The following is a 461373-nucleotide window of genomic DNA, read 5'->3' on the forward strand; positions in this document are numbered from 1 at the left end:
CGCGAGAGGACCAGGAGCTCCTTCTTGGTGAGGCCGGAGGCGGCCACGTCCTCGAAGTCGATGAGCTCAAGCTCCTTCAGACGCTGAAGGCGCTTGTAGACGGTGGAGAAGTTGGTGAGCATGCCACCGAGCCAACGCTGGTTGACGTACGGCATGCCGACGCGCGTCGCCTGCTCGGCGATGGCCTCCTGGGCCTGCTTCTTCGTACCCACGAACATGATGGAGCCGCCGTGAGCGACGGTCTCCTTGACGAACTCGTAGGCGCGGTCGATGTACGACAGCGACTGGAGCAGGTCGATGATGTAGATGCCGTTGCGCTCGGTGAAGATGAAGCGCTTCATCTTCGGGTTCCAGCGACGGGTCTGGTGACCGAAGTGGACGCCGCTTTCCAGCAGCTCCCGCATCGTGACGACGGCCATGGCCGTACTCCTTGAGGTGCTCGGTTATCGCGACCGCAGGTTTGCGGTCACGCCTGACGCCCCGACGCGCCGTGCCACAAGGGACCGAGGAGCGCGGCCACCATCCGGAAGAGGCTGGTGGCGGGGCGTGCGAAGTCGACCCGGTGACCCGGATCGCCACATGAAGTGTACGGGACCCGCCGGGTGCCGGGTGACGGCGATGTCCACAACCGGCGAGTACTCCACAGGAGCGGGTCGTGATCCCCGGAATCCGGTCCTCCGGGAGACGGTTGGCCCATGCGATTCCTGCTCCGCACGCCCGGTTTCCTGCTCCGCACGCCCGGTTCACGACGCTGCCGTGTGCCGGTGCTGCTGCCGGTCGTGGCCCTGCTGACGGCGGCCCTGCCCCAGCCGGAGGCCGAGACCACCGGGCCACGGCTCCCGCCCGCCGTACGCGCCGCGGAGGCGTTCCCGCCGGCGGCCGGGCCGGACGTGGGTGCGGGGACCTACGCGGAGCGGGACGGCGGCCCGGTCTGGCCGGTGGCCGGGAGACCCGCGGTGTTACGGGGGTGGGAGCGGCCCGCCGGTCCGTACGGGCCCGGCCACCGCGGCGTCGACCTGGCGGCCCGGCCGGGCACCGAGGTCCTGGCCGCCGCCACCGGCCGGGTCTCGTTCGCGGGGCGGGTGGCGGGGCGCGGGGTGCTCGTCATCGAGCTGGCCGGGAGCGGGGCGCCCCCGCTGCGCACGACGTACGAACCGGTGCGGGCGCTGGTGGCGAAGGGCGACGAAGTGGTCGCGGGCCGGCCGGTCGGCGTGCTGGAAGCGGGGCCGTTCCACTGTGCGGCGGGCTGTCTGCACTGGGGGCTGCGGCGGGGCGACGCCTATCTGGACCCGCTCTCGCTGTTGCCGCCCGGGCTCCTGCGGCGCGGCCCGTCACGGCTGCTGCCGGTCTTCGGGGTGCCCGAACCGGTCGGGGCGGCGGCTCCGGTGGCTGCCGCGCTCAGCCGCGTACGCCGCGCAGGATCATCGCGACGGCGGTGTCCGCGATGACGCCGGGCTCCTCGGCCACGGTCAGCTCGATACGGCGCACGGCGGCGTCCACCGATCCCTGCAGGAGCATGGCGGCGAGCCTCGGCTGGGTATGGCCGAGGTCGCCCAGCGCTTCGACGATCATGGCGATCAGGCCGCCGTGCGCGGCCCGGATCTTCTCCCGGGCACCGGCGTCCAGCTCGCTCGCGGAGATCGCGACGACCGCCCGGTGGCGGCGGTCCCCGACGAGGTCGAGCTGCCGGCGCACATACGCCTCGATCTTCGCCTCGGGGGTCTCCGCGCGCTGCATCGCGTTCTCGACCTCGGCCGCCCAGACGGGGAAGTCGACGGCGCAGAGCTCCTCGACGACGGCGGCTCGGGAGCGGAAGTACTCGTACACGGAGGACCGGGCAAGGCCCGTGCGCTCGGCGAGTGCGGGGAAGGTCAGCGCCTCCGTACCGCCCTCGGACAGCAGGGAGCGCGCGGCGTCCAGGAGGGCGCCACGCTGCATGGTCCGGTGCTCGGCCACGGAGGCCGCTCGAATCCTGGGCACGCATCCACTCTACGGCGGCAGGTGCCGGAAGGAAGGGCTCGGCCGAGGTGCGGGTGGCCGGAGGGGGACTCTCAGCGTCCGGCGTCGGCCAGTTTGGCCCGGAGCTGGAGCACGGATTTGGTGTGGATCTGGCTCACGCGGCTCTCCGTCACGCCGAGGACGTTGCCGATCTCCGCCAGGGTCAGGCCCTCGTAGTAGTAGAGGGTCACCACGGTCTTCTCTCGGTCTGGGAGCGTGTTGATGGCGCGTGCGAGCAGACGTCTCAGCTCGCGGTCCTCGGCGACCTCCACCGGATTGTCGGCGGCGGTGTCCTCCAGGGTGTCCATCAGGCTCAGCCGGTCGCCGCCCTCGCCGCCGACGTGCAGCAGCTCCTCCAGGGCGACCACGTTGGCCAGCGACAACTGGCTGAAAACCGCGTGCAGTTCCTCCAGGGCGATGCCCATCTCCGAGGCGACCTCGGCCTCGGACGGGGTGCGCCGCAGCTGCGCCTCCAGCGTGGCGTAGGCGCGCTCCACGTTCCGCGCCTTCTGCCGCACCGAACGGGGGATCCAGTCGAGCGCGCGCAGTTCGTCGATCATCGCGCCGCGGATCCTGGTGATCGCGTACGTCTCGAACTTGATGGCCCGCTCGATGTCGAACTTCTCGATGGCGTCGATCAGTCCGAAGACCCCGGAGGAGACGAAGTCCGCCTGCTCGACGTTGGACGGCAGCCCCACACTGACCCGGCCCGCGACGTACTTGACGAGCGGCGAGTAGTGCAGGATCAGCTGCTCCCGCAGCCGCTCGTCGCCGGTGGTCTTGTACGAACGCCACAGTTCGTCGAGCGAGGAGGGGGCGGGAGGGCGCACAGTGCCACGCGCAACCGGTGGTACTGCCGCGCGGTCAGACCCGGAGGTGTGCTGGGGCATGTGGTGCCTTGAGCCGTTCTGCCGTGAAGTGCTGGGGGACTTTTGTCTGGGGCGAAATCCTTGTGAGCGTAGCGTGACTGCAGTGTCGCAGTCCGCACAGGAGTGGAGATCCGTGCTGCGTGATTGCGTTCTGCCGTTCACGCTGCCCGCAGCCGCCGGGAGAAGGGGTCATCGCCGTGGGCAACGGCCCCCGACAGGTCACCGATCGATCGTGCGAGGTCATCGGCCTTACCTTTTCACCCGAATGCTCCAGGTCAAGAACCGCCTCGCCGCGCGTCGTCGTTGCATGGGTACGGACGCGTCAACCTCCAGCCGTCGCCCTCGCGTTCGACGAACCCCAGTGAGTGCAGTTCGTACAGTCGCCCGAGTGTTTCGTCGGCGGAGGTCCCCGCGCCGCGGGCGAGGTCACGGGGGTCGGCCGGGCCGTGGTACGGGAGGGCGTCGAGGACCCTCGCCGCGACCGGGTCCAGCCGGTCCCGGGGCAGCACCGGGCCGCGCCGCTCCGATGCGAGGTCGCCGATGTCCCCGACCAGCTCGGCGACTTCGGACGCGTCGGTGACCAGCACCCCCTCACCGCGGAGCAGTTCGTGGACACCGGCCGACAGCCCGCTGGTGGCGGGTCCCGGCACCCCCATCACGAACCGGCCGAGCCGCGCTGCCTGCCGGGCGGTGACGAGGGAACCGCTGCGGTACTCGGCCTCCACCACGACCGTCCCTCTGGTGAGGGCGGCGATCACCCGGTTGCGCAGGACGAACCTGCTGCGGGTGGGATGGGATCCCGGTGGCAACTCCGCCACCAGCAGGCCCTGTTGAGCCACCCGCCCGATCAGCTCCGCATGGCCCCGCGGATAGGGGACGTCGACACCGCAGGCCAGCACCGCCACCGTCGCACCCCCCACGGCCAGGACCCCGCGGTGCGCCGCTCCGTCCACACCGAACGCGGCGCCCGACATCACCACCCAGCCGCGCTCGGCCAGCCCGGCGCCGAGGGTCGCCGCCATGTGGGCCCCGTACGGCGTGCAGGCCCGCGCACCGACCACTGCGACCGAGCGCAGGGCCCACAGCCGCAGGTCCGGCCGGCCCCGCACCCAGAGCCCGACGGGCCGCGCGTCCCCCAGGTCGTCGAGCTGGCTCGGCCACTCCCGGTCCCCCGGGCAGACGAGGCGCCCGCCCACGGCGGCGGCCACCGCCAGGTCCCGCTCGGGTTCGGCCGCCGCCGCCGCACGGAGCCGGTAGCCCTCCAGCCGTGCGGCGGTCATACCCGGCAGCCTCTCCGCGAAGCCGTCCGCGACGCGGAGCGCCCGGAGCAACGCGACGGGGCCGTTCTGCCGCAGCCATGCCCCGGCACGCTCGTCCCCCGGCTCCAGCACCCGCGTCAACGCGGCCCGCGCCAACCGCTCGGGCCCCGGCCCCTGCCCCGGCGGCCCCGTGTCCAGGTTCGGCTCGCCTTCGCGCCCCGGCCGCTCCGGACCCGCCTCTGGCCACCGCCCCTGCCCCTGCATCCCCATCTCCCGTCCCGGCCCTGGCCCCGGTGGCCCCGGCATCCCCGCCTCCACCCCGCTCACCGCGCCCCCGCCTGCCTCGGCGCACCGCGCTGGATGCCGGTCCGCAGCTCCAGGGCGACCGCGATGTCACAGGCCTCCGGCCGAGCGGCGCCCCTCAGGTCCGCCACCGTCCAGGCCACCCTCAGTACCCGGTCCAGGCCCCGGGCGGTGAGGATCCCGCGCTCCAGGTCGCGCTCCGCCGCGGCCGACGCCCCGGGCGCCGCGCACAGCCGGGTCCGCAGCTCATGACCGGGTACTTCGCTGTTGGTCGTCCACGGCGTCCCGGCCAGCCGCTCCGCCGCCCGTGCTCTGGCCTCCCGAACCCGCGCGGCGACCACGGCCGTCGGCTCGCCCCGGCCGCCCTGCTCCAGCAGATCCGCGCGGTCGACGGGCTCCACCTCGACCCGCAGGTCGACCCGGTCGAGCAGCGGGCCCGAGAGCCGTGCCTGGTAGCGGCGGACCACCGAGGGCGGGCACTCGCAGCCCGCACCGGTCAGGGTGTGCCGCCCGCAGGGACAGGGGTTCGCGGCCAGCACCATGAGGAACCGGGCGGGCAGCCGCACCACCCCCGCCGCCCGCGCCACCACCACATGGCCCGACTCCAGCGGCTGGCGCAGCGCGTCCAGCGCCTTCCCCGAGAACTCCGGGGCCTCGTCCAGGAAGAGCACCCCCCGGTGGGCGAGCGAGACGGCCCCGGGCCTCGGGATCCCGTTGCCCCCGCCGACCAGCGACTGCATGGTCGCCGAGTGGTGCGGGGCGCAGTAGGGCGCCCGGGAGACGAGCGGTTCACCCGGGGGGAGGATGCCCGCCACGGAGTGGACCGCCGTCACTTCGAGGGATTCCTGCCGGGTCAGCGGCGGCAGGACCGCCGGGAGCCGCTCGGCCAGCATGGTCTTGCCCGCACCCGGCGGGCCCGAGAGCAGCAGGTGGTGTCCCCCGGCCGCAGCCACCTCCAGGGCCTTCCGGGGGCGCAGCTGTCCTGCCACATCCGCCAGGTCCGGGATGTGCCCCTCGCCGCGCGGAGAGGCCGGGGCCAGCCCGGCGCCGAGGCCGGTGCCCGGGATCATGAGTCCGGCGAGCATCGCGTCCGGGCGGCCCCGGTCGTCGGCGGGCTCGTCGGGGACCGGTTCGTCACAGAGGACGGCGATGAGCTGGCGCAGGCTCCGGACACCGAGGACCGAGACGCCCGGCACCAGGGCGGCCTCCCCGGCCGTCTGCTCGGGGACGACGACCTGCTGGTATCCGGCCTCGGCCGCCGCGAGGACGGCGGGCAGCACGCCCCGTACGGGACGGACCCGCCCGTCCAGGCCGAGCTCGCCGATCATCACCACGTCGGCGATGGAGGCGGGGTCGATCCGCTCCGCCGCGCCGAGCACCGCACAGGCAACAGCGAGGTCGAAACCCGAACCACTCTTGGGGACCGAGGCCGGGGAGAGTCCCACCGTGAGCTTCTTCTGCGGCCAGTCGGCCCCGGAATTGACCACCGCGGCCCGCACCCGGTCCCGGCTCTCGATCAGGCTCTTGTCCGGCAGCCCGACCAGCGTGAAGGCCGCCACCCCCGGCTCCAGGTCCGCCTGGACCTCCACCACCACGCCCTCGACGCCGACCAGCGCCACCGAACACGCCCGCGCGTACCCCATCAGGACACCCCCCGCGCGTGCTCCGTGACGGGGGCGCCGCGCCGGGGCACGATCACCCCGATCAGATCGATCCTGACCCCTCCGGCCGGCGGCCCGCCGTGCCGCTCCAGCCAGATCTCGGCGAGCCGCCGCAGCCGCTCCGCCTTGACCGGGGTGACCGCGGCCATGGGATGTTCGAACCCGTCCGACCTGCGGGTCTTCACCTCGCAGAAGACCAGCGCGTCACCGTCCCTGGCGACGATGTCGACCTCTCCGGCGCGACAGCGCCAGTTGCGCTCGATCACGGCCATTCCGGCGTCGGTCAGCAGCCGCGCCGCCAGATCCTCGCCGTACCGCCCGAGTGCCCCCCGTGCGTTCATATCGGCACCACCTCCGGCACCGACTCTGACCCGGCCGGACGGAAGTTGTGGATCTTGGTGGACAACCTTCCCGATGTGGAAAACCCGGCCACCCACACGGGTGACCGGGTCTGTACCGCATCTCGCACGAATCGGCGGCCCCGAACCGTCCGGGCCGCGCGGGGTCAGCCTCCCGGAAGTTCCAGATCGCTCTTGTTGAGCTCTTCGATATTGACGTCCTTGAAGGTCAGCACGCGGACCTGCTTGACGAACCTCGCGGGCCGGTACATGTCCCAGACCCAGGCGTCCGCCATGGACACCTCGAAGAAAACCTCACCCTGGACGGAGTGCACCTGCATCTCGTAGTCGTTGGTGAGGTAGAAGCGCCGTTCGGTCTCGATCACATATTTGAACAGACCGACGACATCGCGGTACTCCCGGTAGAGCTTCAGCTCCATCTCGGTCTCGTACTTCTCGAGGTCCTCGGCGCTCATGGCATGTTTCCCCTTCAGCCGTGCGTCCCCCCATTGTGCGTCAGCCTCCGACGCCCCTGGACGATTAGACGATTTCGGCGGCGAGGACCAACGGAACACGCGGGGGACCCTCGTCGAGGAGCGTGCGCAGCAGCTCGGCGAGTCTGGTCGGGTACACCGTCTCACGCGCCGCGAGAAGTTCGGCGGACGTCCACCACCTCAGACCGGCGACGCTGCGCAATTCGAGCTCGGTGAGGCCCTGGGGGTCGGTGGCGGTCTGTGCCGTACGGGCCAGGAAGTACCACTCGTCCTGGTCCCAGCGCCGCCCGTCGAACGGGAACGAGCAGATCCGCTTCCAGAGCACCGGGCCCAGCTCGATGTCGGTGATCCCGGTCTCCTCGGCCAGCTCGCGGCGGGCCGCCTCCGCATGGGTCTCGTCGCCCTCCAGGCCGCCGCCGGGCGTGAACCACCAGTCGTCGGCCGGGTCGTCCGGCTCATGGCCGTGGAGCAGAAGGATGCGGTCGTCGGGGTCCAGGAGCACCACCCGGGCGACCCTGCGCGCCGCGCCGGTCACCGGGTGGTTCCGGCGGCCCGCCTGCGGCGGGCGGAGCGGGCGGCGACAGGCCCGTACGCGGCTCCGCCCAGTATGAGCACCACGCCCACCAGCGCCGCCCCCACCTGGAGCGGGAGCGGGCCGTCGGCGGAAACCCCGCCGGGCAGCGCGGCGAACGAATCGGGGCGGCCGATCATGCCGTTCATCGGCCAGGCCACCGCGTCGACCCGGCCCTGGACTGCGCTCAGGGGTACGGAGCCCTGCCCGGCGTCCTCCAGGTGGACCCGGGAGTCCAGCGAGGTGGACCGCTCGTCGCCGAGGAGGAAGATCTGCCCCCGGGGCACCTTGGCGGAGAAGTTCTGCGGCGAGGCGGGCGCCGGTGTCCCGGCGGGGGCGGGGCCGCGGTTCAGATACGGCTCCTCGACGGGGGTTCCGTCGACGGTGAGCAGTCCGGCCTTGTCGCAGCAGGCCACCGTGTCCCCGCCGATCCCGACCACACGCTTCACCATCGGGGTGTCGCCCCAGACGCTGTCGGCGAAGACCACCACGTCACCGCGGCGGACGTCCGCGCCCTCTATCCGCTCCGCGAGCACCCGGTCGCCCGCGTTGACCGTGGGGGACATCGACGCGGTGGGAACGGTGTACGGCTTGTACACCACCGCCGCCCAGAGGAACCCGCCGAGGAAGAGCACACAGCCGACGGCCACGGCCAGACCCGACACCATGGCGCCGGCCCGGCCGCGGCCGTCATCGCCACCTCGCGTACCGCTCATCCCAGCGCTCCCCCATCGGAGATCGACAATCGCTGATCCGAGTCGGCACCCTACCCGGCGGTACGCCCGGCGGTCAGCCTCCTTCGCCGCCACAGCACGAGGGGCAGCGCTCCGGCTACGCCCAGTGCGGCCGGGGCCATCGCGGCGGCCGCGTTCAGACCGGGCTGGTCGAACGTGCCGGGGACCGGCAGGGTCGCCCAGCGGCCCACGGGCCAGGCGACGACGATCGCACGGCCGACGACCTCGTCGTTGGAGACGGTGCCCTGGCCGGGAAGCTCCTGGTGGTAGCGGGAGTCCAGGGAGTTCTGCCGGTGGTCGCCCATGACGAAGATCCGGCCCTCCTCGACCTTGATCGGGCCGAAGGGCTTGTCGTTGCACGGGGTGTTCCCCGGGAAGATGAACGACTTCTCGTCGAGCGCCTTGCCGTTGACCGTGACCGGCCCGTTCTCCTTGCACTCGACGGTGTCGCCGCCAACCGCGATGACCCGCTTGATCAGGTCCTTCTCCTCGGAGGAGGGCATCAGACCGATGAAACTGAGGAACTTCTGCGCGACGTTGGGTTCCGGCGTCGCGGTGTCCTCCAGCCAGCCGCCCGGGTCATGGAAGACCACGACCTCGCCGCGCTCCGGCTCGGAGCCGAACCAGGGAGTCAGCTTGTCGACCAGCACCCGGTCGCCCCGCTGCAGGGTGTTCTGCATCGAGTCCGAGGGGATCGAGAACGCCTGGATGAGGAACGTCTTGATCAGCAAAGCCAGAATCAGCGCGATACCGATGAGCAGCGGCAGCTCCATCCAGAAGGAACGCTGCCTCCTGGGAGCCGCGCCACCGCCCGGAGCGCCACCGTCGTCCGGAGTACCGCCGTCACCGCCCGGCGGGATCCCCGCCCCGCCCTCGGGAGACTCGTCGCGCTCCGACCGGTCCTCGGGTTCGTCGTGTCCGGATCGTGCGCCGACCGCCAAATCCCCCACATCCACTCCTCAATACGTGCCACTGCCCGCGCCCGATCCGGTGCAGGCCCACCACTCCCATAACGAGCGGGAGTTCCGCAGGGGTCGGGAGCCGGACCATTCCGTCTCGATCCGGAGTGGCAACCCTATGCGACGGGCCCGGAATCGCGGCCTCCGATCCACTCGCCCGCGTCACCGCGGCGAAGGCCTCGCGCTCCTCCAGCGTGCTCCAGTTGCCGAGCGGCCAGGCGATCACGACGGCCCGCCCCACGACCTCGTCCTCGGAGACCGTGCCCTTGTCGGGCTCGTCGAGATGGAAGCGGGAGTCGGCGGAGTTGGACCGGTGGTCGCCCATCATGAAGAGGCGTCCCGCCGGAACCTCCACCTCGAACCGGACCGTCGAGGGCCGGTCGTCCGGATGCAGGTACGGCTCGGGCAGCGGTACGCCGTTGACGGTGACGCGGCCGTCCTCGCCGCAGCACTTCACGGTGTCACCGCCGACGGCCACCACGCGTTTGATCAGGTCCTGCTCGTCGTCGGAGGGCAGCAGGCCGATGAACTTGAGCGCCTCGGTGACCTGCTTGACGCCGACCGGCGGGTCCTTCTTGTCCCCCGCGTTCTCCTGCTGGAGCCAGCCGCCGGGGTCCTTGAAGACGACGACGTCGCCGCGCTGCGGTGTCGACCCGAACAGCGGGGTCAGCTTGTCCACCAGGACGCGGTCGCCGATCTTGATGGTCTGCTCCATCGATCCGGACGGGATCACGAACGCCTGGACGAGGAAGGTCTTCAGGACGAGCGCGATCAACAGCGCCATCACGATGAGGACCGGTATCTCCTTCACCGCGGATCTGCGGCGCTTGCGCCGGACCTTCTTGGCGAGCCTGCGGCGCTCGGCCCGGGTCGGCAGTGAGCGGGGCACGGTGGGCCGGCTGCCGGTCGGCAGCGGGACATCGGGGTCCGGGGCGCCGCGCGGACGCCCTCGGTTACCCATGCGCCCCGCCGGGTGCCCGTACGCCGTCGAAGGCGCCGGCCCCCTCCAGGCCACCGATCCGGGCGGGCGGCCAGCCCAGCCAGTCCACCCGGCCGATCACCCGCTCGACGGGGACCATCCCGCCGCCGGGCGATCCGAGGTGGTCGCGGGAGTCGCTGGAGCGGCTGCGGTGGTCGCCCATCATCCAGAGCGTGCCCCGCGGCACGACGATGTCGAACGGCGCTCCGGAGGCGGTGTCCCCGGGGTGGAGGTACGTCTCGTCCGCCGGCACCCCGTTCACCTGGAGCCTCCCCCGCGCGTCACAGCAGACGACGCGGTCGCCGCCCACTCCCACCACGCGCTTGACGAAGTCGGTGTCGGCGGGCCCGGCGAGGCCCAGGGAGGACGCAGCCCCGCGCGCCAGTGCGGCCACCGGGTTCTCGTCCGGATCCTCCCGGACGAAGGAGCCGGTCCCGTCGAAGACCACGACGTCGCCGCGCTCGGGCCCGGAGCCGAAGCGGTACGCCAGTTTGTTGACGAGCACCCGGTCCCCGACCCGCAGCGTGGGCTCCATCGAGCCGCTGGGGATCAGGAAGGGCTGCACCACGAAGGCGCTGAACAGCAGCACCACGACCGCGACCGCCACCCCCACGACGAGGATCCGCCGCCGGGGCCGTACGGAAGCGGCAGCGCCCCGGACACGCGAGAAGCGCGACCGCTCCTCGGACCCGGCACGGGGTTCCGAGGAGCGATCGCGCTCCGAGTGCTCTGCTTGCGTGTCCATCGCGGCCGAATCCTATCCGGCCGCGCTGTGGACGCGGGAAACAGCTCAGTTGTCGCGCTTCTCCTTGATCTTCGCGGCCTTGCCGCGGAGCTCACGGAGGAAGTACAGCTTGGCGCGACGGACGTCACCGCGGCTGACGAGCTCGATCTTCTCGAAGATCGGGCTGTGCACCGGGAAGGTGCGCTCGACGCCGACGCTGAAGGAGACCTTGCGGACCGTGAAGGTCTCGCTGACGCCCGAGCCCTGGCGGCGGATGACGATGCCCTTGAACTGCTGGATACGGGAGCGGTTGCCCTCGATCACTCGCACGTGGACGTTGACGGTGTCACCGGGACGGAACGCCGGGACGTCCGTACGGACAGAGGCGGCGTTGACGCCATCGAGCAGGGAAGACATGAATTCTGCTTTCTTCGCCGATGCCACAGGTCATCGACGGGATATCGAGAGGAGTTCGGAGTGCTGATCGCGTCGGGCGGGCGTCTTTCCCCCTGTGGCAGGGGCGCACACCGGACGTACAGCAGCGGCCTATTCTTCCACGCCCGAGGGCCTGCGCCAAAATCGGCCGCCGGGCTCCGGGGCGAAGCCGAGGATGGAGAGGATCTCGCGGTCCTTCTTGTCGAACGCGCTCGCCTCGCACCGCTCGATCAGATCGGGCCGGTTGAGGGCGGTCCGGGCGAAGGCCTGGTCCCGCCGCCAGCGTGCGATCTTCCCGTGGTGGCCGCTGAGCAGGACGTCCGGGATGCCCCGGCCGCGCCACTCGGGCGGCTTGGTGTAGACGGGACCCTCCAGGAGGTCGGCCATCGTGCCCGGGGCGAAGGAGTCGTCGCGGTGCGATTCGGCGTTGCCGAGGACCCCCGGCAGCAGCCGGGCCACGGCCTCCGTGATCACCAGGACGGCGGCCTCTCCGCCGGCCAGCACGTAGTCGCCGATGGAGACCTCGACGACCGGGATCCGGGTGGCGTACTCGTCGACCACCCGCCGGTCGATGCCCTCGTACCGCGCCGGGGTGAAGACCAGCCAGGGCTTCGCGGAGAGCTCGACGGCCAGTTCCTGGGTGAACGGGCGGCCGCTGGGCGTGGGCACGACGAGCACCGGGGAGTGCGCGCCGGACTCGTACCCGTCGGCCAGTGACTCGTCCAGCGCCTCACCCCAGGGCTCGGTCTTCATGACCATGCCGGGGCCGCCGCCGTACGGGGTGTCGTCGACCGTGTTGTGCCGGTCGTACGTCCACTCCCGCAGGTCATGTACGTGGACGTCGAGCACACCGCGGGCGCGGGCCTTGCCGACCAGCGAGACGTCCAGCGGATCCAGGTACTCGGGGAAGATCGTGACGACGTCGATCCGCATCAGGCGTCGCCCTTCGGCGCCTCGTCGGTCTCCTCCTCGTCGCGGGAGGAGACCACGACGGCCTCGCTCTCGTCGATCAGGCCGGGCGGCGGGGTGATGACCGCGCGCTGCTCCTCCAGGTCGATCTCGGTGACGATCTCCTCCACGAAGGGGATCATCACCTCGCTGCCGTCGGGGCGCTCCACGATGAAGAGGTCCTGCGAGGGCAGGTGGGAGATCTCGGTGATCCGGCCGATCTCGGTGCCGTCGGCGAGCACGACGTCCAGGTCGATCAGCTGGTGGTCGTAGAACTCCTCGGGGTCCTCCGGGGGCGCGTCCGGGTCCACCTCGGCGATCAGCAGGGTGTTGCGCAGGACCTCGGCGCCCGAGCGGTCGGTCACGCCCTCGAAGCGCAGCAGCAGCCTGCCGCTGTGCACCCGGCCCGACTCGATCGTCAGCGGACCGGTGGCCGCCGGATCGGTGGCCAGGACGGCGCCGGGCCCGAGCCGCAGCTCCGGCTCGTCCGTTCGTACCTCGACGGTGACCTCGCCCTTGATTCCGTGGGCACGGCCGATCCGCGCAACTACCAACTGCACGCTGTTCTCCGATTGATGGGGTGAGGACCTGGGGGACCCGAGCCTGTCGCGGAAACGCCCGGGGTGGCCGACGACAAAGGCCGGGGACGGCTCGAAAGCCCTCCCCGGCCCTGGCCGGTGTTCAACTGCCGTCAGCGGACCTGGTCCACATCGATGAGATCGACGCGGATACCACGGCCGCCGATAGCGCCCACGACGGTCCGCAGGGCGCGAGCGGTGCGGCCGTTACGGCCGATCACCTTGCCGAGGTCGTCGGGGTGGACCCGGACCTCCAGCACGCGCCCGCGGCGCAGGGTGCGCTCGGCAACCTGCACGTCGTCGGGGTTGTCGACGATGCCCTTCACGAGGTGCTCGAGAGCCTCCTCGAGCATGCTCAGGCCTCGGTCGACTCGGTGGACGCGGCAGCGTCAGCCGCCTCGTCCGCCTTCTTGTCGGACTTCTTGGCCTTGGGGGTGATGGCCTCACCCTTGGCCTCGTCGCCGTCCGAGGACAGCGCCTCGAACAGCGCGCGCTTGTCAGCCTTGGGCTCCGGCTGCAGCAGCGGCGCGGGGGCCGGGAGGCCCTTGTGGGCCTGCCAGTCACCGGTGAGCTTCAGGATCGCGAGGACCGGCTCGGTCGGCTGGGCGCCGACGGACAGCCAGTACTGCGCGCGCTCTGCGTTGACCTCGATGCGCGAGGGGTTCTGCACCGGGTGGTACAGGCCGATCTCCTCGATGGCCCGGCCGTCACGGCGGGTACGGGAGTCGGCGACGACGATGCGGTAGTGAGGCGAACGGATCTTGCCCAGACGCTTCAGCTTGATCTTGACTGCCACGGAAGTGGTGTCTCCTGGTCTATGACGTGGTTGGGCACAACTAGATGCCACGTGGGGTTGCGGTACTCGGAGTGCCCGATGGACGCGTCAGCCGGAGGAGAGAGGGGTCCTGTGCGACTGTCGAGTACAGCTAGCCATTGTGCCACACCACTTCGGCTCACCCCACCGCGACCGCCGCTTCCGGAATCTGGAACGGCTTGCCGCAGCCACCGCAGACGATCGGGGCCTGGGCCAGGACCGAGGGGACGACGCGGACGTTGCGTCCGCAGTCGCAGACGGCCTTGACCCGGACTCCGCCCCCGGAGGAGCCGTGCCGGGCGGCAGGACCCCGGAAGGAGCGCTTGGTGTCGGCGGCGGTGGCGACCGTGTGCGCCTTGAGGGCGCGCTGCAGCCGTTCGGTGGTCGGGCGGTACCGGCGCTTGGCCTCCGGATTCAGCGTGACCAGCGAGAATCCGCTGCTGGGATGGGGTTCCTCGGCATGATCGAGACCCAGCTCCTCGGCGATCGCGAGGAAGCGTCGGTTGTGGTAGCGGCCGGCGCGGGAAGTGTCACGGACTCCTCTCGCGGCGGCGATGCCGTGGACTGCCTCGTGGAGCAGTCGCTCGAAGGAGAGCTCGGCGCCACAGGCGGACGAGGACTCTCCGATCAGGGACTCGGGCGCGGCTAGATCGGGCAGCTCGGAGTGGTACCGCTGAATGTCGGCCCACGCCTGTGCCAGCTCTGCGGCAAGTACAGGTGGTGTCGTGCTCACGTCGTGACAACGAGTCCGAGTGCCCCGGTGTTCCTATTCCGGGGCATCCCAAATAATTTGCACGTACCAGTCAGTTGCCCGTGATGTGTCCTGGATGCGTCCGGACGAGGGCGGGTGCGCCGAACTGCGGAGAAGACGCACAGCTCGCACCAAGGTGGTGCACAGCGTGCGGTACGCCCGGCGCACGTGATGTGCGGTGCGCCGGAGCCCGGCGCCACTTACGGGTCTGCCGGAGAGGTTACCCGGTGGGCCGCTCGACGTGCCCGGTGCCCGGTGTCGGGTAAGACTGATTCGGAGAGGCGCACGACCGGGGCACGCAAACAGTGCCTCACGACCCCTGGACGGAACGGCGGATGCGCAGTTCTCTGGCATACGGGGGGTGCGGACATACGCATACGGGGGCCGTCCACTCGGGCAAGATCGACCTCTTGGCGGATTGGGGCGCTTTCCATGACACCAACGCTCGTCCGGAACCTCCGGGACGCGGATCCCTCCGCGCCGGCGGACGCCGGTACCCGTGCCCGCGACTGGGCCGAGATCCAGGAACGCATGCTGGCACCGCTCTACGAGGCGGTGTACGACCGGCTCGAAGTCGGGGCCGCCACCCGGATGCTGTCGCTCGGCTGCGGCTCCGGGCTCGCCATGCTCGTCGCGGCGGCCCGGGGGGCGCATGTCACGGGCGTGGACTCCGACCGGGAACGCCTGGCGCTGGCCCGTGCGCGGCTGCTGCCCGACGAGGGCGCGGAAGGTGCGCCCGCGCACCGGGCCCGGCTGCACGACAGCGGGCTCCCGGCGGGCGTCGGCGCGGACGGGGCACCGTACGACCTGATCACCGTGTTCGAGCCGATCGGCTGCGCGGCCGGTGACTCCGAGGGGCTGGTGCCGACGCTGGAGTCGGCGCTGCCGCTGGCCGCCCGGGGTGCGACCGTCGTGCTGACCGGCTGGGGCCCGCCGGAGCGGTGTGCCACGGCGCCGGTGCTGCGGGTCGCGGCCCGGCTGGCGGAGTCCACGCGCCCGCCGCGCCCCGGCGGGTGGCGGCCGACCCTCCGGGACGATCTGGAGGACGTTGCCGCGCGGGCGGGTCTGAAGCCGGACGGTTCGGGGCGGGTCTCCTGCCCGTTCGGGTACGCGGATCCGGACAGCGCGGTGCGCGGGCTGCTGTCGACCGGGCTCTTCGACGCCGCCGTACGCGCCACCGACCGCTCCCAGGTGGAGAAGGAGGTCGCGGAGGCGCTGCATCCCTACCGGCGCCCGGACGGCACGGTGTGGATGCCGAACGTCTTCCGCTACCTGGTGTGCACGACGTGACCTGAAAGCCGCTCCGGACATGTGTAAGGGGCGCCCTTTCTCAAGGGCGCCCCTTACACATGTCCGCTGTCGCCGGTCAGCCCATGAACTTCTTGAACTCGTCCGGCAGCTCGAAGTTCTTGTCCTCCTGGGCGGGGAGCCCGAACGCGCCGCCCTGGGCGGCCGCCTGCTCGCGGCGCTCCGCGGCGGCGGCCTCCTCGGCCTTGCGCTTCATCGGGTTGCCGCTCTTGCGCTTGCCCTTGGCCTGCTTGATCTGCTTCTTCTGGCGGCCGGGGCCGCCGCCCATGCCCGGCATCCCCGGCATCCCGGGCATGCCGCCGCCCTGGGCCATCTTCGACATCATCTTGCGGGCCTCGAAGAAGCGCTCCACCAGGCTCTTGACGGCGGAGACCTCGACGCCCGAACCCTTGGCGATACGGGCCCGGCGCGAGCCGTTGATGATCGTGGGCTCGGAGCGCTCCTTCGGGGTCATCGACTTGATGATCGCGGCGGTGCGGTCGATGTCGCGCTCGTCGATGTTGTTGATCTGGTCCTTGATCTGCCCCATGCCGGGCAGCATCCCCAGCAGCTTGGAGATGGAGCCCATCTTGCGGACCTGCTCCATCTGGGCCAGGAAGTCGTCGAGCGTGAAGTCCTTGCCGCCCTTGCTGGAGGACAGCTTGGAGGCCATTTTGGCGGCCTCTTCCTGACTGAACGTCTTCTCCGCCTGCTCGATCAGGGTGAGCAGGTCACCCATGTCGAGGATGCGGGAGGCCATCCGGTCCGGGTGGAACGCGTCGAAGTCCTCCAGCTTCTCGCCGTTCGACGCGAACATGATCTGCTTGCCCGTGACATGGGCGATCGACAGGGCCGCACCGCCGCGGGCGTCACCGTCGAGCTTGGAGAGCACCACGCCGTCGAAGCCGACGCCGTCGCGGAAGGCCTCCGCGGTGTTGACCGCGTCCTGACCGATCATCGCGTCGACGACGAAGAGGATCTCGTCGGGGCTGACGGCGTCGCGGATGTCCGCGGCCTGGCTCATCAGCTCCTGGTCGATACCGAGGCGGCCCGCGGTGTCGACGATGACGATGTCGTGGACCTTGGCCTTGGCGAACTCGATGGAGTCCTTGGCGACCTGGACCGGGTCGCCGACGCCGTTGCCCGGCTCGGGGGCGTACACCGCGACACCGGCGCGCTCGGCGACGACGCTCAGCTGGTTGACGGCGTTGGGGCGCTGGAGGTCACAGGCGACGAGCAGCGGGGAGTGGCCCTGGCTCTTGAGCCAGAGACCGAGCTTTCCGGCCAGCGTCGTCTTACCGGCACCCTGGAGACCGGCGAGCATGATCACGGTGGGCGGGTTCTTGGCGAACCGCAGCCGCCGGGTCTCGCCGCCGAGGATGGAGACGAGCTCCTCGTTGACGATCTTGACGACCTGCTGGGCGGGATTCAGCGCCTGGGAGACCTCGACGCCGCGCGCCCGCTCCTTCACATTGGCGATGAAGGCCCGGACCACGGGCAGGGCGACATCGGCTTCCAGCAGGGCGATACGGATCTCGCGTGCCGTGGCGTCGATGTCCGCCTCGGACAAGCGGCCCTTGCCCCTGAGGTTCTTGAAAGTCGCGCTAAGGCGGTCGGAGAGAGTATCGAACACGGCGCTCGTCGGTCCTCAGGGTCGGGGGCGGGGCAGGTCAATCGCCCTCCAGGGTATCCGTCCCCCGGAGAACACCAAGCCCTCGGCCGGATCCGGAGCCGGGCGAGGGCTTGATGTGGGTGTCCTACGAGTCAGCCGAGGGCCTTCTCGACCTCCCGGGCGACCTCGGCGGCCCGGACCTCCGGCAGCGGTTCGCCGTCGGTGCCGGTGACGTAGAAGGCGTCCACGGCATTGGCGCCGAGTGTGGAGACATGGGCGCTGCGCACCTGTACCGAGCTGCCCTCCAGGGCGTTGCCGATCCGGTGCAGCAGCCCCGGGGCGTCCTGGGCGCGGACCTCGATGACGGTGGCGCGGCGGGAGCCTGCCGCCGCCACGGTGACCCGGGGCGGCGGGGCCTTCACGCCCCTGCGGCGCGGGTAGGCGGCCTCCCGCTCCGCGAGCCGGGCCCGGATGTCCAGGGAGCCGTCCAGGGCGCGTACGAGGTCGGCGCGGAGCCGGGCGGCCTGCGGGAGGGACCCGTACTCGGCCGCGACCCGCCAGCTGAGCAGCAGCAGGTCCGCCCGCTCGCCCAGTTCGTTGGGGAGCTCCACCGCACGCAGGTCGGCGGCGCGCACGGTGAGGCGGTGCAGGGCGAGGACTCCGGCGGCGGCGGGCAGGACGCCGGGGCGGTCGGGCAGGGCGATGAGCAGCTCGACGCCGACGGGTTCCACCTCGCCTTCCCCGGCGGGCTCCTCCGGGTGGGTGTGCAGGGTGAGGGCGGGTTCGCCGGTGCGCAGGGCCTCGATCGCGAGGCGTTCGTGCTCGGCGCTGGGCGCGGCCTCCTCCGGTTCCTCGGGGGTCTCCCCCGCGAGGACGGCGGCGACGCGCTTGACGAGGTCGGTGACGAGGGAGGCCCGCCAGGTGGACCAGGCGGCGGGCCCGGTGGCGAGCGCGTCGGCCTCGGTGAGGGCGTGCAGCAGCTCCAGGGTGGAGGCGGTGGAGACGGCCTCGGCGACCGACCGCACGGTGGCGGGGTCGTCCAGGTCGCGCCGGGTGGCGGTCTCGACGAGCAGCAGATGGTGGCGTACGAGGGTGGCGATGACGCCCACGTCGTGCTTGTCGAAGCCGATTCGGGTGGCCATGTCCCGGGCGATGACCTCGCCGGCCACCGAGTGGTCGCCGGGCCAGCCCTTGCCGATGTCGTGGAGGAGGGCGGCGACCAGGAGGAGGTCGGGGCGGTGGACGCGGCGGGTGAGGGAGGCCGCGCGGACGGCGGTCTCCACCAGGTGCCGGTCGACGGTCCAGGTGTGGACGGGGTTGCGCTGGGGGCGGCAGTGGACGCGTTCCCAGTCGGGCAGCAGCCGGGTGATGATCCCTTCCGCTTCTAGCGCCTCCCAGACGGCGATGGTGGACTCCCCCGCGCCGAGCAGGGTGACCAGCTCCTCGCGGGCCTCCGGCGGCCACGGGACCGGCAGCGGCCGGACGGTGGTGGCGAGGTGGCGTACGAGGTGGCGGGAGAGCGGCAGCCCGGCCTCGGCGGCGGCCGCGGCGGCGCGCAGCGTGAGGACGGGGTCGCGGTCGGGGCGGGCGGCGCGGGCGAGGACCACTTCGCCGTCGGCCTCCACCACGCCGTCGGCGAGCGGGGCGCGCTCGGGGGCGGGTTTGGCGGTGACCCGGCCGCCGCTGAGCATGGCGCGGAGCCGGGGCCGGACCGAGCGGGCGCGCAGGACCCGGTTGACCTCGCGCCAGGTGACGTCGGTGGCGTACGAGACCGTCCGGGCGGCCTCGTACACCTGGCGCAGCAGCGCGTCGGCGTCGAGCAGGCCGAGCGCCTCGGCGACCTGGTCCTGTTCCTGGAGGGCGAGGCGGTCGGTGGCACGGCCGGTGGTGAGGTGGAGGGCGTCGCGGGCGTCCAGGAGGATGCGGCGGGCCTCGGTGAGCCCCTCGCGGGGGGCGTCGGCGACCCAGGACGCGGCGACCGCGCGCAGGGCGGTGGCGTCGCGGAGACCGCCGCGGGCCTCCTTGAGGTCGGGTTCCAGAAGGAACTGGAGCTCGCCCATCCGTTCCGCGCGCTCCTGGCAGAGCTCGTGGAGGGCGGGGAGGCGCTTGGGCGCCTGGTTGCGCCAGTCCGCGAGGATCGCGGTGCGCAGGGAGGCGACCAGGCCGAGGTCGCCGGCGACCGGGCGGGCGTCCAGCAGACCGAGCTGGACCTTGAGGTCCTCGCCCGCCGTCTTCCGGGCCTCGCCGGGGGTGCGTACGGAGTGGTCGAGGGCCAGGCCCAGGTCCCAGACCGGGTACCAGATGCCGTCCGCGAGGGCGGCGACGGCCGCCGCGTCGGCGCTGCCGTCGTGGAGGAGGAGCAGGTCGAGGTCGCTGCGCGGGGAGAGTTCGCCGCGCCCGTAGCCGCCGACGGCGACGAGGGCGGCGCCGCGGACCCCGGCGCGTGTCGCCGCCGACGTGAACAGGCCGGTGAGCCAGTCGTCGGTGAGGCCGGCGAGGGCCGCACGGCGCGGCGGCCCGGACCGCGCCTCCTGCTGGAGGAGGCGCAGCCGGGCCGCCGCGTAGCCGCTGGGTCCCGAGTCTTCGCTTTCGGTGATCGCTTCGGTGCTCGTCACCCAGATGCCTTCCGTTCGGTGGGGCCGTCGGTCAGAGGGCGTCCGGGCCGCGTTCGCCGGTCCGGACTCGGACGGCGGTCTCGACCGGGACGCTCCAGACTTTCCCGTCACCGATCTTGCCGGTTCGGGCGGCCTTGACGACGACCTCGATGAGCTGTTCGGCGTCCTCGTCCTCGACGAGGACCTCGATGCGGATCTTGGGGACCAGGTCGACGGTGTACTCGGCGCCCCGGTAGACCTCGGTGTGGCCGCGCTGACGCCCGTAACCGCTGGCTTCGGTGACGGTGAGCCCCTGGACGCCGAAGGCCTGGAGGGCCTCCTTGATCTCGTCCAGCCGGTGGGGCTTCACGACCGCGGTGATGAGCTTCATGCGTCCACCTTCTTTGCCTTCGGTGCTGCCGTCGTGTCCTGGGCGGGGGCGGTGGTGCGGGAGACCGTGCCGCCGCCGGCGCCGCTGAAGTCGTATGCGGTCTCGGCGTGCTCGATCTGGTCGATGCCGGAGATCTCCTCGTCCTCGGAGACCCGCATCCCGATCGTCTTGTGGAGCACGAGGGCGATGAGGCCGGAGACGACCAGAGAGTACGCGAGGACCGCGACGACCCCGACGACCTGCTTGCCGAGCTGGTCGACACCGCCGCCGTAGAAGAGGCCCTTCGCGTCGGACTGGACACCGCCGGTGGCGAAGAAGCCGACCAGGATGGAGCCGATGACACCGCCGACGAGGTGGACACCGACGACGTCCAGGGAGTCGTCGTAGCCGAACTTGTACTTCAGGCCGACGGCCATGGCGCACAGGACACCGGCGATGGCGCCGACCGCGATGGCACCGAGCGGGGAGACGGAACCACCCGCGGGGGTGATGGCGACGAGACCGGAGACCGCGCCGGAGGCGGCGCCGAGGGTGGTGAAGGAGCCGTGGCGCAGCTTCTCGTAGGCGAGCCAGCCGAGGACGGCGGCGGCGGTGGCGACCTGGGTGTTGAGGAACATGACCGCGCCGACGCCGTCGTCGTTGCCGAGCCAGGATCCGGCGTTGAAGCCGAACCAGCCGAACCACAGGAGGGCCGCGCCGAGCATGACGAGCGGCAGGCTGTGCGGCCGCATCGGGTCCTTCTTGAAGCCGATGCGCTTGCCGATGACGAGGATCACGCCGAGGGCCGCGGCACCCGCGTTGATGTGGACCGCCGTACCGCCGGCGAAGTCGATGACGCCCATCTCGAAGAGCCAGCCGCCCGCGCCCCAGACCCAGTGGGCGACGGGGAAGTAGACGATGGTGACCCACAGGACGATGAACAGCGCCCACGCGGAGAACTTCACGCGGTCGGCGAGCGCACCGCTGATCAGGGCCGGGGTGAGGATGGCGAACATCAGCTGGAAGGCGGCGAAGACGTACACCGGGATGGTGTAGCCGTCCCAGAGCTCGGTGACGCCGATGTTGCTGAATCCGACGTAGTCGGAGCTCCAGCCGATGACAGAGCCGACGTCGGAGCCGAAGGCGAGGCTGAATCCGTAGAGCACCCACAGGATCGTGACGATCCCGAGGCTGATGAAGCTCATCATCAGCATGTTCAGGGTGCTCTTGACGCGGACCATGCCTCCGTAGAAGAAGGCCAGGCCGGGGGTCATGAGCATCACCAGGGCCGAGCAGATGAGCATGAACCCGGTGTTGGCGGCAGACAGCTCAGGGGCGTCTGCGGCAAGCGTCGTGATGCCTGGGGGCATCGGCGTCTCCTCGTCGTCGGAGCGGCCGCGGCGTGCGGGGGAAAGCTGCGGGACCACTGGGAAGGTGCGGGCCGGTCAGGGGATGTCCGGCGGATCATGGCCGGACACTCTCTGTGCGCCATGAGATTGGCGGAGCGCCGTTTCCGGGGAAGCCGCACGATGTTTCGCGAGCGTGACGAAGAGGTGGTGCGTGTTACGTCGGAATGAATCCCGGGTGGCGGGTCCGGTGCCCTGCCTACCATGCAGCCCACGCCGCATACGGTCCGGTTGAAACGCCGCCGGGTACCCCTGGGGGCCGTACAGCGGTGCCGTAAGACGCGAACCGGCCACGGCTCCTCTCCGGGTGACCAGGCAATGGGGGAGCCGAGTCGGGCTGTACGGAGAGGGTGCCGCGGCCGGGGCCGGTGGTGCCGGGTCAGACCGCTTCGGCGGTCTCCGGCAGCTGTTCGCTGAGCAGGTCGGTGAGCCGGGCGACGTCGGCGACATCGCCGAAGTCCCTGGCAGCGGTGTCGACGGTCTTGCGCAGGCGGGTGTTGACCCGCTCGGAGCGGACCTTCCTGGCGATCTTGAGGGCCTGTCCGGCCAGCACGGTGGACTGCTCGGGCTCGCGCTGGAGCAGATGGACGGTGGCCATGCCGATCAGGTTGAGCGCATAGGAGCGCTGGTGCTCGTCGTCCTCGCCGAACAGCTCGACGGCCTTCTCCATGACGGGCTCGGCGAGCGAGGCGTAGGTGGGGCTGCGGCCGGCGACATAGGCCAGGTCACGGTAGGAGTGGGCGTTCTCCCCGTTGAGCTCGGCCTCGGAGAAGAAGCGGATCCAGTCGGGCTCGGGCTCCCCGTCCAGTCCCGCGTCGAGGAAGGTGTCCTCGGCCATGCGGACCGCGCGCTTGCACTTGCTGGGCTGGCCCATGTTGGCATAGGCGCGGGCCTCCATCGCATACAGCATGGCCTGGGTGCGGGGGGTGGCGCAGTCGCGGCTGCCGTACTGGGCGAGGTGGATGAGCTCCAGGGCGTCGTCGGGGCGGCCGAGGTGGATCATCTGGCGGCTCATGCTGGAGAGCACATAGCTGCCGAGCGGCTTGTCCCCGGCCTCCTTGGCGGCGTGCAGGGCGAGCACGAAGTACTTCTGCGCGGTGGGCTGGAGGCCCACGTCGTAGCTCATCCAGCCCGCCAGCTCGGCCAGCTCGGCGGCGCAGCGGAAGAGGCGCTTGGCGGTGGGCCCCGGCTGCGGCTCCTGCAACAGGTCGGTGACCTCGTGGAGCTGGCCGACGACGGCCTTGCGGCGCAGCCCGCCGCCGCACTGGGCGTCCCACTGCCGGAACATCGCGGTGGTCGACTCCAGCAGGTCCAGCTCGGGGCCGGAGAGCCGGGAGGGCCTGCGGGCCGCGGCCTCCGACTCCGGTTCGCCCGGGCCCCTGGCCGGGACGGGCACCAGCCAGCGCTGCATCGGCTCGATCAGCGCGGGCCCGGCGGCCAGCGCGAGCGAGCTGCCGAGGAAGCCCCGCCGGGCGAGCATCAGGTCGCTGCGGGAGAACTCGCTGAGCAGGGCGACGGTCTGCGGGCCCGCCCAGGGCAGGTCGACGCCGGCCACCGAGGGTGACTGGTGTGCGGTGCGCAGCCCGAGGTCCTCGACGGCGACCACGGCGCCGAAGCGCTCGGAGAACAGCTCGGAGAGGATGCGCGGGATCGGTTCGCGCGGCTGCTCGCCGTCCAGCCAGCGCCGCACCCGGGAGGTGTCGGTGCTGATGTGGTGGGCGCCCATCTGCCGCGCCCGCCGGTTCACCTGGCGCGCCAGCTCGCCCTTGGACCAACCACTGCGCACGAACCACGACCCCAATTGCCCGTTGGGGCGCTTACCGGCATCCGTATCGCCTGCGCCGCTGCCACTCACCGGAACGCCCCCATTCCCCATCATCCCCGTTGAATCCTTCATCGCGCGAACCACTATCAGAATGCCGTGCATCGGTGCTGTCCGTACGGGAGTTGCAGTCGATCGAACTGGAAACCGGGTTGCCCGAGGCATACCCGTGGCTGCACATTCTCCCAGGGTTCGTGTACCGACGGTAATCCTACGATCACCCCTCTCGCGAGGGGGATTGCGGAAACGCCACCATTCGCCACCCCTTCGAATGAACCCGACTCCCGCCTGGCGCGCTTGACTTGAGCCACCACGACCGATGGCGAGCGTACGGATCCACTCGGGGGCGCACGCACCGCGCCGCACCACCTCGCGCACAACGGCGCGCGCCACTCGATCGAGCTGCAGCGACGGAGGGTTACCCGAGCACTCCGGGTCGTAACCACCGATGAGTCGGACCCGTTGGAGGGGGCATGGGCTTCACGATCGGCGGCATCCGTGAGAAACGTTCCGGGGCACGGCGGCGCGGCCGCGGTGCCGAGAGCACCGCGATGGCCGAGTACACCGGGCTCTGGGGCTGGGCCGTGGTGCCCGGCACCCGGGCCCGGGCCGGCGCCTGCTCCTGCGGACAGCGGGCCTGCCCCTCCCCCGGCGCGCACCCGCTGGGCTTCGCCCGGGAGGTCCCCGCGGGCACCGGACTGGACCGTGCGGCGGACGCCTGGGCCGAGACGCCGGGCGCCTCGATGCTGCTGCCGGTGGGCCGCACCTTCGACGTCCTGGACGTCGCGGAGCAGGCCGGGCGGCGCGCCCTGGTGCGGCTGGAGCGGATGGGGCTGCCGCTGGGCCCGGTGACGGTGACGCCGACCGGCCGGGCGCAGTTCTTCGTCGCCCCCGGAGCCGCCGCCGAACTGCCCGGCCTGCTCTACCGCATGGGCTGGGACGACGCGGACCTGGACCTGCGGGCGCTCGGCCCGGGCGCGCACATCACCGCCCCGCCGTCCGACCTCGGCGGCCTCGGCCCGGTCCGCTGGCTGCGCCCCCCGGTGCTGGACACGGCCGCCGCTCCGCCGCAGGCGCGGCTGCTGCTGGGGACGCTGGCGTACGTCTGCCACCGGTCCTGAGCGGTAAGCAGGAGCACGGAAACGGCGGACGGGCGGCAGGCTCCTCGTGGGAGCCGCCGCCCGCCCGCCGTACGGGATGGTTCGGAGAGAGGCGCCTCAGTCCCCGATCAGCGCGTCGACGAAGGCGCCCGGATCGAACGGGGCCAGGTCGTCCGCTCCCTCACCGAGCCCGATGAGCTTCACCGGTACGCCCAGCTCTCGCTGGACCGCGATGACGATGCCGCCCTTGGCGGTGCCGTCGAGCTTGGTGAGGACGATGCCGGTGATGTCCACGACCTCGGCGAAGACCCGGGCCTGCACGAGGCCGTTCTGCCCGGTGGTGGCGTCCAGGACCAGCAGGATCTCGTCCAGCGGACCGTGCTTCTCCACGACCCGCTTGACCTTGCCCAGCTCGTCCATGAGACCGGTCTTGGTGTGCAGGCGGCCGGCGGTGTCGATGAGGACCACGTCGGCCCCCTCGGCGATGCCCTCCTTGACCGCGTCGTACGCGATCGACGCCGGGTCGCCGCCCTCGGGCCCGCGGACCGTACGGGCGCCGACGCGCTCGCCCCAGGTCTGGAGCTGGTCGGCGGCGGCGGCGCGGAAGGTGTCGGCCGCGCCGAGGACCACGCTGCGGCCGTCGGCGACGAGCACCCGGGCCAGCTTGCCGGTGGTGGTGGTCTTGCCGGTGCCGTTGACGCCGACGACCATCACGACGCCCGGGGTCTCGGCGCCGCCCTCGGTCCTGACCTCGCGGTCGAGCTCCGGGCCGAGCAGGGTGATCAGCTCTTCGCGCAGCAGGGCGCGCAGATCCTCGGGGGTACGGGTGCCGAGCACCCGGACGCGCTCGCGGAGCCGCTCGACCAGTTCCTGGGTGGGGGCGACGCCGACATCGGCGGTGAGGAGGGTGTCCTCGATCTCCTCCCAGGTGTCCTCGTCCAGGTTGTCCCGGGACAGGAGGGTGAGCAGCCCCTTGCCGAGCGAGTTCTGGGAGCGGGCGAGCCGGGCCCGCAGGCGGACGAGCCGGCCTTCGGTGGGCTCGGGGACCTCCAGCGCGGGCGGCGCCGGAACCTCGACGGCCGGGGCCTCCTCGGCGGGCGCGGTGGCGTCCGGGAGGCCGACTTCGTCGATGGTGCGCCGCGCTTCGTCGCGCGGCGTCTCGGCCTCCTCGCCGACCTGCGGCTCGGCGGGAGGAGTGATGGTCGGCGTGGACGGCGGCGGGGGCGGCAGCTTCCGCTTCTTGCGGCTGCCGACCACGAGCCCGCCGACCAGGCCGACAGCGGCCAGGGCGATGATTACAGCGAGGATGACGATTTCGACGAGTTCCATAACCCGTCCAGTATCGGCCACGGCCGCCGCCCGGGCACGGCCCCGCACGCCGCCCGGTGATCCGCCGAACCCCTATGCACCTTTTGGCGGTAATGCACAGGGCCCGCCCCTACACTTCTGACGGTACGTCAGCTACTGTGCGCCCCGCCCTGCCCACCCGGCGAATAGGGGACGCCCGTCATGGCCTTCACCGTGGTCCGGTTCAATCTCGTCGATCCCGAAGCCACCCCCGTGACCCTCTCGGCCCGCTACCGTGCCGCCCTGGAGATGGCCGCGTACGCGGACGAGCACTCCGTCGACACGGTGCAGACCGAGGAGCACCACGGGGTGGCGAACTCCTGGCTGCCCTCCCCGTTCACCTTCGCCGGGGCGGTCTTCGGCGCCACCCGCCGGATCGCGGTGACGGTGTCGGCGATCATCGGCCCGCTGCACGACCCGCTACGGCTCGCGGAGGACATCGCGGTGCTCGACCTGCTGAGCGCGGGCCGGCTGGTGACGGTCGCGGGGATCGGCTACCGCCCCGAGGAGTACGAGCGGGCGGGTGTGGAGTGGGGGCGGCGCGGCAGGCTCCAGGACGAGCTGCTGGAGACGCTGCTGACGGCGTGGAGCGGGGAGCCTTTCCCGTACCGGGGGCGTACGGTGCGCGTCACCCCGCGCCCGTACACGCGGCCGCATCCGATGCTCCTGGTCGGCGGCAGCTCACGGGCGGCGGCGCGGCGGGCGGCCCGGCTGGGGCTGCCGCTCTTCCCGAGCGCGCATCTGCCGGAGCTGGAGGCGTACTACCACCAGCAGCGCGCGGAGCACGGGACGGAGGGGTTCTGCATGATGCCCGCGGCCCGGACGCCGCTGCTCCATGTGTCCGAGGACCCGGAGCGGACGTGGGCGCTGTACGGGGAGCATCTGCTGCACGAGGCGCGGACGTACGCCTCCTGGCAGTCGAAGGACATCCGCTCGGCGGTGCGCTCGGCGGCCACGACGGTGGCGGAGCTGCGGGAGGAGGGCGTCTACCGGATCGTCACGCCGGAGGAGCTGGCCGGGCTGGACGCGGAGTCGCTGGTGCTGCACCCGCTCTGCGGCGGTATGCCGGTGGAGGAGGGGTGGCGCAGTCTGCGGCTGTTCTGCGAGGCCCTGGAGACGCCCGCTGCCCCGGCTCAGCAGTGAACCAGGGCAGCGCGTGAACGTATAAGGGGCTAGCCCATCTCCTCCAGCGTCTTGCCCTTCGTCTCCTTCACGAACTTGAGCACGAAGGGGATGGAGAGCACTGCGAAGCAGGCGTAGATGATGTACGTCCCCGAGAGGTTCCAGTCGGCCAGGCTCGGGAAGCTGGCGGTGATCGCCCAGTTGGCCATCCACTGCGCGAAGACGGCGACGCCGAGGGCGGCGGCGCGGAGCCGGTTCGGGAACATCTCGCCCAGGAAGACCCAGACGACCACACCCCACGACAGCGCGAAGAAGAGCACGAAGACGTGAGCGGCGACCAGGGCGACGACGCCCTGGGTCTCGGGCAGCTTGCCGTCGACGAGGTCGGCGGAGAAGGCCCATGCCTCGAAAGCGAGCGCGACCGCCATACCGACGGAGCCGACGAGGGCGAGCGGCCTGCGACCCACCCGGTCCACCAGCACCATCGCGATCACCGTGCCGATGATGTTGATGATCGAGGTGGTGAACGAGTAGAAGAACGATTCGGTCGGGTCGATGCCGACGGACTGCCACAGCGTCGCCGAGTAGTAGAACGCGACGTTGATGCCGACGAGCTGCTGGAACATCGACAGGCCGATGCCGACCCAGACGATGGGGAGGAAGAAGAAGCGGTTGCCGAGCAGGTCCTTGAAGGAGGACTTGTGCTCACGGTGCATGGCGGTCTCGATCTCCGTCACGCGGGCGTCGAGATCGATCTTGTCGCCCTCGACCTCTTCGAGGATCTTGCGGGCCTGGACCTTCTTGCCGACCGAGATGAGGAAGCGCGGGGACTCGGGGATCGCGAAGGAGAGCAGCCCGTACAGGATGGCCGGGACGACCATCACGCCGAGCATCCACTGCCAGGCCTCCAGGCCCAGGATCTTGCCGCGCTGGTCGCCGTCGGCGATCTGGAGCAAGGTGTAGTTGACCAGCTGGGAGATGGCGATGCCGATGACGATCGCGGCCTGCTGGAAGGAGCCGAGCCGGCCGCGGTAGGCGGGCGGGGAGACCTCGGCGATGTAGGCCGGGCCGATCACGGAGGCCATGCCGATGGCGAAGCCGCCGATGACGCGCCAGATCGCCAGGTCCCAGAGCGCGAACGGCAGGGCGGAGCCGATGGCGCTGGCGGTGAAGAGCACCGAGGCGATCTGCATGCAGCGGATGCGGCCGATCCGGTCCGCGATCCGGCCGGCGGTGGCGGCGCCGATCGCACAGCCGATCAGCGCGATGGCGATGACCTGGGCGAGCGTTCCGGAACCGATGTCGTACCGGTCGCGGATCGCTTCGACAGCCCCGTTGATGACGGAACTGTCGTAACCGAAGAGGAAGCCGCCCATCGCCGCGGCTGCCGTGATGAAGATGACATGGCCGAGGTGGTCCGGGTGGGCCGCTCGGGCTCCGGACTCCGGTCCGTTCGCTGCGCTGGTCACATGAACTCCTGATGCCTGGCCGCAAGTCAGACGTGGGGGGTGAGCCTTCCCAGTGGGGCACAACATCCGGCCCGCCACCACTTGAAGGCGAAATCAACTTTGCCGAGGTTATGCGTTCAAGAAACGAAGTCAAACGGTGGGTCGGAGCAGCATTTACCCAGGTCCGCACAAATGGTGCGTCGAACTTCTGATGATTCGGTAAAAAGTCGGCGGATGCGCCGACCGGGTCAGCGGAGCCGCTGACTGATCACCTTCGACACGCCGTCACCCTGCATGGAGACGCCGTACAGCGCGTCGGCGACCTCCATCGTCCGCTTCTGGTGGGTGATGACGATCAGCTGGGAACTCTCCTGGAGCTCCTCCATGATCCGGATCAGCCGCTGCAGATTGGTGTCGTCGAGCGCGGCCTCGACCTCGTCCATGACGTAGAAGGGACTGGGCCGGGCCTTGAAGATGGCGACCAGCAACGCCACGGCCGTCAGGGACCGTTCACCCCCCGAGAGCAACGAGAGCCGCTTCACCTTCTTGCCCGGAGGACGCGCCTCCACGTCCACTCCGGTGGCCAGCATGTTGTCCGGGTCGGTCAGGATCAGCCGCCCCTCACCGCCGGGGAAGAGCCGGGAGAAGACGCCTTCGAACTCGCGGGCGGTGTCCCGGTACGCCTCCGTGAACACCTGCTCGACCCGCTCGTCGACCTCCTTGATCACCTGGAGCAGATCGGCCCGGGTCCGCTTCAGGTCTTCAAGCTGCTCGGAGAGGAACTTGTGCCGTTCCTCCAGCGCCGAGAACTCCTCCAGGGCGAGCGGATTCACCTTCCCGAGTTGCTGATACGCCCGTTCGGCCGACCGCAGCCGCTTCTCCTGCTCCGACCTGACGAACGGCTTCGGCTGGTTACGGGGATGCTCCGGGTCCTCCGGCAGCTCCTCGCCCTCCGCCGCGGGCGCCGGCGGTACGAGCTGGTCGGGGCCGTACTCGGCGATCAGACCGGCGGGCTCCACGCCGAGCTCCTCCAGGGCCTTGGTCTCCAGCTGCTCGATGCGCAGCCGCTTCTCGGCGCCCAGCACCTCGCCCCGGTGGACGGAGTCGGTGAGCTTGTCCAGCTCCCCCTTGAGGTCGCGGCCCCGGCCCCGCTCGGCTGCCAGCTCGCGTTCCCGCTCGCCCTTGGCGGCCTCCGCCGAGGTCCGCTCCTGATCCGCCCGTACGAGGGACACCTCCACGTGCGCCAGCAGCTGACGGGCGCCCGAGGCGACGGCGGAGGCCACCTCTGCCTCGTGCCGCAGCCTGGCCCGGCGCTGTTCGGCGCGGGCGCGGGCCTCCCGTTCGGTGCGGGCGGCCCGGTCGAGCCCGTCGGCGCGCCCGGCCAGCGACTTCACCCGTTCCTCGTGGGTACGGGCCTGGAGCCGGGCCTCCATCTCGGTCTGGCGGGCGTTGGCCCCGTCGGCGGCGAGCCGGTCCCGTACGGAGGTGTCGGGCTCCTCCTCCACCGGCGCCTCCTCGGCGACCAGCAGCCGTTCGGCCAGCTCCTCGGCCTCCTCCACCGCCCGCTCCAGGGCCTCCTGCGCGCGGGCGGCGGAGGCGGTCATCCGCTCGGCCTCGCCCGCCGCCGCCCGGGCCTGCCCGGAGAGCCGGCCTAGCTGCTGGGCGACGCCCGACTTCTCCCGCTCGGCCGCCCGCCGCCGCTCCCCCAGCTCCTCGACGAGCGCGGCCCCCTCCGTGCGCCGCTCCCCCGCCAGCCGCTGGGCCTCGGCGAGCTCCTCGCACCGCACCGCGAGGTCGGCCAGCTCGGCGGCGGCCTCGTCCACGGAGGCCTGCACCTCCAGGAGGCTGGGCGCCCCGGCGGACCCGCCGTGCGCGAAGTGGGCGGAGAGCACGTCCCCTTCACCGGTCACCGCGGTCAGCCCGGGGTGCGCGGCGATGAGTTCCTCGGCTTCTTCCAGCGTCCCGACGACCACCATGTGCTGTACGAGGCGGTGGACGGCGGTCATCAGGGCGGCGGGCCCCCGCACGAGGTCGGCGACGGCGGGTGCGGCGAGGGCGGTGGCGCTCTCGGCACGGCCGTGCGGCAGAGCGACGGCGTCCGGGGCGCCGGGTGCGGCGGGTGTGGACTGCGCGACTGGCGCGCCGGGCGCGGATTCCGTGCTGGCGTGTGCACCGGCCTGCGCGGGCAACGGGCCGGGGGCGGCGGGCACGCCGGCGGAGGCGGTTGTGCCGGTTGTGCCGGCGGAGACGACAGGTGCGCCGGGGTGCACCGGACCGGTCCCGCGCGCTTCCTCCCGCACGCGTACGTGTTCACCGGACTGCTCCGGTACGTGATGGGGCCGGGCCTCCGAAGCGCCGGCGGCCACCGCGCCCAGCAGCATCGCCGCGCGCCCCGCGTCCCGTTCGCGCAGCAGCCGGATCGCGTCGGCCGCCGTGGCCGGGTCCGCGACGGCAACCGCGTCCGCCGCCGTACCGAGGGCGGCCGCTACCGGGACCTCGTACCCGGGCTCGACGGTCAGCAGTTCGGCGGCGGGGCCGAGGAGTCCGGCCAGCCGGTCCCGGGCGCCGAGCAGCGCCCCCGTACCGTCCTTGCGGCGCAGCCCCAGGGCCAGCGCCTCGTGCCGGGCCGCGACCGCCGCCCGCCTGCGCTCGGCGGCCGTCGCCTCCTCGCGGGCGGCGCTGTGGGCGGCCTGGGCCTCGGCGAGTGCCTGCTTGGCCTCCTCGTGGCGGGCGGTCAGCTCCTCGTCGTCCGCGTCGAGGCCTTCGACCTCGGCCCTGAGCTGCTCGTACTCCTCCTGGGCGGCGTGCGCGCGCTCCTGCGCCTCGTCGCGGGATGCGGCCAGCCGGTCGATCTCGGCCTGCGCCGAACCGGCCCGGCTGCGGGCCGCGTTGACCTGACCGTTCAGCCGGGCCAGCCCTTCGCGCCGGTCGGCGATGGCGCGGGCGGCGTCCTTGAGCCTGCGCTCCTCGGCGGCCAGCTCGCGCTCCAGGTCGGCGCGGTGGGCGACGGTGTCCTCCAGCGCGTGTTCGGCCGCCTCCAGGGCCGCCGTCAACTCCGCCTCCTGCTCGCGGATCCGGGCCGCCTCACGCTCCAGGTCCTCCGGGTCGCGGCCCCGGCGCTCCTCGGCGGGGGCTTCGGTGGCGCTCCTGACCCGGGCGTCGGCCAGGGAGATCGTGCCGCGTACCCGCTCGGCGAGCTGCGACAGCTCGTACCAGGTCTGCTGGGCCCGCTGGAGCCGGGGCGCGAGCCGACGCACCTCGCCCTCCAGCTCGGCCTCCCGGGCGAGCGCCGCCTTCAGGTCGGCCTCCGCCGCATCCTTCCGCTTCTTCAGCTCGGCCTCGTCGGCGATCTCGTCGCGCAACGCGTCGCGCAGGGTCGTCAGATCGTCCGCGAGGAGCCGGAGCCGGGCATCGCGCAGATCGGCCTGGATGACCGCGGCCCGGCGGGCGACGGCGGCCTGCCGGCCGAGCGGTTTGAGCTGGCGGCGCAGTTCGTCGGTGAGGTCCTGGACGCGGGCCAGGTTGGCGCCCATCGCGTCCAGCTTCCGGAGCGCCTTCTCCTTCCGCTTGCGGTGCTTGAGGACGCCCGCGGCCTCCTCAATGAAAGCCCGGCGGCCCATCGGGTCGGCGTGCAGGACGGAGTCCAGCTGGCCCTGGCCGACGATGACGTGCATCTCGCGGCCGATACCGGAATCGGAGAGGAGTTCCTGGATGTCCAGCAGCCGGCAGGTGTCGCCATTGATCTGGTATTCACTGCCGCCATTGCGGAACATGATCCGAGTGATCGTCACTTCGGCGTACTCGATGGGCAATGCACCATCGGAATTGTCGATGGTCAGCGAGACTTCGGCGCGGCCGAGCGGAGGCCGCCCGGTCGTCCCGGCGAAGATCACGTCTTCCATCTTGCCGCCGCGCAGGGATTTGGCTCCCTGTTCCCCCATGACCCAGGAGAGGGCGTCCACCACATTGGACTTTCCCGACCCATTGGGTCCTACGACACAGGTGATCCCCGGTTCGAACCGCAGGGTGGTGGCGGACGCGAACGATTTGAAACCACGCAGGGTCAGGGCCTTGAGGTGCACGCCGCCGGACTCTACCTTTCCCTCTCGGTTTCGGTGATGAAGGTGCAGGGCACATCAGACGGTAAGCGAGGGGGGCACGGCGGGGGCCGGGGGGTCCGGGCAAAGAAAAAAGGGACGCCGAAGCGTCCCTGTAGATCTTGGTGCGTAGAACTTGGTGCGGTCCTGCACGGCGCATCGCCACGGCAACCGGACGATGCGTTGCCGGTGATCCGGGGACAGGGCGGCCCTGTCGGTCAGGGACCCGGTCGTCCGGGGACGGCGATCCGTGACGCAGGACGGATCAGCGATGGAGAGATGTTGTTCCTAGGCTGCTGAGCATGGACAGCCCGACCGGCCCGAGAGGGCCACCGGTCAGGTCAGTGCAGGCTCGCCCTGGGGTACGTCGATGTCGATGCTGTCGAGCAACGACTCCTGGTGCTGAGCGGCGGCGTTGAGCGCGTCGTTCTCGTCCTGGATCCGGTTGAGCTCGGATTCCAGGTCCTGGACGCGCTGCTGGAGCCGTCGCATCTCGGCGAGGAGTCGCGGGTCGGAACCGCCGACGTAACCGAGAAGCGCCTTTGCCATGATGGATGGTCCTCCACAATGAGTGACCGACCGATGCGGTGTGGGTCGTCAGGGGATCGCACCCGCGGTGCTCGGCAGGGCTCTGTCACCACTGCGGTTCTGCTGCATATCAGCTCTACCGAACAGCTAAGGTGCGCGGGGTTTTCAGCGTCTCACCAAAAAGTTTGACGGTCAACACGATCACACCCTGTGGAGCCAGGTGCCCCGGGGGCGCGCGGCCGGACGATCATGCGGCGCGACTCTCCTGCGGGACCCCGACGGAGGTGGAGATCTTCGTCAATGCCGCAGCCTTGCACGACATTCCGCATCTGGCAACCATCGGCCGCCGCGCGGTCCTTTCGCAGGTCATTTCGGGTGCGGGGGGTCCGGCGGGCCGGCCCGTGACCCTTCGCCGCGCCGCGTTCACCGAGCGGATCCGGGGCGTCGACGGGGGCCCGTATCAGCGGATGGCGAATCCCTCGTAACCGCCGCGCGGGGTGTCCCAGATCTCAGTGACTCCGTCCACGCGCCCGGGTGTGTCGTCGGAGCGCAGCCAATCCAGCAAACGGTGGCAATTGTCACGTGATCCCTCGGCGACCACCTGCACCCGGCCGTCGTCGAGATTGAGTGCAAAGCCCACGAGTCCGCCGATCTCCAAAGCATTTGCCCTGGTGAACCAGCGGAACCCTACTTGCTGTACTCGGCCGCGTACCCATACGACCAGGCGTGCATCTACGTTCATGCCCGAACGCTAACCGGCCGATTGCTCCAGAAGCACGGCGGCCCCTTTGATCCATGGCGTACAGTCCCGTCGCAATAGCCTCACTCGATCGGGTGAGTATCGGGATGAAGATCGACCGGTAATCGGGTGACGTCGCTGCGACGTCCGGAGCATCAGGAAGGCACAGCGCATGGGACGCCACCGACGATCCGCCGCAGGCCCCGCCGCTGAAGAGCCCACGGCCGGAGCCTCCTCGCGGCACCGGGGCACGCGCCGGAAGAAGAAGTCCGCGGTCCCCGTGCGTACCGGGCTTCTCGGCGCCTCGGCCGCGATGGCGGTCGGCGCGGTCGCCGTCGCCTCGGGTCTGCTTCCCGGCGGCGACACCTACACCTCGGGCGGCAGCTCCGCGGCCGACCAGGTGCGCACCGGCGGCGCCCCCGACCTGCTGACCCAACAGGGCGGCTCCAGCGCCCCGGCCGACCGTTCCTCCTCCCCCACCAGCCGGGGCAGCGAGCGCCCCGGGGCCCCGTCGAAGACGCCCTCGAAGTCGCCGTCCACGACCCCGTCGAAGTCGCCTTCCGGCAGCGCCTCGAAGACTCCGTCGAAGTCGGCCGCGCCCTCAGCCACCCCCTCCGAGAAGCCGGCCGCGACGCCGTCCAAGGAGTCGAAGGCGCCCACCACCGCCCCGAAGAAGAGCACCGCCCCGGCGAGCAGGACCCCGGCGCCGCCGAAGAAGACCGTCGCCCCGCCGCCCACCAAGAAGCCCGCCCCCTCGCCGTCCGCCCCCTCGGCCCGCGCCGAGGTGCTGGCCCTGGTGAACCAGGAGCGCTCGAAGGCCGGCTGTTCCCCGCTGACCACCAGCACCCCGCTCACCTCGCTGGCCCAGAACTTCAGCGAGGACATGGCGGCCCGCGGCTTCTTCGACCACACCGACCCGGACGGCGACACCCCCTGGGACCGTGCCGCCCAGGCCGGGGTGCAGGGGCTCGCCGCGGAGAACATCGCCCGCGGCCAGGCCGACGCCCAGGCCGTGATGGACGGCTGGATGAACAGCGAAGGCCACCGGGCGAACATTCTCAACTGCGACTACAAGACGATCGGCATCGGCGTCCACGAGGGCTCCGGCGGTCCGTGGTGGACCCAGAACTTCGGTTTCTGACCCGTAGACGCCCGACCGCTTACGCCCGCACAGCGCTCCCTCTGGGTGAGCACTGTGCGGGCGTAAGCTGTTTCCATGGCCAGCGATACGGACGTTTCCGCCTTCGACGTCTTCTCCCGGCAGTGCCCCTCGCGCTCCACGCTGGAGCATGTCACCGGGCGCTGGGGCAGCCTGACGCTGGGCGCACTGTACGAGGAGAGGCTCCGGTTCAACGAGCTGCGCCGCCGGGTCGACGGGGTCAGCGAGAAGATGCTCTCCCAGACGCTGCACGCGCTGGAGCGCGACGGGCTCGTCCTGCGGGAGGCGCAGCCGGTCAACCCGCCCCGGGTGGACTACGAGCTCACCCCGTTCGGCCGCGAGGTCGCCGGGCAGCTCCTCGGGCTCATCCATCTCGTCGAGGGACGGATGGGCGACGTACTCGCCGCCCGGACGCGTTACGACGAGACCCGCGGCGGCCGCTGACAGCGCGGGCAGAAGTAGCTGGACCGGTTCATCCAGGCGCGGCGGCGCATCGGCGTCCCGCAGCGGCGGCATGGCTCGCCCTCCCTGCCGTACGCGTCGAGCGAGCGGTCGAAGTAGCCGGACTCGCCGTTCACGTTGACGTACAGGCTGTCGAAGCTGGTGCCGCCCTGGGCGAGGGCCGCGTTCATCACGTCCCGGGCGTGGCCGAGCAGCTCGGCCGACTTCGGGCGGGTGAGGGTCGCGGTCGGCCGGTCGTAGTGCAGCTCGGCGCGCCAGAGCGCCTCGTCCGCGTAGATGTTGCCGACGCCGCTGATCAGCGACTGGTCCAGGAGCGCGCGCTTGACCGTCGTACGGCGCAGGCGCAGGGCGGTGTGGAACGCGGCGTCGTCGAAGAGCGGGTCGAGCGGGTCCCGGGCGATGTGCGCGATGGTGTCGGGCAGCCCGTCGGGGGTGGTGTCGTGCAGCGAGAGCCCGCCGAAGGTGCGCTGGTCGACGAAGCGCAGCTCGGTGCCGAGTGCGTCATCGAACGCCATCCGGATCCGCAGGTGCTTCTCGTCGGGCGCGTCCGTGGGCTGCACCAGCAGCTGTCCGCTCATGCCGAGGTGGCCCAGCAGCGAGGAGGCGGCCTCGTCGACGGGGACCCAGAGGTACTTGCCGCGCCGCATGGCGGTACCGAAGCGGACGCCTCGCAGCCGGGCGGCGAAGTCTGGGCCGCCCGCAAGGTGCCGGCGGACCGCACGGGGGTGCAGGACCTCGACCTCGGTGACGGTACGGCCGCTGACCCAGCGCTCAAGACCCCGGCGTACGACTTCGACCTCGGGCAGCTCGGGCACGGTGGACCACTCCAGACACGACGACGGTAGTACGGGAGCGGGAGCGGGTCCTTTCGGAAACCGCTCCCCGGGACAGGGAAAACCCCTCGGTGCACAGGGCACCGAGGGGCTCGCCCTCGTTTCAGGCCGGAGCGGCGTCCGTGTCGGGCGACGGGTCGGCAGGGGTGTCGGCGGCCCCTCCGTCGGCTGCGGACTTCTCCGCGGCCTGCCGTGCCTCTGCGGCGGCGCTGATCTCGCGCCAGGCGGATTCCGCCGCCTGCTGCTCCGCTTCCTTCTTGCTACGGCCGGTGCCGGTGCCGTACGAGACACCACCGACGCGAGCAGCAGCAGTGAAGGTCTTCTCGTGGTCCGGGCCGGTCTCCGTGACGAGGTACTCGGGGACTCCGAGGCTCTCGCTCGCGGTGAGCTCCTGGAGACTGGTCTTCCAGTCCAGGCCGGCGCCGAGGTTCGAGGACCTGTCGATCAGCGGGTCGAAGAGCCGGTGGACCAGCTCCGAGGCCGCGCTGAGGCCCTGGTCGAGGTAGACCGCGCCGATCACTGCTTCCAGTGTGTCGGCGAGGATGGAAGCCTTGTCCCGGCCACCCGTGCCCTCTTCACCGCGGCCGAGCCGGATGAAGGAGCCGAGTTCGAGGCCGCGGCCCACTTCCGCAAGTGCACGCGAGTTGACCACCGCGGCCCGCAACTTGGCCAGCTGGCCTTCGGGCAGGTCGGGGTGGGTGCGGTACAGCGTGTCCGTGACCACCAGGCCGAGCACCGAATCCCCGAGGAATTCGAGCCGCTCGTTGGTGGGCAGACCGCCGTTCTCGTATGCGTACGAACGATGGGTCAGCGCACGTACCAGAAGGGCGGACTCGAGGTGATACCCGAGCCGCCCTTCCAGAAGCGTGTGGGACGAGGCTGTGTTGATGTTGTCTGCCTGCTTCTTGGCGCTGGACAACTCAGACATCGGGCCTCTCACCAGCCGCTCAGACCTCGAGGACCTGGCGCTTGTTATAGGTGCCGCAGCTCGGGCACGCAATGTGCTGGAGCTTCGGCTCCTGGCAACGCTCGCACGAAACCAGGGTGGGGACCGCAGCCTTCCACTGCGACCGGCGGTGGCGCGTGTTGCTGCGCGACATCTTCCGCTTCGGAACAGCCACGGCTACTTCTCCTGCTTCTCGTCGACGCCCGGTTCGGCGCCGCCCATGTTGTCCTTCTCGCCGTCCTGAACGGTGTCGGCGAGTCCTTGCAGTGCCGCCCAACGGATGTCGACGGCGTCGTGGTGGTGGCCCGGGTTCTCGTCCAGCCTGATTCCGCATTCGGAACACAGACCGGCACAGGTCTCCTTGCACACCGGCTGCATGGGCAGTGCGAGCACTACCGCGTCACGCAGCACTGACTCGAGGTCGAACAAGCCGTCCTCGAGGAAGAACCTGTCCTCGTCGTCCTCGGCGTCGTCGGCCGGGTCCGCCGCACTGCTGCGGCCCCGGTCGTCGGCGTCAGGGTACGAGAACATCTCCTGGAAATCCGCGTCGACCTCTATGGTCAGCGGCTCCAGACACCTTACGCACTCCCCCTCGGCGCTCGCACGGGCGGTACCTGTGACAAGCACCCCTTCCATGACCGATTCGAGTCGGAGGTCCAGTTCCAGGGGCGCGCCTTCCGGCACACCGATGACGCCGTCGATACCGAGAACCGGTGAACCGGGTGCGTCCACCGAGCGGGACAGCCGCTTCATGGCACCTGGACGCCGACCCAGCTCGCGCGTATCGAACACGAGAGGGTTGCGGTGGTCGAGATGGCCGTTCAGGGCGTTTCCTGCTTTCGAATCATGGGTGTCGCGCTTGTTGCTCAGGGGAGGGGCCGTCTCCGGTCCGGAATCACACCGTCCCGATTCGCAGACGAAACGGGCAGCCGGGATCGCGGACCTATGTGCGACCGAGGATTCAGGATACTGGACGGACCGCTCAGCACCCAATCGGCTCAGGGCCCCGGCGCCCGGAGCGCCTCACGGCCCCCCGGCTGAGGTCAGCGGCCCTCTTCGTAGCGGCGCAGCTGCTCCAGGTCGATCATGCCGGTGTCGAAGAGGCTGGTCTCGTCCAGCGCTCCCTGGTTCTGCTGGGCGGGCACCTGGGGCTGCTGCTGCCAGTCGTAGTCCGGCTGACCCTGCGGCCGGGGCGGGTACTGGTTCGGGTCGTAGGCGGGCTGCTGGTAGGCCGCGTACGGGTCCGGCACCTGCTGGTAGCCGTACGGGTCCTGCACACCCTGGGCGCCCTGCTGGTGCGGCTGCTCCTGGTAGCCGTACGCCGCCTGCGCGTACTCCGGCTGCCCGTACTCCGGCTGCGCGTAGCCCGGCTCGGCCTGCGGCTGCTGCGGCTCCTGGTAGAGGGGCTGCTGGGGCGCCTGGCGCGGCTCCGGGGTGGCCAGCTCGGCGAGTCCGGCCAGGTAGTCGGCGTCGCTGGTGTGCCCCTGGGCGCCCGCCGCGTCCTGGGCGGCCATGTGGGCACCGAGGTCGTCGGAGGCGACCCGGCCGAGCAGCTTCTGCCGGCCTCGGCCGACCGCCTCCAGGGTCTTGGCGAGGACGGCCTCGAAGGCGCCGAACTTGGCGTCGACGTACGCGTCGGCCCGCTGCCGCAGCGTCTCCGGGTCGGCGCTGCGCTCGGGCGCCTCGGCGAAGTCGGGGTCCTGGTAGCCCTGCTCGTCCAGGCCCTGACCGCGGCCGAGGAGCTTCTCGCGGCCTCGGTCGACGGAGCCGATGGTCTTGGTGAGGACGACCTCGAAGTTGGCGAGCTTGCTGTCGACGTAGTCGTCGGCCTCGGCCCGGACCTCCTCGGCCTCGCGGCGGGCCTCGGACAGGATCCGGTCGGCCTCGCTCTGCGACTGGCGGGCGATCTCGGTCTCGGCGATCAGGGAGGAGCGCTGGGCGTGGGCGGACTGGATGATCCGCTCGGCCTCCTGCCGGGCCTGCTCGGCGAACTGCTCCTGGCCGCCGATCAGCTGCTGGGCGTGGGCGAGCGAGCCGGGCAGGGCCTCGCGCACCTCTTCGAGCATGGCGAGCAGCTCGGCGCGGTTGACCACGCACGAGGCCGACATGGGCATGGCGCGGGCGTTCCCGACCGCTTCGACGATCTCGTCGAGCTTCTTCTGCACGTCCACCGTGTGCTCGCCACTCTCTGCTGCTCTGTTGGAGACGGACGGGACGACTGTAAGGCCAGTCGGCGGCCGCCCGACACCTGGTGACGGACCGTCAGTCGTTCAGCGCTTGCCCAGCCGCCCTATGAGCGCCTCGTGGACCGTCGGGGGCAGCAGGTGGGAGACATCGCCGCCCCAGGTGGCGACCTCCTTGACCAGCGAGGACGACAGGAAGCTGTACGTCGGGTTGGTCGGCACGAAGAGCGTCTCGACGCCCGAGAGGCCGTTGTTCATCTGGGCCATCTGCAGCTCGTAGTCGAAGTCGCTGACGGCCCGCAGGCCCTTCACGATGGCCGGGATCTCCCGCTGCTTGCAGAAGTCGACCAGGAGCCCGTGGAAGGACTCCACCTCCACGTTGCCGAAGCCGGCGGTGACCTCGCGGATCAGCTCGATCCGCTCGTCCACGGTGAACAGTCCCTGCTTGGACTGGTTGATCATCACCGCCACGTGCACCACGTCGTACAGCTTCGAGGCTCGTCCGATGATGTCGAGATGTCCGTTGGTGATGGGGTCGAAAGACCCCGGACAGACGGCGCGGCGCACTGTGATTCCCTCGCTCTCCGGTCCGGTCATCGTGCGTCTTCGCACGTAGCGGCGGCGCGACCGTACCAAAGCGTTCCCTCGCCGTAGCGACGGGCCCGCAGTGGCTCGAATCCGGCGGGCCAGCCGAATTCTCCGCCCCGGGTGCTGCGTTCCACCGTGACGAGCGCATCGGCTGTGAGCCACCCCTGAGCACGGAGTGTGAGCAGGATCTCGCGAAGATCGTCGTCCGTGACGGCGTACGGCGGGTCCAGGAAGACGATGTCGTACGGGTCCGAGGGCGCCGGACCTGTCACGATCTGCTCGGCTTTGCCGGCCCGCACCTCGGCGCCGGGCAGCCCGAGCGTGCGGACGTTGTCCCGGACGGTGCGCACCGCCTTCTGGTCCGCCTCCACGAGCAGGGCGTGGACCGCGCCACGGGAGAGCGCTTCGAGGCCGACGGCGCCGGACCCGGCGTACAGATCGGCGACGCGGACGCCTTCGAGGGTGCCGAGCAGCGCCTCCCAGGTGGAGAAGAGGCCCTCCCGCGCACGGTCGGAGGTGGGGCGGGTGCCGGTGCCGGGCGGTACGGCCAGGCGGCGTCCGCCGGCCGATCCGGCGATCACGCGGGTCATGGGTGTCTGGTCCTCGGGGTCGGGGGGTGTGCTCAGGGGCTCGCGGTGGGTGCGTGCCGTCCGTCCACGATATGGCGTGCGGCCCGCACCGGCCCGTCCGCCTCTCCCCCGTGCGCTCACCCCTTGTCGAGGTACTCCTCACGGTCCTTGTCCAGCAGGGCGGCCAGCACCGTGCGCAGCTCCGGCAGGTGCTCCAGCTCCGGGTCGGCGGCGACGATCGCGACGGCCTCCTCGCGGGCGGCGGCGATGACTTCCTCGTCGTCGATGACGGTGAGCATCCGCAGCGAGGAGCGCACTCCGGACTGGGCCTGGCCCAGTACATCGCCCTCGCGGCGCTGCTCCAGGTCGATACGGGAGAGCTCGAAGCCGTCGAGGGTGGCGGCGACGGCGGAGAGGCGGGCGCGGGCGGGGCTCGCCTCGTGGGCCTCGCTGACCAGCAGGCAGAGCCCGGGGGCCGAGCCCCGGCCGACGCGGCCGCGGAGCTGGTGGAGCTGGGAGACACCGAACCGGTCGGCGTCCATGATCACCATGGCGGTGGCGTTGGGGACGTTGACCCCGACCTCGATGACGGTGGTGGCGACCAGGACGTCGACGTCCCCGGCGGCGAACCGGCGCATCACGTCGTCCTTCTCGTCCGGGTGCATCCTCCCGTGCAGCACCTCGACGCTCAGCCCGGCCAGCGCGCCCTTGCGGAGCTCGTCGGCGATCTCCAGGACGGCGAGCGGCGGCCGCTTCTCGGGGTCCTCCTCGGGGGCCTTCTTCTTGGCCTTGCCCTTCTTGCCTTCGGCCTCCTCCGCGTCGTCGCCGATGCGGGGGCAGACCACGTACGCCTGGTGGCCGTTCTCCACCTCCTCGCGGACGCGCTCCCAGGCGCGGGCGAGGAAGTGCGGCTTGTCCTTGGCGGGGACGACGTGGCTGGCGATCGGGGAGCGGCCGGCCGGGAGCTGGTCCAGGACGGAGGTCTCCAGGTCGCCGAAGACGGTCATCGCGACCGTACGGGGAATGGGGGTGGCGGTCATGACGAGGAGGTGGGGCGGCTGCTTGCCCTTGGAGCGCAGGGCGTCGCGCTGCTCGACGCCGAAGCGGTGCTGTTCGTCGACCACGACGAGGCCCAGGTCGTGGAACTGGACCTTGTCCTCGATGAGGGCGTGGGTGCCGATGACGATCCCGGCCTCGCCGGTGACCAGGTCGAGCAGGGCCTGCCTGCGGACCGCCATCCCCATGGAGCCGGTGAGCAGGACGACCTTGGTCCCCCGGTCCGAGCCGCCCAGCATGCCGCCCTCGGCCAGCTCGCCCATCATCTCGGTGATCGAGCGGTGGTGCTGCTGGGCCAGGACCTCGGTGGGCGCGAGCATCGCCGCCTGGCCGCCCGCGTCGACCACGGTGAGCATGGCGCGTAGGGCCACCATCGTCTTGCCCGAACCCACCTCGCCCTGGAGGAGGCGGTGCATGGGGTGTTCGGTGGCCAGGTCGTCGAAGATCTCCTTGCTGACCTTCTCCTGGCCCTCGGTGAGGGTGAAGGGCAGCTTGGCGTCGAAGGCGTCCAGCAGTCCGCCGGCGACGGGGCGGCGGGCGACGGCGGGGAGTTGGGTGTCGGCGTACCGGCGGCGGGCCAGGGCGACCTGGAGGACGAACGCCTCGTCCCACTTGAGCCGGGCCCTGGCGTCCTCGACGTCCGCCTTGGTCTGCGGGCGGTGCACCTTGAGCAGGGCCTCTGGCAGGGGGGTGAAGCCGCGCCCCTCGCGCAGGGAGGCGGGCAGCGGGTCCACCGCGTCCTGCGCGCTGGGCAGTACGGCGTCGACGGCCTTGGCGATCCGCCAGGAGTCGAGCTGCTTGCAGGCGGGGTAGATCGGCAGCAGCCGTCCGGCGAAGGCGTCCACGGCCTCGGTCGCCTCGTCGGCGTCGGAGGCGTCGAGCAGTTGGTACGTGGGGTGGGCCAGCTGCATCTTGCGGTTGAAGACGGAGGCCTTGCCCGCGAACATCGCCTGGCGGCCCGGGAGCAGCTCCTTGTGCGGCTTGTGGACGCCGTGGCCGAAGAAGACCAGCTGGAGGCGGCCGCTGCCGTCGGTGAGGGTGACCTCCAGCCGCTTGCCCCGGCCGTTGTTGAACATCAGGATGCGGGCGTCGGCGACCTGGGCGACGACCGTGACGTGCTCGTCCAGCGGGAGGTCGGCCAGCGCGGTCAGCTTGCCGCGCTCCTCGTACCGCCGCGGGTAGTGGTGCAGCAGATCACCGACCGTGTGCAGGCCGAGGTGCTCGGCCATCACCTTCGCGGTGGCTCCGCCGAGCAGCTTCTTGAGAGGTTCATCGAACGAGGACACGCGATCCATTGCACACCACGCCACTGACAGCTGTCCGCCGGGCGCGGCCGCGAGACGGCTACTCGACGCCGATCAGCAGCGGTGCGCGCTGGTGTCCGCCCCGGTAGACCACGGTGTCCACGGCGAGGTAGCCCTCGCGTACGTGTTCCTCCAGGGCGTCGGCGAGCGCGTCCGGGACGTCCTCGCCGAGGACCAGGGTGACCAGTTCGCCGCCGGCCGCCAGCATCCGGTCCAGCACCGTGCGGGCGGTGGCCGGGACGTCGGCGCCGATCACGGCCACGTCCCCGTCGATCAGGCCGAGGATGTCCCCGGCCTGGCAGATCCCCGCCATGGTCCACGACTGGCGCTCGGCGACGGCCAGTTCGGCGTAGCGGGTGGCGCCGGCGGCGGCGGTCATGGCGACCACGTCCTCGTCGAAGCCCCGGTCCGGCTCGTGGACGGCGAGGGCGGCGATGCCCTGGACGGCGGCGCGGGTCGGCACGAGGGCGACCCGGACCCCCTCGGTCCTGGCCTGCTCGGCGGCGGCGGCCGCGGTGTGGCGCAGGGCCGCGTCGTTGGGCAGCAGCACCACCTCGCGGGCGTGGGCGCGGCGGATGGCGTCGACCAGCTCGCCGCTGGCGGGGGGTTCGCCGGGGCGGGCGATCACGGTGGTGGCGCCGGCCTCGGTGCAGAGCCCGGCAAGGCCGTCGCCGGGGACCACGACGACGACGGCGCGCTGGGCGGGTTCGGCCTGGACGCGGACGTCGTGGCCGCTCTCGGTGGCGAAGTGGGTGATCCGGATCCGGTACGGCCGCCCGGCCTCGACGCCCGCCTCCACCGCGGCCCCGGCGTCGTCGACATGGACGTGGACGTGCCAGAGCCCGTCGCCGCCCACCACGACCAGGGAGTCGCCGAGCGCGTCGAGCCGGGTGCGCAGCCGGTCCACCTGCTCGTCGCGGGCCTCCAGGAGGTAGATCACCTCGAAGGCGGGCCCACCGCCGTCCACGTCCTCGGGGCAGTCGAGCGGCCCCTCCACGGGAGCGCCGCCCGCCGGAACCGGAACTCCGCCCACCGGCAGCCCCACCACGGATCCGCCGTCCACAGGAGCCGCAGCCTTCCCGGACCCGGTACGAGGCCCCCGTACCGGCGCCTGCCCGGTCACCGCCTCCACCAGCGCCCCCAGGACCGCGACCAGCCCCCGCCCCCCGGCGTCCACGACCCCGGCCCGGCCGAGCACGGCGAGCTGCTCCGGGGTCTTCGCCAGCGCGGCGCGTGCGCCCTCATAGGCGGCGCGCACCACGGCGCGCAGTTCCGGCTCGTCGCCCTGCGCGGCTTCGGCGGCCGCCGTGGCGACGGTAAGCACCGTGCCCTCCACCGGGTGGGCGACGGCCTGGCGGGCAGCCGCGGCGGCCCGGGTCAGGGCGAGGCGCAGGTGAGCCGCGTCACCGCCGTCGGCCAGCACCCCGGCCATACCGCGCAGCAGCTGGGCAAGGATGGTGCCGGAGTTCCCGCGGGCGCCGATCAGGGCGCCGTGCGCCATGGCGCGTACGGCATCGGCGGTGGCGGGTGCGGTGGTGCCGGTCTCATGGGCGGCGAACACCGCTTCGACGGCCGCGGCGGCGGACTCGACGGTCAGATAGAGGTTGGTGCCCGTGTCCCCGTCGGCGATGGGATAGACGTTGATCGCGTCGATCTCCGCGCGCTCCCGGCCCAGGGCCTCCAGGGCCAGTGAGCACCAGGTGCGCACCGCGACGGCGTCCAGATCGTCGGGGAGCTGCGGCACCGATGGTCCTCCTTGAAGCGGCCGTGGCAACGGGCTGCACCGCAGGTTAGCCCCCCTTCCGGGGTCCCGGGCGGGACAGGGGGCGGGAGGGCGGTAGGCCAACCCGTGGTAGTTTCGTATCTCCGAAGCAGGCGTTGTATGCTGCTTCGGTTGCCCGATGAGAGTCGGGCCATTCCTCCGGTACCGCCACTTCATTCAATGATTCCGGCGCGCCGGAATTCACTGTAAGTGCATCTGAAGTCTTTGGAGTGACCCGTGGCTGCCAACTGCGACGTTTGCGGCAAGGGGCCGAGCTTCGGCAACAGCATTTCGCACTCGCACCGCCGTACGTCCCGTCGCTGGAACCCCAACATCCAGCGCGTGCGTGCCGTGGTCGGTCGGACGCCGAAGCGGCTCAACGTCTGCACCTCGTGCATCAAGGCCGGCAAGGTCGCGCGCTGACGTCTCCGTCGTAGCGCAGCCTTCCGGTTGCCCAAAAAGCCGGTCCACCTCGGTGGACCGGCTTTTTGCTGTGCTCAGCCGGCTGCGTCATCCAGCTGTGCTCAGGCGCTGATCAGTCGGTCCGACGGGTCCGCCAGCCGTGGTCGACCGGGCCGATGCCGCCGCCGAGTGCGAATCCGGCCCGGATCGCGCCGGTGACGTACGCCTTCGCGCCCTCCACCGCCGTCTTTACGTCCTGGCCGAGCGCGAGCCCGGAGGCGATGGCGGAGGCGAGGGTGCAGCCGGTGCCGTGGGTGTGCCGGTTGTCGTAGCGGGGGGCGCGCAGCCAGTGTTCCGCGCTCCCGTCGGTGAGCAGGTCGACCGCGTCGCCGGGCAGGTGCCCGCCCTTGATGAGCGCCCAGCGCGGTCCGAACGCGAGGATCTCCTCGGCGGCCCGGCGCATTCCGTCCTCGTCGGTGACCGTGACGCCCGTGAGCTGGGCCACTTCGTCCAGGTTCGGGGTGGCCACCGTGGCGACGGGCAGCAGCTTCGTCCGTACGGAATCGAGCGCCTCGGCGGCGAGGAGCGCGTCCCCGTGCTTGGAGACCCCGACCGGGTCCACGACGACGGGGGCGTCGGTCCCGGCGAGGAGTTCGGCGACGGTCTCCACCAGGGCGGCCGAGGCGAGCATCCCGGTCTTCACCGCCTGGACGCCGATGTCGTCGACGACGCTGCGGTACTGGGCGCGTACGGCGTCCACCGGAAGCTCCCACGCGCCCTGGACGCCGAGGGAGTTCTGTGCGGTGACGGCGGTGATCACGCTCATGCCGTGCACACCGAGGGCGAGCATGGTCTTCAGGTCGGCCTGGATCCCCGCACCGCCGCCGGAGTCGGATCCGGCGACGGTGAGGACGCGGGGCGGTACAGCGGTACGTATGGGCATACGCAGCAATCTAGCGGCAGCCCGGAAAAGACCGTCGGCTAGTAGGTGTCCTCGATCGCACCGAAGTGGTCCCAGCCGCCCTTGCTGGTCCAGGGCGCGCCGTCGACGGTGACCTGGGGCAGGGCGGAGGGGTTGAGGACCTCGCCGATCACCTTCCATCGGGCGGGGAGTTTCGTGTCGGGCGGGAAGGTCGCCACGATCGCGTGGTCCTCTCCCCCGGTCAGCACCCACTGGAGCGGGTCGACGCCGACGGCCTGGCCGATGTCGGACATCTGCGAGGGGATGTCGATGAGGCCCGAGCGCAGGTCGATGCGGACCTTGCTGGCCTCGGCGATGTGCCCGAGGTCCGCGACCAGACCGTCGCTGACGTCGGTCATCGCGGTGGCGCCGAGTCCGGCGGCCGCGGGGCCCGCGTGGTACGGCGGTTCGGGCCGGCGGTGGGCCTCGACGAAGGCGCGGGGCGAGCGGAAGCCGCGGGAGAGCACGGCGTATCCGGCGGCGGACCAGCCGAGCCAGCCGGTGACGGCGACGACGTCGCCGGGCCGGGCGCCGGAGCGGGTGACCGGTTCATGGTTGCGCAGGTCGCCGAGAGCGGTGATCGCGACGGTGATGGTGTCGCCGCCGACCACATCGCCGCCGACGACGGCCGCCCCCGCCACCTGGCATTCGTCGCGGAGTCCGTCCATCAGCTCGGCTGCCCAGGTGACCGGGAGGTCGGCGGGGACGACGAGACCGAGGAGCAACGCGGTGGGCACGGCGCCCATCGCCGCGATGTCGGCGAGGTTCTGGGCCGCCGCCTTGCGGCCGACGTCGTACGCCGTCGACCAGTCGCGGCGGAAGTGCCGCCCTTCCAGCAGGATGTCCGTACTGGCCACGACCCTGCGGTCGGGAGCGGCCACGACCGCGGCGTCGTCGCCGGGCCCCAGCCGTACCGCCGGAGTGGTGGTGAGCCGGGACGTGAGCTCTCTGATGAGCCCGAACTCCCCCAACTCGCCCACGGTTCCCTTCACCGAGTCTCACCTCTCATTTATCGCCCCGGACACCCGTCCGGGCCCCCGGTCGCGAGCCGTCACTGCTGTCGGTACCGTCAGGAGAGCTGCCGGCACCGTCAAGGGATACGTCAACTTCCGCACTCCGCACGCCACGCTGTGGACGTCATACGGCCCATAGGTCTCCCCGTCACCCTCGGCAACGCGATAACGTGGCGTCCCTTTCCCCCACATGATCCTCGTGGCCGCCCTGGAGGTTCCGTGGTACAGGCGTACATCCTTATTCAGACCGAGGTGGGCAAGGCGTCGATCGTCGCCGAGACCATTTCCAAGATTCCGGGAGTCATCCAGGCAGAGGACGTCACCGGTCCGTACGACGTGATCGTGCGGGCCCAGGCCGACACGGTCGATGCACTCGGCCGCATGGTGGTCGCCAAAGTGCAGCAGGTGGACGGCATCACGCGAACCCTGACCTGCCCGGTCGTCCACCTCTGACCCCCGTCCGGTGCCGCGCGTGGGACGCGCGGCGTTCGCCCACGGTTCTCCGCCCCGGCACCGTGATCCTCCGCGCGCTGACGGGGCGATCGTACTGCGCCGCGGCGCCCCCCGGTCCACGAAGACGGATGCATCATGCCCGGAAGGCCGGGACGGCCCCCGCCGTCCCGGCCTTCCGGGTCTCTCAGCGCAGTCCGGTGGAGCGGGTCAGCGCGGCCTGGATCAGCCGGTCGACCAGCTCCGGATAGCTCACACCGCTCTCCTGCCACATGCGCGGGTACATGGAGATCGGGGTGAACCCCGGCAGGGTGTTGATCTCGTTGATGACGAAGGTGCCGTCCTCGGTGAGGAAGAAGTCGGCGCGCACCAGGCCCTCGCAGGAGGTGGCGTCGAAGGCGGCGACGGCGAGCCGCTGCACCTCGGCGGTCTGCTCCTCGGTGAGCGGTGCGGGCACCAGACCGGCGGCCGAGTCGATGTACTTCGCCTCGAAGTCGTAGAACTCGTGCGCGGTGACCGGCGGGATCTCGGCGGGCACACTGGCGCGCGGTCCGTCCTCGAACTCCAGCACCCCGCACTCGATCTCGCGGCCGCGCAGCAGCGACTCGACGAGGAACTTGGGGTCGTGGCGGCGGGCCTCCTCGATGGCCGCGTCGAGGCCGGAGAGCTCGTCGACCTTGGTGATGCCCATCGAGGAACCGCCGCGGGCGGGCTTGATGAACAGCGGCCAGCCGTGCTCACCGGCGAAGTCCACGATCCGCTTGCGTACGCCGGAGGGGTCGCGGTCCCACTCGCGCGGGCGGACGACCTCGTACGGTCCGACCGGCAGCCCGAAGGAGATGAAGACGCGCTTCATGTACTCCTTGTCCTGGCCGACGGCCGAGGCGAGGACGCCCGCGCCGACGTAGGGCACACCGGAGAGTTCGAGCAGCCCCTGGAGGGTGCCGTCCTCCCCGTACGGGCCGTGCAGCACGGGGAAGACGACGTCGACCTCGCCCAGCGCCTTGGGCACCGAGCCGGGTTCGCTGTAGACGACCTCGCGGCTGCCCGGGTCCACGGAGAGGACGACGCTGCCCTCGGTGGACTCGGCGAGCCCGTCCACGTCGGGGACCTTGCGGTCGGTGATGGCCATGCGTTCGGGCTCGTCGGCGGTGAGCGCCCAGCGGCCGTCCGTCGTGATGCCGATCGGCAGGACGTCGTACTTCGTCCGGTCGATGGCCTTCATGACGGCGCCGGCCGTGACGACCGAGATGCCGTGTTCGGAGCTGCGGCCGCCGAACACGACAGCCACACGCGGCTTACGGCGCTGCTGCTCAGGGCTCTCGGGGCGCTCAGGGCTCTGGGGGAGGTTCTCGCTGCTCATATCGCGATGAGCGTACCTGCTGGTAAGGGAGACGTCAGCGTCGCTCGGCCTTGGCGCTCCGCGACATCAGCTCCTTGACGGCGACGACCGGCGACTTGCCCTCGTGGACGATGGAGACGACGGTCTCGGTGATGGGCATGTCGACGCCGTGCCGGCGTGCCAGGTCGAGGACCGATTCGCAGGACTTGACGCCCTCGGCGGTCTGCTTGGTGACGGCGATCGTCTCCTGGAGCGTCATGCCGCGGCCGAGGTTGGTGCCGAAGGTGTGGTTGCGCGAGAGCGGCGAGGAGCAGGTGGCCACCAGGTCGCCCAGGCCCGCGAGTCCGGAGAACGTCAGCGGGTCGGCGCCCATGGCGACGCCCAGGCGGGTGGTCTCGGCGAGGCCGCGGGTGATGAGGGAGCCCTTGGTGTTGTCGCCGAGGCCCATGCCGTCCGCGATGCCGACGGCGAGGCCGATGACGTTCTTCACGGCGCCGCCGAGCTCGCAGCCGACCACGTCGGTGTTGGTGTAGGGCCGGAAGTACGGGGTGTGGCAGGCGGCCTGGAGCCGCTGGGCGACGGACTCGTCGGCGCAGGCGACGACGGCGGCGGCGGGGCGGCGCTCGGCGATCTCCTTGGCCAGGTTGGGGCCGGAGACGACGGCGATGCGGTCGGCGGAGACCTTGGTGACGTCCGCGATGACCTCGCTCATCAGCTTGGCGGTGCCCAGCTCGACGCCCTTCATCAGGGAGACCAGGACGGTGTCGGACTCCAGGTGCGGGGCCCAGTCGGCGAGGTTGGCGCGCAGTGTCTGGGACGGCACGACGAGGAAGGCGAACTCGGCTCCGCGCAGTGCCTCGGCGGGGTCCGTGGTGGCGCGGATGGTGTCGGGGAGGGCGATCCCCGGCAGGTAGTCCGGGTTGGTGCGGGTGGTGTTGACGGTCTCGGCGACCTCGGCGCGGCGTCCCCAGAGGGTGACCTCGCAGCCCGCGTCGGCGAGGATCACGGCGAACGCCGTACCCCATGAGCCGGTTCCGAAGACGGCTGCTTTTACGGGGTGCGTCACGTGGATCCCTTTCCCTGCGCCCTGCGCCGTTGTTCAGCACGGGCTTTGCGGTGATCGTAGAGCTCGGTGGGGGCCTTCTCCCCTCGTACGTCCTCCAGCTGGCGGGTGATCGCGGCCATGATGACCTCGGTCGCCTGGCGCAGCACGTCGGGCGTCGGCTCGACATCGTAGAAACGGCTGAGGTCGACGGGCGGACCGGCCTGGACCCGCAGCGTCTTGCGGGGGAACAGCTGGAGCTTGTTCTCCTTGGCGTACGGCGGCATCGCGAGGTTGGCGCCCCACTGCGCGACGGGGATGACCGGGGCCTTGGTCATCAGCGCGACCCGGGCGGCGCCGGTCTTGCCGGCCATCGGCCACATGTCGGGGTCGCGGGTGAGGGTGCCCTCGGGGTAGAAGGCGACGCACTCGCCGCGCTCGATGGCGTCGACGGCGGCCCGGAAGGCGTCCAGGGCGTTGGTCGTCTCGCGGTAGACGGGGATCTGGCCGGTGCCGCGCAGCATCATGCCGACGAAGGGGGTGCGGAAGAGGCCCGCCTTCGCCAGGAGCCGGGGCACGCGTCCGGTGTTGTACTGGAAGTGGCCGTAGGAGAGCGGGTCCAGATAGGAGTTGTGATTGACGGCGGTGATGAATCCGCCCTCGGCCGGAATGTGTTCCATCCCCCGCCAGTCGCGCTTGAACAGAACCACCAATGGCGGCTTGGCGATAACCGCCGCCAGACGGTACCAGAAGCCGATTCTGCGGCGGGACACTCGGACACCTTCCTCTATGGACCTCTTCGGAACGTCGACCTGCTGCCGGCTACTGACGGTCGAGTCTCGCCCCAGGCCCCTCCTCTGTCGAGAACACCGTACGCCTCACCTTCGGGCCCGGCCCTCCAGGTTGTCGTACCGGCAGGCGAGAATGAGTCCTCACGCGTACGGAGGGGGAGATCGCCACGAACACCGATCCGGGGGGGCTCTGGTCCCTGGTCGTTCCGTTGAAGCCGCTCGCGCGGGCCAAGAGCCGCTTGGGGCGGGCCGCCGGCGAGCTCGCCCGGCCGCGGCTGGCCCTGGCCTTCGCCCAGGACACGGTGGCGGCGGCGCTCTCCTGCGCCCGGGTGCGGGATGTGGTGGTCGTCACGGACGACGCGGCGGCCGGGGCGGCCCTTTCGGCGCTCGGCGCGCGGGTCGTGCCGGACGTGCCGGCGGCCGGGCTCAACGCCGCGCTGGCGTACGGCGCCCGCTCGGTGCGGGCGCTCTCCCCCGCCGTCCCGGTGGCCGCGCTCAACGCAGATCTGCCGGCCCTGCGCGCCGGGGAATTGGCTCGGGTACTCGATTTTGCTTCCGCTTTTCCCCGCGCATTTCTGCGGGACGCGGCGGGAATCGGAACGACATTTCTGTCCTGCGGCGGGGGAACGGAATTGTGCCCGGCTTTCGGCGGCCGGTCCGCCGCCCGGCACCTGGCTTCGGGTGCGGTGGAAATAACGCTGCCCGGGGTCGACTCGGTGCGCCGGGACGTGGATACGGGCGAGGATCTGAAGGTGGCCCTGGCCCTCGGAGTGGGGCCGTACACCGGGCGGCTCGGGTCCGTGCTCTCCCTCACCCCGGACCGATAGGCTGCCGCCCATGCAGGCGACCTCGTACACCTACGACCCCGAGACCCGCTCCGGCAGTGTGCTGCTGGACGACGGCACGCCGGTGGAGTTCGGCGCCCCGGCCTTCGACGCGGGCGGTCTGCTGCTGCTGCGTCCGGGACAGCGGGTGCGGATCGAGGGCGAGGGCGCTGGTGCCGCCCTGCGGATCACGCTGGTGACGCTGCAGACGTTCTAGACCGTACGGGGGAGGAAGTGCCCCCGGACAGCCCGCGGGCCGGGCTCCCCCAGAGGGGAGCCCGGCCCGGCGCGTGTGAGGAGCGAGCGGGTGCCCGGTCTCACTTCTTGCGTGCGGTGGCCTTCTTGGCCGTGGTGGTGCGCGCCGTGGTCTTCTTCGCGGGCGCCTTCTTCGCCGTGGCCTTCTTGGCGGGCGCGGTCTTCTTGGCGGTCGCGGTGGCCTTCTTCGCCGGGGTCGCCTTCTTCGCGGCCGGCGTGGCCTTCTTCGCCGTGGCGGTCGCCTTCTTGGCGGTGGCCTTCTTGGCGGTGGCGGTGGTCTTCTTCGCCGGTGCCACGGCCTTCTTGGCGGTGGTCTTCTTCGCCGTGGCCTTCTTGGCCACCGACTTCTTGGCGGCGGCGGCCTTGACCGTCGTGCGGGCGGCGGAAGATCCGCCCGTAAGGCTGCCCTTGGGGGCCTTCTTCACGGCCACATCGTTCTTGGGGAGCTTCTTGGAGCCGCTCACCAGGTCCTTGAACCCCTGACCCGCGCGGAAGCGGGGCACCGAGGTCTTCTTGACCCGGACGCGCTCACCCGTCTGCGGGTTGCGGGCGTACCGGGCGGGGCGGTCGACCTTCTCGAACGAGCCGAAGCCGGTGACCGAGACACGGTCCCCGGCGACAACGGCACGGACGATCGCGTCGAGTACCGCGTCGACAGCGTCTGCGGCCTGCTGGCGGCCGCCGACCTTGTCGGCAATCGCTTCTACGAGCTGCGCCTTGTTCACGTCTTCCCCTTCGGAGACATTGCCAGAACGAAAGTGTTCAGGCTTTTTCGCACGTTAGGCAGATATATACCGCAAATCAAACACGAAACGGGCTAATCACCCTAGTGCCGCAACGAAGTCGACCGATGCGCAGTTCCACGTGTCAGTCACCTTCGGGGAATCGGCCCTCATCGAGGTCCTTCATCAACCGGTCCAGACGCCTTGCCGCGTCCGGGAGATCGTGCTTCGCCGCGGCCGTGACGACCAGCAGCTTCCGGGAGAGCGCCATCCGTACGCTCTCCGGGACTTGCAGTGCACGCACCTTGGCGTGCGCTTCCTTCAATCGGTCGGCGACTTGGCCATAGAGCTTGAGTTGGCTGTCGCGTTCCATGCACCGATTGTGCCATCTGGGGCGAGTTGTCGCCCGAGGGGGGCTCAACAAGCGACTGCGCCCCCTGCCCGGAGGCAGGGGGCGCAGTCATGGAAAACCGCTGCTCAGGCGTCAATTGTACGCGGCTTGTGGGCCGGCCTGGCCGCCTCGTAAGCCGCGATGTCCGCTTCGTTCTGAAGGGTGAGGCTGATGTCGTCGAGGCCGTTGAGCAGGCGCCAGCGGGCGTTCTCGTCCAGCTCGAAGTCGGCCGTGATGCCCTCGGCGCGGACCTGCCGCGTGTGCAGGTCGACGGTGATCTCGGCGTTCGGGTCGGCCTCGCTCAGCTCCCACAGGGCGTCGACGACCTTCTGCTCCAGGACCACGGTCAGCAGACCGTTCTTCAGCGAGTTGCCGCGGAAGATGTCGGCGAACCGGGAGGAGATGACCGTCTTGAAGCCGAAGTTCTGCAGGGCCCAGACCGCGTGTTCGCGGGAGGAGCCCGTACCGAAGTCGGAACCGGCCACCAGGACGGTGGCGCCCTGGCGCTCGGGGCGGTTGAGGACGAAGTCGGCGTCCTTGCGCCAGGCTTCGAAGAGGCCGTCCTCGAACCCGTCGCGGGTGACCTTCTTCAGCCAGTGGGCGGGGATGATCTGGTCGGTGTCGACGTTGCTGCGGCGCAGCGGGACGGCCCGGCCGGTGTGTGTGGTGAAGGCTTCCATGGCTATCGGACTCCGGCGGGGGTACGGGTGTCGGACAGGTCGGCGGGCGAGGCCAGATGGCCCAGCACGGCGGTGGCGGCGGCGACCTGGGGCGAGACCAGGTGGGTGCGGCCGCCCTTGCCCTGCCGGCCCTCGAAGTTGCGGTTCGAGGTGGAGGCGGAGCGCTCGCCGGGGGCCAGCTGGTCGGGGTTCATGCCGAGGCACATCGAGCAACCCGCATGCCGCCATTCGGCGCCGGCCTCGGTGAAGACCTTGTCCAGGCCCTCGGAGACGGCCTGGAGCGCGACCCGGACCGAGCCGGGGACGACCAGCATCCGTACGCCGTTCGCGACTTTGCGGCCGTCCAGGATGGCGGCGGCGTTGCGCAGGTCCTCGATGCGGCCGTTGGTGCACGAACCTACGAAGACGGTGTCCACGTTGATCTCGCGCAGCGGCTGGCCCGCGGTCAACCCCATGTACTCCAGGGCCTTTTCCGCGGCGTTGCGCTCCGAGGCGTCCTCGTACGAAGCGGGGTCGGGGACGTGGGCGGAGAGCGGCGCCCCCTGGCCGGGGTTGGTGCCCCAGGTGACGAACGGGGCCAGTTCGGTGGCGTCGATGACGACCTCGGCGTCGAACACCGCGTCGTCGTCCGAGAGCAGGGTCTTCCAGTACGCGACGGCGGCGTCCCACTCCTCGCCCCTGGGGGCGCGGTCGCGGCCCTCCAGGTAGGCGAAGGTGGTCTCGTCCGGGGCGATCATGCCCGCGCGGGCTCCGGCCTCGATCGACATGTTGCAGATGGTCATCCGGGCCTCCATCGAGAGCTTCTCGATGGCGGAGCCGCGGTATTCGAGGATGTAGCCCTGGCCGCCGCCGGTGCCGATCCGGGTGATGATGGCGAGGATCAGGTCCTTGGCGGTGACGTCCTCGGGCAGTTCGCCGTCGACCGTGATGGCCATGGTCTTCGGGCGGGCCAGCGGCAGCGTCTGGGTGGCCAGGACGTGCTCCACCTGGCTGGTGCCGATGCCGAACGCCAGTGCGCCGAAGGCCCCGTGCGTGGAGGTGTGGGAGTCGCCGCAGACCACGGTGGTGCCGGGCTGGGTCAGGCCCAGCTGGGGGCCGACCACGTGCACGACGCCCTGCTCGACGTCGCCGAGCGGGTGCAGCCGGACGCCGAAGTCCGCGCAGTTCTTGCGCAGGGTCTCCAGCTGGGCGCGGGAGACCGGGTCGGCGATCGGCTTGTCGATGTCGAGCGTCGGGGTGTTGTGGTCCTCGGTGGCGATGGTGAGGTCGAGGCGTCGCACCGGACGTCCGGCCTGGCGCAGACCGTCGAAGGCCTGCGGGCTGGTCACCTCGTGCAGCAGGTGCAGATCGATGAAGAGAAGGTCGGGCTCGCCCTCCGCGCGCCGGACGACGTGGTCGTCCCAGACCTTCTCCGCGAGTGTCCTACCCATCGCTTTCCCTCCGGCCGGCGTCTTCGCCGGCCCAACTAGAGATTCGGTGCGCCGCCGTCCGGATCCCCGTGCGGGGCGGTGGCTGCGGGCCGTTGTGGGGCCGCCCGTACAGGTTCGCAACTTCCGCTGAAAATTGAACTTGCGTTTCACAGAGTGAGACGCGAGTATCGTCGTATGGACAACTCTAGCGGCGTCGGCGTTCTCGACAAGGCAGCTCTGGTATTGAGCGCCCTGGAGTCCGGTCCGGCCACCCTCGCCGGGCTGGTCGCGGCGACCGGGCTCGCACGGCCCACGGCCCATCGACTGGCTGTGGCACTGGAACACCACCGGATGGTGGCGAGGGATATGCAGGGCCGGTTCATTCTCGGCCCCCGGCTGTCGGAACTGGCAGCCGCGGCGGGCGAGGACCGCCTGCTGGCCACGGCCGGACCGGTACTCACCCACCTGCGGGACATCACCGGCGAGAGCGCGCAGCTCTACCGCCGGCAGGGCGACATGCGCATCTGCGTGGCGGCGGCGGAGCGGCTGTCCGGACTCCGGGACACGGTGCCGGTCGGCTCGACGCTCACCATGAAGGCGGGCTCCTCCGCCCAGATCCTGATGGCCTGGGAGGAGCCGGAGCGTCTGCACCGGGGCCTCCAGGGCGCCAGGTTCACGGCGACGGCACTCTCCGGCGTACGGCGGCGGGGCTGGGCCCAGTCGATCGGCGAACGGGAGCCGGGCGTCGCCTCGGTCTCGGCCCCGGTGCGCGGCCCCTCGAACCGGGTGGTCGCCGCGGTCTCGGTCTCCGGGCCGATCGAGCGGCTGACCCGCCACCCGGGCCGGATGCACGCCCAGGCGGTCATCGACTCGGCCGCGCGGCTGAGCGAGGCCCTGCGCCGCACGGGCTGACGTCCGCCCGCACTCCTCTCCTCTTCCGGAAGGCCGCCCCAGCGCCGTGGCGGCCCTTTTTCTTCTCCTTCTCCGCCCGAAGCCCGAACTGCCGCGGAGCGCGGGAGAGTTGCCGCCTCGGGGAGAACGAAGAAGGCCCTCCACCGAAGTGAAGGGCCTTTCTGTACTGCTCTGTTGTACCCCCGACCGGATTCGAACCGGCGCTACTGCCGTGAGAGGGCAGCGTGCTAGGCCGCTACACAACGGGGGCGTGGTTACTGCTGACTTGCGCTGGGCTACCAGGACTCGAACCTAGAATGACGGTACCAGAAACCGTAGTGTTGCCAATTACACCATAGCCCATGGTGTGACAAGTACCCCCGACCGGATTCGAACCGGCGCTACTGCCGTGAGAGGGCAGCGTGCTAGGCCGCTACACAACGGGGGCCCTAGCGATCCTGCATCAAGAACGTGGGTGCGACCCAGGTGTTCTCGCGGGAAGGATCTGTACCCCCGACCGGATTCGAACCGGCGCTACTGCCGTGAGAGGGCAGCGTGCTAGGCCGCTACACAACGGGGGCTTGTCCTGCTTGTACTGCTTGGTCTTGCGCTGGGCTACCAGGACTCGAACCTAGAATGACGGTACCAGAAACCGTAGTGTTGCCAATTACACCATAGCCCACTGAAATGCAACCCCTGGTGGGGGGGTTCACTTCTGTCTGCGCTTCCCGGCCGGATCTTTCGGCCCGCTCGGGCGGCGCAGAAAGAACATTACCCGAAGGTGTCCGGCGCTCCAAAACGGGTTTGGCCCGCCAGCAGGCCGGGGAGCTGGTCGAGCCCGGTGATCGTCACGAGATCCGGCCTCCCGCCCCTCCCCCGCCGGTCCAGCCAGATCCCGGTCAGTCCGGCGGCTACGGCTCCGGAGGCGTCGATGTCCGGCTCGTCCCCGACGTACGCCACCTCGTGCGGCTCCAGTGCGAGCGCATCGCAGGCCGCGTGGAAGGCACCTGCCTCCGGCTTGGAGATCCCCAGCTCGACCGCGCAGACCATCGCCTCGAACCGGTCCCGGATGCCGAGCGCGGTGAGCTTGCGGTGCTGGTGGCCGGTGCTGGAGTTGGACAGGATCGCGTGCCGGTAGTCGGGCACCAGCCGGTCGAGGACGGGCAGCACGTCCGGGAAGAGCATCCAGGCGGCCTCGTAGTGGGTGACGTGGCCGGCGAACCAGTCGTCGGCCTCGGTGTCCTCCATGGCCCGCGAGAGGAACTCCCGGACCCGGTCCCGGCGCTGCCCGAGGAAGTCCGTCTCCCCGGCGGCGACGCGCGCCCAGTGCCGGACGGTGATCGCCTTCCAGGCGTCGAGGGCCTCGTCGACCGACGCGTACGCCTCGGGCAGTCCCACGCTCTCCAGGTGGAACCGCATACCGGTGTGGTCGGCGCCCGCGTAGTCGAAGATCGTGTCGTCGATGTCCCAGAGCACTGCTCGGATCGGCATGTACGTCACGGTAGCGGCCCGGCGGGGGTGGCGGAGGCGTAAATGCCGAGGAGGGCCGCAGCCCGTCGGCTGCGGCCCTCCTCCGGGTGCTCGTCGTTACGCGGCCAGCTTGGCCAGGGCCGCGTCGACGCGGGCCAGGCTCTTGTCGCGGCCCAGGATCTCCAGGGACTCGAAGAGCGGCAGGCCGATGGTGCGGCCGGTCACGGCGACCCGTACCGGGGCCTGCGCCTTGCCGAGCTTGAGGCCGTGGGCCTCGCCGGCGGTGAGCACGGCGTTCTTCAGGGCCTCGGCGTTCCAGTCGGCGGCGGCGAGGTTGGCCCGGGCGGTGGTCAGGAGCGCGTGGGAGCCCTCCTTCATCGCCTTGGTCCAGGACGCCTCGTCGTGCACCGGCTCGTCGAGGAAGAGGAAGTCGACGTTGGCGGTGATGTCGGAGAGCACCGTCACCCGGGTCTGGGCGTACGGGGCGATCTCCGCCCACTTGTCCTCGTCGAAGGCCTCCGGGGCCCAGGGGGCGAACGGGGCCTTCAGCCAGGGACCGCAGGCCTCGGTGAAGGCCTTCACGTCGAGCATCCGGATGTGCTCGGCGTTGATGTGCTCGCACTTCTTGAGGTCGAAGCGGGCCGGGTTGGCGTTGACGTCCTTGATGTCGAACGCCGCGATCAGCTCGTCCGTCGAGAAGATGTCGCGGTCCTCGGCGATCGACCAGCCGAGCAGCGACAGGTAGTTCAGCAGGCCCTCGGGGAGGAAGCCGCGCTCCCGGTAGAGGTTGAGGGAGGCCTGCGGGTCGCGCTTGGAGAGCTTCTTGTTGCCCTCGCCCATGACGTACGGCAGGTGGCCGAAGGCGGGGGTCTCCTTGGCGATGCCCAGCTCGATGAGCGCCCGGTAGAGGGCGATCTGGCGCGGGGTGGAGGAGAGCAGGTCCTCGCCGCGCAGGACGTGGGTGATCTCCATCAGCGCGTCGTCGACCGGGTTGACCAGCGTGTAGAGCGGGGCCCCGTTGGCGCGGACGATGCCGTAGTCCGGGACGTTCTCCGGCTGGACGGTGATGTCGCCGCGGACCAGGTCGGTGAAGGTGATGGCCTCGTCGGGCATCCGGAAGCGGACGATCGAGCTGCGGCCCTCGGCCTCGTACGCGGCCTTCTGCTCGGCGGTGAGGTCGCGGCAGTGGCCGTCGTAGCCGGACGGCTTGCCTGCGGCGCGGGCGGCGTCGCGGCGGGTGTCCAGCTCCTCGGTGGTGCAGTAGCAGGGGTAGGCGTACCCGGCGGCGAGCAGCTTCTCGGCGACGTCCTTGTAGAGGTCCATCCGCTGCGACTGGCGGTAGGGGGCGTGCGGGCCGCCGATCTCGGGGCCCTCGTCCCAGTCCAGGCCCAGCCAGCGCATCGAGTCGAGCAGCTGCTGGTAGGACTCCTCGGAGTCGCGTGCCGCGTCGGTGTCCTCGATCCGGAAGACCAGGGTGCCCTGGTGGTGCCGGGCGAAGGCCCAGTTGAACAGGGCCGTCCGGACCAGGCCCACGTGGGGGTTGCCGGTCGGGGAGGGACAGAAACGGACGCGTACAGGTGCGTTAGCCACGCTTGATCACCTTGTTGGTGAGAGTGCCGATGCCTTCGATGGTGACGGCGACCTCGTCGCCGACGTGCAGGGGGCCGACCCCTGCGGGGGTGCCTGTGAGGATCACATCGCCGGGGAGCAGCGTCATGGCCTCCGTGATGTGGACGATCAGGTCCTCGATGGAGCGGACCATGTCGCTCGTGCGGCCGAGCTGTCGCTGCTCGCCGTTGACCGTCGCCTGGATGGTGAGGTCGTGGGGGTCCAGGTCGGTCTCCACCCAGGGCCCCAGCGGGCAGGAGGTGTCGAAGCCCTTGGCGCGGGCCCACTGCTTCTCGCGTTCCTGCACATCGCGGGCGGTGACGTCGTTGGCGCAGGTGTAGCCGAGGATGACGTCCTTGACGCGCTCGCGCGGGACCTCGCGGCACATGCGGCCGATGACCACGGCCAGCTCGGCCTCGTGGTGCAGGTCGTCGGAGAAGGAGGGGTACTCGATCGCGTCGCCGGAGCCGATCACCGAGGTGGTGGGCTTGAAGAAGGTGATGGGCGCGTCGGGGACCTCGTGGCCGAGCTCGGCGGCGTGCTCCGCGTAGTTGCGGCCGATGGCCACGACCTTGTTGGGGAGCACGGGGGGCAGCAGCCGGACCTTGTTCAGCGGGACCTTGGTGCCCGAGAGCTCGAAGTCGGCGTACGGGATGCCCTTGATGATGTCGAGGACGAGGTCACCGGATTCCACGGTGCCCTGTCCCTCGACGGCGCCGAAGGCGACATTGCCGTCGATGGAGAACCTGGCGATGCGCACGGGATGCTGTCGCCCCTCACTTGCTGGCTGGCTGAAGACTGACGCTCCAGGCTAACGCGGTGAGGGGGCACAGCCTCGCCCATTACGGGGCCGCTACTGGGCGGCCGTGACCGGGGCTTCCATGAGGATGGTGCGGCGCGGGTTGGCCGTCACGGTCGGCAGGTCGGCGGCGTGCTCCGGCAGGAAGGGCGTCTGCAGCGCGTCGGCGTCCTTGAGGTGCGCCAGCGTGGTGCGCCGGGGGTTGGCAATGTTGCGGAACATCGTCGTCGTCTTCATCTGCCGTCAGGACCCTGTCGGTATGGGCGCCACCTCGGCGGCGCCGGCTTGTCGGATTCGCCATCCCTGTAAAGCGTCAGGCTAAACATCCGATTCCCCGTCGGCGCCCGGATGAGGCGACGATCATCATGTGAGTTTGCTCACGAAGTAAGGGACAATTAGGCCATTGCGGACGGGTGGTCGAGGTGAAGGAAACGGACATTACCTCCCTGAATCCATCATTCCGCTCCTGATCGTCGCGACTGGGACACCCCCCACCCCTAAGCGACTCATCCCCGATAGTCCGTTTTACCCACGATCACTCTGCACTGTTCGTTACTCATTCATCACAACGTGTCACCCAGGTCACAGCCCGGTACATGGCCCTTGTTGGAGATCCTGCACTGTGCTGCAATTCCACGCACCGCCGCGGGTTTCAGACTGGCGCACCGGGGCGCAACGCAGCGCCGAGGGGCGGCGGGAGGGGAAGTACGCCGGTCACTCAACGACCACCATGGGGCGCGTCCAGCGCCCCACGACGCCGACACCGTTCTGTCCGTTCGCGGACGGAACGCCTGGTCCAGAGGTTGCGACGCTAGTGCAGGGACGTTTCAAGAGGGATGGCAGCGCTCCGGCGGAACAGGAGCCGCGCGGCGGGACCGACCGCGGTTCCTCGCCCCAGCACGCCCAGAACCCCGGGCCGGCCGCTGCCGGCGACAACGGCGACCGCGCGCAGCGCCCGGCCTCCACGACGAGCGGCGGAGCCGAGCCGGGCACACCTCCCGCTTCCCGCGGCCCGGTCGATACGGGCTCGCGAATAGCGCTCCGTAACTGGCGCATCAGTACGCGACTGGTCTCACTCCTCGCCCTCCCCGTGGTCGCAGCGACCAGCCTGGGCGGTCTGAGGATCAACGAGTCCATGACCGACATGCAGCAGCTGGAGCACATGCAGCTGCTGACCCAGATGACCAAGCAGGCGACCTCGCTCGCCCAGGCACTCCAGGTGGAGCGCGACCAGTCCGCCGGTCCGCTCTCCAACGGGTCCAAGGCCACCGACTACAAGGTCTCCCAGCCCCGGGAGAAGACCGACCGGGCCAAGGACGCGTTCCTGGACGCGACCAACGAGATCGGCGACTTCGAGAACGACGACGCGCTGGAGAGCATCCACGCGAGCGTCGCCCAGATCGCCTCCCAGCTCGGCGACATCCGGTCGATCCGCAAGTCGGCGTACGAGGACGGCGCGCCGTCCCTCAACACCATCGACCAGTACAGCCAGCTGATCACCTCGCTGCTCAGCCTGTCCCAGGACATGGCCCAGGCGACCAGCAACCCCGACATGATCAAGCGGACCCGGGCCCTGGCGGCGTTCTCCTCCGCCAAGGAGTACGCCTCGATCCAGCGCGCGATCATCGCGGCCGCGCTGCCCGGCGGTTCGGTCAAGGAACCGCACCTCAACGAGAACGACAAGCAGTTCGGCTCCAACGCGCTCGACAAGGAGACGCGGGCCATCAGCTCGTTCAAGTCGATCTACGGGTCGACCGGCGAGAGTGCGGTGGACCTGATGGCTCCGCTGGACAACGGCAACAACCCCGAGATCAACGCGGCGAACATGTACGCCAAGCACATCCTCGACACCCCGAACGGGATCGACGGGGCGAAGGTGCGCTCGTACATGGACTGGTACGACCAGTCCTCCACCAAGATCGACGCGATGAAGACGATCGAGACCACCCTCCTCAGCGACATGGAGGCCAAGGCGCGCGAGCTGCGCGAGGCCTCCCAGCGCGAGGCGATCATCAACGGTGCGGTCATCCTCCTCGTCCTCGGTGTCTCGCTGGTCGGCGCCTTCGTGGTGGCCCGCTCCATGATCCGCTCGCTGCGCCGCCTCCAGGACACCGCGACCCGCGTCGCCCAGGACCGGCTGCCCGAGCTCGTCAAGCAGCTCTCCGAGACCGACCCGCAGGACGTCGACACCTCCGTCGAGTCGGTCGGTGTGCACTCCCGGGACGAGATCGGCCAGGTGGCCGCGGCCTTCGACGACGTGCACCGCGAGGCCGTCCGCCTCGCCGCCGAGCAGGCCCTTCTGCGAGGCAACGTCAACGCGATGTTCACCAACCTCTCGCGGCGTTCGCAGGGCCTCATCCAGCGTCAGCTCTCGCTCATCTCCGAGCTGGAGTCGCGCGAGGCCGACCCGGACCAGCTCTCCTCGCTCTTCAAGCTCGACCACCTCGCGACCCGTATGCGCCGTAACGGTGAGAACCTCCTCGTCCTCGCGGGCGAGGAGCCGGGCCGCCGGTGGACCCGCCCCGTCCCGCTGGTCGACGTGCTCCGTGCCGCCGCCTCCGAGGTGGAGCAGTACGAGCGCATCGAACTCTCCGCGGTGCCCGCCACCGAGGTCGCGGGCCGGGTCGTCAACGACCTCGTGCACCTCCTCGCCGAGCTGCTGGAGAACGCGACATCTTTCTCCTCACCGCAGACGAAGGTCCGGGTCACCGGTCACGCGCTGCCCGACGGCCGGGTGCTGGTCGAGATCCACGACACCGGTATCGGCCTCTCCCCCGAGGACCTCGCGGCGATCAACGAGCGGCTCGCGCAGCCGCCCACCGTGGACGTCTCGGTCTCCCGCCGCATGGGTCTGTTCGTGGTCGGCCGGCTGTCGCTGCGTCACGGCATCCGGATCCAGCTGCGCCCCTCCGACTCCGGCGGCACGACCGCGCTGGTCATGCTGCCCGTCGATGTCGCCCACGGCGGCAAGCAGCCCCCGTCCAAGCAGGGCCCCGGCCAGCAGCCCGGCGGCGCCCCCGGCGGCCTCCTCGCCGGCAACGGCGCGGGCAGCGGCCAGCGGCCGGGCATCGGCGGCGGACCCGGCGGACCGGGGGCCAAGAGCCTCGGCTCCGCCCCCGGCGGCCAGCGCGGCCAGGTCGGTGCGGGCTCCGGCCCGCGCGCCGCCCTCCCCGCGCGGGACAACGGCCCCGGCCACCCGCAGAACAACGGCCCGCAGAACCCCGGCAACCCGAGCCAGGGCGGCCAGCCCTTCCCGGGCCAGGAGCCCCAGCGCCAGGGCGGCGGCGGCCTCTCCGGCGCCTTCGGCAACGGTGCCCGGCTCGGCGCACGCGGTCAGGGCGATGCTCCCGGCCGTACGGAGCCGGGCCAGCCGAACCTGTTCGGCCACGGCGCTCCGGCCTCCCCCGGCCAGAACGGCCGCTCGAACACGTTCGCCCCGCAGAACCAGCAGGGCCAGCAGGGCCGCCCCGGCCAGCCGCAGTACCAGCAGGGGCCCGGCGCGCCGCAGCCCCAGCAGGCCCGGCACGAGCAGAACGGCCCCGGCACCCAGGGCGGCTTCCAGCAGCCAGGCGGCCCCGGCCGCCAGCTGCCGCCGACCGGTGGTCCGCGGGCCGAGCTGCCCGGCGGCAACGCCCAGCAGCGGCCGCAGGCCGCGGGCTGGGGCGCCGACGGCCCCCGGGGCCACGAGGAGCACGAGACGACCGGGCAGTTCGCCCGGCCGACGGGCAACGGCCAGGACCAGGCGTTCGACGCCCCGCTGAACCAGCGGCCGGCCGACGGCCACCAGGACCCGGGCGCGACCTCGCAGTTCGCCCGGCCGGACTTCAACGCGCCTCAGGGCCAGGGGTACGGCCAGCAGGCCCAGGACCCGGCGAGCACCGCCCAGTTCGCGCGGCCCGACTTCAACGCGCCGCTCCAGCAGAACCAGGGCCAGGGGCTGCCCGCGCCGCGTCAGCGCGGCCGGGACGGCAACGACTTCGGCGCCCCGCGTCCGTCGGCGTCCCCGGCGGGCGAGCCCCCGTACCGGCCCGCGCTCCCCCAGCAGCCGGAGGCCCTGCCGCCGGCCGGTCCCGGGGACGGTCGCACGCCGCTGTACGACACCCTGGAGACCAACTGGTTCCACGGCCCGGGCCAGGGCGGCCAGCAGACCCCCGAGCCGCAGGCGCCGGCCGCTCCGGAGCCCACCGGTGTGCCCGTTCCGCCAATGCCCCAGCGTGGTGCGGCCGAGCCCCCGGTCACCAGCTCCTGGCGTGCCTCGCCCAACGACGAACTCGTACGGCAGGCCGAGCGGGTCAAGAAGCCGGCTGCCGGCGGGGTCACCACTTCCGGGCTGCCCCGCCGTGTTCCCCGCGCCAATTTGGTTCCGGGGACCGCTCAGCAGCAGAATCACCAGTCCGGACCTCAGGTCTCGCGTGCGCCCGATGACGTGCGCGGTCGTCTCACCAATCTCCGCCGGGGCATCCAGCAGGGACGGCAGGCCAACAACGGCCCGTCGACCGGCAGTATCCATCTCGGCCCCACTCACCAGCAGGAGCGTTAGTTGAGCCCCATGAGTCAGGCCGCGCAGAATCTGAACTGGCTGATCACCAACTTCGTGGACAACACCCCAGGGGTGTCCCACACGGTGGTGGTCTCCGCGGATGGCCTGCTGCTGGCGATGTCCGAAGGTTTCCCGCGCGACCGCGCCGATCAGCTGGCGGCCGTCGCCTCCGGTCTGACGTCGCTGACCGCGGGCGCCTCGCGGATCTTCGAGGGCGGCGCCGTCAGCCAGACCGTTGTGGAGATGGAGCGCGGGTTCCTCTTCCTGATGTCCATCTCCGACGGATCCTCACTCGCCGTCCTCGCCCACCCGGACGCCGACATCGGTCTGGTCGGGTACGAGATGGCCCTCCTGGTCGACCGTGCGGGCACCGTCCTCACGCCCGACCTCCGCGCCGAGCTCCAGGGCAGTCTGCTCCATTAGGCGGCCGTCCTGCGGATTCACGACACGATCCCCCCAGGTAATGCCCACAACCCTCACCCGCCAGGCCGCCTTAGTCCCCTCACCGGCCCCTTGCAGACGGCAAGCCGAGAACCTGCTGTCACGCCCGGAGGATTCATGACCCCGCCACCCGCCTCACCCGATCCGTACGGCGCACTGCACCACGCGTCGTACGACGAGGGAGGCGACCAGCCGCTGGTTCGTCCTTATGCCATGACCGGCGGCCGGACCCGGCCGCGTTACCAGCTCGCGATAGAGGCACTGGTCAGCACCACCGCGGACCCGGCGCATCTGGGGACGCTGCTCCCCGAGCATCAGCGGATCTGCCACCTGTGCCGTGAGGTCAAGTCGGTGGCCGAGGTCTCCGCGCTGCTGTCGATGCCGCTCGGTGTCGCCCGCATCCTTGTGGCGGACCTGGCGGAAGCCGGCATGGTGGCCATCCACCAGCCGGGCAATGGAGAGGCCGGCGGCGCGCCGGATGTGACACTGCTCGAAAGGGTGCTCAGTGGACTTCGCAAGCTCTAGCGGCGGTACGGCCCGCGCCACTACCTCCGCGAAGATCGTGGTGGCGGGCGGCTTCGGCGTGGGCAAGACCACGTTCGTCGGTGCCGTTTCGGAGATCAACCCGCTGCGCACCGAGGCCGTCATGACGTCCGCGTCCGCGGGCATCGACGACCTGACCCACACCGGGGACAAGACGACGACCACCGTCGCCATGGACTTCGGCCGTATCACGCTCGACCAGGACCTGATCCTGTACCTCTTCGGTACGCCGGGCCAGGACCGCTTCTGGTTCATGTGGGACGACCTGGTCCGCGGCGCCATCGGCGCCGTCGTCCTCGTCGACACCCGCCGCCTCGCCGACTGCTTCCCCGCCGTCGACTACTTCGAGAACAGCGGCCTCCCCTTCGTCATCGCCCTCAACGGCTTCGACGGACACCAGCCCTACACCCCCGACGAGGTACGCGAGGCCCTGCAGATCGGGCCGGACGCACCCATCATCACCACGGATGCCCGGCATCGTGCGGATGCCAAGAGCGGCCTGATCACCCTGGTCGAGCACGCCCTGATGGCACGCCTGAAGTAGCCCGGACAAGTAGGCGGAAGTCGTTTTTGCCATACGGAAGTTGTTGTAGTCACGCGGGGGCGGCCTGTGTCGTTTGACACGGTCCGCCCCCGTGTTCATAACGTTTCGACAGAGAATTGGCTCCGCGCCACCACCCGACGCATCCATACGGTGCCACTGCGCTCACATGAGCCCCGCCTTTTGACGGGGCTCGCTCTTTATGCCCGTTTTATCTGAGGCGTGGGCCACTCGGAATGATCGATTCCGAGTGTTTGGAAGGGGGCCCGTCCCCGTGCTGCAATGCGTCGAACTCCCGAGTAGTTACGGCCCTGAACGAATAATCCGGCACAACGTAGGTGCCGACGCCGAGAGGTTGTTGGTCGAGTGAGGCGAAGCAACGAGGGCTCCGCGGTGCAGCCCGAGCGGGGTAACTTCACCCCGCCGTCGCACGCTGCTGCGTCGCCTGCACAGGCGCCCGAGCCGGAGCCGGCAGGTGGCAGCACCAGCCGGTTCTCCCCGCGCAACTGGCGGGTGGCCACCCGGCTGAACGCGATCCTCCTGATCCCGGTCATCGTCGGCCTGATCATGGGCGGCTTCCAGGTGAAGGGCTCCATCGACACCTGGAGCGAGGCGCAGGAGGCCGAGAAGATCGCGCTCGTCGTCCGCGCGGCGTCGGACTACGGTCAGGCGCTCCTCGACGAGCGGGACCTCACCGCCCAGCCGCTGCTCTCCGGCGACCGGGAGGCCGACATCGTCGAGCAGTCCCGGGCCACCACGGACGAGGCGCGTGCGGCTTTCGAGGCCGCGGTGAAGGAGATGCCGGCCAAGCCGGGTCTGGAGCGCCGTCTCAAGCTCTTCAAGGGCGAGGAGCCCAAGCTCCCCGAGCTCCGCAAGGCCGCCTACTCGCAGGCGCTGGACCCGGTGAAGACCGAAGAGGGCTACACCCAGGTCCAGCACTCGCTGATGGAGTTCTCCAACGAGCTCGGCCTCGGCACCGGCAACATCACCAGTTACGGCCGTACCGTCTACGCGATCGAGCTGGCCAAGGCTGCAGAATCGCTTCAGCGCTCGATCGGCATGCACCTGCTGGTGCGCCCGAGCAAGAAGCCCGGCACCTACAACGACCAGGTCAAGGCCTTCGGCTCGTACAACTACATGGAGCAGATCGCTCTCGCCGAGTTCAACTCCGGTGGTACCCAGGCCGATGTGGACCGCCTCAAGCAGGTCATGGCGGGCAAGGCCGCCGAGGGCGCCAAGCAGCTCAAGGCCGCCCGTGAGCAGGCCGAGGCCGCGGGTCAGCCGTTCGTGTCGCCGCCGAGCATCGACGGTTCGGTCTTCGACGGCATGGCCCAGCAGATCGGCCAGGGCCAGGACCCCGAGGACCTGGCGAAGAAGGGCATCACGCCCGAGACCTGGATGGCCGCCGCCACCGCCAAGTTCCAGGGGTACGCCACCGTCGAGGACGAGCTCGTCACCAAGGCGGTGAACGAGGCCGCGGAGATATCCTCCGACGCCAAGCGGGACGCGATCGTCAACGGTCTGGCCGTCGTCATCGCCCTGCTGGCCGCCTTCCTGGTGGCCGGGCTCATGGCCCGCCAGATGAGCCGCTCGATGCGCCAGCTGCGTACCGCCGCCTTCTCCATCGCCGAACAGCGGCTGCCCTCCCTCGTCGACCAGCTCTCCCGCACCGACCCGGGCCGGGTCGACACCCGGGTGCAGCCCATCCCGATCACCACGCAGGACGAGATCGGCGAGGTCGCCCGCGCCTTCGACCAGGTGCACCGCGAGGCCGTCCGGCTCGCCGCCGAGCAGGCCATGCTGCGGGGCAACGTCAACGCGATCTTCACCAACCTCTCGCGCCGCAACCAGTCGCTCATCGAGGGCCAGCTGACCCTCATCACCGACCTGGAGAACAACGAGGCCGACCCGGACCAGCTGGAGAGCCTCTTCAAGCTGGACCACCTGGCCACCCGTATGCGGCGCAACGGCGAGAACCTCCTCGTCCTGTCGGGCGAGGAGCCGGGCCGCCGCTGGGACCAGCCGGTGCCGCTGGTCGACGTCCTGCGCGCCGCCTCCTCCGAGGTGGAGTCGTACGAGCGCGTCGAGCTCTCCGGTGTCCCCGAGGCCGAGATCCACGGCCGGGCCGTCACCGACCTCGTGCACCTGCTGGCCGAGCTGCTGGAGAACGCCACCACGTTCTCCTCGCCGCAGACCAAGGTCCGTGTCACCGCGACCCGGCTGCCCGACGGCCGGGTGATGGTCGAGATCCACGACAAGGGCATCGGCCTCACCGCCGAGGACTTCGCCGACATCAACCACAAGCTGGCCAACCCGCCGACCGTGGACGCCGCGGTCTCCCAGCGCATGGGCCTGTTCGTGGTCGGCCGGCTCGCCGACCGGCACGGCATCCGGGTCCAGCTGCGCCCCTCGGGCGAGCAGGCCGGAACCACCTCGCTGGTCATGCTCCCCGACGCCATCACCCACGGTGGCGGTGGCGAATCCGGCCACGGGCAGGACGACTTCACCGTCTCCTCGATCATTCCCGAGCAGCGGGACGCCTTCGAACCGGCGCCCCAGCACGGCCAGATGCGCACCGCGGCGGAGCTCGGCTTCGACGACTCGCGCTACGAGGTCCCGGCGGACCCGGGCCAGCTGGACCCGGTCAACCGTTCGCTGATGCGCGAGGAGCGCAGGGCGGCGCTGGAGGCCCAGACCGGCAGCCCGTTCCCGGACGGCTCCCAGGGGCAGCAGAACTACGGCCAGGAGCAGTACGCGCAGGAGCCGTACGCCGGGCAGGCCCCGTACAACGGCTCGCAGGGTCAGGACCAGTACGACGGCTCGCAGAACTACGCGCAGGATTCCTACGGCCAGGAGCAGTACGGCCAGGACTCCGCCCAGCAGGGCCAGGCCCCGTACGCCGGCTCCTACGAGCAGCAGTACGGCACCGGGGACGGCTACCCGCAGCAGCAGAACGGGACGGAGCCCCAGGCTCAGGAGGGGTACGCGGAAGCGGCATATGCCGCTCCGGAGAACCCGCAGGATCCGTACGCGGCCGACCGGTACGCTGCCCCGACCGGCCAGTCCCACCAGGACGACTGGCCTGTTCAGAGCGGTTTCCAAAACACATTTGAGCCGGTTCGACAGGCTGAGGCGGAATCTGTTCCGAGCGTTCCCGCGCCGCAGCAGGAGCGCGTAGGCTTCGACAGTCCGGGGTCCGCCCCGAACGTCGGCCACGAGCTGACCGAAGCCGGTCTGCCTCGCCGCGGTGGTGCGCAGCACTGGCAGCCGAGCGGCCGGGGCAACGACCAGCCCGCTGCGGCTCCGGCTCCTGCCGCGGCCCCTGCTCCGGCTCCGCAGCCGCAGCAGGAAGAGCGGCAGGCCTCGCAGACCGACGGGGACGGCACCGACGACTGGCGCTCGACGAATGACGAGCGCTGGGAGCGGGCCGAGAAGCTCCGTGAGCCGAAGGCGGGCGGAATCACCCCCTCCGGCCTCCCCCGGCGCGTGCCCAAGGCCAACCTGGTCGAGGGCACGGCGGAGCAGACCCAGCAGGGCGGCCCACAGGTCTCCCGCGCTCCCGAGGACGTCCGCGGCAGGTTGAGCAACCTGCGGCGGGGAGTCCAGCGGGGACGCAGCGCCGGGTCGGACACCAGTACCACCTACAACCAGGAGCGTTAGTGTGAGCCCGATGAGCCAGGCGGCGCAGAATCTCAACTGGTTGATCACCAACTTCGTGGACAACACCCCCGGGGTGTCGCACACGGTGGTGGTCTCCGCCGACGGACTCCTGCTGGCCATGTCCGAAGGATTCCCGCGCGACCGCGCCGACCAGCTGGCGGCCGTCGCCTCCGGTCTGACATCGCTGACCGCGGGCGCCTCCCGGATCTTCGAGGGCGGGGCGGTGAACCAGACCGTTGTGGAGATGGAGAGGGGATTCCTCTTCCTGATGTCCATCTCGGACGGTTCGTCACTCGCCGTTCTCGCCCACCCGGATGCCGATATCGGTCTGGTCGGGTACGAAATGGCACTTCTGGTCGACCGCGCGGGCAGTGTTCTGACCCCGGATCTCCGCGCCGAACTTCAGGGAAGCCTTCTTAACTAGTAGACAGACAGTGCGTTTCTCGCCACCGCGCCATAAGGTGCGGTGGCGCGGCCCCACTGGGATCGGCGACCGGCAGTCGGAGGAGGAAACGTGGCAGCACCCACAGGCGGACACCCATACGAGGGTGAACAGAGGGTTCCGGGTGAGCACGGTGACAACCGTTTCGGCTACCCCGCAGGATCCGGCGGCCAGGCCCCGGGGAACGCATATCAGCCATACCAGCAGCCGCAGCAGTCACAGGGCGCCCACGGCGCGCAGGGGTCCGAGTGGCCCCAGCAGCAGCCGGGTTCGCCGTGGCCGCAGCAGCAGCCGCAGCAGTCCCAGCGGTACGACGCACCCCAGCAGCAGCATATCCAGCCGGTGCAGCAGCGGCGGGCTCCCGAGCCCGCCAAGCCCGCCGCGCACAATCCGCTGGTCCGTCCGTACGCCATGACCGGCGGCCGGACCCGGCCGCGTTACCAGCTCGCCATCGAGGCGCTGGTCAGCACGACGGCCGATCCGTCCCGGCTGCAAGGGCAGTTGCCCGAGCACCAGCGGATCTGCCGGCTCTGCATCGAGATCAAGTCGGTCGCCGAGGTTTCGGCCCTTCTCTCGATCCCCCTCGGCGTTGCCCGGATCCTCGTCGCCGACCTGGCCGAGGCCGGACTCGTCGCTATCCATCAGCCCGGCGGCGACGAGGCCGCCGGCGGCCAGCCAGATGTGACACTGCTCGAAAGGGTGCTCAGTGGACTTCGCAAGCTCTAGCGGCGGAGCGGCCCGCTCCACTACCTCGGCGAAGATCGTGGTGGCAGGGGGCTTCGGCGTGGGTAAGACCACGTTTGTCGGTGCCGTTTCGGAGATCAATCCGCTGCGCACCGAAGCCGTGATGACGTCCGCGTCCGCGGGCATCGACGATCTGACCCACACCGGGGACAAGACCACCACGACGGTGGCCATGGACTTCGGACGTATCACCCTGGACCAGGACCTGATCCTGTACCTCTTCGGTACGCCGGGCCAGGACCGCTTCTGGTTCATGTGGGACGACCTGGTCCGCGGCGCCATCGGCGCCGTCGTCCTCGTCGACACCCGCCGCCTCGCCGACTGCTTCCCCGCCGTCGACTACTTCGAGAACAGCGGCCTCCCCTTCGTCATCGCCCTCAACGGCTTCGACGGACACCAGCCCTACACCCCCGACGAGGTACGTGAAGCGCTGCAGATCGGGCCGGACACCCCGATCCTGACGACGGACGCCCGGCACCGCGCCGACGCCAAGAGCGCGCTCATCACGCTGGTCGAGCACGCCCTGATGGCCCGCCTGCGCTGAGGCCTCCGGCACTCCGGTACGTACGAAGAAGGGCCCCGCAACTCCTTGAGGAGTGCGGGGCCCTTCTTCGTACGGCGCTGTGGGCGGGTCAGCCCTGCCAGCTGTGCGGCGCGCGGAAGCCCGGCGTGCGCTCCAGGCGGCGCCAGCCGGCCGTGTCGCGGCCGCGGTGGGCGGCGGTGGCGGGCTGGGCGGCGGCGCGGGCCATCAGGACGGCGGTGATGGCCGCCAGCTCCTCGGGGTCGGCGTGCCCCTTCTCGACGCGCAGGACGGACTCGGAGGAAGTGAGGCTCATGGTGGGGTGTCTCCGTCTTCTCGGCAGGGTGTCGTGGACCGTGCGGCGGATCGCGCCGCTGCGGAGGGCGACTACTGCGGGGGGTTGCCGTGCTTGCGGGACGGCAGGTCGGCGTGCTTGTTGCGGAGCATGGCGAGCGAGGCGATGAGCACCTCGCGGGTCTCGGCGGGGTCGATGACGTCGTCGACCAGGCCGCGCTCGGCCGCGTAGTAGGGGTGCATCAGCTCGGCCTTGTACTCCTTGACCATGCGGGCGCGCATGGCCTCGGGGTCCTCGGCGTCCGCGATCTGGCGGCGGAAGATGACATTGGCGGCACCTTCGGCGCCCATCACCGCGATCTCGTTGGTGGGCCAGGCGTAGGTGAGGTCCGCCCCGATGGACTGGCTGTCCATGACGATGTAGGCGCCTCCGTAGGCCTTGCGCAGGATGAGCGAGATCCGGGGCACGGTGGCGTTGCAGTAGGCGTAGAGCAGCTTGGCGCCGTGCCGGATGATCCCACCGTGCTCCTGGTCGACGCCGGGAAGGAAGCCGGGGACGTCCAGAAGGGTGATGATCGGAATGTTGAACGCGTCGCACATCTGGACGAAGCGAGCGGCCTTCTCGGAGGCCTCGATGTCCAGGACACCCGCGAGGGCCTGCGGCTGGTTGGCGACGATGCCGACGACCTGGCCGTCGAGGCGGGCCATCGCGCAGATGATGTTGCGCGCCCAGCGCTCGTGGATCTCCAGGTAGTCGCCGTCGTCGACGAGCTCCTCGATCACCTGGTGCATGTCGTACGGGCGGTTGCCGTCGGCGGGGACCAGGTCCAGCAGGACGTCGCCGCGCCGGTCGGCCGGGTCGTCGCTCTCGACGGTCGGCGGGTTCTCGCGGTTGTTGGAGGGCAGCATCCCGATGAGGTAGCGGACTTCGGCGATGCAGGTCTCCTCGTCGTCGTACGCGAAGTGCGCGACGCCCGAGGTCTCGGCGTGCACGTCGGCGCCGCCGAGGCCGTTCTGGGTGATCTCCTCGCCGGTGACCGCCTTCACGACGTCCGGTCCGGTGATGAACATCTGCGAGGTCTCACGGACCATGAAGACGAAGTCGGTGAGCGCCGGGCTGTACGCCGCGCCGCCCGCGCACGGGCCGAGCATCACGCTGATCTGCGGGATGACACCCGAGGCGCGCGTGTTGCGCTGGAAGATGCCGCCGTAGCCGGCGAGGGCCGAGACGCCCTCCTGGATACGGGCACCGGCGCCGTCGTTCAGGGAGACCAGTGGGGCACCGGCCGAGATGGCCATGTCCATGATCTTGTGGATCTTCGTGGCGTGGGCCTCGCCCAGCGCGCCGCCGAAGATCCGGAAGTCGTGCGCGTAGACGAAGACCGTCCGGCCCTCGACCGTGCCCCAGCCGGTGATGACACCGTCGGTGTACGGCTTCTTGGCCTCCAGGCCGAACCCGGTCGCCCGGTGCCGGCGGAGCTGCTCGACCTCCCGGAACGAGCCCGCGTCCAGCAGCAGCTCGATGCGCTCCCGCGCGGTCAGCTTGCCCTTGGCGTGCTGCGCCTGGGTCGCGCGCTCGCTGGGGCCCCGCCGGGCCTGCTCGCGCAGGGCCAGCAGTTCGGCCACCCGGCCACGCGTGTCGCTCGGCTCACCCTGGGTTTCGTCCACAACGGTCATGCATCGACCCTACGAACCCCGACCCAGAAATCGTGCCGTCGACTCCGTACAGTCTCCTGCCCGGTTTCGTGGTGGGTGTGAACAGAACCATCCCACCGGGCACGCGATCCACCAGCGAAACGCCGTTCCACGCTGTGAGAACCCTACAAAGAGGCGGTGTGCCGTGGGCCACATGTCACTGAGGGGGCCCGAAGGCCCCCTCAGTATGGCCCAGCACTGTTCAGCTCAGCTCCACCGCACCTGGGTCATTGTTCGACCGGGGTTCAACCTCAGCAGTGGAAGCGGGCGTTGCCCCAGTCGGCGTGGTCGTTGCCGTTGCCGTCACCGCCGTCGTCGACGACGAGCTCGACGTACTTCGCGCCGGTGACGTCGGCGGTGAGCTTCCAGGCGGGGTCGGCGGCCCCCAGCACCGGCGACTTCACCTTCTCCGTCCCGTCGGCGGTGACGGAGAACCGCACGCTGCCGCGCGTGGCCTGGACGTCGTCCACGCCGACCTCGGCGGTGAGGGAGGTGCACTTCCCGCCCAGGTAGTAGCGGATCTTCGCCGGGGCGTGGGTGCCGATCCCCTTGGCGTACGCGACGCCGCCGATCCTCAGCGGGCTGCCGTCGCCGGTTCCCGTCTCCCCGTTGGACCGGTCTCGCTCGACGGGTCCCCAGCCGTTCTGGGAGGCCGTCCAGTCGAGGTCACTGGCCCAGCTGTCCTCGGTGGGCGGGGGCGGCAGGGTCCGTACGGAGGTCTGCGCGCCGAGCGTACGCGGGGAGCCTGCCACGGCGTACGTGGCCTCCGCGCCCAGCTGGTACGTCTCGTACGGGGCGTCCACCGGCGGGGTGACCCGCCAGCTGCCGGTGACCTTCGCGCCCGGGGCGACCGAGTCGAAGGCGACCACGCCGGCGGGCTCGGCCTTCCATCCCTCGGGCACGGTCAGCGCGAGCTTCACGCCGGTGGCGGCGCTCGCCTCGTCGTTGCCGAAGGTCGCCTTGACCGTGTTGGGGGCGCCCGGCTCCAGGGTCTCGGTGTCGGCGGCGACGCCGAGCGTGCCGCAGACGGCCTCCTGCCCTGCGGGGGCGGGTCCGAGGTCGGTCACGGTGAACCCGTCGAGGACGAAGTCCGCGCCCTCGGGTGCTCCGGCCCGCTTCCGCAGCCCGGTCCAGGTGTCACCGCAGCCCGCGGTGAGGGTCTGGCTGAAGTGGCCGGTGGTGCGCTGCTGCCCGATCGGGGTGGCCCGGGTCTCGGTGGAGGATGCCTTGCCGCCCGCGACCCGGTCGTAGCCGTCGACCCAGCTGTAGGCGCCGGCGTGGCTGGACTGGTAGTCGAACTCGACCTTGTACCGGTGGCCGTCCTTCATCGGGACGGTCCAGGGGGCGGTGCGGTGGACGAGCCCGGTGTTCTCCTCGTGGGACTTCAGGGACTCCTTCCCGCCGAGCACGTCGTCGATCAGCTTCCCGTTCCAGCCGGACTGGGTGTACGGGGCATGGAGCTGGGAGATGCTGGTGCGGGGGTCGGTGGAGCCGCCCGCGTTCCCCTTGAGGAAGGGGCCCCAGCCCTGGTCTACGGCCTCGAAGTCCTCGTACACCAGGGTGCCGGGCCGGGTGGCGGGGCCGTTCTCGACGATCCGTACGTCGTCGGCGCGGACCGTCGCCGTGGAGCCGGCGGCCGCCTCGATGCGCAGGGTGGTGCGGCCGTTCGCCGGGGCGGTGAAGTTGACCTTGGCGCGCTGGAAAGAGGTGCCGTGCCAGTCGGAGGCAGCGACGAAGTCCTCGGCCGTGGAGCGGTCGACGGCCACCGACTTCCCGCCCGCGCTCAGCACCGTACGGCGGGTCGAGCCGGGCTCGACCTCGATGAGGGCGGAGGCGGTGTAGCGCTTGCCGGGCTTGAGGCCGGTGACGCTCTGGGAGAGCGCGGCGGCCGGGGTGCCGGAGAGGGCGGCGCTGTTGCGGCCCTGCTCGTCGGTGTCCCGGGCGGCGGTGCCGGTCTTCGTCCAGCCGGTCAGGTCACGGTCGTTGAAGCCGGGGTCCTTCAGAGGCGTGCCCCGGCCCCAGTCGGTGGAGGCTTCCTTCGGTGCGCGGTCCGGGTAGAGGACGTACGGCTGTCCGGCGGTCGCGGTCAGCGTGATCTTCCCGTTGACCGGGCGGACCGTGGCGGTCTTCTCGCGCCCGTTGTCGCTCAGCTCGTAGACCGTGTACGGGCCCTTGCCCGGCACCTCCCAGGTGCTGGTGCCCCCGGTCTCGCTGTAGTGGTAGAGCTTCTTCCCGCCGTCCCACGGCAGCAGGTAGTCCGTACCGCTGAGCACCTTGCGGCCCTGGTCGTAGAAGGTCCGCTTCCCGTCCTCGACCGTGCCGCGCACCCCGCCGGTGAAGGTGATGTCGTTGCCGTCCCAGCGGGTGATCTTCTGCTGCTGGAGGTACTTGGCGGGCAGGTTCCTCTGCCAGATGTTGGCGGTGAACGCGTTCCAGTCGGTCTCGCCCGTCCACCCCTCGAAGTCCTCCAGGACGCTCTGGCCGAGGACCGGGTGATTGTTCCAGATGTCCTTCTCGCCGTTGCGGATGAACCGGATGATCTGCGAGTTGAGGCCCTTGTTGGTGGCCCCGCCGTAGTTCAGGTCGTTCGCCCAGTGCGACCAGAGCGAGGCGCGCTCGAACTTGTCGGCCCACTCGGTGCCGACGGTCCAGCCCTGCTTCTGCACGGCCTGCATGGTCCGGTCGGCGATCCAGCCGTGCGAGTAGTAGACGTCGATGTAGAGGAAGCTGAGGTTCTTGTCGGTCTCGTCGCGCAGTTGCTGGAAGCGCTGGGCCAGGTCGCCGCTGTTGATGTCGCGGCGCTGGTCGATGTAGTAGCTCTGGTTGAGCCAGTTCCAGCCCGGCTTGGTCTTGTCCACGAGCTGCTCGGAGAAGGCGTTGGCCTCCGGGTAGGACTCGGTGGCGTTGACGTGGACGCCGAAGGTGGCGCCCCACTTCTTGCCGTCCTTGAGCAGGGTGTTGAGGTCCTTCAGCCCGCCGGCGCGCTTGTTGTAGTTGCCGCCGTAGTCCGGGTGGGCGGAGTCGTGGCCCTCGGAGCCGTACCCCTTGAGGACGGCGAGCTGGCCGAGGCCGTCGGTGGCCTGCGAGATCCGCTTGACGTCGTCGAGGGTGCGCAGGAAGGGGTGGGTGGCCTGGCTGGCGAAGTTGAACGGGATGTGGGTGACGACCCGGTCGGCGGTCTCCTCGCTGCCCGGGGCGGTGATGCCGATGGAGCGGAAGGCGATCGCCCCGTCCTGCCAGTCGACGGCCTTGTCGCCGTTGGCGTCCGGGGTGATGACGACCTTCGCCCAGGGCAGGTTCTCGCCGCTCTCCGGCTTCGGGGCGCCCTCGCCCCGGTAGGTCCACTGGCCCGAGCCGACACCGACCCGGACGGTGCCGTCGGCCTCGGCGCGGGCCTGGCGCCAGAAGCGGGCGTCGTCGCCGCCGGTGGGGCCGGAGGGCTTGTCGTAGGAGGAGTTGGACTCGACGGCGGCGGCGAGGGAGGAGGTGTTGAGGATCGCGTAGGTGGCGCCGACGGGGGCCGGGTCGGGCTTGGTGTCGCCGGTGACCTTGGCGAACGCGTCGGCGGTCCTGGTCGAGTCCGGGTCCAGCGTGGTGAACGCGGTGGAGGCGCCGGGCTCGGTGGAGCCGACCGAGATCAGGTCGTGCCCGGGGATGTCGATCGTCCCGACCCGGAACGCGGCGGTGTCGCGGACGGCGGTCACCTTGAAGGTGGTGGTCCGGCCGGAGACGGTGAGCGAGGCGTCGATCTCGACGCCGGGCAGGCCGGTGAAGGCCAGGGTGTAGCGGGCGGAGGAGCCGTTGGTCTTCGGCGCTCCCTTGAGCTTCACCGGGTGGGCGGTGCCGTTGAGGGTGACGGCGGTGACCGGCCGCGTACTGCCCAGGAGCCGTTTGCCGCTCGCCCGGTCGGTGTACGACAGGACGCGCGGGAAGTCGTCGCCGACGGCGACCGTGAGCTGGGGGGAGCCGATGGTGGCGGAGCCGCTGGGCTTCGCCGCCCCGGCCGGTGCGGGGGACGGATCGGCGGCTGCGGCGGGGAGGGCGGTCCCCACGAGCGCCAGAACGGCTGCTGAGGCGACGGCGACCAGGCCGGCTGAGGGGAATCTTGGCGACATGGCCCCTGAGTAGTCGCCGCGTCCGGACACCGTCAACGAATGTCGGCCCCGGGGGCCGTCTCCGTCCAACAACCGTGTTCCGTTAGTCCAAGTTGCCCGCGCGGGGGCCACGGCCGGCCCCACCTTCACCTCTTGGCCGGAGCCGCCTTCGTACAGTCACGGTTCGCACCCGCTCGGTTCAGGCAAGTGCCGTTTCCGGGCGTCGAGTTGTGAAGACTCGGAATTTTTGAGAGCGCTCTCATCCACAAGTATTGACGCTCGCTCCGCCCCTGACGAGAGTGGTACGCACCCGCAGACACCCCCACTGTCAGGTCTCTCCCCTCCCCCACCCACGACCCGTCTGCGGCCCCCACACACTCGGGAGTTCCCTCGTGATTTCGCGCAGAATGTTCCTGACCGGCGCCGCCGCATCGGCCGCGGCGCTCACGTACCCCGCCTGGGGCACCGCCCTCAGTCCGCGCGCCTCCGCCGCCCCCGCGACCTGTGAACTGGCCCTGGAGAACAAGTCGTTGCCGGACACGGTGCACGCGTACGTCACCGGCCACGAGCTGGGCACCGACCGCTGGGTGCTGCTCAGGCCGGACGGCGGTGTCTACCGCCCCGACTCCCCCGGCGCCCCGCAGACCCCGCTCCCGGTGGACTGCGCGATCCCGCTCAAGGCCGCGGGCGCGGGCCCGGTCCTGCTGACCCTGCCGCAGATGTACGGGGCGCGGGTCTACTTCGTCCGCGACGACAAGCTGGACTTCTTCCTCAACCCGGGCCCCTCCCTGGTGGAGCCCGCCTTCGCCACACCGACGGACCCGAACTACGGGCGGACCTGGGCGTTCGCCGAGTTCACCTTCAACACCGAGCAGCTGTACTCCAACATCAGCTACGTGGACCTGATCACGGCCCTCCCGATCGGCATCACGCTGGAGGGCGACGGCACCCACGTGGTGGCTCCGCACCCCGAGGGCGCGGTGGAGCGGATCGCGGCGGACCTGACCGCGCAGGCAGCGGCCGACGGGCAGCCCTGGGACAAGCTGATCACCCGGGGCGACGACGGCAATGTGCTGCGGGTCGTCTCGCCGCAGAACATCATGGCCCCGTACTTCGACCGGCCCGCCGAGATGCCGTTCCGGGACCTGTTCGCCGCCCAGATCGACGAGGTCTGGGAGAAGTACCGCTCCGAGGACCTGCGCATCGACCTCCAGGGCGGCCGGGGCACGCTGGCGGGCCGGGTCAGCGGGGACACGCTGACCTTCGAGGGCGGCCACACGTTCACCAAGCCGGAGTCCAAGGACATCTTCACCTGCAACCACGGCCCGTTCACCAACAACCCGGGCGACTCCGACGACAAGAAGGCGATCCTGGCCCGGCTGGCGGCCGGCTTCAACCGGTCGATCATGCTGAGCCACCCGAGCCAGCCCAACGGCACGTCGGTGGCGGACTACTACCGGACGCCGGTGACCAACCACTGGTCCCGCGTGGTCCACGCCAACAGCCCGATCGGCTACGCGTTCCCGTACGACGACGTCCGCCCGGACGGCGAGCCCGATGTCTCGGGCGCCGCGCACGACGGGAACCCGCGCCGCTTCACGGTGAGCGTGGGGTCCTGACGGCCCCCGCGGCCACCAGGTGAGTCCGCCCCTGCCGGGCCCGGCCGGCAGGGGCACTCGCACGCCCGGGGCCGACACGGCTTCCCGGATCGCGACACACCATCAATTCATACTATTCACGGCATCCTTGACTTTCGTTCCGGCGTCCCGGAACCGTTTCGTATGCGAATCCGTATGCGCAAGAACAGGCTCCCCCGCCGCACGCTCGCGGTGCTCGGCACCGTATTCCTGCTGGCCGCCCCCACCGCCGCCCACGCCACCGCACCCCCGCCGCCGACCGCCCAGGGCCTGCGCGCCTTCCAGCAGAGTTACGGTCTCGACCCCACCGGCCTCGTGGACACCGCGACGGCACAGCTGCTCAGCACGGCCCCGGACGGCGAGCTGCGGACGGTCTTCGCCGACCCCTCCGACCTGGGCCCGGAACAGCTCGCGCACGCGCGTACGGTCATCGGCGTCGGGAAGGGCGCGGAGATCCCGGAGCAGGGGCAGGTCATCGCCCTGATGACGGCCATGCAGGAGTCGACGTTCGTCAACTACACCACGCCGGTGGACAACGACTCGCTCGGCATCTTCCAGCAGCGACCGAGCATGGGCTGGGGCACGGCGAAGCAGATCACCCACGTCCCGACCGCGTCGAAGTCCTTCTACGGGCTGCCCTCACCGACGAAGAACCCGGGGCTGCTCCAGATCGAGGGCTGGGAGTCGATGGACCCGGGCGAGGCGTGCCAGGCGGTGCAGCGGTCCGCGCACCCCGGCCGGTACGCGCAGTGGGAGCGGTTCGCCCGGGACCTGCTGGAGCGGGAGGGGCCGACGGTGGACCCGATCGACTGATCACCGTCTGCCCGTCCGGTCAGCAGCCGCCGCAGTTGTAGTAGGTCACGTCCCAGTGGTTGCCCTCGTCGGCGTAGATGTTGCCGGAGCCGGACTGGTACTGGCGGGCGCCGTCGCCCCGTACGCCGATGTAGGTGAAGACGCCGGTGACGTAGTTGTTCAGGCAGGTGCTCTTGGCGAAGTCCAGCTTGTAGCCGTTCCAGTGCGAGTAGGTGCCGCCGGCGTGCCCGGTCTCCGTGCCGCCGGTGATCCTGAGCGCGCAGCCGGTGGCACTCCTGAGCGTCTGGGCACCCTGGGCGGTCGGCAGGTTGAGCTGGTCGAAGGACGTGCAGGTGGGGACGTTCCGGTTCGAGCAGCCGCCCGAGGACGACCAGGTGATCCCGGAGGAGCTGAACCGGGAGGTCGCCTGGGCGTGGGTCAGCTTGGTCACGGCGTGCGCCTCGGTGGCGCCGCTGCCGAGGGCGCCGATGCCGGGGACGAAGAGGGCGCCGAGGACGAGGGCCAGGGCGGTGAGGGCGGAGCGGAGTCGTGGGCGGTTCACCATGGGGAATTTCCTCCTGCTCATGACAAAACAGAGGGCGTACGGGCGCGGAGCGCGCACGCCGGACAGGGAAATGGTGCCCGAGTTCTACGCGCGTCCGCCAGAGGGCGACGGCGGGGCGGCACACCCGACGCGAGGAAAGGTTGAAACTTGAACAAGATGGAGTTACAGTCAATCTCGTTGAAGGTTAAACAACGCCGACGACACCCCCGCAGCACCGCTCGCACACGTCCCCCGAGGAGGAGCCATGGCTCTGTTCAACCGCAAGTCGACCGCCGCCACCCCGACCGCCGTCATCGAGGCCCCCGCGGTGGACCCGGCGCTGGCCGCCCTGACCGGCGCCTACACCATCGACCCGGCCCACAGCAGCATCGGCTTCACGGTGCGGCACGCGATGGTCACCAACGTGCGCGGCTCCTTCGGTGAGCACGAGGGCACCCTGACCCTGGACGGCACCGACCCGGCGAGCTCCTCCGCCACCATCGACGTGAAGATCGCCAGCGTCGACACCGGCATCGGCGACCGCGACGGCCACCTGGTCAGCGGCGACTTCTTCGACGCCGAGAAGTTCCCCCTGATGACGTTCCGCTCGACGCGGGCCGAGCAGCTGGGCGGCGACGCGTACCGGATCACCGGCGACCTGACCATCAAGGACGTCACGCGCCCGCTCTCCATCGACCTGGAGTTCAACGGCTCCGCCACCGACGTCTACGGCAACGAGCGCGTCGGCTTCGAGGGCAGCGCGGACATCCTGCGCTCCGACTGGGGCCTGACCTGGAACGCGGCGCTGGAGACCGGCGGGGTCATGGTCAGCGACAAGGTCAAGCTGACCTTCGACATCTCGGCGATCAAGGCCGCGGCGCCGCAGGCGTGACCTGACGCTGAACACAGCAGCACCCCACGGACCGCGCCCTGCGCGGGTGGCCGGGGCACGGTGTGCGGCGGGGCCACGCCCTCGTCCCGCCGGCCGGTCCACGCCCCGTACGCAGGACAGCGCGCCCCGCACCCGTGACATCCGGGTGCGGGGCGCGCTGTCGTGCGTGCCGTACGGGCTACTTCTTGACCTTCTCCGCGAAGAGCGGGACGACCTTCTCCAGGGCGTACGACACGGAGAGCACGGAGTCCGTGGCGAACGCCTGCGAGATGCCCTGGTCGTCGAAGATCAGGGCGTTCCCGGCCTTGACCGACGGGACCGCCTTGTAGAGCGGGTCGTTGCTGATGTCCGTGGCGGGGATGCCGATCGGGGTCATCACCGTGAGGTCGGCGTCGAGGAGTTCGAGGTTCTCCTTGGAGATGGGGATGGAGAAGCTCTCACCGGCCTTGGCCTCGACGGCCGGGCTGTTCCTGAAGCCGAGGCGCTCGACGAAGTCGACCCGGCCGGTGCCGCCGACGTACGCGCCGTACCCCTCGGAGGTGCGCGAGCCGAGCACGATCGTGGCGTCCTTGAACTCGGGGTGCGCCTTGGCGGCGGCCCCGAACTTCTTCCCGGTCTCCGCGATCAGCTCCTTGCCCTTCTCGGGCACGCCCATGGCCGCGGCGATCATCGTGGTCTGCTGCTCCCACGAGATCTTGTACTGGTCGCCGCCCTTGGGCACGCCCACGGTCGGGGCGATCTTCTTCAGGGTGTCGTAGCGGGTCTGGTCCCCACTGGACTTGGTGTCCAGGATGAGGTCGGGCTGGAGGGAGGCGATCTTCTCGAACTCCGGCTCCATCGTGCCGATGAGCTCCGGGGCCTTGTCGTACATGCCCTTCGCCCAGGGGCCGACGCCCTCGCCGCCGAACGGCAGCCAGTCGCTCGCCCCGACCGGCTGGCCGCCGAGCGCGAGCACGGTCTCGGCGTCGCCCCAGCCGAGCGCGACGATCCGCTTGGGCCGCTTGTCGACGGTGACCTCGCCGAACTTCGTCGCGACCTTGGCGGGGAAGGCGCCTTCGGAGGCGGCGGAGGACGCGGGGCCGGACGTGTCGGAGGAGCCGTCCGACGAACCGCAGGCGGAGACGCCGACGAGCAGGGCAGCGACGGCACCGGCCATCAGGACGGGGGTGCGGCGGGGGCGCCGGGAGGCGGAAGCGTTCATGCTCTTTAGGTTAGCCTCACCTAATGACAACGGTGCCATCGGGTTGACCCGGGCGGTTCCGTACGGGCTCGCGCCCCCGGTTCCGTACGTCTCAGGCCGCCGGCCCCTTCACATGGTGGCGGCCCAGCGGCACCACCATCGGGGTGGCCGACGCCGGGTCCCCGATCACCGAGCAGCGCATCCCGAAGACCTCGCCGACCAGCTCCTCCGTGACAATGTCGGCCGGCCGCCCCTCCGCCAGGATCCGCCCGTCCTTCATGGCGATCATGTGGTCCGCGTACCGGCAGGCCAGGTTCAGGTCGTGCAGGACGGCGACCATCGTGACGCCGCGCTCCCGGTTGAGGTCGGTGAGCAGGTCGAGCACGTCGAGCTGGTGGCTGGCGTCCAGGAACGTCGTCGGCTCGTCGAGCAGCAGGATGTCCGTGCGCTGCGCCAGCGCCATCGCGATCCACACCCGCTGCCGCTGACCGCCCGAGAGCTCGTCGACGGGCCGGTCGGCCAGTTCCAGGACGTCGGTGGAGAGCAGCGCCTGCGCGACCGCCTCGTCGTCCTCGGCGCTCCAGCGGCGGAACCAGCCCTGGTGCGGGTAGCGGCCGCGGCCGACCAGGTCGGAGACGGTGATGCCCTCGGGCGCGGTGGGGCTCTGCGGGAGGATGCCGAGGACGGCGGCGACCTCCTTGGTCGGCATCTCCTGGATGGACCGGCCGTTCAGGAGCACCGCCCCGGCGGAGGGCGCGAGCAGCCGGGCCATCGCCCGCAGGAGGGTCGATTTGCCGCAGGCGTTGGGGCCGACGATGACGGTGATCCGCCCGGGCGGGACGGTCACGCTCAGGCCGGGGACGATCTCCCGGTCGCCGTAGCCGAGCCGGACGTCCCGGGCTTCCAGTGTGTGCTCAGCCACGACCGGGCCACGCCTTTCGTTGTCGTCCTGCGTCTCGTTCTTCTCGTACGCCGTCATCTCAGCCCCCGCTGCCCACGCGGTTGGCGCGGGCCAGGAGCAGGAGCAGGTACGGGGCGCCGATGATGCTGGTCACCACGCCCACCGGCAGCTGGACCGAGGGCAGCAGGTGCTGGGCCGCGAAGTCGGCGACCAGGACCAGCAGGGCGCCGGTCAGGGCTGCCTGGGGCAGGGCGGCACCCCGGCCCGGGACCAGGCGGCGGGCGATCGGCGCGGCGACGAAGGCCACGAACCCGACGGGTCCGGCCGCCGCCGTGGCGACCCCGGCCAGCGCCGTGGCGCAGCCGAGCAGGGCGAGCCGGCTCGGCTCCACCTTCGTACCGAGTCCGGCGGCGGCGTCGTCCCCGAGCTGGAGGGGCCGCAGCGCGTGCGCGGCGAGGGCGGTGAGCGGGACGAGCAGGGCGAGCGCCCCGAGCATCGGCCAGAACTGGCCCCAGGAGCGGCCGTTGAGGCTGCCCGCCAGCCAGCGGAAGGCCTCCTGCGCGTCGGTGACGTCGGAGCGCGCCATCACGTACCAGACCACGCTGGAGAGCCCCATGCCGACACCGATCCCGACGAGGACGAGCCGCTGTCCGGCGACGCCCTGCCGCCAGGCGAGGAGGTAGATCGCGGCCCCGGCGGCGACCGCACCGGCCAGGGCACTCGCGGAGAGGGCGAGTCCGCTGACCTGGAACAGCAGCGCGGCGGTCACGGCGACGGCGCTGGCCCCGGCGCTGATGCCGATGAGGTCGGGGCTGGCGAGCGGGTTGCGCAGCACGGTCTGGAAGACGCCTCCGGAGAGCCCGAACGCGGCGCCGACGAGGATCGCGAGGAGGGCGCGGGGCAGCCGCAGTTCCAGCACCACGAACTGCGATCCGCCGTCGCCGCCGCCGAGGAGGGTGGCGACGACCTTCCCGATCGGCATGACCATGTCGCCGACGCTGAGCGAGAGGCCGAAGACGGCGACCACGGCGACGATCAGGGCCGCCCCCACGGTCACGGACCGCCGGCGCCCTCGGCCGCGTACGGCGGAGACCTGCCGTATGCCGTCGGCGAGCCGGTCCGCCGTGGCTTCCTTGCTGATCGGAGCGGCGCTCACAGTTCCACCAGCTTCCTGCGCCGGACCAGCCAGATGAAGGGGACGCAGCCGACCGCGGCGGTGATCACACCGACCTGCACCTCGCCGGGCGGGGCGATCACGCGGCCGATGATGTCCGCGACGAGCAGCATGATCGGGGCGAGGACCATGCTGTACGGCAGCACCCAGCGGTAGTCGGGCCCGGTGATCAGGCGGGCGGCGTGCGGTACGGCGAGGCCGACGAAGCCGATGGGCCCGGCGACGACGGTGGCTGCGCCGCAGAGCAGGACCACGGCGAGGGCCGAGACCATCCGGGCGGCCCCGACGCGCTGGCCGAGGCCGCGCGCGAGGTCGTCGCCGAGGGAGAGGGCGTTGAGCTGCGGCCCGAGGGCCAGGGCGAGTACGGCCCCGACGAGGATGAACGGGGAGACCTGCCAGAGCACCTCGGAGCTGCGGGCGGTCAGCGCCCCGAGCTGCCAGAACCGGAACTGGTCGTAGCTCCCCCGGTCCTGGAGCAGGATCGCGCTGGTCACGGAGGTGAGTACGGCACTGGTCGCGGCGCCCGCGAGGGCCAGCTTGACCGGGGTTGCGCCTTCGCGGCCGAGCGAGCCGACCCCGTACACGAGGAGGGCGGCGAGCAGCGCGCCGAGGAAGCCGAACCAGATGAACTGGGTGGCGACGGTGAAGCCGAGCAGCGTGATCGAGCAGACGACGGCCACGGACGCGCCCGCGTTGATGCCGAGGAGCTGGGGGTCGGCCAGGGGGTTACGGGCGACGCCCTGCATGACGGTCCCCGCGAGCCCGAGCGCCGCACCGGCGAGCAGCCCGGCGACGGTGCGCGGGATGCGGACCTCCTGGATGACGAGCTGGCCCTTGACGGTGAGGTCGGGGTCGAGGACGCCGGGCAGCACATCGCTGAACGGCACGTCCCCGGAGCCGATGGCGAGGCTCGCGACGACGACGAGCAGCAGCACGGCGAGGGCTTCCAGGAGCCCGAGGGCGAGGACGGGCCGGCTGCGCCTGGTCCGCGCCTCCTTGCCACCGCCCGCCGGTTTCTCCTTCGCCAGGAGGGCCGAGCCGCTCATGGCCTGCCCACCGGTCCGGCGGCCGCCGGAATGCGGTTGTGCACGGTCTCTCACCCTTGCTCATCGGCGCCTTCGGGCGGGGGGCGCCCCGGCGCGCGGCCGTCCGCACCCGGGCACCCCGGAGAAGGCAGGGCAGGGGGCCCAAAGTAAGGTCACCCTAACAGCGCCGGTCCGACCCCACACCGCCGCACCCCACGAGCCCGGAGCGCCTCCTTGTCGTACGCCGCCGAGACCGCCGGCCCCACCGCCGGCCCGCTGGCCGGGGCCGTACCCCTGGGCTCGGCGGAGGAGCTGCGCGAGATCCTGGGCACCCCGCACCCCATCGTCATCGACAAGGTCCACGACCGGCTCACCGAGGACGATCTGGACCTGCTGTCCCGCTCCCCGCTCTGCGCGGTCTCCACCTCCGACGCCTCCGGCAACTGCGACGTCACCCCGCGCGGCGCCGGCCCCGGCTTCACCCACGTCCTGGACCCCGGCACCCTGGCCCTTCCTGACCGCCCGGGCAACCGCAGGGCGGACAGCTTCCACAACATCCTGTCCAACCCGCACGTGGGCCTGCTCTACCTGATACCCGGCGCGATGGACGTCCTCCGCATCAACGGCCGCGCCCGCATCCTGACGGACGCCCCGTTCTTCGACGCGATGACCCTGAAGGGCCAGCGCCCGAAGCTGGCCCTGGTGGTGGAGATCGACGAGATCTTCCGCCACTGCCCGAACGCACTGCGCCGGTCGGGGGTGTGGACGCCGGAGACGTGGGAGGGGGCGGCGGGCTGAGCGAGGCCGACCATCGGCGGAGTACGCCACCACACTCGGCGAGCCCGTGTTGCTCACGGTCTTCCGCAAGACCAGGATGCGCGAGAAGGCCGAGGTCGAACGCGCCCTCGCCGCCCAGGAAGTCTGCGAGTCGAGCCATGAACCGGCCGCCGAGCACGAGGTCTGCAGCCGGCCCGTCAAGGAGGAACTGCGATGAACCACGCCGAGTGGAAGACCCGCCGCCACCGTGCGCTCCTCGGTGAGACGGTCGAGGAGAACCCCGAGTACGACCGGCTTTACGAGGAGGCCGAGCTTGCGCACGACCTCGGCCAGCTCGTCTACGACCGGCGCAGCGTCCTCGGCCTGTCACAGGCAGAACTCGCCGAGCGCTGCGGCATGAAGCAGCCGCAGATCTCCAGGATCGAAGGCGGCGGCACCATGCCGACCATCCCTCTTCTGCGGCGCCTGGCCCGCGCCCTCGACGCCGATCTGACCATCGAGCTCACCCCGCATCACGCCGCCGCCTGAGCACGCGGGACGCCCGGCACGCAACAGGCCCCCGCCCCGTAGTCAACGGGGAGGGGGCCTGTGCCGTCCTGAGTGTGGGCCGTCGCCTCAGGCCTTGTGCTGCATCGACGAGCGGGCCGGGTTGGCCTGCTTCGCCGCCTTCGGGTCCTTCTCGCCGGCCTTCGCGCGTACGCCCTGCTCGACGCGCTTGCCGAGCGTGCTGTCGACGTTCGACCAGTAGGTGAACGCCCGCTGCAGGACCGGTTCGGTCACGCCGTTCAGCAGGTGGCCGACGATGTTGTCCACCAGCCGGTCCCGCCCCGCGTCGTCCAGGACCTCGCGGACCATGGTGCCCGCCTGGCCCCAGTCGTCGTCCTCGGCGTGGTCGACGTAGGCCGCCCGGGTGATGTCACCGTCGGCGTACCAGCTCGGCGGGGTGCCGTAGCGCTCGGTGTCGGCCGCCGGGCCGCCCTTGGAGTTCGGGGCGTAGACCGGGTCGGTGGTCTTCCGGTACGCCATCGCTCCGTCCTTGGAGTACGTGTGCACCGGGGCCACGGGGGCGTTGACGGGCAGCTGCTGGTAGTTGCCGCCGATGCGGTAGCGGTGCGCGTCCGCGTAGCTGAACAGCCGGGCCAGGAGCATGCGGTCCGGGCTCGGGCCGATGCCGGGGACGAAGTTGTTCGGCTGGAACGCCGCCTGCTCGATCTCGGCGTGGTTGTCCGTGGGGTTGCGGTCCAGCGTCATCCGGCCGACCTCGATCAGCGGGTAGTCGCCGTGCGGCCACACCTTGGTCAGGTCGAAGGGGTTGAACCGGTAGTCCTTGGCGTCCTCGAACGGCATGATCTGGACCTTCAGCGTCCAGCTCGGGTACTCCCCGTCGCGGATGTGCTCGAACAGATCACGCGTGTGGTAATCCGTGTCCGCGGAGGCCATCTGGTCGCCCTCGTCCTGCGTGAACGTCTCGACGCCCTGGTCGGTCTTGAAGTGGTACTTCACCCAGAACCGCTCACCCTGCGCGTTGATCCACATGTACGTGTGCGAGGTGTAGCCGTTCATGTGGCGCCAGCTGCGCGGGATCCCCCGGTCGCCCATCAGCCAGGTGACCTGGTGGGCCGACTCCGGCGAGAGCGTCCAGAAGTCCCACTGCATGTCGTGGTCGCGGAGGTTGTTGTCCGCCCGGCGTTTCTGGGACCGGATGAAGTGCTGGAACTTCATCGGGTCCTTCACGAAGAACACGGGGGTGTTGTTGCCCACCATGTCGTAGTTGCCTTCGCTGGTGTAGAACTTCACCGCGAAGCCGCGCGGGTCCCGCCAGGTGTCCGGGCTGCCCCGCTCCCCCGCCACGGTGGAGAACCGCGCGACCAGCTCGGTCGTCGTGCCGGGCTGGAAGAGCGCGGCCTTCGTGTACGCGGAGACGTCCGCGGTCACCTCGAACTTCCCGAAGGCCCCGCTGCCCTTGGCGTGCGGCTGGCGCTCGGGGATGCGTTCGCGGTTGAACTGGGCCATCTGCTCGATCAGGTACGAGTCCTGGAGCAGGATCGGCCCGCCCGGGCCGACGGTGAGCGAATGCTCGTCGCTCTCCACCGGGGCGCCGGAGTCGGAGGTGGTCGGCTTGCGCGAGGTGTCGGTCATGTCGTCGTTTCCTCTTGTTTGTCTTCCGCAGACGTGTCGGCGATGTCTCCTGCTACGGCTGCCCTACTGACCCTCTGCCAATGTAGGCAAACATGGATGAATCGACCCGTCGAGGAGTCGGCCCCGCCGGGCCCCCGGACCGCGTCAGCGGGAGCGCTGCCCCGTGACCAGGCGGTAGACGAGCAGGACGATCACCGAACCGACGATGGCCGCGATCCACGTCGACAGGCTGAAGAATCCGTCGATCGAGTCGACGCCGAAGATCACCTTGCCCAGCCAGCCACCGAGCAGCCCGCCCACGATCCCGATCACCATCGTGAGGAGGCAGCCCCCCGGGTCCTTGCCCGGAGTCAGCGCCTTGGCGATGAGCCCCGCGAACAGGCCGATGAGGATCCAGGCGATGATGCTCACGAAATTCTCCCTTTGCGTTGCCGAGGTACCGGCACCCCTGTGGCGCCCGGCACTCTCCGCGTATCCCCGTAAAGGAAGCTCACACATGGACCGGATCCCGGCCGTCACCCCAGGGATCCGTCATTCGCCGGTATGCGCTACGCCGTACGGGGACGGGGACGGGGCTGAGAAGAGGGCGGAGACGGGCTGGGGATGGCGAGGCCCCCGGACTCCGCTCCGGCCCACCGGCCCGCCCCGGCCCTCCGGTCGTTCAGTCCAGGACCGCCGTCGCCTCGATCTCCACCAGGTGCTCCGGTACGTCCAGGGCCGCGACACCCACCAGCGTGCCCGGCGGGACCGGGGTGACGCCCAGCTTCGCCGCCGCCCGGGCGGCGCCCTCCAGGAACTGCTGCATCTTGTCGGGCGTCCAGTCGACGACGTACACCGTCAGCTTCGCCACGTCGTCGAAGGAGCCTCCGGCGCCGGCCAGAGCCGTTCCGATGTTGAGGTAGCACTGCTCGACCTGGGCGGCGAGGTCGCCCGCACCGACCGTGGTGCCGTCGGCGTCCCAGGCGACCTGCCCGGCGATGAAGACGAGCTTCGAACCCGTCGCGACGGAGACCTGCCGGTAGACCCCGACCTTCGGCAGTCCCTCGGGGTCCAACAGAGTGATGGCCATGTTCCGCGCCTCCTCGTAGAGCGTTGTGGAGGGGAGCCCGCACGGGCCCCCGCTGCCACCGGACCGGGATGTTCCGGTCTCTTGTGGTTACCCAGGAACCGTAGGAGAGTGAGCGCTGACGTGGAAGAACGCACTTTTCGGTGACGGAGGAACCTCATGGTGACCAAGCAGTTCAGCGGCTCGCCCGACGAGGCGGACCTGCGGCGCGCGGACTCGCTGGCGCGCGAGATCTTCTCGGACGTCGCCAACAAGTGGGCGCTCCTGATCATCGAGGCCCTCGGTGACCGCACCCTGCGCTTCAGCGAGGTGCTCAAGGAGATCGACGGCATCAGCCACAAGATGCTCACCCAGAACCTCCGCATGCTGGAGCGCAACGGCCTGGTCGAGCGGACCGTGTACCCCACCGTGCCGCCGAGGGTCGAGTACACCCTCACCGAGCCCGGCCAGGGTCTGCGGGGGACGGTCCACCTCATGTGCGACTGGACCCAGCAGCACCTCGGCCACATCGAGGAGGCCCGGGGCCGCTTCTCGGGCTGAGCCCCGGGGGGCGCAGGGGGTACGGGCGGCCCGACCTGATCCGATCAAGTGATCGACCGCCCGACGCAACGCCCGCCCCCCTTCGCGCGTCTCCAGGGGCGTGATGGATTTCCTGGACCCGTCCGATTCGGGCGCCCCCGATGACGACGAAGTGACCGTGCGACCCGGCCCGTTGTGGCGCCATGCCCTGTGGGTGGTGGGCGTCACCGCCTTGGGGGTGGGCCTGGGCTGGGCCGGCTCGCTGTTCCGCCTCGGCCCCGACGACTACGGGCTGCTCGCCGCCGCCCCGGGGTCGCCCTGGACCTACCTGGGCGCCTGGGCCGTCACCGGCCTGGCGGCGACGGCCGTTCTGCGGGCAGCAGCCGCCAAGGTGCCGGTCCCCTCCCCCGGCACGATCGCCGTCATCCTCCTCCTTATAGGCACGCGCCTCTCCCTGGGCTGGCGCCCGGAGACGCCGGAGCTCGCCGCCATGGTGGCGGGTGCGCTGGTCCTGGCGGGCATCTGGGCAGCGATCGCCCTGCGCGCGGACGCCGTTGCGCGAAAGACACCGAAGCCGGAGAGCCCCGGCGCGTCCTGATGACGGATCAGCAGGTCACACCAGGGTCATGCTGATCTGCTCCCCCAGGACGGTCCAGTGCTGCCTGATCCCGGAGGGGTTGCACGACTCGACGTTGACGATCCGGCTTCTCGGGTAGTCGCTGGACAGGCACATGCTGGGGTGCGCCGACTGGAAGATCGCCTCCCCGCTGACGGTCCAGCGCTGGCGGGTGCTGGAGTTGCACGACTCGACGTTGACGATCCGGCTTCTCGGGTAGTCGCTGGTCAGACACATGCTGGGGTGCGCGGACTGGAAGATCGCCTCGCCGCTGATGGTCCATCGCTGCCCGGCCCCGGAGCTGCACGACACCACATTGACGATGCGGGTGGTCGGATAGTTGCTGTTCAGACACATGACACCGGCAGTCGGCCCCACTTCGGCAGGAGCGGCGGTGGCTGCCGCCACGGGCGATGGCAGGGCTAAGGGCGTCAGTGCGAGCAGGGCAGGTACGAGGAGCTTACGGAGCACGCCGGCCATGAGGGGTAACCCTTCGGATAGGTGAGTTGAGGCGTTGAAAGATTCCCCTCAACTCCCCTGCCTTGTAGGCCACTTGCTGGAAATGGATCGTGATGCGGCGCAAAGCCGCCGTCCACCACCGGGCCCTGAACCGACACCCCTCCCCCACTGCTCAAGATCATCGTGCGCAGAATGGCCTTTATGCCGATATCGAACACGCCGCGCACGGCCACGGCCGACGACGCTCCGGACATCAGCCGGATCCTGGCCCTCGCCTTCGACGACGACCCGATGACGCGCTGGTTCTTCCCTGATGCCGCATCCCGCGAGGCGGCGCTGGTCCGCTACTTCACCACGCTCTTCACCCGGCAGCACGTCCACCACGGCGTGTGCGAGCGCACCGGGGCCGCGGCCGCGTTCTGGGTGGCGCCGGAGGCACAGGCCAAGGCCGTTCCCGACGCGGAGACCATCGAGCAACTGCGCCGGATCCTCGGCGACCGGGCCGGCCTCTTCCGGGATGCCGTCACGACGGCCGCCGGCCACACGCCCCAGGAACCGCACTGGTCCCTGGCGTTGATCGGCGCCGACCCCGCCGCCCAAGGCCAGGGCCACGGGGCCCGCCTGCTCCGCTCGGGCCTGGCGAAGGCCGACACGGCCGGGCAGCCCGTCTACCTGGAATCCTCCAAGGCCTCCAGCCTCCCCGTCTACGAACACTTCGGCTTCACCCTGCGCGAGGAGTTCCGGCTCCCGGGCGACGGCGGGCCGACGCTGTGGGGGATGTGGCGCGAGCCGCGCACCTGAGCGACCCGGGGCACGGAAGCCGGCCCACGGCGTCAGCCCAGCGTCTGGGTCAGCTCGCTGCGGGTGGAGGTGTGGACGACCCGGCCGCGCGCCCCATTGACGATCGGCAGGTAGGGCGGAACGTGCCCGCACTCCACATCGGCGATGATGGGCACGTTCAGGGAGCCGAGCGCGTCGAGCACCGCTTCGTGCTGGGTGAGCGAATCGGTGCCGGGTGCCGAGGTTCGGCCGACAAGGATCGCGTTCGCCGTGTCGAAGAAGCCGGCCAGCCGCATCCCGTGCAGGTTCCTGCAGATGGCGAAGGCGTCGTCGCCACCCGCTTCGACGTAGACGAGGAGCCCCTGCGGGGACTCGGCCCGCGCGAACGCGGAGAGGTCGAGACAGGCCGTTCCCGCGAGGTTGCAGAGCATCTCGATACAGCCCCCGATCAGGCGCCCCTCGGCCTCCACATCCCCCTCGCCGTCCAGCCGGGTCCACCCGCCGGGTGTGTCGAGGGTGTACGCGCGTACGTCGGGTCGGGCGCGGTAGTCGTCCCAGCCCGTGGCCCGGTAGTGGCCGGGAGGTATCTGCGTGAAGCGGTGCCCCACAGGTGCGGAGACGATGTCGAGCCACGACGAGAGCCCCTCGGGCACCCGGTAGGGCGTGTCCATGAGGTTGTTGCCGTGCACGGTGGCCGTTCCCGTGAGGAGGGTGAACGGCGCCATGACAGTCGACAGGTCGGAGAACCCGACCAGCCAGGTCGGCTCGGCCTCACGCAGGCGGTCCCAGTCCAGCAGAGGCAGCAGGTCGATCGCCGTCTCCCCGCCCCAGGGCGGCACCACGGCCCTGATGCCGGGGTCCGTCAGCATCTCAGTCAGCTCGGCGGCGCGGTCGGCCGCCGGGGCACTGACATGACCGTCACCGCTCATGCAGTGCCCGACCACCACCTCGTACCCCCGGGCCTCCACCTCGCGGATCGCCACGTCGAGGCGCCCCTGAAGCTCTTTCGGGACGCCACTCGACGGAGATGTGACGCCGACGCGGTCAGCGGGACGCAGGGGGCGCGGGTATCGGACTGACATGCGCCGGATTCTGACAGGCCGAAGATTCCCCGGCACACCCTTTTCATGGACCTCCGGATAGGAGTCAGCCATTCTCGAATCCGCAGATCGCCCTGCAGGGACGGTGCGTCCACCGGAGAACTCCTGACCGGAGGCGGACGACGCACGGTTCGCCCCGGTCATGCTTGAGTACCTTCCACCACCGTCCTGAGTACCACACCCAATCCACCACCGGCCCCCGCCCGTGCGAGAGTTCACCCCACGGAGCCGGGGGCTCCGGTGATGAGCGAAGCGCGATGGGGCGGGGCGGGGCAGCCGTGGATCTGTTCGATGCGGAGCTGGGCGGGCGGGACGAACCCGATGCGGGGCCCGGGGGCAGTTGCTCCTGGGTCACCGTGGTGATCCTGGGAATCCTGGTACTGCTGGCGGTGCTGGTGCATTCGTTCTTCGGGTGGATACGGGACCTTCTGTCGGCCCTGTTCCAGGACCAGCACCCGCCGCTCCCGCAACCGCACCGCTGTTCTCGTGACAGTGCCCGCTCAGCCGCGTCGTCGTGCCTCCACCGCGTCACGGGTGTCCTCACCGATCAGGTCGCCGTTGATCGCGCTCGCCGCCATGAGCCCGGCCGCGGCGGCGCCGATGACCTGTTCGGTGAGGCGGGTGACGTTGCCCGCCGCCCAGACGCCGGGCACCTCCGTCGCACCGAACGGGTCGGTGGGGATGTACGTACCGATCACCTCGCCGCCCATCTCCTGCGCGACCGGGACCAGGCCCAGCGATTCGAGTACCGCCGAACGCGCGGTGAAGCGGGCCTGGATCACCAGGGCCTCGCGCGGGACCACCCGGCCGCCCGCCAGGCGTACGCCGGTGAAGCGGTCGTCCGTGACCTCCAGGCCCGTCACCTCGCCGTCCACCACCGCCACGCCCCGCGCGGCGAGCTGCTCGTACTCCTCGTCCGTCGGCTCCGGGCCCGTGTGGCGGAAAAGGGTGACGTCGTCGGTCCACTGCCGCCACATCAGGGCCTGATGTACGGCGAGGGGGCCGACGGACAGCACCCCGACCGGGCGGTCCGCCACCTCGCGCCCGTGGCAGTACGGGCAGTGCAGCACCTCACGGCCCCAGCGCTCCGCAAGACCCGGTACGGGCGGCAGCTCGTCCACGAGCCCCGTCGTCACCAGGAGCCTGCGCGCCTCCACCGTGGAGCCGTCCTCCGTCACCACCCGGAAGCCCCGCGCCCCCTCCCCCGGCAGCCGCTCGGCCGAGGCCACCCGGCCCTCGACGATCTCCCCGCCGTACCCGGCCACCTCGCCCCGGCCGATCGCCAGCAGCTCGCCCGGCGGGGTCGACTCGCGGCCCAGGTAGTTGTGCACATGGGACGCGGGAGCGTTACGGGGCTCCCCCGCATCGATCACCAGCACCGAGCGCCGGGCCCGCGCCAGGGTCAGCGCCCCGCTCAGGCCGGCCGCCCCGCCACCCACGATCACCACGTCGTACCGCTGCTGCTTCATGTCGGTCATACGGACCACCTCCAGTTGGTGGAGATGATGCGCGCAGGCCAGCCGGAACGACAAATGTGTTTGCCGGAACAGCAAGGATCACCCGAGGTTGAACTCGCACCGCACGATCTTGCCGGGGTTCCGCTCCGCCACCCCCCACTTGTCCGCCAGCGCCGAGACCAGAAGCAGTCCCCGGCCACCCTCGTCCTCCACATCCGGCCAGCCGTCCGCCGCCCGGACCTCGCCGTCGCCGCTGTCGTGCAGCTCGATCCGGAGGGCCCTCTCCATCCGCTCCAGGAAGATCTGGACCCGGAACCCGCGGCCCGGCGGGACGCCATGGCGGAGGGCGTTGGTCGCCAGTTCGGTTACGCAGAGCAGTACGTCATACGCCCGGTCCTCGCACTCCCAGTCGATCAGAGCCTTGCGGGTGAGCCTGCGTACGACCGGGACCGAGCTGCGGTCACGTCAGTAGAAGGCGGTGCGGAAGTACGGGAGTTGGGTTGTCTCGCTCATGGTTCCACGCTCACACGGAGTAACTGCGCTGAAGCAGAGCGGAGAGACGTACAAAGCTTCTGTACGGGTTCTGACGGGTAGACAGCGGGGTCGAACGGGGGATGAGTCAGGTCATGCAACCGGGAAAGCAGAGCGGCATCAGGCGGGTTGCTTCGCGGCAGTTGGTCGGAGCGCAGTTGCGCCACTTCCGTAAGGTCGCCGGGCTGACCCAGGCCGCCCTGGCCGAACAGTTGAGGGGCGGCGAGGACACCATCGCCTCCATCGAGCAAGGCCGAAGGGCACTCCAGCTGGACCTGACCGTCAAGATCGACGAACTCCTGGACACCAAGGGCGCGTTGCAGGTCGCGGTGGCAAAGATCCCGAAGAAGGAGCGGATCAGGCCCTGGTCAAGGACTTCGTGCAGTACGAGCAGGGCGCGGTGAGTCTGTTCTCGTACGAGTCTCAGCTCATTCCGGGGCCGTTGCAGACCGAGGCATACGCACGGCTGGTGTTCTCCAGCCACTACCCACCGCTCGAAGAGGAAGAGATCGAGAAGCGGGTGGCGACCCGACTCGATCGGCAGAAGATCCTGGAGCGCAAGCCTCGCCCCATCCTCCACTTCATTCTGGAGGAGAGCATCCTGTACGCCGAGTTGGGTGATCCCGAGGTCATGCTCGCGCAACTTCTCCACCTGCGACGCTGCATGGACCTGCCGTTCGTCAGCATCCAGATCATGCCCCGGAAGACGTCGAAGCACGCAGGGCTTGCGGGGCCGCTGGTCCTGCTGGCGACCCCGGATCACGATCAGCTCGCGTACGTCGAGATGCATCTCGGAGCGGAGCTGTACGACGATCCGGCCGACGTCAGCGCTCTCATGCAGAAATACGGGATGCTGCGGTCGCAGGCGCTGACCGCCGAGGAAAGCGCCCGGCTTCTGGACGCACTGCTCGCAGCTCTGCTTGGAGAGACATGAACCGCGCAGTCCTCCCCGTCTCCGGCCAACCCGCCCTCCAGTGGTTCAAGTCCAGCTACAGCAGCGACCAGGGCGGCAACTGCGTAGAGGTAGCCGCACACCCCGCCGCCGTCCACATCCGCGACTCCAAGGTGACCGACGGTCCCGTCCGCAGCTTCGAGCCCGCCACCTGGAACGCCTTCGTGCACAGCAGCACCGCCCTCTGAGCCCCAGGCACCCCGGTAGCCACGCATCCGCCCCGCCCCCGGCATCTCGGCCGGAAGCGGGGCGGTTCTCGTGGGCGCGGGACGGTCCAGTAGCGCACCCACAGCTCGTACACGCCGGGCTCGGCCGCGTACGGGTTGCAGATGTAGAGCGGGCTCCAGATGTGGGCGGCGGCGCCGGCCGCGCCGGCGGTCTGACAGTCCGCCTGTGATGCGTAGTGGCCGCGGAGCGTGTAGCCCGAGCCCACGGCGGAGGCGGTCGAGGCCGTGCCGAGGACCATCGCGGCAGCCGCGACTGCCGTGACCGCGAGCGTGGTGATACGTGTACGTCTGTCGGTAACTCCGTTTTCAGTCAACACACATGACTGTGCATCAGTGAATGGGTAGAGCCGAACCGATCGGCGCGCGCCGCCGAGAGAAAGCTAGCGAGCGACGAGCCCCCGCATAATAGGTCTGGACCATCAAGGGAGCACATATGCCCCCTGGCCGTGAACCGGCGTTTTTCCGCCTACGCGATCGGCCCCCGATCCGACCGCTCCACCGGGATCCAGAGCTCCGCCTCCGCCCGCTTCCCCTCCTCGTACAGCCGCACCCGCAGGATCTCCGGGCCGGGCCGGGAGGCGTACGGGTTCGAGGGGAACCACTGCGTGAACACGTCCCGCCAGAGGTACTGGAGGGCCTGCGGGAACGGGCCCTCACTCTCGAACACCGCCCAGGAACCGGCCGGTACGCGGAGGGAGTCCAAGCCCTCCGGAGACTCCTGGGGGCCCGTCACCACCCCGTGGTAGTAGTCCAGTTCGGTGCCCTCCGCGCGGCTGGGATCGAGCTGGTCGCTCACCCCCAGCAGCCCGGCCGGCTCCTGGTCCGAGAGGGCCGCGATGCGGTCCAGCTCCTCCCGTCCGATGGACCGGATGAACTCCGCGATGGCCTGATTCGGTCCCTCGTGGATCAGCGGTACGCGTGCTTTCCTCCCCACCACACGGAACTCCTCCTTCTCCACCAGCCTGTAGCGCATGGCACTGCTCCCTTCGACGACGAGCCGGAAGGTCAGGCGTTGCTGGGACCGCAGAACCGCGCCGGTACGTCTCGCCTCGCCGGGTCCGATGCCGTGCACCGACCGGAACGCGCGGGCGAAGCCCTCCCCCGTGTCGTAGCCGTACCTCACCGCCACGTCCAGCAGCGTCCGGTCCGGGTCGCCGAGCACCTCGGCGCTCGCGAGCGTCATACGGCGTCGGCGGATGTACTCCGCGAGCGGAACGCCCGCCAGCGCGGAGAACATCCGGCGGAAGTGGTACTCCGAGGTCATCACGATGCGCGCCAGCTCCGCGGCCTCGATGCGCTCACCGAGATGGGACTCGATGTACTCCATTGCCTCGTTCAGTCGTTCCAGCAACCCTGCCCCGCCTTCCTTTCCCGTTCACCGTAGGAAGGGACCAGCCTGCCCGACCCGACCGTCCGTGCCCGGATCGGTCGGCTTGCCCATCACCTCCACCAGGGCCGAGAAGCTGTCCGTGGCGTGACCCGTCTCCATTCCCCGTCGGAACAGGTCGACGACGGCCGCCGGGAGGGCCGTGTCGACGCCCGCGTCGGCGTTGGTCCGCAGGACGTGTTCGACGCTCGCCATTCCCATGGCGAGACGGTCGACATCGCCGGTGTGCTCGCCGGCGTCGATGCGGTCCGTGTAGAAGGCGAAGAACTGGGTGAGGGAGTTCGCCGTGTCGTCGGCGTGCGGCAGGATGTCGGCCGCCGTCAGGCCGTTCGCGCGGGCCAGGGCGATGGCCTGCCAGTAGCTCAGCATGGAGGTCCAGAACATGCCCACGCCGATCTGGTAGAGCAGCGCGGCGTGGCCCGGGTCCTCGCCCCGGTGGTCGGCCCGGCCCGTCAGCGCTTCGAGCAGCGGCCTGTGCCGGTCGAACACCTCGCGCGGCCCGCTGTAGAAGGTGGAGGACTCGGGCTTCCCGATGCCGGAGGGCGGGGAGTTGACGCCACCGGTGAGCTGTACGGCCCCGTGCCCGGCCGCCCAGCGGGCTCCGGCGCGGGCCTCCTCGGGCGTGGCGGAGGTGAGGTTGAGCAGGGCCCGGTCCTGAAGGGCGGGGGCGGCGGCCGCCAGTACGTCGTACACCGCCGCATAATCCGTGAGGCTGATGACGACCGCCTTGTTCGCGGCGACGGCCTCGGCGGGGCTCGGTGCGAGGAGCGCGCCCCGGGCCACCAGGTCGCCCGCGCGGGAGGGGGTGCGGTTCCAGACGGTGACCGCGTACTGCCGGTCGAGTAAGGCCGCGGCCATCGCCCGGCCCATGGGGCCGAGGCCGATGACGGTGACCGACTGCTGTTGCTGCTGCGCGCTGCTCATGACATTCCTCCACTACTAAAACGAACGCTCTATTTAGAGCGTGCCGTGAAGCTAACACAGCTCTGGAACGAACGCTCTACTTAGTGCCCGCTACAGTGACGGCATGCAGACCGAGACCAGCACCCGGGAGCGGATCGTCGTGGCGGCCGCGCGTCTTCTCCAGCGGCAGGGGTATGTCGGCACCGGCATCAAGCAGATCGCCACGGAGTCGCAGTCCACGCTCGGCTCGATCTACCATTTCTTCCCTGGCGGCAAGGAAGCCGTCGCCGTCGCCGCGATCCGGTACAGCGACCAGGAGTTCGCGGCGCTCCTGAAGGGGGCTCTGGACGGCGAGGCCGATCCGGCGGAGGCCGTGCTCTCCTGCACCCGCCAACTCGCCGCCGGGCTCAGGGAATCGGGCTGGGTCGACGGCTGCCCGGTCACGGCGGCGGCACTGGAGACGCTCGGCGCCGACTCGGACATCCAGCAGGCGTGCGCCGACGCGCTGAACAGCTGGGAGCGGCTCGTCCTCGACAAGTTGGTGGGCTGCGGGTTCCCGGCGGAGGACGCCCGGGAGCTGGCGACCACCGTCATCAGCGCCGTGGAGGGCGCCGAAGTCACCGCCCAGGTCAACCGGAGCGAGGAACCCCTGCTGGCGGCGGGCCGACAACTGGCCCGTCTCATCCGCTCGTACGGGATCGGCTCGCCCCGCCCCGGCTCGTGACCCGCCCCGGAGCGTGCGGCGGAGCAGTGGGGCCGGGAGGACGGTGACGTCCCGGAGGACAGTGATGTCCGAGGGGCCCGCTACAGTCCCCACTCGTGAAGATCTTGAAAAGGCCCCTCTCCCGCATACCCTTCGCCGCCCCTGCCCTCTCTCTCGCTCCTCGCCACCGCCCTGGTGTGGATCCAGGCGGGTCCGGCGCGGGCCGCCGGGTACGACGGGCTGCGGTGCGGGGAGCCTCTGCCTGTACACGGAGAGGGACGGGGGCGGCACGCTGCTGCCGTTCGGCGTGGCGGAGAAGCGGCTGGACTACGCCGAGGACCCGGCCCTGCGCGGCAAGGACGTCGTCTCGTTCCATAACCGGACGGCGTACTGGGCCTGTCTGCACGACGAGCCCGACCACGGCGGCGGGCTCCAGGCGGTCGCGCCGGGGCATCTCGGCGGCAACTTGCCGACGGACTCCCAGGAGGTCCGGAAGGTCACGCCCGCCGCTCACAAGTTCGCGAAGTCCAAGTCGGGTTGCTGGACCGGGTTCGAGCGCTGCACGGCCGGGAAGATCTGCCTCTTCGCGGGGCCGAGCGGCCGGGGGCCAGCCGGCGTGACCGTCCAGAACGACGATCTCGGCAACGGGGTCAGGGGCAACCGGGACTACGACACGACGTCCTCCTGGGGGAACAGGGCCGCCTCCGTCTCCAACCGCACCGACAGGGTCGCGTGCTTCTACAAGGACCCCGGCTACACGGGCCTGTGGCAGGGCGCCGGCTCCGAGCGGTTCCGGGCGTTCGTCGTCCGGCCCGGCGACGAGACGACCGTGCCGCCGCCGTACCGGGCGACCTTCAGTTCCCACAAACTGGCCGCCCACGACGGGGCGTGCTGACCGTGGAGACGACGTACAGGGCTCCGCGCCCCACCCAGCTCCGCTTCGCCACCGCGGCCGTGGCCCTGCTCGGGGCGGCCTCCCTCACCCAGGCCCTGCCCCCGGTGGTGTCCGCCGCCTCGGGACCGGCCGACAACTCCGTCGTCTCCCTCCTCGACACCCTCACGCCCCATGAACTCGCGGTGGCGGACTGGGTCACGCGCACCACGGCCGGGGAGTCCGTGGAGCTCCAGCACGGGCGCGCCCACATCACCCAGGTCGCCACCGAGCTCTCCCTGACGTCGTCGGACGGTGCCGGGCGGGAGGTCGACGGGGTCAACCGGTACGCGGGGCGGCTCGGCGCCTGCCGGCAGGGGGCGGACGACCTGGTGATCCCGCACCGGACGGACGCGGCGGGGAAGCCGGTTCTCGACGCGGCCGGGAAACGCACCTATCTCGACGAGTTCGGGCGGGACATCGAGCACAACCGCTACTACTACGAGGACGACAGCGAGATCGCCGTCTTCACCTCGGCGTACGGCGACACCACCCCGGCCGGCGCCCACTCGACCTGGGTGACGGCGGACAACGCGGCGGGCGTCGAAGTCGCCGTCGACGCCCGGGGCGTCGTCGTCGCGGTCGACTCCGTCCTCGGCGGCATGGCGATCCCGCCCGGCGGCAAGGTCTTCCAGGGGATCGGCAACCAGGTGCCCGGCGCCGTCGATCCGCGGCTCGGCCGGGTGGACGCGACCGGCGGCGGGGAGCGCTGGCTCCGCGAGCACGCCCCGCTCGGCACCACGCTCACGTACACGCAGCGGGCGAAGGACGTGCGGTTCGACGAGGAGCTGCCTCTCGACCCGGCGTACCCGTCCATCGACGTCGTCAACGGTACGTACCTCCTGCTGCGCAACGGAAAGCCCCAGGTCGAGCCGGGCGCCAACGCGATCACCGACCCGCGCACCGCCATCGGCACCGACGGCCGGGGCCGCACGCTCCTGGTGACGGTCACGGCGGGGACCCGGGCCGCGCCGCTGCGCGACGGGCTGGGCATGGCCGGCCTGGCCGCCGTCATGCAGGATCTCGGGGCAATCGACGCCCTCAACCTGGACGGCGGCGGTTCGACGACGTTCGTCGTGGACGGGACCGTACGGAACGTGCTGTCGGACGGGACCAGGGAACGCCCGGTGTACGACGCCGTCTACGGGGGTCGCGGAGGGTACGGGCTGCCCGCTCAGTGATCCCGCTCGCGGCCGGACATGCGAGAGGCGGCCCACCGGATGTTCCCGGTGGGCCGCCTCCTACCGCCGGTCGGTTCAGCTGAACCGGGCGTCGGAGAGGGTGGTGGTCACCGTGCCCGCGGTGGAGGAGGTCGTCTCCGCCGCGCCGTCGACCAGGGTGCCGAGTTCGCTGACGTTGTCCAGCGCGCCCAGGCTGATGGGCGGTTCGGCCGCGTGGGCCGTGTCCCCGCCGCCGGGGGGCGGGGAGATCGCGGCGATGACCGCTCCGGTGGCGAGAGTGACGACGGCGAGAACGCTTCGCTTCTTCATGCCGGGTTCAACGGCTCAGCGCCCTGAAAGGGCACGCCCTGAATTTCCGGGGCGCCGTCCTGGGCCCACCTCCCCGTCCGCCGCCCGGACCCCGCCGCCTACCCTGTGCGCATGCTGGTCTACGCCCCCGCGGCGCTCCTCCTCCTCGTCTTCTGCGTGAGCGTGCTCCACGACCGCAGGAAGTTCAGCAACGCCGTCGTCCTCGGGCTTGCCGTGCTCTGCGCCCTGGCCGCCTGGCTGTACGAGCTCATCCGGTCCGAGTCCGCCTCGGGGGTGGTCGCGGCCTGGTCGTTGCTGGTGGTGGGGGCGGTGGCCGTCCTTCTGCTGACGTACTTCCTGTTCGTCAACGGCGTACGGATGCTGCGCAAGGAGGGCAGGAACCCGTCCAACCTGCTCTCGCTGGCCGCCGCCCTCGCCATCGTCGGGGTCGTCGCGCTGCTGGTGGCCGCCGTGGTGGTGCGTACCCCGGTGCTGACCGGGGTCGCGGCGGCCGCCGGTGGGCTGGCGCTCTACTTCTCGTTCCTGTTCCTGTGCTTCGTCTGTTACGCGTTCCTCTACGGGCGGCTGCGGGTCCGCCGCAAGGCCGACTTCGTGGTGGTGCTCGGCTCGGGGCTCATCGGCGGCTCCACCGTGCCGCCGCTGCTGGCGAGCCGGCTGAAGCGGGGGCAGGCCGTGCACGCGCGGCTGGCCAGGCGCGGGGGCTCTCCGGTGCTCATCACCTCGGGCGGTCAGGGGCCCGACGAGGATCTGCCGGAGTCGCACGCCATGGCCGACCACCTGGTGGCCGAGGGGTTTCCGGCCCATCTCATCGAGCGGGAGGACCGGTCGACGACGACGGAGGAGAACCTTCGGTTCAGCAAGGCGATCATGGAGAAGGCGAAGCCCGACTACCGGTGCGTCGTCGTCACGAACAACTACCACGCCTTCCGGGCCGCCCTCACCGCCCGCCGGGTGCGGATCCGGGGGCAGGTGGTGGGCTCGCCCACGGCCGCGTACTTCTGGCCCAACGCCACGCTCCGCGAGTTCGCCGCCGTTCTCGTCGACTACAAGCGGACCAACGTGGTGCTGTGTCTGCTGATCGTGCTCGGTGGGGCGCTCGTCTGGTGGTCGCTGCGATAGCGGCCCGCTAGAAGCCGCCGCCGAAGTCACCGCCGCCGAAGCCTCCGCCGTCTCCCCCGCCGAAGCCGGAGGAGTCGAAGTCGGAGCCGGAGAAGTCGCCGCCGCCCCATTCGCCGCCCGCGCCGCCGCCGAAGTCACCGCCGCCGTACTCGGAGGCGTACGCCGGGGTGGCGAGCATCGAGCCGAGCATGGTGCCGACCAGGAGGCCGGGGAGCAGGCCGCCGCCGAAGTAGCCGCCGGCCCAGGGGCCGTAGGCCGGGCCCGCCTCCCAGTACGGGCGGCGGTTGCCGTCGCCGACGTCGACCGTACGGCTCATGGGGTCCTCGCCCCGGCTGAGCCGGGCCTCGTCCGCGCCGCAGACCGGGACCTCGCGGGACGCGCCGCCGGAGGGGGTCCAGAGCACGTCGGCGACCGAGGGGCCGTGGCGCGGGTCGAAGAAGCAGGGCGGGCGGCGGGCCGGTATCGCCTTGCCGGTGCGGCGGGCCTCCAGGACCGCGAGGGAGTAGCGGCCGTCCTCCAGGGACTGGGTGACTCCGCGGACGTCCGAGGGGTGCCCGGCCTTCTCCATCCTGGTCTTGGCGCTCTCGTAGGAGTCCAGGGCCCGTTCGTAGTCGCCGCGCATGGTGTCGTCGGCGCCCGGTTCGGCGGGGTGGAAGTCCAGGCGTTCCAGCGTTTCGCCGTAGGCGGTGATGTCCTCGTCCACGACGACCCGGAGCTTGTCGAGGGCGGCGCGCTCCTCCTCCGCCTTGCGGCGCTTGTTGCGGCGGGAGAGCGCGAAGGCGCCCGCGCCGCCCGCCGCCACCAGGGCGCCGAGCGTGATCAGGCCGGAGACCGGGGCGCCGGTGTCGTCGGCCGCGCCTCCGCCGCCGGACCAGGAGGCGGGGGCGGTGCCCCGGGCCTGTTCGACGGCTCGGTCCGCGAAGGCGTTGAGCTGGGCCGACGCGTCGGTTTCGGTGGCGGGGTTCTTCACGGATGCAGTGAGGTTGTCGACCGCGCGGACGGGCATGACCTGCGGGTCCGCGCCCGCGTCGAAGCCGTCTCCGAGGCGTATCGCGTAGACGCCGGTGATGCCGGTGTCGTTGCGCAGGGTCTGGAGGAGGCCTTCCTCGGGGAAGGCCTCGGTGTCGGGCAGCACGGCGATGAAGACCGGCTTGTCCGCGTTCTCGATGGTGGCTTCCAGGGCCTTCTCGTCAGCGACGGAGAGCTGATCGCGGGCGCCCGGGTCGACATAGACCGGGTCTTCGCGCAGGGCCTGGGCGGCGTCGGTGATGGTCGCCGCGGGGGCGGCGGACGCGGGGGAGGTCAGGGCGAGAGCAGCTGCCGCGATGATGAGCAGCAGGCCCGCCAGCAGCGCGGGGAAGAGCCTTTTCCTCATACTTAACGCTACTCCAGGCGGGCGACGAACGCCGTCGCCCGCCTGGAGAGCCCGCTACGGAGTGCCCTACGCGGCGCGGTACGCCGTACGCAGCTTGGCCACCGCTCCGGTCAGGTCACCGGTGAGCAGCAGATGGTCCGCCTCCGCGAACGGCTTCGAGACCGCCTGGGTGAACTTCCCGTTGATCTTCTGCTGGACCAGCAGCCGGGCCTGGTCCACGATCGCCTTGCCCGCCGGGGTCTTGCCCAGATGCGCCTTCTCGGCGACCTGGGCGGCGATGGCGAGCGCCGCGAGGGTCAGCTCGCCGCCGGCCGGGGGCTTCTTCAGGGTGGTCAGGCCCCAGCCGTACGGGAACTGCGGGTCGTAGGTCGCATCTCCCACGTTGATGGGAAGCTGTGTCTCCGACTTCGGCCAGGTCACCGGGAGCTGTCCGGTGAAGGCGCGCTTGCCGTAGAGGACGTCGGCGACGCCGTCGCCCTCGGAGCCCGGCAGCCAGGAGGCCACCAGCGCGTTGATCTTCCCGAGCTGGTCACCGATGAGCTGCGGGCGGCCCGAGACGATGAGGACCGCGCACTTCATGGCCGCGCAGACCTTGTCGACCGCCGCCTTGTCGGCGGCCGTCAGCACCAGGTCGTGGCCGTTGCCGACGTCCCCGATGCCTTCGGCGTACGGGGTCTCACCGACGACCACGACACCGACGTCGTAGCCGTCCGTGGCGGCGGAGGCGTCCTTGGAGTAGGTGACGGACTCGGTGGTCCCCGCCGCCTTCTTCATGCCCTCCAGGATCGTGGTGCCCGGGGTGGTCTTCCCGGAGGAGCCCTGCCAGCTGATCGTCCAGCCGCCGGCCTGGTTGCCGATGTCGTCGGCGTTGGACCCGGCGACGTACACCTTCTGGTTGGGCTTGAGCGGGAGGACCGATCCCTCGTTCTTCAGCAGCACCTGGGACTTGGCGACCGCCTCACGGGCCACCGCGCGGTGCTCGGCCGAGCCGACCTTGTCCAGGTGGGTGGTGTCCGCGTACGGCTTCTCGAAGAGGCCCAGGCGGAACTTCTGGGTGAGGATGCGGGAGACCGCGTCGTCGATCCGGGCCTCGCTGATCCGGCCCGCCGCGACCTCGTCCTTCAGCGTCTTCGTGAACTCCTGGTACGCCGTCGGGACCATGATCATGTCGAGTCCGGCGTTGACCGACGTACGGACATCGCTCGGGTAGTCGCCGGGGATCTGGTCGATGGCCTGCCAGTCGCTGATGACGAAGCCCTCGAAGCCCATCCGGTCCTTGAGGACGCCGTTGATCATCTCGGCGTTGGCGTGCATCTTCACCGGGCCCTGGTCGTCGCCCAGGATGTCGAGCGAGGAGTACGACGGCATGATCGTGCCGACGCCCCGCTCGACCGACTCCGCGAACGGCGACAGGTGCACCGCCTCCAGCTCCTGGCGGGTGACCTTGGTGATGCCCTGGTCGATCGTGTACGAGCCGGTGGTGGCGGAGCCGTACTCGGTGCCGCCGTCACCGACGAAGTGCTTGGCGCTGCCGAGCACCTTGTCGTTGCGGTGCAGGTCCTTGCCGGACGGGGCGCCCTGCATGCCCTGGATGACCGTCTCCATGGCCTCGACCAGGGCCGGGTCCTCACCGAACGCCTCGTAGGAGCGGCCCCAGCGCTCGTCGCGCGTGACACAGACGCACGGGGCGAAGTCCCACGGGACGCCGGTGGAGCGCACTTCCTTCGCGGTGATCGCGCCAGTCCGCTCGGCGCTCTTCGGGTCGCGGCCCGCGCCGATGCCGATGTTGTGCGGCATGATCGTCGCGCCGACCACGTTGTTGTGCCCGTGCACCGCGTCCACGCCGTAGATCAGCGGGATCTGGAAGCGGGTGGCCTGGGCGCGCAGCTGGTAGGCGTCGACCATCTTGGCCCAGGCGGCCGCAGTGTTGGGGGTGGGGACCGAGCCGCCGCCGGAGAGCAGCGAGCCGAGGTCGTAGGCGGCGATGTCACCGGGGGCGCGCAGCGCGTTGCGCTCGGCCTGGGTCATCTGGCCGGCCTTCTCGGCGGGCGAGAGGCGGGAGAGCAGGTCCGCGACCCGCTGCTTCACCGGCAACTTGGCGTTCTGGTACGGGAGTCCGTGGGCGTCGATGACGACCTGCGGGTTCTCCTTGGGGGCCTTGGCGCCGGTGACGGTCAGCTCCAGCGGGATCGTCTTCGCCTCGGCGGGCTTGGACGCCTTCGCCGTGCGGACGGTGACCTTGTGCGTGGTGCCGGACGCGGTGCCCGCGGGGAAGGTGTGGCTGCCGGTGACCGGGGTGTAGTCCTTGTCCGCGACCGCCGTGCCGCCCTTGGTGGCGTACGTGACGGTGACAGGCTCCTCGGTGGGGACGGAGCCGGTGGTGGCGACGGAGAGCGTGAGGTCGGCGCTGCTGCCGTTCTTCACCGGGCGGACGGCCGTGTCGGTGACCACGCTCGCGGTCAGCGCCGGATCGGCCTTGCCGTACAGCTCGACGGCGTCGAGGGCGAAGGTGCCGGGCGCGCCGCCGGGCAGGGTGAGGGCGTAGCCCCACATCTCGTTCAGGCCGAGGATCTGGTCGATGCCGCCGACGGGCTGGTAGTCGGCCCGGTAGACGAAGTCCGCGAACGGGATCTCGACCAGCTGCCAGCCTTCCCAGTCGTCGGTGAAGGAGGTGGTCCACAGCTCGGAGGCGCCGCCGTTCGCGCCGCCGTCCTTGATCTCGAAATGGATCCGCTTGCCCGAACCGGGCGGCAGGGGCGCGGTGTTCTGGCCGTACCACCAGAAGCGGATGCCCTTGTGCGCGGTCCAGTTCCGGGGCGGGGTGTCCACGGCGAACTCGTGGCTGAATCCGCCGTACGCGCTGATGTCGTAGCTGCCTTCGAGGACCTGCTTGCCCTCGGGGGCGTCGGCGCGCTCGGCGAGCTTCAGCTGCGGGTGGTCGTCCGCGTCGCCGCCCCAGGTGAAGACGGCGTCGGCGGGCGGGTTGTTGCCGAGCGGCACCTCACCCTCGAAGCGGTCGACGAGGACGGGTGCCGGGTCGTCGTCGGCGGCCTGGCTGGGCGCGGCTCCGGCGAGCAGGGTGGCCAGGACCGCGGCGGCGGCCAGGGCGGCCGTGGCGGGTCTGCTTCTGCCCTTGCGGGGGCGGAGATGCGGGGTGCGGGGCATTGGGAGCGCTCTCTTCTGGGGGTCGGGTTTCCGGGGTTTCCGAAGTGTCGGCGGGTCGGAGGGGTCGGCGCGCTAGGCGGTGTCGTCCCGGGTGAGCCGGATCGTGTCGCGATACCACTTGGCGCTGTCCTTGAGCGTGCGGGTCTGGGTGTCGTAGTCGACGCGGACGATGCCGAACCGCTTGTCGTAGCCGTAGGCCCACTCGAAGTTGTCCATCAGCGACCAGGCGAAGTAGCCCCGGACGTCGGCCCCTTCGGCGCGGGCGGCGACGACGGCGTCGATGTGGTCGGCGAGGTAGGCGGTGCGGTCGGCGTCGGGGACCGAGCCGTCGGCGGCCACCGTGTCGTCGAAGGCGGCGCCGTTCTCGGTGATGACGGTCGGGAGTCCGTAGTCCCGCTCCAACCGGACCAGAAGGTCCGTGAGTTCGGTCGGGGTGATCTCCCAGTCCATGGCCGTACGCGGCAGATCGCGCTCCACCACCCGGACCACGGGCAGCCCTTCGGCGTCGGCCGGCGATCCGTCCTCGGTGACACCGGAGAACTGCATGCCCCGGTAGAAGTTGACGCCGAGGACATCCAGGGGCGTGGAGATGGCGGCCAGGTCGCCTTCCTGGACGGGGAGTTCGATGTTCTGGGCGGCCAGGTCCGCGACGACGTCCTCGGGGTAGCGGCCGTGGACGATCGGGTCCAGGTAGAGGCGGGTGCCCATGCCGTCGGCGCGGCGGCACGCCTCCCGGTCGGCCTCGCTCGGGGTCTCCGGGGTTGCGGTGCCCAGGTTGAGGGTGATGCCCAGCTCCAGGGGGTTGCTCCCCGCCGCCTCCCGCATCGCCCCCGCCGCCAGGCCGTGGCCCAGGAGCAGGTGGTGGACGGCGTGCATGGACGCGCCGAGGTCCTTGCGGCCGGGGGCGTGGAGTCCGTACGCGTAACCGAGCATCGCCGAGCACCAGGGCTCGTTGAGCGTGGTCCAGTGCTCGACCCGGTCGCCGAGGGCCTCGTACGCGAGGGAGGCGTACTCCGCGAACCGCAGGGCGGTGTCCCGTGCGGGCCAGCCGCCCGCGTCCTCCAGCTCCTGCGGCAGGTCCCAGTGGTAGAGGGTGATCCAGGGGGTGACTCCCCGCCCCTGGAGCTCGTCGACCAGCCGCTTGTAGAAGTCGAGCCCCTTCGCGTTGGCCGGGCCCCGGCCGCCCGGCTGGATGCGGGGCCAGGCGAGCGAGAAGCGGTACGTGTCGACGCCGAGGCCCGCGATCAGCTCCACGTCCTCGGGCATCCGGTGGTAGTGGTCGCAGGCCACATCCCCGTTCTCGCCGCCCTCGACGGCACCGGGCACCCGGCAGAAGGTGTCCCAGATGGAGGGGGTGCGGCCGTCCTCGGCGGCGGCTCCCTCGATCTGGTAGGAGGAGGTGGCGACGCCCCAGCGGAAGCCGGCCGGGAGCCCGCGTACCGCGGTGGGACGGAGGATTCGCTGCGGGGTGGTGGCGAGGTTCATCCGGTCTCCGTACGTAGGGAGGGGCCCGGTCGGGTGGGCCTGGTCGGGTGGGCCTGGTCAGACGTGCAGGTGGCAGGCGACCGTGCGGCGGTCGTCGGCGGGCCCTTGCGCCGCGGCCGGTGCGGCCAGCAGCGGGACCCGTACGTCGCACGGCTCGAACGCCTTGCCGCAGCGCGGGTGGAAGGCGCAGCCGGTGGGCATCGCGGACAGGTGCGGGGGCGAGCCGGGGATGCCGGTCAGCTCGCGGCGGGGGCCGTGGAGCGCGGGGAAGGAGTGGAGCAGCCCGTCGCTGTAGGGGTGGCGGGGGTCGCGGTAGATCTCCGCCGCGCCCGCCTCCTCCACGATGCGGCCCCCGTACATGATCGCGATCCGGTCCGAGAATTCGATCAGGAGCGAGATGTCGTGGGTGATGAACACGACCGAGAAGTTGAGCTGTTCCCTCAACTGCACGAGACGCCGCAGGATCTGGCGCTGCATCACGACGTCGAGCGCGGTCGTCGGCTCGTCCATGATGACGATCTCGGGCTCCAGGGCGAGCGCCATCGCGATCATCACGCGCTGGCGCATCCCGCCGGAGAGCTGGTGCGGGTAGGCGGCGAGCCGGTCGGCGGAGATCCCGACGAGGCTGAGCAACTCCTTCGCCCGGTCCGTGCGTCGGGCCTTCTTCAGGTCGGGCCGGTGGGCCTTCAGCACATCGGTGAGCTGGCTGTGGACGGTGTGCACCGGGTTGAGGGAGTTCATCGCCCCCTGGAACACGATGGACAGCTCCTGCCAGCGGAAGGCGCGCAGCTGCTCCGGGGAGAGGGAGAGGATGTCGAGGCGGTCGCCGCCCGGCCGGTGGTAGTGGACGTCTCCCCCGGTGATCACCCCGGGCGGCTGGAGCAGCCGGGTCACGGCGTAGGCGAGGGTCGACTTCCCGGACCCCGACTCCCCTGCCAGGCCGAGGACTTCGCCCCGGTGGAGGGTGAGGTCGATGTCCCGCAGGGCGTGCACGGCCCGCTCGTCGGTGCCGTAGTCGACGTTCAGTCCACTGATGGTGAGGACCGGCTCGGCGCTCATGTGCGCGGCTCCTTGCTGCTGTTCTTGCGGTGGGCTTCACCGGGGGACTTCCGGGCCACGGGGGTGAAGCCGACGCGCATCTTCACCTTCCGGGAGGAGCCGGTGGCGGTGCGCAGCCGCGGGTTGACGAACTCGTCGATGCCGAAGTTGATGAGGGCGAGCGCGGTGCCCAGCAGGGCGATGCAGAGGCCGGCCGGGACGAACCACCACCACGCTCCCTGGGCGAGGGCCTGGTTGGACTGGGCCCAGAAGAGGACCGTGCCCCAGTTCCAGTGCGAGATGTCCGCGACCCCGATGAAGGCGAGGGTGATCTCGGTGAGGACGGCGAAGATGACCGTGCCGACGAAGCCGGAGGCGATCACGGCGGTGAGGTTCGGCATGATCTCGAAGAGGATGATCCGCCAGGTCGACTCGCCGGTGGCGCGGGCGGCCTCCACGTAGTCGCGGCGGCGCAGCGACAGCGTCTGGGCGCGCAGGATGCGTGATCCCCAGGCCCAGGAGGTCAGGGCGATGGCGAAGGCGATGAGCAGGTCGCCGGTGTCCGGGACGAAGCTCGCGACGATGATGATCAGCGGGAGGCCGGGCAGCACCAGGAAGATGTTGGCGAGCGCGGAGAGGATCTCGTCGATGGCTCCGCCGATGAATCCGGCGGTGACCCCGATGAGGACGGAGAGCACGGTGGCGATGACCGCCGCGACGAACCCGACGATCAGGACCCCGCGGGTGCCGACGAGGATCTGGGAGAAGACGTCCTGCCCGGTGTGGGTGGTGCCGAACCAGTGCTCCCCGGACGGGGGTTGCAGGAGCTGGTCGCTCATCGCGTCGGGGTCGTACGGGGCGATCCACGGGCCGATGACGGCCAGCAGGACGAAGAACGCGAGCATGAGCAGCCCGGTACGGGTCTTGCCCCCGCGCAGGAACCGGAGCCGGGCCCGGCGGGTGGGCGCCTCGGGTGCGGGCGCGCCGTCCAGGACGGCGACATCGGTGGCGGTGATGGACACGAGGTCTACGCCTCCTTCCGGGTGCGGGGGTCGAGGGCGGCGTAGACGAGGTCGGCCAGCAGGTTCGCGGCCAGGACGGAGAGCGTGATGATCAGGAAGACGCCCTGCATCAGCGGGTAGTCCTTGGCGCCGACGGCCTGCAGCAGCTGGAAGCCGATGCCCGGGTAGGTGAAGACCATCTCGACCAGCAGCGTGCCGCCGACGATGAAGCCCAGGGAGAGGGCGAAGCCGGAGATGTTGGGGAGGACCGCGTTGCGGGCCGCGTAGCCGAACATGACGCGCCGCTCGGAGAGCCCCTTGGCCTGCGCGACCATCACGTAGTCCTCGGAGGAGACGGTGACCATCATGTTCCGCATACCGAGGATCCAGCCGGCCACGGCGGAGAGCACGATCGTCACGCCGGGGAGGAAGGCGTGGTAGAGCGCGCTGGAGATGAACGGCCAGTCGAAGGCCGGGACGAGGCTGTTGTCGTAACCGCCGGAGTTCGGGAAGAGCGACCACTTCTCGGCGAACAGGGCGATGGCGATGAGGCCGAGCCAGAAGTAGGGGATGGAGGAGATGAAGGTGGTGACGGGCAGCAGTCCGTCCAGCCACGAGCCGCGCTTCCAGCCGCTGTAGACGCCGATGCCGGTGCCGAGGACGAAGCTGAGCAGGGTCGTGACGCCGACCAGGGCGAGCGTCCACGGCAAGGACTGGACGATCACCTCGCTGACCGGGGTCGGGAAGAAGGTGAAGGAGAGGCCGAGGTCGCCGTCGAGGAGGTGGGCCCAGTAGTCGGTGTACTGCTGCCAGAGCGACTGCTGCTTGTCGAGACCGAAGAGGGCCTTGAGCGAGTCGATGGCCTTGGTGTCGAGCTGCCCCTGGTAGCGGCTGAGCAGCGCCTGGACGGGGTCGCCGGGCATCAGGCGCGGGATGAGGAAGTTGATGGTGATGGCGGCCCAGGCGGTGACGGCGTAGAACGCGAGCCGTTGGAGGAGGTACTTCACCGGGAGGCCTCCTTGGCTGCCGTGACCGCGTTCACGTTCGTGCCCTCGTACAGCCAGCAGGCCGCCCACTGTCCGTCCGCCAGGTCGAAGCGCGGCGGGAGTTCGGTGCGGCAGCGCTCCATGGCCTTCGGGCAGCGGGGGTGGAAGCGGCAGCCGGATGGCGGGGCGATGAGGGAGGGTGGCTCGCCGGTGCCGGTCTCCTCCTGTTCCTCCTGGGCGACGATCCGGTCGGGGTCGGGCGCGGAGGCGATGAGGAGCTGGGTGTAGGGGTGGGCGGGGCGCTGGGTGACGGTCTCGCTGTCACCGCCCTCGACGATCCTCCCCGCGTACATCACCAGGGTGGTGTCCGCGAAGTAGCGGGCGGAGGCGATGTCATGGGTGATGTAGAGGATCGCCAGGTGCAGGCGCTCCTTCAGGTCCCGCAGCAGGTTGAGGACGCCGAGCCGGATCGACACGTCGAGCATCGAGACCGGTTCGTCGGCGAGGAGGACCTGCGGGTCGGCGCCGAGCGCGCGGGCGATGGCGACGCGCTGGCGCTGCCCGCCGGAGAGCTCGTGCGGGAACTTGTCCAGGAACTGCTGCGGCGGGGTGAGCTGGACCCGCTTCAGCAGCTCGGCCAGGGCCTGTTCCAGCTCCTCCTTCCCGCTGCCCGCCCGGTCGTGGATCTTCAGGGCGCGGGTCAGGTGGTAGCGCACGGTGTGCACCGGGTTCAGCGAGGCGAACGGGTCCTGGAAGATCAGCTGGACCCGGCGTACGTAGCGGCGGAAGGACCGGCCACGACCGGCCTTCACCGGCGTGCCGCCCAGCCGTATCTCGCCCGAGGTGAGCGGGTAGAGCTGGGCGAGCAGGCGGGCGACGGTGGACTTGCCCGAGCCGGACTCCCCCACCAGGGCCGTGACGGTGCCGCGCCTGAGCTGGAGCGAGACGTCGTCGACGGCGTGGACGCTGCGGCGCTTGCGGGCGAACAGGTCGCGCGCGGTGCGGCGCAGGGGAAAGTGCTTGGTGACCCCGCGCGCTTCCAGCACCACATCGGTGCCGGTGCGCACGGTCTCGGACTGATCGGTGGTCATGGCCGGTTCTTCCCCGTACTTACTTGGCGGGCGTGAGGTTCAGCACGATCTCCAGCGCGCTGGGCTGGGTGTGCTGCGGCGGGGCGTACGGGTTGGCCTCGGTGGGCCAGCCGATCCAGTTCTTCGTGGAGTACTCGGCGCCGATCGGCGCGGCGGCCGTCGGGATGACCGGGGCCTGCTCGACGAAGATCTTCTGGAGGGTGTGCAGCGCCTTGGTGCGGGTCCCCTCGTCCTTGGCGTTGGCGTACTCCTTCAGGGCGGTGGTGGCCTCGTCGTTCTTGAAGCGGCCGAAGTTGCCCGTCTGGGAGCTCTTGCCGATGGGCTGGAGGATCGCACCGTCCATGATGTTCTGGTACATGTCGTAGGGGGTGGCGCCGCTGTTGGTCCAGTGCAGGGTGGCGTCGAAGTTGCCGTTGGCGACGTCCACGCCCCACGCCTCGGCGGTCTGGGTCTTGACCTTGGCCTCGATGCCGAGCTGCTTGATGTTGTCCTTGATGATCGCGAGCCCGGTGATGTAGTCGTTCCAGCCGGCCGGGTCGGTGAAGGTGAGCGTCACCGGCTTGCCGGACGGATCCTTGAGCACCCCGCCGCTGAGCTCGAAGCCGGCCTCGTCGAGCAGCTTCTTCGCTCCGGCGACATCGGGCGCGGTGTTGGCGCTCTGGTACTCGGGGGCCAGGAAGGGCTCACCGGCGGGGAGCGGGATGCCGGTCGGGTTGGTGATCTCCGGGTAGAGCGTGGCCTGGGCCTGGATGTGGATGGCCTTGCGGTCGACGACCATCGCCATCGCCTTGCGGAGCGCCGGGTTGTCGAACGGCTTGCGGGCGGTGTTGAACCAGAGGCCGTGGATGCCGAGGCCGGAGGGGAACCACAGCTTGTGGTTCTTGGGGTCCTTGTCGATGAAGAGCTGCTTGTGGTTCGGCATGAAGACGAAGGACCACTCGACCTTGCCGGTGGCCAGCGCGGTGGTGGCGGCGCTGTTGTCGTTGTACGCGGTGTAGCGCAGCTCCTTGACCTTGGTCCTGCCGTTCCAGTAGGTCGGCGTCGCGGTCAGGGTGGTGGTCTGCGGGGTGAACGTCTTCAGCTTGTACGGGCCGGAGCCGACGGGCGTTCGGTTGGGCCAGGTCTCCGGGTTCTCGACCTCCTCCCAGATGTGCTTGGGCACGATGAAGGTCTGGATGATCTTGTTCTGGTTGACGAACTGGGACTCCTTGAAGGTCAGGACGACCTTGCCGTCCTCGACCGCGATCCCGTCGAAGGGGATCCCGTTGCCGTTGAGCGCCGGGTGCTTCTTCAGAAGGTTGAACGTGTACTCCACGTCGGCCGCCGTCAGGGGCTTGCCGTCGGCCCACTTCGCCCGCTCGTCCAGGGTGAAGGTGACCTTGGTGAAGTTGCCCTCCCACTCCCAGTCGGTGGCGAGCCAGGGGTCCGCCTTGTCGGTGGGCTTGATCATGTTCGTCATGGCCAGCGGCTCGTAGATCATGTACCGGTAGCCGAGGGTGGCGCCCGCCGAGGTGTTGAGGAACGGGTTGCTGTTGTTGGTCTGCGGTCCGTCCGGCTTGCCGAGGGTCAGCACGCCGGCGGCGGAGGCGCCGCCCTTGTTGGCACCCGAGTTGGCGTTCGAGCAGCCGGCGGCGAGGGCGATCACGACGGTGGCTGCGGCGACCGCTCTGAGCGTGGTGCGACGGCGTACGGACATGGCGACTCCAGGAAAGGGCTGCCGGGTCGGGGCGATCCGGCGGGCGGAAGGGGGCGAAGCGGGGCGCGGCCGGGCGGCCGGGTCCGTCACGGCGCCGAGTGGCGCACGACCAGTTCGGTGGGCAGCACGGCCGGGCCGTCCGGTACGGGCGTGCCGCCGAGGTGGGAGAGCAGCATCCGGGCCGCCGTCTCACCCATCCGGCGGGTGGGCTGGCGCACGGTGGTGAGGGGCGGTTCGGTGTGTTCGGCCATCGGGATGTCGTCGAAGCCGACGACCGCGATGTCGTCCGGGACCCGGCGTCCGGCGGCGCGCAGGGCCCGCAGCACGCCGGCCGCGCTGATGTCGTTGTGCGCGAAGACCGAGTCGAAGCCGACGCCCTCGGCGAGGAGCCGCTCCATGGCGAGGCGGCCGCCGAGTTCGGTGAAGTCCCCCTCGACGACGCGGACTTCGGGCAGGATCGAGCGGAATCCGCCGAGCCGGTCCCGTACGCAGCCGAAGTGCTGGGGGCCGGTGAGGACGACGGGCCTGGAGCGTCCGGCGGCGAGCAGGTGGCGGGCCGCCGACGCTCCTCCCTCGTGGTTGGTGGTCACGACGGAGGGGAATTCGGGGTGGTGGCCGCGGTCGTCGATGAGCACGATCGGCAGGCCGTCGCGGTGCAGGGTGGTGAGGTGGCTGAGGGTGTTCTCCGGCTCCACGACGACGAGCCCGTCGAAAGCGCGCGCCGACACCTGGGTGGTGAAGCGCTGGACGGACTCGGCGCCCCGGTTGCAGGTGAACAGCAGCAGCCCGTAGTCGGCGGCCTCGACGGTGTCGACGACGCCCTGGAGCAGTTCGCCCATCCACGGCCAGGTCAGCGAGGGGACCAGCATGCCGACGGTACGGCTGGAGCCGCGGGCCAGGCCCACGGCTCCGGAGCTGGGCACATAGCCGAGCTGTGCGATCACTTCACGAACGCGGGCGGCGGTGGAACCGTCCACCTCGCCCTTGGTGTTGATGACCCGGGACACGGTCGTCTTGCTGACGCCGGCCTCACGGGCGACATCGGCGATGGTGACACGCATCTGGGCCTCCGTTGGACCAGGCAGGGGCAGGCTGAGCAGAGCTGAGGCAGGGCTGCGGGACACATACCGGCAGACGCGTCCGGTACCGGTTCCGGAACCGGTACCGGCGTTGCGGCAGGAGTTAACCCCGCCGACACAAGGGCGTCAATACTTCACACCGAGATTGGTCCGGACCCATCTGCTGACCAGGCAGGGCGCGTTGTGTGTTCACCTCTTGAACGCACGAGAGCCGCCGCCCCGGGGTGGGGGCGGCGGCTCTCATGGGCGGACCGGTCGCGCTGCTCGGTGGGCTCGACACCCGTGCTAGTCGGTGGGCTCGACACCCGCACGCAGCAGACCGTAGGTGTACGCGTCCTCCAGCGCCTGCCAGGACGCGGCGATGACGTTCTCGGCGACCCCGACGGTGGCCCAGTCGGCGTCGCCGTCGCCCGTGGTGATCAGTACCCGGGTGGTGGACTCGGTGCCCGTACGGCCCTCCAGGATGCGGACCTTGTAGTCGACCAGCTCCAGCTTGGCGAGCTGCGGGTAGATCCGCTCCAGGGCGACGCGCAGCGCCCGGTCCAGGGCGTTGACCGGGCCGTTGCCCTCAGCAGTAGCAACGATCCGCTCGCCCTTGGCCCAGAGCTTCACGGTGGCCTCGTTGGCGTGGGTGCCGTCGGGGCGGTCCTCGACGATCGCCCGCCAGGACTCCGTACGGAAGTAGCGCCGGGCCCGGCCCTCCACCTCGCCGCGCAGCAGGAGTTCGAAGGAGGCGTCGGCGGCCTCGTAGGTGTAGCCCCGGAGTTCGCGCTCCTTGACCCGCTCCACGACCCGGCCGACCAGGGCCCGGTCGTCGCCGAGGTCGACGCCGAGCTCCTTGCCCTTCAGCTCGATCGAGGCGCGGCCCGCCATGTCGGAGACCAGCATCCGCATGGTGTTGCCGACCAGCTCAGGGTCGATGTGCTGGTACAGGTCGGGGTCGACCTTGATGGCCGAGGCGTGCAGCCCGGCCTTGTGGGCGAAGGCCGAGACACCCACGTACGGCTGGTGGGTGGAGGGGGTGAGGTTGACGACCTCGGCGATGGCGTGCGAGATCCGGGTCATCTCGGCGAGGGCGCCCTCGGGGAGCACCTTCATTCCGTACTTCAGCTCCAGGGCGGCGACCACCGGGAAGAGGTTGGCGTTGCCGACCCGCTCGCCGTAGCCGTTGGCCGTGCACTGGACGTGGGTGGCGCCGGCGTCCACGGCGGCCAGGGTGTTCGCGACCGCACACCCGGTGTCGTCCTGGGCGTGGATGCCGAGCCGGGCGCCGGTGTCGGCGATGACGGTGGAGACGACGGCCTGGATCTGGGCGGGGAGCATGCCGCCGTTGGTGTCGCAGAGGATGACGACCTCGGCGCCCGCCTCGTACGCGGTACGGACCACGAACTTGGCGTACTCGGCGTTCGCCCGGTAGCCGTCGAAGAAGTGCTCGCAGTCCACGAAGACCCTGCGCCCCTGTTCGCGCAGGTGGGAGACGGTGTCGCGGACCATCTCCAGGTTCTCCTCCAGGGTGGTGCGCAGGGCCAGCTCGACATGGCGGTCGTGCGCCTTGGCGACCAGTGTGATCACCGGGGCGCCGGAGTTCAGGAGCGCCTTCACCTGAGGGTCCTCGGCCGCCTTGCCACCGGCCCTGCGGGTCGCGCCGAACGCCACGAGCTGGGCGTTCTCGAACTCGATCTCCTGCTGGGCCCTGGCGAAGAACTCCGTGTCGCGCGGGTTGGCACCCGGCCAGCCGCCCTCGATGTACCCCACTCCGAAGGTGTCCAGGTGCCGGGCGATGGTCAGCTTGTCGGCGACCGTCAGGTTGATGCCCTCACGCTGAGCACCGTCGCGCAGTGTGGTGTCGAAGACATGGAAACTGTCGTCGGTGGCGTTGGCCTTGGTGGTCATGCTGTCTGACTCCTGTCGGATGAGTGGATCCGGACGGTCTGGGGCCTGTTCCGGGTTCCCCGTCGTCCGCGCGAAGCGCGGGCGGGGCGGCGTCCGGTGCGTGCGATCGGCGTGCGGTGTCACAGGTCTTGTGGCGGAGCCACCTGTCCTGCGGCGCCGTGCGGCGAGCGTGCGTGCTGGGCGTCGCCCCGCAGACGGGGAACCCGGAACAGGCCCCAGCTCCACTTGCCCCCATCATCCCGCGCGCTCCGCCCGGCCCGGGTGTGGGCCGGAAAACGAAAAAACCCCTCGCGGGTGCGAGAGGTCTGCGCGCGGGTCTGGGGCACGATGGCCGCGCCGTACGTGGTGGTACGGGACGGTCACTGCGGACCGGCGCGCCTGCTGCCAATAATCATGACGAACGAGGACACGGCAGAAGTCTCGCACAGTGACGCGCCCGTGACGCCGGTGTCTCAGGATGCGGTCGTGACGCCGGTCGCATCGCTCCTTCAGGGCGCCGGTGTCAGCGTCTCGTCCAGGAACTCCGCCGCCTGTACGAGCACCTGCTCCCGGCCCGTCCCCGGGATGCCCACCGTCACATGCACGCTGAACCCGTCGAGCAGCGCCCGCAGCCGGGTCGCGAACCGGTCGGCGTCCACCGGCCGGATCTCCCCGCGCGAGACCCCCTCGGCGAGCAGCGCCACCAGGTCCCGGTGCCAGGAGCCCTCGATGGCGGCCTGCCGGGCGCGGGCCTCGTCGTCCGCGTTCTGCGAGCGGCCCCAGACCTCCAGCCAGAGCGTCCAGTGGGGGTCACGGTGCCCGGCGGGGAGGTAGAGATCGATGTACGCGTCCAGCCGCTCGCGGGTGGTCCCGGGCTCGGCGAGGAGGGCCCGGCGCTCGGCCCCCAGGCGGTTCTCGCTCCACTCCAGGGTCTGGAGCAGCAGTTCGTCCTTGGTGCGGAAGTAATAGAGCAGGTGCCCGCTGCTCATCCGGACCTCGCGCCCGAGCCCCGCCATGGTCAGTCCGTCGAGCCCGCGCTCGGCGATGGTCGCCATGGCGGCGGCGAGGACGTCCTCGCGGGGCGGGGCGGCGTGGTGGGTGCGGCGGGGGGCGGGGGTCATGGGACCGGACTCTCGGAGGGTTCAGATCTTCGGCTGCTGCTGGGTGATGCAGTGGATGCCTCCACCGCCGGCAAAGATCGTACGGGCGTCGACGAGGGCCACCGTACGGTCCGGGAAGAGCCCCCGGAAGATCGCGGCGGCCTCCTCGTCACGCGGGTCGTCGAAGGCGCAGAGGATCACGGCCTCGTTGCAGAGGTAGTGGTTGATGTAGGAGTAGTCGACCCACTCGCCGTCCTCGTCACGGAGCACGGTGGGCGCGGGCACCTCGACCACCTCCAGCGGGCGCCCCTCGGCGTCCGTGGCGCCCCGCAGCACGGCCAGCAGCTCCCTGCTGACCTCATGGTCGGGGTGGGCCGGGTCCGGCTGGACATGGGCGACGACGGTGCCCGGGCGGACGAAGGCGGCGACGATGTCGACATGGCCGAGCGTGCCGTACGTCCCGTAGTCGCCGGTCAGCCCCCGGGGCAGCCAGATCGCCTTCCGGGTGCCGAGACGGGCGTGGACCTCCGCCTCGACCTGCTCACGGCTCCAGCCGGGGTTGCGCTCCTCGCCGAGCTGGACGGTCTCGGTGAGCAGGACGGTCCCCTCGCCGTCGACATGGATCGCGCCGCCCTCGTTGACGAGCGGGGAGCTGAGCGCGGGGACGCCGGTCAGCTCGGCGACGGCCCGGGCGATGTGCTGGTCGCTCTCCCAGCGGGCCCAGCCCTGGGCGCCCCAGCCGTTGAACGTCCAGTCGACGGCGGCGAGCGTGCGGCCGTCGGTGACGAAGGTGGGCCCGATGTCCCGCATCCAGGCGTCGTCCAGCGGCCGTACGACCAGCTCCACGTCGGGGCCGAGCAGCGCGGCGGCCCCCTCCTCCTGCCCCGGCCCGACGACCATGGTGACCGGCTCGAAGCGGCGTACGGCGCGGGCGACGGCGGCCCAGGCGCGGCGGGCCTCGTCCAGCTCGGCGGCGGAGGCGAAGGTGGGGTTGGGCCCGGGCCAGGCCATCCAGGTGCGCTCGTGGGGGGCCCACTCGGGGGGCATACGGAAGGGGGCGGGGGTGGCGGGCATGAGGGCTCCTGGTCCGGGTAGTTAGAGTGCCACTCTAACCGTACGGTATGGCTGTACGGAAGTTTTGCTTGTCCCTCTTGGAGCGGTGCTCTATTTGCCGGTACGGAAAAGGCCGCACCGGCGGGGAGCCGGGTGCGGCCTTTTCCTGGGGCGGCAAGCCCTAGCCGAGCGGGTGCATCCAGCCGTGGGTGTCCTCGGCGATGCCTCGCTGGATGTCCAGCAGGCGGTCGCGCAGCTTCATGGTGACCTCGCCGGGCGTGCCGTCGCCCTGGGTCCACTCGCCGCCCGCGGACTTCACGGTGCCGACGGGGGTGATGACGGCGGCGGTGCCGCAGGCGAAGACCTCCGTGAGGGTGCCCTTCGCGGTGTCGCCGCGCCACTGGTCGATGGAGACGCGGCCCTCCTCGGAGCCGTAACCGAGGTCGCGGGCGACCTTGAGGAGCGAGTCGCGGGTGATACCGGCGAGGAGGGAGCCGGTGAGGGTGGGGGTGATGATCTTCGTGGAGCCGTCGTCCTGCGTGTACACGAAGTACAGGTTCATGCCGCCGAGCTCCTCGACCCACTTGTGCTCGACGGCGTCGAGGTAGGCGACCTGGGCGCAGCCGTGCGCGGCGGCCTCGGCCTGGGCCAGGAGGGAGGCCGCGTAGTTGCCGCCGGTCTTGGCGTCGCCCACGCCGCCGGGGACGGCCCGGACGCGGTTCTCGGAGAGCCAGATGGAGACGGGCTTCACGCCGCCGGGGAAGTAGGCGCCGGCGGGCGAGGCGATGACCAGGAAGAGGTATTCGTTGGCCGGCTTCACGCCGAGGCCGACCTCCGTGGCGATCATGAACGGGCGCAGGTAGAGCGACTCCTCGCCGCCGTGCGCCGGGACCCATCCCTTGTCCTGCTGGACCAGCACGTCGCACGCCTCGATGAACGTCTCGACAGGCAGCTCGGGCATGGCGAGCCGGGCGGCGGAGCGCTGGAAGCGGCGGGCATTGGCGTCGGGGCGGAACGAGGCGACCGAGCCGTCGGGCTGGCGGTAGGCCTTGAGCCCCTCGAAGATCTCCTGCGCGTAGTGCAGGGTCATGTTGGCGGGGTCGATCGACAGCGGGCCGTAGGGGACCAGCTCGGCGTCGTGCCAGCCGCGGCCCTCGGTCCAGCGGATCGTCACCATGTGATCGGTGAAGTGCCGGCCGAATCCGGGATTGGCCAGGATCGCCTCGCGCTCCGCGTCGGACAGCGGGTTCGAGGAGGGCTTGAGCTCGATCGTGGGCGTCGTCATGAGTGCGTGTCCTTCACCGGTCTTGTGTGTGATGGACCGCGCCCACGCCCGTTCATGCCCGATGCTTTTCGATCAGGTCCTAGGACGTCCGAGCTTTCCGCGAGCCACGGCCCCGCGTTCGATTATCTCCTGCGGGGGGCCAGGCACGAAATGGTGTGAATGCGGTCCAGGGGTCGATGGTGGCACCCGGGGGCCGCACAGGTGAAGCCGCCGGGCGCTGATGCGACCCGGCGGCTTCGTAGTGGAGTCGTCGGGTCAGGTCGCTACGCGTACCGCGAGCGCGTCGCCGATCTCGTCGGTCGTACGCGTGGCGGCACCGTCGCGCTCCGCGAGGTCGGCGGAGACGGCGTCCTCGATGCGCACGGCCTCGGCCTCGTGACCGAGGTGGCGCAGCAGGAGGGCGACGGAGAGGACCGTGGCGGTCGGGTCGGCCTTGCCCTGCCCCGCGATGTCGGGGGCGGAGCCGTGGACCGGCTCGAACATCGACGGGAACGCGCCCGTCGGGTTGATGTTGCCGGAGGCGGCCAGGCCGATACCGCCGGTCACGGCGGCGGCGAGGTCGGTGAGGATGTCACCGAAGAGGTTGTCGGTGACGATGACGTCGAAGCGCTCCGGCTGGGTGACGAAGAAGATCGTCGCGGCGTCGACGTGCAGGTAGTCGGTGGAGACCTGCGGGTATTCGGCGGCGACCCGGTCGAAGGTGTTCTTCCACAGGTGGCCGGCGTAGACGAGGACGTTGTTCTTGTGGACCAGCGTCAGCTTCTTGCGCGGGCGGGCGGCCGCGCGCTCGAAGGCGTCCCGGACCACGCGCTCGACGCCGTACGCCGTGTTGACGCTGACCTCGGTGGCGACCTCGGCGGGGGTGCCGGTGCGCAGCGAGCCGCCGTTGCCCGTGTACGGCCCCTCGGTGCCCTCGCGGACCACGACGAAGTCGATGTCGGGGCGGCCGGCGAGCGGGGTCGCGGTGTTCGGGAAGAGCTTGGAGGGCCGCAGGTTGATGAAGTGGTCGAAGGCGAAACGCAGCTTCAGCAGCAGCCCGCGCTCCAGCACGCCGGAGGGCACGGACGGGTCGCCGATCGCGCCGAGGAGGATGGCGTCGTGGTTCTTGAGCGCCTCCAGCTCCGCATCCGGGAGGGTGTCGCCGGTGCGGTGCCAGCGCTGGGCGCCAAGGTCGTACTCCTTGGTCTCCAGCTTCACATCCTGCGGGAGGACAGCGTTGAGGACTTTGAGGCCCTGGGCCACAACTTCCTGGCCGATTCCGTCACCGGGGATCACTGCGAGATCGATGCTGCGAGACATGCGGGAAGCCTAACGGTGCGTCCCACCCCATGACATCCGACGTCCACCATGCGGACGGGCGGAAGGGTGTTCGGGGTGGGGGCGGGGTGCGGACGAGCGGCGGCGAGGGCGCCTGGACGCCGGGGCCTCGTTACTGGGGCGCCTGGGTGCGGCCAGGGCCCCGGCGGGTCAGTGGCCGATCGAGCCGCCGTTGTCCCGGCGGTCGAGGGCGCGCTGCAGGGCGGCAGCGGCGTTCTTGCGCTCGGCCTCGGCCTGGCGGGAGCTGTGACGGACGCGGCGGGTGGTGGTGTTGGCCATGATGGATCGACTCCTTGAGATCGCATGGATGCCGGGGGCAGGCCGCACATAGTGGTGCGGCGCCGAGGCCGGGCCGGGATCGGATTTCGAGGTGCCGGAAGGAGCGGGGAGCGTACGCCGCAGGGGTTACCTGCTCAGGGCGTGCGCCCGCAACCGCCACAGTCGCTCGATCGAGCGATTCGTTCGGCTCCTACAAAGCTAGGACAGCGGAGCCGCTCTGTCTCCACAGTTAGTCGGACTTCCTACTATCTGAGACGGCCGCTCCCCCGCGCTCCGCCCGCAATTCCCGGATCAGTGCCCGTGCGGCGAGGGATCGTGCCTGCTCAGGGGTGGTGAGGTAGCCGATGGAGCGGGTGGGGCGGTCGGGTCCGAGAGCAGTGATCCGAATTCCGTCGGGTGCTCCGTACAGGGACAGACCGGGCATGATCGCCATGCCGAGACCACGGGACACCATCGAGAGCACCGCTCCGTCGTCCTCGGCCTGCACGGTCGCCTCGGGGATCCCGCTCTGGGCCGCCCACCAGTCGCGTGTGTACGAGGTGCAGTTCTCGTCCCAGTCGACCAGCGGCAGCGTCCGGGGCGCGGGGTGCCCGGCCGGGTGCACCAGGGAGTACTCCTCCTCCAGCAGTACGCCGCCGACCAGCCCGGGCTCCACCGGCGAGGTGGTCCCGATCGTCGCGACGGCCAGATCGGCCCGCCCTTCCAGCACCTCACCGGCCGTGCCCCGCCCCACCTCGCGCACCATCCGCACCACCGGCTCCACCCCGGGGTGGCGGGCCGTGAGACGTTCCAGGGCGGGCGGCAGCAGATGCAGGGCCGCGCTCCGGAAGGCGGCGATCCGCAGCGGCCCGCTCACGGTGTCCGTCCCGCCCGGCCCGGCGGCGATCCCCCGGGCCTCGGTGCCCATCACGTCGAGCAGCCGCAGGATGCGCCGGGCGTGGGCGGCGACCACGTCACCGGCCGGGGTCGGTGTGGCGCCCCGGCGGCCGCGCTCGAAGAGCACGGCGCCGATCCGGCGTTCGCTGGTACGGACTGAGTGGGAGACGGCGGACTGCGTCATGCCGAGGTCCCGGGCGGCGGCGGAGAATCCGCGCGCGTCGGCGTTCGACATCGTGGATAAGAGCCTGCGCCTGGAAGGGGTGATGGTCCGTAACCACCGCGATGTGCAGAAGGAGTTGGAGGACTTCCTGGTGCCGCATATTCAGCGCGGGACGGTCGTCCCCGATGTCACGGTGGTGGACGGCTTCGAGCGGACGGTGGAGGGGTTCCTCGGGATGCTGCGGGGCGAGAACACCGGGAAGATGCTGATCCGGGTCGCCGACTGAAGCCCTGCGGCCCGCTGCCCTACAGCAGGTCGCCGTCGCGCCAGTCGAAGACGAGCGGGTGCGCGGCCGCGGGCAGGAAGTGGGCGGCGGCCGGGCGCACATAGGTGCTGCCCTCCTCCTCCGGCAGCGCCACGGTCCCGTGCGGCCCGAGGGCGGCGAGGCTCCCCGGCCACACCTGCCAGCCGCGCGCCGCGTAGAGCGCCGCGCCCGCGTCGGAGGCGGACAGCGCCCCGAACTCGTAGGCCCCGTCGACGACCCGCTCCAGCGCGGTCATCACCCGGTGGCCGAGCCCCTGGCGGCGGCGGCCGGGGCGGACGGCGACGGCTTCGACGTAGCCGGCGCGCAGCGAGCGGCCGTCGTGGAGCACCCGGCGCTGGACGATCGAGCCGTGGGCGACGAGGAGCCCACCGGTGTCGCGCACCAGGGCGTGGACGCCGCCGAGGGAGTGCGCCCAGTCGTCGTCGCCGAAGTCGCCGTCGAAGGCGGTGTCCAGCAGGGTGCGGATCTCGTCCCGTACAGCCGCGGTCAGCTCATAGGTGTGGGCGGCGTGCACCGCGGGGAGCTCGGTCATGGAGTCAGTTTCCCAGGCACCCGCTCCGACCAGGCACGCAGGGGCGATGCGGGGCACGGCCGACGCCCGCCCGGACCGGGTGCTCGGTGGCCGGGGCGGGCGTCGGGTTCGTACGCGGTACGGCGGTGGCTGCGGCTCAGTACACCGTCACGCCGTACGCGGAGAGCGCCTCGGCCACCGGCTGGTGGATGGCCGAACCGCTCGTGCCCGAGCAGCCGGAGCTGCCGGAGTGGATGCCGAGGGCGACGGATCCGGCGAAGTGGGCGCCGCCGCTGTCGCCGCCGGCCGAGCAGGCGGTGGTGCGGACCATGCCGTAGACGGGCCCGTCACCGTAGTTGACGGTGACGTTGACGGCGGTGACCGTGCCGGAGGTCACCTTGGTGGTGGAGCCGCTCTTGCGGATCGCCTGGCCGACGACGGCGTTGGCGGCGGAGGTGATGTCCTGGGTGGAGCCGTTGTAGAGGTCGACGGTTCCGGCGGGCGAGGAGCCGTCGGTGTAGCGGACGATGCCGTAGTCGTTGGTCGGGAAGCTGGTGCCCTCCCGGACGCCGATGACCGATCCGCCGGAAGTGGCCGACCAGTTGGCGGAGATGTTGGTGCAGTGTCCGGCGGTCACGAAGTAGCGGGCCCCGCCCTTGGTGACGTTGAAGGCGGCCGAGCAGCGGCTGCCGCCGCCGTAGATGGCTCCGCCGCCCAGCACCTCGCGGTGGAAGACGCCGGGTACGCGGTTGATGCTCACCGCGCCGCCGAGCCGCTCGGCGACGGATTCGAGGCGGGCCATGTCCCGCGCGGAGACGGAGGAGTCGGCCTCGACCGCGACCTGGTTGCTGCGCGGGTCGATGCCCCAGGAGGTGCCGGTGATCTTCGCCTCGGCCTCCAGGGTCTCCACCGCCGCGTCGAGCTGGGCGGCGCTGCGGGCCACCCGGCGCACGGTGGCCCCGGCGGCGCGGGCCTGTTCCTCGGCCCGGTCGGTGGTGACGGTGACGACGAGTTCGCCGGTCTTCCGGTCCAGGTAGGTGCCGGCGGTGGCGGCCCCGAGCCGTCGTTCGACGGCCGCGTCGAGCGCGTACGCGGACGGGGCGGGGATCGCCGAGGGGGCGTCGGTCGGGGCTGCGGTGGAGGGGGTGGCGCCGAGGCCGAGGGCGCCGGCGACGAGCAACAGGGAAACGCCCAGGCGCGCGCGGGAGTTGCGTCTCATGGGGAGCTCCTTCTCAGGTGACGTGTGGGGACGTACCGAGAAGAAATTTGACATGGACATTACCTAACCCACAAGACCGCGTGGCCCAGGGACCCGCTGGGCAGACAGATCGCCCCGGTCAGCGGACACTGACCGGGACCGGCTCCCTCGCCTGTCCGAAGCCCCGCTTCCCCCGGGCCGCACCCGCCGCGCACACTGCGGCCATGTCCGACACCGCACCCACGCCCCAGCAGTGGTCGCCCACCCATGGCGACCCGTACCGCCCCGCGCCCTACCGCCCCGAGCGGATCGCCGAGAAGACGTCCCTGGCCCACGCCGCCCGGCTGCGGCGGCGGATGGACGAGCGCAGGACCGTCCGCGCCTTCTCCCCCGACCCGGTCCCCGAGCAGGTGCTGCGCGACGCCATCGCGTGCGCGGCCACCGCCCCCTCCGGCGCCCATCAGCAGCCGTGGACCTTCGTCCTGGTCAAGGACCCCGGGGTACGCCGCCGGATCCGGGAGGCGGCCGAGCAGGAGGAGAAGCTGAGCTACGACGGGCGGCTCGGCGAGGAGTGGCTCGCGGCGCTGCGCCCCCTGGGCACCGACGCGGTCAAGGCCCATATGACGGACGCGCCCGCCCTGATCGTGGTCTTCCAGCAGCGCTACTGGCTGGGCGAGGACGGCACCAAGCGCAAGCACTACTACGTCGACGAGTCGGTCGGCATCGCGGTGGGGATGCTGCTCACCGCCCTGCACCTGTCCGGTCTCGCCGCGCTGATCCACACCCCGAGCCCGATGCGCTTCCTCGGCGAGGTGCTGGACCGGCCCGAGAACGAGAAGGCGTTCGCCGTGATCCCCGTCGGCCACCCGTCGGACGACTGCGAGGTCCCAGACCTGGTGCGCAAGTCGCTGGAGCAGGTGCTCGTGGAGATCTGAGAAGCCGCGCCCGGCCCCGTAGAAGGGGAGGCACATGGAAACCGCCCCCCGGCCGGCAGGGGGGCCGGTCGGGGGGCGGTGCTCTGAGGGGGCTCTCGGCTGCGGAGAGCCCCTGGGAGGCCCGGGGCGTCGTGCTGCGGCGCCCCGGGGAGGGCGTCAGCCCTGGTGGGGGTAGGTGTAGTCGGTCGGCGCGACCAGCGTCTCCTTGATGGCCCGGGTGAGGGTCCAGCGCTGGAGGTTCTGCGGGGCGCCCGCCTTGTCGTTGGTGCCGGAGGCACGGCCGCCGCCGAAGGGCTGCTGGCCGACGACGGCGCCGGTCGACTTGTCGTTGATGTAGAAGTTGCCCGCGGCGTAGCGGAGCTTGTCCATCGTGTACGCGGCGGCCGCGCGGTCGCCCGCGATGACCGAGCCGGTCAGCGCGTAGTCGGAGACCGACTCCATCTGCTCCAGCATGGCGTCGTACTTCTCGTCCTCGTACACGTGGATCGCGAGGATCGGGCCGAAGTACTCGGTCGTGAAGACCTCGTTCTCGGGGTCCGAGCAGGCGATGACGGTCGGGCGGACGAAGTAGCCGACCGAGTCGTCGTAGGTGCCGCCCGCGACGATCGTGCACGCCGGGTCGGACTTCGCGCGGTCGATCGCGGCCTTGTTCTTGGCGAACGAGCGCTCGTCGATGACGGCCCCGATGAAGTTGCTCAGGTCGGTGACGTCACCCATCGTGATGGAGTCGACCTCGGCCGCGAACTCCTCCTTGAAACCGGAGTTCCAGATGGAGGCGGGGACGTACGCACGGGAGGACGCGGAGCACTTCTGGCCCTGGTACTCGAAGGAGCCGCGGGTCAGCGCGGTCTTCAGCACGGCGCGGTCGGCGCTGGGGTGCGCGACGACGAAGTCCTTGCCGCCGGTCTCGCCGACGAGCCGCGGGTAGGTGCGGTAGTTGGCGATGTTGTTGCCGACCGTCTTCCACAGGTGCTGGAAGGTGGGGGTCGAGCCGGTGAAGTGGATGCCGGCCAGGTCGCGGTGGTTCAGCGCCACCTCGGAGACGGCGATGCCGTCACCGGTGACCAGGTTGATGACGCCCTTGGGCAGACCGGCCTCCTCCAGGAGCTGCATGAGCAGCACGGCGGCGTGGGTCTGGGTCGGGGACGGCTTCCACACCACGACGTTGCCCATGAGGGCGGGGGCGGTGGGGAGGTTGCCCGCGATGGCCGTGAAGTTGAACGGCGTGATCGCGTAGACGAAGCCCTCCAGCGGGCGGTGGTCCATGCGGTTCCACACGCCCGGGGAGTTCGCCGGGGGCTGCTCGGCGAGGATCTGGCGCGCGTAGTGCACGTTGAAGCGCCAGAAGTCGACGAGCTCGCAGGGGGTGTCGATCTCGGCCTGCTGGGCGGTCTTGGACTGGCCGAGCATGGTGGAGGCGGCCAGCGTCTCGCGCCAGGGGCCGGCCAGCAGCTCGGCGGCGCGCAGGATGATCGCCGCGCGGTCGTCGAAGGACATCGCGCGCCAGGCCGGAGCGGCGGCGAGGGCCGCGTCGATGGCGTCCTGGGCGTCCTGCTCGGTGGCGCCGGCGAAGGTGCCGATGACGGCCTGGTGGTTGTGCGGCTGTACGACGTTCACCCGCTCACCGCCACCCATCCGCTTCTCGCCGCCGATGGTCATCGGCAGGTCGATCGGGTTGTCGGCGAGCTCCTTGAGCTTCACCTCCAGGCGGGCGCGCTCCGGCGAGCCCGGGGCATAGGAGTGAACCGGCTCGTTGACCGGCGCGGGGACCTGGGTGACGGCGTCCATGATGGCCTTGTCTCCTTGGTGTCGGCGGGGATGTGGGTCGGCCCGGTGGCCGTCTCAGCCCTTGGTGAGGATCGAGCGGCCGAAGAACAGCAGGTTGGCCGGCTTCTCCGCGAGGCGGCGCATGAAGTACCCGTACCAGTCGGTGCCGTACGCCGTGTAGACGCGCATCCGGTGGCCCTCGGCCGCGAGCCGGATGTGCTCGTCGCTGCGGATGCCGTACAGCATCTGGAACTCGTACTCATCCAGTTTGCGCCCGGCCTGGCGGCCGAGCTCCTGGGCGATGGCGATGAGACGGGGGTCGTGGGACCCGATCATCGGGTAGCCCTCGCCCTCCATCAGGATCCTGGTGATGCGGACGTACGCCTTGTCGATCTCGGCCTTGTCCTGGTACGCGACGGAGGCGGGCTCCTTGTAGGCGCCCTTCACGATGCGGACGCGGCTGCCGGCGGCGGCCAGGCGGCGGGCGTCGTCCTCGGTGCGGAACAGGTAGGACTGGATGACGCAGCCGGTCTGCGGGAAGTCCTTCCGCAGCTCCTCGTGGATGGCGAACATCGAGTCGAGGGTGGTGTGGTCCTCGGCGTCCAGGGTGACGGTGGTGCCGATGGCGGCCGCCGCCTCGACGACCGGGCGCACGTTGGCGAGGGCCAGCTCGTGGCCGTTCTCCAGCGCCTGGCCGAACATGGACAGCTTCACGGACATCTCGGCGCGGGGGCCGAGGTCCAGGACCTTCAGGCGCTCGACGAGCTCCAGGTACGCGTCGCGGGCGGCCTCGGCCTGCGCGGGGGTGGTGATGTCCTCGCCGACGACGTCGAGCGTGACCTCCAGGCCCTTGTCCGCGGCGTCCTCGACGATCGGGACGACCTGGTCGACGCTCTCCCCGGCGATGAAGCGGTCGACGACCTGCTTGGTGCCGGGCGCGGCCGAGACGAACCGGCGCATCTTGTCGCTGCGCGATGCGGCGAGAATCACGGGACCCAGCACGGGGCACCTCCACGAATGTACGGACGAGGGGCCGCGTCGGCGGATACATGAACGCATGTGTACGGACATGAACACACCGGTACGGCACGGATAACCACCGTGAAATCTAGACACCGCTCCGATCCTGTGCCATCGACACCTGTCACGCATCCGTGGCCGCCATCTCAGACATCTGTATGAAGAGGTTCCGGGAGGGGTGCGAGAATGGCGGAGTGACAGGCGATTACCAGGAACTGGTCGACGAGATCTCCGCCCTCCTCGGCGCCCCCGCCACCCTGGAGAACCGCGACTTCGGACTGGTCGCCTTCGGGGCCCACGACAGCGACGACGACACCGCCATGGACCCGGTCCGCACCCGCTCGATCCTGACCCGCCGCTCCACCCCCGCCGTCCGCGCCTGGTTCGAGGGTTTCGGCATCACCCGGGCCACCGGCCCCGTCCGCATCCCCGCCGCCCCGGAGGCCGGGGTCTTCCGGGACCGCGTCTGCCTTCCCGTACGCCATCGGGGTGTCGTCCTCGGTTACGTCTGGCTGCTCGACACCGACCCCGGGCCCACCGACGAGCAGCTGACCGCCGCGATGGAGGTCGCCGCCCGGATCGGGGCGCTGCTCGCCGACGAGGCACGGGCGGGCGCCGGCCTCTCGCGGGAGTTCGGCGCGGTGCTCGCGGCCGGCCCCGGGCGGCAGCACGACACGGCGGTCGCGGCGCTGCGGGAGGCGCTGGGCCAGGACGCGGAGGGGCTGCACGCGGTGGTGTGCGTGACGCCGTGGGGAGCCGACGACACCCCGTCGGTACGGGGCGTGGCCTCGGCGGCCGCCCTGGCCACGGTCTCCGCGCCGGGGGCCGCCGGGCCCGTGTCGCTGGCCGCACTGATCCGGCTGCGCTCGGCGGACCGGATGGACCCCGCGACGAGTGCGGCGGACCGGCTGCGTACGTCGGCGGGCCCGGGGGCCACCGGGGGGATCGCGGTGCCCCGCCGGGGCCTGGACGCCCTGCCGGTCTCCTGGCGGGAGGCGGTGGCGTCCGCCCGCGCGGCCCGCGCCGAGACCCGCCTCGGCCCGGTCGCCCGGTGGTCGGCGATCGGCCCGTACCGCCTGCTCACCGCCCTCCCCGGCACCGGCTCGGACCCCGCCGACCCGGCGGTCGCCTCGCTGCTGACCCCGCTGCACAAGGAGCTGGCGCACACGGCGGAGGTGTTCCTGGACTGCGCGGGCCAGGCGAGCCGGACGGCGGGCGAGCTGGGCATCCACCGCCAGACGCTCTACTACCGGCTCTCCCGGATCGAGCAGATCACCGGCCTCGACCTGGGCGACGGCGAGGACCGGCTGCTGCTGCACATGGCGCTGAAGGGGGCGCGGCTTTAGGCTCCGCGGGCCCGTCACTTGCCGAAGCGGCGTTCCCGGTTCGCGTACGAGCGCAGGGCGCGCAGGAAGTCCACGTGCCGGAAGGCCGGCCAGTAGCAGTCCACCCAGTGCATCTCGGCGTAGGCGGACTGCCAGAGCAGGAAGCCGGACAGCCGCTGCTCGCCGGAGGTGCGGATGATGAAGTCTGTGTGGTCGGCCGCGGGTGAGTAGAGGTGGCGGGAGATGTCGTCGATCTCGAACCGTGCGACCAGTTCGGCGGGGTCGCCGCCCGCCGCCATGTGCTCCTCGAAGGCCCGTTTCACCGCGTCGACGATCTCGCGCCGGCCTCCGTAGCCGACCGCCACGTCCACCTTGAGCCCGCCGCGCCCGGTCGTCGCGGCGGTGGCCTCCTTGAGCACCTGGGCGCTGGTGCCGGGCAGCAGGTCGAGCGAGCCGATCACCTGGACCTCCCAGTCCCGGCCCTCGGCGGTGATGTCCCGGACGGTCTCCTCGATGACCTCGATCAGCGGGCCGAGTTCTTCGGCGGGGCGTCCCAGGTTGTCGTCGGAGAGCATGAAGAGGGTCACGTGCTCGATCCCGGCGGCCGTGCACCAGCCCAGGAACGTGGTCACCTTGGCGCCGCCCGCCCGGTAGCCCTCCCGGACGTCCGTGTGCCCGGCCTTCCGGGCCCAGCGCCGGTTGCCGTCGACCATGATCCCGACGTGCTGGGGGCGTGGCAGACCCACCAGGGTGCTGGCCAGCCTGCGCTCGTACACCGCTTCGATGGGCCGCCGGAGGAACAGGGGGAGCAGCTTCATGGACCTTCTCCATCACATGCCGGGCGATGCCGCAGGACCCTACCAGCGGCCCCGGCCACGCCCGGCGGGATCGTGGTTCACCACCCCACGTCGTCCGGTTCCGTGAGCGGTCTCTCGCTGACCAGGGCGGCCAGCACGAGCGGCGCGTCGCCGTCGCTGTGGCCGACCGTCACGGCGAACCAGCGGTCGCCGGAGCCGCCCGGGCCGGCCGCACCGACCGGCCCCCAGACGGTCAGGTCCCCGTACAGGTCCACGGCGAACAGCGCCCGGAACAGGGGCTCGACGGGGGAGCCGTCGCTCAGCCACCGGCGTAGCGGAACGTGCAGGCGGACGGTGGTGTGCGGGCCCCAGCGGCGGTCCAACTCCTGCGCGAGGGCGGCCAGATGGGCATCGGCGGCCTCTTCGGCGTCGTTCCACTCGGGGGCGTACACGCCGGTCAGCGGGTCGCCCTCCCAGAGCGGCACGATGCGGAAGCCCGCGCCCTCGGTGGCGGTCCACTCTCCCGTCACGGGGGCGCCCTGCGCGGCGGTGGGGCCGGTGGGCGGTACGGGGGTGGCGAGGAGCTGCTCGGCCTCGGCCACCGCCCGGGGCAGCACGAAGGGCTCCCCCGCCCGCGAGCTCACAGCACGGCTCCGGCGACGGCGCGGACGGCTGCGGGGGTCACAGGACTGCCCGGTCCATCGGGCGGGGCAGCGGTGCCAGGGCCCCCGCCTCGCGCAGGCGCTCGCACACGCGCACCACCGCCACGGTGTCGCCGGGGGCCGCGATGCTCAACAGCAGGCCGCCACCGGGGAGTTCCTGGCCGACCGCCTCCAGTCCGTCCGGTACGAGGGCGGCGCGGGCCGGGGAGAGGTAGCCGGTCCGGCCCACGGCCGGGTCCTCGACCGAGAACCCGGCCTCGTCCTCCAGCGCGTCCAGCACGTCGTCGTCACTCACATCGCCGAAGTCCGGCTCCCACACCCGGGCGAGGAGCGCGAGGATGTCCTCCTCGGGGACGGGTGCGTCGTCCGGTGCGTGGAGCACCACCGCGATCGACTGGAGCAGGAACTCCGGCGCACCGCCCGCCACTCCGCTGACCTCCGCCTCCCAGCCGGGCGTGCCCGTGCCGACCAGCCGCAGCCCGGTACCCGTCAGGTCCGACCAGTCGGCCGCGCTCTGGGCGGCGCGCACCGCGCCGAGCAGGGCGTCCCCGTCGGCCGTGACGGCCGTCGCGGGTCCGTCGGCGTGTACCTGGCTCCAGGCGTCCGCCGCCTCCGGGACCAGCCCGGTGAGCCCGTCCAGGGTCCGCCGCCACCGGTCGGCCAGCGCCTCGGCCGGCTCCGGCCTCGGGCCCCAGAAGCCCCGCACCACACGTCGCATGCTGATCTCTCCTCCGTCGCCGGACCGCTCCGGGCCGCCCACGCGTGCAGGCTACTCGGCTACTCGTCGAAGGCCCCGGGCTTCCTCGTGCTGTCGCCCGGTTTCACCGGCGTCGGGACCACCTTGACCGGCAGCCTCGCCTCCCGGAACGCCTGGCGGGCCGCCTTCGCCACCTCCGGGTTCGAGAAGTGCCACTCCACGGGCTTGCCGCGGGCCGCCTCCACCTGGGCACGGGCCTCCGCCAGGAACTTGGCCTTGCCGGACGGGGTGAGCGTGCCCGGGTCGGACTGGGAGAGGTAGCTGTCGTAGCCGTTCTTGGCCTCCAGGTACGTCTGCCGGGAGGAGTCCCAGCCGTCGTACTCCACGGCCGGCTTGCCCTCGCTCGGATGCGGTACGACGTACTCCTGGCCCCTGTTCGTCCCGGTGATCTGCTCCTGGTAGCGGAGCCAGGACTCGTTCTTCCAGTTGGGCGCGGGGTTGCGGTCCCGGCTCGCCCAGTAGCCGTCGCCCGCGTCCGCGTCACCGAGCGTGCGGCTCGTGAGGTCGTCCGCCCAGGACGGCGGGTTGTAGTTGCGCGGGTCGGAGGTGTCGTTGCGCTGCGGCTCGGGGTGCTGCTTCTTCTCCAGCTCGGCCTTGCGCGCCCGCTCCGGCTCCTCCAGGCGCTTCTGCTCCAGGTGCGCGGCCCGTTCCGCTGCCCGCGCCTCTGCCGCCGCCTTCTTGGCCGCCTCGTCGCACCCGGCGTTCGCGAGGACCACCCGGCCCGGCGAACCGGCCGCCAGCACCCCCGTACCGGAGCCGGGGACTCCACCGGTGTCCCCTCCCCCGTACCGCACCAGGGGCGGCCCCGAAGCGATGGCGCAGCCGGTGCGGCGCGCCGCGTCCTCGGCGCTGTCCGCCGCCTCGTCCGCTTCCTTCGCCGCCTTGCGTACGCCGTCGAGGTCGCCCGCCTCCGCCGCCTTGCGGGCCCGGCGCGCCGCCGCACCCGCGTCGCTTGCCGCGTCCGCGAGCTCGGAGGCCACCTTGCCGACCTTGCCCAGCTTCCCGGCCTTGCCGACCACCTTGGCGACGTTGTAGCCGGGGATGAAGAGCGAGCCGACGTTCCAGATCACATCGGTGACGGCCCGGGTCTTCTCCCCGTTGTTCCAGCGCTCGCGGACGTCGTCCCCGACGAAGACGTCGTCCCCGACGGTGACCACGGTGTTGACGGAGGCCTTGCCCCAGTCCCAGACGGCGCCCAGGTAGTCGCCGTCGCTCCACTTGTCGCCCGCGCCCTGGGAGTCCTTCGTCCACTGGTCGCCGAGCTGACGGCCGTAGTCGGCGAGTCCGGCCCAGGTCTCGGGCTTGAACAGGTCGATGATCCCGGAGATGTCGCCCCAGATGCCGTCGACCACCAGGCCCTTGAAGACCTGGGTCGTACGGTCCCAGGCGCAGCCGAAGAAGCCCCAGCCGCCGCAGTCCTCCTGCTCGCCGGCTTCCTCTCCCCCGCCGGCCTCGTCGTCCCCTTCGGCGGAGACGGGGAGGTCGTGGGCGGCCTCGGGCTCCTCGTTGCCCTCGGGGAAGGTGTCCTCGCCGGTGCCGGGGCGGCCGTCGTCGTCGGGGCCTCCGGTGCCGCCGCCTGCCGGGGAGCCGGAGGTGGAGCCGGTGGAACCCGTGGAGCCGGAGGAGCCAGTGGAGCCGGAGGCCGCGCCTCCGGTCGTGTCGCCGCCGGTGCCACCCGTGGTGCCTGTGCTGCCGGTTCCGCCGGTTCCGCCTGTTCCGCCTGTTCCGCCTGTGGAGCCTGTGCTGCCGGTTCCGCCCGTCGCGTCGCCGCCGGAGGCTCCCGTACCGCCCGTGACGGTGGAACCCGCGTCCGTACCACCGGAGCTGTCTCCGGAACTGCCTCCGGACGTACCGCCGTCGGCGCCCCCGTCCGCTCCCCCATCGGCCCCCTGCGCCGAACCGCCGTCCGCAGCACCGCCGTCCGTCCCCGTCCCGCCCGACGTGTCCCCGGCCTCCACCGAGCCGCTGCCGCCCGAGACCGGGCACGAGCTGCCGGTCAGCGAGCAGATCGCCGACTGGAGCCCCTCCGTGATCCGGCCGCCGAGGCCGCCCACGGTCAGGGCCCCGATCAGGGCGACGACGATCAGGACCAGGCCCAGGTACTCCAGGGCGGACTGACCCCGGTCCCGGCGCCAGGTGATCATGTGCGGGAGCGAGAACTTCGGCGGCTCCCCGCGCTCCCGGGGCGGCAGCAGGAACCACGCCCGGCTCTGCGGCCGGCTCAGCAGCACCAGGATCACGGCGGGCAGCACCAGCTGCGTGAACCCGTCCGGTGAGCCGTCCGCCAGGTTGCCGAGACCCCCGACGATCAGCCAGACCTGGGCGGCGACGATCCCCCACCGGACGAGCTTGCCGCCCGTCCGCAGGTGCCAGGCCAGCAGCGCACAGAGCACCCCGGGGGCGGAGGCGTACAGCAGGATGCCGAGCACCTGCGCGCCCATGGCGTCGGCGGCGATCGCGGAGCCGGAGAGGCCGATCGCGCCGAGGGCCGTCGCCCCGGCCAGGACGAGGAGCAGCACCCGCACCACGGCGAGCGGGCCCGGGAGGTCACGCCGCGGGGCTGCGGCCGGAGCCGGGCCTCCCGCTACGGGTATGCCACCGACAGCAGACATACGTGATCCGACCCCCGGTGCCCATGAGTGACATGACAACGGGTCACCCTAGGGTCGGGGCACCTCGCACGTCGTGGGCCCCAGGGCCCAAACCGGGGCCCATAGGGGTGGATTGGTCCCCGAACGCAAACAGCTGCCGGGCGCCCCCGATGAAGGGGCGCCCGGCAGCCGGGGTCGTGCGTCTATGGATCCGCGTCAGTCGGTGAGGTTCACCGAACGGGCCGAGGAGGCGCCGATCTCGTCGCCGATCTCGGTCAGCACCGTCTGCGGGACGGTCTCGTCGACGGTGAGGACGACCAGGGCCTCGCCGCCCTCCGCCGCCCGCGAGACCTGCATGCCCGCGATGTTCAGACCTGCCTCACCGAGGATCTTGCCGACCGCGCCGACCACACCGGGACGGTCCTGGTAGCGCAGGACGACCATGTGGTCGGCGAGGGCCAGGTCCACGTCGTGCTCGCCGATGGCCACGATCTTCTGGAGGTGCTTGGGGCCCGCCAGCGTGCCGGAGACCGCGACCTCCTCGCCGCTGGAGAGCGTGCCGCGCACGGTGACCACGTTGCGGTGGTCGGGCGACTCGGAGCTGGTGGTGAGGCGGACCTCGACACCACGCTCCTGGGCGAAGAGCGGCGCGTTGACGTAGGAGACGGTCTCGTCGACGACGTCCTCGAAGACGCCCTTGAGCGCCGACAGCTCCAGCACCTTGACGTCGTGCTGGGTGATCTCGCCGTACACCTCGACGTCGAGCCGGGCCGCGACCTCGCCCGCGAGCGCGGTGAAGATCCGGCCCAGCTTCTCGGCGAGCGGCAGGCCGGGGCGAACGTCCTCGGCGATGACGCCACCCTGGACGTTGACCGCGTCCGGGACCAGCTCACCGGCGAGCGCGAGGCGGACGGACTTGGCGACCGCGATGCCCGCCTTCTCCTGCGCCTCGTCGGTGGAGGCGCCGAGGTGCGGGGTGCAGACGACCTGGTCGAACTGGAAGAGCGGGGAGTCCGTGCAGGGCTCCTTCGCGTACACGTCCAGGCCGGCGCCGGCGACGCGGCCCTCCTTGAGGGCGGAGTACAGCGCCTCCTCGTCGACGATCCCGCCACGCGCGGCGTTGACGATGCGGACCGAGGGCTTCACCTTGTGCAGCGCCTCGTCCCCGATGAGACCGAGGGTCTCGGGGGTCTTGGGCAGGTGCACGGTGATGAAGTCGGCGACCTCCAGGAGCTCGTCCAGGCTGAGGAGCTTGACGCCCATCTGCGCGGCGCGGGCGGGCTGGACGTAGGGGTCGTACGCGACGATCTTCATGCCGAAGGCCGACATGCGCTGCGCGACCAGGACACCGATGCGGCCGAGGCCGACGACGCCGAGGACCTTCTCGCTGAGCTCGACCCCGGTGTACTTGGAGCGCTTCCACTCGCCGTTCTTCAGAGCGGAGTTGGCCTGCGGGATGTTGCGCGCGGTGGCGACCAGCAGACCGCAGGCGAGCTCGGCGGCGGTCACGATGTTGGAGGTCGGGGCGTTGACGACCATCACGCCGGCCTTGGTGGCCGAGGAGACGTCGACGTTGTCCAGACCGACGCCCGCGCGGGCCACCACGCGGAGCTTCTTCGCGGCGGCGATGGCCTCGGCGTCGACCTTCGTGGCGGAACGCACCAGGATGGCGTCGACGTCGGCGATCGCGGGGAGGAGTTCGGCGCGGTCCGCGCCGTTGCAGTGCCGGATCTCGAAATCCGGACCCAGGGCGTCGACCGTTGCGGGCGACAGCTCTTCAGCGATGAGTACGACAGGTTTCGAGCTCACGTGAGTCCTCACAAGTCCAGTGCGGACGGCCGTCCCGACGGCCGCAGGCGGTGGAGGGGCTAGCCGCGTGGTAGACGCACGACACTGTGGGCCCTGACGCGTGTATGTGTTGAGAAGTGTAGTGGTGCGGAGGGCCGTCCACTGCGCCCCGGTGGAAGGATCACCCGCACGAGGGTGGACGTGGTGTACACCCGTACGGAACCACCGCTTCCGCGACCGGCTCGCACCCGGATTCCGCAGTGACACGGGGGTGCGAGGCGGGCGATACGGAGCGGGGCGGGCCCTCCTGGACCCGCCCCGCTCCCCCGAGGCCTAGGCCTCTTCGTCGTTCACCCAGCTCATGAGCTTGCGGAGCTCACGTCCTGTGGTCTCCAGCAGGTGGTCGCTGTCGGCCTTCTTGTACTCGTTGTACTTGGGCAGACCGTTGTGGTACTCGGCCATCCAGGCGTTGGCGAAGGTGCCGTCCTGGATCTCGGTGAGGACCTTCTTCATCTCGGCCTTGGTGGCCTCGGTGATGATCCGCGGGCCGGTGACGTAGTCGCCCCACTCGGCGGTCTCCGAGATGGACCAGCGCATCTTCTCCAGGCCGCCCTCGTACATGAGGTCGACGATGAGCTTCAGCTCGTGCAGGCACTCGAAGTACGCGATCTCGGGCTGGTAGCCCGCCTCGGTCAGCGTCTCGAAACCGGCCTTGACCAGGGCGGCGGTGCCACCGCAGAGGACGGCCTGCTCACCGAAGAGGTCGGTCTCGGTCTCCTCGGTGAAGGTGGTCTTGATGACGCCGGCGCGGGTGCCGCCGATGCCCTTGGCGTACGACAGGGCGAGCTCCAGGCCCTTGCCCGTGGCGTCCTGCTCGACGGCCACGATGCAGGGAACGCCGCGGCCCTCCTCGTACTGGCGGCGGACCAGGTGGCCGGGGCCCTTCGGGGCGACCATGCAGACGTCGACGCCTGCCGGCGGCTTGATGAAGCCGAAGCGGATGTTCAGGCCGTGGCCGAAGAACAGCGCGTCGCCGTCCTTGAGGTTGTCCTTGACGGACTCCTCGTAGACCTGGGCCTGGATCGGGTCCGGGACGAGGATCATGATGACGTCGGCCTCGGCGGCGGCCTCGGACGGGGTCACCACGCGCAGGCCCTGCTCCTCGGCCTTGGCCTTGGACTTCGAGCCCTCGTGCAGACCGACGCGGACGTCGACGCCGGAGTCACGGAGCGACAGCGCGTGGGCGTGGCCCTGGCTGCCGTATCCGAGAACCGCGACCTTGCGGCCCTGGATGATGGACAGGTCGGCATCGTCGTCGTAGAACAGCTCGGCCACTGGGTCTTCTCCTTGGTGTGCAGGTGTTACGTCCCACCGTACGGCGGGGGCGTCGTGTACGTGATCGGGTCTCGCCATGCGAGCGGCGCGGGCGCGCGTCCCGCCGCCGGTCAGGCGGAGCGGTCGAGGGCGCGCAGCGACCGGTCGGTGATCGAGCGCGCGCCGCGCCCTATGGCGATGGTGCCGGACTGGACGAGCTCCTTGATGCCGTACTGCTCCAGCATCTTGAGCATCGCCTCCAGCTTGTCGGCCCCTCCGGTCGCCTCGATCGTGACGGCCTCCGGGGAGACGTCGACGGTCTTGGCCCGGAACAGCTGGACGATCTCGACGATCTGGGAGCGGGTCTCGCTGTCGGCGCGGACCTTCACCAGGACGAGCTCCCGCTGGATCGCGGCGGCGGGCTCGAGTTCGACGATCTTCAGGACGTTGACCAGCTTGTTGAGCTGCTTGGTCACCTGCTCCAGGGGCAGGCCCTCGACATTCACGACGATGGTGATGCGGGAGATGTCGGGGTGTTCGGTGGTACCGACCGCGAGCGAGTCGATGTTGAAGCCGCGCCGGGAGAACAGGGCGGTGATCCGGGCGAGGACACCGGGCTTGTTCTCGACCAGGACGGAGAGCGTGTGCTTTTCGGACATGGGAGTCGTTCTCTCTCTGTCTCTCAGTCGTCTTCGTTGTCGCCGAAGTCGGGGCGGACGCCGCGGGCGGCCTGGACCTCGTCGTTGGAGGTGCCGGCGGCGACCATCGGCCAGACCATGGCGTCCTCGTGGACGATGAAGTCGATCACGACGGGGCGGTCGTTGATGGAGTTGGCCTCTTCGATGACCTTGTCCAGGTCGGCCGGGTCCTCGCAGCGGATGGCGTAGCAGCCCATGGCCTCGGACAGCTTGACGAAGTCCGGGACGCGGGTGCCCTTGGCCGGGGCGCCGTCCGTGTCCGTGCCGGAGTGCAGAACGGTGTTGGAGTAGCGCTGGTTGTAGAAGAGGGTCTGCCACTGGCGGACCATCCCGAGGGCGCCGTTGTTGATGATGGCGACCTTGATCGGGATGTTGTTGAGCGCGCAGGTGGTCAGTTCCTGGTTGGTCATCTGGAAGCAGCCGTCGCCGTCGATGGCCCAGACCGTGCGGTCGGGCATGCCCGCCTTGGCGCCCATGGCGGCCGGGACCGCGTACCCCATCGTTCCGGCGCCGCCGCTGTTGAGCCAGGTGGCGGGCTGCTCGTAGTCGATGAAGTGGGAGGCCCACATCTGGTGCTGGCCGACGCCCGCCGCGAAGATCGTGCCCTCGGGCGCGAGCTTGCCGATGCGCTGGATGACCTGCTGCGGGGAGAGGCTGCCGTCCTCGGGCAGGTCGTAGCCCAGAGGATAGGTGTCGCGCCAGCGGTTGAGGTCCTTCCACCAGGCGGTGTAGTCGCCGGTGTTGCCCTCGGTGTGCTCGGCCTGGACTGCCTGGACCAGGTCGGCCAGGACCTCGCGGGCGTCGCCCACGATCGGGACGTCCGCGGTGCGGTTCTTGCCGATCTCGGCCGGGTCGATGTCGGCGTGGACGATCTTGGCGTACGGGGCGAAGCTGTCCAGCTTGCCGGTGACGCGGTCGTCGAAGCGGGCTCCGAGGGCGACGATCAGGTCGGCCTTCTGCAGCGCGGTGACGGCGGTGACCGCACCGTGCATGCCCGGCATTCCCACGTGCAGCGGGTGGCTGTCGGGGAAGGAGCCCAGCGCCATCAGGGTGGTGGTGACGGGGGCTCCGGTCAGCTCCGCGAGGACCTTGAGCTCGGCGGTGGCGCCGGCCTTGATGACGCCGCCGCCGACGTACAGGACGGGGCGCTTGGCCTGGGTGATGAGCTTGGCCGCTTCGCGGATCTGCTTGGCGTGCGGCTTGGTGACGGGCCGGTAGCCGGGCAGGTCCTGGGTGGGCGGCCAGCTGAAGGTGGTCTTCGCCTGGAGGGCGTCCTTGGCGATGTCGACGAGGACGGGGCCGGGGCGGCCGGTGGAGGCGATGTGGAAGGCCTCGGCGATGGTGTGCGGGATGTCCTCGGCCTTGGTGACCAGGAAGTTGTGCTTCGTGATCGGCATCGTGATGCCGCAGATGTCGGCTTCCTGGAAGGCGTCGGTGCCGATGGCCTTGGAGGCGACCTGGCCGGTGATCGCGACGAGCGGCACGGAGTCCATGTGCGCGTCGGCGATCGGGGTGACCAGGTTGGTGGCGCCGGGGCCGGAGGTGGCCATGCAGACGCCGACCTTGCCGGTGGCCTGCGCGTACCCGGTGGCGGCGTGGCCGGCGCCCTGCTCGTGGCGGACCAGGACGTGGCGGACCCGGGTGGAGTCCATCATCGGGTCGTAGGCGGGGAGGATCGCGCCGCCGGGAATGCCGAATACCGTGTCGGCGCCGACTTCCTCGAGAGAACGGATGAGGGACTGCGCGCCCGTGACGTGCTCAACGGTGACGGACGGCTGTCCGCCGTTACGGGCGCGCGGCTGCGGGTGGTGGGCCCCGGTGGCCTGCTCGGTCATCGGCATTCTCTTCTCGAAGCTGAGGGTTTTAGCGGGTGTTTTGCAGCGATTTGAGAGGTGTCAGTGCAACAAAAAACCCCTCGTGCCGTGAGGCAAGCGAGGGGAGCGCGCCGGGTGCGGTCCGCAGAGTGTCGTGGAGTGACTCTGCTTCAGCCGACGCGCTTTCCAAGTACGAGAATTCGGGTGCGCATGGCATTGACCCTCTCTCCGGCACGCATGAAGTGTCAAGTGGGTGGGACGGGCGTCTCAGCATGTGATCCGGTGAGCAGCGGGATCGAGCCTCCCGCCATCACCGTACGGGGGCCGGGGACACCGGGTACGGGGAACTGGCCACGGACCAGGGCGCGTCGCAGCCGGTACTCGTCCAGCGGGCCGGAGAAGGCCATGCCCTGGCCGTGGGTGCAGCCCATGGCGCGGAGCGCGAGGACCTGCTCGGGGACGTCGACCCCGTCGGCGACGGACTGCAGGCCGAGGTCGCAGGCGATCCGCAGCAGCCCGCTGGTGATCTTGTGCAGTCTGGCCGATTCGACCACCCCCTCGACCAGGTTCCGGTCGAGTTTCAGTACGTCGATGGGGAGCCGGCGCAGCGCGTTGATCGCGGCGAATCCGCTGCCGAAGCCGTCGAGGGCGATCCGCACCCCGAGGCGGCGCAGGGCCACGAGCCGCTGCTCCAGCTCGTCGAAGGAGATCCGGGGGTCGCTGTCGGCGACCTCGATCATCAGCGCCCCCGAGGGCAGCCCGTGCCGGGTCAGCAGCGCCTCGATGGAGCCGAAGGGCAGGGCCTTGTCGAGCAGCCGGGTGGCGGAGAGCCGCACGGAGACGGCGACGGGGTGCCCGGCCCTGGCCCGGTCGGCGGCCTGCTTCACGGCCTCCTCCAGGAGCCAGCGGCCGAGCTCGGCGGTGCGGTCGTCGTCGCCGGTGACCCGGAGGAACTCGGCGGGGGTGAACAGGATGCCCTGGGCGGAGCGCCAGCGGGCCTGGGCGGCGACGGCGGCGACGGACCCGCTGGCGAGGTGGACGACCGGCTGGTGGAGCAGGGCGAACTCCCCCTCGCGCAGGGCGGTGCGCAGCCGGGTGGCGAGCTCGGAGCGGCGTACGACGTCGGCCTGCATCTGGGGGGCGTACAGCTCGACCCGGTCCTTGCCGCCGGCCTTGGCCCGGTACATCGCGAGGTCCGCGTTGCGCATGAGGTCGGTGGGGGTGATCGCGGGCTCGGCGAAGGCGACACCGATGGAGGCGGCCACCCGGACCTCGCTGGGGCCGATCCGGTAGGGCTGGGAGAGGGTGAGGCGGAGCCGGTCGGCGATCTCGTGGATCTGGTACTCGCGGGCGCCCTGGTCGCGGGTGCCGTCGCCCATGATGAGCGCGGCGAACTCGTCACCGCCGAGCCTCGCCGCGGTGTCCCCGGCCCGGACGGACTCCTGGAGGCGGCGGGCGGCCTGGATGAGCAGCTCGTCGCCCGCCTGGTGGCCGATGGTGTCGTTGACCGCCTTGAAGCCGTCGAGGTCGATGAAGAGCACGGCGGTGCCCGAGTCGCCGGCCCGGCGGCCGGTGAGCGCCTGGCGGACCCGGGAGGTGAACAGGGCCCGGTTGGGCAGGTCGGTGAGCGGGTCGTGCTCGGCGTTGTGCTGCAACTGGGCCTGGAGCCTGACCCGTTCGGTGACGTCCCGGCTGTTGAGGAGGAGCCCGCCCTGGTGCCGGTTGACGGTGGACTCGACGTTGAGCCAGTCGCCGGTGCCGGAGCGGAAGCGGCACTCGATGCGGGTGGTGGGCTCCTCGTGGGGCGGGGCGGCGAGGAAGCGCCGGACCTCGTGGACGACCCGGCCGAGGTCGTCGGGGTGGATGATCGAGGAGAGCTCGGAGCCGACGAGGCCCTCCGCTTCGCGCCCGTAGACCCCGGCTGCGGCGGGGCTGACGTAGCGCAGGGTGCCGCTGGGGGCGGCGATCATGATGACATCGCTGGAGCCCTGCACCAGGGAGCGGAAGTGGTTCTCCTTCTGCGCCAGTTCCTGGGTGAGGGAGATGTTGTCGAGGAGCATGATGCCCTGGCGGACGACCAGGGCGAGGACGACCGTGCAGCCGGTGAGGACGACGACCCGGTCCACGCGGCGGCCCTCGACGACGTTGTACAGGATGCCCAGGGTGCAGACGGCCGCGGCGAGATACGGGGTCAGCGCGGCCAGGGACCCGGCGATCGGGCGGCTGGTGGTGCGCGGCGGGCCCGGGCGCTCGGTGGCGGGGGCCCGGCGCCGTACCCCCCAGGGGGCGTAGGCGAGGAGCAGCGAGCCGGCGAACCAGCCGGCGTCGAGCAGCTGGCCCGAGTTGTAGGTGGAGCGCAGCAGCGGTGAGGTGAAGACCGCGTCGCACAGGACCGTCAGCGCCAGGGCCGCGATCGCGGTGTTCACCGCGGAGCGGTTGGCCCCGGAGCGGCGGAAGTGCAGCGCGAGCACCATGGAGACGAGGACGATGTCCAGCAGCGGGTAGGCCAGCGAGAGCGCCGCCGGGCCCACGCTGGCGTCCTGGACGCCCGCCATGTGCGCGGCGTGCGCGAGGGCGAGGCTCCAGGCGAGGGTCAGCAGGGAGCCGCCGATCAGCCAGGCGTCCAGCGCCAGGCAGACCCAGCCGGCCCGGGTGACGGGGCGCTTGGCGAGCACGAGCAGCCCGACGATGGCGGGCGGCGCGAAGCAGAGGAAGAAGGCGTCGGCCGCCGACGGGGTGGGCACGGGGACGCCGAGCACCACCTCGTACCACCCCCAGACGGCGTTGCCGCAGGCCGCCATGAGCGAGGAGAGCGAGAACAGCAGCCAGGCGGGCCGCAGCCGCCCGGCGCTCACCCGGGCGTAGAGGAAGCAGGAGACGGCTGCGGTCAGCGCCGCCGCGGAGAGGCCGAAGTCCCCCATGAAGCGGGCCACTTCCGGCGAGCCCCAGCCGACGGCCGCTCCGACCGAGTATCCGGCGCAGAGGACGCCGAGCACGATCCGGGACCGCAGCCCCATGGAGCCGGCGGTGGGATGCGGCGAGAGCCAGGTCCCCAGCACGCTCACCGGAGGGCTCCCCGTCCTGGCCCCGGGCGCCGCCCCGGGGCGGAATCCGGCCACCTGCGGGCGGGGCGTCCGGGCAGCGCCGATGGCCGCCGCACTCCGCTCCGCCGACTCGGATCGTCTCTCCATGGCCAGCACATCGCCCGTCGCCCCCTCGCGTTCCGATGCTCCCCCCGCGCCGCCCCTGCCACGGCGCAGCCCTCCGGTGCGGACGATACACCAGGTTCGTCACTCAGGGCCATAGCTTCTCTACGCTCCGTGACGAAAGGCGAGGTGGGCGGCGCTGTGTACACGCGGATCACGCCTCGCCGTGGGGGCCGGGAGCCCTCAGCCGGTGGTGCTGACCACGTTCACCACCGGCTCCCCAGCGGCGAACCGGGTGAGCTGTTCGGCCAGCAGCCGCTTGGCCCGCGGTTCGAACGCCGAGGTGCTGCCGCCCACATGAGGCGTGATCAAGACATTCGGAGCATGCCAGAGAGGGTGGCCGGAGGGCAGCGGTTCGGGGTCGGTGACATCGAGCGCCGCCCGCAGCCGTCCGGATTCCAGTTCGGCCAACAGGGCCTCGGTGTCCACGACTCCGCCCCGGGCGACGTTGACGAGGAGGGCGCCGTCCGGCATCGCGGCGAGGAAGCCGGCGTCCACCAGCCCTTGTGTGGAGGGGTTCAGGGGGGTGGAGAGCACGACGACATCGGCGTCGGGCAGCAGGGCCGGCAGGTCGTCGAGCGCGTGTACGGGACCGCGCCCGGTGGTCCGGGCGGAGCGCGCGACGCGCACCACCCGCGCGCACTCGAAGGGCGCGAGCCGGTCCTCGATGGCCGAGCCGATGGAGCCGTACCCCACGATGAGGACGGACTTGTCGGCGAGCGCCGGGTAGAAGCCGGACCGCCACTCCTCCTTGTCCTGGCCGTGGACGAAGCCGGGGAACCCGCGCAGGGAGGCCAGGATCAGGGTGAGCGCCAGTTCGGCGGTGGACGCCTCGTGCACCCCCTTGGCGTTGCAGAGGCGTACGCCGGCGGGCAGCAGCCCCAGGCCCGGCTCGACGTGGTCGATGCCCGCGGAGAGCGTCTGCACGACCTGGACGGCGCTCATGGCGTCCAGCGGCCGCACGGCGATCTCGGAACCCTTCATGTAGGGGACGACGTAGTACACGCAGTGCGCGGGGTCCCCCGGGTACTCCGGTCCCCCGTCCCAGAAGAGGTAGTCGAGGCCCTCGGGGAGCCCGTCGATCTCGTCGGCCGGGAAGGGCAGCCATACATCGGCGGTGGTCGCGCCGGCAGTCGTCGAAGTCATGGTCAGGAGGCTATGCGACGGGTGTGCGAGTGCTCCAGGACGGCTGATCGAAGACCTTGCCGGGCCAGAGGTTAGTTTGGGGTGCGGTACGGCCCCGTGACCGCAGGATCGAAAGGGGTTCGGGGAGTTGGAGCGCAGGACTATCGGGGCGTCGGGGCTCGCCGTGGGCGCGGTCGGTCTGGGCTGTATGCCGATGAGCTGGGGATACAGCGCATCGCAGCAGCTCGGTGACCGTTCGTTGCGGACGGTGCACGCGGCGCTCGATGCGGGTGTCCGGCTGCTCGACACCGCGGACATGTACGGGCCGTTCACCAATGAGCTGCTGGTGGGGCGGGCGCTCAAGGGGCGCCGCTCCGAGGCGTTCCTCTCCACCAAGTGCGGGCTCCTGGTGGGTGATCAGCACATCGTCGCCAACGGGCGCCCCGGTTACGTACGGCGGGCCTGTGACGCCTCGCTGCGGCGGCTCCAGACCGATGTGATCGACCTCTACCAGCTGCACCGGGCGGACCCCGAGGTGCCGGTGGAGGAGACCTGGGGCGCGATGGCGGAGCTCGTGACGGCGGGCAAGGTGCGTTCGCTGGGGCTGTGCGCGGTGGGGGCGCGCGCTCCGCGCCGGTCGGGCGCCGGGCCGCATGCGGGAACGATCCGGCAGTTGGAGCGGGTCCAGCAGGTCTTCCCGGTGAGCGCCGTCGAGGCTGAGCTGTCGGTCTGGTCCCCGGAGGCGCTGGAGGAGCTGCTGCCCTGGTGTGCGGCGCGCGGCGTCGGGGTGCTGGCTGCGATGCCGCTGGGCAGCGGCTATCTGACCGGGACGCTGAAGCCGGGGCAGGGGTTCGAGCCCGAGGACCTGCGGGCCAGGCACCCCCGGTTCACGGCCGAGATGATGGCGGCGAACCAGCCGGTGGTGGCCGGTCTGCGGCGGATCGCGGAGCGGCGCGGGGCGAGCGTGGCCCAGGTGGCGCTCGCCTGGGTGCTGCGGCAGGGGCCGCACGTGGTGGCGGTGCCGGGGGCGAAGCAGGAGCGGTGGGCGGTGGAGAACGCGCGGGCCGCCGAGGTGGAGCTGGACGAGGCGGATCTGGCGGAGATCGCCGGGCTGCCCCGGGCACGCGGGTCCTGGGACTGAGCGCGGGGCGGGGCAGTACGTCCTCGGGGCAGAGCGCCGGGCGGGAGATAGCAGGACAATGGGCCGCACCGGGAACTCCGGGCGGGGCCGCGGTGTAGGAACAGGTAGCGGGGATCACGTAGTGCTGATCAGGTAGCGCTGGTCAAGTGGTGCTGATCAGGTGGTCAGGCAGCCGTCGAAAGGATCGGTTCAGTGCGCGGTGCTGTGTTCGGGTCAGTTCAGTCCCCCGCGGTGCGCAGGGGGGTGGTGGCCGCGCTGGCGACGGCCTCGCTGGTCCTGTCCGCCGCGTGCTCCTCGGGCGGGACGGAGGGCTCGTCCGGTACGGGCGCCGCCTCGCCGACCGCCTCGCAGAGCTCCGGCGCCGCCTCGCCGAGCGCGTCGGCCGACCTGCCGCCCGCCAAGGGCTCGGCGAAGGTCGTCTCGACGCTCACCGAGGGGCTGAAGTCGCCCTGGGGGCTGACCGCGCTGCCGGGCGGTGATCTGCTGGTCGCCTCGCGTGACGAGGGCACGATCCAACGGATCGACGGCGAGAGCGGGAAGCAGACGCTGCTGGGCTCGGTGCCGGGGGTCTCCCCGGCGGGCGAGGGCGGTCTGCTGGGGCTCGCGGTCCCCTCGACGTTCGCCGCGGACGGATGGGTGTACGCCTACTTCACCACCGCGTCCGACAACCGGATCGTACGGATGAGTTACGACGAGAACCGTCCGGCGGGGCAGCAGCTGGGGGCGCCGGACACCATCCTGCGCTCCATCCCCAAGGGGAACATCCACAACGGCGGCCGGATCGCGTTCGGCCCGGACAAGATGCTGTACGCGGGCACCGGCGAGACCGGGGACACCGGGCTCGCGCAGGACAAGGAGTCGCTGGCGGGCAAGATCCTGCGGATGACCCCGGACGGGGAGCCGGTGCACGGCAACCCGGAGGCGGACTCGGTGGTGTACTCGTACGGGCACCGCAATGTGCAGGGGCTCGCCTGGGACGCGCAGAAGCGGCTGTGGGCGGCCGAGTTCGGCCAGAACACCTGGGACGAGCTGAACCTGATCGAGCCCGGCGGCAACTACGGGTGGCCCGAGGAGGAGGGCCAGGAGGGCGAGGACGGGTTCATCGACCCGGTGGCCCAGTGGAAGACCTCCGAGGCCTCGCCCAGCGGAATCGCGTACGCGGAGGGGTCGGTCTGGATGGCGGGGCTGCGCGGCGAGCGGCTCTGGCGCATCCCGCTCTCCGGCGATTCCGGCAAGGAACCTTTGGCCGACCCCCAGTCGTTCCTGGATGAGAAGCACGGCCGGCTGCGCACCGTGGTGGGCGCGGGCGGCGACCGGCTCTGGCTGGTCACCAGCAACACGGACGGCCGGGGCGAGCCGAAGCCCGGGGACGACAGGATCCTGCTGGTCGAAGTGGGGTAGGCGGACACCCCGAGGCACCACCCGCGCAGCATGTCGGAGGGAGCACGACCGTGTTCAATTTCTTCGAGGAGCTCTTCGCCCCGGGCCGCAAGCACGGCGCCGACGAGCAGGAGAGGCTGGAGCTGAGCCGGGTGGACGTCGCCGCCGGCGATCCGGGCCGCGGCCCGATAGATCTCACCTCCGGCAAGGTGACGGTCCGGGCACCCGAGGCGGAGCCGTCCCCGGACGGTGAGGGACCGGCCGAGCGCATGCGGAACGCGCCGCTGGAGCAGGACGCCGTGCTCGCCCCCCGCACCCGGGTCGTCACGGAGCCGGTGGGCGGCCGGGACGTCCGGGGCGACGGGGACGGGAGTGGCGGCGACGGGCCGCCGCCCGAGCGGCCCACGCCCGTCGAGCCGTCATAGCCTGCCCGCGAAGAAGACCGTGCCGGCGACCGCGAGGAGCAGGAAGCCGCCCGGGAAGGCGATGTTGTGGAAGACACGCGCCCGGAGGTGGGCCAGGACCGCGCCGATGAAGAACGCGGTCAGGCCGGCTCCTGCCGCCAGGCCCAGCCGAGGAGCCCCGAGCAGGCCGACGAGCAGGCCGAGCCCGCCCGCGAGTTCGAGGGTCGCCAGGTACGGCAGCGCGGTGGGCGGCAGTCGGACCGCTGCCGCGTTCGCCAGTACGAAGGGCGCCCGCGCATAGTCCGCGATCGCGATGGACACGTTCGCGACGACACACACCACCGTGGCGATGATCAGTACGGAATTCGGGCTCATGGCGTCGGCATCTCCTCGGGAGGTGGACGGGAAGGGTTCGACCGGCCCTCCTGACGTCCGCCGGCTCGAAAAGGGGACACCCACGCCGATCACGGCCGAAGAGTTCGAGGCCGCACGCCCGTGTCTGCTGTCGGTCGCCCACCGCATGCCGGGCTCGGCCCAGGATGCCCAGGACGCCGTCCAGACCGCAGGGCTGCGGGCCGTGACCGCCCCGTCCTCACCATCGGTCGAGAACCCGTCGGCCTGGCTCACGACCGTCACCGCACGGGTCTGCCCGGACGAGCTGCGAGCCCGACGCCGTCGCAACGAGGCGCCGCTGTTCGCGGACGCCGTCCCGGCCGCGGAACTGGCCGCGGACGAAGCGGTCCTGCGCACGGAGGAGGTCTCCCGGGCGCTCATGGTCCTGTTGAGCCGGCTGACCCCGCCCCAACGGGTCGCGTACGTCCTGCACGACCTGTTCTCCCTGCCGTTCGACCGGATCGCCCAGGTGCTGGGCGGGACGGTGACGGGTGCCAGGAAGCACGCCAGCAGGGCCCGCCTGCGCCTCGGCCACTCCCCGGAGGGAGCGGAACAGACCGGTGGGCCAGGCGCGACGGACGGGCGGACCGGCGGATCGTGGAAGCCTTCCTGGCGGCGGCCGGGACCGGGACACCCGCCGGATGCTCCAGCTGCTCGCCTCCGACTGTGTCCGCGACGCCGACGCGGCGCTCCTGCCTCCCGGGGGCCGCACCACGGTCACGGGTGCGGCCGACATCGCCGCCGAGAACGCGCACTTCCGCGATCGCATCCAGGCGGTCTGCGCGATCACCGTAGACAACCGGCCCGTGTACGTCATCGCCCCGGGCGGACACCCCCTGGCCACGCTCGACATCGGCACGGCCGACGGGCAGGTCACGCGCGTCACGTTGCGGTCGGTCCGTGCCGACGGCCGTTTCGCCGAGGCGTGGGGTCACGGGGCCGGGTAGAGGCGGCGGGCGGGGGCCTCAGGCGCGGGCGGGCGGTGCCCGAGGCCGGGACCAGGAGGTCAGCCCGCCGGTGTGCCCGCGACGGGCAGCGAGAGGAACAGGTCGAAGTACATGCCCACGGAGATCAGCACGCCGAGGGTGCCCAGGGCGACACCGGCCAGCGCGACCGCGCGGATCCAGGCGGGCTGCGGCCTCGCGGCGGGGGTTCCGAAGGCGGGGCGGACCAGGACGAAGACGCCGACGAGCAGGGCCAGCACCGCGAAGACGCCGTTGACCAGGGCGGTGGTGTGCCAGGCGTCCCCGTAGATCTCCGCGATCTGCTGGGCCGGGCTGCCGCCGCCGGAGGTCTGGATCTGGCCCATCAGGGTCTCGCGCTCGGCGGCGACCCGGCCGGACCAGGCGCCGGTCAGAGCGACGATGCCCAGGGCGGCCGAGACGACGGCCGCGGCCCCCGCGCCGACGCCGTGGCGCGCCTCGGTGAAGGGATCGGGCTCCAGGTCTTCGTCCTCGAAGTCGTCGGCGGCCACGGGGGTCCCGTCCGCGGGAGCCGTCGACGGCGTGGCGGTGGGGTCCTCCGTAACGGCGTCGGCGGTGCTCTTCTCGGGGTCGTCGGCGGGCGAGGCCGTCTTGGAGAGGTCGGTCGTCTTGGAGGGGGTGGTGTTCATGTGCCGCACGCTAGGGGTCCCGGATGAGAACCTTCTTAACGCCGGTGCTCCCCGCCGGTGCGGGCCCGCCATTCCGGGGCCAGGACGGACCAGATCTCCGAGTCGTGGCGCTCTCCCCGGTAGAGGTAGTTCTGCCGGAGCACCCCGTCGCGGGTCATGCCGAGCCGCTGGGCGACGGCGATCGAGCGGGTGTTGGCGGCGGACGCGACCCACTCGATGCGGTGCATGCCCCGCTCGTACACCGCCCAGTCGGTCAGGCGCTCGGCGGCCCGGGTGATCAGGCCGCGGCCCTGGGCGGCGGGCTCCAGCCAGACGCCGATCTCGCAGTTGCCCGACTCCGCGTCGAAGATCCGGAACAGGACGCCGCCGACGAGGGTGCCCTCCAGCCAGATGCCGTAGAGCCGTCCGGTGTCCGCCGCCTGCTTCTCCGCGTACCGCTGGAGCAGGGCGCGCGCCGAGTCCAGGTCGGTGGCGAAGGAGGCGAACGGGATCCACGGGTCGACCAGCGCCCTGGCCCGGTCCATGTGGGTCAGGAACTCCTCGGCCTGCCAGACCTCCAGCGGGCGCAGCTCCGCCTTGTCGTCACCCAGGGATATGGCGAACATCGTGCTCCTCCTCTGCCGGCGCGACGCCCTCTTCCGTGACGCGCGCCCCCGGGATCTTCGCATGGGCCGGCGCGCAGTCGGGCGGCTCGATGCTGATCCGGGGCAGCCGGCGGTCCAGCCAGCCGGGCAGCCACCAGTTCGCGCCGCCGAGCATGTGCATCAGGGCGGGCACCAGCAGGGTGCGCAGGACGAAGGCGTCCAGGGCGACGGCGGTGGCCAGCGCGATGCCGAACATGGCGATCACCCGGTCCCCGCTGAGCACGAAGGCGAGGAAGACGGAGATCATGATCACGGCGGCGGAGTTGATCACACGGCTGGTCTCGGCGAGGCCGACCCGGACCGAGCGCCGGTTGTCGCCGGTCTCCAGCCACTCCTCGTACATCCGGCCGACCAGGAAGACCTGGTAGTCCATGGAGAGGCCGAAGAGGACCGAGACCATGATCACGGGGAGGAAGGGTTCGATGGGCCCGGCGCTGCCGAGGCCGAGCAGCTCACTCCCCCAGCCCCACTGGAAGACGGCGACGACGACGCCGAAGGAGGAGGCGACGGCGGCCACGTTCATCACGGCGGCCTTGACCGGGATGCCGATGGAGCGGAAGGCGAGCAGGAGGAGAAGGCAGCCGAGGCCGATGACGACCCCGACGAAGAGGGGCAGCTTGCCGACGATGATCTCGGCGAAGTCGTCGTAGCTCGCCGTCACCCCGCCGACGTACGTCTCCAGCGAGGTCTTGTCCTGGACCTGCGGCAGCACGTCCGCCCGGATGCGGTCGACCAGCTCGCTGGTCTGCTGCGACTGGGGCGCCGAGTCGGGCACGACGGTGAGGAAGGCGGTGTCGCCGCTGCTGTTGTACGTGACCGGGCCGACCGAGGCGACGCCTTCGGTGGTACGCAGCGCCTCGGGCAGCGAGTCCAGGGCGAGCCGGTCGTCCGCCCCGTCGAGCTGGGCGGCGATGGTGAGGGGGCCGTTGACGCCGGGGCCGAAGCCGTCGGCGAGCAGGTCGTAGGCCTGCCGGGTGGTGGCGGTGGCCGGGTTGTTGCCCTGGTCGGAGGTGCCGAGGTGGAGGCCGAGGGCGGGCAGGGCGAGGACCACCATGACGACGGCGGCGATCCCGCCGAGCAGCTTGGGGTGGCGCTCCACGAAGGCGGACCAGCGGGCGGCGAAGCCGGTGGGCAGCTCGGGCCGCGGCCCGTGTTCGGCGAGCTGCCGTCGTTCGCGGCGGCTGAGCGCCCGCATCCCGATGCGGGAGAGCAGGGCGGGCAGCAGGGTGACGGAGGCGGCCACGGTGAGGACGACGGTGAGCGAGGCGGCGATGGCGACGCCGTTGAGGAAGCTGAGCCGCAGGATCAGTATGCCGAGCAGGGCGATGCAGACGGTGGCCCCGGCGAAGACGACGGCGCGTCCGGTGGTGGTGACCGCGTTCTGTGCCGCTTCGTCGACCGACATCCCGCGCCGGAGGCCTCTGCGGTGCCGGGTGACGATGAAGAGGGCGTAGTCGATGCCGACGCCGAGCCCGATGAGCATGCCGAGCATCGGGGCGAAGTCCGCCACTGTCATCACATGGCCGAGCAGGACGATGCCCGCGTAGGCGGTGCCGACGGAGACCAGGGCGGTGGCGATGGGGAGCAGGCTGGCGGCGAGCGAGCCGAAGGCGAGGAAGAGGACCACGGCCGCGACGACCACGCCGATGGCCTCGGCGATGTGGGCGGTGGGCGCTTCGGTGAGGGCGACGGCGGTGCCGCCCAGTTCGACCTGGAGCCCGTCCGCCTCGGAGGCCTTCGCGGTGTCGACGAGGGCCTGCGCCTGGGAGGCGGGGATCTCGTCGGCGGGGCGGTCGAAGGTGACCGTGGCGTAGGCGGTGCGGCCGTCCTCGCTGATCTGGCCGGTGCCCTCGGTTCCGTACGGGCCGGTGACCGCTCCTACACCGGGCAGGGCGTCGATCGCGTGGAGGGTGCGGGTCATCGTCTGTTCGACGTCGGTGGCCCGGACCGTGGAGCCGGTGGTGTGCCAGACGACGGTGTCGGTGTCGCCGCCGAGGTCGGTGAAGCCGCGCGAGAGGAGTTCGGTGGCCCGGCCCGACTCCGTGCCGGGCACCTCGTAGTCGTTGGAGTACGCAGAACCCGCGAACCCCGCCGCGGCCGCTGTACCGCCGAGAGCGGCGAGCCAGAAGAGGACGGCGAGCAGACGGTGCCTGATGCACCAGCGGGCGATGGCGGCCAACGGACGCTCCCTGAGGGTTCGTGAACATTTACCCACAGATAGCGTGATCTGCCCGTAAATATCTCTGACCAGAGACCGCCACTCTGACAGCAGAACGTGATCGTTTGTCCGTTTCGTGGCCATGGTCACAGGGCTTGATCTGTTCCCTACAGGGGACGGATCAGGCCCTGGAACCGTCGGCTCCGGTCAGCCGGAGACGCTCGCGCGGCCGTTCTCGATGTGCCCCATGAGCCGCCGCCGGAAGGTGTCCTCCCCGTCGGCCGTGACGGCGAGGTCGTACCAGCCGTGGGCGTCGGCCGCCGAGTGCACGACCGTACGGCTGCGGCCCGGCTTGACCGTGACCCGGCGGGTCCAGTCCCGCAGGTCGTCCTCGTCGACATAGCCGAGGGGCCGTACCAGGAAGGTCAGGTTCCGGCGGCCGGTGTTGCGCAGGGTGAGGTGGACATCGCGGTCACGGGTGTCGATCCGGGTGGTGACCTCGGCGCTCCCCGCGGCCGGTCCGGCGAACTCCCGCCGGAAGCCGTTCGGCCCGGTGACCGTGAACCGGTACGTCTCCCCTGTCAGCGGGACGGTCCAGTGCGCCGAGGACCGGACATCCTTGTGGAGCGGGGCCGCGAACTCACCGGCGTACGGGTAGAGCGTGAAGTGCGCCGAGGACCGGCCGCTGTTGCCGAGCTCCACCCGCAGGCCGTCGTGCACCCTCCTGACCTCGGCGTCCGGCTGGTACGGCAGCGGGCGCGCCGGGCGTGCGCCGGGCTCCTGCTCGGGGAGGTGCTGGACGGCCGGGGGTTTGGGCTGCCAGCGGCCGCTGAGCGGCGGGATCGTCCCCGGCCGCTGCACGACGGGCTGCCGCCGGGGCCGGGTGAAGTCGAAGGCGGAGGTGAGGTCGCCGGTGACGCGGCGCCGCCAGTCGCTGATGTTGGGCTCCTTCACACCGGTCCAGCGCTCCAGGAAGCGGATGACGGAGGTGTGGTCGAAGACCTCGGAGCAGACGTAGCCGCCGACGGTCCACGGCGAGACGACGAGCAGCGGCACCCGGATTCCCAGGCCGGTCGGGCGGCCCTCCCACTGCTCGTCGGTCACCTCGGGGGGCGCGACGGGCGGCGGTACGTGGTCGAAGAAGCCGTCGTTCTCGTCGTAGTTGATCAGCACGGCGGTGTGGCGCCAGACGTCCGGGTTCCGGCCCAGCGCGTCCAGGATCTTGTAGACGATGGTGGCGCTGTGCACCGGTGAGGAGACGCTCGGGTGCTCGGAGTCGATCGCCGAGGGGACCAGGTAGGAGACCTCCGGCAGCGTCCCGGCCGCCACGTCCTTGGCGAACTCGTCCGCAAGCGTGCCCGTGGGGACCCGGCGCAGCCCCCGCTCGAAGAGGCTGCGCTCGTGCCGGGTGAGGGTGGCGACGCCCTCCTCCAGCAGCCCGAGCAGCCGCTCCCGCTCCCCCGCGGAGGCGCTCCGGACCTTGGCGTAGAACGCCTCCATGTACGTATGGCCGCCAGTGCGGGCGAGCGCCTTGCGGGCGATGGCCTTGAAGGTGGCGTAGAACTCGATCTGGTTGTCGGTGAAGTTCTCCCACTCGGTGTACGTCCGCCAGCTCCGCCCGGCCTTCTCCAGCCGCTCGGCGTAGGTGGACCAGTCGTAGCCGGGGTGGCTGCCCTCGCTGTACGCGTCGTTGCCGACGGCCCGCTTCCCGTTCGGCTCGAAGCCGGTCTTCCCGCTCCACAGGTGGTTGCGGTTGGGGCTGGTGGAGGTGTGGATCGAGGAGTGGTAGGCGTCGCAGACGGTGAAGGTGTCGGCCAGCTCGTAGTGGAGCGGGATGTCGCGGCGGTCGTAGTAGGCCATGGTCGCCGCGGTCTTCGCGCTGATCCAGCCGTTCATCCAGCCGCCGCCCCAGGCCTTCGCGCCGCCGTTCCAGGAGTGGTCGAGGGCGCCGATGTACTGGAGGTCCTTCTTCTGCGCCTCGGCGGCCCCGCGCACCGGGAAGGGCAGGACGGTGGCGCCGGACGCGCCGGGCTGCTCGAAGACGGTCCCGCCGGTGGGCAGCTCGATGGCGTTGCGGTCGCCGAAGCCGCGTACACCGCGCAGGGTGCCGAAGTAGTGGTCGAAGGAACGGTTCTCCTGCATGAGGACCACCACATGCTTGATGGACCTCAGCCCTCCGCCTCCGGACCCCGCGTGGGCGGGCTGCGCGGCGATGGCTGCCTGGAGCGACGGCGGCAGGAACGATCCGGCCGCAGCGGCGCCGAGCGCGCCCCCGCCGAGGGCGAAGAGCCGCCGCCGTGACATGTCCGTGGTCAAAAGAGCCTCCCGATTCGGTGGTTACAGCCGGGAAGCTAGTCAGGCCAGGTGGCGCCGGGAAGGACTGCGTACGGCCCGGTGGTGAACGTCCAAGAGGTCGGACCGGAAAGTCCAACCCCGCGTACCGGGGCCGTCACACCCCGATGAGGTGCAGCGATCCCCAGAGCGCGAGCGTCGAGGCGAGGAGCGTCGCCGGTACGGTCGCGAGTCCCAGCCGGGTGAAGTGGCCGAGCTCGGGGGCGTCCCCGTGGGCGTGCAGGATACGGCGCCACAGGAGCGTGGCGAGGGAGCCGACGTACGTGAGGTTGGGGCCGATGTTCACCCCGATCAGGGCGGCGAGCAGTGGTCCGGGACCGGCCGCCGCGACGATCGGGAGCAGGGCGAGGATCGCGGGCAGGTTGTTGATCAGGTTGGCCAGCAGCGCCGCGACCACGGCGACGCCGAGCAGTGCGGGCAGCGTGTCGCCGTCGGGGAGGAGGGCGGCGATCCCGTCCCCCAGGCCGTTGTCGACGACCGCCTTGACGACGACACCGAGCGCGAGGACGAAGAGGCAGAACAGCGGGTTGGCCGAGCGGACGACGGCGGCCGGCGTGGTCTCCCGCTTGGCCAGCGCCCGTACCGCGAGCACCGCCGCCCCCGCCAGCGCCGCCCACAGCGGCTCGGCCCCCGCGAACGAGGTGACGACGAACCCGGCCAGGGTCAGCCCCAGCACGACGAGCGTGAAGACGGGTACGGGCGTGCGCTCCGCCTCGGGATCCGGCGCGTGCGCCCCGGCGGCCAGGTCGGCCTTGAACGCGCGGCGGAACACCGCGTACTCGACGGCGATCGCGGCCAGCCACGGCAGCGCCATCAGCGCGGCGAACCGGGTGAAGGAGAGGCCGCTCGCGGTGAACGCCAGGAGGTTGGTGAGGTTGGAGACGGGGAGCAGGAGGGAGGCGGAGTTGGCGAGGTGCGCGCAGGCGTAGACGTACGGGCGCGGCCGCGCGCCGACCCGGGCGGCGGTGGCGAGGACGACCGGGGTCAGCAGGACCACGGTGGCGTCCAGGCTGAGGACGGCGGTGATGAGGGAGGCGACGACGAAGACCCCGCCGAGCAGGGGGCCGGTCTGGCCCCTGCAGGCACGGGCCACCAAATCCCCGGCGGCCCGGAAGAGCCCTTCGTCGGCGCAGAGCTGGGCCAGCACCAGGATCGCGGCGAGGAACCCGACGACGGGCAGCAGCTCACCGACCTGCTCCCGGGCCTCGGGCCAGGTCACCGCCCCCACGGCCACCACGAGGACGGCGGCGGGCACGGCGACGGTCGCCTCCGGCAGGCCCCTCGGACGTACGACGGCGAAGGCGAGGACGCCCAGGAGGAGGGCGAAGGCGACGAGCTCGGCGGTGACGGTGTTCAGGGGGGTCTCTCAGGGGCGGGGAAGGGTCGGCGGGACGGCTTTCGGGGCGGACGGGGCCACCGCGAGGCTGAAGGGGCGGGACGGCTTCGGCACGGGCGGGCCCCGCACCGCTCAACGGGCAGGACACCCTCGGCACGGGCCGGCCCCGCACCGCTGAACGGGCAGGACACCCTCGGCACGGGCGGGACGGCTTCGCACGGGTGGGGCCACCGCACCGCTGAAGGGGCGGTGCGCCCGTCGTGAATACGGGTGCACCGCCCCTTCAGGACGTGATCGGCCGGGATCAGCCCTCGGCGCCGAGCTTCTCCAGGATCAGCTCGCGCACACGCGCCGCGTCCGCCTGGCCGCGGGTGGCCTTCATGACCGCGCCGACGAGCGCGCCCGCCGCCGCGACCTTGCCGGCGCGGATCTTGTCCGCGATGGCCGCGTTGCCCGCGATGGCCTCGTCCACGGCCGTGGACAGCGCGCCCTCGTCCGAGACGACCTTCAGGCCGCGCTTCTCGACGACGGTGTCCGGGTCGCCCTCGCCCGCGAGGACACCCTCGAGGACCTGGCGGGCCAGCTTGTCGTTGAGGTCGCCCGCGGCTACGAGCGCGGCCACCCGGGCGACCTGCGCCGGGGTGATCGGGAGCTCGTCCAGGCCGCGGCCGGTCTCGTTGGCGTTACGGGCCAGCTCGCCCATCCACCACTTGCGGGCCTGGTCCGAGGGTGCGCCCGCCTCGGTCGTGGCGACGATCAGGTCGACCGCGCCCGCGTTGAGGATGGACTGCATGTCGTGGGCGTTGACACCCCACTCCTCCTTGAGCCGGGCGCGCCGCAGCCGGGGCAGCTCGGGGAGGCCCTTGCGGAGCTCCTCGACCCAGTCGCGGGCGGGTGCCACAGGCACCAGATCCGGCTCGGGGAAGTAGCGGTAGTCCTCGGCGTTGTCCTTGATGCGGCCTGCCGTGGTGGAGCCGTCCTCCTCGTGGAAGTGCCGGGTCTCCTGCACGATGGTGCCGCCCGAGGACAGCACGGCGGCGTGCCGCTGGACCTCGTAGCGCGCGGCCCGCTCGACGGAACGCAGCGAGTTCACGTTCTTCGTCTCGGAGCGGGTACCGAACGCCTCGCGGCCGTGCGGGCGCAGCGACAGGTTGACGTCGCAGCGCATCTGGCCCATCTCCATGCGCGCCTCGGAGACCCCGAGAGCCTTGATCAGCTCGCGGAGCTCGGCGACGTACGCCTTGGCGACCTCGGGGGCGCGGGCACCGGCTCCCTCGATCGGCTTGGTGACGATCTCGATGAGCGGGATGCCGGCCCGGTTGTAGTCGAGCAGGGAGTGGGACGCGCCGTGGATACGGCCGGTGGCACCGCCGACGTGCGTCGACTTGCCGGTGTCCTCCTCCATGTGGGCGCGCTCGATCTGCACCCGGAAGATCTCGCCGTCCTCCAGCTGGACGTCCAGATAGCCGTTGAAGGCGATCGGCTCGTCGTACTGGGAGGTCTGGAAGTTCTTCGGCATGTCCGGATAGAAGTAGTTCTTCCGGGCGAAGCGGCACCACTCGGCGATCTCGCAGTTGAGCGCGAGACCGATCTTGATGGCCGACTCCACGCCGATCTCGTTGACCACCGGCAGTGCGCCGGGCAGCCCGAGACAGACCGGACAGGTCTGGGAGTTGGCGTCCTGCTTCAGCTCCGTGGAGCAGCCGCAGAACATCTTGGTCTTGGTGCCGAGTTCGACATGGACTTCGAGGCCCATGACGGGGTCGTAGGACGCGAGCGCGTCCTCGTACGACACCAGGTCGGTGACAGTCACGGTGAAACTTTCCCTCTCAGCCCAGCAGGACGTCGTCGTCGCCCAGACGCTTCAGTTCGCGATAGAGGATCGCGAGTCCGGTGACGATGGCGGCCGCGGAGACGGCCGCGTCGACGAGACGCAGCACGTCGTTGTCGTTGCGGGCGAGCTTCGCCTGCTTGGCGACGCTGATCGCGCCGAACGCGGTACTGCCGAGCGCGACGTACAGCCCGGTCTTGGACTTCTTGAAGTTACTGGCCTTCTTTGCCATGGCACTCACAGCGACGGAGCCTCCTCAAGCAGCGGGTGCCCCCACTTTTCCACGAACGCGGCTTCGACGGCCGCTCCGACCTTGTAGAGCCGGTCGTCCTTCATGGCGGGGGCGATGATCTGCAGGCCGACCGGCAGACCGTCCTCGGGTGCCAGGCCGCAGGGGAGCGACATGGCGGAGTTGCCGGCCAGGTTGGTCGGGATCGTGCACAGGTCCGCGAGGTACATCGCCATCGGGTCGTCGGCGCGCTCGCCGATCGGGAAGGCGGTGGTCGGCGTCGTCGGGGAGACGATGACGTCGACCTGCTCGAAGGCCTTCTCGAAGTCCCGGGTGATGAGGGTGCGGACCTTCTGTGCCGAGCCGTAGTACGCGTCGTAGTAGCCGGAGCTGAGCGCGTACGTCCCCAGGATGATGCGGCGCTTGACCTCGTCGCCGAAGCCGGCCTCGCGGGTCAGCGCGGTGACCTCCTCGGCCGACTTCGTGCCGTCGTCGCCGACCCGCAGGCCGTAGCGCATGGCGTCGAAGCGGGCCAGGTTGGAGGAGCACTCGGACGGCGCGATCAGGTAGTACGCGGAGAGCGCCAGGTCGAAGGAGGGGCAGTCCAGCTCGACGACATCCGCGCCCAGCGACTTCAGCAGCTCGACCGACTCGTCGAAGCGCTGGAGGACGCCCGCCTGGTACCCCTCGCCGCGGAACTGCTTGACGACGCCGACGCGCATGCCCTGAACGGAGCCGTTGCGCGCGGCCTCGACGACCGGCGGGACCGGGGCGTCGATGGAGGTCGAGTCCAGCGGGTCGTGCCCGGCGATGGCCTCGTGGAGCAGCGCCGCGTCCAGGACCGTACGGGCGCAGGGCCCGCCCTGGTCCAGGGAGGACGAGAAGGCGACCATGCCGTAGCGGGAGACGCCGCCGTAGGTGGGCTTGACGCCGACGGTGCCGGTGACGGCGGCGGGCTGGCGGATCGAGCCGCCGGTGTCCGTGCCGATGGCGAGCGGTGCCTCGTAGGAGGCGAGGGCGGCGGAGGAGCCGCCGCCGGAGCCGCCGGGGATGCGGGTGAGGTCCCACGGGTTGCCGGTGGGACCGTAGGCGCTGTTCTCGGTGGAGGACCCCATGGCGAACTCGTCCATGTTGGTCTTGCCGAGGATGACGACGTCGGCGGCCCGCAGGCGCTGGGTGACCGTCGCGTCGTACGGCGGGACCCAGCCTTCGAGGATCTTGGAACCGACGGTGGTCGGCATGTCCTTGGTGGTGAAGATGTCCTTCAGCGCGAGCGGGACACCGGCCAGCGGGCCGAGCTTCTCGCCCGCCTCGCGCTTGGCGTCCACGGCACGGGCCTGGGCGAGCGCGCCCTCGCGGTCGATGTGCAGGAAGGCGTGGACCTTCTCGTCGACCGCGTCGATCCGGGCCAGGTGGGCCTCGGTGACCTCGACGGCCGTGAGCTCGCCGGAGGCGATCTTCGCGGCGATCTCGGCCGCGGTGAGCTTGATGATGGTGCTGATGTCCGTCATGGCGGTTAGTCCTCCCCCAGGATCTGCGGCACCTTGAAACGCTGCTGCTCCTGGGCCGGGGCGCCGGAGAGCGCCTGCGCGGGGGTGAGCGACGGACGGACCTCGTCCGCGCGCATGACGTTGGTCAGCGGCAGCGGGTGGGAGGTCGGCGGTACGTCTTGGTCGGCGACCTCGGAGACGCGGGCGACCGCGCCGATGATGTCGTCGAGCTGACCGGCGAAGTGATCGAGCTCTTCGCCCTTCAGCTCCAGACGCGCCAGCCGGGCGAGGTGGGCGACCTCCTCGCGCGTGATGCCAGGCATGCAGCGATCCTCAGGGGTTGGTGTGTGGTTTTGGCTGGGGGTCGGTGGCACATTTCCACCGTCCGTCCGGAGGACGGGCCGCGCGGCGTCTGGTGCGTGCGATCGCAAGGCGCCGGAGCGCCCTCGTGGCGGAGCCACGTGGGCGTTTCGGCAACGCGGCGAGCGTGCGTGCCAGGCGTCGGGCGGCAGGTGGAAATGTGCCACCGACCCCCAATCCTATGGGGTCCCCCGCGAGCGGGTGCCCCACCCCGATCGGCCCACCCCTTTCGGACGTTTTCGGTACGAGCCCGGGGCCGTGGCTCAGGCCGTCGCCGGACCCGAGACCGTACGCCCCTGGGTCGGGTGCTGCTCAGCGTCCGGCTTCCCGTTGGCCGCGGCGGCGGCCGCCTGCGCCGCCAGCTCCGCGGGGCGCCGCCAGCCGTGCTCGCCGCGCGCCCGCAGCCAGGCCGTCGTCTCCTGGGGCGGCATCGCGGCCGCCACCAGCCAGCCCTGCACCGCGTCGCACCGCAGGTCCCGCAGCCGCTCCCAGGTCTCGTCGTCCTCCACCCCTTCGGCGACGACGACCAGGCCGAGCGAGTGGGCCAGGTCGATCGTGCAGCGGACGATCTCCGCGTCCTCGTGGTCGACGGCGAGCCGGGCCACGAAGGAGCGGTCGATCTTCAGCTCGCTCACCGGCAGCCTGCGCAGGTGTACGAGGGAGGAGTAGCCGGTGCCGAAGTCGTCGAGGGACATCTTCACGCCGTGCGCCGTCAGCCCGGCCAGGGTGTCGGCGGCCCGCTGGGGGTCCTCCAGCAGGACGTGCTCGGTGATCTCCAGCTGGAGCGCCGCGGCCGGGACGCCGTGGCGGGCGAGCCGGGCCGCGACGCCGCCCGCGAAGCCCGGGGTGTGCACGTCGCGCGGGGACACGTTGACCGCGACCGGGACGAAGAGACCCTGCGCCCGCCACCGGGCGACCTGGGCCAGCGCCGTCTCCAGCACGTACTCCGTGAGGTGCGGCATCAGGCCGGACGACTCCGCGATGGCGATGAACTCGTCCGGGGGGACCCGGCCGCGCTCCGGATGCACCCAGCGCACCAGCGCCTCCAGACCGGCGACCTGCCCGTCGAAGCGGACCTTGGGCTGGTAGTGCAGCTCGACGTCGCCCGCGTCCAGCGCCCGGCGCAGATCGCCCAGGAGCCCGAGCCGGTCGGGGGTGTTGCTGTCCCGCTTCGACTCGTACACCTCCACGCCCGTCCGGTCCCGCTTGGCCTGGTACATCGCGACGTCCGCGCGGCGCAGCAGCCCCTCGGCGTCCAGCGCGTGGTCGGGGTAGACGGCGACCCCGGCACTGGCCTCCAGCACGAGGACCAGCCCGTCCAGGTCGAGCGGCGAGGACAGCTCGGCGACCAGGTGGCGGGCCACCCGCTGGGCGCTGGTGGTCGAGTCGGCCTGCGGCAGGAGTACGGCGAACTCGTCGCCGCCGAGCCGGGCCGCCTCGGCGCCGCACGGCAGGGCGAGGCGGAGGCGTTCCGCTATCTGGAGCAGCAGCCGGTCACCGGCGAGGTGGCCGAGGGTGTCGTTGACCGCGCGGAAGCGGTCGAGGTCGATCAGGACCAGCGCCGACCTGGTGCCCACGCTCTCGGCGTCCTCCAGCGCCGACCAGGCCCGTTCCAGCAGCCACTGGCGGTTGGGCAGACCGGTCAGCGGGTCGCGCAGCTGCTCCTCGGCGCGGGCCCGGGCGATCCAGAGCGTGGAGTCCAGGGCGATCAGCGGCACCGCGAAGAGCGGCAGCACGACCGGCATGGACATCGCGACGACACAGATCAGCGGGGCGAGACCGAGCAGGGCGACGGCGACGAGCCCCTGGCGCAGCAGGGCGGTGCGGGCGATGGTCGGCAGCCCGCCGTTCTGGGGCGCTCCCGCGTACCACAGCAGGACCCGGGTGACGAGCAGGTACGTCGACGCCGTCAGGAGCAGTTCCGGTACGGCGCCGATGCCCCAGTCGAGTGGCAGCCAGGGCCTCTCCACGGTCGGCACCTCGCCGAACGCGGCCAGCACGAGCGCCGCCGCCGCGATGCCGAGGATGTCCACCGCACCGTGCAGGAGCCCCTGCCACCAGCGGTGTCTGCGGGCGCTCCCGACGAGCACCACGACGACCAGGCTGACCAGACCCGCGGGCAGCCAGCCGAAGAGCAGCAGCACGGCGAGGGTGAGGGCGGCCCCGGATCCGGTGCCACCCCACCAGCGGTCGCGGCCCAGCGCGACCAGGTGGCCGACGATGATCCCGGTGAGCACGGCGAGCGACCAGCCCACGGCACCGTCCGGGAAGAGCGCGTGGCCGCTGCGCACCGTCAGGTAGAAGCCGGCCGCCAGGAGTAACGCGGCGGTCCCTATGACGCCGGCACCCACGGGGGACGTGAGGCCGACGAAACCTTGCAGCCGCGACACCGGGGCGGCGCTCTCGGTCGGTTTCATTCCGTCCCTCTCACAGCCGGCAGTGCCGAAGTCCCTCGGTGGCCCCCGCCCTCTTGCTCACACGGCCCCGGGAAGGCAGCCGTGCACGGCAGGCGCTACCCCTCAACAGTAGGCCGCGAAGGGCTTCCAGGGGCAGCGCTCTACAGCTCTTGCCGAAGGCGAACCGACTACCCGTCACCATCTGCTATGCGCCGAACGGGTGATACCTGTGGGCCGTTCGGGCTCCGGCCGACCCTTCTTCGCCCCTCTGCCCCGTTTCTTCCCCACCGGGGGCGCGCCACGCCGGGGCCGCGTCTCGAAGTCGTCTCGATAAGGCGAACAGTGCATGTCCGGGAGTGGCGGGCGGGTCGCGGGGGACGGGCGGGCCCACTCCCGGGCTACTCCACGGCTACTCCCGAGCCACTCCGGGGCTGCTTCCGGGCTACTCCGGGGCCGCTTCCGGCTCGGGTGCCGCCGGCTCCGGCACCGGCAGGGCCGCCTCCCGGGCGGCGTCGGGGCCCTGTTCGAGGAGGACGGCGAACCCGTCCTCGTCCAGCACGGGGACCTTCAGCTGCATGGCCTTGTCGTACTTGGAGCCGGGGTTGTCGCCGACGACCACGAACGCGGTCTTCTTCGACACCGATCCGGTGACCTTCGCCCCGAGGCTCTGGAGCGCCTCCTTCGCACCGTCCCTGGTGTAGGCGGTGAGGGTGCCGGTGACGACGACGGTGAGCCCTTCGAGGGGGCGGGGGCCCTGCTCCTCGTCCGCTCCTTCGTCGGCCATCCGGACCCCGGCCTCGCGCCACTTGCGCAGGATCTCGCGGTGCCAGTCCTCGGCGAACCACTGCTTGACGGAGGCCGCGATGATGGCCCCGACGCCGTCGGCGTCGGCCAGTTCCTCCTCGGTCGCCTCGTCGATGCGGTCGATGGAGCGGAACTGACGGGCCAGCTCCTGGGCGGCGACCGGACCGACGTGCCGGATGGAGAGCCCGGTGAGGATCCGGGCCAGCGGCGCCTCCTTCGCGGCGGCGATGCCCTCCAGCATGGCCACAGCGTTCTTCTTGGGCTCGCCCTGCTGGTTGGCGAAGACGGTCGCGATCTTCTCCTCACCGGTCTTCGGGTCGCGCTTGGGCAGACCGCTGTCCTGGTCCAGGACGTACGCCCGGATCGGCAGCAGCTGCTCGATGGTGAGGTCGAACAGGTCGCTCTCGTCCCGCAGGACGGGCTCGGCGGGCTCCAGGGGCCGGGTGAGAGCGGCGGCGGCCACATAGCCGAAGTGGTCGATGTCCAGACTCTTGCGCCCCGCGAGGTAGAAGACCCGCTCGCGCAACTGGGCGGGGCAGGTGCGGGCGTTGGGGCAGCGGAGGTCGATGTCGGCCTCCTTCATCGGGCGCAGCTCCGTACCGCACTCGGGGCAGTGGGCCGGCATCTCGAACGCCTTCTCGGTGCCGTCGCGCAGGTCGACGACGGGGCCGAGGATCTCCGGGATGACGTCGCCCGCCTTGCGGATGACCACGGTGTCGCCGATGAGGACGCCCTTGGCCTTGACCACGTTCTGGTTGTGGAGGGTGGCGAACTCGACCTCGGAACCGGCCACTTCGACCGGCTCGACCTGGGCGTACGGCGTGACGCGGCCGGTGCGGCCGACACCGACGCGGATGTTGACCAGCTTGGTGTTGACCTCTTCGGGGGCGTACTTCCAGGCGATGGCCCAGCGCGGGGCGCGCGAGGTGGAGCCCAGCCGTCCCTGGAGCGGGATCTCGTCGAGCTTGACGACGACCCCGTCGATCTCGTGCTCCACGGAGTGCCGGTGCTCACCGAAGTACGCGATGAACTCCCGTACGCCTGCGAGGGAGTCGACGACCTTGTTGTGCTGGGCGGTGGGCAGGCCCCAGGAGTGGAGGAGTTCGTAGGCCTGGGAGAGGCGGTCGATGGTGAGGCCCTCGTGGGCGCCGATGCCGTGCACCACCATGTGGAGCGGACGGGTTGCGGTGATCTTCGGGTCCTTCTGGCGCAGCGAACCGGCCGCCGCGTTGCGCGGGTTGGCGAACGGCTTGTCGTCGGCGGCCACCAGCCGGGCGTTCAGCTCCTCGAAGGCCTCCATCGGGAAGAAGACCTCGCCCCGGATCTCGACCAGGGCGGGAATGCCGTCGCCCTTCAGGCGGTGCGGGATCTCCGCGATGGTCCGGACGTTGGGGGTGATGTCCTCGCCGGTACGGCCGTCGCCCCGGGTCGCCGCGCGGGTCAGCCGGCCGTGCTCGTAGGTGAGGTTGACGGCGAGGCCGTCCACCTTGAGCTCGCAGAGGAAGTGGTGGTCGGGCGTGCCGACGTCCTTGGCGACTCGCTCGGCCCAGGCGGCCAGCTCCTCGTCGTCGAAGGCGTTGTCCAGGGAGAGCATGCGCTCGCGGTGCTCGACGGAGGTGAACTCCGTGCGGTAGGGCCCTGCCACCTTCTGGGTCGGGGAGTCCGGTGTGCGCAGCGCCGGGTGCTGCTCCTCCAGTGCCTCCAGCGCACGCATCTGCCGGTCGAAGTCGGCGTCGCTGACGACCGGCTGGTCCTTCACGTAATACCGGAAGCGGTGCTCCTCGACCTTCTCGGCCAGCAGCGCGTGCTCCTCCCGCACGTCCGCCGGAACCGAGCTCTCCTGCTCCACCCGCTGTTCGCCGGCCATCGTCCCGTCCTCCCGTTTGCCCGTCGTCCCCGTCACTCAGGGTTGTCTGCGAGCGACCTCGCCGCCCGGGCGCTGTGGGCGAGCGCGGTGCGGGCGTATGCGGGCGACGCACCCGCGAGACCGCACGACGGGGTGATCGCGACGGACTCGGCGAGAGTCCCCGGATTCAGCCCCAGCCTGCTCCACAGCGTCCTGACCCCCATGACGCTACCGCCCGGGTCTGACAATGCCGTCGTTGCCGCGTCGGTGGAGGGCACCACGCCCAGGAACAACTGGGTACCGCCTTCGACCGCTTCTCCGATCGTCTCCTCCTCACGCTCCGTGAGGAGGGAGAAGTCGAACGAGATTCCGTCCACCCCGGCCCGGCGCAGCAGCGCGAAGGGCACTTCGGGGGCGCAGGAGTGGACGATCGTGGTCCCGTCCTCGCCCGCGACGGCGAGGACGTCGCGCAGGGCCGACTCGACGACCTGGCGGTCGACGGCCCGGTAGGTGCGGTAGCCGCTGGCGGAGCGGACCCGGCCCAGCAGGACGGCGGTCAGGGAGGGCTCGTCCAGTTGGAGGACCACCTCGGCCCCGGGCATCCGGCGCCGCACCTCGGCGAGGTGGGAGCGGAGCCCCTCGGCCAGTGATCCGGCCAGGTCGCGGCAGGCCCCGGGGTCGCCGAGCATCGCCTCGCCGCCGCGCAGTTCCAGACCCGCGGCCAGCGTCCACGGGCCGACGGCCTGGACCTTGAGCAGGCCCTCGTACCCCTGGGTGAACTCCTCCAGGGCGTCCAGGTCCTCCCCCAGCCAGGAGCGGGCGCGCCGGGTGTCGCGGCCGGGCCGGTCGCTGATCCGCCAGCCGCTCGGCTCGACGTGGCCGTACATCTCGACGAGCATGCCGATGGTCCGGCCGATCATGTCCGCGCCAGGCCCGCGGGCGGGCAGTTCCGCCAGGTACGGCATGCCCTGGCCGTCGACGAAGGAGCCGGTGACGGTCTTCGCCGCCTCCCTCGCGTCTCCGCCGGGCATCGACCCGATCCCGGTCGCCGGGCACCCGCTCAACTTGCTCTTCTCGCTCACGCCGGAAGCCTACGGTCCCCCGCGTGCGCTCGGCGTACGCGGGGCGCCGGGGTCAGCGGCCGGGAACGGCTTCCGGGGTCAGCGGCCGGGGCGGACGGTGAGGTCGTTCACCTCGGCGTCGCGCGGCAGGTCGATCGCCATCAGGATCGTGGTGGCCACCGACTCGGGGTCGATCCACTGAGCGGCGTCGTACTCCTTGCCCTCCTGCTGGTGCACCTTGGCCTGCATGGGGCTGGCGGTGCGCCCGGGGTAGACGGAGGTGACACGCACCCCGTTGCCGTGCTCCTCGTGGCGCAGCGAGTCGGCGAGCGCCTTGAGGCCGTGCTTGCTCGCGGCGTACGCGCTCCATCCGGCGTGGGCGGCGAGCCCGGCGCCGGAGTTCACGAACAGGACGTGGCCCTGGGCGGCGCGGAGCTGCGGGACGAGGAGGCGGGTGATCTCGGCGGGGGCGATCAGGTTGGCGTTGAGCTGGAAGTGCCAGGACTTGGGGGTGAGCTCCCCCACCGCGCCGAGCTCGACGACGCCCGCGATGTGCAGCAGGGTGTCGACCCGCTCGGGCATGGGCTGCTGGCCGAACGCCCAGGAGAGCCGGTCGGGGTTGGAGAGGTCGCCGACGAGCGTCCGCGCACCCGGGTAGCGGTCGGCGAACTCCTTGGCGCGGCCGGCGTCGCGGGCGAGCAGGACGAGGTCGTCGCCGCGCTCCAGGAGACGGCGGGCGACAGCGGCCCCGATGCCGGAACCGGCGCCGGTGATGAGGTGGGTAGGCATGGGGCGATCCTAGGGGGAGCCGTGATCACTGGAGTCCGGCGGACTCCTCCAGGTACGCCAGTGCGCCGACGCCGTCCTTGGCGAAGAAGACCAGGTCGGTCAGGGGCACCGGGAGGAACCCCTCGTCCTCCATCCGCTGGAACTGCTCGCGCAGCCCGTCGTAGAAGCCCGCCGTGTTGAGCAGGACGACCGGCTTGGTGTGCTTGCCGTGCTTCTTCAGCTCCAGGATCTCGGTGGCCTCGTCCAGCGTCCCGGTCCCGCCGACCATGATCACGATCGCGTCCGACTTCTCCAGGAGGAGGGCCTTTCGCTCGGCGAGATCACGGGCGATCACCATCTCGTCGGCGTTCTCCCTGGCGCTCGCGGCGAGGAAGTCGACCGAGACCCCCACGAGCCGCCCGCCCGCCGCCTGCACGCCGTCCGCGACGACCTTCATCAGGCCACTCTCCGAACCGCCCCAGACCAGGGTGTGCCCGCCTCTGCCGAGCAGTTCGGCGAACTCCCGGGCGGGCACGGTGTAGCGGTCGTCGAGGTCGGCGGCGGAGAGGAAGACGCAGATGTTCATGGAGCCACCGTACGACCCGCCTCGGACACTCCCCCGTTCCGGTGAGGATTCCGGTCAACGGGGGCGGGCGGGGAAGATTCCCGGCCCGTACGCCGCTGAGAGAGGCATGACTTCCACCCGAGGACACCACATCACCGTCGAGCCGGGCGCCGTGCACGTCAGGGCGGTCCACGCGGGCCAGGTGCTGGCCGAGAGCCGCCGCCCCCTCGTACTGCGCGAGACGGGCTGTCCGGACCGTTACTACCTGCCGCCCGAGGACGTCCGCACCGAGCTGCTCACCCCTTCGGACACCAGCACCCACTGCCCGTTCAAGGGGGACGCCTCCTACTGGTCGCTCCCCGGCGCCGCCGATCTCGTGTGGGCCTACCCGGACCCGAAGCCCGAAGTCGCCGCCGTCAAGGACCACTTCTGCTTCTACGAGACGGAGACCGTGACCGGCTGACCTGCGGCCGGCGAGCTTCCCGGAAGTTTCTGCCGTCCGTGCGATGAGTTTCGCGGCCCGCCCCGGTCTCTCCTCCCATGGACAGGATTCTCTCCGCCGACGGCACACCGATCGCCTACCGCCGCCAGGGCGAGGGGCCACCGCTGGTGCTGGTCGGCGGGGCGCTGAGCACCGCGGCGACCGACGCGCCCCTGGCGGCGCTGCTGGCGCCGCGCTTCACCGTGGTCACCTACGACCGCCGGGGCCGCGGCGCCGGCGGTGACGCCGGGCACGGGGGCGCGGGGGCCGTCCGCGTGCGCCGGGAGATCGAGGACCTGAACGCCGTCGTGGCCGCGGCGGGGCCCGGCGCCTGCGTCTTCGGGATGTCCTCCGGCGGGGCGCTGGCCCTGGAGGCGGCCGCCGCCGGGCTCCCCGTCGACCTGCTCGCCGTCTACGAGCCGCCCTACACCCCCGGCGCCTCCGGCCTCCTCTTCAAGGCCCGCTGCACGGCCCGGCTGCACCGGCTGCTGGCGGACGGGGACCGGGCCGGGGCGGTGGAGCTGTTCCTGACCGCGACGGGCGTCGACGCGGCGACGGTGGCCCGGATGCGGCGCGCGCCCCTGTGGCCGGGCCTGGAGGCGCTGGCGCACACGCTGGCGTACGACGACGCGCTGCTGGGCAACGGGGCGGTCCCGGTCGCGCGGTTCGCCTCGGTCACCGCACGCACGCTGGTGGTCTGCGGCGGCTTCAGCTCGGCCCGGGCCCGGGCGTCCACCAGGACCCTGGCCGAGGCCCTGCCCCGCGCCCGGCACCGCACACTGACGGGCCAGATGCGCGAGGTGGCGCCGCAGGTGATCGCCCCGGTGCTGGCGGACTTCTTCGCCCGGGACGTGTACGTACACCAGGCGTCGTGAGGCGGGGCCCCGCCGTCTGCGTACGCCAGGCGTCGTGAGCCGGGGACCCGTCAGCTGCGTACGTCAGGCGTCGTGAGCCGGGGTGTCAGGCCCCTGAGGAGACCCGCTCGCGGCGGACCGTCGTCGCGATGGTGGCCGAGCCGACGACCCGGCTGCCGTCGTACAGCACGACCGCCTGGCCGGGGGCGACACCCCGTACCGGCTCGGTGAAGGTGACGTTCAGCTCGCCGTCCACCAGCTCGGCCGTGACCTCGGTCTCGCCGCCGTGGGCGCGGAGCTGGGCGGTGTACGTTCCCGGGCCGGCCGGAGGCGTTCCGCACCAGCGGGGCTTGATGGCGGTCAGGGAGGTCACGTCGAGGGCCTCGACGGGGCCCACGGTGACGGTGTTGTTCACCGGGGAGATGTCCAGCACGTAGCGCGGCTTACCGTCGGCGGCGGGGTGGCCGATCTTCAGGCCCTTGCGCTGGCCGATGGTGAAGCCGAACGCACCGTCGTGGGTGCCCAGCTTCGAGCCGGACTCGTCGAGGATGTCGCCCTCGGCCGGGCCGCCGAGGCGGTTCGCCAGGAAGCCCTGGGTGTCGCCGTCGGCAATGAAGCAGATGTCGTGGCTGTCGGGCTTCTTGGCCACGGCGAGGCCCCGGCGCTCGGCCTCGGCGCGGATCTCGTCCTTGGTGGTGAGCGTGTCGCCGAGCGGGAACATGGCGTGGGCGAGCTGCTTCTCGTCCAGGACGCCCAGCACATAGCTCTGGTCCTTGGCCATGTCGGAGGCCCGGTGCAGCTCGCGGCTGCCGTCCTCGGCGAGCACGACCGTGGCGTAGTGGCCGGTGCAGACGGCGTCGAAGCCGAGGGCGAGGGCCTTGTCGAGCAGCGCGGCGAACTTGATCTTCTCGTTGCAGCGGAGGCACGGGTTGGGCGTGCGCCCGGCCTCGTACTCCGCGACGAAGTCCTCCACGACGTCCTCGCGGAAGCGTTCCGCGAGGTCCCAGACGTAGAACGGGATTCCGATGACGTCGGCCGCGCGGCGGGCGTCCCGGGAGTCCTCGATGGTGCAACAGCCGCGCGCCCCGGTCCGGAAGGACTGGGGGTTCGCGGAGAGGGCGAGGTGGACACCGGTCACGTCGTGGCCCGCCTCGGCGGCACGGGCCGCGGCGACGGCGGAGTCCACGCCGCCCGACATCGCGGCGAGGACACGCAGGGGGCGCTGGGAGGTCTGAGTCATAGCCCCTCCAGGGTACGGGTCGCCGGGAACCGAACGCTCGCGGATATACGTTCACGATCACATGGGGAACAACGGGAGCACCCGGGCGTCGCGAAAGCCGTCACGGAAGAAGCCCGCCGGCGGCGTCAGCCGGCGCGCGCTGCTGATCGGTGGCGGTGCGGTGGTGGCGGCCGGCACCGTCGCCGTGCTCACGCGCGACGAGGTGAGGCGGGCGTGGTGGCGGGTGCCCGGCGTGGAGAAGCCGCGCAAGGCCGGTGAGCTGGACTACGCGAGCGCCACCTGGGTCGCCGCGTCCGAGGCGAACTGGCGGCGGGCGGACCGCCCGGGCGACTTCGGGATCGACCGGGTGATCATCCACGTCACCCAGGGCAGCTTCGACAGCGCGGTGCGGGTCTTCCAGGACCCCGCCCACCGGGCCGCCACGCACTACATCGTGGGCCAGGACGGGCGGGTGGTGCAGATGATCCGCGAGCTGGACGTGGCGTACCAGGCGGGCAACCGCTCCTTCAACGAGCGCGCCGTCGGCATCGAGCACGAGGGGTTCGTGGACCGGCCGAAGGACCTCACCAAGGCGATGTACGAGTCCTCGGCACGGCTCACGGCGTCGATCTGCGCGCGGTACGGCATACCCATCGACCGGGAGCACATCATCGGGCACGTGGAGGTGCCGGGCACCGACCACACCGACCCGGGGCCGCACTGGGACTGGGACCGCTATCTGAAACTGGTGCGGCGGGCGGCGACGGCACCGCCCACCCCCGCACCCTCGTCCACAGCCACGGCTTCCGCGTCGGCGAAGGCGGAGTAGCGGCCGTCAGCTGAGCCCGGCCGTCCTCGCCCGTGCCACCGCCGGGCCGATCGCCCGGGCCAGCTCCTTCACGTCCTGCTCGGTCGAGGTGTGGCCGAGCGAGAAGCGCAGGGTGCCCCGGGCCAGGTCCGGGTCGGTGCCGGTGGCCAGGAGTACGTGGCTGGGCTGGGCGATCCCGGCGGTGCAGGCGGAGCCGGTGGAGCACTCGATGCCCTGGGCGTCCAGCAGCAGGAGGAGGGAGTCGCCCTCGCAGCCGGGGAAGCTGAAGTGCGCGTTGGCCGGGAGCCGCCCGGCCGGGTCCGGGTCACCGCCGAGGACGGCGTCCGGGACGGCGTGGCGGACGGCGGCGACCAGCTCGTCGCGGAGCCCGCCGACGCGCCGGGCGAAGTGTTCGCGCCCCTCGGCGGCCAGCCGCCCCGCCACCGCGAAGGAGGCGACGGCGGGCACGTCCAGGGTGCCGGAGCGCACGTGCCGCTCCTGGCCGCCGCCGTGCAGGACGGGTACGGGGGTGTGGTCGCGGCCCAGCAGCAGCGCGCCGATGCCGAACGGGCCGCCGATCTTGTGGGCGCTGACGGTCATCGCGGCCAGTCCGGAGCGGGCGAAGTCGACCTCCAGCTGACCGAAGGCCTGGACCGCGTCGGCGTGCATCGGGATCCCGAACTCGGCGGCCACCGAAGCCAGTTCCCGTACCGGCATGATCGTGCCGATCTCGTTGTTGGCCCACATCACGGTGATCATCGCGATGTCGTCGGGGTTGCGGAGGATCGCCTCGCGCAGGTCCTCGGGGTGGACCCGGCCGTAGCGGTCGACCGGGAGGTAGTCGACGGTCGCGCCCTCGTGCTCGGCGAGCCAGTCGACGGCGTCCAGGACCGCGTGGTGTTCGACGGGACCGGCGAGGACCCGGGTGCGGCGGGGGTCCGCGCCGCGGCGGGACCAGTAGAGGCCCTTGACGGCGAGGTTGTCGGCCTCGGTGCCGCCGGAGGTGAGGACCACCTCGCTGGGGCGTGCGCCGAGGGCGTCGGCGAGGGTTTCTCTGGACTCCTCGACGGTGCGGCGGGCCCTGCGCCCGGCCGCGTGCAGGGAGGACGCGTTGCCGGTGACGGAGAGCTGGGCGGTCATCGCCTCGATCGCTTCGGGAAGCATCGGCGTGGTCGCGGCGTGGTCGAGGTAGGCCATGGTGCGCCTGATTCTACGAGCCGGGGCGGGGTGCCCGGCGGGCGCGTCACGGTGCGGTGGCCGCGCAGGCCGTGCGCGGGGGTGCGGCGGACCTGTGCGGGGCCCGGTCCGGAGCCCGATCCGGAACGGGGTGAGCGGCCCGGAGCGCGGGTGTCAGCCGCCGAGGTTCCAGGAGACCGTGCCGTTGACGGTGACCAGGACGGCCAGGACGACGAGGTCGGCGACACCGAGTGCGAGGCCGAGGTACGCGCGGCCGGGGCGGTGGGTGCGGCGGGCCAGGGAGAGCAGCGCCATCACGATCGCGGTGGGGCCGAGGAGCAGGTTGAACGCCAGCAGGCCGACGAGGCCGAGGACGAACGAGGCGACGGCCAGCCCGTCCGCCTCACGGCCGGCGGCTCGGCGGGGGGCGGGGGCGGTCTCCTCGCGCGGGCGCGGCTGCTCCGGTGCGACGCCCTTGTCGATGGCATGGCCCGTACGGCGGGCACGGTCGGTGAGAGGGAGGGTGAGGGTCATGGTGCGAGCTCCTTCGGATCGGTCCGGGTGCGGCAGGCTCGGCGGATGCGGGTGCGGATCGGCGGGCGCGAATCGGCGGGCGCTGGTTGCAGGCGCGGGTCAGCGGGTGCGGCGCGTGTGGCGTTCACGGGCGGCGAAGATCAGCAGCCAGCAGCCGATCACGGCCGCGGCGGCCAGCGAGACCGGGAGCGGGAGGTGGGCGACCGCCCCGAGGGCGATTCCCAGCAGGAGCAGCGCGGCGACGAGGGCAAGCACGGCGGAACCTCTCTGTGCGACGACGAAGGCCGTTCGGAGTACGAGTGTTCACTGACTTGCCAGCCTAAACCTCCGGCCCCTTCCTTGACTCGGAGAACGGTTGTTTACTGAATGGCATGAGTCACACCGCCGGAATCCGCCAGACCCAGAAGCTGAAGACCCGCCAGGCCCTCCTCGACGCCGCGCTCCTGCTGCTGGAGCACCAGAGCCTGAGCAGCCTGGGGCTGCGTGAGGTGACCCGGGCTGTCGGGGTCACCCCCACCGCCTTCTACCGGCACTTCGAGGACACCGCGGCGCTCGGTGTGGCCCTGGTGGAGGAGACGCTGGGCAGCCTGCACGGGCTGATCGCCGCGGTGCTCACGGAGACGGGCGACAGCGAGGAGCGGCTGGACCGCAGCGTGGAGGTGATAGCGCGCCATGTCGGTGCGCAGCCCGCCCACTTCCGGTTCATCGCCCGGGAGCAGCACGGCGGGGTGGGCCCGGTGCGCGAGGCCATCGCGGCGCAGCTGTTCCGGTTCGCGGAGGAGGTGGCTCTCGCGCTCGGCCAGGAGCCGGGGTCGGCCGGGTGGAGCGAGGAGGATCTGCTGATGCTGGGCGGGTTCTACGTGGACCACATGGTGATGACCGCGTCGGCGCTGCTGGAGGCAGGTCCGCAGCGCGAGCGGGAGGTGGTCCGGCAGACCCGGCGGCGGCTGCGGCTGGTCACCATCGGCCGCGCCCACTGGCTCGACGAGGCGCCCGCCCGGGACTGAGCCCGGACGGGCGCGGGAGGCGTCGTACGCGTACGCCCTACTTGGCGCGCGGGGCCTTCGCCAGCTGGCGGGACTGGGCGACGAGGCGGTCGGCGCTGTCCCAGACCTCGGCGTCCTCCTCCAGGAAGCCGCCCGCGAGGTTGCGGGTGGTGATGGCGACGCGCAGCGGGCCCGGGGCGGGGCGGCAGCGGATGTGGGCGGTGAGCTCGACGGTGGGGGTCCAGCCGGTGAGGCCCAGCTCGAACGAGGTCGGCGGCAGGGCGTCCACGGTGAGCAGCAGGGAGAGCGCGTCGGCGTCGCGGCCGTCCGCGAGGCCGAACCAGCCGCGCATCTCGCCCTTGCCGGACGGGGCGCCGACCGCCCAGCCGACGGTCGCCGGGTCCAGCTTGATGTCCAGGCGGTCGGTGATGGCGGAGCTGCCGGGGATCCTGGGCGCGCCGTCGCTCGGGCCGAGGCAGTGGTCCCGGTCGGGCATGGCGGGCGGCAGGGCGGTGGTGCGTACGTCGTCGGGGAGGGCGTCCAGGTCGCCGTAGGTGGCGAGGACCCGGATGCGCTCGATCTCGCTGCCGTCCTCGGCGTACTGGAAGAGGGAGGCCTGGCCGGTGGAGAGGGTGCGGCCGGTGCGGACGGTCTGGGTCCGGACGACCGCGGGGCCGGGGACGGAGGCGGTGAGGTAGTGCGCGGAGACCGAGAACGGGTCGGCGTGCGGGAGGGCCTCGCCCAGCGCGCGGCCGAGGAGCGCCAGCAGGTAGCCGCCGTTGACGGCGTGGATGATGGTCCAGCCCGCGGAGAGCTCCGCGTCGTAGACGCCTTCTTCGCGCAGGGTGACCGCGGTGTCCCGGTCGAACTCGCTGTCGCCGATGGTTGCCCGGGCGGTCTGTGCCGCCTCTGTCGCTGCCTGTGCCATGAAAGGGACGGTACACCGATTGTATTACTGAGCGGTAGCTTTTTCGTTGCGCGAAGATGGCGTCAGGTCGCCGCCGAGCCCTCCTCGGCCCGCGCGGAGGAACGGTTGTACGCGCGGGGCGCGCGCCAGTGGAAGCGCAGCGCCAGCAGGCGCAGAGCAAAGGCGGCGACGACCGCCATGCCACTGGTGAAGGCGTTGAGGGTGTCGAAGCGGATGCACAGGACGACCATGGTCGCGCCGACGATCGCGGGCACCGCGTACAGGTCGCGGTCCCAGCGCAGCAGCGAGGGCACCTCGTTGGCCAGCACGTCCCGCAGCACACCGCCGCCGACCGCGGTGGCCAGACCCAGCGCCGCCGATGCCGTGAGCCCGAGGCCGTACTCGTACGCCTTGACCGTGCCGGTCACGCAGAACAGGCCGAGCCCCGCCGCGTCGAAGACGTTGACGCCGACCTGGATGCGCTCCACGTGCGGGTGGAGGAAGAAGACCAGGACGGCGGCGAAGATCGGGGTGATGAAGTAGCCGAGGTCGGTGAAGGCGGCGGGCGGGATCGCGCCGATCATCACGTCACGGAACAGCCCTCCGCCCAGCGCTGTCACCTCGGCGAGGACCGCGATGCCGAAGACATCGAAGTTCTTGCGTACGGCGAGCAGGGCGCCCGAGATCGCGAAGACGAAGATCCCGACGAGGTCGAGCGCATGCTGGACGGAGGGCGTGAACAGTTCGGTGAGCACCGGGCAATTGTGCCGGTATTAGGCCTTGGGGCTCTCCTCCGCCCGGTCGGCACCACCCGCGTCGGCCTGAGCCGGTACGGTCGCGGGCTCCTCCTTCTTCTTCGCGGAAGCGTCGGGTGCGTCCCCCTCCGAGACCTCCACCGCCTCGGTCGCCACCGCCTCCGTCGAGATGACCGCCTCGATCCCGGTCGCCAGGGTCTGCTTCACCGTCCCGGCCTCGATCTCGGCCGTGAAGTGGCAGGCCACCTTGTGCCCGTCACCGGTGTCGAGCAGCGGCGGGCGTTCCGTGGCGCACTTGGTCTCCTGCACCCAGGGGCAGCGGGTGTGGAAGCGGCAGCCGGCCGGCGGGTTGGCCGGGGAGGGCAGGTCGCCGTGGAGCAGGATGCGTGTCCGGCGGTCCTCGACCTCGGGGTCGGGCACCGGGACGGCCGACATCAGCGCCTTGGTGTACGGGTGCCGGGGCCCCGCGTACAGCGCGTCGCTCGACGCCTCCTCGACCAGACCGCCGAGATACATGACCCCGATGACGTCCGAGATGTGCCGGACCACGGCGAGGTCGTGGGCGATGACCAGGTAGGTCAGGCCCAGCGACTCCTGGAGCTCCTCCAGCAGGTTGATGACCTGCGCCTGGACCGAGACGTCCAGCGCGGACACCGGCTCGTCGCAGATGATCACGTCGGGTTCCAGGACCAGCGCGCGGGCGATGCCGATGCGCTGGCGCTGGCCGCCGGAGAACTCGTGCGGGTAGCGGGACATCGCGTTGGACGGCAGGCCGACCTTGGCGAGGATCTCCTTGATCTTCTCCCGGCGCTCGGCCTGGTCCTTGCCGATGTTGTGGGCGGCCATGCCCTCGGCCAGGATCGACTCGATGTTCTGCCGGGGGTTGAGGCTGCCCAGCGGGTCCTGGAAGACCATCTGGAGGCGGCGGCGGAAGGCCCGCATCTCCTCGGACGGCAGCTTCGCGAGGTCGGTGCCGTCGAAGACGACCGCGCCGTCGGTGATGTCGTTCAGCCGCAGGACCGCGCGGCCGAGCGTCGTCTTGCCACAGCCCGACTCGCCGACGAGGCCGTAGGTCTGGCCGGCCTCCACGCTGAGCGAGACGCCGTCGACGGCGTAGACGTGGCCCACCGTACGGTCGAAGAAGAGGCCCTTCTTGACCGGGAAGTGGACTTTGACGCCGTCCAGTTCGAGCAGACTCATGCTGGGACCTCCGCCTGGGGCAGGACCGGGTTGACGCAGCGCACCTGGTGTCCGGTGGCGCGTGGTTCGGTCAGTTCGGGGGTGCCGGTGAGGCACTCCAGCGTGTAGTGGTCGCAACGGGGTGCGAAGGCGCAGCCGTCGGCCCAGGCGATCTTGTCGTTGATGGAGCCGCGGATCGGGCGGAGCGGCTCGCCGCGCGGCGCGTCCAGCCGCGGGATGGAGCCGAGCAGCCCGTGCGCGTACGGATGGGTGGGGTGGGCGAACAGCTCGCGGCGGCCCGCCGATTCCACCGCCCGGCCCGCGTAGAGGACGTTGACCTCGTCGCAGAGGCCGGCCACCACACCGAGGTCGTGGGTGATCATCAGCAGGGCGGTGCCCTCCTGGTCGACCAGCTCCTTGAGGAGCTCCAGGATCTGCGCCTGGATGGTCACGTCGAGTGCCGTGGTCGGCTCGTCGGCGATCAGCAGGCGGGGCGCGCAGGCCACCGCCATGGCGATCAGCGCACGCTGGCGCATACCGCCGGAGAGCTGGTGCGGGTACTCCTTGAGCCGCCGGTCCGGGTCGGGGATGCCGACCCGGTCGAGCAGCGACGCCGCTTCCTTGCGGGCCTTCTCGCCCTTGAGGCCGCGGTGGCGCTGGAGGATCTCGGTGACCTGGATGCCGATGGGGACGACCGGGTTCAGCGAGGAGAGCGGGTCCTGGAAGATCATCGCCAGCTGGCTGCCGCGCAGGTCGCGGAGCTTGCGCTCGCTGATGCCCAGCAGGTTCCGGCCGTCGAACTCGGCCCGTCCGCCGATCCGTACACCCTTGCGGGGCAGCAGCCCCATCAGGGCGAGCGAGGTGACGGACTTGCCGCACCCCGACTCGCCCACCAGGCCGACGACCTGGCCCTGGTCGACGTCGAAGGAGACGCCGTCCACGGCGGTGGCGTCCTTGCGGCCGCGCGCGGTGAAGGTGACGCTGAGTTCTTCAACTGAGAGCAGTGGCATGGGATTTCAGCCTCGCAGCTTCGGGTCGAGGGCTTCGCGCATGGCCTCGCCGAGCAGGGTGAAGCCGAGTGCGGTGATGATGATCCCGATGGCCGGATAGGCGGCCATCATCGGCTCGTTGTCGAAGAAGCGCTGCGCCTGGGAGAGCATCACGCCCCACTCGGGAACGGCCGGGTCGGGGTTGCCGAGCCCCAGGTAGGAGAGGGCCGCCGCCTCGATGATCGCGGTGGCGAGGCTGAGCGTCGCCTGGACGATCACCGGGCTCAGCGAGTTCGGCAGGATCTGGGTCAGCACGATCCGCTTGCGGCGGATACCGACGGCCTTCGCTGCGAGCACGTAGTCCGCGCCGCCCTGGACCAGCATCGAACCGCGCAGCAGGCGGGCGAAGATGGGGATCTGGACGACACCGACGGCGATCATCACGGTGGTCAGCGACTGTCCGAGGACCGCGGCGATGGAGACCGCGAGGAGCAGGGACGGCAGCGACAGCATGATGTCGGTGACGCGCATGATCACGGTGTCGACGCGCTGTCCGACCTTGCCGCCGAGGGTGGCGGCGGCGCCCGAGAGGATGCCGACCGCCGCGCCGATGATCAGGCCGATGAGCATGGAGACCACACCGACGAGGAGCGTCTGCCGGGCCCCGACGAGCCACCGGGAGAACATGTCCCGGCCCAGGTGGTCCAGGCCGAACCAGTTCTCGCCGCGCATGCCGACGAACTTCCCCTGGTTGGGGAAGACCTCGCTGCGCCAGTTCTGCGCGGTGGGGCCGTGCGGGGCGAGCATCGGGCCGACGATGGCGACCAGGACGAACGCGGCGATGATCGCCGCGCCGATGATCGCCATCTTGCTGGAGCGCATCCGGCGGAACGCCTCGCGCCAGAGGCTGGTGCCGGTGACGGCCTCGGAGCTCTGGGTCAGCTCGGCGAGGCGGTCGATCTTGTCTGCTTTGTTGGTCAGGATCGTCACGTCAGTGCACCCGGACTCTCGGGTCGATGATGCTGTACGCGAGGTCGACCAGGAGGTTGATGACCACGTACACCATCGCGATGAAGAGAATGAACCCGACGAGGACCGGGTAGTCGCGGCCGTCGATCGCGGTACGGATGAAGGAGCCGAGGCCGCCGAAGTCGAAGACGGACTCGGTGAGCACCGCACCGGAGAGCAGGCTGCCGGTCAGCAGGCCGACCGCGGTGATCACCGGCAGCAGCGCGTTGCGCAGCACATGGCGTCCGCGTACGACGCGCTTGTCCAGCCCCTTGGACTCGGCGGTACGGATGTAGTCCTCGCCGAGCACCTCCAGGACGCTGGCACGGGTCATCCGGACGATGACGGCGAGCGGGATCGAGGCCAGCGCGACGGCGGGCAGGATCAAGTGCATGATCGCGTTCCAGCTCGCGTCGAATTCACCGGTCAACAAACCGTCCAGGACGGCGAATCCGGTGACGTCGGTGGCGTTGAGGCCGCTGTCGAGCCGGCCCTGGCTCGGGAACCACTGCAGCTGTACGGAGAAGATCCCGCGCAGCAGCACGGCCAGGAAGAAGACCGGGATACAGATGCCGAGCAGCGATCCGGAGACGGACGCGACGTCCAGCCAGCCGCCGCGGTGCTTGGCCGCGAGGTACCCCATCGGGATGCCCAGGACGACGGCGATCAGGATCGCCGCGATGCTCAGCTCCACGGTGGCGGGGAAGGCGCGGGTGAATTCGTCCCACACCGGCTGCCCGGTCTGGACGGAGGTTCCGAGGTCGAGTTCGAAGATGCGCTTCAGGAAGCGCCAGTACTGGACGTGCACCGGCTCGTCGAGCCCGAGTGCACGGTTGATTCTCGCCACTTCGGCTTCGGTGGCCCGCTCGCCCAGGATCGCTGAGGCGGGTCCGCCGGGCAGTCGGTTCAGCCAGAGGAACAGCAGGACCGACAGGCCGAGCAGGGTGGGAATGAGCTGGAGAAGTCTTCTTACGACGAGTCGCAGCACCCCGCATGCCCCTTTCTCACGTGCGTCGATGCGGGTCCGCCCGGCCACCTGGTTGCTGTGGCCGGGCGGACCCGCTGATGTGCGATTACTTGAAGGAGACCTCGGCGAAGTTCTCCTGCGTCAGCGGGGAGACCCTCGGCGGGTTGACGTTCTTGGCGAACGCGATCGCCGGCGGCGACGACGAGATCGGCACGCCCGGGACGTACTCCATGATGGCCTCGTTGGCCTTCTTGTAGGCCTCGGTGCGGGCCGCCGGGTCGGTGACCTTGGAGGCCGCGTTCACGGCGTCGAAGACCTTCTGGTCCTTGAAGCCCCACTGCTTGTCGGGCCCGGCGAACCAGGTGCCGATGAAGTTGTAGCCGTCGTTGAAGTCACCGGTCCAGCCGAGCAGGTGCAGGGCGCAGGAGCCGGCCTCGGTGGCGTCCAGGTAGTCCGGGGCCCACTTCATGGCCTTCGGCTTGACGGTGATGCCGGCCTTCTCCAGGTCGGCCTTCATCAGCTCGAACATGTCCTGCGGGGCAGGCATGTACGGGCGGGTGACCTCGGTCGGGTAGCAGAACTCGACGCTGAGCTTCTCCTCACCGGCCTGCTTGAGGAGGTCCTTCGCCTTGGCGGTGTCGAACGGGTACGTCTTCACCTTGTCCGAGAAGCCGGCGACCGTGTCGGGCATGAACTGGGTCGCGGCCTTGCCGCCCTCGGGCAGCTGGGTGTTGACGAGGTTCTCGCGGTCGATGGCGTGCGTGATCGCCTGGCGGACCTCGGGCTTCTTCAGCGCCGGGTTCGCGCTCTGGCTCATGCCGACGTAGAAGATGTTGAAGACGTCGCGGGTCGGGACCTCGAAGCCCTCCTTCTCCAGCGTCGTCACATCGGCCGGGGCCACCAGGTCGTAGCCGTCGATGTCACCCGCCTGGAGCGCCTGGCGGCGGGTCTCCTCGGTGGAGATGGTGCGGAAGACCAGGTTCTTCACCTTGGCCTTCTCACCCCAGTAGCCGTCGAAGGCCTCCAGGGAGACCTCCTTGTTGCCCTTGTTCCACTTGGTGATCTTGTACGGGCCGGTGCCGGCGACCGTGCCGGCCTCCTGGCTGTACTTGGGGTACGTGATCGCGTCGCCCTTGGCGGTCGCGTTCTGCTTCGCGTACTCCTTGAGCGCCTTCGGCGAGTGGATCGCGAGCGCCTGGAGGGAGAATCCGCCCGGCAGGTTCGCCGAGGGCTCGTTCACCTCGATGACAGCCGTGCTGTCGTCCTTGGCGGTGCAGGACTTGTAGTTCGGCTTGGGCGTCTCGGGGTCCTCGTTCTTCGCGAACCCGCCCATGATGGTCTGCCAGTAGTAGGAGACCGCGCTGGACTGGTACGTGCCCGTCCAGTTGAACCAGTAGTCGTAGTTCGCGCAGACCGCGGCGGCGTTGAGCGCCTCGCCGTCGTGGAACTTCACGCCCTGGCGCAGGTTGAACGTCCAGACCTTGCCGGCCGGGTCGCTCTCCCACTTCTCGGCGAGGCCGCCGACCAGCTTGCTTCCGCCGGGCTCGTGCTCCAGCAGCGCCTCGAACGCCTGACGGGTGACGCGGAACGTCTCGCCGTCGCTCGCGAGGGCCGGGTCGAGGGAACCGGGGTCACCGGATCCGGCGAAGACGAAGGTGTCCTTGTCGCCCCCCTTGGCTCCGCCCGCGTCCCGCTCGCTGGAACAGCCCGTGGCGATCAGACCGACAGCGACCGCTGTCGTGATCGCCCGGACAGCCCGGGACTTGAATATGCGCATGGGTCCACCCCTGGTTCGCCATGTGGTGAGGTTTGATGGCCGCACACTACAGACGGGGCACACCGCAAGAGAACAGTCCGGATAGCGGTGAGACCTAGTCGAGACCCGGACAGTTAACAAACCGTCCAGTTCCGGGACATCCCCCCGTGCCCCGTTAACAAGCCGGACATCTGGGGGTGTTCGGCGAGGCAGGTCCCCTCGCGCGGATCGGTGGCGCCGGAACGACCCGCAGCTCAGCGGTGCTGCTGGGGCGGGTATCCGTACCCGGGGGCGGCGGCGGGCGGCGCACCCGCCGGGGCGTGCGCCTCGCGGTCGTAGAACGGGCGGGCGTTGGCGCGCAGCCACATCGCGACCGGGTCGTACTCGTCGGACATGGCGACAGTGGAGACGGGCAGCCCGTCGGGGACCGCGCCGATCGACTGCCGCATCATCGCGCGCACCGCGTCGACGGAGGCCCGCCCGGTGTCGTACAGGTCGAGCCCGATCGCGAGGTACGGGACGCCGACCGCGGGGTGCACCCAGACGCGGCGCAGGGCGCGGACGGCCGGGGTGCGGTGGGCGTTCTGGGTGAGCTGGGCGTAGAACTGCGGGAGCTCCACGGCGGGCTCGGTCAGCCGGAGCGGGCCTGCGGGCAGCCGGTCCAGGCCGGTGGCGATCCGGCGCAGGTCGAGCCAGGGGATGCCGACGCCGCCGCCCGGGGCGTGCGGGTTGAGCCAGATGCCCCAGCGGTCGGGGAAGAGGGCGCGGGCGATGTCCCGGCCGGAGACCAGCTCATGGGCCCGGCTCCAGCCGCTGGCGGAGAGCTCCTGGGCGGAGGTGACACAGGGGGCGTACCCGAGGCCGTCGATCTCCATGGAGCCGTACTGGGCGTCCGGTGAGCCGGCCGTGCCGTTCCAGAGCAGCATCCAGACCCGGCCGTCGGCGAGGGCCGCCAGCAGCGCCTCGTAGGCGTCGTAACGCCCGGGGGTCACCTGGCGCAGCATGTGCTCGACCTGACCGGCCGCCGCAGTGCCTGACGCACTCACCCTGGGTTCCGCCCCTCATCGATCCGTCGACGCTCCCGGGCACACGGGAGCGGCCCCGCCATCAAACCAGCTTATGCGCCACTTCTGACACCGACTTGACGCCACGGTCCCCGGCGCCGGTGCCCGGGCGCCTGTCGGGCACCTCGCGCGCGCCTTTCGACGCGGTCGGAGCCCTTCGCATCGCGCGGTCAGTGGCCCTCGCGCCGGTAGAACGGCCGCACTTTCTCCCGCATCCAGTCGCCGACCAGGTCCTGGGCCACGTCCAGCAGGACCAGGTTCACCGGCCAGGGCACCTCGGCCCGGCCCAGCGCCCGTCCCAGGGCGTCCATCGGGGCGCTCTGGCCCGCGCCGTCCCAGGTGGCGAACTCGACGCCGACGAAGAGGACGGGGTCGCCGCCCTCGACGCTGGCCAGGGCCCGGCGGGCGGTGGACACCACGCCGGTGGCCTCGAACTCGGCGGAGACGGCGGTGAGGAAGTCGACGGGGTCGTGCTGCCAGTCCGGTTCGTACAGCTTGACCCGGCCGCCGGTGGCGGGGCCGTCGAGGGCGGTGCGTCCGGCCCGGCAGAGCTCGGCGACGGCGGGCGGCGGCAGCGGGATGCCGACCGCGCCGCCCGGGTTCACCGCGATGCCGACCTGCGGGGGCAGGCCCCGGGCGAAGTCGCGGGCGGGCGCCACGGCGAAGGACATATGGCTGCCGACGCAGCTGAGGAACTGGCCCTCGGAGCTGAAGACCGGCACGTACGCGGCGCCGTCGATGTCCATCATGGGCAGGTCGAGGTCGGCGCTGGCGGGCGAGCCGCCGTTGGGCAGCGGCACCCAGACCGAGCTGCGGCCGAGCACCTCGACGAGGCGGCCGCCCGCGTCGGCGACGCCGAGGGAGGCCGTCAGCACCTCTTCGAGTTCGTTGGCGGGCCACCCGTGCTGGGGGTGTGCCTGGACCTGGGCCGCAATGTCCACTGCCTCTGTGCCTCTCTCAGCTGTCGTCGCTCCGCCCAGAACCCTAACCGGAGCGGGCGTCGGAGGAGCCGTCCGTGAAGGAGATCCGGCTCAGGGCCCGCGCGGCCGCCCGGTCCAGCAGCACCGCCGAGGCGCAGCCGGCGGGCAGCGCTCCCCGTTCGGTGTCGCGGATCAGCCGGGCCACCGCGTGCCGGTGGCGGGCGAAGGCGTAACCGGAGACGCCCCGGCCGCGCTCGCGCTGCCCCTGGCGGGCCGTCCCGGGGTCCACGTCCAGCAGGAGCAGGTGCAGGGTGCGGCCCCGGCGTGCGGCGTGCCGGGCGAGCCAGCGGCGTACCCAGGTCTGCGTACCGCAGTCGTGGACGACGACGGATTCGCCGGATCGCAGGTCGGCCCAGAGCCCGAGGTAGTGGGCGGCGCGGACCAGGGGGCGGTAGAGGGCGTAGGGGAGGAAGCGGGGCAGGGCGGCGGCCCAGCGGTCGCGGGTGTTCTGGGAGTCGACGGCACGGCCGCTGACGGCCTGCCGGATCAGGGTGGACTTGCCCCCACCGGGCAGTCCGGAGACGACCACGATGTCGCCCGCGGTGAAGTCGAGGCTGTACGGGCCGTAGCCGGTGCGCGCGCGCAGATCGCGTACCACCGGCGCACGGCTGTCCAGCAGCTCCCGCGCGGGAGCGCCGGACTGTGCGGGCATCGCGCCGTGCGCGACCCCCGCGGTCGGTACCGACCGCTGCAACGCCATCGCCCATCCCCCTGCTGTCGGGCCGCACTCGCCTGCCCCTGAAGTGTAAAGAAATGGCAAGGCTCCACAACCGCCCCTGCCGTTCGCACAAGCGTTGCGGACCGGCCGCCCCACTCTGCCGCAAGGCGTGCGATGATGACCCCGCCAACTGCATACCGGCCGTTCGAATCCACGCGGGAGAGTTCCGGCCACAGTGTGAGCCGGGCGCCGAAGGAGCAAGATCCTCCCTTGAATCTCTCAGGCCCCGTACCGCGTGGATGAGGCAGATCTGAAAAGCGAGCCGCCCTGCGGCTCCACCCAAGGTGCAAGCCGAGCCCTGTGAACAGGGGCACCCCTCTCCGGGGGCATACCCCGTCAGGGGCTATCGGCGAACCTCTCAGGTTCCGATGACAGATGGGGAGGATTCGTCCTGACGTCGTCATGCCCTGGAGCCGTATCCATGAGCACTGCCCCCCGTCTCACCGCCCTCGACGCGCTGCACCGCTCGCTCGGCGCCACCATGACCGACTTCGCGGGCTGGGACATGCCGCTGCGGTACGCCAGTGAGCGCGACGAGCACAACGCCGTACGCACCCGGGCCGGCCTCTTCGACCTGTCGCACATGGGCGAGATCACCGTCACCGGACCCGAGGCCGCGGCCTTCCTGAGCTACGCGCTGGTGGGCAACATCGCCACCGTCGGCAACGGCCGGGCCCGCTACACGATGATCGTCCAGGAGGACGGCGGGATCGTGGACGACCTGATCGTCTACCGGCTTGGAGAGACGGGGGCCACCGAATATATGGTCGTCGCCAACGCGGGCAACGCGCAGATCGTGCTGGACGCGCTGACCGCCCGCGTGGCGGGGTTCGACGCCGAGGTGCGCGACGACCGGGACGCGTACGCGCTGCTAGCCGTCCAGGGCCCCGAGTCCCCCGCCATCATGAAGGCGGTCACCGATGCCGACCTGGACGGGCTGAAGTACTACGCGGGCCTGCCGGGCACGGTCGCCGGCGTCCCCGCGCTCATCGCCCGTACCGGCTACACCGGTGAGGACGGCTTCGAGCTGTTCGTGGCCCCCGAGCACGCCGAGCAGCTGTGGCGGGCCCTGACCGAGGCCGGCGAGGCGCACGGGCTGATCCCCTGCGGCCTCTCCTGCCGGGACACGCTGCGCCTGGAGGCGGGCATGCCGCTGTACGGGCACGAGCTGACGACGGCGCTGACCCCCTTCGACGCGGGCCTGGGCCGGGTCGTGAAGTTCGAGAAGGAGGGCGACTTCGTCGGGCGCGAGGCGCTCACCGCCGCCGCCGCGCGCGCCGAGACCGCGCCCCCGCGCAAGCTGGTCGGCCTGATCGCCGAGGGCCGCCGGGTCCCGCGCGCCGGTTTCTCCGTGGTCGCGGACGGCAAGGTGATCGGCGAGGTCACCTCCGGCGCTCCCTCCCCCACCCTGGGCAAGCCGATCGCCATGGCGTACGTGGACGCGGCCTTCGCCGCGCCGGGCACCGGGGGCGTGGGCGTGGACATCCGGGGCACGCACGAGCCGTACGAGGTCGTCGCGCTGCCGTTCTACAAGCGCCAGAAGTGATATCCCGGAAGGACCGGGACCGGTAGTTCCCGGGTCTTCCCGCCGCACGCAGGCGTCACGGAAGTGACGTACCTCCGTCTCACACCGTAAGACCACCGTTCATCAGCACTCCCCCGCGTACAGGAGAATTCAGGTCATGAGCAACCCCCAGCAGCTGCGGTACAGCAAGGAGCACGAGTGGCTGTCGGCCGTCGAGGACGGCGTGGCCACGATCGGCATCACGGAGTACGCGGCCAACGCGCTCGGTGACGTCGTCTATGCCCAGCTTCCGGAGGTCGGTGACACGGTGACCGCGGGCGAGACCTGCGGCGAGCTGGAGTCGACCAAGTCCGTCAGCGATCTGTACTCGCCGGTGACCGGCGAGGTGACGGCGGCCAACCAGGACGTCGTGGACGACCCCTCGCTGGTGAACTCCGCTCCCTTCGAGGGCGGCTGGCTGTTCAAGGTGCGCGTCGCGGAGGAGCCGGCCGATCTGCTCTCCGCCGACGAGTACACCGCGTTCTCCGGCAACTGAGACCTTAAGGGACCCCCTGATGTCGCTTCTGAACTCCTCACTCCACGAGCTGGACCCGGACGTCGCCGCCGCTGTCGACGCCGAGCTCCACCGTCAGCAGTCCACCCTCGAAATGATCGCCTCGGAGAACTTCGCTCCGGTCGCGGTCATGGAGGCGCAGGGCTCCGTACTCACCAACAAGTACGCCGAGGGCTACCCCGGCCGCCGCTACTACGGCGGCTGTGAGCACGTCGACGTGGTCGAGCAGATCGCGATCGACCGGATCAAGGACCTGTTCGGCGCCGAGGCCGCGAACGTCCAGCCGCACTCCGGTGCGCAGGCGAACGCCGCCGCGATGTTCGCGCTGCTGAAGCCGGGCGACACGATCATGGGCCTGAACCTGGCCCACGGCGGTCACCTGACCCACGGCATGAAGATCAACTTCTCCGGCAAGCTCTACAACGTGGTCCCGTACCACGTCGACGAGAGCGGCATCGTGGACATGGAGGAGGTCGAGCGCCTCGCCAAGGAGTCCCAGCCGAAGCTGATCGTGGCCGGCTGGTCCGCCTACCCGCGCCACCTCGACTTCGCCGCCTTCCGCCGGATCGCGGACGAGGTCGGCGCGTACCTGATGGTCGACATGGCGCACTTCGCGGGCCTCGTCGCGGCCGGGCTGCACCCCAACCCGGTGCCGCACGCCCACGTCGTCACCACCACCACGCACAAGACCCTCGGCGGTCCGCGCGGCGGCGTGATCCTCTCCACCCAGGAGCTCGCCAAGAAGATCAACTCGGCGGTCTTCCCGGGTCAGCAGGGCGGCCCGCTGGAGCACGTGATCGCGGCCAAGGCGGTCTCGTTCAAGATCGCGGCGGGCGAGGAGTTCAAGGAGCGCCAGCAGCGCACCCTGGACGGCGCCCGGATCCTCGCCGAGCGCCTGGTCCAGCCGGACGTCACCGAGGTGGGCGTCTCCGTCCTCTCCGGCGGCACCGACGTGCACCTGGTCCTGGTCGACCTGCGCAACTCCGAGCTGGACGGCCAGCAGGCCGAGGACCGGCTCCACGAGCTGGGCATCACGGTCAACCGGAACGCCATCCCGAACGACCCGCGCCCCCCGATGGTCACCTCGGGCCTGCGGATCGGCACCCCGGCGCTGGCCACCCGCGGCTTCGGCACCGAGGACTTCACCGAGGTCGCGGAGATCATCGCCGCCGCCCTCAAGCCGACCTACGACGCGGACGACCTCAAGGCCCGCGTCGTCGCGCTGGCCGAGAAGTTCCCGCTGTACCCCGGCCTGAAGTAGCACCTGGCCTGCGGTTCTGCGCATAAGGGCGGGGCACCGCGCACACTGAACGAGTGAGCGTGGTGCCCCGTCCCATGTCCCCCGCTCCGCCCTTTGCCCCGCTTGCCCCACTTGCACCGCGGGCCCCACCCCGGCCCGTACCGCACCACCTGGCCCGTTCCCGCACCACCCAGGCAGACAACGGCGTCTTCCAACCCCAAGGAGTACTCCCGTGGCCATCTCGGTCTTCGACCTCTTCTCGGTCGGCATCGGCCCGTCCAGCTCCCACACGGTGGGCCCGATGCGGGCCGCCCGGATGTTCGCGCGCCGCCTGAAGAACGAGGGGCTGATCGCGCACACCGCCTCGATACGGGCCGAGCTGTACGGCTCCCTCGGCGCGACCGGCCACGGCCACGGCACCCCCAAGGCGGTCCTGCTCGGCCTGGAGGGCGAGGCGCCCCAGACCGTGAACGTGGAGACGGCCGACGCCCGGGTCGAGGAGATCCGCTCCACCGGCCGGATCAACCTGCTCGGCATGCACGAGATCGCCTTCGCCTTCGACGACGACCTGATCCTGCACCGCCGCAAGGCGCTCCCGTACCACGCCAACGGGATGACGATCTTCGCGTACGACACCGAGGGCGCCCCGGTCCTGGAGAAGACGTACTACTCGGTCGGCGGCGGCTTCGTGGTGGACGAGGACGCGGTGGCGGGCGAGAACCCGATCGTCCCCGACGACACGGTCCTGCGGCACCCCTTCCGCACGGGCGACGAGCTGCTGCGCATGGCCCGGGAGACCGGCCTCTCCATCTCCTCGATGATGCTGGAGAACGAGCTGGCCTGGCGCACCGAGGCGGAGATCCGCTCCGGGCTGCTGGACATCTGGCGGGTCATGCAGGCCTGCGTCTCACGCGGCATGTCCCGCGAGGGCATCCTCCCCGGCGGCCTCAAGGTCCGCCGCCGCGCCGCGAACTCGGCCCGCCAGCTGCGCGCCGAGGGCGACCCGCAGGCCCACGCGATGGAGTGGATCACCCTCTACGCGATGGCGGTCAACGAGGAGAACGCGGCGGGCGGCCGCGTGGTCACCGCCCCCACCAACGGTGCGGCCGGCATCATCCCGGCCGTCCTGCACTACTACATGAACTTCGCGGCCCACGGCTGCACCGAGGCGGAGAAGGAGGACAGCGTCGTCCGCTTCCTCCTCGCCGCCGGCGCCATCGGCCTGCTCTTCAAGGAGAACGCCTCCATCTCCGGCGCCGAGGTCGGCTGCCAGGGCGAGGTCGGCTCGGCCTGCTCGATGGCGGCCGGCGCCCTGGCCGAGGTCCTGGGCGGCTCCCCCGAGCAGGTGGAGAACGCCGCCGAGATCGGCATGGAGCACAACCTGGGCCTGACCTGCGACCCGGTCGGCGGGCTCGTCCAGATCCCGTGCATCGAGCGCAACGGCATGGCGGCGGTCAAGGCGGTGACGGCCGCGAAGATGGCACTGCGGGGGGACGGAAGCCACAAGGTCTCCCTGGACAAGGTCATCAAGACCATGAAGGAGACGGGCGCCGACATGAGCGTGAAGTACAAGGAGACGGCCCGGGGCGGGCTCGCGGTGAACATCATCGAGTGCTGAGCCTGTAGGCCCCGCACCTGAGCTAGCCGTTCCCGGTTGCTGCCCGCAGGGTCAGGCCGAGGCCGACGGCTACGACGAGGAGCGAGGTGATGACGGGGCCGGTCCGTGCCAGCTTCCTGAGCAGGGGGTGGTGGCGGAGGGTACGGGCCCGGTCGTGGCTCTCGATGCGTTCGCGCAGGCGGACGAGGAGGAGGCCGGCGAGGGTGAGGGTGGCGGCCATGCCGAGTCCGTAGCCGATGACGAGGAGCACGCCGAAGGCCGTACGCCCCAGGGCTACGGCGCCCAGGAGCACGACGAGGGCGGAGGGGCTGGGGACCAGCCCGCCCGCGATGCCCATGCCGATGAGGCCGGTCCTGCTCGTGCGCCGGGCCTTCTCGGGAGCCGTTGATGTGCCTGCCGGGTCGTGGTGGTGGTCGTGGTCGTGGTCGTGGTCCGGTGGGGCGAGGGTCGCGACCGTGGAGTTGCCCTGGAGTTCCCCGGATGGCGGGCCGGCGGGCGTGGGGACCGGTGTGGCGGGGCTTGGGTGGTGGTGTGGACGGTCGGGGCCGTGGCCGTGATCGTGGCTGTGGTTGTGGTGGTGGTCGTGATCGTGGCTGTGGCTGTGGCTGTGGCTGTGGCTGTGGCTGTGGTTCGGTCCGTGGTGATGGTGGTTGTGTTGCGGCCTGCCCCGGACGGCTCCCGTGAGGAGCCAGAGGCCGATGCCGGTGACGAGGAGGCCGCTGGCGGCGCCGAGCCACATCAGGACGGTCTCACCGGCGAGATGGGTGGAGAGGGGCAGGGCGAGGCCGAGGACGAGGACGCCGGCGGTGTGGGTGAGGGTGACGGTGGCGCCGACGGTGAGGGCGTCCCGTCGGGTGCCTCGGCGGCCCGCGAGGTAGGCGGCCATGATGGTCTTGCCGTGGCCGGGCATCGCCGCGTGGGACGCCCCGAGGACGAGCGCCAGGAGCAGGGCCAGGAGTCCTACGGGGAGGGTGATCTCGCGGGCGCCGACGAGTGAGTCGAAGGCGCCGGTGACCTTGGCGAGTACCTCGCTGATCACGCCCGCGCCGGGGAGGTCCGCCGCCACCGCCGGGACGGTGGCCGTGGCCTGTCCGGGCTGGCTGCGCAGTGCTGCTGTTCGCTGGTCGAGCGGGGAGGCGAGGGGGTCCTGCGGGTACTGGCGCAGTTCGCGGGTGGTGGAGGTTGCGGGTACGTCGGCCTGGGTGATCCGGACGCCCTGGCCGGTGGCGGTCATCTCGTGCCAGCCGATGCGGGTGGTGTCGTAGGTCGATTCCGCTCGGATGTCGGTGGGCTCGGTGAGTTCGGCCGGGGCGGTCAGGTCGCAGGTGAGGCGGCTGGTCTTGAGGCCCGCTTCCCCGTTCTCGTACACCAGGGTGGCCGAGGACCGCTTCCAGTCCGCTCGCGTACCGCCCACGCTCAGGTGGAGCTGCCGGCTCAGGTCGGAACAGGCTTGCTCGGCGTGGGCGCGCGCCTCTGTGTCGCTGACCCGGCCGTCGTGGTCGGAGTCGACGGCGGGGCGTTCCTGGAGGGCTGAGATCTCTGCGCGGTCGACGACGATCCGGGCGTCGATCCGGTCGGGCCGAAGGACGAGGCCCGTGTGGTGGTTGACGCTGAAGTTGCCCAGGGGGTGGGCAGCAGCTGCGGGGGCTGCCGCCAGGCTCGCGAGGGCGGCGAGGGCGGTGGCGGTCAGGGTGGTGATGGCTCGGCGCAGGGTGTGGTTCATGGTGTCGTGTCGATTCGCTGGAGCAGGTCGCGGGCGGCGTCGGCGTGCAGGGGGTGGAAGGCAGGCTCGCGCAGTGCTTCGGTCAGGTCGCGGCGGGCCTCTTCGGGATCGCCGAGGGCTTGGTGGATGGCGGCACGGTGGTAGCGGAAGAGCGTGCTGCGGGTGCCCAGGGCCAGGGCTTTGTCGGCCTGGGCGAGGGCTTCGGTATCCCGGCCGGCTCGGTGCAGGGCCCAGGCGTACGCGTCGTGTACGGCGACGAAGGGGCGGGTGCGCAGGGTCTGTTCGGCCAGGGTGACGGCACGCTTGGGGTTGCCGTGGTCGGCTTCGAAGAGGATCGCGTCGGTGTCCGCCGGGTCGCCCGAGGCTTCGCGGATGCGGTCCTGGGCGCGCAGGAGGGCGTAACTCTCCTCGGCCCGGTCGCGGTTGCCCAGGGACTGCTCCAGTTCGCCCAGGCCCAGCAGGTGGTGGGGCAGGGGGGCGATCGCGACGGCCGCGCGGTAGTCGGCAAGGGCTTTGGTGGTGTCGCCCAGGGCCAGGTGGGCGCGGGCCCGGGTCTCCAGGAGCGCCGAATCGCCCGGGGCGGCCTTGAGCCCGGTCCGGGTGCGGGACAGGGCTGCCCGGGGGTCGGCGTCCTGGAGGTCCAGGGATGCCAGGACGTTGTGGGCGAAGGCCGTGTCGGCCGGGGTGGCCGCCGCCGTCAGGGATCGCCGCATCAGGGCGCGGGCCCGGTCGGTGTCCCCCTTGAGCTCGAAGGCGTAGGAGGCGCGGGCGAGGGAGGCGGCGTCCGGGCGCAGGTCCACCATCTTCTGCACGGCGGCGTCGGCTTCGTCGTAACGGCCCAACTGGGTGTAGGCGTCGGCGAGGACTCCGTGGGCGGAGGAGCTGTAGGGGCCGCTGATGGTGGCCTTGCGGGCCCATTCCAGCGCGGCGGGGAAGTCGTGGCGGGCCGCGGCCAGAGCGCCCATGGCGGTCTCCGCGTCCGTGTTGTCTTCGCTCTGCACGGAGAGCGAGGACCGCAGCGCTTTCTCGGCCCGGTCGTAGGTGGCCGGGTCGGCGGTGGTCCGCGCCTGCTGGACGTAGGCCATACCCAGGGCGGCCCAGCCCCCCGGATCCTTCGGCAGCCGGGCCACCCGGGCCTGGAGCGCCTCGACCGACCCACGTGGCGTACCAGCTGGCTGCTCCAGGCCCGAAGCGGCAGAATCCGTGGTCTGGTCGGGCGCCAGCATGACCGCACCGGCGGCGAACATCGCCGCCCCCAGGACCAGGGTGACCGCGATGCTCCGCAGCCGCCGGCCGCCTCGGGAGGGGGTGGGCGGTGGCGTGGACGGGGGTACGGTGTGGTCCGGGTGCACGAAAAGGGTCCTCCCCCATGGTTCGGTGGTGCCGGTGCCCGGGCCGGAGCAGCACGCCCCCGGCCCGGACACCTTCGTGGCCTCGATCCGCTTCCTGCTACGGCCGGTTCAGCTGTTCTTGCCGCGGCGGCGGAGGCGGAAGCCGCCGACGCCGAGGAGGAGCGCGCCGGCCCCGGCGAGCGCCGCCGCGTGGGTGGGCTCCATGGCCTGGCTCGCCGCGGTGTTCTCCATCGAGGCCTGCTCGGCGTTGCGGCCGGCCGCGCCGGGGCCGCGGTTCACGTTCTTGGTGTGCGGCAGCGCGACGTACGGGAACGAGGTACCGAACGGGACCTCGTTCGTGTCGACCTTGTCGCCGTCCGCGAGCGCGGGCACGAGAACACCGGTCTGGGCGGCGCCCTCGACGGCCTGGAGCGAGATGTCGATGACGTCGTCGGCGAGGCGGCGCCCGTTCGGGAAGCCGGCCAGGTCGCCCGCCAGGACTCCGAGGCGCTGGGGCCTGGCGGTGGGCGGCACCGCCATGTTGAGGCGCAGCTCCTCCGCCGGGACGATCTTCCTGAGCGGCGCGTCCTTGTTGAGGCGGTGCGCGTTCAGGTCGGCCTTGATCGGACCGCAGGCCTTGCAGATACCGGTCAGGTAGATCTCGGCGAGGTCGTTGCGGGGGGTCTTGGGGGCCGGGACGCCGTAGACCTGCTGGATGAGCTTGGGCAGGATCGGGTCGTACACCTTGTCGACGACGGGCTGGACGGTGCGGTCCTGGCTGGGGTTGAGGGTGTTGAAGGCGTCCTTGAACTTCAGCGGGACGACGACCTCGTTGACCAGCGGGTTCCCCAGGCGGGAAACCTGCTTCCACTGCTTCGTGGCGCCCTTGTCCCGGGAGTCGTTCAGGGTGACGCCGCCGCGCTCGGTGGTCGACCACACGCCGATGACCGGGTTGCGGGAGGCGTTGCCCCTGAGGGCGAGCTGCCTCTTGGGGACCTGGATCGCGATGGTGTTGACGTTGTAGCCGGCCAGGGTGTCCTGTCCCCGCTCGCTCAGGTCGCCGCCGTAGAGGAGGTCGAAGACGCGGAGGTCGGCGAAGAACGGGTCCTCGGCCTGGCCCGCGTACGTCTTGCCGCCGCCCGGCAGACCGAGGGTCGCCTGCTTGCGCAGTGCCGCGTAGTCGGGCATCGACGCCTTGCCGGTGCGGGACGGGGCGGCCGGCACACCCGACAGGAGGGTCCGGCTCTTTCCTCCGGTGGTGACGACGAGGTCGTAGACCTGCCGGAAGTTCAGGTCCGGGTCGTTCAGCGAGGTGACCTGGCCGGTGTTGTAGAGGAACTGGTTCGCGTCGTCGCGGTAGCTGCCGCGGAAGCGCCAGCTGTACGTGACGTCGGCGACCCCGTCACCGTTGTTGTCGACCTTGATGTTGTAGCGCAGGTCGTCGCCGAACGCGTAGAAGTTCGGCCCGCCGTTGGGCTCCTCCATCGGGATCCAGTTCGCCACCATCGTGACGGTGTCGGCCTTGTCGGGGCTGGTGAACGCGTACACGTCGGTGTTGTCCGCCCGCGGATCACCGGCGATCAGGGGCGCCTCGCGGTGGCTGGAGGCCGCGCTGAGACCCGGGGCGAGGGTCATCGCCCCGAGTCCTGCGGCCAGGGTGGTGGCACCGAGCACGAGCAGGGACCGGTCCAGCACGCGCCGCGAGCGGGGCCTGGCCTGAGAATCCTTCACGGTATTCCTTCTGTCTGCTGACCCCCCTGCCTCACTGCAGCCCTGAGGACATGCGGTGGCCAGGGGTGCGGGCTGATGGGATGGCGTTCGGCACCGCGCCGGAACATCTCGCACTGGCCGGGCCGGCCGGAAATGGGGGGATCAACGGGGTGGGTCAGAACCCGGTCCCGCTGTCACGCAAGCACTGCGCAGCCGTAGACAAGCACGCCGTCGCTCCGTCGTGTGCACACCCCGACCGGTTCCTCGGGTCGGCCACGCGGTCCCCGAAGGATGAAAGGGCCGGTGGGACAGGCAAATAGGCGGGTTGGACGTTCCACGAAAATCTCCGACGACACAGCCGCCGCCCGTTGGGCCAAAAGGGGAAAAGCCTTCTTATTGCAAGCCATTCGCAAGAAGAAAGATGGGCGGGAATTCACACCTCCGGCGTCACGCGCTCATCGGGAATGCGCCCGCCGCAGGGCATCCGGTGGGCATCAGCAACAGCTGGAGGCAGCACAACACCACTGGAAAGCAGACGAGTTCGGGGGCTTCCGTCAACCGGCCCTCGCCTGCGATGCCGAAGCCGCACACCCCGCGCATGCCTTCTCCTCCCGGTTCGTGACTCCAATGGGGGTGACTTCCGGGATTCGACCCATCCGCGCGCTCCTGGGCTCCGAATGCCGTTGTGAACCCGCTCGCAAATTCCCCGCGGGTCACCACACTTCCCCTGGAGCGTCATGCGTAGAAGCAAGACCGTCGTCGCCGTCTCCGTCGCTGTGGCCGCCGCCCTGTCCATGCCGGCCCTGGCATCCGCGGACGGGCGCGACGGACACGACATGAACCACCGAGGGACCAAGGCGCTCGCCGCCGTCGGGCTGACCGCCGATCAGCGCCTGGTCGAGTTCACCGTCGACCGGCCCGCCGGGACCAGGACCATCGGGAAGGTGTCCGGCCTGCGCGGTGACACCAAGGTCGTCGGCATCGACTTCCGCGTCCAGAACGAGAAGCTCTACGGCGTCGGCGACAAGGGAGGCATCTACACCCTCAACACGGCCAACGCCAGGGCCATGAAGGTCTCCCAGCTCACCGTCGCCCTCGCGGGCAAGCAGTTCGGCGTCGACTTCAACCCCGCCGCCAACCGGCTCCGCGTCATCAGCAACACCGGGCAGAACCTGCGGCACAACATCGACGACAGCGCCGCCCCCCTCGGCACCACCACCGACGGCACACTCACCAACCCCACCACGCCGCCCTCCACCGCGATGGGCGTCACCGGTGCCGCCTACACCAACAACGACCTCAACGCCGCGACCGCGACGACCCTGTTCGACATCGACGCCATGGCCGACCGGGTCTCCCTGCAGTCGCCCGCCAACGCCGGCACGCTCGCCCCGACCGGAAACCTCGGTGTGAACGCGGGGCCTGACGCCGGGTTCGACATCTACTTCTCTCCGAAGCACGGCACCAACCGGGGCTTCGCCGCCCTGAACACCGCCGATGCCGCCCGTCTGTACGAGGTCGACGTGCTCACCGGGGTCGCCCGCGACCTCGGCGCCTTCCCCGAGCGTCGGCAGGTCACCGACCTCGCCCTGCCTCTCGGCCAGGGCTGAGCCACAGCACCATGCGCGGTGGGCCGTTGTCCGGCGGGCGGCCCACCGCCCAGGTCATGAGGCCCGGTGACCGGTCAGGCCGGCGTAGACGACGACGTTGTCGGCGTACCGGTTGTCGTCCTCGGAGTAGTCGCCGCCGCAGGTGATCAGGCGAAGCCCGGCATGGTCGAGGTTGCGGTACACCTCGACCGTGGGGAAGTCGTCCTTGGGGTACGTGGCGGTCCGGTCGACGGTGAACACCGCCGTCCGCCCGTCCGCGCGCCTCACCTCGATGCGGTCACCGGGTTCGAGTTCGGTGAGCTCGAAGAACACCGCCGGTGATCCGTCCCAGGTGACATGCCCTGCGATCACCGAGGGACCGATCGCACCGGGGGTGGCTCCGGGGCGGTACCAGCCTGCCTTCGCCGGATCCTTCGGCGTCTCCATGGCGCGGTTCTTCCCGAGCCCGAGTTCCTCGAGGTCCGAGGTGACCTTGAGGGACGGGATCGTGATGCTGACGGGCCGGGACGGGGGGCAACGCGGCTGCAGGCGGTTCGCCGGAAGGTGCCTGGGACCGCGGGGCGGTGGGCGCGCCGACGGGCGGGCCTCCCTGGTCGGCGGCGCGGGGCGGGGCGGGCTGCTGCCGGCCGGTTCCGAGAGCCAGCAGCAGCCCGCCTGTCAGGAGGAGGGCGGCGATGACGCCGAGGGGAACGCGATGCCGCCGGAATGACCTGCGGTGCGCGTCCTCATGGGGTGTCCCGTCCATCGCTTCACCTTTCCCTGTGCCCCGCTGTGAGGGGTCGTCATTCACTGCGCCCGGCTGTGACGGGTCGTCGGTCCGGTGCGGAGCCGGTCTTCAGCCGTCGTGACGGACAGCCGAAGTCCGCGTCCGGCGGCGTACGGCGAACAGTCCGCCGGCCGCGAGGACGGCCGCGCCGCCGACGGCGAGGAGGCCGGGCGACTCCACGCCCTGGGTGGTCCCGCCGCCGGTCTCGACACCGCCCACGGGCATGGAGCCGACGGCCGCACCCTTGACCATGCCGCAGTTGGCGGGGGCGGTGGCGTATCCCGGTGGCGGGGCGGGACCACATCGCGGCCCTCGCCGAGACGTTCAACGGGATGCTGGACCGGCTGGAGCGGGCGTTCGCCGCGCAGCGGGTGTTCGTGGACGACGCCGGGCACGAGCTGCGCACCCCCATCACCATCGTCCGGGGCCACCTGGAGCTGATGGGCGACGACCCGGCGGACCGGGAGGAGACGGTACGGCTGGTCACGGACGAGCTGGACCGGATGAGCCGCATCGTGGAGGACCTGCTCCTCCTCGCGGGGGCCGAACGGCCCGACTTCGTGCGCCCGGAGCCCGTCCAGATCGCGGAGCTGACCGCCGACGTCTATGTGAGGGTGCGGACCCTCGGCGAGCGGTACTGGGTGCTCGACGGGGTCGCGGACCTCGAAGTGCGGCTGGATCCGCAGCGGATGACGCAGGCGATGGTCCAGCTCGCGCAGAACGCCGTCCAGCACACCGTGCCCGGCCAGCGCATCCGGATCGGCTCACGGGCCGAGGCCGAGCGCGTCGAGTTGTACGTCGCCGACCACGGGCCCGGGATTCCGGCGGAGGACGCCGAGGTGATCTTCGAGCGGTTCCGCCGGGGCACCTCCTGCCGCGGGGCCCGCACCAGCGGCGCGGGGCTCGGTCTCGCCATCGTCAAGGCCATCGCGGAGGGCCACCACGGCCGCGTCGAACCACGCCGGACCGAAGGCGGCGGAGCCACCCTCGTACTCATCCTGGAGACGGACTCATGAACCGCATTCTGATCGCCGAGGACGAGGAGCGCATCGCCTCGTTCGTCCAGAAGGGGCTGCGCGCCAACGGCTTCACCACGGTCGTCGCCGAGGACGGGGACATGGCGCTGGGCCATGCGCTGACCGGCGCGTACGACCTGATGCTGCTGGACATCGGCCTGCCGGGGCGGGACGGCTTCACCGTCCTGCGTGAGCTGCGCGAGGCGCGGGTCACCCTGCCGGTCATCGTGCTCACCGCCCGGGACTCCGTCCGGGACACGGTGGCCGGTCTGGAGGGCGGGGCCGACGACTGGATGACGAAGCCGTTCCGGTTCGAGGAACTGCTCGCCCGGGTACGGCGCGGGGTGGCCCGGGTGTTCGGGCCGCAGAAGGGGGCGACCCCGGCGGAGGTGGAGCTGCTCTCCGCAGGGCTGGAGCGGTGGGCCGCCGTCCTCACCCGGGACCTCCTCCCGGCCTCGCCCCGCGGCCTCCTCCCGGCCTCGCCCCGGAACCCGAACCCGAACGCGAACCGGCCCCGGCCCTCGCGACCGGCGTCCCGCTCGACCTGCGTACGGCCCCCGGCACAGGTGCGTCCGGCGGTCTCGGAGCCGGGCTGGCGGCCGTGGGCGCGCGTCTCCTCCCCCGGTACGACGTCCTGCTCGACGGCCTCGACCTCGACGCCCGGCTGGCCCGCGCCGACTTCGCGATCACCGCGGAGGGGGCGCTCGACCACCAGACCGTCCGGGGGAAGATCCCGGCGGAGGTCGCCCGCCGCGCCCAGGCCTCCGGGGTGGGGGTCCTGGTGCTGGCGGGGACGATCGGGCCGGGCGCGCAGGACGTCCGGGCGGTGGGCGTGGACGCGTACAGCGCGATCCTGCCCGCGCCGATGACCCTGGTGGAGGCGATCGGCCGCAGCGGCGAGTTCCTCGCCGACGCCACGGAACGCGCCCTGCGGATCATGGCCCTGGGCAGCCGGCTCGGCGAGCGGGCCGGCCGCTACGCTCCCTCCGCGTAACGGCAAGGGCCGTCACAGGCCCTGCGTCAGGCGGTGCAGCCGCAGGGCCAGCTGGATCTCCAGCGTGCGCGGCGGCTCGTTCCAGTCCGGGCCGAGGAGGCGGCCGATGCGCTCCAGGCGCTGCACCACCGTGTTCACGTGGACGTGGAGCAAGGTCTTGGTCCGGGTGAGGCTCGCTCCCTGGGCGAAGTAGGCGTCCAGGGTGGTGACGAGGTCGGTGGAGCGCGCCGTGTCGTAGTCCAGTACGGGGCCCAGCGTCCTGCGCACGTACCCGCCCAGGTCGGCCTGGTCGCCCAGGAGTACGCCGATGAAGCCGAGGTCCGCGATGGCCCCGCCGCTCCCCGTGTGGCCGAGCGCGCGCAGGGCGGAGAGGCAGCGGTCGGCCTCGCTGTGGGCGCCGGGGAGTTCGGCCGGGCCGGTGGCGGGGCCCGCCGCGCCGACGGTGACGGGGCAGCCGGCCGCCTGTGCCAGTTCGGCGGCGAGCGCCTGGGCTTCGGGGCCCGGGGCGTCGGAGGGGGCGACCAGGACGACGTGGTCGTGGTGGAGACCGGCGAGGCCGTTGCGGGTCTGGGCGCTCCTCGCGGCGGCGGCCAGCAGGCGGTGGCGGGGGGCCACCTCGCTGTGGGCCACGAACACGCTGTGCAGGCGGCCCAGGTCGACGCCGAGGCGGCGGGCCCGGGCGGTCAGGGTGCCCGGGTCGCCGGTGCGCGAGAGCAGGTCGCCGAGCAGCTCGCCCCGTACCCGGTCCTCCGTCTCGGCGACCGAGCGGCGCAGCAGCATCAGGAGCGCGGTGACCACGCTGGCCCGCTCGAACAGCAGCCGGTCGGCGTCGGCGAGGCCCGCCCGGCCGGTCAGCGCGATGGAGCCGAGGAGTTCGGGCCCGGCGAGGACCGCGCAGACCCAGGTGCCGTTCAGGGGGACGGCCCGGCCCCGGGCCCTGGAGGCGGCGACCGCGGGGGTGGGCGGGGGCTGCGGTTCGGTGCGGGCGCGGGCGAGTTCGGCGCCGTCCGCGTCGTGGATGAGGATGCCGCCGTCCAGGATGTCGGCGAGGGCGGCGGCCACGTCGTCGGCGCCGCCGCCGCGCAGGACGAGGTCGGTGAGCTGGTCGTGGGCCTCCTCGGCGCGGCGCATCGCCTCGCTGTGCGTCCTGATGGTCTCGGAGGCGGCGTTGAGGTCGACGAGCGCGGCCCGGGTCTCCTCCAGCAGCCGGGCGCCGTCGATGGCGATCGCCGCGTGGTCGGCGAGCGAGGAGAGCAGCGCCACCTCCCCGGCGGTGAACTCGCGGGGTGCGCGGTCGGCGGCGTACAGGACTCCGATGATGCGGCTGCCCAGCCGCAGCGGTACGCCGAGGATCGCGCGCAGGCCCTCGTCCAGGACGGCGCTGTCGATGGTGGTGGTGTGGTGGAAGCGGGTGTCGGCCCGGTAGTCGCCGGTGGCGTACGGGCGGGCCGTCTGGGCGACGAGTCCGCCCAGCCCCTCGCCCATGCCGAGCCGCACCTTCTGGAACGCCTCGGCCACCGATCCGTCCGTGACCCGCATATAGGTGTCGCCCGCGGCGTCGTCGTTGAGGGAGAGGTAGGTGACGTCGGTGCCGAGCAGCAGTTTGGCCCGGTGCACGATGGCCCGCAGGACGGCGTCCAGGTCGCGCAGGGCCGCGAGGTCGCTGGCCGTGTCGAACAGTGCGGTGAGCTGCGCCTCGCGTACCCGGTGCTGGCTGAGGGTGCGCCGGATGCGCAGCGCCACGGTGGTGGCCTCGGCGATCTCGGCAAGTTCGGCGGCGGGGGCGCCCGCCTCCCGGGCGGTGGCCGCGGGCCGGTCGAACTCCTCGGCCGCCGCGCCCTGGGCCAGCAGGTCGAGAAGGCCGCGCAGGGCTGCCGCGGAGTGCTGCGGGCCGGGGGCTGTCACGCCGGTGAGCATACGGTGATCGCCTCCCAGGGGCGTACGGACGGCCTGGCCCCTCCCGCACACCGTACGGAGCCGGGCGCGGGAGGGAGCGGGCCGGCGGCCGAAGGGGGTCGGCCGGCGAGGGGTCGGGTCAGCCGCCGAGCGTGACCGAGTCCTTACGGGTGGCCGTCGGCGCGGCCGGGACCGGACCGTGCAGGCCGTCCTTGGCCAGGTCGCGGCCCCGGGTCTCCTTCGCGATCCACACCGTCACCGCGGTGACCAGGGCGGCGAAGCAGAGGTAGAAGGAGATCGGGACGGACGAGCGGTAGTCCTTGAGCAGTTCGACCGCGATGAGCGGGGCGAGCGCGCCGCCGATGATCGAGGCGAGCTGGGAGCCCATCGAGGCCCCGGAGTAGCGGACCTTCGTGTCGAACATCTCGGAGATGAAGGCCGCCTGCGGCCCGTACATCGCGCCGTGCAGCAGCAGGCCGACGGTGACCGCGAGGACGATCACCGGGAACGACTTGGTGTCCAGGAGCGCGAAGAAGCCGAAGGCCCAGACGGCCATGCCGAGGGCGCCGATCAGGGTCACGGGCCGGCGGCCGAGCCGGTCCGAGAGCGCGCCCCACAGCGGGATGGTGACGAAGTGGACGGCTGAGCCGATCAGTACGGCGTTCAGCGCGTCGCTCTTGGACATCTCCAGGTGCACGGTCACGTAGACGAGGAGGAACGCGGTGAGGATGTAGTACGAGATGTTCTCGCCGAAGCGGGTGCCGATGGCGAGGAGCACCTCGCGCCAGTTCTTGCGGAACACCGCGACGACGGGGGCCTGTTCCTTGACGCCCGCGGCGGCCTGCTCCTGCGCCTTCTTCTGCGCCTCCAGGAAGACCGGGGACTCCTCGACCGAGATCCGGATCCACAGGCCGATCATGACGAGGACACCGGAGAGCAGGAACGGGATGCGCCAGCCCCAGGCGAGGAAGGTCTCGTCGGACTGGACGGTGGCGAGCAGCGCCAGGACCCCGGTCGCGAGCAGGTTGCCGCCGGGGGCCCCGGCCTGCGGCCAGGAGGCCCAGAAGCCGCGCCGCTTGTCGCCGCCGTGTTCGGAGACGAGCAGCACCGCGCCACCCCACTCGCCGCCGAGCGCGAAGCCCTGGACCAGGCGCAGGACCGTCAGCAGGATCGGCGCCCAGACGCCGATGCCGGCGTGGGTGGGCAGCAGGCCCATGAGGAAGGTGGCCCCGCCCATCATGAGCAGGCTGATCACCAGGAGCTTCTTGCGGCCGATCTTGTCGCCGTAGTGACCGAAGACGACGCCGCCGAGCGGACGGGCGGCGAAGCCGACCGCGTACGTGAGGAAGGCCAGCAGGGTGCCGACCAGCGGGTCGCTGCTGGGGAAGAACAGCGTGTTGAAGACGAGCGCGGCGGCCGAGCCGTAGAGGAAGAAGTCGTACCACTCGATGGTGGTGCCGACGAGGCTGGCCGCGACGATCCGGCCGATGCGGCTGTTGCCGGGCGGGGCGGAGGGCTGGGCGGAGGTTGGGGAACCCATGATGAGTCACCGCGTTTCGTTGGCAGGTCTGTCAGGGACGGGGTGCGGGTGGTACGGGGGTGGTGCTGGTGGTGCGCCCGGCTTCGGTGGGGGCCGGAGACGGGTGGGGGGTCAGCGGGCGCCCCAGCCTCCGTCGACGGGGAGGGAGGCGCCGGTGATGTACGAGGTGTGGGGACCGCAGAGCCAGACGCAGACGGCGGCGACCTCCTCGGGCTCGATCAGCCGCTTGATCGCGGACCGGTCCAGGAGGACATCGGCGACGACCTCGTCCCGGGGGATGCCGTGCGCGGCGGCCTGGGCCGCGATCTGGCCCTCGACCAGAGGTGTCCGTACGTAACCGGGGTTGACGCAGTTGCTGGTCACCCCGTGCGGGGCCCCCTCCAGGGCGGCCACCTTGCTCAGCCCCTCCAGGCCGTGCTTGGCAGCCACGTAGGCGGACTTGAAGGGGCTGGCCCGCAGACCGTGCATGCTGGAGACGTTGACCAGCCGGCCCCACCCCCCGGCGTACATGTGCGGGAGGCAGTGCCGCATCAGGAGGAACGGGGCCGTCAGCATCACCTTCTGGATCAGCTCGAACCGGTCCGGCGGGAAGTCCTCGATGGGGGCCACGTGCTGCAGCCCGGCGTTGTTGACCAGGATGTCCACGGCCCTCGGCAGCGCCCCGATCGCCCCCGCGTCGGCGAGGTCCACGACATGGGCCACCCCGCCGGTCGCGGCGGCGACGGCCTTGGCGGCGTCGCCGTCGCGGTCGGCCACATGGACGAGGGCACCGGCCGCGGCGAGCGCCTCGGCGGTGGCCCGTCCGATACCGCTGCCGCCACCGGTGACCAGGGCGGTGCGCCCGCTGAGGTCCACGGCTCCGGCACCCTGCGCCGAGGGGCCGGGCGCTGCGTGAAATTGGCTCGTCATGGCCGGAAACGCTAGAGATACCCGGCCGGACATCCCATGGCACGGACCTCCACAGTAAAGGCGGCCGGTGTGGGGGCCGTCACCACTGCCTAACCGTTCAGCGGGCAGTGGGTGAGCAGTTTCTCCGGACCGGCTCCCTCGGGCAGCTTCAGCGTGCGGCTCGACGGGGGCCGACGGCCGTCGTCCAGCCAGCGTTCCAGCGCGGCGGCCGCCGAGCGGTGGCACGGCACCAGGGGGCGCACCCGGCCGGGGTAGGCGTCGGCGAGCGAGTCCACATGGGTGCCCGCCTCGACGCGGTAGTACCGGTGGAGGTGGCCCCGGCCCTCCCGCTCCACCAGCCGCGCGTAGACGTCCGAGCTGCGGGAGATGGGCAGAAGGACGTCGTAGGTGCCGTGGAAGCTGATCAGGGGCTTGCCGATACGGCCGGTGAGAGCGATCTTCGCGACCGCCCTCCTGACCTCCCCGGGCCGGTCGGCGTAGGCGTAGTCGGCGTCGCAGGCCGGGGTGCCCGGCGCGCAGAACGGCGTCCCGGCCTCCGTCGCCCCGTCGAACTCCGGGTCCAGCTCCTCCCGGTAGATACGCTGAGTGAGGTCCCAGTAGTACTGGTGGTGGAAGGGCCAGAGGAACTCCGACCCTGCCGGATAGCCCGCTGCCTTCATCGCCCGGTGGGCCTGCCCGGCGCCCGCGCCTCCGGCCGCGTACGCCGGATAGTGCCGCAGCGCGGGCGGGAGGAAGGTGAGGAGGTTCGGCCCCTCGGTGCGCCAGAGGGTGCCTTCCCAGTCCACCCCGCCGTCGTACAGCTCGGGGTGGTTCTCCAGTTGCCAGCGCACCAGATAGCCGCCGTTGGACATCCCCATCGCCAACGTGCGGGAGGGCGGGCGTTGGTAGCGGCGGGCGACCACCTGGCGGGCCGCGCGGGTGAGCTGGGTGACCCGGTGGTTGCCTTCGGCGAGGGCGTCGCCGGGGGTCCTGCCGTCGCGGTGGAAGGCGGCGCCGGTCGCGCCCTTGTCGGTGGCGGCGAACGCGTAGCCCTGGGAGACCGCCCAGTCCCCGAAGGCCCGGTCGTTGGCGTACTGCTCGCGCACACCCGGCGCCCCGGATACGACCAGGCCGCCGTTCCAGCGGTCGGGGAGGCGGATGACGAACTGGGAGTCGTGGTTCCAGCCGTGGTTGGTGTTGGTGGTGGAGGAGTCGGGGAAGTAGCCGTCGATCTGGATGCCGGGGACGCCTCGTGGGGTGGCCAGCCCTGCCGGGGTGAGTCCCGCCCAGTCGGCGGGGTCGGTGTGGCCCGAGGCTACGGTTCCGGCAGTCGTCAACTCTGTTAGGCAGAAAGCCTGTTGGCGGGCGGCCCCGGGGACCTCGGCCGCGTCGATACGGGAGCAGTGGGCGGGGCGGGCCGTCTCCGGGGGCAGGGGTGCGGCGGCGGACGGGGCCGCCGTCCAGGCGGTCAGGGCGGCAGCGGCGACGGCGGCGGGGCGGAGCCATCGGCGGTGGCGTCTCTGCGGGGCGCGTGGCATCGGGAAGACCTCCTTCAGGTCAGGGGCAGGAGCCGGTGGCGATCGTGTAGTGGCCCGCCGGGGACTCCTTGAGGGTGTGGGTCACGAAGGTGTTGTAGAGGCCGAGGTTCTGGCCGGAGCCCTTCGCGTACACATAGCCGCCGGTGGTGGTGGCCCGGCCGGTGCGTACGTGCTCGTAGTTGCTCGCGGTCCAGCAGGCGGCGGGCGGAGCGGGCGGGTCGGTCGGTGGCTCGGTCGTCGTCCCGTCCAGGCCGAAGAATTCGGTGATCCAGTAACTGGAGCAGATCGAGGCGATGAAGTGCTGGGTGCCGGTGGCGCCGCACTGTTCGGGGCCGCTGCCGGGGGCGACCGGGGTGCCGTGACCGATGCCCGGCACCTTGTTGACCTCGACGGCCGTCTGTCCGCCGGCCGATACGTACTCGCTCCTGCGGGTGTTGTTCGGGCCGAGCGTGGAGGTACGGGACGGGGTCTGGCCGATGCCGTGCACCGCCGTCCACTGGTCCCGCAGTTCGTCGGCGTTCCTCGGGGCGACGGTCGGGTCGTTGTCGCCGTGCCAGACCGCGACCCTCGGCCAGGGTCCGGCGAACCCGGGGTGCGCGTCGCGGACGGCCTGCGCCCAGGCGGCGGGGGTGCGGTCGGCGCCGGGGCTCATGCAGCTGAACGCCGAGACCACGTCGACCCCGCAGCCGTACGGGATTCCGGCGACCACCGCGCCCGCGGCGAACACCTCCGGGTAGGCGGCGAGCATGACCGACGTCATCGCCCCGCCCGCCGAGAGGCCCGTCACCTGGGCGCGGGCCGGGTCGGTGCCGTACGCGGCGGTGGCGTGGGCGACCATCTGCCGGATCGAGGCGGCTTCGCCCTGGCCCCTCCGGGTGTCGCCCGGCTGGAACCAGTTGAAGCACTTGTTGGCGTTGTTGGCGGTGGTGGTCTCGGCGTAGAGGACCAGGAAACCGTGCCGGTCGGCGAAGGTGTTGAGCCCGGAGTTGTCGGCGTAGACCTGTGCGCTCTGGGTGCAGCCGTGCAGGGCGACGACGACGGGGGCGTTCGCGGGCGGGGCGGCGGGGCGGTGGACGTACATGGTGAGGGCGCCGGGGTTGGCCCCGAAGTTTCCGACGCGTTCGAGGGCGGCGGCGGCCCGGGGCGCTTCGGTCGGCGCGACAGCTGCCTGCGCCTCGGCGGCCGGGGGGGCGAGCGCGGCTCCGGTGGCGAGCGTGACGGCGGCGGCGAGCGTGGGGACGAGGCGGCTCCAGGGGCCGCCGAAGCGCGGCCTGCGTGATGGTGCCGGGTGCGACGGCGTGACGTACGGCAACGTGACCTCCCGTGGGCGGCGGCACGGGATCGCCCGTGATCCCGTGGCCCCGGCGGCGCTGTCCGGCAGCGCATCCGAGGTCCGTCACCGTAGGAAGCGCGCGGTGGGCCGGGGAATGGCGGTGCCCGCCACAACCCGGCCAGGAACGGAGCGCCGCCACCCGTTGTGGGAGCCCCCGCCCCGCTGCTACGCGCGTACGGGCCGGGCGGCGTCGGTAGCCAGCCGTACGGTCAACTCCGCGCCGGTGGCGGCCCGGACCTCGTCCACCGTCACGCCGTCCGCCAGTTCCCGGAGCAGGAACCCCTCGGCGGTGATGTCCAGCACCGCGAGATCCGTGATGACTTGGTGCACCACGCCCCGACCGGTGAGGGGCAGCGTGCACTCCCCCAGCAGCTTCGGCGAACCGTCCCGCGCGGTGTGCTCCATCACCACGATGACGTGCCGGGCCCCGTGGACGAGGTCCATGGCTCCGCCCATCCCCTTGACCACCTTGCCGGGGATCACCCAGTTCGCGAGATCGCCGCAGGCGGAGACCTGCATGGCCCCCAGGACCGCCACGTCGATATGGCCTCCCCTGATCATCGCGAAGGAGAGCGCGGAGTCGACGCAGGAGGCCCCGGGCAGCAGGGTCACCGTCTCCTTGCCCGCGTTGATGAGATCGGGCAGGACGCCGGTCTCCTCGGGGTACGGTCCGACGCCCAGCAGGCCGTTCTCCGACTGGATCACCACCTCGACGCCCTCGGGCAGGAAGTTGGGTATCAGGGTCGGCAGGCCGATGCCGAGGTTGACGTAACTGCCGTCGCCCAGCTCCCGGGCGGCGCGGGCCGCGAGCTGTTCACGGGTCAGTGCCATGTCAGGCCCCCGCTCGTACGGTGCGGCGCTCGACGCGCTTCTCCGCGCGCGGGTCGCCGGGCTCCACGGGGACGACCCGTTGCACGAAGATGCCGGGCAGATGGATGTCGTCGGGGGCGAGTTCGCCGGGCTCCACCAGCTCCTCCACCTCCGCGATCGTGACGCGCCCGGCCATCGCGGCCGGCGGGTTGAAGTTGCGGGCGGAGGAGTGGAAGCGGAGGTTGCCGTGCCGGTCCCCCACCGCTGCGCGGACCAGGGCGAAGTCGGTGGTGATGCCCTCCTCCAGGAGGTGGTCGCGGCCGTCGAAGACCCGCGTCTCCTTGGGCGGTGAGGCGACGGCCACCGAGCCGTCGGCGCCGTACCGCCAGGGCAGTCCGCCCTCCTCGATCCAGGTGCCCGCACCGGCCGGGGTGTAGAACGCCGGGATGCCCGAGCCGCCGGCCCGCAGCCGCTCCGCCAGGGTGCCCTGGGGGACCAGCTCCACCTCCAGCTCGCCGTGGAGGTACCGGCGCGCGAACTCCTTGTTCTCCCCCACGTAGGAGCTGGTCATCCGGGAGATAAGCCCCTCGCGGAGCAGCAGGCCCAGGCCCCAGTCGTCCACCCCGCAGTTGTTGGACACCACCCGCAGCCCGCCCGCGCCCCGCTCCAGCAGGGCGTGGATCAGCACACCGGGAATGCCGCAGAGCCCGAATCCACCGACCACCAGGGAAGCCCCCGGTGCCACGTCCGCGACCGCGTCCGCCGGGTCGGCGACCACCTTGTCCACACTCATACGTCAGCCCTCTCGCCGCATCGACTGCGCACGAGACTAGGAACGGGGGACGGTGTACGGCGATGGCGTCCGCCCACACAGCACCACCGGTGCGAGTGGTGACGGCGACGAGTCGCGCGGGTGCTACCGCCCCCCGCGCCCCCGCTCCTTCGCCAGCCACGGACCGAACTCGCTCTCCAGCACCAGCCGTCCCAGCTTGCGGTACTCCTGGAGCACCGCCGTGACGACCTGGTCCATGGCCAGCGGGGCGCGCGACTCCGCCGCGAGGTAGGCGGCGGTCACCGCGCAGGCCCGGATCGAGCCGCCCGCCAGCTCGAAGCGGGCCGCGCAGAACTCCAGGTCGAGTGCGGGGTCGCGCGGGATCGAGGTGCCGAGGCAGCGGTCCCAGAGGGCCAGGCGCTGCTCGGCGTCCGGTATCGGGAACTCCGCGATCACATCGAGGCGGCGGGTGAACGCCTCGTCCAGGTTGGCCCGGAGGTTGGTGGTGAGCACGGCGATCCCGTCGAAGGACTCCATGCGCTGGAGGAGGTAGGCCGACTCCACGTTGGCGTGCTTGTCGTGGGCGTCCTTGACCTGCGACCGCTTCCCGAAGATCGCGTCGGCCTCGTCGAAGAGCAGGATGCCGTTGACGTCGGAGGCCTCGACGAAGATCCGTTCCAGGTTCTTCTCGGTCTCCCCGATGTACTTGTCCACCACCGTGGAGAGGTCGACGACGTAGAGCTCCATGCCCAGTTCACGGGCGACGACCTCGGCGGACATGGTCTTGCCCGTGCCGGACTCGCCGGCGAACAGCGCGATGACCCCGCGTCCCCGGCCGCCGCCCGGCCGCATCCCCCACTCCCCCAGCACCTGTTCGCGGTGGCGGGCGCGGAGGGCGAGTTCGGTGAGCTGGGTGCGGGTGGCCGGGGGCAGGACCAGGTCGTCCCAGCCGACGGCCGGTTCGATGCGGCGGGCGAGCCGTTCGAGCCCGGCGCCGTTCTGGGCGCGGACCGCCGTGCGCAGGTCGTCCGGGTGGACGGGGCGCTGCTCCAGGACGGCGAGGCGGGAGGCGACGGTGGCGGCCTTGCGCAGCTGGTCGGTGTCGAGGCGGTAGGAGGCGGTGGCCTCGATCAGGCGGTCGTCGGCCGGTGCCTGCGCGTCCGGCAGGCCCACCGACCTGGCGGCATCGGCGAGCGCCCGCCGCCACTGCCGTGCCGCGCCCGCCGGGCCCGGTGGCAGGACGGCGACCGGGACCGGGCTGTCCCGGGTCCACAGGGGGTCCCAGTTCTTCTTCCCGTACGCGATCAGGGGCGTGCCGCTCATCGCCGCACAGAGGGAGGCCAGCAGGCGGGCGCCTTCGGGGCGTTCGGGGGCGAGCGCTTCGAGCGGGCCGAGGACGAGGCCGCCGTGGGCGAGGCGGGCCTCGGCGGCCAGGGTGCGGATCAGCTCCGCCGCCCGGTCACCGGCCGCCGCGAGGGCCGCGATGTCGACGACGAGGGGGTGGCGGCCGGCGGCGGTGAGCGCCTCGACGGCCAGCCCCGAGGGGTCGCCGCCCCGGTCGAGCAGGTGCACCAGGCCGCTGCCCGTGGCGAGCGCCGCCGCGATCCGGTGGGCCTCCGGCCGGTCGTCCGGCTCGGCGCCGGGGGCGGGCACGTCGACGAGGCCGCGCAGCCGTCCGTCGGTCTCGTCGTCGCCGAGGAGGTGGGCGGTGACCCGGTCGGGCACTCTCAAGGTCCGTGAGAGCAGGGGGCGTTCGGGGTCGCCGATCTCCAGCAGGCCGCCCGCGACGAGCGGGGCGGACGGCTGGAAGCGGAAGCGGCCGGAGCCTGCCGCGGGCAGCCCGCAGAGTTCCAGCGCCAGGCCGATGGCCGGCCTGCGACGGGTGAGGTCGTCGTTGAGGTAGCCGTAGAGGCGCTCGAACCGGGCGTCGATGTCCGGCGCCATGGCGACCAGCAGCAGCTCGACGTCGAGCGCCACCAGGCCGAAGCTGCCGGCCAGCCGGGCGAGCCGGGAGCCGGGCGGGGCGGACTCCGTGACGTACGCCCCCTCCGGTACGGGAGCGAACGCGTCCCGCGATTCCAGGATGCGTTCGACCGCCTCGGGGGTGAGGTACTGCCCCCGGTACGGATCGTCGGGCTCCGGGTCGGTGGCGCGGCGGGCCGCCACGGCGTGCCGGACCCGCTGCTCGACGCGGCTCAGCCGCTCCCACAGGATCTCGACGTCCGTCGCCGGGAGGTTGTCGGCCACGTCGTGGACCGGCGCGCTCTGGGTCACCGTCATCGTGCCGCGCTCCCCCGCTTGCGCCGGCCGGGCGGCAGTTGCCGTTCCCGTTCGGCGGCGAAGCCCTGGGCGTCGAGGTCGCCCGCTCCTTCGTACCGCAGGCGGCGGCCGGGACCGTCGGCCGCCGTGCCGTTCACGGCGGGCGCGGTCTTCATCACGAGGCCCTCGGTGACCGGCGGGCCGGCCGGGGCCCGTTCGCCGGCGAGCGGGGCGAGGACGCGCAGGTCGATCGCGGCCTTCAGCTCGCCGCCGAGCGCGGACCACACGTCGGAGGCGGACGGGCCGTCGGTGCGCGGGCCCGCCGCCTCCAGCTCCACGGTGAGCCCGAGGTCGGCGAGGCTGCCGGTGAGCATCCGGGCGGGCAGCACATCGGTGCGCATCAGGCAGCGCAACACCTCGGAGAGCAGGCGGTGTTCGTCCTGCGGGCGGTTGGTCCAGGCGGTGACCAGATAGGTCAGCTCGAACCAGCGCGGCGGGGTCCGCCAGGCGGTGATCACGCCGTTCTCGTCGTGCTCCTCGGCCGTGCCGGTCCGGCGTCTGCCCGCGTCCTCGCGGATGCCGTGCAGGAAGACGCTGATCGTGGGGGCGTTGCGGCGGGCGGACCAGTCCTTGGTCGGCGCGTCGAAGACCAGGTCGACCCCGCTCTCCTGGAGCCCGGCGTCGACCAGCAGCAGCCGCAGTCCTTCGTCGACTTCGTGGATCATCGGCGGATCACCTCGTCCGGCGGGGTGATGGTGCCGAGCACCACGAGGAAGGGGGTCTTGACCGGGCTGAAGCCGGGGCCCCTGGCGGTGATCGTGCGCGGTCCGGTCTGGTCCTTCGCCAGGATGAGCAGCTGGGCGATGAACGTGCCGTCCGGGGTCGGCAGGGTCGGCACGGCGGCGGCCGTGATCCCCGGGTTCCAGCTGAGCTTCACGGGCGCCCCGGGCGGGAAGTCCTTGCCGCGTACGGAGGTGACGAAGCCGGGCTTGCCGATGGCGGGCACCGCGATGATGCGGGGCTTGAGGATACGGAGCCGGATCCGGGAGACGTTGTCGCTCCGGTCCGCGTCCGTGCCGGTCGTGGTGAGCGTGGCGGTGATGGTCGTGCGGAGCGCGCGGTCCGGTGAGAGGACGACGCGTACGACGGTGGAGGCGCCGGGTCCCAGGTCGGGCAGCGTGCACTGTCCGGCCGTGCAGCCTGCCGGGAGCGGGCCCGCCGGGATGTTGCCGGGCAGCCCGAGCCGGAGCCGCAGGCCGGTGGCGGAGGCGTTACGGCCGTTGCGCACGGTGTACGTCACGACGACCTTGCCGCCGACGTAGCCGGGGCTGGGCTGGGCGCGGACCACGACTCCGGGGCCTGCCAGGGGCGCGGGCGGCAGCGGGGCCGGGGGGCGCGGGGCGGGCGGGCGCGGGGACGGCGGCGGGGGCGGTACGGGCGCGGTGGTCGTGGGCGTCGGGGTGGGCGGAGGGGTCGGGGTCGGGGGTGTGGGGCTGGGGGGCGGCGGGGTGGGCGACGGGGTCGGCGGGGGCACGTCCTGGACGGGTACGAGGGTGCCGGTGGCGTTGTCCGTCGGGTTCGGGTCGAGCACGGCGCCGGTGACGGACCAGCCGATCGGCTGGTCGCCCCGGGTCACGCCGGTCAGCCGGGCGGTGATCTCCACGCTGCTGCCGGGCGGGACGACGCCGAGGTCGCACTGCGGCGATCCGGCTCCGCACGTACCGGCGTCGGTGGTCAGCTCCTCCAGCCGTACGCCGGGCGGGGCGTCGGCGGTGAACGTGGTGCCGGGCGAGGGCGAGGGGCCGTGGTTGACCACGGTGACCTTCACCTCGACGGAGGAGCCGACCTCGACGGCGGGCCCGGTGGGCGGAGCGGTCACGGCCAGGTCGACCGACTGCTGGTAGCTGGGCTCCTTCTGGCGTCCGGCGTGCTCGTTGTCCAGGGGCTCCAGTTCACCGGAGGCGATGTCGAGTACGGAGAGCTGCTCCATCGAGCCGGGCGCCAGCTCACGGCGGGAGGTGAGCACGAGGTGGCTGCCGTCCGGCGACCAGGCCACATCACGGGGCTGGAAGGGGCCGGTCCCCGTGGTGTCGGGGATCTCCTGGTCGCAGCCGTCGGGGTTGTCCCGCTGGGAGGAGGGCAGCACGACCCGGCAGCCGCCGCCGCGCAGGGGCTTGATGAGGATGCCGGCCCGCTCGTTGGTCCGGCCGCCGCCGTCCTTGCGGTTGAAGGCCACCCTCGTACCGTCGGGGGAGAACGCCGGGCTGTCGTCGATGACTTCGCAGTCGCCGGGGCAGATGGTGGCGCTGAGGTCCCGCTGCTGGTCGAGCCGGTTCACCGGGACGACCCAGATGTGCTTGTTGCCGCCGTTGCCGTTGATCACCTGGGTGCGGGTGAAGGCGAGGTTGACGCCGTCGGAGGACCAGGTCGGCTGGGCGTCGACACCCTGCTGCTCGCCCTCGGGCGGGCGGATCTCGTCGAGGATGGCGCCGGTGGCCACGTCTGCGATGAGGATGCGGCCCGGGCCGGCCGCCTCGCCGACGCCGCCGGGCGAGGTCCGGGTGAACGCCAGCTTGGTGCCGTCGGGCGAGAAGGTGGGGTCGGTGTCCCAGTCGCGCTCGCCGCGTCCGGCGAGCGGCAGGGCGGCGGCGTCGGTACCGTCGGCGTCGACCATCCAGATGCGTTCGACCCGCGCGTCGTCGGGGCCCTCGAAGCGGGTCACGACGATGCGCCGGCCGTCGGGCGTGTAGTTCTGCCGCTCGGTCCACGGGTCGTACCCGGCAGCCGGGTTGAAGAGCGGGTCGACGGCGGGGTCGGTGTTGGTGCGGGCCGCCGGGTCCTCGTCGAGGATGGTGAGCCCGAGGTCGCGCGGGTCCGAGCCGTCCTGGCGTACGTCCTGGAGCGTCACGACGTTCGCCGCGTCGGCGGTGATCCGGGAGACGACGACGCCTCCGGAGCCGGAACCTCCGGTCCAGGTGGGTGACGCGACCTCACGGTCCTCGGTGAGCAGCTGTTCCGGCGCCTCGTCGACGAAGGCGGGGCCCCGGTAGACGTGGTCGAAGTCGTCGCAGCCGCAGACGTGGAAGGGGCTGAGGAAGAGGACGTCGTCGCCGTCGGGCAGCCAGGTCACCGAGTGGCTGCCCCACTCCGCGTGGGCTCCGGCCAGCAGCGGCCGGTCGGTGCCGATGCCCTCGGTGACCCGCAGCCGGAAGCCTTTCTCGGGGTCGGGGTCGGTGACGAGGGTGTAAGCGACCCGGTTGCGGTGGGTGTCGTCGGCCACCGGGTTCCAGGACGGGTCGGTCGCGTCGCCGGCCGGTGCGTCGCTGATCCGGGTCTGCTCGCCGCCGGCGAAGGCCCGTTCGTAGATCTGCCGGCCGCGGCTCTCGTCGCCGTCGCAGGCGTACGCGATGCGGGTGCCGTCCGGGGAGAAGGTCGGGGCCTCCTCGTTGTCGGCGGTGTCCGTCAGCCGCCGGAGGCCGGAGCCGTCGACGCCGACCGCCCACAGGTCGCGCTGGACCCGGTCGCCGGGGCCGGGCTCGGCGGAGTCGAAGACGACGGTCCGCCCGTCCGGGGAGAGTTCGGGGTTCGCGGCGTCCCGGTCGGTGGTGAGCCTGCGTACGGTCCCGTCGGCGCCCCGGAGGTAGACCTGGGGCCGCACGCTGTCGCGGAGGCTGGTGAAGACGAGGACGTCACCGCGGGCGGAGGGGTCCTGGTCGTAGTGGGCCGGTCCGGTCCCGAAGAGGGGTTCGGTGTTCTCCGGGTCCGCGACCCGGCCGAGGCTCCGGTGCTCCGTACCGGCGAAGGCGATCCGTCCGGCGTCCAGCGGGTCCGCCTCGGCGGCCGCGGCGACCGCGTCGGTGGCCCCGTGCGGGGTGGCGGCCGATCCGACCACCAGCAGCGGCGCCAGCAGCACCACGGCGCCCATCAGTCGGCTCCACCGGGAATGCCTCGCCGGGCCAGCAGTGCCGGTCACGGCCCACCTCACAGTCTGTTGATGACGCTCCACGGTCGAGCATCGCGCTCGCGTGGGGCAGGAAGACAGGCCCCGAGTACCCGGACCGGGGGAAGGAGTCGCTGCCCTTTGCGGCGCACTCCTCCGCGCCCCCGGTCCAGGATCGCCCGGTAACTCCCGTACGGCGATGGCGCGTACGGGTCTACGTAGTGAACGGTCAGGTCGGATCAGCCAGGTCGGGCCCGGTCAGATCAGATCAGATCAGACCGTGCCGCATCGCGTAACCCACCGCATGGGCGCGGTTGCGCAGTTCGAGCCGGGTCGCGACCTCGTGGAGCACGTTCTTGACGGTCCGTTCGGAGTACGACGTCTTCTGCGCGATCTCCGCGGTGTCGAAGCCCTCCGACACCAGCCGGATCATCTCCGCCTCCCGCGCCGTGAGGGTGGAGAGGGTGAGCCCCCGGGGGTCCAGAACCGTCCGCTGGAGGCTGCTGACATGGTCGAGGAGCTTGCCGAGCAGGTCGCCCGGGAGGACGCCCTCGCCGTTCGCCATCGCCTTGACCAGGTGGACCAGCCGGTCCTGGTCGGCCTCGCCGCGCCGCAGCACGGCGGCGACCCCGCACTCGATCATGGTCTGGAGCGCACCCGACTCGAAGAAGCCGACGACCAGTCCGGTGCGGGTGGAGGTGTTGCGCTGGAGGCGGTGCAGCAGCTGGACCGTGGGCTCGTCCACCATGTCCACCACCACCAGCGAGACCTGGGCCTTGTCCGCCTCGGCCTCCGGTATCAGCTCTATCTCCGGCCGCATCCGCAGCTGGTGGATCATGCCGGTCTGCAGGATCAGGTCCTCCGCGTACACCGCCACGGTGACCCTGCCGCCGGTCCCCGCCCCGGGGACGGTCCGCGCGGCCCGCTGCGCCGCGTCGGGCCTGCGGTACTGCCCGCGCTCCATGGCCCTGCTCTTCGTCTCTGCCGTCGTCATCACTCAGCGCCGTCTTCCTCAGGTACTTCCGCCCGATATGCCTTGTCCACTCCCGCCCGCACCGGTCTTCGGCAGGGGGCGCGGGCCCGGGGCGGGCTCGCCGGGCCCCCGCGCCGGTGTGCCTTCGGGGCATCCGCCCTGCCCGTCCGTTGCCCTCGTGACCCTGCTGCGCGGCCGCAGGGGCGGCTTACCGTCGCAGGGTGACCACATCTGCCGAACTCGAAATGCCCACGGTGACGGTGTCGCCCGGCGGTACCGCGACGACGACCCTGACCGTGCGCAACGACGGCGACATCGTCGAGGCCTACACGCTCGAAGTCGTCGGCGACTGCGCTGCGTGGAGCACCGTCGAGCCGGCCCGCGTATCGCTCTACCCGGGCACCTCCGAGACGGTGACCCTCACCTTCGCCCCGCCCCGCTCCCACGAGGTCAAGGCGGGCGAGACCCCGCTGGCCGTCCGCGTACTGCCCGCGGAGCACCCGGAGTCGGTGGTGGTCCCCGAGGGCACGGTCACCGTGGAGCCCTTCCACGAGCTGCGCACCGAGCTGGAACCGCGCCGCCGCCGGGGCTGGCTGGGCGCCCGCTTCCGTACCGCCGTGCAGAACAAGGGGAACACCCCGGTCGACGTCGCCTTCACCGGCAAGCAGGCCGGGGAGGAGCTGCGGCTGGGCTTCACTCCCGGTCAGAAGCGGCTGGAGCCGGGCGAGTCGGCCGAGATACGGCTGCGGGTGCGTGCGGCAAAGCTGATCTGGTTCGGCGAGCCGGTCACCTGGCCGTTCGAGGTGGAGGCCGCCGAGGCAGCGGAGACCGCCGCCGAGACGAAGGCCGAGGGCAGGGAGCCCGCACGGCCGGAGACCACCCGGCCGGAGCCCGTACGGCCGGAGCCGGTTCCCGGGGAGTTCCTCCAGCTTCCCGTACTGCCCAAGTGGTTGCTGATCGTGCTGGCCGCACTGCTGGCGCTGCTGATCGCCTGGTTCGCACTGGTCCGGCCGGCCGTGCAGAGCACCGCGAAGCAGGCGGTGACCGAGGCGGCGGAGGAGGAGGCCGCCCGCGGCGAGCAGCAGCAGGGTTCGACCACGCCGGGCGGCGCGGACAACCCGGGCGGAAGCCAGGGGCAGGGGACCGGTCCGGACGCGGGCACGCCCGGTGGCAACGGCGGCTCCGGTACGGGACCGGGGACGGGCACCGGTCCGGGCGGCACGGGCGCCGGGGGCACCCAGCAGAGCTCCGCGACGATCGACGTGGAGACCGAGACCGGGGCCGAGAAGGAGGGGACGTACCAGGTTCCCGCGGGCAAGGTCTTCGGCATCACGGACATCGTGGTGGCGAACTTCCAGGGCGACGAGGGAGTGCTGACCATCTCCTTCGGAGAGCGGAAGATCACCACCATCGCGCTGGAAACGTTCCGCAACCAGGACTATCACTGGGTCACCCCCATTCAGATTCCGGAGAACGCCACGGTCACCGCTGCCGTCACCTGTGCCAAGCCCGGCACTCCGGCGACCGGAACGCAGGCCTCAGGCTGCCATCAGGTGATTAACGTCAGTGGCGTACTGAGCGATCTCGCACGGTAGAACGCGGAAACAGCAGCGCGGGGCGCTTCGTTCCACCTCTCGATGATGACAACAGCAGAAACCCGGCCCCGGAGGAAACCCGGCGTGCCGAAAGATGGCGGATTCACCCTCCCGAATACGCCAAAGGTCTATACCAGTTCGGTCACCTGTGGCGCCGACAGCCCGAGAAGAATATCCGGTTCCGGCGGACCGAAGCACGAACAGACCTGTTCAGAGCCGTTCCTGACGGTTCAAGGAGACCTGGGGAGCGCCCGATCGGAACGGTCGGGCGCCCGCTTCCATCCGGGGAACCGGGCCGCACCACCACACTTTCTAGGCGCATTCTGGCCGAATTCCGTCACCTGATACGCGCTCCCGGGCCACCCCCGCACGGTTTTGGGCCCTGCGGCGTTCACCGGGAAAAAGAGATACCGAACACACCCGCTCCACCAACCGGAATCCCCTCTTCCGGGAAATCCGCCGGCAGCGCCCGGAACGCAAATGCCGTCTCGGGACCCGCTGTTCGCCTTCTCTTCATCCGCGCCCGCCGGAATGCCCGTCGCACCTCGCCAATACGGCGGGAGCGCGGCCGGTCCGCCGAGGGCAGCATTCACCGCCGTACAGGTGCCCGGGAAGGCAGCGTCACTGCCCCGGGCCCAGGACTTCCGGACCTACTCCCCGCCACCGCCACCGGTCAAGACTGATTGGTGAACGAGTGACCACCCCGAAGGAGCGAGCATGCCGTCGTACCTCACCCCCGGTGTATACGTGGAGGAGGTGCAGTCCGGAGCACGGCCCATCGAGGGAGTCGGCACCGCGGTCGCAGCCTTCGTCGGCTTCGCCGAGACGGGCCCCTTCCACCAGCCCACGCTGGTGACCAACTGGGACCAGTACGTCCAGACCTTCGGCACCTTCACCGCCGACACCTACCTCACGCACGCCGTCTACGGCTTCTTCGCCAACGGCGGCGGCGCGGCCTACATCGTGCGCATCGGCGGCCCCGCGCAGGGCGCCTCCGCGTCAACGGCGCCCGGCGCCGTCGGCCAGGCCCCGGCGCCCGTCGCGCTCGGCGGCTTCCTGGTCTCCGCCAAGTCCGGCACGAGCGCCGACCTCTCCGTCGAGATCGCGGACCCCGAGGGCGACAGCCCCCCGGAGGACCGCTTCCGGCTGCTGGTCCGCCAGGCCGGCAAGGTCGTGGAGACCTACGACGTCTCCACCCGTAAGAACGTCAAGGGCTACCTGGTCACCCAGGCCCGCGACTCCAAGCTCATCCAGGTCGCCGAGCAGCCCGGCACGGCCCAGAGCCGCCCCGAGAAGCAGACCGTCGCCCTCGCCCCCGCCACCGGCGCCCCCGGTTCCGGCGTGGCGCGGCTCGACGCGTCGGAGTACGTCGGTGACGCCTCCGCCCGCACCGGGTTCGGCGGCCTGGAGTCGATCGACGAGATCACCATGGTCGCCGTCCCGGACCTGATGAGCGCCTTCCAGCGCGGCGAGATCGACGCCGAGGGCGTCAAGACCGTGCAGCTGGCGGTCATTTCGCACTGCGAGCAGATGGGCGACCGGGTCGCCGTCCTGGACACCCCGCCCGGCATGAACGCCCAGCAGGTACGCAACTGGCGCAACGACGAAGCCGGTTACGACTCGCGTTACGCCACCCTGTACTACCCGTGGGTGAAGGTCTTCGACCCGGCGGCCGGCCGCAACTCCCTGGTCCCGCCGAGCGGTCACGTGGCCGGCGTCTGGGCGCGCAGCGACGGTGAGCGCGGTGTCCACAAGGCCCCCGCCAACGAGGTCATCCGCGGCGCGGTCGACCTGGAGATCCGCCTCAGCAAGGGCGAGCAGGACCTGCTGAACCCGATCGGCGTCAACTGCGTACGCGCCTTCCCCGGCCGCGGCATCCGCATCTGGGGCGCCCGCACCCTCTCCTCCGACCCGGCCTGGCGCTACCTCAACGTGCGCCGCCTCTTCAACTACCTGGAGGAGTCCATCCTCCTGGGCACCCAGTGGGTGGTGTTCGAGCCGAACGACGACCGCCTCTGGTCGAGCATCCGGCGCAACGTCACCGCCTTCCTCACCGAGGAGTGGCGTCGGGGCGCACTGTTCGGCCGCACGGCCGAGGAGGCGTTCTACGTCCGCTGCGACCGGAGCAACAACCCGCAGGAGTCGATCGACCTCGGCCAGGTCGTCTGCGAGATCGGGGTCGCGCCGGTGAAGCCCGCGGAGTTCGTGGTCTTCCGCCTGGCGCAGTTCTCCGACAGCACCAGCCTCATCGACGAGTGACCTTCGCGGTCCTCCCCCACCACCATCATCGTCATTACCAGCGGAACAGGTGACACACAGTCATGGCAGAGGGCGACGCTCTTTCCACCCACGTCTTCGGCGTACAGCTCGGCGGCTATCTCGTGGAGTCCATCCAGGAGATCAGCGGCATGACCGTCGAGGAAGAAGTCGTCGAGGTCCGCCAGGTGACCGCCGAGGGCAAGCAGATCATCCGCAAGCAGCCGGGCGCGCGCCAGGCGGGCGAGGTGACGATCACCCGCGGGCTCGACAAGAGCAGCGAGTTCACCACCTGGATCAAGGAGACGCTCAACAACGGAGCCGTCGACACCGCGCGCCAGAACCTCACGATCGAGATCAAGGACTCGACCGGCGAGACCGTGCGGCGCATCCAGCTGATGCAGGGCTGGGCCTCCAAGTGGGAGGGCCCCTCCCTCAAGGCCGGCGAGTCCAGCGCCGCGACCGAGACGGTGACCATCACCTTCGAGGAGATCGTGGTCGAATGAGGCGCCGGACCGTTTCGTCGGGCAGCGGGCTCGAAGAGACCCTCGACAACCTCGCCGCCACGACCGCCGCGCGCCAGGAGGCACCGGCGCCCGCACCGGCTCCCGCCCGCGCCCCGCAGCGCGAACGGGACTCGTTGCAGACGGAGTTCGCCTTCGAGCTGCCGCGCGGGTACGTGGACGACGAGGGCCAGCTGCACCGGCACGGCACCATGCGGCTCGCGACGGCCCGGGACGAACTCCGCCCGCAGATCGACCTGCGGGTGAAGGAGAACCCGGCGTACCTGTCCGTGGTGCTGCTGAGCCAGGTGATCACCCAGCTCGGCACGGTCACCGATGTGCACGCCGGGATCGTGGAGCGGATGTACGCCACGGATGTGGCGTTCCTCCAGGACTTCTACCGCCGGATCAACAGCGAGGGCCACACGCACGCGGCGGTGACCTGCCCGCTCTGCCACGGCTCGTTCGAGGTGGATCTCTCGGGTGGGCGCCTGGGGGAATAGAGACGTACGCGCTTCCCCGGCTGCGGGAGGAGATCGCGTACGTCGCCTACCACTTCCATTGGCAGCGTGAGGACATTCTCGACCTCACCCACGGCGAGCGTCAGCAGTGGGTGCGGGAGATAGCGCGGATCAACACCCGCGTCAACGAAGGCGGGTGATCGTGTGGGGTTCGGGGACTGGCTGCGCCGAACGGACCGGCAACGGCCCGGCACGGCCTCGCGGGACGGTGCCGGTGCCGACGGTGGTGCTGGTGTCGGTGTCGGTGTCGGTGTCGGTGTCGACGGTGGTACGGGTATGGGTACGGGTGCCGGTCCGGTGCCGGAGGTCGGAGCTGCCGTCGTGAGCGGCCCGGGGGCATCGGGTCCCGGCTGGAACGGCGGCTGGCGTCAGGTCTCCCCGCCCTCGGTGACCGTCGCCCGGTCCTCGATCGGGGTGAGCGACGGGCTGCGGTTCCGGTCCCAGCTCGCCTCCTGGCAGGACCCCACCCTAGGCGGCGAACTCGGCCACGCCGTACTGCCGTCCGCCCCGGTGGGCCTCATCCATGGCGTCGCCCGTCCGGGCGTCGCGCGTTCCGCTTCCCCCGGGGGGCCGCTGCTGCTGCGGGCGGCCCTGCCGGAGGCGGAGAGCGGGGCGGAGGCCGGGGCGGGCGGTACGGCTGGGGCTGCCGCGGCGTCTCGGCCGTCGGTGGCGGGTCGCGCGGGTGGGCGGAAGCCGGGACGGACGGCCCCGGGCCAGCGGTCGGCGGCTTCCGGGTCCGCTTCCGCTTCCCGATCCGCTTCGGGGGAGGCCACTGCCTCGGACACGGACGCTTCGGCTTCGGCTTCGGCTTCGGCTTCGGCTTCGGCTTCGGTGCAGCGTGCGCGGCCCGCCGCTGTACGTCCTCGGCGGACCGCACCACCCCTGACCGTCGCCCGGCGTCCGGCGATGCCGCTGCGGCAGATCACCGGGCTATCGCCGACTGCCCCTGCCACGCCCGTCACACCTGTCACGCCTTCCACACCGGCTGCTTCCGGCAGCGGCACCGGCAGCGTGCAGCGGACGGCCAGCACCCAGCAGCAGCCCGGGCGGCCCACCGCCCCCGCGCCGCAGGCGAGTTCCGGCCGAGGACCCGCTCCCGCCCCCGAGGCCGTACGCCCTGCCCTGGGCAAGCCCCTGCGGGAACTGCCCTCAGGGGCCATCCCTTCCAGCCTTGAAGGGCAACGAAAGCCCGCACCCGCTGCCCCCGCAGGGCAGGAGGCGGCGGCCATGCCGGTGCTCCAGCGCCAGACCTCGGAGCCGGCAGCACCGGCCTCACCTGCCACGACACCCCGGTCGGCGCAGGCACCGGCGCCGATCCAGAAGGCACCGACCCGGAAAGCTCCGGCTGCGGGCCCTGGGCAGCCATCGGAGACCGTGCCGCACCGGGCTCAACAGCCCAGCGGCCCCGGGCCCTCGCAGCCCGGCGACGCCTCCGGCTCCCGTGCCCGTACGCGTGGCGGGATCGGCACCCCCCTCACTTCGCTCCCGTCGACCGCGCGGCTCCGGCCGGACGCCCCGCTCCTCGGTGACCGCCGACGTACCCAGCCGGGCCCGACGGAGACACCGGCCCCGCAGAGCGCACCCCCGCAGGCCGCAACGCCCCCGGCCTCCCCGAGCACGCCTTCCGGGATGCCGGTCCGCTCGGCCCCCGCGCCGGTACAGCGCGCGGTGGACGGTGAGCGCCCCCAGGGGCGTACGCCAACGGGTACGGGCACGCCCGGCGCTCCCCTTGCCTCCCCGGCCACTCCCCCGGCACCGGTCCGCATCCGCAGCATCGGCCCGAAGCGGACCGGGGGCGGGCAGGCCACACCCACGTCCTCCGCTCCCGTGTCCTCCGCCGCCACCGGTCCGCTGACGCCCACCGTCCAGCGGTCGCGGAGCCTGCTCTCTGGCAGGGCGCTCAAGGTGAACACCGGCTCCGCCGAGGGGTTCTCGGCCACCCCGAAGACGACAGCGACGGGCGGCAGCACGGCCCGGCCGGTCGTGGCGGCCACCTGGCGCCGTGACGTACAGCAGCCGGGGCCCAACTCCGTCGCTTCGAGCTCCGGCGGCACGCCGACCCGTGGCGGCCAGACCGGTGGCGGCCAGACGGGCGGCGGCCAGACCAGCGGCAGGCAGACCGGCGATTCACCGACCCGGGAGCGCCGGACTTCACCGGGTGCGAAGCTCCGGCGCAACGCACCCCGCACCCGCCCCGCCGAGCCCGCCTCGGCCCCCTCACTCGCCTCACCGCACCGGACTCCGGCCCCGGGCCAGGCCCCGGCGGGCCCCGCGCCCGGCTCCACCGTCCAGCGTGCCGTGCACGGGAACCCCGCGCCCCGGCGCACGACCGGCGACGGCAGCGGTCCACGTGTCACCGCCGCCCCCGGAACCACCGGTTCCGGCCGTAGGACGCCCCAGGGCGACGCCGGTCGTGCCGCCAAGGCCGGGGCCGCCCCCACGAAGAGCGGGTCCGCCATGGGTGGCGCGATCCAGCGGCTCGTACAGCGTCGTTCGGTACGCAATTCGGCGGCCACCCCCAACCCCACCACCCGGACGGCAGGGCAGACACCGCAGCCGCAGACACCGGGAACGGCCCCCGCCGGCCCGTACGGCCCGCAGCCCCCCGCCACCCGGCCCGCACCCCCCGCCCTCGGCACCCCGTCGATGCCGCCCATGACTTCCGCAGCGCCCACGGCATCCCCGCGGCCCGCCCCGGCCACCCGCCCGGTGCCGGTCGTGCGCCCGCATCCGCCCGCGACGGCCCGGCCCGGAGCCACCGTCGTACCCGTCCAGCGGATGCCGCTGCCCGTGGTGCCCGACCCGGCGGGCCCCCCGCCCGCCGGCCCGGCGCCCGGAGGCGGCGCTCCCCCGGCCGGACCGCCCGCCCTCTCCGTACGGATCCCGCCGCGCACACACCCGTCGGCCTCCGGGCCGAGCGGCCCCGGCGCCCCGGCTCAGCCCCCGACGCGGGCACAGGCGCTGCAACGCGCGGCCGCCCAGGCGGGCATCACCGGCGTCCCGGTGAAGGCCGTGGCGCCGAAGGGCACGCCGAAGGCCGTTCAGCGTGCGGACGACGACAGGTCCGGCTTCGCCCCCACCTCGGAGACAGCGGTGGAGAACGCGGCGAACCGGATCTCCGGGGCGGAGATCGAGGAGCTGGCCCGCCGCCTCCTCGACCCCGTGAGCCGGCTGATCCGCGCCGACATGCGCCGTGGCCGGGAGCGCGCCGGACGGCTCCACGACGGCCGCCGCTGACAGCGGCCTCCCCGCCCGGCACAACCCCGCAGGAACAGCACGCACCGGCAGAGAAGCAAGAGAAGAAGAGAAACGGCATGACGGACAACATCTTCGCGACGAGCGTGTTCTTCAAGCTCGTGATCGGCGGCAGCGACCTGGGTGCCTTCCACACCTGCTCGGGCCTGGGCGCCGAGGTCGAGATGGAGACGTACGCCGAGGGCGGCAACAACGGCTTCACCTGGCAGCTGCCGGGGCGCATCACCTGGACCAACATCACGCTGACCCGCCCGGTCACCGCCGACACCCTCAAGATCGCGCGCTGGCTGAACGAGACGATCCGGCGGGTCGAGCCCAAGGACGGCGAGATCGTCGCCCTGCGGCCGGACCTCAGCCGGATCATCAGCTGGCAGGTGCAGGGCATCGTCCCGGTGCGCTGGCAGGGACCGTCGTTCGACCCCGCGAACTCCCAGGCGGCGATCGAGACGCTGGAGATCGCGCACGAGGGACTGGAGCCGTCCTGATGCCCCGCCACTTCACCTACCAGGAAGGAGGAACGCCATGTCACCAGCTCTCCGTGCGAGCCGTGCGCGCGCCCAACTGACCATCATGGAACCGCCGTCGACCGTTGGCGCCAAGCCGGGCGGCAAACTCGCCCAGCTCACCCTCCAGTTCAACCCCTCGAAGCTGTCGCTGAGCAAGAGCACCGAGTGGCGGCGCACCCCGTCCCGGATGGCCGGGCAGTCCGCGCTGCCCGAGTTCGTCGGGAGCGGGCCGCGGTCGCTCTCCCTGGAGGTCTTCCTCGACGCGACGGCCACCCATGACAACTCCGTGGAGAAGGCGGTGGAGCAGCTGATGATCGCGTGTGTGCCCACGCCGACCAGCCTCGCGCGCAAGACGCCCGCCAGCCCCTGGGTGCGGTTCGACTGGGGCACGTCGAGGACGACCTCGTTCGACGGTGTGCTCTCGAACCTGTCCGTCTCCTACACCCTGTTCGACGTGGACGGGAAGCCGCTGCGCGCCACCTGCTCCCTCTCCATCGAGGAGGCGAGCGTCGACCCGGCGGGCCAGAACCCCACCTCGGGTTCGAAGGAGGCACGGCGTACGCACCGGGTCGTGGCCGGGGACAGCCTGCCGCTGCTCGCCTGGCGCGAGTACGGCGATGCCACCGCCTGGCGCACCATCGCCGACGCCAACAACATCGACAACCCGATGCAGTTGATCCCCGGCAGCGAGCTCCTCGTGCCGGGTCTGGAAGACCACCTCGCGGAGGGCGGCCGATGAGCGCGTCCGCCCCGGGGCGTTCCTTCGCCGCCGATCCGATCGTGGAGATACCCGCCGAGCTGCCGCTGGGCTGGGCGGCCCAGTTGGTGAGCTGCGTGGTCGACGAGAACGTCGGGCTGCCGGACGCCGCCGTGCTGATGTACCGGGACCCGGACCACGATCTGCTCAGCGAGAGCGGGATCACCCTCGGCACCCCGCTGAAGATATCCGTGGTCACCGTGCAGGACCGGGTCCGTGAGCGGCTGTTCACCGGTGAGGTCACGGCGATCGAGCTGGACCACGACACCACCGGAACGTTCACCGTGATCCGCGCCCTGTCCAAGGCGCACCGGCTGCAGCGCGGCCGGAAGGTGGTCGCGTACCGGAACATGAAGACCGCGGACATCGTCCGCAAGGTCGCCGCGGGCGCCGGGCTGGCCTGCGGCAAGGTCGAGGCCGCGCCGATCACGTACAAGCAGCTGACCCAGCCCAACGTCTCGGACTGGGAGTTCCTCCAGCACCTGGCCGCCGAGAGCGGTGCGCGGGTGCGGGTGGACGACAAGGGCGTGCTGCAGTTCACCAAGCCGAAGCCGGCCTCCTCGGCGCCCTCGCCCACCACCCGGGCCGCCAAGAACCCGATGGTCCTGGAGTACGGGGACAACCTGCTCTCCCTGCGAGCGGTCGTGACCGGCGCGGACGGGGCGGGCGATGTGGAGGTGCGCGGCTGGAACGTCGACACCAAGACGCGGCTCGTGGCGCGGGAGCAGTCCGTCCGCTCCACCACCGTGATTCCGGGGATGAGCCCGACGGTGGCGGCCGGGGCGTTCGGCGCGAAGGCCCGGACGACCGTCGCCGACACCCCGTACCGGACCCAGGCGGAGACCACGGCCGTGGCCGGGGCGGTGGCGGCCTCGGTCAGCTCCGGCTTCGGCGAGATCGAGGCGGTCGCCGTCGGCAACCCCCAGTTGCGGGCGGGCGCTCCGGTGGCCCTCGGCAACGTCGGCGCCACCTTCTCGGGCCGCTACACGGCGACCGCCGCCCACCACGTCCTCGAACCGGACGGCGGCTACCGCACGACCGTGATCGTCAGCGCCTCGCCCGACCGTTCGCTGGCCGGGCTGACCGGCGGCGGTGCCCCCTCGCGCGGTCCGCGCATGCCGGGGCTGGCGATCGGCGTGGTCACCGACATCCGCGAGGGCAAGGGCCAACGGGGTTGGGTGCGGCTGAAGTTCCCCTGGCTGGACGACACCTATGTGACCGACTGGGTCCGTACGGTGCAGTGGGGCGGCAACGGGGGCGGCGGGGTGTTCAGCCCCGAGGTCAACGACGAGGTCCTGGTCGGCTTCGAGCAGGGGCTGCTGGACAGCCCGTACGTCCTGGGCGGTCTCTACAACGGGATCGACCGGCCGTCGGAACATGACGTACCGCTGGTCGACAAGACCAGCGGCAAGGTCAACCGCCGTTCCCTGGTGTCCCGTTCAGGCAACCGGCTGGAGCTGCTGGACACTTCGCGCGGCCCGTCCGGTGTCCGGCTGGCCAGTGGCAACAAGCGGCTGGAGGTCACGCTGGACGAGCGGAGGAACGAGATCGCCCTCACCGTGTTCGCCCCCGGTTCCAAGCGGCCGCAGAGCTCCGTGACGCTCTCCGCCTCGGGCATCACGCTCGACGCGGGTACGGGCAACGTGGAGGTCAAGGGGCGCTCGGTGACCATCAACGGCAAGACGGGGGTCACCGTGGACGGCGGGCTGCTCGCCGTGCTCAAGGCCAAGCTCATCCGGATCAACTGACGCCCCGCGCCCCTCATTCATCCCTGAAATCCCTCAAGTCCCTTTCACAGCAAGGAGAACCCCGGCCATGCCCCCCGCAGCCCGTACGGGCGACAGCACCGCCCACGGCGGCCTCATCGGCACCCCGCCCCCGGGTGCGGTGGCCGTCGCCACCGTGCTGATCGGCGGCCGGCCCGCGGCCGTCACCGGGAGTCTGCACGTGTGCGTCGTCCCCCCGCACGCGGCGCTCGGGCCGGCGAACGTGATCATGCCCAATCCGGCGGGGGCCGTCACCGGCCAGGTGCTGATCGGCGGACTGCCCGCCGCCCGGATGCGGGACACCACCAGCTGCGGCGCGCCCATCATCAGCGGTGCGCTGAACGTCCTGATCGGGGGCCCGATGTGAGCGGCGGCGGATTCATCGGACGCGGCTGGGGCTTCCCGCTGCGGACCGGCGCCACGGGCGGGATCGCCCTGGTCGAGCGGGACAAGGAGATCGAGGAGGCCATCGGCCTGATCCTCGGTACGGCACCGGGCGAGCGGCCGATGCGGCCGGAGTTCGGCTGCGGCATCCACGACTACGTCTTCGCGCCGGGCGACGGCGCGACCGCCGGGCGGATCGCCCAGGAGGTCCGTACGTCGCTGGAGCGCTGGGAGCCGCGCATCGAGGTGACGGACGTGGTGATCGCGTTCGACGCGATCGAGGAGGGCACGCTCTACATCGACGTGCGCTACACCGTGCGGGCCACCAACGACCTGCGCAACCTGGTCTTCCCCTTCTACACGATCCCGTCCGACGGGGACGCCTCCGAAGCGGCTGTGGAAGCGGGGACGCGCTGATGGCCCTGCCCTCACCCAACCTGGACGACCGGCGCTTCCAGCAGCTCGTCGACGAGGCCAAGCGGTACGTCCAGCAGCGCTCCCCCGAGTGGACCGACCACAATGTGTCGGACCCCGGGGTCACGCTGATCGAGACGTTCGCGTACATGGTCGACCAGTTGCTGTACCGGCTGAACCGGGTGCCGGACAAGAACTACGCGGCCTTCCTGGACCTGCTGGGCGTGAGCCTGTTCCCGCCGACCGTGGCCCGGGCCGAGGTCGACTTCTGGCTCTCCGCTCCGCAGCCGGAGACCGTGCACCTGTCCGCCGGTACGGAGGTGGCGACCGCGCGCGGGGAGGCGGAGGAGCCGGTGGTGTTCACCACCTCCGAGGACCTGCCGATCGTGCCGAGCGAGCTGGTCCGGCTGGTCACCGCGCCGGTCTCCGGCGACCAGACCGACCGCACCGGGCCGCTCGGCGCGGGCAAGGACATCCCGTGCTTCTCGGCGCGCCCGGAGCCCGGTGACGCCCTGCTGTTCGGGCTGCCCACCGCCGTGCCCCGGTGCATCGTCGCCGTACGCCTGGACAGCCGGGTGGAGGGCGTGGGCGTCGACCCGCGTCAGCCGCCGCTGGTGTGGGAGGCGTGGGACGGGGCCCGCTGGGTGGAGTGTGCGACTGGTGACGACAGCACCGGCGGGCTCAACCGGCCGGGCGAGGTCATCGTGTTCGTCCCGGCCGGGCACACCCCGTCCGTCGTCGCCGGTACGCGGGCGGGGTGGCTGCGCTGCCGGGTCACCGCGCCCGAGCCCGGCCAGCCGTTCTACTCCGAGTCGCCGACGATCCGTGAGGCCGAGGTCTTCACGGTGGGGGGCACGGCCGCCGTCGAACACGCGGAGACCGTCCTCGACGTGCCGCTCGGGGTCTCCGAGGGCGTCGCCGGGCAGCGGTTCACGGTGAGCCGGGTGCCGCTGCTGATGGACGGGGAGCCGCCGGTGGTCCAGGTGTCGACCGCCGAGGGCTGGCAGGTCTGGACGCCGGTCGAGCACTTCGGGGCCTCCTCGCCCGGTGACCGGCACGTCCGGATCGACGCCGTCTCCGGTGAGTTCGCGTTCCCGCCCGAGGTGCGGGAGGAGGACGGCACGATGCGCGCGTACGGTGCCGTCCCGGAGAAGGGCGCCCAGCTCCGCGTACCGCGCTACCGCACGGGCGGCGGGTCGGCCGGGAACGTGGCCCGGGGCGCGATCTCCGTGCTGCGCAGCTCGGTCCCGTACGTCGCGGGGGTCGACAACCGTGAGGCGGCGACCGGGGGGGTCGACGGCGAGAGCGTGGAGAACGCCAAGGTGCGGGCCCCCAACATCCTGCGCGTGCAGGAACGGGCCGTCACCGCGCGGGACTACGAGGTCATCGCCCGTGAGGCGGCCCCGTCCCTGCGCCGGGTCCGGTGCCTGCCCGCCGTGGCGGGCGAGCCCGGTGCGGTGCGGGTCCTGGTCGTGCCGGACGCGGTCGCCGACGAGGGCGGCCACCTCCGGTTCGAGCAGCTGATCCCCTCGGACCAGGTGCTCGCGGCGGTGGCGGAACGGCTGGACGAGCGCCGCCTGGTGGGCACCCGGCTGGTCGTGGAGCCGCCCGCCTACCAGGGCGTCACCGTGGTCGCCCGGCTCGTCGCGGCCCCGGCCGACGTGGACCGGGTGCGCGCGGAGGCGCTGGAGGCCCTGTTCCGCCACATCGACCCGCTGCGGGGCGGTGCGGACGGCACGGGGTGGCCGTTCGGGAGGCCCGTGCAGTACGGGGAGGTCTTCGCCGTGCTCCAAGGGGTGCGGGGGGCCGGTCTGGTGGAGGATGTCCGGCTGTTCCCGGCGGACCCGATCACCGGGCGGCGCGGCGGTGCGGCGGACCGGATCGACGTGGCTCCGGGCGCGCTGGTCTTCTCCCACCAGCACCAGGTGATCGTCACGCCGAGCGGGCCGGGTGAGGGCGCGTGAGCCGGGCCGCCGTACCCGGGCTGCCGAGCCGCTACCCGATCGGTGAACTGCTGCCCGCCCTGTACGCCGACGACGACCTGGCCCAGCGGTTCACGGCCGGGCTCGACACCGTACTGGCGCCGGTCCTGTCCACGCTGGACAACCTGCCCGCCTACTTCGACCCGGCCCTCGCACCGGCCGACTTCCTGCCGTGGCTGGCGACCTGGGTGGGCGTCGACATCGACCGGGCCTGGCCGCAGGAGCTGCAACGGGCCGTGGTCGCCCGCGCCGTGGAGCTGCACCGGTGGCGCGGCACCCGGCGCGGTCTGGTCGAACACCTCCGGCTCTGCTTCGGTGTCCACGCCGATGTGCGGGACGGCGGGGGCGTCGCGTGGTCGGCCGGCCCGGGTACGGAGCTGCCGCCGGCCCCGGCCGGTGAACTGCTCGTACGGGTCTGGCCGGTGGCGCCGGGTGCCACGGTGGACGCGAGCCGGGTCCTGGACGTGGTCACGGCCTCGTGCCCCGTCCATCTCACCTGCCGGGTGGAGATCCTGCCGGGCCCGCCCGCCGAGGCGCCCGGGACGAACGTAGAGACAGGAGGCTGACGCGATGCGCTCGTGTCCGGCATGCGGTACGGCCAACCGCGAGGACGACGACTTCTGCGGCAACTGCGGGTCGTACCTGGGGTGGTCCTCGGAGGCGCCGAGGGGTGGCGGCGGGACGGCGGCCGCTGCCGATGCCGCTGGGGAGGCGGAGCCGGTCGGGCCTGTCGGCCCGGCGGGCCGGGTGGAATCCGCGAGTCCGGTCGCGGGGCCCCCGGAACCGGCGGCGGAACCCGCTGCGGAACCGGCCCGCCCGGCGGAACCCGCGCGCCCGGCTGCGGAATCGGCGCGTTCGGCGGAACCCGCACGCCCCGTCGCGGAACCGGCCCGTCCGGCAGAACCCGCCCGCCCGGCGGCGGAGCCGCCCCGCCCCGCTGCGGAGCCGACACGCCATGCGGCGGAGCCGACGCCCCCGGTGCCCGACCTCCCGCGCCCTGCAACCGAACCGGCACCCCCGGCGACCGCTCCCCCGCGCCCGGCGGCGGAGCCCACGCCCGCCACCCCCGCACCGCCCCCTCCCGTGGCGCCCCACGCCCCGCCCCGGCCGCGCACCGCGCCGGAGGCCGCGCGCCCCGCCCCCGTACGCCCGGCAGCACCGGCGACGCCTCCCGTACGGCCCGTACAGCCCGTTCGGCCCGCGCAGCCCGCTCCCGCGCCCGAGGCCGACGCGCCCATCGGTGCCGTTCAGCCCGCGAAGCCCGTGGTCCGGCGGCCCGTCGTGCGGCCGGTGGACGCGGACGAGGCGCCGGACGGGCCGCCGTGTCCGGCCTGCGGTACGCCGAACCTGCCGGGGCGGCGGTTCTGCCGACGCTGCGCGGAACCGCTCCAGGCCAAGGAGGAGGCCGAGCCCCTGCCGTGGTGGCGCACGGTGTGGCCGTTCCGCCGCCGCGTGCGGGTCCGCTCGGGCCGGGCACTGCGGCGGATCCTGCTGGTGCTGGCGGTGGTCGGGCTGTTGTTCCTGGGCTTCCTGTTCCTGCCGGCCGGGCGCGTGCTCTTCGAGGACGTACGGGACAAGCTCGGCGGTACGGCCGAGATCAGCCCCGCCGGGGTGAGTGCGAGCGGCTCGGCCCCCGGCCATCCGGCAGGCGCGGCCATCGACGGCCTGACCAACAAGTACTGGGGCGCACCGGCGTTGGGCTCGTCGCTGACGTGCACGTTCGCCACGCCGTTCCGGCTGGTCGGGGTCGTCGTGCACACGGGGGCGTCGAAGGAGCCCGAGGAGTTCCGGCGTGAGCCCCGGCCGATCCGGGCGGAGCTGGTCGTCGAGACGGCCGACGGCACGGTCCACGAGAAGAAGCTGACGTTCAACAACAAACCAGGGCCGCAGGAGGTACGGACGGGCATCAGCGATGTCGTCTCCGTCCGGCTCGTCCTGCGGGAGGCGGCGGGCCAGGACGGGGGCCGTCCGATCGCGGTCGGGGAGGTCGAGTTCTTCAAGCGCACCTGACGAAAGGGGGTCACGGCGGTGGACCTGACCAACCCTTGAGTGATACGTGGCAGGCCCTCCGGGGCCGCTGCGAAACTTTTCGGCATGACTTCCCTCATCGAGAAATCTCCGTTGTTCGACCTGCGGGCCGATATTCCTGTCCGGGCCACGCCCGAAGAGGTGTACGCCGTGGTCAGCGATCTCCCGCGCAGCGGCGAGTGGAGCCCTGAATGCCAGGGCGGGGAATGGATTTCCGGCGAGCCGTCGGCCGTCGGCAGTGTGTTCCGGGGCCGTAATCTCCGCAGCGAGGAAGTCGTCGCCTGGGCCCCTCTCATCCGGGGCGTCTGGCACACCGACAGCAGGGTCACGGCCGCCGAACCCGAGCGTACCTTCCGCTGGATGATGCTCTCGCACGCCGGTGCCGACCAGAAAAGTGTCTGGGGTTTCGACATCGAGCCGGCGGACGGCGGGGCCGTGCTCACCCATCACTTCCGCATGGGCACGGCGACAGCCGGTATTCACAAGATCGTCGAGGATCTGGACGAGGCCGGGCGCGCGCAGTTCATCGAGGAGTGGACCGCGAAGATCGCACAGGATCTCGCGGACACCCTGAAGCGCATCAAGGAAATCATCGAGAATTCCTGAATTTCTCCGGCCGGTCGGCCCGGGCCGGCGGCCATTCACGACGACGAGGGGACGCGGCATGTTTCTGCAGCGCATCGGGAACAAGGGAATCCGACTGGGAACGCTCTTCGACCGGGCGGCCGCGAAACACCCCGCGAGCCCCGTCGTACTCGATCACGACCTGGACATCGCGCCGGAGCTGGGCCGACGTCTCACACTCACCGAAGTGGCCGACCTGGTGGACGACTTCGCGTCCCGGCTGTGGGCCGCCGGGGTCCGCACCGGGGAGCGGATCGTCGTCCACAAGTCCGACGGCTTCGACATCACCCTGCTCGCCTGTGCGGCGGCCAGGATCGGGGCCGTACCCGTCCTGCTCTCCCCGAAGCTGGACGGCGCGACCGTAGCCGAGCTGCTGCGCCGGGTGGACCGGCCCCACCTGATCACCGACCAGGCCAAGCTCGACCACGATCTCCCGGCAGAAGTCTTCTCGCTCTCCAAGCAGTTGCTCCTGACGACCGGCAGCCATGAGTCCGCCGTCGAGCTGGCCTCGCTCGCGGGCGTCGCCCGGGTCGCTCCAGTGATCATGCCGCCGGACCACCCCACGCTGATCACCCACACCTCCGGCACCACCGGCGTACCGAAGCTCGCCGTGCACACCGGGCGGACCTTCCAGGCGCGCTACCGCCCCCAGGGGACGGTCGCCAAGCTGGTGGGGCCGCACGAGCCGGTGGCGATCCACGTCTCGTTCGTGCACTCGCGGATGTTCACGGCGATGCCCATCTCCATCCTCCAGGGCCATCCGGTCATCGTGCTCGCCTCGGACGAACCGGACAGCGTCGCCCGCCTCTTCGCCCAGGCCCCGCCCGGTCTGATCGAGGCCCACCCGAACTCGTTCATGCGCTGGGAGGAGCTGGTGGACGACCCGCGCGCCCCGCTCGCCCGGGTGAAGTACTTCAGCTCCACCTTCGACGCGATCCACCCGCGCACCGTGCACCGGCTCCTGGGCGCCTCCCGGCGCAAGGGCAGCCTGTTCATCCAGATGTACGGGCAGAGCGAGGTCGGGCCGATCGCCGGGCGCACCTACTCGCACAAGCGCGGCGCCGAGGCGGAGGGCCGCTGTGTCGGCTCGCCGTTCCCCGGGATGACCGGCGTACGGGTGGTCAGCCGCGACGGCAACCAGCCGAGCAAGTCCTCGCCCGGGTTCATCGAGGTCCGCAGCGACGGGCGCATCGTCACCTACCTCGGGGAGCACCAGCGCTGGGAGAAGCAGATCCACGACGGCTGGTGGCGGATGGGGGACGTCGGCTACCGCACCAAGTGGGGCTGTCTGCACCTGCTGGACCGCGAAGTGGACGAGATCCCCGGGATCGACAGCACCCTGGAGCTGGAGGACAAGCTGTTCGGCCGGCTGCCGGAGCTCACCGAGGTCATCATCGTCCCCGGCCCGGACGGACTGGCCGTGCCCGTGGTGTCCACCCGGGACAACAAGCCGCTGGAAGCCGTCGTGTGGCGCTCGGCCGTCGCCGATCTCCCGGCCCTGGCCGAACCCGTGCTGTGGCGCATCGAGGATCTGCCGCAGACCGCCACCACCAAGATCAAGCGACTGGAGCTGGCGCGGCGGTTGCAGACACAGGACCGGAAGTGATGGCCGGTCCCATCGAGATCGCGGTCGTCGGCGCCGGGCCGCGCGGGCTCTCCGTACTGGAGCGGATCTGCGCCAACGAGCGGGTGCGGCCCTCGCACCCCTCGGTGGCCGTCCATGTGGTGGACCGGTCCGCGCCCGGGGCCGGCACGGTCTGGCGTGCCGAGCAGTCCCCCCATCTGCTGATGAACACGGTGGCGTCGCAGATCACGGTCTTCACCGACGAGAGCGTGAACATCGCCGGGCCGGTCGCCCCGGGCCCCACCCTGTTCGAGTGGGCCACCGCGCTGGCGGGTTCGGAGCCGGGCGGCGGCCACCCGCCGGAGGTGGTCGAGGAGGCCCGGGGCCTGGGGCCGGACGACTACCCGACCCGGGCGTTCTACGGCTGCTACCTCCACGACTGCTTCCGCCGGGTGGTGGAGTCGGCGCCCGAGCACGTCACCGTCACCGTGCACCGTTCGCGCGCGGTCGCGATCGCCGACATCCACGGGGTGCCCGGCGGTCCGCAGGGCCTGCGGCTGGAGGACGGCACCCGGCTGAACCAGCTGGACGCCATCGTCCTCGCGCAGGGCCACGTACCGACGCGTCCGACCGCGCGGGAGGAGCGCACGGCCGGCCTGGCCCGCATCCACCACCTCGACTACGTCACCCCGGCCAACCCCGCCGACCTCGATCTCAGCGGGATCCCCGGCGGCGCTCCGGTGCTGCTGCGCGGCCTGGGCCTGTGCTTCTTCGACTACATGGCGCTGTTCAGCGTGGGCCGGGGCGGGAGCTTCGTCCGCGCGGACGGCCGGCTCGTCTACCACCCGTCGGGCGACGAGCCCCTGATGTACGCGTTCTCCCGGCGCGGGGTGCCCTACCACGCACGCGGGGAGAACGAGAAGGGCGCGTCGGGGCGGTACTTCCCCCGGCTGCTCACCCCCGAGGCGATCGGGCACATGCGGGCCGGAGGGCAGGACGGCGGCCGGATCGACTTCGGCCGGGACCTGTGGCCGCTCATCCGGCGTGAGGTGGAGAGCGTCTACTACGGCACGCTGCTCACCGCGTCGGGCCGCGGCGCCGGCCGGGAGGCGCTGGTCGAGAAGTACCTGAGCGCGGGCGAGGACGACCTGCCGGCCCTGCTGGACTCGGCCGGCATCGAGCCGTTGGACCGCTGGGACTGGGAGCGGGTCGCCAAGCCGTGCGGCGGGCGGGAGTTCGCCGACCGCGACGCGTTCCGGAGCTGGCTGCTGGAGCATCTGGAGCGGGACGCCCGGGAGGCCAGGAGCGGGAATGTGCGGGGCCCCCTCAAGGCGGCCCTGGACGTGCTGCGGGATCTGCGCAACGAGATCCGGCTCGCGGTGGACCACGGCGGCCTGGACGGCGATTCCCACCGGGACGATCTGGAGGGCTGGTACACCCCGCTCAACGCGTATCTGTCGATCGGGCCGCCGGCCTCCCGGATCGAGGAGCTGATCGCGCTGATCGAGGCGGGGATCGTGGAGATCACCGGTCCCGGCACCGTTGTCCGGCTGGACGCGGCCGCCCCGGAGTTCGTCGCCGCGTCGGGCATCGTGCCGGGGACGCCCGTGCGGTCGGGAGTGCTGATCGAGGCCCGGCTGCCCCAGCCCGATCTGCGGCGCACGGACGATCCGCTGCTGCGCCATCTGCTCAACACCGACCAGGCGATGCCGTACCGCATCCGCGCCGCGCACGGTTCGTGGACGGAGACCGGCGGGCTCGCCGTGACCGAGCGGCCCTACCGGCTGCTCGACGGGCGCGGTGTGGCCCATCCCCGCCGGTTCGCGTACGGGGTCCCCACCGAGTCCGTGCACTGGGTGACGGCAGCCGGGATCCGGCCCGGGGTCGACTCGGTGACGGTCGGGGACTCCGACGCCATCGCCCGCGAGGTGCTCGCCCTGCCCCCGCCGGCGCATGTCCCGGCCGCCGTCCGGCCGGAGGTCGCCCAGCTGGGCGTGGACGGGGTGATCGTGTGAGGGGTGCGGCGGCCCGCCGCACCCGGGCACCGGGCCCGCCCCGCGACACCGGCGCGCAGGCGCTGGACTGACCCGCCCCCACCGGGGCGTGGTGGAGTCCGCTCAGTTCCGTGCCGCACGGCGCCGTACGGCGTCCAGTAACTGCGCCTGCCCGAGGCTCTCCTCGTACGGGGCGTGCCCGGCCCGTACCGCCGCGGCGAACGCGGTGACGGTGGCGGCGACCTGGTCCTCCTGGGGCAGTGACACCTCCAGGGCGCCCGAGGAGCGGTGGAGGACGGCCGCGGGGGCGCCGTCGGCGGGCGGGGTGAAGGCCATGCCGAGGGTGAGGCGCCCCTCGCTGCCGCGGAGTTCGTAGGCGTTGCCGTACGCGTGGTCGAGGCCGAAGGCTATCTGCGCGCTCACCCCGGCCGGGGATCGCAGGAGTACGGCGCCCGCCGTGTCCACGGCGAAGCCCGGACCCGTGGTGAGTGCGGCGCCCAGGACCTCCAGGCCGGGGCCGAGGAAGCGCTGGGCCGCGCGGAGCGGGTAGACGCCGGTGTCCCACAGTGCGCCGCCGCCGAGCTCCGGGCGGTAGCGGATGTCGTCCGCAGGCCGGCGTGGTACGCAGAACACCGCTTGGAAGGAACGGAGTTCACCGATGGCTCCCTCGGCGACCAGCCGGTCCACCTCGGCGTGCCGACGGTGGTGGACGAACATTACGTTCTCCATCAGCGCCAGCCCCGAACCCTCCGCCAGCGCGTACAGCTGGGCCGACCGGACCGGGTCGGTGGTCAGCGGCTTCTCCGCCAGGACGTGCTTGCCGCCGCGCAGCGCCGCCTCGGTCCACTCGGCGTGCAGCGACAGGGGCAGCGGTACGTAGACCGCGTCCACGGAGTCGTCGTGCAGCAGTTCGGCGTAGCCCTGGACCGGTCGGGCGCCGTAGGGGGCGGCGAGGGCCTTCGCGCGGTCGGTGTCCCGGCTCGCCACGGCGGCGACCTCGGTGTCCGGGCAGGCGGCGAACGCGGGGATCATCCGCCTGCGGGCGATGTCGGCGCAGCCGAGCACCCCCACCCTGATCTTTCGCGGACCCATCACGCTCCCGTTCCCCGCCAGGCGGGCAGCAGCCCGGCGGCCAGTGTCGCGGCCAGGCCGCGCGCCTCGGTGTCCTTCTTCGACATCAGCGGCGTTCCGGTCAGCTCCCAGGGCAGGTCCAGTTCGGGATCGAACGGGTCGATGTCGATCTGGGTGCCCGGTGCGTACACCGTTGACATGACGTAGCAGATGCGGGTGTCGTCGGCCAGCGCCAGGAAGCCGTGCCCGACGCCGTCGGGGATGTAGAGGGAGCGGCCGGAGGCCGCGTCGAGCGTGCGGACGTGGTGCCGGCCGAAGGCGGGTGAGCCCACTCTCAGGTCCACGATGATGTCGCGCAGGGCGCCGTGGACGCAGGTGACGTACTTGGCCTGGCCCGGCGGTACGGCGACGGTGTGGATGCCGCGCAGGGTGTTCCGGGCGGAGACGGAGTAGCTGATCTGCCGGGGGATGAAGGGGGCGCCGAGGACCTGCTCCAGCTTGTCCGCGCGCATCCCTTCGTGGAAGCTTCCCCGGTCGTCGGGGAGCAGGCGGGGGGTGACGGCGAAGGCGCCGGGGATGCCCGTCTCGTCGATCCGCACGTCGCTCTCTCCTCTTCTCGGCGCCCTCGCTCAGACGACGTGGACGTCGGGCACGTAGAGGATCCAACGGCCGCCCGCCTCACGGAATCCCCGCTCCTTCGCCATGATCTCCTCGGCGTGGTTCCAGGCGAAGAGAAGGGCGTAGTCCGGGTAGGGGCGGGAGAACTCCTCGGACGGCCGGACCGGAATGTGCATCCCCGGCGTCAGCCGGCCCTGTTTCGCCGGGGTGCTGTCGCAGATGAACGGCACGAGGTCCGGACCGATCCCGCAGTAGTTGATGACGGTGGCGCTCTTCGCGGTCGCGCCGTAGCCGACGACCGTACGGCCCTGGGCCCTCAGGTCCTTGAGCAGCCGGACCAGCTCCGCGCAACTGCGCTCCACCCCGGCGGTGAAGCGGCGGTAGGTCTGGGGGCTGGCGAGGCCCTCTGTCCGCTCCCGCTCCAGGAGTGCGGCCACGGCGGGGGCGGGGGTGCGCGCTCCGGGGCGCGCGATGGTGTAGCGCATCGAGCCGCCGTGCACCGGGAGCGGCTCCACGTCCACGAGTTCGAAGCCGAACGTCCGGGCCATCGCCCCCACCGAGGAGACCGAGAAGAGGTAGAAGTGCTCGTCGTAGATCTGGTCGAAGGCGTTCGCCTCCATGATCGAGCCGAGGTACCGGTCCTCCAGGACGAGCACACCACCGGGGGCCAGCAGGGCGTCCACGCCCCGGAAGATCGAGTCCATGTACGGGATGTGGCTGGTGGTGTTGGCGGAGAAGATCACATCGGCCGGGCCGTCCTCGGCGGCGATCTCCCGCGCCGTCGCCTCCTCGAAGAACGCAGTGCGCACCCGTACGCCCTCGGCGCGGGCGAAGTCGGCCACCTGGCCCGACGGATCGACGCCCAGGTGCCGCGTGCCCGCCTTCTGGAAGGTCTTGAGCATGGTGCCGTCGTTGGAGCCGATCTCCACGATGAACGGGTCGTCCCCGGCCAGCTCGGAATCCAGCAGATGCCGGGCGAAGGTCTCGAAGTGCGTGTGCATCACGGAAGAGGTGGAGGAGCGGTACGGATAGTCGTCGTGGAACATCTGCTCCCGAGGGACCTCCTCGATGAGCTGGACCATCGTGCAGGAGGTGCAGATACCGGCGGCGAGCCGGAAGAAGAACTCGCTGCCCGCGGTTTCCGGCGTGACGAAAGAGTCGGAAACGGGCTGCCGCCCGAAGTCGAAGAATTCATCGACATCGCCACCGCATATTCGGCATTCGGCCACAGTCGTGCTCCTTCGGGAGTTTCCGTTCGGGTGGGTGTTCCGGAATGGAGCTTGTCCGCGGCGCCCGGCACCCTCAAGCCGGGGCCGATGTATGTGTCAGGTCCGGCACCCGCACAGAACCGGGCGCGGGCCGGAGCGGAGCCGCCGGACGGCCGGAGGAGAAGCGGAATACGCCCTCCGTAATCAGCGGGTTCCCGCAGAGTCTGTCAGGTCGCCTATGACCTGACAGACTCCGGAACATGCCGTCCGGACCACCCCCCAGGCTCCGCTAGATTGCTGAACGTCATCCTGGAATAGCCGGAAGACAGAGTTCGCCAGTGACCGGCTAAAGAATTCACTCCGGAAGGATACAGTGAAGGCTCTAGTGTTATCCGGCGGAATGGGAATCCGGCTGCGCCCCTTTACCCATTCATCGCCCAAGCAGCTGGTTCCGGTCGCCGGAAAGGCCGTTCTGGAACATGTGCTGAACAATATCCGAGAAACGGGAATCACCGAGATCGGCATCGTCGTCGGCGACAGCGGGGACCGCATCAGCGAGGCGATCGGGGACGGGAGCAGGTTCGGCGCCCGCATCACCTACATCCACCAGGAGGAGCCGCTGGGCCTCGCGCACTGCGTGGTCGTCGCCCGTGAGTTCCTCGGTGACGACGACTTCCTGATGTACCTCGGCGACAACATGCTGCCCGAGGGGATCACCTCCGTCGCCCGGTCGTTCGCCAAGGAACGGCCGCCGGCGCAGATCGTCGTCCAGAAGGTCGCCGACCCGGGCGCGTTCGGTGTTGCCGAGGTCGACGCGGAAGGCACCGTGGTGCGGCTGGTGGAGAAGCCGGTCACCCCGGTCAGCGACCTCGCCCTGATCGGCGTCTACTTCTTCACCGCGGCCATCCACGAGGCCGTCGCGTCGATCGAGCCGAGCCCGCGGGGCGAGCTGGAGATCACCGACGCCCTGCAGTGGCTGGTCGGGCGGGGGGTCACGGTCAAGGCCGCCGAATACACCGGCTACTGGCAGGACACCGGGCAGATCGACGGTGTCCTCGAATGCAACCGCCGGGTCCTGGAGAAGCTGCGGCAGGACCTCTCCGGCGAGGTCGACGGGGCGAGCAGGCTCACCGGGGCGGTCGTCGTCGAGCCCGGCGCCCGGGTGGTGCGGTCGAGGATCGAGGGTCCCGCGATCATCGGCGCGGGCAGTGTGGTGACCGACAGCCACGTGGGCCGCTACACCTCCATCGGCCGGCGCTGCGAACTGCGCGACACCCAGATCGGCGACTCCATCGTGCTGGACGGATCGACGGTCGCGGACCTGCGCGGAGTGACCGGCTCACTGATCGGCCGGTCCGCCTCGGTCCACGCCTCCCGGCACCACCGGCTGATCATCGGGGACGACTCGAACGTGGGGATAGCGTCATGAGGATCCTGGTGACCGGCGGAGCCGGCTTCATCGGCTCGCACTACGTCCGGACCATGCTCGCGGGCGGGTACCGGGACGCGGTGGGCGCCCGGGTGACCGTCCTGGACAAACTGACGTACTCCGGCGATCTGCGTAACCTGCCGATGGACGCGCCGGGGCTGGAATTCGTCCACGGGGACATCTGCGACGCCGACCTCGTACGGGACCTGATGCCCGGTCACGACGCCGTGGTGCATTTCGCCGCGGAATCGCATGTGGACCGGTCGATCGACGCCGCGACGGAATTCTTCCGCACCAATGTCCTGGGCACCCAGATTCTGCTGGACGCGGCGCTCCACAGCAAGGTCGGACGGGTGGTGCACGTCTCCACCGACGAGGTCTACGGATCGATCTCCGCCGGTTCCTGGACCGAGGAATGGCCGCTCGCCCCGAATTCGCCCTACGCGGCGTCCAAGGCCGGTTCCGACCTGGTGGCCCGGAGCTATGCGCGTACCCATGGACTCGATGTCTCGGTCAGCCGCTGCTCCAACAATTACGGCCCCTACCAGCACACCGAGAAGCTGATCCCCCTCTTCACCACCCGGCTGCTGCGGGGCGAGCAGGTGCCGCTGTACGGGGACGGACGCAACGTCCGCGAGTGGACGCACGTCGACGACCACTGCCGGGCCGTGCACCTGATCCTCACCAAGGGCCGGGCGGGGGAGGTCTACAACGTCGGCGGCGGCGAGGAACACCCCAACACCGCTGTCGTGGAACGGCTGCTGGACCTGTGCGGTGCCGACCCGACGGCGGTCCTGCGGGTGGCCGACCGGCCCGGGCACGATCTGCGCTACTCGCTGGACGGCACCAAGCTGCGCGAGGAGCTGGGGTACGAGCCGCTCATCCCGTTCGCCGAGGGGCTGCCCGCCACGGTCGCCTGGTACCGGGACACCCCCGACCGGTGGCAGCAGCCGGCCGCCCAGGCCGGAGCCCCGCAGTGACCGGGCCCGCGGCGGCCGGCCGGTCGCTCCCCCGGCCACGCGACGGCGGCGGGGTGGCCGAACGCCTCGCGCTCTCCGCCCGGACGCTGCGGGGCCGGGGGCTGCGCACGGAGGATGTGACCCAGTGGCTCGCCGGGCGGGCCGCGGCGAACCGCTTCCGGGTCGACCCCATCCCGTTCGCCGCCATGGACGGCTGGTCGTTCCAGGGGACGACCGGGAACCTGGTGCACCGCAGCGGCAGGTTCTTCTCCGTGGAGGGTGTCCACGTCACCATCGGCGACGGGCCGCTCCAGGAGTGGCAGCAGCCGATCATCGACCAGCCCGAGATCGGTGTCCTCGGCATTCTCGCCAAGGAGTTCGACGGCGTTCTGCACTTCCTGATGCAGGCCAAGATGGAACCGGGCAACCGCAACCTCCTCCAGCTCTCCCCCACGGTCCAGGCCACCCGCAGCAACTACACCAAGGTCCACCGCGGGGCGGAGGTGAAGTACCTCGGCCACTTCCTGGGGGACGGACGGGGGCGGGTCCTCGCCGACGTACTGCAGTCCGAGCACGGCGCGTGGTTCCTGCGGAAGTCCAACCGGAACATGATCGTGGAAACGACGGAGGACGTGCCGGCGGAAGACGACTTCTGCTGGCTCACGCTGGGCCAGATCGGCGAGCTGCTGCGCCGCGACAACGTCGTCAACATGGACGCCCGCACCGTGCTCGCCTGCGCCCCCGTCGGCTCCGGCGGGAGCGAAGCACTCCTCCCCGACACCGAGCTGATCTCCTGGATCACCGAGGAGCGCTCCCTGCACGACGTGCGGGCCCGCCGCATCCCCCTGGACTCGGTGCGGGAGTGGAAGCGCGGACCGTCCTCCATCGACCACGCCGAGGAGCGGTACTTCCGGGTGATGGCCGTGGCGGTGCAGGCGGAGAGCCGCGAGGTCACCAGCTGGACCCAGCCGCTGATCGAACCGGTCGGGCTCGGCGTCACCGCCTTCGTGACCCGCTCCTTCGGCGGCGTACCGCATGTCCTGGTGCACGCACGGCGTGAGGGCGGGTTCCTCGACCGGGTCGAGCTGGCGCCGACCGTCCAGCACACCCCCGGCAACTACCGCCACCTCACGGGCGCGGACCGGCCGCCCTTCCTCGACCTGGTGGCGGGCGCCGCCCCCGGACGGGTCCTCTACGAGGCGGTGCACTCCGAGGAGGGGGGCCGGTTCCGGCACGCGGAGAGCCGGTACCTGTTCGTCGAGGCCGACGAGGCGGACGCTCCCGCACGGCCGCCCGCGGGCTATGCGTGGGTCACCCCCGGTCAGCTCAACGCGCTGGTCCGGCACAGCCACTACGTCAACGTCCAGGCACGCACCCTGCTCGCCTGCCTCAACACCGCAGCGGCCACCCTCACCCGTCAGGAGCTTCCATGGCAGCGACTCCCCAAGCCTCACCCGCTCCCGGGGTGATCGGACGGTTCGGCGTCTACGCCCGGCTGGTCAAGTTCCAGTTCGTGATCGACTTCTTCCTCGCCCTCGCCATCGTCTGGACGGCGATGGAGCCGGCGACCCGGGTGAACGGCGCCGTCCTGCTCACCATCGCGATCTTCGCCGTGGGCAAGGTCGGTGTCCTGTCCGCGGTCATGACGCTGGACGACGTGACGGGGATCAAGGACGGCAGCGACAGCGCGAACTACCTCGGTGAGGGGGGCACGGAGCTGCGGCCGCTCAAGCGGAAGCCGCTGCTGACCGGGGACCTGACCGTGGACCAGGCGCAGCGCTTCGGCCATCTCAGCCTCGTCTGGGGGGCGGTGTGGTGGCTGGTCGCCACCGTGCAGGCGCCGCACACACCCACCTGGGCGGTCGTCGTCACCGTCCTGCTGCTGAGTCTGAGCGTGCAGTACTCCTGGGGCCTCAAGCTCAGTTACATCGGTCTCGGGGAGCTGCTGCTGCTCTTCTCCGCCTCGGCGTTCGTGCTCGCCCCGTACGGCATCACGACGGGGCATCTGCCGGCGCTCGTGCTGGTCGAGGCGCTGCTGTTCGGGTTCGGGCAGCTGATGATAGCGGGCTATTCGAACACCAAGGACATCGACGGCGACGCGGCCGTGGGCCGCCGGACCGTCGCCGTCCTCACCTCGGAGCGCGGCAACCGGCTGTTCCTGGGCGGCCTCACCGCCCTCAACGTGCTGGTGATCGTCGGGCCCGCCCTCGCGGGCTGGATCACCTGGTGGTTCGTCGTGGCGCTGCTGCCCCTCATCGTCCTGCGGCTGCGTCAGTACGCGGGGTTCCTGAGCAACGGACACGCGCTGCTGGCGCGGAGCCGCGGGGTGGTGGCGTTCCGCGTCACCGTCGGCTGCGTGCTGCTGTTCAACGTGGTCCACTTCGGCGTCTGACTCCGCCGAGCCGGGGCGCACCCGTGCCACCGCCTCCGGCCGGCCCGCCGGTCGCGGGCCGGCCGGAGCGGTTACTCGACGGAGGTGGCGACGCGTTCCTCGGCGCGTCTGGTCACCCAGCTGGCGACCTGGACGCGGGACGAGCAGTCCAGCTTCCGCATGATCTTGCGGAGGTGGTTGACGGCCGTCCACTCCGCGATGCCGAGCCGACGGGCGATCTCTCGGTTCGTGAGCCCGTCCGCCACGAGTTCGGCGACCTCCGACTCGCGCTGGGTGAGCGGGTTGTCGGAGGCCTGCCACTCGGCGGCGAACTTCGTGCAGTCCAGCGGGGTCAGCACCCTCGCCACGGCCGCCTCGGGCTTCGAGGCGGCACCCTCCGCCGCCAGCCGTTCGGCCTCGTCGTCACCGAGCCGGACCCGGGCGTGCTCCGTGAGGCTCTCGACCATGACCCTCGTCGCGGCGGGCGCGGCCCATCCGGTCACCGCGCGGATGCGCGAGGCCGCTCCGAAGGCATGCGCCGCCCGCCGCCAGGTGTCCGTGGAACGGCCGCGGGAGCGGGTCAGCAGGATCGCGAACCGCTCCAGGCCGATCGCGCATCCCACCAGGTGGTTCAGCTCGGCCATCTGGAGCAGGGCGGCCTGGTAGAGCTCGATGGCGGCGCTCTGGTCACCCAGGTCGAAGATGATGTCGGCCTGGACGTAGTTGGTCAGCGCCAGGTTCCGTACGTCCTTGGCGCGGCGGAAGACGTCGAGGGCCTCGTCGACGGCCTGGCGGGCTCCGGGCAGGTCTCCCGAGGCCCGGCGGCACTCCGCGAGGTTGCGCAGTGCCTCGGCGTACTCACCCGCGGCGTCGACCCAGGAGACCGCCACGCACTCCTCGAGCCTGCGGTCGGCCTCGGCCAGATCGCCCCGGCCGAAGGCCGCCAGCGCCAGCCGCCTCGTACAGGCGGCAGTGCCGGTGCCGTCGGACAGCTGCTCGTAGCCCTTCCGCGCGCGCGTCAGCCACTTCTCGGCGGACTCCAGTTCCCCCCGGCACAGGAGCAGTTCGCCCAGAGCGCGCTGCGTCTTGGCCGCGACCGCGGGGTCGGGGACCCCGCTCGCGCACGCCTCCAGCCATCCGATGCCCTCGCGGATCCTGGTGCCGGCCTGCCAGTAGAGCCGGAGCGCGGAGGCGATCCTGGCCGCGGTCCGGGTGTCCCCCGCCACCATGAGGTGGTGGAGGACACCGGTTATGTCCGGCAGCCAGTGGTCGATCTGCTGCAACCACTTTCCGTGGCCGGGCCCGAGAAGACCCGCCTCCGCCTTCTCGGCCGCCGAGAGGTAGTAGCGGGCGTGGGCGGCCTGGACCTCCACCAGGTCCGCGCCCCCCGCCACCCGTTCCAGCAGGTACTGACGGGTGAGCCCCAGCATGATGATGAGGAGGTCACCGTCCGGGCATTCCGTGGTCGTTAGCACGCTTTTGTCGACCAGCGTTTCCAGCAATTCACGCGTCTCGGCCGTGGACCCGGGAGATACCCCGTCGGCGGCGGCGAAGTCGAACTCCTGGCGGAACATCGCAAGCCGAGTCAGGAACGACAGTTCACGTTCCGTAAGGCCTCCCAGGAACCGCTCGATCGCGTCACCCATGCCGCGGTGCCGGGAAAGCGTGTCGAACTCCGTCCCGGACAGGCTGCCCAGGCCGCGCTCCAACTGCTGCAGCAGCCGGTGCGGCGAGAGAAGTTTCATCCTGGCGGCGGCGAATTCGATCGCCATCGGCAGCCCGTCCGTCCGGATGCACAGCTCGGTGACGGCCTCGAGATTCTCATCGGTCAGGACGAAATTGGGCCTGACCAGCTGTGTGCACCGGAGGAACAGCTCGACGGACGGCAGCCGACGCACCGCCGCCACATCCGTGCGCTCCTCCGGCGACGGAACGGCGAGCGGCTGCAGGCCGAACCGCACCTCTCCGTAGACACCGAGCCGCTCCGGGCCGGTGACGATCACTGAGAGGCCCGGGCACTCCCGCACCAGGTGGGCGACGACCGGGGTCAGCAGAGCACGCGGCCGGTCGCATCCGTCGAGTACGAGCAGGAACTGCAGCTCCCGCAGATGGTCCACCAGCCGGTCCGGCCCGCTGCCGTCACCGTCCAGCCCCAGCCGGGCGGACAGTTCCCGCACCAGCTGTTTTTCATCGGAGACATCAGTGATATCGGCGAAGCAACCGCCGTGCCGAAAATCATCGGATATCTCATGGAAGACCACCGATGCCAGTCTGCTCTTTCCGACACCGACCGGCCCGGTGATGGTGAGAATGCTGACCTCCGGGTCACCGATCCGATTCCGAATCTCGATCAATTCGGACTCGCGACCCACCAGGCCAGGGAAATTTTGTCGGGTTGAGTACATGAAGAACCCTTTCCGATAGCTGCCGCATAGAGCGCACTCCATCGCCTATTCCACGAAAGAGATATCCGGATCTTTCGGGCGGCGTACCAACAACCCGCCCATATACGACCCACTCCCATGACGATCTTGCACTCCCCCCGTCGACGCACTCAGCACGGTACCCCGACCGGCGATACCAGCGCCTTTGATAAAGGTATCGACATCACGAACGGATCACGCAAGTCTGACCGGAAAGCATCCCCCGCACCGGGAATAGGGAAGGTGATCACACCCCCGTAATGCCCGGGAGGACTAATCCGCACTGTCCGAAAATGCCCGGCCCGCAGATCGGCGGGGCCGAGGGGGTTGCCGCCGCGGAACCGGACCGGTATCGGGGGCGGGAAACGGAAACAGGTACGGCCCGCCAGCTTGGCTGGCGGGCCGTACCTGTTGAGCGATGGTCAGCCGACGGGATCCGGTGTCACGACGACGGCGCCCGGCGCACCGTCGACCGGGACCTCACGCTCCTCGGCGATGCGCATCGCCTCCTCGACGAGCGTCTCCACGATGAGCGCCTCGGGCACCGTCTTGATGACCTCGCCCTTGACGAATATCTGGCCCTTGCCGTTGCCCGAGGCCACACCCAGGTCCGCTTCCCTGGCCTCACCGGGACCGTTGACGACGCACCCCATCACGGCCACCCGCAACGGAACCGGGAATCCCTCCAGCGCCGCTGCCACCTTTTCGGCCAAGGTGTGCACGTCCACCTGGGCCCGCCCGCAGGACGGGCAGGAGACGATATCCAGTCCCCGTTCGCGCAGTCCGAGCGATTCCAGGATCTGGTTGCCGACCTTGATCTCCTCGACCGGCGGGGAGGAGAGCGACACCCGGATGGTGTCACCGATGCCCTCCGCGAGCAGGGCGCCGAAGGCGACCGCCGACTTGATCGTGCCCTGGAACTGCGGCCCCGCCTCCGTCACTCCCAGGTGCAGGGGATAGTCGCAGCGGGCGGAGAGCAGCCGGTACGCCGCGATCATCACGAGCGGGTCGTTGTGCTTGACCGAGATCTTGATGTCCCGGAATCCGTGCTCCTCGAAGAGCGAGCACTCCCACAGCGCCGACTCGACCAGCGCCTCCGGGGTGACCCGGCCGTACTTCTCCAGCAGCCGGCGGTCCAGGGACCCCGCGTTGACCCCGATCCGGATCGGCACTCCGGCCGCGGACGCCTCCTTGGCGATGGCCCCGACCTGGTCGTCGAACTTCTTGATGTTGCCGGGGTTGACCCGGACCGCGGCGCAGCCGGCCTCGATGGCCGCGAACACGTACTTCGGCTGGAAGTGGATGTCCGCGATCACCGGGATCTGGGACTTCTTCGCAATGACCGACAATGCCGCGGCGTCGTCGGCCGAGGGCACCGCCACCCGCACGATCTGGCAGCCCGAAGCGGTCAGTTCGGCGATCTGCTGGAGCGTCGCGTTGATGTCCGACGTCAGTGTCGTCGTCATCGACTGCACCGACACCGGCGCCCCGCCGCCCACGGGCACGTCACCCACCATGATCTGCCGGGTCTTCCGCCGTTCCGCGACGGGCGGCGGTCCCTCATCGTTCCGGTACTTCGGTATACCGAGCCCTACGGCGGTCACCGTATCTCCCCTCGACTTGCCTGCTTCAGCAGCCGGACCATGGCGTCGTCCAGGTCGTCGGCCGCCTGACTTCCCGTGCCGTCCCCGGCCGCGCTGATGTCCTCGACCACGGTGCGGGCGATGTTCTGCACACTCAGTCCGCACCCGGCGAGCACATCGGCACGGGCTCCGTGGTCCAGGAACCGCCGGGGGATGCCGAATTCGCGCAGCGGGGTGCTCACCCCGGTGTCCCGGAGGAACTGGGAGACCGTCGACCCGACCCCGCCGGTACGGCTGTTGTCCTCGATGGTGATCACCAGCCGGTGACGACGGGCCATGTCCGCCAGGGCCGGGTTGACCGGTGTCACCCAGCGCGGGTCCACCACCGTGGCCCCCAGGCCCTGGGCCCCGACGGTCTCCGCGACCCGCAGGGCCATGCCCGCCAGCGCGCCGACGGAGACGATGAGCACATCGAGCGGCCCGGTCCGGTGCAGGACGTCGATACCGGCGAAGGTCGCCTTGGCCGGCAGGTCCTCACCGGTGGCCCCCTTGGGGAACCGGATGAGCGTGGGCCCCTCCTCCCAGGCGACGGCCTCCGCCAGCAGCTCGGCCAGCCGGGTACCGTCCCGCGGTGCCGCGATCCTGAGCCCCGGCACCACCTGGAGCACCGACATGTCCCACATGCCGTTGTGGCTGGGACCGTCGTCCCCGGTGACCCCGGAGCGGTCCAGGACGAAGGTGACCGCCCGGCGGTGCAGCGCCACGTCCATCAGCAGCTGGTCGAAGGCCCGGTTGACGAAGGTCGCGTAGATCGCCACGACCGGGTGGACCCCGCCGATGGAGAGCCCGGCCGCCATGGTGACGGCGTGCTGCTCGGCGATGCCCACGTCGATGACCCGGTCGGGGAACGCCTGCTGCATCGGCCGGAGCCCGGTGGGCTCCAGCATGGCCGCGGTGATGGCGACGACGTCCGGCCGCTCCTCGGCGATCCTCGCCATCTCCCGCCCGAACACCGAGGTGAACGAGGGCCCCGCGGACCGGCCGGTCGGCAGCCCGGTCACCGGGTCCATGGGCCTGATCGCGTGGCCCCGGTCCAGCTCGTTGTTCTCCGTGTGCGGGAAACCGCGCCCCTTCTCCGTGACCACATGGACGACCACTGGCCCCCCGGTGTGCCGGGCCCGGCGCAGCGCGTCCTGCACGGCGGCGATGTCGTGCCCGTCCACGGGGCCGATGTAGGCCAGCCCGAGCTGTCCGAACAGACCGGAGCCGGAGTTCCCCTCCCGCAGGCCGGTGAGGTGGTCGGCGAAACCGCCCCGGGTGGGCGCGTACGAACGCTGGTTGTCGTTCAGCACGATGACCAGCGGACGGTCGGGGCCGTCCGCGATGTTGTTCAGCGCCTCCCAGGCCATGCCGCCGGTCATGGCTCCGTCACCGATGACCGCGACGGTCGCCCGGCCCTCGGTACCCAGGTGGGCGTCGGCACGGGCCAGTCCGTCGGCGTACGACAGTGCGGTGGAGGCGTGCGAGTTCTCCACCAGGTCGTGCTCCGACTCGGCGGCGCTGGGGTAGCCGGACAGCCCTCCGCCCTTGCGCAGCCGGTCGAACCCGTCGGCCCGGCCGGTCAGGATCTTGTGGACGTAGGACTGGTGCCCGGTGTCCCACAGCAAGCGGTCCGCGGGCGAGTCGAACACGCTGTGCAGCGCGATCGTCAGCTCCACCACACCCAGGTTGGGACCGAGGTGGCCACCGCTGGCGGACACCCGGTCGATCAGGAACGCGCGGATCTCCTCAGCCAGCGCGTCCAGTTCCCGCGCGGTCAGTTCGCGCAGACGTCCGGGGCTGTGCACGGTCTCCAGCAGTGACATGCGATCGCCTCTCCTCACCGGTTCCGGTAGGCAACTTCGAGGGCCATCCCGGCGAGCTCCTGCCGCCAGGCCGAATCCAGCAGCGCCGTGTCGGTAGCACCGCAGGCGCGTTCCACCAGGTCGTCGATGTGCCGCTCGACGCGGTCGCGGCTCTCGCCGAGCCGGTCGAGGAGCTCTGCCGTGTCCCATTCCTGGCGGGAGATCAGCTTGCGCACCTGCTCGTCGCGCTGCGCGGCCCAGGCGAGCAGCAGCGTCATCTTGTGCTGCTCCAGGTCGAGTCCGACGGGCTTGCCCGCGGCTTCCGGATCGCCGAAGACCCCGATGAGGTCGTCGCGCAGCTGGAACGCCTCGCCGAGGGCCTCGCCGTACACCTCGAAGACCGGCGCCAGTTCCGGCCGGCCGGCGATGGTGGCGCCCAGCAGCAGGGGGCGGTGGATGCTGTAGCGGCCGGACTTGCAGATCGCGATCCAGCGGGACAGCTCCGGCTCGACCACGCCCTCGGCGGCGACGGCGAGGTCCAGGTACTGGCCGATCTGGATCTCGGTGAGCATCTCGCCCCAGACGTCCCGGGCGGCCGGGGGCAGATCCCGCACGAGCCGGTCGGCGTAGACGTTCGCCAGCGCCCCGGAGATGATGGCCACCCCCTCGCCGTACCGTCGCGGCTCGCCCAGCCAGCCGCTTCCCGTGTGCACGGCGCTGTGCCGGGTGTGCACCGCCGGTGAGCCGCGCCGGAGTTCGGAGGCGTCCAGTACGTCGTCGTGGATGAGCGCACCGGTGTGGATCAGCTCCACCCCGGCCGCCGCGTCGACCACGAGCGGGTCGTCCACCGTGCCGCCCGCGGCCAGGAATCCGGCGGCGCAGAACGCGGGCCGCAGCCGCTTGCCTCCGGCGGCGACCAGATCGGTCACCGCGTCGACCGGGACCGTGCCCCGGTCGTCGACGGCCGCCCAGCGCGTCCTCTCCGCGGCCAGGAACTCACGCAGCCGTCCTTCGACCCGGCCGATCACGTCGTCGCGCGCCTGCCGTGCGGCGGACACCGTACGACTCGCCATCTGGATCCTCCCTCTCGATGTCGGGGTCCTCGCCTTTTCCGTCCTTATGCGTGCTGCGGATCATCGGTGAGCCGGGCCGGCGGGTGAAAGACGATGCTCTCCTCCGCGACCCGCTCGATCTCGATATCCCCATAACCGAATTCAGCGAGCCTTTCGAGGAGTTGGTCGACCAGGATCTCGGGTGCACTCGCCCCCGCGCTCACCCCGATCGTCCCCACTCCGTCCAGCCATTCCTCATGGAATTCGGTGACGTCGGGGACCAGGTATGCGGGGGTGCCGAGCCGTTCCGCAACCTCGACCATGCGAATGGAGTTGCTGGAGTTCCGCGATCCGACCACCAGCACCAGATCGCTGTGGGGCACCACGGCCTTCACCGCATCCTGGCGATTCTGGCTCGCGTAGCAGATGTCATCGGTTCCCGGCCCCAGCAGGTTGCTGAAGCGCCGGTCGAGCACCTCGATGATGTCCTTGGTCTCGTCCACCGAGAGCGTGGTCTGGGTCAGATAGGCGACGGGGGTGTCCGACGGCAGGTCCAGCCGTTCGGCGTCCTGGACGGTCTCCACGATCACCGTCCGGTCGGGCGCGTGGCCGTACGTTCCCTCGACCTCCTCGTGGCCTTCGTGGCCGACCAGGAGCAGCGTCCGTTCCTCACGGGCGAAACGCTTGGCCTGCTGGTGCACCTTGGCGACCAGCGGGCAGGTCGCGTCGATCACGTCGAGGCTGCGCAGCTCGGCGTTGTGGCGGACCTGCGGGGAGACACCGTGCGCGGAGAACACACAGATCGCGGACTCGGGCACGTCCTCCTCGGAGTCGACGAATATCGCCCCGCGGCGCTCCAGCAGCCGGACCACGTAGTGGTTGTGCACGATCTCCTTGCGCACATACACCGGGGCGCCGTACTTCTCCAGCGCCAGCTCGATAATGGATATGGCCCGGCGGACCCCTGCACAGAAACTGCGAGGCTCCGCAAGGATGACTTTCTTCTCGAGCCCCATACATTCACTCCGCTTCCCAGATAGGTCCGGCACCACGCGGAGGCGGCACCCCAGTCGACTTGCCCACGAACGGTGACCTCTCGACTGTGATGTTCGGGCCGTCCCCGGTCAACCACCGATTACTTCCGGGCATGAAGTTGCCATAACCAACGGCAGGGCCGACCGCTGAACCTTGCCATGCCCTTGCTATTCAACTGGGGAACCGCGAATTCCTAGGGTGGAAGCCGAGCCGCAGATCGCCGCGTACCGGACCGGGGGAGTCGTATGAGCACTGTCAGCCATCGGTTGACCGCTGATCTGACCGCATCGAGGACGTCACGTCCGGCGGTCCTCCGCCCGGCCGGCCCCGGGCAGCACCAGGAGTGGGGTCCGCCGCCGGCCGCGGACAGCCCCGCGGCCGTCCTGGAGGACCTCTGCGGCCCGCTCTTCGCCTCGCTGCGCCGCAGCGACCAGCGCAGGAGGGGCGCGGAGTACGTCCAGGGCCTGCTGTCGACCGGGGGCCGCAAGTCGATACGGAACATGGCGGCCCTGATCGGCGGAAGCGGCACCGGACAGCGGCTGCACCACTTCATCTGCAGCTCCACCTGGGACTGGACACCGGTGCGCCGGGCGATGGCCGACTACCTGATCGAGGCGGCACCGCCACAGGCGTGGGTGGTCCGTCCGATGACGATCCCCAAGGTCGGGCAGCACTCGGTCGGCGTCAGCCGGTACTTCTCCCCCGACGAGGGGCAGACCCTCAACGCCCAGCGTGCCGTCGGGGTCTGGGCGGTGTCGGACGGCGTGAGCGCCCCGGTCAACTGGCGGCTGCACCTTCCGCAGACCTGGATCAAGGACGGCCTGCGCCGTAATCAGGCGTCGATCCCCTGCGAGGTGGAGCCCGAGACGATCGGCGACTGCGCCGTGACGGCCTGTCAGGAAATGCTGGACGGCTGGGGCCTGCCGCAGCGTCCTGTTCTCGTGGACATCGGCGAGGCCGATCCGCTGGCCACCATCGCCGGCCTGCGGGCGCGGGGCATCCCCTCTCTCGTCAAGGTGGCCGGCGACGCCCTGCTCACGATGACGGACCCCGGTCTGACCGGACACGGCGCGCGCCCGATGTCCGCCCACGGGATCATGCGGGCGGCCCGGAACATGGGGCGCCCGGTGACCTGGCGCCGGAGCGCGACGACCGCGCCCCGCACGAGTCTCGTCACCACCGTCCAGGTCGGTGTGCGGGGTTCCCGGCCGGGGGGCGCGCGGGAGACCGGCCGGCTGCTGCTGGTGGGCGTGGGCCCGGTGGACCGGAGCAGCGCGCCGGAGCTGTGGCTGACGGACCTGCCGGCCACCCGCGCCGCCGCCTTCCCGCAGTGGGCCGACGGCGTACGCCGGGTGGACCAGGCGTTCGACGACGTCACCTCGCAGGTCGGCATCCGCGACTACGTGGGCCGTTCCTACAGCGGGTGGCACCGGCACGTCACGCTCGCCTCGGCCGCGCACACGGTCGCCGTCCTGTCCACCATGGCCGGCGCCAGGCCGGTCCGGGCCTCCTGAGGCGGGGCCGTGGACATCGACGTACGGGACATCTCGTCCCGGATGGCGCTCCAGCAGCCCGACTGGGCAGACGACCCCCGGCTGCCGGAGGTACGGGCGCAACTGGCCCGCCACGACGCGCTGGTCCGCGCCGAGGACGTGCGCCGGCTGCGGGCGGTGCTGGCCCGGGTGGCCGCGGGAGAGGCCCATCTCGTCCTGGCGGGCGACTGCGCCGAGGATCCGGCCGAGTGCACGAGCGGCTACGTCGCCCGCAAGGCGGCGCTGCTGGACATGCTGGCCGGCACGCTGAAGATGGTCACGCGGCGGCCGGTGGTCCGGGTGGGACGCATGGCCGGCCAGTTCGCCAAACCCCGCTCCTCCCCCACCGAACGGCTCGGCGGCCAGGAACTCCCGGTGTTCCGGGGGCACATGGTCAACGGCCCGGAACCCGACCCGGTCGAGCGCCGTGCCGACCCCACCCGCATCCTGAGCGGCTACCGGGCGGCGGCCGCCGTCATGGCGGGCCTCGGGCGGCTGCCCGCCGGGGCACCCCGGGAGATCGACCCCGACGTCTGGACCAGCCACGAGGCTCTGCTGCTCGACTACGAGGTGCCGATGCTCCGCCGGGAGGCCGGCGGGCAGCTCCTGCTCGGGTCCACGCACTGGCCGTGGATCGGGGAACGCACCCGCCAGGTGGAGGGGGCCCACGTCGCCCTGCTCGCCGCCGTCGTCAACCCGGTGGCCTGCAAGGTCGGCCCCAGGATGGCGCCCGACGAGCTGGTCGCGCTGTGCGCCCGTCTCGACCCGGGGCGCGAGCCCGGCCGGCTCACGCTCATCGCCAGGATGGGCGCCGGGGCGGTCGCCGGGGCGCTTCCGCCGCTGGTGGCGGCGGTACGGGAGGCCGGACACCCCGTCATCTGGCTGACCGACCCGATGCACGGCAACACCGTGACCACGGCGACGGGGGTGAAGACCCGGTTCGTCGAGACGGTCGTGGAGGAGGTCCGGCAGTTCCAGCTCGCCGTCCGGCAGGCGGGCGGTGTGGCGGGCGGGCTGCACCTGGAGGCCACTCCCGACCAGGTCACCGAATGCGTGGCCGACGCGTCCCTCGCCGGCCGGATCACCGGCAAGTACACGAGCCTCTGCGACCCCCGGCTCAACGCCGCACAGGCGATGACGGTGGTGGCGGCCTGGCAGGCCTGACGCGCGCGGAGCACCGGCAGTCCAGTCGTTCACGAGGGAAGGGGACCGACCGATGGAAGGCAAGACAGCACTGGTGACCGGTGCGGCCGGCGGGATCGGCGCCGAAGTGGTCCGGCAGCTCGCCGGGCAGGGCGTGACGGTGGCGGCCGTGGACCGCGACCGGGAACTGCTGCACGAGACCACCCAGAAGCTGGCGGCGGACGGCCTGAGCGTCCTGCCCTTTCCGGCCGACGTCAGCTCCGCTGCCGAGGTAGAGGCGGTCGTCGAGGCGGTGGAGGGGCGGCTGGGCCCGGTGGACCTTCTCGTCAACGGCGCGGGGGTACTGCGGCTGGGTCCCGTGGGCGAACTGTCGGAGGACGACTGGAACGCCACCTTCGCGGTCAACACCACCGGTGTCTTCCTGATGTCCCGGGCCGTGGTGCGCAGGATGACGGCGCGTGGCGGCGGGGCCGTGGTCACCGTGGCGTCCAACGCCGCGGGCACCCCGCGGATGGAGATGGCCGCCTACGCGGCGTCCAAGGCGGCGGCCACCATGTTCACCAAGTGCCTTGGGCTGGAGGCGGCGGCGCACGGAATCCGCTGCAACGTCGTGGCCCCCGGCTCGACCGACACTCCCATGCTCCGGTCGATGTGGCACGACGAGAGCGGGCCTCGCGCCACCCTCCAGGGCTCGCTCGACTCCTACCGGCTGGGCATTCCGCTGGCGAAGGTGGCCACCGTGACAGATGTCGCGGACGCGGTCGTCTTCCTGCTCTCCGACCGGGCGTCGCACGTCACCATGCACACCCTCACGGTCGACGGCGGCGCCACGCTCGGCGTCTAGAGGCAATACCGGTGACTTTGAGCTGTGTTGGTCGTTGGATGTGGTGTGCCGAGGCCTGGGCAGGTGAAGTCGTCGGGTGATCGGTTGTCGGACCGGATCGCTTTGGGTGTGTTGACGCGGGTGTATCCACCCGGGGTGGTGGATGAGGTGATCGCGGAGTGCGGGCGCCGGGAACAGCGTTCCCGGCTGCTGCCGGCCCGGGTGGTGGTGTATTTCGTGCTCGCGATGTGCCTGTTCTCCGGTCAGGGCTATGAGGAAGTGGCCCGGTTGCTGACGCAGGGGCTGGAACGTGTGCGGCAGTGGGAGAAGCCCTGGCGGGTGCCGACGACGGGGGCGATCGGCAGAGCCCGCAGACGGCTGGGGCCGGAGCCGTTGAAGGCCCTGTTCGCGCGAGTTTGCCTGCCGGTGGCCGCCCCGGGCACGGCAGGCGCCTGGTATCGCCAGTGGCGGCTGGTGGCCGTGGACGGCACCGTCTTCGACGTCCCGGACACCGAGGCGAACAGCACGTTCTTCGGCCGTCCCGGCTCCGGCCGGGGACAGCAGCGCAGTGCATATCCGCAGGTGAGGGTTGCCGCCCTGGTGGAGTGCGGGACGCATGCGGTGTTCGCCGCGGCGACCGGTCCGCTGTCGCTCCACGAGCAACAGCTCATCCCTGCTTTGCTGGATCGGCTCGAGCCAGGAACGCTTCTCATGGCTGACCGCGGCATTACCGGCTTCGAGTTGTGGAAGGCCGCTTCAGGCACGGGCGCGGACCTGTTGTGGCGCGTCCGGAAGAACATTGTGCTGCCGTTCCTCGAAGCCTTCGAGGACGGCTCGTATCTGTCCGAGATCGTGGGCACCGGCGACCGTGGCCGCCGTGATCCGGCCCGGGTCCGCGTCATCGAATACACCCTCGGCCGAGCCGGCGACGAGACGGTCTACCGGCTGATCACGACCATCTGCGACCCGGACCAGGCGCCTGCCAACGACCTTGCGAACCTCTACCACCAGCGGTGGGAGATCGAGAACACCCTGGACGAGATCAAGACCCACCAGGGCGGCCGCCAGTTGGTCCTGCGATCCCAGTACCCCGATGGAGTCGAGCAGGAAATCTACGGTTTCCTCCTCGTGCACCACGCATTACGAGAGGTTATGCACCACACAGCTCAGCAAGCCGGCCTCGACCCCGACCGGCTGTCCTTCACCCGAACCCTTCGCATCGCCCGCCGCCACGTCACCGACCAAGCGGCACTTTCCCCCCTCACGACTCAGCCGAGCCATGACCGACACCACCCGTGAGCTGCTGGAACGACTCCTCCCACCCCGCAGACAGCGCTCCAACCCCCGTGTCATCAAACGCAAGATGAGCAACTGGCACCTCAAGCACACCCACCACCGCAACCCACCCCAACCACCCACCAGGGCCATCACACTCGTCCCACCCACCAAAGCAACCAGCAGACGCCAGAAAGTCTCCTAAATCAGCGGTATTGCGTCTAGAGGCTGTCCCCGCATCCCCCACGCGAACATCACCGCCACGCGAATTCCAGCAGAGGTGCGCCATGCCCGGTATCCCTCCCATCCCCTCCTACTCACTGCCGACGGTCGGCGACCTGCCCGCCAACATCGCGCCGTGGACCGTCGACCCGGCCCGTGCGGCGCTGCTCGTCCACGACATGCAGCACTACTTCCTGCGGCCGCTCGCAGGTGCCGGTCCGCTCCGCGAGGATCTGGTGGCCAACATCGCGGCGCTGCGCGAGCGGTGCGAGGAACTGGACGTCCCGGTCGGCTACACCGCGCAGCCCGGAGGGATGAGCAGCGCCCAGCGCGGCCTGCTCAAGGACTTCTGGGGCGAGGGAATGCGCATCGACCCGGCCGACCGGGAGGTGGTCGCGCCGCTCACCCCCCGGCCTCACAACTGGCAGTTCACCAAGTGGCGTTACAGCGCCTTCTTCCGTTCGGACCTGCTCGGCCGGATGCGGGAGCAGGGGCGGGACCAGCTGATCCTCTGCGGTGTGTACGCGCACGTCGGCATCCTGGCGACCGCCGTCGACGCGTTCACCAACGACATCGAGACCTTCGTGGTGGCCGACGGCGTGGCCGACTTCTCCGCCGGCCACCACCGGACGGCCCTCTCGTACGCGGCCCAGCGCTGTGGGGTGGTCGACACGGCCGGACGGCTGCTCGACGGCCTCGCCCGGCCCGGGGAGCGGGTACCGCGCCGGACGGCGGCCGGGGCCGGACGCCGGAGCGCCGACCTGTGACGACCACCTCGAAGGAGATTCCCATGTCCCCCAGCCCGTTCGACTCGGTGCTGGACAGCCGGCAGGCCGACTTCGCGCTCGTGCACCGCCCGGAGACCACGGGGCCGGGAGTGCTGGAGGTCTTCCTCGGCCGCGCGTCCACCGCCGCCACCCTGGCCGAACTCCCGCTGCCCGAGGCCGAAGAGGCCGCCGGGCCGCGCGAGGACCTGCTGGTGGTGGTGCCCTACCGGCAGCTGGGCGAGCGCGGCTTCAGCTGTGTCGACGACGGCTGCCCGCTGATCTGCATGACCGTCGACGAGCAGGACACAGTGCCGCTGGCCGAGGCGGTCCGGCGGCTGCCCCAGGTGCCGATCACGCTGGCGGACGAGGGGTTCGACATCGACGACGCCTCCTACGCGGAGATGGTGCGCCGCGTGGTCCGCGACGAGATCGGCCGTGGTGAGGGCGCCAACTTCGTCCTCAAGCGCTCGTTCACCGCCGAGATCACCGGCTACGGCCCGCAGAGCGCCCTCACCTTCTTCCGGCGGCTGCTGGAGCGCGAGTCGGGGGCGTACTGGACGTTCCTCGTGCGCGCCGGTGACCGCACGTTCGTCGGCGCCACCCCCGAGCGGCACGTGGGACTGCGCGACGGTGTCGCCGTGATGAACCCGATCAGCGGGACCTACCGCTATCCGCCCGCCGGGCCGAACCTGCCGGAGATGCTGGAGTTCCTGGCGGACCGCAAGGAGACCGACGAGCTGTACATGGTCGTCGACGAGGAACTGAAGATGATGACCCGCGTCTGCGACTCCGATGTCACGGTGAGCGGTCCCTACCTCAAGGAGATGGCCCGGCTGGCGCACACGGGCTACGAGATACGGGGCCGCAGCTCCCGCGATCCGCGCGAGATCCTCCGCGAGACGATGTTCGCCCCGACCGTCACCGGCAGTCCGCTGGAGAACGCCTGCCGGGTGATCGGCACGTACGAGTCCAGGGGCCGGGGCTACTACAGCGGTGTCGTCGCGCTGATCGGCCGGGACGAGCGGCGGCGGCGCACGCTCGACTCGGCCGTCGTCATCCGCACCGCGGAGATCGACCGGACGGGACGGCTGGAGATCGGGGTGGGCGCCACCCTGGTCCGCCACTCCGACCCCACGTCGGAGGTCGCCGAGACCTGGGCGAAGGCGGCCGGGCTGCGCGCGGCCCTGGAGGGCGGCCCGGTGGCGTCCCTCGCCTCGCATCCCCGGGTGGTGGCAGCGCTCGCCGAGCGCAACGAGAGCATCGCCGGATTCTGGACGGGCCGCGGCGCCGTCGGGGTGCCGGGTGAGGCGGCGGCCGACGCCGCACGGCCGGAACCGCGGCTGTCCGGACGCCGGGTGCTGATCATCGATGCCGAGGACACCTTCACCTCCATGCTCCACCACCAGCTGAGCTCCCTGGGGCTGGTGGTGACGGTCCGGCGGTACGACGAGGCCTACCGCTTCGACGGATACGACCTGGTGCTCCTCGGGCCCGGCCCCGGCGACCCGTCCGACGCCGCTCACCCCAAGATCGGCCATCTCCGCTCGGCTGCCCGCACCCTGCTCGCCGAGGGCCGGCCCTTCCTCGCCGTCTGCCTGAGCCACCAGGTCCTCAGCCGCGAACTGGGGCTGCCCGTCGCCCGAAGGGACGTGCCGAACCAGGGGGTGCAGCGGGACATCGACCTGTTCGGTGTCCGGGAGCGGGTGGGCTTCTACAACTCCTTCGCCGCCCGGAGCGCCGAGGACCGGTTCGAACACGCCACGTTCGGCGGGGTGCGGGTGAGCCGGGACCCGGGGACGGGAGAGGTTCACGCGCTTCTCGGCACCCGCTTCGCCTCGGTGCAGTTCCACGCGGAGTCGCTCCTGTCACACAACGGCGTCCACATCATCGGTGGGCTCCTGGGGGCGGTGCTGCGCGGCGCAGATGTCCCGGCATCACGTTCAGCCCCAGGATCCCCTCAACTGCTCATAGCTGCTCAATAGTTCGGACCGATGAAGCATTTCCGGACACATATGACTTCCCTCCACCCCTCCACAGGGGGTTGACTGTGCCTCACGCATGGTGACGCGATCGCCCCTTGCGGGCCCGCAGACCCAGCTCCGGCGGGCGTGCCCGTGCGCGCTCGCCGGGAAAACGCGGCGCACATCCCCCATACGTACTCATTCGACGAGGGGCAGCAATGAGTCAGATAACGTTACCGGCGTTTCACATGCCGTTCGCCAGCGCCGGGTGCAACCCGGGTCTGGAGAAGACCAGGGAAGCCGCCTGGGAATGGGCGGAAGCGGAGGGCCTCATTCTCTCCGTTCCGGCCCGCAGGAAGATGATCCGCACCCGGCCCGAACTCTGGATTTCCCTCATCTTCCCGAAAGCGTCGCAGCACCATCTGGACCTCTTCTGCCAATGGCTTTTCTGGGCCTTCCTGGTGGACGACGAGTTCGATGACGGACCTGCCGGACGTGACCCCCTGATGTGCGAGGCGGCGATCACCCGGCTGGTGGACGTGTTCGACGGGGCCGCGCCGCACGGGCCGATGGAGCAGGCGCTCGCCGGGCTGCGCGAGCGAACCTGCCGCGACCGCTCCCCCCAGTGGAACCGGCAGTTCCGACGGGACACGGCGGCCTGGCTCTGGACGTACTACGCCGAGGCGGTCGAGCGGGCGGCCGGGCAGGTGCCGAGCCGGGTGGACTTCGTCAAGCACCGCCGGGACTCGGTGGCCATGCAGCCGTTCCTGGATCTGCATGAGATCACCGCCGGAATCGATCTGCCGGATTCCGCCCGCAGCCTGCCCGCGTACATCGCCCTGCGGAACGCGGTGACCGATCATTCGGGGCTCTGCAACGACATCTGCTCGTTCGAGAAAGAGGCCGCGCTCGGCTACGAGCACAATGCGGTGCGGCTCATCCAGCGCGACCGCCGCTCCACACTCCAGGAAGCCGTCGACGAGGCCGGAATTCAGCTGGCACGTATTGCCGAGCGGGTGGTGCGGGCGGAAAAGGAGCTGATCGAGGAAATCGACGCGGCGGGAATCAGCGCCTCGACCCGGTCCGCCCTGGAACGCTGCGTACAGGACTACCGGGGGCTCGTGCGGGGCGACTTCGACTATCACGCACGCGCCGAGCGCTACACCCGCCCGGATCTGGTGGAGCTGGACGCGCGGAACTCGATGTCCCGGTATTTCGCCGCCTGAGAGCAGTCGCTCCCCGCGAGAGGCCAGGGGACTGGAAGGCGAAAGCGTTCCAGGCCCCTGGGACCGGGACACCGATCGGATCACATCGCGACCGATCGGGAAAGAACAGGTCCGGTCGGAAGCGATCACATGGAAGACTGTCCCCTGCAAGCATGTCCCGGGCCGCCCCACCGGCCGGGCCGACCACTGCGTCGTGCCCCCGGTCAGCGACCGACCGGTCGGAATGCTATGTCTTCCACCACAGTCCCCGGGGAAATCACACGTGAGATCACAGCGAAGAATATGGACCACGGCTGCCGTCGCGACCGCGGCCGTGACGGGCGTCCTGGTGTTCCAGGGCGTGACGGACGGCTCCGGCACCGGCGGTGACGCGGACGCCAAGTCCGCTCCCGCGGAAGCGGACGTGTACCGGACCCCGCTGAAGACTTCCGAGGACGGCGCCTCCGCCTCCCTCGCGCAGCGCGACACCGAGCGGTTCAGCCTGCTCGGCGTCACCTGGACCGACCCCGCCGCCAAGGTGACCGGCCGGGTCGAGGCCCGTACCCGCTCCGCCTCCTCCGGCAGATGGACCGGCTGGCTGCCCCTGGACACCGAGATCGACGGGCGCACCGAGGCCGGCCGGCCCGGCGTCCGGGGCACCACCGAACCGCGCTGGGTCGGCCCCTCGAACGGCGTCGAGGTCCGGATCAGCGCCGCGGACGGCGTCAAGGCCGGGCTGCCCGAAGGGCTGCGACTGGACACCGTCGACCCGGGCGGCAGCGCCACCCCGCTCGCCGCCGAACCGGCCGCGTTCGCCGTCGAGGAGACACCGACCGAGGAGCCGCCGCCCGGCGAGGAGACCCCGACGGCCACCCCGACGACGGAGGAGCCGACCGAGGAGCCCTCCCCCTCGCCCACCCCGACCACCGAGTCCCCCGAACCGACGCCCCCGAGCCCCACGCCGAGCGTGACCACCGAGTCCCCGACGCCGACCGCCTCACCGACGCCCAGCGCCTCCTCGACTCCGCCGCGGCCGCCCGGCCCGCCGTCCACGGTCCCGCAGCCGCCGATCGTCTCGCGGGTCGCCTGGCAGGCGGACGAGTCGCTCAACAGCGAGTCGCCGGACTACCTGGACAAGGTCAAGGCCGTCTTCGTCCACCACACCGCGCAGACCAACTCATACTCCTGCGCCGACTCCGCGGCCATCGTGCGCGGGCTGCACACGTACCACGTGAAGTCGAACGGCTGGAAGGACCTCGGCTACAACTTCGTGGTCGACAAGTGCGGCACGATCTTCGAGGGCCGCAAGGGCGGTGTGGACCAGGCCGTGCTGGGCGCGCACACCTACGGCTTCAACCGGGACACCTCCGGGATCGCCCTGATCGGCATGCACACGGACACCGCGGCCGCGAGCGCCGCGACCACCGCGGTCGCCCGGGTCGCCGCCTGGAAGCTCGGCCAGTACCAGGGCGATCCGACGGGCACGGTCCAGCTGACCGCCGGGGCCGCGGGCGGAAACTTCTTCGGGACGAAATTCGCCGCCGGCGAGGCGTACCCCTTCCAGCAGATCTCCGGACACCGGGACGGGTTCAACACCCAGTGCCCCGGCGGTAGTCTCTACGGCCAGCTCCCCGCCATCCGCTCCCTGGCCGGCGGATCCGTCACCGGGCTCGCCATCGCCTCGGTGACCGGAGCGAGCGCCTCCGGCTCCACGTACTACACGAAGTCGGCCGTCACCGTCGGCTGGAAGGCGACCACCCCCGCCTCCTTCGTCAAGAGTTACGAACTGCTCGTCGGCGGCAAGCCGGTGGCCACCGTCAAGGGCAGCGTCACCACGGCTCCGGCCACCCTCCCGCTCGGCAAGCACTCCGTGCAGGTGCGGGCCACCCACCAGTCGGGCAAGGTGACCACATCGGCCGCGGCCACGGTCGTCGCCGAGCGGACGGCCCCCGTCTTCTCCACCAAGCCGGCCCTCACACTGCGCACCGGCACGGTGAACACGGGCGGCGTCCCGCTCACCCTGACGTGGAAGGCCACCGACTCCGCCGCCCTCAAGGAGGTCCGGCTCACCGCCCCCGTCGCCAAGACGTACGGCCCGACGACGGGCAGCGCCTCGCACACCGCGAAGTCCGGCGCGGCGACCGCCTGGAAGATGACGGCGTACGACCGTGCGGGCAACACTGCCGCCGCCTCGGTCTCCGGCACCCCGATCATCCTCCAGGAGTCCGCCGCCAAGAAGACCGGGACGTGGACGACGAAGTCCTCCGCCAGCTACCTGGGCGGCAAGTCGTACTCCAGCACCGCCAAGGGCGCCAGCCTGACCTGGACGTTCACCGGCCGTTCAGCCGCCTGGGTGGTGTCGCGGGCCGCCACTTCGGGGCAGGCGTACGTCTATGTCGACGGCACGAAGGTCGCCACGGTGGATCTGAAGTCCTCCGCCACCAAGTACCGGGACGCGATCTGGACGAAGTCCTGGTCCGCCGGCGCCAAGCACACGGTCAAGATCGTGGTGGTCGGGACGAAGGGCCGCCCGGCCCTCACCACGGACGGACTGGTCTATCTGAAGTAAGCAAGGCTCCACCACCGCACCGCGAGAGGGGTTGGCACGCACCATGTCCGACATCGGGGCGGGGAATCCCCCGCGGGCCAGGACAGTGCAGGGCACCGTGCGCGGTGCGGTGGAGGGGGGTGTCGCGGTCTTCCGCGGCATCCCGTACGCGGCTGCGCCGGTGGGCGCGCGGAGGTTCCGCGCGCCGGAGCCGCCGGAGCCGTGGGAGGGCGTGCGCGACACGGTCGTGTTCGGGCCTACGGCCCCCAAGCGGCCCTACGCCCCGCCGCTGGACCGGCTGCTGCCGGACCCGGAGGTGCCGGGCGAGGAGTGGCTCAACCTCAACGTGTGGACGCCGTCCACCGAAGGCGACGGGCTCCCCGTCCTCGTGTGGATCCACGGCGGTTCGCTGCTGCACGGTTCCTCGGCGGTGCCGGTGTACGACGGGTCGGCGTTCGCCCGGGACGGGGTGGTGCTCGTCTCGGTCAACTACCGCCTGGGCGTCGAGGGCTTCGGACTCTTCCCGGACGCGCCCGCCAACAGGGGGCTGCTGGACCAGCTGGCCGCCCTGGAGTGGGTGCGGGACAACATCGCGGCGTTCGGCGGCGATCCGGACCGGGTGACGGTGGCCGGGGAGTCGGCGGGGGCGGTCTCCATCGCGGCCCTGCTGGCGACGGAGCGTTCGGCGGGCCTGTTCCGGCGGGCGGTGCTCCAGAGCGGGGCGCCCGCCGCCCTCACCCCGGACGCCGCGCGCGGGACGACCGAGCTGATCGCCAAGCGGCTCGGCGTCCCCGCCACCGCCGCCGCGCTGGCCGCCGTGGGCCCGCACGCGCTGCTGACCGCGCAGACCGAGGTGACGAGCGGCGGCAACCCGCTGACCGGCCGCAACTCGTTCCAGCTCGTGGTGGACGGCGAGTTGCTGACCCAGGACCCGGCCGAGGCGCTGCACACGGGCGCGGCCACCGGGGTCGGCCTGCTGATGGGGACGAACACCGAGGAGTACCGGCTCTGGTTCGTCCCCGGCGGCCTGACGGAACGGATCACCAGGCTGAAGCTCCGCCTGGCCCTGCTGAAGTTCAAGGTCCCGAACGCCACCGCCCGCGTCTACCGGGCCAACCGCCCCGACGCCACACCCGGTGAGATCCTCGGCGCGCTCGCCACGGACCTGCTGCTGCGGCTCCCGCTCAACCGGCTGGCCGACGCGCGGGCCGGTGCCCCGGCGTCCACGCACGTCTACGAGTTCGGCTGGCCCTCCCCCGTACAGCGGCTCGGCGCCTGCCACGCGCTGGAGCTCGGGTTCGTCTTCGACACCCTCGCCCACCCCGACACCATGGCCCTGACCGGCCCGGACGCCCCGCAGGAGCTGGCGGACGCGATGCACCGGGCGTGGGTGGACTTCGCGACGACGGGTGACCCGGGGTGGCCGTCCTGGGACACGTCCCGGCCGGTGCAGTTCTTCGGCCCGGGCGCCCCGGCCCTCGTCCTGGCCCCGCGCGACGACGAGTTGCGGGGCTGGGAGCCGTACCGGAAGCGGGATTAGGGCCTAGGGCCGCATCGAGATCCAGTGCGGGTCGGGGACCACGGTGAGGATCGCCGAGACGACCACGACCGCTCCCAGCACGGCCTGTTCACGGCGGGCCAGGCGGTGGGCGAGGGCCGGGTCGGTGTCCCGGAGCATCCGCCGCCGGGCCGCCACCGCCAGCGCGCTCACCACCGTCATCAGCGCCAGCTTGACCAGCAGGGTGCGGCCGTAGGCGGAGGTGAACACCACGTCCAGCGGCAGCCTCCGCAGGGTGGAGGCGGTCCCGGTGGCGGCGAGCGCGACGTACAGCCAGATCGCCAGGCGCGCGTACCGGCCGAGCAGTGCGCGGGCGGCGACGGGTGACCCGCGCCAGAGCCACATGGTCCGCAGGACGTAGAGCAGGCCTCCGGTCCACAGGGACGCGGCGGTCAGGTGGACGACGGTGAGCGCGGCGCCGATCTCCGGGCTGTACGCCTCCGGATGGGCACGGATCGCCTCCGCGCCGATGACGACGGCGAGCGGGGCGAGGGCCAGGGCGGGACGCTTGCTCGCGGCGCATCCGGCGGCGAGGACCAGGCCGTTGGCGATGAGGAGGAGCAGCCCGCCGTCCCGGGTGGCGTACGTCTCGGTGATCCCGAGACCGCTGACGGCGGCGAGCTGGACGATCTGCCCGGCCGCGACGGCCGCCCCGGCGAGCGCGGCGTACACGGACCAGCTCCGCACGGCGGTACGGGGGCGGCCGCGGACCGGCCGGACGAGCTGCGGGGCGAGCAGCTCGCCGAGGTGCACGGCGAGCGCGGTGAACAGGACGGTTCGGAGCAGGGTGGTGAGCCCCGCGCCGGGTATCCGCAGCTCCCCGGTGCCGCGCGCGACGAGCCCGGGTCCGAACAGGGCCATGAGGAGCGCCAGGAGAGCGGCGGTGGCCAGGGAGGCCGGGAGAAGGAACCGGGAGCGGCTGCCGGAGCCGTCACCGGAGGGCACCGCGTCGGACGGCACAGCGGCCGGCGGCGCGTCGGGACCGGTCGGAGCGGTCCGTGCGGCCGGATCGGCGGGAGATCCGGAGAACATCACGGCTCGATCCTCTCCGGTGGACGAACACACGGCAAACGGCGCAGGCCCCCGGCCGGACCAGCGTGGCCGGGGGTCCTGCGGCGACTCAGGCCTTGTTCCGCGAGGCCCAGAACTCGTCGAAGGTGAGCAGGCCGTCCCCGTTGGCGTCGTGGGCGTTGATGATCGCCTGTGCCACCGTCTCGGTGACGAACGGGTCGCCCAGCTGCGCCATCGCGCTCTTGTACTCGTTCGCCGTGATGAGCCCGTCGCCGTTCGCGTCGAACTTCTGGAATGCCGTCCGCGCCGACTCGATGTCCGCCACAGTTCCGCCCCTTCGTGGTGCCGATTGTCGGGGTCAGATTATCGGGCCGTACGGGTGACGGAAGCGGCGGCCGGGGAGTGGAGCCCCGGACGGTGCGCCGCCCGTGACATCAGCTCAGCAGCTCCGTGGCCGTCACCGCGCGCAGGCCGCGCCGGCCGATCTCGGTGAGGAGCAGGGGCAGCGCGGCGACGGTGACCGGGCGGGCGAGGCCGAGCCCCACCACGGAGCCGTTCCGGAGCTCGCCCGTCACCTTGCGGGTGACGGCCGGTACCCCGCTCGCCAGGTGGTCGAGGGACTCCACGTCGTACGAGAGGACGTGCGGGTACCCGGCCCGCCGGGCGAGGCGCTGGACGAGCGGGGTGGTGGCCGGGCCGGGCGAGGGGCGGAACCAGGTGCCCATGGAGCCGGTGAGCCGGCGCAGCCGCCGGGCGCAGTCGGTGATCTCCTCGTACGCCGTGCGCTCGTCCAGGGCGGCGAGGTCCCGGTGGTTCTGGGTGTGGTTGCCGATCTCGTGGCCGCCGTCGAGGATCCGGCGGGCCATGCCGGGGTGCGCGTCGAGCCAGCTGCCGACGGCGAGGACGGTGACCCGGGCCCCGGCCCCCTCGATGCGGGCGAGCGCGGCGCGGGCGAGGTCCGGGTCGCCCCGGCCCTCGAAGGTGAGGGCGACCCGGGGCCGGTCGCGGGGACCGTGGGTGATGAGGACGGGCTGCCCGGGGAAGCGGCGGGGCTCGGCGGGGGCGGAGGCGTACGGGGGCGAGGGTGCGGGCGCCCCGGCGGCCGCGGTCGTCCCGCCCCCGTCGCCCCGTGTGCAGCCCGTCGCGAGGGCGGCGGCCGTGAGCAGTCCGGCCCCGGTGCCCAGCGCGTCGCGGCGGCGCATCGGCGCCCTGCGTCCGTCCATGCCCGGCCACCTCGCCTTCCCTGGAGTACCCGGGACACAGTAGAGGGGGAAGGGGTTAAATATGACGATTGACCGATTGCCGGAATGATCTATGAATCATTCGAGGGGTGCCATAAGAATGCATTGAAAGCCAGGCGAGTGACCCACCCCACCTGCGATTCAGCCAAGAAATGCCCGATTGGCACGAGAATCACCCGACATGCCTCTTTGGCACCGGGGTCGCCCGTCTGCCATAGTCGGAGCCACGACCCCCATTGACCCGGGCCGAGGTCGTCACGAGCGGCCGTGAACACACCCCACATTTCACGGCCCCCACAGAAGCCCCCGCAGCGCCGCACCACGGCCGACCGGGGGCTTCTGTGCATCCCGGGGCCTCCCGAGGCGCTCCCCGAGACCCGCCGCAGCCCCCGCGGCCTCACGTGTCAGCGGTCGGAGATCCGCATCTCGAACCAGGTGATCTTGCCGCGCGGCAGCAGATCCACCCCCCAGCGGTCGGAGAGCTTGTCGACGAGGAAGAGCCCCCGCCCGCTGATGTCCGTCTCGCGCACCGGCATCAGACACGGCAGCCCGCGCGAGGGATCACGCACCTCGATCCGGATCCAGCCCCGGCGGCGCACCATCCGTAACCCGAAGACGCGGGCACCGGTGTGGCGTACCGCGTTGCCGACGAGCTCGGAGACGAGCAGCACCGCGTACTCCGCGGTCTGCGGCGAGAGGGCCCACTGCCGGAGCACGACGCAGGAGGTGATCCGGCGGGCGGTCGCCGCGGACTCCGGCCGCGACGGCAGCCGGACTTCCTCCTCGGTCGGATTTCCGAACAACTCCAGCGCCTTGAACGCCTGTTCGTCGTCCATACCCGACGTCCAGCGTGCCGCAGTCGCGCTGCTGCGCGGTCGCGGCTGATCCACATCCTCCAGGCCCGCCATGCCCACCATCATGGACGCACACTCCGCCCTCCGGGGCCGTTCCGAGGGAATCCGCCCCCCGGAACACCCCATTCCACAAAGGGCAATTGACATATGCCGCTGGCAGAACGGCGTCTTTCGTGGCCCAGGTGAGCTGCGGTGATGAACCAGCCGGGCGGGATTGCCCCCAGGGGGACGGCACCGGGCCTTAAGGTTGCCTTAAGGCCCGGATAAACCGCCCGGAGGGATGAATCCGCGTCAGAAGTGCATCCGGAACGCGGCGGCCGCCCGGCGCCCGCTCAGAGGAACTGCGCCTTGCCGGGGCCCTCCTCCACGAAGCTGCGCATCCCCCGCTCGCGGTCCTCGGTGGCGAACAGCCCGGCGAACCAGTTCCGCTCGACGGTGAGCCCGGTGTCGATGTCCGTCTCCAGTCCGGCGTCCACCGACTCCTTGGCCGCGCGCAGCGCCAGCGCGGGCCCCTTCGCCAGCTTGGCGGCCCAGGCGTGCGCCTGCTCGTAGACCTCGGCGGCGGGCACCACCCGGTCCACCAGGCCGAGCGTCAGGGCCTCCTCCGCCTTGACCATGCGGCCGGTGAAGATGAGGTCCTTGGCCCGGGACGGGCCGATCAGCCGGGCGAGGCGCTGGGTGCCGCCGGCGCCCGGGATCAGCCCCAGCAGGATCTCCGGCTGGCCGAGCTTGGCGTTGTCCGCGGCGATGCGGAAGTCGGCGCAGAGGGCCAGTTCGCAGCCGCCGCCGAGCGCGTAGCCGGTGACGGCGGCGACGACGGGCTTGGGGATGCGGGCGACGGCGGTGAAGGAGTCCTGGAGCGCCTTGGACCGCACGACCATCGCCGTGTGGTCCATCGCTTGCATCTCCTTGATGTCCGCACCGGCCGCGAACACCTTCTCGCCGCCGTAGAGGATCACCGCGCGCACGTCCTCGCGGCGGGTGGCCTCCTCGGCGAGCTCCCGCAGCCGGTCCTGGACCGCCACGTCCAGGGCGTTCATCGGTGGCCGGTCCAGCCGGATGGTCCCGACGTTGTCGCGTACTTCGAGGGTCACAGTCATGCAGGCAGGTTAACCAGTGCTAACGCGGGCGGGCCCGGTGCCGTTGGTCACAGCACCGGGCCCGCCGGGGTCGTACGGGAAGTCGCGGAGGAAGTCCTACTTCTTCCACTCCTCCCAGTCCATGTTCCAGCCGTTGAGCCCGTTGTCGGGCGCGATCTGCTTGTCCTTGGAGTTCTTCACGATGACCACGTCACCGATGATCGACTTGTTGTAGAACCAGGCCGCCGGGGTCTGGTTGTCGTAGCCGCCCCGCACATCGCGCAGACCGACACAGCCGTGGCTGGTGTTGGTGTTGCCGAAGATGGAGGACGCGCCCCAGTAGTTGCCGTGCAGGAAGGTGCCCGAGGTGGAGAGCCGCATGGCGTGCGGCACGTCCTTGATGTCGTACTCGCCGCCGAAGCCGACGGTGTCGCCGTTCATCCGGGTCACCTTGAGCTTCTCGCTGATGACCATCTGACCGTTGTACGTGGTGGTCGCCGGGGCGCCCGCGGAGATCGGGATGTCCTTGATCTGCTTGCCGTCGCGGACGACCTTCATCCGCTTCGAGCTCGCGTCGACGGTGGAGACCTGGCTGCGGCCGATGGTGAACTGCACCTTCCTGGCCTGCTTGCCGTAGACCCCGGGCCGTCCCTCCACGCCGTCCAGGTGGAGCTCCACGGTCACCTTGGTGCCCGGTGCCCAGTACTTCTCCGGGCGGAAGTCGAGGCGGTCGTTGCCGAACCAGTGGCCCTCGATCTCGACGGCCGGCTCGGCGGTGACCTTGATGGCCTTCTCCACCGCGGCCGGCTCGGTGATGCCCCGGGTGAAGTTGATCGAGACCGGCATGCCGACCCCGACGGTGGAGCCGTCCTCCGGCGTGTAGTGCCCGATGAAGGTGTTCTCCGGCACCAGCGTGGTGAAGGTGGTGTCCTTGGCCGACTCACGGCCCTTCGCGTCCTTGGCGACCGCGTGCACCGCGTACTTGGTGGCGGCGGCGAGGTGCCGCTCCGGCACCCAGCTCGCGCCGTCCGCCGCGATCTCGCCCGCGACCGCGTTGCCCTTGGGATCGGCGACCTTGACCGTGGTCAGCTTGCCCTGCGCGGCGGTGATCTTCAGCGCGCCGCTGGTCGCCACGGACTCCGCGCCGTCCTCCGGCGCGATGGTCACCACCGCCTGCGAGGCCGTGGTGTCCTCCGCCTTCGAGCCGCTCTTGCCGCCGCCCTTGCTTCCCGCTTCCGCGTCCCCGCCGCACGCCGTCACCAGCAACAGCATGGCGCCCAGGGCCAGGGCCCGAGGCCCCGATCCGCCGCGCCGCTTCCTGCCCCCGGCCGATGCCCCCGATATCGGCTGCACGTTCACTGTGGTGTCTCCCCTCGCTGGGCCTGGCATCGCCATGGCCCGCATCCCCCGCGCGCTGCTCATACGCGCTCCACCGCAAGATAATCACACCGTGGGCGGGGTGGATCCCCTCCGGAATGTCACCGTTCCGTCCCAAGTGGCGGGGAGAGCCGTGCAGGTGGGGAGGGGTGCCGGGCGCCCCCGGGGCGGGGGCGCCCGGGGCAGGCGTCGTCAGCGCAGGGCGGAGCCCGCCTTCCACTTCTTCCAGCCCATGTTCCAGCCGCTGAGCCCGTTGTCCGGCGCGACCTTCCTGTCCTTCGAGTTGACGACCTCCACCACGTCCCCGATCAGGGTCCGGTCGAAGAACCAGCCGCCCGGCGTGGTGGCGCTGCCGCCCTTCGCGTCGCGCAGCCCGATGCAGCCGTGGCTGACGTTCTCCTCGCCGAAGACCTCTTCGTCGGCCCAGTAGTTGCCGTGCAGGAAGGTGCCGGAGGTGGTGAGCCGGATGGCGTGCGGGACGTCCTTGATGTCGTACTCGCCCTTGCCCTTCTTGTCCGTGAAGCCGACGGTGGCGCCGTTCATCCGGGTCACCTCGTGCAGCTCGGTGACGACCATCTTCCCGTTGTACGTGGTCGTCTTCGGGGCCCCCGCGGTGATCGGGACCGTGCTGACCAGCTCCCCGTCGCGGCGCACCTCCATCGTCTTGGCCTCCGCGTCGACCAGGGAGACCTGGGAGCGGCCGACGGTGAAGGTGACCTTCTTGTCCTGGCTGCCGTAGACCTCGGGGGCGCCCTCCACGTCCCGCAGGCCGATGTCCACGGTGACCTCCGTGCCCGGCTTCCAGTACTTCTGCGGGCGGAAGTCGAGCCGGTCCTTGCCGAACCAGTGGCCGACGACCTCCACCGCCGGATCGGACGTCACCCGGATGGCCTTCTGCACCGCCGCGCGGTCGGCGATGGGGCGGTTGAAGGAGAAGGAGACGATCATGCCCGTCCCCACGGTGGACCGGTTCTCCGGTTTGAAGTAGCCGATGAAGCGGTGCTCGGGGACGAGCGTGGTGAACGTGGCACGGCGGGCCGAGCGCTGTCCGGCCGCGTCCACCGCCACCGCGTCGATGCTGTACTTCGCCGCCAGGGCGAGCCGGGCCACGCCGGGCTCCGGGTTCCAGGAGAGGCCGTCCGCGGCGATGCGCCCGGCCACGGTCTGCTGCTGGGCGTCCTCGATCCGCATCACCTTGACGCTCTCCAGCCGGCCGTCGGGGATCTTCACCCGGATCCGGGTCTCGGCGTCGACCTCCTTCGCCCCGTCCTCGGGAAAGATGCTGATCGCATCCTGGGGAGAGCCCGGTTTGCCGTTGAGCAGGGCCTCTCTCGTATCGGTGCATCCGGTCAGCAGGACCAGCACGGTGAGCAGTCCTGCCCATGTCAGCACGGCGGCCGAGCCCGCCCGTGCGCTCTTCGCTACGTGGTTCACGTTTCCCCCAACGACCAGGGCCGGTCGGGGGAAACGTGAGTGCGGGGCCCGCGGTGGGCAGAACAGAGGGAAGGACTACCAGGAGAGGGCCGCGGCCGGGACGTCGCGCGCCCCCTTTCCGGTGCCCGTCCTCATGAGCCGCGGGAGGCGACACGGTGTCGAGCGCAGCCGAGCAGGAGGCAGTACAGGAACCGGCCGGGAGGGCGGTGAGGCCCGGGGAACCACCGGGCGTCCCCGAACCCGGCACCGTACGCACGGAGGACTCGAACGGCCTGCGCGTGGAGGTCACGGAAGCCCTGCGCGCCGAGCCCCGGGCCCCCGTCGTGTGGCCCGGGGCGCCGATGCCGCTCGGGGCCCGCTTCCGGGTCGGACCGGACGGGGTGGCGGGCACCAACTTCGCGCTCTGGGCCGGTGGGGCCGAGGCGGTCGAGCTGTGCCTCTTCGACGAGCACGGCACCGAGACCCGCTGCCCGCTGACCGAGCTGACCCACGAGATCTGGCACGGCTTCCTGCCGGGCGTCCGGGCGGGCCGGCGCTACGGCTACCGGGTGCACGGCCGCTGGGACCCGTGGACGGGGGCCCGCTGGAACGCGGCCAAGCTGCTGCTCGACCCGTACGCCCGTGCGGTCGACGGCGACTTCACCCTGCCGCCCGAGGTCTACGGGCACGTCCGGGACTGGCCGCAGCAGCATGTCGCCGACACCGTGCGCGACGACCGGGACTCCGCGCCCCACGTGCCCAAGGGCGTGGTCGTCCACGATGACGACGACTGGGTGGAGGACCGCCGGCCCAAGACCCCGTGGGCCGACTCCGTCATCTACGAACTCCACGTACGCGGCTTCACCAAGCTCCACCCGGACATCCCGCCCGAGCTGCGCGGCACGTACGCCGGTCTCGCGCACCCGGCCGCGATCGACCACCTGACGCGGCTGGGGGTGACGGCGGTGGAGCTGCTGCCGGTCCACCAGTTCGCCCACGAGGACCATCTGCTGCGGCGCGGGCTGCACAACTACTGGGGCTACAACTCCATCGGCTACTTCGCCCCGCACGCCGGCTACTCCGCCTCCGGCTCGGCGGGCGGGCAGGTCGGCGAGTTCAAGCGGATGGTGCACGCCCTGCACAGCGCCGGGATCGAGGTCATCCTCGACGTCGTCTACAACCACACCGCCGAGGCCGGTGAGCTCGGCCCGATGCTCTCCCTGCGCGGCATCGACAACCGCGGCTACTACCGCCTCCAGAACGACCCCCGCCGCTACGCCGACTACACCGGCTGCGGCAACACCCTGCACGTGGTCCAGCCCCAGGTGCTGCGGCTCATCACCGACTCGCTGCGCTACTGGGTCACCGAGATGGGCGTCGACGGCTTCCGCTTCGACCTGGCGGCGGCGCTCGCCCGCTCGATGCACGACGTCGACATGCTCTCCCCGTTCCTCGCGGTGATCGCCCAGGACCCGGTGCTGCGCCGGGTCAAGCTGATCGCCGAGCCGTGGGACGTCGGCAACGGCGGATACCAGGTGGGTGCCTTCCCGCCCCTGTGGACCGAGTGGAATGACCGCTACCGCGACGCCGTGCGCGACTTCTGGCGCGGCGCGCTCCCCGACGTACGGGATCTCGGCTACCGGCTGACCGGCTCCAGCGACCTGTACGCCTGGGGCGGCCGGCGCCCGTACGCCTCGGTCAACTTCGTCACCGCCCACGACGGCTTCACCCTGCGCGACCTGGTCAGCTACGAGCAGAAGCACAACGAGGCCAACGGCGAGGGCAACCGGGACGGGACGAGCGACAACCGGGCGTGGAACTGCGGGGCCGAGGGCGAGACCAGCGACCCGGAGATCAACGCGCTGCGCCGCCGCCAGCTCCGCAACCTGCTGACCACCCTGCTGCTCTCCACCGGGGTGCCGATGCTGGTGGCGGGCGACGAGATGGGCCGTACGCAAGGCGGCAACAACAACGCCTACTGCCAGGACAACGAGATCGGCTGGCTGGACTGGTCACTGCTGGAGCAGCCCGAGTGGCGGGGACTGACCGAACTGACGGCCCGGGTGCTGAAGCTGCGCCACACCCATCCGGTGCTGCGCCGCCGCGCGTTCTTCTCCGGCCGGGCCCAGGCGCCGGACGGGCTGCGGGACCTGGCGTGGTTCACCAGGGACGGCCGGGAGATGACGGAGGGCGACTGGTACGCGCCCGCCGCCACGCTCGGCCTCTACCTCTCCGGGCGGGACATCCCGGGGCGGGACGCGCGGGGCGAGCCGGTCACCGACGACAGCTTCCTGGCGGTGCTGCACGCGGGGGCGGAACCGGTCGCCTTCGAGCTGCCGGGAGCCCCGTGGGCGGCGGCGTACGAACTGGTCCTGGACACCTCCCGGGAGGACCAGGCCGAACCGCCCGGCACGGTCCTCGAAGGCGGTAGGGCGATGACGGTCCCGGCCCGCTCGGTGCTGCTCCTGCGGGTGACGGCGTAACAGGAAGGGGGAATCAGCCGAGGATGCCCCGGTCGTAGCCGACGGCGACGGCCGCGGCCCGGTCCTTGGCGCCGAGCTTGGCGAAGATGTGGGTGAGGTGGGTCTTCACGGTTGCCTCGCTGATGAAGAGTTCGGCGGCGATCTCCCGGTTGGTGGTCCCCCGCGCCACCAGCACCAGCACCTCGCGCTCCCGGGCCGAGAGCGACGCGTCGGCGGGGGCGGCGGGGGCGCGGACCCGGGTCATCAGCCGGGAGGCGACGGCGGGCGACAGGACGCTGCGCCCGTCGGCGGCGGCCCGGACGGCGGCGAACAGTTCCTCGCGCGGGGCGTCCTTGAGCAGATAGCCGGTGGCGCCCGCCTCGATCGCGGGGAGGGTGTCGGAGTCGGTGTCGTACGTGGTCAGCACCAGGACCTGGGAACGGGCCCCGCGCCGGGTCAGCTCGGCGATGGCGGCCACTCCCCCGCCGCCGGGCATCCGCAGGTCCATCAGGACGACGTCGGGGTCCAGGCGTTCGGTGATGGCGAGGGCGTCGACACCGTCGGCCGCCTCGCCGAGGACCTCGAAGCCGGGTTCGGCGGTGAACATGCCGCGCAGCCCGTCCCGGACGACGGGGTGGTCGTCGGCGAGGACCAGGGTGATGGTGCGGGCGGGGTTCTCGGTCATGGCAAGGGCCACCGTACGGCCGGTCACGCCTGCCTGACCAGGGGGACCCGGGCCGAGACCGCCGTGCCGCCGCCCGGTTCCGACTCCACCTCGACCGTGCCCGCGATGCGTTCCGCGCGGGCCCGCATGCCACCGAGGCCGAATCCGCCGGTGCGGCCGGCCGGGGTGGCCGCCGCGGGGTCGAAGCCGCGGCCGTCGTCCCGTACATCCAGGGTCAGTTCGTCGTCGAGGCCCCGGCGTGCCGCCCCGCGTTGGCCAGGGCCTCGCCCGCGATGCGCAGGAGGGTGGCGGCGACCTCGTCGTGGACGGGTTCGGCGGTGCCGGTGACGGTGAAGTCGGCCCGTACGCGGTGCTGTTCGGCCCAGGTGGCGACCGTCTTCTCCAGGGCGCCGGTCAGCTCGTCGTGCTCCAGGGCGACGGGGGCCAGGTTGTGGACGGAGCGGCGGGCCTCGCCGAGGCTGTGGCGGGCGAGCGCGGCGGCCCTCTCCAGGTGGACGCGGGCGGTCTGCGGATCGCGGTCCGTGACGGAGGTGACGACCTGGAGCTGGGCGATGATCCCGGTGAGGCCCTGGGCGAGGGTGTCGTGGATCTCGGCGGCGAGCCGGCGCCGCTCGTCGTCGACACCGGCCTCACGGGCCTGGACGAGGAGCTGGGCGTGCAGGGCCGCGTTCTCCGCCATGGCCGCTTCCAGCCGGAGGTTGGTGCGCTCCAGCTCGGCGATGGTCGCGGCCTGGACGCGGGCCTTCTCCTCCTCCCGCAGGCCGACCTGCCAGAAGAAGAGGGCGAGGGTGACGTTGACGACGTACAGCACGGCGAAGGCGACCCAGTTCATCAGGGAGGGGGGCGGCAGGCCGCCGCTCTGCGAACCGGCCAGGGTGACGGCGGTGGTGAGCAGCCCGGCGCGGACGAAGCGCTTGGGCAGCAGGGGTTCGACGTCGAAGTAGCTGAGCGCCGCGTAGATCGCGAAGAACGGGTTGAGCCAGGACAGGGCGAAGGCGAGGGCGGTCCTCGCGGTGTAGTAGGCCACCCCGGCCGGGGCTCCCGGAGCGGTACGCGGGCGGGCCCGGCCCCACCAGACCTGGAGCCCGTACGCCGCGAGGGTCAGGGCCCCGGCCGCGTACATCTCGGTGCGGGTCATGATCAGGTCGGCGGCGACGGCCCCGACGAGGGTGGCGAGGGTGAGGACGGCGTAGGGCCCGTACCGGTGGAACTGCTCCCAGCGCTGCTCGGCCGTGACGGGGGTCGCCGGTCCCGGCACGTAGGGGGTGCGGCGGGGCGAGGACGTCATGCGGGCAGTCTCCCCCGGCCGCACCCTGTCCACCACGGCCGCCTCCGCTCCGCCCACACTCACTGCCACCGGAACATACGGCTCGCGGCGATGCCCGTGACGACGGTCCACAGGGTGAGGATCCCGAGGTGGATCAAGTCCGGCCGGCTCCCGGACGCGGCCTGCTCCAGAGCCTGGGAGGCGGCCCCGAACGGGGTGATCTCCACGATGCGGCGCAGGATGTCGGGCATCGCCTGGACGGGCAGCCAGACCCCGGCGGTGAACATCATCACCAGGTAGGCGACCGAGCCGACCGCGGTGGCCGCCTTCGCCGTCCGGGACAGCGCGCAGATCGTGGCGCCCAGGGTCAGCGCGGCGGCGACGGAGAGCAGCAGCGCAAGCAGATAGCCGGGGAGGTGTCCGGGCAGCGGGACCCCGTAGGCGGTCCGGCCGACGACGGTGACGAGGAGCGCGGAGCCGAGGCAGGCCGCGCCGTGCAGCAGGATCTGGGCGGCGAGCAGGGCGGACGGCCGCACCGGGGTGGCGGACATCCGGCGCAGGATGCCGCGCTCGCGGTAGGCGGTGAGGACCGGCGGCATCGCCTGGACCCCCGCCGTGATCATGGCGAGCAGGATCGAGATGGGGACGTACAGGTCGATGACGCGCCGTCCGCCGAGGTCGTCCTGCGCCTCCTTGAAGGCGGGCACGAAGCCGAGGATCACCAGGAGGACGGAGGGGAAGGCGAAGACCCAGAACAGACTGCCCGGTTCGCGGAGGAAGAGCCGGGTCTCGGCGATCAGGACGGCGGCCGCGGGAGAGCGTCGCCGGGCTGGGCGGGGCCCCGGGGTGGTGGCCGGTGCGGTGGTGGTCCCGGTCTGCATGTCAGGCGTCCTGTCCGGTGAGGTCGAGGAAGGCTTCGTCGAGGCTGGTCTCGGTGATGCGCAGCCGCCGGGCGGTGACGCCGAGTTCGGCGAGCAGGGCGACGAACGGGGTGACCGTGTCGTCGGTGCCGTGCAGCGTGAGCGTCCCCTCGCGGTCGGGCGGGGTCACGGACGCGACGCCGGGAAGCGCGGTGAGGCGGGTGAGGTCGGGGCCGGTCAGTGTCCGGGAGGGCACGAAGGAGATGACGGTGGAGCCGGTGGCCCGCCGGATCAGTCCGGCCGGGGTGTCCAGGGCGACGACCTTGCCCCGGTCGATGACGGCGATCCGGTCGCAGAGGCGCTGGGCCTCCTCCATGAAGTGGGTGACGAGCAGGACGGTCACCCCGCCGTCGCGGATCTCCTCGATGAGCTTCCAGGTGTCGCGGCGGGCGCGCGGGTCCAGGCCGGTGGTCAGCTCGTCGAGGACGACGACCTTCGGGTCGCCGATCAGGGCGAGCGCGATGAACAGGCGCTGCTTCTGGCCCCCGGAGAGCTTGGCGAAGCCCGTGGTGAGCTTCTCGTCGAGGCCGAGCCGGGCGGCGAGCGGGCGCCAGTCGACGGGGGCCGGGTAGAACGCGCTGTACAGCTCCAGCGCCTCCCGTACGGTCAGTTTGGCCTGGAGCTCGCTCTCCTGGAGCTGGGCGCCGAGCAGCCGCGTCACCCGGTCGTGGTCGGCGACGGGGTCGAGCCCGGCGACCTTGACGGTGCCCGCGTCGGGGATGCGCAGGCCCTCCACGCATTCGACGGTGGTGGTCTTGCCGGCCCCGTTGGGTCCGAGGATGCCGAAGATCTCGCCCTCGTCGACGGAGAAGGAGACGCCGTCGACCACATGGCGGCCCGCGTAGGTCTTGCGCACCGCGTCGACTTCGATGATTGCCATGCCCACCAGGGTTCCGGCGGGCGGGGGCGGGCGGTATCCGTCATCACGCCCGACGTCCCATCGGCCGATCGGTTGACCCGGGGGTACGACCGGGGCCCGCGGCTGGGCCCGGTCCGGTCCCGGCCGGAAATTGGGAGGACCGATGTCAGTGGTGAAACGTACAGTCGGCCCTGATGCCCGAAAAGCCTGCAGAGCGCACGGACCGGTCCGCCGTGCGCTCCCTCCTGCGTCTGTGGCCCTATGTCCGCCCGGTACGGCTCCGCCTGTTCACCGCCGCCTTCGTGGCGATCCTGGCGTCCTGTCTGTCGCTCGTGATCCCGCTGATCCTGAAGTGGATGGTGGACGGGCCCGTCGCCGACCGGGACCCGGGCGGCGTCTGGCTGGGCGCGCTGTATCTGCTGCTGCTCGGCATCGCGGAGGCCGTGCTGTTCGGTTTCCGGCGGTGGCTGGTGGCGCGGCCGCTGGCCGGGGTCGAGGCGTCGATGCGGGCGGACCTCTACCGCCATCTGCAACGGCTGCCGGTGGCCTTCCACGACCGCTGGCCCTCGGGCCAGCTGCTGTCGCGCGGTACGACGGACCTGATGCTGCTGCGGATGTTCCTGGCGTTCCCGCTGACCTTCCTGGTCGTCAACGCGGCGACGATCCTGGTCGGTTTCGTCATCCTGTTCGCCCAGGACTGGTCGCTCGGACTGGTGCTGCTGGCGCCCGCGGTGCCGCTGATCGTCCTGTGCTCGGTGTTCGAGACGAAGTACTCGCTGGTGGCCCGGAAGGCCCAGGACCAGGTCGGTGATCTGACCACGGTCGTCGAGGAGAGCGTGCTCGGCATCCGGATCGTCAAGGGCTTCGGCCGCCACCGCAGCCAGGCGCTGGCCTTCCGGGCGCTCTCGCAGCGGCTGCGCGCCACGGAGCTGGGCAAGGCCCGGCTGCTCGCCGGGATCTGGGCGCTCATCACCGCCATCCCGGAGCTGGCGATCGGGGCGGCGCTGATCCTCGGCACGATCCAGGTGGCGGACGGCTCGCTGTCGGCGGGCACCCTGGTCGCCTTCCTCTCGACGGCTCTCGCGCTGCGGTGGCCGGTGGAGTCGATCGGGTTCCTGCTGGCGATGAGCCAGGAGTCGGCGACCGCGACCGACCGGTTCTTCGAGGTGATGGACGTGGCGGAGGAGCACGGGGTGGCCGCCGCCCGTGAGGACGCGCCGGACGCGCCCGCCGGGATGGTGTTCGAGGGTGTGGAGTTCCGCTACCCGGACGCGGAGCCGGGCTCCCCGCCCGTCCTGGCCCGGATCGACCTGCATGTGCGGCCCGGCGAGACGATGGCCCTGGTGGGCGGTACGGGCTCCGGCAAGACGACGCTCACCGCGCTGGTCCCCCGCCTGCACGAGGTGACCGGCGGGCGGATCACGCTGGACGGCGAGGACATCGCCACGATGGAGCGTTCGCGGCTGCGAGAGCTGGTGTCGGTGGCGTTCGAGGAGCCGACGCTGTTCTCGGCGACGGTCGGCGAGAACGTGCGGATGGGCGCCGAGGACGCGGACGAGGAGCAGGTGCGGCGGGCGCTCGCGGTGGCACAGGCCGACTTCGTGCACCGGCTGCCGCAGGGCCTGGACACGGAGGTCGGGGAGCAGGGGCTGAGCCTCTCCGGCGGCCAGCGCCAACGCCTGGCCCTGGCCCGTGCGGTGGTGGGCGGACCGCGCTTCCTGGTGCTGGACGACCCGCTCTCGGCGCTCGACGTGCACACGGAGACGCTGGTGGAGGCGGCGCTGCGGCAGGTGCTGGAGGAGACCACGGCGGTGGTGGTGGCACACCGCCCCTCGACCGTGATGCTCGCGGACCGGGTGGCGCTGCTGTCGGAGGGCCGGATCACGGCGGTGGGCACGCATCAGGAGCTGCTGCGGTCGAACACGGAGTACGCGTGGCTGATGTCGGGGGCCGAGCCGGGCGGCGGCCCTGACCCGCTGACCACCGAGGCCCCCGCCCCCGCCCAGCAGGTACCCGTCGAGGAGGGCACCCGATGACCACGACCACCGACGACGCCGCGCGCACCGCTTCCGGTGACGACGACGGGCCGGAGCCCGGCAAGGTCGCACCCGCACCGGAGGTGGCCGGCGACCCCTTCGACCAGGACGACCTGCCCGCACCGCGCGGCGCGACCGGGGCGCTCCTCCTCTCCCTGCTCAGGCCGATGCGCGGCCGGGTGGCGGTGGCCGCACTGCTGCTGGTGGTCCAGCAGGCGGCGGTGCAGGCGGGGCCGCTGCTGGTGGCGTACGCGATCGACAGCGGGGTCCCGGCGTTCCGGGACCACGACTACGGGCCCCTGATCGCGGTCGCCATCGGCTACGCGCTCTGTTCCCTGGGCGCGGGGATGCTCCAGTACGCGTTCATCCGGGGCTCCGCGCGGATCAACCAGGACGCGCTGCTGGACCTGCGCGGCCGCATCTTCCGGCACGCCCAGGCGCTCAGCGTGGACTTCCACGAGCGCTACACCTCGGGGCGGCTGATCTCCCGCTCCACCACGGACGTCGAGTCGTTGCAGGAGCTGCTGAGCGAGGGGCTCCAGGAACTGATCAACGTGGTCCTCTCGTTCGTGTCGATCTCGCTGGTCCTGCTCTGGCTGGACTTCGGCATCGGGGCGATCGCGACGCTCTCCTTCGTACCGCTGTATCTGCTGGTACGGCTCTACCGGCGGCGGGCGGCCGTCGTGTACGGGGCGCGGTCGACGGCGATCGCGTCGGTGATCGTCAAGTTCGCGGAGACCATGAACGGCATCCGGCCGGTCCAGGCGTTCCGCCGGGAGCGGTCCAACGACGCCGCGTTCGGCTCGCTCAACCATGTGCACGAGCGGCGCAACGGTGACGCGCTCCTGGAGATGGCCCGCTATGTCATCGGCTCCCGCCTGGTCGCCAACACGGCGGTGGCCGGGATGGTCCTGTGGGGCGCCTACCGGGTGGCCGACGGGACGCTGGCGCTCGGGGTGCTGGCCGCGGCGGTGCTCTATCTGCGCAGGCTCTACGACCCGATCGACCGGCTCGGGATGTTCCTCAACTCCTACCAGTCGGCGGCGGCCTCGCTGGAGAAGATCGCGGGCCTGCTGGCCCAGGCCCCGACGGTCCCGGTGGCGGCGGACCCGAAGGAGCTGCCCGCCCGCTCCGGCGGCCACCCGGGCCGGGAGGTCGTCTTCGACGGGGTGCGGTTCGCCTACCGTACGGGCGGCGAGGTGCTGCCCTCCTTCGACCTGCGCATCCCGGCGGGCGGGACGGTGGCGGTCGTCGGCTCGACGGGCGCGGGCAAGTCGACCCTGGCCAAGCTGCTGGCCCGCTTCTACGACCCGACCGACGGCCGGGTCCTGCTGGACGGCGTGGACCTGCGGGACCTCTCCACGGCCGAGCTGCGCAAGGGCGTGGTGATGGTGACCCAGGAGGCGTTCCTGTTCTCCGGGACGGTCGCGGAGAACATCGCGATCGGCCGCCCCGACGCCACCCCCGACGAGATCGAGCGGGCGGCGAAGGCGATCGGCGCGCACGACTTCATCGCCGCGCTGCCCGAGGGGTACGACACGGACGTACGCAAGCGGGGCGGCCGGATCTCCGCGGGCCAGCGCCAGCTGGTCGCCTTCGCCCGCGCCCTGCTGGCGGACCCGGCGGTGCTGATCCTGGACGAGGCGACCAGCTCCCTGGACATCCCCGGCGAGCGGGCGGTGCAGCGCGCCATGGACACGGTGCTGCACGGCCGCACCGCTGTGGTGATCGCCCACCGGCTGTCCACCGTGGAGATCGCGGACCGGGTGCTGGTGATGGAGGGCGGCCGGATCGTGGAGGACGGCTCGCCTGCCGAACTGATCGGCGGTACGGGGCGGTTCGCGGGGCTGCACCGGACGTGGAAGGACAGCCTGGTCTGACGGAGGCGGCGGCGGCGACGGAGAGGGCGTGGGGTGTGCCACCGTCCGGGCCGGGCGGTGGCACACCCTCACCCCGTCCTCACCCCGGCAGCAGCCGTACCGCCCCGTTCCGCAGCCGGGTCCGTTCCGTGGACATGAAGCGGTGCAGGGTCCGGGAGGCGAAGGCGGTCCGCTGGGCGCTGCGGCGGCGTTCGGAGTCGTAGGCGCGCAGCGCGGTGTTGAGGCCGGCGGGGCCCGGGGGTGCGGCGGTGACCGCCCGGGTCAGGGCGTCCGCGTCCAGGATCGCGGTGCAGGCCCCCTGGCCGAGGTTGGGGGTCATGGCGTGGGCCGCGTCGCCGACCAGTGCGACGGGGTTCGCCGGGGGGTCGGCGGAGACGAAGGTGGGCAGCGCCGGGTACAGGTGGCGCATCTCGTAGCGGATCCAGGTGTCCGGGTCGGTGGCGTCCAGGATGCGCGGGACCGGGTCGTGCCAGCCGGCGAAGGAGGCGCGCAACTCGTCGGCGGTGGTCGCGGCGGGGACGGTGGCGTACCAGTTGGTGCGGCCCGGCTCCACCGGGGTCAGCCCGAAGAAGCGGCCGCTGCCCCAGGTCTCGCCGTGGACGGGGCTCTCGAAGTCGGCGATGCCGATCCAGGCGACGGTGCCGACCGGGCGCGGGCCGCTGCGGTCGCCGAAGCGGGCGGTGCGTACGGCGCTGCGGATGCCGTCGGCGCCGACCACCAGGTCCTGCGCGGCCGTCAGGGCGCTCACCTCGGTGACGGTCTCCCCGAGCTTGATCTGTACGTCCCCGAAGGCGTCCAGGCCCGCGAGCAGGGCGTCGACCAAGTAGGGCCGGGAGATGAGGAGTTCGGGGCGGCCCGCCTTCTTCTCGATGCGCTCCAGCGGGAGGCGGGCCAGCGTGCGGCCGTCCGGGGTGCGGATGCGGGCGGCGCGGTAGGGCACCGCGTGGTCGCGCAGGGCCTCCCCGACGCCGAGCCGGTCGAGCGCCGACTGCGCGGTGGGGTGGATACCGAAGGCGGCGCCGTACCGCTCCAGTTCGGTGCGGCGCTCCAGCACGGTCACCGCCCAGCCCGCCCGGCGCAGCCCGATCGCGGTCGCCAGGCCCCCGATGCCCGCCCCGACGACGGTTGCCGTCCCGGGCCCTGCCCCTGTTCCCTCACGCGCTGCCATGCCGCACTCCCGAAGCTCGTCCGGCCGGTGCGAATAACCACCACATCCGTGGTACCACGCCTGGGGTAGCATCGGCAAGGAAGAGGGTGGACCGCAGCGGTACGGGACGGAGGGGGCGCGCGTGAATCCTGACCGGCGCGACCGGCTGCGCGACGCGGCCATCGCCGTACTGGCCGAGGAGGGCGGGCGCGGCCTCACCCACCGGGCGGTGGACCGCGCGGCCGAGGTGCCGGACGGGACCACCAAGAACTACTTCCCGACCCGGGACGCGGTCCTGCGGGCGGTGGCCGAGCGGTGCCTGGAGCAGTACCTCGACCTCACCGCCCAGCTCGCCGCCGGGCCGGGACCGGCCGACCGCGAGGGGCTGACCGCCCTGTTCCGCACCCTCCTGGAGAACGTCGCCGGACCCGGCCGCCCCAGGCTGCTCGCCTATCTGGAGCTCCAGGCGGAGGCGGCCCGGCGCCCCTGGCTCTCAGCCCTCCTCGACCCGATGGCGAGCGGCGACTTCGCGGGCTTCGAGGCGGCCCAGCGCTCCGCCGGACTCCCCGTCACTCCGCAGCGGGCGGCCACCGTCACCCTCGCGCTGCACGCGGCGATCCCGCACCTGCTGGCGGACGGGCCCGGCACCCTGGCGGCGGCGGGGCTGGACGACCCGGACCGGTTCGTACGGGGACTCCTGGACGCGGTCTATCCGGCGGACCCGCCGGCCTGACGGGGCTTCACCCACCGGGCCCGCCCGGCCCCGACTCACGGACGACGCGGTTCCGCTGGCGGGATCTGGCCAGACCCCGTCCCCGTCTCACCAGGTGGGCTGTAACCGCTTCCGCACCCGCCGTTCGAATGTGCCCCCTCGACACCGAACCTGTGCCCACCCTGTGAATACGGGCCTTCGCACACCCCGGCAACACCCCGGTAATGATCGGCGAAACGTCCGCTTAACGAACATGACCTTTTCAGCAACGAACGAATTCCGGCCAAGTTATTGACGCGCTCCTGACAGGCGTACGGATCTGCTGACACTCTTCACCCCGTTCTGCGCACCGCCTGCACCGTCCCGGACGGCTCATCCAGCGCCGCCGGTAACCCCCCTCGCAGAAGGAGTCCGCGTGAGATCCACGCCCAGCCGTCGCGCCACCGCGACCGGCGCTCTGATAGCCGCAGCAGCCATGATCGCCGTCGGACTGCAGTCCGGCGCCGCCACCGCCACCCCGACCTCGGCCGCCCCGGCCGGCGGGGTCACCGCCGGCACCCAGGCGGACCCGGGTTCGCTCCCCGCCAAGCTCTCCCCCGCCCAGCGCGCCGAACTCCTCAGCGAGGCCAACGCCACCAAGGCGGCCACCGCCAAGGAGCTCGGGCTCGGTGCCACGGAGAAGCTCGTCGTCCGTGATGTCGCCCAGGACCGGGACGGCACCACGCACACCCGCTACGAGCGCACCCTCGACGGGCTTCCCGTCCTCGGCGGCGACCTGGTGGTCCAGGAGACCACGGCCGGGAAGACCCTCAGCGTCACCAAGGCGTCGAAGGCGACCACCGCGCAGCTGAAGTCCGTCGGCCTCAACGCCGACGTGGCCCCGGCCGCCGCCGAGAAGCAGGCGCTCGGAGCGGCGAAGACCGAGGGCTCGAAGGCGACGAAGGCGGAGAAGGCACCGCGCAAGGTCGTCTGGCTGGGCGGCGGCTCCCCGCAGCTCGCGTACGAGACGGTCGTCGGCGGACTCCAGCACGACGGCACCCCGAACGAGCTCCACGTGATCACCGACGCGGCCTCCGGCGAGAAGCTGTACGAGTGGCAGGCCGTCCACAACGGGACCGGCAACACCCAGTACAGCGGCCAGGTGACGCTGGGCACCGCGCCCTCGTACACGCTGACCGACACCACGCGCGGCAACCACAAGACCAACAACCTGAACCGGGGCACCTCCGGCACGGGGACCCTCTTCTCCGGCTCGGACGACGTCTGGGGCGACGGCACCCCGGGCAACGCCGAGACGGCCGGCGCCGACGCCCACTACGGCGCCGCGCTCACCTGGGACTACTTCAAGAACGTGCACGGCCGCAGCGGCATCCGCGGGGACGGCGTCGGCGCGTACTCCCGCGTCCACTACGGCAACAACTACGTCAACGCGTTCTGGCAGGACAGCTGCTTCTGCATGACGTACGGGGACGGCGCGGGCAACGCCAAGCCGCTGACCTCCATCGACGTGGCCGCCCACGAGATGACGCACGGCATCACGTCGAACACCGCGGGCCTCGTCTACAGCGGTGAGTCCGGCGGCCTCAACGAGGCGACGTCCGACATCTTCGCCGCCGCCGTCGAGTTCCACGCGAACAACTCCCAGGACCAGGGTGACTACCTGGTCGGCGAGAAGATCGACATCCGCGGCAACGGCACCCCGCTGCGTTACATGGACAAGCCCAGCCGGGACGGCAGCTCCAAGGACTACTGGTACTCGGGCATCGGCGGCGTCGACGTCCACTACTCCTCGGGCCCGGCCAACCACTGGTACTACCTGCTCTCCGAGGGCAGCGGCACCAAGACGATCAACGGGGTCAGCTACGACTCCCCGACCTCCGACGGACTGCCGGTCACCGGCATCGGCCGGGACAAGGCATCGCTGATCTGGTTCAAGGCGCTCACCACCAAGTTCACCTCGACGACCAACTACGCCGCTGCCCGCACCGGCACGCTCGCGGTCGCCGGTGAGCTGTACGGCGCCACCAGCCCCGAGTACGCGGCCGTGGCCCACGCCTGGGCCGGCATCAACGTGGGTGCCCGTCCCGGCGGCGGCGACCCCGACCCGGGCGGCAAGGTCTTCGAGAACAACACCGTCGTGAACATCCCGGACGCGGGCGCGGCCGTCACCAGCGCGGTCAACGTCACCGGCATCACCGGCAACGCCCCCAGCGCCCTCAAGGTGGACGTGAACATCACGCACACCTGGCGCGGTGACCTGGTCATCGACCTGCTGGCCCCGGACGGCACCGCCTACCGGCTGAAGAACTCCTCCTCCGGCGACTCCGCGGACAACGTGGTGGCGACCTACACGGTCAACGCCTCGTCCGAGGTGGCCAACGGCCAGTGGAGTCTGAGGGTCCAGGATGTCGCGCGCCAGGACACCGGCCGCATCAACAGCTTCAAGCTCACCTTCTGACCCCACGGGATCGCTGCAACACCGCACCACCGTATGACCGAACGGCCCGGCAGGGGTTCTGCTCCCCTGCCGGGCCGTTCGGCGTGCACAACCACCGTTCGATCAGGCGGGGTTGTTCGCGTGGGTCAGGGTCTCCCAGGCCACGAAAAGGTTGTTGGTCCCGGCCGGGCGCTGCCGCTCGGTCAGCGTCTGCGTGTTGGTCATCGCGTAACCGAGCCGGTTGGAAAGGGCGTTGAACCCGACCTCGGTGATGGGACCGAGGCTGTCCTTCAGCGAGCCGCCGCAGAGCGAGGACGGGACGGGCGTCCCCAGCTGGTGCTTGGCGTGCAGCCCCAGCGCGTGCCGCAGCCGGTCGGCGACCTCCGGGTAGAGGTCCTGGCCCTGGATCCGGCTGGTCTCCGCGATGTGCGCGATGGCCGAGATGCCGTAACCGGTGTGGGTCAGGTCGCGGCAGGTCTCCTGGGAGAGCCCGTCCATGAAGGTGGACTGACCCTGCCAGTAGTTGATGACTTTCGCCCGGGTGTCGAGCCCGCTGCCGGGGGCGACCTTCGGCAGGGCGCCGTCGGCGGTCACATAGATGTACGCGGGGACCCGCCCGCGGAACTTGGAGACGGCCTTGTCGTAGGCGGCCCGGTCCTCCAGGAAGACCGAGATGCCGATCGCCGCCTCGGTCATCGACAGCTCCCAGTTGCCGTTGGAGTGGGAGCCGTTGGTGACCTTCGGCAGGTAGACGTTGCGCAGCATGGTGGAGAAGCGCCCGGAGTCGGGCCAGCTGCTGTATGTGTACTTGATGATCTCGGCGGCCCGCGGCCAGGAGGAGCCGGCCCAGCCGGTCTGGAGCGGCGCGTTGCTGTTGGTGTGGTCCCGGATCACGGCCGACCAGGCGTCCATGATCTGGATCGCCTTCTGCGCGTACCGGCTGTCCTGGGTGATGTACCAGGCCAGCGAGAGCGTGTACGCGGCGATCGCGTCCTCGCGCTCGTCGGTGCAGCCGTTGTTGGGGTTGGAGTACGAGCCGCACTCGACGATCGCGCGGGGCTTGGCGGTCCGGGACAGGGAGGCGTACTTGCTCCCCATCATCTGGTCGTACGCGCCCTTCCAGGGCTGGGCGCCCGCCTGCACCCTGCCCCGGACGAAGTCCAGCTGGGGGCGGCTGACGAGGACGCCGGGGTGGGTGAAGGCGGCCGGGGCGGCCGCCGCGGCGGGAGCGGGTGCGGCGGCCGGGGCCCGCTCCGCCAGGGCGGGGGCGGCGAGGGCCGTGGTGAGCAGCGCGGCCAGGCCGGCGGCGATGCCGAGTACGCGGGGGATGGTGCCGGTACGCATGTGGGGGTGCCTTCCGGTGCGGTGGTGGTTCAACGGCCCTGCCCGACAAAGGAGTTCACGTACATGAACATGGGGCCGCATGGTGAACCCGGTGATGTGTGAGGAACGTAAAGCCATCCCATGGACACGTCAAGGCTCTGTGTTCACTGCACGAACACAGAGCCCTCCCGCAGCCGAAGGGCCCGGCACCGCGCATCGCGGCACCGGGCCCTCACCTGGACGTCCTCAGCGCATCAGCACGCCCGCACCCTCCCCCGTCGCCTCGTTCGGCACCGCGACCAGGCCCAACTCGGCCCCGGAGGCAAGCAGTCCGTGCGAGGGCAGGACGCGCACGGTGTATCCGTACGGCCCCGTCCGGTCCAGGGCGAGCGGGCCCTCGTACAGCCAGCGGTCCTCCAGGTCGTGGCCGCCCGCCGGTTTCAGCGGGAAGACCTGGGCGTCCGCGATGGCGTCGGCGGAGTCCACCCGCCCGGCGACGACCTGAACCTCGACATCGTCCGGGTCCAGGCCCCCGAGGGCGATCCGCACCCGGAGGGACAGGGTCGCCCCCAGCTCGGCCGAGCCGCCCGCCACGGTGTCGGTGACCGACTCGACATGGTCGACGGAGACTTCCGGCCACGCCGCCCGGACCTTCGCCTTCCACTGCGCGAGGTCCCGCGCCACCGCCGGGCCGAGCGCCCGCCGGGAGTGCGCGGCGGGGGCGTAGAGACGTTCCACGTACTCGCGCACCATCCGCCCCGCGAGCACCTTCGGCCCCAGGTTGACCAGGGTCGAGCGGACCATCTCGATCCACCGGTCCGGCAGCTCCGTGGCGCCCCGGTCGTAGAAGCGCGGGGCGACCCGGTCCTCGATCAGGGCGTACAGGGCGTTGGACTCCAGCTCGTCGCGCCGTTCCTCGTCGACCGCCGAGCCGTCGGCGGTGGGGATCTCCCAGCCGAAGTCCGGCTCGAACCACTCGTCCCACCAGCCGTCGCGGACGGAGAGGTTGAGGCAGCCGTTGAGCGCCGCCTTCATCCCGCTCGTGCCGCACGCCTCCAGCGGGCGCAGCGGGTTGTTGAGCCAGACGTCGCAGCCCGGGTAGAGCTTCTGCGCCATGCCCATGCCGTAGTCCGGCAGGAAGACGATGCGGTGGCGCACCCGCGGGTCGTCCGCGAACCGCACCAGTTCCTGGATCAGCCGCTTGCCGCCGTCGTCGGCGGGGTGCGCCTTGCCCGCGACCACGATCTGGATCGGGCGCGTCGGGTGCAGGAGGAGCTCCCGCAGCCGGTCGCGGTCGCGCAGCATCAGGGTGAGCCGCTTGTACGAGGGGACCCGGCGGGCGAAGCCGATGGTCAGGACGTCCGGGTCGAGGACGCCGTCGATCCAGCCGAGCTCGGCGGTGCCCGCGCCGCGCCGGCGCCAGGAGGCGTACAGGCGGCGGCGGACCTCGGTGACCAGCTGTCCGCGCAGCTCCCGGCGCAGCTCCCAGATCTCCTGGTCGGCGATCCCGCTCACCGCGTCCCAGCGGCGCGGGGTGCCGGACTGCTGCTCGGTGGTCTCGTCCGCCACCGGTCCGCCCGCCAGGACCTGGTGGGCGCGGCCGGTGCCGACCTGTCCGGCACCGAGCCGGAACACCTCGGGGGCGACCCAGGTCGGTGCGTGCACCCCGTTGGTGATGGAGGTGATCGGCACGTCGGCGGGGTCGAAGCCCGGCCACAGCCCGGAGAACATCTCCCGGCTGACGGCCCCGTGCAGGGTGGAGACGCCGTTGGCGCGCTGGGCGAGCCGCAGGCCCATCACCGCCATGTTGAACAGCTCGGGCTCGCCGCCGGGGTAGGTCTCCCGGCCCAGCGGCAGGATCTTCTCCACGGGTACGCCGCTCAGCTCGCCGTCGTCGCCGAAGTGGCGGGCGATCAGCTGCCGGTCGAAACGGTCTATCCCGGCGGGCACCGGGGTGTGGGTGGTGAAGACGGTCCCGGCCCGGACCACTTCGAGGGCCGCGTCGAAGTCGAGCCCGTCGGCGGCCAGTTCCCGGATGCGCTCCAGGCCGAGGAAGCCGGCGTGGCCCTCGTTGGTGTGGAACACCTCCGGCTCCGGGGTCCGGGTGAGCCGGCACCAGGTGCGCACCGCGCGCACCCCGCCGATGCCGAGCAGCATCTCCTGGAGGAGCCGGTGGTCGCTGCCGCCGCCGTACAGCCGGTCGGTGACATCGCGCTCGCCCGGCGCGTTCTCCTCGACGTCGGAGTCGAGCAGGAGGAGCGGGACGCGGCCGACCCGGGCCAGCCAGATGCAGGCGTGCAGCGAGCGCCCACCGGGCAGGGCGAGCACCACCCGGGCGGGGGTGCCGTCGGTCTCGCGGACCAGGTCGAGCGGGAGTTCGTTGGGGTCGAGGACAGGATAGTGCTCCTGCTGCCAGCCCTCGCGGGAGAGGCTCTGGCGGAAGTAGCCGTGCCGGTAGAGCAGGCCGACGCCGATGAGCGGGACGCCCAGGTCGCTGGCGGCCTTGAGGTGGTCGCCGGCCAGGATGCCGAGACCCCCGCTGTACTGGGGCAGTGCGGCGGTGACGCCGAACTCGGGTGAGAAGTAGGCGACGGCGGAGGGCAGTTCCGCGCCGGCCGCCTGCTGTTCCTGGTACCAGCGGGGGCCGTCCAGATACTCCTTCAGGTCGGCGGAGGCCTCGGCCAGGCGGCCCAGGTACTCCTCGTCCCGGCCCAGTTCGGCCAGGCGCCCGGCGGTGAGGGAGCCGAGCAGACGTACGGGGTCGGCGTCCGCGGGCCGCCAGCCCTCGGGGTCGGCGGACCGGAAGAGCTCGCGGGTCTCGGTGTGCCACGACCAGCGCAGGTTGAGCGCGAGGTCGTGGAGAGGTCGGAGGGGTTCGGGGAGGACAGGACGCACGGTGAATCGACGAATGGCCTTCACGTATTCCACCTTTACAGGGGACTTGCGCATCCGAGCGGACGCACCACGGTGTGCGCCCCTTCCGTCACCCTCGACGGTAGCGGCCGTCCGTGGCCCGGGACCACGGCGCGCGGACGGCTCACAGGGTCCGGGAGCGGCCCGCGCGCGCCTCCCCACAGGAGCACCACGCGTACCGCCCGCCCTCTCCCACCCCACGCTTCACCTGCGGGTTTGGCCGATTTCCTTCCCGTACGCAGCCTTGTGGACCTTCCTGTCACAGGGAAGGCTGCCGTGTGGCGCCGCATAGCGGGTATCCGGAACCTGTGAGGGTGCCGCGGGCTCTGTACGCCCACCGGGGCGCGCGCCGGGCGCCAACGGACCTGACCGACCGGCTACGACCGAGTAGTTAACACAGCGCCGGATTTCCCGTGAACGAACGTGGGGAAGGCTTTCCCGGTACGCAGCCCGACCGGGCCGCACACCCTCCCGGTGCATCCGAAACATGCACGAAACCCCCGCGACCCACCCATTCGAGTGCCATTCGAGTGAACGCGGACAGGAGCGGCCATGCCCACAGCCCGTCAGCAGACAGCTGAGCAGCTACAAAGGACAGATCCCCATCTTCGCGGCACGCGCGGTCGGTCCTCCGCGTCCGTGCCGTCACCCGTGCACACCGAGCTCCTCCAGCCCCCAGGTGATTCCATGATCGGTCGTATTCCCGTCCTGGACGTCCGTCCTCTCGTCGACTGCGGCAGACGGCCGGCGAAGGCCGTTGCCGGTGAGACCTTCCAGGTCACCGCCACCGTCTTCCGCGAAGGCCATGACGCGGTGGCGGCCAACGTCGTCCTGCGCGATCCGAGCGGACGGGTCGGACCGTGGACCCCGATGCGCGAGCTGGCCCCCGGCACGGACCGGTGGGGTGCCGAGATCACCCCGCGGTCCGAGGGCCGCTGGACGTACACGGTGGAGGCGTGGAGCGATCCGCTCGCCACCTGGCGCCACCACGCGGCGATCAAGATCCCGGCGGGCATCGACACCGATCTGGTGCTGGCCGAGGGCGCCGCCCTGCTGGAGCGGGCCGCCGCCGGCGTGCCGAAGAAGAACGGGCGTGAGGCGGTGCTCGCCGCGGTGGACGCGCTGCGCGACACCGCCCACCGGCCGGCCGCCCGGCTGGCCGCCGCCCTGACCCCGGCCGCCGAGTCGGTCCTCGCCCGGCACCCGCTGCGCGAACTGGTCACCCGGTCCAAGCCGCTGGCGGTGCGCGTAGAGCGCGAGCGGGCGCTCTACGGGTCGTGGTACGAGCTGTTCCCGCGCTCGGAGGGTGCGCGGCGGGAGCCGGCGGACGCCTCCGACAACCCGTCCGGCACCTCGCCGGCCGCGGAGACCCGGCTGGTCAGCGGCACCTTCCGGACCGCCGCCGAGCGGCTGCCCGCGGTCGCCGCCATGGGGTTCGATGTGGTGTACCTGCCCCCGATCCACCCCATCGGGACCACCCACCGCAAGGGGCCGAACAACAGTCTGACGCCCGGTGAGCACGATCCGGGGGTGCCGTGGGCGATCGGTTCGCCGGACGGCGGGCACGACGCGGTCCACCCGGAGCTGGGGACGCTGGAGGACTTCGACCACTTCGTGTCGGTGGCCCGCAATCTGCGGATGGAGATCGCGCTGGACTTCGCACTCCAGTGCTCCCCGGACCACCCCTGGGTCAAGGACCACCCGGACTGGTTCCACCACCGCCCCGACGGCTCGATCGCGTACGCCGAGAACCCGCCGAAGAAGTACCAGGACATCTATCCGATCGCCTTCGACAAGGACATGCGCGGTCTGGTGGCGGAGACGGTACGCATCCTGCGCTTCTGGATGGACCACGGGGTACGCATCTTCCGGGTCGACAACCCGCACACCAAGCCGGTGGTCTTCTGGGAGAAGGTCATCGCCGACATCAACGGCACGGACCCCGACGTCATCTTCCTGGCGGAGGCGTTCACCCGCCCGGCGATGATGCACACCCTGGGCGCGGTCGGGTTCCAGCAGTCGTACACGTACTTCACCTGGCGGAACACCAAGCAGGAGCTGACCGAGTACGTCACGGAGCTGTCCGGCGATGCCGCCTCCTACATGCGGCCCAACTTCTTCGTGAACACCCCGGACATCCTCCCCGGCTACCTCCAGCACGGCGGCCGCCCGGCCTTCGAGGCCCGCGCCGTGCTCGCCGCCACCCTCTCCCCGTCCTGGGGCGTCTACGCGGGATTCGAGCTGTGCGAGAACACCCCGGCCAAGCCGGGGAGCGAGGAGTACCTGCACTCGGAGAAGTACGAACTGCGCCCGAGGGACTGGGAGTCGGCGGAGCGCGAGGGCCGCACCCTGACGCCCCTGATCACCTCGCTGAACCGGATCCGACGACGTAACCCCGCGCTCCAGCAGCTGCGTGACGTCCACTTCCACCACGCCGACAACGAGTCGCTGATCGTCTACAGCAAGCGTTCCGGCCCGAACACCGTTCTGGTGGTCGTGAACCTCGACCCTCACCACACCCAGGAGGCCACGGTCTCGTTGGACATGGAGCGGCTCGGCCTCCAGGGGCACGAGCGCGTACCGGTGCGCGACGAGCTCACCGGCGATACCTATCACTGGGGCAGGGCCTTCTATGTGCGCCTCGAGCCGGGCATCACGCCCGCGCACATCGCCGTCCTGCGACCGTCCCCGCCGACCGGAGGGTCACCCACACCATGATCGTCAATGAGCCTGTCCACGACACGTTCGAGGACACTCCCGCCAAGGACCGCGATCCCGACTGGTTCAAACGCGCCGTCTTCTACGAGGTGCTCGTCCGGTCCTTCCAGGACTCCAACGGCGACGGAATCGGCGACCTCAAGGGCATCACCGCCAAGCTGGACTATCTCCAGTGGCTCGGTGTCGACTGCCTCTGGCTGCCGCCGTTCTTCAAGTCCCCGCTGCGCGACGGCGGCTACGACGTCTCCGACTACACCGCCGTGCTGCCGGAGTTCGGCGATCTCGCCGACTTCGTGGAGTTCGTGGACGCCTCGCACCAGCGGGGCATGCGCGTCATCATCGACTTCGTCATGAACCACACGAGCGATCAGCACGAGTGGTTCCAGCAGTCCCGCACCGACCCCGACGGGCCGTACGGCGACTACTACGTCTGGGCGGACGACGACAAGCAGTTCCAGGACGCCCGGATCATCTTCGTCGACACCGAGACGTCCAACTGGACCTTCGACCCGGTCCGCAAGCAGTACTACTGGCACCGCTTCTTCTCGCACCAGCCGGACCTCAACTACGAGAACCCGGCCGTGCAGGAAGAGATCATGGCCGCCCTGCGCTTCTGGCTGGACCTGGGCATCGACGGCTTCCGGGTCGACGCGGTGCCCTACCTCTACCAGCGCGAGGGCACCAACTGCGAGAACCTCCCCGAGACCCACCACTTCCTCAAGCGGGTCCGCAAGGAGATCGACGCCAACTACCCGGACACCGTGCTCCTCGCCGAGGCCAACCAGTGGCCGGAGGACGTCGTCGACTACTTCGGCGACTACGAGGCGGGCGGGGACGAGTGCCACATGGCGTTCCACTTCCCCGTGATGCCGCGGATCTTCATGGCGGTGCGCCGCGAGAGCCGCTACCCGGTCTCGGAAATCCTGGCGAAGACCCCGGCGATCCCGAAGAACTGCCAGTGGGGCATCTTCCTGCGCAACCACGACGAGCTGACCCTCGAAATGGTCACGGACGAAGAGCGCGACTACATGTACGCGGAGTACGCCAAGGACCCGCGGATGCGCGCCAACATCGGCATCCGCCGCCGTCTGGCCCCGCTGCTGGACAACGACCGCAACCAGATCGAGCTGTTCACCGCGCTGCTGCTGTCGCTGCCCGGCTCCCCGATCCTCTACTACGGGGACGAGATCGGGATGGGCGACAACATCTGGCTGGGCGACCGGGACGCGGTCCGCACCCCGATGCAGTGGACGCCCGACCGCAACGCCGGCTTCTCCTCCAGCGACCCGGGGCGGCTCTACCTCCCCACGATCATGGACCCGGTCTACGGCTACCAGGTCACCAACGTCGAGGCGTCGATGGCCTCACCGTCCTCGCTGCTGCACTGGACGCGGCGGATGATCGAGATCCGCAAGCAGAATCCGGCCTTCGGGCTCGGCGAGTACACCGAGCTGCCGTCGTCCAACCCGGCGGTGCTGGCGTTCACCCGCGAGTACAAGGACGACCTCGTCCTGTGCGTGCACAACTTCTCGCGGTTCGCGCAGCCCACGGAACTCGACCTGCGATCGTTCAACGGACGTCATCCGGTGGAATTGATCGGCGGGGTACGCTTCCCGGCCATCGGTCAGTGGCCCTACCTGCTGACACTGGCGGGACACGGCTTCTACTGGTTCCGGCTGCGCAAGGACGCGCCGCCGGCCTGATCCGGCGCCATCCCGTGCGGGGCGGTTTCCGCCGTCCCGCACGGGGCACTCTGAGCGAAACGAAAGGCCTGGGGCCTTTACGGTTCCGTCGCCTTCGGCCTTCACCGTTCCGCCGTTCGAGTCCGTACGGACCTTCCTCTCCCGACACGTCCCGCACAGCCGGACAGCCATTGCCGCAATCCGGGACACTCTTCGCATCCTGTGGTGTGCCCGGGGAAAGGACGCGATGCCATGTCGGAGGCTGCATCCACTCACGTCGCCCTGGCGAAGAGCACGAGGAACAGCGCAACCCCAAGCAGTACGGTGGACGGAGCCCTGCTGCCGTCCCTCGCCCCGCTGCTCCATGAATGGCTGCCCCGGCAGCGGTGGTTCGCCGGCAAGGGGCGGCCGGTCACCGGGTTCTCCCTGGTGTCGGCCACCGAGATGCTGCCGCTGGACGGCACCGCGGGGCCGGGCCTGCTCCATCTGCTGGTCCGGGCCCAGCAGCCGTCGCCGCCGGCCCGCGCGGCGGACGACTGCTACCAGATCCTCATCGGCGTACGGACCTCCCTGCCGACCACGCTCGCCGGAGCGCTGATCGGCCGGGTGGAGCGCGGCCCGCTGGCCGGGCGGACCGTCTACGACGCGCTGCACGATCCCCGCCTGGCCGAGCTGCTGCTGGAACGATTCCGCCGCCCGGGCACCCTCGGCTCCCTCCGTTTCGAGCGGACCGCCACGATCCCGGCCGGGCTGCCGCCCCGGATGCTGGACGCCGAACAGTCCAACTCCTCGCTCGTCTACGGCGATGCGTACATCCTCAAGATCTTCCGCCGGGTCTTCCCGGGCACCAACCCGGATCTGGAGCTGCCGCTCGCCCTGGCCCGCGAGGGGTGCGAACGGGTGCCCGCCCCGGTCGCCTGGTTCGAGGCCCCAGGCCCCGAACCACTCACCCTCGGTGTGCTCCAGCCGTTCCTGCACGGCGCCCGGGACGGCTGGCAGCTCGCCCTCACCGCGCTCACGGCGGGCCGCGACTTCGTCCCCGAGGCGCGGGCGCTGGGCCGGGCCACCGCCGAGGTGCACACCGCGCTCGCCGCGGCCCTGCCCACCCCGGCGCTGCACGGGACCCAGACCCGGCAGCTGATCGGCCAGATGACCCAGCGTCTGGAGGCCGCCGCACAGGCGGTACCGGCCCTCACCCCGTACGTCCCCGCGCTGCGCACCGCGTTCGATGCCGTCACGGCGCTCGGCCACCGGGGCGGCGGCTGGGCGCAGCAGCGGGTGCACGGCGATCTCCACCTCGGCCAGGCGCTCCGTTCCCCCGACGGCTTCTGGTCGCTGATCGACTTCGAGGGCGAACCGGCCCGCCCGCTGGACGAGCGCCGCCGCCCGGCACCCCCGGTGCGCGATGTGGCGGGCATGCTGCGCTCCTTCGACTACGCGGCCCGCTCGCACCGCCCGTGGAACCCCGAGTGGGCGGCCCGCTGCCGTGCCGCCTTCTGCGAGGGGTACGCGCTCGCCTCGGGCACCGATCCGCGCGGCGAACCGGAGCTGCTGCGCGCCCACGAGACCGACAAGGCGGTGTACGAGGTGGTGTACGAGGCCCGGCACCGCCCCGACTGGCTGCCGGTCCCGATGGCCGCCATCCAGCGACTGGCCCAGTCCGCCGCGGCCTGAGCCTCCCCCGCACCTCCCCTCCACCCCCGCGCTTCTCCCCTTCACCCTCCGAGGAGGCAGTCCCCGTGACCGCCCGCAAGCCGTCCCGCAAGGGATCCCGCAAGACCGCAGCCGCCGAAGCCAACGCCAAAGCCCCTGCCGAGGCCCTGAGCGTGGAGGCCGTGCAGGCGCCCGCGCCGAAGCCCACACCTGTTGCCGCACCCGCCTCCGTTCCCGCTTCCGCCTCCGTTCCCGCCTCGGCTTCCGCTTCCGCTTCCGCCGAAGCCGAGACCGCCGAGGCCGCCGCGCCGGGAGCGGGAGCGGCGTCCGCCACGACCACCACCGAGGCCGCACCCGCACCCGCCAAGCGCACCCGGCCCCGGCGCGCGGACGCGGTCCCGCCGCGCCCCCGGCAGGGCGGCGACGGCGGGGGCGCCCGCCCGGCACCGGCCCTGGACGGCGCGGACCGCGGCCGGCTGCTGGCCGGTGACCACCACGCGCCGCACAGTGTGCTCGGCACGCACCTGATCCCGGGCGGTGTGCTGGTCCGGGCGCTGCGCCCGTTCGCCCGCTCGGTCACGGTGCTGGCCGAAGGGGTGCGGGCCGAACTGGACGACGACGGCGACGGGTTCTTCTCCGGGGTGCTTCCGGTGAAGGAGGTCCCCGCCTACCGGCTCCAGGTCGCGTACGACGACAACACCATCGAGGTGGAAGACCCGTACCGCTTCTGGCCCGCCCTCGGGGAACTCGACCTGCATCTGATCGGGGAGGGCCGCCACGAGGAGCTGTGGCGGGCGCTGGGCTCGGAGCCGATGGTCCACCAGGGCGTGGCCGGGACCCGGTTCACGGTGTGGGCGCCGAACGCGCGCGGGGTGCGGGTGGCCGGTGACTTCAACTACTGGGACGGTACGGGCTTCCCGATGCGTTCGCTCGGCTCGACCGGGGTGTGGGAGCTGTTCCTGCCCGGCGTCGGCGAGGGCGCGCTCTACAAGTACGACATCTGCCGCCCGGACGGTTCGCACACGGTACGGGCCGACCCGATGGCCCGGCACACCGAGGTCCCGCCCGCGACCGCCTCGGTGGTCACCGCCCCCCACCACGAGTGGCACGACGCGGACTGGATGGCGCACCGGGGCGACCGGCCGGTGCACGAGGCGCCTTTCTCGGTGTACGAGGTCCATCTGGGCTCGTGGCGACCAGGGCTGACGTATCGTCAGCTCGCCGCCCAGCTCCCCGCGTACGTCAAGGACCTGGGCTTCACGCATGTCGAGCTGATGCCGGTCTCCGAGCACCCCTTCGGCGGCTCCTGGGGCTATCAGGTCACCGGGTTCTACGCCCCGACCTCGCGGATGGGCTCCCCGGACGACTTCCGGTTCCTGGTGGACGCCCTGCACCGGGCGGGCATCGGCGTGATCATGGACTGGGTCCCGGCCCACTTCCCGCGCGACGACTGGGCGCTCGCGGAGTTCGACGGGCGGCCGCTGTACGAGCACTCGGACCCGCAGCGCGCGGCGCACCCGGACTGGGGGACGCTGGAGTTCGACTACGGCCGCACGGAGGTACGCAACTTCCTGGTCGCCAACGCCACGTACTGGTGCGAAGAGTTCCACATCGACGGGCTGCGGGTCGACGCCGTCGCCTCGATGCTCTACCTCGACTACTCCCGCGAGGACGGCCAGTGGTCGCCCAACGAGCAGGGCGGGCGGGAGAACTGGGACGCGGTCGCCTTCCTCCAGGAGATGAACGCGACCGTCTACCGGCGCAACCCAGGGGTCGTCACCATCGCCGAGGAGTCCACCGCCTGGGACGGCGTCACCCGGCCCACCGACGGCGGCGGTCTGGGCTTCGGGCTGAAGTGGAACATGGGCTGGATGCACGACTCGCTGCTGTACGTGGCGAAGGAGCCGGTGCACCGCAAGTACCACCACAACGAGATGACGTTCTCGATGGTGTACGCGTACAGCGAGAACTACGTGCTGCCGATCTCGCACGACGAGGTGGTGCACGGCAAGCAGGCGCTGGTGGCGAAGATGCCCGGCGACTGGTGGCAGCAGCGCGCCAACCACCGCGCCTACCTGGGCTTCATGTGGGCCCACCCCGGCAAGCAACTCCTCTTCATGGGGCAGGAGTTCGCCCAGGGCGCGGAGTGGTCGGAGGGGCACGGCCCGGACTGGTGGCTGCTGGACCCGTCGTACGAGGCATCCGGCGACCACCGCGGGGTGCGGGACCTGGTGGGAGACCTGAACGCGGTGTACGGGGCGGTGCCCGCGCTGTGGCAGCGCGACACCGTGCCGGAGGGGTTCAGCTGGGTGGACGGCGGGGCGGCCGAGGACAACGTCTTCGCGTTCCTGCGGTACGACGCGGACGGCTCCCCGCTGCTCGCGGTCTCCCACTTCTCCCCGGTGGTCCGGCACGACTACCGGCTCGGGGTTCCGGAGACCGGGACCGAGGGCTGGGTGGAGGTCCTGAACACGGACGCGGCCCGGTACGGCGGCAGCGACGTACGCAACGAGGAGCCGCTGAAGGCGGAGGCGGTGCCCGCGCAAGGCCGCCCGGCCAGCATCTCGCTGACGCTGCCGCCGCTGGCGACGGTGTGGTTCCGGCCGGCGTAACGGCCTGAGCCGCACGGAAGGGGCCCGCCCTGTGTCATGGCCGGCACAGGGCGGGCCCCTTCTCCCTGCGGTGGGATCAGCTGTTGCGGGCCGCCGTACGCCGGCGCATCGCGTAGAACAGGCCGCCGCCCGCGAGCAGCGCGGCGCCCGCCGCGCCCGCCACCGGCAGGGTGGAGTCCGAACCGGTCGCCGCCAGGTCGCCGCCCGTCTGCGGGTTGGCGCCGCCGGTCGTGGAGCCGCCGCCCGAGGTGGCGGAACCCGAGGTGGCGGAACCCGAGCCGCCGGTGGTGTCCGTGGAGCCGCCGGTCGTGGAGCCGGAGGTGGAGCCGCCCGTGGAGCCCGTACCACCGTCGGAGCCGCCGTTGGCCGAACCGCCGGTGGCCGTCGTGCCGCCGGTGGAGCCCGCCCTGCCGGTCTCGACCACGATCTCGGCGGTGTCGTTGGCCGGATTCTTGTCGAAGGGGCGGGACTGCCCGCCGAAGGAGACCTTGCCCGTGGTGCGGCCGACGGCCTTGTCGATACGGAGCACGAAGGGGTACGTCTCGCCGCCCTCCTCGTCGACCCACGACTGCGAGGTCCCGCAGCGGTAGTGCGTCTTGGTGACCTTCGAGCAGTAGCCGTTGGCCTTGGTGACCGTCGTACCGGCCGGGATGCGTACGTCCACACTCGCGGCGCCCGTACCCAGCTCGCGGTAGACCCAGGCGGGGCCCTTGTTGGTGAACTTGACCTGGGCGGTGACCTTGTCGCCCACCTTCCCCTTCAGCTCCGCGCCGGTCAGCGCGTAGTCGGCGGTGTTGACCGCGGTGACGTCCGTATGCGCGCCGGACTCGGCGTGGGCGGCCCGGTCGGCGTCGGTGGCCTCGCCCCGCTCGACCAGCGTCAGCGGTGCGCCGGTGCCGGGCACCGGGTCGGTCTCGCCGCCGTCGTCGGGCCCGGGCGGGGACGCCCACAGCCCCAGACCGGCGGTGTCGTACAGCGCGTTCGCCCCCGCCTTGAGCCCGATGGGCTTCTCCGTCCCGTACAGCAAGCCGGGCTTCAGCGGCTGGTCGACAGTGCAGACGGCCCGGTGCCGCTCCGGCATCTCGTCGTAGGAACCGATCGTGGAGTAGAGGCAGTTGGAGTAGGTCTCCGCAGTGGCCAGACCGGAGGAGAAGCTGTAGGTCACATAGGCCTTGGGCAGTTCCTCCGTCCCCTTGTTCAGAAAGCTCACGGGCAGTCCGAAGCCGCTGCCCGGCGCGATCCCGGTGACCGGCGTGAGACCGCGGACCCCCAGATCGGGTTCGGCCTCGTCCGCCTGGGCCGGTGCGGACCCCAGCGCGATCAGGGCGACGGCCGCCAGCGCTGCGGTTCCGCTCAGCAGCGTACGGCGGCCGGAAACGGCGATCCCCATGAAAATCCCTCGGTCGAATGACGGTCGACTGCCCACGGGGGCAGTGCAGTTGTTCATCCGGAAGACATGCTCCGGCTGTGAATGGTTGTACGGGCCCCTCATTTCGCGCCGCGTCGGGACACAGCAAGGACACCCGTACCGGGGGATACGGGTGTCCTTGGGTGGGGGGTGTCACAGTGGCTGGAAAAGGCCGGTCAGACCTTGGCGGGGACCTCGGCGGTCTCGCGCTGCCCGGGGACGTCACCGGGGTCGCCGGAGTCGTTGGAGGGGGCGTGGTCGTCCACCAGCGTCCGCTCGTCGAACGGGATCTTTCCGGCGAGGACCTGGCCGACGCGCTCCTTGTCGATCTCCTTGGTCCAGTGGCCGACCAGGACCGTGGCGACCGCGTTGCCGGCGAAGTTGGTCAGCGCGCGGGCCTCGCTCATGAAGCGGTCGATGCCGACGATCAGGCCGACCCCGTCGACGAGTTCGGGGCGGTGCGACTGGAGCCCGCCCGCGAGGGTCGCCAGACCCGCGCCGGTCACGCCCGCCGCACCCTTCGAGGCGATGATCATGAAGACGAGGAGCGAGATCTGCTCGCTCGCGCTCAGCGGGTCGCCCATCGCGTTGGCGATGAAGAGCGAGGACATCGTGAGGTAGATCGCGGTGCCGTCGAGGTTGAAGGAGTAGCCGGTCGGCACGGTGATGCCGACGACGGGCTTGCTGACACCCAGGTGCTCCATCTTCGCGATGAGCCGCGGCAGGGCGGACTCGGAGGAGGAGGTGGACAGGATGAGCAGGAACTCGCGGCCCAGGTACTTCAGCAGGGCGAACAGGTTGACCCCGGCGACCAGGCGCAGGATCGCGCCGAGCACCACGAAGACGAAGAGGCCGCAGGTGACGTAGAAGCCGATCATGATGATGGCGAGCGACTTCAGGGCGTCGAGGCCGGTCTCGCCGACCACCGCCGCGATCGCGCCGAACGCGCCGACCGGGGCGGCCCACATGATCATGGCGAGGATGCGGAAGACGAGCCGCTGGATGTGGGTGATGCCGCGGATGATCGGCTCGCCCGCCGAGCCCATCGCCTGGAGCGCGAAGCCCGCGAGCAGGGCGACCAGGAGGGTCTGGAGCACCTCGCCCGCCGTGAAGGCGGAGACGATGGTGGTCGGGATGATGCCGAGCAGGAAGTCCACGGTGGACTCGCTGGCTCCGGACGCCTGCTTCTCACCGGCGGCGCGGGCCGCCTCCGTGATGTGGAGGGTGGAGCCGGGCTCCAGGAAGTTGCCGACCAGCAGGCCGATGGCGAGGGCGACGGTCGACATGACAAGGAAGTAGCCCAGCGCCAGGCCGCCGACCGCGCCGACCTTGGCCGCCTTGCGCACCGAGCCGACGCCCAGCACGATCGTGCAGAAGATGATCGGCGAGATCATCATCTTGATCAGGTTCACGAAGCCGGCGCCGATGGGCTTGAGCTCGACGGCCACCCCGGGGGCGACGAAGCCCACCAGGATGCCGAGCGCCACGGCGGCGATCACGGCAATGTACAGGTAGTGGGTACGGTCCCGCTGTTTGGCTGCCACGGCCATCGTGGGGCTCCTCGGCTCGGTCAGGGGTTGCGCCCCCGTCCCTGGGGGCTCCGGTGACTATCCACCGCCCTGTGACCCCGGTCACCCTTGCGTTCATATCGTTCACAGGCGCTTTCGAGCCACTGGGAGAGCGCGGTCCGGCGAGGCAGACTGTGAGGCATGCGCCTCCCCCGTACCCGCCCCCGCAGCCTGGCCGGGCAGCTCTTCGCCATGCAGGTCGTGCTGATCGCCGCGGTGGTGGCCGGATGCGCGGTCTTCGCGTACGTCTCCGGCTCCGCGCAGGCGGAGCAGACGGCGACCCGGCAGGTGCGGGCGGCGGCGGTGGCGGTGGCCGATTCCCCCTCCGTACGGGAGGCCATCCTTACCCCGGACCCCTCCGCCGTACTCCAGCCCTACGCGGAGCAGGTGCGCCGGGACACCGGGATCGCCTTCGTCACGATCATGGACACCGAGCGGAGGCGCTGGACACACCCCGACGCGTCGCTGATCGGCGAGACCTTCCTCGGCCACACGGAGGAGGCGCTGCGCGGGGAGACCTTCACCGAGACGTACACCGGCACGCTGGGGCCCTCGATACGGGTGGTGACCCCGGTCCGCGACGGGGAACGGATCGTCGGCCTGGTCAGCGCGGGCATCACCGTGGACCGGGTCTCCTCACAGGTACGGGAGCAGCTCGGCGCCCTCGCGCTGGCGGCGGGCGGGGCGCTGGCGCTGGGCGGGTTCGGCACGTACGTGATCAACGCCCGGCTGCGGCGCCACACCCACGGGATGAACGCGGCCGAGCTGAGCCGGCTGCACGACTACCACCAGGCCACCCTGCACGCGGTGCGAGAGGGGCTGCTGATGCTGGACGGGCGGCGCCGGATCGCGCTGATCAACGACGCCGGGCGGGAGCTGCTGGGGCTCGACCCGGAGACGGAGGCGGTGGGCCGGACGGTGGACGAGCTGGCGCTGCCCGCCCCGCTGACGGGGGCACTGCTGGCGTCGGAGGTGCGGGTGGACGAGCTGCACCTGACGGCGGAGCGGCTGATCGTGGTCAACACCCGCCCGGTGGTGGGCGGTGAGCGGCGCGGCACGGTGGTGACCCTGCGCGATCACACCGAGCTCCAGGCGCTCTCCGGTGAGCTGGACTCCGAGCGCGGTTTCACCCAGGCGCTGCGCTCGCAGGCCCATGAGGCGGCGAACCGGCTGCACACGGTGGTGTCGCTGATCGAGCTGGGCCGGGCGGAGGAGGCGGTGGACTTCGCGACGGCGGAACTGGAGCTGGCCCAGGTGCTCACCGACCGGGTGGTGGGCGCGGTCGAGGAGCCGGTGCTGGCCGCACTGCTGCTGGGCAAGGCGGCCCAGGCGAACGAGCGCGGGGTGGAGCTGGAGCTGGCGGAGGACAGCCTGATCGACGACGGGGCGCTGCCTTCCTCGCTGGCTCAGCGGGATCTGGTGACGATCCTCGGCAACCTGATCGACAACGCGGTGGACGCGGCCTCGGAGGGGGACGGCCCCGGTTCGGCGGGGGCCGTGCCCGCGCAGCGTACGGGCGGGACCGGCGCCGGGCGGGCCCGGGTCACCGTGACCGCGCTCGCCGACGACCGGGAGCTGCTGCTGCGGGTCTCGGACACCGGGGCGGGCATCGGTCCCGAGGAGGCGGACGAGGTGTTCCGGCGCGGCTGGTCGACGCACGGGGCCGGGCGCGGGCTCGGCCTCGCGCTGGTGCGGCAGGCCGCGCACCGCAACGGCGGGAGCGTGGAGCTGGACCGGGCGCCGGAGGGCGGGGCGCGGTTCACCGTACGGCTGCCGCTCGGGGACCGTACGGCTGCCGCTCGCGCGAAGGAGGTCAGCGCGTGATCCGGGTCCTGGTGGTGGAGGACGATCCGGTGGCCGCCGACGCGCACCAGATGTACGTGGAGCGGGTCGCCGGTTTCACGGTGGCCGCGGTGGCCCACACCCGGGGGGAGGCGGTGCGGGTGCTGGAGCGGACCCCGGTGGACCTGCTGCTCCTGGACCTCTACCTCCCCGACGGGCACGGGCTCGGGCTGCTGCGGTCGCTGCGGGCCGCCGGGCACGGGGCCGACGTGATCGCGGTGACCTCGGCGCGGGACCTGGCGGTGGTGCGGGAGGGGGTGTCGCTGGGGGTCGTGCAGTACGTACTGAAGCCGTTCACGTACCCCACGCTGCGGGACCGGCTGGTGCGGTACGCGGAGTTCCGGGGGGCCGCCGGGGAGGCGAGCGGGCAGGAGGAGGTGGACCGGGCGCTGGGCGCACTGCGGGTCGCGCACCCTGCCGCTCTGCCTAAGGGGCTCAGCGGGCCGACCCTGGAGGCGGTGACCCGGGTCCTGCGGGAGTCGGCCGAAGGGGTGACGGCGGCGGCCGCCGGGGAGCGGCTCGGCATCTCCCGGATCACCGCGCGCCGCTATCTGGAGCACCTGGTGACCGTGGGGAGCGCGGCGAGGCGTCCACATTATGGGCAGGTCGGCCGACCGGAGCTCCACTACCGCTGGCTGTCCGGCGGCCGCTGAACACCAGCCGCCGGGGCATATGGCAAGGGCTTTCCGCAAGGGCGCACCGAGTTGGTGGGGCGGTGGTACCGGCGGTAAGGAAAGCGCTGGTGGGGCGCTTGATTGCGTACCGCCCGCCCGGTTCGTGCTAGGAGGTTCCTACGAAGCGTGTTCTGTGGGGGACGGACCGTAGCCAGAGAGGAAATGGACTTCTACGGTGGGGCCGTGCACCCCACCCCGCCCTTCAACGCCCCCGCCGCGCGCCGACTCCGTGAGGCTCTGGGGATGGCGCCCGGCCATGTCGCCTACGGTCTCGCCGCCCAGTACGGGCTCCGGATTCCCGCCGAGACCGTCGTCGCCTGGGAACGCGGTCTCGCGACCCCCGGCGAACGCGAGCTGACCGCCCTGGCCGGCGTCCTGTGGTGCGCCCCCGGCGAGCTGCTGGCCGCCGCCGCCACCCTGCGCGAGCACCGCATGAGCCGGGAGCTCTCCGTGGACGACCTGGCGCGGCACCTCGGGATGACCGGGGCCTCGTACCTGCGGATGGAGGAGTCGGGGCGCTGGAAGGGCAACGAGCGGCAGTCCGCCGCGCTCTGCCAGGCGCTCGGTCTTACGCCGGCGCAGTTCCTCACCGCGACGGGCCGCGACGAGGAGCTGGCCGAGCTGCTGACCAGCGCGGTCACCACGCGCTGGCAGGCGTACGTCCGCCCGGTGGCCAAGATCGTCCCGCTGGACCGGGCGCAGATCCAGGACGTCCTGGAGCAGCTGCACGCCGACTACCAGGCCCTGATGGTCTCCACCCTGAGCTGGAGCAGCACGGGCCAGGAACGGTCCGCGACGACGGGCGACGCGGGACGGGCGTTCCTGGCCCGGGTGGTGGACCAGTTCTGGCGGACGGCCGGGGTGTGAGCCCAGCAGGCGGTTAGAAGACCGACTCCGCCTCGTACATCCGCTCCGCCGGGACCGTCTTGAGCCGGGTGACCGCGTCGGCGAGCGGCACCATGGCGATGTCGTTGCCGCGCAGGGCGGTCATCCTGCCGAAGTCACCACGGTGCACGGCCTCCACCGCGTTCCAGCCGAAGCGGGTGGCGAGGACCCTGTCGTACGCGGTGGGCGTGCCGCCGCGCTGGACATGGCCGAGAATGACCGGCCGGGCCTCCTTGCCGAGCCGGGTCTCCAGCTCGACGGCGAGGCGGTTGCCGATGCCCTGGAAGCGCTCGTGGCCGAACTGGTCGATGGCGCCCTTGGCGTACGGCATGGAGCCCTCGGCCGGGTGCGCGCCCTCGGCGACACAGATGACGGCGAACTTCTTGCCGCGGGCGAAGCGTTCCTCGACCATCTTGACCAGGTCGTCCACCTGGAAGGGGCGCTCGGGCAGGCAGATGCCGTGGGCGCCGCCGGCCATCCCCGACTCCAGCGCGATCCAGCCCGCGTGGCGGCCCATGACCTCGACGACCATCACCCGCTGGTGGGACTCGGCGGTCGTCTTGAGACGGTCTATGGCTTCGGTGGCGACGCCCACCGCCGTGTCGAAGCCGAAGGTCCGGTCGGTGGCGGAGATGTCGTTGTCGATGGTCTTCGGGACGCCGACGACGGGCATGCCCGCGTCGGAGAGCATCCGGGCCGCGGTGAGCGTGCCCTCGCCGCCGATCGGGATGAGCGCGTCGAGGTCGTAACGGCGGGCCAGTTCCTCGCAGTTCTCGGCGGCCTCGCGCAGCCGGTCGCGCTCCAGGCGGGCCGAGCCGAGGATGGTGCCGCCGCGGGCGAGGATGCCGCTGACCGCGTTGAGGTCGAGGGGGCGGAAGTGGCCGTCGAGCAGCCCCTTGAAGCCGTCCTCGAAGCCGATGACCTCGTCGCCGTGGCCCACGACGGCCCGGTGGACGACCGACCGGATCACTGCGTTCAGGCCGGGGCAGTCGCCGCCCGCGGTGAGAATTCCGATGCGCATCGAGGTGTGTCTCCTGCTCGCTAGTCGCGCTTTCCGGGGGGCCGACCGAGGCGGCCCCCGTGCCCTGAACCAGGTCGATTGTCCCACGCCGGGCAGGCCCACCGCGCTTTCGGCCGGGCGGGCCGCAGAAGCGGGTAGGAGGGATCCGGGGGCAGGAACCTCCGGCGGGCGATATAGCCGCCCGCGCAGGTATCGTCAAGAGGCAATGCAGGCCAATGCCGCACCCCTCGGAGCGCCGGGGACAGCGCGGGGAGAACCCCCACGTCCTGGACGGACCGCGGGTCGCGGCACCGCACAACGACGGGAGAGCACGCGTGGCGCGCAGCGTGTACGTGACCGGGATCGACCGGGGGGACGGCCGGCAGGTCGTCGAGCTGGGAGTCATGGAGCTACTGACGCGTCAGGTGGACCGGGTCGGGGTCTTCCGCCCGCTGGTCCACGACGGGCCCGACCGGCTCTACGAGCTGCTGCGGGCCCGCTACCGGCTCTCCCAGAGCCCCGCGTCCGTCTACGGCCTGGACTACCACGAGGCCTCCACCGTGCAGGCGGAGCGCGGGACCGACGAGCTGGTCTCCCTGCTCGTCGAGCGCTTCCACCAGGTGGCCCGGGAGTACGAGGTGGTCCTCGTGCTCGGCAGCGACTTCGCCGCCACGCAGCTCCCCGACGAGCTGGCGCTCAACGCCCGCCTGGCCAACGAGTTCGGCGCCTCGGTGATCGCGGTGGTCGGCGGCAAGGGGCAGACCGCGGAGTCCGTCCGCGCCGAGACCCGTAACGCCTACCGCGCCTACGCCGGACTCGGCTGCGACGTGCTGGCGATGGTGGTGAACCGGGTCGCGCCCGAGGACCGCGCGGTGATAGCGGAGCGGCTCGCGGCCCGGCTGCCGGTGCCCGTCTCCGTACTGCCGGACGACCCGGCGCTCTCCGCCCCGACGGTCGCCCAGATCACCGCTGCGCTGGACGGCACGGTGCTGCTCGGCGACGACGCGGGGCTGGCAAGGGACGCGCTGGACTTCGTCTTCGGCGGGGCGATGCTGCCGAACCTGCTGAACGCGCTGACGCCCGGCTGCATGGTCGTGACGCCCGGCGACCGGGCCGACCTGGTGGTGGGTTCGCTGGCCGCGCACAGCGCCGGGACCCCGCCCATCGCGGGCATCCTGCTCACCCTGAACGAGCGCCCCGGCGAGGAGATACTCACGCTGGCCGCCCGGCTCGCGCCGGGGACCCCGGTCGTCTCGGTGGCCGGCGGCTCCTTCCCCACGGCAGCCGAACTCTTCACCCTCGAAGGCAAGTTGAACGCGGCGACGCCCCGCAAGGCGGAGACCGCGCTCGGCCTCTTCGAGCGACATGTCGACACCGGCGCCCTCCTTGAGCGGATCTCGGTGGCCCGCAGCGGCCGGGTCACGCCGATGATGTTCGAGCACGAGCTGCTGGAGCAGGCCCGCTCCGACCGCAAGCGCGTGGTCCTGCCCGAGGGCGGCGAGGAGCGGGTGCTGCGCGCGACGGACGTCCTGCTGCGGCGGGACGTCTGCGACCTCACCCTCCTCGGCGATGTGGACACGATCCGCAAGAAGGCCGCCGACCTCGGCATCGACCTCGCCGAGACGCAGATCATCGACCCGCAGACCTCGGAGCTGCGCCAGGCCTTCGCCGAGCGGTACGCGCAGCTGCGGGCGCACCGCGGGGTGACGGTGGAGCTGGCGTACGACGTGGTGGCGGACGTGAACTACTTCGGCACGCTGATGGTGCAGGAGGGGCTGGCCGACGGGATGGTGTCGGGCTCGGTGCACTCCACGGCCGCCACGATCCGCCCGGCCTTCGAGATCATCAAGACCAAGCCGGACGCCTCGATCGTCTCCTCCGTCTTCTTCATGTGCCTGGCCGACAAGGTCCTCGTCTACGGCGACTGCGCGGTCAACCCGGACCCGAACGCCGAGCAGCTCGCGGACATCGCGGTGCAGTCGGCCGTGACCGCAGCCCGGTTCGGGGTGGAGCCGAGGATCGCGATGCTGTCGTACTCCACCGGGACCTCCGGTTCCGGCGCGGACGTCGACAAGGTGCGCGAGGCGACCGAGCGGGTGCGGGCGGAGCGGCCCGAGCTGCGGGTGGAGGGGCCGATCCAGTACGACGCGGCGGTCGAGCCGTCCGTGGCCGCGACGAAGATGCCGGGGTCGGAGGTGGCCGGGCAGGCCACCGTACTGATCTTCCCGGACCTGAACACCGGCAACAACACCTACAAGGCCGTGCAGCGCTCGGCGGGCGCGGTGGCGGTCGGACCGGTGCTCCAGGGGCTCCGCAAGCCCGTCAACGACCTCTCCCGGGGCGCGCTCGTCCAGGACATCGTCAACACGGTGGCCATCACGGCGATCCAGGCGCAGGGCGAGGAGCTCCCCGCATGACGACTTCTTCTGTCTCCGACCACGAAAGCACGGCAGCCCCTGTGGAACCGCACCGCGTACTCGTCCTCAACTCCGGCTCCTCCTCGGTGAAGTACCAGCTGCTCGACATGCGCGACCGCTCGCGGCTCGCCTCCGGCCTGGTCGAGCGGATCGGCGAGGAGACGTCGCGACTGGTGCACACCCCGCTGACCGGCGGCGGCGCCGAGCCCCGCGAGCGCACCGGCCGGATCCCGGACCACGAGGCTGCGCTGAAGGCGGCGGCCGAGGAACTGACGGCGGACGGGCTCGGCCTCGACTCCCCCGAACTCGCCGCGATCGGACACCGGGTGGTGCACGGCGGGCTGAAGTTCAGTGCGCCGACCGTGATCACCGACGAGGTGGTGAAGGAGATCGAGCGCCTCGTCCCGGTCGCCCCGCTGCACAACCCGGCCAACATCACCGGTATCCGTACGGCGCAGGCGCTGCGCCCGGACCTGCCGCAGGTCGCGGTCTTCGACACGGCGTTCCACACGACGATGCCGGAGTCGGCGGCCCGGTACGCGATCGACGTGGAGACCGCCGACGCGCACCGCATCCGCCGCTACGGCTTCCACGGCACCTCACACGCGTACGTCTCCCGGAAGACGGCCGAGCTGCTGGGCAAGGCTCCCGAGGACGTGAACGTCATCGTGCTGCACCTGGGCAACGGGGCGTCCGCCTCGGCGGTCGCGGGCGGGCGGTGCGTGGAGACCTCAATGGGGCTGACCCCCTTGGAGGGGCTCGTGATGGGCACGCGCTCCGGGGACATCGATCCGGCGGTCGTCTTCCACCTGAAGCGGGTGGCGGGCATGTCGACGGACGAGATCGACGTCCTGCTGAACAAGAGGAGCGGGCTGGTCGGGCTCTGCGGTGACAACGACATGCGGGAGATCCGCCGCCGGATCGAGGAGGGCGACGAGCAGGCCGCGCTCGCCTTCGACATCTACATCCACCGGCTGAAGAAGTACATCGGCGCGTACGCGGCGGTGCTCGGCCGGGTGGATGCGGTGGCGTTCACGGCGGGGGTCGGGGAGAACTCGGCTCCGGTGCGGGAGGCTGCCATCGCGGGTCTGGAGGAGTTCGGCCTCGCGGTGGACGCGGACCTCAACGCCGTACGGTCCGGTGAGCCGCGGCTGATCTCGCCGGAGTACGCACGGGTCGCGGTCGCCGTGGTGCCGACGGACGAGGAGCTGGAGATCGCCGACCAGACGTTCGCGCTCGTCGAGGGGCCCGGTTCGTCCTGATCCGGGGGCCTTGGAGAGGTCGACAACTGAGCACCTCCGCGCCCTTTTGTATCTTCCACCAGACGGAATATTCCGCATCGAAACAAACCGATAGGATCCGCCTCATGCGCCGTTCCAAAATCGTCTGCACCCTCGGTCCCGCCGTCGACTCCCATGAGCAGCTCGTCGCTCTGATCGAGGCCGGCATGAGCGTGGCCCGTTTCAACTTCAGTCACGGCACCCACGAGGAACACCAGGGCCGGTACGACCGTGTCCGCAAGGCGGCCGCCGAGACCGGCCGCGCGGTGGGCGTGCTCGCCGACCTCCAGGGCCCGAAGATCCGCCTGGCGAAGTTCGCCGAGGGCCCGGTCGAGCTGGTCCGCGGGGACGAGTTCACCATCACCTCCGAGGACGTCCCCGGCGACAAGTCGATCTGCGGCACGACCTACAAGGGTCTGCCCGGCGACGTCACCAAGGGCGACCCGATCCTGATCAACGACGGCAACGTCGAGCTGAAGGTCATCGAGGTCGTCGGCCCCCGGGTCAAGACCATCGTCATCGAGGGCGGTGTCATCTCCGACCACAAGGGCATCAACCTGCCCGGCGCGGCGGTGAACGTCCCGGCCCTCTCCGAGAAGGACGTCGAGGACCTGCGCTTCGCCCTGCGGATGGGCTGCGACCTGGTCGCCCTCTCCTTCGTCCGGGACGCCGACGACGTCAAGGACGTGCACAAGGTGATGGACGAGGTGGGCCGCCGGGTCCCCGTCATCGCCAAGGTGGAGAAGCCGCAGGCGGTCGAGCACATGGAGGGCGTCGTCATGGCGTTCGACGGTGTGATGGTGGCCCGTGGCGACCTGGCGGTGGAGTACCCGCTGGAGAAGGTCCCGATGGTGCAGAAGCGCCTCATCGAGCTGTGCCGCCGCAACGCCAAGCCGGTGATCGTGGCGACCCAGATGATGGAGTCGATGATCACCAACTCGCGGCCGACCCGCGCCGAGGCGTCCGACGTCGCGAACGCGATCCTGGACGGCGCGGACGCGGTCATGCTGTCCGCCGAGTCGTCGGTGGGCGCGTACCCGATCGAGACGGTCAAGACGATGTCGAAGATCGTCGTCGCCGCCGAGGAGGAGCTGCTCTCCAAGGGCCTCCAGCCGCTGGTCCCCGGCAAGAAGCCCCGTACCCAGGGCGGTTCGGTGGCCCGTGCGGCCTGCGAGATCGCGGACTTCCTGGACGGCAAGGCCCTGGTCGCCTTCACCCAGTCCGGCGACACCGCCCGCCGCCTCTCCCGCTACCGCGTGGCCCAGCCGATCCTGGCCTTCACCACCGACGAGTCCACCCGCAACCAGCTCGCACTGAGCTGGGGCGTCGAGTCGCACGTCGTCCCGCACGCGGACAACACCGACGCCATGGTCGACCTGGTCGACGCGGAGCTGCTGAAGCTGAACCGCTACAACACCGGCGACACGATGATCATCACCGCCGGTTCGCCCCCCGGCATCCCCGGCACCACGAACATGGTCCGAGTCCACCACCTGGGCGGCGAGCAGGGCTAGTCCCGCAGCTGCACCGAGCCCGAGGGGCGGTGTTCCGGATCGCTCCGGAGCACCGCCCCTCGGCGTCTGTCGTGCTGTGCTGCTCAGGTCGTACGGGCGAAGTCGCCGCCGACCTCGTACGTGGAGCCGCCGGCGGTCCTGGCCGTGGCCCGGTACGTGTCCGGCGCGGCGTCACGGCCGCCCGGCGCGTGGTCGTACTCCCCGGCGAAGACCTGCGTCCCGGCCGGGACGGTGCGGCCGGCCCGGAGCGTCCAGCGGTGGACGAGGACGCCGTCCCGCTCGTGTACCGAGTGGTCGAAGTCCCCGTCCGGCCGGGTCTGCGAGGTGCCGGTGGAGCGGACCTGGCCGGTCTGCGGCAGGAGGAGTTCCACGGTGAGCGCGGTGAGCGGCTCCTGCGACTTGAGCGTGACCTCGCTCCGGGCCCGGTCGGGGTCGTCGTCGGGGGCGACCGAGCCGTCCGCCCAGAGGGGCCCGTCGGTGGTGGAGAGCGCGCCGCCCCGCGTGGGCGCGGGTGTCGGGCCCGTCGGGGTCTCCCGGGGTGCGGGCGTGGCCTGCTCCTCCCGCCCGCCCTCCTGTACGACGGACGATCCCGGTACGTCGGGTTGCTGCAGGACCGAGGCCACGGCGAAGCCGCCGATCACGCACGCCCCGGCCGCGGCGAACCCGGCGAGGGCGGCCCTCGGCCAGGCGGGACGGGTCCGGCGGGCGGGGGCGCCCCGGGTGTCCGGCCTCGCCCGCTCGATGCGGGCGAGCATCCGGGCCCGGTCCGGCCGGTGCGACCGGGCCGCCTCCCGCAGCTCCCTGGGCAGGTCGCTCATCGTTCTCCCCTTCCCGCGAGTTCGAGCGAGCTCCGGCCGTCCAGCAGCCGTTCGAGCTCCGCCATCCCCTTGGAGGTCTGGCTCTTCACCGTGCCGACGGATATCCCGAGGGCCAGGGCGGTGTCCTTCTCGGAGAGGTCGAACGCGTGCCGCAGCACGACGCACGCCCGCTTGCGGAAGGGCAGTCTCCCCAGCGCCTGCCGCACATCGAGGACCGCCGCCACGTCCGGGCCCTCCGTCCGGTCACCGCGCCAGGACCAGAAGAGGGCGACGCGGTGGCGTTCGCGTACGGCACCCCGGATGCGGCTGCGGGCCATGTTGGCGACGACCCCGCGGGCGTACGCCACCGGGTGCTCGGCCGCACGGACCCGGTCCCAGCGGTCCCAGAGCGCCACCAGCGCGTCCGCCGCGAGGTCGTCGGCGGCGTGCGCCTCGCCCGTCAGAAGGTGGGCGAGGCGGGCCAGTTCGGCGTAGTGGCGGTCGAAGAAGTCATGGAACTCCGCGGGCGCGTCACCAGCAATGCCCCCGGAACCCCTCACTCGTACGCGGGACTCATCGACGCCCCGATGCCGGGTGTCCCGGTGACCAGGAAGGTGGTCGCCGGAAGGGAGCCGTCCGCCCGGCGGGGCCCGTACGCGGTGGTGGGATCCGTCCGCAGGCCCGTGGGCCGCGCCTGCCCGGCGTCCCAGGTGTTGGCGGCCGAGATCACGCGCTTGGAGAGCTTCGCGGTGCCGGTCGCGTTGTCCGCCGCGAGGTTACGGGAGAGGCGGGCGGGCGAGGAGGCGAAGTAGTAGCCGGACGCGTCGTTGGCGTAGGCGGTGTTGCGGTGCAGCCGCAGGGCGCCCGGGTTGCTGTTCTCCGTGAAGCCGTGCTGACTGTTGTCCCAGGCCGCGTTGCCGGTGACGACGTGCGCGGCGCTCGCCCCGCCGCCGCCCAGCTTGAAACCGTTGCCGTTGCCCTCGAAGGCGGGGTCGTTCCAGCGGTTCACCCCGTTCCCGTACGCCCAACTGCGCTCGATCCGGACGGGACTGGCCCACTGCCAGAGGTCGATGCCGTCGTCGGCGTTGTTGTAGAGGCGCGCGCCGACGACCTTGTTGCCGGTGCCGGAGCCGAACTTGATGGCGAGGCCGTCGGCGTTCTGGCCGTGGTTGCCGGGGTCGTAGTTGCCGTACGAGTCGAGGTTCTCGATCAGGTTGCCGGTCGTCCCGTCCCCGCGCAGCGTGAAGCCGGAGTTGCCGTTGCCGTGGGTGGTGAGGTTGCGGAAGATCCCGCCGACGGACGAGGTCAGGACGACCCCGTGCGCGCTGGAGTTGCGGAACGCCAGGTCGGACAGGGTCCAGTGGTCGCCGCCTATCGCGACCAGCCACTCCCCCTCGGGCAGCTTCGAGCCGTCGACGACCGCCTTCTCCGGCCCATGGGCGGTGACGGTGATCCGGCGCTGCGCGGTCCCGTTCGCCTGGCTCTTGAGGCTCTTGGCCGGATGGTAGGTGCCGCCGCGGAGCTGGATGGTGGTGCCGGGGCCTGCGGCCGCGAACGCCTTCTCCAACTGAGCCGTGGTGGAGACGACGACCGTTTCGGCGGCACTGGCGTCGTCGGGGGCGCCGGTCACCCAGACGCCCCCGACCCCCGCGGCCGCGGCGAAGGCGGCCGAGAGCGTACGGGTCCTGCGGTGTCGTCCTCTGCTGGTGCTCACGTGGGTAGGTTCCTTCGCTCGGTCGGTCGGCAGGGGCGGGCCGGTGCCCGGCCCGTGCCCCTTGGTTGCCGCCGCTCGCGGAAAGGTTGCCGGGGCGTGCGGAAATGTGAGGTGGTTGATGCCCGAGTGCGGAACGGCCCGTGCGGGGAGAACAGCATGCCGTAGCACCCTGTGGCACACCATGGCATGCCTGGGTAGCATGGCTCCCAGGAGCGCCCAGCCCGAGATCACCCAACGGGATCTCCGCAACGGGTCGATCTCCGCAACGGGTCGAAAGAGATCATGGACGCCGTGCAGAACGGCAAGGCGTTCACCGTGACGCGAGACGGTCATCGCATCGGTGAATTGATCCCTCTGCGGCGGCGCAGACGTTTCGTACCCCGGGAAGAGTTCTCGGCACTGTCCTGGTCGGCCCCGGACGTCTCGCTCGATGCCTTCCGTGAGGATCAGGACAGCACTGCCGAGCAGGGGCAGGGCGCCCGGTATGCCGACTGAGCCTTCACCCGACGCGTCCGCCCTCCACCAGCGGGGCCTGCTCGACACGAACATCATGATCCTGCGGAAGTGGATCGCCCCTGAGGAACTGCCCGCCGAGGTGGGGATCACCACCATCACGCTCGCCGAGCTCTCGGCCGGTCCCCACGAGGTCCACAGGAACGACGAGCAGAGCGATTACGACGAGTACGCGGAGCGGGGCCGAAGACTCGACGTCCTCCAGCGCGCCGAGAGCGAGTTCGATCCCATCCCGTTCGACGTGGAGGCCGCCCGTGTCCACGGCAGGGTGTGTGCGGCCGTGATCTCCGTGGGCCGCAAGCCGAGAAGACGCGTAGCGGACCTGATGATCGCTTCGATCGCCATCGCCGAAGGGCTCCCCCTGTTCACGACCAACCCCGACGGCTTCAGGGGACTGGACGGACTGCTCACCGTGGTGCCGGTGACCCGCCCCGCTGTGCTCCACGACGGATGACCGTGGGCCGTACCCCTCCTGAAGGGGGTACGGCCCACGGCTCTGTGCGGCTCCCGGACGGGATCGGGTGGCGGCGGGGCTAGCTGTTGCCGCCGGTGAAGTAGTTCTGCAGGCCCGGGACCCTGAGCGAGCCGCCGAACTGGCCGGCCTGGACCACCTTGACCTTGGTGAAGAAGGCGAAGGGGACGTTCAGGGGCGGCGGGGTCTGCGGGTTGAAGGTGATCGGGATGAGGCCGAAGAGGTTGCCCTTCAGCTCCTCCGTGTACATCGTCACCGTGCCGTTGCGGATCGTCGACGTGGAGCCGGGACGCGACGTGACATGGCCCGTCGTGCCCACCGGGCCGGTGGTGAGCTGGTGGAGGTCCTTGATGTCGATGGAGCTGGCGGTGAACTTCAGCACCTTCTTGATGGAGCCGTCCGCCTTCTTCACCTCGACGATGCCTTTGTAGTCCAGGCCGTTGAGCGTGAGCAGCGAGGACTCCAGGATCCACGGGTCGGTCGGGAGCAGCGGGATGCCGGGCTCCAGGGACGCCGCGGCGAGCGCCTCCGGGTCGGGCTCGGGGCAGGGGAAGCGGGGCTTGGCGCCGTCCGGGATGTCCTCGTCCTTCTTGGGGTCGAGTCCCTTGACGTCGTCGTCGAGCTCCTTGACGTCCTTGCCCGCCTTCTCGGCGGCCTCACGAATGGCGTCGGCCGTCTTTCCGGCCTCTTCCTTCGCCTTGTCGGAGGCGTCCTCGGCGGGGTCCTTCTCCGAGCCCTTCGGCTTGTCGGCCGGGGTCGGGGACTCCGCCGTGGGGCTCGGGGACGGGCTCGCCGTCTCCTCGGCCTTGTCCTTGCCCTCGTCCGGGTCGAAGAGGTCCTTGAGGGCGTCGCCCAGGCCCAGCGGGTCGAGGGGGTTCTTCGACTTGGTGGGCGTCGGGGTGGCGCTCGGCTTGTCGGCGGGCTTCTCGCCTGCCGGATCGGGCTTCTCGCCGGCCGCCGGGTCCTCGGGGGCCGTGCCGCTCTCCGTGGGCTTCGGGGTCGCGCCGTCGTCCTGGCCCGGCTCCTCGCCCTGGCCCTGCTCGTCCGTGGGCGTCGCCGACGGGGTCGGGGTGGCCTTCGGGGACTCGGACTCGCTCGGCTCGTCGGACCGGGTGACGCACGGTCCCGGTGCGAAGGGGATGTCGGAGTTGCCGTCGGCCATGGCGAGCTTGGGGGTGAGACCCATGCCGACGAAGACCGCGGTCGGCATCGCGGCGAGTGCGAACGCCTTCTTGCCGCTCGGCATGTGCAACTTGGTCAGCAGCGACTTCTTGGGGGCCGCGTGGCGGGGGCCCCTGCGCTCGCGGAGGTCGTCGCCGGGGTACGTGTTCGGCTGCTGTTTCTCGTCACCCCGCACGATGTGTCCCCCCGTCGTACCCGGAGGCCGTGTCGTACGTGGAGGCCGTGCCGTGGTCGCCCGGCTGCGGCGGAACGGTCGCGCCGTGCAGGGCCCCCTCGGCGTACTCGCTCTCCGGCTGCTGCTTGTCCAGCGGCGCGGTGCGCGGGGCCTCCTCCTCGGGCTGCGGCTCGCCCGGCGCCCAGGAAATGGACAGGGCTCCGCCGATGAGCGCGAGGAGGAATCCGATCACGAAGCCGCCGATGTTGGCGACAGGTATGGAGATCAGCGCGAGGAGAATGGCCGCGACACCGGCGAAGACCCGGACGATGCTGTGGAACCACATCGTCAGGCCCAGCGTGATGAGCAGGACCCCGATGATCAGGGATCCGGCGCCGGCCGTGGTGGACATCGCCAGCGTCATATTGCCGAGCTGGAGATCGGCGTACGGGAAGTAGGCGATGGGCGCACCGCCCAGCATGGTGAACAGACCCGCCCAGAACGGCCGGTTACCCCGCCAGGTACGGAATCCCCGCCGGTAGACGGTGAGGTTGTGCTTGTTCTGCCCTGTGGACTCGGGGCTCATGGAAAACAGCTCCCTGGAACCGGTACTGCTGTGAGAAGAGAAAGGGTGGGCGGCCGGAAGCCCTGCCGGGTCGCCCCGGCCACCCGGGCGAGTGCCTAGAAGCACTCCTCGACGCCCTTGTGCAGCTTCAGGCTCAGGTTGCTCAGCTTGAAGGTGCCGGCGGTGGTCGCCCACGCCGTCTGCTCCACGTCGGTCAGGGTGGCCTTCTTGGCCCGCTGACCGAAGCCGTGCGGGTTGACCTGCTTCTCGGTCCCGGGCTGGATGCCCGGCCCACCGAGGTCCTGGGCCGCGACACCGATGTCCATGCTCTCGAAGTAGGCGTCGGTGTCGAGCTGCGCGACGTCCAGGTAGAGGTTGGTCGCGACGACCGGGTTCTTCGGGTCCGTACCGGCCGTCAGCTTCAGGCTGACGTTGCCGATGCCGAAGGGCACCTTGGGCGTGACCACCGACTGGCACATGTTGGTGATCGTGGCCTTGCTGAAGCCCGACACCGCGACCGGGTGCGCGGCTTCCTTGCCGTCAAGGCTCTTGCCGACAGCGACGCTGCCGTACTGGACGAAGTCCTCGCCCACCAGCTTGTCGGTCCTGACCTTGAAGCTCTGGCCGGACACCGCGAAGGACGCGGCGAGCGCACCCTGTGCGAGACCGACACCCACCGCTGCGGTCGCGACGACGCTCGGCACCATGACCAGAGCGAAACGCTTCCATCTCGTCCCACCGCGAACCTGGGAACTCATAACTTGCTCCTTCTTCTCGGACGTACATCTCCGGCCGGGTGCGAGACCCGGCCTGGGATGGGAGAAGTGCTACGTCCTCGGGAAGGAGAGCGCCCGCAGACGGAGACATGTACCGCATCCGCTGCACCGGCGTTCACCCCCGAGCGACAACCACTGGCTGCACGGTGTGTGCAGCCGGTCGGACAGGCCCCGTCTGTCGGCGGGAACCCCCCTGTCCACGGCCGGCGCCACTGCCGCCGGCCCACTCGGTGGGGACCCAACAGACCCTCCCGCACCGGCTGGAGGCCGGGCTGAAGGTATGGGACCGAGCGTGGCCGATCGTGGTGCATTCGGGGCCGCCGCACAAGGGGGTTCGTTACTTGCCAGTAACGACCTGATAACCACGCCGCGACCGGGCGACATCATTCGGCCACACAGGGTGGCACGAAAGGGACATCAAAATGGCGGGAAACTCAACAGAAACGGGACAGAGCAACCCCGCCGACTTACTGCCAGTAACAGCAGTTCTCATTGTCAAGTTTTAGTAAAGCAGGGATGTCTCTTAGCGTTCGGACAGCAAGACGGCCGTGATCCCCGAGAGGTGTCACGGCCGTCTTGTCACATCGGAACAATCAGCTCACGATCAGAACAGCACGCGCGCCAGCGCGGTGCGGGCGGCGGTGACCCGGGGGTCGTCCGGGCCGATCACCTCGAAGAGTTCCAGCAGCCGCAGCCGGGCGGTGTTCCGCTCGTCGCCGGTGTTGCGGCGGACCGCCTCGACCAGCCGGCTGAACGCGTCCTCGACATGGCCGCCGACCAGATCCAGGTCGGCGGCGGCGACCTGGGCGTCCACATCGCCCGGGTTGTCCGCCGCGTCCTTGCGGACCGCCTGCGGGTCCATCGTCTGCACGCGGGCCAGCAACTCCGCCTGGGCCAGGCCGAGCTTGGCCTCCGGGTTGGCCGGGTCGTCGGTGAGCACGTTCTTGTACGCCTGCACGGCGCCGCCGAAGTCATTGGCGTCGAGAGCCGAAGCGGCGGCCTCCAGCAGGGCGTCGTACGGGCCGGCCGGCACCTCGGCCGGGGCCGCTTCCTGCACCCCGTCGGGGTCGACGGCGATCCCGTTGAGACCGAACCGCTCCTCACCGACCTGGATCAGCTGGTCCAGCGTCTCGCGGATCTGGGCCTCGGGGGCCGCGCCCTGGAAGAGCGGGAGGGCCTGCCCGGCGACGACGGCGAAGACCGCCGGGATGCCCTGGATGCCGAACTGCTGCATCAGCATCTGGTTGGCGTCGACATCGACCTTGGCCAGCAGGAAGCGGCCGTTGTACTCGACGGCCAGGCGTTCCAGCAGGGGGCCCAGCTGCTTGCACGGCTCGCACCACTCGGCCCAGAAGTCGATGACGACGGGTACTTCGGCGGAGCGCTGGAGGACATCGCGCTCGAAGCCTGCTTCATCGACGTCGATCACCAGGGCGGCGGGCGCCACGGCACCGGCGCCTCCTGTACGGGCGGCCTGCGCACGGGCCTGCTCCGCCTTGGCCTTGGCCTCGCCGGCCGCCTTGACAGCGGCGAGGTCGACGACGCCGCTCATGGACATGTTCCTAGGCTGCATACGTACATCCTCCCCCCTGAGCACACCGTTCCGGAAAGCGATGCGGGAACCGGACCCGTCCGCGGCACCGGCCGGCGTGCCGGGCGGGCGGACAGAGACGGTCCCGGGGGCCCCGAAGGACCCCGGCGGGGCTCCGAAAAGACCCCGGTGAAACGGAGACGGGCCCCTGAAAGACCCGGGTGGAACTTCCGGATCCCCATCCGGCCGGTCCGTGCGGCTCCGGGTCCCCACCCGGCGCCTGGGGTCTTCGTGAAGACCCCGGTGGCTGTCGCTCGTTCGTGGCGTACGGGAGCGGGCTGACCGCCTTCCTTACGCTACGACCCGTAGCGTAACTGCCGACCGGCCCCCCGGGACAGGCCACCCCGGTGATCTGTCTCACGGACACCGGGGTGGAACGACCATCCCTACCGGCCGGTATGGTCGCCGCATCATGAGGCACACCGACCCCCGAACCCCCCGAACAGGACGTCCGCGCTCCACCGCGGCCGACACCGCGATCCTGGAGGCGACGCGTGCGTCCCTGGTCGATCTCGGCTGGTCGAAGCTGACCATGGGCGATGTGGCGACGCGGGCGGGGGTCGCCAAGACGACCCTCTACCGCCGCTGGGCGGGCAAGAACGAGCTGGTCGTGGACGCGGTGGCCGTGCTCTTCGACGAGCTGGAGCTCCCCGACCGGGGCAGCCTCGCCGCCGATGTGCAGGGCGTGGTGCTCCAGTTCGCCACCCTGCTGGAGCGGCCGGAGACCCGGACCGCGCTGATGGCGGTGGTCGCCGAGTCCACCCGCGACGACTCGCTGCGCCGCCGGATCCGGTCGGCCATCGTGGACCGCCAGAAGCGGCTGGTGCTGCTCGGCCGGGAACGCGCCCAGGCCCGCGGCGAGCTGCGGTACGAGGACGACGCCTCGGCCGCCGCCCGCAACGCGGACCTGATCTTCGACGTGATCGCGGGAGCCGTGGTGCACCGCACGCTGGTGAGCGCCGAGCCGGTGGACGCCGAGTGGGCGGGCGGGTTCACCACACTGCTGCTGCTCGGGCTGTCCGGCGCCCAGGCCGGGTAGGCCTGGCATCACACCTGGTAACGCCCCGGTGCGAAGAGGTGCAGATGCTCCGCCACCCACGCCGAGGTGCGCTCCAGGCCCTCCTCCAGGGAGACTTCGGGCTCCCAGCCCGCCCACTCTCGGGCCCGGCTGTTGTCCGACAGCAGCCGGTGCACCTCACTGCCGGAGGGCCGCAGCCGCGCCGGGTCCACGACGATCTCGGCGTCCCGGGCGGAGGCCGTGATGAGCGCCTTGGCGAGGTCCCCGACCGAAATCTCCCGCCCGGTACCGAGGTTGACGCTCTCCCCCAGGGCCCGGTCGCAGCCGGCCAGCGCCAGGAATCCGGCGGCGGTGTCGGTGACGTACGTGAAGTCGCGGGTCGGAGTCAGCGAGCCGAGCCGGATCTCCCGCGCCCCTGAGTGCAGTTGGGCCAGGATCGTGGGGATGACGGCACGGGCCGACTGGCGGGGCCCGTAGGTGTTGAAAGGCCGTACCACCGTCACCGGCAGCTCGAAGGCGTGCCAGTGGGAGAGCGCCATCATGTCCGCGCCGATCTTGGAGGCGGAGTACGGCGACTGCGGCTGGAGCGGGTGGTCCTCGCTGATCGGGGCGGTCAGGGCGCTTCCGTAGACCTCGCTGGTGGAGGTGTGCAGGAGGCGGCGCACCGAGTGGCGGCGGCAGGCCTCGGCGATGTTCTCGGTGCCGACGACGTTCGTGCGGACGTACGCGCCCGGGGAGTCGTAGCTGTACGGGATGCCGATCAGCGCGGCGAGGTGGAAGACCGTGTCGCAGCCCGCCACCGCGTCCATCACCCGGCCCGCGTCACCGACGTCCCCGGCGATCATCTCGACCGGGCTGTGCGGGTCTTCGAGGTGGCGGGCGAGGTGGCCCTTCTCCCCGTACGGCTTGTAGTGGACGAACGCCCTTACGCGCGCGCCGCGTTCGACGAGGAGGTCCACGAGGGTGGAGCCGATGAAGCCCTCGGCCCCGGTGACGAGGACCGTGCGGCCGGTCCAGTCGATGGTAGTGTCAATGGCACTGTCGGTGGTGCTTCCGGTGGTGCTCGTCATGCGGTGAACTCCCTGGCGTCGGAGGGTCGTACGGAGGTGGCGGCGAGGCGGACGACGGTCCCGGCGAGCAGGTCGGCCGCGCGGGCGTGGTTGCCCGGGTCGGCCGCACGCCCCATCACGGCGAGCCGCGCCGGATCCGCGAGCAGCGGGTCGATCAGTTCGGCCAGCCGGTCGGAGGTGGTCTCGGCGTCGGGCACCAGATGGGCGGCGCCCGCGTCGGAGAGGACCCGGGCGTTGTGGGTCTGGTGGTCGCCCGGGGCGTGCGGGTACGGGACGAGGACAGCGGGCACCCCGGTCGTGGCGAGCTCCGCGATCGTGGCGGACCCGGCCCGGCAGACGACCAGATCGGCCACCGCGTAGGCGAGGTCCATCCGGTCCAGGTAGGGAACGGCCTGGGCGACGGGGCCGGACGCGGCGTCGGTCCCCACCCCCGCCTCCGCCAGCTTGTGCCGGGTCTCCGCGAGCGCGGCCGGGCCCGTCTTGATGAGGAGGTGGACGTCCCGCCGGTCCCGCCAGCGGGCGGCGAGACCCACGGCGGCGGCGGTGAGGCGGGCCGCGCCGAGGCTCCCGCCGTTGAAGAGGACCACCCGCGCCCCGTCGGGTATCCCGAACGCGCGCCGGGCCTCCTCGCGCAGGGCCGGCCGGTCCAGGGCGGCCAGCGAGGCGGCGATCGGCATGCCGACGGTCAGGGCCCGCTCGCCGCCCGACAGATGGGCGCGGCTGCCGTCGAAGGCGACCGTGAGGTGTTCGGTGAGCCGGGCGGCGAACTGGTTGGCCCGGCCGGGGACGGCGTTGGACTCGTGGATCACGCTGGGCAGCCCGGCCAGCTTCGCCCCGACGATCGCCGGGGCGCTCGGGTAGCCGCCCATACCGACGACGACCTGGGCCTTCTGGGTGCGCAGGACCGAGCGGGCCTGGGCACCGGAGCGGAGGAGGGCCGCCGGGAGCAGGAAACGCCTCGCGCCGAGCGCGGGGTCGAACGGGATCATGTCGACGGTGTGCAGCCGGTACCCGGCGGCCGGGATCAGGGTCGTCTCAAGCCCTCGTTCGGTGCCGATGAAGGAGATGACCGCGTCCGGGTCGGCGCGGCGCAGGGCCTCGGCGAGGGCGAGACCGGGGTAGATGTGACCGCCGGTGCCGCCCGCACCGATCACGACGGAGAGTGGTGTGCGCATGGCCGCCACTCTCGGCGGACGGCTTAAGAGGGTTCTAAGAGTCCGGTTTGGCAGTCTTCGGGTATGAGCGGCATTAGCGGCATGCGGAGTACGAGCAGGATCCTGGTGGCCGAGGACGAGCCGGAGGTGCGGGCCGCCGTCGAGGACGGGCTGCGGATCGAGGGGTACGAGGTCCGGGGCGTCGGCGACGGTCTGGCCGCGCTGTCGGCGGTGGCCGCCTGGGAACCGGACGCGCTGGTCCTGGACGTGATGATGCCGGTGCTCGACGGTCTCGCCGTGTGCCGGAGGCTGCGGGCGATGGAGGACCGGACGCCGGTGCTGGTCCTGACCGCGCTGTCCTCGGTGGCCGAGCGGGTGGACGGCCTGGAGGCGGGCGCCGACGACTATCTGGTGAAGCCGTTCGCGCTGGACGAACTGGTGGCGCGTGTCCGGGCGTTGCTGCGGCGGGCCGCACCGCCCGCCCTGGACGGGGAGCTGGCCTACGCGGATCTGACGCTGGACCCGGTGACGCGGACCGGCCGGCGCGGCGGCCGGCCGGTGGATTTCTCCCGTACCGAAGCCGCCCTGCTGGAGCTGCTGTTGAGGCACCCGGGGCAGGTGCTGCCGCGCGAGGTCATCCTGGAGCGGGTCTGGGGCCAGGACTTCGGGCCCGACTCCAACTCGCTCGCGGTGTACGTGGGTTACCTGCGGCGGAAACTGGAGGCGGGCGGTGAGCCACGGCTCGTCCACACCGTGCACGGGCTCGGCTACCGGCTGGACGTGGCGTGAGCGGGGTACGGCGGCTGGGTGCCCGGTGGCGGCGCAGGCGGCCCTTGCGTGCGCGGTTGGCGCTGGCCGCCTCGGCGGCGGTGGCGCTGGTCGCGGTCGGGGTGTGCGCGGCCGCGTTCTTCGTCATCCGCTACGAGCTGCTGCACCAGCTGGACCTGTCCCTGACCCAGTCCGCGACCCGGGTTGTCCAGGAGAACCGGGGCGAGGGGCCGCAGATCATCGCCGGTGAGTGCCGGTTCCTCTCCGCGCCCGCCTGCGCCCAGGTCGTCCCGGCCGACCCGGCGGCGGACCCGGAGGCCGCTCATCTACTGCCCGTCTCCGCCCCCGTACGGGAGGTGGCGGCGGGGACGAGGGCCCCGTACTTCAGCAATGTCACCCGCTTCGGCCAGTCGCTGCGGATGCTGACGACCCCGTTCGGGGAGGGGCGGGCGCTCCAGGTGGCGCTGCGCGCGGACCCGGTGGAGAAGGGCGTGCGGCAGGCGGCCGTGCTGCTCGCGGCGGTCGGCGGGGCGGGCGTGCTGCTGGCGGGGCTGCTCGGGTACGCGGTCTCGCGCACGGGCCTGGCCCCGGTGGCCCGGCTGACCTCGACCGCCGAGCGGATCGCGGCGACCCGGGACCCGCGCCACCGCATCGAGCTGCCGCCGGGTCCGCCGGGGCGGCAGGACGAGGTGACCCGGCTGGCGGCCAGCTTCAACACGATGCTCGGGGAGCTGGAGCAGTCGGTGAGCGCCCAGCGCCGGCTGGTCGCGGACGCCTCGCACGAGCTGCGGACACCGCTGACGGCTCTGCGCACCAACGCGGAGCTGCTGGCCCGCGCGGACCGGCTGACGCCCGCGCAGCGCGAACGGGCCTCGGGGGCGCTGGGGCGGCAGATCCGGGAGGTGACCGGGCTGGTGAACGACCTGATCGAACTGGCCCGGGACGAGGAGCCGCTGCCGCTCCTGGAGGAGGTCCGGATCGCGGATCTCGCGGAGCACGCGGTGGCCACGGCCCGTACGCACTGGCCCCGGATCCGGTTCGAGCTGGAGGTGGGGCCGGGCGCGGTGGCGGCGGTCCGGCCCGGGGTCCCGGCGCGTCTGACCCGGCTGCTGACAAACCTGCTGGACAACGCGGCGAAGTTCAGCCCGGTGGACGCGCCGGTGGAGGTGGCACTGAGCGCGTACGGGGGCCGGCTGGAGCTGACCGTCCGGGACCACGGGCCGGGGGTCGCGCCCGAGGACCTCCCGTACGTCTTCGACCGCTTCTACCGTGCCGAGGCCGCCCGTGCCCTGCCCGGCTCGGGGCTGGGGCTGGCGATGGCCCAGCAGATCGCCCGCGCGCACGGGGCGGAGCTGACGGCACGGGCGGCGCCGGGCGGCGGGGCGCTGTTCACGGTGGTGTTCGGAACGGGCGGCGACCCGGTGGGAAGCCACCGGGCCACCTGACGAAGGGCCTCAGAACCCCGGCGGCTCCGTGTAGGTGCCCCACTCCTCGCGCAGCGCCTCGCAGATCTCGCCGAGCGTGGCCTCGGCCCGTACCGCGTCCAGCATCGGCGCGATCATGTTCGAGCCGTCGCGGGCGGCAGCGAGCATCGCGTCCAGGGCGGCCGTCACCTTCGCGGAGTCGCGGGCGGCCTTGCGCGCGGTGAGCTGGCTGACCTGGTCGCGCTCGACCTCGTGGCTGACCCGGAGGATCTCCAGGTCGCCGGTGACCGAGCCGTGGTGGACGTTGACGCCGACGACCCGCTTGTCGCCCTTCTCCAGGGCCCGCTGGTACTGGAAGGCGGACTCGGCGATCTCGCCGGTGAACCAGCCGTCCTCGATACCGCGCAGGATGCCGGAGGTCATCGGCCCGATGGGATGCTGCCCGTCGGGGTGGGCCCGGGTGCCGCGCTCCTTGATCTGGTCGAAGATCTTCTCGGCCTCGGCCTCGATCCGGTCGGTGAGCTGCTCGACGTACCAGGAGCCGCCCAGCGGGTCGGCCACATTGGCGACACCGGTCTCCTCCATCAGCACCTGCTGGGTGCGCAGGGCGATCTCGGCGGCCTGCTCGGAGGGGAGTGCGAGGGTCTCGTCCAGGGCGTTGGTGTGGAGCGAGTTGGTGCCGCCGAGGACGGCGGAGAGCGCCTCCACGGCCGTGCGTACGACGTTGTTGTACGGCTGCTGCGCGGTGAGCGAGACCCCGGCGGTCTGGGTGTGGAAGCGGAGCCACTGCGCCTTGTCGGTCTCGGCGCCGTACGTCTCCTTCATCCAGCGGGCCCAGATCCGGCGGGCGGCGCGGAACTTGGCGATCTCCTCGAAGAAGTCGAGGTGCGCGTCGAAGAAGAAGGAGAGACCGGGGGCGAAGGTGTCGACGTCCATGCCCCGGGAGAGGCCGAGCTCCACATAGCCGAAGCCGTCCGCGAGGGTGTACGCCAGCTCCTGCGCGGCCGTCGCCCCGGCCTCACGGATGTGGTAGCCAGAGACGGAGAGCGGCTTGTAGGCGGGGATGGAGCGGGCGCAGTGCTCCATCAGGTCGCCGATGAGGCGCAGGTGGGGCTCGGGCTGGAAGAGCCACTCCTTCTGCGCGATGTACTCCTTGAAGATGTCGGTCTGCAGCGTGCCGTTGAGCACCCCCGGGTCGATGCCCTGGCGCTCGGCGGCGACCAGGTACATGCAGAAGACGGGGACGGCGGGGCCGCTGATCGTCATCGAGGTGGTGACGTCACCGAGGGGGATGTCCTTGAACAGGATCTCCATGTCGGCGGCGGAGTCGATGGCGACCCCGCAGTGGCCCACCTCGCCGAGCGAGCGGGACTCGTCGGAGTCGCGGCCCATCAGGGTCGGCATGTCGAAGGCGACGCTGAGACCGCCGCCGCCCGCGGCGAGGATCATCTTGTAGCGCTCGTTGGTCTGCTCGGCGTTGCCGAAGCCGGCGAACTGGCGGATGGTCCAGGTGCGGCCCCGGTAGCCGGTCGGGTGCAGCCCTCGGGTGAAGGGGTACTCCCCCGGCCAGCCGATCCGCTCGAATCCCTCGTACGTGTCGCCGGGGCGGGGCCCGTACGCGGGCTCCACCGGGTCCCCGGAGAGCGTGGTGAAGTCCGCGTCGCGCTTGCGGGCCTTGTCGTAACGGGCCTGCCAGCGGAGGCGGCCTTCCTCGATCGCGTCAGCGTCCATGCTTCGAATTTACTAGGACGTCCTAGTAAATGTCGATGGCAAACCGCCCGGCGCTTTCGCGCGGGGCGGTCGGGTCAGGCCTGAGCGGGCGCCGGAGCGGGCTTGGTGACCAGCGCCCGGGCCTCGCGGCTGACCTTCGGCTCGACGAAGAAGGAGGCGAAGGGGATGCAGCCGGCGGCCAGCACCCACAGGAGCTTGCCGAACGGCCACTTCGCCTTGGAGCCGAGGTCGAAGGCGAAGATGACGTAGACGATGAACAGCACGCCGTGGACCTGGGAGATCAGCATGGTGTCGCCGGTCTCGAAACCGTACTTCGCGATGATCGCCACCGTGAAGACGAGCAGCCAGATCGCGGTGACGTAAGCCATCACCCGGTAGCGGGTGAGCACGTTCTGTTTCATGCACACGAGCGTAACCGGGCGCCCGGGGCGATCTACGCGCGGGCCCGCCGTTACGGAGGCGGCGCGCTCACGCCTCGTCGAAGTCCTGCGCCGCCACGCGCAGCGGCCGGAGCATGGCGAAGATCTCCGCGCACTCCTCGGAGTCGTAAACCCCGAGCCCGAAGTCCATCGCGACCAGGTCCTCGGTGGCCGACTCGACGACCTCGCGCCCCTTGTCGGTGATGGAGGCGAGCGTGCCGCGGCCGTCGTTGGGGTTGGGGCGCTTGCTCACCAGGCCGGACTTCACCAGCCGGTCCACGGTGTTGGTGACCGAGGTGGGATGCACCATCAGCCGCTCCCCGATCTTGGACATCGGCAGCTCACCGGCCTTGGAGAAGGTGAGCAGCACCAGCGCCTCGTACCGGGCGAAGGTCAGACCGTACGGCTTGACGACGGCGTCGACCTCGGCGAGCAGGATCTGCTGGGCCCGCATGATCGAGGTGATCGCCCCCATGGAGGGCACGGGCCCCCAGCGCTGGTGCCAGAGGTCCTCGGCACGGGCGATGGGATCGAAAGGAAGGCTGAGCGGCTTCGGCACGGCACCGACCTTACCGACTGGTCATATGCCGGTCAGCCCCGTCTCGTCCTTCGGTATCGGACATCTGACCGGGGGCCGTCCTGCGGACCTCGGCGACGACGACGAGCGTGCAGACGGTACCGATGATTCCGGATCCGGCGACCACCTGGTGCACCGGGAAGAACTCGGCCGCGAGCCCCGCCAGCGCCATCCCGGCGCCCTGGATCGTCATCAGCCCGGCGGTGAGCAGCGTCATGGCCCGGCCGCGCAGCTCCGGGGGCACGGCGTCCACGAACCACTGGTCGAGCCCGATGACATAGGCCGCGCCCATCCCGGCCAGCGCGAGGGCGGCCAGGGCGAGCGGCAGCCCCGGGCGGACCACGTAGACGACCAGCGGCAGCAGGCCCACGGCGGCGACCGGAAGCACGATCCGGGAGCGGGTACGGGGCCGGAGCACGGACCCCACGAAGAGCTCGGCCCCCACATGCCCCACGGCCATCGCGCAGAGCAGCAGCCCGAGCGCGGCCGGCCCCGCGCCGATCCGGTCCGCGTACGGGGCGGCGAGCGCCTCCGGGGCGACCACGAACATCGGGGGCAGCCAGAACAGCAGCATCAGCGCCCGGACCCGGCGGTCCCCCAGCACCAGGCGCGCCCCCGCCAGCGACTCCGTCAGCAGGGCGCCGCCGCCCGAACCGGCCCGGGCGGGACGGTCGCGGGTGCCGAAGCGGAGCAGGACGGCCGAGCAGAGGAACGTCACGACGGTGACGGCGATGGCCCCTCGCGGGGAGAGCGCGGTGAGGAGCACCCCGCCGACGCCGAACCCGATGAGCATCGCGCTCTGCGAGACGATCCGCAGGAGGGAACGGCCCAGGACATAGAGGTCGCCGTCGCCCAGGATGTCGGTGAGGGCCGCCATCCTGGTCCCGGTGAAGACCGGCGCGACGGCGGCCACCAGGCAGCGCAGCGCGAGGAGTCCGGCGACCGGGGTGGTGGGCAGCAGCATCACGGCGACGCAGGCCGCGCAGATCAGGTCGCACATGACGAGGACGCGACGGGCCGGGTAGCGGTCGGCGACCCCTGCGAACAGGGTCCCGCCGATCACGTACGGGAGCAGCCCCAGCGCGAAGGTCAGGGCGCTGAGCAGCGGGGAGCCGGTGAGGTCGTAGACGAGGACGGTGAGGGCGAGTTCGCTGACGACGACACCGAGGAGCGAGAGCAGGTGCGCGGCGAAGACGGCCCGGAACTCGGTGACGGCGAAGACCGCGCGGTACCCGGCGGGCGGGGCGGTGGAGGATCCCTGGGACATGGGGAGAGCCTGGGGCGCGACGGCCGCGCACCCTAGACTTTCGGCTGAGGACGAATCTTCGATGCCTGAGCGGGGAGGCCGGTATGCCGTTCCAGCTGCACTTCGGCGAGAGCGACCTGCTGCGCTGCCGTTTCGCGCTCTCCCCGCTCTGGGAGACGCAGGAGGCCGTGCGCACCCTGGCCCGCCCGCACCGGCACGGCTACCACCTGCCCTGGCTCCGGCGGATCCGCGCGGACGCCTTTGCCCTCGACCTGGAACCCCTCTGGCTGCTCATGCCGGACGGCGGCCACAACCCGGACTTCCTCTGCCCGCCGCCGATGGGGCCGCTGGCGACGTTCGAGGAGGAGATCGCGGGCGTACGGGCGGTGGATCCGGAGGTGGCGCGGGCGGACATGGCCCTGGCCCTCGCGGAGCGGCCCGGCGCCTCGGGGTCGGCCGCGGGGCGGCGGCTGCTGGCCGACCCCGCCGGGGCCGTACAACGGCTGGCCGGTCTGCTGGAGCAGGCCTGGCGGGTGCTGATCGCCCCGCACTGGCCCCGGCTGCGGGCGCTGCTGGAGGCGGATATCGCGTACCACTCCCGGCGGCTCGCGGAGAGCGGCTTCGAACGGCTGCTGGGCGAGGTGAGCCCGCAGCTGGGGTGGAGCGGCTCCACGCTGACGGTGACGGGGACGCGGGGCGACCACGAGCGGGTGCTCGGCGGGCAGGGGCTGGTGCTGATGCCGAGCGTCTTCGTCTGGCCGGAGGTGGTGGGCGGCTTCGAGGAGCCGTGGCAGCCGGCGGTGATCTACCCGGCGCGCGGGATCGGCGGGCTGTGGAGCGAGGCCGGTGAGCGGACTCCGGAGACGCTGGCCCGGCTGCTGGGCCGGGTCCGGGCGGACGTGCTGTGCGCGCTGGACGAACCCGCCGGGACGAGCGCCCTGGCCCACCGGCTCGGCCTGGCCCCCTCCTCCGTATCGGCGCATCTGTCCGTGCTGCGGGGAGCGGGGCTGCTGACGTCGAGGCGGTACGGACACCAGGTGCTGTACGAGCGCACGCCGCTGGGGATCGCGCTGGCCGCCTCCACCTGAGCGGAGGCCGGTGGCGGATGGTGTCGTGACGCCACTCTCGGTGACCGTCATGTCACGATTACTGACGTTTCCCTGTGTGCGCCTCGGCGTCCCGTACGCCGCCCCGTATGCGTATCCCGTATCCGTGAGCCACCGTCGTCCGAGGGGGCTGGATGTCCGGCCGCAGAACCATCCGCAGAGTCTTCGGCGTTCTCCCCGCCCCGGCCGCCGTCGCCCTGGCGGCCGCTCTCACGGCGGGCTGCTCCGCCCCGGGCGGCGCGGGTCCCGCGGCCGCCGAGGCCGACCCCGTACGCGGCGAACCCGCACCGAGCGCGGCGTCCCCGTACTGGGTGGACCCCAACAGCTCCGCGGCCCGTCAGGTGCGCGCCTGGGACCGGCAGGGCCGCGAGGAGGACGCGAAGGCGCTACGTCGGATCGCCGACCGGCCGGTGGCGCTCTGGCCCGCCTGGGACGGTCCGGCGCCGGAGATCCGGGCCGCCGCGAAGGCCGCGGCCGGGACGGAGAAGAACGTCCTGCTCGTCGCGTACAACATTCCGCACCGCGACTGCGGGCTCTACTCCGCGGGCGGGGCCAAGGACGCGGACGCCTACCGGTCCTGGATCGGGGAGTTCGCCGACGCCATCGGCGACGCCCCGGCGACCGTGATCCTGGAACCCGACGCGCTCCCCCACATCGCGGACGGCTGCACCCCGCCCGAGCACCACGCCGAGCGCTACCAGCTGCTCTCCGAAGCCGTGGACACGCTCAAGGCCAAGCCGCGGACCAAGGTCTACCTGGACGCGGGCAACCCGGACTGGATCGTGGAACCGTACAAGATCGCGGAGCCGCTGCGGCTGGCCGGGATCGACCGGGCCGACGGCTTCTCGCTGAACGTCTCCAACTTCCAGTCGAACGCGAGCGTCAAGAAGTACGGAGCCCTCCTCTCCGACGCCGTCGGCGGCGCGCACTACGTGATCGACACCAGCCGCAACGGCGGCGGCCCCCTGACCGGGGGCCGCGCCGAGGCCTGGTGCAACCCGCCGGGCCGGGCGCTCGGCACGCCGCCGACCACCGACACCCGCGACGACCGGCTCGACGCCTACCTGTGGATCAAGCGGCCCGGCGAGTCGGACGGCACCTGCCGGGGCGGGCCCGAGGCGGGCACCTGGTGGCCGGAGTACGCACTGGGGCTGGCCCGGCGCGCCAAGTCCTGAGAACCGGCAGCGGGTTCAGGACGCCTTGACCCACTTCGCCTCCGACGGGATGCCGTCGGTGTCCGTCACGAAGAGCATGTACCAGCCGGGCGGCACCAGCGTGGCGTCGTCCGGCACGCTCACGCTGACCTTGCCGCTCCCCTTCTTCAGGCCCAGCTCGATGGAGCGCTGCTCCACGTCCGTGGTGTGCGTGACCGCGCTCGGCCGCATCAGCCGGGCCGTCGCGATCCGGTCCGCGTCGGCGGTCTCGAAGGTGACCGTCGCGCCGCGCTCGACCGCCTCCGGGCCCTCCCCGATCACCGGGCGCCTGTCCTTGCCCCGGTGCAGGGCGGGCGGGGTGTAGACCTCCATGCGCTGTTCGAACTTGCCGAGCTTGGTGTTGTCCTTGTCGCCGTAGAGCGAGTCGGACCCGAAGGTGGCGACCCGGCCGTCGGGCAGCAGCAGCGCCTCGGAGTGGTAGTTGCGGCCCACGGTCGGCTCGGCCGCCTCCTTGAAGGTGTTGCTCTTGGGGTCGTAGGACTGCGCCTTGAGGATGTTGCTGTTGCCGCGGCCCCGGTAGTCCTCGGAGCCCCCGCTGGTGAAGACGGTGTCGTCCGGCATGATCACGCTGTTCAGGTAGCGCGTGCCCTGCGGCAGGTCGGGCCCCGCCGTGAAGGCCGGGCTGGCCTGCTTGAGGTCGATGACGGCCGTGCGGGCCGTGGACTTCTTCGACTCGCCGACCCCGCCGCCGCCGAGGACCATCACCTTCTGGTCCTGCACCGGCGGCAGCAGCAGCGAGGCCGCCGTCTCCAGCTCGTCGGTGTCGGTAAGGCCGGGCACCTCGGTGAAGGTGTTCTTCTTCAGGTCCCAGATCCCTGGCTCGCGCCCCTTGTCCGCCGGGCCGTAGCCGGCGTTGGCGCCCGGGTAGAAGAGCTTGCCGCCCTTGGTCAGGAAGAGCGCGGGGTAGGTCGGGAAGTAGTGGAAGGGGCCCTTGGTCCACTTCTTGGTCTTCGGGTCGTAGACCTCGTTGTCGCCCGGAAGGATCGCGCCGACGTCGTCGAGGCCGGAGACGGCGAGCACCTTGCCGTCCTCCAGGCCGACGAGCGTCGGGTACCAGCGGGCCTCCTTCATCGGGTCGACCGGGATGTACTTCTCCGCCGTCGGGTCGAACTCGTAGGCGGCCCTGATCCCCTGGAAGTCCTGCTTGTCCATGGTGATCTTCTCGGCGAGCCCGTAGGAGTTGTCGGCCGCCTTGCCCTTCAGGCCGACGATCTCGTACTGGGCGGCGTCGGTCGCCACCGCGTCGGGACCGTCGTTCAGCGCCTCCACGAAGACCCGCTGCTCCGCCGCCGTCACCTTCGTCTTCCACGGCTTCATCTGGCCGCTCTTGAAGTAGTCGACCTCGAACTCGCGCTTCGCCTTGGGAACGGTGACGTCGAACTTGGCGGCGTACTCCACGCCCGAGGGCGAGCGGAAGACCGTGCCCTTCTTCAGCTTCAGCGGCTTGTCCGGGTTCTCGTTCTTCACCCGCATGCCGCCGCCGGCCCGCTTCACCTTGTCGTCGAGGACCTCGTAGCGGGCGGTCCCGCCGGCGATCAGCAGCCGCCCGTCCGGGAGCTGGGCGTGGCCGCCGCAGAAGAAGTCCTCAGGGGTGGGGATCTTCTGGAAGGTGTTCTCCGCCGGGTCCCACAGCACGGTGTCGAAGGTGCCCTCGTCGAAGTTCTTCTCGTCGTTGCCGGAGCCCGCGACGATCAGCACCTTCCCGGTGTGCAGGAGCGCCGCGTGGATGGCGTTGGTCCGGTACTCCTTCGGGATGTCGACCCGCTGCCAGGAGCCGTACTCCGCCTGGTACTTCGGCTGGGCGATCCTGTACGCGTGGTACTGGTCCTCCGCGAAGGAGAGTGCCGCCGGGGCGTTGAGCCCCGCGAGCACGACCACGGCGCCGCCGCCCAGGAGCGTCTTCCTCATCTTCTTCGAAGGCCGGTAGGCCATGGGTCAGTTCCCTCCTGCGGTGGTGGTGGCGGTGGTACCGGCACTCGCGCTGCTGGTCGCCGGGGCGCTGGTCGTGGTGGTGGTGGTGGTGGTCGTCGTGGTGACGAACGTCGGCCCGGGCAGCGGCTGTACGGGAGTGGGGGCGGGCGCCGGTACGGCACCGCGTGCCCGCGTACGCCGGTCCTGCCACTCGGTCCAGGCCCACACCGCGACCGGGGACAGGGATATCGCGAGCCCCAGCGCCGCCCAGGTCCGCATCGCGACATGGGTGTGGTCCAGATAGACGGAGGCGGCGAGCGAGGAGAGCAGGACCGCGGCCCAGAAGAGGTGGATCCGGAAGGTGAGCAGCCGGTCCGGGGAGACCTGGCCGCCCTTGGGCGTGACGACGAACCGGCCGTCGGTGCGCAGCACGGCCGAGCCGAGCGACTTGAGGTAGATCGGCGCGGAGAGCGCGGACATGGCCATCCCGGCGAGACCGCCGGAACCCTCGGGTTCGTGCGGGGAGACGTTGTGGCGCCGGTTCCAGAGGTAGAGCCCGATCTGGAGGGCCGCCGCGTCGCTGTAGAGCATCAGCCAGATGGAGGCCGCGACCTGGGTGCCGGACGCGCCGAACCAGAGGAAGAGCACACAGCTCCCCACACCGAGCAGCCAGTTGACGGCCGTCATCGGGTAGTAGACGAGCATCAGGGTGTAGCTGAGGAGCCGGCCGGGCGGCACCCGGAACAGCGCCTTGCCGTACTGCTTGAACAGCGTCTCGTACGTCCCCCTCGACCAGCGCAGCTGCTGGGTGAAGAAGTCCGTCCAGGAGGCGGGCCCCTCGCCGACGGCCAGCACGTCGGGGGTGTAGACGGAGCGCCAGAAGCGTCCGGTGAGGGGGTTGCGGCGGCGGTGGATCTCGAAGCCGGTCGCCATGTCCTCGGTGATCGAGTCGTAGAGACCGCCGACCTGGCGTACGGCGGCGACGCGGACGACGTTGTTGGTGCCGACGAACATCGGGGCGCCGTAGCGGTTGCCCGCGCGCTGGATCAGCGCGTGGAACAGGAACTGCTGCGATTCGGCGGCCTTGGTGACGGCCGAGTCGTAGTTCCCGTAGACCTGCGGTCCGACGACGAAGGCGACGTCCGGGTCCCGGAAGTAGCCCATCATCCGTTCCAGGAAGTTGGGCATCGGCACATGGTCGGTGTCGACGGAGGCGAAGAAGTCGTAGGCGTCGCCGTGCAGGGCGATCCAGGCGTTGTAGTTGCCGTGCTTCGTCCTCGCCTTGTGGACGCCCTTCTTACGGTTCCACTCGGGCACCCCGCGCCGGGTGAAGTGGTGCACGCCCAGCTCCGCGCAGAGCATCCGGGCGGCCGGGTCGTCGCCCTCGTCGAGGAGCCAGATGTCCAGCGGGCCGGGGTGCGTGAGGCGCACCGCGCCCTTCAGGGTGGCGCGCACCATGGAGAGCGGTTCCTTGCCGGGGACGTACGTGGTGAGGAACGCGACCCGGGTGCCCGGCTCGGGCGTCACGGGTACGGGGTCCCTGGCGACCATCGTCGCGTGCGCGATGGAGACCACGTTGACCAGCATGAAGAGTTCGATCAGGCCGATCGAGACCAGCATCACGGTGTCGGCGACGACGAGCCACCGCTCCCCGTTCTCCCGCTCGGTCCAGTGCGTGGGCCAGACCAGGTAGAGCAGCAGGACGCCGGTGAGCACCGGGGCGAGCGTCATCAGGAGGACGGCCCTTATTCGGTGCTTCTCCGTCGAGAGCAGGGATCGGTACCGGACTCGGTATCCCTCGGGGGCCGGCTCGGTGAGCGGACCCGCGAGCCGGCTGTAGGTGTCGTAGTCGTAGCCCTCCGACCGCACCGTGCCTCCCACTGTCGAACGGGTTGATATCCCTACAGAAGAGGACAGGCAACGGCGTGTCGACTTGGCAGGTCCGAGTGAGCGGTTTTTGATCCGGAGCCGGATAAGCCCCCGGCCGTGTGGCGGCGGGGGCTTATCGGGTGAACGAGGAGCGGCGGATGCCGGACGGGGCATCAGGGGGCGAGGTACCGCTCCACCGTCTCGACCTTCGAGGTCAGACCGTCGGTGACACCGGGCCGGATGTCGGCCTTCAGTACCAGGGAGACGCGTCCCGCGCGGGCCTCGACGGCGGCCACCGCGCGCTTGACGACGTCCATGACCTCGTCCCACTCCCCCGATTGCGGGTAGCTTCGAGCACATGACATTGGCAGCCCAGATCAGAGTCATCCTTTACGCGTACCTGCGACTCAGCCGCGACAACGACGGATCAGCGAGCATCGACACCCAGCGATCTGCCTACCAATCGTGGATGGACGGATCCGAGTTCCAGCGCTGGCTAGCCGAGATGGGCGCAACGAAAGACCAAGTCGAGGTGCGCGAGTACATCGACGCAGGAGTGTCAGGCGCCCGCCCCCTAGAACTGCGTAAAGACATGCGGCGCCTCATGCGCGACGTGGAGCAGTCCCGCCGGCTGGATCGCGCGGGAGTCGTCAGGCGAATGATGATCGGCTGGAAGCTGGATCGCTACGCCCGCAGCGTCTCCGAGTTCCTCCGGCTGACGGCGTGGGGTGAGGCTCACGCCGTCCGCGTCGCCACCACCGATAACACGATCAACACAAGCACCCCGACAGGTCGCATGGTTGCAGTCGTACTTGCAGCACTGGCCGAGTGGGAACGGGACCTCATCAAGGACCGCATCACGGACGGACACGCCACCCGACGCGCACAGGGCCGGTGGGGTGCAGGTCGGGCCCCCTTCGGCTACCGCATCGTGCGTCGCGAAGGGGCCGCATACCTGGAGGTAGACCCCGGGCAGGCCCAGAAGGTGCATGCAGGCGTTCGGGAACTGCTCAAGGACGGCACCGTTGCGGGCACTGCGCGCACCGTCGGCCTGAGTGAGCCTCAATGGCGTCGCCTACTGAAAGCCCCCACGCTGCGGGGACAGCGCAACCACAAGGGCGCGCTGGTACTGGCGGCCGACGGCGTCACGCCCGTCCAGTTCGCGGAGCCGATCATCAGCGCCGCCGAACTGCTCGCCGTTCGTCAGCGAATGCTGGACCTGGCGACGGGTGCCGAGCGTGCGCCCCGTCAGGCAACACCTCGGTGCGCCGAGATGTCCTCGTGCTACCGGTGCACGGGCCGACTGAACGGCGGAACCAGCGACAAGGGTGTCCCCCTCTACCGCTGCAAAGCCGGTCACGTCACCGTCTATCAGGAGACCTTGAACGACAGGGTTGAAGAGGAGTTCCTCAAGGTCTACGGACGCTTCGCGGAGGTTGACATACACCTTGAAGGTGGCAACGACCTCTCTGCGGAGATGATCGAAGCACAGGAACAGGCGGCGCGCATCGGCGCACAGATGGCGACGGCGGGGCCGCTGATGCTCGGGACGTACGAGGAGATGAGCGCCAACCTCGAAGCCGCCTACGCCGCCCTCCTGGCCGCCCACGATCCCGAGGTGCGGGAGGTCGAGATGCCCACTGGGCGGACCATGGGCGACGCGTGGGAGGCGTCAGACGAGGCGGGCAAGACGAGGCTGTTGCGCTCGATGGGGTTGCGCGTCGTGCTGCACCCGAAGGCGCGCGCAGACCGACTGGAGATCGATTGGGTGCGCACTGACCCGGAGCAGGACGCCTTGGACGACATTGAGGCCCAAGAAGCGCTGTAGGACGTCACAGAGAAGCCCCCGCCGGATCCGTCCGACGGGGGCTTTGTGCTGCGCTACTTCACAGGGGGACGCTCCGGAGGGATAGCCCCCTCGCGCCTGACGTACCACTCCATGTACGCCTTGAGCGTGGCTGAGCGGTCGCTGCAGGCCGCCTTGGTGGCGCCATCGAAGTCCGTCCACAGGGCGTCGTCGATGCCGCGCAGACCGCGGACAGGGTGCTTATGCATGTTAGCCATGGGGACACCTTGCCAGGGTGGTTGACCACCCCGCAACCGTGTGCCACTCTTCAGGGGTGGTCAACCACCCGGGAACAGGCCGGGAGCACACCACAGGCCCGCACATCTTGGCGGAGAGCGGGCCTGTGAATTCCCCTGAAGGAGAACCACCATGGTCGCACGAGTCGCCCCTCTGTACCCGAACACCTTCCTCGTCGCCGGACCCTGCTCCACCCCCGCAGAGGTCGCCGACCTGACGGCCCACGCCTTTGACATCAGCGACCAGCTTGGCGTCAACACCATCGTCGCCACGTCGACGAGCCACCTCGTCAGCGACTACGCCGGAGTGGTCGTCGTGGGCCCGTCCCTGACGTCGGGCACCAAGGGGCGTCAGATGGACATCGTGGCGGCCGTCCTGGAGGCGGAGGCGCTGGCGCACCGTGTGCCCGTGATCGCCCCGCAGGCTGCCACGGAGGCGGCCTCCTGCCACGCGTGCGGCCATTGGCAGACGATCGCCACCGTGCGGAACGGTCACGGTGAGGTGTTCTGCGCGGACTGCCGGGGGGCCGCCTCCGGTTGCTCGTGGTGCCTGGAGGACGACGAGACCGAGCCGGTCTACACGGGAAGCGGCTTCGTGCCGATGTGCGGCCCGTGCGCCGACGTGGAGAAGGTGCTCCACCCCTCCCCCTGGAACCTGACGACGTCGGAGCAGACCCCCGCCCACGCCTGAGCTAACCCTGAGTGACGACTGCCCCGCGACTCCCCCGAGAAGCGGGGCTCCGTCGCGTCCGGGGTCGGCTCCTCGTCGACGTCCCGCGCCGCCTCCATCCGGAGCGCGAAACTCCGCTCTGGACAAACTGCGGCATTACTCGCTGGTAACTCTCACGCCGTTACCCCCGCCTGAAATAGGGCTCCAATTTGACCAGCGACCCGAATGTCCTACTTCGCCCCCTGCTTCGCGGGTCAGTTTGGCCAATCTGGTCAAACTAAACGGTATTTTCCTTTTCCCTTAACGCGCGTTAGAGAGAAAGGAAAATACCGTTTAGTTTGACCATTCTGTCCAAACTGACCTAGCGGGCATCGGAGGCCCTGCCCGACGTCGGCCGACGAGGGTGGCGGGGCGGAGCGACGAGGAGCGGGCGAGAGAGGCCCTGTGCGCCCCTCTCGCGGATGCAGAGCCCCGCCCCGGTATCTGGAGCCACCGAACCCGCGCAAGGCGCTCCAGCGGCCTCCTGCGGCTTCCATACAGTCGAGAGCCCCGCTCGTTCGGCCGGCTGACGACCCAAGAGGGAGCGTTGGCGGTCGCACGGAGGCCCGTAAGTGGCCCCTATCCCACATGCTGGACTTTTTTGTAATAGGTCTGTAACAAGAAAGCGGCGTTGCAAGTGGCCACTTCGGAAGAGACCGCAGGTGGGAGGCGTGCGAGCCCGTTTCGACGTCTCGGCGGACCGTCACACGCCCTCCATAACCAATATGAGGGGCTATACACGCGCGCGTGCGAGGCCTCTCACCGGTCACTACGCAGAGTGGCGACCACACAGACCGCAGGGCCGGCTTCAGGTTGTAGACCGAACCGCCCTGCGCGCACTGCGCTCCCCGGCCGCCTCTCCCGGAGGGGGCGCGCATGGCTCCGGCGTTGAGCGCCGACGTTGACCGCGGAACTCCTCCTGCGCGTTCCGTCGACGCGCTCCGCCGGAGCCTTAGACCTCTTGAAGCGCTGCCTGCGGGCGGCGGTTCTCTATTTCGCACATCGGACAGACCACCTGACTGACAGGACATCTTCAGGAGCCAGCAATGATCAGCGGAACCAGCGACGTCCCGGACCGCCCTACGCGGCAGTGCCCCGCCTGCACGCGGACGCTCGTCGTCGACGGCGAGTCGTTCCATAAGGACGCCTTGGCGGCGGACGGATTCACCCGCAAGTGTGCCGATTGCCGCAACGAAGCCGAGCGCCTCAGGCACCGCCTGGAGGCCCCGTACCGGGCCAGGGTGCGTCGCGAGCGACGTGCCGAGCGACGCGCGTACTTCGAGAGCATCGGCAAATACGACGCAGCCTGACGCACGCCCACACAGACCCCTTACGCAGGCCCTTGCCACTTCCAGCAGGGGCCTGAGTCATTTCCAAGAGAGGCCAACGCCCATGCCCAACCCCGCACTTGAAGCGGCGTACGCGACCATTCCCGAACTCGTGGACCATCACGAGCGCAAGAGGCGCGTCGACGAACTTCACCGCACCGTCCCCACGGCCGACGCTCCGGAGATCGCAGCGCAGAAGATCGTGAACGAGGCCGTGGAGGAGTACCTCCGTAGCGGCACCATGCCGGCCGACGTGGAGGCGCGAGCCACGGAGGCGTACACAGCAGCCGTCGGCGCTCACGCCCTCCGTTCCGCGGTCGGCTCTCTGTACGCGGGCAGCATCCACACGCAGACCGTGGAGTCCCTCCGTGAGATGAACGCTCCGGAGATCCTTGCGGCTCTGGGCACTCAGCTTGCGGACCTCCTGAAGGAGGCCAGGAAGCACACGGAAGCCCTCGGAGCCGTCCGTACAGCCGACGAGGCGCTGACGGCAGGCGGGAAGGCAGCAGAGGCGTACACGGCTCTCCGCGCCCTCCTGCCGACGCTCCGCGACATCCGTAGCGGCCAGTGGGACACGCTCCGGCTCGGTCAGCTCACCGGCCCCGGCAGCCCGTACCAGCGGGCCAAGGACAGCGGCTTCGGTGACGCGGTGGGCATCAGCGACGAGACGCCCCGCGGGCAGTTCACCGCCATGCAGAACCAGCGGTACACGCTCGATCACCTCGTCTGGCTCGCGCAGATGAACGGCGTCGCTTACGTACCGGAGAGCGTGGAGGACGTCATTGCCGCGCAGGACGCGTACGAGACCCGGCACAGCGTTTCCGACGCGCCTCCGGTCATCGACCTCTCCCCGAAGGTCATCCCCAACACGCCTGCGCCGGCCCCCAAGCCCCGCCCGGCCCACGGACGCAAGCCCGCTCCGGCGGACATCGTGAACAACATCAACTGAGAGGCACAGACATGCCCGAAGAGATCACCCCGGAGCCCCTGACGGGACCCGTGCTCGAACTGGCCAAGCTCCGCGCCGGCCTGACGGCTGGCCTGACTCCGGAGCAGTCCGCACGGCTCCAGGGCACCGACGAGGCGTCGATCACTGCGGACGCAACCTCGTTCGCCGCGGAGCTGAACCCGACGCCGCAGGGCCCCCGCGCAGGCGGTGCCCGTGGTTCCGACGTCGGAGGCGGCGCCGGAACCATCAACGCCGGAATCGCGGCGTACCGCGCGAAGCACGGCCTGGACGAGAACGGCAACCGCCCGGAGCGTAGGCCCCTGCCGACGGGCACCCGCAACCCCTACACCGCGCCCACCTACACCCGGAGCTGACCCATGACCACCATGATCTTCGACGAGTACACGCAGGCGATCAAGAATCGCGCCATCGAGCTGAGCGGCTCGGCCGTTGTCGTAGAGCTGACGAGCGGCAAGGCCCTGACTGGGACGCTTACTTACGTTATGGGTACGCACTTCGGGGGCCAGGTGTACCCGAACGTGCTCACGGTGACTGTGGCAACCAAGCCGTACGCCGTTCGTCTCGATGCCATCGCGGCTATCGGACTGGGCTGAGACAGCCAGCCCCCGCGACCACGAGCCGCGGGGGCGTGGATGTTACTTCCTCCGCCAGAACACGAACGCCTTCAGCGCGCTGCCGACTTCGGCAATCACTGCCGGCCTTTCGGCTCCCCTGACGCCATGGACGCTGATGCGAAGCGCCCAAATGAACGTCCCGCAGAGGACGACGACGACGAGGAAGACCACCAGGAGGAGCGCGACGAAGGCATACGGAGACGTGGCGAGAGCATCAACAAGCACGGTGGACATTGTGCGGACCCTTCACACGGAGGCTGGAGGTCCCGTAAGAGGGCGCACTCCAAAGCAGTAGGTGACTGCTAAACAGGCGTCGGTCGCTGTGCACGACGCGTCCATGTGGGTCCGCCCATGGTGGCGTCCGGGATAAGCCCCGGTGCGAAAGCACCGTCTCACAGCAACACCCCCGACGCCAATAGGGCGTTGTCGCATTCTTGAAAGGAAACCGCATGGCCATCGGAGCCGCGAGAGGCCCCAAGCCGCAGCCGCACAAGCCCCGCAGCCGGCACCGCACGGACGAGGCGGCAGAGTGGACCTACCTGCCCCCCGGAGGATGCACCGACCCCGTGCCCGATATGCCCAAGGGGCGTGAGTGGTCTGACGCAGAGCGCGAGCACTGGTCCGACCTGTGGACTGCACCCGTCGCAGCCGTCTACGAAGACGCGATGTCAGGTCTCGTCGCTGCTTACGTCATCGCTGTATCAGCGACGCTGACAGGCAGCCGCGTTTCAGCCCAACTGATAGGTGAGATGCGCCAGTTGGCCAACGACCTAATGCTTACGCCAGGTGCGTTGGCGCGGGGCCGGTACAAGGTGGGTGAGCCGCCCTCTGAGCGCATGGCGCAGGTGCACAGCCTGCCTGTGAGCGCATGAACAGCAGACGAGCAGCACGCGCGCAGCGTGCGGCCGACGAGGCACGAGGCGTGGACACACGCACGGGTGAGGTCTCGCCCTACTCGTGCCCGCCCGAGCTGCGTCGGTGCCTCGTACGGGAATGGCTGGAGGCTGACGAGGTCGCCGACGTGGAACGACATGGCATGAACTCGCTCGCCGTGATCCGAGCGTGGCGCCGCTGGCAGGCAGCGCGTCAGGCGTACGCGGCCCGTGCTGGCGAGCCTGAGTCTCAGGCGTGTGGTCCGATGGGCCGACCGACGCTCGGCTGATGATCGAACCCCCTCTGAGCTGCGACGATCCCATGATCACCCCAGGGGGGTGATCCCCTGACCTTGACCTTGAAGACCGTAAGAGTGCTGGTCCTCGCTCCGAAACTGGGACGCAGTTCCCCCTACGGGGCACCGCTTGGGCGGTCGCGCAGCGCCCTGAGAGCGCCCCTGAGGCCCCCAGGGCGGCTCTGACGTCATCCATCGCGGGTGCCGAACGATCAACCCGGAGACGCGAGTCGCCTTCGCCTCTTTGGTCAAGTCCTGGCAAAATGCGCAGGTCAGAGCGCTGAAAGTGGGACGCAGTCGGTAGACTGAACCCATGGATCGAACCTGCGGACACTGCGACCGGCCGATGCCGCTCATGTCACGCAGTCACGCGAAGGCGTGCTCCCCTCGATGCCGCAAGGCGATCTACAGAGCAGCCAGACGCGACGCACTCCCCGCTGAGCTGACGACCCGCGACAGGTGGGTTCGTCGGTCCGCGACGAAGGTCCCGCTGACGGTTGCCGGCATGGCGGCCTCGTCGACTGATCCGCGGACATGGAGCAGCTACCGCGAGGCGTCCAAGTCGACGGCCGGCGCGGGGCTCGGCTTCGTCCTTAACGGCGACGGCATCGTCTGCCTGGACCTGGACCATGCGATCTTGCCTGACGGCTACCTGACCACGTGGGCGGAGGACATCCTCCGCAAGGCGGGGCCCACGTACGCCGAAGTCTCCCCTTCCGGCCACGGCCTCCACATCTTCGGATTTGCCCACGTCCGACAGGGACGGCGGATCCGAAGAAGCGGCGGCTACGCCGTGGAGGTGTACGGCACCGGACGGTTCCTGACCGTCACCGGAGACCGATTCCGCGGCTCCCCGTCGGCGCTGGCCGACATTTCCGCGCTCGTCGACGAACTGACGTAGCGCCCCACTGACTTACGCCTCACCCCCTCGTCCTCGTCGACGTGGGGGCGTTCGGCATGCCCTGGAGGGCCCATGAACAACCCCCGAGACCACATCTGCGAACGAGACGGCTGCCGGTTCCATGTCGAATTGGTCCTCATCGCCGACATGCCCTTGCCGACCACCCACTGCGGCGACGCCTGTAGAGACCTTGAGTGGCTTCGCCGGGGCGTTGAGGCGATGGCGCAGACCCCGCGCACTCTGGCGATGGCTGCCGGCCTCCACGAAGTCGGGCGGATGCTGAACGCCCGTCGCGACCCCACCGACGTCGACCGCCTCCTGGACTTCCAGATCACGAGCGGCGGTGAGCTGCTGTGACCGACCTCGACATCGTCGGCGGAGCAGCGGTCGACGTCGTCCCCGTAATCCCGCAGTTCCACGCCAAGCTGAAGGCGTTGGTCCTCCCCATCGCCGACCGAGTAGGTTCGGAGGCGGGCGAGCGGATGGGCCAGGCCATGAGCCGGTCCCTCGCTCAGCACCTGACGATCAACATCCCCAGCGCGATCAACCGAGCCGGCCAGGCCGGACAGGCAGCGTCGCGACGTCAGGGTGACCAGAACGCCGGTGCCTTCGCCGGCTCCATGAAGCGGCATCTGCAAGCCGCCTTCAAGGCGATGCCCAAGCTCGAAATTGGAATCTCAGCGGTCGGGGCCGACGCCGAACTTGCACGGCTCCGTAGTCGGCTCGAACAGCTCTCCAATAAGCGTATAGGTGTCGACATCGACGCCATGGCCGCTCGCGCTGAAGTCGTGCGGCTGGAAAGGGAGTTGGAGCGTCTAGGCGCTCAGCATCCGAACGTTGCCGTGCGGGCCGATACCGCCGCAGCCCGTGCCGCTCTCGTCGCCATGCGCGACGAGATCGACGCCATCGACCGACGACGCATCGACGTCCCGGTGAAGATCGACACCTCGCAGGCGTCAGCCGCTTTGCTCGCACTCGGAATTCAGATGGGCGCAACGGCTGCGGTGCCTCTCGGGCCGATCATCGCCGCCGGTCTGGGTGCCGTCGTGACGATGGCCGCAGCCGCCGGCGCAGGAGTCGGCGCCCTGGCCCTGGCAGCCGTGCCAGCCATCAAGGGCGTCACAGAGGCTCTGACAGCCAAAACGGCAGCCGAGAAGGAATCGGCCAACGCCACCGACAAGAGCGCTCAGGTCGCCTCGCAGGCAGCCTCCAAGGCTCTCCAGATGGCTGGCGCGCAGGCCTCGTTGGCGTCAGCTCACCGCAACGCAGCCGCCAGCATCGCGCAGGCGAACCGGCAGATCGAAGTAGCCGAACGAGCCGTTGCCGACGCTGCCACCCGTGCCGCGGAGCAGCGGAAGTCGGCGGCTGACGGGGTCAAGCGCGCTGAGACGTCGCTGACGGACGCCAAGCGGACCGCCAGGCAGGCCGAGGATGACCTGACGCAGGCCCGTAAGACGGCAGCGCAGCAGCTCGCAGAGCTGGAGGACCGGCTCATTGACTCGGGACTCGCGCAGCGTGACGCCGCTCTACGGGTCACGGAGGCGCAGCAGGAGCTGGCCGCCACCATGGCGGACCCCAAGGCCACCGACTTGCAGCGGGCACAGTCGCAGCTCGCCTATGACCAGGCCGTCCGCAACGCGGATCGTCAGAAGGCGGACCTCAAGGCGCTCCAGGAGGCCGAGAAGAAGCAGCGCAAGGCCGGGGTTGAGGGCTCGGAAGCCGTCCAGGACGCTCAGGAGCGCCTTCGTGCGACGCAACGGGGCGTCACGGATGCCACCGACGCTCTCCGCCAGGCGCAGGACAGCCAGACGAAGGCAGCCGTCGCCGCCGCCCGATCCATCGCCGATGCTCAGGAGCGGGTGAGCGACGCGACCCGCAGCGCCGCGGAAGCCCAGGTGTCGGCCGCGGATCAGATCGCCAACGCTGAGCGTGGTCTCGCCTCCGCTCGCCTCTCATCGACGACGAGTACCGCGAAGGCCGTCACGAAGGCGGACGAGTACAAAGCGGCGCTGGAGAAGCTCACCGGTCCGCAGCGAGCACTGTTCGAGTCCATCGCCGGCCCGTCGGGACTGACGAAGGCGTTCAAGGCGTGGAGCAAGGAACTTCAGCCGGCCGTCTTGCCACTGTTCACGCGAGCCGTCGACGGTGCGAAGAACTCCCTGCCCGGTCTGACGCCGCTGGTTCTGGCTGCTGCTGACGGTATCGGCATTCTCCAGGACAAGGCGAGCAAGGAACTCGACTCCCCCTTCTGGGATGAGTTCAAGAAGGGCATCGCGGAGTCCGCGGAACCGGCAATCGTCGGTCTCGGTGTGGCGTTCGGCAACGTTCTCAAGGGCATCGCCGGAGTCATCGACGCGTTCCTTCCGCACATGGACGGGATCGCGGACCGTTCTGACAGCATCACCGAGCGATTCGCGCGTTGGGGGTCGAGTCTTAAGGGATCCCCGGAGTTCGAAAAGTTCCTGGACTACGTCAAGGAAACCGCACCTGGCGTTGGCGAATTCCTGGGCGACGTTCTGACGGCAGCCATCGACGTTTCGAAGGCCATCGCTCCGTTGTCGACAACCGTTATGGCAGTGATCGGCCCGGTATTCGAAGCCGTCTCGTGGCTGGCGCAGAACCACCCGGAACTGATCGTCGGTCTCTGGGGTATCTACGCCGCTCAGAAGGCGATTGCTATCGGCATGACGGCGTTCGCGGCAGCGATGTACGTCTATCAGTCGGTGATCCTGCTTTCGACGATCGCCACGGCGGGATTTGGAACCGTTCTCGCGGCAACGGGAATCGGCCCCATCATCCGGGCCATCGTGCTCGTCGTCGGTCTGCTCATTGCCGGCTTCACCCTGGCCTACCAGAACAGTGAGACCTTCCGCAAGATCGTCGACGGAGCGTGGGCGGGAATTCAGGCAGCCGTTGACTACGCCTGGAACCGCGTCATCAAGCCTGCTTTCAACGGCATCTGGACCGGAATGAAGGCCATCGGTGCCGCAGCCGTGTGGCTGTGGAGCTATCTGGGTCCCGTCTTCGGGTACATCTACGAGGGCGCAAAGCTGCTGGTGACAGGCGTCATCACCCTGTTCCTCCTGCCTGCCTACCTGGCGTTCAAGGCACTGGGCGCTATCGCGATGTGGCTCTGGGAAAAGGCGGTTGGCCCCGCCTTCAAGGAAATCGGGGCCGATGCTATGTGGCTCTGGACCACCGTGCTCAGTCCCGTATTCGGGTGGATCGGCACGGGCGCCAAGTGGCTCTACGCGAACTCTATTAAGCCAGCATTCAAGCACTCGAAGGAGTCGTTCGAGCAGCTCGCCAACGCCGGGAAGTGGTTGTGGCGGGAGATTCTGCAGCCGGTGTTCGGGTGGATTGGCAACGGAGCTGAACTTCTCTACACGAAGCACCTGAAGCCAGCGTTCAAGTGGATGCGCGACGGCATCAAGGCTGTTGCCGATTCCTTCGAGGACGCCAACTCGTTCATCGACGAGGCGTGGTCCAAGGTCGCCGACATCGCGAAAGAGCCTATCAAGGTCATCATCGACACGGTTTACAACGGTGGAATCCTCCCCGTTTGGAACGCCGTTGCCAAGATCACTGACGTCGATGATCTGAAGCCCCTACAGCTCGAAGGCTTCTACAACGGTGGCATCATGTCTGGCTATTCGCCCGGTCGCGACGATCGAGTGATTGCGGTGGGCGGCGGTGAAGCGATTCTCCGGCCGGAAGTTACTCGCGCTCTCGGCCACGATCCCATCAACACATGGAACGCAGCAGCCCGTTCCGGCGGCGTTGGAGCCGTTCAGCGAGCGATCTCCAACGGAATGCCTGCATTCGCGGACGGAGGCATCGTCGATAAGCTCTGGGGCGGCGTCAAGTCCGTCGGAAGTTCCATCATGGGCACCGCTGAGTTCCTTACCAACCCCGACAAGGTGTTCAACGCTGCGACGGGATGGGCCAAGGAACAGATGAAGGAGTTCGCCTCTTCCCGATGGGGTCAGATGGCGACGAAGATCCCCGTAGCGCTGCTGAAGAGCCTGAAGAACTCGCTGTTCGGTGGCGACGGCAACGGTACGTCAGCGACGGGCAGCGTCGGCAATGCCCTCATGTGGGCCCGCTCGCAGGCCGGCAAGCCCTACCAGTGGGGCGGGGCGGGCGATCCGTCGTTCGACTGCTCCGGCTTCATGTCGTCAATCCAGAAGGTCATCCTGGGGCAGATCCCGACCGGTCGTCTGTGGTCGACATTCAGCTTCCAGGGCGACAACGCTCCCGCAGGTTGGGTGCGCAACCTCCGCTCGCCCTTCCAGGTCGGCATCACCAACGCCGGAGTTGGCCACACAGCCGGCACCCTGGCGGGTGTGAACGTTGAGAGCCGCGGAGGCGACGGCGTGGTGGTCGGCAAGGGTGCGCGGGGGTGGAACGACTCCCTCTTCACGGACCACTACGGGTTCGCTCCTGCCATCGGCAAGAAGATCGCGGGATACGCCTCCGGCGGCTTCCCGCAGATCGGCGAGACGGCGTGGGTCGGCGAACGCGGACCGGAGCTGCTGGAGTTCCTCACTCCGACGAAGGTGCACAGCAACAGCGACTCCACGGCGATGGCTCGTGCGACGCAGAGCATCCCCGGGCGAGGTAGCAGCGACTCCGCGACAGTGCCCAACGTGATCGTCAAGAACTACATCGACGGTCAGGAAGTGGCTGGCTTCGTGGATAGCCGCATCGACCACAACAACGAGGTGGTAGCCCAAGGTCTCGCGACCGGCCGGATCCTCTGACGCACAGAAGCACACACGGGCCGCCTCCGTCGACATGAGGGAGGCGGCCGATGTATTCCCCAACTGCCCCTGGAGCGGCCCGACACGGGCCCCCAGGGGCCTCCTACTTGAGAGGCAGAACACCATGAGCTTCGCCGACCCCTCCAAGAGTCAGCCCGTCATCTGCCCGCAGTGCAGCACCGAAGTCCCGCAGGTCCCGGGCCGCGGAAAGGTCAAGCGTTACTGCAACCCGTCGCACGGGCGCACCTGGCGGACGCGCATGCGGTCGGCCGGCTGGCTGTGACGTCAACCGGCCGCGTGGTTGACGGGAGCAGTGACGCCACGTCATCGTCGTAGAACATTGCGCAACTGCTCCAACGAGGGAGACGTCATGGCGTTACATTTCATCGCGAAGGACCCGAACACCGGCGGGGAGAACTGCCCCACGGTCTGGGTAGACCATGAGCGGGAGCGGATCGTGGTCCAAGGGTGGAACTCCGACGCGGAGACGCTGACGGAGTGCCTCGCCACGGGGCATATCCCCGACACTGAAAGCGTCGTCGAAGTGCCGTTCCGCATGGTCGAGGTGTTGAGGGAGGCATGCGATGCCGCAGAGCGTGCCCACCTTCGCGGAGCTACTGGCTGAGACCAGTGGATCCGCGGTGCACCTGGAGACCCGTGACGTCTACGCCGTGGCGGAGGAGGACGCGGACTTCGCGAACTTCCGGGCAGGCAAGGGCTACGACCTGGACGACCGGAAGTCGTGGTGGACACCGTTCCATCAGCTCGTGTCCGAAGGCGTCGCCCGGGGTGTCAGCGTGCGTCGCGTGCGGGTGGTGTCGGAGCCGGTCACCGAGTACATCAGGTACGAGCACTCCATCACTCCGCAGAACCTTGCGGCCGGTGAGGACGTTCGCTGGTTGCCGCGCAGTCAGGCGTCTGACCTCCTACTCCCCGGAAATGATCTCTGGATCTTCGACAACCGCGCGGTGAAGTTCGGCATCTTCACCGGTGATGGCGGGTTGGTAGGTCATGAGATGACCTACGATCCCCGCATCGTCGGCCAGGTCGCGGATGCCGTGGCGGCCGTCTGGGAGCGAGCCGTCCCACACAAGGAGTTCCAGGTCTAACCGTGTCTGTATCCCCGTCAGCCCGCATTCAAGAGGCCCGCGAACGTGTCGCCGCGCGATTACGGGAGCTGCGTCTCGACGCTGGGCTGACGGGGCAGGACATCGCCGTTCGGTCCGGCTGGCAAAAGTCGAAGGTGAGCCGGATCCAAGGTGGTGTCAGCGCGCCCTCTGACGACGACATCCGGGCATGGTGTCAGGCGTGCGGAGCGGAGGATCAGGCGGACGACATCATCGCTGCGTCCCGCGACGCCAACACGATGTACACGGAGTGGCGCCGGATTCAGCGGACGGGACTGAAGCGCGTCCAGGAGTCGCGCATCCCGATCCATGAGCGCACGACCTACATGCGCGTCTACTCGTCCAGCGTCATCCCGGGCATGCTCCAGACACAGGAGTACGCACAGGCGCTCCTTCACGACATCGCGCGGTTCCACGGCACCCCCGACGATTCACATGCAGCGGCCGACGCTCGGGTGGCCCGGTCGCGGATCCTCCGCCGGCCCGGTAAGACGTTCCTCTTCGTCGTTGAAGAAGCCGCGCTCCGTCGGAGGGTCGGCACGGCGGAGACCATGGCCGCACAGCTAGGAAACCTCCTGACGCTGTCGACCGTGCCCTCCGTGCGACTCGGCATCATTCCGGCGTCAGCGGACGCCATGTGGCCGCTGGAAACCTTCACGCTGTACGACGAGGAAGCCGTCTACGTGGAGCTACTGACGGCGGCAATGACCATCACCGCCCCGACGGAGGTCGGGCAGTACCTGGCAGCGCATGGCGAGATGGAGAGCGCGGCCCTCTTCGGGCATGAGGCATACCGGGTGATCGCTGCTTGCATCTCCGCCCTCGTTTGAGGTCGCGTAGAACTCCGTAGAACTTCGCAGAACCATCGGTGCTCAGGCACCTAGCGTTGTCTCGTCAGCCCCCAGCGGAGGTGCCTCGATGAGCAACCACCTGCAAGGCCCGGTAACCCTGACGAGCCCCTTACCGGAGCGACCACGGGCCGCCACCGGTTGCGACATCTGCGCAGCACTGCTCAAGCAGTGGGGGCAGGCGACGGAGGTGGGCAGCCCCGCCTACGACCCGTCGCACGCAACCGACCTCTCCGTGGAGATCAGGCGCCACCCGCACACCGAGCGGAGGCGGTCAGCGTGACGCGCGCCATCGTGCGGCATGTCCCGCACACCATCAGGCAGCACCCGGACACCAAGGTCATCTACGACGCCGGCTGTCAGCGATGCGCGTGGACCGCCGTGCCGTCGACAGACACGGCCGTGGTCGACGAACAGTGCCTGGTCCACGCAGGCGCCAGCAACCACCGCGTGTTCCGCCGGACCGTCAGCTCCTCAGCCTTCGTAGTCCGCGAGGGTGAGGCCGCCGACCCGCCAGCGGCAACCACATAGACCGCGCGTCCGCTGCTCGTCACAGCCAGGGCGCGCGAGGAGCGGTGGGGGCCCGGTCGACATACCGCCCCCACCGCTCCAACCCCCGAGCCCCGTCTCCCACCCCCAGGGAGGCGGGGTTTTGTGGTGTTCAGGACGACGCGAGCTATGTACTCACGCCTTTGCCATCGAGCCCTCGATGGAGGTGAACATGGCGTCGGTGCGGTTGGGCAGCCCGGATTCACGGACGACCCGCACGGCGTCGGCGACGTACTCCCCGACGTCCTCACCCACACCGAGCGGGGAGACCGAGAACGCGACGATCATGCGCTGACCGTGCCTTCGCGGCGGGCGCGGGCGGCGATGACGCCGTCGGCCTCGTACTGCTTCAGGAGCTTGTCGCCGTAGAGGCCGCCGAAGGGGATGACGGCGAGGAGGAAGAAGAGCGCGACACGCTTGAGGGGCCACTTGGCCTTGATCCAGACGTCCAGCAGGAACACGACGTAGATCGTGAAGAGGACGCCGTGGATCATGCCGAGGGGCGGCATCAGGAAGTCGATGTCCGAGACCCGCATGAGCAGCGAGCCGAAAATGAGGAGCGCCGGGAAGGAGAGCGCCTCGGGAAGCGAGATGAGGCGCAGCCGGTGCAGGGCGGAAGCGGTCTTGATGTCCACGAGGGCACCTTCGGTGGGAGGGGCGTGTGGGCTTGTGAACCCAGGCACAAGCCGCCCCTATTGTGGCATCGCACCGGCCCGCCCCCGGCGCCGGGGCTCGTCCCGTCCGCGGCTGCGCGTATCGCCGCATATCAGGGCCGGTCCGGGTACGCATCAGGGGAGCATCAGGGGCGTAACGGTTCCGTAGGACCTGGCCGGGGCGCGGGACGGGCGGCTACCTTCGTCGCGTGGCGATGTTCCGACTCCAAGGCAGCAAGACGCTCGCCGTCGATCTGACGGGCGATGGCGTCAAGGCGAAGAACGGTTCGATGGTCGCGTACGACGGCCGGATGACCTTCAAGAAGTTGTCCGGCGGCGGTGAGGGGCTCCGCGGGATGGTGACCCGCCGGCTGACCGGCGAACAGATGACGGTGATGGAGGTGTCCGGGCAGGGCACCTGCTACTTCGCCGACCGCGCGAGCGAGATCAACCTGGTCGCGCTGCACGGCGACAAGCTGCACGTGGAGGCGAGCAATCTGCTGGCCACCGACGCCGGGCTGCGCACGGGGACGACGTTCACCGGGCTGCGCGGCGGGGCGAGCGGCAACGGCCTGTTCACCACCACGGTGGAGGGCACCGGGCAGGCGGCGATCATGTCGGACGGCGCGGCGGTGCTGCTGCGGGTGACCCCGCAGTACCCGCTGATGGTCGACCCGGGCGCGTACATCGCCCACCAGGGCAACCTCCAGCAGCACTTCCAGGCCGGGGTGAACTTCCGGACGCTGATGGGCGAGGGCTCGGGCGAGGCGTTCCAGATCCGCTTCGAGGGCGACGGCCTGGTCTACGTACAGCCGAGCGAGCGCAACACCGTCGGGGGCGATGTCTGATGCCGTTCCGGGAGATCAACTCCAAGATGATCGAGGCCACGGTGGCCCCGGGCCAGAAGCTGTTCAGCCAGCGCGGCGCGATGCTGGCCTACCGGGGCGAGGTCTCCTTCACCCCGAACATCCAGGGCGGCCAGGGCGGCTTCGCCTCGATGATCGGCCGCCGGGTGACGGGTGAGGCGACACCGCTGATGACGGTGGAGGGCTCGGGCACGGTGATGTTCGGCCACGGCGGCCACCACATCCAGGTGATCAACCTGGCCGGCGACACCCTGTACGTGGAGGCCGACCGCCTCCTCGCCTTCGACGGGACCCTCCAGCAGGGCACGATGTTCATGGGCTCGCAGGGCGGCGTGATGGGCATGGTGCGCGGTCAGGTGACCGGCCAGGGCCTCTTCACCACCACCCTCAAGGGGCACGGCGCGGTGGCGGTGATGGCGCACGGCGGGGTGATCGAGCTGCCGATCACCCCGGGCCGGGACGTCCATGTGGACCCGCAGGCGTACGTCGCCCACCACGGCGAGGTCCGCAACAAGCTCTCCACCGCGGTCGGCTGGCGGGACATGGTGGGTCGCGGCTCCGGCGAGGCGTTCCAGCTGGAGCTGAGCGGGAGCGGCGCGGTGTACGTCCAGGCCTCGGAGGAGAAGCTGTGAGCACGCCCGTGATCTTCGATCCGATGACGCTGCCGTCGGACGACAACGTCAACCCCTACACCTTCTGCGTGGAGCTCAAGGGGAGCCGGTGGTTCCTGCAGAAGGGCAAGATGATCGCCTACTACGGGCAGATCAACTTCGACGGCATCGGGAACGGCCGGTTCGACCGGCTGGTGCGTACGAGCTTCCATTCGCCGCTGCACGCCGGCGACTGGGTGGTGGCCGAGGGCAGCGGGAAGATGCTGCTCGCGGACCGGGCCTTCGATGTGAACTCCTTCGACCTGGAGAACGGGAACCTGACGATCCGCTCGGGGAACCTGCTGGCGTACGAGCCGACCCTGGCGCTGAAGCAGTCGATCGTGCCCGGGTTCGTGACGCTGATCGGTACGGGGAAGTTCGTGGCCGCGTCGAACGGTCCCGTGGTCTTCATGGAGCCGCCGCTGCGGGTCGACCCGCAGGCGCTGGTGGGCTGGGCGGACTGCCCCTCGCCGTGCCACCACTACGACCACGGGTACATGACGGGCGTGATGGGCGGAATCCGGTCGCTGACGGGGATCGGCGGGACGTCGGGCGAGGAGCACCAGTTCGAGTTCGTGGGGGCGGGCACGGTGCTGCTCCAGTCCAGCGAAGCCCTGAGGGCGGAGCAGGCGACGGGCGCGGTGCCGAACGAGCCGGGAGTCCCGGGCGGCGGGTCCGCGCCGGGCGGTGGGGGCACACCGCGCATGCCCGGCCAGCTGGGGGACCTCCAGCGTCGCTTCGGCTTGTGAGCGGTAGGCTGCGGAGTGTGACGTCGAACGTCTGCGCCCAGCCGTCGGCCCTTGCCAAGGGGCCCGCCGATACTCCGGTGGACCCGGAGTGCCCGTCGTCACACCCGTTAGTTTCGTCCGGATTTCAACTTCTTAGGTAGAATCCATATATGGAGACCGAGACGGCCACCCGCTGGCTGAGCGACACGGAGCAGTGCGCCTGGCGCACCCACCTGGACGTCAGCAGGCTGCTGATGCACCAGCTGGAGAAGGACCTCCAGCCGTTCGGCCTGACCATGAACGACTACGAGATCCTGGTCAACCTCTCCGAATCCGACGAGCAGCGGATGCGGATGAGCGACCTCGCCGCCGCCACCCTGCAGTCCAAGAGCCGGCTCTCGCACCAGATCACCCGGATGGAGACCGCGGGCCTGGTCCGCCGCACCCACTGCGAGTCGGACCGGCGGGGACTGTACGCGGTCCTCACCGAGCTGGGCGCCGAGACCATGCGCAAGGTCGCCCCGCGCCACGTCGAATCGGTGCGCAACCACTTCATGGACCTGCTCTCCCCCGAGGCACTCGCGGAGCTGCACGCGGCGCTGACGCCGATCGCGGAGCACCTGCGGGGGCGGCGCGGGAAGCCGTAACGTCCGTCCGTCCGTGCGCGTTAGACCGGTGCCGGGGCTGTGGCGGCACCGGTCTTCGCGTTCGCGGCCCGGGTCCCGGTACTTCAGGCCGCGCGGGGCAGCCACAGCCGGAAGACCGCGCCGCCCTCCGGGGCCCGGTGCACCGTGAGCGTCCCGCCGTGGCGCGCGGCCACGTCCCGGGCGATGGCGAGGCCTAGACCCGCACCGCCGTCGTCGCGGCTGCGGGCGTCGTCCAGCCGGACGAACCGTTCGAAGATCCGTTCCCGCTCGTCCTCGGGAACGCCCGCCCCGTCGTCGCGGACCTCCACGCGCACCCCGCGGCCGTCCGCCGCCACGGAGACGGCGACGAGCCCCTCGGCGTGCCGCTGGGCGTTGTCCAGCAGGTTGCCGACCACCCGGACCAGCTGCCCGCGCGACCCGCTCACCTCGTACGCCGCACCCTCGGCCACCTCCACCGTCACCGGGATCCGGTCCCCGGTCCGCTGGGACACCTCCTCGCGGACGAGCGCCCCCGCCTCGATCCGCGCGGTCCCCGGCTTCTCCCCCGCGTCCAGCCGGGCCAGCAGCAGCAGGTCCGCCGCAAGCACCTGGAGGCGTACCGTGTCGGCGACCGCGCCCGGGAGGTCGAGCAGCTCGGGGTGGGCCTCGGCCACCTCAAGCTGGGTGCGGAGCGAGGCGATCGGGGAGCGCAGCTCGTGCGAGGCGTCCGCGACGAACCGCCGCTGCCGCTCCACGGAGGCCTCCAGGACGGTGAGCGTCTCGTTGGTCGTCCGGGCGAGGCGGGCGATCTCATCGCGCGAATCGGGCTCCGGGACGCGGCGGGCCAGGTCCTCGGAGGCGGTGATCGCGGCCATCTCACGGCGGATGCCCTCGACGGGCCGCAGCGCGCGCCGGGTCACCAGCCAGGTCACCCCGGCGACGACGGCCAGGAGGAGCGGCAGTCCGGTCAGCATGGCTCCGCGTACGGTGTTCACCGCCTCCTGCTCGGCGGCGAGCGGGGCGCCCGCGTGGACGGTCAGGGTGATTCCGGCGGAGGTGGTCGCTTCGACGGCGGCGAACCGGTAGTCGGCCTTCCTGCCGTCCACGGTGGCGGTGCCGTCGGAGAAGTCCGGGTCGTCGGAGGAGACCTCACCGCGCCCGGGCCGCCCGCTGCCGCCCCCGTCATCGTCATCGTCGTCGCCGTCGCCGTCGTCATCGTCGTCGCCGGGCGAAGGGGTGGCACCGACCGAGGCGGAGGGTACGGGGCTGACGCCGGCCGAGCCGGTCCCGGAGATGGCGCGCAGCCCCTGGGACACGAAGACGACCCGCCCCTCCTCGTCGGTCACCTGGACCGGATGGTCCTCCTCGTCGTCCAGGTCCAGATCGGCGTAGGCGGTGTCGAGGGCGAGCTGCCCGGCCACCTCCCGGGCGGCGACCTCCGCCTGGAGGTCGGCCTGGTCGATCAGGTTGGTCCGCAGGACGGAGAGCACGGCGAGCCCGGCGGCGACCAGGGCGACGGCGACGACCAGGGTGGCGCCGATGGCGGCCCTGGCCCGGACGGACCTCATCCCGCCTCCAGCCGGTAGCCGGCGCCACGCACCGTACGGATGGAGGAGGCGCCCAGCTTGCGGCGCAGGGTGGAGATGTAGACCTCGACGATGTTCGGGTCGCCGTCGTAGGCGAAGTCCCAGACGTGCTCCAGGATCTCGGCCTTGCTGACCACCTGCCCGGCGCGCAGGGCGAGTTGCTCCAGCACGGCGAACTCCTTGGCGGTGAGGGCGCACTCGTCCTCACCGCGGTGGACGCGGCGGGCGGCGGTGTCGATACGGAGGGTGCCGACGGTCAGGACGGGCGCGGCGGTCCCGGCCCCTCGGCGGCGCAGCAGGGCGCGCACCCGGGCGACGAGGACGACGTAGCTGAAGGGCTTGGTGAGGTAGTCGTCCGCGCCTGTGTCGAGCCCCTCGGCCTCGTCGTACTCGCCGTCCTTGGCGGTCAGCATGAGGATCGGCACCTCGTGTCCGGCGGCGCGCAGGGCACCGCAGACCCGGTAGCCGTTCATGCCGGGCAGCATGATGTCGAGGATCACCAGGTCGTAGCCGCCCCCGCTCGCCCGGTGGAGCCCTTCGAGCCCGTCGTGCACGACATCCACGGCGAAGCCCTCGGCGGTGAGTCCCCGGGCGAGGGACACCGCGAGACGCTTCTCGTCCTCCACGATCAACAGGCGCATGCGCACAGCCTCGCAAACTCCACCTGAAGACGCCTTCAGGTGGCTTCAGGCTGCGTTCAGCATCAGGTCGGCAGTGTGGAACCCGTCGAACAGCACAGCAGCTCTCGGGGAGGAACCTCATGAAGCGCAACGTCACCATCGCAGCGATCACCGCGGCCGTTCTCATCAGCGGCACGGCCGCCGCCACCGTCGCCTTCGCGGACGACGACGGCGACCGCCGGACCGGCACGACGGCCCAGCAGCCGACGACCGGCGCGGAGCGCTCGGACGACCGGGACGACGACCGCGACGACCGCTCCGACGACGCCGAGGAGACCACGCGGACGGCCGGCGGCAAGGACACCCGCATCACCCTCGACCAGGCGGTGGCAGCGGCCCTGAAGAGCGCCCCCGGCACGGTCACCGAGGCGGGGCTGGACGACGACGACGACCACAACGGCCGCACGGTCTGGGAGCTGGACGTCCACGGCTCCGACAAGAAGTGGCACGACATCACGGTGGACGCCACCACCGGCAAGGTCCTGAAGACCCGCGAGGACGACGACAACGACGACCACGACCGCAACGCGCCCCGCTCCTCCACCGTCTCCCTGAACCAGGCGGCGGAGGCGGCCCTGAAGACAGCGCCGGGCAGCATCACGTCGATCGACCTGGACGACGACGATGACGATGACGACGGCCGCCGGGGCAACGTCCTGCACTGGGATGTCGACATCGCGGGCAAGGACGGCAAGCAGCACGAACTCCACGTCGACGCCAAGACCGGCACGGTCACGGTGGACCGGGACGACGACGGCGACGACCGGAACGACAGCGCGGACGACCGCGACGACCGCGACGGCGACGACGACTGACCACCCGCCGCTCGGCACCCCGAGGAAGCACGGCCCCGTACCGCAGTAGCGGTACGGGGCCGTTCCGCGCCCCGCCCCATCCAAGGCGCGGGGGAGGCAGAATGAAGCCCCTCGTAGGCCCGCTCCGCCGGCGGTCGGGAGCGTCGGAAGTGGGCGACCTCATGGACGGCGGCCCGCTATGACCTCCCACCACAGCATCTTCATCCACCCCGGTGTCCCCGGTGAGACGCTGGCAGCGGACGTGGCGACGGCTTCCGGTGGCCGGCTGCTCCCGGTCGCCCGTGGGCCGGTGGACTACAGCGCGGACCTCGGTGGCACGGGGCTCGAACTCGAGTTGAGCCACGACTACGAGGAAGACCAGGGCATCCCGTTCGACCGATACCAAGTCATGGTCACCCTGCGGGACTTCGGGGGCGACAAGGGCCGGGAGCGAGCCACGGCCGAACAGGTCTTCAACCGGCTGGCGGATCTGCGGCGTTACTGGCCGGCCCTTGTCTTCGACCTCCAGGCCGTCATCGCTACCGCCGCTCCTCCGAAGCGAGAAGCGTTCCCTCCTCCCCCTTCAGGAGTCACAGATGAGCTACGCCCTGGTCGTCGCCCGTGTACGGCGACGGGGAATGCGTCCTGTCAGCCATTTCCTGGTCCAGGAAGAAGGAGCTGTTGGACGCACTCATCCTCTTGGCACGGAAGCACGGCCTTCTGACGTACGACCCTCAGAAAGAGGAAGTGCACAGGTAGCCGCCCGCCAGGCCAGGCACACGGCTTCTCCGGCTCGCCCCGGAAGCCCCTCACCCCTCCCCCGTCACCCCCGCCACCAGCTCGTCCGCCGCCGCGTACGGGTCGAGGCTCCCCGCCACGATCCGCTCCGCCAAGGCGTGCAGGCGGCGGTCGCCCCGTAGGTCGGCGATCCTCTCGCGCAGGGTCGTGACCGCGATCGTCTCGACCTCGTGGGAGGCGCGGGCCGTGCGGCGTTCGGCGAGGACGCCGTGCTCCTCCATCCAGGCGCGGTGCTTCTCCAGGGCCTCCACGACCTCGTCTATGCCCTCGCCCCGGGCGGCGACCGTCTTCACGATCGGGGGGCGCCAGTCGCCGGGGCCGCGGGACTGGCCCAGGCCCAGCATGTGGTTCAGCTCGCGGGCGGTGGCGTCGGCGCCGTCGCGGTCGGCCTTGTTGACCACGTAGACGTCGCCGATCTCCAGGATTCCGGCCTTGGCCGCCTGGATGCCGTCGCCCATGCCGGGGGCGAGCAGCACCACGGAGGTGTCGGCCTGGGAGGCGATCTCCACCTCGGACTGGCCGACGCCGACCGTCTCGACCAGGATCACGTCGCAGCCCGCCGCGTCCAGCACCCGGATCGCCTGCGGGGCGGACCAGGCGAGGCCGCCGAGGTGGCCCCGGGTGGCCATGGAGCGGATGTAGACGCCGGGGTCGGAGGCGTGGTCCGCCATCCGGATCCGGTCGCCGAGCAGCGCACCGCCGGAGAACGGCGAGGACGGGTCGACGGCGAGGACGCCGACCCGCTTGCCCGCCCGGCGGTAGGCGGAGACCAGGGCGGAGGTGGAGGTGGACTTGCCCACGCCCGGCGAGCCCGTCAGGCCGACGACGTACGCATGACCCGCCAGCGGCGCCAGTGCGGCCATCACCTCGCGCAGCTGCGGGGACGCCCCCTCCACCAGCGAGATCAGCCGGGCCACCGCACGCGGCCTGCCTGCTCGCGCCTGCTCGACCAGCGTGGGGACGTCCACGTCCACGTTCACCGCTCCGTTCGCCTTGCCTCGTCTACGTACGGTGTTACTTGCCCGGGACGCGGATGATCAACGCGTCGCCCTGGCCGCCGCCGCCGCACAGCGCCGCCGCGCCCGTGCCGCCGCCGCGCCGCTTCAGCTCCAGGGCCAGGTGCAGGACGACCCGGGCGCCGGACATCCCGATCGGGTGACCGAGCGCGATGGCGCCGCCGTTGACGTTGACCTTGTCCGGGGTGACGCCGAGGTCCTTCATGGACTGTACGGCGACGGCGGCGAACGCCTCGTTGATCTCGATCAGGTCGAGGTCCTCGACGCTCAGGCCGTCCTTCTTCAGGGCGTGCCGGATGGCGCTGGAGGGCTGGGACTGGAGGGAGTTGTCGGGGCCCGCGACGTTTCCGTGGGCGCCGATCTCGGCGATCCAGTCCAGGCCCAGCTCCTGCGCCTTGGCCTTGCTCATGACGACGACCGCGGCGGCCCCGTCGGAGATCTGCGAGGAGGTGCCCGCGGTGATCGTGCCGTCCTTGGCGAAGGCGGGGCGCAGCTTGCCGAGGGACTCGACCGTGGTCTCGGGGCGGATGCCCTCGTCCTGGGAGAAGAGGACCGGGTCGCCCTTGCGCTGCGGGATCTCGACCGGGGTGATCTCGGCCTCGAAGAGACCGTTCTTCCGGGCGGCGGCGGCCCGCTGGTGGGAGAGGGCGCCGATCTCGTCCTGGGCGAGGCGGTCGAGGCCGAGGCGGCTGTTGTGCTTCTCGGTGGACTCGCCCATGGGGATGTTCTCGTACGCGTCGGTGAGACCGTCGTGCGCCATCGAGTCGAGCATCTCGATCGCGCCGTACTTGTAGCCCTCGCGGGACTTGGGCAGCAGGTGCGGGGCGTTGGTCATCGACTCCTGGCCGCCCGCGACCACGACGTCGAACTCACCGGCACGGATGAGCTGGTCGGCCAGGGCGATGGCGTCGAGCCCGGAGAGACACACCTTGTTGATGGTGAGCGCGGGCACGTTCATGGGGATGCCGGCCTTGACGGCGGCCTGGCGGGCGGGGATCTGGCCCGCTCCGGCCTGGAGCACCTGGCCCATGATCACGTACTGCACCTGGTCGCCGCCGATACCGGCCCGGTCCAGGGCCGCCTTGATCGCGACCCCGCCGAGATCGGCCGCGGAGAAGCTCTTCAGGGAGCCGAGGAGACGGCCCATGGGCGTCCGGGCGCCCGCGACGATCACTGACGTGGTGGTACCGGTCGTTGCTGGCATGGGCACGGCCCCTTGGGATCGGATGTGAACGAGGGTTTACCTGAATGTACTGAGCGGTACCGCGCCCGTCATCCGGCTGCCGGTGTGACGGCGCGCACGTTGTGTAACCGTGGCGGGAGCGGTGGAGCGAAGCCATGCTGAATCCATGCTGACGCGTATCGACCACATCGGGATCGCCTGTTTCGACCTGGACAAGACGGTGGAGTTCTACCGTGCCACGTACGGATTCGAGGTGTTCCACAGCGAGATCAACGAGGAGCAGGGCGTCCGGGAGGCCATGCTCAAGATCAACGAGACCTCGGACGGCGGCGCTTCGTACCTCCAGCTCCTGGAGCCGACCCGGGAGGATTCGGCCGTCGGCAAGTGGCTGGCAAAGAATGGGGAGGGCGTCCACCACATCGCCTTCGGTACGGCGGATGTGGACGGGGACGCCGCGGACATCCGCGAGAAGGGCGTCCGTGTGCTGTACGACGAGCCCAGGACGGGTTCGATGGGGTCCCGGATCACGTTCCTGCACCCCAAGGACTGCCACGGCGTCCTCACCGAACTGGTCACGAGCAGCCCGGAGCACTGACCCGGCGGATACCCGGCCCGGTAGAGTGGGCGGTTCCGGGCCGGGGCCGGGTCGGGGCCGTACCGCGTCCTCGTCATTTGTCTGTCACCATTCCCCGGGGGACCGCTCACCGGCGAGGGATACTCGTGCGGAGAGTTGCGACCAGGGTTGGGGTCTCCCCTGCTCGAACAAAGTTGAGAGCTCGGGGAAGGATGGGACCGCGCAGTGCGGGGCTACGAAAGCCAGGAGAGCCACCGAGCTGAAGACGACCATCTCTCGCGGTTCGAAGCCGAGATGGACCGGCTGAAGACCGACCGGGAGAAGGCCGTCCAGCACGCCGAGGACCTCGGTTACCAGGTCGAGGTCTTGCGCGCCAAACTGCACGAGGCGCGGCGCAGTCTGGCGACCCGTCCCGCCTACGACAGCGCGGACATGGGCTACCAGGCCGAACAGCTCCTGCGGAACGCGCAGATCCAGGCCGAGCAGCTGCGCAGCGACGCCGAGCGTGAGCTGCGCGAGGCACGTGCCCAGACGCAGCGCATCCTCCAGGAGCACGCCGAGCACCAGGCGCGCCTGCAGGCGGAGTTGCACAACGAGGCCGTCCAGCGCAGGCAGCAGCTCGACCAGGAGCTGGCCGAGCGCCGGCAGACCGTCGAGTCGCACGTCAACGAGAACGTCGCCTGGGCCGAACAGCTGCGGGCCCGCACCGAGTCGCAGGCCCGCCGGCTGCTGGACGAGTCCCGCGCCGAGGCCGAGCAGGCGCTCGCCGCAGCGCGGTCCGAGACCGCCCGGCTGGCCGAGGAGACCCGGCAGCGCGTCGGCTCGGAGGCCGAGGCGGCCAGGTCCGAAGCCGAAGCGATTTTGCTGCGCGCCCGCAAGGACGCCGAGCGCCTGCTGGGCGCCGCCTCCGCGCAGGCCCAGGAGGCGACCAGCCACGCGGAGCAGCTGCGCTCCAGCACCACCGCGGAGACCTCGCAGACCCGCCAGCAGACGGCCGAGCTGAACCGGGCCGCCGAGCAGCGGCTCCAGGAGGCCGAGACCCGGCTGCGGGAGTCCCGCCTGGAGGCCGAGAAGGTCCTCACCGAGGCGAAGGACGCGGCCGCCAAGCGGCTGGCCGGCGCAGAGTCGCAGAACGAGCAGCGCACCCGTACGGCCAAGTCGGAGATCGCCCGGCTGGTCGGCGAGGCCACCAAGAGCGCCGAGGCGCTCAAGGAGGAGGCAGAGCAGGCCCTCGTCGACGCCCGCGCCGAGGCCGAACGGCTGGTCGCGGAGGCGGCGGAGAAGGCTCGTACGGCGGCCGCCGAGGACGCCGCGGCCCAGCTCGCCAAGGCCGCCCGCAGCGCCGAGGAGGTCCTCACCAAGGCCTCCGAGGACGCCCGGTCGACCACCAGGGCCGCGAGCGAGGAGGCCGACCGGATCCGCCGCGAGGCGGAGGCCGAGGCGGACCGGCTGCGCGGCGAGGCCGCCGAGCAGGCCGACGAGCTCAAGGGTGCGGCCAAGGACGACACCAAGGAGTACCGGGCCAAGACGGTCGAGCTCCAGGAGGAGGCCCGCCGGCTCCGCGGCGAGGCCGAGCAGCTGCGCTCCGAGGCGGTCGCCGAGGGCGAGCGGATCCGGGGCGAGGCCCGCCGCGAGGCGGTCCAGCAGCTGGAGGAGGGCGCCCGTACCGCCGAGGAGCTGCTGACGAAGGCGCGCTCCGACGCGGACGAGCTGCGCACCAAGGCGAACGGCGAGAGCGAGCGCATCCGCGCCGAGGCCGCCGAGCGTGCTGCCACCCTGCGCAAGCAGGCCGAGGAGACACTGGAGCGCACCCGCGCCGAGGCCGAGAAGCTGCGGGCCGAGGCCGAGGAGCAGGCGGCGGCCACCACCGCCGAGGCCGAGCGGGGAGCGGCCGGGCTGCGCGAGGAGACCGAGCGCGCGGTCGCCGCCCGGCAGGCCGAGGCGGCCGACGAGCTGAACCGGCTGCACACCGAGGCCGAGACCCGGCTCACCGCCGCCGAGGAGGCGCTGGGAGAGGCGCGTACGGAGGCGGAGCGGATCCGCCGCGAGACGAACGAGGAGGCGGAGCGGCAGCGGGCCGAGGCCGCCGAGCGCGTACGCGCGGTGACCGAGCAGGCCGGCGCGGAGGCCGAGCTGCTGCGCGACGAGGCCGCGGCGGACGCCTCACGCTCCCGGGCCGAGGGCGAGGCCATCGCCGTACGGCTGCGCACGGAGGCGGCCACCGAGGCCGAGCGGCTCAAGTCCGAGGCGCAGGAGAGCGCCGACCGTGTGCGGGCCGAGGCCGCGGCCGCCGCCGAGCGGGTCGGTGCCGAGGCCGCCGAGGCGCTGGACGCCGCCCGGGAGGAGGCCACACGCCGCCGCCGGGAGGCCGAGGAGATCCTCGGCGCGGCCCGTACCGAGGCCGGGCAGGAGCGCGAGCGGGCCCGCGAGCGGAGCGAGGAGCTGCTGGCCTCCGCCCGCAAGCGGGTGGAGGAGGCGCAGGCCGAGGCCCAGCGGCTGGTCGAGGAGGCGGACGCCCGGGCGACCGAGCTGGTCTCGGCGGCCGAGCAGACCGCGCAGCAGGTGCGGGACTCCGTCGCCGGTCTCCACGAGCAGGCCGAGGAGGAGATCTCCGGGCTGCGCTCGACGGCGGAGCATGTCGCGGAGCGCACCCGTACCGAGGCGCAGGAGGAGGCGGACCGGGTCCGCGCCGACGCCCACGCCGAGCGGGAGCGGGCCTCCGAGGACGCGGTCCGCCTACGGCGGGAGGCGAACGAGGAGTCGGCCCGTCTGCGGCAGGAGGCCCACGAGGAGACCGAGGCCGCGAAGGCGCTGGCCGAGCGGACGGTCTCCGACGCGATCACCGAGTCGGAGCGGCTGCGCGCGGACACCTCGGAGTACAGCCAGCGGGTGCGTACGGAGGCGTCCGACGCCCTCACGTCGGCGGAGCAGGACGCGTCGAAGGCCCGGGCCGAGGCCCGGCAGGACGCCAACCGGATCCGTTCGGAGGCGGCGGCCCAGTCGGACCGGCTCATGGCCGAGTCGACGACCGAGAGCGAGCGCATCCGCAACGAGGCCTCGCAGGCGTCCGAGCAGCTCGTCGTCGAGGCCACCACGGAGGCCAACCGGCGCCGCAAGGAGTCGACCGAGCAGGCCGACCGGCTGCTGGCCGAGGCGGGCGAGGAGGCCGAGCGGCTGCGTACCGAAGCGGCCGAGCGGCTGGGCTCCGCGCAGGAGCACGCCGCCCGCACCCGCGAGGAGGCCGAACGGCTGCGCGCGGACGCGGAGTCGGCGGCCGAGGAACTGCGCTCCGAGGCCCGCCAGGAGGCCGACCGGTTGCTGGACGAGGCGCGCGAGGCGGCGTCCAAGCGCCGGGCGGACGCGGCGGAGCAGGCGGACCAGCTCATCAACAAAGCGCGGGAAGAGGCGCTGCGTACGGCCACCGAGGCCGAGGGGCAGGCCGACACCATGGTCGGCGCGGCCCGCAAGGAGGTCCAGCGGATCACCTCGGAGGCGACCGTCGAGGGCAACACCCTGGTGGAGCGCGCCCGTACCGACGCCGACGAGCTGCTGGTCGGCGCCCGTCGCGACGCGACCCAGATCCGGGAGCGGGCCGAGGAGCTGCGGGCCCGGCTGGAGAGCGAGATCGAGCAGCTCCACGAGCGGGCCCGCCGCGAGACGTCCGAGCAGATGAAGACCGCCGGCGAGCGCGTCGACAACCTGATGAAGGCGGCGACCGAGCAGCGCGACGAGGCCGAGGCGAAGGCCAAGGAGCTGCTGGCGGAGGCCAATTCGGAGGCGAGCAAGGTCCGGATCGCCGCGGTGAAACGGGCCGAGTCGCTGCTCAAGGAGGCCGAGACCAAGAAGGCCGGGCTGATCCGCGAGGCGGAGAAGCTGCGGGCCGACGCGGCGGCCGAGGCCGAGAAGACGGTCTCCGAGGGCAAGCGCGAGCTGGATGTCCTGGTGCGCAGGCGCGAGGACATCAATACGGAGATCTCCCGTGTCCAGGACGTGCTGGAGGCGTTGGAATCTTTCGAGACGCCGACCGGGGGCGGGAAACCGGCGGGCGGACCGGCGGGCGGCGGCAAGGCACCCGCCGCTGCGGGGACGCGATCGGGAGGCAAGTCGTCGGAGAGGTAGTGGTCGTACGGGGGAGACGGCGGGCCACGGGGGAAGAGGCAGGCGCACGGGGGCGCGTGCTTCGTCATGGACATTCAACCCTTCGAGTGGCAAGCACTCCGGGGGTCAGCCACTCAAAAGGGGTGTCATTCTCCAGATCAAACCGGCATCTACACGTTGACACGCCGCTATGGCCCCTAGGATTCCCCCTATCACCTCACCGGTCTCATTCGACAGGAACCCCATGAGTGACCCTTCCTCCCCCTTCGGCTTCGAGCACGTGCGACGTGGTTACGACCGCGGTCAGGTGGATGACCGCATTGCCAAGCTGATCGCGGACCGTGACAGTGCCCTGGCCCGAATCACCTCTCTGGAAAAGCGCATCGAGGAGCTGCACCTCGAAACGCAGAACGCCCAAGCCCAGGTGAACGACGCCGAGCCGTCGTACGCCGGGCTCGGTGCCCGTGTCGAGAAGATTCTCCGCCTCGCCGAGGAGGAGGCCAAGGACCTGCGTGAGGAGGCCCGCCGCGCCGCCGAGCAGCACCGCGAGCTGGCCGAGTCGGCCGCCCAGCAGGTGCGCAACGACGCGGAGTCCTTCGCCGCCGAGCGCAAGTCGAAGGCCGAGGACGAGGGCGTCCGCATCGTCGAGAAGGCGCAGGGCGAGGCGAACACGCTGCGCACCGACGCCCAGAAGGACGCCCAGCAGAAGCGCGAGGAGGCGGACGCCCTCTTCGAGGAGACCCGCGCCAAGGCCGCGCAGGCCGCCGCCGACTTCGAGACGAACCTCGCCAAGCGGCGCGAGCAGTCGGAGCGCGACCTCGCGTCCCGTCAGGCCAAGGCCGAGAAGCGCCTCGCCGAGATCGAGCACCGCGCCGAGCAGCTCCGCCTGGAGGCCGAGAAGCTCCGTACGGACGCCGAGCGCCGGGCCCGCCAGACGGTGGAGACCGCGCAGCGCCAGGCCGAGGACATCGTGGCCGACGCCAACGCCAAGGCCGACCGGATCCGCAGCGAGTCGGAGCGCGAGCTGGCGGCGCTCACCAACCGCCGCGACTCGATCAACGCGCAGCTGACCAACGTCCGCGAGATGCTGGCGACGCTGACCGGTGCCGCGGTGGCCGCCGCCGGCTCCCCGGTGGACGACGAGCCCGCCCAGCGCGGTGTTCCGGCCCAGCAGACCCGCTGACCCCCGGAGCGGTTCCTTCCGCGCGCCCGGTTCCGCCTTTGTGGTGGCGCCGGGCGCGCGGTCGTTCTAGCGTGTGCGCATGATCGAGCTCGAGGGACTGACCAAACGATTCGGCAGCAAGGTTGCCGTCGACCATCTGACGTGCAAGGTCAGACCGGGCATGGTGACCGGTTTTCTGGGCCCCAACGGGGCGGGCAAGTCCACCACCATGCGCATGATGCTCGATCTGGACAACCCGACCAGCGGTACGGTGCGCATCGACGGCAAGCCGTACCACGAACTGCAGGAACCGCTGAAGTACATCGGGGCGCTGCTCGACGCCAAGTCGATGAACGGCGGGCGCAGTGCGTACAACAACCTGCTCTGCCTGGCGCAGAGCAATCGCATCCCGAGCAGCCGGGTCGACGAGGTGCTCGACACCGTCGGTCTGAGCGCGGTCGCGAAGAAGAAGTCCAAGGGCTTCTCCCTCGGTATGGGCCAGCGCCTCGGTATCGCCTCCGCGCTGCTGGGCGATCCCGAGATCCTGATGTTCGACGAGCCGGTCAACGGTCTCGACCCCGAGGGCATCCACTGGATCCGCAACCTGATGAAGGCGCTCGCCGCCGAGGGGCGGACCATCTTCGTCTCCTCGCACCTGATGAGCGAAATGGCGCTGACCGCCGACCATTTGATCGTGATCGGCCAGGGCAAGCTGCTCGCCGACACCTCCATGGCCGACTTCATCCATGAGAACTCGCGCAGTTATGTACGGCTGCGCTCACCGCAGCAGGAACGGCTGCGGGACGTGCTGCACGAGGAGGGCTTCACCGCCGTCGAGACGGACAGCGGGACCCTGGAGATCGACGGGGCCACCACCGAGGAGCTCGGCGAACTGGCGGCCCGTCACCAGCTGGTGCTGCACGAGCTGAGCTCGCAGCGGGCCTCCCTGGAGGAAGCGTTCATGCAGATGACGGCCGGCTCCGTGGAGTACCACGCCCACTCCGGACCGGGCGAGGCCGAACCCCCGCCGCCTGCGACGACGGCCGGGGCGGGCTGGGGCGAAGGCTGGAACAAGCCGGGCTCCGTCGCCGCCCCCGGGTCCATCGACGGCACCGAGAACAAGGGGGCCTGACGACGATGGCTTCGGTACCCGCGGTCCTCAACTCCGAGTGGACCAAGATCCGTACGGTCTCCTCCACCACCTGGACGCTCATCTGCGCGTTCGCGGTCACGGTCGCCATGGGCGCGGCCCTGAGCGCCCTGCTCAACGCAACGTTCGACGACCTCTCCGAGGCGGAACAGGTCACCTTCGACCCGACGTTCGTCAGCTTCTCCGGGACGGTCCTGGGCCAGCTCGCCATGGTCGTGTTCGGGGTGCTCGTGGTCGGTACGGAGTACAGCTCCGGCATGATCCGCACCTCGCTGGCGGCCGTGCCGCAGCGCGGGACGCTCCTGTTCAGCAAGATCACGGTGGCCGGGGCGCTGGCGCTCATCGTCGGCCTGCTCACCAGCTTCGTCTCGTTCTTCCTCGGCCAGGCGCTGCTGGGCGACCGGGGCACCGACCTCGGCGCGGAGAACGTGCTGCGCGCGGTCGTCGGCGGCGGCCTCTACATGGGGCTGATCGCGATCTTCTCCATGGGTGTCGCGGCGATGCTGCGCAGCTCCATGCTGTCGCTCGGCATCCTGATGCCGTTCTTCTTCCTGGTCTCGCAGATCCTGAGCGCGGTGCCGTACGCCAAGGACGTCGCCCGGTACTTCCCCGACCAGGCCGGGTCGAAGATCATGCAGGTCGTCCCGAACGCGTTGAACAGCGATCCGGGGCCCTACGGACCCTGGGGCGGGCTCGCGATCATGGTCGCCTGGGTGGTGGCGGCGGTGCTCGGCGGTTACCTGGTCCTGAAGAACCGGGACGCGTAGAGGGCGTCCCGATCCCTGTGACGGCCCGCTCGCAGCCTGTGCTGAACTTGGCCGGAACCGTCAAGGCCTGGTTATCCTCCTAACTCTTACGGGGGTGTGCGGCCAGGTGGCCCGAGCCCCGAACGACAGAGTGAGTCGATGGGGCTGGAGAATGATCGAGGCAGTCGGCCTGACCAAGCGCTACGGCGCGAAGACGGCCGTGGACGACCTTTCCTTCCAGGTGCGGCCGGGGGCCGTCACCGGCTTCCTCGGTCCCAACGGGTCGGGCAAGTCCACGACCATGCGGATGATCCTCGGCCTGGACCGGCCGACGGCGGGCCGTGTCACGATCGGCGGGCACCCCTACCGGAGCCTGCCGAACGCTCCGCGCCAGGTGGGCGCGCTGCTGGACGCCAAGGCGGTGCACGGCGGGCGGACCGCCCGCACCCACCTGCTGTCGCTGGCCCAGCTGGCCGGGATCCCGGCCCGGCGGGTGGATGAGGTGCTGGGCGTCGTCGGGCTCCAGGACGTCGCCAAGCGGCGCTCCAGCGGCTTCTCGCTCGGCATGGGGCAGCGGCTCGGGATCGCCGCGGCGCTGCTCGGCGACCCGCAGGTGCTGCTCTTCGACGAGCCGGTCAACGGTCTCGACCCCGAGGGCATCCACTGGGTCCGCAACCTGATGAAGACGCTGGCGGCCGAGGGCCGCACGGTCTTCGTCTCCAGCCACCTGATGAGCGAGATGGCCCTCACCGCCGATCATCTGATCGTGATCGGGCGCGGCCGGCTGCTCTCCGACATGAGCGTCACCGACTTCATCTCGGCGAACTCCGCCGACTTCGCCCGGGTCCGGGTCCCCGAGAGCGCCCCCGAGCAGCGGGAGAAGCTGACGTCCTCGCTCATCGAGGCGGGCGGCAGCGTGATGTCCGAGCCGGACGGCGCCCTGCGCGTCACCGGGCTCCCGCTGCCGAGGATCAGCGACCTGGCCCACGGGGCCGACGTACGGCTCTGGGAGCTGTCGCCGCACCGGGCCTCGCTGGAGGAGGCGTACATGCGGATGACGCAGGGCGTCGTGGACTACCGCTCGACGGACGACGCCAAGGCCGGGCTCCTGGAACCCTCGCCGGCAGCCTACGGGGGCGCTCAGGGCGGTTACGGGGATGCCCAGGGCGGTTACGGAGCCGGGCCCGGCCACTACCCGCAGCACCAGCCGGCGGACGCGCCGCAGCAGAGCTGGTACGCCCCGCCGCCGCCCGGCCAGAACCCGTACGCGGCCCCCGGCCCGGCCACCGCACCTCCCCCGGCCGCCCCCGCCCCCAGATCCGCCCCCGAGCCCTCCCCCGCCGACCGGGCCGGGGAGCAGACCAGCGAGGACCCCCGATGACGACGCCGGCCGCCTCTCAGGCCCACGAGCACCCGCAGGCGAACGTGCCGGGCGGCCTGCTGGGGTACTACGAGTCGCCCATCCCGATCCGCCGCGCCACGCTCGGCGACGCGATCGCTTCGGAGTGGACGAAGATCCGTTCCGTCCGCTCCACCCTGTGGACCCTGGGCGTCATGATCGTGCTCATGGTGGCGATCGGGCTGATGTCCGCGCTGCTCATCGCCGCCGCCGACACCGATCTGGCCGGCGAGCCGGTCGTGGCACTCGGCTTCTTCGGGGTGCTGCTGGGCTCGATCTGCGTGATCACCCTCGGCGTGCTGACCATCGGCTCCGAGTACAGCACCGGCATGATCCGTACGACGCTGACGGCCTGCCCGAGCCGGGCCCGGGTGCTGACGGCGAAGGCGATCGTCTTCTTCCTGCTCGCCTTCGTCATCACCACGGTGACGGCCACGGTCGTCGCGGTGTTCCAGACGGCGATCCTGGGCGGCGGCGTCGACTCCGGCTCGGTGTGGCTGCGCGCCACCGTGGGGGTCGGGCTCTACATCGCGGCCCTCGGCCTGGTGTCGCTGGCGGTCGGCGCGATCATCCGGCACTCGGCGGGCGCCATCACGGTCATGATCGCCGTGGTGCTGCTGCCGCTGGTCCTCGCGCTGTTCATGTTCGCCGAAAGCCTGCGCGGCCTGCAGCGCTTCCTCTTCGAGTACTCGATCCCCAACCAGCTCGGCGCGCTGTACGGCTCGACGGTCACCGGGACCGGCCCGTCCGGCTGGGAGCCGCTGCTGCTGATGCTGGCCGTGGCGGCCGTGGCCATGGGCGGCGCCTACCTGGCGCTGGACCGGCGGGACGTCTGAAAAGGACGTACGGCTCTCAGTAGCGCGGCGCGTTCCTGGAGCGCTGCACCCGGGTGGTGCGGCGGTCCTTCGCGTTCCAGCACGCCTTGTGCCAGTGCCTGCGGTCCTCGATGCCGCCGAACTCGGGCCAGGCGACGAGGTGCGGGACGCCGGAGGGGATCTCCTGGTCGCAGCCGGGGCAGCGGTACCGCTTGCCCTGGGCGCTCGCGCCGCTCACCGGGCGCACCGACCACTGCTCGCCCTGCCAGCTCTCGGCCGCCCCTCCCCCGCCGTACCGCCCAAGCGCCGTACCGGGGTGCTCGTCGGGACTGTCGCCGCCACGGGGGCGGTTGCGGCGCGGGGACACAGGACACCTCACGGGGGCGGCTCGGGCACGGTGGGACCAAGCCTAGAGCCTGCCGCAGGGGGCAGGTGCCGGGTGGGGCGGACGGCGCGATCGGGCACGGGAGTGAGTTAGCGGAAAATCGCAACAATTTCTTCCCGGACCGTGCCTTTGGCACGTGTCAGACGTTGTTGCCAGTGGGGGAGACACCGCGTCGGCCGCAAGGAGGCAACACGCGATGCGCATCGGAACATTCGTTCTGGCAGCTCAGTTCCCGGGCCAGGGGCCGGGCGAGGCCCTGCACCGGGCCGTCCGGTCCGCGGAGGCGGCGGAGGAGTCCGGGCTCGACTCGGTCTGGCTGGCCGAGCACCACTTCGTGCCGTACGGGGTCTGCCCGTCCGCCACCACGCTGGCCGCGCTGCTGCTCGGCCGGACACGGCGGATCCGGGTCGGCACCGCCGTCAGCGTGCTGCCCAACCACCACCCGGTCGCCCTCGGCGAACAGGCCGCGCTGCTCCATCTGACCAGCGGCGGACGGTTCTCGCTAGGGGTGGGCCGGGGCGGTCCCTGGGTGGACCTGGAGGTCTTCGGGGGCGGTCTCGACGCGTACGAGAACGGCTTCCCCGAGGCGCTGGAGCTGCTGCTCGACTGGCTGCGGGAGCCGCGGGTCGCGGGTCGCGGGGAGCGGTTCGGCTTCCGCGAGGTGGCGGTCGTGCCGCGCGCGGACGAGCTGCTGGACGGGGCGGCGGGCGCGTCCGGGCCCGAGGTGATCGTGGCGTGCACCTCCCCGAAGAGCGTGCGGCTGGCGGCGGGCCGGGCACTGCCGATGCTGCTGGGCATGCACTGCGGGGACGAGGAGAAGGCGGAGATGGTCGCCCTGTGGCGTACGGCGGCCCGGGAGGCCGGCCATCCGGCGGAGGTGGTGGAGGGGGCCGCACATGTGTCCGCAGGGGTGGCCCAGATCGCGGACGGACCCGGCGACGCCACGGAGACCCTGGTGAAGACGATGCCCGGCTGGCTGCGCCAGGGGCTGGACGCCCATGTCACGGTCGACGCCCGGCACCGCGTGATGCGGGACCCCGTCGCGTACACGGAACTGCTGTGCGCACTGCACCCGGTGGGCCCGCCGAAGCTGGCCGCCGACCGGCTCGCGGCCACGGCCGAGCGGACCGGCATCAGCCGCTTCGCCCTCCTGGTGGAGGGGTCGGGCGACCTCGCGGCGACCGAGGAGAACGTGCGGCGGCTGGGCGCCGATGTGCTGCCGCTGCTCACCTGACCTGCGCTTGTGCATGCGGAATGACCTCGCGTGGAACTTGGAACCTGGAGCGTGGTGCGGTGGTACGGGAGCTGCCGCCCCGGAGCCAGTTGCACCTCCCGCGGCCCGAAGCGGCAGCAGAAGCGTTCAGCAGTCCCGTAGTTCGGGCGACTGGTTGAGCAACTGGCCCCTCACCGAAGTGAACTTGGCCAGTCGGTCGTCGACCGAGGCGTCCAGCGGGAACACCGCGACGCGGTGGCAGTTCTGGAAAGCGATACGCACTCCGAAGTGCCGCTGGAGCGCGCCGCGTATCGCATCACTCGCGAGCGCACGCAGCAGCTGACCACGTGCCTGCTCGTCCGGCGGCGGCGTCTGGTTGTCGGCGAACTGGCCGCCGTCGACCTTCAGCTGAGCCACCAGAGAGCTGATCATCTCCCACGCGAAAGGCAGGGAGGTCCGGACGCAGTCGACGAAGTCGGCTTCGTCGACCTCGCCTCGCTCGGCCTGTTCCAACAGCGCCGGTGAGACGTCGAGCGACATGGGTTCTCCTCTCGCGACCCCGGACGGTGACCGGGGCCTTACGGGCAGGGAAGGAGGGCGACGACGCAGCGTGCACGGGCGGCGACCTCCTGCATCCACGTTAAGCGTGCGGTGGAGGCCGCACCAGGAGATTGGGAACACAACCGGCCACTAACGAAGGGGCGCAAAGAGGGGCAAGCCCGCTTCACCGCCGCGCGCTGAGGAGCGAGTGACAGGGGTGGACGGATGGGGAAATCGCGTCGAACCCTTCCGGTCGAGTAGCGTTGCCGACCATGCGTCTCGTCATCGCCCGTTGCTCCGTCGACTACGCGGGCCGGCTCACAGCCCACCTGCCCTCCGCCCCCCGTCTGATCCTGGTGAAGGCGGACGGCAGCGTCTCGATCCACGCCGACGACCGGGCGTACAAACCGCTCAACTGGATGTCGCCGCCGTGCACCCTGAAGGAGGGCGCCGGCGATGAGGCAGGCGTCTGGACAGTGGTGAACAAGGCGGGCGAAAAACTGATCATCACAATGGAGGAGATCCTCCACGACTCCTCGCACGAGCTGGGCGTCGACCCGGGGCTCATCAAGGACGGTGTGGAGGCGCACCTCCAGGAGCTGCTCGCCGACCGGATCGAGATCCTCGGCGAGGGCCACACCCTGATCCGCCGTGAGTACCCCACCGCCATCGGCCCGGTGGACATCCTCTGCCGCGACGCGGACGGGGGGACGGTGGCCGTGGAGCTGAAGCGGCGCGGCGACATCGACGGGGTGGAGCAGCTGACCCGCTATCTGGAGCTGCTCAACCGCGACCCGCATCTCGCCCCGGTCAAGGGCATCTTCGCGGCCCAGGAGATCAAGCCCCAGGCGCGGGTGCTCGCGACGGACCGCGGCATCGGCTGTGTGGTGCTCGACTACAACGCGATGCGCGGCATCGAGGACGACAAGCTGCGCCTGTTCTGACCCGCCGCCCCTGAACGGCCGAAGCCGGGCACCCCTTCTGCGGGGGTGCCCGGCTTCCGTGTGTTCAGGCCGCTGCCTCGGTGGGGTCTTCGCTCTCCGCCGGGGCGTCGGCACTGGCACTGGCCGACTCGGCGGGGCCGCTGGCGGAGGAGGTGGTGTCCGGCTCGCCCGGGGGGTCCTCGGTCGGCGTCTCGGTCGGCGGGGTCGTCGGTGTCTCGGTGGGCGGCGTCGTCGGCGGTGTGGTGGGCGGGGTCGTCGGCGGCTTCGTCGGCGTGGTCGGCTTCCCGCTCGGGGACGGCCCGCCGGAGGTCGGGTCGTCGGTGGGCAGCCCGCTCGACGGCTCGCCCGTGCCCGGTGAGCTGCCGTCCGGCGACGAGGGGCCCGGGGAGGGGGAACCGGAGGTGCTGGGTGTGGCGGATTCCGAGGAGCCCGGGGCGGTGGGCGCCTCGTTGCCGGGGGCGCCGTCGTCCGGCGCGGGGCCGTCGTCCGGCTCGTCGGCCGGGGAGCCGTCGTCGGTGGCGTCCTCGGGGGACGACTGCTCGGTGGTGACGTTGCGGCTGCCCGGCTCCTCGGGGTCGCCCGCGGTGAGGCCGAGGGTGACGACGGTGCCGAGCACGGCGATCAGCAGCGCGCCCGCACCCGCGGCGGCCAGGTTGCGCCGGGCGCCGCCCAGGACCGCGCGCCCGCCGCCCTGCTTCGGTGCCGGGGTGCGGGGGGCGGTTGCAGGCAGCGAGGAGATGAGGGTGGGGTCCTCCTCGATCGTCTGCCGGGCGAAGAGCGGAGGACCCGGGAACGCGGCCGACGGCGTACCGGGAAGGAGGTCCTGGGGCACGGCGGGCACCTCGTCGCCCACCTGGGCCCGGACCGGGGTTTCGAGGCCGCCGGAGCGGTCCGCGACCAGGGCGAGGGCGCGGCGGCCGGCCACCGCCCCGGACTTGTCGGCGAGCGCGCCGCGCATGGAGATCGAGGTCTCCAGCTCCGTACGGGCCCGGTCGAGGTTCCCGGAACAGAGCGCGAGGATGCCCAACTCGTGGTGGAAGTAGGCCTCCTCGGCGACCTCACCGGCGATCCTGGCGGACTCCTGGCCGGCCCTGAGCGCCTTCTCCCAGGCGCCCCAGCTCAGCCCTGCCGCGAGGGCGGGAGCGGCGCTGCGGGCCAGCAGGACGGCCGCGCTGGCCTGGCCCGCCTCGGCATCGGGGATCAGGCGGCCCATGGCGGCGACGATCGCGTCGGCCTCGGCGACGGCCCGCTGCGGGGTGACCGAGGGGTGCGAGACCCACCATGCGTAGTGCTGGGCGGCGGTACGGGCGTGGGTGGCGGCGCTCTCCGCGTAGCCGCCGGCCTCCAGCTGGGCGAGGACACCGGCGGCGAGCCGGTAGCGGGGGCCCGCCGGGGAGAGCAGTCCACAGCCCGCGAGTTCGCCGAGGGCCGCGTCCGCATGGGTGTCGCCCACGAGGGCCGGCAGATGGGCCTGGTGCGGCACCTCGCCGCCGAGCGCGACGGTGAAGCGCAGGGTCTCGCGGGCCGCCTCGCTGAGCCGGGAGGCGAGCAGGACGGCGGGCGCCGCCCCCTCGCCGAGGCTCGGCAGCGGCACGTCCAGGGTCTCGGCGGTCGGCGCTTCGGGCACCGGCGGCGCGTCGCCCGGGCGTGGCTCGAAGTAGTCGTACTCGTCGAAGGCTTCGGGGTCGGTGTTCAGCCGGTCGCGCTGGCGCAGCAGGGACCCGGCCTGGACGAAGCGGAGCGGCAGCCCCTCGGACTCGAACCAGAGGTCGCCCGCCCAGTTCCGCTCGTCCTCGGTGAGGGGACGCTCGACGACCTTCTCCAGCAGCTCCAGGGAGGCGGAGCGGCCGAGGCCCGCGAGGAGGACCTCCTCCAGGTGGGCGTCGATGCCGGGGGCGGTGAGGTCGGGCGCGGTCCCCAGGAGGAAGGCGCACTCGGGGGTGGCTTCGAGGAGTTCGTCGAGGGCGGCCCCGCCGATCTCCAGGTCGTCGATGACGACGACGGCGCCGATGGAGCGGACGAGGGCGAGCAGTTCCTGGGGGACCGGGCGGTGCAGCGGGGCGCGGTAAACCGCGTCGAAGAGGCCGTACAGCAGGTCGGCGGTGGTGCGCCGGTGGCCGTTGAGGCGGACGACGCCGTCGGGGGCCAGGTCCGTGCAGTCTGCGGCGACGGCGTCCAGGAGGGCGGTGCGGCCGGAGCCGGCCTGGCCGGTGAGCCGGACGCTGCGGCCGCGGGCCAGCAGGCCCACCAGTCGCTCGTGCTCCTGGTGGCGTTCCAGCAGGGGGAGCTGCGGGGCGGGAGGGCCCGCCGGGACGGGCGGTGCACCGGCGCGCTCGTGGTCGGCGCGTTCGGCGGGGGTGCGGCGGACGGGTGCGTCGGGCTGCGAGCCGGGCGGGCAGGTCTCGACCTCGCTGCCGTCCACGGGGTTGACCGTGAGCAGGAGGTCGCCGACCGTGAGCTGGACGACCCGGACCTGCTGCGGTGTCTGCTGGCCGAAATCGGCACTGCCGGACTCGCGGGACGGCCGGCGCCGGCCGTCGGAGCCGTCGGAGCCGTCGGAGCCGTTGGAGTTCTGCCCGTACTCTTCCGGCCCCTGGTGTGTCGGGTCCATCGATAAGTCCCCCAGACGCGTCGCGCTCGGTTGCCCCTCCGGCCTCACACGCCCCGCTGTCGCTTCCGGTCCGGTGTCTGCCACGGGTGGGTGTCATGGGGCAGACGGCCGAACCCTAGACCTTCGCACAGTATCCACGCACGGGCGGGGTGCCATGCCGTCCGGGACGTCACATTCCGGTGAGGATTGCGCGTCTTCTGCCGCTGGGTGCGGTCCGTCCGGAGTCGGACGCGCGGCGGCGGAACGATTCCGTCCGAACTCAGACGCGCGGCAGCGATTCGGCGGCGAGCCCGCCCTCGATCGCCAGGATGCGGTGCAGCCGGGTGGCCACCAGGAGGCGCTGCATCTGCGGCGGGACACCGCGCAGCACGAGACGGCGTCCGGCCCGGCCCGCTCTGCGGTGGGCTCCCATGATGACGCCGAGTCCGGTGGCGTCCCAGGAATTCAGCTCGGTCAGGTCCAGCACGAGATCGCCGACTCCGTCGTCGACGGCCGAGTGGAGGACCGTACGGGCGTCCGCCGCGCTTCGGACGTCGAGGCGGCCCCCGACGACCAGCTCGGTGTGGTCGCCCCTGATATGCATATGCGCTCCCCTGCTGTTGCTCCGTAGCGAGGTCCGTCTGTCTCTTCTGTCTCTTTCACAACTGACTGCCGCAACGACAGGGAAGTTGCCGTCTGTAAGCGAACCGATACCGAATTCACTCGGTGGAGTGACGTCGGTTCGCCGGAGACCGGGCACTGCCGGGTACACTCCCCGGCTCCCCCGGCCCCGACGGCGGCGGGTCGGCGGGCCGGGGGTGCGGCTGCCGTCAGTACGTGTAGAAGCCCTGCCCGCTCTTGCGCCCGATGTCACCTGCGTCGACCATCCGGCGCATCAGCTCGGGGGCGGCGAACTTCTCGTCCTGGGACTCGGTGTAGATGTTGCCGGTGGCGTGGAGCAGGATGTCGACGCCGGTCAGGTCGGCCGTGGCGAGCGGGCCCATGGCGTGGCCGAACCCCAGCTTGCAGGCGGTGTCGATGTCCTCGGCGGTGGCCACGCCCGACTCGTACAGCTTCGCGGCCTCGACGACGAGCGCCGAGATGAGCCGGGTGGTGACGAAGCCCGCCACATCGCGGTTGACGACGATGCAGGTCTTGCCGACCGACTCGGCGAACTCCCGTGCGGTGGCGAGGGTTTCGTCGCTGGTCTTGTACCCGCGCACCAGCTCGCAGAGCTGCATCATCGGGACCGGCGAGAAGAAGTGGACGCCGACGACACGCTCCGGACGCTCCGTCACGGCCGCGATCTTGGTGATCGGGATGGCGGAGGTGTTCGAGGCCAGCACGGTGTTCTCGCCGACGACCTTGTCCAGGGCGCGGAAGATCTCGTGCTTGACCTCCAGCTTCTCGAAGACCGCCTCCACGACGATGTCCACGTCCGCGACTGCGTCGAGCTCGGTGGTCGCGGTGATGCGCGCGAGGGCGGCCTCGGCGTCGGACGCCTCCAGCTTGCCCTTGGAGACGAACCGGTCGTACGAGGCCTTGATGCCGTCCAGTCCGCGGGTCAGCGCGGCGTCGGTGACATCCCGCAGCACGACGTCCCAGCCCGCCTGGGCGGAGACCTGCGCGATCCCGGATCCCATGAGTCCGGCCCCGATGACGGCGAGCTTCCTGGCCACGTTCGCACCCCTTGTTCTCTGTCCGCGTCCACGTCCGCTTGCGCGGCATTTCGCAACGGCTCTTCTTATGCTCTCCGGCGGAGATTAGTACTCGCCGGGGACGCTGGGGCCGTGAAGAGATGCGCGTCACGTCTCGAATGACGGACATCACACCGGGACGCTTCATTCGGCTCCGCGCCGCGCGTAGTTGAGGCCCCGGAGGCTAACTAGGCTGGCCCCATGGTCAATCTGACGCGCATCTACACCCGGACCGGCGACCAGGGCACCACGGCCCTCGGCGACATGAGCCGCACCGCCAAGACCGATCTGCGGATCGCGGCGTACGCGGACGCCAACGAGGCCAACGCGGTGATCGGGACCGCCGTCGCGCTGGGGCAGCTGTCCGAGGACGTGGTGAAGGTCCTCGTACGGGTCCAGAACGACCTCTTCGACGTGGGCGCCGACCTGTCCACCCCGGTGGTGGAGGAGCCGAAGTACCCGCCGCTGCGGGTCGAGCAGTACTACATCGACAAGCTGGAGGCGGACTGCGACCGCTTCCTGGAGGAGCTGGAGAAGCTCCGCAGCTTCATCCTTCCCGGGGGTACGCCTGGGGCCGCGCTGCTCCACCAGGCGTGCACCGTGGTCCGGCGCGCCGAGCGGTCCACCTGGGCGGCGCTGGAGGTGCACGGCGATGTGATGAACGCCCTGACCGCCACCTACCTCAACCGTCTCTCCGACCTCCTGTTCATCCTGGCGCGGAGCGCGAACAAGGAGGTCGGGGACGTGCTGTGGGTGCCGGGCGGCGAGCGCTAGAGCCTGTCGGCCGACTCCCGCTCGACCGCGCCCTTCGGGGCCTGCTTCGGGAAGAACGTGTAGCTTCCGGCGATGATCAGGTTGATGCCGATCACCAGGCCCATCTTCTGCTGCCAGCCCCGCAGCGAGCTGATCCCGTCGCCCGGGCCGACGTACCAGATCGCCGCCTGGAGCAGGCCCAGCGCGACCACCGCGGCGAGGATCCAGCGGGCGGCCGTGCGCCACTCGTGGGCGGCGCGGGCCATCCCGTACTTCGGCGGCTTCACCGGCGGCGGGCCGCCGAACCAGCGGTGGGCGACCTGGGCGTCGACCCACTTGATGGTGTGGTGGCCCAATCCCACGGTGAAACCGATGTAGACGGCGGCCAGACCGTGCTTCCAGTCGGGCTCGGCCCCGTTCCGCAGGTCGATCACCGTCACCACCAGCAGCACGACCTCCAGCAGCGGCTCGCAGAGCAGCACGGCCGCGCCGAGCCTGGGCTTCCTCGCGACGTACCGCAGTGCGAGCCCGGCGGCCAGCAGCACCCAGAAAGCGACCTCACAGAGCACGACCAGAATGGCGATCACGGCTTTCTCCTCCCGTTGTCCTCCAGCCTCCCGGCCGCCGGGCGGCGAGGCGTCGTCAGCAGTGACGAAACGGGACTGCATCCTTCGATGTAGCCGCGCATCGGTCTGCGAAGGGAGGCCCGGCGGCGGTGGTGCGTGTTGGATGGAGGGGTGTTCACCTCGATCCGCCCCCACCGCGACGACGTGGCCCTCGCCGTCTCCGGGCTGCTCGGGGGGCTGCTCCTGTGGTGGCTCGGCCTGCACACCCAGGGCGGCCGCCCCTTCTCGGCACCCTGGATCACCCTCGTACCGCTGACCGTTATGGCCGCGATGGAGCTGCTGCGCCGCAGCGCCCCGCGGACGGCGCTGATCGTCGGCACGCTCGCCCTGGTCGCGGACCAGTTCACCCGGGGCAGCCTGGCCACCATCCTGATGTTCACGGACGTCATGTACGCGGCCGTGCTCTACGGGACCCCGGCCGCGGCCCGTCGGATCCCGGTGGCCACGCTCCTGATCACCGTCGCGTCCACCATCGGCTTCCTGGCCTGGTTCCGTACCCCCGAGGCGCTGCTGATCGGCGTCGTCACGGGGTTGATCTCCTTCATCCCCGCGATCACCGGCGTCAGCGTGCGCAACCACCGCACCGCCGCCGACGCCGCCCGGCTGGCCGCCCGGCAGACCGCGCGGCTGGCCGAGATGGACCGGACGCAGGCGGTGATCGCCGAGCGGGCCAGGATGGCCCGGGAGCTGCACGACATGGTGGCCAACCACCTCTCCGCCGTCGCGATCCACTCCACCGCGGCCCTGTCCATCGACGACCCGGAGACCTCGCGGCGTGCCCTCAAGGTGATCCGGGAGAACAGCGTCGAGGGGCTCGCGGAGATGCGCCGGCTGATCGGACTGCTGCGCGAGGGCGGCGAGGACGGTGCCCCGGCCGCCGCACCGACGCTGGCCTCCCTGGACGCCCTGGTCGAGCAGGCGAACGGCAACGGCGCGTCCAGCGGGCTGGTCTGCGTGCTGGAGGACACCCGGGCGGAGGCCGCCGTTCCGCTGCCGACGCCGGTCGAGCTGGCCGCGTACCGGATCGTGCAGGAGTCCCTGACCAACGCCCTCAAGCACGCGGCGCCGGGCCCGGTGACCGTGCGGCTCGACCTCGCCGGTGCGGTGCTGACGGTCGAGGTGACCAGTGTGTTCGGCAGCCGGCCGGGGCCCACGGCGCCGGGTTCGGGGGCCGGTCTGGTGGGCATGCGGGAGCGGGTGGCGCTGCTCGGCGGGACGTTCGGCGCGGGGGCCGAGGCGGACGGCGACGGCACGAAGATCTGGCGGGTACGGGCCGAGCTGCCCGCGACGGAAGGGACGATGAGGAAATGACGATCCGGGTGGTGGTGGCCGAGGACCAGGCGGCCGTACGGGCGGGGCTGGTGCTGATCCTCTCCAGCGTGCCGGACATCGAGGTCGTCGGGGAGGCCGGGGACGGCGAGGCGGCGGTGCGCCTGGCGCGTGAACTCCGGCCGGATCTCGTCCTGATGGATGTGCAGATGCCGCGGCTGGACGGGGTGTCGGCGACCCGGCAGGTTGTGGCGGAGGAGCTGGCGGACGTCCTCGTGCTGACCACGTTCGACCTGGACGAGTACGTCTTCGGGGCGCTGCGGGCCGGGGCCTCGGGCTTCCTGCTGAAGAACACCGATGCCCGCGATCTGCTGGAGGCGGTACGGACGGTGGCGCGCGGCGAGGGGCTGATCGCCCCGGCGGTGACCCGGCGGCTGATCGCGGAGTTCGCGGGGGCACGGACCGTACGTACGGCGGGTGCGGCCGATCCGGCGGTGCTGGACGCCCTGACCCGGCGCGAGCGGGAGGTGCTGGGGTGTCTCGGCGAGGGGTTGTCGAACGCGGAGATCGCGCTGCGGCTCTCGATGGCGGAGGCGACGGTGAAGACGCACGTCAGCAGATTGCTGGCCAAGCTGGGGCTGCGGAGCAGGGTCCAGGCGGCCGTGCTGGCACAGGAGTTGGGGGTCTGACCCCGGGCCGATTGCGGTCCGGTCCCGGCCCGGTTCCGGCCCTCGATCTTTGGTCCAGACCTCTTGACGATTGGTCCAGACCTTCCTAATGTCACCCAACACACACTGCGGTGAGTACGAGAGCACCCGTACTCAGGGCGGCGCAGGGTTTGCAGTCCACGAATTACCCCCTGTTTGCTGGACCTCACCCGAGGAGCACCGTTGAGCACTCAAGCCCCCCAACGCCGTGCCAGATTCAGATGGATACCCACCCGAAGCGGCAGATCCAAGGTCGTCGCGGGCCTCACCGCACTCGTCGTCCCGCTGGCCGCGATGGTGGGACTGGCCTCCCCCGCATCGGCCGCCGCGTCGGCCACCGCCACGTACACCAAGAAGTCGGACTGGGGCAGCGGCTTCGAGGGCCAGTGGACGGTGAAGAACACCGGCACCACCGCGCTCTCCTCCTGGACCATCGAGTGGGACTTCCCCTCGGGCACCTCGGTCGGCTCCGCCTGGGACGCCACCGTCACCAGCGCCGGTACCCACTGGACCGCCAAGAACCTCAGCTGGAACGGGACGGTGGCCCCCGGCGCCAGCGTCAGCTTCGGCTTCAACGGCTCCGGCCCCGGCGCCCCCACCGGCTGCAAGCTGAACGGCGCCTCCTGTGACGGCTCCACCGTCCCCGGCGACAACCCGCCCTCGGCCCCCGGCACCCCCACCACCAGCGATGTCACCAACACCTCGGTGAAGCTCAGCTGGAGCGCGGCCACCGACGACAAGGGCATCAAGAACTACGACGTCCTGCGCAACGGCGCCAAGATCGCCACGGTCACCGGCACCACGTACACCAACACCGGACTGACCGCCGGCACCGACTACACCTACACGGTCCAGGCCCGGGACACGATCGACCAGACCGGTCCGGTCTCGGCGTCCGTCTCGGTCCGCACCACCGGTGGTGGCGGCGAGCCGCCCGTCGGCGACAAGATCAACCTGGGCTACTTCACCAACTGGGGCGTCTACGGGCGCAACTACCACGTCAAGAACCTGGTGACGTCCGGCTCGGCGGCGAAGATCACGCACATCAACTACGCCTTCGGCAACGTGCAGAACGGCAGGTGCACCATCGGTGACTCCTACGCCGACTACGACAAGGCGTACACCGCCGACCAGTCCGTCGACGGCGTCGCCGACACCTGGGACCAGCCCCTGCGCGGCAACTTCAACCAGCTGCGCAAGCTGAAGGCCAAGTACCCGCACATCAAGGTCCTCTGGTCGTTCGGCGGCTGGACCTGGTCCGGTGGCTTCCCCCAGGCCGCACAGAACCCCGCCGCCTTCGCCCAGTCCTGCTACGACCTGGTCGAGGACCCCCGCTGGGCCGATGTCTTCGACGGCATCGACCTCGACTGGGAGTACCCCAACGCCTGCGGTCTGACCTGTGACACCAGCGGCCCGGCCGCGCTCAAGAACCTCGCCTCGGCCGTGAAGACGAAGTTCGGTGCGGGCAACCTGGTCACCGCCGCCATCACCGCGGACGGCTCGGCCGGCGGCAAGATCGACGCCGCCGACTACGCGGGCGCCGCCCAGTCCTTCGACTGGTACAACGTGATGACGTACGACTTCTTCGGCGCCTGGGCGGCCAAGGGCCCGACGGCCCCGCACTCGCCGCTGAACCCGTACACCGGCATCCCGCAGGAGGGCTTCACCTCCGCCGACGCCATCGCCAAGCTCAAGGCCAAGGGCGTCCCGGCCAAGAAGCTGCTCCTCGGCATCGGCTTCTACGGCCGCGGCTGGACCGGCGTCACCCAGTCCGCCCCCGGCGGCACGGCGACCGGCGCGGCCTCCGGCACGTACGAGGCGGGCATCGAGGACTACAAGGTCCTGAAGAACACCTGCCCGGCCACCGGCACCATCGCCGGCACGGCCTACGCGCACTGCGGCACCAACTGGTGGAGCTACGACACCCCGGCCACCATCGGCTCCAAGATGACCTGGGCGAAGAGCCAGGGCCTGGGAGGCGCGTTCTTCTGGGAGTTCTCCGGTGACACCGCCAACGGCGAACTGGTGAGCGCGATCAACGGCGGCCTCCAGTAACACCGACGGCCATCCCCACGCCGTAACGGCAAGCACCACCCCGGAAAAGCGCCGGGGAGACGGGTCCGCCCCCCGTCTCCCCGGTTTTTCGCTGTGTACGTACGCGCCCTGCGGCGGTCGTACGCCGCTACGCCACGTTCACCCTCTGGCCGGGCGGCGCCGCCTCCAGCCAGGCGAGGAAGCCGGTCAGGGCGTCCTCGCTCATCGCCAGCTCCAGGCGCGTCCCCCGGTGGAGACAGCCGAGCACCACGGAGTCGGACAGGAGCGCGAGCTCCTCCTCACCCTCCGGCAGCCGGCGGGCGATCACCTCGATCGCAGAACGCTCCAGGCCCCGGCGGGGGCGAGGAGCGTAGGAGAAGACACGGAACCAGTCGACGCGGTCGCCGCTGTAGCGGGCGACCCCGTAGACCCAGCCTTTGCCGGAGGGGTCCGGCTCTTCGGAGACGTCCCAGCGGAGGCTGCAGTCGAAAGTGCCTCCGGACCGCTGGATCAGCCGCCGGCGCAGACCGAAGACGAACAGTCCCACCAGGACCAGCACGACGACCGATGCGCCCACCCACAACGCGAGGACCATCTCCACCGACCTCCTCGCATCGTCGAGTAACGGATAACGAACCGAATCGAACTGAACTGCACCTGCATCGCCTCAGCCGCGACACGGCTGGATATATCCAGCTCGGGCCGCGGCTGAGTAAAAACTTCACTCCGTGGGGGTGCTAGTGCACCGCCACCGCGCGCAGACGGATCTCGGCGCGCCGCTCAGCGGCAGCGTCGGCATCCGACTTGGCGCGCTCCAGCGCACGCTCGGCGCGCTGGACATCGATCTCGTCCGCCAGCTCGACGATCTCGGCCAGCAGCGACAGCTTGTTGTCCGCGAACGAGATGAAACCACCGTGCACGGCAGCGATGACGGTACCGCCCTCGCTCGTGCGGATCGTCACCGGGCCCGATTCCAGCACACCGAGAAGCGGCTGGTGACCGGGCATGATGCCGATGTCGCCGGACGTGGTGCGCGCGACGACCAGGGTGGCCTCGCCGGACCAGACATTACGGTCCGCGGCGACCAGCTCGACATGCAGCTCAGCAGCCAAGGGGGCTCCTCGGGTCACCACCCGGCCGCCCGGCCGGGTGTCGGTTCAATTCTACGGGGCGTGGTGAGGGGGGTGGGACCAGGCCCACCCCCCTCGGTGAGCCGGAGGCTCAGGAGACGCCGAGCTCCTTGGCCTTCGCCTTGAGGTCGTCCAGGCCACCGCACATGAAGAACGCCTGCTCGGGGAAGTGGTCGTAGTCCCCGTCGCAGATCGCGTTGAACGCGGTGATCGACTCGTCGAGCGGCACGTCCGAACCGTCCAGGCCGGTGAACTGCTTGGCGGCGTGGGTGTTCTGCGACAGGAAGCGCTCGACGCGACGGGCACGGTGGACAACGAGCTTGTCCTCCTCGCCCAGCTCGTCGATACCGAGGATCGCGATGATGTCCTGGAGGTCCTTGTACTTCTGCAGGATCCCCTTGACGCGGCTGGCCGTGTCGTAGTGCTCCTGCGTGATGTAACGCGGGTCCAGGATGCGGGACGTCGAGTCCAGCGGGTCCACGGCCGGGTAGATGCCCTTCTCGGAGATCGGACGGGAGAGAACCGTCGTCGCGTCGAGGTGGGCGAACGTGGTGGCCGGAGCCGGGTCGGTCAGGTCGTCCGCGGGGACGTAGATCGCCTGCATCGAGGTGATCGAGTGACCACGCGTCGAGGTGATGCGCTCCTGGAGCACACCCATCTCGTCGGCCAGGGTCGGCTGGTAACCCACCGCGGACGGCATGCGGCCGAGCAGCGTGGAGACCTCGGAGCCGGCCTGCGTGAAGCGGAAGATGTTGTCGATGAAGAGCAGCACGTCCTGCTTCTGCACATCGCGGAAGTACTCCGCCATGGTCAGGGCGGACAGCGCGACCCGCAGACGGGTGCCCGGCGGCTCGTCCATCTGGCCGAAGACCAGCGCGGTCTTCTCCAGGACGCCCGACTCGGTCATCTCGTCGATGAGGTCGTTGCCCTCACGGGTGCGCTCGCCGACACCGGCGAACACCGACACACCGTCGTGCAGCTTCGCCACACGCATGATCATTTCCTGGATGAGGACCGTCTTGCCGACGCCCGCACCACCGAACAGACCGATCTTGCCGCCCTTGACGTACGGGGTCAGCAGGTCGACGACCTTCAGGCCGGTCTCGAACATCTCGGTCTTGGACTCGAGCTGGTCGAAGGCCGGGGCCTTGCGGTGGATCGGCCAGCGCTCGGTGATCTGCGCCTCGGCCTCCGGCTCGTTCAGGATCTGGCCGAGGGTGTTGAACACCTTGCCCTTGGTGATGTCACCGACGGGGACGGTGATGCCCTTGCCCGTGTCGGTCACCGGGGCCTGGCGGACCAGGCCGTCGGTGGGCTGCATGGAGATCGCCCGGACCACGCCGTCACCCAGGTGCTGGGCGACTTCGAGGGTCAGCGTCTTGCGGGCGCCGGCCTGGGCCGGGTCGTCCACGTCGACGTGAAGGGCGTTGTAGATCTCCGGCATCGCGTCGACGGGGAACTCCACGTCGACGACCGGGCCGATGACCCGGGCGACGCGGCCCGTGGCAGCGGCCGTCTCAACAGTGGTCGTCATTACTTGTCACTCCCCGCGGTCGCGTCGGCCAGAGCACTGGCACCGCCGACGATCTCGCTGATTTCCTGGGTGATTTCGGCCTGGCGGGCCGCGTTGGCAAGCCGGGAGAGGCTCTTGATGAGGTCCCCGGCGTTGTCGGTGGCCGACTTCATCGCGCGACGGCGGGCAGCGTGCTCGGAAGCGGCTGCCTGCAGCAGTGCGTTGTAGATACGGCTCTCGACGTAGCGCGGCAGAAGAGCGTCGAGGACGTCCTCGGCCGACGGCTCGAACTCGAACAGCGGAAGGATCTCGCCCTTGCGGGTGCTCTCCTCCGCGACCTTGTCGAGCGAAAGCGGCAGCATCCGGTCGTCGACGGCGTTCTGCGTCATCATCGACACGAATTCCGTGAAAACGATGTGCAGCTCGTCGACGCCGCCCTCAGCCGTCTCCTTCTGGATGGCCTCGATCAACGGGGCGGCGACGCGCTTGGCATCGGAGTACGCCGGGTTGTCGGTGAAGCCCGTCCAGAATTCCTCGACCTTGCGCTCGCGGAAGCCGTAGTACGCGACACCCTTGCGGCCGACGATGTACGTGTCGACCTCCTTGCCCTCACCGGCAAGGCGCTCCCGCAGCCGCTCCGCGGCCTTGATGGCGTTGGAGGAGTAGCCGCCGGCCAGACCGCGGTCGCTCGTGACGAGCAGGACCGCGGCGCGGGTCGGGGCTTCGGCCTCGGTGGTGAGCGGGTGCTTGGCGCTGGAGCCGGTCGCCACCGCGGTCACCGCACGGGTGAGCTCGGTCGCGTACGGCATGGACGCCGCCACCTTGCGCTGCGCCTTGACGATGCGCGAGGCGGCGATCATCTCCATCGCCTTGGTGATCTTCTTGGTCGCGGTGACGGCTTGGATGCGGCGCTTGTAAACGCGAAGCTGAGCGCCCATCGATCAGCCCTCGCCCAGGAGCTTGCCGTCCGAGGTCTCGAACTGCTGCTTGAAGGCGGCGATCGCGTCGGCGATCGACTGCAGCGTGTCGTCGGACATCTTGCCGCCCTCGGCGATGCTGGTCAGGAGGTCCTTGCGCTCACGGCGCAGGTACTCCAGCAGCTCGGCCTCGAAGCGACGGATGTCCTCGACCGGGACGTCGTCCATCTTGCCCGTGGTGCCGGCCCAGACGGAGACGACCTGCTCCTCCATCGGGAACGGGGCGTACTGGGGCTGCTTCAGCAGCTCGACCATGCGCTTACCGCGCTCCAGCGAGGCCTTCGAGGCCGCGTCCAGGTCGGAACCGAAGGCGGCGAACGCCTCCAGCTCGCGGTACTGGGCGAGGTCCACGCGGAGCCGGCCGGAGACCTGCTTCATGGCCTTGTGCTGGGCGGAGCCACCGACTCGGGAGACCGAGATACCGACGTTGAGCGCCGGACGCTGACCCGCGTTGAACAGGTCGGACTCCAGGAAGCACTGGCCGTCGGTGATGGAGATGACGTTGGTCGGGATGAACGCCGACACGTCGTTCGCCTTGGTCTCGACGATCGGGAGGCCCGTCATCGAACCGGCGCCCATCTCGTCGGAGAGCTTGGCGCAGCGTTCCAGCAGACGCGAGTGCAGGTAGAAGACGTCACCCGGGTAGGCCTCACGGCCCGGCGGGCGGCGCAGCAGCAGGGACACGGCGCGGTAGGCGTCGGCCTGCTTCGAGAGGTCGTCGAAGATGATCAGGACGTGCTTGCCCTGGTACATCCAGTGCTGGCCGATGGCCGAACCGGTGTACGGCGCCAGGTACTTGAAGCCGGCCGGGTCGGACGCCGGGGCGGCGACGATGGTCGTGTACTCCAGCGCGCCGGCCTCTTCGAGCGCACCACGCACGGAGGCGATGGTGGAGCCCTTCTGACCGATGGCGACGTAGATGCAGCGCACCTGCTTGTTCACGTCGCCCGAGCGCCAGTTGTCGCGCTGGTTGATGATCGTGTCGACGGCCAGAGCGGTCTTACCCGTCTGACGGTCGCCGATGATCAGCTGACGCTGGCCGCGGCCGATCGGCACCATGGCGTCGACGGCCTTGTAGCCGGTCTGCATCGGCTCGTGCACCGACTTGCGGACCATGACGCCAGGGGCCTGCAGCTCGAGGGCGCGGCGGCCGTCGGTCGCGATCTCGCCGAGACCGTCGATCGGCTGGCCGAGCGGGTCGACGACGCGGCCGAGGTAGCCCTCGCCGACGCCTACGGAGAGCACCTCACCGGTGCGCTGCACCGGCTGGCCCTCCTCGATACCGCTGAACTCGCCGAGGACGATCGCACCGATCTCGCGCTCCTCGAGGTTGAGGGCGAGACCGAGGGTTCCGTCCTCGAACTTCAGCAGCTCGTTCGCCATGGCGGAGGGCAGGCCCTCCACCTTCGCGATGCCGTCGCCGGCAACGCTGACCGTACCGACCTCCTCGCGCGAGGCCGCGTCCGGCTTGTACGACTGGACAAAGTTCTCCAGTGCGTCCCGGATCTCCTCCGGCCGGATCGTGAGCTCCGCCATCTGGGTTCCCTGCTCTCCTTGTTGGGCCCGAAGTTTCTTAAGGGGGTCTGGGGGCCGACCCCCAGGAATCTTCTGCAATTTCTGCACGGCCCAACCGGGCCGCTGGTCTTGCTTGGTCTTCTGCGCTGAGCTGTGTCAGCCGGCCATGCGGCGGGTCGCCTCTTCGAGGCGCTCCGCGACGGTGCCGTTGATGATCTCGTCACCGACGCGCACCGAGATCCCGCCGAGGACCGAGGGGTCCACGTCCAGGTTCAGGTGCATCTCCCGGCCGTACAGCTTCGCCAGAGCCGCGCCGAGGCGCTGCTTCTGCCGGTCGCTGAGCGGCACCGCCGAGGTGACGATCGCGACCATGCGGTCGCGGCGGTCCGCGGCGAGCTTGGACAGGGATTCGAGTCCTGCTTCCAGGCTACGTCCCCGCGGCTGGGTCACCAGGCGGACGATGACCCGCTCGGTGGCCGGCTGTGCCTTTCCGCCGAGCAGGCTGCGCAGCAGCTCGCTCTTGGCGGCGGTGGTGGCCGTACGGCTGGTGAGTGCGGAACGCAGCTCCGTGTCGGAGCCGACGATCCGGCCGAACCGGAACAGCTCGTCCTCGACGTCGTCGAGAGCGCCGGTGCGCTGGGCCGCGGTGAGGTCTGCGGTGTTCGCCAGCTCCTCGACCGAGTCCACCAGGTCACGCGACTGCGACCAGCGGGAGCGGACCAGCCCGGAGACCAGGTCGACGGCTTCGCCGCTGACCTGACCGCTGAGCAGGCGCGCGACCAGCTCGGCCTTGCTCTCGCCGCTCTGGGCCGGGTCCGTGAGAACCCGGCGCAGGGAAACTTCGCGGTGGAGCAGCGCGGTGACCGATGCCAGATCTTCGGCGAGGGCCGCCGCGTCGACCGACGTGTTGTCGGTCAGCGCGTCGAGCCGCTCACGTGCGGCGGCCAGTGCCTCGCGGCTCGCGCCGTTCATCGGGCAGCCTCGGCCTTCGCCTCGAGGTCGTCGAGGAAACGGTCGACGGTGCCGCTCTGCCGGGCGTGGTCCTGGAGGGACTCCCCGACGAGCTTGCCGGCCAGGTCGGTGGCGAGCTTGCCCACGTCCTGACGCAGCGCGGAGGCAGCGGCCTTGCGGTCGGCCTCGATCTGGGTGTGGCCGGCGGCGATGATCTCTTCGCGCTGCCGCTGACCTTCCGCCTTCATCTCCTGGATGATGACGGCACCCTGCTCCTGCGCCTCCTGGCGCAGACGAGCGGCCTCGTGGCGGGCCTCGGCCAGCTGAGCCTTGTACTGCTCAAGAACGCTCTGCGCCTCGGTCTGAGCCGCTTCGGCCTTCTCGATGCCACCTTCGATCGCCTCGCGACGCTCGTCCAGGGCCTTGTTGATGGCCGGGAGGAGCTTCTTGTAGAAGACGAAGAAGACAATGCTGAAGCAGATCAGACCGATGACAATCTCGGGCCAGACCGGAAACAGCGGTGACTGCGGCTCCTCAGCTGCCAGATGCAACATGGTGGACCTTTCGTCGAAAACGTATCGTCAGGTCGCCTGGACTACTTCGGGTAGATGAAGGGCGCGACGAAGCCGATCAGCGCCAGGGCCTCGATGACCGCGAAGCCGAGCAGCATGTTCTGGCGGATGATGCCGGCCGCCTCGGGCTGGCGGGCGATGGCCTGCACACCGTTACCGAAGATGATGCCGATGCCGACGCCGGGGCCGATCGCCGCGAGGCCGTAGCCGATGGTGCCGATGTTGCCCGTGACGGCTGCGAGAGTCTCAGACATTGATCTGTGATTCCTTCTCTTGGTTGGCCGGTGGAGATTGCATCCACCGGACGTCTGGGGGGTGTCCGGGTGGTGGCCCGGATGTCCTCAGTGCGCTTCTTCGAGCGCCTGGGACAAGTACGTGGCGGTCAGCACGGTGAACACGTAGGCCTGGAGCGCCTGAATGAACATCTCGAAGACGGTCAGGGCCAGCGTCACGGCGAACGAGGCAGTGGCGTACACCGTGCCGAGCACGGTGCCGAGCATGTACCAGGTCGCGATCGTGAAGACCAGGATGAGGATGTGACCCGCGAACATGTTCGCGAAGAGCCGGACCGCCAGCGTGAAGGGGCGCACGAAGATGTTCGAGACGAACTCGATCGGCGTCAGGATCACGTAGATCGGCTTGGGCAGGCCGCTCGGTACGCACAGGTTGCGGATACCGCCGACGAAGCCGTTGTTCCGGAAGGTCACCGACATGTAGACGACCCAGACGAGCAGGGCCAGTCCGACCGGGTAGGCGATGAGCGAGGTCACCGGGAACTGTGCGAGCGGGATGATCGCCCAGAGGTTCATCACCCAGATGAAGAAGAAGAGCGACACCAGCAGCGGGACGAAGGGCTCGCCCTTCTTGCCGATGATCTCCTTGGCGATGCCTCGGTGCACGAAGTCGTAAAGGATCTCGGCGACCGACTGCAGCTTGCCCGGAACGACCTTGGGCTTGGAGAAGCCGGCCCAGAACAGGCTCACGATGACGATCGTTCCGATGATCGCCAGCAGCATCGGCTTGTTGAAGTCGACCGGACCGATACTGAAGATCGGGTCGAAGATGAACGACCACGCGCTCGGGGCTGGGAATCCGCACGAGCCCTGGAACAGGTGGCAGTCAACCTCGAAGGCGAGCGTCTGGGCGTCAGCAGTCACCAGGAGCTCCTTCTGCATGGCGCATGGATACGGCTACCTCGTTGTATCGGAGCGGCTGGCAGCCGCAGGTCGGCACCGAACTGGTTCTTACGGTGAGGAGGCGGCGGCCGGGCCCGAAGCCTCGCGATGAATCAGGCGACAGCCGTGTTGTCCGCGCCCGCAGTACCGCAACCGAGACCGGACGATAGCAGCACGTCGAACAGGGCTTTATCCCGGCCCTACTGGTCATGCTTTCCCTCGGTTCCGCCCGGGGCGTTCCGGCTCTCCGCCTCCGGGTCGACGTACAGGGTCTTGCTCCTGGCGTGCAGCACGGTCTGCGTGATGATCCACGTGATCACGGATGCGACCAGCGAGAGGGCGAAGACCTGGAGGTCGAAGAGCGAGGTGTTCCTGATGGCCATGATGAGGCCGAGCAGGAGCACCAGCTGGACCGAGTAGACCAACAGCCCCATGCCCTGGAAGAGGTGGGGCATCGACTTGGCCACCCACTGCAACGCGAGCTGTCCGAGGGCCATGAAAAGGATGACCACCACGCAGCCCACCACGGCACCGATCGCCCCCTCGCCACCCGCGAGCAGCCCGCCGACAAGCGTGGCGATGGCGCCCACCGCGGCGGTGGGGGTGGCGATGCGCAGTAGTTCGCGCATGTCGGACTGCATGGCGGCAGCTCCACTGGTCTGAGAGGAGGAATGGGGCGTCGTCATGGACGAGCGTAGGCCCGGTCCGCGAGGCGGTTTACCAGGCCAAAGGACCGTCTCACTAGGGTCCTTCGGCTCCGTCACCGGGTCTCGTGAACGGTATCACAAACTATTTGATGAGGTCTTTACCTGGAAAGTGTGCCAACTGTCACACATGAGAGTTACTCCGCGCGTGTGTGCACGACAAGCCGGTGCAATGTCTGGTAATGCGCCACAGCATCCGAATCGTCAGCGCGAGGAGTCGATGGAGCGCCGCTCAGGAAAACGCGAACGGGCGCCGATCGCGGTCGCCCCGTTGACGCCGGACACCCCGACCGCCACGGGGGCCCGTTCGGGGCCCTCCTCGCACATCTGAGCGTCTGCCGGGCCCTGTTGGGCCCCGGAGCCCACGGTCGCCGGCTTCTCGTCGTACGAGGGGGAGGAGGCCTGCTCCGTCGCCCGGTGGCGGTAGCGCGGCGGCACGAAGCGGTTGGCCCAGTGCGGGGCGCGCGGGGTGAAGCGCGGCATCAGCAGCAGGACCAGGCCCACCGCGCTCGCCGCGACGATGACGAAGACGATCCACATCGAGGCCGAGTGCACCGAGTAGCCGACGGCGCCGAAGGCGATGAGGGCCGACCAGAAGTACATGATCAGCACGGCCCGGCTGTGCGAGTGGCCGACTTCCAGCAGCCGGTGGTGCAGGTGCCCGCGGTCGGCGGCGAACGGCGACTGGCCGTTCCAGGTGCGCCGGACGATGGCGAGCACGAGGTCGGCGGCCGGGATCGCGATGATCGTCAGCGGCAGCACCAGCGGGATGAAGACCGGGAGCATCGCGTGGGTGGCCCCGCGCTCGCTGCCCTCGAAGAAGATCTTCATGTTGTCCGGGTCGACCTGGCCGGTGACCGAGATCGCGCCCGCCGCCAGCACCAGGCCGATCAGCATCGAGCCCGAGTCGCCCATGAAGATCCGCGCGGGGTGCATGTTGTGCGGCAGGAAGCCCAGGCACATGCCCATCAGGATCGCCGCGAACAGCGTCGCGGGCGCGGCCGCCTCGATCCCGTACCCGTACCAGAGGCGGTAGGCGTACAGGAAGAACGCCGCCGAGGCGATGCACACCATCCCCGCCGCGAGCCCGTCCAGGCCGTCGACGAAGTTGACCGCGTTGATCGTGATGACGACCAGCGCCACCGTGAGCAGCGTGCCCTGCCACTGGGTGAGGGCGACCGTGCCTACGCCGGGGATCGGCAGCCAGAGGATCGTGAGCCCCTGGATGACCATGACGGCGGCGGCGATCATCTGACCGCCGAGCTTGATCAGCGCATCGATCTCGAACTTGTCGTCGAGCACGCCGATCAGCCAGATGAGGGCGGCACCGGAGAGCAACGCCCGCGGCTCGTTGGAGAGTTCGAAGACACCCTTCAGATTGAAGAGGTGGTCGGCGACGATCAGTCCCGCACACAGTCCGCCGAACATCGCGATCCCGCCGAGCCGGGGTGTCGGCTCCCGGTGGACGTCGCGCGCGCGGATCGCGGGCATCGCCCCGACCGCGATGGCGAACTTACGCACCGGCCCGGTCAGCAGGTAGGTCACTGCGGCCGTGACACAGAGCGTCAGCAGGTAATCACGCACGGGCTGCCCCACAGAATTCGCCGGCCATCCAAACCCCACACCCTAGTCTCTGAAACAAGGACTCCACGGTACGGGTGATGGTTGCACAACCCTCGCCTACCCCGGATAGGGCGGATTGCGCAGGGCCAGTTCATGGACCTCCGCCGCGATCGGGCTCACATCGCCCGGCTCGCGCACGGCCGCCCCGAACAGGGCCGCGATCCTCGCCATGTCCCCCTCGTCCATGCCCTGCGTGGTGACGGCGGCGGTCCCCAGGCGAATGCCCCGGGCCTCCCCGTACGGCAGCGCACAGGTGTCCAGGACCATGCCCGCGGCCGAGAGCCGCATCCGGGCGGTGCGGCCGTCGACGCCGAGCGGGGCCGGGTCCGCGACGATGATGTGGGTGTCCGTGCCGCCCGTGGTCACCTCGAACCCCTCGGCCTCCAGACCGGCGGCGAGCACCCGGGCGTGGGCGACGACCTGATGGGCGTAGAGCGTGTACGCCGGTGTCTCCGCCTCCCCGAACGCCACCGCCTTCGCCGCCACCGTGTGCATCTGAGCGCCGCCCTGCGTGAACGGGAACACCGCGCGGTCGATCCGCTCGGCCAGACCCGCGCCGCAAAGGATCATGCCGCCGCGCGGACCGCGCAGCACCTTGTGCGTGGTGGCGCAGACCACGTCGGCGTACGGGACCGGGTTCGGCGCCGCTCCCCCTGCGATCAGCCCCATCGGATGGGCGGCATCGACGATCAGGTACGCGCCGACCTCGTCGGCGATCTCCCGGAACACCTCGTAGTCGGGGTGGCGGGGGTAGGAGATCGAGCCGCAGACGATCGCCTTGGGGCGTCGGGCGCGGGCCAGGGCGCGGAGCCGATTGTGGTCGATGAGCCCGCTCGTGGGGTCCACCCCGTAGCCGACGAAGTCGAACCAGCGGCCGGAGAAGTTGCCGGGCGCCCCGTGGGTGAGGTGCCCCCCGTACGGGAGTCCCATCGCGAGCACCGTGTCCCCCGGGCGCAGCAGCGCGGCGTAGGCGGCGAGGACGGCGGAGGAGCCGGAGTGCGGCTGGACGTTGGCGTGTTCGGCGCCGAAGAGGGCGGTGGCCCGGCGGACCGCGATGCGTTCGGCGGCGTCCGCGTGCTCGCAGCCGCCGTGGTGGCGGGCGCCCGGGTACCCCTCGGCGTACTTGTTGGCGAGCGGGGAGCCGAGGGCGGCCAGGACCGCGGGCGAGGTGAAGTTCTCGGCGGCGACCAGCTGGAGGGTGGCGGCCTGCCGGTCCCGCTCGGCGACCAGGACCCCGGCGATCTCCGGGTCCTGGCGGAGCAGCGCGCCGAAGTCCTGGGGGAGGTCGTCGGGCGGGGGCGGCGCGGCTGCGGATGCGGGTGCGGCGGGAGAGGTGACCGGCATGGGACGGCTCCGGGCCTGGAGGTGGGTGCGCCGGCGAGGGGTGCCGGTGTCAGCTCCAATGTAGGCCGGGGCGGGTCGGTGTGCCCGCTGTCGCGGGGCGCCGTACGCCGGTCGGCGCACCGGGCGTACCGGGCGGGTCGGCGCTCGGCGCGGAGCACGTACGGGCGTGAGGCGCGCAGCGCGTACGGCCGTCGGGCGCGCAGCGTGTGTGTCCGTCGGCGCCGGGCTCGTACGCCGGTCGGCGCGTGGCACGTACTCCCCGTCAGTGCGGGCGCCTGCTTCCCGTCGGCGCTCGGCGCGTACGCCGGTCCGCGCCGGGCGCGGGCCTCCCCTCAGTGCGGGGCGCGTACGCCGGTGAGCGCCGTGACGACCGGGTCGAGCGCCTGGTTGATCTCGTCGCCGATGGAGCGGAAGAAGGTGATGGGCGCGCCGTAGGGGTCGTAGACCTCGTCCGCCTCGGCGGTCGGGGCCAGCAGCCAGCCGCGCAGCGCCGCGGCGGCGCGGACCAGGGCGCGGGCGCGCTCGACGACGCCCTCGTCGAGCGGGTCGGGCAGGGTGGCGGGGTCTATGGCCCGCACCAGCCGGGTGAACTCCTTGAGCGTGAAGGTCCGCAGGCCCGCGGAGTGGCCCATGGAGATGACCTGGGCCCTGTGGTCGCGGGTGGCGGTGAGGACCAGGTCGGCGCGGATCACGTGCTCGTCGAGGAGCTCGCGGCCGACGAAGCCGCTGGCGTCCGCGCCGAAGTCGGCGAGGACGACCTCGGCGTTGGCCTCCATGGGGGCGCCCTCATGGCCCCAGGTGCCCGCGCTCTCCACGATCAGGCCGCCGCTGAGCGGGTCGCCGAGGCGGTCCATCAGGGCGTGGCGGGTCAGCCGCTCGGTGATGGGCGAGCGGCAGACGTTGCCGGTGCTGACGTGGAGGATGCGGAAGGTGTCGGTCCGCCCCGCTATGCCACGCCCCTCGGGGGCGGTCAATTGGCCACCTCGAGGTCGGGTACCACCTTGCGCAGCTCCTCCACGGAGAGCGCACCGGCCCGCAGGAGCACCGGGACGGCACCGGTGACGTCGACGATCGAGGACGGCACGATGCCGGGCGTCGGGCCGCCGTCGAGGTAGACGGAGACGGAGTCGCCCAGCATGCCCTGGGCGGCGTCGCAGTCCTCGGGCGAGGGGTGTCCGGTGAGGTTGGCGCTGGAGACGGCCATCGGGCCGACCTCGGTCAGCAGCTCGATGGCGACGGGGTGCAGCGGCATCCGGATGGCGACGGTGCCGCGGGTGTCGCCGAGGTCCCACTGGAGCGAGGGCTGGTGCTTGGCGACCAGGGTGAGGGCGCCGGGCCAGAAGGCGTCGACCAGCTCCCAGGCCTGCTCGGAGAAGTCGGTGACCAGGCCGTGCAGGGTGTTCGGGGAGCCGATGAGGACGGGGGTGGGCATGTTGCGGCCGCGCCCCTTGGCGTCCAGCAGGTCGGCGACGCCCTCGGAGCTGAAGGCGTCCGCACCGATCCCGTACACGGTGTCGGTGGGCAGCACGACCAGTTCGCCGCGGCGGACGGCGGAGGCGGCCTCGCGCAGCCCGCTGATCCGGTCGGTCGCGTCGTTGCAGTCGTATCGCCGTGCCATCAGCCGGCCTCCTCGAGCGTGTACGGGTACGGGGTGTGGAGCCGGGGGCCGGTCACGGCATGGCCTTGCGGGCGGTGGCGAACCGGGGCCGCTTGTTCAGGTCGGGGTGGTCGGCCGCGTCGGCCCAGCCCCGCTCCTCGGTGAAGATCCACGGCACCTGGCCGCCCTGGGTGTCGGCGTGCTCGATGACGACGAGACCGCCGGGGCGCAGCAGACGGTGGGCGGTGCGCTCGATGCCGCGGATGGTGTCGAGGCCGTCCTCGCCGGAGAAGAGGGCCATCTCCGGGTCGTGGTCGCGGGCCTCGGGGGCGACGTACTCCCATTCGGTGAGTGGGATGTACGGCGGGTTGGAGATCACCAGGTCGACCTGGCCGTCGAGCTCGGGAAGGGCGCTCAGGGCGTCTCCGCGGTGGACGGTGACCCTGGACCCCTCGGCGTTCTTCCGGGTCCACTTGAGGGCGTCCTCGGAGAGCTCCACGGCGTGTACGCGCGAGCGCGGGACCTCCTGTGCCATGGCGAGCGCGATGGCGCCGGAGCCGGTGCACAGGTCGACGACGACGGGCTCGACGACATCCATCGCGCGGACGGCGTCTATGGCCCAGCCGACGACCGACTCGGTCTCCGGCCGGGGCACGAACACACCGGGCCCCACCTGGAGTTCCAGATAGCGGAAGAAGGCGCGGCCGGTGATGTGCTGGAGCGGTTCGCGGGCCTCGCGGCGGGCGATCGTCTCCCAGTACCGGGCGTCGAAGTCGGTGTCGGGCACCTGGTGAAGCTCGCCCCGCTTCACGCCGTGGACGAAGGCCGCGAGTTCCTCGGCGTCGAATCGCGGTGAGGGGACACCGGCGTCGGCCAGCCGCTGGGTGGCCTGGGCCACCTCGGCGAGCAGCAGGTTCATCGCGGTTCTCCGTACGGTTTACGGGTGTGCGGGGCGGGCGGTGCGCTTACGCGTTGGCGAGCTTGGCGGCGGAGTCGGCGTCGACGCACGCCTGGATGACGGCGTCGAGCTCTCCGTCGAGCACCTGGTCCAAGTTGTACGCCTTGAAGCCGACGCGGTGGTCCGAGATGCGGTTTTCCGGGAAGTTGTACGTGCGGATCTTCTCGGAGCGGTCGACCGTACGGACCTGGCTGCGGCGCACGTCGGAGGCCTCCTGCTCGGCGGCCTCCTGGGCGGCGGCGAGCAGCCGGGAGCGCAGGATGCGCATGGCCTGCTCCTTGTTCTGGAGCTGGCTCTTCTCGTTCTGGCAGGAGGCGACGACGCCGGTCGGCAGGTGCGTGATCCGGACGGCGGAGTCGGTCGTGTTGACGGACTGGCCGCCGGGGCCCGAGGAGCGGTAGACGTCGATGCGCAGGTCGTTGGCGTGGACCTCGACCTCGACCTCCTCGGCCTCGGGGGTGACGAGCACGCCCGCGGCGGAGGTGTGGATGCGGCCCTGGGACTCGGTGGAGGGCACGCGCTGCACCCGGTGCACACCGCCCTCGTACTTCATCCGGGCCCAGACGCCCTGGCCGGGCTCGGTGGCCCCGTTGCCGCCCTTGGTCTTGACGGCGACCTGGACGTCCTTGTAGCCGCCGAGCTCGGACTCGGTGGAGTCGATGATCTCGGTCTTCCAGCCGATGCGCTCGGCGTACCGCAGGTACATGCGCAGCAGGTCGCCGGCGAACAGGGCGGACTCGTCGCCGCCCGCGCCCGCCTTGATCTCCAGGAGGACGTCCTTGTCGTCGCTGGGGTCGCGCGGGACGAGGAGGAGGCGGAGCTTCTCGGTGAGCTCTTCGCGCTGCTTCTCCAGGTCCTTGACCTCGGCGGCGAAGTCGGGGTCGTCCGCGACGAACTCGCGGGCGGTCTCGATGTCCTCGCCGGTCTGCTTCCAGGCCCGGTACGTGGAGACGATCGGGGTCAGCTCCGCGTAGCGCTTGTTCAGCTTGCGCGCGTTGGCCTGGTCGGCGTGGACCGACGGGTCGGCGAGCTTCTTCTCAAGACCGGCGTGTTCGCCGATCAGTTCCTCGACCGCCTCGAACATTCGGGGGCTCCTGGTTGGTCTGAAAGTCTGCGGGCCTGCTGGAGGGCGTACTGCCCGGTGGGGTGTCCGGAGGTCCCCCGAACACCCGACCGGAAAAAACGCCGGTTCCGACGCCCCCGGGAAGAGGGCGCCGAGAACCGGCGCAGTGGCTCGCTACTTGCTGGCGGAGCCGGCAGCCTTGCCGAAGCGGGCCTCGAAGCGGGCCACGCGGCCGCCGGTGTCGAGGATCTTCTGCTTACCCGTGTAGAACGGGTGGCACTCGGAGCAGACGTCGGCGCGGATGGCGCCGGAGTCGATGGTGCTCCGGGTGGTGAACGACGCGCCACAGGTGCAGCTGACCTGGGTCTCGACGTACTCGGGGTGGATGTCGCGCTTCAAGGTGTCTCCTAGTTTCGGGAGGGCGCCGGGTCGTCCGCGCGGATTGCGCGGCCGTGAACCGGGGCCGACGTACCAGTCTGCCAGGACCGGCCGTATCTCCCAAAACCGGGGGCGGACCGCAGGTATTCCCGAACACCTGAGCACACAGGGTGACCGGGACGGTTACTCGACGACCTTTCCGGCGTCGCCCTTGTCCCCGGCGGACTTCTCGGTGGCGGAGGCGGGGATGGGCAGGTCGTTCCTGAGCGCCGCCCACACCTGCCGGCCGGCCTTCTCCTGGGGGAGGACCCGGTTCGGGTCGGCCGGGTCGTACTCCACCGGCAGGGTCACCATGTGGACGTTCTTCGCGCCCAGCCCCTTGAGGCCGTTGGCGAAGCCGGTGAGTTCCTTGACCGAGCCGAGGCCGGAGTCGGTGGTGACGGCCTTGGTGGCGGCGTTCGCGAGGCCGAACAGCTTCTTCGGGCTGGAGAACACCCCGACACTCTTCGCCTGCTCCATCAGCGCCTTGATGAACGCCTGCTGGAGCTGGATCCGGCCCAGGTCGCTGCCGTCACCGACGCTCTTGCGGGTACGGACGAGCCCGAGGGACTCCTCGCCGTCCAGGGTGTGGGTGCCCGGCTCCAGGTCGAGGTGGCTCTTGGAGTCGTTGATGGCTGTCTTCGTGGTGATCTCGACGCCGCCGAGCTCGTCGATGAGCTTCTCGAAGCCGGTGAAGTCGACCTCGATGTAGTGGTCCATGCGGATACCGGACATCGATTCGACGGTCTTCACCGCACAGGCCGGCCCGCCGACCTCGTACGCGGTGTTGAACATGGCCCGCTGCTGGGCGGTGACCGTCTCGTCCGTCGTGTCGCTCGCGCAGGCGGGGCGTTCGATCAGGGTGTCGCGCGGTATCGAGACGACGCTCGCGGACTTGTGGCCCTTGTCGACGTGCACGACCATCGCCGTGTCGGAACGGGCGGCGCCCTCGTCGGCGCCGTACTTCCCGTTGTCGCCGGAGCGCGAGTCGGAGCCCAGCACCAGGATGTCCTGCGAGCCGTCGTCCACGTCGTCGGGGCGGTCGGTGCCGAGCTTGGCGTCGATGTCGATGCTGGAGAGGTTGCCGTCGAGCGTGACGTACGCGTATCCGAGCCCGGCACCGCCGACCACCACCACACCTGCCACCGTCCAGGCCGTGACGGCCTTGGCACGGTGCCGGCGGGAGGGCTTCCTCCGGCGGGTGCCGGTGCCGCGTATCCGCCCCGGGGTCTTCTTCTGCTCGCTCACGCGTCTCCCTCGTACGGCGCTCCGCTGCTCCTCGCCCCCGGACCGTGACGGATCCGGGACGGTTTGTCATCGCTTGATCAGACGTCGAAGCAGCAAGAAGGGTTGCACAGAGGGCTGTGTGCCCACGGTGAGCGCCCGAGGGCGTGCGCGGGCCGCCGGGCGGCCCGCGATCCGGCGTTCACCTGCGGTTTCCCGCCCCGGGCAGCATCCGTGCGGGGCGTATTCCGGTGGGGCTGCGTGTGGGAAACGTCTCGGGGAACGCGGAGGGCCCCCGGCGCCGGGGCGCCGGGGGCCCTCCGCGTCAACTGCCGTGGATACGTCAGTCGTTGCCGTTGCCCGGCGTCGTCTTCTGGATCTGGAGCAGGAACTCCGCGTTGGACTGGGTCTTCTTCATCCGGTCCAGGAGGAGCTCGATCGCCTGCTGCTGGTCGAGCGCGTGCAGCACCCGGCGCAGCTTCCAGACGACCGCCAGCTCGTCGGTGCCGAGCAGGATCTCTTCCTTACGGGTGGAGGACGCGTCGACGTCCACCGCCGGGAAGATGCGCTTGTCCGAGAGCTTCCGGTCGAGCTTGAGCTCCATGTTGCCGGTGCCCTTGAACTCCTCGAAGATCACCTCGTCCATGCGCGAGCCGGTCTCGACGAGCGCGGTCGCCAGGATGGTCAGCGAGCCGCCGTCCTCGATGTTGCGCGCGGCACCGAAGAAGCGCTTCGGGGGGTACAGCGCGGTCGAGTCGACACCACCGGAGAGGATGCGGCCGGAGGCGGGCGCCGCGAGGTTGTACGCGCGGCCCAGACGGGTGATCGAGTCGAGCAGGACGACCACGTCGTGACCCAGCTCCACGAGACGCTTGGCGCGCTCGATGGCCAGCTCGGCGACGGTGGTGTGGTCCTCGGCGGGACGGTCGAAGGTCGAGGAGATGACCTCGCCCTTCACCGACCGCTGCATGTCGGTGACCTCTTCCGGACGCTCGTCGACCAGGACGACCATCAGGTGGCACTCGGGACTGTTGACCGTGATCGCGTTGGCGATGGCCTGCAGGATCATGGTCTTACCGGTCTTCGGCGGGGCCACGATGAGCCCGCGCTGACCCTTGCCGATCGGGGCCACCAGGTCGATGATCCGCGTCGTCAGGATGTTGGAGTCGGTCTCCAGACGGAGCCGGTCCTGCGGGTAGAGCGGGGTCAGCTTCTGGAACTCGGGGCGGCCCCGGCCGGACTCGGGGGCCATGCCGTTGACCGAGTCGAGGCGGACGAGCGCGTTGAACTTCTCGCGCCGCTCGCCGTCCTTGGGCTGCCGCACGGCGCCGGTGACGTGGTCACCCTTGCGCAGGCCGTTCTTGCGGACCTGGGCGAGCGAGACGTACACGTCGTTCGGGCCCGGCAGGTAGCCGGAGGTCCGGATGAACGCGTAGTTGTCGAGGATGTCCAGGATGCCCGCGACGGGGATCAGGACGTCGTCGTCGGCCACCTGCACATCGCTGGCGAAGTCCTCGCGGCCACGGCGGCCACGGCGGTCGCGGTAGCGGCCACGACGGCCGCGGCGGCCGCCCGCCTCGTCGTCGAAGTCGTCCTGCGGACCGTTGTCACGGTTCTGCTGGCTCTGGCCCTGCCCCTGGCCCTGGCTCTGCCCCTGGCCCTGGCCCTGGCGCTGCGGGCGCTGCCCGCCGCCCTGCTGGCCCTGGTCGTCGCCCTTGCCCCGGCGGTCGCGCTGGCGCTCGCGGCGCTCCCCGCGCTCGCCCCGGTCACCGCGCTCGCCGCGGCCCTGGCGGTCACCACGACGGCCCTCGGCGGTGTCGGCGGCGGCCTCGGCCTTGGCGTCGCCCTTGGGCTCGCCGCGGTCCTCGGTCTTCTGCTCGGCCTGCGGCTCCGCCTTGGCCTCGGTCTTCGCCTCGGCCTTCGTGTCGGGGCTGCCCGCCTGAGCGGTCGCGCGGCGGCGACGGCGCTCGCCCGTGGGCTGGTCGTCGCTGGCCGGCTGACCGGGGATGTCGATCTGCTGCTGGGCCGCGGCCTTCTCGGCGGCGGCCTCGTCCCCGGTGCGCGCCTTGGAGGTGGCACGCCGCTTGGGCTTGCTCTCCGCCTCGGCGGCGGGGGCCTCGGCGGCCTTGGAGGAGGTCTTGGGGGCGGCGGATCCGCCGCCCGCCTGCGCCTCCTTGATGACCTCGATCAGCTGGCTCTTGCGCATCCGCGCAGTACCCCTGATGCCGAGGCCGGACGCGACCTGCTGCAGCTCGGCCAGGACCATGCCCTCGAGGCCGGTGCCGGAGCGGCGGCGCCGTGCGGTGGTGCCAGTGGCAGCACCTTCGGCGGGCGCGGCGCTGTCGACGTTCTTGTCGGCAGTGACGCCCATCAGATCGGTGGTGTCGCTCACGAAGGGTCCTTCCCTGGAGCGGACGTCGGCCTTCTGGCTCGGCGACCGGTTGTGCTGTCCGACTGCGGTCTGTTGATCTTGCTGGATCGCGGACCTTGCCGGGGCGGTGGTCCGCCGGGTACGGCGGAGAGATGAACGTACGGGGTCCGGCGCGAGATCCCCCTGCTCGGCCCACTCCTGGACGAGCGAGGGGTGTCGTGCCGGTTCCGGAGCGTGCTCGAAACTGCTCAGGCAGGCTGCTCAGGCAGTTGGGGAGGCTCCCGGAAGAATGGCGGTCCCGGAGGGGGACACGAAGCAACGCGCCTCAAAGACGTCGGTTGCAGACTTGAGGTTAACACTACCGGCTCCAACAAACATTCCCCCTCTCGGCCACCGGTAATCACACGCGGTTACGCGGCCAGCGGCAGCACGGTGGCGCCCGCGGCGTCGAGGGCGAGCCGGTTCGCGGCCCAGCCCTCGCCCGCCAGACGGGCGACCTTGTCGGCGGATCCTTCCTCCGCCAGCGCGAGCACCGTGGGGCCCGCGCCGGAGATGACCGCGGGCACGCCGTCGGCGCGCAACCGGTGCACCAGCTCGACGCTCTCGGGCATCGCGGGGCCCCGGTACTCCTGGTGGATGCGGTCCTCGGTCGCGGCCAGCAGCAGCTCGGGGCGCCTGGTCAGCGCCTCCACGAGCAGGGCCGCCCGGCCCGCGTTGAGTGCGGCATCGACGTGCGGGACGGTGCGCGGGAGCAGTCCGCGCGCCGTCTCGGTGAGCACGGGCCGGCCGGGCACGAAGACCACCGGGACGACGGACCGCGCGGGGTCCATGCGGATGGCCCGGGCCGCTCCGCCGTCCATCCACGCGAGGGTGAACCCGCCGAGCAGACAGGCCGCGACGTTGTCGGGGTGCCCCTCGATCTCGGTGGCCAGCTCCAGCAGGGCCTCGTCGTCGAGACGGGCGTCGCCACCGGTCGTCACGGCACGGGCGGCGACGATTCCGGCGCAGATGGCGGCGGAGGAGGAGCCGAGGCCGCGGCCGTGCGGGATGCGGTTGGCGCAGACGATCTCCAGGCCGCGGGGCTGGCCGCCGAGCAGGTCGAAGGCGGTGCGCAGGGAGCGTACGAGCAGGTGGCTCTCGTCGCGGGGCAGCGTCTCGCTGCCCTCACCTGCGATGTCGATGTGGAGCCCGGAGTCGGCGACCCGGACGACGACGTCGTCGTACAGCCCCAGCGAGAGGCCGAGGGCGTCGAAACCCGGGCCCAGATTGGCGCTGGTTGCGGGGACGCGCACCCTGACGGCGGCGGCTCGGAACGCGGGACCGGCCATCGGTTGGACGACTCCTTGCAAGGCGGCGGGGATTGCGGTGCGGTGCTTTTGCGGCGGTGGGTGCGGTGAAGGGCTCTGCGGGGATGGGCCTGCGGGGTGGTTCTACGGAGTGGTTCTACGGGGTGGTTCTACGGAGTGGGGATGGCGCCGGTGACCCGGCCCGTGCTCGCCGTCACGACGCCGATCGCGCCGCGGCGGACCCGTCGGGCGGATGTCGGGCGGATGGGGTACAGCTTATCGAAGGAAGGTTCTGTCGCGACATAGGGCGCACAGGAGGCGCACGATGCGTGTCGCCCGCCTCCTACGCGCTCTCCGCCCCGAAAAGAGGGCGGTTGAGCTGGGTTGTCATGGTTGACCGGGCCGTCCGGACCGGGCTGCCGGTGCCCGGCCCGGACGTGTCGCCGGACGGTCAGACGAGTCCGAGCTTCTGTGCCGCGGTGGCCGCGTCGACCGGTACGGTGACCGGCTGCGGGGCGCCCGCGACGGCCCAGTCGGGGTCCTTCAGGCCGTTGCCGGTGACCGTGCAGACGATGCGCTGGCCGGGGTCGATCTTGCCCTCCTCGGCGGCCTTGAGCAGACCGGCGACCGAGGCGGCCGACGCGGGCTCCACGAAGACGCCCTCCTGGGAGGCCAACAGCCGGTAGGCGGACAGGATCTGCCGGTCCGTCACCTCGTCGATGAAACCGCCCGATTCATCCCGGGCGGCCAGGGCGTAGTCCCAGGAGGCCGGGTTGCCGATGCGGATCGCGGTGGCGATGGTGGAAGGGTCCTTGACGATCTCGCCGCGCACGATGGGCGCGGAGCCGGAGGCCTGGAAGCCCCACATGCGCGGGGTGTGCGTGGAGACGCTGTCACGGGCGTACTCGGTGTACCCCTTCCAGTACGCGGTGATGTTGCCCGCGTTGCCGACCGGCAGGACGTGGATGTCGGGAGCGTCGCCGAGGGCGTCGACGATCTCGAACGCCGCGGTCTTCTGGCCCTCGATACGGACCGGGTTGACCGAATTGACCAGCGCCACCGGGTAGTTGTCCGAGAGCGAGCGGGCCAGGGTGAGGCAGTCGTCGAAGTTTCCGTCGACCTGGAGGATCTTGGCGCCGTGCACGAGCGCCTGGCCCATCTTGCCGAGGGCGATCTTGCCCTGCGGTACGAGGACGGCGCAGACCATGCCCGCGCGCACCGCGTACGCCGCGGCGGAGGCCGAGGTGTTGCCGGTGGAGGCGCAGATGACGGCCTTCGCCCCCTCCTCCTTGGCCCGGGTGATGGCCATGGTCATGCCGCGGTCCTTGAACGAACCGGTGGGGTTGGCGCCCTCGACCTTGAGGTGCACCTCGCAGCCCGTGCGCTCGGAGAGGACCTGCGCCGGAACGAGCGGCGTACCGCCCTCACGAAGTGTGACGACCGGCGTCGTGGACGTGACCGGAAGCCGGTCCCGGTACTCCTCGATGATGCCGCGCCACTGGTGGGTGCCCTTGCTGGTCATGGGTCCTTTACTCCCCTTCAACACGCATGATGCTGGCGACACCGCGGACGGTGTCGAGCTTGCGCAGCGCTTCGACGGTCCCGGAGAGGGCGGCGTCGGGCGCGCGGTGGGTGACGACGACGAGGGAGGCCTCGCCGCCTCCGTCCGGACGTCCTTGCTGGCGGACCGTGTCGATCGATACGCCCTGCTCGGCGAAGACCGTTGCCACCTGGGCGAGTACACCCGGCTTGTCGGCCACGTCGAGGCTGATGTGGTAGCGCGTGACGACCTCGCCCATGGGGCTGACCGGCAGGCGCGTGTAGGCGGACTCACCGGGGCCGGTGGCCTCGCCCAGTTTGTTGCGGCAGACCGCGACCAGGTCGCCGAGGACCGCGGAGGCCGTCGGGGGGCCGCCGGCGCCGGGGCCGTAGAACATCAGCTGCCCGGCCGCGTCGGCCTCGATGAAGACCGCGTTGTACGCCTCACGGACCGAGGCCAGCGGGTGGCTGAGCGGGATCATCGCGGGGTGGACGCGGGCGGTCACGGACCGGCCGTCGGCGGCGCGCTCGCAGATGGCCAGCAGTTTGACCGTGCAGCCCATCCTGCGGGCGGAGGCGATGTCGGCGGCGGTGACCTCGGTGATGCCCTCGCGGTGCACGTCGCCGATCTTCACCCGGGTGTGGAAGGCGATACCGGCGAGGATCGCGGCCTTCGCGGCGGCGTCGAAGCCCTCGACGTCGGCGGTCGGGTCGGCCTCGGCGTATCCGAGGGCGGTGGCCTCGTCGAGCGCCTCGGAGTAGCCGGCGCCGCTGGTGTCCATCTTGTCGAGGATGAAGTTGGTCGTGCCGTTCACGATGCCGAGCACCCGGTTGACCTTGTCGCCCGCGAGCGACTCGCGCAGCGGCCGCACCAGCGGGATGGCCCCGGCGACGGCGGCCTCGTAATACAGGTCGCGGCCGTACTTCTCGGCGGCGGCGTGCAGGGCCGCGCCGTCCTCGGCGAGCAGTGCCTTGTTGGCGGAGACGACGCTCGCGCCGTTCTCGAAGGCGGTGGTGATGAGCGTGCGGGCCGGCTCGATGCCCCCGATGACCTCGACCACGACGTCGATGTCGCCGCGCTGCACGAGCGCGGTCGCGTCGGTGGTGATCAGTGCGGGGTCGATGCCCTCACGCACCTTCGAGGGGCGGCGGACGGCGACGCCGACGAGCTCCACGGGCGCACCGATGCGCGCCGCGAGGTCGTCGGCGTGCGTCGTCATGATGCGCGCCACCTCTGAGCCGACCACTCCACAGCCCAGCAGCGCCACCTTCAGCGGACGCGTACGCATCATCCGACCTCGTTTCTCATACATGCTCATGTGTGGACCAGTCTCACTCACCGGACGGGCGTTTCTGACCCCCGTCCGGATCCTGAGACGACTATTTCATCAGCCGACATCGAGACGCAGGAGATCTTCCTCCGTCTCGCGCCGGACGATGACGCGTGCCTCTCCGTCCCGGACGGCGACGACCGGGGGGCGCAGGGCGTGGTTGTAGTTGCTCGCCATCGAGCGGCAGTACGCGCCGGTGGCGGGGACGGCGATCAGGTCCCCGGGTGCCAGGTCGGCGGGGAGGAACGCGTCCTTGACCACGATGTCCCCGCTCTCGCAGTGCTTGCCGACGACCCGGACCAGCATGGGCTCGGCCTCCGAGGTACGCGAGACGAGCGCCACGCTGTACTCGGCGTCGTACAGCGCGGTACGAATATTGTCCGACATTCCGCCGTCGACGCTGACATACGTCCGCAGCCCTTCGAGGGGCTTGATCGTGCCGACCTCGTACAGGGTGAACGCGGTGGGTCCGACGATGGCGCGCCCGGGCTCGACGGAGATCCGGGGCGTGCGCAGCTTCGCGGACTCGCACTCGCGGGTGACGATGTCGCTGAGCGCCTTGGCGATGTCGTGCGGCTCGCGGGGGTCGTCCTCCGAGGTGTACGCGATGCCGAGGCCGCCGCCGAGGTCGATCTCGGGGAGCTCGACGCCGTGCTCGTCACGGACCTCGGCGAGCAGCTGCACCACGCGCCGGGCGGAGACCTCGAATCCGGCCATGTCGAAGATCTGCGAGCCGATGTGCGAGTGGATGCCGATGAGTTCGAGGCTGTCGAGCGCGAGCGTGCGGCGCACCGCCTCGGCGGCCTGCCCGTCGGCCAGCGCGATGCCGAACTTCTGGTCCTCGTGGGCGGTGGCGATGAACTCGTGGGTGTGCGCCTCGACGCCGACGGTGACCCGGATCTGGACGCGCTGGCGGACGCCGTGGCTCCGGGCGATGTGGGCGACGCGGACGATCTCCTGGAAGGAGTCGAGCACGATCCGCCCGACGCCCACCTCGACGGCGCGCTCGATCTCGGCGACGGTCTTGTTGTTGCCGTGGAAGGCGATGCGCTCGGCGGGCATCCCCGCGTCGAGCGCGGTGGTCAGCTCGCCCCCGGAGCAGACATCGAGATTCAGCCCCTCCTCCTGGAGCCAGCGCACGACGGCGCGGGAGAGGAAGGCCTTCCCGGCGTAGAAGACGTCGGCGCCCGGCCCGAAGGCATCGGCCCAGGCCCGGCACCGGGCACGGAAGTCGCTCTCGTCGAGGAAGTAGGCGGGGGTACCGAACTCCTCGGCGAGCCGGGCGACGGCGATCCCGCCGACGGTGAGGGCACCGTCCGCGTCACGCGTGACGGTACGGGCCCAGACCTTCTCGTCCAGGACGTTCAGGTCGGCGGCGGGGGCGGAGTAGTGCCCCTCGGTCATGACGTCGGCGTGACGGGGACCGGCGGGGTGTGCGGAGCGGCTCATGGTGAGGTCTCTCGGATTCGTCAGAGTCGTCAGAGGTAAGCGGGCGCGCTGATACCGAGCAGGGACAGGCCGCCTGCCAGCACCGTCCCGGCGGCTTCGGCAAGGGCCAGCCGGGAGCGGTGGGCGGCCGAGGGTTTCTCGTCGCCCGAGGGCAGCGGCGGACAGCTGTCGTGGAAGTCGAAGAACGCGTGGGCGACGGCTTCCAGCTGCCGGGCGACCCGGTCGGGCGCACGGTGACGGGCTGCGGCGAGGAGGACGCCGGGGTGGTCGGCGAGGAGATCGAGGAGGGGGCGGGCGGGGGCTTCGGTGTACGGGGAGGGGGCGGGGCTTTCGTACGGTGCGGGGGCGGGGCCTACGCGTGCGGCGGGCTCCGCGTGCGTGCGGGGCTCGGCGCCCTTGTGCGCGGCGGGCTCCAGGGGCTTTCCGGGCTCCGAGGTGAACCCCAGGGCGGCGGCGCCCCGGGTGAGGGCGCGGGCCCTGGCGTGGGCGTACCGGACGCGGAAGAGCGGGTTGGCCTCCCCCTGGACGAGCAGGTCGTCACCGAGGGGGGCGCGGTCGTGGCCGGCGGGCCGCAGCAGCCCCCAGCGGACGGCGTCCGCGCCGAGCCGCTCCAGCAGCTCCCCCGCGGTTGCACCGGCGGGCACGGGGCGGATCCGGGGAAGCGGGACGGGGGGCGTGCCGTGCGCGTCGACGGTGACGCCGAGGCGGCTCCACTCCGGGTCGCCCGCCTCCTCGCAGCTGATCCGGACCCGGGCGCCCTGGGAGACGAGGAGCCGGCGCACGGCATGGGCGGTGACGGCGGCGCGCACCTCCCGCGCGTGGTGGAACCGGAGGATCTCGTCCCGGAGTGCGACCCCGTGTCCGTACGCGATCCCTTGCTCCCGTACGGCATCGAGAACGGCCCGGTCGCTGTCGGAGGGGGCGTCGAGGGTGAAGCTCAGGAACCCGGGACCGGTGATCTCGACCCGCCCGATACCGGGCTCGGCGGCGACCCGCTCGCGCAGGATCCGCGCGACCTCCAGGGCCGGCAGCTCGGCGGGGCCGGCGAGCTGGAGCGCGACCGCGCAGGCGTAGTCGCCGCTGCCTCCGGGCCGTGTCCTCTCCACCCGCACGCGCGCGGGTACGGGCGCGCGCAGCACGTTCTCGTCGACCGCGCGGCGCACGGCGTGCAGCACGGTCCTGGAGAGATCGGCGGGGGTCACGGGACAAGCGTATGGGAGGAGGAGGGGGGCTCCGCGACCCGGTTTCGCCATCCGGTCAGCCGGTGGCGGTACCCGCCCGTCCGGCACCGCTCCATCCGTCGACCGACGGCCGCTCCTCCCCGGTCGCCAGCCGGTGCACCATCCGCACGAGCTCGGTGGGATCGAACGGCTTGGCCAGGAAAGCGTCGACCCCGGCCGACACCCCCGCGTCCACCTCGTAAGGGGTGCAGGCACTGATGACGGCGATGGGCACCTGCCGGGTGCGGGGGTCGGCACGCAGCCGGGACGCGGTCTCCAGGCCGCCGAGCCGGGGCATCACGACATCGAGGGTGATCACATCGGGACGGATCCGGTGGACCAGGTCCAGGCACTCGACACCATCGGCCGCGGTCACGACCTCGAAGCCCTCCAGCTCGAGATTGACCCTGATCAGCTGCCGGATGACCTTGTTGTCGTCGACAACAAGCACGCGGCCGTACGCCCCTGACACCCTTCGAGAGTAGGTCGGCCCCCCTGACCGCGTCCGGCGTTTGGTCACTTCCGCCCCGGACGGGGGACGGGCTGACGCGACGGAATACCTGTTCACGGAGACCCGGTGGGAGCTGGTAGTGTTTCACCCGTCGCAGAGCAACACCGCGATACGCCCCCGTAGCTCAGGGGATAGAGCATCGGCCTCCGGAGCCGGGTGCGCAGGTTCGAATCCTGCCGGGGGCACTTCTCAGGAAGTGCCGACAAGACCCCGCCACCAGCGTTCACGCTGGAAGCGGGGTCTTCGCGTATGCAGGGCAGCGCCCCGCGCCCGGTCAGCGGCGCCCGCACAACGCCCGGTGATAGCGAACGTGGTCCTGCTCGATGACATGCTCGGCATGCCGCTTGAGCTGGTATTCGACAGCCCCCGTCGAATTCCTCCTCACCGTCCAGTCCTCATCGATGTAGATGGCCAACCTGTCGAACTCGACATGATGGTCGGGGCACAGGCACAACAGGTTGGACAGCTGATCGGGGCCGAGGTGGGGCCCACCGAGCCCGCGGATGTGGGCCGCTTCGCTGTAGTTGCTGCACATCGTCTCGACGCGGGATCCGCACACCTGGCACGCGTGGGCGTACATCTCCTTTATCCGCTCGACGAGCCGCGAGTCCCGGTCGGGCCGGAACGAGGTGCGCAAACGGCGGGGCGCGCCTCCCTCACGGCCGGGAAGCTCACCGCTCGCACTCGCGTATCCCGCGAGGCCGACGCGCTCCAGCAGGGCCTCACGATCGACATCGGGGAGGTGCCTGGAACAGATCAGCCCGACGGCCTCGGCGAGCGCCAACGAGCGGCGGAGGACCCTCGCCGCGTCCTTGCTGAAGCCGCGCTCGCCCCTGCGGCGGCCAACGGGAAGGGGTGGGTGCGGTTCCCTGGGTATCGATTCACTCCACATCGCACAGTCCACTGCTGCGCAGGTGCCAGAAGGGGTACTCGGGCGTGACCCTCGAGTCCGGGAGCCCGAAGTTCCGCAGCAGCGGCCCGACCTCCTCGCGGAACGTCTGCCACCCGACCAGGCGGTTCCGCTCGCGTTCCTGCTCGGCGGCCAAGCGGCCGATGGCCCAGAGGAGGGTGATCGGCTTGTGGCGGGAAGAGCGCCGGTCGTTGACGTGGGTCTTCAGAGCCGAGAGGGCGCGGAGCACATCTTCCTTGCGCAGAAGCGTCCCTGCCTCGACGTCAGGAGACGGCTCCGGGCACGCCGCTCGCGAGGTCTCCGAGGAGAGTCAGCGAGCGTAGGGGCACGGGGATCCCGAGCCTTTCGAGAAGGGGTTCCGCCGGTACGCCGGACTCGTCCACGTCGCCCAGGGCCATCATGTGCTCCCAGGTCCGCTCGTTCTCGTCCACTCCCCAAATAGCCTTGGCGAGAGCACGGTTGTGGAAGAGACCAAGAATCCTCGCCCTGGCGACGAACTTCTTGTCGGCGTAGAAAAGCACTTCGTCGCCGACCCGGCGCCCGGCGAGCGCGGTTGTCTTTTCCGACTTCTTGGGCGCCGCCGGTGTCGATCCCCAGAGCCGCGCCGAGCCCGCAGGAAAGAGCATCCTCAACGCTTGGGCGTCAGCGCCGAGTTCCCGCTCATAGTCTGCGAGCTTGATCCCTTGGCGTACGGAGTGCTCGAAATGTTTCGGCCCTCGCACGCGGGCGTAGCTCTCGGCTGGAGAACCCACTGGACCCCCGCCGCGCCCTGAAGGCCGGCCCGGGGATCGCCTGCACCGTTTCCGTCAGAGCCTTCGCCGCCCGTTTCGGAGAGTCGTTCACCGCTGTTCATCGTCACGACGATCAGGTTAGCCAGTAGGACTGACAATGGATGGTGCGGGTCTGCGGACCGATCCGAAGCCAGAGTGCCTCCGGCCCCTGCACGGGCTCAGCGCTTGGGGCGCAGTCAACCCCGCCAACTTTGCGGAATCACCTGCTCCGAATCCGTGTACCAGAGTTTGCTGTCGCCATCGAATCCGGCGTTCACCAGTTGCTTGACCTCGAACACCTTCGCGTGCCTTCCGGGACAGCGGCGGCAACCACGCGCGTACTCGTTCTGCGCGTCGAAGGAAGAGAGGCGACATCCCTCACACAGGGACGCCCCGGGTGCGCTTCTCCCGCCCCCGTGCAGTTCCGCCGCGATTTCGAGCCGTGCCGCCCTCAGCAGTTCATCCACCGGTTTCGGATGACCTGGTCCGGTCATCTGCGTTTCCCCGCTCCCGCCTGTCACTCGTACGGGTGGCATGCACTCTTGGCATATGCCAGAACCTCGGGACCCGAGGGAGGATTCGGCCACCAGCCGCAGCCAACCCCCGCAGGCCCGGGTATCGAAGTCCTGTACGGAAAGGATGTTCTGCAGAAGCTGGTACTCGGCTGTCCGGAGGGGGACGCATGCGGGGGCACGAGCACAGCGACAACGACCTGAGCGGTACGGTGCACGGCTTCGTGGTGCAGGCGGGGAGCGTGCACGGCGGCATCCATGTGTTTGGGGGTGGGGCGCGGGAGGAGGTGCCGCAGCCCTGGCAGTTACCGCCCTCGGTCCGGATCACCGACCGGACGGACGAGCTCCGCGCCCTGGAGCTGCACCGATGCCGGGCCATGGAGGACGGGCATCCCACGCTGGCGGCGGTGAGCGGGCTCGGCGGGGTGGGGAAGACCGCGGTCGCACTGGCCTGGCTGCACACGCTGCGCCCGCACTTCCCCGGCGGTCAGTTGTACGCCGATCTGGGCGCCCAGGCGCCGGGCGGTCCCGCCGACCCCGGCGAGGTGGTGGGCAGGTTCCTGCGGGCGCTGGGCGTCCCCACCGGTCAGGTGCCCCCGGCGCTGGGTGAACGGGTCGCGCTCTACCGGTCGTTGACCGCCGACCGGCAGCTCGTGGTGCTGCTGGACGACGCAGCGACCGCGGCCCAGGTACGGCCCCTGTTACCGGCGGGGCGGTGTGTGACGGCGGTGACCAGCCGTCGGCGGATGCCGGGGCTGAGCCTCGACGGGGGCCATGTGATCCATCTGGAGCCGCTCTCCACCGAGGCGGCGGTCGAGTTGCTCGATTCGACCCTCGCGGACGGCCGGGTCGCCGCTCAGCCCGAGGAGGCGCGGGCCCTCGTCCTGCTCTGCGCGGGGCTGCCGCTCGCGGTACGCATCGCCGGGGCGCGGCTGGCGGCCCGCCCCCGGCAGGGCATCACGGCGATGGTCCGGGCGCTGTCCGAGGAGCACGAGCGACTGGAGGCGCTGGCCATAGAGGGCGACCACGACGTACGGGCGGCGCTGGACCTCTCCTACCAGGGACTGCCGCCCACCGCGGCCCGCCTCTACCGGCTGCTGGGGCTCCACCCCGGCCGGGAGTTCGGTGGGCCGGTGGCGCGGGCGCTCCTGGGTGAGGACGCCGTCGAGGCGCTCGACGCGTTGTACGACGCGAATCTGCTCGTCGATGTCGCCGAGGCGTCGGGCGGCGAGCGCTACCGGTTCCACGATCTGGTGCGTCTGCACGCCGCCGCGCGGGCCGCGCAGGACGAGAGCGCTGACGAGCGGACAGCCGCGCTGCTCCGCATCGGCCACCACTATCTCGCCAACGCCGACCGGGCCGAGGAGATCATCGAGCCCCGACGCGCCCTGCTGGAGCGGGACTTCGAGCCGGAGTGCGTGGTCGAAGAGGACTTCGGCGCCGTCGGCGGGCAGGCGGAGGCAGAGGCGGCGCTGGACTGGCTGGAGCGGGAGCTGCACAACCTGATGGCAGTGGTCCGCCTCGCGCGCCCGATGGGTGCCCCGGAGCTGGCCTGGCAGCTGACCGACGCGTTGTGGCCGCTGTTCCCGCGTCGCAAGCTGTACCGGGAGTGGCGGGAAGCCCACGAGGAGGGGCTGCTGGCCGCCGAGGAGGCCGGGGACGAGGAGGCCGCCTGCCGGATGCTGACCTCCGGCGCCCTGGGAAAGCTCGCCACGGGCGCCCCCGCCGAAGGGCTGGCGATGTTCGAGCGGGCCGCGGCCTCCTTTTTGGAGCGCGGGGACGCTCTCGGGCACGCCCGGACGCTGAACTACCGGGGGCTGGCCCACCAGCGGCTCGGGCGGCCGGACCGTGCGGCCGAACTGTTCGCCCGCGCGGCGGACGCGCTGCCCGCCTGCGGCGATCTCCGGGCCGGTGCGCTGGCCCGGTTCAATCTGGCCGATGTCGCCTTCTCCCAGGGGCGGTACGAGGATGCCGCCGTCGACGCCGAGGCCGCCCGCCTCACCCTGGAGGCGGCCGGCGACGCGTACAACGCCGCCCGGGCCGCCGGCCTGACCGGGCGGGCCTGTGTGCACCTGGGCAGGCTCGGCCGGGCGGAGTCGGAGCTGTCGGCGGCACTGTCCGCGTTACGGGCCCAGGCCGCCGGGTTCGAGGCGGCCCGCGTGCTCGGAGGTCTGGCCCAGCTCTCCGAGCGTCGCGGGCAGCCATGGCAGGCCCGGCAGTACTACCGGGAAGCGCTGTCCCTGTACTCCTCCGTCGGCCGGTCCCAGTCTGCCGAGGCGGACGAGGCGCGGACCCGGCTCGGGGCCCTGGAGCCCCCTGAGCCGGTGGCCCCGGACCTCGAAGTTCCGGGGCCGGGCCCGTCCGGGGACGCCCAGGGCGACGCCGACGCGTAGCCGCGTACGGTCCTGACGACCCGTACGGCGGCAGGGTCCAGCGCGGCCGGGTCCAGGCCCGCCACCAGCCAGACGTGCGCGACCGAGGCCCAGACCGCCCAGGACTGCGCAGGCCACCCCGGCTCACGGGTCAGCAGCCGGTCCCGGCCTCCGAGCCGCAGCCAGCAGTGAGGGCCCCGGTACACGGCCACCACCAGGGCGCCCGGGTGGCAGTCGGCGAGTTCGGCCGCGTACCGGGCGGGGTCCTCGTGCAGCGGGAGCCCCACCGACGGGAGTTCGGCCACCAGGGCGTCCGCCAGGAGCGGCATCGGGTGCGCCGCGGAGAGCCGGACGCGCAGGTGCTCGTCGGCGACCCGCACCGGGCGGTCCGGGTGCAGCAGGGTGGCCCAGGTGCGGCGGACCCCCCGCTGCGGGACGTCCTCGGTGAGCCGTACGGTCGGCGCGGTCATCGGGCAGACCCCCGTTCCTCGGTGAGCCGTACGCTCGGCGTGGTCATCGGCCGGACCCCCGTTCGTCGTGGCTCACCGTCACCGGCAGCGGCGCGTGCTCCGCACGCGGCCGGACGGCAGGGGCGCGCAGCCGGAGCTTGCGGTAGATCAGCGCCCGCATCCTGACGGCGAACCTCCCCGGCTCCGAGGTGATCCGGGCCGCCACCTGCTCGTACCGCTCCGTGCGGTACTCCGCTGCGGCGCGGGCGAGCTGGCGGACGAGGGGGCGGTCGGCATGCAGCCGCGGGGCGAAGGAGGCCAGTTCGGCGGCGGGTGAGCCGGGGTCCAGGTCGCCCTCCGGGGCGCTGCCCATGAGGACCGGGACTCCGGTCATCGCCCCGTACAGGGAGACGGAGCCGTGGTCCCCCACGATGTGGTCGGCGGCGACCAGCGCCCCGACCCAGTCGGCGTACTGGCTGATGACCAGCAGCCCCGAGCGCCCGAGCCCCGCGAGCCAGCTGCGGATCTGCCATTCCCCGTGGGCGTTCCAGACGTGCGGGTGGAGCAGGAGGGCGACCCGGAAGTCCTCCCGGGGCAGCTCGTCGACCAGCCGTTCCAGCAGCTCCCACTGCCGGCCCAGGAGAGAACCCGGCCCCCAGGTGGAGCAGGCCGTCACCAGCTGCTGCCGCGCCCCGACCCCCAGGGCGTCGCGGTAGAGGGCCCGTTGCGGCAGGCTCGCCGTGATCCGGTCGGAGCAGGGGTCGCCGATCACCTCCGCCGCGGGCAGCGCCTCGGGGCATTCGCGGCCCAGGCGGGTCAGCTCCTCGTGGTGGGCGAGCACGATCGATTCGGGGACCACCCGGCCGTCCTGGATCAGCCACTGCCGGTCGAGTCCGTAGATCCCGCGTCCGACGACCCGCCGGCCGCGCTGCCCGGCAGGGATCAGCTTGTTGTGCCCGGCACCGTGCGGTAGCACGATCACCGGGGCGTGCAGTTCCTGCAGTCCGCCGTGAGCGGCCGCCAGCGCCAGGTCGAAGGGCATGTGGACCGCCTGGTGCCAGGGCAGGACCAGGCCGCCCAGCCGTTCCAGGAAGAAGTCCACCCCGTGGCTGAACACATCGGGCGCCTGGGTGAAGAACACCTGCACCCGTGCGTCGCCCTCCAGCAGCCGCACCGCTTCGAGCAGCCGCTGCCCCGCGGTGACGGTGTGCACCACGGCCAGTACCTTCTTGCGGGCCCGCCGGGTGGCCCAGCGGTCGACGTCCAGGCGCACCGGTACAAGGGGCCGGTGCACGTCCGGCATGGTCAGGCTCATCTGATCAGTCCCCGTTTCCGTCGCCGCGGACCGGAAGGCCCGCGGGAGCCGTCGCGAAGGGCGGCCCGGGACGCATCTGCCCGGGGACGTGGACGGGCGGCCTGCAGGAATCCTGCGTTCCAGCTGCAGGACGAAAAGCGCTGCGGCATGCGCCCCGCACACACCCCTGTGCGCCCTGGTCCGGGCCGGTGGCTCAGGGAACAGTGGACTGTTCCGCACAGACGTGCGGACGCTGCCGACGGCGGCAGGAAGTGGCGCACCCATCGGGGGGCGATATGGACCTTCTTGCTCTGGGACCCCTGGAACTATGGCACGGGCACCAGCAGCACATGCTCGGTTCGGTGAAACAGCGCTGCGTGCTCGCGGTTCTGGTACACGCGCGCGGTGAACCCGTCGCCATGGACACGCTGATGGAGCGGGTCTGGGGCGACGAACCGCCCCGGACGGGCCCGGACACGCTGCAGACCTACCTCTCACGGCTGCGCGGCCATCTGCGCGACGCCGTGGGCCCGCTCGTCCGGCTGGACCGGATACCGCCCCGGCTGTACCAGCTCCGGATGAGCGACCAGAACGACCTGGACCTGGTCCGCTTCCAGCGGTTCCGCACCGAGGCCGCGGTGGCGGCGGAGCAGGGCCGGACGGATTGGGCGGTCGGGCTGCTGCGGACCGCCGAGAACCTGTGGCGGGGCGAGCCGCTGACGGAGAGCTCCAGCGAGTGGGCGGCTTCCGTGCGTACGCGGCTGGTGGAGGATCACCGCCATGTCCGGGAGGAGCGCATCCGGCTGGAGCTGGAGCTCGGGCGTCACGCCGACCTCATCGGTGAGCTGGGCGAGTTGGCGGCGGAGAGCCCGCTGGCGGAAGGGGTGGTCGGCTCCCTGATGCTGGCGCTCCACCGCAGCGGGAGGCACAGCGAGGCGCTGGCGCTCTACCGCACGACGCACACCCGGCTGCGCGAGGGGCTGGGCATGGAGCCGGGGGCCGATCTGCGGGCGCTGCACCAGAGGATCCTGGAACAGGACCGGGGCCTGGCGCAGCCTCGGGAGGCCACCGTCACCGTCGCGGCCCCCACCACATCGCCTCCCTCTCCCCCGGAGTTCCCCGTCGCTCCGGCCTCACAGCCACCACCCGTGCCGGGCGCCCCAGCTGTCCGCAACAACCTCCCCCGCGACACCCGGGACTTCACCGGCCGTACGCGAGAGCTGGAGATGCTGCGCGACGGACTCACCGGCGACGGGTACGCGCTGCCGCTCGCCGTGCTCCACGGGATGCCCGGCATCGGCAAGACCGCTCTGGCCGTGCATGCCGCGCACCGGCTGGCCGACGCGTATCCGGCGGGTCAGCTGTACGTCGATCTGCACGGGTTCAGCGGACGGCGGCCCTTCGACCCGGCCGAGGCCCTGGCCCTCCTGCTGCACGCCGTCGGAGCCGGCGGCAAGTTGCCGGAGACGCTCGACGGACGGGCGGCCGAGTGGCGGGAGTGGACCGCGCGCAACCGGGTGCTGGTGGTGCTCGACAACGCGCGGGACGCCGCCCAGGTCCGGCCGCTGCTGCCCGGCTCGGCCGGGTGCCTGGCGATCGTGACGAGCCGCAACCGGCTCTCCGGACTGGACGGGGCGACCTCCCTGCTGGTGGACGCGCTGCCCGCCCAGGAGGCGGCGGCCCTGTTCAGCCGGATCGCGGGCGCCGCCCGCACCTCCCGCGACCCGGAGGCCCTGGGGCTGCTGGTGGACGCCTGCGGCCGTCACCCGTTGGCCACGACGCTGCTCGCGGGCCGCTTCCGGCACCGGGAGATCTGGGACCTGCGCCATCTCCTGGAGCGTCTGGCGCAGTCGAGCGACCCGCTGGACGAGCTCGACGAGGAGGTGTTCGTCTCGGCGTTCCGGTTCTCCTACGCCGAGCTGGCTCCCGGGACACGCCGGCTGCTGCGCCTGCTCGCGCTGCACCCTGGGCCCGACATCACGGCGGCCGCCGCGGCCGCTCTCCCGGGAGCGGGGGCCGGCCCCGGCGGCGGTGCGGAGGGTGTACGGCGCAGCATCGAGGAGCTGCTGGACTGCCATCTGCTGGCGGAACCGGTGCTCGGCCGCTACCAACTGCACGACCTCACGAGGGCGTTCGCGCTGCGCATGTGCACGGCCGAGGAGTCGGAGAGCGCTCGCGACGAGGCCCTGGGCAGGCTCCTGGGGCACTACCTCACCTCCGCGCACCGGGCGCATCGCCTCACCCACCCGCGCCGCAGGGCCCTGGAGCCGGAGCCTGGGCAACTGTGCCTGTACGCGGCCGAGTTCGGGGACTCCCAGGAGGCGGCGGCCTGGCTGGAGGCCGAGCGGGCCAACCTGCTGGCCGCCGCCCGCACGGCGGCCGCGGAGGACCTGGACCAGGCGGCGCACTTCCCGCACGCGCTCGCCCCCTCGCTCAGGATCTGGGGCAGCTGGGCGGTCTCCGACGAGTTGTACGGCGCGGCCGTGGAGGCGCTGCGTTCGCGGGGCAACCCGGCACTGCTGGCGCAGACGCTGGTGGAGGCGGCGGACCTGCTGGCGCAGACGGGACCAGGGGAGGCGCTGAGCTGTGCGGGCGAGGCGCTGACCCTCTTCCAGGACCTCGACGACCCCGCAGGGTGCGCCGACGCCTCCCTCCAGGCGAGCCGCGCGCACCTGGCCGCCGGGCACACCGGCCCGACGCTGCGCATGGCGGCGCGCGCTCTGGCGCTCTACCGGCAGTTGGGCGATCTGCACGGCGAGGCGGACTGCCTCAACATCGAGGGGGCGGCGCTGTACCAGGAGGGCCGGTACGACGAGGCGCTCGGCCGGGCGCGTCTCACGCTGCAGATCCACGAGGGGACGGGGGATCTGCTGGGACAGGTCCGCGCGCTCAACAACATCGGCGAGATCCACCACCTGCGCGGCCACGTCGAGCACGCCCACGACCACTTCGAACGATCACGGGTACTGGCCCAACTGCACGGTGGTGGGCAGGAGTTGGCCATCCTCGATACCAACCTGGGCACTGTGTACCAGGCGATGGGTGACACCCCGCGGGCACTGGCCAGTTTCCGGCGGGCACTGGAGAGCCACCGAGCCCGGGGGGACGGCCTGGGCGAGGCGAACACGCTGATCAGCATGGGGTCGGCCCACACCGAGAGCGGGGACAGCGGCGAGGCCCTGCTCCACTTCACCCTGGCGGAGGAGGTCGCGCGGAGCATCGACAGCGCCTACGAGCGGACCCGGGCACTGCTCGGCGTGGCCGACGTCCACCATGCCACGGACCGACCCGATGTGGCGCTGGAGGTCTACGGGCAGGCGCTCGACCTGGCCGAACGCACTGGCTCCCGGCCCGCTGCGGCCCGCGCGCTGGCGGGGCTCGCCCGTACGGCGCTGAGCATGCGGCGGGGAGACCCGGCCCGGGAGTACGCCAGGAGGGCGGAAGAGGTGTACCGGAGCCTGGGCTCCGAGGCCGAGGCGGAGAGCGTGCGGCGGATGTTGCTGGGGGAAACGAGAAGGACCGGCTCCTGAGCCTCGCCCGGGTGCCGGTCCGTTCGGCCGTGGTGCGGATCAACCGCCGACGACGTGGCCCGTCGGGCCGGGCGATGTCACCACATCCACTGAAGTATTTTCCACATGCGACTGACAACTTCCTTCATTCTGCGCCGAGTTGGCGGTGTCCTGTGCGTCGAAGATCCGACTGGGCGATCATGGCACAGACGGTAGCCGCACAAGAACCGAACAAGGGTCACCCGTTCGAGTGATCCAATTGCGGCCCGGCCAGCCAACTCTTCTCACTCCGGGGGCATTTCGCCACATAGATCATTGATCGATAGACAACCCGTGCAGAATGCCGATGCTCCGACGCGTGAACCGAGGCGGCCCCGGGCAGAGTTCCGGCGACTTGCAGGGTTCGGCGGTGGGGGGACCGTTATGGAGTCGGATGACCGGTACGGGACTGCGGGAGAGAACACGGCCGGGGCCGGATTCGGTGGAGCCGTGCCGCCGCCCCCCTCCCATGCGCCGACCGTCGGCCCGCCGCCGCCCGGGGCGGGGCTGCGGGCCGTCGGGGCCGGGTTGCTCAATCTGACCGGGCTGGGGCTCGGTTACGCGCTGTTGGGGCGGTGGGGGCGGGCCGTCGGGTGCTGGGTCGCGACCGGGGTGCTGCTGTTCGTGGCGCTGCCCGCCGATCCGGACGGGGTGCCCGCGCGTGTGCTCGCCGTCCATCTGTTCCTGCTCGTCCTCGCCGCCGCCGACGGGGCGCGGATCGCGCTGCGTTCGGCGCTCGGCGGTTCGTGGCGGCCGGTGGTGGCGGTGGGGCTGGGTGTGGTGCTGCTGGCCGTTCCGGCCGGTGGGGTGGTGGCGTACGGGGCCGCTCAGGACGAGGCGCGGGAGCAGATGCTGCTCGACCGGCTGGCGGGCGGGGACCGGAGGGTGGCCGCCGCGGCCCAGCAGCCGTTCGGGACGGCCAAGGGTGAGTACGCGCAGGCCCTCGACGTCTATCGCGCGCTCGGCCGGGACCATCCCGGCTCCCGGGCGGCGAAGCTCGTGCCCGACCGCCTGAAGGCGTACTACGACGCGGTCTCAGCTCCGTACGACGAGAAGCAGCACTGCGAGGCCGTCGAGCCGTTGACCTATCTGCGCGGCCTGCCGGGCACGGTCGGCAAGAAGTTGCTGGGCGAGCTCGCCGGATGGCCAGACGAGCCGCTCGCCGAGTCGCTGTACGGGTGCGGGGTGTCCCGGCTGGGCGGAGCCGGCGGGGGCTCCACGGAGCTGGGCGAGCTGTTGCGTACCTTCCCCGAGTCCGCGCCGGCGCAGCAGGTGGGGCCGGCGATCAGCGGGCGGATCAAGGAGCAGGTCGCGGCGGTGCGGGGCGACGAGCCGTGTGCGGCCACCGAGGTGCTGCGCGGTCTCGGCTCCACGGCTTCCGCCATGCCCGCCGCGAGCGTCTCCGCCCTGCGCGCCGACGCGGACAAGGGCGTGACGGACGGGGTCTACGCCTGCGGGGTCGACCAGTTCAAGGAGAAGAAGTTCAGCGAGGCCCGCACGACGCTGGCCGGTTTCGCCCGTTCCCACAAGGGTGACGGGCGGGCTGCGCAGGCCCGGAAGATCGCCATCGCCGCAGAGATAGCCGACGACCGGCCGGCCGCGGGCAAGCGGCTGCCGCCGTCCGGGCGGCCCGGCGGGCCCCGGATGGAGCTCGTCATCAGCAATGACGCGCCGAACGCGGTCGAGGTGCTCTACACCGGGCCGGTCACCGGCACCGTCACGCTGAAGCCCTGCGGCGGCTGCAAGCGCTACAGCGCGTCGGCCGGTCCGCGGCTCGCCTGCAAGGACAGCGGCAGGAGCTACCCGAAGGCCCGGCTCCAACTGCCCGCGGGCGACTACCACTTCCTCTACAAGCACGGCACGGGCGCGACCTCCCGGGTGGACAGTTACGCGGCGGGGTCGAAGGTCCAGTCCGGGTACACCTACACCAGCTGCACCTATGTCATCGAGCGCAGTCCCCTGGGGCTCGACCTGCCCACCCTGCCCGACTACATCGAGCCTGCCTCCGCTCCGCCGGTCAGCCCTTCTCGCGTGGGTTCTTCTCGATGACCCGGCCGTCCAGGTGCGCGGTGAGGAAGGCGCCGCCGTACTTGTCGGAGACGTAGACGCGCAGCACCGGACGGTCGTCGTGGAAGGGCGACGACGGGTCCACGATCACGTAACTGCTCTCCGGCTCCGGGATGTTGAGCGTCGTCCTGGCCGTCCGCAGCAGGGCGGGCAGGGCGTCCCAGTCGACGGAGTTCAGGTCGACCGGCTTGTCACCGGACATGAGCGTGCCGCCCATGTCGTCGTTCTTCGCCTGCCCGTCCCGGTAGCTGAACCGGTCGTAGAGGCGGGAGTTGGACTTCAGCGGCGCCTGGGCGGAGGCGTGCTCGTCGTAGAGGGTGAAGTCGGTGACCTTCGTCCCGCCCATCAGCGGCTTCAGTGCGGCGATGGCCTGCCGCGCCCCTTGGGGGGTGAGCAGGTCGACGGGGGTCTCCGGTTCGTCGTCGTCCGCGACCGGTTGGCCTCCGGTGGTGGGCGGGGCCGCGCTCCGGCCGTTCGCCGGGGCGCTCGCCGTGGTGTCGGGGCGGTTGCCCCCCTTCGCGCCGTCGTCACCGTCTCCGCCGAAGAGCGGCGGGTCGGTCATCCAGAGGATCACGCCCGCCAGCACCGCCGCCGAGACGACGGACGAGGCCGTGGTGATCATCCGGGTCCGGCGCAGGAGGCGGCGTCGGCGCGCCTCGTCGTCGGAGACCGTCGGGGAGCCGGAAGGGGACGTGGCCCGGGAGCCGGCGGGGGACGCGGTCGGGTACGTGGTCGGGGTCGCGTACGGGTTGCTCGCGTACGGCTTGCTCGACGCGTCGGCGGGGGTGGGGAAGGCCGGCGGGTGGCCGAACCCGGCGGCGGGGGTCGGCGGGTGGGGCGGCCGGGTGGGTGATGAGGGCTCGGGGCGGGTGGCGGCCGGGGGCGGCCCGTAGGCGCTTCTGGGGTCGGGGGCGGGCTGCGGGCTCGCCGCCTCCGCCAGCATCCGGTCCAGGGTCGCGGCGTCCGGGCGGGCCGGGATATCCCTGGTCAGCAGCGCGGTCAGGACGGGTGCCAGCGCCCCTGCCCGTACCGGCGGGGGCACCTCCTCGTCCAGCACCGCGGCCAGGGTGGCGAGCGTGGTGGCCTTGCGCAGGGGGTGGTGGCCCTCGACGGCGACGTACAGCATCATGCCGAGCGACCAGAGGTCCGAGGACGGGTCGCCCTCGGTGCCCCGGATGCGCTCGGGGGCTATGTAGTCGGGCGAGCCGATGAGGGCGCCCGTCATGGTGAGGCTGGTCGACTCGCGGATCGCGGCGATGCCGAAGTCCGTGAGGACGGGGCGGCCGTCGGTGCGCAGCAGCACATTGGCCGGTTTGACGTCGCGGTGCTGGATGCCGGAGGCGTGGGCGGCGTTCAGCGCGGAGAGGATGCCGCGCCCCAGTTCGGCGGCCTCGGCCGGCTTCATGGGCCCTTCGGCCAGCCGCTCGTGGAGGGAGGAGCCGGCCACCAGCTCCATCACGATCCAGGGGTAGCCGTCCTCGCCGGGGTCGACGATGTGGTGGACGGTGACCACATTGGGGTGGTCGAGGCGGGCCAGCGCGCGGGCCTCACGCAGGACCCGGGCGCGCAGGGTGCGGGCGCCCTCGGGGTCGTACTCCGCGAGCGCCGGGTCCGGGGGCCGTACCTCCTTGAGGGCGACGTCGCGGTGGAGCGCCTCGTCGTGGGCGCGCCAGACCATGCCCATGCCGCCGCTGCCGAGCCGCTCCACCAAGGTGAAGCGGCCGTCGATCACCCGTCCCGAGGGGGCCTCTGCGCTCATGCGCCGTAGCGTACGGGTGCCGTACGACAAGGGGGAGCCGGGGCCGGGGATCGGGACGCGGCGGGGTCAGGCCGAGGCGCGTTTGCGGGGTGCGGCCGTCTTCTTCTTCGTGGTGCTCCGGGCGTTCGACGACGTCTGCTTCTTCGCCGGGGACGAGCTCTTGGAGGAGGCGGAGGAGGCGGAGGAGGTCGACTTGGCTGTTGTCTTCTTCTGCTTCTGCGCTGTCTTCCTGGCCGGGGACGACGAGGACCCTGTGGACTTCTTCGTGCCGGTGGGCTTGGGCGTGGACTTCTGTTGTGCCGTCTTCTTCGTCGGCTCCCCCGATGCCGTCTTCCCCGATGCCGTCTTCTTGATGGGGTGGACGTCCGCCATGTCCCCCTCGTTCTCGGCCTCGTTCTCCTCCCCCCGGGACTTCTTCGCGGCGCGGACACTGCTCTCCAGGGCCGCGATCAGGTCGATGACCTTGCCGCCGCCGGAGTCGTCGGACTCCGCCGGCTGGAACGACTCACCGGAGGCCTTCGCGGCGATGAGCTCCTCCACCGCCTCCCGGTAGTCGTCGTGGAGGCTGTCCATGTCGACCTCGCCGAGGGTGTCCATCAGGGCGTCCGCCAGATCGAGTTCGGCGTCGCGCACGGTGACGTCGCTGTCCGGGGCGACCCCCTCGGGGGCGCGGATCTCGTCGGGCCACAGGAGCCCGTGCATGGCGATCACGTCGTCCACCACCCGGAGCATGCCGAGCCGTTCACGGCCGCGCAGGGCGTATTTGGCGACGGCGACCTTGTTGCTGCGCTTGAGGGCCTCGCGCAGCAGGGTGTACGGCTTGGCGGCCGGGACCCCGTCGGCGGAGAGGTAGTACGCCGCGTCCATCTGGAGCGGGTCGATCTCGTCGGCGGGCACGAAGGCGACGATCTCGATGGTCTTGGCGGTGGGCAGCGGGAGCTGGGCGAGATCCTCGTCGGTGATCGGGATCATCGTGCCGTCGGCGTCCTCGTAGGCCTTGCCGATCTCGCCGCCCGCCACCTCCTCCTCGTCCAGCTCACAGACCTTGCGGTACCGGATCCGGCCACCGTCGGCGAGGTGGATCTGCCGGAAGTGGATCGAGTGGTTCTCGGTGGCGTTGACCAGCTTGATCGGGATGCTGACCAGCCCGAAGGAGATCGCACCGTTCCATATGGACCTCACCGTTCACCCCTTTTGACTGTTAAGGATGGTTGGGCAGTTTCTCGTGTGATTGGTGTGATTCGTGTGACTCTTATCGTATGACGCCGATCACGGAGGTGGAGGGGCGGCGCCTCTCGCTCAGCAACCTCGACAAGGTGCTGTATCCGGCCACCGGGACCACCAAGGGCGAGGTGCTGCACTACTACGCGGCCACGGTGGCGCGGGCGATCCTGCCCCATCTGCGCGACCGCCCGGTCTCCTTCCTGCGCTATCCGGACGGGCCCGGGGGGCAGCTCTTCTTCACCAAGAACCCGCCGCCCGGTACGCCCGACTGGGTGCGGACCACCCCCGTGCCGCGCAGCGAGGACCAGGCCGCCCGGCAGGTGATGGTCGAGGATCTGGCCTCGCTGATGTGGGCGGCCAACCTGGTGGTGGAGTTCCACACCCCGCAGTGGCGGGCCGACGCCCCGGGGACCGCCGACCGGATGGTCTTCGACCTGGACCCCGGCTCCCCCGCCACCGTCGTGGAGTGCTGTGCGGTGGCCCTCTGGCTGCGGGAGCGGCTCTCCGCCGACGGACTGTTCGCGTACGGGAAGACGTCCGGCTCCAAGGGCCTGCATCTGCTGGTCCCGCTGGAGCCGACCCCGTCCGCCGAGGTGTCCGCGTACGCGAAGCGGCTCGCGGTGGAGGCGGAGAGCGCCCTGCCGGAACTGGCCCTGCACCGGATGAAGCGCGCCCTGCGGCCCGGCAAGGTCTTCGTCGACTTCAGCCAGAACTCCGCGTCGAAGACCACCGCCACGCCCTACACGCTGCGGGCCAGGACCGAGCCCACCGTCTCCGCGCCCGTCACATGGGACGAGATCGAGGGGTGCCGCAATCCGGAGGCGCTGGTGTTCCGGGCGGACGGCATGGCCGCGCGGCTGGGACGGTACGGGGACCTGCTCGGCCCCCTGCTCGATCCGGACCGGGCACGACCGCTGCCCGCGGGGGCGGCTTGATCCCGACGACGAGTGCGGCCTGATCTCGACAAAGGGAAGGGTTCAGCCTGATCCCGACGACAGGTCCGGCCTGATTCCCACGGCGGCTCCGGGCCGGACGGCGGAACGCCCCCAGACGCGCCTCGCAACCGGTTCGCCCGGATTCACAGGCTGCGCACAGGTTCTCCCGCCGTCTTCGCGTCATGACAGGGTCATGACCTGGTCACGGCATGAGGAAAGGCCACAAGTGGCGGGTGGATTGTCGGAGCCGTGGTGCACACTCTGCGCAGGCGCTTTCTTCGGGACGCGCCGCAGGGGCGTGGGGAACAGGTGTGCCGGAGACGGGTGGAGCTTCCGGACGCAGCCGTGACGTGGGGAGGGGATGGCGTGTTCTCGGGGATCGATGAGGTCGACTGGGCTTCGATGGAGCATGCCTACGGGCCCGCCGACGACGTGCCGGTGCTCCTTCGGGGGCTCGCCTCCGCCGATCCGGCGGAACGGGAGAGCGCGCTCGACGGCATGTACGGAGCCGTGCACCACCAGGGGGACGTCTACGCCTGCACCCTCGCGTGCATCCCCTTTCTCTTCGAGCTCGCCGTGGACCCGGGCGTGCAGGACCGGGGCAGCGTCGTGGAGCTGCTCACCAGCATCGGCGGCTTCGATCTGGACGAGGACGACGAGGCGGAGATCGACGAGGACGAGATCGAGGGCGCCGCGAACTACGCGATGGCGGCGGCCGCGGTCACCGCGGGGGCCGGGGTGTTCTTCGAGCTGATCGCCGACGAGGACCCCGGGGTGCGGCTGGCGGCCCCGCTGGCGCTGGCCACGCTGCACCGGCACCCCGTGCGGGTCCTGGCGCTGCTGCGGGAGCGCCTGCCCGTGGAGCCGGACGAGGAGGTACGGCTCGCCCTCGTGGAGGCGGCCGGGCGGGTCGCCCTGCGCCACCGTCCGCTGGCGGGGCGGGTGGCCGAGTGGCTGACCCGGCTGGTGGACCGGGAGCACGCGCCGGGGCTGCGGCTCGCCGCCCTGGCCCAGCTCGCGCGCTGTTCGCCCGACGCGCTGCCCCGCGATGTGGTGCCGGTGGTGTCGGGACTGCTCCGGGAGCTGCGGTGCGCGCCGGGCGGCGCACCGGAACAGGACCACCAGCACCCGCAGCACGACCAGGACGGCGAGCCGGACGTCGACGCCGAGGCGGAGCCCGACACCGACCCGGTCGGCTGTACGGAGGTCTCCCGGGCCGACCAGGCCGTGGCGCCGACCCTGGTGGGCCAGTTGCGCGCCCTCTCCGCCCAGGAGAACGCCGGGCGCGGCGCCCCCTGGGCCGCCGATCTGCTGCGCACCCTGCACGTCGGCCTCGACGACCGGGTGGGTGACCGCACGGCTCTCCTCATCGACCAGCTCCGCAGCCCCGACCGCTGGCAGCGCATCGACGCCGTACGGATGAGCGGCGGGCTGATGCGGGCCTGGCGCGGCTCGTACGAGGAGCTGGTGGCGCTCGTCGGCGACCAGCTCTCCGACCCCGAGCCCCGGCTGGCCGAGGCCGCCTCCCACGTGCTGGAGGAGCTGTTCTCGCTGGCCGCCCCCACCGCCGACGCGCTGGCGGCCCGGCTGGCGGCCGATCCCGGTGGCTGGGTGAAGGCGTGGGCCAGCGGTCCACCGGGGCTCGGCTCCACGGTGAAGGCCCTGGCCCGGCTCGGCGACGCCCGCGCGGTGCCCGCCCTGGCGGCGGCCCTGGAGCTGCCGGAGGTGCCGCACGACGTGGGGTTCGCGGTCGGCCATCTCGGCCCGGCCGCCCGTCCGCTGGCGGAGGCGCTGCGGCGCAGGCTCGCCGGGGTGGCGCTGGACGAGGGGGCGTACGACCGGGCGAGCCCGTTGCTGGCCGGGCTGACCGGGCTGCGGGCGGGTGAGGCGACGCCGGAGGTGCTGCGGGTGCTGCGCGGCGCCCCGGAGTACCGGGGCGAGTGGCTGCGTACGGCGGCACTGCGGGCGCTCGGCTCGTTCGGGCCCGCCGCGCGGGAGGCCGTGCCGGAGCTGCGGGCGATGCTCCGCCGTTCGGGGACGGCCACGGAGGCGGCCGAGGCGCTGTGGGCGGTCGCCGGGGACCGGGACGCGGTGCTGCCCGTGCTGATCGAGGGGCTCCAGTCGGACCAGGTGCACGACCGGCGGGCCGCGGCGGCGGCGCTGGGGGCGCTGGGGCCGCACGCGGCGGTGGTGGCGCCCCGGCTGCGCGGTCTGCTCGCCCACGACGAGCTGTGGCTGCGGGTGGACGCGGCGATCGCGCTCTGGGAGGTGTCGGGGCGGCCGGAGGAGAGCATCGAGGTGCTGCTGACCGCCTGGGAGAAGAACCGCCATGTCCGCGTCCGGGTGGCAGAATGCCTGGCACGTATGGGTCCGCTCGGCCCGGCGTCGACGGCGGCACAGGTACTGCGCGCCGAGCTCGCCTGCGTACGCCGTCACAACGCGCTGGACGGCGGGTACGGCAGTCATGACACCTACGAGGACGAAAAGCTCCTGGCGCTGTGCCGACAGGCACTCCGGGGGACGGGGAAAGGGAACACGGCATGATCATTTTCGGTACCAAGGGCTACCTCCACCAGCTGGCCATCCTGACGATGGTGTGCGGCTGGTGCGGCAATCCGGCGGCGCACACCCTGCGCAAGCGGGTCACGAAGTTCACGCTGTTCTTCGTGCCGCTCTTCCCGTTCTCGACGAAGTACGCGACGCAGTGCACGTTCTGCGGCGGGGAGCAGCAGATATCCAAGGAACAGGCCGACCAGCTGCTCGCCCAGCACGCGGCGGGTCCTGACGGCGGCCTCGGGCAGGCCCCGCAGCAGCCGGGCTTCACGCAGCCGGGGCAGAACCCGTACCAGCGCTGAGGCCGTATCGGCACGAAGTGGGCATTGCGCACGGACACGTCCTAGGGTGTAGGCCCCCTGTCGTCCAAGAGAAGGGCCAGCCGTGCGCCCGGTCCGCGTCCCTGCCGTCGCGTCCGCCGTGGCCGCGCTCGCCCTGATCTCCGGCTGCGGTTCGGCCGGCGGCCTGGAGAGCGCCGGCGAGGCCCTCTCCGCTGTCGAGCCCGCCCGCCTCTGGCCTGACCTGCCGCCCGCGTCGGCCGCCCCGTACGACTACGGGGAGGGCGAGACGGCCCGGATCCCCGGGATCACGGTGCCCGGCGGCGATGTGCACCGGCTGGACCCGGTCGCGGTGGTGCAGGCAGGGCTGAAGGCGAAGACCGACCGTGACAGCGGCCTGGACGAACTCCCCGACGGAACGGTCCGGCAGATCCGGGCCTGCCGGACGGCCCCGGACGACTGCCCGGTCCTGAACCCGTACTACTTCGACCTGACCGGCGACGGCAGGGACGAGCTGGTCCTCGGCATCCGGATGCCCGGACGCCAGCTCGCCGTGCGCGCGTACCTGGCCGACCGGGGCGGGCTGACCCGGATCATGTCCACCTCGGACGCCGTGATCAGCGTGGAGCTGGCCGGCCGGGACCTGGTGCTGCGGGCCCCTTCGGCGATCTCCGGGTACGAGTACCGCACCGCGTGGTCGTGGGATGCCCGGCAGCGCGCGATGCTGGCGACCCGGGACGAGATCCTGCGGGCGCCGGAGCGCCGCAAGGACGCGGACCGTGACCGGACCCCGAGCCCCTCGGGCCCGGGCTCACCCTCGGCGGACGGCCGATGAAGCGGCGCCGGTTCCGCTCCCCCGCCTGGACCGCGACCCTCACCTGGAAGTCCGCGGTCTTCCTGACCGTCATGTGCTGCACGCTCGCCGCCCTGCTCGGCGTCCTCGTGCACACCGCGGTGACCCGGCAGACGGTCTCCCACTCCCGCGAGAAGGCGCTGGACCGGCTGGAGGTGGTCACCGACGCGTACGAGGCCGGGGAGCCGCTGCCGCGGGGCTCCGGCATCGACCCGCCGGGGCTGCCCGCCTCGCTGCGCGCCCTGGCGGCGGGCGGCGAGCGCGGCACCGTGGTCGCGGACGGCCCGCACCGGCCGGGTGACCCGGACGGGCGCGGCGGGCCGGCGATGTGGGCGGCGGGCCCGGCGGACGGGCGGGCACTGGCCACCTGGACGGACTACAGCCACAGCGCCCGCACCATCGCGGGTCTGGACCGGGCGATCATCGGATCCTCGCTGCTGGCCATCGCCGCCACCCTGGTCGTGGGCCTCTTCGCCGTCGGCCGGGTGACCCGCAGGCTGCACCAGACGGCCCGGGTGGCCCGCCGGATCAGCGCGGGCGACCTCGACGCCCGGGTCTGCGACCCCCGTACGGCACGTCCCGTGCGCGGTCAGGACGAGGTGGCCATCGTCTCGGGCGCGCTGGACACCATGGCCTCCAGCCTCCAGCGCAAGCTCCAGACGGAGCAGCGGTTCACCGCCGATGTGGCGCACGAGCTGCGCACCCCGCTCACCGGTCTCTCGGCCGCCGCCGAGCTGCTGCCGCCGGGGCGCCCGGCGGAGCTCGTACGGGACCGGGTGCGGGCGATGCGCGCGCTGACCGAGGACCTGCTGGAGATCTCGCGCCTGGACGCCCGTACGGAGCAGGTCGACCTGGCCGTGCACGACCTCGCCCCGCTGGCGGAACGGGTGGTGCGGGCCTCCGGCACCCCGACCGGGGTGCGGGTCGCGGATCCGGCGCGGGTGGAGACGGACCGGCGGCGGCTGGAGCGGGTGATCGGCAACCTGGTGGCCAACGCCCACCGCCACGGCGCCCCGCCGGTGGTGCTGGGCGTGGAGGGCGCGGTGGTCTCCGTACGCGACCACGGCGAGGGCTTCCCGGGGTACCTCCTGGAGGGCGGTCCGCAGCGCTTCCGCACGGACGGCGCAGGCAAGGGTCACGGACTCGGGCTGACCATCGCCGTGGGCCAGGCCGCGGTGATCGGGGCCCGTCTGGAGTTCACGAATCCCCCGGACGGCGGCGCGCTGGCACGGCTGACGCTGCCGGAGTACGTACGCCTCGACGACGGCGATTCCGCCGGGACCACGGGCGACAAGGGCGTGGGGACCACGAATCCGGACACTCGTCACACAAAGTGATGTTTTGCGAACTCTCCGTGGCGAACCTAGCGTGACAAGGGTGAGCCCAGCTCGCGCCCCTCACGGTCCCCCTTTCCTTTCCCATGGAGGCAGCATGTCCCCCCTGTCCCGCCCCTCGCGGTTCCGCCGGATCGGTCTCTGCGTCGCCACCGGCGCCCTCGCGGCGGTCACGGCCGCCGCTCCCGCTCTGGCGGCGGACCCCCAGCCCGTCGACCAGCGCGGCGAGGCCGCGGTCTCGGCCCCGGGCTCCGACGAGCTCTCCGCCTCGGCCCTCCAGCGCGAGCACGAGGCCCGCCAGGAGGCGCAGACGCAGAACCAGGCCCGGCCCCAGGCTCCCAAGCGGACGTACAAGGGACGCGTCATCGCCAAGCCGTACCTGCTGCTGCGCGACAAGCCGACCCGCAGCAGCAAGGTCGTGGGCTCGGTCGAGTACGGCACCGTCGTCAAGATCTTCTGCAAGACCACGGGCGACAACGTCGACGGCAACAACCGCTGGTACCTGCTGACCGACGGCACCTGGGCCTGGGGCTCGGCCCGCTACATCGAGAACATCGGTGCCGCGCCGCGCTTCTGCTGACCTCCCCACCCCCGCATTCCCCGTCCGCCCGGGGAGCCGGTGGCTCCCCGGGCGGACGCGCGCCGCCGCAGGGGGGCGAGCGCGGTGACATGGCGGCGAGCACTATGACATAAGGGAAATAAGGCACACCTCTTGCTACGTTGCGGTCCATGACCGCAACGACGGCGGACGCTCCCCCGCCCGAGCTCCGCCTGCCCAGACGGCGCGGGGTCGAGCTCTCGCTCCTCATCGGGGCCGTCCTGATCTCCGTCTACGGTTACGCCGCCGTCGGCCTCGCCCACGACGGGGCCGTGCCCCCCGATGTCGCCGGCTACGGTGCCGGGCTCGGCATGCTCGCCCTGCTGGCCCATGTCGCGGTCCGCTTCCGGGCCCCGTACGCCGATCCGCTGCTGCTGCCGATCGCCGTCCTGCTCAACGGGCTCGGCCTGGTGCTGATCTACCGGCTCGACCTGGAGACCCCGCGCGACCAGGCCGCCCCCACCCAGCTGATCTGGTCCACGCTCGGGGTCGCGCTCTTCGCCGTCGTCGTGGTGCTGCTCCGCGACCACCGGGTGCTCCAGCGCTACGCCTACCTGTCGGTCGCCACCGCGCTCGTCCTGATGATCGTGCCGATCTTCTTCCCGGCGGTGAACGGGGCGAAGATCTGGATCCGGGTCGGCGGGCTCTCGTTCCAGCCGGGCGAGTTCGCCAAGATCCTGCTCGCGGTCTTCTTCGCCGCCTACCTCGCCGCCAACCGCAACGCGCTCGCCTACACCGGCCGCACGTTCTGGAAGCTGCAGCTGCCCACCGGCCGGGTGCTCGGCCCCATCGTGGCGATCTGGCTGATCAGCGTCGGCGTGCTGGTGCTGGAGCGGGACCTCGGCACCTCGCTGCTCTTCTTCGGACTCTTCGTCATCATGCTGTACGTGGCGACCGGCCGGACCGGCTGGATCGCGGTCGGGCTGCTGCTCGCCGCCGTCGGGGCGTTCGTCGTCGGCTCGTTCGAGCCGCATGTGCACGGCCGGGTGCAGGACTGGCTGGATCCGTTCGCCTCGATCGACGCGGGGCGGGGTCCCGGCCAGCTCGCCCAGTCGCTCTTCGCCTTCGCCGCCGGGGGCATGCTCGGCACCGGGCTCGGGGCGGGCCACTCCATCCTCATCGGCTTCGCCACCAAGTCGGACTTCATCCTGGCGACGGCGGGCGAGGAGCTGGGGCTCAGCGGCCTGACCGCGATCTTCCTGCTGTACGCGCTCCTCGTGGCACGCGGCTACCGGGCCGGGCTCGCGCTGCGCGACCCGTTCGGGCGGCTGCTGGCCATCGGTCTCGCCTCGATCCTGGCGCTCCAGGTGTTCGTGATCGCGGGCGGGGTGATGGGGCTGATCCCGCTGACCGGGATGGCGATGCCGTTCCTGGCGCAGGGCGGCTCCTCCGTCGTCACCAACTGGATCATCGTGGCGCTGCTGATCCGGGTCAGCGACGTCTCGCGCAGACCGCACCCCGAACAGGTGGAGACCGGGGTCATCGCGAGCGCCGTGGGTCCAATGGGCTCGGTGGACCCCATGGAGGAGGACCGGTGATCCGCTACATCCGGCGGGCCGCCGCCTTCTGCCTGCTCCTGCTCGTCGCGCTGCTCGCCAACGCGGCCCGTATCCAGCTCTTCGAGGCCGATGAGCTGGACGCCAACCCGGCCAACCGCCGTAACACCATCGTCCGTTACGACCAGCCGCGCGGAAACATCCTCGTCGGCGACCGGGCCGTGACCGGGAACAAGGAGACCGGCGAGCAGCTCAGCTTCGAACGCACCTATCTGCACGGCCCGCTGTACGCGCCGGTGACCGGGTACGCCTCGCAGACGTACGGCACCACGCTCATCGAGAACGCCGAGGACGGCGTCCTGTCGGGGACGGACTCGCTGCTGGCGCCGCTGCCCTTCTGGGACGAGTTCACGCGGGGCCGGCAGCCGGGCGGCAACGTCGTCACCACCGTCAAGGAGTCGATGCAGCGCGCCGCGTACGCCGGACTGAGCGGGCGGCGGGGCGCGGTCGCCGCCCTGGAGCCGTCGACGGGCCGGATCCTGGCGCTGGTCTCGACCCCGTCGTACGACCCCGAGCGGCTCTCCGGCACCGGCTCGGCGGTGACCGACGCCTGGACCCGGCTGAACGCGGCCAAGAGCCTGCCGATGCTCAACCGGGCCATCCGGCAGACCTATCCGCCGGGCTCCACGTTCAAGATCGTGACGGCTGCGGCGGCACTGGACGCCCGGGTGGTGAAGGACGCGGACGCACCCACGGACACCCCGTCGCCCTACGTCCTGCCCGGCACGAGGACCACCCTGCCCAACGAGGCCACCGGCTGCGAGCAGGCGTCGCTGGCCGACGCGATCCGGGTCTCCTGCAACACGGTGATGGCTCATCTGGGGGTGGAGGTCGGGCTGGAGGGGATGGCGGAGGCGGCGGGGAGGTTCGGCTTCAACGAGACCGGGCTGCGCATCCCGTCGGGGGTGGCGCGGAGCAACTTCGACACCGACATGAGCGACGACCAGCTCGCGCTCTCCTCGATCGGGCAGTTCAACACGACGGCGACCCCGCTCCAGATGGCGATGGTCGCGGCGGCGGTGGCGAACCACGGCGACCTGCGCGTGCCGTATCTGGTGGACCGGGTGACCACCGCGGACGGGGACACCGTCCAGCAGCAGGGACCGCGCTCCTACGAGCGGGCGATGAGCCCCTCCACGGCGGTGCAGCTGCAGCGGATGATGGTCGACGTGGTGGAGAACGGCACCGGGTCGAACGCGGCGATCGACGGGGTGATGGTCGGCGGCAAGACCGGCACCGCCCAGCACGGCATCGACAACTCCGGGCTGCCGTACGCCTGGTTCATCTCCTGGGCCCAGGCCCCGGACTCAGGCCGCCCGGCCGTCGCGGTCGCCGTGGTGGTGGAGGACGCCTCCGCCGACCGGGGCGACATCAGCGGCGGCGGCAGCGCGGCCCCGATCGCCCGGGCGGTGATGGAGGCGGCGCTGGAGGAGTGAGGGTTGGCTTCCGGTGGGACTGGGGGCCTGCCTTCCGGTGAGACGGGGGGCGGTTCGGAGGCCGCGCGGGGAGAGCGGGAGGCCGCACCGGAGCCCGTACGGCGAGAGTAGGAGGCATGCGCCGCCCGGCGAGACTTGGGCCCATGACGAGGACACCGTCCGCCGTGGCGCGGGCCCTGGAGCGGATCGCCCTGCTGGACCCGGCGCTCAACGCGTTCACCGAGGTCTGGCCCGAGGAGGCCCTCGCCCGCGAACCGGCGGCGCTCCGACTCCCCCTGCGCGGGCTGCCGTTCGCCGTGAAGGGCCCCACCGGCATCCGCTCGTACGCGGCCCGTCGGCTGATCGCGGCAGGTGGCGTCCCGGTCGGCGCGACCTCGGTCCCCGGGCCCGGCACCCACTGGCAGACCTGGGGACACGGAGCCCACGGCCGTACGGTCAACCCGTGGCGGGCGGACCGGACCCCCGGCGGTTCGTCGGCGGGCTCGGCGGTCGCGGTGGCGGCGGGGATGGTGGAGCTGGCGACCGGCAGCGACGGGGCCGGGTCGGTCCGCATCCCGGCCGCCTGGTGCGGGGTGTTCGGGCTGAGGACGACGAACGGGCTGCTCCCCTCCCCCGACCGGTCCGGGCTCGCGTCGGCCGGGGTGCTGGCCCGGTCGGCGGCGGGGGCGGAACGGTACCTCCGCCATGTCCTGGACGGGTACGAGGAGCCCGCCGCCCCTTCACTCCCGCTGCCCGCCGTCTACAGCGAGGACCTCGGCTTCGCGGACGTGGATCCGGAGGTGGCGGGCGTCGTCCGGGCGGCGGTGGACCGGCTGGTCGCGACGGGGACCGTACGCCTGCTGGACGCCGGCTGCGCGCTGCTCGACCCGGTACGGGCCTGGACGGCGGTACGGGGCGGGTCGCCCGGGGCCCCGGAGGCGGTCGCGGTCCGGCGGGCGAACGATGAGCGGCTCGATGCCCTCTTCGCCACCGCGCCCCTGCTGCTGACCCCGGTCACGCCGAACCGGCCGCATGGGCACGAGGGCCCGGGCGAGCGCTACTCCACCGCCCTGACCTGGGCGTTCAACCTGAGCGGCCACCCGGCGGCCAGCCTGCCCGCCGGATTCACCGGGGACGGCTGCCCGGTGGGACTCCACCTGGTGGCGGACCGCGGGGCGGACGTCTCGCTGCTCGGAATGGCCCGCGCGGTGGAGAACGCTCTGCCTACCGTGCGGCCATGACCTCCATAGAGACAGAAACCGGCAGCGGGAAACACGAGTTGGCCCAGGTGAACATCGCGCGGCTCAGATTCCCGCTGGATTCACCGCAGTTGAAGGACTTCGTCGACGGGCTGGACCCGGTGAACGCGGTCGCCGACCGGGCCGAGGGGTTCGTGTGGCGGCTGCGCTCCGACTCCGGGAACGCCACGGACGTCCCGGTCTTCGGGGACGACTGGTTGATCGTGAACATGTCGGTGTGGCGGGACGCCGAAGCGCTCACGGCCTTCATGTACGCCGGGCGGCACCGGGAGCTGATGAGCCGGCGCCGCGAGTGGTTCGAGCAGGTCAGGGAGGCGATGACCGCCCTGTGGTGGGTGCCCGCAGGGAAGCGCCCGACGGTCGCGGACGCCGAGGAGCGCCTGCTCCACCTGCGCGAACACGGCCCGGCCGAGCGGGCGTTCACTCTGCGCACCCGGTTCCCGGCGCCGAGCGTGGTGCACTGACCGGCGACGGGCGGTCAGCCGATCGGCCGGCGGATCTCCTCACGGATCTTGGCGGTCTCGACCGCGGCCGCCTCCAGGTCGATCGAGCTGGCGTCCTTGAGGGCGGTCTCGGGGCGGATGATCCCCACGGACACCCCCGTGTTGTCGTCGCCCCAGGCACACATCGGCACGTTGGCCTTGACCCCGGCCTGGTTCGACTGGAGCACCTGGCACTCCAGCGTGATGTCGTAACCGGCGGGGGTGAACTCCTTGGGCGGTACGACGACGGTCGCGCCGTTCCCCGCCGCCCCGCCGTCCATCATCTTGCCGGTCATGGCCTCGGGGCGGGTGAACAGCCCGTACATCCCGGAGATCACCAGGGCTCCGCCCTCGGCCGAGCTGTACTGCCCGACGACGGCCTTCGCGTCCCGGACGGTGGGGTCGTACATCTTCTCGATCTTCTTGCCCTCGGTCGAGGACAGGTCCTGGGCCAGGGTGAACTCGCCGTCCAGCAGCTTCTGCTCCAGGACGAGCTTGTACTCGGCCTCCGGGAACGCCGCCTCAGCGGTCTTCCCGACCACCTGGGAGACGCCGAAGGCGATTCCACCGGCCAGCACGACCGCGCCGGCCACGATCCCGACGATCAGCGCCGTGCGCTTCTTCCTCGGCGGCTGCGGCCCCTGCGGCGGCCAGTCCGCCGCCCCCGGACCGCCCCCGCCGGGTATACCGGGCTGCCCCCAGCCGGGCTGTCCCCAGCCTCCCTGCTGGGGCGGGGCGGGAGGCTGCTGCGGGTAGCCGTAGGGCTGTTGCGGCACCCCGGGGGCGGCGGCCGGCGGACCGTAGGGGTTCTGCGGAGGCGGGGGCGGCCCGTACGGGCCCTGCGGCGGGTGCGGCGGGGTGGTCATGCGCTCACGGTACGACACGTTTACGAACGGAATTTCGACACGGCCGGCTGCAGTACTTCGATGCGGCCGGTATCGGGACCAGGGCAGGACCGGCGGGCGGGACCGGCCCCTCACCACCGGGCACCCCCTCACCCCAACGGCTCGCGCCTGCGCAGCCATTCCTCCGGTGCCCCGGCCGTCCCGGTCGCCGCACCGACCACGCCGCCGGTGATGGCACAGGTCGTGTCCACGTCTCCGAGCCCCTCCGCCGTCGCCCAGAGCGCCGCCTCCAGGTCGCCCCCGTGACGGGCCGCGGTCCACAGGGCGAAGGGCACGGTGTCGTCGGCCCGGATGTGCTGCCCGTTGCCGAGGAGGTCCGCGGCCCGCTGCGGTTCCGTGGTGAACGGGGTCCGAGCTGCGCGCCGCACTCCGTCCCGTACCGGCCCCTCGGGCGTCCGGTCCGCGACGGCCTCCAGGGTGAACTCGCCCCGCACCGACAGCGCCGCCGCCACGGCGACCGCCACCGCGCCCGCGATGCCGTCCGGGTGGGCGTGGGTGACGGCCGCGGAGAGCACGGCCTGCTCCGCCACCCGGTCCAGGTCCTCGTGGAAGCGGGCGCCGAGCGGGGCGACCCGCATCGCCGCGCCGTTGCCGAGGCTGCCGCCGTCGAAGAGCCCGGGTGCCAGGACGCGCCAGTCGGCGGGGGCGACGAGGAGCCGGGGCAGCAGGAGGTGCATGCCGTGCCCGTAGCCGCGGGCCTGGTCGGCGTCGAAGGCGAGGGCGTAGCAGAGCGCCAGGTGGTCCTGGTCGACCTGGCCGCGCTCGTCGAGTGAGCGTTGCAGGGCGAGTGCGAGGGCCGTGTCGTCGGTCCAGGGCCAGAGCGGCTCCTGCGGGGTGCGCCGGTCCCGGATCTCGTTCCGGGCCCGGCCGCGTTCGCGGAAGAGGGGGAACCAGCGCTCGCCGAACGCGTCGCCGAGTGCGAGGGCTTCGAGGCTGCGGCTGGCGGCCGCGAGCCCGGCGGCGGCTGGGGGCGGGTTCGTGGTCATACCGGCATGGTGCCGCCGGAACCCGTCGACGTACATCGGATATCCGGCGGTGAACACATACCCCTCGGGGACGCCCCCGGGTGAACGGCCCCGGTTCAGGCCGCCTCCCTCCCCTCCCCGATCGCCTCGGCGACCTCCGCGACCCGGGCCTCCTCCTCGACGGCGAAGCGCTCGCGGTCCAGTTCCTCGGCTATCTCCTCGTCCTGGGACATGAGCAGGTCCAGGTTGGAGTCGCCGAGTTCGAGGACCCCCATGTCGACGTACGCCTTCTGGAGCCGTGGGCCCCACAGGCCGATGTCCTTGACGCACGGGACGATCCGGCTGAAGAGGAGCTTCCGGAAGAGCTGGAGGAACTCGGAGTGCTCGGAGAGCTCCTTCGCCTCCTGCTTGCCGATGCCGAAGTTCTCCAGGACCTCGACGCCGCTGAGCCGGTCGCGCATCAGGTAGCAGCCCTCGATGACGAACTCCTCGCGCTCGCGGAGTTCGGCGTCGCTCAGCTGCTTGTAGTAGTCGCGCAGCGCCATCCGCCCGAAGGCGACGTGCCGGGCCTCGTCCTGCATGACGTACGCGAGGATCTGCTTGGGCAGCGGCTTGGTGGTGGTGTCGCGGATCATCCCGAAGGCGGCGAGCGCCAGGCCTTCTATCAGGACCTGCATCCCGAGGTACGGCATGTCCCAGCGGGAGTCGCGCAGGGTGTCGCCCAGCAGGCCCTGGAGGTTGTCGTTGACCGGGTAGAGCATGCCGATCTTCTCGTGCAGGAAGCGGCCGTATATCTCCGCGTGCCGGGCCTCGTCCATGGTCTGGGTGGCGGAGTAGAACTTGGCGTCCAGGTCGGGGACGGACTCCACGATCCTGGCCGCGCAGACCATGGCGCCCTGTTCGCCGTGGAGGAACTGGCTGAACTGCCAGGAGGTGTAGTGCTTGCGCAGCTCGCCCCGGTCCTTCTCCGTCATCTTCGCCCAGTGCGGGGTGCCGTACAGCGTGAGCGCCTCGTCGGGGGTGCCCAGCGGGTCGGTGGGGTCGACCTCCAGGGACCAGTCGATGCGCTTGTTGCCGTCCCACTGCTTGTCCTTGCCCTTCTGGTAGAGGGCGAGGAGGCGTTCACGGCCGTCGTCGTAGTCCCAGCTGAACCGGGCGGCCCCGGCGGCGGGGACCTGCCAGGTCGGTTCGGGCGGCGGGGTGGTGTAGAGGTCATGAGTGGACACGGACGGCTCCTTCGCCTCGACTGGCTCGAACGGCTTGACAAGTTCCGTGGCACCGGGGGCTGTTGGGTGCGTCGCCCGCCGCCTCCCCCCGCAGGTTCACACGTTGGTAGACGGCGGGTCAACAAGTCGGGCGCCGTCGCGCGTAAGTCGTGCAGCAGCCGCGCAGTAGTCCTGCGCAAAGGATTGACGTCCTTGCTGACAAGCAGTCTCATAAGAGGTGACCGCCGGTAACACCTGTGCCCGGCAACCCTTGTGTGAGGTGCTCCCGCCATGACGACCGTGACCGACCGCGATGTCACCGTGCTCCGCGACGCACTCGGGCCGCTCCGCGACCGTGAGCAGATCGCCGCGCGCCTGCTCGAATCCTCGGCCAAGCACTCCTTCGACCCGGACACCGAACTCGACTGGGATTCGGCCGTCGAGGAGGGCAAGTGGTTCTGGCCGCCGGAGCTGCTCTCGCTGTACGACACCCCGATGTGGCACCGGATGTCCGAGGAGCAGCGCCTGGACCTCTCCCGGCACGAGGGCGCCGCGCTCGCCTCGCTCGGCATCTGGTTCGAGATCATCCTGATGCAGCTGCTGGTCCGGCACGTCTACGACAAGCCCGTCACCAGCAACCACGTCCGCTACGCCCTCACGGAGATAGCCGACGAGTGCCGGCACTCGATGATGTTCGGCCGCATGATCGACTGGGGCGGCGCCCCGACGTACGAGGTGCCGCGCGTCTATCACAACCTGGCGCGGGTCCTGAAGACCGTCTCCACCACGCCCGGTTCGTTCGCCGCGACCCTGCTCGGTGAGGAGATCCTCGACTGGATGCAGCGGCTGACGTTCCCGGACGAGCGGGTGCAGACCCTGGTGCGCGGCGTGACCCGTATCCATGTCATCGAGGAGGCCCGGCACGTCCGGTACGCCCGCGAGGAGCTGCGCCGCCAGATGGTGACCGCCCCCCGCTGGGAGCGCGAGCTCACCAAGGTCAGCTGCGGCGAGGCGGCCCGGGTCTTCTCCGTCTGCTTCGTCAACCCGCAGGTGTACGAGAACGTCGGCCTGGACCGCCGCGAGGCCGTCGCCCAGGTGAAGGCGAGCGGCCACCGCGCGGAGGTCATGCAGACCGGCTCCAAGCGGCTCACGGACTTCTTCGACGACATCGGGCTGCTGAACGGCGTCGGCCGCAGGCTCTGGCGCAGCTCCGGGCTGCTGGCCTGAGGGTGTACGGGCGGACACCCTCTACTCTCGGGGGCATGACGTCCACCGCCGCAGCCCCGCCGCCGCCCCGCGCGTACCGCAGGCTCAGTGTCGAGGAGCGCCGCGCCCAGCTCCTGGTCGCGGCGCTCGGCCTCTTCGCCCACCGGGCCCCCGACGAGGTCTCGCTGGACGAGGTGGCGGTGGCGGCCGGGGTCTCCCGGCCGCTGGTCTACCGCTACTTCCCGGGCGGGCGGCAGCAGTTGTACGAGGCCGCGCTCGGCTCCGCCGCCGACGAGCTGACGCTCTGCTTCAGCGAGCCGCCGATGGGCCCGCCCACCGAGCGGGTCGCCCGCGTCCTGGACCGCTACCTGCGCTTCGTGGACGAGCACGACACCGGGTTCAGCGCCCTGCTGCGCGGCGGCAGCGTCGTGGAGACCTCCCGTACGACGACGATCGTGGACGGCGTCCGGCGGGCGGCGGCCGAGGAGATCCTCAGCCACCTCGGCCGGATCGGCGGTACCGGGGAGCGGAGCGCCGGGCCGAGGCTGCGGATGATGGTCCGGAGCTGGATCGCGGCCGTCGAGGCGGCCTCCCTGATCTGGCTGGACGAGGGCAAGCGGCCCCCGGCGGCCGAGCTGCGCGGCTGGCTGGTCGACCATCTCATCGCGCTCCTCGCGGCGACGGCGGCGACCGACGAGGAGACCGCGTCGGTGGTCCGCGACCTGCTGGCCCTGGAGACCCCGGACGGACCGGCCGGACGGCTGGCGGAGCTGGTGATCCCGGTCGTCGCCGAGGCGGCGCACCTGCTGCCGCACGCCACTGCGGCAGACTGACCAGGTGAAGAGCGAGAACACCCCTTTCAGAGGCGGCCCCCTGGACGGCCGGGTGCTGCCCGTCCTGGTCGGCCCGACCGGCCACCCGCCGAAGTGGTACGAGGTCCCCGTGCCCTCCCCCGACGGCTCCCCGCCCACCGTGTACGCCTACGAGCGCGTCCCGGCCGGCTACACCAAGCGGCTCGGGCTGCAGCGCGGCTGGGTGTACGAGTACGCCCCCGGCGGCCGCAAGCGCCCCACCCTCAAGTGGCCCTGGTCGAGGCCCGCGAGCGGCGGCTAGGGCGTTGCGCACGCACAGGCCCTAAGATCGACGGTCAGGCGCCGAGGGACAGTTCACTCGGGCGCCGGATGACGGTCACAAGGGGGGTGCGCCATGGAGGCGCTGCGTAGGGAAGATCCACGCCGTTTCGGCCGCTTCACCGTGCTGGCCCGCTTCCATGAAGCCGCGAGCGCCGTGCAGTACGTGGCACGGGACACCGCCACCGGCGAGGTCGCCGTGATCACCGCCGCGCGCCCCGCGCTCGCCGCCGTACCGGCCTTCCGGCGCCGCTTCCAGGCCGAGGCCCGCACCGCCGAACGCCTCGCGGGCGGCTGGGTGACCCCACTCGTCGACTCCGCTTCCGCTTCCGACGACGCTGCCGACAAGACTGGTGCGGCCGACGGCCCGGAACTCCTGTGGACGGCTACGGAGTACGTCCCCGCTCTGCCCCTTGCCGAGGCGATCGGCATCGCCGGTCCGCTGCCTGAGCGTGCCCTGCGGATACTGGGCGCGGGCATCGCCGAGATCCTCTCCCGGGTGCACGCGGGCGGCGCCGTGCTCCAGGGGCTCGCCCCGGGCACGGTGCTGCTGGCCGAGGACGGGCCCCGGCTCACCGCGTTCGGCCCGCTGGGCGCGGCTGCGGCGGCGGAGGCGAAGCCGGGCGGGCAGCTCTCGGTCCGCCTGGGCTACCTCACGCCGGAGCAGGTCGAGGGCAAGGAGGTCGGCGCCCCGTCCGACCTGTTCGTGCTCGGGCTGCTGCTGGCGTACGCGGCGACCGGGACGACCCCGTTCACGGAAGGGCCCGCCGAGGAGGCCGCCCGCCGTATCGCCGAGGCCGACCCCGAACTGGACGCCGTACCCGAGGAGTTGCGCGAGCTGATCGCCGGCTGCCTGGCGAAGGACCCGGCCGAGCGGCCCACCGCCGGTACGGTCGCCGCCGAACTGGCCCTGGAGGGCGCGGCGGGCCTCGCCCGGGGCGGCTGGCTCCCCGAGCGGCTCGCGGCGGCGGTCGCGGACCAGGAGGCGCGGGTCCGGGCGCTGGAGGTGCCGGAGGAGGCTGCCGCCGCCCCGGAGGACGCGCGCCCGGCGGAGGAGCCGGAGGACGCACGGCCCGAGGACGCGGTGGCCGTGGACGCGGTGGCCGTGGACGCCGTGGCCGTGGACGCGCGCCCCGTGGACGCCGTGACGGTCGCACCACCGGGCGCACCCGCCGAGGCGCCGGTCACACAGACACCGGCCGACCCACGAGTCCCAGCGGCCACGACCGGCCCCCCGGTCACCACCGAGGTCTACGGCACCCCCGCCACCACCGAATCCCACGGCACCACCCCCGCCACCACGACCGAGACCTACGGCACCACCGCCCCCACCACGACCGACGGCTACGGCACCGGCACCGGTGACATCGGTGAGGACAGAGGCACCACCCGCTTCCTCAACACCGGCCCCAAGCCGCCGCAGTCCGACCGCGCGACCACCCAGCTCGCCCTCCCCCACGAGCCCCACGAGCCGCCCCCGGCCCATCCCGCGCCCCCGCTCCCCGCCACCTCCGGGGTTCCGGCGCCGGGCCACCACCACACCTACGGCAGCCCGGCCCCCTACCCGGCCGCACTCCTCCCGGGCTCCGCAGGCCAGGGCGCAGGCCAGAGCGGAAGCCAGAGCACAGCCCCGGGCGGCGGCCCCACCGGCGGGCCCCAGGGAACCAACGGCCCCCAGGGCACCGGCCCCATGGTGGCGCTGCCCCTCCCGCCCGCGCCCACCCCTCCGGACGGCTCCGCCACCAGCCGCCGGGCCCTGATCGCCATCGCGGCCGCGGCGGTCGGCGGGCTCGTCGTCGGCGGCGGGGCGGTCGCCGCGATCGGTGGCGGGGAGAGCGTGGCCGCCACGGATGACAAGCCCGCGCCGAAGCCGCGCCGCACGCTCCCGGGCCGGCCCCCCGAGCCGCGCTGGACCTACTCCCACCCGGCCTCCGAGTCCTCCCCGCTGACCACCGCGCTCTGGCGGGACCGGCTGCTGGTGGTGACCAGCGAGAGCCAGGCGAGCGCCGTCGACCTGCGTACCGGCAAGCGCGTCTGGCAGCGCGCGGACGCCGCCAAGGGCCAGGCGGCACTGGCGGCCGGCGACCTGTGCTTCGTGGCGAGCCCCACGGAGTTCCTCTGGCTGGCGCCCAAGGACGGCACGGTCGTGCACCGCGTGCGGTACGCGGACGGCTTCACCGGCCTGCCGAACCTCCAGGTGGGGCGGCTGGCGGGCCAGTCCGGGCCCCTCATCTGGTTCGCCGGCTCGCACACGGTCACCGTGAAGGCCCCCAAGCCGAAGAAGGGCAAGAAGCAGGCGCCGGACAAGCAGGCCGTCCAGGCGTACTTCTTCGCGTACGACATCGTCCGGCGCGCCGAGGTGTGGCGTACGCCGGTACCGGCGGGCCGTGCCCCCGGTACGCCGGTCGCCCGGGTCGTCGCGGAGCGCTCGGCCGATCTCCTCGTACGGCAGGATGCCGTCACCCTGACACCGGCCGAGGTCAAGGCGGCCAAGGGGAAGGGCATCATCCGCTCCTTCGACCGGACGACCGGCAAGCTCCAGTGGGCCAAGCAGTACGGCACGGCCTCCCCCATCGCGGCCATCGCGGGCGACGAGGACGGGGTCCTGTACGCGGCGGTCGGCACCGATCTCCAGTCGTTCGAGGCGGACACCGCCAAGCCGCTGTGGCGGGTCGCGGGCACGGCGGGATCGGTCTTCGGCACGCCGGTCGTGGCCGGGCCCTTCGTCCACACCGCCGAACGCAGCCAGCAGGTCGGCGCGGTGGAACGGGAGACCGGGCGCCTCGTCTGGCGCCGCTCGACGGAGGTACCGGGCATCGGGAACGCCCCCTCCCTCGCCCTGAGCAGCAGCGGCAAGACGCTGTTCGCCTCCGACGCCACCCAGGTCACGGCGTTCTCCGCGGCCGACGGGGAGCGCCTGTGGAAGTTCCAGGACATCGGGGTGGCCGACCCGAAGGGGGCCACGGTGAGCGCCTCGTACCGGACCTTCACGGTCGGTGCGCACGCCGTCGTCCAGCGGGACAGGTCCTTCTACGCCTTCCCGGTGGCCTGAGCCGGGGCCGTCACCGGTACCGCCGTCCGGGGCATCCCCCGGGCGGCACGCCGTGCGGTGCTTGCATCACCTGACACCAAGTGACCGGATTAATCGGATTAGCTCGCTCACTTGTGGACGAGCCCGAATCTTCCGGGCCCGCTCTCCGTCACGGAGGTGATGTCGTGTCAGGCAGGCTCCTGCGCGCGGTCTGCACGACCGCCCTCGCCGCGGCCCTCGCGGTCTCCCCCGCCACCGCCTCACCGGCCGAGCCGGTCCCCGTACCGTCCGAGGAACCCGTACGTCCCGAGGACGCGGCGGAGGTGGACGCGGAGACCGCCCTCACCGCCCCGGAAGCCCCCGAAGCCCCGGAAGTCCCTGAAGCTCCAGAAGCCGGTGCCCCCAACAACCTCGTGACCCTCCTGCGCGAGCTGCAGACGCGCTACCAGGAGGCCGAGGAGGCGAGCGAGACCTACAACGCCACCGCCGAGAAGCTGAAGCAGCGGACCGCACAGGCGAAGAAGGTGAGCTCGGAGCTGGCGAAGGCCCGGGCCGCGCTGGAGCTCAGCCGGGGGGACGCCGGGCGGCTGGCCCGGGAGCAGTACCAGGGGCTCACCGAGTTCTCCGCCTACCTCCAGCTGCTGCTGGCCCGGGACCCCCTGCGCGCCCTGGACCAGAGCCATGTCATCGAGCGGGTGGCGGCGAACCGCTCGGCGACGGTGGAGCGGCTGACCGGCGACGCCCGCCGGGCCGACGCCCTGGCCGCCGCCTCCCGCAAGGCTGTCGACCAGCAGAAGAGGCTGGCCGCCCAGCAGAAGAAGCAGCGCGACACCGTGCGCGGCAAGCTGAAAGAGGTGGAGACGCTGCTGGCCACGCTCTCGGTCGAGCAGCTGGCCCAGCTGGCCGGGCTCGAAGAACAGGGCGTGGACACGGCCCAGCGCGAACTGGTCGCCTCCGGGGCGCTCAGCTCGGCCCGGCCGGCCACGCGGCAGGGCCGTGACGCCATCGCGTACGCGATCGATCAGATCGGCAAGCCGTACGAGTGGGGCGCCGAGGGCCCCGGTTCCTTCGACTGCTCCGGGCTCACCTCCCAGGCCTGGGCGGCGGCGGGCCGGACGATCCCCCGGACGTCCCAGGAGCAGTGGAAGCAGCTCCCGAAGGTGCCGGTCTCCTCACTCCGCCCCGGCGACCTGGTGATCTACTTCCCGAAGGCGACGCATGTGGCGTTGTACATCGGCGACGGCCTGGTGGTGCAGGCGCCCCGCCCCGGCACCAAGGTGAAGGCCTCCCCGGTGGCGTCCAACCCGCTGCTGGGGGCCGTCCGCCCCGACCCCGGCGGCGTACCGCTGTCCACGTACACCCGCCCCGACCTGCCCGAGGGCGCCCGGGACGGCTCGGACACCGGGTACGGCACGGACGCGGCGCCGGACGCCCCTTAGGCGCGGGACACCCCTTGGACGTGCCTGGTGGCCGGACCGGCGGTGCGGGTCCGGCCACCGGAACAGGGGGCGCTCAGGCTCCGGAGACCGACGCCAGGTACGCGTCCGTCTTCTCCGGCTCGAAGAAGAAGTTGTCGAAGTCCGCCGGGTCGTCGAACCCGTTGGCGAACCGGTCCGCGACGGGCTGGAGCTGGCCGGCGGCGCCGATCAGGTTCAGCACGTGCTCCGGCGGGACGCCGAGCATCGCGTTGGTCCACTTCACGACGTGCTGGGCGGTGTCCCAGTAGCGGTCGAAGGTGGACTGCATCCACTGCGCGTCGAACTCCTTGTCACCGTGCTCGATGATCGAGTCCAGGTACGCGTTGGCGCACTTGGAGGCCGAGTTGGAGCCCTGGCCGGTGATCGGGTCGTTGGCGACGACGACGTCCGCGACGCCGAGTACCAGGCCGCCGCCGGGGAGCCGGCCGACCGGCTTGCGGACCGTGGGGGCGTAGCGGCCGGCGAGGGTGCCGTTGGCGTCGGTCAGCTCGACCTTGGTGGCGCGGGCGTACTCCCACGGTGTGAACCTCTCCATCAGCTCCAGCGTCTTCGCCAGGTGCTCGGAGGGGTCCTTGATGCCCTGGAAGGCGTCGAGCGGGCCGCCCGGGATGCCCTCCCAGAAGAGGATGTCGGCCCGGCCCGAGGTGGTCAGGGTCGGCATCACGAACAGCTCACCGACGCCCGGCACCAGATTGCAGCGGACCGCGTCGAACTCCGGGTGCTCGGGGCGCGGGCCCATCCCGTGGACGTACGCGACGGCCAAGGCGCGCTGCGGGGCGTCGAACGGCGAACGGGCCGCGTCCCGGCCGAACATGGAGACCAGCTCGCCCTTGCCGGCCGAGACCATCACCAGGTCGTAGGTGCGGGAGAAGTAGTCCAGGTCGGAGACGGCCGCCCCGTGGATGACGAGCTGCCCGCCGCGCTGGGCGAAGGTCTCCATCCAGCCGGCCATCTTCACGCGCTGGTCGACGGACTGGGCGTACCCGTCGAGCTTGCCGACCCAGTCGATGGCGCGGGAGGAGTCGGGGGCGGCGACGGAGACGCCGAGGCCCTCGATCTTCGGGGCCTGGGACTCCCAGAAGTTCAGCTGGTAGTCCCGCTCGTGCTGGAGCGCGGTGTGGAACATGCACTGCGTCGACATGACCCGCCCGGTGCGGATCTCGTCGGCGGTGCGGTTGGACATCAGGGTGACTTCGTACCCTCTGGACTGCAGCCCCAGGGCCAGCTGGAGTCCGGACTGGCCGGCTCCGACTATGAGTATCTTCCGCATCGCGGCTCTCCGTTGTCTCTGATTCGAGGAGGTCTAGGCAGGCGTGACGTCGAGAGCGTGGCCCACCAGGGCCAGCAGCGACTCGACGACCGTGATCCTGTTACGCGCGTCCATGATCACTATCGGCACGTGCGGCGGTACGGTCAGGGCCTCCCTGACGTCCTGCGCCTCGTAACCGGGCGTCCCCTCGAAGTGGTTGACCGCCACGATGTACGGCAGTCCGCAGCTCTCGAAGTAGTCGAGCGCGGGGAAGCAGTCCGCGAGCCGCCGGGTGTCGGCGAGGACGACCGCCCCGATCGCCCCGCGCACCAGGTCGTCCCACATGAACCAGAAGCGCTGCTGGCCGGGCGTGCCGAAGACGTACAGGACGAGGTCGTCGTCCAGGGTGAGCCGGCCGAAGTCCATGGCCACCGTGGTGGTGGTCTTCTCGGGCGTCGCGGAGAGGTCGTCGGTCTCCTCGCTGGCCTGGGTCATCAGCGCTTCGGTCTTCAGCGGCGTGATCTCGGAGACCGAGCCGACGAACGTCGTCTTGCCCACGCCGAATCCGCCCGCCACCACGATCTTGGTCGCGGTGGGGGCGCGGGTGTGGTCGAGCTGCCAGGCCTGGAGGGATTCCTCGGCCTGGTCCACGGGCCGTGACGCCTGGTCCCGGGGCCCCGGCTGACGCGGGGCGAAGAGCGGCGCCTCAGAGACGGCGGAGTCCATTGAGCACCCTTTCGAGCAGTGCGCGGTCGGGCTGGCCGGTGCCGTGACCGGTCCCGTACACGCGGATCTTTCCCTGGTCGGCCAAGTCGCTGAGCAGCACCCGGACGACTCCGAGCGGCATCTTCAACAGGGCCGAGATCTCCGCGACCGTACGCATCCGGCGGCAGATTTCGACGATGGCCTGGAGCTCCGGCATGACGCGCGAGACCAGGTTGCCGTTGGTCAGTTCGCGGCGCTCCTCGGGTGCTTCGAGGGCGGCCACGAACGTCTCGACGAGCAGGACGTGCCCGAACCGGGTGCGGCCTCCGGTGAGGGAGTACGGCCGGACCCGGGCCGGGCGCTTGTCGGCCCCGCGGACGGGGAGGCGGGGGGAGGGTTCGGCGGCGGCGGTCGTCACTGGTCGCTCTCCATCGATTTGCGCAGCTCACTGCGGAGTTCGGGGGTGAGTACGTGTCCGGCCCGGCCGACGAAGAGGGCCATGTGGTAGGCGACGACGCTCATGTCGCAGTCCGGGGTGGCGTGGACGCCGAGGAGGGAGCCGTCGCTGATCGACATGACGAAGACGCTGCCCTCGTCCATGGCGACCATCGTCTGTTTGACGCCGCCGCCGTCCATCAGCTTGGCGGCTCCGACGGTCAGCGAGCCGATGCCGGAGACGATGGTGGCCAGGTCGGCGCTGGACCCCTTGGGGCCGTCCGACGGTCCGACCGCCTTCGCTTCGTGATGTCCGGGGTCGGAGGAGAGCAGCATCAGCCCGTCGGACGAGACGACGGTGACCGAGTGGACCCCTGGCACCTCCTCCACGAGATTGCTCAGCAACCAGTGAAGGTTCCGGGCTTCGGTACTCAGCCCGAACGTGCTGGGCGCAGTCAACTGCGTGCCTCCTCGACTGTGTCCCCCGTCTCTCCGTTCCGGCGGTCCGTGCGGCCGCCGGTCTCTTCGGTCCCTGTGTCGTGTGCGGTGCCTGTTACGGGTGCGGTGCTGGTGGTCTCGTGCCCGGCGGTGCCGGTGGTCACGCCCTCGTGGTCGGCGAGGGCGAGGGAGCCGGTGGACCCGGCGATCTCCGCCTCGACATCGCGCCGGCCCTCCTTGGCCGCCTGGTGGAAGCTGCCCAGCCTGCGGCGCAGGTCGTCCTTGTCCAGGCTGCCGGTGCGCGAGGTGGCGGGGGCGCCCTCGGGCTGGACCACCTTGGGGGTGCGCTTGGGCAGCCCCTTGTCGGTGACCCGCTCGGCCTGCGGCTTCCGGGGGCCGGGCACGGTGTCGGCGGCGGCCTCGGCACGGGGGGCGGGGCGGAAGGCGGGCCCGTCCGGGTCCTGGTCGCCCGGACCGCTCTCGGCCGGACGCTCGTGGCGGTCGGGGCCGATGGCGTACGGGTCGGGGTGCGCGGCCTCGGTGGGGGCGGGGGCCGCCGGGGTGGCCGGATCCGCCGGGGACTTCGGCAGCCGGACCTGCAGGGTGATCTCGGAGTCCGAACCGGCTTCCGGACCGGCGTCCGTGTCTGCCGCTGCGTCTGCCTCTGCTGCCGCCTGTGCGTCCGCTTCGGGCTTCTGCTGCGGTACGGCGGCAGGTTCGGCGTCCTCGGCGGGCGCGGGCCCCTTCGCCGCGGCCTCGCGGATCGCCCGCTCGGCGGCGGCGATCATCGGGTCGACGGCGGGCGCGGGGTCGGCGGCCGGCTCGGGCCGGGGCTCCGGAGCGGGCTCCGGCGTCGGCTCGGCGGCCTGCTCGGGCTCCGCAGCGGGCTCGGGCGGCGGCTCGGCGGCCTGCTCGGCAACCGGCCCGGCAGTCGGCTCGGCGGCGGTCCCGGACGCGGCCGGCGGGATCGGCAGGACCGGCGTACGGCTCGGCAGGGCGTTGGAGTTGGCCTCGGCCACCGAGCCCGGCAGGTTGAGCGTCGGCGCCTCGCCGGGCAGCTGCACCGCGGGCGGCGACGAGGCGGGCAGGGAGTTGGGCAGCAGGGCCTGCGGCAGGACGACGACAGCCGTCACTCCACTCCCCTTCTGCTCGCGCAGCTGGACCCGCACACCGTGCCGGGCGGCCAGCAACGAGGTGACCTGGAGCCCCAGTCCGGCCCCGTCGGCACTCTGCTCCCCCACCTCGAACGAGGCCGGGTCGGCCAGCCTCGCATTGAGCTCGCCCATCCGGACCGTCGACATGCCGATGCCCTCGTCCTGCACGGAGAGCATCACCTCGCCGGTCTCCAGCAGCCAGCCGGAGAGGTCGACATGGGAGTCCGGCGGGGAGAAGGAGGTCGCGTTCTCCAGGAGTTCGGCGAGAAGGTGGCTGAGGTCGTCGGCGGCGAACCCGGCGATCTGGGCGTGCGGCGGCAGGGACTGGATGGTGACCCGCTCGTACCGCTCGATCTCGCTGACGGCCGCGCGGGCCACGTCGACCAGCGGGATCGGACCGGCGTGGCCGTGGCCGTGCTCGGCGCCCGCGAGGACCAGCATGTTCTCGCTGTGCCGGCGCATGACCGTGGCCATGTGGTCCAGCTTGAACAGGGTGGCCAGGCGCTCCGGGTCCTGCTCGCGCTCCTCCAGGCTCTCGATGACGCCGAGCTGCCGCTCGACGAGGCCGAGGTTGCGGAGCGAGAGGTTGACGAAGGTGTGGTGGACCGTGTTCTTCAGCCGCTCCAGCTGGGCGGCGAGCTCGGCGGCCTGGACCTGGAGTTCGGCGCGCTGGAGGGTGAGGGCCTCTCGGCCCGCGATCAGTTCGGCGCGCTCGCCGCTGAGGGTCTCGAAGCGGCCGGTGAACTCCTGCTGCAGCCCGGTGAGGCTGGCGTGCAGGGTGTTCATCGAGCGGACGACCTGGGCGAACTCGTCGTTGCGGCCGGTGTAGCGGACCGGTTCCGCGCTCGAAGGCTCGTCCGCGAGGCGGGCGGCACCGATGCGCAGGACGGCGAGCGGCTGGGTCAGGGTGCGGGCGACGGCGGTGGAGACGCCCACGGCGAGCAGGAAGCAGCCGCCGAGCAGGGCGATGCTCAGTTCGAGGGCGGTGACGTCGTCGTCGCGGATCCCCTCCAGGCGCTGGACCTGGGCGGTTCCGAGGGCGGACTCGACGCTGCGCATCCGGTCGACCCGTGCGGAGAGCGCGGCCTCCAGCTTCTTGGCGCTGGTGTTGCGCTCGCTGCCGGAGAGTTCGGGGCGGTCGGTGAGGCGGGTGAGGTACTTCTCCGCGCTGTTGACCTCGGGGCCCGTGACGGTGGCGGAGAGCTTGTCGCGGGCGATGGGGTTCGCGGCCTGGTCGAACTCGGCGAGCGAGGCCAGCTCACGGACCCGGGCCTGCTGGGCGGCGGCGCTCAGCTCGTCCCGGTCGCGGTCCGCCCGGCTGCTCTCCTCGTCCTCGGTCTCCACCGGCAGCCCGGTGAAGGGGTCGGTCTGCGGGGTGGCGGGCTCGGGGCTCGGCACGGCGAGCGCGGCGAGAAGGAGCCCGCGGGTGGCGGAGGCCTGCTCGACGGCTCCGCCGAGCGCGAGGGGGGCGCGGGTGGCGTCGGCGGCGCGCGGCGGGGTCTTCCCGGCCAGCTCGGCGGAGATGCCGTGCAGCTTGGCGATGACCTCGGAGTACGCGTGGTGGGCGTCCAGCGCCGAGCCCTTGCCGGTGAGGGCGTCACGGCGCAGGGAGGGCACGGTGGAGAGGTCGCGTCGCAGGGCGGCGGGGGCCGGCCCGTGGATCTCGTCGATCTGCTGGTCGACCCGGGTGGTGCGGGTACGGCGGTTCTCCTCGCCGGCCTTGCCGTCATCGGCGCGGCCCCCGGCGATGTACGCGGTGACGGCGTCCCGCTCGTCGGCGAGGGAGTGCGCCAGGGTGACGGCCTGCCGGTTCAGCTCGGCGAGGGTCACCAGCCGCTGGGACTCGGCCAGATCGGTGGAGGCGCTCAGCGCCGCGGGAGCGCCCGCCGCGAGGACGATGACCCCGACGACGGCGACACCGGCGACCAGCCGGCTCCGTACCCGTACGGTCCGCTTGTCGGCGCCCGGAGCCGGAGGCGTCGCCCCGGAACCGTCGCGCGTGCTGCCCTGGCTCCGCGGCCGCTTCTTCTGCACCGGTGCTCGCAATCTTGACTCGTCCACCCTTGAAGCAGAGGTGACGCTCGGTCACATAGAAGGACCCCCCGCTCCTGGTACGGCTTCTGACCATTCCAGTGCTTTTGAGAGGGGGGCGCGCATCAACCGCTCCGCCACTCGAACGAGTGAACATCACTCTTGAGTTGGCGAACAAGTCTCCCCAGGGCCGCCCCTGACCATGCATAGGGCGTGGGGTGGAACTTCGGCGCGGCCTTTGGCAGGATGCCCGCCCGCACTCTCCCGGAGGTCTCCCCTCCGCGCATCGGGCCCGCGTTGACCTGCTGGTACGGCTGGAATCCGCTCCCGTGCGGGCTCCGTGAAGGCCTCGTGCAGACTGGCACCATGCGCCTCGAACTCGTCACCGTCCCCGGCGGCTCCGAACGCCCCAACGAGGACTGGGCATCGGCCGCCCTCCCCGCGTCCGGCCAGGGGGGAGTGCTGGTGGTGCTCGACGGCGTCACACCGCCGGAGGGGGACGACGGTTGTGTGCACTCCGTCCCCTGGTTCACCGCCCGGCTGGGTGGCGCGCTGGTGGAACTGTCGGGTTCACGGCGAGATATGGAGCTGGCCGAGATCCTGTCGGCGTCCATCCGGCGCACCGCCGACGCCCACCGGGCCACCTGTGACCTTTCTCACGTGCGTACGCCTCAGGCGACCGTGGTCGTGGCGCGTTGGGGCGAACGCATGATCGAGTACCTGGTGCTCTCCGACTCGGTGCTCCTGCTGGAAGGGGCGGACGGCACGGTCCGGGCGGTCCTCGACGACCGGCTCGACCGGCTGCCACCTGGCTCGCTGACCTCAGCGGTGGCCGTCGACACCGGGCTGCGGAACAAGGAGGGCGGCTTCTTCACGGCCGCCGCCGACCCGGCGGTGTCCTCACGCGCGGTGACCGGCAGCGTCCCGGCCGCCGGGGTCCGGTCCCTGGCGGCGCTGACCGACGGGGCGAGCCGCTGGACGGAGATGTTCCGCGAGGGCGACTGGGCGGCCACGCTGGAGCTGCTGCGCAAGGCGGGGCCCCAGGGGCTGATCGACCGGGTACGGGAGCTGGAGGAGGCCGACGCGGCCACCGGGCGCGTACGGCTGCGGCGCGGCAAGACGCACGACGACGCGACGGCGGTCCTTGTGGAGCTGTGACACCGGCGCCCGGGCCCGGAGGTCACTCCTCGGCGCGGGCGTTCAGCTGGTGGAGCAGCCGGGCCAGCTCCGCCACCTCGGCCCGGTCCCAGTCCGCGAGTTTGCGGACGTACTGCCCGCGCCGGGCGCCCCGGACGCTGCTGAAGCGGGCGAGGCCCTCGTCGGTCAGCCGGACGAGCCAGGCGCGACCGTCCGCCGGGTCGGGCTCGCGGTCGACGAGCCCGAGGTTCTCCAGGGCCCTCAGCTGGCGGCTCATGGTGGCCTTGCCGACGCCGAAGTAGGCGGCCAGTTCGGTGGCCCGCTGCCGACCCGCCGACTCCAGGCGGACGAGCAGGCCGTAGGCGGCGGGCTCCAGTTCGGGGTGGACCTCGCGGGCCATCTCGCCCGAGCTGGCCCGGGCCCGGCGCAGGAAGACCGCGAGCTCACGCTCCAGCGCCAGGAATTCCTGGTCCCCACCGGTTCCGGCGGTCGCGCCCGGATCCCCCGCGCTTTCGCTCCCGTGCACGTCAGTACCCCTCGTACGGTTTCCTGCCGATGAAAGTGCCGTCCACGGCCGGTCGGCGCCGCAGCCCCGCCAGTATTTCGCAGGCCTGGATGAGCGGCGTCCCGCATCCCATTATGCACTCGCTGTATACACGCTATGTATAGTCCTCGGCGTACCGCACACCTGTGCGGAAGTTTCCGCGCAGAGGAGTGGTGTGCCGTGCCCAAGAAGACAAGCCTGCTCGGTGGCGGGTTGGCCGCCGCGCTGGTGACGACGCTCACACTGGCGCTCGGCGGCTGCTCGATGGAGACGACGGCTCCGGGCTCGGCGCGGCAGGACGCGGCGTCCGACGCCAAGGGCTCCTTCGGGCCGGCGGACTGCCGCAAGGCGAAGTGCATCGCCCTCACGTTCGACGCCGGGCCGGGCAAGGACACCCCGGAGCTGCTGGACATCCTGAAGGAGAAGAAGGTCCACGCCACCTTCTTCCTGCTGGGCAAGAACCACGTCGTCAAGCACCCGGACACCGTGCGGCGCATCCAGGACGAGGGCCACGAGGTGGCCAACCACACCTGGACGCACGAGATCCTGACCGACCGGGAGCCGGACGAGATACGCGCCGAGCTGGAGAAGACCCAGGTGGCGATAGAGAAGATCACCGGGAAGAAGCCCCGGCTGATGCGCCCGCCGCAGGGCCGCACCGACGACACGGTCTCCGGGATCAGCAAGGAGCTGGGGCTCTCCCAGGTGCTGTGGAGCGCCACCGCCAAGGACTACTCGACCAACGACTCGGCGCTGATCACGAAGCGGATCCTGGACCAGGCGAGCAAGGACGGCGTCATCCTGCTGCACGACATCTACAAGGGCACCGTGCCGGCCGTGCCCGGGATCATCGACGCGCTCCGGAAGGACGGCTACACCTTCGTGACCGTCCCCGAGCTGATGGCCCCGGCCGAGCCGGTGCCGGGGACGGTCTACCGCCCCTGACCGGTCCGTGGGGCATGCGGAACGGCCCGCCCCCGTCGACTCGGGAAGCGGGCCGTCCGTACCGGTCGCGCACCTGATACCGCGCCCGTCACTGCGTGGCGGTCAGGCCGCGGCCGGGATCCTCTCCGCCGCCCTGGCCGAGGCCGGGGTGAGGGCGATCTCCAGCACCTGGCGGACGTCGGTGACCGGGCGGACGTCCAGCTTCTCCAGCACCTCGGCCGGGACGTCGTCCAGGTCGGCCTCGTTGCGCTGGGGGATCACCACGGTGGTGATACCCGCGCGGTGGGCCGCCAGCAGCTTCTGCTTCAGGCCGCCGATCGGCAGCACCCGGCCGGTCAGCGACACCTCACCGGTCATCGCCACATCCGTACGGACCAGCCGTCCGGAGAGCAGCGAGGCCAGCGCGGTCGTCAAGGTGATGCCCGCGCTCGGGCCGTCCTTGGGGATGCCGCCCGCCGGGAAGTGGATGTGCACACCCCGGTCCTTGAGGTCGGCGACCGGCAGCTCCAGCTCCGCGCCGTGCGACCGCAGGAAGCTCAGCGCGATCTGCGCCGACTCCTTCATGACGTCCCCGAGCTGACCGGTCAGGGTCAGTCCGGACGCCCCGGTCTCCGGGTCGGCGAGCGACGCCTCGACGAAGAGCACGTCACCGCCCGCCCCGGTCACCGCGAGCCCGGTGGCCACGCCCGGCACCGCGGTGCGGCGCTCGGCCGGGTCCTGGGCGGACTCGGGCACGTGGTGCGGGCGCCCGATGAGACCGCGCAGGTCGGTGTCGGTCACCGTGAACGGCAGCTCGCGGTCGCCCAGTTCGTGCTGGGCCGCGACCTTGCGGAGCAGCCGGGCCACAGCCCGCTCCAGATTCCGTACGCCCGCCTCGCGGGTGTACTCGCCGGCCAGCTTGCGCAGCGCCGACTCCTCCAGGGCGACCTCGTCCTTCTCCAGACCGGCCCGCTCCAGCTGGCGCGGGAGGAGGTGGTCCCGGGCGATGACGACCTTCTCGTCCTCGGTGTAGCCGTCGAGGCGGACCAGCTCCATGCGGTCGAGCAGGGCCTCCGGGATGGCTTCGAGGACGTTGGCGGTGGCCAGGAAGACGACGTCGCTGAGGTCGAGTTCGACCTCCAGGTAGTGGTCGCGGAAGGTGTGGTTCTGCGCCGGGTCGAGGACTTCGAGGAGGGCGGCGGCCGGGTCGCCCCGGAAGTCGGAGCCGACCTTGTCGATCTCGTCGAGCAGGACGACCGGGTTCATCGAGCCGGCCTCCTTGATGGCCCGCACGATGCGTCCGGGGAGAGCGCCCACGTACGTACGCCGGTGGCCCCGGATCTCCGCCTCGTCCCGGACCCCGCCGAGCGCGACGCGGACGAACTTGCGGCCCATGGCGTGCGCGACGGACTCGCCGAGCGAGGTCTTGCCGACGCCGGGCGGGCCGACGAGGGCGAGGACCGCGCCACCGCGGCGGCCGCCCACGACACCCAGGCCCCGGTCGGAGCGGCGCTTGCGCACCGCGAGGTACTCGGTGATGCGTTCCTTCACGTCGGCGAGGCCGGCGTGCTCGGCGTCCAGGATCTCCTGGGCGCCGCGGATGTCGTAGGCGTCCTCGGTGCGCTCGGTCCAGGGCAGTTCGAGGACGGTGTCCAGCCAGGTGCGGATCCAGGAGCCCTCGGGCGACTGGTCGCTGGACCGCTCCAGCTTGTCGACCTCCTTGAGCGCGGCCGTCCGGACGTGCTCGGGCAGGTCGGCGGCCTCGACGCGGGCCCGGTAGTCGTCGGACTCGTCCTCCGGGTCGCCGTTGAGCTCGGAGAGCTCCTTGCGTACGGCGTCGAGCTGGCGGCGGAGCAGGAATTCGCGCTGCTGCTTGTCGACGCCCTGCTGGACGTCCTTCGCGATGGACTCGGCCACATCCTGCTCGGCGAGGTGCTCGCTCAGCCACTGGATGGCGAGCTTCAGCCGCGCGATCGGGTCCACGGTCTCCAGGAGCTGGACCTTCTGGGCGGTGGTGAGGAACGGCGAGTATCCGGAGTTGTCGGCGAGCGCGGAGATGTCGTCGATCTGCTGGACCCGGTCCACGACCTGCCAGGCGCCGCGCTTCTTCAGCCAGCTGGTGGCGAGCGCCTTGTACTCCTTGACGAGCTCGGCGGCCGAACCCGGCAGGGGGTCGGGCACGACGGTGTCGAGCACGGTCCCCTCGACCCAGAGCGCCCGGCCGGGGCCACTGGTCCCGGCCCCGATGCGGACCCGGTCGCGGGCCCGGATGAGCGCGCCAGGGTCACCGTCGACAAGGCGTCCGACCTGCTCGACCGTACCGAGGACACCCGTCCCCGTGTACGTCCCGTCGATCCGCGGCACCAAAAGCACCTCGGGCTTGCCGCCGCCGGGGCGGGCAGCGGCCTGCGCGGCCTCGACGGCGGCGCGCACCTCGGTGTCGGACAGGTCCAGCGGCACCACCATGCCGGGCAGGACGACCTCGTCGTCGAGCGGCAGCACGGGCAGGTCGATCGGTGTGAACGCCTTGGACTCGGTAGTCATGATCTCCCCTTCGGCAGGCAAGTTGAGCTATGTGGACTCAATGCTTGTGAGCCGCCGAATGTTCCCCGAGCGGTGTTCGCTCTGGGCGATCAGCCGATTCCGGGGAATCAGCGGGTTCCAGGAAGTCAGCCGGTTCCTGGCCGTCGCCGTCCGCCGCCGAGCGGGGCACCTGTTCACGGGAGCGTCCGGCGGGGAACGGCTATTCCCGGCCACCCCGGGCCCGTACCGTTCCCCGCCCTCCGTACGGGACCGCTAGGGAGCCGCCGCCCGGAAGTGGCAGTTGGAGCTGATCGCGGAGGACGTCGTGCCGTCGGCCGTCCTGGCGAGCCGCCCGTAGGAGTGCCCGTCGATGAGCGTGGGGACGGTCAGCGAGACGGTCCCCCGGCCCGCCACCTTTCCGCTCGCCGAACCGGAAGTGCCCAGGGCGACGGGCTGAGGCCGGGCCGGGCCGGTGTTGTCCCAGAGGCCGAACTCCGCCCGGACCTGCTTCGACGGGTCGGGGTGGGCCACGTGCACGGTCAGGGTCGGCGTACGGCTGGAGACCGTGCCGTAGCCGCCGAGCGCCTGGCAGCCGGCCCCGGCCGCGGACGGCTGCGCGGCCCTGGCGGTCGGGGCGGTCAGGGTGCGGGAGTGGGAGAGGGCCTGGGCGGCCGTCATAGGAGGGTCGTAGGTCTCCACATTCTGGACCTGGCCGTCCCGGAAGGCGTTGGCCCTGCCCTTGACGAGGTCCCGGCCGACGACGAACGGGCCGTTCGCCGCCCAGGTGGCGGTGTGCGCGACCGTGCCCACCGGGGTGCCGTCGACGTACAGGGTGATCGTGCTCGCGACGGCGTCATGGACCCCGGTGAGACGGGTCCAGACCCCGGGGACCGCCTGCGTACGGGAGATGACCTGGTCGACGTTCCGGTCCGGGCCGTCGGCCCGGGGCATCCCGAAGCGCCAGGTCCGGTCCGGGGCGTTGTACCAGAGCATGGCCCCGCTGATGACCGTTCCGTCCTGCGCCAGGACCGCGGAGATCCCGGCTTCCGGGTCGGTCTTCGCCCAGGCCGAGACGGTGAAGCTGCGGCGGGTGTCCACCACGGGTCCGGGTGCGGTCACCGTGCCTGAGACCCCGTCGAGCTCCAGTGCCCCGCCGTGTTCGGTGCTCCACGACGCGCCTGACGACAGGGTGCCGGTCAGCCCCAGGGAGCCGCCGGACGCCGTGCCGTTCATCCGCCAGTCGAGACCCGGGCCGCCCTGTGTGGAGCCGTACACCGGGACGTGGTCCGAGGTGCCGGTCGGGGTGCAGACCGGGGGCGTGGCGATGTTGCTGCAGGAGGGCTTGGCGGCGGCGGTGCAGTCGGCCTGGTCGGCCTTCTCCGTCCAGGAGTCGCAGCCGGTGAAGGCCTCCGTGGAGAAGAGGTAGTCGAGCCTGGCCGTGCCGTACCGGCTGTCGGTGACGGCCCCGGTGGCCGGGGCCGTGCTCGCGGTGGCCGGAGAGAAGTGCGTCGGCTCCGCAGCTGTGTCACCGGGGAAGTAGGAGCGCTCGTCGCACTCGTACAGGGGCTGGAGCTTGGCCCGCAGGCGGGTGTTGAAGTCGCCGCCCACGACCACCGGCGGGAGGCCCGCCGCCATCTCCTCGATGACGCCGATCTGGTCCGCGTGGAGGCCGTCCGCCTCGGCCTGGGTCATCCGGCCCTGCCGGGCGGCCGCGTCGAAGTCGGCCACATGGGCCGTGCACAGGTGCGACTCCCAGCCTGCGGCACCCACGCACAGCGCCTGCGTACGGCTCTGCCCGGCGTCGACCGGGACCGGCATCGTACGGATCCGCTGCCAGTCGATCCGGCCCTTGACGCCGATCGCGACGCTCAGGGTGCCGGTCAGTCCCGCACGGCAGTAGGAGGAGCCCTGGGGGAACGCGGCGGTGGCCGGGCGCCACACCTCGGCCCAGCGGAAGGACCACTCGGGGCCCAGTTCCGCGGCGATCCGGTCGAGCTGGCTCGGGCCGCCGGAACCGCTGTTCAGGCCGCTGAGGAACGGGCCCGAGCAGACCTCCTGCAGCATGACCGCGTTCAGGTCGCCCGCCCGCACGGCCTCGCCCACGGCCGCCGCCTTCGCCTGCGGGTCGTTGCGGTCCGGGCAGTACGCCCCCGTCCCCGGGGTCGCCCGGCCCGCCTCACCGCACACGTTCCAGGTCATGGCCCGCACCGAGGGCCGGGAGTAGGCGTCGGAGGCCGGGGGCCCGTCCACGGCGACGGCCGGCCGGGGAGCGCCGCCGCCCCGAGGAGGACGGCTGCCAGCAGGACGACGAGCCCGCGTATCCGGCCCGGGGCGTACGGTCTCGTCCGCCCTCGCCCTTGAGGCCTCAAGGAGCATTCCTTCCGCGGGCGTACCTGCGGCCACGCCCGTCCGCAGCCCCGGGCACAGCGGCGTCCGGGAAGATGAAACGAAGTTGTGAAGATCAAAGCACCTGAGGACGGGGCTGCCGCTCTCCTAGAATCCGGTCCATGGAGCCCGACACCCAGACCTACACCTGCGCCATGATTCCCCCCGCCCCCGTCACCCTGGACCGCCGCGAAGGCCCCTTCGGGGAGGTCGTCCTGCGCGAGCGCGGGAGGCACTTCGAGATCATCGCCAACGGCTGCTTCCTGATGGACACTTCCGACGGACGCTCCGAGCGGCTGCTGATCGACGCCGCCCTGGGCGCCCTGCCCGCCGGGCGGACCGGCCCCTCCGTACTGATCGGCGGGCTCGGTGTGGGCTTCTCCCTGGTGCGGGCCGCCGAGGAGGAGCGCTGGGGACGGATCGTGGTCGTGGAGCGGGAGCAGGCGATCGTCGACTGGCACCGGCAGGGCCCGCTGGACCGGATCTCCGGGGCGGCGCTGGCCGATCCGCGTACCCGAGTTCTCCACACGGACCTGGTCGCCCACCTCCGTACCGCCACGGAGCGTTACGACGCGCTCTGCCTGGACATCGACAACGGGCCGGACTGGACCGTCACGGACGACAACGGGAGCCTCTACTCCCCCACCGGTCTGGCCCGCTGCCACGACCGGCTGACCCCGGGCGGAGTGCTCGCCGTCTGGTCCGCGCAGCCGTCACCGGCCTTCGAACAGGCTTTGCGGAATGCCGGATTCACCGGGGTAAGAACCGAAGAAGTGGCTGTTGCCCGAGGTGTGCCGGACGTGGTCCATCTCGCATCGAGGGGTGCCTGAACCCCCCTCCCGGTATGCGCGGTCCTGCGGGGAGGCGGGTCAACCGGTACAAGGCCGACGATCCACCGCCCCGCCCGGCCCGAACTCGCACCCTCGGGACAACACCCTGCGTAGCCGGGAGCCCTCCGCTGCCTTTACGCTGCTGACCGGCACATAGGGATCACCACGAAATCCACGAGCGAAGACCGTGCCTTGCGGGGGTTCGCCTCCCGCGAGAACGGGCAGGGGCGGGGCGATGGAACAGACACACACCACCCACAACGGCGTCGCGGCCACCCCAGGGGCTCAGCGCCGGGTGCTGGTGGTCGAGGACGACGCCACGATCGTCGACGCCATTGCTGCCCGGCTGCGGGCGGAGGGCTTCCTGGTGCAGACCGCACTGGACGGGCCCGCGGCCGTGGACGCGGCCGAGGCATGGCAGCCCGATCTGATGGTGCTGGACATCATGCTTCCCGGCTTCGACGGCCTGGAGGTCTGCCGCCGGGTGCAGGCGCAGCGCCCGGTGCCGGTGCTGATGCTCACCGCGCGCGACGACGAGACCGACATGCTGGTCGGGCTCGGGGTCGGCGCCGACGACTACATGACCAAGCCGTTCTCCATGCGGGAGCTGGCCGCCCGGGTGCACGTCCTGCTGCGCCGGGTGGAGCGGGCCGCGCTGGCCGCCGTCACGCCGCGGAGCGGGATACTGCGCCTCGGCGAGCTGGAGATCGACCACGCGCAGCGCCGGGTGCGGGTGCGCGCCGAGGACGTCCACCTCACGCCGACCGAGTTCGACCTGCTGGTCTGCCTCGCCAACACCCCGCGTGCGGTGCTCTCCCGGGAGCAACTGCTGGCCGAGGTCTGGGACTGGGCGGACGCCTCGGGCACCCGTACGGTCGACAGCCACATCAAGGCCCTGCGCCGGAAGATCGGCGCCGAGCGGATCCGTACGGTGCACGGCGTGGGCTATGCCCTGGAGACCCCGGCCCCATGACCCGGCCGGGGTCGGGGATGCGGCCCTTCTCCATCAAGGCCAAGCTCGGGACGCTCGTCGTGGTCTCGGTGTTCATCACCACCGGGCTGCTGATCGTCGCCCTGCGGACCCGGACCGAGTTCCAGTTCATCACCGTGTTCTCGGTGATCGCGACGCTGCTGATCACCCAGTTCGTGGCGCACGGTCTGACCGCGCCGCTGGACGAGATGAGAGCGGTGGCCCGGTCGATCTCGCACGGCGACTACACGCGCCGGGTGAGCGGCGCCGGGCGGCGGGACGAGCTGGGCGACCTGGCCCAGACGATCAACCGCATGGCGGACGACCTCGAGGCGGAGGACCGGCACCGCAAGGAACTGGTCGCCAACGTCTCCCACGAGCTGCGGACGCCCATCGCGGCGCTGCGGGCCGTGCTGGAGAACGTGGTGGACGGGGTCTCGGCCGCCGATCCCGAGACGATGCGTACGGCGCTGAAACAGACGGAGCGGCTCGGCCGGCTGGTGGAGACGCTGCTGGACCTGTCCCGGCTGGACAACGGGGTGGTGACGCTGAAGGCGCGCCGTTTCGAGGTGTGGCCGTATCTCTCGGGCGTACTGAAAGAAGCCAATCTCGCCGCCTCGCAGCGCCACCTGTCGTCGGGGTCGGGCAATCACTCCCGTACGGATGTCCATCTGCATCTGGACGTCTCGCCGCCGGAGCTCACCGCGCACGCGGACGCCGAGCGGCTGCACCAGGTGGTCGCCAACCTCATCGACAACGCGGTCAAGCACAGCCCGCCGCACGGCCGGGTGACGGTTCTGGCGCGGCGGGGGGCCTTCCCGGAGTCGCTGGAGCTGGAGGTCATCGACGAGGGCCCCGGCATCCCGGAGGCGGAGCGCTACCGGGTCTTCGAGCGGTTCAACCGGGGCCAGGCCCCCTCACCGCACGGTCCGGGCAGCGACGGCGGTACGGGACTGGGGCTGGCGATCGCCCGCTGGGCGGTGGATCTGCACGGCGGCCGGATCGGCGTGGCCGAATCCGCTCGGGGCTGCCGCATCCAGGTCAAGCTTCCGGGGACGGCCGAGCGACGAGGTTGACGGCGCCGTTGACATAGGGTCGAACCGGAAGGGCACGTTCTTCGTGTCCTCCCTGAAGGGGATCTCAAGGGGATACGGTCAGATGACCGTATCCACGGTCCTGCGTACCCGAAGTGCAGTGGAACTTCGCTTGTTTCCCGCCATTTCCTGCGCCGAAACCCGCGTTGCGATGTGATGTGCACGACGAAGCACCGGCCCGGTCTGCAAGGAACGGTTTGGGGGGCGTAGCCTTGATTTCCGCTGTCCATCACCTTGTGAAGCGGAAGAGGGCGGTTGCCGCCGTGTCGTCTCAGTCCCCCAGTAACTCGAGCATCTCGACCGACCAAGCCAGCCCGGGCACCAACCCGGCCGCTGCTTTCGGCGCCAATGAGTGGCTCGTCGACGAGATCTACCAGCAGTACCTCCAGGATCCCAGTTCGGTCGATCGCGCCTGGTGGGACTTCTTCGCCGACTACAAGCCGGGTACCTCCGGCACGGCGGACAAGCCCGTTCCCGGCGCCGCAGCCTCGGGGGCTGCGGCAACCGAGACCCCGGCCGCCACCCCTCCGGCGCAGGCTGCGGCCCCGGCCGCTACAGCACCGGCCCCGGCGAAGCCCGCGGCCGCCGCTGCTCCGGCAGCACCGGCGCAGGCCAAGCCGGCCGAGGCGAAGCCCGCCGAGGCCGAGGCCGCCCCGGCCCCGGCTCCGGCGAAGCCCGCGGCGGCGAAGCCCGCTGCCGCGCCCGCCAAGGCGGACGGGGCCACCGAGGCCCCGGCCGGCCCCGAGTACGTGACGCTGCGCGGCCCCTCGGCCGCTGTCGCGAAGAACATGAACGCCTCGCTGGAGCTGCCGACGGCCACGTCCGTCCGCGCGGTCCCGGTGAAGCTGCTCTTCGACAACCGCATCGTCATCAACAACCACCTCAAGCGCGCCCGCGGCGGGAAGATCTCCTTCACGCACCTCATCGGGTACGCGATGGTGCAGGCCCTCAAGGCCATGCCGTCGATGAACCACTCCTTCGCGGTGAAGGACGGCAAGCCGACCCTGGTCAAGCCGGAGCACGTCAACCTCGGCCTCGCCATCGACCTGGTGAAGCCGAACGGCGACCGCCAGTTGGTCGTCGCGGCCATCAAGAAGGCCGAGACGCTCAACTTCTTCGAGTTCTGGCAGGCGTACGAGGACATCGTCCGGCGCGCCCGCATCGGCAAGCTCGGCATGGACGACTTCTCCGGCGTCACCGCCTCGCTGACCAACCCCGGCGGGATCGGCACCGTCCACTCGGTGCCCCGCCTGATGCCCGGACAGGGCCTCATCATGGGCGTCGGCGCGATGGACTACCCGGCGGAGTTCCAGGGCACCTCGCAGGACACCCTCAACAAGCTCGGTATCTCGAAGGTCATGACGCTCACGTCGACCTACGACCACCGGGTCATCCAGGGCGCGGCCTCCGGCGAGTTCCTGCGGGTCCTCAGCCAGCTGCTGCTCGGCCAGAACGATTTCTACGACGAGATCTTCAAGGCCCTGCGCATCCCGTACGAGCCGGTCCGCTGGCTCACGGACATCGACGCGTCGCACGACAACGACGTGACGAAGGCCGCGCGGGTCTTCGAGCTGATCCACTCCTACCGGGTCCGCGGCCACGTCATGGCCGACACCGACCCGCTGGAGTACCGCCAGCGCAAGCA

Annotated in this window: 396 protein-coding genes, 6 tRNA genes, 13 pseudogenes and 1 riboswitch (2 of these 416 running past the window's edge); of the genes and pseudogenes, 168 read left to right on the plus strand and 247 right to left on the minus strand. The window is 71.3% G+C overall.

Translation table 11 applies throughout. The features are described from left to right. Positions 1-419 carry the beginning of a 30S ribosomal protein S2 gene (rpsB, locus tag ACK8N7_RS08615; RefSeq protein WP_500441766.1) on the minus strand. 544 nt of this gene lie to the left of the window's left edge, so 419 of the gene's 963 nt are visible here — the first part of the coding sequence; the start codon lies at positions 417-419; its stop codon lies beyond the left edge, outside the window. A 276-nt stretch (positions 420-695) separates the two neighbouring features. Here rpsB and ACK8N7_RS08620 point away from each other — a divergent pair, with 276 nt between their 5' ends. After that, positions 696-1448, plus strand: a complete 753-nt coding sequence (locus ACK8N7_RS08620) for a M23 family metallopeptidase (RefSeq protein WP_500441768.1) — start codon at positions 696-698, stop codon at positions 1446-1448. On the opposite strand, the gene ACK8N7_RS08625 is transcribed toward ACK8N7_RS08620, so the two are convergent. From ACK8N7_RS08625 to ACK8N7_RS08705, 17 genes are all read right to left on the minus strand, one after another. Continuing rightward, positions 1399-1956 (minus strand): TetR/AcrR family transcriptional regulator, encoded by a 558-nt coding sequence (locus ACK8N7_RS08625; protein WP_015611764.1) that lies wholly within the window; start codon positions 1954-1956, stop codon positions 1399-1401. The two genes, ACK8N7_RS08620 and ACK8N7_RS08625, sit on opposite strands and share 50 nt — an antisense overlap. Positions 1957-2051: 95 nt before the next feature. Beyond that, on the minus strand, positions 2052-2888 hold the full coding sequence (gene whiG, locus ACK8N7_RS08630) for an RNA polymerase sigma factor WhiG (protein ID WP_015611763.1): 837 nt from the start codon (positions 2886-2888) through the stop codon (positions 2052-2054). A 254-nt stretch (positions 2889-3142) separates the two neighbouring features. Beyond that, positions 3143-4258 (minus strand): DNA-processing protein DprA, encoded by a 1116-nt coding sequence (gene dprA / locus ACK8N7_RS08635; RefSeq protein WP_500445713.1) that lies wholly within the window; start codon positions 4256-4258, stop codon positions 3143-3145. Between the two features lie 191 nt (positions 4259-4449). Further along, positions 4450-6072, minus strand: a complete 1623-nt coding sequence (locus ACK8N7_RS08640) for a YifB family Mg chelatase-like AAA ATPase (protein WP_403215124.1) — start codon at positions 6070-6072, stop codon at positions 4450-4452. Next, complete coding sequence (locus tag ACK8N7_RS08645) at positions 6072-6431, minus strand: YraN family protein (protein ID WP_031124481.1); 360 nt, start codon at positions 6429-6431, stop codon at positions 6072-6074. The genes ACK8N7_RS08640 and ACK8N7_RS08645 overlap by 1 nt, the downstream gene beginning before the upstream one ends. A gap of 164 nt (positions 6432-6595) precedes the next feature. Next, positions 6596-6904 (minus strand): DUF2469 domain-containing protein, encoded by a 309-nt coding sequence (locus ACK8N7_RS08650; RefSeq protein WP_003965949.1) that lies wholly within the window; start codon positions 6902-6904, stop codon positions 6596-6598. A gap of 64 nt (positions 6905-6968) precedes the next feature. Next, positions 6969-7457 (minus strand): NUDIX hydrolase, encoded by a 489-nt coding sequence (locus ACK8N7_RS08655; protein ID WP_403215120.1) that lies wholly within the window; start codon positions 7455-7457, stop codon positions 6969-6971. Beyond that, positions 7454-8209 carry a signal peptidase I gene (gene lepB, locus ACK8N7_RS08660; protein ID WP_500441771.1) on the minus strand — a complete coding sequence of 252 codons (756 nt, stop codon included), beginning with the start codon at positions 8207-8209 and terminating at the stop codon, positions 7454-7456. Before lepB (ACK8N7_RS08660) ends, ACK8N7_RS08655 begins: the two co-directional genes overlap by 4 nt. A gap of 50 nt (positions 8210-8259) precedes the next feature. Continuing rightward, positions 8260-9168, minus strand: coding sequence for a signal peptidase I (gene lepB / locus ACK8N7_RS08665; RefSeq protein ID WP_500445715.1), 909 nt, complete (start codon positions 9166-9168; stop codon positions 8260-8262). Beyond that, on the minus strand, positions 9071-10147 hold the full coding sequence (gene lepB / locus ACK8N7_RS08670) for a signal peptidase I (protein WP_403215116.1): 1077 nt from the start codon (positions 10145-10147) through the stop codon (positions 9071-9073). The genes lepB (ACK8N7_RS08665) and lepB (ACK8N7_RS08670) overlap by 98 nt, the downstream gene beginning before the upstream one ends. Beyond that, positions 10140-10910 (minus strand): signal peptidase I, encoded by a 771-nt coding sequence (gene lepB, locus ACK8N7_RS08675; RefSeq protein WP_500441773.1) that lies wholly within the window; start codon positions 10908-10910, stop codon positions 10140-10142. The genes lepB (ACK8N7_RS08670) and lepB (ACK8N7_RS08675) overlap by 8 nt, the downstream gene beginning before the upstream one ends. Positions 10911-10955: 45 nt before the next feature. Continuing rightward, positions 10956-11306 carry a 50S ribosomal protein L19 gene (rplS, locus tag ACK8N7_RS08680; protein WP_032757437.1) on the minus strand — a complete coding sequence of 117 codons (351 nt, stop codon included), beginning with the start codon at positions 11304-11306 and terminating at the stop codon, positions 10956-10958. 129 nt (positions 11307-11435) lie between these two features. Further along, complete coding sequence (gene trmD, locus ACK8N7_RS08685) at positions 11436-12257, minus strand: tRNA (guanosine(37)-N1)-methyltransferase TrmD (RefSeq protein WP_403215113.1); 822 nt, start codon at positions 12255-12257, stop codon at positions 11436-11438. Then, positions 12257-12832 (minus strand): ribosome maturation factor RimM, encoded by a 576-nt coding sequence (rimM, locus tag ACK8N7_RS08690; RefSeq protein WP_500441775.1) that lies wholly within the window; start codon positions 12830-12832, stop codon positions 12257-12259. Before rimM ends, trmD begins: the two co-directional genes overlap by 1 nt. Before the next feature lie 131 nt (positions 12833-12963). Further along, positions 12964-13203, minus strand: a complete 240-nt coding sequence (locus tag ACK8N7_RS08695) for an RNA-binding protein (protein WP_015611679.1) — start codon at positions 13201-13203, stop codon at positions 12964-12966. Between the two features lie 2 nt (positions 13204-13205). Continuing rightward, positions 13206-13646 (minus strand): 30S ribosomal protein S16, encoded by a 441-nt coding sequence (gene rpsP, locus ACK8N7_RS08700; RefSeq protein WP_015611678.1) that lies wholly within the window; start codon positions 13644-13646, stop codon positions 13206-13208. Positions 13647-13803: 157 nt separating this feature from the next. Further along, on the minus strand, positions 13804-14397 hold the full coding sequence (locus ACK8N7_RS08705; RefSeq protein WP_007452841.1) for a hypothetical protein: 594 nt from the start codon (positions 14395-14397) through the stop codon (positions 13804-13806). 450 nt (positions 14398-14847) lie between these two features. Here ACK8N7_RS08705 and ACK8N7_RS08710 point away from each other — a divergent pair, with 450 nt between their 5' ends. After that, positions 14848-15705: a methyltransferase domain-containing protein gene (locus ACK8N7_RS08710; RefSeq protein ID WP_403215109.1), complete on the plus strand. Its 858-nt coding sequence runs from the start codon at positions 14848-14850 to the stop codon at positions 15703-15705. A 76-nt stretch (positions 15706-15781) separates the two neighbouring features. On the opposite strand, the gene ffh is transcribed toward ACK8N7_RS08710, so the two are convergent. The 5 genes from ffh to nsdA all read right to left on the minus strand — a co-directional run bounded on the left by ffh (position 15782) and on the right by nsdA (position 23539). Next, positions 15782-17335: a signal recognition particle protein gene (ffh, locus tag ACK8N7_RS08715; protein WP_351725102.1), complete on the minus strand. Its 1554-nt coding sequence runs from the start codon at positions 17333-17335 to the stop codon at positions 15782-15784. Positions 17336-17466: 131 nt separating this feature from the next. Continuing rightward, positions 17467-19929, minus strand: coding sequence for a [protein-PII] uridylyltransferase (locus tag ACK8N7_RS08720; protein ID WP_403215107.1), 2463 nt, complete (start codon positions 19927-19929; stop codon positions 17467-17469). Between the two features lie 31 nt (positions 19930-19960). After that, positions 19961-20299, minus strand: coding sequence for a P-II family nitrogen regulator (locus ACK8N7_RS08725; RefSeq protein ID WP_003965965.1), 339 nt, complete (start codon positions 20297-20299; stop codon positions 19961-19963). Beyond that, entirely contained in the window at positions 20296-21648 is a 1353-nt protein-coding gene (locus ACK8N7_RS08730) for an ammonium transporter (RefSeq protein WP_403215105.1), read from the minus strand. Before ACK8N7_RS08730 ends, ACK8N7_RS08725 begins: the two co-directional genes overlap by 4 nt. A gap of 415 nt (positions 21649-22063) precedes the next feature. Then, positions 22064-23539, minus strand: a complete 1476-nt coding sequence (gene nsdA, locus ACK8N7_RS08735; protein ID WP_403215103.1) for a transcriptional repressor NsdA — start codon at positions 23537-23539, stop codon at positions 22064-22066. Positions 23540-23979: 440 nt separating this feature from the next. Here nsdA and ACK8N7_RS08740 point away from each other — a divergent pair, with 440 nt between their 5' ends. Beyond that, positions 23980-24627 (plus strand): bifunctional DNA primase/polymerase, encoded by a 648-nt coding sequence (locus tag ACK8N7_RS08740; protein WP_500441778.1) that lies wholly within the window; start codon positions 23980-23982, stop codon positions 24625-24627. Positions 24628-24723: 96 nt separating this feature from the next. Here ACK8N7_RS08740 and ftsY read toward each other — a convergent pair whose 3' ends face one another. Beyond that, a complete protein-coding gene (gene ftsY, locus ACK8N7_RS08745) occupies positions 24724-25935 on the minus strand; it encodes a signal recognition particle-docking protein FtsY (protein ID WP_403215099.1) in 1212 nt (403 codons plus the stop codon). A 180-nt stretch (positions 25936-26115) separates the two neighbouring features. Here ftsY and ACK8N7_RS08750 point away from each other — a divergent pair, with 180 nt between their 5' ends. Then, a complete protein-coding gene (locus ACK8N7_RS08750) occupies positions 26116-27096 on the plus strand; it encodes an LLM class flavin-dependent oxidoreductase (RefSeq protein ID WP_403215097.1) in 981 nt (326 codons plus the stop codon). 29 nt (positions 27097-27125) lie between these two features. Here the strand turns inward: ACK8N7_RS08750 and ACK8N7_RS08755 are convergent, their stop codons facing one another. From ACK8N7_RS08755 to ACK8N7_RS08765, 3 genes are all read right to left on the minus strand, one after another. Next, positions 27126-28544, minus strand: a complete 1419-nt coding sequence (locus ACK8N7_RS08755; RefSeq protein WP_403215095.1) for a sugar porter family MFS transporter — start codon at positions 28542-28544, stop codon at positions 27126-27128. Positions 28545-28771: 227 nt separating this feature from the next. Further along, positions 28772-32605: an AAA family ATPase gene (locus tag ACK8N7_RS08760; protein WP_500441781.1), complete on the minus strand. Its 3834-nt coding sequence runs from the start codon at positions 32603-32605 to the stop codon at positions 28772-28774. Positions 32606-32956: 351 nt separating this feature from the next. Then, complete coding sequence (locus ACK8N7_RS08765; RefSeq protein WP_003965973.1) at positions 32957-33169, minus strand: hypothetical protein; 213 nt, start codon at positions 33167-33169, stop codon at positions 32957-32959. Between the two features lie 263 nt (positions 33170-33432). On the opposite strand from ACK8N7_RS08765, the gene ACK8N7_RS08770 reads away from it, so the two are divergent. Beyond that, positions 33433-33633 (plus strand): hypothetical protein, encoded by a 201-nt coding sequence (locus tag ACK8N7_RS08770; RefSeq protein WP_500441783.1) that lies wholly within the window; start codon positions 33433-33435, stop codon positions 33631-33633. Here the strand turns inward: ACK8N7_RS08770 and ACK8N7_RS08775 are convergent. Continuing rightward, a complete protein-coding gene (locus ACK8N7_RS08775) occupies positions 33609-33890 on the minus strand; it encodes an acylphosphatase (RefSeq protein WP_078618764.1) in 282 nt (93 codons plus the stop codon). The genes ACK8N7_RS08770 and ACK8N7_RS08775 overlap by 25 nt on opposite strands. Positions 33891-34059: 169 nt before the next feature. Here ACK8N7_RS08775 and ACK8N7_RS08780 point away from each other — a divergent pair, with 169 nt between their 5' ends. Both ACK8N7_RS08780 and ACK8N7_RS08785 read left to right on the plus strand, forming a co-directional pair. Beyond that, positions 34060-35028 carry a CAP domain-containing protein gene (locus ACK8N7_RS08780; protein WP_403215091.1) on the plus strand — a complete coding sequence of 323 codons (969 nt, stop codon included), beginning with the start codon at positions 34060-34062 and terminating at the stop codon, positions 35026-35028. A 75-nt stretch (positions 35029-35103) separates the two neighbouring features. Next, positions 35104-35490: a winged helix-turn-helix transcriptional regulator gene (locus tag ACK8N7_RS08785; RefSeq protein ID WP_403215089.1), complete on the plus strand. Its 387-nt coding sequence runs from the start codon at positions 35104-35106 to the stop codon at positions 35488-35490. Here ACK8N7_RS08785 and mutM read toward each other — a convergent pair. The 9 genes from mutM to ACK8N7_RS08830 all read right to left on the minus strand — a co-directional run bounded on the left by mutM (position 35463) and on the right by ACK8N7_RS08830 (position 44731). Continuing rightward, positions 35463-36323 carry a bifunctional DNA-formamidopyrimidine glycosylase/DNA-(apurinic or apyrimidinic site) lyase gene (mutM, locus tag ACK8N7_RS08790; RefSeq protein WP_500441785.1) on the minus strand — a complete coding sequence of 287 codons (861 nt, stop codon included), beginning with the start codon at positions 36321-36323 and terminating at the stop codon, positions 35463-35465. The two genes, ACK8N7_RS08785 and mutM, sit on opposite strands and share 28 nt — an antisense overlap. A 121-nt stretch (positions 36324-36444) precedes the next feature. Beyond that, positions 36445-37269: a ribonuclease III gene (rnc, locus tag ACK8N7_RS08795; protein ID WP_015611661.1), complete on the minus strand. Its 825-nt coding sequence runs from the start codon at positions 37267-37269 to the stop codon at positions 36445-36447. 19 nt (positions 37270-37288) lie between these two features. Then, a complete protein-coding gene (gene rpmF, locus ACK8N7_RS08800; RefSeq protein WP_003965982.1) occupies positions 37289-37462 on the minus strand; it encodes a 50S ribosomal protein L32 in 174 nt (57 codons plus the stop codon). Positions 37463-37464: 2 nt separating this feature from the next. Continuing rightward, a complete protein-coding gene (locus tag ACK8N7_RS08805) occupies positions 37465-38079 on the minus strand; it encodes a YceD family protein (protein WP_382055682.1) in 615 nt (204 codons plus the stop codon). A gap of 251 nt (positions 38080-38330) precedes the next feature. After that, a complete protein-coding gene (locus ACK8N7_RS08810) occupies positions 38331-39458 on the minus strand; it encodes a F0F1 ATP synthase subunit B (protein ID WP_500441788.1) in 1128 nt (375 codons plus the stop codon). A 99-nt stretch (positions 39459-39557) separates the two neighbouring features. Beyond that, positions 39558-40037 (minus strand): pantetheine-phosphate adenylyltransferase, encoded by a 480-nt coding sequence (coaD, locus tag ACK8N7_RS08815; protein ID WP_032775858.1) that lies wholly within the window; start codon positions 40035-40037, stop codon positions 39558-39560. 26 nt (positions 40038-40063) lie between these two features. Then, complete coding sequence (gene rsmD, locus ACK8N7_RS08820; protein ID WP_094212441.1) at positions 40064-40648, minus strand: 16S rRNA (guanine(966)-N(2))-methyltransferase RsmD; 585 nt, start codon at positions 40646-40648, stop codon at positions 40064-40066. 116 nt (positions 40649-40764) lie between these two features. Beyond that, positions 40765-42978 carry an ATP-dependent DNA helicase RecG gene (gene recG, locus ACK8N7_RS08825; protein ID WP_500441790.1) on the minus strand — a complete coding sequence of 738 codons (2214 nt, stop codon included), beginning with the start codon at positions 42976-42978 and terminating at the stop codon, positions 40765-40767. A 49-nt stretch (positions 42979-43027) separates the two neighbouring features. Continuing rightward, positions 43028-44731: a DAK2 domain-containing protein gene (locus tag ACK8N7_RS08830; protein WP_403215081.1), complete on the minus strand. Its 1704-nt coding sequence runs from the start codon at positions 44729-44731 to the stop codon at positions 43028-43030. A 255-nt stretch (positions 44732-44986) separates the two neighbouring features. Here ACK8N7_RS08830 and rpmB point away from each other — a divergent pair, with 255 nt between their 5' ends. Further along, the gene (gene rpmB, locus ACK8N7_RS08835) at positions 44987-45172 is read left to right on the plus strand and encodes a 50S ribosomal protein L28 (RefSeq protein ID WP_003965989.1); all 186 of its coding nucleotides are present in this window, start codon (positions 44987-44989) and stop codon (positions 45170-45172) included. 112 nt (positions 45173-45284) lie between these two features. Here the strand turns inward: rpmB and thiD are convergent, their stop codons facing one another. Continuing rightward, the gene (gene thiD / locus ACK8N7_RS08840) at positions 45285-46094 is read right to left on the minus strand and encodes a bifunctional hydroxymethylpyrimidine kinase/phosphomethylpyrimidine kinase (protein ID WP_403215079.1); all 810 of its coding nucleotides are present in this window, start codon (positions 46092-46094) and stop codon (positions 45285-45287) included. 38 nt (positions 46095-46132) lie between these two features. Beyond that, entirely contained in the window at positions 46133-47104 is a 972-nt protein-coding gene (locus ACK8N7_RS08845; protein ID WP_403215077.1) for a thiamine-phosphate kinase, read from the minus strand. A 240-nt stretch (positions 47105-47344) separates the two neighbouring features. On the opposite strand from ACK8N7_RS08845, the gene ACK8N7_RS08850 reads away from it, so the two are divergent. Continuing rightward, complete coding sequence (locus ACK8N7_RS08850; protein WP_015611652.1) at positions 47345-47578, plus strand: Lrp/AsnC family transcriptional regulator; 234 nt, start codon at positions 47345-47347, stop codon at positions 47576-47578. Between the two features lie 184 nt (positions 47579-47762). Here ACK8N7_RS08850 and ACK8N7_RS08855 read toward each other — a convergent pair whose 3' ends face one another. From ACK8N7_RS08855 to ACK8N7_RS08865, 3 genes are read right to left on the minus strand one after another with little or no spacing between them, the layout of a single operon-like run. After that, positions 47763-48938, minus strand: a complete 1176-nt coding sequence (locus ACK8N7_RS08855) for a D-alanine--D-alanine ligase family protein (protein WP_403215075.1) — start codon at positions 48936-48938, stop codon at positions 47763-47765. Positions 48939-48972: 34 nt separating this feature from the next. Further along, positions 48973-49983, minus strand: coding sequence for an NAD(P)H-dependent glycerol-3-phosphate dehydrogenase (locus ACK8N7_RS08860; protein WP_403215073.1), 1011 nt, complete (start codon positions 49981-49983; stop codon positions 48973-48975). Further along, the gene (locus ACK8N7_RS08865; RefSeq protein WP_403215071.1) at positions 49980-50732 is read right to left on the minus strand and encodes a lysophospholipid acyltransferase family protein; all 753 of its coding nucleotides are present in this window, start codon (positions 50730-50732) and stop codon (positions 49980-49982) included. Before ACK8N7_RS08865 ends, ACK8N7_RS08860 begins: the two co-directional genes overlap by 4 nt. A 179-nt stretch (positions 50733-50911) precedes the next feature. On the opposite strand from ACK8N7_RS08865, the gene cofC reads away from it, so the two are divergent. Beyond that, positions 50912-51577: a 2-phospho-L-lactate guanylyltransferase gene (gene cofC, locus ACK8N7_RS08870; protein ID WP_403215275.1), complete on the plus strand. Its 666-nt coding sequence runs from the start codon at positions 50912-50914 to the stop codon at positions 51575-51577. Between the two features lie 10 nt (positions 51578-51587). Further along, positions 51588-51791, plus strand: coding sequence for a hypothetical protein (locus ACK8N7_RS08875; protein ID WP_403215069.1), 204 nt, complete (start codon positions 51588-51590; stop codon positions 51789-51791). Positions 51792-51891: 100 nt separating this feature from the next. On the opposite strand, the gene ACK8N7_RS08880 is transcribed toward ACK8N7_RS08875, so the two are convergent. The 4 genes from ACK8N7_RS08880 to leuC form a co-directional block, all read right to left on the minus strand. Beyond that, entirely contained in the window at positions 51892-52554 is a 663-nt protein-coding gene (locus ACK8N7_RS08880) for an HU family DNA-binding protein (RefSeq protein WP_015611646.1), read from the minus strand. 142 nt (positions 52555-52696) lie between these two features. Next, on the minus strand, positions 52697-52924 hold the full coding sequence (locus ACK8N7_RS08885) for an SCO5555 family protein (protein ID WP_015611645.1): 228 nt from the start codon (positions 52922-52924) through the stop codon (positions 52697-52699). Between the two features lie 104 nt (positions 52925-53028). Next, on the minus strand, positions 53029-53622 hold the full coding sequence (gene leuD / locus ACK8N7_RS08890) for a 3-isopropylmalate dehydratase small subunit (protein ID WP_015611644.1): 594 nt from the start codon (positions 53620-53622) through the stop codon (positions 53029-53031). A 2-nt stretch (positions 53623-53624) separates the two neighbouring features. Beyond that, complete coding sequence (gene leuC / locus ACK8N7_RS08895; RefSeq protein ID WP_403215067.1) at positions 53625-55052, minus strand: 3-isopropylmalate dehydratase large subunit; 1428 nt, start codon at positions 55050-55052, stop codon at positions 53625-53627. A gap of 174 nt (positions 55053-55226) precedes the next feature. On the opposite strand from leuC, the gene ndgR reads away from it, so the two are divergent. Continuing rightward, on the plus strand, positions 55227-55943 hold the full coding sequence (gene ndgR / locus ACK8N7_RS08900) for an IclR family transcriptional regulator NdgR (protein ID WP_003966003.1): 717 nt from the start codon (positions 55227-55229) through the stop codon (positions 55941-55943). 177 nt (positions 55944-56120) lie between these two features. On the opposite strand, the gene ACK8N7_RS08905 is transcribed toward ndgR, so the two are convergent. The 9 genes from ACK8N7_RS08905 to ACK8N7_RS08945 all read right to left on the minus strand — a co-directional run bounded on the left by ACK8N7_RS08905 (position 56121) and on the right by ACK8N7_RS08945 (position 60036). Next, positions 56121-56193: transfer RNA gene (locus ACK8N7_RS08905), tRNA-Glu, on the minus strand. Between the two features lie 20 nt (positions 56194-56213). Continuing rightward, a tRNA-Gln gene (locus ACK8N7_RS08910) sits at positions 56214-56285 on the minus strand. 12 nt (positions 56286-56297) lie between these two features. Then, positions 56298-56370: transfer RNA gene (locus ACK8N7_RS08915), tRNA-Glu, on the minus strand. A gap of 60 nt (positions 56371-56430) precedes the next feature. Beyond that, positions 56431-56503 (minus strand) — tRNA-Glu (locus ACK8N7_RS08920). 29 nt (positions 56504-56532) lie between these two features. Further along, positions 56533-56604, minus strand: a tRNA-Gln gene (locus ACK8N7_RS08925). 89 nt (positions 56605-56693) lie between these two features. Beyond that, complete coding sequence (locus ACK8N7_RS08930) at positions 56694-57413, minus strand: HAD family hydrolase (RefSeq protein ID WP_500441795.1); 720 nt, start codon at positions 57411-57413, stop codon at positions 56694-56696. 96 nt (positions 57414-57509) lie between these two features. Continuing rightward, complete coding sequence (gene gltX / locus ACK8N7_RS08935; RefSeq protein WP_500441797.1) at positions 57510-58982, minus strand: glutamate--tRNA ligase; 1473 nt, start codon at positions 58980-58982, stop codon at positions 57510-57512. Continuing rightward, a complete protein-coding gene (locus ACK8N7_RS08940; protein WP_403215063.1) occupies positions 58975-59760 on the minus strand; it encodes a fumarylacetoacetate hydrolase family protein in 786 nt (261 codons plus the stop codon). Before ACK8N7_RS08940 ends, gltX begins: the two co-directional genes overlap by 8 nt. A 93-nt stretch (positions 59761-59853) precedes the next feature. Then, positions 59854-60036, minus strand: a complete 183-nt coding sequence (locus ACK8N7_RS08945) for a hypothetical protein (protein WP_403215061.1) — start codon at positions 60034-60036, stop codon at positions 59854-59856. A 577-nt stretch (positions 60037-60613) separates the two neighbouring features. On the opposite strand from ACK8N7_RS08945, the gene ACK8N7_RS08950 reads away from it, so the two are divergent. From ACK8N7_RS08950 to ACK8N7_RS08985, 8 genes are all read left to right on the plus strand, one after another. After that, the gene (locus tag ACK8N7_RS08950) at positions 60614-64339 is read left to right on the plus strand and encodes a sensor histidine kinase (RefSeq protein ID WP_500441799.1); all 3726 of its coding nucleotides are present in this window, start codon (positions 60614-60616) and stop codon (positions 64337-64339) included. A gap of 9 nt (positions 64340-64348) precedes the next feature. Beyond that, positions 64349-64762 carry a roadblock/LC7 domain-containing protein gene (locus ACK8N7_RS08955; protein WP_006127850.1) on the plus strand — a complete coding sequence of 138 codons (414 nt, stop codon included), beginning with the start codon at positions 64349-64351 and terminating at the stop codon, positions 64760-64762. A 135-nt stretch (positions 64763-64897) separates the two neighbouring features. Further along, entirely contained in the window at positions 64898-65305 is a 408-nt protein-coding gene (locus ACK8N7_RS08960) for a DUF742 domain-containing protein (RefSeq protein ID WP_015611637.1), read from the plus strand. Further along, positions 65286-65867 carry a GTP-binding protein gene (locus ACK8N7_RS08965; RefSeq protein WP_015611636.1) on the plus strand — a complete coding sequence of 194 codons (582 nt, stop codon included), beginning with the start codon at positions 65286-65288 and terminating at the stop codon, positions 65865-65867. Before ACK8N7_RS08960 ends, ACK8N7_RS08965 begins: the two co-directional genes overlap by 20 nt. Positions 65868-66230: 363 nt before the next feature. Then, positions 66231-69524, plus strand: coding sequence for a sensor histidine kinase (locus tag ACK8N7_RS08970; protein WP_500441801.1), 3294 nt, complete (start codon positions 66231-66233; stop codon positions 69522-69524). Positions 69525-69534: 10 nt separating this feature from the next. Beyond that, on the plus strand, positions 69535-69948 hold the full coding sequence (locus ACK8N7_RS08975; protein WP_030125847.1) for a roadblock/LC7 domain-containing protein: 414 nt from the start codon (positions 69535-69537) through the stop codon (positions 69946-69948). A gap of 90 nt (positions 69949-70038) precedes the next feature. Further along, positions 70039-70692, plus strand: coding sequence for a DUF742 domain-containing protein (locus ACK8N7_RS08980; RefSeq protein ID WP_403215056.1), 654 nt, complete (start codon positions 70039-70041; stop codon positions 70690-70692). Continuing rightward, complete coding sequence (locus ACK8N7_RS08985; RefSeq protein ID WP_014048542.1) at positions 70673-71254, plus strand: GTP-binding protein; 582 nt, start codon at positions 70673-70675, stop codon at positions 71252-71254. Before ACK8N7_RS08980 ends, ACK8N7_RS08985 begins: the two co-directional genes overlap by 20 nt. A gap of 88 nt (positions 71255-71342) precedes the next feature. On the opposite strand, the gene ACK8N7_RS08990 is transcribed toward ACK8N7_RS08985, so the two are convergent. The 3 genes from ACK8N7_RS08990 to ACK8N7_RS09000 form a co-directional block, all read right to left on the minus strand. Beyond that, positions 71343-71546 (minus strand): acyl-CoA carboxylase subunit epsilon, encoded by a 204-nt coding sequence (locus ACK8N7_RS08990; protein ID WP_403215054.1) that lies wholly within the window; start codon positions 71544-71546, stop codon positions 71343-71345. A 71-nt stretch (positions 71547-71617) separates the two neighbouring features. After that, positions 71618-73201, minus strand: a complete 1584-nt coding sequence (locus ACK8N7_RS08995; RefSeq protein WP_403215052.1) for an acyl-CoA carboxylase subunit beta — start codon at positions 73199-73201, stop codon at positions 71618-71620. Positions 73202-73470: 269 nt separating this feature from the next. After that, entirely contained in the window at positions 73471-77334 is a 3864-nt protein-coding gene (locus ACK8N7_RS09000) for an endo-alpha-N-acetylgalactosaminidase family protein (RefSeq protein ID WP_500441804.1), read from the minus strand. Between the two features lie 386 nt (positions 77335-77720). Here ACK8N7_RS09000 and ACK8N7_RS09005 point away from each other — a divergent pair, with 386 nt between their 5' ends. Both ACK8N7_RS09005 and ACK8N7_RS09010 read left to right on the plus strand, forming a co-directional pair. Then, positions 77721-78932 (plus strand): glycoside hydrolase family 64 protein, encoded by a 1212-nt coding sequence (locus ACK8N7_RS09005; protein ID WP_500445717.1) that lies wholly within the window; start codon positions 77721-77723, stop codon positions 78930-78932. Positions 78933-79106: 174 nt separating this feature from the next. After that, positions 79107-79763: a peptidoglycan-binding domain-containing protein gene (locus ACK8N7_RS09010; RefSeq protein ID WP_500441805.1), complete on the plus strand. Its 657-nt coding sequence runs from the start codon at positions 79107-79109 to the stop codon at positions 79761-79763. Between the two features lie 19 nt (positions 79764-79782). Here the strand turns inward: ACK8N7_RS09010 and ACK8N7_RS09015 are convergent, their stop codons facing one another. After that, complete coding sequence (locus tag ACK8N7_RS09015; RefSeq protein WP_032757459.1) at positions 79783-80307, minus strand: hypothetical protein; 525 nt, start codon at positions 80305-80307, stop codon at positions 79783-79785. Between the two features lie 244 nt (positions 80308-80551). Between ACK8N7_RS09015 and ACK8N7_RS09020 the strand changes: the two genes are divergently transcribed. Then, positions 80552-81178, plus strand: coding sequence for a YceI family protein (locus tag ACK8N7_RS09020; protein ID WP_403215046.1), 627 nt, complete (start codon positions 80552-80554; stop codon positions 81176-81178). A 178-nt stretch (positions 81179-81356) separates the two neighbouring features. On the opposite strand, the gene ACK8N7_RS09025 is transcribed toward ACK8N7_RS09020, so the two are convergent. The 4 genes from ACK8N7_RS09025 to ACK8N7_RS09040 form a co-directional block, all read right to left on the minus strand. Continuing rightward, entirely contained in the window at positions 81357-82379 is a 1023-nt protein-coding gene (locus ACK8N7_RS09025; RefSeq protein ID WP_500441807.1) for an iron-siderophore ABC transporter substrate-binding protein, read from the minus strand. 91 nt (positions 82380-82470) lie between these two features. Further along, positions 82471-83337 (minus strand): ABC transporter ATP-binding protein, encoded by an 867-nt coding sequence (locus tag ACK8N7_RS09030; RefSeq protein ID WP_403215042.1) that lies wholly within the window; start codon positions 83335-83337, stop codon positions 82471-82473. 1 nt (position 83338) lies between these two features. Continuing rightward, positions 83339-84415, minus strand: coding sequence for a FecCD family ABC transporter permease (locus ACK8N7_RS09035; protein ID WP_500441809.1), 1077 nt, complete (start codon positions 84413-84415; stop codon positions 83339-83341). Beyond that, positions 84412-85479, minus strand: coding sequence for a FecCD family ABC transporter permease (locus ACK8N7_RS09040; protein ID WP_403215038.1), 1068 nt, complete (start codon positions 85477-85479; stop codon positions 84412-84414). Before ACK8N7_RS09040 ends, ACK8N7_RS09035 begins: the two co-directional genes overlap by 4 nt. A gap of 213 nt (positions 85480-85692) precedes the next feature. Here ACK8N7_RS09040 and ACK8N7_RS09045 point away from each other — a divergent pair, with 213 nt between their 5' ends. From ACK8N7_RS09045 to ACK8N7_RS09055, 3 genes and pseudogenes are all read left to right on the plus strand, one after another. Continuing rightward, positions 85693-86256: an MSMEG_1061 family FMN-dependent PPOX-type flavoprotein gene (locus ACK8N7_RS09045; RefSeq protein WP_500441811.1), complete on the plus strand. Its 564-nt coding sequence runs from the start codon at positions 85693-85695 to the stop codon at positions 86254-86256. Between the two features lie 46 nt (positions 86257-86302). Next, a pseudogene (locus ACK8N7_RS09050) lies at positions 86303-86452 on the plus strand (type II toxin-antitoxin system RelE/ParE family toxin); the annotation flags it as partial. Then, a complete protein-coding gene (locus ACK8N7_RS09055) occupies positions 86449-86763 on the plus strand; it encodes a helix-turn-helix domain-containing protein (RefSeq protein ID WP_500441813.1) in 315 nt (104 codons plus the stop codon). The pseudogene ACK8N7_RS09050 and the gene ACK8N7_RS09055, both read left to right, overlap by 4 nt. An 87-nt stretch (positions 86764-86850) precedes the next feature. On the opposite strand, the gene ACK8N7_RS09060 is transcribed toward ACK8N7_RS09055, so the two are convergent. From ACK8N7_RS09060 to ACK8N7_RS09070, 3 genes are all read right to left on the minus strand, one after another. Then, the gene (locus tag ACK8N7_RS09060) at positions 86851-88374 is read right to left on the minus strand and encodes a catalase (protein WP_403215032.1); all 1524 of its coding nucleotides are present in this window, start codon (positions 88372-88374) and stop codon (positions 86851-86853) included. Positions 88375-88518: 144 nt separating this feature from the next. Continuing rightward, a complete protein-coding gene (locus tag ACK8N7_RS09065) occupies positions 88519-88785 on the minus strand; it encodes a GlsB/YeaQ/YmgE family stress response membrane protein (protein ID WP_015611618.1) in 267 nt (88 codons plus the stop codon). A 250-nt stretch (positions 88786-89035) separates the two neighbouring features. After that, the gene (locus tag ACK8N7_RS09070; RefSeq protein WP_500441816.1) at positions 89036-89443 is read right to left on the minus strand and encodes a RidA family protein; all 408 of its coding nucleotides are present in this window, start codon (positions 89441-89443) and stop codon (positions 89036-89038) included. A 156-nt stretch (positions 89444-89599) separates the two neighbouring features. Here ACK8N7_RS09070 and ACK8N7_RS09075 point away from each other — a divergent pair, with 156 nt between their 5' ends. Beyond that, positions 89600-89980: a winged helix-turn-helix transcriptional regulator gene (locus ACK8N7_RS09075; protein ID WP_403215028.1), complete on the plus strand. Its 381-nt coding sequence runs from the start codon at positions 89600-89602 to the stop codon at positions 89978-89980. A gap of 103 nt (positions 89981-90083) precedes the next feature. Next, a complete protein-coding gene (locus tag ACK8N7_RS09080) occupies positions 90084-90557 on the plus strand; it encodes a hypothetical protein (protein ID WP_099130057.1) in 474 nt (157 codons plus the stop codon). A 15-nt stretch (positions 90558-90572) separates the two neighbouring features. Here the strand turns inward: ACK8N7_RS09080 and ACK8N7_RS09085 are convergent, their stop codons facing one another. Beyond that, positions 90573-90932, minus strand: a complete 360-nt coding sequence (locus ACK8N7_RS09085; RefSeq protein WP_500441818.1) for an RICIN domain-containing protein — start codon at positions 90930-90932, stop codon at positions 90573-90575. Positions 90933-91235: 303 nt separating this feature from the next. Between ACK8N7_RS09085 and ACK8N7_RS09090 the strand changes: the two genes are divergently transcribed. Further along, positions 91236-91835, plus strand: a complete 600-nt coding sequence (locus tag ACK8N7_RS09090; RefSeq protein ID WP_500441820.1) for a GNAT family N-acetyltransferase — start codon at positions 91236-91238, stop codon at positions 91833-91835. A gap of 32 nt (positions 91836-91867) precedes the next feature. Here the strand turns inward: ACK8N7_RS09090 and ACK8N7_RS09095 are convergent, their stop codons facing one another. From ACK8N7_RS09095 to ACK8N7_RS09105, 3 genes and pseudogenes are all read right to left on the minus strand, one after another. Beyond that, positions 91868-92797, minus strand: coding sequence for a S66 family peptidase (locus ACK8N7_RS09095; RefSeq protein WP_500441822.1), 930 nt, complete (start codon positions 92795-92797; stop codon positions 91868-91870). 617 nt (positions 92798-93414) lie between these two features. Beyond that, complete coding sequence (locus ACK8N7_RS09100; protein ID WP_326685640.1) at positions 93415-94383, minus strand: NAD(P)/FAD-dependent oxidoreductase; 969 nt, start codon at positions 94381-94383, stop codon at positions 93415-93417. A gap of 87 nt (positions 94384-94470) precedes the next feature. Beyond that, positions 94471-94884 (minus strand): annotated as a pseudogene (locus ACK8N7_RS09105) (ATP-binding protein). 113 nt (positions 94885-94997) lie between these two features. On the opposite strand from ACK8N7_RS09105, the gene ACK8N7_RS09110 reads away from it, so the two are divergent. From ACK8N7_RS09110 to ACK8N7_RS09120, 3 genes are read left to right on the plus strand one after another with little or no spacing between them, the layout of a single operon-like run. Beyond that, positions 94998-95306, plus strand: coding sequence for a helix-turn-helix domain-containing protein (locus ACK8N7_RS09110; RefSeq protein ID WP_500441824.1), 309 nt, complete (start codon positions 94998-95000; stop codon positions 95304-95306). Next, on the plus strand, positions 95282-95836 hold the full coding sequence (locus ACK8N7_RS09115; RefSeq protein ID WP_500441826.1) for a DUF5753 domain-containing protein: 555 nt from the start codon (positions 95282-95284) through the stop codon (positions 95834-95836). Before ACK8N7_RS09110 ends, ACK8N7_RS09115 begins: the two co-directional genes overlap by 25 nt. Then, complete coding sequence (locus tag ACK8N7_RS09120) at positions 95833-96042, plus strand: DUF397 domain-containing protein (RefSeq protein WP_403215014.1); 210 nt, start codon at positions 95833-95835, stop codon at positions 96040-96042. Before ACK8N7_RS09115 ends, ACK8N7_RS09120 begins: the two co-directional genes overlap by 4 nt. Before the next feature lie 89 nt (positions 96043-96131). Here ACK8N7_RS09120 and ACK8N7_RS09125 read toward each other — a convergent pair. From ACK8N7_RS09125 to ACK8N7_RS09135, 3 genes and pseudogenes are all read right to left on the minus strand, one after another. Then, positions 96132-96320: pseudogene (locus ACK8N7_RS09125) on the minus strand (hypothetical protein); the annotation flags it as partial. Between the two features lie 227 nt (positions 96321-96547). Next, the gene (locus ACK8N7_RS09130; protein WP_500441828.1) at positions 96548-97432 is read right to left on the minus strand and encodes an AraC family transcriptional regulator; all 885 of its coding nucleotides are present in this window, start codon (positions 97430-97432) and stop codon (positions 96548-96550) included. A 24-nt stretch (positions 97433-97456) separates the two neighbouring features. Next, entirely contained in the window at positions 97457-98392 is a 936-nt protein-coding gene (locus ACK8N7_RS09135; protein WP_500441830.1) for an NAD(P)-dependent oxidoreductase, read from the minus strand. A 103-nt stretch (positions 98393-98495) separates the two neighbouring features. On the opposite strand from ACK8N7_RS09135, the gene ACK8N7_RS09140 reads away from it, so the two are divergent. The 3 genes from ACK8N7_RS09140 (at position 98496) to ACK8N7_RS09150 (ending at position 101186) form a co-directional block, all read left to right on the plus strand. Continuing rightward, positions 98496-99095, plus strand: a complete 600-nt coding sequence (locus ACK8N7_RS09140; protein WP_403215008.1) for a TetR/AcrR family transcriptional regulator — start codon at positions 98496-98498, stop codon at positions 99093-99095. A gap of 64 nt (positions 99096-99159) precedes the next feature. Further along, positions 99160-99969 (plus strand): peptidase inhibitor family I36 protein, encoded by an 810-nt coding sequence (locus ACK8N7_RS09145; RefSeq protein ID WP_500441832.1) that lies wholly within the window; start codon positions 99160-99162, stop codon positions 99967-99969. Positions 99970-99971: 2 nt separating this feature from the next. Then, positions 99972-101186, plus strand: coding sequence for a phosphodiester glycosidase family protein (locus ACK8N7_RS09150; RefSeq protein ID WP_500441834.1), 1215 nt, complete (start codon positions 99972-99974; stop codon positions 101184-101186). A 75-nt stretch (positions 101187-101261) separates the two neighbouring features. Here ACK8N7_RS09150 and ACK8N7_RS09155 read toward each other — a convergent pair whose 3' ends face one another. Then, entirely contained in the window at positions 101262-101495 is a 234-nt protein-coding gene (locus ACK8N7_RS09155) for a hypothetical protein (RefSeq protein ID WP_015611603.1), read from the minus strand. 111 nt (positions 101496-101606) lie between these two features. On the opposite strand from ACK8N7_RS09155, the gene ACK8N7_RS09160 reads away from it, so the two are divergent. After that, positions 101607-102614 carry a YdcF family protein gene (locus tag ACK8N7_RS09160; RefSeq protein WP_500441835.1) on the plus strand — a complete coding sequence of 336 codons (1008 nt, stop codon included), beginning with the start codon at positions 101607-101609 and terminating at the stop codon, positions 102612-102614. 7 nt (positions 102615-102621) lie between these two features. On the opposite strand, the gene ACK8N7_RS09165 is transcribed toward ACK8N7_RS09160, so the two are convergent. From ACK8N7_RS09165 to ACK8N7_RS09240, 16 genes are all read right to left on the minus strand, one after another. Further along, entirely contained in the window at positions 102622-103989 is a 1368-nt protein-coding gene (locus tag ACK8N7_RS09165) for a hypothetical protein (protein WP_500441836.1), read from the minus strand. A 66-nt stretch (positions 103990-104055) separates the two neighbouring features. Beyond that, a complete protein-coding gene (locus ACK8N7_RS09170; RefSeq protein ID WP_500441838.1) occupies positions 104056-107154 on the minus strand; it encodes a glycoside hydrolase family 3 N-terminal domain-containing protein in 3099 nt (1032 codons plus the stop codon). Positions 107155-107226: 72 nt separating this feature from the next. Beyond that, the gene (locus tag ACK8N7_RS09175; protein ID WP_403214998.1) at positions 107227-108639 is read right to left on the minus strand and encodes a GH1 family beta-glucosidase; all 1413 of its coding nucleotides are present in this window, start codon (positions 108637-108639) and stop codon (positions 107227-107229) included. 57 nt (positions 108640-108696) lie between these two features. Continuing rightward, the gene (locus tag ACK8N7_RS09180) at positions 108697-109698 is read right to left on the minus strand and encodes an ABC transporter ATP-binding protein (RefSeq protein ID WP_403214996.1); all 1002 of its coding nucleotides are present in this window, start codon (positions 109696-109698) and stop codon (positions 108697-108699) included. Continuing rightward, on the minus strand, positions 109695-110699 hold the full coding sequence (locus ACK8N7_RS09185; RefSeq protein WP_403214994.1) for an ABC transporter permease: 1005 nt from the start codon (positions 110697-110699) through the stop codon (positions 109695-109697). Before ACK8N7_RS09185 ends, ACK8N7_RS09180 begins: the two co-directional genes overlap by 4 nt. A gap of 5 nt (positions 110700-110704) precedes the next feature. After that, complete coding sequence (locus ACK8N7_RS09190; protein WP_364495972.1) at positions 110705-111685, minus strand: ABC transporter permease; 981 nt, start codon at positions 111683-111685, stop codon at positions 110705-110707. Beyond that, positions 111682-112755: an ABC transporter ATP-binding protein gene (locus ACK8N7_RS09195; protein WP_500441841.1), complete on the minus strand. Its 1074-nt coding sequence runs from the start codon at positions 112753-112755 to the stop codon at positions 111682-111684. Before ACK8N7_RS09195 ends, ACK8N7_RS09190 begins: the two co-directional genes overlap by 4 nt. Before the next feature lie 19 nt (positions 112756-112774). Then, positions 112775-114451 carry an ABC transporter substrate-binding protein gene (locus ACK8N7_RS09200; RefSeq protein ID WP_500441843.1) on the minus strand — a complete coding sequence of 559 codons (1677 nt, stop codon included), beginning with the start codon at positions 114449-114451 and terminating at the stop codon, positions 112775-112777. Between the two features lie 86 nt (positions 114452-114537). Next, positions 114538-115512, minus strand: coding sequence for a LacI family DNA-binding transcriptional regulator (locus ACK8N7_RS09205; RefSeq protein ID WP_403214988.1), 975 nt, complete (start codon positions 115510-115512; stop codon positions 114538-114540). Between the two features lie 303 nt (positions 115513-115815). After that, positions 115816-117423, minus strand: a complete 1608-nt coding sequence (cimA, locus tag ACK8N7_RS09210; protein WP_403214986.1) for a citramalate synthase — start codon at positions 117421-117423, stop codon at positions 115816-115818. Positions 117424-117911: 488 nt separating this feature from the next. Then, complete coding sequence (locus ACK8N7_RS09215; RefSeq protein ID WP_403214984.1) at positions 117912-118523, minus strand: TetR family transcriptional regulator C-terminal domain-containing protein; 612 nt, start codon at positions 118521-118523, stop codon at positions 117912-117914. Between the two features lie 21 nt (positions 118524-118544). Further along, on the minus strand, positions 118545-119576 hold the full coding sequence (locus ACK8N7_RS09220) for an agmatine deiminase family protein (protein ID WP_403214982.1): 1032 nt from the start codon (positions 119574-119576) through the stop codon (positions 118545-118547). Positions 119577-119736: 160 nt separating this feature from the next. Continuing rightward, complete coding sequence (locus tag ACK8N7_RS09225) at positions 119737-120840, minus strand: branched-chain amino acid aminotransferase (protein ID WP_403214980.1); 1104 nt, start codon at positions 120838-120840, stop codon at positions 119737-119739. Between the two features lie 255 nt (positions 120841-121095). Further along, entirely contained in the window at positions 121096-122139 is a 1044-nt protein-coding gene (locus tag ACK8N7_RS09230) for a 3-isopropylmalate dehydrogenase (RefSeq protein ID WP_403214978.1), read from the minus strand. Between the two features lie 168 nt (positions 122140-122307). Further along, positions 122308-122436: a hypothetical protein gene (locus tag ACK8N7_RS09235; RefSeq protein ID WP_500441847.1), complete on the minus strand. Its 129-nt coding sequence runs from the start codon at positions 122434-122436 to the stop codon at positions 122308-122310. 229 nt (positions 122437-122665) lie between these two features. Further along, on the minus strand, positions 122666-123547 hold the full coding sequence (locus ACK8N7_RS09240; protein WP_500441849.1) for a LysR family transcriptional regulator: 882 nt from the start codon (positions 123545-123547) through the stop codon (positions 122666-122668). Here ACK8N7_RS09240 and ACK8N7_RS09245 point away from each other — a divergent pair. Further along, positions 123534-123761: pseudogene (locus tag ACK8N7_RS09245) on the plus strand (NADP-dependent oxidoreductase); the annotation flags it as partial. The gene ACK8N7_RS09240 and the pseudogene ACK8N7_RS09245 overlap by 14 nt on opposite strands. Positions 123762-123780: 19 nt before the next feature. On the opposite strand, the gene ACK8N7_RS09250 reads toward ACK8N7_RS09245, so the two are convergent. Both ACK8N7_RS09250 and ACK8N7_RS09255 read right to left on the minus strand, forming a co-directional pair. Then, a complete protein-coding gene (locus ACK8N7_RS09250) occupies positions 123781-124332 on the minus strand; it encodes a GNAT family N-acetyltransferase (protein WP_500441851.1) in 552 nt (183 codons plus the stop codon). A 136-nt stretch (positions 124333-124468) separates the two neighbouring features. Continuing rightward, positions 124469-125530 (minus strand): S1 family peptidase, encoded by a 1062-nt coding sequence (locus ACK8N7_RS09255; protein ID WP_403214972.1) that lies wholly within the window; start codon positions 125528-125530, stop codon positions 124469-124471. 203 nt (positions 125531-125733) lie between these two features. Here ACK8N7_RS09255 and ACK8N7_RS09260 point away from each other — a divergent pair, with 203 nt between their 5' ends. Then, on the plus strand, positions 125734-126444 hold the full coding sequence (locus tag ACK8N7_RS09260; protein ID WP_403214970.1) for a nitroreductase family protein: 711 nt from the start codon (positions 125734-125736) through the stop codon (positions 126442-126444). A gap of 156 nt (positions 126445-126600) precedes the next feature. On the opposite strand, the gene pruA is transcribed toward ACK8N7_RS09260, so the two are convergent. Then, on the minus strand, positions 126601-128232 hold the full coding sequence (gene pruA / locus ACK8N7_RS09265; protein ID WP_403214968.1) for an L-glutamate gamma-semialdehyde dehydrogenase: 1632 nt from the start codon (positions 128230-128232) through the stop codon (positions 126601-126603). Between the two features lie 54 nt (positions 128233-128286). Beyond that, positions 128287-129213 (minus strand): proline dehydrogenase family protein, encoded by a 927-nt coding sequence (locus ACK8N7_RS09270; RefSeq protein WP_403214966.1) that lies wholly within the window; start codon positions 129211-129213, stop codon positions 128287-128289. 212 nt (positions 129214-129425) lie between these two features. Here ACK8N7_RS09270 and ACK8N7_RS09275 point away from each other — a divergent pair, with 212 nt between their 5' ends. Next, a complete protein-coding gene (locus ACK8N7_RS09275; RefSeq protein ID WP_403214964.1) occupies positions 129426-130577 on the plus strand; it encodes a PucR family transcriptional regulator in 1152 nt (383 codons plus the stop codon). Positions 130578-130591: 14 nt separating this feature from the next. On the opposite strand, the gene ACK8N7_RS09280 is transcribed toward ACK8N7_RS09275, so the two are convergent. From ACK8N7_RS09280 to ACK8N7_RS09325, 10 genes are all read right to left on the minus strand, one after another. After that, a complete protein-coding gene (locus ACK8N7_RS09280; RefSeq protein ID WP_403214962.1) occupies positions 130592-131374 on the minus strand; it encodes an isoprenyl transferase in 783 nt (260 codons plus the stop codon). Positions 131375-131451: 77 nt separating this feature from the next. Next, positions 131452-131997: a hypothetical protein gene (locus ACK8N7_RS09285; protein WP_403214960.1), complete on the minus strand. Its 546-nt coding sequence runs from the start codon at positions 131995-131997 to the stop codon at positions 131452-131454. 37 nt (positions 131998-132034) lie between these two features. After that, positions 132035-132733, minus strand: coding sequence for a hypothetical protein (locus tag ACK8N7_RS09290; protein WP_500441854.1), 699 nt, complete (start codon positions 132731-132733; stop codon positions 132035-132037). A 59-nt stretch (positions 132734-132792) separates the two neighbouring features. Beyond that, positions 132793-135384, minus strand: coding sequence for a Tox-REase-5 domain-containing protein (locus ACK8N7_RS09295; RefSeq protein ID WP_500441856.1), 2592 nt, complete (start codon positions 135382-135384; stop codon positions 132793-132795). Between the two features lie 195 nt (positions 135385-135579). After that, the gene (serA, locus tag ACK8N7_RS09300) at positions 135580-137172 is read right to left on the minus strand and encodes a phosphoglycerate dehydrogenase (protein ID WP_015611573.1); all 1593 of its coding nucleotides are present in this window, start codon (positions 137170-137172) and stop codon (positions 135580-135582) included. Positions 137173-137484: 312 nt separating this feature from the next. Beyond that, entirely contained in the window at positions 137485-138486 is a 1002-nt protein-coding gene (gene ilvC, locus ACK8N7_RS09305; protein ID WP_398810547.1) for a ketol-acid reductoisomerase, read from the minus strand. 110 nt (positions 138487-138596) lie between these two features. Then, positions 138597-139124, minus strand: a complete 528-nt coding sequence (ilvN, locus tag ACK8N7_RS09310) for an acetolactate synthase small subunit (protein WP_003966072.1) — start codon at positions 139122-139124, stop codon at positions 138597-138599. Between the two features lie 23 nt (positions 139125-139147). Beyond that, a complete protein-coding gene (locus ACK8N7_RS09315; protein ID WP_015611571.1) occupies positions 139148-141004 on the minus strand; it encodes an acetolactate synthase large subunit in 1857 nt (618 codons plus the stop codon). 218 nt (positions 141005-141222) lie between these two features. Next, positions 141223-144042 (minus strand): putative bifunctional diguanylate cyclase/phosphodiesterase, encoded by a 2820-nt coding sequence (locus ACK8N7_RS09320; protein WP_500445720.1) that lies wholly within the window; start codon positions 144040-144042, stop codon positions 141223-141225. A gap of 324 nt (positions 144043-144366) precedes the next feature. Continuing rightward, on the minus strand, positions 144367-145329 hold the full coding sequence (locus ACK8N7_RS09325; protein ID WP_403214954.1) for a 2-hydroxyacid dehydrogenase: 963 nt from the start codon (positions 145327-145329) through the stop codon (positions 144367-144369). A 163-nt stretch (positions 145330-145492) separates the two neighbouring features. Between ACK8N7_RS09325 and ACK8N7_RS09330 the strand changes: the two genes are divergently transcribed. The 3 genes from ACK8N7_RS09330 to ACK8N7_RS09340 all read left to right on the plus strand — a co-directional run bounded on the left by ACK8N7_RS09330 (position 145493) and on the right by ACK8N7_RS09340 (position 148254). Next, positions 145493-146449, plus strand: a complete 957-nt coding sequence (locus ACK8N7_RS09330; RefSeq protein WP_031124380.1) for an aldo/keto reductase — start codon at positions 145493-145495, stop codon at positions 146447-146449. Between the two features lie 192 nt (positions 146450-146641). Then, entirely contained in the window at positions 146642-147850 is a 1209-nt protein-coding gene (locus ACK8N7_RS09335; RefSeq protein ID WP_403214952.1) for a PQQ-dependent sugar dehydrogenase, read from the plus strand. Between the two features lie 50 nt (positions 147851-147900). Beyond that, complete coding sequence (locus tag ACK8N7_RS09340; RefSeq protein ID WP_403214950.1) at positions 147901-148254, plus strand: DUF6191 domain-containing protein; 354 nt, start codon at positions 147901-147903, stop codon at positions 148252-148254. Here ACK8N7_RS09340 and ACK8N7_RS09345 read toward each other — a convergent pair. Then, on the minus strand, positions 148249-148608 hold the full coding sequence (locus ACK8N7_RS09345) for a DoxX family protein (RefSeq protein ID WP_403214948.1): 360 nt from the start codon (positions 148606-148608) through the stop codon (positions 148249-148251). The genes ACK8N7_RS09340 and ACK8N7_RS09345 overlap by 6 nt on opposite strands. 145 nt (positions 148609-148753) lie before the next feature. Between ACK8N7_RS09345 and ACK8N7_RS09350 the strand changes: the two are divergent. Both ACK8N7_RS09350 and ACK8N7_RS09355 read left to right on the plus strand, forming a co-directional pair. Beyond that, positions 148754-149095 (plus strand): annotated as a pseudogene (locus ACK8N7_RS09350) (sigma factor); the annotation flags it as partial. A gap of 172 nt (positions 149096-149267) precedes the next feature. Beyond that, complete coding sequence (locus ACK8N7_RS09355; RefSeq protein WP_403214946.1) at positions 149268-149573, plus strand: hypothetical protein; 306 nt, start codon at positions 149268-149270, stop codon at positions 149571-149573. A gap of 59 nt (positions 149574-149632) precedes the next feature. On the opposite strand, the gene ACK8N7_RS09360 is transcribed toward ACK8N7_RS09355, so the two are convergent. The 14 genes from ACK8N7_RS09360 to ACK8N7_RS09425 form a co-directional block, all read right to left on the minus strand. Beyond that, positions 149633-150238, minus strand: a complete 606-nt coding sequence (locus ACK8N7_RS09360; RefSeq protein ID WP_500441861.1) for a hypothetical protein — start codon at positions 150236-150238, stop codon at positions 149633-149635. A 35-nt stretch (positions 150239-150273) separates the two neighbouring features. Beyond that, positions 150274-150843, minus strand: a complete 570-nt coding sequence (locus ACK8N7_RS09365) for a GNAT family N-acetyltransferase (RefSeq protein ID WP_403214942.1) — start codon at positions 150841-150843, stop codon at positions 150274-150276. Then, on the minus strand, positions 150821-153061 hold the full coding sequence (locus ACK8N7_RS09370; protein ID WP_500441863.1) for an MMPL family transporter: 2241 nt from the start codon (positions 153059-153061) through the stop codon (positions 150821-150823). Before ACK8N7_RS09370 ends, ACK8N7_RS09365 begins: the two co-directional genes overlap by 23 nt. A gap of 186 nt (positions 153062-153247) precedes the next feature. Next, positions 153248-155356 carry a phosphocholine-specific phospholipase C gene (locus ACK8N7_RS09375; protein ID WP_500441865.1) on the minus strand — a complete coding sequence of 703 codons (2109 nt, stop codon included), beginning with the start codon at positions 155354-155356 and terminating at the stop codon, positions 153248-153250. A 133-nt stretch (positions 155357-155489) separates the two neighbouring features. Continuing rightward, on the minus strand, positions 155490-156749 hold the full coding sequence (locus tag ACK8N7_RS09380; RefSeq protein WP_403215266.1) for an SLC13 family permease: 1260 nt from the start codon (positions 156747-156749) through the stop codon (positions 155490-155492). A gap of 283 nt (positions 156750-157032) precedes the next feature. Next, positions 157033-158541: an Asp-tRNA(Asn)/Glu-tRNA(Gln) amidotransferase subunit GatB gene (gene gatB / locus ACK8N7_RS09385; RefSeq protein WP_403214936.1), complete on the minus strand. Its 1509-nt coding sequence runs from the start codon at positions 158539-158541 to the stop codon at positions 157033-157035. Between the two features lie 16 nt (positions 158542-158557). Further along, positions 158558-158791, minus strand: coding sequence for a hypothetical protein (locus ACK8N7_RS09390; RefSeq protein ID WP_018509752.1), 234 nt, complete (start codon positions 158789-158791; stop codon positions 158558-158560). A gap of 5 nt (positions 158792-158796) precedes the next feature. After that, complete coding sequence (gene gatA / locus ACK8N7_RS09395) at positions 158797-160299, minus strand: Asp-tRNA(Asn)/Glu-tRNA(Gln) amidotransferase subunit GatA (protein WP_015611558.1); 1503 nt, start codon at positions 160297-160299, stop codon at positions 158797-158799. A gap of 5 nt (positions 160300-160304) precedes the next feature. Further along, on the minus strand, positions 160305-160601 hold the full coding sequence (gene gatC / locus ACK8N7_RS09400; RefSeq protein WP_003966094.1) for an Asp-tRNA(Asn)/Glu-tRNA(Gln) amidotransferase subunit GatC: 297 nt from the start codon (positions 160599-160601) through the stop codon (positions 160305-160307). A 300-nt stretch (positions 160602-160901) separates the two neighbouring features. After that, entirely contained in the window at positions 160902-163055 is a 2154-nt protein-coding gene (locus ACK8N7_RS09405) for a putative bifunctional diguanylate cyclase/phosphodiesterase (protein ID WP_403214934.1), read from the minus strand. A 421-nt stretch (positions 163056-163476) separates the two neighbouring features. Next, on the minus strand, positions 163477-165705 hold the full coding sequence (gene ligA, locus ACK8N7_RS09410) for an NAD-dependent DNA ligase LigA (protein WP_403214932.1): 2229 nt from the start codon (positions 165703-165705) through the stop codon (positions 163477-163479). Between the two features lie 32 nt (positions 165706-165737). Further along, positions 165738-166766 carry a methionine synthase gene (locus tag ACK8N7_RS09415; protein ID WP_500441868.1) on the minus strand — a complete coding sequence of 343 codons (1029 nt, stop codon included), beginning with the start codon at positions 166764-166766 and terminating at the stop codon, positions 165738-165740. A 78-nt stretch (positions 166767-166844) separates the two neighbouring features. Continuing rightward, positions 166845-167534: an SDR family oxidoreductase gene (locus tag ACK8N7_RS09420; protein WP_403214928.1), complete on the minus strand. Its 690-nt coding sequence runs from the start codon at positions 167532-167534 to the stop codon at positions 166845-166847. 25 nt (positions 167535-167559) lie between these two features. Beyond that, positions 167560-168099: an LOG family protein gene (locus tag ACK8N7_RS09425; RefSeq protein ID WP_403214926.1), complete on the minus strand. Its 540-nt coding sequence runs from the start codon at positions 168097-168099 to the stop codon at positions 167560-167562. Positions 168100-168205: 106 nt separating this feature from the next. On the opposite strand from ACK8N7_RS09425, the gene ACK8N7_RS09430 reads away from it, so the two are divergent. Together ACK8N7_RS09430 and ACK8N7_RS09435 are read left to right on the plus strand one after the other, a co-directional pair. Next, a complete protein-coding gene (locus ACK8N7_RS09430) occupies positions 168206-168541 on the plus strand; it encodes a DUF427 domain-containing protein (protein WP_403214924.1) in 336 nt (111 codons plus the stop codon). Between the two features lie 77 nt (positions 168542-168618). Then, positions 168619-169434 (plus strand): alpha/beta fold hydrolase, encoded by an 816-nt coding sequence (locus ACK8N7_RS09435; protein WP_403214922.1) that lies wholly within the window; start codon positions 168619-168621, stop codon positions 169432-169434. Between the two features lie 85 nt (positions 169435-169519). Here the strand turns inward: ACK8N7_RS09435 and mnmA are convergent, their stop codons facing one another. Further along, positions 169520-170653, minus strand: coding sequence for a tRNA 2-thiouridine(34) synthase MnmA (mnmA, locus tag ACK8N7_RS09440; RefSeq protein WP_403214920.1), 1134 nt, complete (start codon positions 170651-170653; stop codon positions 169520-169522). Positions 170654-170714: 61 nt separating this feature from the next. Here mnmA and ACK8N7_RS09445 point away from each other — a divergent pair, with 61 nt between their 5' ends. Next, entirely contained in the window at positions 170715-171461 is a 747-nt protein-coding gene (locus ACK8N7_RS09445; RefSeq protein ID WP_500441871.1) for an N-acetylmuramoyl-L-alanine amidase, read from the plus strand. A 6-nt stretch (positions 171462-171467) separates the two neighbouring features. Here the strand turns inward: ACK8N7_RS09445 and ACK8N7_RS09450 are convergent, their stop codons facing one another. The 3 genes from ACK8N7_RS09450 to ACK8N7_RS09460 all read right to left on the minus strand — a co-directional run bounded on the left by ACK8N7_RS09450 (position 171468) and on the right by ACK8N7_RS09460 (position 173405). Beyond that, entirely contained in the window at positions 171468-172637 is a 1170-nt protein-coding gene (locus tag ACK8N7_RS09450) for a cysteine desulfurase family protein (protein WP_500441873.1), read from the minus strand. Positions 172638-172790: 153 nt separating this feature from the next. Next, entirely contained in the window at positions 172791-173150 is a 360-nt protein-coding gene (locus ACK8N7_RS09455) for a hypothetical protein (protein WP_403214914.1), read from the minus strand. A gap of 99 nt (positions 173151-173249) precedes the next feature. After that, entirely contained in the window at positions 173250-173405 is a 156-nt protein-coding gene (locus ACK8N7_RS09460; RefSeq protein ID WP_403214912.1) for a hypothetical protein, read from the minus strand. Positions 173406-173521: 116 nt separating this feature from the next. On the opposite strand from ACK8N7_RS09460, the gene ACK8N7_RS09465 reads away from it, so the two are divergent. Further along, on the plus strand, positions 173522-174157 hold the full coding sequence (locus ACK8N7_RS09465) for a TetR family transcriptional regulator (RefSeq protein ID WP_403214910.1): 636 nt from the start codon (positions 173522-173524) through the stop codon (positions 174155-174157). Between the two features lie 37 nt (positions 174158-174194). Here ACK8N7_RS09465 and ACK8N7_RS09470 read toward each other — a convergent pair whose 3' ends face one another. The 10 genes from ACK8N7_RS09470 to ACK8N7_RS09515 all read right to left on the minus strand — a co-directional run bounded on the left by ACK8N7_RS09470 (position 174195) and on the right by ACK8N7_RS09515 (position 184441). Then, a complete protein-coding gene (locus ACK8N7_RS09470) occupies positions 174195-175064 on the minus strand; it encodes a thioesterase family protein (RefSeq protein ID WP_403214908.1) in 870 nt (289 codons plus the stop codon). A 62-nt stretch (positions 175065-175126) separates the two neighbouring features. Then, positions 175127-175798, minus strand: a complete 672-nt coding sequence (locus ACK8N7_RS09475; protein WP_403214906.1) for a trimeric intracellular cation channel family protein — start codon at positions 175796-175798, stop codon at positions 175127-175129. 18 nt (positions 175799-175816) lie between these two features. Beyond that, a complete protein-coding gene (locus ACK8N7_RS09480; RefSeq protein WP_403214904.1) occupies positions 175817-176998 on the minus strand; it encodes an ABC transporter ATP-binding protein in 1182 nt (393 codons plus the stop codon). Next, positions 176995-177987, minus strand: coding sequence for an ABC transporter ATP-binding protein (locus ACK8N7_RS09485; RefSeq protein ID WP_032757556.1), 993 nt, complete (start codon positions 177985-177987; stop codon positions 176995-176997). The genes ACK8N7_RS09480 and ACK8N7_RS09485 overlap by 4 nt, the downstream gene beginning before the upstream one ends. A 6-nt stretch (positions 177988-177993) precedes the next feature. Then, a complete protein-coding gene (locus tag ACK8N7_RS09490) occupies positions 177994-178956 on the minus strand; it encodes an ABC transporter permease (protein ID WP_015611540.1) in 963 nt (320 codons plus the stop codon). Between the two features lies 1 nt (position 178957). Beyond that, positions 178958-179962: an ABC transporter permease gene (locus ACK8N7_RS09495; protein WP_403214902.1), complete on the minus strand. Its 1005-nt coding sequence runs from the start codon at positions 179960-179962 to the stop codon at positions 178958-178960. Positions 179963-180047: 85 nt separating this feature from the next. Then, positions 180048-181718: an ABC transporter substrate-binding protein gene (locus ACK8N7_RS09500; RefSeq protein ID WP_403214900.1), complete on the minus strand. Its 1671-nt coding sequence runs from the start codon at positions 181716-181718 to the stop codon at positions 180048-180050. Between the two features lie 233 nt (positions 181719-181951). Then, the gene (locus tag ACK8N7_RS09505) at positions 181952-182743 is read right to left on the minus strand and encodes an enhanced serine sensitivity protein SseB C-terminal domain-containing protein (RefSeq protein ID WP_358371897.1); all 792 of its coding nucleotides are present in this window, start codon (positions 182741-182743) and stop codon (positions 181952-181954) included. A 188-nt stretch (positions 182744-182931) separates the two neighbouring features. Further along, the gene (locus ACK8N7_RS09510; RefSeq protein WP_403214898.1) at positions 182932-183702 is read right to left on the minus strand and encodes an enhanced serine sensitivity protein SseB; all 771 of its coding nucleotides are present in this window, start codon (positions 183700-183702) and stop codon (positions 182932-182934) included. Between the two features lie 43 nt (positions 183703-183745). Further along, entirely contained in the window at positions 183746-184441 is a 696-nt protein-coding gene (locus tag ACK8N7_RS09515) for an AAA family ATPase (protein ID WP_403214896.1), read from the minus strand. A 164-nt stretch (positions 184442-184605) separates the two neighbouring features. Continuing rightward, a riboswitch (glycine riboswitch) is annotated at positions 184606-184703 on the plus strand. 177 nt (positions 184704-184880) lie between these two features. Here ACK8N7_RS09515 and gcvT point away from each other — a divergent pair. From gcvT to ACK8N7_RS09535, 4 genes are all read left to right on the plus strand, one after another. After that, entirely contained in the window at positions 184881-186005 is a 1125-nt protein-coding gene (gene gcvT, locus ACK8N7_RS09520; protein ID WP_403214894.1) for a glycine cleavage system aminomethyltransferase GcvT, read from the plus strand. Positions 186006-186141: 136 nt separating this feature from the next. Beyond that, a complete protein-coding gene (gene gcvH, locus ACK8N7_RS09525; RefSeq protein WP_006127740.1) occupies positions 186142-186519 on the plus strand; it encodes a glycine cleavage system protein GcvH in 378 nt (125 codons plus the stop codon). A gap of 19 nt (positions 186520-186538) precedes the next feature. Continuing rightward, positions 186539-187798 (plus strand): serine hydroxymethyltransferase, encoded by a 1260-nt coding sequence (glyA, locus tag ACK8N7_RS09530; RefSeq protein WP_403214892.1) that lies wholly within the window; start codon positions 186539-186541, stop codon positions 187796-187798. Between the two features lie 211 nt (positions 187799-188009). Next, positions 188010-189395, plus strand: coding sequence for an L-serine ammonia-lyase (locus ACK8N7_RS09535; protein ID WP_403214890.1), 1386 nt, complete (start codon positions 188010-188012; stop codon positions 189393-189395). 22 nt (positions 189396-189417) lie between these two features. Here ACK8N7_RS09535 and ACK8N7_RS09540 read toward each other — a convergent pair whose 3' ends face one another. The 3 genes from ACK8N7_RS09540 to ACK8N7_RS09550 all read right to left on the minus strand — a co-directional run bounded on the left by ACK8N7_RS09540 (position 189418) and on the right by ACK8N7_RS09550 (position 194180). Then, positions 189418-191118 carry a nickel/cobalt transporter gene (locus ACK8N7_RS09540; protein WP_500441879.1) on the minus strand — a complete coding sequence of 567 codons (1701 nt, stop codon included), beginning with the start codon at positions 191116-191118 and terminating at the stop codon, positions 189418-189420. Then, entirely contained in the window at positions 191115-192470 is a 1356-nt protein-coding gene (locus ACK8N7_RS09545; protein ID WP_500441881.1) for a tetratricopeptide repeat protein, read from the minus strand. Before ACK8N7_RS09545 ends, ACK8N7_RS09540 begins: the two co-directional genes overlap by 4 nt. 108 nt (positions 192471-192578) lie before the next feature. Then, positions 192579-194180, minus strand: coding sequence for a DUF4331 domain-containing protein (locus ACK8N7_RS09550; protein WP_500441883.1), 1602 nt, complete (start codon positions 194178-194180; stop codon positions 192579-192581). Positions 194181-194896: 716 nt separating this feature from the next. Here ACK8N7_RS09550 and ACK8N7_RS09555 point away from each other — a divergent pair. Then, positions 194897-195769: a DUF4394 domain-containing protein gene (locus ACK8N7_RS09555; protein ID WP_500441884.1), complete on the plus strand. Its 873-nt coding sequence runs from the start codon at positions 194897-194899 to the stop codon at positions 195767-195769. A gap of 54 nt (positions 195770-195823) precedes the next feature. Here the strand turns inward: ACK8N7_RS09555 and ACK8N7_RS09560 are convergent. Together ACK8N7_RS09560 and ACK8N7_RS09565 are read right to left on the minus strand one after the other, a co-directional pair. Next, positions 195824-196514 (minus strand): annotated as a pseudogene (locus tag ACK8N7_RS09560) (class F sortase). A 90-nt stretch (positions 196515-196604) separates the two neighbouring features. Next, the gene (locus tag ACK8N7_RS09565) at positions 196605-196787 is read right to left on the minus strand and encodes a GVDTG sorting domain-containing protein (RefSeq protein WP_403210091.1); all 183 of its coding nucleotides are present in this window, start codon (positions 196785-196787) and stop codon (positions 196605-196607) included. On the opposite strand from ACK8N7_RS09565, the pseudogene ACK8N7_RS09570 reads away from it, so the two are divergent. The 3 genes and pseudogenes from ACK8N7_RS09570 to ACK8N7_RS09580 form a co-directional block, all read left to right on the plus strand. After that, positions 196765-197551: pseudogene (locus ACK8N7_RS09570) on the plus strand (sensor histidine kinase); the annotation flags it as partial. The gene ACK8N7_RS09565 and the pseudogene ACK8N7_RS09570 overlap by 23 nt on opposite strands. Next, a pseudogene (locus ACK8N7_RS09575) lies at positions 197548-197961 on the plus strand (response regulator transcription factor); the annotation flags it as partial. The pseudogenes ACK8N7_RS09570 and ACK8N7_RS09575, both read left to right, overlap by 4 nt. 8 nt (positions 197962-197969) lie before the next feature. After that, positions 197970-198545 (plus strand): glycerate kinase, encoded by a 576-nt coding sequence (locus ACK8N7_RS09580; protein ID WP_500441886.1) that lies wholly within the window; start codon positions 197970-197972, stop codon positions 198543-198545. A 12-nt stretch (positions 198546-198557) separates the two neighbouring features. Here the strand turns inward: ACK8N7_RS09580 and ACK8N7_RS09585 are convergent, their stop codons facing one another. The 11 genes from ACK8N7_RS09585 to ACK8N7_RS09635 form a co-directional block, all read right to left on the minus strand. Beyond that, positions 198558-200462 carry a helix-turn-helix domain-containing protein gene (locus ACK8N7_RS09585; protein ID WP_403210040.1) on the minus strand — a complete coding sequence of 635 codons (1905 nt, stop codon included), beginning with the start codon at positions 200460-200462 and terminating at the stop codon, positions 198558-198560. A 118-nt stretch (positions 200463-200580) separates the two neighbouring features. After that, positions 200581-201981: an MFS transporter gene (locus ACK8N7_RS09590; RefSeq protein WP_403210038.1), complete on the minus strand. Its 1401-nt coding sequence runs from the start codon at positions 201979-201981 to the stop codon at positions 200581-200583. A 111-nt stretch (positions 201982-202092) separates the two neighbouring features. After that, positions 202093-202890 carry a 3-hydroxybutyrate dehydrogenase gene (locus ACK8N7_RS09595; protein WP_403210036.1) on the minus strand — a complete coding sequence of 266 codons (798 nt, stop codon included), beginning with the start codon at positions 202888-202890 and terminating at the stop codon, positions 202093-202095. 89 nt (positions 202891-202979) lie between these two features. Next, positions 202980-204407, minus strand: a complete 1428-nt coding sequence (locus tag ACK8N7_RS09600; protein ID WP_500441889.1) for a 3-hydroxybutyrate oligomer hydrolase family protein — start codon at positions 204405-204407, stop codon at positions 202980-202982. Positions 204408-204426: 19 nt separating this feature from the next. Next, complete coding sequence (locus ACK8N7_RS09605) at positions 204427-205719, minus strand: extracellular catalytic domain type 1 short-chain-length polyhydroxyalkanoate depolymerase (RefSeq protein WP_500441890.1); 1293 nt, start codon at positions 205717-205719, stop codon at positions 204427-204429. Positions 205720-205905: 186 nt separating this feature from the next. Then, the gene (locus tag ACK8N7_RS09610; RefSeq protein WP_403210032.1) at positions 205906-206571 is read right to left on the minus strand and encodes a CoA transferase subunit B; all 666 of its coding nucleotides are present in this window, start codon (positions 206569-206571) and stop codon (positions 205906-205908) included. Position 206572: 1 nt separating this feature from the next. Continuing rightward, positions 206573-207343 (minus strand): CoA transferase subunit A, encoded by a 771-nt coding sequence (locus tag ACK8N7_RS09615; RefSeq protein WP_500441891.1) that lies wholly within the window; start codon positions 207341-207343, stop codon positions 206573-206575. Positions 207344-207466: 123 nt separating this feature from the next. Continuing rightward, positions 207467-209602 (minus strand): ATP-binding protein, encoded by a 2136-nt coding sequence (locus ACK8N7_RS09620; RefSeq protein WP_500441893.1) that lies wholly within the window; start codon positions 209600-209602, stop codon positions 207467-207469. Then, complete coding sequence (locus ACK8N7_RS09625) at positions 209599-210306, minus strand: Pvc16 family protein (protein ID WP_500441895.1); 708 nt, start codon at positions 210304-210306, stop codon at positions 209599-209601. The genes ACK8N7_RS09620 and ACK8N7_RS09625 overlap by 4 nt, the downstream gene beginning before the upstream one ends. Continuing rightward, on the minus strand, positions 210303-213506 hold the full coding sequence (locus ACK8N7_RS09630; RefSeq protein ID WP_500441897.1) for a hypothetical protein: 3204 nt from the start codon (positions 213504-213506) through the stop codon (positions 210303-210305). The genes ACK8N7_RS09625 and ACK8N7_RS09630 overlap by 4 nt, the downstream gene beginning before the upstream one ends. Positions 213507-213789: 283 nt before the next feature. Next, positions 213790-214515, minus strand: coding sequence for a helix-turn-helix transcriptional regulator (locus tag ACK8N7_RS09635; RefSeq protein ID WP_403210087.1), 726 nt, complete (start codon positions 214513-214515; stop codon positions 213790-213792). A 224-nt stretch (positions 214516-214739) separates the two neighbouring features. Here ACK8N7_RS09635 and ACK8N7_RS09640 point away from each other — a divergent pair, with 224 nt between their 5' ends. The 18 genes and pseudogenes from ACK8N7_RS09640 to ACK8N7_RS09725 all read left to right on the plus strand — a co-directional run bounded on the left by ACK8N7_RS09640 (position 214740) and on the right by ACK8N7_RS09725 (position 234664). Further along, positions 214740-216089, plus strand: coding sequence for a COG1470 family protein (locus tag ACK8N7_RS09640; RefSeq protein WP_403210085.1), 1350 nt, complete (start codon positions 214740-214742; stop codon positions 216087-216089). Positions 216090-216806: 717 nt separating this feature from the next. Next, positions 216807-218348, plus strand: coding sequence for a phage tail sheath family protein (locus ACK8N7_RS09645; protein WP_403210022.1), 1542 nt, complete (start codon positions 216807-216809; stop codon positions 218346-218348). Positions 218349-218410: 62 nt separating this feature from the next. Then, positions 218411-218851, plus strand: a complete 441-nt coding sequence (locus tag ACK8N7_RS09650; protein WP_007457189.1) for a phage tail protein — start codon at positions 218411-218413, stop codon at positions 218849-218851. Continuing rightward, the gene (locus tag ACK8N7_RS09655; protein ID WP_403210020.1) at positions 218848-219351 is read left to right on the plus strand and encodes a hypothetical protein; all 504 of its coding nucleotides are present in this window, start codon (positions 218848-218850) and stop codon (positions 219349-219351) included. The genes ACK8N7_RS09650 and ACK8N7_RS09655 overlap by 4 nt, the downstream gene beginning before the upstream one ends. Beyond that, on the plus strand, positions 219348-219509 hold the full coding sequence (locus ACK8N7_RS09660) for a DUF6760 family protein (protein WP_306430813.1): 162 nt from the start codon (positions 219348-219350) through the stop codon (positions 219507-219509). The genes ACK8N7_RS09655 and ACK8N7_RS09660 overlap by 4 nt, the downstream gene beginning before the upstream one ends. A gap of 1234 nt (positions 219510-220743) precedes the next feature. Continuing rightward, positions 220744-222606: a hypothetical protein gene (locus tag ACK8N7_RS09665; RefSeq protein WP_500441900.1), complete on the plus strand. Its 1863-nt coding sequence runs from the start codon at positions 220744-220746 to the stop codon at positions 222604-222606. Positions 222607-222683: 77 nt separating this feature from the next. Then, the gene (locus ACK8N7_RS09670; RefSeq protein ID WP_015611504.1) at positions 222684-223109 is read left to right on the plus strand and encodes a phage tail protein; all 426 of its coding nucleotides are present in this window, start codon (positions 222684-222686) and stop codon (positions 223107-223109) included. 37 nt (positions 223110-223146) lie between these two features. Continuing rightward, positions 223147-223869 (plus strand): CIS tube protein, encoded by a 723-nt coding sequence (locus ACK8N7_RS09675; protein ID WP_015611503.1) that lies wholly within the window; start codon positions 223147-223149, stop codon positions 223867-223869. After that, the gene (locus tag ACK8N7_RS09680) at positions 223866-225635 is read left to right on the plus strand and encodes a VgrG-related protein (RefSeq protein ID WP_500441902.1); all 1770 of its coding nucleotides are present in this window, start codon (positions 223866-223868) and stop codon (positions 225633-225635) included. The genes ACK8N7_RS09675 and ACK8N7_RS09680 overlap by 4 nt, the downstream gene beginning before the upstream one ends. A 67-nt stretch (positions 225636-225702) precedes the next feature. Continuing rightward, the gene (locus ACK8N7_RS09685) at positions 225703-226020 is read left to right on the plus strand and encodes a PAAR domain-containing protein (protein WP_018509804.1); all 318 of its coding nucleotides are present in this window, start codon (positions 225703-225705) and stop codon (positions 226018-226020) included. Further along, a complete protein-coding gene (locus ACK8N7_RS09690; protein WP_319342540.1) occupies positions 226017-226454 on the plus strand; it encodes a GPW/gp25 family protein in 438 nt (145 codons plus the stop codon). Before ACK8N7_RS09685 ends, ACK8N7_RS09690 begins: the two co-directional genes overlap by 4 nt. Then, positions 226454-228415: a putative baseplate assembly protein gene (locus tag ACK8N7_RS09695; protein WP_500441905.1), complete on the plus strand. Its 1962-nt coding sequence runs from the start codon at positions 226454-226456 to the stop codon at positions 228413-228415. Before ACK8N7_RS09690 ends, ACK8N7_RS09695 begins: the two co-directional genes overlap by 1 nt. Beyond that, entirely contained in the window at positions 228412-228999 is a 588-nt protein-coding gene (locus tag ACK8N7_RS09700; RefSeq protein ID WP_403210009.1) for a phage tail protein I, read from the plus strand. The genes ACK8N7_RS09695 and ACK8N7_RS09700 overlap by 4 nt, the downstream gene beginning before the upstream one ends. 4 nt (positions 229000-229003) lie before the next feature. After that, positions 229004-229066 (plus strand): annotated as a pseudogene (locus tag ACK8N7_RS09705) (zinc ribbon domain-containing protein); the annotation flags it as partial. Between the two features lie 450 nt (positions 229067-229516). Next, positions 229517-230443: an NADase-type glycan-binding domain-containing protein gene (locus tag ACK8N7_RS09710; RefSeq protein ID WP_403210083.1), complete on the plus strand. Its 927-nt coding sequence runs from the start codon at positions 229517-229519 to the stop codon at positions 230441-230443. An 84-nt stretch (positions 230444-230527) separates the two neighbouring features. Continuing rightward, positions 230528-231067: an SRPBCC family protein gene (locus tag ACK8N7_RS09715; protein WP_403210007.1), complete on the plus strand. Its 540-nt coding sequence runs from the start codon at positions 230528-230530 to the stop codon at positions 231065-231067. Between the two features lie 58 nt (positions 231068-231125). After that, positions 231126-232691, plus strand: coding sequence for a class I adenylate-forming enzyme family protein (locus ACK8N7_RS09720; protein WP_403210005.1), 1566 nt, complete (start codon positions 231126-231128; stop codon positions 232689-232691). Then, positions 232691-234664 carry an FAD/NAD(P)-binding protein gene (locus ACK8N7_RS09725; protein ID WP_403210003.1) on the plus strand — a complete coding sequence of 658 codons (1974 nt, stop codon included), beginning with the start codon at positions 232691-232693 and terminating at the stop codon, positions 234662-234664. The genes ACK8N7_RS09720 and ACK8N7_RS09725 overlap by 1 nt, the downstream gene beginning before the upstream one ends. A gap of 102 nt (positions 234665-234766) precedes the next feature. Here the strand turns inward: ACK8N7_RS09725 and ACK8N7_RS09730 are convergent, their stop codons facing one another. From ACK8N7_RS09730 to ACK8N7_RS09740, 3 genes are read right to left on the minus strand one after another with little or no spacing between them, the layout of a single operon-like run. Then, positions 234767-235735: a Gfo/Idh/MocA family protein gene (locus tag ACK8N7_RS09730; protein WP_403210001.1), complete on the minus strand. Its 969-nt coding sequence runs from the start codon at positions 235733-235735 to the stop codon at positions 234767-234769. Continuing rightward, the gene (locus tag ACK8N7_RS09735; protein WP_403209999.1) at positions 235735-236313 is read right to left on the minus strand and encodes a dTDP-4-dehydrorhamnose 3,5-epimerase family protein; all 579 of its coding nucleotides are present in this window, start codon (positions 236311-236313) and stop codon (positions 235735-235737) included. The genes ACK8N7_RS09730 and ACK8N7_RS09735 overlap by 1 nt, the downstream gene beginning before the upstream one ends. 30 nt (positions 236314-236343) lie before the next feature. Then, complete coding sequence (locus tag ACK8N7_RS09740) at positions 236344-237561, minus strand: methyltransferase domain-containing protein (protein ID WP_403209997.1); 1218 nt, start codon at positions 237559-237561, stop codon at positions 236344-236346. A 352-nt stretch (positions 237562-237913) separates the two neighbouring features. Here ACK8N7_RS09740 and ACK8N7_RS09745 point away from each other — a divergent pair, with 352 nt between their 5' ends. From ACK8N7_RS09745 to ACK8N7_RS09760, 4 genes are read left to right on the plus strand one after another with little or no spacing between them, the layout of a single operon-like run. Next, on the plus strand, positions 237914-238969 hold the full coding sequence (locus tag ACK8N7_RS09745) for a glucose-1-phosphate thymidylyltransferase (RefSeq protein WP_403209995.1): 1056 nt from the start codon (positions 237914-237916) through the stop codon (positions 238967-238969). After that, entirely contained in the window at positions 238966-239949 is a 984-nt protein-coding gene (rfbB, locus tag ACK8N7_RS09750) for a dTDP-glucose 4,6-dehydratase (RefSeq protein ID WP_403209993.1), read from the plus strand. Before ACK8N7_RS09745 ends, rfbB begins: the two co-directional genes overlap by 4 nt. After that, positions 239946-241397, plus strand: a complete 1452-nt coding sequence (locus tag ACK8N7_RS09755) for an NDP-hexose 2,3-dehydratase family protein (RefSeq protein WP_500441909.1) — start codon at positions 239946-239948, stop codon at positions 241395-241397. The genes rfbB and ACK8N7_RS09755 overlap by 4 nt, the downstream gene beginning before the upstream one ends. Then, on the plus strand, positions 241358-242320 hold the full coding sequence (locus ACK8N7_RS09760) for a UbiA family prenyltransferase (protein WP_015611478.1): 963 nt from the start codon (positions 241358-241360) through the stop codon (positions 242318-242320). The genes ACK8N7_RS09755 and ACK8N7_RS09760 overlap by 40 nt, the downstream gene beginning before the upstream one ends. 71 nt (positions 242321-242391) lie before the next feature. Here ACK8N7_RS09760 and ACK8N7_RS09765 read toward each other — a convergent pair whose 3' ends face one another. Further along, complete coding sequence (locus ACK8N7_RS09765; RefSeq protein ID WP_403209989.1) at positions 242392-244476, minus strand: ATP-binding protein; 2085 nt, start codon at positions 244474-244476, stop codon at positions 242392-242394. A gap of 48 nt (positions 244477-244524) precedes the next feature. Between ACK8N7_RS09765 and ACK8N7_RS09770 the strand changes: the two genes are divergently transcribed. Continuing rightward, positions 244525-244698 carry a hypothetical protein gene (locus ACK8N7_RS09770; RefSeq protein ID WP_403209987.1) on the plus strand — a complete coding sequence of 58 codons (174 nt, stop codon included), beginning with the start codon at positions 244525-244527 and terminating at the stop codon, positions 244696-244698. Between the two features lie 446 nt (positions 244699-245144). On the opposite strand, the gene ispG is transcribed toward ACK8N7_RS09770, so the two are convergent. The 4 genes from ispG to ispH are packed head-to-tail and all read right to left on the minus strand — an operon-like array spanning position 245145 to position 250217. After that, positions 245145-246326, minus strand: coding sequence for a flavodoxin-dependent (E)-4-hydroxy-3-methylbut-2-enyl-diphosphate synthase (gene ispG / locus ACK8N7_RS09775; RefSeq protein ID WP_402203693.1), 1182 nt, complete (start codon positions 246324-246326; stop codon positions 245145-245147). Next, complete coding sequence (locus ACK8N7_RS09780) at positions 246323-248170, minus strand: 1-deoxy-D-xylulose-5-phosphate synthase (RefSeq protein ID WP_500441912.1); 1848 nt, start codon at positions 248168-248170, stop codon at positions 246323-246325. The genes ispG and ACK8N7_RS09780 overlap by 4 nt, the downstream gene beginning before the upstream one ends. Before the next feature lie 14 nt (positions 248171-248184). After that, entirely contained in the window at positions 248185-249222 is a 1038-nt protein-coding gene (locus tag ACK8N7_RS09785) for a polyprenyl synthetase family protein (protein ID WP_403209983.1), read from the minus strand. A gap of 44 nt (positions 249223-249266) precedes the next feature. Beyond that, positions 249267-250217 (minus strand): 4-hydroxy-3-methylbut-2-enyl diphosphate reductase, encoded by a 951-nt coding sequence (gene ispH / locus ACK8N7_RS09790; protein ID WP_403209981.1) that lies wholly within the window; start codon positions 250215-250217, stop codon positions 249267-249269. A gap of 264 nt (positions 250218-250481) precedes the next feature. Here ispH and ACK8N7_RS09795 point away from each other — a divergent pair, with 264 nt between their 5' ends. The 9 genes from ACK8N7_RS09795 to ACK8N7_RS09835 all read left to right on the plus strand — a co-directional run bounded on the left by ACK8N7_RS09795 (position 250482) and on the right by ACK8N7_RS09835 (position 263252). Then, positions 250482-251750, plus strand: a complete 1269-nt coding sequence (locus tag ACK8N7_RS09795; RefSeq protein WP_403209979.1) for an IS701 family transposase — start codon at positions 250482-250484, stop codon at positions 251748-251750. Positions 251751-251759: 9 nt separating this feature from the next. Continuing rightward, positions 251760-252932 carry a 3-deoxy-7-phosphoheptulonate synthase gene (locus ACK8N7_RS09800; RefSeq protein WP_403209977.1) on the plus strand — a complete coding sequence of 391 codons (1173 nt, stop codon included), beginning with the start codon at positions 251760-251762 and terminating at the stop codon, positions 252930-252932. Positions 252933-252984: 52 nt separating this feature from the next. Further along, positions 252985-253755, plus strand: a complete 771-nt coding sequence (locus ACK8N7_RS09805; RefSeq protein WP_403209975.1) for a 2,3-dihydro-2,3-dihydroxybenzoate dehydrogenase — start codon at positions 252985-252987, stop codon at positions 253753-253755. A gap of 45 nt (positions 253756-253800) precedes the next feature. Beyond that, on the plus strand, positions 253801-255033 hold the full coding sequence (locus tag ACK8N7_RS09810; RefSeq protein ID WP_500441916.1) for an IS4 family transposase: 1233 nt from the start codon (positions 253801-253803) through the stop codon (positions 255031-255033). Positions 255034-255296: 263 nt separating this feature from the next. Beyond that, positions 255297-255998 carry an isochorismatase family protein gene (locus tag ACK8N7_RS09815; RefSeq protein WP_403209973.1) on the plus strand — a complete coding sequence of 234 codons (702 nt, stop codon included), beginning with the start codon at positions 255297-255299 and terminating at the stop codon, positions 255996-255998. Positions 255999-256021: 23 nt separating this feature from the next. Further along, on the plus strand, positions 256022-257980 hold the full coding sequence (locus tag ACK8N7_RS09820) for an anthranilate synthase family protein (RefSeq protein ID WP_500441919.1): 1959 nt from the start codon (positions 256022-256024) through the stop codon (positions 257978-257980). 227 nt (positions 257981-258207) lie between these two features. Continuing rightward, entirely contained in the window at positions 258208-259185 is a 978-nt protein-coding gene (locus tag ACK8N7_RS09825; RefSeq protein ID WP_403209969.1) for a terpene synthase family protein, read from the plus strand. Between the two features lie 262 nt (positions 259186-259447). Beyond that, entirely contained in the window at positions 259448-261733 is a 2286-nt protein-coding gene (locus tag ACK8N7_RS09830; protein WP_403209967.1) for an N-acetylmuramoyl-L-alanine amidase, read from the plus strand. A 43-nt stretch (positions 261734-261776) separates the two neighbouring features. Continuing rightward, positions 261777-263252 (plus strand): carboxylesterase/lipase family protein, encoded by a 1476-nt coding sequence (locus ACK8N7_RS09835; RefSeq protein WP_403209965.1) that lies wholly within the window; start codon positions 261777-261779, stop codon positions 263250-263252. Between the two features lie 3 nt (positions 263253-263255). On the opposite strand, the gene ACK8N7_RS09840 is transcribed toward ACK8N7_RS09835, so the two are convergent. From ACK8N7_RS09840 to ACK8N7_RS09870, 7 genes are all read right to left on the minus strand, one after another. Then, positions 263256-264302, minus strand: coding sequence for a CopD family protein (locus ACK8N7_RS09840; protein WP_500441921.1), 1047 nt, complete (start codon positions 264300-264302; stop codon positions 263256-263258). A gap of 88 nt (positions 264303-264390) precedes the next feature. Beyond that, positions 264391-264606 (minus strand): EF-hand domain-containing protein, encoded by a 216-nt coding sequence (locus ACK8N7_RS09845; protein ID WP_403209961.1) that lies wholly within the window; start codon positions 264604-264606, stop codon positions 264391-264393. 109 nt (positions 264607-264715) lie between these two features. Continuing rightward, positions 264716-265504 (minus strand): polysaccharide deacetylase family protein, encoded by a 789-nt coding sequence (locus ACK8N7_RS09850; protein WP_500441923.1) that lies wholly within the window; start codon positions 265502-265504, stop codon positions 264716-264718. A gap of 422 nt (positions 265505-265926) precedes the next feature. Further along, positions 265927-266442, minus strand: coding sequence for an ATP-binding protein (locus ACK8N7_RS09855; RefSeq protein WP_403209957.1), 516 nt, complete (start codon positions 266440-266442; stop codon positions 265927-265929). 266 nt (positions 266443-266708) lie between these two features. Continuing rightward, entirely contained in the window at positions 266709-267476 is a 768-nt protein-coding gene (locus ACK8N7_RS09860; RefSeq protein WP_031122867.1) for an enoyl-CoA hydratase/isomerase family protein, read from the minus strand. A gap of 96 nt (positions 267477-267572) precedes the next feature. Then, positions 267573-268814, minus strand: a complete 1242-nt coding sequence (locus ACK8N7_RS09865) for a L,D-transpeptidase (protein WP_403209953.1) — start codon at positions 268812-268814, stop codon at positions 267573-267575. 210 nt (positions 268815-269024) lie between these two features. Then, complete coding sequence (locus tag ACK8N7_RS09870) at positions 269025-270266, minus strand: L,D-transpeptidase (protein WP_403209951.1); 1242 nt, start codon at positions 270264-270266, stop codon at positions 269025-269027. 155 nt (positions 270267-270421) lie between these two features. On the opposite strand from ACK8N7_RS09870, the gene glgX reads away from it, so the two are divergent. Next, entirely contained in the window at positions 270422-272728 is a 2307-nt protein-coding gene (gene glgX / locus ACK8N7_RS09875) for a glycogen debranching protein GlgX (RefSeq protein WP_403209949.1), read from the plus strand. Between the two features lie 13 nt (positions 272729-272741). Here glgX and ACK8N7_RS09880 read toward each other — a convergent pair whose 3' ends face one another. From ACK8N7_RS09880 to ACK8N7_RS09895, 4 genes and pseudogenes are all read right to left on the minus strand, one after another. Next, positions 272742-273392 (minus strand): response regulator, encoded by a 651-nt coding sequence (locus ACK8N7_RS09880; protein ID WP_500441926.1) that lies wholly within the window; start codon positions 273390-273392, stop codon positions 272742-272744. 23 nt (positions 273393-273415) lie between these two features. Beyond that, positions 273416-274680 (minus strand): annotated as a pseudogene (locus ACK8N7_RS09885) (sensor histidine kinase). Between the two features lie 59 nt (positions 274681-274739). After that, positions 274740-275540 carry an ABC transporter permease gene (locus tag ACK8N7_RS09890; RefSeq protein ID WP_403209943.1) on the minus strand — a complete coding sequence of 267 codons (801 nt, stop codon included), beginning with the start codon at positions 275538-275540 and terminating at the stop codon, positions 274740-274742. Position 275541: 1 nt separating this feature from the next. Beyond that, entirely contained in the window at positions 275542-276459 is a 918-nt protein-coding gene (locus ACK8N7_RS09895) for an ABC transporter ATP-binding protein (protein ID WP_403209941.1), read from the minus strand. 173 nt (positions 276460-276632) lie between these two features. Between ACK8N7_RS09895 and ACK8N7_RS09900 the strand changes: the two genes are divergently transcribed. Together ACK8N7_RS09900 and ACK8N7_RS09905 are read left to right on the plus strand one after the other, a co-directional pair. Continuing rightward, the gene (locus ACK8N7_RS09900) at positions 276633-278474 is read left to right on the plus strand and encodes an ABC transporter ATP-binding protein (RefSeq protein ID WP_403209939.1); all 1842 of its coding nucleotides are present in this window, start codon (positions 276633-276635) and stop codon (positions 278472-278474) included. Further along, positions 278471-280354, plus strand: coding sequence for an ABC transporter ATP-binding protein (locus ACK8N7_RS09905; protein ID WP_500441929.1), 1884 nt, complete (start codon positions 278471-278473; stop codon positions 280352-280354). The genes ACK8N7_RS09900 and ACK8N7_RS09905 overlap by 4 nt, the downstream gene beginning before the upstream one ends. A gap of 79 nt (positions 280355-280433) precedes the next feature. Here ACK8N7_RS09905 and ACK8N7_RS09910 read toward each other — a convergent pair whose 3' ends face one another. Beyond that, a complete protein-coding gene (locus tag ACK8N7_RS09910) occupies positions 280434-281522 on the minus strand; it encodes an FAD-dependent oxidoreductase (protein WP_403209936.1) in 1089 nt (362 codons plus the stop codon). Positions 281523-281643: 121 nt separating this feature from the next. On the opposite strand from ACK8N7_RS09910, the gene ACK8N7_RS09915 reads away from it, so the two are divergent. Both ACK8N7_RS09915 and ACK8N7_RS09920 read left to right on the plus strand, forming a co-directional pair. Continuing rightward, entirely contained in the window at positions 281644-282234 is a 591-nt protein-coding gene (locus tag ACK8N7_RS09915) for a TetR/AcrR family transcriptional regulator (RefSeq protein WP_403209934.1), read from the plus strand. A gap of 394 nt (positions 282235-282628) precedes the next feature. Continuing rightward, complete coding sequence (locus tag ACK8N7_RS09920; protein WP_403209932.1) at positions 282629-284671, plus strand: M4 family metallopeptidase; 2043 nt, start codon at positions 282629-282631, stop codon at positions 284669-284671. Positions 284672-284773: 102 nt separating this feature from the next. Here the strand turns inward: ACK8N7_RS09920 and ACK8N7_RS09925 are convergent, their stop codons facing one another. Further along, complete coding sequence (locus ACK8N7_RS09925) at positions 284774-285994, minus strand: alginate lyase family protein (RefSeq protein WP_500441932.1); 1221 nt, start codon at positions 285992-285994, stop codon at positions 284774-284776. A gap of 225 nt (positions 285995-286219) precedes the next feature. Continuing rightward, positions 286220-288892 carry an alpha-glucan family phosphorylase gene (glgP, locus tag ACK8N7_RS09930; protein WP_500441933.1) on the minus strand — a complete coding sequence of 891 codons (2673 nt, stop codon included), beginning with the start codon at positions 288890-288892 and terminating at the stop codon, positions 286220-286222. A gap of 681 nt (positions 288893-289573) precedes the next feature. Between glgP and ACK8N7_RS09935 the strand changes: the two genes are divergently transcribed. From ACK8N7_RS09935 to glgB, 4 genes are all read left to right on the plus strand, one after another. Then, positions 289574-291604 carry an alpha-1,4-glucan--maltose-1-phosphate maltosyltransferase gene (locus ACK8N7_RS09935; RefSeq protein WP_403209926.1) on the plus strand — a complete coding sequence of 677 codons (2031 nt, stop codon included), beginning with the start codon at positions 289574-289576 and terminating at the stop codon, positions 291602-291604. Next, entirely contained in the window at positions 291601-293307 is a 1707-nt protein-coding gene (gene treS / locus ACK8N7_RS09940) for a maltose alpha-D-glucosyltransferase (protein WP_015611444.1), read from the plus strand. The genes ACK8N7_RS09935 and treS overlap by 4 nt, the downstream gene beginning before the upstream one ends. A 231-nt stretch (positions 293308-293538) precedes the next feature. Beyond that, entirely contained in the window at positions 293539-294960 is a 1422-nt protein-coding gene (locus tag ACK8N7_RS09945) for a maltokinase N-terminal cap-like domain-containing protein (protein WP_403209924.1), read from the plus strand. A gap of 65 nt (positions 294961-295025) precedes the next feature. Continuing rightward, on the plus strand, positions 295026-297551 hold the full coding sequence (gene glgB, locus ACK8N7_RS09950) for a 1,4-alpha-glucan branching enzyme (RefSeq protein WP_500441936.1): 2526 nt from the start codon (positions 295026-295028) through the stop codon (positions 297549-297551). Positions 297552-297627: 76 nt separating this feature from the next. On the opposite strand, the gene ACK8N7_RS09955 is transcribed toward glgB, so the two are convergent. Continuing rightward, a complete protein-coding gene (locus ACK8N7_RS09955) occupies positions 297628-298941 on the minus strand; it encodes an LAVTG motif-containing sortase-dependent surface protein (protein ID WP_500441938.1) in 1314 nt (437 codons plus the stop codon). Between the two features lie 194 nt (positions 298942-299135). Further along, a complete protein-coding gene (locus ACK8N7_RS09960; protein ID WP_500441939.1) occupies positions 299136-300509 on the minus strand; it encodes a cation:dicarboxylate symporter family transporter in 1374 nt (457 codons plus the stop codon). A gap of 159 nt (positions 300510-300668) precedes the next feature. On the opposite strand from ACK8N7_RS09960, the gene ACK8N7_RS09965 reads away from it, so the two are divergent. From ACK8N7_RS09965 to ACK8N7_RS09975, 3 genes are all read left to right on the plus strand, one after another. Further along, positions 300669-302351 carry a sensor histidine kinase gene (locus tag ACK8N7_RS09965; protein ID WP_403209916.1) on the plus strand — a complete coding sequence of 561 codons (1683 nt, stop codon included), beginning with the start codon at positions 300669-300671 and terminating at the stop codon, positions 302349-302351. Then, on the plus strand, positions 302348-303022 hold the full coding sequence (locus ACK8N7_RS09970; protein ID WP_403209914.1) for a response regulator: 675 nt from the start codon (positions 302348-302350) through the stop codon (positions 303020-303022). Before ACK8N7_RS09965 ends, ACK8N7_RS09970 begins: the two co-directional genes overlap by 4 nt. Before the next feature lie 183 nt (positions 303023-303205). After that, positions 303206-303910: a helix-turn-helix domain-containing protein gene (locus ACK8N7_RS09975; RefSeq protein ID WP_403209912.1), complete on the plus strand. Its 705-nt coding sequence runs from the start codon at positions 303206-303208 to the stop codon at positions 303908-303910. Between the two features lie 13 nt (positions 303911-303923). Here ACK8N7_RS09975 and ACK8N7_RS09980 read toward each other — a convergent pair whose 3' ends face one another. Next, positions 303924-304949: an ATP-dependent 6-phosphofructokinase gene (locus tag ACK8N7_RS09980; RefSeq protein WP_356413563.1), complete on the minus strand. Its 1026-nt coding sequence runs from the start codon at positions 304947-304949 to the stop codon at positions 303924-303926. Positions 304950-305263: 314 nt separating this feature from the next. Here ACK8N7_RS09980 and pta point away from each other — a divergent pair, with 314 nt between their 5' ends. From pta to pyk, 3 genes are all read left to right on the plus strand, one after another. Beyond that, the gene (gene pta / locus ACK8N7_RS09985; protein WP_403209910.1) at positions 305264-307345 is read left to right on the plus strand and encodes a phosphate acetyltransferase; all 2082 of its coding nucleotides are present in this window, start codon (positions 305264-305266) and stop codon (positions 307343-307345) included. Positions 307346-307386: 41 nt separating this feature from the next. Continuing rightward, positions 307387-308607, plus strand: a complete 1221-nt coding sequence (locus tag ACK8N7_RS09990; protein WP_500445723.1) for an acetate kinase — start codon at positions 307387-307389, stop codon at positions 308605-308607. A 104-nt stretch (positions 308608-308711) separates the two neighbouring features. Next, a complete protein-coding gene (pyk, locus tag ACK8N7_RS09995) occupies positions 308712-310139 on the plus strand; it encodes a pyruvate kinase (protein ID WP_403209909.1) in 1428 nt (475 codons plus the stop codon). Positions 310140-310222: 83 nt separating this feature from the next. On the opposite strand, the gene ACK8N7_RS10000 is transcribed toward pyk, so the two are convergent. The 3 genes from ACK8N7_RS10000 to ACK8N7_RS10010 are packed head-to-tail and all read right to left on the minus strand — an operon-like array spanning position 310223 to position 312650. After that, complete coding sequence (locus ACK8N7_RS10000; RefSeq protein WP_500441943.1) at positions 310223-310957, minus strand: hypothetical protein; 735 nt, start codon at positions 310955-310957, stop codon at positions 310223-310225. Continuing rightward, positions 310954-311478 carry a SigE family RNA polymerase sigma factor gene (locus tag ACK8N7_RS10005; RefSeq protein ID WP_403210079.1) on the minus strand — a complete coding sequence of 175 codons (525 nt, stop codon included), beginning with the start codon at positions 311476-311478 and terminating at the stop codon, positions 310954-310956. Before ACK8N7_RS10005 ends, ACK8N7_RS10000 begins: the two co-directional genes overlap by 4 nt. Before the next feature lie 14 nt (positions 311479-311492). Then, positions 311493-312650, minus strand: coding sequence for a right-handed parallel beta-helix repeat-containing protein (locus ACK8N7_RS10010; RefSeq protein ID WP_500441945.1), 1158 nt, complete (start codon positions 312648-312650; stop codon positions 311493-311495). Positions 312651-312849: 199 nt separating this feature from the next. Between ACK8N7_RS10010 and ACK8N7_RS10015 the strand changes: the two are divergent. Both ACK8N7_RS10015 and ACK8N7_RS10020 read left to right on the plus strand, forming a co-directional pair. Continuing rightward, positions 312850-313145, plus strand: a pseudogene (locus ACK8N7_RS10015) (prevent-host-death protein). After that, positions 313135-313617, plus strand: a complete 483-nt coding sequence (locus ACK8N7_RS10020; RefSeq protein WP_500441947.1) for a type II toxin-antitoxin system VapC family toxin — start codon at positions 313135-313137, stop codon at positions 313615-313617. The pseudogene ACK8N7_RS10015 and the gene ACK8N7_RS10020 overlap by 11 nt, the downstream one beginning before the upstream one ends. 79 nt (positions 313618-313696) lie before the next feature. On the opposite strand, the gene ACK8N7_RS10025 is transcribed toward ACK8N7_RS10020, so the two are convergent. The 4 genes from ACK8N7_RS10025 to ACK8N7_RS10040 form a co-directional block, all read right to left on the minus strand. Further along, positions 313697-314992, minus strand: coding sequence for a hypothetical protein (locus ACK8N7_RS10025; RefSeq protein WP_403209899.1), 1296 nt, complete (start codon positions 314990-314992; stop codon positions 313697-313699). Beyond that, a complete protein-coding gene (locus ACK8N7_RS10030; protein ID WP_403209897.1) occupies positions 314982-315557 on the minus strand; it encodes a DUF6114 domain-containing protein in 576 nt (191 codons plus the stop codon). The genes ACK8N7_RS10025 and ACK8N7_RS10030 overlap by 11 nt, the downstream gene beginning before the upstream one ends. A gap of 95 nt (positions 315558-315652) precedes the next feature. Further along, complete coding sequence (locus ACK8N7_RS10035; protein ID WP_403209895.1) at positions 315653-316294, minus strand: DUF6230 family protein; 642 nt, start codon at positions 316292-316294, stop codon at positions 315653-315655. Between the two features lie 622 nt (positions 316295-316916). Further along, the gene (locus ACK8N7_RS10040) at positions 316917-317885 is read right to left on the minus strand and encodes a tetratricopeptide repeat protein (protein ID WP_403209893.1); all 969 of its coding nucleotides are present in this window, start codon (positions 317883-317885) and stop codon (positions 316917-316919) included. Positions 317886-318315: 430 nt separating this feature from the next. Between ACK8N7_RS10040 and ACK8N7_RS10045 the strand changes: the two genes are divergently transcribed. Next, a complete protein-coding gene (locus tag ACK8N7_RS10045; RefSeq protein WP_403209891.1) occupies positions 318316-318942 on the plus strand; it encodes a TetR/AcrR family transcriptional regulator in 627 nt (208 codons plus the stop codon). Positions 318943-318950: 8 nt separating this feature from the next. Here ACK8N7_RS10045 and ACK8N7_RS10050 read toward each other — a convergent pair whose 3' ends face one another. Together ACK8N7_RS10050 and ACK8N7_RS10055 are read right to left on the minus strand one after the other, a co-directional pair. Further along, complete coding sequence (locus tag ACK8N7_RS10050) at positions 318951-319991, minus strand: GDP-mannose 4,6-dehydratase (RefSeq protein WP_500441949.1); 1041 nt, start codon at positions 319989-319991, stop codon at positions 318951-318953. Next, on the minus strand, positions 319988-321166 hold the full coding sequence (locus ACK8N7_RS10055) for a UDP-N-acetylglucosamine--N-acetylmuramyl-(pentapeptide) pyrophosphoryl-undecaprenol N-acetylglucosamine transferase (protein ID WP_403209887.1): 1179 nt from the start codon (positions 321164-321166) through the stop codon (positions 319988-319990). Before ACK8N7_RS10055 ends, ACK8N7_RS10050 begins: the two co-directional genes overlap by 4 nt. 63 nt (positions 321167-321229) lie before the next feature. Between ACK8N7_RS10055 and ACK8N7_RS10060 the strand changes: the two genes are divergently transcribed. Together ACK8N7_RS10060 and ACK8N7_RS10065 are read left to right on the plus strand one after the other, a co-directional pair. After that, entirely contained in the window at positions 321230-321934 is a 705-nt protein-coding gene (locus ACK8N7_RS10060) for a response regulator transcription factor (protein WP_500441951.1), read from the plus strand. Next, complete coding sequence (locus ACK8N7_RS10065) at positions 321931-323358, plus strand: sensor histidine kinase (RefSeq protein ID WP_500441953.1); 1428 nt, start codon at positions 321931-321933, stop codon at positions 323356-323358. Before ACK8N7_RS10060 ends, ACK8N7_RS10065 begins: the two co-directional genes overlap by 4 nt. Before the next feature lie 9 nt (positions 323359-323367). Here ACK8N7_RS10065 and icmA read toward each other — a convergent pair whose 3' ends face one another. The 4 genes from icmA to ACK8N7_RS10085 all read right to left on the minus strand — a co-directional run bounded on the left by icmA (position 323368) and on the right by ACK8N7_RS10085 (position 327331). After that, a complete protein-coding gene (gene icmA, locus ACK8N7_RS10070) occupies positions 323368-325068 on the minus strand; it encodes a coenzyme B12-dependent isobutyryl-CoA mutase large subunit (RefSeq protein WP_403209881.1) in 1701 nt (566 codons plus the stop codon). Positions 325069-325142: 74 nt separating this feature from the next. After that, positions 325143-325469: a DUF3817 domain-containing protein gene (locus ACK8N7_RS10075; RefSeq protein WP_403209879.1), complete on the minus strand. Its 327-nt coding sequence runs from the start codon at positions 325467-325469 to the stop codon at positions 325143-325145. Positions 325470-325536: 67 nt separating this feature from the next. Continuing rightward, positions 325537-326046: a MarR family winged helix-turn-helix transcriptional regulator gene (locus ACK8N7_RS10080; protein WP_403209877.1), complete on the minus strand. Its 510-nt coding sequence runs from the start codon at positions 326044-326046 to the stop codon at positions 325537-325539. Between the two features lie 10 nt (positions 326047-326056). Further along, positions 326057-327331 carry an MFS transporter gene (locus ACK8N7_RS10085; protein ID WP_403209875.1) on the minus strand — a complete coding sequence of 425 codons (1275 nt, stop codon included), beginning with the start codon at positions 327329-327331 and terminating at the stop codon, positions 326057-326059. 83 nt (positions 327332-327414) lie between these two features. Between ACK8N7_RS10085 and ACK8N7_RS10090 the strand changes: the two genes are divergently transcribed. Continuing rightward, on the plus strand, positions 327415-328398 hold the full coding sequence (locus ACK8N7_RS10090; RefSeq protein ID WP_500441956.1) for an ArsR/SmtB family transcription factor: 984 nt from the start codon (positions 327415-327417) through the stop codon (positions 328396-328398). 152 nt (positions 328399-328550) lie between these two features. Then, a complete protein-coding gene (locus tag ACK8N7_RS10095) occupies positions 328551-329591 on the plus strand; it encodes a glycoside hydrolase family 6 protein (protein WP_403209871.1) in 1041 nt (346 codons plus the stop codon). A gap of 15 nt (positions 329592-329606) precedes the next feature. On the opposite strand, the gene glxA is transcribed toward ACK8N7_RS10095, so the two are convergent. The 3 genes and pseudogenes from glxA to ACK8N7_RS10110 all read right to left on the minus strand — a co-directional run. Then, positions 329607-331562 (minus strand): radical copper oxidase GlxA, encoded by a 1956-nt coding sequence (gene glxA / locus ACK8N7_RS10100; protein ID WP_403209869.1) that lies wholly within the window; start codon positions 331560-331562, stop codon positions 329607-329609. 3 nt (positions 331563-331565) lie between these two features. Beyond that, on the minus strand, positions 331566-333410 hold the full coding sequence (locus tag ACK8N7_RS10105) for a glycosyltransferase family 2 protein (RefSeq protein ID WP_500441958.1): 1845 nt from the start codon (positions 333408-333410) through the stop codon (positions 331566-331568). 173 nt (positions 333411-333583) lie between these two features. Beyond that, positions 333584-333748 (minus strand): annotated as a pseudogene (locus ACK8N7_RS10110) (thiamine-binding protein); the annotation flags it as partial. Positions 333749-333768: 20 nt separating this feature from the next. Here ACK8N7_RS10110 and ACK8N7_RS10115 point away from each other — a divergent pair. Next, positions 333769-335238 carry a recombinase family protein gene (locus tag ACK8N7_RS10115; RefSeq protein WP_500441959.1) on the plus strand — a complete coding sequence of 490 codons (1470 nt, stop codon included), beginning with the start codon at positions 333769-333771 and terminating at the stop codon, positions 335236-335238. A 53-nt stretch (positions 335239-335291) separates the two neighbouring features. Here ACK8N7_RS10115 and ACK8N7_RS10120 read toward each other — a convergent pair whose 3' ends face one another. Continuing rightward, positions 335292-335474, minus strand: a complete 183-nt coding sequence (locus ACK8N7_RS10120) for a hypothetical protein (protein ID WP_403209863.1) — start codon at positions 335472-335474, stop codon at positions 335292-335294. A 151-nt stretch (positions 335475-335625) separates the two neighbouring features. Here ACK8N7_RS10120 and ACK8N7_RS10125 point away from each other — a divergent pair, with 151 nt between their 5' ends. The 5 genes from ACK8N7_RS10125 to ACK8N7_RS10145 all read left to right on the plus strand — a co-directional run bounded on the left by ACK8N7_RS10125 (position 335626) and on the right by ACK8N7_RS10145 (position 339092). Then, complete coding sequence (locus tag ACK8N7_RS10125; protein ID WP_403209861.1) at positions 335626-336183, plus strand: hypothetical protein; 558 nt, start codon at positions 335626-335628, stop codon at positions 336181-336183. A 1064-nt stretch (positions 336184-337247) separates the two neighbouring features. Further along, positions 337248-337511 carry a hypothetical protein gene (locus ACK8N7_RS10130; RefSeq protein ID WP_403209860.1) on the plus strand — a complete coding sequence of 88 codons (264 nt, stop codon included), beginning with the start codon at positions 337248-337250 and terminating at the stop codon, positions 337509-337511. Between the two features lie 82 nt (positions 337512-337593). Then, complete coding sequence (locus tag ACK8N7_RS10135) at positions 337594-338478, plus strand: hypothetical protein (protein ID WP_403209858.1); 885 nt, start codon at positions 337594-337596, stop codon at positions 338476-338478. An 11-nt stretch (positions 338479-338489) separates the two neighbouring features. Continuing rightward, the gene (locus ACK8N7_RS10140) at positions 338490-338852 is read left to right on the plus strand and encodes a hypothetical protein (protein WP_403209856.1); all 363 of its coding nucleotides are present in this window, start codon (positions 338490-338492) and stop codon (positions 338850-338852) included. A 3-nt stretch (positions 338853-338855) separates the two neighbouring features. Further along, entirely contained in the window at positions 338856-339092 is a 237-nt protein-coding gene (locus ACK8N7_RS10145; protein ID WP_403209854.1) for a hypothetical protein, read from the plus strand. 42 nt (positions 339093-339134) lie between these two features. On the opposite strand, the gene ACK8N7_RS10150 is transcribed toward ACK8N7_RS10145, so the two are convergent. Then, complete coding sequence (locus tag ACK8N7_RS10150) at positions 339135-339338, minus strand: hypothetical protein (RefSeq protein ID WP_403209852.1); 204 nt, start codon at positions 339336-339338, stop codon at positions 339135-339137. A gap of 224 nt (positions 339339-339562) precedes the next feature. On the opposite strand from ACK8N7_RS10150, the gene ACK8N7_RS10155 reads away from it, so the two are divergent. The 9 genes from ACK8N7_RS10155 (at position 339563) to ACK8N7_RS10195 (ending at position 348451) form a co-directional block, all read left to right on the plus strand. Further along, the gene (locus tag ACK8N7_RS10155) at positions 339563-339985 is read left to right on the plus strand and encodes a phage terminase small subunit (protein WP_457810823.1); all 423 of its coding nucleotides are present in this window, start codon (positions 339563-339565) and stop codon (positions 339983-339985) included. Between the two features lie 801 nt (positions 339986-340786). Then, positions 340787-341182, plus strand: coding sequence for a hypothetical protein (locus ACK8N7_RS10160; protein ID WP_403209850.1), 396 nt, complete (start codon positions 340787-340789; stop codon positions 341180-341182). 72 nt (positions 341183-341254) lie between these two features. Further along, entirely contained in the window at positions 341255-341539 is a 285-nt protein-coding gene (locus tag ACK8N7_RS10165) for a hypothetical protein (RefSeq protein ID WP_403209848.1), read from the plus strand. Beyond that, positions 341536-345945, plus strand: a complete 4410-nt coding sequence (locus ACK8N7_RS10170) for a peptidoglycan DD-metalloendopeptidase family protein (RefSeq protein ID WP_500441963.1) — start codon at positions 341536-341538, stop codon at positions 345943-345945. The genes ACK8N7_RS10165 and ACK8N7_RS10170 overlap by 4 nt, the downstream gene beginning before the upstream one ends. Positions 345946-346069: 124 nt before the next feature. After that, entirely contained in the window at positions 346070-346228 is a 159-nt protein-coding gene (locus ACK8N7_RS10175; RefSeq protein WP_403209844.1) for a hypothetical protein, read from the plus strand. 87 nt (positions 346229-346315) lie between these two features. After that, a complete protein-coding gene (locus tag ACK8N7_RS10180; RefSeq protein WP_403209842.1) occupies positions 346316-346570 on the plus strand; it encodes a hypothetical protein in 255 nt (84 codons plus the stop codon). Further along, a complete protein-coding gene (locus ACK8N7_RS10185; RefSeq protein ID WP_403209840.1) occupies positions 346530-347054 on the plus strand; it encodes a DUF6879 family protein in 525 nt (174 codons plus the stop codon). The genes ACK8N7_RS10180 and ACK8N7_RS10185 overlap by 41 nt, the downstream gene beginning before the upstream one ends. 2 nt (positions 347055-347056) lie before the next feature. Then, a complete protein-coding gene (locus ACK8N7_RS10190) occupies positions 347057-347902 on the plus strand; it encodes a helix-turn-helix domain-containing protein (protein WP_403209838.1) in 846 nt (281 codons plus the stop codon). 297 nt (positions 347903-348199) lie between these two features. Beyond that, entirely contained in the window at positions 348200-348451 is a 252-nt protein-coding gene (locus ACK8N7_RS10195; RefSeq protein ID WP_403209836.1) for a DUF7848 domain-containing protein, read from the plus strand. Between the two features lie 171 nt (positions 348452-348622). On the opposite strand, the pseudogene ACK8N7_RS10200 reads toward ACK8N7_RS10195, so the two are convergent. After that, positions 348623-348757: pseudogene (locus ACK8N7_RS10200) on the minus strand (thiamine-binding protein); the annotation flags it as partial. Next, positions 348754-349104 carry a DUF3817 domain-containing protein gene (locus ACK8N7_RS10205; RefSeq protein ID WP_403209834.1) on the minus strand — a complete coding sequence of 117 codons (351 nt, stop codon included), beginning with the start codon at positions 349102-349104 and terminating at the stop codon, positions 348754-348756. The gene ACK8N7_RS10205 and the pseudogene ACK8N7_RS10200, both read right to left, overlap by 4 nt. 233 nt (positions 349105-349337) lie before the next feature. On the opposite strand from ACK8N7_RS10205, the gene ACK8N7_RS10210 reads away from it, so the two are divergent. The 4 genes from ACK8N7_RS10210 to ACK8N7_RS10225 all read left to right on the plus strand — a co-directional run bounded on the left by ACK8N7_RS10210 (position 349338) and on the right by ACK8N7_RS10225 (position 352013). Beyond that, positions 349338-349970 (plus strand): AIM24 family protein, encoded by a 633-nt coding sequence (locus ACK8N7_RS10210; protein ID WP_403210078.1) that lies wholly within the window; start codon positions 349338-349340, stop codon positions 349968-349970. Beyond that, on the plus strand, positions 349970-350620 hold the full coding sequence (locus tag ACK8N7_RS10215; RefSeq protein WP_403209832.1) for an AIM24 family protein: 651 nt from the start codon (positions 349970-349972) through the stop codon (positions 350618-350620). Before ACK8N7_RS10210 ends, ACK8N7_RS10215 begins: the two co-directional genes overlap by 1 nt. Beyond that, complete coding sequence (locus tag ACK8N7_RS10220) at positions 350617-351387, plus strand: AIM24 family protein (protein WP_403209830.1); 771 nt, start codon at positions 350617-350619, stop codon at positions 351385-351387. Before ACK8N7_RS10215 ends, ACK8N7_RS10220 begins: the two co-directional genes overlap by 4 nt. 149 nt (positions 351388-351536) lie before the next feature. Continuing rightward, positions 351537-352013, plus strand: coding sequence for a MarR family winged helix-turn-helix transcriptional regulator (locus ACK8N7_RS10225; protein WP_403209828.1), 477 nt, complete (start codon positions 351537-351539; stop codon positions 352011-352013). Positions 352014-352096: 83 nt separating this feature from the next. Here ACK8N7_RS10225 and ACK8N7_RS10230 read toward each other — a convergent pair whose 3' ends face one another. Both ACK8N7_RS10230 and ACK8N7_RS10235 read right to left on the minus strand, forming a co-directional pair. Continuing rightward, positions 352097-353560: a sensor histidine kinase gene (locus ACK8N7_RS10230; RefSeq protein WP_500441968.1), complete on the minus strand. Its 1464-nt coding sequence runs from the start codon at positions 353558-353560 to the stop codon at positions 352097-352099. Beyond that, positions 353557-354219, minus strand: coding sequence for a response regulator transcription factor (locus ACK8N7_RS10235; RefSeq protein WP_403209824.1), 663 nt, complete (start codon positions 354217-354219; stop codon positions 353557-353559). Before ACK8N7_RS10235 ends, ACK8N7_RS10230 begins: the two co-directional genes overlap by 4 nt. Before the next feature lie 119 nt (positions 354220-354338). Here ACK8N7_RS10235 and ACK8N7_RS10240 point away from each other — a divergent pair, with 119 nt between their 5' ends. After that, positions 354339-355073: a PepSY domain-containing protein gene (locus ACK8N7_RS10240; protein WP_403209822.1), complete on the plus strand. Its 735-nt coding sequence runs from the start codon at positions 354339-354341 to the stop codon at positions 355071-355073. Positions 355074-355861: 788 nt separating this feature from the next. Here ACK8N7_RS10240 and meaB read toward each other — a convergent pair. Continuing rightward, on the minus strand, positions 355862-356830 hold the full coding sequence (meaB, locus tag ACK8N7_RS10245) for a methylmalonyl Co-A mutase-associated GTPase MeaB (protein ID WP_403209820.1): 969 nt from the start codon (positions 356828-356830) through the stop codon (positions 355862-355864). A gap of 34 nt (positions 356831-356864) precedes the next feature. Beyond that, positions 356865-358040, minus strand: coding sequence for an acetyl-CoA C-acetyltransferase (locus ACK8N7_RS10250; RefSeq protein WP_403210076.1), 1176 nt, complete (start codon positions 358038-358040; stop codon positions 356865-356867). A 175-nt stretch (positions 358041-358215) separates the two neighbouring features. Here ACK8N7_RS10250 and mce point away from each other — a divergent pair, with 175 nt between their 5' ends. From mce to ACK8N7_RS10285, 7 genes are all read left to right on the plus strand, one after another. Next, on the plus strand, positions 358216-358644 hold the full coding sequence (mce, locus tag ACK8N7_RS10255) for a methylmalonyl-CoA epimerase (protein WP_015611400.1): 429 nt from the start codon (positions 358216-358218) through the stop codon (positions 358642-358644). A 204-nt stretch (positions 358645-358848) separates the two neighbouring features. Continuing rightward, the gene (gene scy, locus ACK8N7_RS10260; protein ID WP_403209818.1) at positions 358849-362742 is read left to right on the plus strand and encodes a polarized growth protein Scy; all 3894 of its coding nucleotides are present in this window, start codon (positions 358849-358851) and stop codon (positions 362740-362742) included. Positions 362743-362965: 223 nt separating this feature from the next. Further along, the gene (locus ACK8N7_RS10265) at positions 362966-363904 is read left to right on the plus strand and encodes a coiled-coil domain-containing protein (protein WP_015611398.1); all 939 of its coding nucleotides are present in this window, start codon (positions 362966-362968) and stop codon (positions 363902-363904) included. Positions 363905-363983: 79 nt separating this feature from the next. Continuing rightward, positions 363984-365015 (plus strand): ABC transporter ATP-binding protein, encoded by a 1032-nt coding sequence (locus ACK8N7_RS10270; protein WP_403209816.1) that lies wholly within the window; start codon positions 363984-363986, stop codon positions 365013-365015. A 5-nt stretch (positions 365016-365020) separates the two neighbouring features. Then, on the plus strand, positions 365021-365800 hold the full coding sequence (locus ACK8N7_RS10275) for an ABC transporter permease (protein WP_403209814.1): 780 nt from the start codon (positions 365021-365023) through the stop codon (positions 365798-365800). A gap of 151 nt (positions 365801-365951) precedes the next feature. Then, a complete protein-coding gene (locus ACK8N7_RS10280; protein WP_403209812.1) occupies positions 365952-367160 on the plus strand; it encodes an ABC transporter ATP-binding protein in 1209 nt (402 codons plus the stop codon). Then, complete coding sequence (locus ACK8N7_RS10285) at positions 367157-368014, plus strand: ABC transporter permease (RefSeq protein ID WP_403209810.1); 858 nt, start codon at positions 367157-367159, stop codon at positions 368012-368014. The genes ACK8N7_RS10280 and ACK8N7_RS10285 overlap by 4 nt, the downstream gene beginning before the upstream one ends. Before the next feature lie 16 nt (positions 368015-368030). Here ACK8N7_RS10285 and ACK8N7_RS10290 read toward each other — a convergent pair whose 3' ends face one another. Next, on the minus strand, positions 368031-368360 hold the full coding sequence (locus ACK8N7_RS10290; RefSeq protein ID WP_015611393.1) for an Rv1322 family protein: 330 nt from the start codon (positions 368358-368360) through the stop codon (positions 368031-368033). Between the two features lie 214 nt (positions 368361-368574). Between ACK8N7_RS10290 and ACK8N7_RS10295 the strand changes: the two genes are divergently transcribed. Then, positions 368575-369612, plus strand: coding sequence for an LLM class flavin-dependent oxidoreductase (locus tag ACK8N7_RS10295; protein ID WP_403209809.1), 1038 nt, complete (start codon positions 368575-368577; stop codon positions 369610-369612). Positions 369613-369738: 126 nt separating this feature from the next. Here the strand turns inward: ACK8N7_RS10295 and ACK8N7_RS10300 are convergent, their stop codons facing one another. After that, positions 369739-370131: an SCO5389 family protein gene (locus ACK8N7_RS10300; RefSeq protein WP_003966234.1), complete on the minus strand. Its 393-nt coding sequence runs from the start codon at positions 370129-370131 to the stop codon at positions 369739-369741. Positions 370132-370403: 272 nt separating this feature from the next. On the opposite strand from ACK8N7_RS10300, the gene nucS reads away from it, so the two are divergent. After that, on the plus strand, positions 370404-371075 hold the full coding sequence (nucS, locus tag ACK8N7_RS10305) for an endonuclease NucS (protein ID WP_015611391.1): 672 nt from the start codon (positions 370404-370406) through the stop codon (positions 371073-371075). Positions 371076-371139: 64 nt separating this feature from the next. On the opposite strand, the gene ACK8N7_RS10310 is transcribed toward nucS, so the two are convergent. The 3 genes from ACK8N7_RS10310 to ACK8N7_RS10320 all read right to left on the minus strand — a co-directional run bounded on the left by ACK8N7_RS10310 (position 371140) and on the right by ACK8N7_RS10320 (position 375344). After that, positions 371140-373686 carry a P-loop NTPase family protein gene (locus ACK8N7_RS10310; protein ID WP_500441974.1) on the minus strand — a complete coding sequence of 849 codons (2547 nt, stop codon included), beginning with the start codon at positions 373684-373686 and terminating at the stop codon, positions 371140-371142. A 259-nt stretch (positions 373687-373945) separates the two neighbouring features. Beyond that, positions 373946-374269, minus strand: coding sequence for an STAS domain-containing protein (locus ACK8N7_RS10315; protein WP_403209805.1), 324 nt, complete (start codon positions 374267-374269; stop codon positions 373946-373948). A gap of 226 nt (positions 374270-374495) precedes the next feature. Continuing rightward, entirely contained in the window at positions 374496-375344 is an 849-nt protein-coding gene (locus tag ACK8N7_RS10320) for a 3-hydroxyacyl-CoA dehydrogenase family protein (protein WP_403209803.1), read from the minus strand. 219 nt (positions 375345-375563) lie between these two features. Between ACK8N7_RS10320 and ACK8N7_RS10325 the strand changes: the two genes are divergently transcribed. Then, positions 375564-376136: a cob(I)yrinic acid a,c-diamide adenosyltransferase gene (locus tag ACK8N7_RS10325; RefSeq protein ID WP_403209801.1), complete on the plus strand. Its 573-nt coding sequence runs from the start codon at positions 375564-375566 to the stop codon at positions 376134-376136. Here the strand turns inward: ACK8N7_RS10325 and ACK8N7_RS10330 are convergent. Continuing rightward, entirely contained in the window at positions 376133-376702 is a 570-nt protein-coding gene (locus tag ACK8N7_RS10330) for a hypothetical protein (protein WP_500441977.1), read from the minus strand. The two genes, ACK8N7_RS10325 and ACK8N7_RS10330, sit on opposite strands and share 4 nt — an antisense overlap. 150 nt (positions 376703-376852) lie before the next feature. Between ACK8N7_RS10330 and ACK8N7_RS10335 the strand changes: the two genes are divergently transcribed. The 3 genes from ACK8N7_RS10335 to ACK8N7_RS10345 all read left to right on the plus strand — a co-directional run bounded on the left by ACK8N7_RS10335 (position 376853) and on the right by ACK8N7_RS10345 (position 380772). Next, positions 376853-378052, plus strand: coding sequence for a sensor histidine kinase (locus ACK8N7_RS10335; RefSeq protein ID WP_403209799.1), 1200 nt, complete (start codon positions 376853-376855; stop codon positions 378050-378052). After that, on the plus strand, positions 378049-378699 hold the full coding sequence (locus ACK8N7_RS10340; protein WP_403209797.1) for a response regulator: 651 nt from the start codon (positions 378049-378051) through the stop codon (positions 378697-378699). Before ACK8N7_RS10335 ends, ACK8N7_RS10340 begins: the two co-directional genes overlap by 4 nt. A 201-nt stretch (positions 378700-378900) precedes the next feature. Further along, on the plus strand, positions 378901-380772 hold the full coding sequence (locus ACK8N7_RS10345) for a glycosyl hydrolase family 18 protein (RefSeq protein ID WP_403209795.1): 1872 nt from the start codon (positions 378901-378903) through the stop codon (positions 380770-380772). A 127-nt stretch (positions 380773-380899) separates the two neighbouring features. On the opposite strand, the gene ACK8N7_RS10350 is transcribed toward ACK8N7_RS10345, so the two are convergent. The 25 genes from ACK8N7_RS10350 to ACK8N7_RS10470 form a co-directional block, all read right to left on the minus strand. After that, complete coding sequence (locus ACK8N7_RS10350) at positions 380900-381346, minus strand: DUF2550 domain-containing protein (protein ID WP_031122931.1); 447 nt, start codon at positions 381344-381346, stop codon at positions 380900-380902. A 142-nt stretch (positions 381347-381488) separates the two neighbouring features. Further along, the gene (locus ACK8N7_RS10355) at positions 381489-381863 is read right to left on the minus strand and encodes a F0F1 ATP synthase subunit epsilon (protein WP_403209793.1); all 375 of its coding nucleotides are present in this window, start codon (positions 381861-381863) and stop codon (positions 381489-381491) included. Positions 381864-381972: 109 nt separating this feature from the next. Beyond that, complete coding sequence (gene atpD, locus ACK8N7_RS10360; RefSeq protein ID WP_403209791.1) at positions 381973-383415, minus strand: F0F1 ATP synthase subunit beta; 1443 nt, start codon at positions 383413-383415, stop codon at positions 381973-381975. Then, a complete protein-coding gene (locus ACK8N7_RS10365) occupies positions 383415-384332 on the minus strand; it encodes a F0F1 ATP synthase subunit gamma (RefSeq protein WP_015611379.1) in 918 nt (305 codons plus the stop codon). Before ACK8N7_RS10365 ends, atpD begins: the two co-directional genes overlap by 1 nt. Positions 384333-384335: 3 nt before the next feature. Beyond that, positions 384336-385907 (minus strand): F0F1 ATP synthase subunit alpha, encoded by a 1572-nt coding sequence (gene atpA, locus ACK8N7_RS10370; RefSeq protein WP_015611378.1) that lies wholly within the window; start codon positions 385905-385907, stop codon positions 384336-384338. Between the two features lie 135 nt (positions 385908-386042). Beyond that, positions 386043-386858, minus strand: a complete 816-nt coding sequence (locus ACK8N7_RS10375) for a F0F1 ATP synthase subunit delta (protein WP_403209789.1) — start codon at positions 386856-386858, stop codon at positions 386043-386045. Then, positions 386855-387391: a F0F1 ATP synthase subunit B gene (locus tag ACK8N7_RS10380; RefSeq protein WP_500441981.1), complete on the minus strand. Its 537-nt coding sequence runs from the start codon at positions 387389-387391 to the stop codon at positions 386855-386857. Before ACK8N7_RS10380 ends, ACK8N7_RS10375 begins: the two co-directional genes overlap by 4 nt. 41 nt (positions 387392-387432) lie before the next feature. Continuing rightward, a complete protein-coding gene (gene atpE / locus ACK8N7_RS10385) occupies positions 387433-387663 on the minus strand; it encodes an ATP synthase F0 subunit C (protein ID WP_015611375.1) in 231 nt (76 codons plus the stop codon). Positions 387664-387750: 87 nt separating this feature from the next. Beyond that, positions 387751-388584 (minus strand): F0F1 ATP synthase subunit A, encoded by an 834-nt coding sequence (atpB, locus tag ACK8N7_RS10390; RefSeq protein ID WP_015611374.1) that lies wholly within the window; start codon positions 388582-388584, stop codon positions 387751-387753. A 200-nt stretch (positions 388585-388784) separates the two neighbouring features. After that, on the minus strand, positions 388785-389225 hold the full coding sequence (locus tag ACK8N7_RS10395; RefSeq protein ID WP_500441984.1) for a Cg1360 family ATP-synthase-associated protein: 441 nt from the start codon (positions 389223-389225) through the stop codon (positions 388785-388787). 267 nt (positions 389226-389492) lie between these two features. Continuing rightward, the gene (locus ACK8N7_RS10400) at positions 389493-390872 is read right to left on the minus strand and encodes an MraY family glycosyltransferase (RefSeq protein ID WP_403209784.1); all 1380 of its coding nucleotides are present in this window, start codon (positions 390870-390872) and stop codon (positions 389493-389495) included. Positions 390873-390968: 96 nt separating this feature from the next. Then, entirely contained in the window at positions 390969-392255 is a 1287-nt protein-coding gene (gene glyA / locus ACK8N7_RS10405) for a serine hydroxymethyltransferase (RefSeq protein WP_403209782.1), read from the minus strand. A 332-nt stretch (positions 392256-392587) separates the two neighbouring features. Next, positions 392588-393229, minus strand: coding sequence for an arsenate reductase/protein-tyrosine-phosphatase family protein (locus tag ACK8N7_RS10410; RefSeq protein WP_099130161.1), 642 nt, complete (start codon positions 393227-393229; stop codon positions 392588-392590). Continuing rightward, positions 393226-393873 (minus strand): L-threonylcarbamoyladenylate synthase, encoded by a 648-nt coding sequence (locus ACK8N7_RS10415; protein ID WP_015611367.1) that lies wholly within the window; start codon positions 393871-393873, stop codon positions 393226-393228. Before ACK8N7_RS10415 ends, ACK8N7_RS10410 begins: the two co-directional genes overlap by 4 nt. A 52-nt stretch (positions 393874-393925) precedes the next feature. After that, positions 393926-394771 (minus strand): peptide chain release factor N(5)-glutamine methyltransferase, encoded by an 846-nt coding sequence (gene prmC / locus ACK8N7_RS10420; RefSeq protein ID WP_015611366.1) that lies wholly within the window; start codon positions 394769-394771, stop codon positions 393926-393928. Between the two features lie 46 nt (positions 394772-394817). Continuing rightward, the gene (prfA, locus tag ACK8N7_RS10425; protein WP_403209780.1) at positions 394818-395894 is read right to left on the minus strand and encodes a peptide chain release factor 1; all 1077 of its coding nucleotides are present in this window, start codon (positions 395892-395894) and stop codon (positions 394818-394820) included. 153 nt (positions 395895-396047) lie between these two features. Next, the gene (gene rpmE, locus ACK8N7_RS10430) at positions 396048-396272 is read right to left on the minus strand and encodes a 50S ribosomal protein L31 (protein ID WP_015611364.1); all 225 of its coding nucleotides are present in this window, start codon (positions 396270-396272) and stop codon (positions 396048-396050) included. A 162-nt stretch (positions 396273-396434) separates the two neighbouring features. Continuing rightward, positions 396435-397538 (minus strand): LCP family protein, encoded by a 1104-nt coding sequence (locus ACK8N7_RS10435; protein ID WP_500441986.1) that lies wholly within the window; start codon positions 397536-397538, stop codon positions 396435-396437. 319 nt (positions 397539-397857) lie between these two features. After that, the gene (gene rho / locus ACK8N7_RS10440) at positions 397858-399906 is read right to left on the minus strand and encodes a transcription termination factor Rho (RefSeq protein WP_500441988.1); all 2049 of its coding nucleotides are present in this window, start codon (positions 399904-399906) and stop codon (positions 397858-397860) included. A 389-nt stretch (positions 399907-400295) separates the two neighbouring features. Then, a complete protein-coding gene (thrB, locus tag ACK8N7_RS10445) occupies positions 400296-401213 on the minus strand; it encodes a homoserine kinase (protein WP_015611361.1) in 918 nt (305 codons plus the stop codon). 409 nt (positions 401214-401622) lie between these two features. Then, a complete protein-coding gene (gene thrC / locus ACK8N7_RS10450) occupies positions 401623-402693 on the minus strand; it encodes a threonine synthase (protein ID WP_403209774.1) in 1071 nt (356 codons plus the stop codon). A gap of 7 nt (positions 402694-402700) precedes the next feature. Beyond that, a complete protein-coding gene (locus tag ACK8N7_RS10455; RefSeq protein WP_403209772.1) occupies positions 402701-404002 on the minus strand; it encodes a homoserine dehydrogenase in 1302 nt (433 codons plus the stop codon). A 96-nt stretch (positions 404003-404098) separates the two neighbouring features. Next, positions 404099-405490 carry a diaminopimelate decarboxylase gene (gene lysA, locus ACK8N7_RS10460; RefSeq protein WP_319342744.1) on the minus strand — a complete coding sequence of 464 codons (1392 nt, stop codon included), beginning with the start codon at positions 405488-405490 and terminating at the stop codon, positions 404099-404101. A 29-nt stretch (positions 405491-405519) separates the two neighbouring features. Beyond that, entirely contained in the window at positions 405520-406692 is a 1173-nt protein-coding gene (gene nrtL, locus ACK8N7_RS10465; RefSeq protein ID WP_403209769.1) for an ArgS-related anticodon-binding protein NrtL, read from the minus strand. Positions 406693-406747: 55 nt separating this feature from the next. Continuing rightward, positions 406748-407161, minus strand: a complete 414-nt coding sequence (locus ACK8N7_RS10470) for a response regulator (RefSeq protein WP_319342748.1) — start codon at positions 407159-407161, stop codon at positions 406748-406750. Positions 407162-407334: 173 nt separating this feature from the next. Between ACK8N7_RS10470 and ACK8N7_RS10475 the strand changes: the two genes are divergently transcribed. Beyond that, positions 407335-407406: transfer RNA gene (locus ACK8N7_RS10475), tRNA-Arg, on the plus strand. Positions 407407-407495: 89 nt separating this feature from the next. Here ACK8N7_RS10475 and ACK8N7_RS10480 read toward each other — a convergent pair. The 4 genes from ACK8N7_RS10480 to ACK8N7_RS10495 all read right to left on the minus strand — a co-directional run bounded on the left by ACK8N7_RS10480 (position 407496) and on the right by ACK8N7_RS10495 (position 409395). Beyond that, entirely contained in the window at positions 407496-408113 is a 618-nt protein-coding gene (locus tag ACK8N7_RS10480) for an HNH endonuclease (RefSeq protein WP_500441992.1), read from the minus strand. Continuing rightward, a complete protein-coding gene (locus ACK8N7_RS10485) occupies positions 408103-408360 on the minus strand; it encodes a phosphorothioated DNA-binding restriction endonuclease family protein (RefSeq protein WP_500441994.1) in 258 nt (85 codons plus the stop codon). Before ACK8N7_RS10485 ends, ACK8N7_RS10480 begins: the two co-directional genes overlap by 11 nt. Positions 408361-408394: 34 nt before the next feature. After that, a complete protein-coding gene (locus tag ACK8N7_RS10490; RefSeq protein ID WP_500441996.1) occupies positions 408395-408883 on the minus strand; it encodes a hypothetical protein in 489 nt (162 codons plus the stop codon). 215 nt (positions 408884-409098) lie between these two features. Further along, positions 409099-409395, minus strand: coding sequence for a hypothetical protein (locus tag ACK8N7_RS10495; RefSeq protein ID WP_500441998.1), 297 nt, complete (start codon positions 409393-409395; stop codon positions 409099-409101). 188 nt (positions 409396-409583) lie between these two features. Between ACK8N7_RS10495 and ACK8N7_RS10500 the strand changes: the two genes are divergently transcribed. Next, on the plus strand, positions 409584-411806 hold the full coding sequence (locus ACK8N7_RS10500; protein WP_500442000.1) for an ATP-binding protein: 2223 nt from the start codon (positions 409584-409586) through the stop codon (positions 411804-411806). 492 nt (positions 411807-412298) lie between these two features. Here the strand turns inward: ACK8N7_RS10500 and ACK8N7_RS10505 are convergent, their stop codons facing one another. Next, the gene (locus ACK8N7_RS10505; RefSeq protein ID WP_403209759.1) at positions 412299-413549 is read right to left on the minus strand and encodes a hypothetical protein; all 1251 of its coding nucleotides are present in this window, start codon (positions 413547-413549) and stop codon (positions 412299-412301) included. Between the two features lie 275 nt (positions 413550-413824). Between ACK8N7_RS10505 and ACK8N7_RS10510 the strand changes: the two genes are divergently transcribed. Beyond that, positions 413825-417058, plus strand: a complete 3234-nt coding sequence (locus ACK8N7_RS10510; RefSeq protein ID WP_500442002.1) for an AfsR/SARP family transcriptional regulator — start codon at positions 413825-413827, stop codon at positions 417056-417058. 402 nt (positions 417059-417460) lie between these two features. Next, a complete protein-coding gene (locus tag ACK8N7_RS10515; protein WP_500442004.1) occupies positions 417461-419125 on the plus strand; it encodes a hypothetical protein in 1665 nt (554 codons plus the stop codon). On the opposite strand, the gene ACK8N7_RS10520 is transcribed toward ACK8N7_RS10515, so the two are convergent. Next, the gene (locus ACK8N7_RS10520) at positions 419094-420902 is read right to left on the minus strand and encodes a serine/threonine-protein kinase (RefSeq protein ID WP_500442006.1); all 1809 of its coding nucleotides are present in this window, start codon (positions 420900-420902) and stop codon (positions 419094-419096) included. The two genes, ACK8N7_RS10515 and ACK8N7_RS10520, sit on opposite strands and share 32 nt — an antisense overlap. 66 nt (positions 420903-420968) lie before the next feature. Continuing rightward, positions 420969-422084, minus strand: coding sequence for a non-homologous end joining protein Ku (gene ku, locus ACK8N7_RS10525; protein WP_500442008.1), 1116 nt, complete (start codon positions 422082-422084; stop codon positions 420969-420971). 77 nt (positions 422085-422161) lie between these two features. Between ku and ligD the strand changes: the two genes are divergently transcribed. The 10 genes from ligD to ACK8N7_RS10575 all read left to right on the plus strand — a co-directional run bounded on the left by ligD (position 422162) and on the right by ACK8N7_RS10575 (position 433371). Further along, positions 422162-423061 carry a non-homologous end-joining DNA ligase gene (ligD, locus tag ACK8N7_RS10530; protein WP_403209750.1) on the plus strand — a complete coding sequence of 300 codons (900 nt, stop codon included), beginning with the start codon at positions 422162-422164 and terminating at the stop codon, positions 423059-423061. A 366-nt stretch (positions 423062-423427) separates the two neighbouring features. Continuing rightward, positions 423428-425605 (plus strand): HEAT repeat domain-containing protein, encoded by a 2178-nt coding sequence (locus ACK8N7_RS10535; RefSeq protein ID WP_403209748.1) that lies wholly within the window; start codon positions 423428-423430, stop codon positions 425603-425605. Further along, positions 425602-425916 (plus strand): zinc-ribbon domain-containing protein, encoded by a 315-nt coding sequence (locus ACK8N7_RS10540; protein ID WP_015611341.1) that lies wholly within the window; start codon positions 425602-425604, stop codon positions 425914-425916. Before ACK8N7_RS10535 ends, ACK8N7_RS10540 begins: the two co-directional genes overlap by 4 nt. Before the next feature lie 82 nt (positions 425917-425998). After that, positions 425999-426727, plus strand: coding sequence for a hypothetical protein (locus ACK8N7_RS10545; protein WP_403209744.1), 729 nt, complete (start codon positions 425999-426001; stop codon positions 426725-426727). Continuing rightward, complete coding sequence (locus tag ACK8N7_RS10550; RefSeq protein ID WP_500442011.1) at positions 426724-428082, plus strand: ATP-binding protein; 1359 nt, start codon at positions 426724-426726, stop codon at positions 428080-428082. Before ACK8N7_RS10545 ends, ACK8N7_RS10550 begins: the two co-directional genes overlap by 4 nt. A 94-nt stretch (positions 428083-428176) precedes the next feature. Beyond that, complete coding sequence (locus ACK8N7_RS10555) at positions 428177-428659, plus strand: SH3 domain-containing protein (protein ID WP_403209740.1); 483 nt, start codon at positions 428177-428179, stop codon at positions 428657-428659. A 149-nt stretch (positions 428660-428808) separates the two neighbouring features. Beyond that, the gene (locus ACK8N7_RS10560; protein ID WP_500442013.1) at positions 428809-430215 is read left to right on the plus strand and encodes an FtsW/RodA/SpoVE family cell cycle protein; all 1407 of its coding nucleotides are present in this window, start codon (positions 428809-428811) and stop codon (positions 430213-430215) included. Then, a complete protein-coding gene (locus ACK8N7_RS10565; RefSeq protein ID WP_403209736.1) occupies positions 430212-431669 on the plus strand; it encodes a penicillin-binding transpeptidase domain-containing protein in 1458 nt (485 codons plus the stop codon). Before ACK8N7_RS10560 ends, ACK8N7_RS10565 begins: the two co-directional genes overlap by 4 nt. Before the next feature lie 143 nt (positions 431670-431812). Beyond that, entirely contained in the window at positions 431813-432889 is a 1077-nt protein-coding gene (locus ACK8N7_RS10570) for an amidase family protein (protein ID WP_403209734.1), read from the plus strand. Further along, complete coding sequence (locus tag ACK8N7_RS10575) at positions 432886-433371, plus strand: DUF3291 domain-containing protein (RefSeq protein ID WP_403209732.1); 486 nt, start codon at positions 432886-432888, stop codon at positions 433369-433371. Before ACK8N7_RS10570 ends, ACK8N7_RS10575 begins: the two co-directional genes overlap by 4 nt. Positions 433372-433385: 14 nt before the next feature. Here the strand turns inward: ACK8N7_RS10575 and ACK8N7_RS10580 are convergent, their stop codons facing one another. The 3 genes from ACK8N7_RS10580 to ACK8N7_RS10590 form a co-directional block, all read right to left on the minus strand. Further along, a complete protein-coding gene (locus ACK8N7_RS10580) occupies positions 433386-434255 on the minus strand; it encodes a hypothetical protein (RefSeq protein ID WP_403209730.1) in 870 nt (289 codons plus the stop codon). Between the two features lie 128 nt (positions 434256-434383). Next, positions 434384-435280, minus strand: coding sequence for an ADP-ribosylglycohydrolase family protein (locus ACK8N7_RS10585; protein WP_403209728.1), 897 nt, complete (start codon positions 435278-435280; stop codon positions 434384-434386). 95 nt (positions 435281-435375) lie between these two features. Beyond that, the gene (locus tag ACK8N7_RS10590; RefSeq protein WP_403209726.1) at positions 435376-436485 is read right to left on the minus strand and encodes a ferritin-like domain-containing protein; all 1110 of its coding nucleotides are present in this window, start codon (positions 436483-436485) and stop codon (positions 435376-435378) included. Positions 436486-436755: 270 nt separating this feature from the next. On the opposite strand from ACK8N7_RS10590, the gene ACK8N7_RS10595 reads away from it, so the two are divergent. From ACK8N7_RS10595 to ACK8N7_RS10615, 5 genes are all read left to right on the plus strand, one after another. Next, positions 436756-437691, plus strand: coding sequence for an AurF N-oxygenase family protein (locus ACK8N7_RS10595; protein WP_500442016.1), 936 nt, complete (start codon positions 436756-436758; stop codon positions 437689-437691). A gap of 35 nt (positions 437692-437726) precedes the next feature. Next, positions 437727-438503 carry a TetR/AcrR family transcriptional regulator gene (locus ACK8N7_RS10600; RefSeq protein ID WP_500442017.1) on the plus strand — a complete coding sequence of 259 codons (777 nt, stop codon included), beginning with the start codon at positions 437727-437729 and terminating at the stop codon, positions 438501-438503. Between the two features lie 4 nt (positions 438504-438507). Beyond that, on the plus strand, positions 438508-438783 hold the full coding sequence (locus ACK8N7_RS10605; RefSeq protein WP_403209720.1) for a DUF8847 domain-containing protein: 276 nt from the start codon (positions 438508-438510) through the stop codon (positions 438781-438783). A gap of 93 nt (positions 438784-438876) precedes the next feature. Then, the gene (locus tag ACK8N7_RS10610) at positions 438877-441852 is read left to right on the plus strand and encodes an outer membrane protein assembly factor BamB family protein (RefSeq protein ID WP_500442019.1); all 2976 of its coding nucleotides are present in this window, start codon (positions 438877-438879) and stop codon (positions 441850-441852) included. Between the two features lie 164 nt (positions 441853-442016). Then, complete coding sequence (locus ACK8N7_RS10615; RefSeq protein ID WP_500442021.1) at positions 442017-443270, plus strand: C40 family peptidase; 1254 nt, start codon at positions 442017-442019, stop codon at positions 443268-443270. 73 nt (positions 443271-443343) lie between these two features. Here the strand turns inward: ACK8N7_RS10615 and ACK8N7_RS10620 are convergent, their stop codons facing one another. From ACK8N7_RS10620 to ACK8N7_RS10640, 5 genes are read right to left on the minus strand one after another with little or no spacing between them, the layout of a single operon-like run. Continuing rightward, entirely contained in the window at positions 443344-444579 is a 1236-nt protein-coding gene (locus tag ACK8N7_RS10620) for a styrene monooxygenase/indole monooxygenase family protein (protein ID WP_403209714.1), read from the minus strand. 33 nt (positions 444580-444612) lie between these two features. Further along, positions 444613-445284, minus strand: a complete 672-nt coding sequence (locus ACK8N7_RS10625) for a GTP-binding protein (protein WP_403209712.1) — start codon at positions 445282-445284, stop codon at positions 444613-444615. After that, the gene (locus ACK8N7_RS10630; RefSeq protein WP_403209710.1) at positions 445265-445681 is read right to left on the minus strand and encodes a DUF742 domain-containing protein; all 417 of its coding nucleotides are present in this window, start codon (positions 445679-445681) and stop codon (positions 445265-445267) included. Before ACK8N7_RS10630 ends, ACK8N7_RS10625 begins: the two co-directional genes overlap by 20 nt. Continuing rightward, the gene (locus ACK8N7_RS10635; protein ID WP_403209708.1) at positions 445678-446157 is read right to left on the minus strand and encodes a roadblock/LC7 domain-containing protein; all 480 of its coding nucleotides are present in this window, start codon (positions 446155-446157) and stop codon (positions 445678-445680) included. The genes ACK8N7_RS10630 and ACK8N7_RS10635 overlap by 4 nt, the downstream gene beginning before the upstream one ends. After that, entirely contained in the window at positions 446154-449324 is a 3171-nt protein-coding gene (locus tag ACK8N7_RS10640; RefSeq protein WP_500445725.1) for a sensor histidine kinase, read from the minus strand. The genes ACK8N7_RS10635 and ACK8N7_RS10640 overlap by 4 nt, the downstream gene beginning before the upstream one ends. A gap of 363 nt (positions 449325-449687) precedes the next feature. Between ACK8N7_RS10640 and ACK8N7_RS10645 the strand changes: the two genes are divergently transcribed. After that, the gene (locus tag ACK8N7_RS10645) at positions 449688-450479 is read left to right on the plus strand and encodes a protein phosphatase 2C domain-containing protein (protein ID WP_403209706.1); all 792 of its coding nucleotides are present in this window, start codon (positions 449688-449690) and stop codon (positions 450477-450479) included. Between the two features lie 22 nt (positions 450480-450501). Here the strand turns inward: ACK8N7_RS10645 and ACK8N7_RS10650 are convergent, their stop codons facing one another. Continuing rightward, the gene (locus ACK8N7_RS10650) at positions 450502-450984 is read right to left on the minus strand and encodes a MarR family winged helix-turn-helix transcriptional regulator (RefSeq protein ID WP_403209704.1); all 483 of its coding nucleotides are present in this window, start codon (positions 450982-450984) and stop codon (positions 450502-450504) included. A 198-nt stretch (positions 450985-451182) separates the two neighbouring features. Between ACK8N7_RS10650 and ACK8N7_RS10655 the strand changes: the two genes are divergently transcribed. Continuing rightward, on the plus strand, positions 451183-451947 hold the full coding sequence (locus ACK8N7_RS10655) for a polysaccharide deacetylase family protein (protein ID WP_403209702.1): 765 nt from the start codon (positions 451183-451185) through the stop codon (positions 451945-451947). A gap of 102 nt (positions 451948-452049) precedes the next feature. Here the strand turns inward: ACK8N7_RS10655 and lon are convergent, their stop codons facing one another. Together lon and ACK8N7_RS10665 are read right to left on the minus strand one after the other, a co-directional pair. Further along, complete coding sequence (gene lon / locus ACK8N7_RS10660) at positions 452050-454470, minus strand: endopeptidase La (protein ID WP_403209700.1); 2421 nt, start codon at positions 454468-454470, stop codon at positions 452050-452052. A gap of 252 nt (positions 454471-454722) precedes the next feature. Beyond that, on the minus strand, positions 454723-456648 hold the full coding sequence (locus ACK8N7_RS10665; protein WP_500442025.1) for a LamG-like jellyroll fold domain-containing protein: 1926 nt from the start codon (positions 456646-456648) through the stop codon (positions 454723-454725). 308 nt (positions 456649-456956) lie between these two features. Between ACK8N7_RS10665 and ACK8N7_RS10670 the strand changes: the two genes are divergently transcribed. The 4 genes from ACK8N7_RS10670 to ACK8N7_RS10685 all read left to right on the plus strand — a co-directional run. Then, complete coding sequence (locus ACK8N7_RS10670; RefSeq protein WP_403209696.1) at positions 456957-457664, plus strand: spermidine synthase family protein; 708 nt, start codon at positions 456957-456959, stop codon at positions 457662-457664. Positions 457665-457899: 235 nt separating this feature from the next. Continuing rightward, complete coding sequence (locus ACK8N7_RS10675) at positions 457900-458637, plus strand: response regulator transcription factor (protein ID WP_015611314.1); 738 nt, start codon at positions 457900-457902, stop codon at positions 458635-458637. Next, positions 458634-459710, plus strand: coding sequence for a HAMP domain-containing sensor histidine kinase (locus ACK8N7_RS10680; protein ID WP_403209694.1), 1077 nt, complete (start codon positions 458634-458636; stop codon positions 459708-459710). The genes ACK8N7_RS10675 and ACK8N7_RS10680 overlap by 4 nt, the downstream gene beginning before the upstream one ends. A gap of 281 nt (positions 459711-459991) precedes the next feature. Then, on the plus strand, positions 459992-461373 hold the start of the coding sequence (locus tag ACK8N7_RS10685; protein ID WP_500442028.1) for a multifunctional oxoglutarate decarboxylase/oxoglutarate dehydrogenase thiamine pyrophosphate-binding subunit/dihydrolipoyllysine-residue succinyltransferase subunit. 2461 nt of this gene lie beyond the right edge of the window; 1382 of the gene's 3843 nt are visible here — the first part of the coding sequence; it begins with the start codon at positions 459992-459994; the stop codon falls past the right edge of the window.

This window comes from Streptomyces griseobrunneus (assembly GCF_046713465.1).
Classification (GTDB): domain Bacteria; phylum Actinomycetota; class Actinomycetes; order Streptomycetales; family Streptomycetaceae; genus Streptomyces; species Streptomyces microflavus.

Coding starts and splice junctions, on each gene's coding strand:
- ACK8N7_RS08620 (WP_500441768.1), top strand. CDS start 696: ATGCGATTCCTGCTCCGCACGCCCGGTTTCCTGCTCCGCACGCCCGGT.
- whiG (WP_015611763.1), bottom strand. CDS start 2,888: ATGCCCCAGCACACCTCCGGGTCTGACCGCGCGGCAGTACCACCGGTT.
- ACK8N7_RS08640 (WP_403215124.1), bottom strand. CDS start 6,072: ATGGGGTACGCGCGGGCGTGTTCGGTGGCGCTGGTCGGCGTCGAGGGC.
- ACK8N7_RS08645 (WP_031124481.1), bottom strand. CDS start 6,431: ATGAACGCACGGGGGGCACTCGGGCGGTACGGCGAGGATCTGGCGGCG.
- ACK8N7_RS08650 (WP_003965949.1), bottom strand. CDS start 6,904: ATGAGCGCCGAGGACCTCGAGAAGTACGAGACCGAGATGGAGCTGAAG.
- lepB (WP_500441771.1), bottom strand. CDS start 8,209: ATGAGCGGTACGCGAGGTGGCGATGACGGCCGCGGCCGGGCCGGCGCC.
- lepB (WP_403215116.1), bottom strand. CDS start 10,147: ATGGGTAACCGAGGGCGTCCGCGCGGCGCCCCGGACCCCGATGTCCCG.
- lepB (WP_500441773.1), bottom strand. CDS start 10,910: ATGGACACGCAAGCAGAGCACTCGGAGCGCGATCGCTCCTCGGAACCC.
- rplS (WP_032757437.1), bottom strand. CDS start 11,306: ATGTCTTCCCTGCTCGATGGCGTCAACGCCGCCTCTGTCCGTACGGAC.
- trmD (WP_403215113.1), bottom strand. CDS start 12,257: ATGCGGATCGACGTCGTCACGATCTTCCCCGAGTACCTGGATCCGCTG.
- ACK8N7_RS08695 (WP_015611679.1), bottom strand. CDS start 13,203: ATGCTCGAGGAGGCTCTCGAGCACCTCGTGAAGGGCATCGTCGACAAC.
- ACK8N7_RS08710 (WP_403215109.1), top strand. CDS start 14,848: ATGACACCAACGCTCGTCCGGAACCTCCGGGACGCGGATCCCTCCGCG.
- ACK8N7_RS08725 (WP_003965965.1), bottom strand. CDS start 20,299: ATGAAGCTCATCACCGCGGTCGTGAAGCCCCACCGGCTGGACGAGATC.
- ACK8N7_RS08730 (WP_403215105.1), bottom strand. CDS start 21,648: ATGCCCCCAGGCATCACGACGCTTGCCGCAGACGCCCCTGAGCTGTCT.
- ACK8N7_RS08740 (WP_500441778.1), top strand. CDS start 23,980: ATGGGCTTCACGATCGGCGGCATCCGTGAGAAACGTTCCGGGGCACGG.
- ftsY (WP_403215099.1), bottom strand. CDS start 25,935: ATGGAACTCGTCGAAATCGTCATCCTCGCTGTAATCATCGCCCTGGCC.
- ACK8N7_RS08750 (WP_403215097.1), top strand. CDS start 26,116: ATGGCCTTCACCGTGGTCCGGTTCAATCTCGTCGATCCCGAAGCCACC.
- ACK8N7_RS08765 (WP_003965973.1), bottom strand. CDS start 33,169: ATGGCAAAGGCGCTTCTCGGTTACGTCGGCGGTTCCGACCCGCGACTC.
- ACK8N7_RS08775 (WP_078618764.1), bottom strand. CDS start 33,890: ATGAACGTAGATGCACGCCTGGTCGTATGGGTACGCGGCCGAGTACAG.
- ACK8N7_RS08780 (WP_403215091.1), top strand. CDS start 34,060: ATGGGACGCCACCGACGATCCGCCGCAGGCCCCGCCGCTGAAGAGCCC.
- ACK8N7_RS08785 (WP_403215089.1), top strand. CDS start 35,104: ATGGCCAGCGATACGGACGTTTCCGCCTTCGACGTCTTCTCCCGGCAG.
- rnc (WP_015611661.1), bottom strand. CDS start 37,269: ATGTCTGAGTTGTCCAGCGCCAAGAAGCAGGCAGACAACATCAACACA.
- rsmD (WP_094212441.1), bottom strand. CDS start 40,648: ATGACCCGCGTGATCGCCGGATCGGCCGGCGGACGCCGCCTGGCCGTA.
- recG (WP_500441790.1), bottom strand. CDS start 42,978: ATGGATCGCGTGTCCTCGTTCGATGAACCTCTCAAGAAGCTGCTCGGC.
- thiD (WP_403215079.1), bottom strand. CDS start 46,094: ATGCCCATACGTACCGCTGTACCGCCCCGCGTCCTCACCGTCGCCGGA.
- ACK8N7_RS08855 (WP_403215075.1), bottom strand. CDS start 48,938: ATGAGCAGCGAGAACCTCCCCCAGAGCCCTGAGCGCCCCGAGAGCCCT.
- ACK8N7_RS08875 (WP_403215069.1), top strand. CDS start 51,588: ATGCAGGCGACCTCGTACACCTACGACCCCGAGACCCGCTCCGGCAGT.
- ACK8N7_RS08885 (WP_015611645.1), bottom strand. CDS start 52,924: ATGGAACGCGACAGCCAACTCAAGCTCTATGGCCAAGTCGCCGACCGA.
- leuD (WP_015611644.1), bottom strand. CDS start 53,622: ATGGAAGCCTTCACCACACACACCGGCCGGGCCGTCCCGCTGCGCCGC.
- leuC (WP_403215067.1), bottom strand. CDS start 55,052: ATGGGTAGGACACTCGCGGAGAAGGTCTGGGACGACCACGTCGTCCGG.
- ndgR (WP_003966003.1), top strand. CDS start 55,227: ATGGACAACTCTAGCGGCGTCGGCGTTCTCGACAAGGCAGCTCTGGTA.
- ACK8N7_RS08930 (WP_500441795.1), bottom strand. CDS start 57,413: ATGCCGATCCGAGCAGTGCTCTGGGACATCGACGACACGATCTTCGAC.
- ACK8N7_RS08945 (WP_403215061.1), bottom strand. CDS start 60,036: ATGAAGACGACGACGATGTTCCGCAACATTGCCAACCCCCGGCGCACC.
- ACK8N7_RS08955 (WP_006127850.1), top strand. CDS start 64,349: ATGAGTCAGGCCGCGCAGAATCTGAACTGGCTGATCACCAACTTCGTG.
- ACK8N7_RS08960 (WP_015611637.1), top strand. CDS start 64,898: ATGACCCCGCCACCCGCCTCACCCGATCCGTACGGCGCACTGCACCAC.
- ACK8N7_RS08975 (WP_030125847.1), top strand. CDS start 69,535: ATGAGCCAGGCGGCGCAGAATCTCAACTGGTTGATCACCAACTTCGTG.
- ACK8N7_RS08990 (WP_403215054.1), bottom strand. CDS start 71,546: ATGAGCCTCACTTCCTCCGAGTCCGTCCTGCGCGTCGAGAAGGGGCAC.
- ACK8N7_RS08995 (WP_403215052.1), bottom strand. CDS start 73,201: ATGACCGTTGTGGACGAAACCCAGGGTGAGCCGAGCGACACGCGTGGC.
- ACK8N7_RS09000 (WP_500441804.1), bottom strand. CDS start 77,334: ATGTCGCCAAGATTCCCCTCAGCCGGCCTGGTCGCCGTCGCCTCAGCA.
- ACK8N7_RS09005 (WP_500445717.1), top strand. CDS start 77,721: ATGTTCCTGACCGGCGCCGCCGCATCGGCCGCGGCGCTCACGTACCCC.
- ACK8N7_RS09010 (WP_500441805.1), top strand. CDS start 79,107: ATGCGCAAGAACAGGCTCCCCCGCCGCACGCTCGCGGTGCTCGGCACC.
- ACK8N7_RS09015 (WP_032757459.1), bottom strand. CDS start 80,307: ATGGTGAACCGCCCACGACTCCGCTCCGCCCTCACCGCCCTGGCCCTC.
- ACK8N7_RS09020 (WP_403215046.1), top strand. CDS start 80,552: ATGGCTCTGTTCAACCGCAAGTCGACCGCCGCCACCCCGACCGCCGTC.
- ACK8N7_RS09025 (WP_500441807.1), bottom strand. CDS start 82,379: ATGAACGCTTCCGCCTCCCGGCGCCCCCGCCGCACCCCCGTCCTGATG.
- ACK8N7_RS09030 (WP_403215042.1), bottom strand. CDS start 83,337: ATGACGGCGTACGAGAAGAACGAGACGCAGGACGACAACGAAAGGCGT.
- ACK8N7_RS09040 (WP_403215038.1), bottom strand. CDS start 85,479: ATGAGCGGCTCGGCCCTCCTGGCGAAGGAGAAACCGGCGGGCGGTGGC.
- ACK8N7_RS09055 (WP_500441813.1), top strand. CDS start 86,449: ATGAACCACGCCGAGTGGAAGACCCGCCGCCACCGTGCGCTCCTCGGT.
- ACK8N7_RS09060 (WP_403215032.1), bottom strand. CDS start 88,374: ATGACCGACACCTCGCGCAAGCCGACCACCTCCGACTCCGGCGCCCCG.
- ACK8N7_RS09070 (WP_500441816.1), bottom strand. CDS start 89,443: ATGGCCATCACTCTGTTGGACCCCGAGGGACTGCCGAAGGTCGGGGTC.
- ACK8N7_RS09075 (WP_403215028.1), top strand. CDS start 89,600: ATGGTGACCAAGCAGTTCAGCGGCTCGCCCGACGAGGCGGACCTGCGG.
- ACK8N7_RS09080 (WP_099130057.1), top strand. CDS start 90,084: ATGGATTTCCTGGACCCGTCCGATTCGGGCGCCCCCGATGACGACGAA.
- ACK8N7_RS09085 (WP_500441818.1), bottom strand. CDS start 90,932: ATGTGTCTGAACAGCAACTATCCGACCACCCGCATCGTCAATGTGGTG.
- ACK8N7_RS09090 (WP_500441820.1), top strand. CDS start 91,236: ATGCCGATATCGAACACGCCGCGCACGGCCACGGCCGACGACGCTCCG.
- ACK8N7_RS09100 (WP_326685640.1), bottom strand. CDS start 94,383: ATGAAGCAGCAGCGGTACGACGTGGTGATCGTGGGTGGCGGGGCGGCC.
- ACK8N7_RS09110 (WP_500441824.1), top strand. CDS start 94,998: ATGCAACCGGGAAAGCAGAGCGGCATCAGGCGGGTTGCTTCGCGGCAG.
- ACK8N7_RS09120 (WP_403215014.1), top strand. CDS start 95,833: ATGAACCGCGCAGTCCTCCCCGTCTCCGGCCAACCCGCCCTCCAGTGG.
- ACK8N7_RS09135 (WP_500441830.1), bottom strand. CDS start 98,392: ATGAGCAGCGCGCAGCAGCAACAGCAGTCGGTCACCGTCATCGGCCTC.
- ACK8N7_RS09140 (WP_403215008.1), top strand. CDS start 98,496: ATGCAGACCGAGACCAGCACCCGGGAGCGGATCGTCGTGGCGGCCGCG.
- ACK8N7_RS09145 (WP_500441832.1), top strand. CDS start 99,160: ATGTCCGAGGGGCCCGCTACAGTCCCCACTCGTGAAGATCTTGAAAAG.
- ACK8N7_RS09155 (WP_015611603.1), bottom strand. CDS start 101,495: ATGAAGAAGCGAAGCGTTCTCGCCGTCGTCACTCTCGCCACCGGAGCG.
- ACK8N7_RS09160 (WP_500441835.1), top strand. CDS start 101,607: ATGCTGGTCTACGCCCCCGCGGCGCTCCTCCTCCTCGTCTTCTGCGTG.
- ACK8N7_RS09165 (WP_500441836.1), bottom strand. CDS start 103,989: ATGAGGAAAAGGCTCTTCCCCGCGCTGCTGGCGGGCCTGCTGCTCATC.
- ACK8N7_RS09170 (WP_500441838.1), bottom strand. CDS start 107,154: ATGCCCCGCACCCCGCATCTCCGCCCCCGCAAGGGCAGAAGCAGACCC.
- ACK8N7_RS09175 (WP_403214998.1), bottom strand. CDS start 108,639: ATGAACCTCGCCACCACCCCGCAGCGAATCCTCCGTCCCACCGCGGTA.
- ACK8N7_RS09180 (WP_403214996.1), bottom strand. CDS start 109,698: ATGAGCGCCGAGCCGGTCCTCACCATCAGTGGACTGAACGTCGACTAC.
- ACK8N7_RS09195 (WP_500441841.1), bottom strand. CDS start 112,755: ATGACCACCGATCAGTCCGAGACCGTGCGCACCGGCACCGATGTGGTG.
- ACK8N7_RS09200 (WP_500441843.1), bottom strand. CDS start 114,451: ATGTCCGTACGCCGTCGCACCACGCTCAGAGCGGTCGCCGCAGCCACC.
- ACK8N7_RS09205 (WP_403214988.1), bottom strand. CDS start 115,512: ATGCGTGTCACCATCGCCGATGTCGCCCGTGAGGCCGGCGTCAGCAAG.
- cimA (WP_403214986.1), bottom strand. CDS start 117,423: ATGACCACCAAGGCCAACGCCACCGACGACAGTTTCCATGTCTTCGAC.
- ACK8N7_RS09215 (WP_403214984.1), bottom strand. CDS start 118,523: ATGACCCCCGCCCCCCGCCGCACCCACCACGCCGCCCCGCCCCGCGAG.
- ACK8N7_RS09220 (WP_403214982.1), bottom strand. CDS start 119,576: ATGCCCGCCACCCCCGCCCCCTTCCGTATGCCCCCCGAGTGGGCCCCC.
- ACK8N7_RS09225 (WP_403214980.1), bottom strand. CDS start 120,840: ATGACGACGCCCACGATCGAGCTCAAGCCCTCCTCGAACCCGCTGTCC.
- ACK8N7_RS09230 (WP_403214978.1), bottom strand. CDS start 122,139: ATGTCTCGCAGCATCGATCTCGCAGTGATCCCCGGTGACGGAATCGGC.
- ACK8N7_RS09235 (WP_500441847.1), bottom strand. CDS start 122,436: ATGGCCAACACCACCACCCGCCGCGTCCGTCACAGCTCCCGCCAGGCC.
- ACK8N7_RS09240 (WP_500441849.1), bottom strand. CDS start 123,547: ATGTCGAACGCCGACGCGCGCGGATTCTCCGCCGCCGCCCGGGACCTC.
- ACK8N7_RS09250 (WP_500441851.1), bottom strand. CDS start 124,332: ATGACCGAGCTCCCCGCGGTGCACGCCGCCCACACCTATGAGCTGACC.
- ACK8N7_RS09255 (WP_403214972.1), bottom strand. CDS start 125,530: ATGAGACGCAACTCCCGCGCGCGCCTGGGCGTTTCCCTGTTGCTCGTC.
- ACK8N7_RS09260 (WP_403214970.1), top strand. CDS start 125,734: ATGTCCGACACCGCACCCACGCCCCAGCAGTGGTCGCCCACCCATGGC.
- pruA (WP_403214968.1), bottom strand. CDS start 128,232: ATGGACGCCGTCACCCAGGTCCCCGCGCCGGTCAACGAGCCGGTTCAC.
- ACK8N7_RS09280 (WP_403214962.1), bottom strand. CDS start 131,374: ATGAAGCTGCTCCCCCTGTTCCTCCGGCGGCCCATCGAAGCGGTGTAC.
- ACK8N7_RS09290 (WP_500441854.1), bottom strand. CDS start 132,733: ATGCGACGTGTGGTGCGGGGCTTCTGGGGCCCGAGGCCGGAGCCGGCC.
- ACK8N7_RS09295 (WP_500441856.1), bottom strand. CDS start 135,384: ATGTCTGCTGTCGGTGGCATACCCGTAGCGGGAGGCCCGGCTCCGGCC.
- ilvN (WP_003966072.1), bottom strand. CDS start 139,124: ATGTCCGAAAAGCACACGCTCTCCGTCCTGGTCGAGAACAAGCCCGGT.
- ACK8N7_RS09315 (WP_015611571.1), bottom strand. CDS start 141,004: ATGCCGATGACCGAGCAGGCCACCGGGGCCCACCACCCGCAGCCGCGC.
- ACK8N7_RS09325 (WP_403214954.1), bottom strand. CDS start 145,329: ATGACTTCGACGACTGCCGGCGCGACCACCGCCGATGTATGGCTGCCC.
- ACK8N7_RS09345 (WP_403214948.1), bottom strand. CDS start 148,608: ATGAGCCCGAATTCCGTACTGATCATCGCCACGGTGGTGTGTGTCGTC.
- ACK8N7_RS09355 (WP_403214946.1), top strand. CDS start 149,268: ATGCTCCAGCTGCTCGCCTCCGACTGTGTCCGCGACGCCGACGCGGCG.
- ACK8N7_RS09360 (WP_500441861.1), bottom strand. CDS start 150,238: ATGAACACCACCCCCTCCAAGACGACCGACCTCTCCAAGACGGCCTCG.
- ACK8N7_RS09365 (WP_403214942.1), bottom strand. CDS start 150,843: ATGTTCGCCATATCCCTGGGTGACGACAAGGCGGAGCTGCGCCCGCTG.
- ACK8N7_RS09390 (WP_018509752.1), bottom strand. CDS start 158,791: ATGGCAAAGAAGGCCAGTAACTTCAAGAAGTCCAAGACCGGGCTGTAC.
- gatA (WP_015611558.1), bottom strand. CDS start 160,299: ATGACGGACATCAGCACCATCATCAAGCTCACCGCGGCCGAGATCGCC.
- gatC (WP_003966094.1), bottom strand. CDS start 160,601: ATGCCTGGCATCACGCGCGAGGAGGTCGCCCACCTCGCCCGGCTGGCG.
- ACK8N7_RS09405 (WP_403214934.1), bottom strand. CDS start 163,055: ATGAAACCGACCGAGAGCGCCGCCCCGGTGTCGCGGCTGCAAGGTTTC.
- ligA (WP_403214932.1), bottom strand. CDS start 165,705: ATGGCCGGCGAACAGCGGGTGGAGCAGGAGAGCTCGGTTCCGGCGGAC.
- ACK8N7_RS09420 (WP_403214928.1), bottom strand. CDS start 167,534: ATGCCTACCCACCTCATCACCGGCGCCGGTTCCGGCATCGGGGCCGCT.
- ACK8N7_RS09425 (WP_403214926.1), bottom strand. CDS start 168,099: ATGAACATCTGCGTCTTCCTCTCCGCCGCCGACCTCGACGACCGCTAC.
- ACK8N7_RS09430 (WP_403214924.1), top strand. CDS start 168,206: ATGACTTCCACCCGAGGACACCACATCACCGTCGAGCCGGGCGCCGTG.
- ACK8N7_RS09435 (WP_403214922.1), top strand. CDS start 168,619: ATGGACAGGATTCTCTCCGCCGACGGCACACCGATCGCCTACCGCCGC.
- mnmA (WP_403214920.1), bottom strand. CDS start 170,653: ATGACTCAGACCTCCCAGCGCCCCCTGCGTGTCCTCGCCGCGATGTCG.
- ACK8N7_RS09445 (WP_500441871.1), top strand. CDS start 170,715: ATGGGGAACAACGGGAGCACCCGGGCGTCGCGAAAGCCGTCACGGAAG.
- ACK8N7_RS09450 (WP_500441873.1), bottom strand. CDS start 172,637: ATGGCCTACCTCGACCACGCCGCGACCACGCCGATGCTTCCCGAAGCG.
- ACK8N7_RS09455 (WP_403214914.1), bottom strand. CDS start 173,150: ATGACCCTCACCCTCCCTCTCACCGACCGTGCCCGCCGTACGGGCCAT.
- ACK8N7_RS09465 (WP_403214910.1), top strand. CDS start 173,522: ATGAGTCACACCGCCGGAATCCGCCAGACCCAGAAGCTGAAGACCCGC.
- ACK8N7_RS09470 (WP_403214908.1), bottom strand. CDS start 175,064: ATGGCACAGGCAGCGACAGAGGCGGCACAGACCGCCCGGGCAACCATC.
- ACK8N7_RS09480 (WP_403214904.1), bottom strand. CDS start 176,998: ATGAGTCTGCTCGAACTGGACGGCGTCAAAGTCCACTTCCCGGTCAAG.
- ACK8N7_RS09485 (WP_032757556.1), bottom strand. CDS start 177,987: ATGCCACTGCTCTCAGTTGAAGAACTCAGCGTCACCTTCACCGCGCGC.
- ACK8N7_RS09500 (WP_403214900.1), bottom strand. CDS start 181,718: ATGCGCATATTCAAGTCCCGGGCTGTCCGGGCGATCACGACAGCGGTC.
- ACK8N7_RS09515 (WP_403214896.1), bottom strand. CDS start 184,441: ATGGCGTTGCAGCGGTCGGTACCGACCGCGGGGGTCGCGCACGGCGCG.
- gcvT (WP_403214894.1), top strand. CDS start 184,881: ATGAGCACTGCCCCCCGTCTCACCGCCCTCGACGCGCTGCACCGCTCG.
- gcvH (WP_006127740.1), top strand. CDS start 186,142: ATGAGCAACCCCCAGCAGCTGCGGTACAGCAAGGAGCACGAGTGGCTG.
- glyA (WP_403214892.1), top strand. CDS start 186,539: ATGTCGCTTCTGAACTCCTCACTCCACGAGCTGGACCCGGACGTCGCC.
- ACK8N7_RS09540 (WP_500441879.1), bottom strand. CDS start 191,118: ATGAACCACACCCTGCGCCGAGCCATCACCACCCTGACCGCCACCGCC.
- ACK8N7_RS09555 (WP_500441884.1), top strand. CDS start 194,897: ATGCGTAGAAGCAAGACCGTCGTCGCCGTCTCCGTCGCTGTGGCCGCC.
- ACK8N7_RS09565 (WP_403210091.1), bottom strand. CDS start 196,787: ATGGTCAAGGGTGCGGCCGTCGGCTCCATGCCCGTGGGCGGTGTCGAG.
- ACK8N7_RS09585 (WP_403210040.1), bottom strand. CDS start 200,462: ATGCTCACCGGCGTGACAGCCCCCGGCCCGCAGCACTCCGCGGCAGCC.
- ACK8N7_RS09590 (WP_403210038.1), bottom strand. CDS start 201,981: ATGGGTTCCCCAACCTCCGCCCAGCCCTCCGCCCCGCCCGGCAACAGC.
- ACK8N7_RS09595 (WP_403210036.1), bottom strand. CDS start 202,890: ATGACGAGCCAATTTCACGCAGCGCCCGGCCCCTCGGCGCAGGGTGCC.
- ACK8N7_RS09600 (WP_500441889.1), bottom strand. CDS start 204,407: ATGCCACGCGCCCCGCAGAGACGCCACCGCCGATGGCTCCGCCCCGCC.
- ACK8N7_RS09610 (WP_403210032.1), bottom strand. CDS start 206,571: ATGGCACTGACCCGTGAACAGCTCGCGGCCCGCGCCGCCCGGGAGCTG.
- ACK8N7_RS09615 (WP_500441891.1), bottom strand. CDS start 207,343: ATGAGTGTGGACAAGGTGGTCGCCGACCCGGCGGACGCGGTCGCGGAC.
- ACK8N7_RS09620 (WP_500441893.1), bottom strand. CDS start 209,602: ATGACGGTGACCCAGAGCGCGCCGGTCCACGACGTGGCCGACAACCTC.
- ACK8N7_RS09625 (WP_500441895.1), bottom strand. CDS start 210,306: ATGATCCACGAAGTCGACGAAGGACTGCGGCTGCTGCTGGTCGACGCC.
- ACK8N7_RS09630 (WP_500441897.1), bottom strand. CDS start 213,506: ATGGGCGCCGTGGTGCTGCTGGCGCCGCTGCTGGTGGTCGGATCGGCC.
- ACK8N7_RS09635 (WP_403210087.1), bottom strand. CDS start 214,515: ATGACGACGGCAGAGACGAAGAGCAGGGCCATGGAGCGCGGGCAGTAC.
- ACK8N7_RS09640 (WP_403210085.1), top strand. CDS start 214,740: ATGCCCACGGTGACGGTGTCGCCCGGCGGTACCGCGACGACGACCCTG.
- ACK8N7_RS09645 (WP_403210022.1), top strand. CDS start 216,807: ATGCCGTCGTACCTCACCCCCGGTGTATACGTGGAGGAGGTGCAGTCC.
- ACK8N7_RS09650 (WP_007457189.1), top strand. CDS start 218,411: ATGGCAGAGGGCGACGCTCTTTCCACCCACGTCTTCGGCGTACAGCTC.
- ACK8N7_RS09655 (WP_403210020.1), top strand. CDS start 218,848: ATGAGGCGCCGGACCGTTTCGTCGGGCAGCGGGCTCGAAGAGACCCTC.
- ACK8N7_RS09670 (WP_015611504.1), top strand. CDS start 222,684: ATGACGGACAACATCTTCGCGACGAGCGTGTTCTTCAAGCTCGTGATC.
- ACK8N7_RS09675 (WP_015611503.1), top strand. CDS start 223,147: ATGTCACCAGCTCTCCGTGCGAGCCGTGCGCGCGCCCAACTGACCATC.
- ACK8N7_RS09680 (WP_500441902.1), top strand. CDS start 223,866: ATGAGCGCGTCCGCCCCGGGGCGTTCCTTCGCCGCCGATCCGATCGTG.
- ACK8N7_RS09685 (WP_018509804.1), top strand. CDS start 225,703: ATGCCCCCCGCAGCCCGTACGGGCGACAGCACCGCCCACGGCGGCCTC.
- ACK8N7_RS09695 (WP_500441905.1), top strand. CDS start 226,454: ATGGCCCTGCCCTCACCCAACCTGGACGACCGGCGCTTCCAGCAGCTC.
- ACK8N7_RS09715 (WP_403210007.1), top strand. CDS start 230,528: ATGACTTCCCTCATCGAGAAATCTCCGTTGTTCGACCTGCGGGCCGAT.
- ACK8N7_RS09720 (WP_403210005.1), top strand. CDS start 231,126: ATGTTTCTGCAGCGCATCGGGAACAAGGGAATCCGACTGGGAACGCTC.
- ACK8N7_RS09725 (WP_403210003.1), top strand. CDS start 232,691: ATGGCCGGTCCCATCGAGATCGCGGTCGTCGGCGCCGGGCCGCGCGGG.
- ACK8N7_RS09730 (WP_403210001.1), bottom strand. CDS start 235,735: ATGGGTCCGCGAAAGATCAGGGTGGGGGTGCTCGGCTGCGCCGACATC.
- rfbB (WP_403209993.1), top strand. CDS start 238,966: ATGAGGATCCTGGTGACCGGCGGAGCCGGCTTCATCGGCTCGCACTAC.
- ACK8N7_RS09760 (WP_015611478.1), top strand. CDS start 241,358: ATGGCAGCGACTCCCCAAGCCTCACCCGCTCCCGGGGTGATCGGACGG.
- ACK8N7_RS09780 (WP_500441912.1), bottom strand. CDS start 248,170: ATGTCACTGCTGGAGACCGTGCACAGCCCCGGACGTCTGCGCGAACTG.
- ACK8N7_RS09785 (WP_403209983.1), bottom strand. CDS start 249,222: ATGGCGAGTCGTACGGTGTCCGCCGCACGGCAGGCGCGCGACGACGTG.
- ispH (WP_403209981.1), bottom strand. CDS start 250,217: ATGGGGCTCGAGAAGAAAGTCATCCTTGCGGAGCCTCGCAGTTTCTGT.
- ACK8N7_RS09795 (WP_403209979.1), top strand. CDS start 250,482: ATGAGCACTGTCAGCCATCGGTTGACCGCTGATCTGACCGCATCGAGG.
- ACK8N7_RS09805 (WP_403209975.1), top strand. CDS start 252,985: ATGGAAGGCAAGACAGCACTGGTGACCGGTGCGGCCGGCGGGATCGGC.
- ACK8N7_RS09815 (WP_403209973.1), top strand. CDS start 255,297: ATGCCCGGTATCCCTCCCATCCCCTCCTACTCACTGCCGACGGTCGGC.
- ACK8N7_RS09820 (WP_500441919.1), top strand. CDS start 256,022: ATGTCCCCCAGCCCGTTCGACTCGGTGCTGGACAGCCGGCAGGCCGAC.
- ACK8N7_RS09825 (WP_403209969.1), top strand. CDS start 258,208: ATGCCGTTCGCCAGCGCCGGGTGCAACCCGGGTCTGGAGAAGACCAGG.
- ACK8N7_RS09835 (WP_403209965.1), top strand. CDS start 261,777: ATGTCCGACATCGGGGCGGGGAATCCCCCGCGGGCCAGGACAGTGCAG.
- ACK8N7_RS09840 (WP_500441921.1), bottom strand. CDS start 264,302: ATGTTCTCCGGATCTCCCGCCGATCCGGCCGCACGGACCGCTCCGACC.
- ACK8N7_RS09850 (WP_500441923.1), bottom strand. CDS start 265,504: ATGGACGGACGCAGGGCGCCGATGCGCCGCCGCGACGCGCTGGGCACC.
- ACK8N7_RS09855 (WP_403209957.1), bottom strand. CDS start 266,442: ATGATGGTGGGCATGGCGGGCCTGGAGGATGTGGATCAGCCGCGACCG.
- ACK8N7_RS09860 (WP_031122867.1), bottom strand. CDS start 267,476: ATGACTGTGACCCTCGAAGTACGCGACAACGTCGGGACCATCCGGCTG.
- ACK8N7_RS09880 (WP_500441926.1), bottom strand. CDS start 273,392: ATGACCGAGAACCCCGCCCGCACCATCACCCTGGTCCTCGCCGACGAC.
- ACK8N7_RS09890 (WP_403209943.1), bottom strand. CDS start 275,540: ATGCAGACCGGGACCACCACCGCACCGGCCACCACCCCGGGGCCCCGC.
- ACK8N7_RS09895 (WP_403209941.1), bottom strand. CDS start 276,459: ATGGCAATCATCGAAGTCGACGCGGTGCGCAAGACCTACGCGGGCCGC.
- ACK8N7_RS09900 (WP_403209939.1), top strand. CDS start 276,633: ATGCCCGAAAAGCCTGCAGAGCGCACGGACCGGTCCGCCGTGCGCTCC.
- ACK8N7_RS09905 (WP_500441929.1), top strand. CDS start 278,471: ATGACCACGACCACCGACGACGCCGCGCGCACCGCTTCCGGTGACGAC.
- ACK8N7_RS09910 (WP_403209936.1), bottom strand. CDS start 281,522: ATGGCAGCGCGTGAGGGAACAGGGGCAGGGCCCGGGACGGCAACCGTC.
- ACK8N7_RS09925 (WP_500441932.1), bottom strand. CDS start 285,994: ATGCGTACCGGCACCATCCCCCGCGTACTCGGCATCGCCGCCGGCCTG.
- ACK8N7_RS09935 (WP_403209926.1), top strand. CDS start 289,574: ATGATCGGTCGTATTCCCGTCCTGGACGTCCGTCCTCTCGTCGACTGC.
- treS (WP_015611444.1), top strand. CDS start 291,601: ATGATCGTCAATGAGCCTGTCCACGACACGTTCGAGGACACTCCCGCC.
- ACK8N7_RS09945 (WP_403209924.1), top strand. CDS start 293,539: ATGTCGGAGGCTGCATCCACTCACGTCGCCCTGGCGAAGAGCACGAGG.
- ACK8N7_RS09955 (WP_500441938.1), bottom strand. CDS start 298,941: ATGGGGATCGCCGTTTCCGGCCGCCGTACGCTGCTGAGCGGAACCGCA.
- ACK8N7_RS09960 (WP_500441939.1), bottom strand. CDS start 300,509: ATGGCCGTGGCAGCCAAACAGCGGGACCGTACCCACTACCTGTACATT.
- ACK8N7_RS09965 (WP_403209916.1), top strand. CDS start 300,669: ATGCGCCTCCCCCGTACCCGCCCCCGCAGCCTGGCCGGGCAGCTCTTC.
- ACK8N7_RS09975 (WP_403209912.1), top strand. CDS start 303,206: ATGGACTTCTACGGTGGGGCCGTGCACCCCACCCCGCCCTTCAACGCC.
- ACK8N7_RS09980 (WP_356413563.1), bottom strand. CDS start 304,949: ATGCGCATCGGAATTCTCACCGCGGGCGGCGACTGCCCCGGCCTGAAC.
- pyk (WP_403209909.1), top strand. CDS start 308,712: ATGCGCCGTTCCAAAATCGTCTGCACCCTCGGTCCCGCCGTCGACTCC.
- ACK8N7_RS10000 (WP_500441943.1), bottom strand. CDS start 310,957: ATGAGCGACCTGCCCAGGGAGCTGCGGGAGGCGGCCCGGTCGCACCGG.
- ACK8N7_RS10020 (WP_500441947.1), top strand. CDS start 313,135: ATGCCGACTGAGCCTTCACCCGACGCGTCCGCCCTCCACCAGCGGGGC.
- ACK8N7_RS10030 (WP_403209897.1), bottom strand. CDS start 315,557: ATGAGCCCCGAGTCCACAGGGCAGAACAAGCACAACCTCACCGTCTAC.
- ACK8N7_RS10035 (WP_403209895.1), bottom strand. CDS start 316,294: ATGAGTTCCCAGGTTCGCGGTGGGACGAGATGGAAGCGTTTCGCTCTG.
- ACK8N7_RS10040 (WP_403209893.1), bottom strand. CDS start 317,885: ATGCAGCCTAGGAACATGTCCATGAGCGGCGTCGTCGACCTCGCCGCT.
- ACK8N7_RS10045 (WP_403209891.1), top strand. CDS start 318,316: ATGAGGCACACCGACCCCCGAACCCCCCGAACAGGACGTCCGCGCTCC.
- ACK8N7_RS10050 (WP_500441949.1), bottom strand. CDS start 319,991: ATGACGAGCACCACCGGAAGCACCACCGACAGTGCCATTGACACTACC.
- ACK8N7_RS10055 (WP_403209887.1), bottom strand. CDS start 321,166: ATGCGCACACCACTCTCCGTCGTGATCGGTGCGGGCGGCACCGGCGGT.
- ACK8N7_RS10060 (WP_500441951.1), top strand. CDS start 321,230: ATGAGCGGCATTAGCGGCATGCGGAGTACGAGCAGGATCCTGGTGGCC.
- icmA (WP_403209881.1), bottom strand. CDS start 325,068: ATGGACGCTGACGCGATCGAGGAAGGCCGCCTCCGCTGGCAGGCCCGT.
- ACK8N7_RS10075 (WP_403209879.1), bottom strand. CDS start 325,469: ATGAAACAGAACGTGCTCACCCGCTACCGGGTGATGGCTTACGTCACC.
- ACK8N7_RS10085 (WP_403209875.1), bottom strand. CDS start 327,331: ATGTCCCAGGGATCCTCCACCGCCCCGCCCGCCGGGTACCGCGCGGTC.
- ACK8N7_RS10090 (WP_500441956.1), top strand. CDS start 327,415: ATGCCGTTCCAGCTGCACTTCGGCGAGAGCGACCTGCTGCGCTGCCGT.
- ACK8N7_RS10095 (WP_403209871.1), top strand. CDS start 328,551: ATGTCCGGCCGCAGAACCATCCGCAGAGTCTTCGGCGTTCTCCCCGCC.
- glxA (WP_403209869.1), bottom strand. CDS start 331,562: ATGGCCTACCGGCCTTCGAAGAAGATGAGGAAGACGCTCCTGGGCGGC.
- ACK8N7_RS10115 (WP_500441959.1), top strand. CDS start 333,769: ATGACATTGGCAGCCCAGATCAGAGTCATCCTTTACGCGTACCTGCGA.
- ACK8N7_RS10120 (WP_403209863.1), bottom strand. CDS start 335,474: ATGGCTAACATGCATAAGCACCCTGTCCGCGGTCTGCGCGGCATCGAC.
- ACK8N7_RS10125 (WP_403209861.1), top strand. CDS start 335,626: ATGGTCGCACGAGTCGCCCCTCTGTACCCGAACACCTTCCTCGTCGCC.
- ACK8N7_RS10130 (WP_403209860.1), top strand. CDS start 337,248: ATGATCAGCGGAACCAGCGACGTCCCGGACCGCCCTACGCGGCAGTGC.
- ACK8N7_RS10135 (WP_403209858.1), top strand. CDS start 337,594: ATGCCCAACCCCGCACTTGAAGCGGCGTACGCGACCATTCCCGAACTC.
- ACK8N7_RS10140 (WP_403209856.1), top strand. CDS start 338,490: ATGCCCGAAGAGATCACCCCGGAGCCCCTGACGGGACCCGTGCTCGAA.
- ACK8N7_RS10145 (WP_403209854.1), top strand. CDS start 338,856: ATGACCACCATGATCTTCGACGAGTACACGCAGGCGATCAAGAATCGC.
- ACK8N7_RS10155 (WP_457810823.1), top strand. CDS start 339,563: ATGGCCATCGGAGCCGCGAGAGGCCCCAAGCCGCAGCCGCACAAGCCC.
- ACK8N7_RS10160 (WP_403209850.1), top strand. CDS start 340,787: ATGGCGGCCTCGTCGACTGATCCGCGGACATGGAGCAGCTACCGCGAG.
- ACK8N7_RS10165 (WP_403209848.1), top strand. CDS start 341,255: ATGAACAACCCCCGAGACCACATCTGCGAACGAGACGGCTGCCGGTTC.
- ACK8N7_RS10175 (WP_403209844.1), top strand. CDS start 346,070: ATGAGCTTCGCCGACCCCTCCAAGAGTCAGCCCGTCATCTGCCCGCAG.
- ACK8N7_RS10180 (WP_403209842.1), top strand. CDS start 346,316: ATGGCGTTACATTTCATCGCGAAGGACCCGAACACCGGCGGGGAGAAC.
- ACK8N7_RS10185 (WP_403209840.1), top strand. CDS start 346,530: ATGCCGCAGAGCGTGCCCACCTTCGCGGAGCTACTGGCTGAGACCAGT.
- ACK8N7_RS10210 (WP_403210078.1), top strand. CDS start 349,338: ATGTTCCGACTCCAAGGCAGCAAGACGCTCGCCGTCGATCTGACGGGC.
- ACK8N7_RS10215 (WP_403209832.1), top strand. CDS start 349,970: ATGCCGTTCCGGGAGATCAACTCCAAGATGATCGAGGCCACGGTGGCC.
- ACK8N7_RS10225 (WP_403209828.1), top strand. CDS start 351,537: ATGGAGACCGAGACGGCCACCCGCTGGCTGAGCGACACGGAGCAGTGC.
- ACK8N7_RS10230 (WP_500441968.1), bottom strand. CDS start 353,560: ATGAGGTCCGTCCGGGCCAGGGCCGCCATCGGCGCCACCCTGGTCGTC.
- ACK8N7_RS10235 (WP_403209824.1), bottom strand. CDS start 354,219: ATGCGCCTGTTGATCGTGGAGGACGAGAAGCGTCTCGCGGTGTCCCTC.
- ACK8N7_RS10240 (WP_403209822.1), top strand. CDS start 354,339: ATGAAGCGCAACGTCACCATCGCAGCGATCACCGCGGCCGTTCTCATC.
- mce (WP_015611400.1), top strand. CDS start 358,216: ATGCTGACGCGTATCGACCACATCGGGATCGCCTGTTTCGACCTGGAC.
- ACK8N7_RS10265 (WP_015611398.1), top strand. CDS start 362,966: ATGAGTGACCCTTCCTCCCCCTTCGGCTTCGAGCACGTGCGACGTGGT.
- ACK8N7_RS10270 (WP_403209816.1), top strand. CDS start 363,984: ATGATCGAGCTCGAGGGACTGACCAAACGATTCGGCAGCAAGGTTGCC.
- ACK8N7_RS10275 (WP_403209814.1), top strand. CDS start 365,021: ATGGCTTCGGTACCCGCGGTCCTCAACTCCGAGTGGACCAAGATCCGT.
- ACK8N7_RS10280 (WP_403209812.1), top strand. CDS start 365,952: ATGATCGAGGCAGTCGGCCTGACCAAGCGCTACGGCGCGAAGACGGCC.
- ACK8N7_RS10285 (WP_403209810.1), top strand. CDS start 367,157: ATGACGACGCCGGCCGCCTCTCAGGCCCACGAGCACCCGCAGGCGAAC.
- ACK8N7_RS10295 (WP_403209809.1), top strand. CDS start 368,575: ATGCGCATCGGAACATTCGTTCTGGCAGCTCAGTTCCCGGGCCAGGGG.
- ACK8N7_RS10300 (WP_003966234.1), bottom strand. CDS start 370,131: ATGTCGCTCGACGTCTCACCGGCGCTGTTGGAACAGGCCGAGCGAGGC.
- nucS (WP_015611391.1), top strand. CDS start 370,404: ATGCGTCTCGTCATCGCCCGTTGCTCCGTCGACTACGCGGGCCGGCTC.
- ACK8N7_RS10310 (WP_500441974.1), bottom strand. CDS start 373,686: ATGGACCCGACACACCAGGGGCCGGAAGAGTACGGGCAGAACTCCAAC.
- ACK8N7_RS10315 (WP_403209805.1), bottom strand. CDS start 374,269: ATGCATATCAGGGGCGACCACACCGAGCTGGTCGTCGGGGGCCGCCTC.
- ACK8N7_RS10325 (WP_403209801.1), top strand. CDS start 375,564: ATGGTCAATCTGACGCGCATCTACACCCGGACCGGCGACCAGGGCACC.
- ACK8N7_RS10340 (WP_403209797.1), top strand. CDS start 378,049: ATGACGATCCGGGTGGTGGTGGCCGAGGACCAGGCGGCCGTACGGGCG.
- ACK8N7_RS10350 (WP_031122931.1), bottom strand. CDS start 381,346: ATGGTCCTCGCGTTGTGGGTGGGCGCATCGGTCGTCGTGCTGGTCCTG.
- atpD (WP_403209791.1), bottom strand. CDS start 383,415: ATGACGACCACTGTTGAGACGGCCGCTGCCACGGGCCGCGTCGCCCGG.
- ACK8N7_RS10365 (WP_015611379.1), bottom strand. CDS start 384,332: ATGGGCGCTCAGCTTCGCGTTTACAAGCGCCGCATCCAAGCCGTCACC.
- atpA (WP_015611378.1), bottom strand. CDS start 385,907: ATGGCGGAGCTCACGATCCGGCCGGAGGAGATCCGGGACGCACTGGAG.
- ACK8N7_RS10375 (WP_403209789.1), bottom strand. CDS start 386,858: ATGAACGGCGCGAGCCGCGAGGCACTGGCCGCCGCACGTGAGCGGCTC.
- ACK8N7_RS10380 (WP_500441981.1), bottom strand. CDS start 387,391: ATGTTGCATCTGGCAGCTGAGGAGCCGCAGTCACCGCTGTTTCCGGTC.
- atpE (WP_015611375.1), bottom strand. CDS start 387,663: ATGTCTGAGACTCTCGCAGCCGTCACGGGCAACATCGGCACCATCGGC.
- atpB (WP_015611374.1), bottom strand. CDS start 388,584: ATGCAGAAGGAGCTCCTGGTGACTGCTGACGCCCAGACGCTCGCCTTC.
- ACK8N7_RS10395 (WP_500441984.1), bottom strand. CDS start 389,225: ATGCAGTCCGACATGCGCGAACTACTGCGCATCGCCACCCCCACCGCC.
- glyA (WP_403209782.1), bottom strand. CDS start 392,255: ATGCCGGTCACCTCTCCCGCCGCACCCGCATCCGCAGCCGCGCCGCCC.
- ACK8N7_RS10415 (WP_015611367.1), bottom strand. CDS start 393,873: ATGGCACGGCGATACGACTGCAACGACGCGACCGACCGGATCAGCGGG.
- prmC (WP_015611366.1), bottom strand. CDS start 394,771: ATGAACCTGCTGCTCGCCGAGGTGGCCCAGGCCACCCAGCGGCTGGCC.
- prfA (WP_403209780.1), bottom strand. CDS start 395,894: ATGTTCGAGGCGGTCGAGGAACTGATCGGCGAACACGCCGGTCTTGAG.
- thrB (WP_015611361.1), bottom strand. CDS start 401,213: ATGGCCGGTCCCGCGTTCCGAGCCGCCGCCGTCAGGGTGCGCGTCCCC.
- thrC (WP_403209774.1), bottom strand. CDS start 402,693: ATGACCAGCAAGGGCACCCACCAGTGGCGCGGCATCATCGAGGAGTAC.
- ACK8N7_RS10455 (WP_403209772.1), bottom strand. CDS start 404,002: ATGATGCGTACGCGTCCGCTGAAGGTGGCGCTGCTGGGCTGTGGAGTG.
- lysA (WP_319342744.1), bottom strand. CDS start 405,490: ATGAGCCGCTCCGCACACCCCGCCGGTCCCCGTCACGCCGACGTCATG.
- ACK8N7_RS10480 (WP_500441992.1), bottom strand. CDS start 408,113: ATGTGGAGTGAATCGATACCCAGGGAACCGCACCCACCCCTTCCCGTT.
- ACK8N7_RS10495 (WP_500441998.1), bottom strand. CDS start 409,395: ATGACCGGACCAGGTCATCCGAAACCGGTGGATGAACTGCTGAGGGCG.
- ACK8N7_RS10500 (WP_500442000.1), top strand. CDS start 409,584: ATGCGGGGGCACGAGCACAGCGACAACGACCTGAGCGGTACGGTGCAC.
- ACK8N7_RS10505 (WP_403209759.1), bottom strand. CDS start 413,549: ATGAGCCTGACCATGCCGGACGTGCACCGGCCCCTTGTACCGGTGCGC.
- ACK8N7_RS10510 (WP_500442002.1), top strand. CDS start 413,825: ATGGACCTTCTTGCTCTGGGACCCCTGGAACTATGGCACGGGCACCAG.
- ACK8N7_RS10515 (WP_500442004.1), top strand. CDS start 417,461: ATGGAGTCGGATGACCGGTACGGGACTGCGGGAGAGAACACGGCCGGG.
- ACK8N7_RS10520 (WP_500442006.1), bottom strand. CDS start 420,902: ATGAGCGCAGAGGCCCCCTCGGGACGGGTGATCGACGGCCGCTTCACC.
- ligD (WP_403209750.1), top strand. CDS start 422,162: ATGACGCCGATCACGGAGGTGGAGGGGCGGCGCCTCTCGCTCAGCAAC.
- ACK8N7_RS10540 (WP_015611341.1), top strand. CDS start 425,602: ATGATCATTTTCGGTACCAAGGGCTACCTCCACCAGCTGGCCATCCTG.
- ACK8N7_RS10550 (WP_500442011.1), top strand. CDS start 426,724: ATGAAGCGGCGCCGGTTCCGCTCCCCCGCCTGGACCGCGACCCTCACC.
- ACK8N7_RS10555 (WP_403209740.1), top strand. CDS start 428,177: ATGTCCCCCCTGTCCCGCCCCTCGCGGTTCCGCCGGATCGGTCTCTGC.
- ACK8N7_RS10560 (WP_500442013.1), top strand. CDS start 428,809: ATGACCGCAACGACGGCGGACGCTCCCCCGCCCGAGCTCCGCCTGCCC.
- ACK8N7_RS10570 (WP_403209734.1), top strand. CDS start 431,813: ATGACGAGGACACCGTCCGCCGTGGCGCGGGCCCTGGAGCGGATCGCC.
- ACK8N7_RS10575 (WP_403209732.1), top strand. CDS start 432,886: ATGACCTCCATAGAGACAGAAACCGGCAGCGGGAAACACGAGTTGGCC.
- ACK8N7_RS10580 (WP_403209730.1), bottom strand. CDS start 434,255: ATGACCACCCCGCCGCACCCGCCGCAGGGCCCGTACGGGCCGCCCCCG.
- ACK8N7_RS10585 (WP_403209728.1), bottom strand. CDS start 435,280: ATGACCACGAACCCGCCCCCAGCCGCCGCCGGGCTCGCGGCCGCCAGC.
- ACK8N7_RS10595 (WP_500442016.1), top strand. CDS start 436,756: ATGACGACCGTGACCGACCGCGATGTCACCGTGCTCCGCGACGCACTC.
- ACK8N7_RS10600 (WP_500442017.1), top strand. CDS start 437,727: ATGACGTCCACCGCCGCAGCCCCGCCGCCGCCCCGCGCGTACCGCAGG.
- ACK8N7_RS10610 (WP_500442019.1), top strand. CDS start 438,877: ATGGAGGCGCTGCGTAGGGAAGATCCACGCCGTTTCGGCCGCTTCACC.
- ACK8N7_RS10620 (WP_403209714.1), bottom strand. CDS start 444,579: ATGCGGAAGATACTCATAGTCGGAGCCGGCCAGTCCGGACTCCAGCTG.
- ACK8N7_RS10625 (WP_403209712.1), bottom strand. CDS start 445,284: ATGGACTCCGCCGTCTCTGAGGCGCCGCTCTTCGCCCCGCGTCAGCCG.
- ACK8N7_RS10645 (WP_403209706.1), top strand. CDS start 449,688: ATGCGCCTCGAACTCGTCACCGTCCCCGGCGGCTCCGAACGCCCCAAC.
- lon (WP_403209700.1), bottom strand. CDS start 454,470: ATGACTACCGAGTCCAAGGCGTTCACACCGATCGACCTGCCCGTGCTG.
- ACK8N7_RS10665 (WP_500442025.1), bottom strand. CDS start 456,648: ATGACCTGGAACGTGTGCGGTGAGGCGGGCCGGGCGACCCCGGGGACG.
- ACK8N7_RS10670 (WP_403209696.1), top strand. CDS start 456,957: ATGGAGCCCGACACCCAGACCTACACCTGCGCCATGATTCCCCCCGCC.
- ACK8N7_RS10675 (WP_015611314.1), top strand. CDS start 457,900: ATGGAACAGACACACACCACCCACAACGGCGTCGCGGCCACCCCAGGG.
- ACK8N7_RS10680 (WP_403209694.1), top strand. CDS start 458,634: ATGACCCGGCCGGGGTCGGGGATGCGGCCCTTCTCCATCAAGGCCAAG.